Origin of the sequence: Corynebacterium capitovis DSM 44611, assembly GCF_030440535.1 — a bacterium.
Classification (GTDB): Bacteria; Actinomycetota; Actinomycetes; order Mycobacteriales; family Mycobacteriaceae; genus Corynebacterium; species Corynebacterium capitovis.
The window spans coordinates 396,179-857,551 of the sequence record NZ_CP047117.1 but is presented as its reverse complement, the minus strand read 5'-3'; the positions used below and the strand labels follow the sequence as shown (position 1 = coordinate 857,551).

The 461,373-nt window shown below is 65.0% G+C and carries 417 protein-coding genes, 12 tRNA genes, 3 rRNA genes, 2 other RNA genes, 5 pseudogenes and 1 riboswitch (2 of these 440 only partly in view); of the genes and pseudogenes, 165 read left to right on the top strand and 274 right to left on the bottom strand.

The genetic code is table 11. The annotated features are described in order from the left end of the window. Positions 1-312 carry the 3' end of a YbjN domain-containing protein gene (locus CAPI_RS04205; protein WP_018016794.1) on the top strand. 747 nt of this gene lie to the left of the window's left edge, so the window shows 312 of its 1,059 coding nt (coding positions 748-1,059); its start codon lies beyond the left edge, outside the window; its stop codon occupies positions 310-312. On the opposite strand, the gene CAPI_RS04200 is transcribed toward CAPI_RS04205, so the two are convergent. Together CAPI_RS04200 and CAPI_RS04195 are read right to left on the bottom strand one after the other, a co-directional pair. Next, positions 302-802: a hypothetical protein gene (locus CAPI_RS04200; RefSeq protein WP_018016793.1), complete on the bottom strand. Its 501-nt coding sequence runs from the start codon at positions 800-802 to the stop codon at positions 302-304. The genes CAPI_RS04205 and CAPI_RS04200 overlap by 11 nt on opposite strands. Position 803: 1 nt before the next feature. Then, positions 804-1,343, bottom strand: coding sequence for a hypothetical protein (locus CAPI_RS04195; protein ID WP_018016792.1), 540 nt, complete (start codon positions 1,341-1,343; stop codon positions 804-806). 170 nt (positions 1,344-1,513) lie between these two features. Between CAPI_RS04195 and CAPI_RS04190 the strand changes: the two genes are divergently transcribed. From CAPI_RS04190 to CAPI_RS04165, 6 genes are all read left to right on the top strand, one after another. Next, on the top strand, positions 1,514-2,074 hold the full coding sequence (locus CAPI_RS04190; RefSeq protein ID WP_018016791.1) for a TetR family transcriptional regulator: 561 nt from the start codon (positions 1,514-1,516) through the stop codon (positions 2,072-2,074). Positions 2,075-2,129: 55 nt separating this feature from the next. Then, entirely contained in the window at positions 2,130-4,343 is a 2,214-nt protein-coding gene (glgX, locus tag CAPI_RS04185) for a glycogen debranching protein GlgX (RefSeq protein ID WP_018016790.1), read from the top strand. Positions 4,344-4,360: 17 nt separating this feature from the next. Beyond that, positions 4,361-5,695, top strand: coding sequence for a BRCT domain-containing protein (locus CAPI_RS04180; protein ID WP_018016789.1), 1,335 nt, complete (start codon positions 4,361-4,363; stop codon positions 5,693-5,695). A 59-nt stretch (positions 5,696-5,754) separates the two neighbouring features. Beyond that, entirely contained in the window at positions 5,755-6,336 is a 582-nt protein-coding gene (locus tag CAPI_RS04175) for a hypothetical protein (RefSeq protein WP_018016788.1), read from the top strand. Between the two features lie 80 nt (positions 6,337-6,416). Further along, entirely contained in the window at positions 6,417-8,912 is a 2,496-nt protein-coding gene (treY, locus tag CAPI_RS04170; RefSeq protein WP_018016787.1) for a malto-oligosyltrehalose synthase, read from the top strand. Between the two features lie 11 nt (positions 8,913-8,923). Beyond that, the gene (locus tag CAPI_RS04165) at positions 8,924-9,979 is read left to right on the top strand and encodes a GTP pyrophosphokinase (protein WP_018016786.1); all 1,056 of its coding nucleotides are present in this window, start codon (positions 8,924-8,926) and stop codon (positions 9,977-9,979) included. Positions 9,980-10,002: 23 nt separating this feature from the next. Here the strand turns inward: CAPI_RS04165 and CAPI_RS04160 are convergent, their stop codons facing one another. The 3 genes from CAPI_RS04160 to CAPI_RS04150 are packed head-to-tail and all read right to left on the bottom strand — an operon-like array spanning position 10,003 to position 11,307. Further along, the gene (locus tag CAPI_RS04160; RefSeq protein WP_018016785.1) at positions 10,003-10,389 is read right to left on the bottom strand and encodes an RNA-binding S4 domain-containing protein; all 387 of its coding nucleotides are present in this window, start codon (positions 10,387-10,389) and stop codon (positions 10,003-10,005) included. An 11-nt stretch (positions 10,390-10,400) separates the two neighbouring features. Next, on the bottom strand, positions 10,401-10,634 hold the full coding sequence (locus CAPI_RS04155; protein WP_018016784.1) for a hypothetical protein: 234 nt from the start codon (positions 10,632-10,634) through the stop codon (positions 10,401-10,403). A 10-nt stretch (positions 10,635-10,644) separates the two neighbouring features. Next, positions 10,645-11,307 carry an IMPACT family protein gene (locus tag CAPI_RS04150; RefSeq protein WP_018016783.1) on the bottom strand — a complete coding sequence of 221 codons (663 nt, stop codon included), beginning with the start codon at positions 11,305-11,307 and terminating at the stop codon, positions 10,645-10,647. 70 nt (positions 11,308-11,377) lie between these two features. On the opposite strand from CAPI_RS04150, the gene treZ reads away from it, so the two are divergent. Continuing rightward, positions 11,378-13,126, top strand: coding sequence for a malto-oligosyltrehalose trehalohydrolase (gene treZ / locus CAPI_RS04145; protein WP_018016782.1), 1,749 nt, complete (start codon positions 11,378-11,380; stop codon positions 13,124-13,126). On the opposite strand, the gene ilvA is transcribed toward treZ, so the two are convergent. From ilvA to lspA, 9 genes are all read right to left on the bottom strand, one after another. Beyond that, positions 13,127-14,410, bottom strand: a complete 1,284-nt coding sequence (gene ilvA, locus CAPI_RS04140; RefSeq protein WP_018016781.1) for a threonine ammonia-lyase IlvA — start codon at positions 14,408-14,410, stop codon at positions 13,127-13,129. Between the two features lie 22 nt (positions 14,411-14,432). Further along, the gene (locus CAPI_RS04135; protein ID WP_018016780.1) at positions 14,433-15,638 is read right to left on the bottom strand and encodes a cobalamin-independent methionine synthase II family protein; all 1,206 of its coding nucleotides are present in this window, start codon (positions 15,636-15,638) and stop codon (positions 14,433-14,435) included. 98 nt (positions 15,639-15,736) lie between these two features. Beyond that, entirely contained in the window at positions 15,737-19,297 is a 3,561-nt protein-coding gene (gene dnaE / locus CAPI_RS04130) for a DNA polymerase III subunit alpha (RefSeq protein WP_018016779.1), read from the bottom strand. 35 nt (positions 19,298-19,332) lie between these two features. Further along, entirely contained in the window at positions 19,333-20,610 is a 1,278-nt protein-coding gene (locus CAPI_RS04125) for an ABC transporter permease (protein WP_018016778.1), read from the bottom strand. Further along, positions 20,607-21,323, bottom strand: a complete 717-nt coding sequence (locus tag CAPI_RS04120) for an ABC transporter ATP-binding protein (protein ID WP_040356539.1) — start codon at positions 21,321-21,323, stop codon at positions 20,607-20,609. Before CAPI_RS04120 ends, CAPI_RS04125 begins: the two co-directional genes overlap by 4 nt. 49 nt (positions 21,324-21,372) lie before the next feature. Further along, a complete protein-coding gene (locus CAPI_RS04115) occupies positions 21,373-22,782 on the bottom strand; it encodes an efflux RND transporter periplasmic adaptor subunit (RefSeq protein ID WP_018016776.1) in 1,410 nt (469 codons plus the stop codon). A gap of 54 nt (positions 22,783-22,836) precedes the next feature. Next, entirely contained in the window at positions 22,837-23,253 is a 417-nt protein-coding gene (locus CAPI_RS04110; RefSeq protein WP_156806761.1) for a hypothetical protein, read from the bottom strand. 161 nt (positions 23,254-23,414) lie between these two features. Continuing rightward, positions 23,415-24,341 carry an RluA family pseudouridine synthase gene (locus tag CAPI_RS04105; RefSeq protein WP_026157014.1) on the bottom strand — a complete coding sequence of 309 codons (927 nt, stop codon included), beginning with the start codon at positions 24,339-24,341 and terminating at the stop codon, positions 23,415-23,417. 1 nt (position 24,342) lies between these two features. After that, positions 24,343-24,891: a signal peptidase II gene (lspA, locus tag CAPI_RS04100; protein ID WP_425393247.1), complete on the bottom strand. Its 549-nt coding sequence runs from the start codon at positions 24,889-24,891 to the stop codon at positions 24,343-24,345. A 45-nt stretch (positions 24,892-24,936) separates the two neighbouring features. Here lspA and CAPI_RS04095 point away from each other — a divergent pair, with 45 nt between their 5' ends. Beyond that, positions 24,937-25,902, top strand: a complete 966-nt coding sequence (locus tag CAPI_RS04095; protein WP_169331504.1) for a hypothetical protein — start codon at positions 24,937-24,939, stop codon at positions 25,900-25,902. Positions 25,903-25,912: 10 nt separating this feature from the next. Next, a complete protein-coding gene (locus CAPI_RS04090; protein ID WP_018016771.1) occupies positions 25,913-27,598 on the top strand; it encodes an ABC-F family ATP-binding cassette domain-containing protein in 1,686 nt (561 codons plus the stop codon). Positions 27,599-27,603: 5 nt separating this feature from the next. Here the strand turns inward: CAPI_RS04090 and CAPI_RS04085 are convergent, their stop codons facing one another. Next, on the bottom strand, positions 27,604-28,215 hold the full coding sequence (locus CAPI_RS04085) for a WKL family lipoprotein (RefSeq protein WP_040356537.1): 612 nt from the start codon (positions 28,213-28,215) through the stop codon (positions 27,604-27,606). An 83-nt stretch (positions 28,216-28,298) separates the two neighbouring features. On the opposite strand from CAPI_RS04085, the gene CAPI_RS04080 reads away from it, so the two are divergent. Continuing rightward, complete coding sequence (locus tag CAPI_RS04080; protein WP_018016769.1) at positions 28,299-29,237, top strand: asparaginase; 939 nt, start codon at positions 28,299-28,301, stop codon at positions 29,235-29,237. Here CAPI_RS04080 and CAPI_RS04075 read toward each other — a convergent pair. The 22 genes from CAPI_RS04075 to CAPI_RS03970 form a co-directional block, all read right to left on the bottom strand. Continuing rightward, positions 29,234-30,607: a DNA polymerase IV gene (locus CAPI_RS04075; RefSeq protein ID WP_018016768.1), complete on the bottom strand. Its 1,374-nt coding sequence runs from the start codon at positions 30,605-30,607 to the stop codon at positions 29,234-29,236. The two genes, CAPI_RS04080 and CAPI_RS04075, sit on opposite strands and share 4 nt — an antisense overlap. Before the next feature lie 29 nt (positions 30,608-30,636). Beyond that, on the bottom strand, positions 30,637-33,831 hold the full coding sequence (ileS, locus tag CAPI_RS04070; RefSeq protein ID WP_018016767.1) for an isoleucine--tRNA ligase: 3,195 nt from the start codon (positions 33,829-33,831) through the stop codon (positions 30,637-30,639). A 293-nt stretch (positions 33,832-34,124) separates the two neighbouring features. Next, positions 34,125-35,114 carry a DivIVA domain-containing protein gene (locus CAPI_RS04065; protein ID WP_018016766.1) on the bottom strand — a complete coding sequence of 330 codons (990 nt, stop codon included), beginning with the start codon at positions 35,112-35,114 and terminating at the stop codon, positions 34,125-34,127. Positions 35,115-35,340: 226 nt separating this feature from the next. Next, entirely contained in the window at positions 35,341-35,649 is a 309-nt protein-coding gene (locus CAPI_RS04060) for a YggT family protein (RefSeq protein WP_018016765.1), read from the bottom strand. A gap of 53 nt (positions 35,650-35,702) precedes the next feature. Then, complete coding sequence (locus tag CAPI_RS04055) at positions 35,703-36,179, bottom strand: cell division protein SepF (RefSeq protein ID WP_018016764.1); 477 nt, start codon at positions 36,177-36,179, stop codon at positions 35,703-35,705. A gap of 40 nt (positions 36,180-36,219) precedes the next feature. Next, positions 36,220-36,927: a YggS family pyridoxal phosphate-dependent enzyme gene (locus CAPI_RS04050; RefSeq protein WP_018016763.1), complete on the bottom strand. Its 708-nt coding sequence runs from the start codon at positions 36,925-36,927 to the stop codon at positions 36,220-36,222. Positions 36,928-36,953: 26 nt separating this feature from the next. After that, positions 36,954-37,691 (bottom strand): peptidoglycan editing factor PgeF, encoded by a 738-nt coding sequence (pgeF, locus tag CAPI_RS04045; RefSeq protein ID WP_018016762.1) that lies wholly within the window; start codon positions 37,689-37,691, stop codon positions 36,954-36,956. 32 nt (positions 37,692-37,723) lie between these two features. Next, positions 37,724-38,959: a cell division protein FtsZ gene (gene ftsZ / locus CAPI_RS04040; protein WP_018016761.1), complete on the bottom strand. Its 1,236-nt coding sequence runs from the start codon at positions 38,957-38,959 to the stop codon at positions 37,724-37,726. Positions 38,960-39,137: 178 nt separating this feature from the next. Then, entirely contained in the window at positions 39,138-39,902 is a 765-nt protein-coding gene (locus tag CAPI_RS04035) for a cell division protein FtsQ/DivIB (protein WP_018016760.1), read from the bottom strand. Between the two features lie 4 nt (positions 39,903-39,906). Then, the gene (murC, locus tag CAPI_RS04030; protein ID WP_018016759.1) at positions 39,907-41,469 is read right to left on the bottom strand and encodes a UDP-N-acetylmuramate--L-alanine ligase; all 1,563 of its coding nucleotides are present in this window, start codon (positions 41,467-41,469) and stop codon (positions 39,907-39,909) included. A gap of 64 nt (positions 41,470-41,533) precedes the next feature. Then, the gene (locus CAPI_RS04025; RefSeq protein ID WP_018016758.1) at positions 41,534-42,643 is read right to left on the bottom strand and encodes a UDP-N-acetylglucosamine--N-acetylmuramyl-(pentapeptide) pyrophosphoryl-undecaprenol N-acetylglucosamine transferase; all 1,110 of its coding nucleotides are present in this window, start codon (positions 42,641-42,643) and stop codon (positions 41,534-41,536) included. Between the two features lie 13 nt (positions 42,644-42,656). After that, the gene (locus CAPI_RS04020; RefSeq protein WP_156806759.1) at positions 42,657-44,246 is read right to left on the bottom strand and encodes an FtsW/RodA/SpoVE family cell cycle protein; all 1,590 of its coding nucleotides are present in this window, start codon (positions 44,244-44,246) and stop codon (positions 42,657-42,659) included. Positions 44,247-44,332: 86 nt separating this feature from the next. Beyond that, a complete protein-coding gene (murD, locus tag CAPI_RS04015) occupies positions 44,333-45,751 on the bottom strand; it encodes a UDP-N-acetylmuramoyl-L-alanine--D-glutamate ligase (RefSeq protein WP_018016756.1) in 1,419 nt (472 codons plus the stop codon). Beyond that, positions 45,748-46,866: a phospho-N-acetylmuramoyl-pentapeptide-transferase gene (gene mraY / locus CAPI_RS04010; RefSeq protein WP_018016755.1), complete on the bottom strand. Its 1,119-nt coding sequence runs from the start codon at positions 46,864-46,866 to the stop codon at positions 45,748-45,750. The genes murD and mraY overlap by 4 nt, the downstream gene beginning before the upstream one ends. 8 nt (positions 46,867-46,874) lie before the next feature. Then, the gene (locus CAPI_RS04005; RefSeq protein WP_018016754.1) at positions 46,875-48,443 is read right to left on the bottom strand and encodes a UDP-N-acetylmuramoyl-tripeptide--D-alanyl-D-alanine ligase; all 1,569 of its coding nucleotides are present in this window, start codon (positions 48,441-48,443) and stop codon (positions 46,875-46,877) included. A gap of 69 nt (positions 48,444-48,512) precedes the next feature. Next, positions 48,513-50,024 (bottom strand): UDP-N-acetylmuramoyl-L-alanyl-D-glutamate--2,6-diaminopimelate ligase, encoded by a 1,512-nt coding sequence (locus tag CAPI_RS04000; RefSeq protein WP_018016753.1) that lies wholly within the window; start codon positions 50,022-50,024, stop codon positions 48,513-48,515. 18 nt (positions 50,025-50,042) lie between these two features. After that, positions 50,043-51,956 (bottom strand): peptidoglycan D,D-transpeptidase FtsI family protein, encoded by a 1,914-nt coding sequence (locus tag CAPI_RS03995; RefSeq protein WP_018016752.1) that lies wholly within the window; start codon positions 51,954-51,956, stop codon positions 50,043-50,045. Positions 51,957-51,964: 8 nt separating this feature from the next. Beyond that, positions 51,965-52,654, bottom strand: coding sequence for a cell division protein FtsL (gene ftsL / locus CAPI_RS03990; RefSeq protein ID WP_018016751.1), 690 nt, complete (start codon positions 52,652-52,654; stop codon positions 51,965-51,967). Between the two features lie 31 nt (positions 52,655-52,685). Beyond that, a complete protein-coding gene (gene rsmH, locus CAPI_RS03985) occupies positions 52,686-53,696 on the bottom strand; it encodes a 16S rRNA (cytosine(1402)-N(4))-methyltransferase RsmH (RefSeq protein WP_018016750.1) in 1,011 nt (336 codons plus the stop codon). 171 nt (positions 53,697-53,867) lie between these two features. Beyond that, a complete protein-coding gene (mraZ, locus tag CAPI_RS03980) occupies positions 53,868-54,302 on the bottom strand; it encodes a division/cell wall cluster transcriptional repressor MraZ (protein WP_018016749.1) in 435 nt (144 codons plus the stop codon). 439 nt (positions 54,303-54,741) lie between these two features. Further along, positions 54,742-55,137 carry a DUF3040 domain-containing protein gene (locus CAPI_RS03975; RefSeq protein WP_018016748.1) on the bottom strand — a complete coding sequence of 132 codons (396 nt, stop codon included), beginning with the start codon at positions 55,135-55,137 and terminating at the stop codon, positions 54,742-54,744. Positions 55,138-55,226: 89 nt separating this feature from the next. After that, positions 55,227-55,652: an SAV_6107 family HEPN domain-containing protein gene (locus CAPI_RS03970; RefSeq protein WP_018016747.1), complete on the bottom strand. Its 426-nt coding sequence runs from the start codon at positions 55,650-55,652 to the stop codon at positions 55,227-55,229. 153 nt (positions 55,653-55,805) lie between these two features. Here CAPI_RS03970 and CAPI_RS03965 point away from each other — a divergent pair, with 153 nt between their 5' ends. From CAPI_RS03965 to CAPI_RS03955, 3 genes are read left to right on the top strand one after another with little or no spacing between them, the layout of a single operon-like run. Continuing rightward, entirely contained in the window at positions 55,806-56,411 is a 606-nt protein-coding gene (locus CAPI_RS03965; protein WP_018016746.1) for a GNAT family N-acetyltransferase, read from the top strand. A 35-nt stretch (positions 56,412-56,446) separates the two neighbouring features. Further along, entirely contained in the window at positions 56,447-57,556 is a 1,110-nt protein-coding gene (locus CAPI_RS03960; RefSeq protein WP_018016745.1) for a polyprenyl synthetase family protein, read from the top strand. Then, positions 57,549-59,021 carry an alpha-(1->6)-mannopyranosyltransferase A gene (locus CAPI_RS03955; protein ID WP_018016744.1) on the top strand — a complete coding sequence of 491 codons (1,473 nt, stop codon included), beginning with the start codon at positions 57,549-57,551 and terminating at the stop codon, positions 59,019-59,021. The genes CAPI_RS03960 and CAPI_RS03955 overlap by 8 nt, the downstream gene beginning before the upstream one ends. On the opposite strand, the gene CAPI_RS03950 is transcribed toward CAPI_RS03955, so the two are convergent. Next, positions 59,018-59,416: an Rv2175c family DNA-binding protein gene (locus tag CAPI_RS03950; protein WP_018016743.1), complete on the bottom strand. Its 399-nt coding sequence runs from the start codon at positions 59,414-59,416 to the stop codon at positions 59,018-59,020. The genes CAPI_RS03955 and CAPI_RS03950 overlap by 4 nt on opposite strands. Positions 59,417-59,472: 56 nt before the next feature. Here CAPI_RS03950 and CAPI_RS03945 point away from each other — a divergent pair, with 56 nt between their 5' ends. After that, on the top strand, positions 59,473-60,717 hold the full coding sequence (locus CAPI_RS03945) for a protein kinase domain-containing protein (protein WP_018016742.1): 1,245 nt from the start codon (positions 59,473-59,475) through the stop codon (positions 60,715-60,717). Positions 60,718-60,742: 25 nt separating this feature from the next. Here the strand turns inward: CAPI_RS03945 and CAPI_RS03940 are convergent, their stop codons facing one another. The 14 genes from CAPI_RS03940 to ctaC form a co-directional block, all read right to left on the bottom strand. Next, entirely contained in the window at positions 60,743-62,131 is a 1,389-nt protein-coding gene (locus tag CAPI_RS03940; RefSeq protein ID WP_018016741.1) for a class II 3-deoxy-7-phosphoheptulonate synthase, read from the bottom strand. Positions 62,132-62,202: 71 nt separating this feature from the next. Beyond that, positions 62,203-62,724, bottom strand: a complete 522-nt coding sequence (locus CAPI_RS03935; protein ID WP_018016740.1) for a polyadenylate-specific 3'-exoribonuclease AS — start codon at positions 62,722-62,724, stop codon at positions 62,203-62,205. A gap of 1 nt (position 62,725) precedes the next feature. Beyond that, complete coding sequence (locus CAPI_RS03930; RefSeq protein ID WP_018016739.1) at positions 62,726-62,932, bottom strand: hypothetical protein; 207 nt, start codon at positions 62,930-62,932, stop codon at positions 62,726-62,728. A gap of 14 nt (positions 62,933-62,946) precedes the next feature. Next, complete coding sequence (locus tag CAPI_RS03925; protein ID WP_018016738.1) at positions 62,947-63,684, bottom strand: lysophospholipid acyltransferase family protein; 738 nt, start codon at positions 63,682-63,684, stop codon at positions 62,947-62,949. Beyond that, positions 63,674-64,672: an ROK family protein gene (locus CAPI_RS03920; protein WP_018016737.1), complete on the bottom strand. Its 999-nt coding sequence runs from the start codon at positions 64,670-64,672 to the stop codon at positions 63,674-63,676. The genes CAPI_RS03925 and CAPI_RS03920 overlap by 11 nt, the downstream gene beginning before the upstream one ends. Positions 64,673-64,683: 11 nt before the next feature. Further along, the gene (locus CAPI_RS03915) at positions 64,684-65,835 is read right to left on the bottom strand and encodes a glycosyltransferase family 4 protein (RefSeq protein ID WP_018016736.1); all 1,152 of its coding nucleotides are present in this window, start codon (positions 65,833-65,835) and stop codon (positions 64,684-64,686) included. Between the two features lie 6 nt (positions 65,836-65,841). Further along, the gene (locus CAPI_RS03910; RefSeq protein WP_018016735.1) at positions 65,842-66,912 is read right to left on the bottom strand and encodes a C40 family peptidase; all 1,071 of its coding nucleotides are present in this window, start codon (positions 66,910-66,912) and stop codon (positions 65,842-65,844) included. A 122-nt stretch (positions 66,913-67,034) separates the two neighbouring features. Next, positions 67,035-67,673: a C40 family peptidase gene (locus CAPI_RS03905; protein WP_018016734.1), complete on the bottom strand. Its 639-nt coding sequence runs from the start codon at positions 67,671-67,673 to the stop codon at positions 67,035-67,037. Beyond that, positions 67,670-67,861, bottom strand: a riboswitch (cyclic di-AMP (ydaO/yuaA leader). Its footprint overlaps the gene before it by 4 nt. 343 nt (positions 67,862-68,204) lie before the next feature. Then, positions 68,205-69,845 carry a cytochrome bc1 complex cytochrome b subunit gene (gene qcrB, locus CAPI_RS03900; protein WP_018016733.1) on the bottom strand — a complete coding sequence of 547 codons (1,641 nt, stop codon included), beginning with the start codon at positions 69,843-69,845 and terminating at the stop codon, positions 68,205-68,207. Then, positions 69,845-71,068, bottom strand: a complete 1,224-nt coding sequence (gene qcrA, locus CAPI_RS03895; RefSeq protein ID WP_018016732.1) for a cytochrome bc1 complex Rieske iron-sulfur subunit — start codon at positions 71,066-71,068, stop codon at positions 69,845-69,847. Before qcrA ends, qcrB begins: the two co-directional genes overlap by 1 nt. Then, positions 71,065-71,925 (bottom strand): cytochrome bc1 complex diheme cytochrome c subunit, encoded by an 861-nt coding sequence (gene qcrC, locus CAPI_RS03890; RefSeq protein WP_018016731.1) that lies wholly within the window; start codon positions 71,923-71,925, stop codon positions 71,065-71,067. Before qcrC ends, qcrA begins: the two co-directional genes overlap by 4 nt. Before the next feature lie 111 nt (positions 71,926-72,036). Continuing rightward, positions 72,037-72,657 (bottom strand): aa3-type cytochrome oxidase subunit III, encoded by a 621-nt coding sequence (gene ctaE, locus CAPI_RS03885; protein ID WP_018016730.1) that lies wholly within the window; start codon positions 72,655-72,657, stop codon positions 72,037-72,039. A 393-nt stretch (positions 72,658-73,050) separates the two neighbouring features. Next, the gene (gene ctaF / locus CAPI_RS03880; RefSeq protein WP_018016729.1) at positions 73,051-73,482 is read right to left on the bottom strand and encodes an aa3-type cytochrome oxidase subunit IV; all 432 of its coding nucleotides are present in this window, start codon (positions 73,480-73,482) and stop codon (positions 73,051-73,053) included. A 17-nt stretch (positions 73,483-73,499) separates the two neighbouring features. Beyond that, positions 73,500-74,594, bottom strand: coding sequence for an aa3-type cytochrome oxidase subunit II (gene ctaC / locus CAPI_RS03875; protein ID WP_018016728.1), 1,095 nt, complete (start codon positions 74,592-74,594; stop codon positions 73,500-73,502). A gap of 450 nt (positions 74,595-75,044) precedes the next feature. Between ctaC and asnB the strand changes: the two genes are divergently transcribed. Further along, positions 75,045-76,967 (top strand): asparagine synthase (glutamine-hydrolyzing), encoded by a 1,923-nt coding sequence (gene asnB / locus CAPI_RS03870; RefSeq protein ID WP_026157008.1) that lies wholly within the window; start codon positions 75,045-75,047, stop codon positions 76,965-76,967. A 23-nt stretch (positions 76,968-76,990) separates the two neighbouring features. On the opposite strand, the gene CAPI_RS03865 is transcribed toward asnB, so the two are convergent. Continuing rightward, positions 76,991-77,335 carry a HesB/IscA family protein gene (locus tag CAPI_RS03865; RefSeq protein ID WP_018016726.1) on the bottom strand — a complete coding sequence of 115 codons (345 nt, stop codon included), beginning with the start codon at positions 77,333-77,335 and terminating at the stop codon, positions 76,991-76,993. Positions 77,336-77,488: 153 nt separating this feature from the next. On the opposite strand from CAPI_RS03865, the gene CAPI_RS03860 reads away from it, so the two are divergent. Together CAPI_RS03860 and CAPI_RS03855 are read left to right on the top strand one after the other, a co-directional pair. After that, positions 77,489-78,181, top strand: coding sequence for a DUF3043 domain-containing protein (locus CAPI_RS03860; RefSeq protein WP_018016725.1), 693 nt, complete (start codon positions 77,489-77,491; stop codon positions 78,179-78,181). 25 nt (positions 78,182-78,206) lie between these two features. Then, positions 78,207-79,196 carry a nicotinate-nucleotide--dimethylbenzimidazole phosphoribosyltransferase gene (locus CAPI_RS03855; protein ID WP_018016724.1) on the top strand — a complete coding sequence of 330 codons (990 nt, stop codon included), beginning with the start codon at positions 78,207-78,209 and terminating at the stop codon, positions 79,194-79,196. Here the strand turns inward: CAPI_RS03855 and CAPI_RS03850 are convergent. After that, positions 79,193-80,299, bottom strand: coding sequence for a branched-chain amino acid aminotransferase (locus CAPI_RS03850; protein ID WP_018016723.1), 1,107 nt, complete (start codon positions 80,297-80,299; stop codon positions 79,193-79,195). The genes CAPI_RS03855 and CAPI_RS03850 overlap by 4 nt on opposite strands. 82 nt (positions 80,300-80,381) lie before the next feature. Here CAPI_RS03850 and panC point away from each other — a divergent pair, with 82 nt between their 5' ends. Then, positions 80,382-81,209 (top strand): pantoate--beta-alanine ligase, encoded by an 828-nt coding sequence (panC, locus tag CAPI_RS03845; RefSeq protein WP_018016722.1) that lies wholly within the window; start codon positions 80,382-80,384, stop codon positions 81,207-81,209. On the opposite strand, the gene panB is transcribed toward panC, so the two are convergent. Continuing rightward, complete coding sequence (panB, locus tag CAPI_RS03840; protein WP_018016721.1) at positions 81,206-82,051, bottom strand: 3-methyl-2-oxobutanoate hydroxymethyltransferase; 846 nt, start codon at positions 82,049-82,051, stop codon at positions 81,206-81,208. The genes panC and panB overlap by 4 nt on opposite strands. A gap of 100 nt (positions 82,052-82,151) precedes the next feature. Between panB and CAPI_RS03835 the strand changes: the two genes are divergently transcribed. The 7 genes from CAPI_RS03835 to lipA all read left to right on the top strand — a co-directional run bounded on the left by CAPI_RS03835 (position 82,152) and on the right by lipA (position 92,463). Continuing rightward, positions 82,152-83,639, top strand: a complete 1,488-nt coding sequence (locus CAPI_RS03835) for a leucyl aminopeptidase (protein ID WP_018016720.1) — start codon at positions 82,152-82,154, stop codon at positions 83,637-83,639. A gap of 141 nt (positions 83,640-83,780) precedes the next feature. After that, entirely contained in the window at positions 83,781-85,982 is a 2,202-nt protein-coding gene (gene sucB / locus CAPI_RS03830; protein ID WP_026157007.1) for a 2-oxoglutarate dehydrogenase, E2 component, dihydrolipoamide succinyltransferase, read from the top strand. Positions 85,983-86,177: 195 nt separating this feature from the next. After that, the gene (gene gcvP, locus CAPI_RS03825) at positions 86,178-89,063 is read left to right on the top strand and encodes an aminomethyl-transferring glycine dehydrogenase (RefSeq protein ID WP_018016718.1); all 2,886 of its coding nucleotides are present in this window, start codon (positions 86,178-86,180) and stop codon (positions 89,061-89,063) included. Positions 89,064-89,073: 10 nt separating this feature from the next. Next, positions 89,074-90,153, top strand: coding sequence for a glycine cleavage system aminomethyltransferase GcvT (gcvT, locus tag CAPI_RS03820; RefSeq protein WP_018016717.1), 1,080 nt, complete (start codon positions 89,074-89,076; stop codon positions 90,151-90,153). Between the two features lie 2 nt (positions 90,154-90,155). Further along, positions 90,156-90,542, top strand: coding sequence for a glycine cleavage system protein GcvH (gene gcvH / locus CAPI_RS03815; RefSeq protein WP_018016716.1), 387 nt, complete (start codon positions 90,156-90,158; stop codon positions 90,540-90,542). Between the two features lie 20 nt (positions 90,543-90,562). Continuing rightward, positions 90,563-91,345: a lipoyl(octanoyl) transferase LipB gene (gene lipB / locus CAPI_RS03810; protein WP_018016715.1), complete on the top strand. Its 783-nt coding sequence runs from the start codon at positions 90,563-90,565 to the stop codon at positions 91,343-91,345. Between the two features lie 74 nt (positions 91,346-91,419). Further along, the gene (gene lipA / locus CAPI_RS03805) at positions 91,420-92,463 is read left to right on the top strand and encodes a lipoyl synthase (RefSeq protein WP_018016714.1); all 1,044 of its coding nucleotides are present in this window, start codon (positions 91,420-91,422) and stop codon (positions 92,461-92,463) included. A gap of 75 nt (positions 92,464-92,538) precedes the next feature. Here lipA and CAPI_RS03800 read toward each other — a convergent pair whose 3' ends face one another. Together CAPI_RS03800 and CAPI_RS03795 are read right to left on the bottom strand one after the other, a co-directional pair. Next, a complete protein-coding gene (locus tag CAPI_RS03800; RefSeq protein ID WP_018016713.1) occupies positions 92,539-94,614 on the bottom strand; it encodes an acyl-CoA dehydrogenase family protein in 2,076 nt (691 codons plus the stop codon). 30 nt (positions 94,615-94,644) lie between these two features. After that, positions 94,645-95,940, bottom strand: coding sequence for an acetyl-CoA C-acetyltransferase (locus CAPI_RS03795; RefSeq protein WP_018016712.1), 1,296 nt, complete (start codon positions 95,938-95,940; stop codon positions 94,645-94,647). Positions 95,941-96,190: 250 nt separating this feature from the next. Here CAPI_RS03795 and CAPI_RS03790 point away from each other — a divergent pair, with 250 nt between their 5' ends. From CAPI_RS03790 to CAPI_RS03765, 6 genes are all read left to right on the top strand, one after another. Beyond that, a complete protein-coding gene (locus CAPI_RS03790) occupies positions 96,191-97,525 on the top strand; it encodes a 3-oxoacyl-ACP reductase (protein ID WP_018016711.1) in 1,335 nt (444 codons plus the stop codon). A gap of 4 nt (positions 97,526-97,529) precedes the next feature. After that, entirely contained in the window at positions 97,530-98,486 is a 957-nt protein-coding gene (locus CAPI_RS03785; RefSeq protein WP_018016710.1) for a MaoC/PaaZ C-terminal domain-containing protein, read from the top strand. A 46-nt stretch (positions 98,487-98,532) separates the two neighbouring features. Then, positions 98,533-100,203, top strand: a complete 1,671-nt coding sequence (locus tag CAPI_RS03780; protein WP_018016709.1) for a (2,3-dihydroxybenzoyl)adenylate synthase — start codon at positions 98,533-98,535, stop codon at positions 100,201-100,203. Between the two features lie 24 nt (positions 100,204-100,227). Continuing rightward, positions 100,228-100,452: a phosphopantetheine-binding protein gene (locus tag CAPI_RS03775; RefSeq protein WP_018016708.1), complete on the top strand. Its 225-nt coding sequence runs from the start codon at positions 100,228-100,230 to the stop codon at positions 100,450-100,452. Next, a complete protein-coding gene (locus CAPI_RS03770; protein WP_211205594.1) occupies positions 100,445-100,834 on the top strand; it encodes an enterochelin esterase domain-containing protein in 390 nt (129 codons plus the stop codon). The genes CAPI_RS03775 and CAPI_RS03770 overlap by 8 nt, the downstream gene beginning before the upstream one ends. 170 nt (positions 100,835-101,004) lie before the next feature. Continuing rightward, positions 101,005-101,802 carry a DUF4191 domain-containing protein gene (locus CAPI_RS03765; protein WP_018016706.1) on the top strand — a complete coding sequence of 266 codons (798 nt, stop codon included), beginning with the start codon at positions 101,005-101,007 and terminating at the stop codon, positions 101,800-101,802. A 16-nt stretch (positions 101,803-101,818) separates the two neighbouring features. Here the strand turns inward: CAPI_RS03765 and CAPI_RS03760 are convergent, their stop codons facing one another. Beyond that, positions 101,819-102,250 (bottom strand): RDD family protein, encoded by a 432-nt coding sequence (locus tag CAPI_RS03760; protein ID WP_018016705.1) that lies wholly within the window; start codon positions 102,248-102,250, stop codon positions 101,819-101,821. Between the two features lie 102 nt (positions 102,251-102,352). Here CAPI_RS03760 and glnA point away from each other — a divergent pair, with 102 nt between their 5' ends. Continuing rightward, positions 102,353-103,798: a type I glutamate--ammonia ligase gene (gene glnA, locus CAPI_RS03755; RefSeq protein ID WP_018016704.1), complete on the top strand. Its 1,446-nt coding sequence runs from the start codon at positions 102,353-102,355 to the stop codon at positions 103,796-103,798. Positions 103,799-103,802: 4 nt separating this feature from the next. On the opposite strand, the gene CAPI_RS03750 is transcribed toward glnA, so the two are convergent. Genes CAPI_RS03750 through CAPI_RS03740 form a run of 3 tightly spaced genes read right to left on the bottom strand, consistent with a single transcriptional unit; the run spans position 103,803 to position 105,844 of the window. Then, positions 103,803-104,723, bottom strand: coding sequence for a 2-dehydropantoate 2-reductase (locus tag CAPI_RS03750; protein WP_018016703.1), 921 nt, complete (start codon positions 104,721-104,723; stop codon positions 103,803-103,805). Between the two features lie 9 nt (positions 104,724-104,732). Next, positions 104,733-105,308, bottom strand: coding sequence for a glycoside hydrolase family 25 protein (locus CAPI_RS03745; RefSeq protein WP_018016702.1), 576 nt, complete (start codon positions 105,306-105,308; stop codon positions 104,733-104,735). Between the two features lie 11 nt (positions 105,309-105,319). Next, on the bottom strand, positions 105,320-105,844 hold the full coding sequence (locus CAPI_RS03740) for an NUDIX hydrolase (protein WP_018016701.1): 525 nt from the start codon (positions 105,842-105,844) through the stop codon (positions 105,320-105,322). Between the two features lie 76 nt (positions 105,845-105,920). On the opposite strand from CAPI_RS03740, the gene CAPI_RS03735 reads away from it, so the two are divergent. Continuing rightward, positions 105,921-106,748: a hypothetical protein gene (locus CAPI_RS03735; RefSeq protein WP_156806755.1), complete on the top strand. Its 828-nt coding sequence runs from the start codon at positions 105,921-105,923 to the stop codon at positions 106,746-106,748. A gap of 6 nt (positions 106,749-106,754) precedes the next feature. Here the strand turns inward: CAPI_RS03735 and CAPI_RS03730 are convergent, their stop codons facing one another. Next, positions 106,755-107,675, bottom strand: a complete 921-nt coding sequence (locus CAPI_RS03730) for a trypsin-like serine protease (protein ID WP_018016699.1) — start codon at positions 107,673-107,675, stop codon at positions 106,755-106,757. A gap of 33 nt (positions 107,676-107,708) precedes the next feature. Beyond that, positions 107,709-109,160: a threonine synthase gene (gene thrC, locus CAPI_RS03725; protein ID WP_018016698.1), complete on the bottom strand. Its 1,452-nt coding sequence runs from the start codon at positions 109,158-109,160 to the stop codon at positions 107,709-107,711. A 109-nt stretch (positions 109,161-109,269) separates the two neighbouring features. Between thrC and CAPI_RS03720 the strand changes: the two genes are divergently transcribed. Next, positions 109,270-110,472 (top strand): glycosyltransferase 87 family protein, encoded by a 1,203-nt coding sequence (locus tag CAPI_RS03720; protein ID WP_301398904.1) that lies wholly within the window; start codon positions 109,270-109,272, stop codon positions 110,470-110,472. A 32-nt stretch (positions 110,473-110,504) separates the two neighbouring features. Further along, positions 110,505-111,827 carry an MFS transporter gene (locus tag CAPI_RS03715; RefSeq protein ID WP_018016696.1) on the top strand — a complete coding sequence of 441 codons (1,323 nt, stop codon included), beginning with the start codon at positions 110,505-110,507 and terminating at the stop codon, positions 111,825-111,827. On the opposite strand, the gene CAPI_RS03710 is transcribed toward CAPI_RS03715, so the two are convergent. The 3 genes from CAPI_RS03710 to CAPI_RS03700 are packed head-to-tail and all read right to left on the bottom strand — an operon-like array spanning position 111,824 to position 116,580. After that, a complete protein-coding gene (locus CAPI_RS03710) occupies positions 111,824-112,105 on the bottom strand; it encodes a Cgl2226 family protein (RefSeq protein ID WP_018016695.1) in 282 nt (93 codons plus the stop codon). The genes CAPI_RS03715 and CAPI_RS03710 overlap by 4 nt on opposite strands. A gap of 49 nt (positions 112,106-112,154) precedes the next feature. Beyond that, the gene (locus CAPI_RS03705) at positions 112,155-115,241 is read right to left on the bottom strand and encodes a bifunctional [glutamine synthetase] adenylyltransferase/[glutamine synthetase]-adenylyl-L-tyrosine phosphorylase (protein ID WP_018016694.1); all 3,087 of its coding nucleotides are present in this window, start codon (positions 115,239-115,241) and stop codon (positions 112,155-112,157) included. A gap of 4 nt (positions 115,242-115,245) precedes the next feature. Then, positions 115,246-116,580 (bottom strand): glutamine synthetase family protein, encoded by a 1,335-nt coding sequence (locus CAPI_RS03700; protein ID WP_018016693.1) that lies wholly within the window; start codon positions 116,578-116,580, stop codon positions 115,246-115,248. A gap of 115 nt (positions 116,581-116,695) precedes the next feature. Here CAPI_RS03700 and CAPI_RS03695 point away from each other — a divergent pair, with 115 nt between their 5' ends. Further along, complete coding sequence (locus tag CAPI_RS03695; RefSeq protein WP_018016692.1) at positions 116,696-118,306, top strand: CYTH and CHAD domain-containing protein; 1,611 nt, start codon at positions 116,696-116,698, stop codon at positions 118,304-118,306. 3 nt (positions 118,307-118,309) lie between these two features. Here the strand turns inward: CAPI_RS03695 and CAPI_RS03690 are convergent, their stop codons facing one another. Continuing rightward, positions 118,310-118,516 carry a hypothetical protein gene (locus CAPI_RS03690; RefSeq protein ID WP_018016691.1) on the bottom strand — a complete coding sequence of 69 codons (207 nt, stop codon included), beginning with the start codon at positions 118,514-118,516 and terminating at the stop codon, positions 118,310-118,312. Between the two features lie 110 nt (positions 118,517-118,626). Between CAPI_RS03690 and CAPI_RS03685 the strand changes: the two genes are divergently transcribed. Next, positions 118,627-119,829, top strand: a complete 1,203-nt coding sequence (locus CAPI_RS03685; RefSeq protein WP_018016690.1) for a galactokinase family protein — start codon at positions 118,627-118,629, stop codon at positions 119,827-119,829. Here the strand turns inward: CAPI_RS03685 and CAPI_RS03680 are convergent. From CAPI_RS03680 to CAPI_RS03660, 5 genes are all read right to left on the bottom strand, one after another. Then, entirely contained in the window at positions 119,826-121,214 is a 1,389-nt protein-coding gene (locus CAPI_RS03680; protein WP_018016689.1) for a ribonuclease catalytic domain-containing protein, read from the bottom strand. The genes CAPI_RS03685 and CAPI_RS03680 overlap by 4 nt on opposite strands. A gap of 106 nt (positions 121,215-121,320) precedes the next feature. Next, an RNA gene (gene rnpB / locus CAPI_RS03675) (RNase P RNA component class A) lies at positions 121,321-121,719 on the bottom strand. 16 nt (positions 121,720-121,735) lie between these two features. Beyond that, the gene (locus CAPI_RS03670) at positions 121,736-122,833 is read right to left on the bottom strand and encodes a bifunctional RNase H/acid phosphatase (protein WP_018016688.1); all 1,098 of its coding nucleotides are present in this window, start codon (positions 122,831-122,833) and stop codon (positions 121,736-121,738) included. Next, complete coding sequence (locus CAPI_RS03665) at positions 122,833-123,510, bottom strand: zinc ribbon domain-containing protein (protein WP_018016687.1); 678 nt, start codon at positions 123,508-123,510, stop codon at positions 122,833-122,835. The genes CAPI_RS03670 and CAPI_RS03665 overlap by 1 nt, the downstream gene beginning before the upstream one ends. Then, positions 123,507-124,652: a Nif3-like dinuclear metal center hexameric protein gene (locus tag CAPI_RS03660; protein ID WP_018016686.1), complete on the bottom strand. Its 1,146-nt coding sequence runs from the start codon at positions 124,650-124,652 to the stop codon at positions 123,507-123,509. The genes CAPI_RS03665 and CAPI_RS03660 overlap by 4 nt, the downstream gene beginning before the upstream one ends. 63 nt (positions 124,653-124,715) lie before the next feature. Between CAPI_RS03660 and CAPI_RS03655 the strand changes: the two genes are divergently transcribed. From CAPI_RS03655 to CAPI_RS03645, 3 genes are read left to right on the top strand one after another with little or no spacing between them, the layout of a single operon-like run. Beyond that, positions 124,716-125,192, top strand: coding sequence for a low molecular weight protein-tyrosine-phosphatase (locus tag CAPI_RS03655; RefSeq protein WP_018016685.1), 477 nt, complete (start codon positions 124,716-124,718; stop codon positions 125,190-125,192). Positions 125,193-125,198: 6 nt separating this feature from the next. Next, on the top strand, positions 125,199-126,113 hold the full coding sequence (locus CAPI_RS03650; protein WP_018016684.1) for an SURF1 family cytochrome oxidase biogenesis protein: 915 nt from the start codon (positions 125,199-125,201) through the stop codon (positions 126,111-126,113). A gap of 15 nt (positions 126,114-126,128) precedes the next feature. After that, the gene (locus CAPI_RS03645) at positions 126,129-126,554 is read left to right on the top strand and encodes a hypothetical protein (protein WP_018016683.1); all 426 of its coding nucleotides are present in this window, start codon (positions 126,129-126,131) and stop codon (positions 126,552-126,554) included. 90 nt (positions 126,555-126,644) lie between these two features. Here the strand turns inward: CAPI_RS03645 and CAPI_RS03640 are convergent, their stop codons facing one another. The 3 genes from CAPI_RS03640 to CAPI_RS03630 all read right to left on the bottom strand — a co-directional run bounded on the left by CAPI_RS03640 (position 126,645) and on the right by CAPI_RS03630 (position 127,577). Further along, complete coding sequence (locus CAPI_RS03640; RefSeq protein ID WP_018016682.1) at positions 126,645-126,845, bottom strand: hypothetical protein; 201 nt, start codon at positions 126,843-126,845, stop codon at positions 126,645-126,647. A 205-nt stretch (positions 126,846-127,050) separates the two neighbouring features. Next, positions 127,051-127,123 (bottom strand) — tRNA-Val (locus CAPI_RS03635). A gap of 43 nt (positions 127,124-127,166) precedes the next feature. Next, a complete protein-coding gene (locus CAPI_RS03630) occupies positions 127,167-127,577 on the bottom strand; it encodes a DUF3052 domain-containing protein (RefSeq protein ID WP_018016681.1) in 411 nt (136 codons plus the stop codon). Positions 127,578-127,766: 189 nt separating this feature from the next. Between CAPI_RS03630 and aceE the strand changes: the two genes are divergently transcribed. Beyond that, a complete protein-coding gene (gene aceE / locus CAPI_RS03625; RefSeq protein ID WP_051059696.1) occupies positions 127,767-130,538 on the top strand; it encodes a pyruvate dehydrogenase (acetyl-transferring), homodimeric type in 2,772 nt (923 codons plus the stop codon). Between the two features lie 139 nt (positions 130,539-130,677). Here aceE and CAPI_RS03620 read toward each other — a convergent pair whose 3' ends face one another. Together CAPI_RS03620 and CAPI_RS03615 are read right to left on the bottom strand one after the other, a co-directional pair. Further along, positions 130,678-131,145: a putative endonuclease domain-containing protein gene (locus CAPI_RS03620; protein WP_018016679.1), complete on the bottom strand. Its 468-nt coding sequence runs from the start codon at positions 131,143-131,145 to the stop codon at positions 130,678-130,680. A gap of 117 nt (positions 131,146-131,262) precedes the next feature. Further along, the gene (locus CAPI_RS03615; RefSeq protein ID WP_156806753.1) at positions 131,263-132,189 is read right to left on the bottom strand and encodes an alpha/beta fold hydrolase; all 927 of its coding nucleotides are present in this window, start codon (positions 132,187-132,189) and stop codon (positions 131,263-131,265) included. A 23-nt stretch (positions 132,190-132,212) separates the two neighbouring features. On the opposite strand from CAPI_RS03615, the gene CAPI_RS03610 reads away from it, so the two are divergent. Continuing rightward, positions 132,213-132,500 (top strand): acyl carrier protein, encoded by a 288-nt coding sequence (locus tag CAPI_RS03610; RefSeq protein WP_018016677.1) that lies wholly within the window; start codon positions 132,213-132,215, stop codon positions 132,498-132,500. A 167-nt stretch (positions 132,501-132,667) separates the two neighbouring features. Here CAPI_RS03610 and CAPI_RS03605 read toward each other — a convergent pair whose 3' ends face one another. From CAPI_RS03605 to CAPI_RS03580, 6 genes are all read right to left on the bottom strand, one after another. Continuing rightward, positions 132,668-132,970, bottom strand: coding sequence for a hypothetical protein (locus tag CAPI_RS03605; protein WP_018016676.1), 303 nt, complete (start codon positions 132,968-132,970; stop codon positions 132,668-132,670). Positions 132,971-133,226: 256 nt separating this feature from the next. After that, on the bottom strand, positions 133,227-134,177 hold the full coding sequence (gene uriH, locus CAPI_RS03600) for a uridine-preferring nucleoside hydrolase UriH (protein WP_018016675.1): 951 nt from the start codon (positions 134,175-134,177) through the stop codon (positions 133,227-133,229). A gap of 3 nt (positions 134,178-134,180) precedes the next feature. After that, positions 134,181-135,626, bottom strand: a complete 1,446-nt coding sequence (gene uriT / locus CAPI_RS03595) for a uridine transporter UriT (RefSeq protein ID WP_018016674.1) — start codon at positions 135,624-135,626, stop codon at positions 134,181-134,183. A 27-nt stretch (positions 135,627-135,653) separates the two neighbouring features. Next, positions 135,654-136,484 carry a serine hydrolase domain-containing protein gene (locus CAPI_RS03590; RefSeq protein ID WP_018016673.1) on the bottom strand — a complete coding sequence of 277 codons (831 nt, stop codon included), beginning with the start codon at positions 136,482-136,484 and terminating at the stop codon, positions 135,654-135,656. A gap of 10 nt (positions 136,485-136,494) precedes the next feature. Then, positions 136,495-137,445, bottom strand: a complete 951-nt coding sequence (locus tag CAPI_RS03585; protein ID WP_040356533.1) for a TRIC cation channel family protein — start codon at positions 137,443-137,445, stop codon at positions 136,495-136,497. A 52-nt stretch (positions 137,446-137,497) separates the two neighbouring features. Further along, positions 137,498-138,130, bottom strand: a complete 633-nt coding sequence (locus CAPI_RS03580; protein ID WP_018016671.1) for a DUF4230 domain-containing protein — start codon at positions 138,128-138,130, stop codon at positions 137,498-137,500. Between the two features lie 209 nt (positions 138,131-138,339). Between CAPI_RS03580 and CAPI_RS03575 the strand changes: the two genes are divergently transcribed. Next, positions 138,340-139,947, top strand: a complete 1,608-nt coding sequence (locus CAPI_RS03575) for an AbgT family transporter (protein WP_018016670.1) — start codon at positions 138,340-138,342, stop codon at positions 139,945-139,947. A gap of 31 nt (positions 139,948-139,978) precedes the next feature. On the opposite strand, the gene CAPI_RS03570 is transcribed toward CAPI_RS03575, so the two are convergent. Further along, entirely contained in the window at positions 139,979-140,770 is a 792-nt protein-coding gene (locus CAPI_RS03570; RefSeq protein ID WP_083893883.1) for a hypothetical protein, read from the bottom strand. A 132-nt stretch (positions 140,771-140,902) separates the two neighbouring features. On the opposite strand from CAPI_RS03570, the pseudogene CAPI_RS03565 reads away from it, so the two are divergent. Continuing rightward, positions 140,903-141,325 (top strand): annotated as a pseudogene (locus CAPI_RS03565) (transposase family protein); the annotation flags it as partial. 124 nt (positions 141,326-141,449) lie between these two features. Here the strand turns inward: CAPI_RS03565 and CAPI_RS03560 are convergent. Further along, positions 141,450-141,522: transfer RNA gene (locus tag CAPI_RS03560), tRNA-Asn, on the bottom strand. A gap of 177 nt (positions 141,523-141,699) precedes the next feature. Here CAPI_RS03560 and CAPI_RS03555 point away from each other — a divergent pair. Continuing rightward, positions 141,700-141,773 (top strand) — tRNA-Ile (locus CAPI_RS03555). A 49-nt stretch (positions 141,774-141,822) separates the two neighbouring features. Continuing rightward, positions 141,823-142,068: a hypothetical protein gene (locus CAPI_RS03550; RefSeq protein WP_018016667.1), complete on the top strand. Its 246-nt coding sequence runs from the start codon at positions 141,823-141,825 to the stop codon at positions 142,066-142,068. Here CAPI_RS03550 and CAPI_RS03545 read toward each other — a convergent pair. The 5 genes from CAPI_RS03545 to CAPI_RS03525 form a co-directional block, all read right to left on the bottom strand. Continuing rightward, a complete protein-coding gene (locus CAPI_RS03545) occupies positions 142,065-142,997 on the bottom strand; it encodes a Ppx/GppA phosphatase family protein (protein WP_018016666.1) in 933 nt (310 codons plus the stop codon). The genes CAPI_RS03550 and CAPI_RS03545 overlap by 4 nt on opposite strands. After that, the gene (locus CAPI_RS03540) at positions 142,994-143,539 is read right to left on the bottom strand and encodes a DUF501 domain-containing protein (protein WP_018016665.1); all 546 of its coding nucleotides are present in this window, start codon (positions 143,537-143,539) and stop codon (positions 142,994-142,996) included. The genes CAPI_RS03545 and CAPI_RS03540 overlap by 4 nt, the downstream gene beginning before the upstream one ends. A 168-nt stretch (positions 143,540-143,707) precedes the next feature. Continuing rightward, positions 143,708-144,220 carry an FtsB family cell division protein gene (locus CAPI_RS03535; RefSeq protein ID WP_156806751.1) on the bottom strand — a complete coding sequence of 171 codons (513 nt, stop codon included), beginning with the start codon at positions 144,218-144,220 and terminating at the stop codon, positions 143,708-143,710. 85 nt (positions 144,221-144,305) lie between these two features. Beyond that, positions 144,306-145,583 (bottom strand): phosphopyruvate hydratase, encoded by a 1,278-nt coding sequence (gene eno / locus CAPI_RS03530; protein ID WP_018016663.1) that lies wholly within the window; start codon positions 145,581-145,583, stop codon positions 144,306-144,308. 108 nt (positions 145,584-145,691) lie between these two features. After that, complete coding sequence (locus tag CAPI_RS03525; protein ID WP_018016662.1) at positions 145,692-146,516, bottom strand: lytic transglycosylase domain-containing protein; 825 nt, start codon at positions 146,514-146,516, stop codon at positions 145,692-145,694. 463 nt (positions 146,517-146,979) lie between these two features. Here CAPI_RS03525 and CAPI_RS03520 point away from each other — a divergent pair. Continuing rightward, positions 146,980-147,183 (top strand): annotated as a pseudogene (locus CAPI_RS03520) (3-oxoadipyl-CoA thiolase); the annotation flags it as partial. A gap of 130 nt (positions 147,184-147,313) precedes the next feature. Beyond that, the gene (locus CAPI_RS03515; RefSeq protein ID WP_018016660.1) at positions 147,314-147,733 is read left to right on the top strand and encodes a hypothetical protein; all 420 of its coding nucleotides are present in this window, start codon (positions 147,314-147,316) and stop codon (positions 147,731-147,733) included. Here CAPI_RS03515 and CAPI_RS03510 read toward each other — a convergent pair whose 3' ends face one another. Together CAPI_RS03510 and CAPI_RS03505 are read right to left on the bottom strand one after the other, a co-directional pair. Continuing rightward, on the bottom strand, positions 147,734-148,336 hold the full coding sequence (locus tag CAPI_RS03510; protein ID WP_018016659.1) for a MazG nucleotide pyrophosphohydrolase domain-containing protein: 603 nt from the start codon (positions 148,334-148,336) through the stop codon (positions 147,734-147,736). 77 nt (positions 148,337-148,413) lie between these two features. Next, positions 148,414-149,178 carry an SDR family NAD(P)-dependent oxidoreductase gene (locus tag CAPI_RS03505; RefSeq protein WP_018016658.1) on the bottom strand — a complete coding sequence of 255 codons (765 nt, stop codon included), beginning with the start codon at positions 149,176-149,178 and terminating at the stop codon, positions 148,414-148,416. A 103-nt stretch (positions 149,179-149,281) separates the two neighbouring features. Between CAPI_RS03505 and CAPI_RS03500 the strand changes: the two genes are divergently transcribed. Further along, positions 149,282-149,908 (top strand): 8-oxoguanine DNA glycosylase OGG fold protein, encoded by a 627-nt coding sequence (locus CAPI_RS03500; RefSeq protein ID WP_018016657.1) that lies wholly within the window; start codon positions 149,282-149,284, stop codon positions 149,906-149,908. A gap of 5 nt (positions 149,909-149,913) precedes the next feature. On the opposite strand, the gene dnaG is transcribed toward CAPI_RS03500, so the two are convergent. Continuing rightward, positions 149,914-151,812: a DNA primase gene (gene dnaG, locus CAPI_RS03495; protein ID WP_018016656.1), complete on the bottom strand. Its 1,899-nt coding sequence runs from the start codon at positions 151,810-151,812 to the stop codon at positions 149,914-149,916. A 56-nt stretch (positions 151,813-151,868) separates the two neighbouring features. Between dnaG and CAPI_RS03490 the strand changes: the two genes are divergently transcribed. Beyond that, the gene (locus CAPI_RS03490) at positions 151,869-152,309 is read left to right on the top strand and encodes a guanyl-specific ribonuclease (RefSeq protein ID WP_018016655.1); all 441 of its coding nucleotides are present in this window, start codon (positions 151,869-151,871) and stop codon (positions 152,307-152,309) included. 6 nt (positions 152,310-152,315) lie between these two features. Here CAPI_RS03490 and CAPI_RS03485 read toward each other — a convergent pair whose 3' ends face one another. Continuing rightward, positions 152,316-153,620 carry a deoxyguanosinetriphosphate triphosphohydrolase gene (locus CAPI_RS03485; RefSeq protein WP_018016654.1) on the bottom strand — a complete coding sequence of 435 codons (1,305 nt, stop codon included), beginning with the start codon at positions 153,618-153,620 and terminating at the stop codon, positions 152,316-152,318. A 50-nt stretch (positions 153,621-153,670) separates the two neighbouring features. Between CAPI_RS03485 and CAPI_RS03480 the strand changes: the two genes are divergently transcribed. Then, the gene (locus CAPI_RS03480) at positions 153,671-155,707 is read left to right on the top strand and encodes a TPM domain-containing protein (protein ID WP_018016653.1); all 2,037 of its coding nucleotides are present in this window, start codon (positions 153,671-153,673) and stop codon (positions 155,705-155,707) included. Here the strand turns inward: CAPI_RS03480 and CAPI_RS03475 are convergent. The 3 genes from CAPI_RS03475 to CAPI_RS03465 are packed head-to-tail and all read right to left on the bottom strand — an operon-like array spanning position 155,704 to position 158,027. Further along, positions 155,704-156,126 carry a hypothetical protein gene (locus CAPI_RS03475; RefSeq protein ID WP_018016652.1) on the bottom strand — a complete coding sequence of 141 codons (423 nt, stop codon included), beginning with the start codon at positions 156,124-156,126 and terminating at the stop codon, positions 155,704-155,706. The two genes, CAPI_RS03480 and CAPI_RS03475, sit on opposite strands and share 4 nt — an antisense overlap. Then, on the bottom strand, positions 156,123-156,644 hold the full coding sequence (locus tag CAPI_RS03470; RefSeq protein WP_018016651.1) for a hypothetical protein: 522 nt from the start codon (positions 156,642-156,644) through the stop codon (positions 156,123-156,125). Before CAPI_RS03470 ends, CAPI_RS03475 begins: the two co-directional genes overlap by 4 nt. Before the next feature lie 3 nt (positions 156,645-156,647). Continuing rightward, a complete protein-coding gene (locus CAPI_RS03465) occupies positions 156,648-158,027 on the bottom strand; it encodes a glycine--tRNA ligase (protein WP_018016650.1) in 1,380 nt (459 codons plus the stop codon). A gap of 228 nt (positions 158,028-158,255) precedes the next feature. Between CAPI_RS03465 and CAPI_RS03460 the strand changes: the two genes are divergently transcribed. Continuing rightward, on the top strand, positions 158,256-158,729 hold the full coding sequence (locus tag CAPI_RS03460; RefSeq protein WP_018016649.1) for an ArsR/SmtB family transcription factor: 474 nt from the start codon (positions 158,256-158,258) through the stop codon (positions 158,727-158,729). Between the two features lie 9 nt (positions 158,730-158,738). Continuing rightward, on the top strand, positions 158,739-159,185 hold the full coding sequence (locus CAPI_RS03455; protein WP_026157000.1) for a Fur family transcriptional regulator: 447 nt from the start codon (positions 158,739-158,741) through the stop codon (positions 159,183-159,185). On the opposite strand, the gene CAPI_RS03450 is transcribed toward CAPI_RS03455, so the two are convergent. From CAPI_RS03450 to era, 3 genes are read right to left on the bottom strand one after another with little or no spacing between them, the layout of a single operon-like run. Then, positions 159,182-159,913: an isoprenyl transferase gene (locus tag CAPI_RS03450; RefSeq protein ID WP_018016647.1), complete on the bottom strand. Its 732-nt coding sequence runs from the start codon at positions 159,911-159,913 to the stop codon at positions 159,182-159,184. The genes CAPI_RS03455 and CAPI_RS03450 overlap by 4 nt on opposite strands. Positions 159,914-159,920: 7 nt before the next feature. Continuing rightward, complete coding sequence (recO, locus tag CAPI_RS03445) at positions 159,921-160,640, bottom strand: DNA repair protein RecO (RefSeq protein WP_018016646.1); 720 nt, start codon at positions 160,638-160,640, stop codon at positions 159,921-159,923. A gap of 2 nt (positions 160,641-160,642) precedes the next feature. Then, complete coding sequence (era, locus tag CAPI_RS03440; RefSeq protein ID WP_018016645.1) at positions 160,643-161,581, bottom strand: GTPase Era; 939 nt, start codon at positions 161,579-161,581, stop codon at positions 160,643-160,645. 124 nt (positions 161,582-161,705) lie between these two features. Between era and CAPI_RS03435 the strand changes: the two genes are divergently transcribed. Further along, complete coding sequence (locus CAPI_RS03435; protein ID WP_018016644.1) at positions 161,706-163,151, top strand: HNH endonuclease signature motif containing protein; 1,446 nt, start codon at positions 161,706-161,708, stop codon at positions 163,149-163,151. On the opposite strand, the gene pdxY is transcribed toward CAPI_RS03435, so the two are convergent. Continuing rightward, positions 163,148-164,011: a pyridoxal kinase PdxY gene (gene pdxY, locus CAPI_RS03430; protein ID WP_018016643.1), complete on the bottom strand. Its 864-nt coding sequence runs from the start codon at positions 164,009-164,011 to the stop codon at positions 163,148-163,150. The genes CAPI_RS03435 and pdxY overlap by 4 nt on opposite strands. Before the next feature lie 289 nt (positions 164,012-164,300). On the opposite strand from pdxY, the gene CAPI_RS03425 reads away from it, so the two are divergent. Further along, positions 164,301-164,669, top strand: a complete 369-nt coding sequence (locus CAPI_RS03425; RefSeq protein WP_026156999.1) for a zinc-binding dehydrogenase — start codon at positions 164,301-164,303, stop codon at positions 164,667-164,669. Positions 164,670-164,719: 50 nt separating this feature from the next. Here CAPI_RS03425 and CAPI_RS03420 read toward each other — a convergent pair whose 3' ends face one another. The 9 genes from CAPI_RS03420 to CAPI_RS03380 all read right to left on the bottom strand — a co-directional run bounded on the left by CAPI_RS03420 (position 164,720) and on the right by CAPI_RS03380 (position 174,289). After that, entirely contained in the window at positions 164,720-166,039 is a 1,320-nt protein-coding gene (locus CAPI_RS03420) for a hemolysin family protein (RefSeq protein ID WP_018016642.1), read from the bottom strand. Then, positions 166,040-166,606, bottom strand: a complete 567-nt coding sequence (ybeY, locus tag CAPI_RS03415) for an rRNA maturation RNase YbeY (protein WP_018016641.1) — start codon at positions 166,604-166,606, stop codon at positions 166,040-166,042. Then, complete coding sequence (locus CAPI_RS03410; RefSeq protein WP_018016640.1) at positions 166,603-167,613, bottom strand: PhoH family protein; 1,011 nt, start codon at positions 167,611-167,613, stop codon at positions 166,603-166,605. Before CAPI_RS03410 ends, ybeY begins: the two co-directional genes overlap by 4 nt. A gap of 11 nt (positions 167,614-167,624) precedes the next feature. Then, on the bottom strand, positions 167,625-168,329 hold the full coding sequence (locus CAPI_RS03405; protein WP_018016639.1) for a 16S rRNA (uracil(1498)-N(3))-methyltransferase: 705 nt from the start codon (positions 168,327-168,329) through the stop codon (positions 167,625-167,627). After that, positions 168,326-169,462, bottom strand: a complete 1,137-nt coding sequence (dnaJ, locus tag CAPI_RS03400; protein WP_018016638.1) for a molecular chaperone DnaJ — start codon at positions 169,460-169,462, stop codon at positions 168,326-168,328. Before dnaJ ends, CAPI_RS03405 begins: the two co-directional genes overlap by 4 nt. A gap of 34 nt (positions 169,463-169,496) precedes the next feature. After that, positions 169,497-170,507 carry a heat-inducible transcriptional repressor HrcA gene (hrcA, locus tag CAPI_RS03395; RefSeq protein WP_018016637.1) on the bottom strand — a complete coding sequence of 337 codons (1,011 nt, stop codon included), beginning with the start codon at positions 170,505-170,507 and terminating at the stop codon, positions 169,497-169,499. A 32-nt stretch (positions 170,508-170,539) separates the two neighbouring features. Continuing rightward, positions 170,540-171,643, bottom strand: a complete 1,104-nt coding sequence (gene hemW / locus CAPI_RS03390; protein ID WP_018016636.1) for a radical SAM family heme chaperone HemW — start codon at positions 171,641-171,643, stop codon at positions 170,540-170,542. 20 nt (positions 171,644-171,663) lie between these two features. Continuing rightward, positions 171,664-172,332 carry a hypothetical protein gene (locus CAPI_RS03385; protein WP_018016635.1) on the bottom strand — a complete coding sequence of 223 codons (669 nt, stop codon included), beginning with the start codon at positions 172,330-172,332 and terminating at the stop codon, positions 171,664-171,666. A 118-nt stretch (positions 172,333-172,450) separates the two neighbouring features. Then, entirely contained in the window at positions 172,451-174,289 is a 1,839-nt protein-coding gene (locus tag CAPI_RS03380) for an AMP-dependent synthetase/ligase (protein ID WP_018016634.1), read from the bottom strand. An 81-nt stretch (positions 174,290-174,370) separates the two neighbouring features. Between CAPI_RS03380 and malQ the strand changes: the two genes are divergently transcribed. Continuing rightward, positions 174,371-176,539: a 4-alpha-glucanotransferase gene (gene malQ, locus CAPI_RS03375; RefSeq protein WP_018016633.1), complete on the top strand. Its 2,169-nt coding sequence runs from the start codon at positions 174,371-174,373 to the stop codon at positions 176,537-176,539. Here malQ and CAPI_RS03370 read toward each other — a convergent pair. The 3 genes from CAPI_RS03370 to CAPI_RS03360 are packed head-to-tail and all read right to left on the bottom strand — an operon-like array spanning position 176,526 to position 178,774. After that, complete coding sequence (locus CAPI_RS03370; protein WP_018016632.1) at positions 176,526-176,666, bottom strand: hypothetical protein; 141 nt, start codon at positions 176,664-176,666, stop codon at positions 176,526-176,528. The genes malQ and CAPI_RS03370 overlap by 14 nt on opposite strands. An 11-nt stretch (positions 176,667-176,677) precedes the next feature. Next, the gene (locus CAPI_RS03365; RefSeq protein ID WP_018016631.1) at positions 176,678-176,818 is read right to left on the bottom strand and encodes a hypothetical protein; all 141 of its coding nucleotides are present in this window, start codon (positions 176,816-176,818) and stop codon (positions 176,678-176,680) included. Between the two features lie 3 nt (positions 176,819-176,821). Further along, a complete protein-coding gene (locus CAPI_RS03360) occupies positions 176,822-178,774 on the bottom strand; it encodes a M3 family metallopeptidase (RefSeq protein WP_018016630.1) in 1,953 nt (650 codons plus the stop codon). A gap of 24 nt (positions 178,775-178,798) precedes the next feature. Between CAPI_RS03360 and CAPI_RS03355 the strand changes: the two genes are divergently transcribed. Continuing rightward, on the top strand, positions 178,799-180,073 hold the full coding sequence (locus tag CAPI_RS03355) for a carboxylesterase family protein (RefSeq protein ID WP_018016629.1): 1,275 nt from the start codon (positions 178,799-178,801) through the stop codon (positions 180,071-180,073). Here CAPI_RS03355 and CAPI_RS03350 read toward each other — a convergent pair. Beyond that, positions 180,070-180,612 carry a hypothetical protein gene (locus CAPI_RS03350; protein WP_018016628.1) on the bottom strand — a complete coding sequence of 181 codons (543 nt, stop codon included), beginning with the start codon at positions 180,610-180,612 and terminating at the stop codon, positions 180,070-180,072. The genes CAPI_RS03355 and CAPI_RS03350 overlap by 4 nt on opposite strands. A gap of 99 nt (positions 180,613-180,711) precedes the next feature. Between CAPI_RS03350 and CAPI_RS03345 the strand changes: the two genes are divergently transcribed. The 10 genes from CAPI_RS03345 (at position 180,712) to CAPI_RS03300 (ending at position 193,722) form a co-directional block, all read left to right on the top strand. Beyond that, positions 180,712-182,571 (top strand): ABC transporter ATP-binding protein, encoded by a 1,860-nt coding sequence (locus CAPI_RS03345; RefSeq protein WP_018016627.1) that lies wholly within the window; start codon positions 180,712-180,714, stop codon positions 182,569-182,571. A 120-nt stretch (positions 182,572-182,691) separates the two neighbouring features. Beyond that, entirely contained in the window at positions 182,692-183,813 is a 1,122-nt protein-coding gene (locus tag CAPI_RS03340) for a MalY/PatB family protein (RefSeq protein WP_018016626.1), read from the top strand. A 20-nt stretch (positions 183,814-183,833) separates the two neighbouring features. Then, positions 183,834-185,537, top strand: a complete 1,704-nt coding sequence (treS, locus tag CAPI_RS03335; RefSeq protein WP_018016625.1) for a maltose alpha-D-glucosyltransferase — start codon at positions 183,834-183,836, stop codon at positions 185,535-185,537. Continuing rightward, on the top strand, positions 185,534-186,628 hold the full coding sequence (locus CAPI_RS03330; protein WP_018016624.1) for a hypothetical protein: 1,095 nt from the start codon (positions 185,534-185,536) through the stop codon (positions 186,626-186,628). The genes treS and CAPI_RS03330 overlap by 4 nt, the downstream gene beginning before the upstream one ends. Positions 186,629-186,774: 146 nt before the next feature. Beyond that, a complete protein-coding gene (gene brnQ / locus CAPI_RS03325; RefSeq protein ID WP_018016623.1) occupies positions 186,775-188,124 on the top strand; it encodes a branched-chain amino acid transport system II carrier protein in 1,350 nt (449 codons plus the stop codon). Between the two features lie 22 nt (positions 188,125-188,146). After that, a complete protein-coding gene (locus tag CAPI_RS03320; protein WP_018016622.1) occupies positions 188,147-189,136 on the top strand; it encodes an LLM class flavin-dependent oxidoreductase in 990 nt (329 codons plus the stop codon). Positions 189,137-189,175: 39 nt separating this feature from the next. Further along, positions 189,176-190,669, top strand: a complete 1,494-nt coding sequence (locus tag CAPI_RS03315; RefSeq protein WP_083893882.1) for an ABC transporter substrate-binding protein — start codon at positions 189,176-189,178, stop codon at positions 190,667-190,669. After that, the gene (locus CAPI_RS03310; protein ID WP_018016620.1) at positions 190,666-191,586 is read left to right on the top strand and encodes an ABC transporter permease; all 921 of its coding nucleotides are present in this window, start codon (positions 190,666-190,668) and stop codon (positions 191,584-191,586) included. The genes CAPI_RS03315 and CAPI_RS03310 overlap by 4 nt, the downstream gene beginning before the upstream one ends. Further along, positions 191,586-192,380, top strand: coding sequence for an ABC transporter permease (locus CAPI_RS03305; protein WP_018016619.1), 795 nt, complete (start codon positions 191,586-191,588; stop codon positions 192,378-192,380). Before CAPI_RS03310 ends, CAPI_RS03305 begins: the two co-directional genes overlap by 1 nt. Beyond that, complete coding sequence (locus CAPI_RS03300) at positions 192,367-193,722, top strand: ATP-binding cassette domain-containing protein (protein WP_018016618.1); 1,356 nt, start codon at positions 192,367-192,369, stop codon at positions 193,720-193,722. The genes CAPI_RS03305 and CAPI_RS03300 overlap by 14 nt, the downstream gene beginning before the upstream one ends. Here the strand turns inward: CAPI_RS03300 and CAPI_RS03295 are convergent. From CAPI_RS03295 to lepA, 4 genes are all read right to left on the bottom strand, one after another. Then, positions 193,719-194,993: an acid phosphatase gene (locus CAPI_RS03295; RefSeq protein WP_018016617.1), complete on the bottom strand. Its 1,275-nt coding sequence runs from the start codon at positions 194,991-194,993 to the stop codon at positions 193,719-193,721. The genes CAPI_RS03300 and CAPI_RS03295 overlap by 4 nt on opposite strands. A gap of 52 nt (positions 194,994-195,045) precedes the next feature. Beyond that, on the bottom strand, positions 195,046-195,183 hold the full coding sequence (locus CAPI_RS03290; RefSeq protein ID WP_169331503.1) for a hypothetical protein: 138 nt from the start codon (positions 195,181-195,183) through the stop codon (positions 195,046-195,048). Positions 195,184-195,188: 5 nt separating this feature from the next. After that, on the bottom strand, positions 195,189-196,361 hold the full coding sequence (locus CAPI_RS03285) for an alpha/beta fold hydrolase (protein WP_018016615.1): 1,173 nt from the start codon (positions 196,359-196,361) through the stop codon (positions 195,189-195,191). 237 nt (positions 196,362-196,598) lie between these two features. Then, a complete protein-coding gene (gene lepA / locus CAPI_RS03280; protein ID WP_018016614.1) occupies positions 196,599-198,455 on the bottom strand; it encodes a translation elongation factor 4 in 1,857 nt (618 codons plus the stop codon). A 133-nt stretch (positions 198,456-198,588) separates the two neighbouring features. Between lepA and CAPI_RS03275 the strand changes: the two genes are divergently transcribed. Together CAPI_RS03275 and rpsT are read left to right on the top strand one after the other, a co-directional pair. After that, positions 198,589-199,086 (top strand): type II toxin-antitoxin system PemK/MazF family toxin, encoded by a 498-nt coding sequence (locus CAPI_RS03275; protein WP_018016613.1) that lies wholly within the window; start codon positions 198,589-198,591, stop codon positions 199,084-199,086. Between the two features lie 149 nt (positions 199,087-199,235). Further along, on the top strand, positions 199,236-199,499 hold the full coding sequence (gene rpsT / locus CAPI_RS03270; protein ID WP_018016612.1) for a 30S ribosomal protein S20: 264 nt from the start codon (positions 199,236-199,238) through the stop codon (positions 199,497-199,499). Between the two features lie 64 nt (positions 199,500-199,563). Here rpsT and CAPI_RS03265 read toward each other — a convergent pair whose 3' ends face one another. Genes CAPI_RS03265 through acpS (CAPI_RS03250) form a run of 4 tightly spaced genes read right to left on the bottom strand, consistent with a single transcriptional unit; the run spans position 199,564 to position 202,709 of the window. After that, positions 199,564-200,616 (bottom strand): glycosyltransferase family 4 protein, encoded by a 1,053-nt coding sequence (locus tag CAPI_RS03265; RefSeq protein WP_018016611.1) that lies wholly within the window; start codon positions 200,614-200,616, stop codon positions 199,564-199,566. Beyond that, the gene (locus CAPI_RS03260; protein ID WP_018016610.1) at positions 200,617-201,987 is read right to left on the bottom strand and encodes a sugar transferase; all 1,371 of its coding nucleotides are present in this window, start codon (positions 201,985-201,987) and stop codon (positions 200,617-200,619) included. 30 nt (positions 201,988-202,017) lie between these two features. Beyond that, positions 202,018-202,263 (bottom strand): acyl carrier protein, encoded by a 246-nt coding sequence (locus tag CAPI_RS03255; protein WP_018016609.1) that lies wholly within the window; start codon positions 202,261-202,263, stop codon positions 202,018-202,020. Then, on the bottom strand, positions 202,260-202,709 hold the full coding sequence (gene acpS / locus CAPI_RS03250) for a holo-ACP synthase (protein ID WP_018016608.1): 450 nt from the start codon (positions 202,707-202,709) through the stop codon (positions 202,260-202,262). Before acpS (CAPI_RS03250) ends, CAPI_RS03255 begins: the two co-directional genes overlap by 4 nt. A gap of 179 nt (positions 202,710-202,888) precedes the next feature. Here acpS (CAPI_RS03250) and CAPI_RS03245 point away from each other — a divergent pair, with 179 nt between their 5' ends. The 4 genes from CAPI_RS03245 to CAPI_RS03230 all read left to right on the top strand — a co-directional run bounded on the left by CAPI_RS03245 (position 202,889) and on the right by CAPI_RS03230 (position 208,565). Next, a complete protein-coding gene (locus tag CAPI_RS03245) occupies positions 202,889-203,875 on the top strand; it encodes an aminoacyl--tRNA ligase-related protein (protein WP_018016607.1) in 987 nt (328 codons plus the stop codon). A 23-nt stretch (positions 203,876-203,898) separates the two neighbouring features. After that, positions 203,899-205,659: an alpha/beta hydrolase family protein gene (locus CAPI_RS03240; RefSeq protein ID WP_040356530.1), complete on the top strand. Its 1,761-nt coding sequence runs from the start codon at positions 203,899-203,901 to the stop codon at positions 205,657-205,659. Further along, positions 205,656-207,161, top strand: coding sequence for a flippase (locus tag CAPI_RS03235; RefSeq protein ID WP_018016605.1), 1,506 nt, complete (start codon positions 205,656-205,658; stop codon positions 207,159-207,161). The genes CAPI_RS03240 and CAPI_RS03235 overlap by 4 nt, the downstream gene beginning before the upstream one ends. 66 nt (positions 207,162-207,227) lie before the next feature. Continuing rightward, positions 207,228-208,565, top strand: a complete 1,338-nt coding sequence (locus CAPI_RS03230) for an O-antigen ligase family protein (RefSeq protein WP_018016604.1) — start codon at positions 207,228-207,230, stop codon at positions 208,563-208,565. On the opposite strand, the gene CAPI_RS03225 is transcribed toward CAPI_RS03230, so the two are convergent. After that, positions 208,549-209,685 (bottom strand): glycosyltransferase, encoded by a 1,137-nt coding sequence (locus CAPI_RS03225; RefSeq protein ID WP_026156995.1) that lies wholly within the window; start codon positions 209,683-209,685, stop codon positions 208,549-208,551. The two genes, CAPI_RS03230 and CAPI_RS03225, sit on opposite strands and share 17 nt — an antisense overlap. A 6-nt stretch (positions 209,686-209,691) precedes the next feature. Beyond that, positions 209,692-210,876: a Wzz/FepE/Etk N-terminal domain-containing protein gene (locus CAPI_RS03220; protein ID WP_018016602.1), complete on the bottom strand. Its 1,185-nt coding sequence runs from the start codon at positions 210,874-210,876 to the stop codon at positions 209,692-209,694. Positions 210,877-211,076: 200 nt separating this feature from the next. Here CAPI_RS03220 and CAPI_RS03215 point away from each other — a divergent pair, with 200 nt between their 5' ends. Next, positions 211,077-212,894 (top strand): condensation domain-containing protein, encoded by a 1,818-nt coding sequence (locus tag CAPI_RS03215; protein WP_018016601.1) that lies wholly within the window; start codon positions 211,077-211,079, stop codon positions 212,892-212,894. A 9-nt stretch (positions 212,895-212,903) separates the two neighbouring features. Here CAPI_RS03215 and CAPI_RS03210 read toward each other — a convergent pair whose 3' ends face one another. The 20 genes from CAPI_RS03210 to ndk all read right to left on the bottom strand — a co-directional run bounded on the left by CAPI_RS03210 (position 212,904) and on the right by ndk (position 233,448). After that, positions 212,904-213,986, bottom strand: a complete 1,083-nt coding sequence (locus CAPI_RS03210; RefSeq protein ID WP_018016600.1) for a beta-galactosidase — start codon at positions 213,984-213,986, stop codon at positions 212,904-212,906. A gap of 22 nt (positions 213,987-214,008) precedes the next feature. Further along, on the bottom strand, positions 214,009-215,154 hold the full coding sequence (locus tag CAPI_RS03205; RefSeq protein ID WP_018016599.1) for a glycosyltransferase family 4 protein: 1,146 nt from the start codon (positions 215,152-215,154) through the stop codon (positions 214,009-214,011). A 129-nt stretch (positions 215,155-215,283) separates the two neighbouring features. Next, positions 215,284-215,973, bottom strand: a complete 690-nt coding sequence (locus CAPI_RS03200) for a LysE family translocator (RefSeq protein ID WP_051059694.1) — start codon at positions 215,971-215,973, stop codon at positions 215,284-215,286. Next, on the bottom strand, positions 215,969-216,364 hold the full coding sequence (locus CAPI_RS03195) for an ankyrin repeat domain-containing protein (RefSeq protein WP_018016597.1): 396 nt from the start codon (positions 216,362-216,364) through the stop codon (positions 215,969-215,971). The genes CAPI_RS03200 and CAPI_RS03195 overlap by 5 nt, the downstream gene beginning before the upstream one ends. Before the next feature lie 31 nt (positions 216,365-216,395). Next, positions 216,396-217,334 carry a DNA polymerase III subunit delta gene (gene holA / locus CAPI_RS03190; protein ID WP_018016596.1) on the bottom strand — a complete coding sequence of 313 codons (939 nt, stop codon included), beginning with the start codon at positions 217,332-217,334 and terminating at the stop codon, positions 216,396-216,398. A 13-nt stretch (positions 217,335-217,347) separates the two neighbouring features. Continuing rightward, positions 217,348-219,015 (bottom strand): ComEC/Rec2 family competence protein, encoded by a 1,668-nt coding sequence (locus CAPI_RS03185; protein ID WP_018016595.1) that lies wholly within the window; start codon positions 219,013-219,015, stop codon positions 217,348-217,350. Further along, positions 219,005-219,661 carry a ComEA family DNA-binding protein gene (locus CAPI_RS03180; protein WP_018016594.1) on the bottom strand — a complete coding sequence of 219 codons (657 nt, stop codon included), beginning with the start codon at positions 219,659-219,661 and terminating at the stop codon, positions 219,005-219,007. Before CAPI_RS03180 ends, CAPI_RS03185 begins: the two co-directional genes overlap by 11 nt. Before the next feature lie 102 nt (positions 219,662-219,763). Continuing rightward, positions 219,764-220,579, bottom strand: a complete 816-nt coding sequence (locus tag CAPI_RS03175) for a DegV family protein (protein WP_018016593.1) — start codon at positions 220,577-220,579, stop codon at positions 219,764-219,766. Beyond that, positions 220,579-221,226, bottom strand: coding sequence for a histidine phosphatase family protein (locus CAPI_RS03170; protein ID WP_040356529.1), 648 nt, complete (start codon positions 221,224-221,226; stop codon positions 220,579-220,581). The genes CAPI_RS03175 and CAPI_RS03170 overlap by 1 nt, the downstream gene beginning before the upstream one ends. A 14-nt stretch (positions 221,227-221,240) precedes the next feature. Beyond that, positions 221,241-221,720: a ribosome silencing factor gene (rsfS, locus tag CAPI_RS03165; RefSeq protein WP_018016591.1), complete on the bottom strand. Its 480-nt coding sequence runs from the start codon at positions 221,718-221,720 to the stop codon at positions 221,241-221,243. Positions 221,721-221,798: 78 nt separating this feature from the next. Further along, positions 221,799-222,413 carry a nicotinate-nucleotide adenylyltransferase gene (nadD, locus tag CAPI_RS03160; RefSeq protein ID WP_040356586.1) on the bottom strand — a complete coding sequence of 205 codons (615 nt, stop codon included), beginning with the start codon at positions 222,411-222,413 and terminating at the stop codon, positions 221,799-221,801. A gap of 38 nt (positions 222,414-222,451) precedes the next feature. Beyond that, entirely contained in the window at positions 222,452-223,714 is a 1,263-nt protein-coding gene (locus CAPI_RS03155; protein WP_018016589.1) for a glutamate-5-semialdehyde dehydrogenase, read from the bottom strand. Between the two features lie 20 nt (positions 223,715-223,734). Then, a complete protein-coding gene (gene proB, locus CAPI_RS03150) occupies positions 223,735-224,868 on the bottom strand; it encodes a glutamate 5-kinase (RefSeq protein ID WP_018016588.1) in 1,134 nt (377 codons plus the stop codon). Between the two features lies 1 nt (position 224,869). Continuing rightward, the gene (gene obgE / locus CAPI_RS03145; protein ID WP_018016587.1) at positions 224,870-226,372 is read right to left on the bottom strand and encodes a GTPase ObgE; all 1,503 of its coding nucleotides are present in this window, start codon (positions 226,370-226,372) and stop codon (positions 224,870-224,872) included. Positions 226,373-226,499: 127 nt separating this feature from the next. Further along, a complete protein-coding gene (gene rpmA / locus CAPI_RS03140; protein WP_018016586.1) occupies positions 226,500-226,826 on the bottom strand; it encodes a 50S ribosomal protein L27 in 327 nt (108 codons plus the stop codon). Positions 226,827-226,852: 26 nt separating this feature from the next. Then, positions 226,853-227,158 (bottom strand): 50S ribosomal protein L21, encoded by a 306-nt coding sequence (gene rplU, locus CAPI_RS03135; protein WP_018016585.1) that lies wholly within the window; start codon positions 227,156-227,158, stop codon positions 226,853-226,855. Between the two features lie 200 nt (positions 227,159-227,358). Then, the gene (locus CAPI_RS03130) at positions 227,359-230,313 is read right to left on the bottom strand and encodes a translation initiation factor IF-2 N-terminal domain-containing protein (protein WP_018016584.1); all 2,955 of its coding nucleotides are present in this window, start codon (positions 230,311-230,313) and stop codon (positions 227,359-227,361) included. Positions 230,314-230,536: 223 nt separating this feature from the next. Continuing rightward, positions 230,537-231,103 (bottom strand): TetR/AcrR family transcriptional regulator, encoded by a 567-nt coding sequence (locus CAPI_RS03125; protein ID WP_018016583.1) that lies wholly within the window; start codon positions 231,101-231,103, stop codon positions 230,537-230,539. Positions 231,104-231,191: 88 nt separating this feature from the next. Beyond that, on the bottom strand, positions 231,192-232,895 hold the full coding sequence (locus tag CAPI_RS03120; protein ID WP_018016582.1) for an alkaline phosphatase D family protein: 1,704 nt from the start codon (positions 232,893-232,895) through the stop codon (positions 231,192-231,194). A gap of 142 nt (positions 232,896-233,037) precedes the next feature. After that, a complete protein-coding gene (gene ndk / locus CAPI_RS03115; protein WP_018016581.1) occupies positions 233,038-233,448 on the bottom strand; it encodes a nucleoside-diphosphate kinase in 411 nt (136 codons plus the stop codon). 137 nt (positions 233,449-233,585) lie between these two features. On the opposite strand from ndk, the gene CAPI_RS03110 reads away from it, so the two are divergent. After that, entirely contained in the window at positions 233,586-235,103 is a 1,518-nt protein-coding gene (locus CAPI_RS03110; protein WP_026156994.1) for an AMP-binding protein, read from the top strand. A gap of 101 nt (positions 235,104-235,204) precedes the next feature. Further along, on the top strand, positions 235,205-236,410 hold the full coding sequence (locus CAPI_RS03105; RefSeq protein WP_018016579.1) for an acyl-CoA dehydrogenase family protein: 1,206 nt from the start codon (positions 235,205-235,207) through the stop codon (positions 236,408-236,410). Positions 236,411-236,438: 28 nt separating this feature from the next. On the opposite strand, the gene CAPI_RS03100 is transcribed toward CAPI_RS03105, so the two are convergent. Further along, the gene (locus CAPI_RS03100) at positions 236,439-236,600 is read right to left on the bottom strand and encodes a hypothetical protein (RefSeq protein WP_245531602.1); all 162 of its coding nucleotides are present in this window, start codon (positions 236,598-236,600) and stop codon (positions 236,439-236,441) included. A 60-nt stretch (positions 236,601-236,660) separates the two neighbouring features. Beyond that, on the bottom strand, positions 236,661-237,371 hold the full coding sequence (locus tag CAPI_RS03095; protein ID WP_018016578.1) for an IS6 family transposase: 711 nt from the start codon (positions 237,369-237,371) through the stop codon (positions 236,661-236,663). Positions 237,372-237,632: 261 nt separating this feature from the next. Here CAPI_RS03095 and CAPI_RS03090 point away from each other — a divergent pair, with 261 nt between their 5' ends. Then, complete coding sequence (locus CAPI_RS03090) at positions 237,633-238,514, top strand: manganese catalase (RefSeq protein WP_018016577.1); 882 nt, start codon at positions 237,633-237,635, stop codon at positions 238,512-238,514. Between the two features lie 32 nt (positions 238,515-238,546). Further along, positions 238,547-239,032: a DUF4383 domain-containing protein gene (locus CAPI_RS03085; protein ID WP_018016576.1), complete on the top strand. Its 486-nt coding sequence runs from the start codon at positions 238,547-238,549 to the stop codon at positions 239,030-239,032. 496 nt (positions 239,033-239,528) lie between these two features. Here the strand turns inward: CAPI_RS03085 and CAPI_RS03075 are convergent, their stop codons facing one another. From CAPI_RS03075 to CAPI_RS03040, 8 genes are all read right to left on the bottom strand, one after another. Then, entirely contained in the window at positions 239,529-239,774 is a 246-nt protein-coding gene (locus tag CAPI_RS03075) for a ribbon-helix-helix domain-containing protein (RefSeq protein ID WP_018016574.1), read from the bottom strand. A gap of 173 nt (positions 239,775-239,947) precedes the next feature. Continuing rightward, positions 239,948-240,997 (bottom strand): replication initiation protein, encoded by a 1,050-nt coding sequence (locus CAPI_RS03070; protein ID WP_051059683.1) that lies wholly within the window; start codon positions 240,995-240,997, stop codon positions 239,948-239,950. Between the two features lie 111 nt (positions 240,998-241,108). Continuing rightward, entirely contained in the window at positions 241,109-243,289 is a 2,181-nt protein-coding gene (locus CAPI_RS03065) for a 3-hydroxyacyl-CoA dehydrogenase/enoyl-CoA hydratase family protein (protein ID WP_018016572.1), read from the bottom strand. 7 nt (positions 243,290-243,296) lie between these two features. Further along, positions 243,297-244,448 (bottom strand): acetyl-CoA C-acyltransferase, encoded by a 1,152-nt coding sequence (locus CAPI_RS03060; protein ID WP_018016571.1) that lies wholly within the window; start codon positions 244,446-244,448, stop codon positions 243,297-243,299. Between the two features lie 117 nt (positions 244,449-244,565). Beyond that, entirely contained in the window at positions 244,566-245,021 is a 456-nt protein-coding gene (locus CAPI_RS03055; RefSeq protein ID WP_018016570.1) for a DUF4233 domain-containing protein, read from the bottom strand. Beyond that, positions 245,018-246,514, bottom strand: a complete 1,497-nt coding sequence (gene folC, locus CAPI_RS03050; RefSeq protein WP_018016569.1) for a bifunctional tetrahydrofolate synthase/dihydrofolate synthase — start codon at positions 246,512-246,514, stop codon at positions 245,018-245,020. Before folC ends, CAPI_RS03055 begins: the two co-directional genes overlap by 4 nt. Continuing rightward, positions 246,511-249,231, bottom strand: coding sequence for a valine--tRNA ligase (locus CAPI_RS03045; protein WP_018016568.1), 2,721 nt, complete (start codon positions 249,229-249,231; stop codon positions 246,511-246,513). The genes folC and CAPI_RS03045 overlap by 4 nt, the downstream gene beginning before the upstream one ends. A 50-nt stretch (positions 249,232-249,281) precedes the next feature. Then, the gene (locus CAPI_RS03040; RefSeq protein ID WP_018016567.1) at positions 249,282-250,304 is read right to left on the bottom strand and encodes a malate dehydrogenase; all 1,023 of its coding nucleotides are present in this window, start codon (positions 250,302-250,304) and stop codon (positions 249,282-249,284) included. Positions 250,305-250,651: 347 nt separating this feature from the next. Between CAPI_RS03040 and CAPI_RS03035 the strand changes: the two genes are divergently transcribed. Further along, positions 250,652-251,497 (top strand): TetR/AcrR family transcriptional regulator, encoded by an 846-nt coding sequence (locus CAPI_RS03035; RefSeq protein WP_018016566.1) that lies wholly within the window; start codon positions 250,652-250,654, stop codon positions 251,495-251,497. A 37-nt stretch (positions 251,498-251,534) separates the two neighbouring features. Here CAPI_RS03035 and clpX read toward each other — a convergent pair whose 3' ends face one another. Further along, positions 251,535-252,812, bottom strand: coding sequence for an ATP-dependent Clp protease ATP-binding subunit ClpX (gene clpX, locus CAPI_RS03030; protein WP_018016565.1), 1,278 nt, complete (start codon positions 252,810-252,812; stop codon positions 251,535-251,537). Positions 252,813-253,029: 217 nt separating this feature from the next. On the opposite strand from clpX, the gene CAPI_RS03025 reads away from it, so the two are divergent. Beyond that, on the top strand, positions 253,030-253,809 hold the full coding sequence (locus CAPI_RS03025) for an alpha/beta fold hydrolase (RefSeq protein WP_018016564.1): 780 nt from the start codon (positions 253,030-253,032) through the stop codon (positions 253,807-253,809). Here CAPI_RS03025 and CAPI_RS03020 read toward each other — a convergent pair. The 5 genes from CAPI_RS03020 to CAPI_RS03000 form a co-directional block, all read right to left on the bottom strand. Further along, a complete protein-coding gene (locus CAPI_RS03020; protein ID WP_018016563.1) occupies positions 253,806-254,426 on the bottom strand; it encodes an ATP-dependent Clp protease proteolytic subunit in 621 nt (206 codons plus the stop codon). The genes CAPI_RS03025 and CAPI_RS03020 overlap by 4 nt on opposite strands. Positions 254,427-254,448: 22 nt before the next feature. Next, positions 254,449-255,030 carry an ATP-dependent Clp protease proteolytic subunit gene (locus tag CAPI_RS03015; protein ID WP_018016562.1) on the bottom strand — a complete coding sequence of 194 codons (582 nt, stop codon included), beginning with the start codon at positions 255,028-255,030 and terminating at the stop codon, positions 254,449-254,451. Between the two features lie 194 nt (positions 255,031-255,224). Further along, positions 255,225-256,595: a trigger factor gene (gene tig, locus CAPI_RS03010; protein WP_018016561.1), complete on the bottom strand. Its 1,371-nt coding sequence runs from the start codon at positions 256,593-256,595 to the stop codon at positions 255,225-255,227. A gap of 84 nt (positions 256,596-256,679) precedes the next feature. Beyond that, positions 256,680-256,753: transfer RNA gene (locus tag CAPI_RS03005), tRNA-Pro, on the bottom strand. 254 nt (positions 256,754-257,007) lie between these two features. Continuing rightward, a tRNA-Gly gene (locus CAPI_RS03000) sits at positions 257,008-257,082 on the bottom strand. Positions 257,083-257,260: 178 nt separating this feature from the next. On the opposite strand from CAPI_RS03000, the gene CAPI_RS02995 reads away from it, so the two are divergent. From CAPI_RS02995 to CAPI_RS02960, 8 genes and pseudogenes are all read left to right on the top strand, one after another. Then, positions 257,261-258,082, top strand: coding sequence for a hypothetical protein (locus CAPI_RS02995; RefSeq protein ID WP_018016560.1), 822 nt, complete (start codon positions 257,261-257,263; stop codon positions 258,080-258,082). 89 nt (positions 258,083-258,171) lie between these two features. Next, positions 258,172-258,554 (top strand): annotated as a pseudogene (locus CAPI_RS02990) (NAD(P)H-dependent flavin oxidoreductase); the annotation flags it as partial. An 86-nt stretch (positions 258,555-258,640) separates the two neighbouring features. Further along, a complete protein-coding gene (locus CAPI_RS02985; protein ID WP_018016558.1) occupies positions 258,641-259,420 on the top strand; it encodes an electron transfer flavoprotein subunit beta/FixA family protein in 780 nt (259 codons plus the stop codon). Positions 259,421-259,430: 10 nt separating this feature from the next. Next, positions 259,431-260,405, top strand: a complete 975-nt coding sequence (locus tag CAPI_RS02980) for an electron transfer flavoprotein subunit alpha/FixB family protein (protein WP_018016557.1) — start codon at positions 259,431-259,433, stop codon at positions 260,403-260,405. A 22-nt stretch (positions 260,406-260,427) separates the two neighbouring features. Next, positions 260,428-261,681: a cytochrome b/b6 domain-containing protein gene (locus CAPI_RS02975; protein WP_018016556.1), complete on the top strand. Its 1,254-nt coding sequence runs from the start codon at positions 260,428-260,430 to the stop codon at positions 261,679-261,681. Between the two features lie 131 nt (positions 261,682-261,812). Continuing rightward, positions 261,813-262,763: an FTR1 family iron permease gene (locus tag CAPI_RS02970; RefSeq protein WP_018016555.1), complete on the top strand. Its 951-nt coding sequence runs from the start codon at positions 261,813-261,815 to the stop codon at positions 262,761-262,763. A 24-nt stretch (positions 262,764-262,787) separates the two neighbouring features. Then, entirely contained in the window at positions 262,788-264,029 is a 1,242-nt protein-coding gene (efeO, locus tag CAPI_RS02965; protein ID WP_018016554.1) for an iron uptake system protein EfeO, read from the top strand. A 14-nt stretch (positions 264,030-264,043) separates the two neighbouring features. Beyond that, on the top strand, positions 264,044-265,294 hold the full coding sequence (locus tag CAPI_RS02960; protein WP_018016553.1) for a DUF7405 family protein: 1,251 nt from the start codon (positions 264,044-264,046) through the stop codon (positions 265,292-265,294). Here CAPI_RS02960 and CAPI_RS09625 read toward each other — a convergent pair. From CAPI_RS09625 to CAPI_RS02945, 3 genes are read right to left on the bottom strand one after another with little or no spacing between them, the layout of a single operon-like run. Next, positions 265,291-267,048, bottom strand: a complete 1,758-nt coding sequence (locus CAPI_RS09625; protein ID WP_018016552.1) for a glycosyltransferase — start codon at positions 267,046-267,048, stop codon at positions 265,291-265,293. The two genes, CAPI_RS02960 and CAPI_RS09625, sit on opposite strands and share 4 nt — an antisense overlap. Beyond that, positions 267,045-268,094 (bottom strand): glycosyltransferase, encoded by a 1,050-nt coding sequence (locus CAPI_RS02950; RefSeq protein ID WP_018016551.1) that lies wholly within the window; start codon positions 268,092-268,094, stop codon positions 267,045-267,047. Before CAPI_RS02950 ends, CAPI_RS09625 begins: the two co-directional genes overlap by 4 nt. A gap of 50 nt (positions 268,095-268,144) precedes the next feature. Then, positions 268,145-269,173: a glycosyltransferase gene (locus CAPI_RS02945; protein ID WP_018016550.1), complete on the bottom strand. Its 1,029-nt coding sequence runs from the start codon at positions 269,171-269,173 to the stop codon at positions 268,145-268,147. Positions 269,174-269,236: 63 nt separating this feature from the next. On the opposite strand from CAPI_RS02945, the gene CAPI_RS02940 reads away from it, so the two are divergent. From CAPI_RS02940 to CAPI_RS02930, 3 genes are read left to right on the top strand one after another with little or no spacing between them, the layout of a single operon-like run. Beyond that, entirely contained in the window at positions 269,237-270,085 is an 849-nt protein-coding gene (locus CAPI_RS02940; RefSeq protein ID WP_018016549.1) for a WcbI family polysaccharide biosynthesis putative acetyltransferase, read from the top strand. Continuing rightward, a complete protein-coding gene (locus tag CAPI_RS02935; protein ID WP_018016548.1) occupies positions 270,082-270,972 on the top strand; it encodes a glycosyltransferase family protein in 891 nt (296 codons plus the stop codon). Before CAPI_RS02940 ends, CAPI_RS02935 begins: the two co-directional genes overlap by 4 nt. Beyond that, positions 270,957-272,066: a glycosyltransferase family 2 protein gene (locus CAPI_RS02930; RefSeq protein WP_156806743.1), complete on the top strand. Its 1,110-nt coding sequence runs from the start codon at positions 270,957-270,959 to the stop codon at positions 272,064-272,066. Before CAPI_RS02935 ends, CAPI_RS02930 begins: the two co-directional genes overlap by 16 nt. A 6-nt stretch (positions 272,067-272,072) precedes the next feature. On the opposite strand, the gene CAPI_RS02925 is transcribed toward CAPI_RS02930, so the two are convergent. Continuing rightward, positions 272,073-272,546, bottom strand: coding sequence for a ribose-5-phosphate isomerase (locus CAPI_RS02925; protein ID WP_018016546.1), 474 nt, complete (start codon positions 272,544-272,546; stop codon positions 272,073-272,075). A gap of 18 nt (positions 272,547-272,564) precedes the next feature. Next, complete coding sequence (locus tag CAPI_RS02920) at positions 272,565-273,179, bottom strand: DsbA family protein (RefSeq protein WP_018016545.1); 615 nt, start codon at positions 273,177-273,179, stop codon at positions 272,565-272,567. 53 nt (positions 273,180-273,232) lie between these two features. Between CAPI_RS02920 and pepN the strand changes: the two genes are divergently transcribed. Beyond that, entirely contained in the window at positions 273,233-275,623 is a 2,391-nt protein-coding gene (pepN, locus tag CAPI_RS02915; RefSeq protein ID WP_018016544.1) for an aminopeptidase N, read from the top strand. 10 nt (positions 275,624-275,633) lie between these two features. On the opposite strand, the gene CAPI_RS02910 is transcribed toward pepN, so the two are convergent. Further along, a complete protein-coding gene (locus CAPI_RS02910) occupies positions 275,634-276,347 on the bottom strand; it encodes a GntR family transcriptional regulator (protein WP_018016543.1) in 714 nt (237 codons plus the stop codon). A 163-nt stretch (positions 276,348-276,510) separates the two neighbouring features. Then, positions 276,511-277,683, bottom strand: a complete 1,173-nt coding sequence (locus CAPI_RS02905; RefSeq protein WP_018016542.1) for a cystathionine gamma-synthase — start codon at positions 277,681-277,683, stop codon at positions 276,511-276,513. A gap of 132 nt (positions 277,684-277,815) precedes the next feature. Between CAPI_RS02905 and CAPI_RS02900 the strand changes: the two genes are divergently transcribed. From CAPI_RS02900 to CAPI_RS02890, 3 genes are read left to right on the top strand one after another with little or no spacing between them, the layout of a single operon-like run. Continuing rightward, positions 277,816-278,265 carry a globin domain-containing protein gene (locus CAPI_RS02900; RefSeq protein WP_018016541.1) on the top strand — a complete coding sequence of 150 codons (450 nt, stop codon included), beginning with the start codon at positions 277,816-277,818 and terminating at the stop codon, positions 278,263-278,265. A 45-nt stretch (positions 278,266-278,310) separates the two neighbouring features. After that, positions 278,311-279,516: an alanine racemase gene (locus tag CAPI_RS02895; RefSeq protein ID WP_018016540.1), complete on the top strand. Its 1,206-nt coding sequence runs from the start codon at positions 278,311-278,313 to the stop codon at positions 279,514-279,516. Further along, positions 279,516-280,835, top strand: a complete 1,320-nt coding sequence (locus tag CAPI_RS02890) for a D-arabinono-1,4-lactone oxidase (protein ID WP_245531599.1) — start codon at positions 279,516-279,518, stop codon at positions 280,833-280,835. The genes CAPI_RS02895 and CAPI_RS02890 overlap by 1 nt, the downstream gene beginning before the upstream one ends. On the opposite strand, the gene CAPI_RS02885 is transcribed toward CAPI_RS02890, so the two are convergent. From CAPI_RS02885 to CAPI_RS02865, 5 genes are all read right to left on the bottom strand, one after another. After that, positions 280,832-281,464, bottom strand: coding sequence for a DUF8185 domain-containing protein (locus CAPI_RS02885; RefSeq protein WP_018016538.1), 633 nt, complete (start codon positions 281,462-281,464; stop codon positions 280,832-280,834). The genes CAPI_RS02890 and CAPI_RS02885 overlap by 4 nt on opposite strands. Further along, complete coding sequence (locus CAPI_RS02880; protein ID WP_018016537.1) at positions 281,461-281,886, bottom strand: acyl-CoA thioesterase; 426 nt, start codon at positions 281,884-281,886, stop codon at positions 281,461-281,463. Before CAPI_RS02880 ends, CAPI_RS02885 begins: the two co-directional genes overlap by 4 nt. Before the next feature lie 11 nt (positions 281,887-281,897). After that, entirely contained in the window at positions 281,898-283,568 is a 1,671-nt protein-coding gene (gene ettA, locus CAPI_RS02875) for an energy-dependent translational throttle protein EttA (RefSeq protein WP_018016536.1), read from the bottom strand. Positions 283,569-283,663: 95 nt separating this feature from the next. Further along, a complete protein-coding gene (locus CAPI_RS02870; RefSeq protein WP_018016535.1) occupies positions 283,664-284,239 on the bottom strand; it encodes a single-stranded DNA-binding protein in 576 nt (191 codons plus the stop codon). Between the two features lie 213 nt (positions 284,240-284,452). Beyond that, complete coding sequence (locus tag CAPI_RS02865; RefSeq protein ID WP_018016534.1) at positions 284,453-286,441, bottom strand: bifunctional copper resistance protein CopD/cytochrome c oxidase assembly protein; 1,989 nt, start codon at positions 286,439-286,441, stop codon at positions 284,453-284,455. Positions 286,442-286,529: 88 nt separating this feature from the next. Between CAPI_RS02865 and CAPI_RS02860 the strand changes: the two genes are divergently transcribed. From CAPI_RS02860 to CAPI_RS02825, 8 genes are all read left to right on the top strand, one after another. Next, positions 286,530-286,603 (top strand) — tRNA-Arg (locus CAPI_RS02860). Between the two features lie 367 nt (positions 286,604-286,970). Then, on the top strand, positions 286,971-287,111 hold the full coding sequence (locus CAPI_RS02855; RefSeq protein WP_018016532.1) for a hypothetical protein: 141 nt from the start codon (positions 286,971-286,973) through the stop codon (positions 287,109-287,111). Between the two features lie 103 nt (positions 287,112-287,214). Continuing rightward, a complete protein-coding gene (locus tag CAPI_RS02850) occupies positions 287,215-288,561 on the top strand; it encodes an MFS transporter (RefSeq protein WP_018016531.1) in 1,347 nt (448 codons plus the stop codon). Positions 288,562-288,781: 220 nt separating this feature from the next. Next, positions 288,782-289,294 (top strand): hypothetical protein, encoded by a 513-nt coding sequence (locus CAPI_RS02845; protein WP_018016530.1) that lies wholly within the window; start codon positions 288,782-288,784, stop codon positions 289,292-289,294. Next, complete coding sequence (locus CAPI_RS02840) at positions 289,287-289,499, top strand: helix-turn-helix domain-containing protein (protein ID WP_018016529.1); 213 nt, start codon at positions 289,287-289,289, stop codon at positions 289,497-289,499. The genes CAPI_RS02845 and CAPI_RS02840 overlap by 8 nt, the downstream gene beginning before the upstream one ends. Before the next feature lie 13 nt (positions 289,500-289,512). Then, positions 289,513-290,319 carry a mycolate reductase gene (gene cmrA / locus CAPI_RS02835; RefSeq protein WP_018016528.1) on the top strand — a complete coding sequence of 269 codons (807 nt, stop codon included), beginning with the start codon at positions 289,513-289,515 and terminating at the stop codon, positions 290,317-290,319. After that, positions 290,319-290,945: an oligoribonuclease gene (orn, locus tag CAPI_RS02830; RefSeq protein WP_018016527.1), complete on the top strand. Its 627-nt coding sequence runs from the start codon at positions 290,319-290,321 to the stop codon at positions 290,943-290,945. Before cmrA ends, orn begins: the two co-directional genes overlap by 1 nt. 50 nt (positions 290,946-290,995) lie before the next feature. Beyond that, positions 290,996-291,068 (top strand) — tRNA-His (locus CAPI_RS02825). A gap of 164 nt (positions 291,069-291,232) precedes the next feature. Here CAPI_RS02825 and CAPI_RS02820 read toward each other — a convergent pair. From CAPI_RS02820 to CAPI_RS02795, 6 genes are all read right to left on the bottom strand, one after another. Next, entirely contained in the window at positions 291,233-291,901 is a 669-nt protein-coding gene (locus CAPI_RS02820) for a metal-dependent transcriptional regulator (RefSeq protein WP_018016526.1), read from the bottom strand. 10 nt (positions 291,902-291,911) lie between these two features. Beyond that, positions 291,912-292,739 carry a metal ABC transporter permease gene (locus CAPI_RS02815; protein ID WP_018016525.1) on the bottom strand — a complete coding sequence of 276 codons (828 nt, stop codon included), beginning with the start codon at positions 292,737-292,739 and terminating at the stop codon, positions 291,912-291,914. Further along, complete coding sequence (locus CAPI_RS02810) at positions 292,723-293,613, bottom strand: metal ABC transporter permease (RefSeq protein WP_018016524.1); 891 nt, start codon at positions 293,611-293,613, stop codon at positions 292,723-292,725. Before CAPI_RS02810 ends, CAPI_RS02815 begins: the two co-directional genes overlap by 17 nt. Then, a complete protein-coding gene (locus tag CAPI_RS02805) occupies positions 293,610-294,254 on the bottom strand; it encodes a metal ABC transporter ATP-binding protein (protein ID WP_301398864.1) in 645 nt (214 codons plus the stop codon). Before CAPI_RS02805 ends, CAPI_RS02810 begins: the two co-directional genes overlap by 4 nt. A gap of 8 nt (positions 294,255-294,262) precedes the next feature. Continuing rightward, positions 294,263-295,366 (bottom strand): metal ABC transporter substrate-binding protein, encoded by a 1,104-nt coding sequence (locus tag CAPI_RS02800; protein WP_018016522.1) that lies wholly within the window; start codon positions 295,364-295,366, stop codon positions 294,263-294,265. 127 nt (positions 295,367-295,493) lie between these two features. Then, positions 295,494-296,669, bottom strand: a complete 1,176-nt coding sequence (locus tag CAPI_RS02795) for a L,D-transpeptidase (RefSeq protein WP_040356569.1) — start codon at positions 296,667-296,669, stop codon at positions 295,494-295,496. Between the two features lie 250 nt (positions 296,670-296,919). Between CAPI_RS02795 and CAPI_RS02790 the strand changes: the two genes are divergently transcribed. Further along, positions 296,920-296,992: transfer RNA gene (locus CAPI_RS02790), tRNA-Lys, on the top strand. Positions 296,993-297,057: 65 nt separating this feature from the next. Further along, positions 297,058-297,606 carry an isochorismatase family protein gene (locus CAPI_RS02785; protein WP_018016520.1) on the top strand — a complete coding sequence of 183 codons (549 nt, stop codon included), beginning with the start codon at positions 297,058-297,060 and terminating at the stop codon, positions 297,604-297,606. Between the two features lie 49 nt (positions 297,607-297,655). On the opposite strand, the gene CAPI_RS02780 is transcribed toward CAPI_RS02785, so the two are convergent. Further along, positions 297,656-297,931 (bottom strand): DUF3618 domain-containing protein, encoded by a 276-nt coding sequence (locus CAPI_RS02780; protein ID WP_018016519.1) that lies wholly within the window; start codon positions 297,929-297,931, stop codon positions 297,656-297,658. Between the two features lie 72 nt (positions 297,932-298,003). Between CAPI_RS02780 and bcp the strand changes: the two genes are divergently transcribed. Beyond that, positions 298,004-298,477, top strand: coding sequence for a thioredoxin-dependent thiol peroxidase (bcp, locus tag CAPI_RS02775; RefSeq protein WP_018016518.1), 474 nt, complete (start codon positions 298,004-298,006; stop codon positions 298,475-298,477). Between the two features lie 11 nt (positions 298,478-298,488). On the opposite strand, the gene CAPI_RS02770 is transcribed toward bcp, so the two are convergent. Then, positions 298,489-299,622, bottom strand: coding sequence for an amidase (locus CAPI_RS02770; protein ID WP_018016517.1), 1,134 nt, complete (start codon positions 299,620-299,622; stop codon positions 298,489-298,491). Positions 299,623-299,627: 5 nt separating this feature from the next. Then, positions 299,628-299,709 (bottom strand) — tRNA-Leu (locus CAPI_RS02765). Between the two features lie 135 nt (positions 299,710-299,844). Here CAPI_RS02765 and CAPI_RS02760 point away from each other — a divergent pair. Beyond that, entirely contained in the window at positions 299,845-300,315 is a 471-nt protein-coding gene (locus tag CAPI_RS02760; protein ID WP_425393246.1) for a hypothetical protein, read from the top strand. An 8-nt stretch (positions 300,316-300,323) separates the two neighbouring features. Then, positions 300,324-300,707, top strand: coding sequence for a DUF3817 domain-containing protein (locus CAPI_RS02755; protein ID WP_018016515.1), 384 nt, complete (start codon positions 300,324-300,326; stop codon positions 300,705-300,707). Between the two features lie 13 nt (positions 300,708-300,720). Here CAPI_RS02755 and CAPI_RS02750 read toward each other — a convergent pair whose 3' ends face one another. The 9 genes from CAPI_RS02750 to clpS form a co-directional block, all read right to left on the bottom strand. Next, entirely contained in the window at positions 300,721-301,098 is a 378-nt protein-coding gene (locus CAPI_RS02750) for a hypothetical protein (protein WP_018016514.1), read from the bottom strand. A gap of 10 nt (positions 301,099-301,108) precedes the next feature. Then, on the bottom strand, positions 301,109-301,732 hold the full coding sequence (gene rdgB / locus CAPI_RS02745; protein ID WP_018016513.1) for an RdgB/HAM1 family non-canonical purine NTP pyrophosphatase: 624 nt from the start codon (positions 301,730-301,732) through the stop codon (positions 301,109-301,111). Continuing rightward, complete coding sequence (gene rph / locus CAPI_RS02740) at positions 301,723-302,466, bottom strand: ribonuclease PH (RefSeq protein ID WP_018016512.1); 744 nt, start codon at positions 302,464-302,466, stop codon at positions 301,723-301,725. The genes rdgB and rph overlap by 10 nt, the downstream gene beginning before the upstream one ends. Before the next feature lie 25 nt (positions 302,467-302,491). Then, positions 302,492-303,262, bottom strand: a complete 771-nt coding sequence (locus CAPI_RS02735) for an MBL fold metallo-hydrolase (RefSeq protein WP_018016511.1) — start codon at positions 303,260-303,262, stop codon at positions 302,492-302,494. Between the two features lie 91 nt (positions 303,263-303,353). Beyond that, positions 303,354-304,157, bottom strand: coding sequence for a glutamate racemase (gene murI / locus CAPI_RS02730; protein WP_051059682.1), 804 nt, complete (start codon positions 304,155-304,157; stop codon positions 303,354-303,356). Positions 304,158-304,189: 32 nt separating this feature from the next. Further along, positions 304,190-304,819, bottom strand: a complete 630-nt coding sequence (locus tag CAPI_RS02725; RefSeq protein WP_018016509.1) for a rhomboid family intramembrane serine protease — start codon at positions 304,817-304,819, stop codon at positions 304,190-304,192. 128 nt (positions 304,820-304,947) lie between these two features. Then, entirely contained in the window at positions 304,948-305,904 is a 957-nt protein-coding gene (locus CAPI_RS02720) for a P1 family peptidase (protein WP_018016508.1), read from the bottom strand. A gap of 3 nt (positions 305,905-305,907) precedes the next feature. Continuing rightward, the gene (locus CAPI_RS02715; protein ID WP_026156981.1) at positions 305,908-306,447 is read right to left on the bottom strand and encodes a DUF2017 domain-containing protein; all 540 of its coding nucleotides are present in this window, start codon (positions 306,445-306,447) and stop codon (positions 305,908-305,910) included. Between the two features lie 6 nt (positions 306,448-306,453). After that, on the bottom strand, positions 306,454-306,741 hold the full coding sequence (gene clpS, locus CAPI_RS02710) for an ATP-dependent Clp protease adapter ClpS (RefSeq protein WP_040356567.1): 288 nt from the start codon (positions 306,739-306,741) through the stop codon (positions 306,454-306,456). Positions 306,742-306,980: 239 nt separating this feature from the next. On the opposite strand from clpS, the gene CAPI_RS02705 reads away from it, so the two are divergent. Both CAPI_RS02705 and CAPI_RS02700 read left to right on the top strand, forming a co-directional pair. Next, positions 306,981-308,318 carry a nicotinate phosphoribosyltransferase gene (locus CAPI_RS02705; RefSeq protein WP_018016505.1) on the top strand — a complete coding sequence of 446 codons (1,338 nt, stop codon included), beginning with the start codon at positions 306,981-306,983 and terminating at the stop codon, positions 308,316-308,318. A gap of 25 nt (positions 308,319-308,343) precedes the next feature. Continuing rightward, on the top strand, positions 308,344-310,320 hold the full coding sequence (locus CAPI_RS02700) for an ATP-dependent DNA helicase (protein ID WP_018016504.1): 1,977 nt from the start codon (positions 308,344-308,346) through the stop codon (positions 310,318-310,320). Here CAPI_RS02700 and serB read toward each other — a convergent pair. The 7 genes from serB to ykgO all read right to left on the bottom strand — a co-directional run bounded on the left by serB (position 310,295) and on the right by ykgO (position 318,134). Next, positions 310,295-311,548: a phosphoserine phosphatase SerB gene (serB, locus tag CAPI_RS02695; protein ID WP_018016503.1), complete on the bottom strand. Its 1,254-nt coding sequence runs from the start codon at positions 311,546-311,548 to the stop codon at positions 310,295-310,297. The two genes, CAPI_RS02700 and serB, sit on opposite strands and share 26 nt — an antisense overlap. Before the next feature lie 99 nt (positions 311,549-311,647). Then, positions 311,648-313,441 carry an aa3-type cytochrome oxidase subunit I gene (gene ctaD / locus CAPI_RS02690; RefSeq protein WP_018016502.1) on the bottom strand — a complete coding sequence of 598 codons (1,794 nt, stop codon included), beginning with the start codon at positions 313,439-313,441 and terminating at the stop codon, positions 311,648-311,650. A 225-nt stretch (positions 313,442-313,666) separates the two neighbouring features. Further along, positions 313,667-314,659 carry a class 1b ribonucleoside-diphosphate reductase subunit beta gene (nrdF, locus tag CAPI_RS02685; protein WP_018016501.1) on the bottom strand — a complete coding sequence of 331 codons (993 nt, stop codon included), beginning with the start codon at positions 314,657-314,659 and terminating at the stop codon, positions 313,667-313,669. Between the two features lie 64 nt (positions 314,660-314,723). Then, the gene (gene nrdE, locus CAPI_RS02680) at positions 314,724-316,898 is read right to left on the bottom strand and encodes a class 1b ribonucleoside-diphosphate reductase subunit alpha (RefSeq protein WP_018016500.1); all 2,175 of its coding nucleotides are present in this window, start codon (positions 316,896-316,898) and stop codon (positions 314,724-314,726) included. A 14-nt stretch (positions 316,899-316,912) separates the two neighbouring features. Next, a complete protein-coding gene (nrdI, locus tag CAPI_RS02675) occupies positions 316,913-317,461 on the bottom strand; it encodes a class Ib ribonucleoside-diphosphate reductase assembly flavoprotein NrdI (RefSeq protein WP_018016499.1) in 549 nt (182 codons plus the stop codon). A gap of 55 nt (positions 317,462-317,516) precedes the next feature. Further along, positions 317,517-317,747, bottom strand: a complete 231-nt coding sequence (gene nrdH, locus CAPI_RS02670; RefSeq protein WP_026156978.1) for a glutaredoxin-like protein NrdH — start codon at positions 317,745-317,747, stop codon at positions 317,517-317,519. Positions 317,748-318,011: 264 nt separating this feature from the next. Further along, positions 318,012-318,134: a type B 50S ribosomal protein L36 gene (gene ykgO, locus CAPI_RS02665; protein WP_012732041.1), complete on the bottom strand. Its 123-nt coding sequence runs from the start codon at positions 318,132-318,134 to the stop codon at positions 318,012-318,014. Positions 318,135-318,256: 122 nt separating this feature from the next. On the opposite strand from ykgO, the gene nadE reads away from it, so the two are divergent. Further along, positions 318,257-319,102, top strand: a complete 846-nt coding sequence (nadE, locus tag CAPI_RS02660; protein WP_018016497.1) for an NAD(+) synthase — start codon at positions 318,257-318,259, stop codon at positions 319,100-319,102. 50 nt (positions 319,103-319,152) lie between these two features. Here nadE and CAPI_RS02655 read toward each other — a convergent pair whose 3' ends face one another. Together CAPI_RS02655 and CAPI_RS02650 are read right to left on the bottom strand one after the other, a co-directional pair. Continuing rightward, a complete protein-coding gene (locus CAPI_RS02655) occupies positions 319,153-319,893 on the bottom strand; it encodes a fructosamine kinase family protein (protein ID WP_018016496.1) in 741 nt (246 codons plus the stop codon). Continuing rightward, entirely contained in the window at positions 319,880-320,353 is a 474-nt protein-coding gene (locus tag CAPI_RS02650; protein WP_040356526.1) for a methylated-DNA--[protein]-cysteine S-methyltransferase, read from the bottom strand. The genes CAPI_RS02655 and CAPI_RS02650 overlap by 14 nt, the downstream gene beginning before the upstream one ends. Positions 320,354-320,375: 22 nt before the next feature. On the opposite strand from CAPI_RS02650, the gene CAPI_RS02645 reads away from it, so the two are divergent. Further along, positions 320,376-320,543 (top strand): hypothetical protein, encoded by a 168-nt coding sequence (locus CAPI_RS02645; RefSeq protein WP_301398852.1) that lies wholly within the window; start codon positions 320,376-320,378, stop codon positions 320,541-320,543. Positions 320,544-320,613: 70 nt separating this feature from the next. On the opposite strand, the gene CAPI_RS02640 is transcribed toward CAPI_RS02645, so the two are convergent. The 5 genes from CAPI_RS02640 to pgm all read right to left on the bottom strand — a co-directional run bounded on the left by CAPI_RS02640 (position 320,614) and on the right by pgm (position 323,913). Continuing rightward, positions 320,614-320,686, bottom strand: a tRNA-Ala gene (locus CAPI_RS02640). Between the two features lie 26 nt (positions 320,687-320,712). Continuing rightward, positions 320,713-320,785, bottom strand: a tRNA-Ala gene (locus CAPI_RS02635). 95 nt (positions 320,786-320,880) lie between these two features. Further along, a complete protein-coding gene (locus CAPI_RS02630; protein ID WP_018016494.1) occupies positions 320,881-321,633 on the bottom strand; it encodes a DsbA family protein in 753 nt (250 codons plus the stop codon). A gap of 39 nt (positions 321,634-321,672) precedes the next feature. Continuing rightward, entirely contained in the window at positions 321,673-322,101 is a 429-nt protein-coding gene (locus CAPI_RS02625) for a MauE/DoxX family redox-associated membrane protein (RefSeq protein WP_018016493.1), read from the bottom strand. A 150-nt stretch (positions 322,102-322,251) separates the two neighbouring features. Continuing rightward, a complete protein-coding gene (gene pgm, locus CAPI_RS02620) occupies positions 322,252-323,913 on the bottom strand; it encodes a phosphoglucomutase (alpha-D-glucose-1,6-bisphosphate-dependent) (RefSeq protein ID WP_018016492.1) in 1,662 nt (553 codons plus the stop codon). 103 nt (positions 323,914-324,016) lie between these two features. Here pgm and CAPI_RS02615 point away from each other — a divergent pair, with 103 nt between their 5' ends. Then, entirely contained in the window at positions 324,017-324,328 is a 312-nt protein-coding gene (locus tag CAPI_RS02615) for a CrcB family protein (RefSeq protein WP_026156976.1), read from the top strand. Next, on the top strand, positions 324,325-324,666 hold the full coding sequence (locus CAPI_RS02610) for a FluC/FEX family fluoride channel (RefSeq protein WP_018016490.1): 342 nt from the start codon (positions 324,325-324,327) through the stop codon (positions 324,664-324,666). The genes CAPI_RS02615 and CAPI_RS02610 overlap by 4 nt, the downstream gene beginning before the upstream one ends. Before the next feature lie 2 nt (positions 324,667-324,668). Here CAPI_RS02610 and CAPI_RS02605 read toward each other — a convergent pair whose 3' ends face one another. The 15 genes from CAPI_RS02605 to prfB all read right to left on the bottom strand — a co-directional run bounded on the left by CAPI_RS02605 (position 324,669) and on the right by prfB (position 342,105). Further along, on the bottom strand, positions 324,669-327,215 hold the full coding sequence (locus tag CAPI_RS02605; protein ID WP_018016489.1) for an ABC transporter permease: 2,547 nt from the start codon (positions 327,213-327,215) through the stop codon (positions 324,669-324,671). Positions 327,216-327,227: 12 nt separating this feature from the next. Further along, the gene (locus CAPI_RS02600; RefSeq protein WP_018016488.1) at positions 327,228-327,992 is read right to left on the bottom strand and encodes an ABC transporter ATP-binding protein; all 765 of its coding nucleotides are present in this window, start codon (positions 327,990-327,992) and stop codon (positions 327,228-327,230) included. A gap of 133 nt (positions 327,993-328,125) precedes the next feature. After that, positions 328,126-328,243 (bottom strand): 5S ribosomal RNA (rrf, locus tag CAPI_RS02595). A 101-nt stretch (positions 328,244-328,344) separates the two neighbouring features. Beyond that, positions 328,345-331,453, bottom strand: a 23S ribosomal RNA gene (locus CAPI_RS02590). 405 nt (positions 331,454-331,858) lie between these two features. Then, positions 331,859-333,383, bottom strand: a 16S ribosomal RNA gene (locus CAPI_RS02585). Together the 16S, 23S and 5S rRNA genes form the textbook arrangement of a ribosomal RNA operon. A gap of 591 nt (positions 333,384-333,974) precedes the next feature. After that, a complete protein-coding gene (locus CAPI_RS02580) occupies positions 333,975-334,730 on the bottom strand; it encodes an iron ABC transporter ATP-binding protein (RefSeq protein ID WP_018017719.1) in 756 nt (251 codons plus the stop codon). Continuing rightward, the gene (locus CAPI_RS02575) at positions 334,727-335,752 is read right to left on the bottom strand and encodes an iron chelate uptake ABC transporter family permease subunit (protein ID WP_026157149.1); all 1,026 of its coding nucleotides are present in this window, start codon (positions 335,750-335,752) and stop codon (positions 334,727-334,729) included. Before CAPI_RS02575 ends, CAPI_RS02580 begins: the two co-directional genes overlap by 4 nt. Next, positions 335,745-336,695 (bottom strand): ABC transporter permease, encoded by a 951-nt coding sequence (locus tag CAPI_RS02570; protein ID WP_018017717.1) that lies wholly within the window; start codon positions 336,693-336,695, stop codon positions 335,745-335,747. Before CAPI_RS02570 ends, CAPI_RS02575 begins: the two co-directional genes overlap by 8 nt. Then, a complete protein-coding gene (locus CAPI_RS02565) occupies positions 336,696-337,709 on the bottom strand; it encodes a siderophore ABC transporter substrate-binding protein (RefSeq protein ID WP_018017716.1) in 1,014 nt (337 codons plus the stop codon). It lies immediately after the preceding gene. Positions 337,710-337,833: 124 nt separating this feature from the next. Next, positions 337,834-338,214: a transfer-messenger RNA gene (gene ssrA, locus CAPI_RS02560) on the bottom strand. Between the two features lie 52 nt (positions 338,215-338,266). Beyond that, complete coding sequence (locus CAPI_RS02555; RefSeq protein WP_018017715.1) at positions 338,267-338,896, bottom strand: SDR family oxidoreductase; 630 nt, start codon at positions 338,894-338,896, stop codon at positions 338,267-338,269. Further along, positions 338,893-339,384: an SsrA-binding protein SmpB gene (gene smpB / locus CAPI_RS02550; RefSeq protein WP_018017714.1), complete on the bottom strand. Its 492-nt coding sequence runs from the start codon at positions 339,382-339,384 to the stop codon at positions 338,893-338,895. Before smpB ends, CAPI_RS02555 begins: the two co-directional genes overlap by 4 nt. 13 nt (positions 339,385-339,397) lie before the next feature. After that, the gene (ftsX, locus tag CAPI_RS02545; protein ID WP_018017713.1) at positions 339,398-340,300 is read right to left on the bottom strand and encodes a permease-like cell division protein FtsX; all 903 of its coding nucleotides are present in this window, start codon (positions 340,298-340,300) and stop codon (positions 339,398-339,400) included. Between the two features lie 2 nt (positions 340,301-340,302). Then, positions 340,303-340,995, bottom strand: a complete 693-nt coding sequence (gene ftsE / locus CAPI_RS02540; protein ID WP_018017712.1) for a cell division ATP-binding protein FtsE — start codon at positions 340,993-340,995, stop codon at positions 340,303-340,305. An 18-nt stretch (positions 340,996-341,013) separates the two neighbouring features. Continuing rightward, on the bottom strand, positions 341,014-342,105 hold the full coding sequence (gene prfB / locus CAPI_RS02535; RefSeq protein WP_018017711.1) for a peptide chain release factor 2: 1,092 nt from the start codon (positions 342,103-342,105) through the stop codon (positions 341,014-341,016). An 85-nt stretch (positions 342,106-342,190) separates the two neighbouring features. Here prfB and CAPI_RS02530 point away from each other — a divergent pair, with 85 nt between their 5' ends. Both CAPI_RS02530 and hisN read left to right on the top strand, forming a co-directional pair. Further along, on the top strand, positions 342,191-342,997 hold the full coding sequence (locus CAPI_RS02530) for an inositol monophosphatase family protein (RefSeq protein ID WP_342662605.1): 807 nt from the start codon (positions 342,191-342,193) through the stop codon (positions 342,995-342,997). Beyond that, positions 342,981-343,769, top strand: coding sequence for a histidinol-phosphatase (gene hisN, locus CAPI_RS02525; RefSeq protein ID WP_018017709.1), 789 nt, complete (start codon positions 342,981-342,983; stop codon positions 343,767-343,769). The genes CAPI_RS02530 and hisN overlap by 17 nt, the downstream gene beginning before the upstream one ends. Here the strand turns inward: hisN and CAPI_RS02520 are convergent. Further along, positions 343,756-344,592, bottom strand: coding sequence for a S1 family peptidase (locus tag CAPI_RS02520; RefSeq protein WP_018017708.1), 837 nt, complete (start codon positions 344,590-344,592; stop codon positions 343,756-343,758). The genes hisN and CAPI_RS02520 overlap by 14 nt on opposite strands. Here CAPI_RS02520 and CAPI_RS09620 point away from each other — a divergent pair. The 14 genes and pseudogenes from CAPI_RS09620 to CAPI_RS02450 all read left to right on the top strand — a co-directional run. Next, positions 344,591-345,862: pseudogene (locus CAPI_RS09620) on the top strand (DUF418 domain-containing protein); the annotation flags it as partial. The gene CAPI_RS02520 and the pseudogene CAPI_RS09620 sit on opposite strands and share 2 nt — an antisense overlap. A gap of 102 nt (positions 345,863-345,964) precedes the next feature. Continuing rightward, a complete protein-coding gene (locus CAPI_RS02510) occupies positions 345,965-346,225 on the top strand; it encodes a DUF7218 family protein (RefSeq protein WP_040356797.1) in 261 nt (86 codons plus the stop codon). Further along, positions 346,218-346,868, top strand: coding sequence for a thiamine phosphate synthase (locus tag CAPI_RS02505; RefSeq protein WP_018017706.1), 651 nt, complete (start codon positions 346,218-346,220; stop codon positions 346,866-346,868). Before CAPI_RS02510 ends, CAPI_RS02505 begins: the two co-directional genes overlap by 8 nt. Further along, complete coding sequence (locus CAPI_RS02500) at positions 346,865-347,308, top strand: GNAT family N-acetyltransferase (protein WP_018017705.1); 444 nt, start codon at positions 346,865-346,867, stop codon at positions 347,306-347,308. The genes CAPI_RS02505 and CAPI_RS02500 overlap by 4 nt, the downstream gene beginning before the upstream one ends. A gap of 127 nt (positions 347,309-347,435) precedes the next feature. Beyond that, on the top strand, positions 347,436-348,527 hold the full coding sequence (gene thiO / locus CAPI_RS02495; RefSeq protein WP_018017704.1) for a glycine oxidase ThiO: 1,092 nt from the start codon (positions 347,436-347,438) through the stop codon (positions 348,525-348,527). Beyond that, positions 348,494-348,721: a sulfur carrier protein ThiS gene (gene thiS / locus CAPI_RS02490; RefSeq protein WP_245531635.1), complete on the top strand. Its 228-nt coding sequence runs from the start codon at positions 348,494-348,496 to the stop codon at positions 348,719-348,721. The genes thiO and thiS overlap by 34 nt, the downstream gene beginning before the upstream one ends. A gap of 2 nt (positions 348,722-348,723) precedes the next feature. Further along, positions 348,724-349,500: a thiazole synthase gene (locus CAPI_RS02485; protein ID WP_018017702.1), complete on the top strand. Its 777-nt coding sequence runs from the start codon at positions 348,724-348,726 to the stop codon at positions 349,498-349,500. Beyond that, positions 349,497-350,606: a ThiF family adenylyltransferase gene (locus tag CAPI_RS02480; RefSeq protein ID WP_018017701.1), complete on the top strand. Its 1,110-nt coding sequence runs from the start codon at positions 349,497-349,499 to the stop codon at positions 350,604-350,606. Before CAPI_RS02485 ends, CAPI_RS02480 begins: the two co-directional genes overlap by 4 nt. Before the next feature lie 159 nt (positions 350,607-350,765). After that, positions 350,766-351,674 carry a cation diffusion facilitator family transporter gene (locus CAPI_RS02475; protein ID WP_018017700.1) on the top strand — a complete coding sequence of 303 codons (909 nt, stop codon included), beginning with the start codon at positions 350,766-350,768 and terminating at the stop codon, positions 351,672-351,674. Positions 351,675-351,804: 130 nt separating this feature from the next. Further along, positions 351,805-352,101, top strand: coding sequence for a hypothetical protein (locus CAPI_RS02470; RefSeq protein ID WP_018017699.1), 297 nt, complete (start codon positions 351,805-351,807; stop codon positions 352,099-352,101). A 56-nt stretch (positions 352,102-352,157) separates the two neighbouring features. Next, positions 352,158-352,982: a (Fe-S)-binding protein gene (locus CAPI_RS02465; protein WP_018017698.1), complete on the top strand. Its 825-nt coding sequence runs from the start codon at positions 352,158-352,160 to the stop codon at positions 352,980-352,982. Next, entirely contained in the window at positions 352,979-354,460 is a 1,482-nt protein-coding gene (locus tag CAPI_RS02460) for a lactate utilization protein B (RefSeq protein WP_018017697.1), read from the top strand. Before CAPI_RS02465 ends, CAPI_RS02460 begins: the two co-directional genes overlap by 4 nt. Continuing rightward, on the top strand, positions 354,460-355,098 hold the full coding sequence (locus CAPI_RS02455) for a LutC/YkgG family protein (protein WP_018017696.1): 639 nt from the start codon (positions 354,460-354,462) through the stop codon (positions 355,096-355,098). The genes CAPI_RS02460 and CAPI_RS02455 overlap by 1 nt, the downstream gene beginning before the upstream one ends. A 204-nt stretch (positions 355,099-355,302) precedes the next feature. Then, positions 355,303-356,757 (top strand): lipase family protein, encoded by a 1,455-nt coding sequence (locus CAPI_RS02450; RefSeq protein WP_018017695.1) that lies wholly within the window; start codon positions 355,303-355,305, stop codon positions 356,755-356,757. Positions 356,758-356,807: 50 nt separating this feature from the next. Here the strand turns inward: CAPI_RS02450 and CAPI_RS02445 are convergent. Both CAPI_RS02445 and CAPI_RS02440 read right to left on the bottom strand, forming a co-directional pair. Further along, a tRNA-Met gene (locus CAPI_RS02445) sits at positions 356,808-356,881 on the bottom strand. A gap of 86 nt (positions 356,882-356,967) precedes the next feature. Continuing rightward, positions 356,968-359,835 carry a UPF0182 family protein gene (locus CAPI_RS02440; RefSeq protein ID WP_018017694.1) on the bottom strand — a complete coding sequence of 956 codons (2,868 nt, stop codon included), beginning with the start codon at positions 359,833-359,835 and terminating at the stop codon, positions 356,968-356,970. Between the two features lie 145 nt (positions 359,836-359,980). Between CAPI_RS02440 and CAPI_RS02435 the strand changes: the two genes are divergently transcribed. Next, the gene (locus CAPI_RS02435; RefSeq protein WP_026157147.1) at positions 359,981-360,511 is read left to right on the top strand and encodes a PPA1309 family protein; all 531 of its coding nucleotides are present in this window, start codon (positions 359,981-359,983) and stop codon (positions 360,509-360,511) included. 10 nt (positions 360,512-360,521) lie between these two features. Further along, positions 360,522-361,028 (top strand): hypothetical protein, encoded by a 507-nt coding sequence (locus tag CAPI_RS02430; RefSeq protein ID WP_018017692.1) that lies wholly within the window; start codon positions 360,522-360,524, stop codon positions 361,026-361,028. Between the two features lie 6 nt (positions 361,029-361,034). Here the strand turns inward: CAPI_RS02430 and CAPI_RS02425 are convergent, their stop codons facing one another. After that, complete coding sequence (locus CAPI_RS02425) at positions 361,035-362,111, bottom strand: YlbL family protein (RefSeq protein ID WP_040356687.1); 1,077 nt, start codon at positions 362,109-362,111, stop codon at positions 361,035-361,037. A gap of 87 nt (positions 362,112-362,198) precedes the next feature. Between CAPI_RS02425 and CAPI_RS02420 the strand changes: the two genes are divergently transcribed. Next, a complete protein-coding gene (locus CAPI_RS02420; RefSeq protein WP_018017690.1) occupies positions 362,199-363,542 on the top strand; it encodes a zinc-dependent metalloprotease in 1,344 nt (447 codons plus the stop codon). 117 nt (positions 363,543-363,659) lie between these two features. After that, the gene (locus CAPI_RS02415) at positions 363,660-364,412 is read left to right on the top strand and encodes a hypothetical protein (RefSeq protein WP_156806856.1); all 753 of its coding nucleotides are present in this window, start codon (positions 363,660-363,662) and stop codon (positions 364,410-364,412) included. On the opposite strand, the gene CAPI_RS02410 is transcribed toward CAPI_RS02415, so the two are convergent. The 7 genes from CAPI_RS02410 to CAPI_RS02380 are packed head-to-tail and all read right to left on the bottom strand — an operon-like array spanning position 364,409 to position 375,818. Beyond that, a complete protein-coding gene (locus tag CAPI_RS02410; protein WP_018017688.1) occupies positions 364,409-366,463 on the bottom strand; it encodes an ATP-dependent DNA helicase UvrD2 in 2,055 nt (684 codons plus the stop codon). The genes CAPI_RS02415 and CAPI_RS02410 overlap by 4 nt on opposite strands. A gap of 14 nt (positions 366,464-366,477) precedes the next feature. Beyond that, on the bottom strand, positions 366,478-367,590 hold the full coding sequence (locus tag CAPI_RS02405) for a potassium channel family protein (protein ID WP_018017687.1): 1,113 nt from the start codon (positions 367,588-367,590) through the stop codon (positions 366,478-366,480). A 30-nt stretch (positions 367,591-367,620) separates the two neighbouring features. Further along, a complete protein-coding gene (locus CAPI_RS02400; RefSeq protein WP_083893928.1) occupies positions 367,621-370,902 on the bottom strand; it encodes an ATP-dependent helicase in 3,282 nt (1,093 codons plus the stop codon). 13 nt (positions 370,903-370,915) lie between these two features. After that, positions 370,916-373,912, bottom strand: a complete 2,997-nt coding sequence (locus CAPI_RS02395) for an ATP-dependent DNA helicase (RefSeq protein WP_018017685.1) — start codon at positions 373,910-373,912, stop codon at positions 370,916-370,918. An 18-nt stretch (positions 373,913-373,930) separates the two neighbouring features. Continuing rightward, positions 373,931-374,638 carry a hypothetical protein gene (locus tag CAPI_RS02390; RefSeq protein ID WP_018017684.1) on the bottom strand — a complete coding sequence of 236 codons (708 nt, stop codon included), beginning with the start codon at positions 374,636-374,638 and terminating at the stop codon, positions 373,931-373,933. A gap of 36 nt (positions 374,639-374,674) precedes the next feature. Continuing rightward, positions 374,675-375,580 (bottom strand): DUF3152 domain-containing protein, encoded by a 906-nt coding sequence (locus CAPI_RS02385; protein ID WP_018017683.1) that lies wholly within the window; start codon positions 375,578-375,580, stop codon positions 374,675-374,677. A 13-nt stretch (positions 375,581-375,593) separates the two neighbouring features. Further along, on the bottom strand, positions 375,594-375,818 hold the full coding sequence (locus CAPI_RS02380; RefSeq protein ID WP_018017682.1) for a DUF3107 domain-containing protein: 225 nt from the start codon (positions 375,816-375,818) through the stop codon (positions 375,594-375,596). Positions 375,819-375,952: 134 nt separating this feature from the next. Between CAPI_RS02380 and CAPI_RS02375 the strand changes: the two genes are divergently transcribed. Further along, positions 375,953-377,230, top strand: coding sequence for a DEAD/DEAH box helicase (locus CAPI_RS02375; RefSeq protein WP_018017681.1), 1,278 nt, complete (start codon positions 375,953-375,955; stop codon positions 377,228-377,230). Continuing rightward, positions 377,230-378,489 carry an Rv3212 family protein gene (locus tag CAPI_RS02370; protein WP_018017680.1) on the top strand — a complete coding sequence of 420 codons (1,260 nt, stop codon included), beginning with the start codon at positions 377,230-377,232 and terminating at the stop codon, positions 378,487-378,489. The genes CAPI_RS02375 and CAPI_RS02370 overlap by 1 nt, the downstream gene beginning before the upstream one ends. On the opposite strand, the gene CAPI_RS02365 is transcribed toward CAPI_RS02370, so the two are convergent. After that, entirely contained in the window at positions 378,490-378,963 is a 474-nt protein-coding gene (locus tag CAPI_RS02365) for a hypothetical protein (protein WP_083893927.1), read from the bottom strand. It lies immediately after the preceding gene. A 517-nt stretch (positions 378,964-379,480) separates the two neighbouring features. Between CAPI_RS02365 and CAPI_RS02360 the strand changes: the two genes are divergently transcribed. Together CAPI_RS02360 and CAPI_RS09650 are read left to right on the top strand one after the other, a co-directional pair. Continuing rightward, a complete protein-coding gene (locus tag CAPI_RS02360) occupies positions 379,481-379,744 on the top strand; it encodes a WhiB family transcriptional regulator (protein ID WP_018017678.1) in 264 nt (87 codons plus the stop codon). A 153-nt stretch (positions 379,745-379,897) separates the two neighbouring features. After that, positions 379,898-379,972, top strand: coding sequence for a 50S ribosomal protein bL37 (locus tag CAPI_RS09650; protein ID WP_425393254.1), 75 nt, complete (start codon positions 379,898-379,900; stop codon positions 379,970-379,972). A 69-nt stretch (positions 379,973-380,041) separates the two neighbouring features. On the opposite strand, the gene rsrA is transcribed toward CAPI_RS09650, so the two are convergent. Beyond that, a complete protein-coding gene (gene rsrA / locus CAPI_RS02355; protein WP_018017677.1) occupies positions 380,042-380,341 on the bottom strand; it encodes a mycothiol system anti-sigma-R factor in 300 nt (99 codons plus the stop codon). Between the two features lie 3 nt (positions 380,342-380,344). Further along, a complete protein-coding gene (locus CAPI_RS02350; protein WP_018017676.1) occupies positions 380,345-380,932 on the bottom strand; it encodes a sigma-70 family RNA polymerase sigma factor in 588 nt (195 codons plus the stop codon). Between the two features lie 49 nt (positions 380,933-380,981). On the opposite strand from CAPI_RS02350, the gene CAPI_RS02345 reads away from it, so the two are divergent. Then, the gene (locus CAPI_RS02345) at positions 380,982-381,449 is read left to right on the top strand and encodes an aminoacyl-tRNA deacylase (RefSeq protein WP_018017675.1); all 468 of its coding nucleotides are present in this window, start codon (positions 380,982-380,984) and stop codon (positions 381,447-381,449) included. Here the strand turns inward: CAPI_RS02345 and CAPI_RS02340 are convergent. After that, positions 381,422-382,087: an SOS response-associated peptidase gene (locus tag CAPI_RS02340; protein WP_018017674.1), complete on the bottom strand. Its 666-nt coding sequence runs from the start codon at positions 382,085-382,087 to the stop codon at positions 381,422-381,424. The genes CAPI_RS02345 and CAPI_RS02340 overlap by 28 nt on opposite strands. 21 nt (positions 382,088-382,108) lie before the next feature. Between CAPI_RS02340 and aroA the strand changes: the two genes are divergently transcribed. Beyond that, on the top strand, positions 382,109-383,392 hold the full coding sequence (gene aroA, locus CAPI_RS02335; protein WP_245531634.1) for a 3-phosphoshikimate 1-carboxyvinyltransferase: 1,284 nt from the start codon (positions 382,109-382,111) through the stop codon (positions 383,390-383,392). Positions 383,393-383,397: 5 nt separating this feature from the next. After that, a complete protein-coding gene (gene rsgA / locus CAPI_RS02330; RefSeq protein ID WP_018017672.1) occupies positions 383,398-384,423 on the top strand; it encodes a ribosome small subunit-dependent GTPase A in 1,026 nt (341 codons plus the stop codon). Here the strand turns inward: rsgA and CAPI_RS02325 are convergent. Together CAPI_RS02325 and CAPI_RS02320 are read right to left on the bottom strand one after the other, a co-directional pair. Further along, on the bottom strand, positions 384,397-384,894 hold the full coding sequence (locus CAPI_RS02325) for a DUF6912 family protein (protein WP_018017671.1): 498 nt from the start codon (positions 384,892-384,894) through the stop codon (positions 384,397-384,399). The two genes, rsgA and CAPI_RS02325, sit on opposite strands and share 27 nt — an antisense overlap. Further along, positions 384,894-385,307 (bottom strand): HAD-IA family hydrolase, encoded by a 414-nt coding sequence (locus tag CAPI_RS02320; protein WP_018017670.1) that lies wholly within the window; start codon positions 385,305-385,307, stop codon positions 384,894-384,896. The genes CAPI_RS02325 and CAPI_RS02320 overlap by 1 nt, the downstream gene beginning before the upstream one ends. 148 nt (positions 385,308-385,455) lie before the next feature. On the opposite strand from CAPI_RS02320, the gene CAPI_RS02315 reads away from it, so the two are divergent. Continuing rightward, positions 385,456-385,839, top strand: coding sequence for a hypothetical protein (locus CAPI_RS02315; protein ID WP_018017669.1), 384 nt, complete (start codon positions 385,456-385,458; stop codon positions 385,837-385,839). On the opposite strand, the gene secA is transcribed toward CAPI_RS02315, so the two are convergent. The 9 genes from secA to CAPI_RS02270 all read right to left on the bottom strand — a co-directional run bounded on the left by secA (position 385,836) and on the right by CAPI_RS02270 (position 396,484). Further along, positions 385,836-388,361, bottom strand: coding sequence for a preprotein translocase subunit SecA (secA, locus tag CAPI_RS02310; RefSeq protein ID WP_018017668.1), 2,526 nt, complete (start codon positions 388,359-388,361; stop codon positions 385,836-385,838). The two genes, CAPI_RS02315 and secA, sit on opposite strands and share 4 nt — an antisense overlap. A gap of 148 nt (positions 388,362-388,509) precedes the next feature. Then, positions 388,510-389,175, bottom strand: coding sequence for a ribosome hibernation-promoting factor, HPF/YfiA family (hpf, locus tag CAPI_RS02305; protein WP_018017667.1), 666 nt, complete (start codon positions 389,173-389,175; stop codon positions 388,510-388,512). 83 nt (positions 389,176-389,258) lie between these two features. Then, complete coding sequence (locus CAPI_RS02300) at positions 389,259-389,876, bottom strand: ComF family protein (protein ID WP_018017666.1); 618 nt, start codon at positions 389,874-389,876, stop codon at positions 389,259-389,261. 5 nt (positions 389,877-389,881) lie between these two features. Next, positions 389,882-391,603 (bottom strand): LpqB family beta-propeller domain-containing protein, encoded by a 1,722-nt coding sequence (locus CAPI_RS02295; protein WP_018017665.1) that lies wholly within the window; start codon positions 391,601-391,603, stop codon positions 389,882-389,884. Beyond that, a complete protein-coding gene (gene mtrB, locus CAPI_RS02290) occupies positions 391,593-393,089 on the bottom strand; it encodes an MtrAB system histidine kinase MtrB (RefSeq protein ID WP_083893933.1) in 1,497 nt (498 codons plus the stop codon). Before mtrB ends, CAPI_RS02295 begins: the two co-directional genes overlap by 11 nt. 112 nt (positions 393,090-393,201) lie before the next feature. Next, positions 393,202-393,837 carry an MtrAB system response regulator MtrA gene (gene mtrA, locus CAPI_RS02285; RefSeq protein ID WP_051059725.1) on the bottom strand — a complete coding sequence of 212 codons (636 nt, stop codon included), beginning with the start codon at positions 393,835-393,837 and terminating at the stop codon, positions 393,202-393,204. Between the two features lie 57 nt (positions 393,838-393,894). Beyond that, positions 393,895-394,500, bottom strand: coding sequence for a dTMP kinase (locus tag CAPI_RS02280; RefSeq protein WP_018017662.1), 606 nt, complete (start codon positions 394,498-394,500; stop codon positions 393,895-393,897). Positions 394,501-394,573: 73 nt separating this feature from the next. Next, on the bottom strand, positions 394,574-396,025 hold the full coding sequence (gene ahcY / locus CAPI_RS02275; protein ID WP_018017661.1) for an adenosylhomocysteinase: 1,452 nt from the start codon (positions 396,023-396,025) through the stop codon (positions 394,574-394,576). A 111-nt stretch (positions 396,026-396,136) separates the two neighbouring features. Continuing rightward, on the bottom strand, positions 396,137-396,484 hold the full coding sequence (locus tag CAPI_RS02270) for a hypothetical protein (RefSeq protein ID WP_018017660.1): 348 nt from the start codon (positions 396,482-396,484) through the stop codon (positions 396,137-396,139). 357 nt (positions 396,485-396,841) lie between these two features. On the opposite strand from CAPI_RS02270, the gene CAPI_RS02265 reads away from it, so the two are divergent. Continuing rightward, positions 396,842-397,732, top strand: coding sequence for a hypothetical protein (locus tag CAPI_RS02265; RefSeq protein WP_018017659.1), 891 nt, complete (start codon positions 396,842-396,844; stop codon positions 397,730-397,732). Here the strand turns inward: CAPI_RS02265 and manA are convergent. From manA to CAPI_RS02245, 4 genes are read right to left on the bottom strand one after another with little or no spacing between them, the layout of a single operon-like run. Beyond that, positions 397,729-398,904, bottom strand: a complete 1,176-nt coding sequence (manA, locus tag CAPI_RS02260) for a mannose-6-phosphate isomerase, class I (RefSeq protein ID WP_018017658.1) — start codon at positions 398,902-398,904, stop codon at positions 397,729-397,731. The genes CAPI_RS02265 and manA overlap by 4 nt on opposite strands. A gap of 21 nt (positions 398,905-398,925) precedes the next feature. Next, the gene (locus tag CAPI_RS02255; RefSeq protein WP_018017657.1) at positions 398,926-399,924 is read right to left on the bottom strand and encodes a hypothetical protein; all 999 of its coding nucleotides are present in this window, start codon (positions 399,922-399,924) and stop codon (positions 398,926-398,928) included. Positions 399,925-399,965: 41 nt separating this feature from the next. Beyond that, positions 399,966-401,360: a phosphomannomutase/phosphoglucomutase gene (locus CAPI_RS02250; protein ID WP_018017656.1), complete on the bottom strand. Its 1,395-nt coding sequence runs from the start codon at positions 401,358-401,360 to the stop codon at positions 399,966-399,968. Positions 401,361-401,371: 11 nt separating this feature from the next. Beyond that, on the bottom strand, positions 401,372-401,866 hold the full coding sequence (locus tag CAPI_RS02245) for a DUF3499 domain-containing protein (protein WP_026157145.1): 495 nt from the start codon (positions 401,864-401,866) through the stop codon (positions 401,372-401,374). 102 nt (positions 401,867-401,968) lie between these two features. On the opposite strand from CAPI_RS02245, the gene CAPI_RS02240 reads away from it, so the two are divergent. Next, positions 401,969-402,424 carry a metallopeptidase family protein gene (locus tag CAPI_RS02240; RefSeq protein ID WP_018017654.1) on the top strand — a complete coding sequence of 152 codons (456 nt, stop codon included), beginning with the start codon at positions 401,969-401,971 and terminating at the stop codon, positions 402,422-402,424. A gap of 36 nt (positions 402,425-402,460) precedes the next feature. Here the strand turns inward: CAPI_RS02240 and CAPI_RS02235 are convergent, their stop codons facing one another. From CAPI_RS02235 to CAPI_RS02225, 3 genes are all read right to left on the bottom strand, one after another. Continuing rightward, a complete protein-coding gene (locus CAPI_RS02235) occupies positions 402,461-402,709 on the bottom strand; it encodes a WhiB family transcriptional regulator (RefSeq protein ID WP_211205607.1) in 249 nt (82 codons plus the stop codon). Between the two features lie 314 nt (positions 402,710-403,023). Further along, positions 403,024-404,103, bottom strand: a complete 1,080-nt coding sequence (gene manB, locus CAPI_RS02230) for a mannose-1-phosphate guanylyltransferase (protein WP_026157144.1) — start codon at positions 404,101-404,103, stop codon at positions 403,024-403,026. Positions 404,104-404,124: 21 nt separating this feature from the next. After that, the gene (locus CAPI_RS02225; protein WP_018017651.1) at positions 404,125-405,093 is read right to left on the bottom strand and encodes a glycosyltransferase family 2 protein; all 969 of its coding nucleotides are present in this window, start codon (positions 405,091-405,093) and stop codon (positions 404,125-404,127) included. A 21-nt stretch (positions 405,094-405,114) separates the two neighbouring features. Between CAPI_RS02225 and CAPI_RS02220 the strand changes: the two genes are divergently transcribed. The 6 genes from CAPI_RS02220 (at position 405,115) to CAPI_RS02195 (ending at position 410,852) form a co-directional block, all read left to right on the top strand. After that, a complete protein-coding gene (locus CAPI_RS02220; protein ID WP_018017650.1) occupies positions 405,115-406,686 on the top strand; it encodes an LCP family protein in 1,572 nt (523 codons plus the stop codon). A gap of 24 nt (positions 406,687-406,710) precedes the next feature. Continuing rightward, a complete protein-coding gene (locus CAPI_RS02215; RefSeq protein ID WP_018017649.1) occupies positions 406,711-407,361 on the top strand; it encodes a TIGR03089 family protein in 651 nt (216 codons plus the stop codon). Between the two features lie 111 nt (positions 407,362-407,472). Then, a complete protein-coding gene (locus CAPI_RS02210; protein WP_026157143.1) occupies positions 407,473-408,747 on the top strand; it encodes an ABC transporter substrate-binding protein in 1,275 nt (424 codons plus the stop codon). Positions 408,748-408,840: 93 nt separating this feature from the next. Then, positions 408,841-409,848 (top strand): carbohydrate ABC transporter permease, encoded by a 1,008-nt coding sequence (locus CAPI_RS02205; protein WP_018017646.1) that lies wholly within the window; start codon positions 408,841-408,843, stop codon positions 409,846-409,848. A 3-nt stretch (positions 409,849-409,851) separates the two neighbouring features. Beyond that, positions 409,852-410,673, top strand: a complete 822-nt coding sequence (locus CAPI_RS02200; protein ID WP_018017645.1) for a carbohydrate ABC transporter permease — start codon at positions 409,852-409,854, stop codon at positions 410,671-410,673. Positions 410,674-410,675: 2 nt separating this feature from the next. Beyond that, positions 410,676-410,852, top strand: coding sequence for a hypothetical protein (locus CAPI_RS02195; protein ID WP_018017644.1), 177 nt, complete (start codon positions 410,676-410,678; stop codon positions 410,850-410,852). Between the two features lie 74 nt (positions 410,853-410,926). Here the strand turns inward: CAPI_RS02195 and CAPI_RS02190 are convergent, their stop codons facing one another. The 6 genes from CAPI_RS02190 to acpS (CAPI_RS02165) are packed head-to-tail and all read right to left on the bottom strand — an operon-like array spanning position 410,927 to position 414,669. Beyond that, complete coding sequence (locus CAPI_RS02190) at positions 410,927-411,421, bottom strand: YdcF family protein (protein ID WP_018017643.1); 495 nt, start codon at positions 411,419-411,421, stop codon at positions 410,927-410,929. After that, positions 411,387-411,887, bottom strand: a complete 501-nt coding sequence (purE, locus tag CAPI_RS02185; protein WP_018017642.1) for a 5-(carboxyamino)imidazole ribonucleotide mutase — start codon at positions 411,885-411,887, stop codon at positions 411,387-411,389. The genes CAPI_RS02190 and purE overlap by 35 nt, the downstream gene beginning before the upstream one ends. A 2-nt stretch (positions 411,888-411,889) precedes the next feature. After that, entirely contained in the window at positions 411,890-413,038 is a 1,149-nt protein-coding gene (locus CAPI_RS02180; RefSeq protein ID WP_018017641.1) for a 5-(carboxyamino)imidazole ribonucleotide synthase, read from the bottom strand. A 29-nt stretch (positions 413,039-413,067) separates the two neighbouring features. Continuing rightward, on the bottom strand, positions 413,068-413,517 hold the full coding sequence (locus CAPI_RS02175) for a hypothetical protein (protein ID WP_026157141.1): 450 nt from the start codon (positions 413,515-413,517) through the stop codon (positions 413,068-413,070). 10 nt (positions 413,518-413,527) lie between these two features. After that, complete coding sequence (locus tag CAPI_RS02170) at positions 413,528-414,256, bottom strand: biotin--[acetyl-CoA-carboxylase] ligase (RefSeq protein WP_026157140.1); 729 nt, start codon at positions 414,254-414,256, stop codon at positions 413,528-413,530. Next, complete coding sequence (gene acpS / locus CAPI_RS02165; protein ID WP_018017638.1) at positions 414,253-414,669, bottom strand: holo-ACP synthase AcpS; 417 nt, start codon at positions 414,667-414,669, stop codon at positions 414,253-414,255. The genes CAPI_RS02170 and acpS (CAPI_RS02165) overlap by 4 nt, the downstream gene beginning before the upstream one ends. Positions 414,670-414,820: 151 nt before the next feature. Here acpS (CAPI_RS02165) and CAPI_RS02160 point away from each other — a divergent pair, with 151 nt between their 5' ends. Both CAPI_RS02160 and CAPI_RS02155 read left to right on the top strand, forming a co-directional pair. Then, complete coding sequence (locus CAPI_RS02160; protein ID WP_018017637.1) at positions 414,821-416,446, top strand: acyl-CoA carboxylase subunit beta; 1,626 nt, start codon at positions 414,821-414,823, stop codon at positions 416,444-416,446. 17 nt (positions 416,447-416,463) lie between these two features. Further along, a complete protein-coding gene (locus tag CAPI_RS02155; RefSeq protein ID WP_018017636.1) occupies positions 416,464-425,442 on the top strand; it encodes a type I polyketide synthase in 8,979 nt (2,992 codons plus the stop codon). 3 nt (positions 425,443-425,445) lie between these two features. On the opposite strand, the gene CAPI_RS02150 is transcribed toward CAPI_RS02155, so the two are convergent. Beyond that, positions 425,446-426,483: a zinc-binding dehydrogenase gene (locus tag CAPI_RS02150; RefSeq protein ID WP_018017635.1), complete on the bottom strand. Its 1,038-nt coding sequence runs from the start codon at positions 426,481-426,483 to the stop codon at positions 425,446-425,448. Positions 426,484-426,601: 118 nt separating this feature from the next. Further along, positions 426,602-429,661: an exonuclease domain-containing protein gene (locus CAPI_RS02145; protein WP_018017634.1), complete on the bottom strand. Its 3,060-nt coding sequence runs from the start codon at positions 429,659-429,661 to the stop codon at positions 426,602-426,604. 236 nt (positions 429,662-429,897) lie between these two features. Here CAPI_RS02145 and CAPI_RS02140 point away from each other — a divergent pair, with 236 nt between their 5' ends. Together CAPI_RS02140 and CAPI_RS02135 are read left to right on the top strand one after the other, a co-directional pair. Next, positions 429,898-430,299, top strand: coding sequence for a hypothetical protein (locus CAPI_RS02140; RefSeq protein ID WP_018017633.1), 402 nt, complete (start codon positions 429,898-429,900; stop codon positions 430,297-430,299). A 14-nt stretch (positions 430,300-430,313) separates the two neighbouring features. Further along, positions 430,314-430,514: a hypothetical protein gene (locus CAPI_RS02135; RefSeq protein WP_018017632.1), complete on the top strand. Its 201-nt coding sequence runs from the start codon at positions 430,314-430,316 to the stop codon at positions 430,512-430,514. A 32-nt stretch (positions 430,515-430,546) separates the two neighbouring features. Here CAPI_RS02135 and CAPI_RS02130 read toward each other — a convergent pair whose 3' ends face one another. The 7 genes from CAPI_RS02130 to CAPI_RS02100 form a co-directional block, all read right to left on the bottom strand. Beyond that, on the bottom strand, positions 430,547-431,695 hold the full coding sequence (locus CAPI_RS02130) for a GIY-YIG nuclease family protein (RefSeq protein ID WP_018017631.1): 1,149 nt from the start codon (positions 431,693-431,695) through the stop codon (positions 430,547-430,549). Next, the gene (locus CAPI_RS02125; RefSeq protein WP_018017630.1) at positions 431,692-433,656 is read right to left on the bottom strand and encodes a DEAD/DEAH box helicase; all 1,965 of its coding nucleotides are present in this window, start codon (positions 433,654-433,656) and stop codon (positions 431,692-431,694) included. Before CAPI_RS02125 ends, CAPI_RS02130 begins: the two co-directional genes overlap by 4 nt. Before the next feature lies 1 nt (position 433,657). Next, the gene (locus tag CAPI_RS02120; RefSeq protein WP_018017629.1) at positions 433,658-436,375 is read right to left on the bottom strand and encodes a DNA methyltransferase; all 2,718 of its coding nucleotides are present in this window, start codon (positions 436,373-436,375) and stop codon (positions 433,658-433,660) included. 108 nt (positions 436,376-436,483) lie between these two features. Next, positions 436,484-436,744: a hypothetical protein gene (locus CAPI_RS02115; RefSeq protein WP_156806852.1), complete on the bottom strand. Its 261-nt coding sequence runs from the start codon at positions 436,742-436,744 to the stop codon at positions 436,484-436,486. Positions 436,745-437,458: 714 nt separating this feature from the next. Further along, positions 437,459-438,478 carry a restriction endonuclease gene (locus CAPI_RS02110; RefSeq protein WP_245531633.1) on the bottom strand — a complete coding sequence of 340 codons (1,020 nt, stop codon included), beginning with the start codon at positions 438,476-438,478 and terminating at the stop codon, positions 437,459-437,461. An 11-nt stretch (positions 438,479-438,489) separates the two neighbouring features. Further along, complete coding sequence (locus CAPI_RS02105; RefSeq protein ID WP_018017626.1) at positions 438,490-438,861, bottom strand: PH domain-containing protein; 372 nt, start codon at positions 438,859-438,861, stop codon at positions 438,490-438,492. A gap of 35 nt (positions 438,862-438,896) precedes the next feature. Next, the gene (locus CAPI_RS02100) at positions 438,897-439,373 is read right to left on the bottom strand and encodes a hypothetical protein (protein WP_018017625.1); all 477 of its coding nucleotides are present in this window, start codon (positions 439,371-439,373) and stop codon (positions 438,897-438,899) included. A 363-nt stretch (positions 439,374-439,736) separates the two neighbouring features. On the opposite strand from CAPI_RS02100, the gene CAPI_RS02095 reads away from it, so the two are divergent. From CAPI_RS02095 to CAPI_RS02085, 3 genes are all read left to right on the top strand, one after another. Further along, positions 439,737-440,105 (top strand): DoxX family protein, encoded by a 369-nt coding sequence (locus CAPI_RS02095; protein ID WP_040356781.1) that lies wholly within the window; start codon positions 439,737-439,739, stop codon positions 440,103-440,105. Continuing rightward, a complete protein-coding gene (locus CAPI_RS02090; protein WP_018017622.1) occupies positions 440,102-440,359 on the top strand; it encodes a DUF3253 domain-containing protein in 258 nt (85 codons plus the stop codon). Before CAPI_RS02095 ends, CAPI_RS02090 begins: the two co-directional genes overlap by 4 nt. A gap of 115 nt (positions 440,360-440,474) precedes the next feature. Further along, the gene (locus tag CAPI_RS02085) at positions 440,475-442,613 is read left to right on the top strand and encodes a catalase (RefSeq protein WP_018017621.1); all 2,139 of its coding nucleotides are present in this window, start codon (positions 440,475-440,477) and stop codon (positions 442,611-442,613) included. Positions 442,614-442,631: 18 nt separating this feature from the next. On the opposite strand, the gene CAPI_RS02080 is transcribed toward CAPI_RS02085, so the two are convergent. After that, a complete protein-coding gene (locus CAPI_RS02080; RefSeq protein WP_018017620.1) occupies positions 442,632-444,281 on the bottom strand; it encodes an NAD-dependent epimerase/dehydratase family protein in 1,650 nt (549 codons plus the stop codon). Positions 444,282-444,467: 186 nt separating this feature from the next. Between CAPI_RS02080 and CAPI_RS02075 the strand changes: the two genes are divergently transcribed. The 4 genes and pseudogenes from CAPI_RS02075 (at position 444,468) to CAPI_RS02060 (ending at position 447,206) form a co-directional block, all read left to right on the top strand. Further along, positions 444,468-445,961, top strand: coding sequence for an acyl-CoA carboxylase subunit beta (locus tag CAPI_RS02075; protein ID WP_018017619.1), 1,494 nt, complete (start codon positions 444,468-444,470; stop codon positions 445,959-445,961). Positions 445,962-445,974: 13 nt separating this feature from the next. Next, on the top strand, positions 445,975-446,184 hold the full coding sequence (locus CAPI_RS02070) for an acyl-CoA carboxylase subunit epsilon (RefSeq protein WP_018017618.1): 210 nt from the start codon (positions 445,975-445,977) through the stop codon (positions 446,182-446,184). After that, on the top strand, positions 446,184-446,792 hold the full coding sequence (locus tag CAPI_RS02065) for a Maf family protein (protein WP_018017617.1): 609 nt from the start codon (positions 446,184-446,186) through the stop codon (positions 446,790-446,792). Before CAPI_RS02070 ends, CAPI_RS02065 begins: the two co-directional genes overlap by 1 nt. A gap of 19 nt (positions 446,793-446,811) precedes the next feature. Next, a pseudogene (locus CAPI_RS02060) lies at positions 446,812-447,206 on the top strand (DUF3151 domain-containing protein). On the opposite strand, the gene CAPI_RS02055 reads toward CAPI_RS02060, so the two are convergent. After that, entirely contained in the window at positions 447,203-448,921 is a 1,719-nt protein-coding gene (locus tag CAPI_RS02055) for a cation:proton antiporter (protein ID WP_018017616.1), read from the bottom strand. The pseudogene CAPI_RS02060 and the gene CAPI_RS02055 overlap by 4 nt on opposite strands. A gap of 18 nt (positions 448,922-448,939) precedes the next feature. Next, on the bottom strand, positions 448,940-450,013 hold the full coding sequence (locus CAPI_RS02050; RefSeq protein ID WP_018017615.1) for a Cj0069 family protein: 1,074 nt from the start codon (positions 450,011-450,013) through the stop codon (positions 448,940-448,942). A gap of 185 nt (positions 450,014-450,198) precedes the next feature. Here CAPI_RS02050 and CAPI_RS02045 point away from each other — a divergent pair, with 185 nt between their 5' ends. Beyond that, a complete protein-coding gene (locus tag CAPI_RS02045; RefSeq protein ID WP_018017614.1) occupies positions 450,199-451,065 on the top strand; it encodes a sulfurtransferase in 867 nt (288 codons plus the stop codon). A 134-nt stretch (positions 451,066-451,199) separates the two neighbouring features. Next, entirely contained in the window at positions 451,200-452,954 is a 1,755-nt protein-coding gene (locus tag CAPI_RS02040; RefSeq protein ID WP_026157138.1) for an acetyl/propionyl/methylcrotonyl-CoA carboxylase subunit alpha, read from the top strand. Between the two features lie 20 nt (positions 452,955-452,974). On the opposite strand, the gene CAPI_RS02035 is transcribed toward CAPI_RS02040, so the two are convergent. Then, complete coding sequence (locus CAPI_RS02035; RefSeq protein WP_018017612.1) at positions 452,975-456,394, bottom strand: pyruvate carboxylase; 3,420 nt, start codon at positions 456,392-456,394, stop codon at positions 452,975-452,977. A 199-nt stretch (positions 456,395-456,593) separates the two neighbouring features. Between CAPI_RS02035 and CAPI_RS02030 the strand changes: the two genes are divergently transcribed. Then, positions 456,594-457,925: a M20 metallopeptidase family protein gene (locus tag CAPI_RS02030; RefSeq protein ID WP_018017611.1), complete on the top strand. Its 1,332-nt coding sequence runs from the start codon at positions 456,594-456,596 to the stop codon at positions 457,923-457,925. On the opposite strand, the gene CAPI_RS02025 is transcribed toward CAPI_RS02030, so the two are convergent. The 3 genes in view from CAPI_RS02025 to prpD are tightly spaced (at most 16 nt apart) and all read right to left on the bottom strand, a layout consistent with a single transcriptional unit that may run on beyond the window. After that, on the bottom strand, positions 457,922-459,076 hold the full coding sequence (locus CAPI_RS02025; RefSeq protein ID WP_018017610.1) for a bifunctional 2-methylcitrate synthase/citrate synthase: 1,155 nt from the start codon (positions 459,074-459,076) through the stop codon (positions 457,922-457,924). The two genes, CAPI_RS02030 and CAPI_RS02025, sit on opposite strands and share 4 nt — an antisense overlap. A 16-nt stretch (positions 459,077-459,092) precedes the next feature. Then, positions 459,093-460,016 (bottom strand): methylisocitrate lyase, encoded by a 924-nt coding sequence (gene prpB / locus CAPI_RS02020; RefSeq protein WP_018017609.1) that lies wholly within the window; start codon positions 460,014-460,016, stop codon positions 459,093-459,095. Then, positions 460,016-461,373 carry the 3' portion of a 2-methylcitrate dehydratase PrpD gene (gene prpD / locus CAPI_RS02015; RefSeq protein ID WP_018017608.1) on the bottom strand. 154 nt of this gene lie beyond the right edge of the window, so only the last 1,358 of its 1,512 coding nucleotides appear in the window; its start codon lies off the right edge, out of view — the gene reads right to left on this strand; it ends in the stop codon at positions 460,016-460,018. The genes prpB and prpD overlap by 1 nt, the downstream gene beginning before the upstream one ends.

The window sequence follows — 461,373 nt, the reverse complement described above, 5'->3', positions numbered from 1 at the left end:
GGACACCGCTACGCGCGAGTCACGGCTATGTGGGACGCCGATGTCCCCGCTGATCGCGGGTTCATGCCCCTGTGGTTGATGTGCAATGATTTTAACGAGCAGGCGGTGGGCGTGCGCACCTACCTGCATGAGTTCGCCGGCGACCTGCACCTGCACGCGGAATCAACTGTCCTTGCTAGCGCGGGACTGAGCGACGATCAACTCAACGCCTTTGTCGTGACGTCCCTTGTCTCCATCCTCGGCGCGGTGGACGCGATCAGCACGGAGTGCGACGGGACGTCCGTCGTTAATTGGCCCTCGTCTAGTTCTTAGCGGAGGCAGTGTCGAGCTCACCCACAACCGAAAGAAGCCAGTAGGTCAGAGCCGCCAGACAGGGCGCGGCGAGCCACCCGGTACCGGGGTAGAGGGCGGGAACGACAGACAATCTGGCGCCTTCGGAAAAAGCGGAGGGGTCCGCGGATGCCAGGTGGGCCACACCCTCACCGAAGGTGTAGGTTGCGAACGCCCCGCCGAGGGAGGTGACCATGACCCAGCCCAGCATTGCCGGGCCACGGTGAGCACGAGCGTAGGCGAGAGCCGCCACCGCAGCTCCCAAAACGGCGGTGAGGATGACAAACCAACCCAGGGACGCGAACTCGGCACTGTCCGGCGTGGCAATCTGGTCCACCTCCACGCCGTCTCCAACGACGACGCCGACGTAAGCGGGGCGGGAAAAGCCCCACACGACTCCCACGATGCTCCCCGCCAACAGAGAGGCGGCGAGGAGCCCGGCCGCCGCACCTGAACGTGTTCGTTTCCTCATCTCAGCTGCACAACTTCCAGCGGCCGTCCTCGCGCGCGAAGATCTGTGTTTGAGTCTGGGTGCCTCGGGAATTGACCGCAGTCACGGTGGCGGTCGCCCGTTCTCCGTCCACGTGCACGTTGTGAAGCGAGACTTCGGTGTGGGGTAGCTCAACGCCCTGACCAGCCCGGGCCTGCAAGCGCGCGGCTTTTTCGAGTTGTTCGAGCGTTGTCCCCGAGCGTTCCATCTCGGCCCAAATCGGATCGGCGACCTTGTGGCAGGAGTTCTCTAGCAAGACACGGGTCCAGCCGTCATAGCTTCCCGGGTTCATGGTGAGGTACACGGCACGCTGCATTTCGTCGAGGTCTGCGTCGTCCACCGGCGTGCCTGTCGTTTCTTCTCCGCTCGACTCGGCGGCGGTTTGCGGGACCGCTGTTGCGCGGATCGAGGTGAGAAGGCTTCCGTTGTCTGCCTCCCCGTCCGAGCCGCAGGCGACGGCCCCAAAGGCGAGCGCAGTGGCCGATGACGCAGCGACGGCTCGCACGGTGCGCGTTGAAACCATGAATGTAGCTCCCCTCACATGTCTCCTACGCTATCCTTCGCTGCCACCATTGGCGGCACGTCGTATGTGTGCAGGCGAGCATAACAACCGAATACTCACTCACCCGTGGGGCCTGGCTGCTAAGGCGCTGCCCAACACCTGTGAACATCGCGGGCGGTAAGGTGACCCCCATGCACCTGTCCCGCGACGTCATCGGCCGCGCAGCTCTCGGCATCCTCGATGAGTACGGTCTCGCCGACGTCACGATGCGCCGCGTCGCCACCTCCCTCTCCGTGGCCCCGGGGGCCTTGTACTGGCACATTAAGAACAAGCAGGAGCTCATCTCTCACCTCGCCGAACTCATCACCGCACCGCTTTTCGACGCCTCCCGCGCCGCCTCCACTCCCGCGGTGCTGTGCGCCGAGCTCAGGCGCGTGCTTCTCGCCCACCGTGACGGGGCCGAGGTCGTCCTCGCGGCCCTGTCGCAGACTGAATCCCCGCTCACGGGGCGGTTGACTGAATTAGTGCGGGGCTCGCTCGGGACTGCTTCGGATAACACTACAGACAGCGCTACCGCCAGAGCGGAGGCCGCGGCGGAGGGGCTTGTTTACCTCACGGTCGGGGCGGCGTACGTGCATCAGTCCTCCGCTCAGCTCGCGCAGGCCACGGGCAGTCCTGCCCCGGCAGGCGACGTCGCCTCAGTCGAGCTCGCCGTCGAGTTCCTCCTCGCGGGCTACGCGCAACACTCATAGCGTCGCACGGAATAATCGACGGAATAATCGTCGGTGTCCGATAGGATGGCGCAGCATGACAGAAGTTCACACTGAATCGGTTACGACGCCGATCACTTGGCCGGGCTCCGCCTACCCCCTCGGGTCCACCTACGACGGTGCCGGCACCAACTTCGCCCTCTTCTCCTCGGTCGCGGAGAAAGTTGAATTATGCCTCATCGACAAGGCGGGGCTCGAAACGCGCGTCCCCTTGGAAGAGGTGGACAACTTCGTTTGGCATGCGTACCTGCCTGGGGTCACTCCGGGGCAGCGCTACGGTTACCGCGTCTACGGGCCGTGGGACCCGCAATCAGGAAAGCGCTGCGACCCGAACAAGCTCCTCGTCGACCCCTACGCTCGCGCGTTCGACGGCGACTTCGACCAGCACTCCTCCCTCTTCTCCTACGACATCGACGCCTCCACGCCCGGTACCGGCCGCAACGAGGAAGACTCCCTCGGCCACACCATGCTCTCCGTGGTGATCAACCCCTTCTTCGACTGGGGAGATGACCGCAACCCGCGCATTCCGGATGAAGAAACCATCATCTACGAGTGCCACGTCAAAGGCATGACCCAGACGCACCCGGACATTCCCGAGAACCTGCGCGGCACCTACGCCGGGCTGGCCCACCCCGTCATGGTGGACTACCTCAAGGATTTGGGCGTCACGTCCGTCGAGCTACTCCCCGTGCATCAGTTCCTGCAGGACGATCGTCTGCGCGACCTGGGACTGCGCAACTACTGGGGGTATAACACCTTCGGGTTTTTCGCCCCCGAAAACAACTACGCGGCAGCGACGAAGCCGGGAGACGCCGTCGCCGAGTTCAAGGGTATGGTGCGCGCCTACCACGAAGCGGGAATCGAGATCATCCTCGACGTCGTGTACAACCACACCGCTGAAGGCAACCACATGGGTCCCACGATCGCTTTCCGCGGGATCGACAACGAGGCCTACTACCGCCTAGTCGATTCGGACAAGTTCCACTACATGGATTACACGGGCACCGGCAACTCCCTTAACGTCCGCGATCCCCACTCCCTTCAGCTCATCATGGACTCGCTGCGCTACTGGGTGACCGAGATGCACGTTGACGGTTTCCGCTTCGACCTCGCCTCTACCCTGGCGCGCGAGTTTTCCGACGTCGATAGGCTGGCGACCTTCTTCGATCTCTGCCAGCAGGACCCCGTCGTCTCCCAGGTGAAGCTCATTGCAGAGCCCTGGGATGTCGGGGAGGGGGGCTACCAAGTGGGCAACTTCCCGGCCCTGTGGAGCGAGTGGAACGGCAAGTACCGCGACACTGTGCGCGATTTCTGGCGCGGGGAGCCCTCTACTCTCGGCGAGTTCGCCTCCCGGTTGACGGGGTCGTCCGACCTGTACCAGCACAACGGTCGCCGCCCGACCGCCTCGATCAACTTCATCACGGCGCACGATGGTTTCACCCTCAACGACCTCGTCTCCTACAACGAAAAGCACAACGAAGGCAATGGCGAGGACAACCGTGACGGCGAAAGCCACAACCGTTCCTGGAATTGCGGCGTCGAGGGTCCCACGGACGACCCCGAGATCCAGCAACTGAGGGCGCAGCAGCGTCGCAACTTCCTCACTACCCTGCTCCTGTCTCAGGGCACGCCGATGATCTCCCACGGCGACGAGTTCGCGCGGACCCAAAAGGGCAACAACAACGCCTACTGCCAGGACAATGAGCTTGCCTGGATGAACTGGGATCACCTCGACATCGCCGAGGAGTTGCACGACTTCACGCGCCGGCTGATCAACATCCGCAAGAAGCACCCCGTCTTCCGCCGCCGCCGCTTCCTCCAGGGCGGCGCCCTCGGTGCCGACGTCGTCGACCGTGAGATTGCGTGGCTGGTCCCCTCCGGCAAGTTGATGAACCAGGAAGACTGGGACTTCGCTTTCGGTAAGGCGTTGATGGCCTACCTCAACGGCAGTGCGATTACGGATTCAGACCGGCGTGGGCAGCGGGTGCAGGACGACTCGTTCATCCTCATGTTCAACGCCCACTTCGAAGACATCGAGTTCACTCTTCCCGGCAAGGAGCTGGGCGCCAAATGGGAGGTGACCATCGACACAACGAAGCCGTTGGGTCACCCCGACGAGTACGAGCACATTCCTGCCGGCGGGACGAAGCTCGTGCCCGCACGTTCTACGGTGGTGCTCAAGCAAATCGAGCCACCGGAGTTTGACTCTGAATTGGAACCGGAAGCCGATCCGGAGCTCGGCGCGGAGTAAGGAAGGGAGCTACCAAGGTGATTGCAGCGCACGGCGCCACGGTATCGGTCACGGATGAATCGGTCATTGTCAGCCCGTCACCGCTGCAAGAGGCCTTGACCGGCTCCCCCGCGGGTCCCACGATCGCCCTCGCAGAGGTTTCCAACGTCGCCGTGAGCGAGGGGGACGCCTGGGAGGGCGGCTTCGTCTCCGTGGACGCGGGAGGGGTGACAACAGCAATCCGCTTTGAGCCGGGGGACCTGGAGGGCCCGGGGCACCTCGCCCACCTTATCGACGCTGCCCGGCGCGGCGAAGCCCCAAGTGTGGAAACCCCCGCCGGCCGCGCGGGAATCCCCGATTTTAGCTTCGTCGCGGTGGAGGTGGATACCGCCAACCTAGCGTGGGAGTCTGTGTGCCGCATCAGTGCCGCCAAGGTCATCGACGGTGAGATTGTGGAGCACCGCGAGTGGACATGCACACCCCCGCCGGGCAAAGCGGAATTCGACCCCGTCAACGTCGCCCGGCACGGCGTGTCCCAGGCCGACGTGGATGGATGCCCTCCCGCGGGTGAGTGCGTCGCTCACCTCGCAGAGTTCGCCGGGGACCTTCCCCTGGTCGCCCACAACGCCCAGTTCGCGGCGAGCGCCTTGTGTGGCGCGTGCATCGCGTCGACAAGCGAGGTGCCCACGCTGCGCTTCGCGTGCACTCTCGCGCTGGCGCGCGCGGCCACGTTGGACGTGAAGGATCATGCACTGCCTACTCTGGCTGCGCACTTCGGCGTCGAAGGCGCGAACCCGAATGACCGGGTGACCCTCTGCGCAGGTGTGATGGTAGAGCTAGCGCGCGCGGCCCGCTACGAAGGTGACGTCATGGGCTTCGTCCACGATGCCGGTTTCTCGCTCGGGGTCGTGGAAGCCGGTCACGTCACGCCCGTGCTACGCGACCGATCCGGGGCATCACGCGCCCTCCAAGCACGCGGTGAGTCTTCTCCCACGCCGCGTGGCAGCAACCAAACTGGGACGGGCGCTGGTGACAGCAGCCCTCGGCGCGGGCCGGCGCCGTGGCAATCAGTCGCCACGCCGGAGGACATACCCGAACCAAACCCCCAGGCGGATCCGAATTCCCCACTCTACGGTCACAACGTCACACTCACCGGCGAGTTCGGTGAGCACGACAAGGGTGAACTGTGGTCCGCTATCGCGCAACAGGGTGGCCAGGTGGGCAAAAACGTGACAAAGAAGACGACCATCTTGGTCGTTGGGGAGTGGGCGACGATAACATCAAAGGAAAAGCGTGCCCGCGAGCTCATAGACAAGGGCCAAGCCATCGACATATGGCCCGCCGAGCAGCTTTTTGCCGCTCTCGGCTCCTAACTGCCCGTGAGAGCGCCGCGTGAGGGAACCGAGCGGGCGCTCGTACAGTCCAAAGGGGTATGACGACTCTAGTCACGGCCCCGGCACCTCCCCTCGTCCCCCTCCTCGCGCGGCGCTCAGACATGACCACGGCAGCTGCAAGCCGGTGGACTGACCAACGCTTCGGATCTTCCACTGCGTTTGTCTCCCTCTCCCCCGGCTTGGTGTGTGTGCTGTCTGCGGGCGGGCGGGTGCTCACCCACCAAGACGTGGGAGGCCTTGGGCTTACTGCGCACCAGGCGTGGAACGCCGCCGCGCATTCCGTGGCATCTCGCACGCTTGGCCCCGCCGGGATGGAGATCTGGGTACGCAGTGCGGCCGCGGGCCTAGGCTCGCAGGCGCCTCGCGGGTACGAAGTCCGCGCTACAGCCCAGCCCCCCGCCCACTGGCTCTCTCACCCCCGGTTGTTTACGCTGCTGCACCGCCACTTCACGGAGGTTCTCACACCATCCGGCGACCTGACCTATCTCTCCCGTGACTGCCGGGAGCTCTACGTCTTCGATGCCTCCCCGTCGTGCGTCCACGAGAGGGTTTCTCCTTCGGGGGTGATCCGCTACTCCCTGGGGTTCCCACTCCTCACACCCAGCGGGCAGGAAAGGTAACTACTGTTACTGGGGGTGCCCGGAGCCGGGGCCGAGAGGTTTACACCCGTGTGATTGATGAGTAAACGGAGGACACTGCGATGCGACGCCCAATTACGTCGACATACCGACTGCAGCTGAGGGGTTCCCACGCGGACCCGTCGGGGCGTCAGTTCGGTTTTGCGGAAGCCGCCGAGCAGGTACCGTACCTGCGCTCTCTTGGAGTGTCTCACATCTACCTTTCACCGATTTTCACGTCGGTGAAGGAGTCGAACCACAACTACGACGTGACCAACCCGACCCTGGTCAACCCCGAGCTCGGCGGGATCGAGGGGTTGCGAACCTTGGCTGAAACCGCCCACAATGAGGGCCTCGGCCTCATCCTCGACATCGTGCCCAACCACCTTGGCGTAGAAAACCCCCTGCTCAATAGGTGGTGGTGGGACGTTCTCAAGCACGGCCAGGATTCCGAGTTCGAGATGTACTTCGATATCGACTGGCACGAAGACAACGGAGCCGGTGGGAAGCTGGGGCTCCCGGTGCTGGGCCAGGAGGGGGACGAAGACAAGTTTGAGCTCGTCCACCTAGACTACATCCCCGGGGAGGACGACAGCGGGGAGCCCTTCGACGAAGACGTGCTGAAGTATTACGACAATTACTTCCCGCTCAAACCCGGGACGTACACGAGCCTTGAGGACGACCCGCGCGCTGTCTACGAGCGTCAGACCTACCGGCTTATGTACTGGCGCGACGGCGTGATTTCCTACCGCCGCTTCTTCTCCGTCAATGGTCTTGCCGGTATTCGTCAAGAGGACCCGCTGGTGTTTGAGCAGACGCACCGGGTTCTGCGCCAGCTCATTGCGGAGGATTTGTTGGACGGCATCCGGGTCGATCACCCGGACGGGCTGGCGGATCCCTTCGATTACCTCACTCGGTTGAGGGGTCTCATCGGCGACGACCGGTGGCTTGTGGTGGAAAAGATCCTCGGGGTCAACGAGCCTTTAGATCCCCGCCTCGCCGTCGACGGCACCACCGGTTACGACGCGCTGCGCGAGCTCGACGGGGTGTTCATTGACCGCTCCGCCGAAGACACGCTGGGCATGCTTTCCCTCCAGCAGACCGGCTCGGTGTGGGATGAGGCCGCTATTTCCGCAGCCGAACTCCAGCTCAAGCGGGAGGTTGCGGACGGGGAGCTACGCGCGGAGCTGCGCCGACTGACACGTGCGATCCGCCGCGACAACTTCTCGACGGCCGGCTCCGGCGTATCGGAGGAAGAGCTCACGTCGACCGTGATGGAGCTTGTCGCCGCTATCCCTGTCTACCGCGCAGATTACATTTCCCTGTCGCGGATTACGGCGACGGTCGTGGCGGAGATGGCGCGCAAGTTTCCGTCGAGAAGCGATGCCCTCGACCTCATTTCCGCGGCCTTGCTGGCCAACGGCGAGGCGAAGACCCGTTTCGCCCAGGTGTGCGGCGCCGTGATGGCGAAGGGCGTGGAAGACACTCTGTTCTACCGTGCGAGCCGTCTCGTCGCGCTGCAGGAGGTAGGCGGCGCACCTGGGCGCTTCGGTGTCTCCCCTGCGGAGTTCCACTTGCTGCAACAGGAACGGGCGACCCTCTGGCCGCTGGCGATGACCACGCTGACGACGCACGATACGAAGCGTACCGAGGACACGCGGGCGCGACTGATCGAGATTACGGAATCCCCTGACGAGTTCTCCGAGCTCGTGCGGCACGTCAGCGCCATCGTGCCCGCCCCCGACCCGGCAACCGGTTACTTCCTCATTCAGAACATCCTCGGCGTCTGGCCCTACGACGGGGCCATCACCGACTCGTTGCGGGAGCGTTTGCACGAGTACGCAGTTAAGGCGGTGCGGGAAGCGGGGGTGAACACGACCTGGTTTGATCACGACCCCGCATACGAGGGTGCGATCAGGGATTGGATCGACGCGCTGCTCAACGGCCCAGCAACAACCGCAATGACCGACTACGCAGCCACATTGCACCGAGGTGCCGTCACCGTCTCGCTCGGCCGCAAGCTGCTGCAGTTAGCGGGCCCGGGCATTCCAGACATCTACCAAGGCGAGGAGTTTTTCAACCTCAACCTCGTCGACCCCGACAACAGGCGGTTCGTAGACTTCACCAATCGCTCGCAGACGCTGGGCCAATACCTCGACGCACCCGCTGGTGCGGAGGCGCCCTCCCTCCCGAACGAGGTGGACGCCGTGAAGCAAGCCGTTGTCCGCGAAGCTCTGGCCCTGCGGCGGGAGTTCCCCTCCGTCTTTCTCTCTGGCGAGCACCAGGCGGTGTTCGCGCAGGGTGAGGCGGAAAAGCACCTCATCGGCCTGGCCCGAGGTGACGGGGACGCGCGTGGCAATGCGGGTCTTTCGGTCATCGCTTTAGCCACACGCCTGCCTCTCAAGTTGGAACAGCGCGGCGGATGGGGCGAAACCTCCGTCACGCTGCCGGAGGGGACGTGGACAGATCGCCTGACCGGTCGCACGTGGGAAGGGACTGTCGCGGCGACGGACGTCTTCGCCGCCTTGCCGGTCGCGTTGCTTGTCAATGACCGTTTGGCAAAGGCTGCCGCGGTCTAAGGGGTTTTCACGTGCCGGAGAAGAAACGCGAAAAGAGTCACGCCAAGGTGCCCGACACCGTCATAGCGCGGCTTGGCTCGACATATTTCGCATGGCTCGATGCCCACCCCGATGCCGCGGTGACGTTCCAGCAATCGCTCGTGGAACTTCTTGGCGACGCCGGCGTGACCTACGACCGTGTCGACGTCAGGGTGAAGTCGTGGCCCTCGTTGAAAGCCAAGGCCCGCAAGCTGCAGGACGGCGTGCCTGTCTACCCGGACCCCTGGCAGGACATCCGCGACGTGATCGGTGCGCGCATCACCGTGCTCCACTCCACCGAGATTCCGGCGGTGCTCACACTGCTGGCGGATGAGTTTGAGGTGCTGCGCAGCGTCGATAAGGCCCAGGAGACGCGGGTGTCCGGCGGGTTTGGGTACGGGTCGCACCACCTCGTTTTGAAGGTGACCGGGGAATCAGAGGGACTGGATGATTACGTAGGCACCGTCTTCGAAGTGCAGGTTCGCACGGTGCTTCAGCACGCGTGGGCGGAGTTCGAACACGACATTCGCTATAAGCGCTCTCCGGGAGTTGCGCGCGCCGGAGAGAACGACGTCGACCCCCAGGTGGACCGCGCGTTCACCCTCGCCGCGGGCCTGATTGAGCTGGCGGACCAGCAGTTTGACCAGATCGCAGGTCGAACGCAATCGCAGCATGGCGTCGAGACGGATGTCACCGCCGAGCTCACGCCCGAGACGCTGCCGGGCGTGCTCACGGTCATTCTGGGCAGCCGCTTCCCCCTTTCGCGAGCGGGCGACTACCAATTCCTTCATGAGCTCCTGCGCACCCACGACATAGAGCACGTGTCACAGCTCGCTGAGCTGGCCAATCCCGCCAACATCGAAGCGGTGACAAACTCGATAAACTACGCCTTCGTGCCCGGGCAGGTACGCATTGTCGACGACCTGTTACTCAACCAATTCGGCGCCGAGCACGTTGAGCGTACGGCCGAGACCGGCAACCGGCCGCGTCTGCGCCGCGAGCGGCTGAAGAAGCGTCTCGCAACCCTGCGCGAGGGCCGCAGCAGCTAGCCAGCGCCCGGCCCGCGGCGCCGTCACCTCGCGCCCCGCAGCCGGTCGATGGCCCGCCGGTCTTTTTTCGTCGGCCGCCCCGCCCCCCTGTCTCGAACCGGCAGCGCCGCACACACATCACGCGGGGGCGACGGCGGGGACACATCGATATACATCGAACGGGCCAGGGGCGCGCCGACCCTCTTCGACGTCGTTCCCGTGACCTCAAACTCTAGGTAGCGGTGGTCCTTCCACACGCGCACCCGCTCCCCCGGCACAACCTGGGTTGCGGGCTTGACCGCCTGATCGTTGATCTTGACGTGTCCGGCGCGAACGGCCTCCGCGGCCTGGGAGCGCGTCTTGAAAATGCGTACGGCCCACAGCCAGACGTCGATACGCACGGCCGAGGCCCCGCCCTGGTTTACGGTCACGACGTGGCTGCTCAGACTTGGTCGCGGTGGCTGACGATTTTCTGCACGCGGTTGTAGTTGGTCAGACCGCCGACAACCGCCACAATGAATCCGAGTACCACAATCGTCCACGAGCCGAGCAGGAGGCCCAGGGCCACGCCTCCCACGACCCCACCGCCCGCCCAGACGACGGCGTTGCGGGAGTACTTTCGCACGGCTTGTTTACGCTGTTCAATGGGATTGAAAGGGCGTGGCTGCATTGTCATGCCACCGATTTTAACCGTGGAGGCGCCCAGGTTGGACGTCGATCCACGTGTACCCGGTATGGCGCAGACGCGACCGGCCGCGCGTGGACGCCGAAACGAGGGCGTCCACATGCTCGAGTTCATCCGGGGCAAAGGCGAGGGTGTAGCGAGCGAGCCGCCCGTAGTCCACGCCCACGACGGTGACGTTTCCCCTGCGTAGCTCGGATTCCACGCGCCCCGCCTCCTCGTGCTGGAGATCGACCTGCCCCACCGCCATCTTCGTGCGGGTCACGAGCTCAAGCTCGCCCATCGCGGCGCGGGCCGCATCCGAGTACGCGCTGACAAGTCCCCCCGTTCCCAGTTTCACGCCCCCGAAATAACGGGTGACCACGACCGCGACGTTCACCACGCCCGAACCCCTGATGATGTCGAGGATGGGGGCGCCTGCGGTGCCGGACGGCTCCCCGTCGTCGGAGGAGCGCTCGACGACCTGCCCGGGGTCGCCTGCGCGGTAGACGAAGGCGCTGCAATGGTGACGAGCGTCGGGGAACGCACCGCGGGCAGCAGCCACGAGGTCGCGCGCCTCGGGCTCGGTCTCCGCCCGCGCTGCCCAGGCGATGAAGCGGGAACGCTTCACCTCCCGCTCGGAGGTGGCGCGCTGCCCGGCGCGGGGCACCACTAAAGAATCGGCCATGTCGAGCCACAGTCTAACGCGCGCCTGCCGTGGTTGAACCCTCCGCCGGTAGTTTCATAGTGTGGGCCTTATGTCTGAATCTGCAGCCGTCCCCGCTCGCTTTGACGTCTGGGCCCCGTTGGCGGATGAAGCCCGCATTGTCGTCGACGGAGTGAGCTCCGACTTACTTCGCGACGCTACCCGCGCCGGCTGGTGGTACGCCGACCCCGCGCAGGTCACGCCCCGCGCCGGACAGCGCTACGCATATGAGATTTTCAACGGCACGCAGTGGTCCCAGCCTCTCCCCGACCCGCGCACGCGCGCCCAGCCCGACGGCGTGCACGAACCGTCTCTCGTGGTTTCCACCGACTTCGCCTGGACGGATCACCAGTGGCAGGGCCGCGAGCTTGCGGGGCAAGTCATCTACGAGCTTCACGTAGGTACCTTCAGTGCTGAAGGCACCTTCGCGGGGGTCGTCGACAAGCTGGCGTACCTTGTTGACCTCGGGGTGACCGCGATCGAGCTGATGCCCGTGCAACCGTTCGGCGGGACCCGCAACTGGGGGTACGACGGCGTGGATTGGTTCGCCGTGCACGAAGCCTACGGCGGGCCGGAGGGGCTGAAACACCTGGTGGACGCGGCGCACAACGCGGGCCTGGGCGTGATCCTCGACGTGGTGTACAACCACTTCGGCCCAGACGGGAACTACAACTCGCTGTTCGGGCCGTACCTCGCGCCGGGCCAGACGAGCTGGGGAGACGTTGTGAACTTCTCCGGTGCCGCCTCCGACGAAGTGCGCGCGTTCGTGCTGGACGCGGTGCGCCAGTGGCTCGAGGAATTCCACATCGACGGGCTGCGCCTCGATGCCGTCCACGCCTACGATGACCGGCGGGCTTACTCCATCATGGAGGACATCCGCAGCGTCGCCGACGACGTCGCCTCGCGCACGGGCATACCGCGCTCCCTCATCGCGGAGTCAGACCTGAACGACCCGCGCCTCATCGACGACGTCGACCATGGCGGATACGGGCTCAGCGCACAGTGGCTTGACGACGTCCACCACGCCCTCCACACCGTCGTCAGCGGGGAAAGGCAGGCGTACTACGTCGATTACGGCACGCTGGATATCCTCGCCGACACGCTCTCCCACGGCTACCGGTTCCGCAACACCTATTCGCAGTATCGCCGCCACAATCACGGCCGAGCCATCGAGCTCGACCGCGTGCCTCCGGCACGTTTGATTACGTACACGACGACGCACGATCAGACGGGGAACCGCGCCACCGGCGACCGGCCGTCGCAGTACCTCACCGCCGCACAGCTTGCCCTCAAGGCTGCAGTTGTGTTGTTCAGCCCGTTTACCCCAATGCTGTTCATGGGCGAGGAGTTCGCGGCGCGCACACCCTTTCCGTTCTTTTGCTCCCACACCGACGCCGAGCTCAACAGGCTCACCCGGGAGGGCCGCTTCACCGAGTTCTCGCGCCTCGGGTGGGGGCGTGACGAGGTGCCGGACCCCGCCGACCCGGCCACTTTCGACGCGGCACGGCTGGACTGGGAGTTCGACAGCGAACAAAAACGTTTGCTGGCGGCCTACCGCCGGCTCATCTCCCTGCGTGGCGAGCTCGGGCTCGCCCGGGGCGACCTGCGCGAGCTCCAGGTCGATCACGGAGCAACCTGGTTAACGATGGGCTCCGACGACGTGGTGCTTGCAGCGAATTTCTCCAACCAGCCAGCGACTGCACCTGTCGGAGGAACCCTGGTGTATTCCTTCGGCACGCCGCAGGTGGGTGATGCAGAGGTATCCCTAGGACCGTGGGACTTCGCTATCCTGCGGCGCTGATTAGCCGCCGATGATGAAGGAGTACTCCTCCGTGCCCGGCATCAGGCGCCGGCACTCCAGGGGAGAGGACTCCATCCGGTCGAGCAGCGGATCAAGGTCTCGCGCTCGGGAGAGCTCCAGCCCGACGAGGGCGACCCCCGTTTCGCGGTTGTTCTTCTTCAGGTACTCGAAGAGCACGATGTCGTCGTCGGGCCCCAGCACGTCCGTGAGGAACATGCGCAGCTGGCCCGGCTCCTGGGGGAAGCTGACGAGGAAGTAGTGCTTGAGCCCACGGTGGACGAGGGAGCGCTCCATCACCTCCGCGTAGCGCAACACGTCGTTGTTTCCCCCCGAGATGATGCACACGACCGTGCTGCCCGGCTCCAGATTGACGTTGTTCAGCGCGGCCACGGACAGGGCTCCAGCCGGCTCGGCGATAATGCCCTCGTTCTGATACAGGCCCAGCATCTCGGTGCAGACCTCCCCCTCGTCACTGGCCAGAAGGTGAATGCGGCCGAGGTTACGCTCGATGATCTCGTAGGTGAACTGGCCCGCGCGTTTGACCGCCGCGCCGTCCACAAACGGGTCGATGTGGGGCAGGGTCACGGGACCACCGTTCTCAATCGCTGCGGCCATCGAGGCGGCTCCGGCCGGCTCCACGGCGACGAGAGAGGTCCGTGGCGACATGTCCGCCACGTAAGAAGCCACACCCGCCGCAAGACCGCCACCGCCCACCGGCACGACCACGCTATCAAGGGAGCGGCCCAAGCCGGAGAGCTGGGTAAGGATCTCGGCGGCCACGGTGCCCTGGCCCGTAACGGTCGCCCTCGCATCGAAAGGCTCGATGATGCTCGCGCCGCGTTCCGTGGCATCGGCCCGGGCCGCCTCCGCCGCCTCATCGAAGGTGTTGCCGGTCACGACGAGTTCGATGTTCGCCCCGCCGTGAACGAGGATGCGATCGCGCTTCTGCTTCGGCGTCGGCTTGGGCACGAAGATCTTGCCCTGGATGCCCATCGTGCGACAGGCGTAGGCGACACCCTGCGCGTGGTTGCCGGCCGAGGCGGCGACGACGCCGGCGGCGCGTTCAGCGTCGCTAAGCGATGCGATGGCGAAGTACGCCCCTCGGATCTTGTACGAGCGGACGTCGTGGAGGTCTTCCCGCTTAAGGTATACGTCGAGTCCGTGCTGCTGCGACAAGCGGGGGCAGTACTGCAGCGGGGTGGGCGCAATCACCGAAGAAATCTGGGCCTGTGCCGCCTGGATATCGGCTGCGTGGACAGGCCGGAAACCTGAGGATGCGCTCATGGGGGAATATTCTATCCCTCCCCTAGCCGAACAACTCCTTCGAGGCGATCTCCGCGCCCTCGACGAGGCTGCCCAGCTTTGCCCACGCGATGTCGCGGTTCAAACGGCCGCCCAGCCCGCAGTCGGTGGAGGCAACGACGTTTTCGGGGCCGACGACCTCGGCAAACTGAATGATCCGGTCCGCGACAAGGCGCGGGTGCTCCACGGCGTTGGTGTTGTGTGAGATGACCCCCGGGTAGATCACCGCACCTTCGGGCAACGTGTGGTCGCGCCACACTCGCCATTCGTGGGCGTGACGCGGCGAGGCGCCTTCGAAGGAGAAACCGCCGACCTCGGTGCGCAGGATTTCTTCGAGGATGTCGCTGAAAGGCACGTCCGTGACGTGGGGGCCGTGCCACGAACCCCAGCAGATGTGCAGGCGGGTCTGCTCCTTCGGCAGGCCGACGAGGGCGGAGTTGATCGCGTTGATGCGGATTCGCAGCCAGGAGCGGTAGTCCTCCAGAGAGGGTTCCGGGTTAATCTGGTCCCACGATTCAGCGAGGTCGGGCGCGTCGATCTGGACCGTGAATCCCGCGTCCGTAATGGCCTTGTACTCGTGGGCAAGCGCGTCCGCGCACGCTTGGACCAATTCCTCATCGGAGCCGTAGTACTCGTTGGTCAAGCGCGCTGCAGAGCCCGGGGAAAGTGCGGCGACGAAGCCGCTGGTTGCGCCGGCGCGGTCCATGGCCCCCCGAAGCAGGGTCGTGTCGGCATCGACGTCGGCCTGGCCGATGTAGGTAACCGGGCCCGTGTACTTGGGGTTGCCGACTTTCGCGCGGCCCGTCAGGATTCCCGAATTCGGGTCCTCGTAGGCATCCTTGAACAGCTGGCGGTCGCGGCGGTCGGGGAAACCGGTGAGCACGATGTTGCCCGGGGACGAACGGCGGACCTCCGAGCTTGCCCAGCGGTCCTCATCCGTGATCGTCAACCCACCGAGGCGGGAGAACGAGTAGTTCCACCACGCTCCGTAATCGATGGCGCCCGAGGTGATGTGCCCGTATTCGCCCTCGTTGACGATGTCAATGCCCAGATCGACCTGGCGCTTGACGACCTCGTCGACTGCCGCGTCCAGGATCGAGAAAAACTCCTCGTCGGCAATAGTGCCGTTGGCCCGACGCTCGTTGGCGTCGAGAAGTTCTGGGGTGCGCGGCAGGGAGCCGACGTGGGTGGTGCGAATTCTCGCGTTCATGACCCGCCTTTTCTCGGTTTTCGCTCTTCATGGCTTTTTTGTCGCCACGCAAAGCCTAACCGAGGACCAGGACAACCCCCGATTTCAATTCACGGGTTCTACCCAAGGATTCCCGTGCCCAGATTCGCCTTTAGGTCACCCATCAGGCTGGCCGAGCGCTCCACTCGAAGATGGTCACCCAAAATGAGTAATTGCGCCTGGTCACCGTGCACCAGGTTGAGATAGACATCGCTGGCCCCCGGGTTGGCGGCGAGGACGTTTTTCAGTTTGCGCACGTTGTCGATCGTGCATTGTTCGGTACGCAAGGTCAGCCGCAACGGCAACCCCGCCCCGTTTCCGGGGCCCAACTCGGGCACCTTGACATCGTCGCCAAACAAGCTCAAGCGTTCGTCACGGATGGACACGTGCGCTTTGACCAGGATGATGTTATCCTCCACGATCTGCGGCGCCACCAGGGAGTAGACCTTGTTGAACAAAAGAACGTCCACCTGCGCGCCGTGATGATCCTCGATGGTGACGATGGCCCAGGGCGAACCGTCCTTCCTGGAATACCTCCGGTCCACGTTTGAAATGATGCCGCCGATGGTGACTTCGGCACCGTTGCGCATGTCGCCGGAGAGGATGTCCGTGATGTGGGTATCCACCTGCGCCTCGATCGCACCCTCGTAGCCGTCGAGAGGGTGCCCCGACACGTACAGCCCGAGCATTTCGCGCTCGAGGGCGAGGAGGTGTTTGCGCTCCCATTCATCGTCGATTATCTCGACCGCGAAAGCAGTGGAGCTTTCCGACGCTTCCGGGTCCAACCCCGCGAACAAGTCGAATTGACCCTTGTCCGCGGCTTTCTTCGTCGTCAGGACGGAGTCCACCGCGTCCTCGTGAACGAGCATGAGACCCTTGCGGGGGTGGCCGAGCGAGTCGAACGCCCCCGCCTTGATCAGCGATTCTGTGATGCGCTTGTTGCAGGCGATCAGGTCAATCTTGTTGAGGTAGTCCGTGAAGTTGGCGAACTCTCCCTTGCTCCGGCGCGTCTCCTTAATGGACTCCACCACTTCCACGCCGACGTTGCGCACCGCGGCGAGGCCGAAGCGAATGTCCTCCCCCACCGCGAGGAAGTTCTCCTCCGACTCGTTGATGTCCGGCTGCAGCACGCTGACACCCAGGTGGCGGCAGTCCGCAAGGTAGATGGCGGACTTGTCCTTCTTATCTGCCACCGAGGTCAGGAGGGCCGCCATGTACTCGGCGGCGTAGTTCGCCTTCATGTACGCCGTCCAGTACGACACCAGCGCATAACCCGCCGCGTGGGACTTGTTGAACGCGTAGGAGGCGAAAGGCTCGATCGTGCCCCAGAGCGCGTCGACCGCGGCCTGCGAGTACCCGTTGTCGGCCATACCGGCGGAGAACTTCGCATATTCCTTGGCCAGCACCTCAGGCTTCTTCTTGCCCATCGCTTTGCGGAAACCGTCTGCTTCGCCGGCGGTGTAGTTGGCCACCTTCTGCGAAATCCTCATGATTTGCTCTTGGTAGACGATGAGTCCGTAGGTCTCGTCGAGGATGTCCCTGAGAGGTTCCTCCAACTCGGGGTGGATCGGGGTGATGGGCTTGCGACCGTTTTTGCGGTCGGCGTAATTCAGGTGCGCATCGACGCCCATCGGACCCGGTCGGTACAGCGCCAGGGAGGCAACGATGTCGTTGAACCCCGTCGGCTTCATTCGCTTCAGGAGCTCCTGCATGCCGCCGGAGTCGAGCTGGAACACGCCAAGTGTGTCCCCGCGGGAGAGAAGTTCGTAGACGGCCTGGTTGTCGATGTCGAGTGCCTCGAGGTCGATGGTCTCGCCGCGGTTCTTCTTCACGTTTTCGAGGGCGTCGCCCAGCACCGTTAAGTTACGCAGACCGAGGAAGTCCATTTTCAACAGGCCTATGGCCTCGCACGCGGGGTAATCCCACCCTGTGATCAAAGCGCCGTCGGTGGGGCGTTTCCACATGGGGATGTGCTCCATGAGGGGCACCGACGCCATGATCACCGCGCACGCGTGCACGCCGGCTTGACGGACGACGCCCTCCAGCCCACGGGCGGTTTCGTAGATCTTGGCCACGTCGGGATCCGTCTCGATGAGGGAGCGAACCTCCGTCGCCTCTGCGTAGCGCTCGTGCTCGGGGTCCGTAATCCCTGACAGCGGGATGTCCTTCGCCATAATCGCCGGGGGCAGTGCCCCGTTGATGCGGTCCGCCATCTGGAAACCGGGCTGGCCGAAGTTCACCCTCGCAGAGTCCTTGATCGCCTGCTTCGTTTTCACCGTGCCAAACGTGATGACCTGGGCGATTTTATCTTCACCCCAGCGCTGCGCAGCGTAGGTGATCATTTCACCGCGGCGACGGTCATCGAAGTCGATGTCGATATCGGGGGCGGACGGGCGCTCTGGGTTTAGGAACCTCTCGAAGAGGAGGCCGTGCTCCATCGGGTCAATATTGGTGATGGTCAGGGCGTAGGCAACAAGGGAGCCCGCGGCGGACCCTCGACCCGGCCCGACGCGGATCCCGATCTCGCGGGCGTGTTTAATCAGCTCGGCGACGATGAGGAAGTACGACGGGTATCCCTTCATGTCGATGACGTCGATTTCGTAGTTCGCGCGCTCCACGTAGTTCGCAGGGACCTCACCACCATCAAAGCGCGCCACAAGGCCGCGGTGCACCTCTTTGCGCAACCACGACGTTGGGGTTTCTCCTTCCGGCACGTCGGCGATGGGCATGCGGTCGTGGGGATGCTCCTCCCACAGCTCCCCGTAGTCCCCGACGCGTTCCGCGATCCACAGCGTGTTGTCGCACCCTTCTGGGACGACGGAATCCCAGGACTGACGCATCTGCTCGGCTGGTTTGATGTAGTAACCGGAGCCGTCGAATTTGAAGCGATCTGGGTCCATCAGGGTCTTGCCCGTCTGCACGCACAGCATCGCCTCGTGCGCTGGCGCCTGAGATTCCAAGACGTAGTGGCAGTCATTGGTCACCAGCGGGGGCAGGTCCAACGCCTCGCCGATGCGCAGGAGGTCATCTCGCACACGGCGCTCGATGTGGAGGCCGTGATCCATCAGTTCGAGGAAATAGTTATCCTTGCCGTAAATGTCCTGCCACATCGCGGCGGCCTCGAGCGCTTGGTCGTATTGCCCCAGCCGAAGGCGCGTCTGGACGTCCCCAGAGGGACATCCCGTGGTAGCGATGATGCCGTTCGCGTGCTCGGCGATGAGCTCTGCGTCCATCCGGGGCCACTTCCCCAGCTGGCCCTCATAGGAGGCCAGGGAGGATAACTTGAACAGATTGCGCAGTCCGGTGGCGTTTTCCGCAAGCATCGTCTGGTGCAGGTAAGCGCCGGACGCCGACACGTCGTCGGGTTTTTGGTCCGGTGTTCCCCACAGGACGCGCTTCTTATTGAAGCGCGAGTCCGGCGCCATGTATGCCTCGATACCGATGATCGGTTTGATGCCAGCGTCCACCATGCGCCGGTAGAACGCATTGGAACCGAACATGTTGCCGTGGTCGGTCATGCCAACCGCCGGCATTCCAAGCCGCGACACCTCTTCAGCCAGCAGGTCGACTTTGGCCATCCCGTCCAGCATCGAAAACTCTGTGTGGTTGTGCAGGTGGACGAAGGAGGAGTTTTTGGCCATGTGGGTCATCTTAGGAGGGCTGTCAACGAGGTTGTCTACTCGTACCGAAGGGCGTCAATCGGCTGCATCTTCGCCGCCTTGGACGCCGGGTACGCCCCGAAAAACACCCCCGTCGCCAGTGAGAAGGCGAGAGAGAACAGCACCGCGCCGAGCGGCGGCGTGGCCAGCGCGTCGAACGATGCCGTGGCGGCCATGCCGATGGCGGTGCCGAGGATGATGCCGATCACGCCACCGACGAGGCAGACCAAGACGGCCTCGACAATAAACTGGGTCCGGATGTCGTTGTGCGTCGCCCCGAGCGCCTTGCGCACACCGATCTCGCGGGTGCGCTCGGTAACTGTGATGAGCATGATGTTCATCACGCCGATGCCGCCCACCAGGAGGGAAATCCCGCCGATCGCGGACAGCACCGAGGAGACGATCGCAAAGACCTTATTCAGCTCCTCAAAGCTCTTCGAAAGGTCAAGAACCTCCGCCTCGAACTTGTCGTTGTGGCTGTACCAGCGGTTGATGTACGCCTGCAGCTCGTCCTTGAACGCCGCATGGTCCACCTCGGCAGAGGTCTGCACGCTAAAAGAACTAACACCGGCGATCGTATTGCCCAGCATGCCCGCAGAGGTCAGGGGAATATACGCGTCGGCGTATGTGCGAACTCCGCTCATCAGGGATGATTTCTTCTCCTCCTCGAGCACACCCACGATGGTGAAGACCGCCGTCCGCCCGTTGGAGGTGAGATCTACGCGCGACCCCAGTGCGCGTTGCGCGTCGGAGTTGAAAAGCGCTTCGACAAGCTTTGAACTGACGACGGCAACGGGACGCTGCTGGTCAAGATCGTTGCTCCTCAACCCGCGTCCGTACTCGACTGCGAGGTTGCGCATCCCGAGCGAATCAGCCAAGACGGGATAGACCGAAGTACTCGCGGTGGTGTCGTCGTAAAGAGCTTCCGCCTCGATGGACGCAGAATCGCCGACGTCGACGCCCTGTACTCGGCTTCCGAAGTGGCTGCGCAGTGTGTCGAGGTCAGCCAGGCTGACCAAATCGCGCTCGTCTGTCGGGGGCGCCAGGTCTAGGGAAGCGAAGGGGTCGTCGCTTGTCCCCGTATCTTCGGTTCGCTCGTGAATGGTGACGATGTGATTGGAGGCACCCACGCCCTCAAGGCTGGCGACGGTCTGCTTTTGCAACCCGGCACCCAGCGTCATGATGATGATGACAGCCATGATGCCAATGATGATTCCCAGCAGCGTAAGCAAGGACCTCAGCTTGTTTGTGCGGAAGCTGGAAGCAGCAAGGCGCAGGGATTCCGCGAGGTTCATCGCGCATCACCTCCGGCGGGGCGCCGAACGCGGTCGATGTGTCCGTCCTTCATCTCCACGATTCTGGATGTCTCCTCGGCTAACTCGGGGTTGTGCGTGATGAAAACGATCGCTTTGCCCATATCCCTGTTCAGCTCATGGAACAGGTCCATCACCATCCGGCCGGTGGTTGAATCGAGGGCGCCGGTGGGCTCGTCGGCAAGGAGCAAATCAGGGTTGTTAGCCAAGCTGCGGGCGATAGCGACGCGCTGCTTTTGGCCGCCCGATAGCTCGTTCGGTTTGTGGCGGAGCCGGTCGCCCATGCCCATGAGTCCGAGCAGCTCGGCCGCTCGTTCCTCCCGCTCTTTCCTCTCGACGCCCGCATACATCATCGGCATTGCGACGTTCTGCAACGCGTCGATGCGCCCAATGAGGTTGAAATTCTGAAAGACGAAGCCGATGTTTTGACTGCGGTAGTGCGCCAATTCGCGGTCTTCCTTGGCGTAAACAGGCTCGCCATTGAACGCGTAGGCGCCCTCGGTGGGCCGGTCTAGCATTCCGATCAGGTTCATTAACGTGGACTTGCCGCATCCCGACGGACCCACAATCGAAACGAACTCGCCTGGCTGAACCGCGAAATCGATGCCGTGCAAGACCTTCACCTCACCGGGTTCACCCGGGTTGTACGTCTTGACGATACGACGCATGTCGAGCAGTAGACCCGTATTCGCCATCTCATCCGTCACCGTCACGGCGGTGTCAGGGGTAGTCACGTCCGGCCCCCTAGCGCGTCGCGCTTGCCCGCGCGTCGTTGACGCGCGAGTAGTCGAAATTCGGGTCCGTGATTGACACGGTCTGCCCGACCTTGTCTCGGTACTCTTCGGGCCAGTTGAGCACGATGTCACCGGCCTGAAGGTCTCCGCCGGTCACGGCGACGTCTACGTCGTTAGACGCGCCGGTTTCCACAGACTTTTCTTCGATGGTCCCCGAGTTCTTCCCGTCGTCGACGGCCACAACGAGGACTTTGCTATCGACGACGGCGTCAAGCGGAACGGAGAGGGTATCAGGCGCGTCCTGTGTGATGATCTCGGCGCGAACCGAACCACCCAGCAGGAGCCCGTCCTTTTCTCCCTCCACGTCGATCTCCACGGGGTAAGTGGCGTCGTTGCTGGATCCAGTTGCTGCGGAAGCCTGCTGTTCGCTCTGCTTCGACGCAGGCGTTGGCGCGATGCGCGCCAGGCGTCCCACGTATTCGCGCTTTCCGGTCGCGGTCGAGGTAAAACGCACCCGGTTACCTGTCGCGATCTTCGAAACGTCGGATTCCCTCACTTCCGCCGAGACTTTTAGCCTCGAATCATCGGCAATGGTCAGGATGGCCCCAGAGGGCACGTCGCCCTGTTGAACGTTGACACTGGTTACCACGCCTGCGATCGGTGCGTAAATCGTCGCCTCTTGAACCTTCAGCTGCAAGGTGCCAGTAGAGTCCAATGTCGATACCGTCTGGGCCTGAGCCCACGCGGTGTCGACTTGGTCCCGCAGTTCTTTCTCGGTCTGCGCCGACTGCGACTGGGCTGTCGCGAGCTGAGTCTGGGCCTGCTGCAGCGCGGCGTACGCGGCCTCCTGGGTGGCGTAGCTTTCGGTCTCGTCATGGGAATCCGACGCGGCCCCCGGCGCCACGGCGGCGCCAGTAGAGACCGCGTTGTACGCGGCCTGCGCCTGGGCTACTTGGGCCTCAGCCGCGGCGATCGTCGGGTCTGACCCGTTGGCGACTTGCTGGTCGTAGGCAGCGAGTTGGGCTTGTGCTGCGCCGACGGTGTTCATGGCCTCCGCCTGGTCCGCTGCCTGCTGCTTCTCCTGGTCGGCGAGCTCCCGTTCGAGGGCCGTCGTGTCCATCTTGGCCAGGAGCTGATCCACCTCGACCCGGTCCCCCACCGCGACGGCGAGGTTTTCCACCTTGGACTGGATCGGGGCGCTGATCGTCACTGACCGTACGGGCTGCACCTTGCCATTGACCACCGTGCTGTCCGTGACATCGTCCACCGCAGCGATGGTGTAGTCCCCCGCCCCGATCCCCTCGGTATCCGAACCACCACCTAACCCACATCCGGACAGTAACAGGGCCGCAGTTGCGATGGCGCCGGCAGCTAGCTTCAGCTTCGGCGTACGAGTCCCAATAATCGGGGCGAAAAGCACATTCTCTCCTCGGGGCGGGGCGCCGATCCAAACTCGGCGAAAACCTTACGGGCGTCAGGCTACCGGAGCGATGCCGAATGCGCCCCACACGGCCCCGGGCGGGAGGACCTCGACAGTCGCGACGAAGGGGGACTGGGCCACCCTGCGCAGCTCATCACCGGCGCCGAACACCACGGCCCCAGCCAACTGGTCTGCCACTGCGGCCTGAGGGAATGCCTGCCGCGCGCGTGCAGCTTCCCTGCCAAAAACGTCCGCGCGAGTCTCCCCCGCGACCGGTTCCGGCACAGCGCGGGGTGGCAGTGAGGGGAAGATCACGGCATCGACACGGGCGGCGAAGCCCAGCGCCGACTGTGCCTCGCCGAACGCCACGGCACCCTGAAATGTGACGAGGGCAAAGGCATCCGCACGGGCGTCATTCAGAGACTGCCCGGCGCGCTGCGCATACTCCTCACGCGATTCGCCCTCACTCATGCCTAACACGTCGCCGTTAGGCGGCGCCCGAAAAGCGGTGGCGTGGCCGATCTGGGTGAGCCCGGCTACTGTCCCGGCCACAGTCCCGGCCACAGTCCCAGCCACTGTCGCGACGCACGCAACACACGCGACGGTAAGGCGCGCGAGCGCCACCCGCCTTCTCACCCCCGCAGAACCTCGAGAGCGTGACGGAGGTCCGCGGGGTACGGCGATTCAACTTCTAGCCACGCGCCGGTCCTTGGGTGGTTAAATCCCAGCCGCGTCGCGTGCAACCACTGGCGTTGCAATCCGACCCGTTTGGCCAGGTTCGGGTCGCAACCGTACATGGGGTCGCCCACACACGGGTGCCCCACCGCTGACATGTGCACGCGGATTTGGTGCGTTCTCCCGGTTTCCAGGTGGACCTCCAGCAGCGAGGCCTCGCGGAACGCCTCGATGACCTCGTAATGGGTGACGGAGCGTCGCCCATCCTCAGTGACAGCGAACTTCCAACCGGAGGAAGGGTGGCGCCCGATGGGCGCGTCGACGGTACCGACGATCGGGTCCGGCAAGCCTTGTACGACCGCGTGGTAGGTCTTGCTCACCGTGCGTTCCTTAAAAGCGCGCTTGAGCACCGAGTATCCCTGGATGCTGTTCGCAACCACCATGACGCCGGACGTGCCGACGTCTAGGCGCTGCACAATTCCTTTACGCTCGGGCGGGCCGGCGTCCGGGGCGGTGAAGCCCATCGCCTTCAGCCCGCCGACGACCGTCGGTCCGTCCCAACCCAGGGTCGGGTGGGCAGCAACGCCCACCGGTTTATCGACGGCGATGACATCATCGTCCACGTAAAGGAGCTGCAAGCCGTCGACGGGCTCCGCTGCGGGCTCAGCCACCTGCTTCGCCTCGGGCAGGGTCGCCTCCAGCAGCGACCCCGCGGCGAGGCGGGATGATTTCTGCACAGGGGTGGCGTCGACAAGCACCCTGCCCTCGGAGATGATCTCGGCGGCGACGGCGCGAGAGAGGCCGAAGATTTTCGACACAGCCGCGTCGGCGCGCATGCCGTCCAACCCTTCGGGGATGGGTAGCGCTCTAAATCCGCTGGTCATGTTACTCGCGCCCATCACCGAAGAAGAGCGCCACGATGAATAGCCCCACCCCGACCGTGATCGCCGCATCTGCGAGGTTGAACACCGCGAAGCTGCCCACCGAGATGTAATCGACGACATGGCCGAACCAGAAACTCGGCTCGCGGATCAACCGGTCCGTGAGGTTTCCCAGCGCACCCCCGGCCACTAAGGCAAGGCCAGCCGCCTCCCAGGGGCTAGTGATACGCGGTGCCGCGATAAGCGAACCAACGACGAAGACGAGCTGAATTGTGGTGAACACCCACGTGGCGTCGCTACCCATCGAAAAAGCCGCGCCCGGGTTGAACACCAAGAGGAGGCGGAACCAGTCGCCGATAATGTGGATGGGCTCACCGGGATTGACCCACGCGAGAACAAGCTGCTTAACCGCCTGATCTAAGGCAGCAACCGCCAGCATGACGCCGACAATCGTGCCGACATACCGGCGCTGCTCCCCCGCCGTTGCGCTCGCCCCCGCACCCGGTCCCACACTCGGTCCCACACTCGCTGCGCTCATTGTTTCCTTGGCCATCGGGGAATAACTGTATAGCAACCGTTGCGTTACGTTTGATACATGATGACCTCCCCGACCCGGAGGGCGGTTGCGACGCTCGCCGCAGCCGCCGGATTAGCGCTTAGCGCGTGCGGCTCGACCGATGACGACCCACTGGGCAGCGTGCCCGCGTTCGCGTTGGAGGCACCGACCGTGGCGCTTGTATTGCAAGGCGAAAACCCGAGGTCCATCGGCTTTAATTTGAGCGAGGAGCCCTGGGAGACCACCATCCAAGTCGCGGGTGGGGTGTCCCAGACGGTCGCGGCGGCTGGACAGCACATCGGTGCCGCCCCCGCGGGCGGTGACGTCACCACCGCGACGCTCCCAGTGAGTATTGCCGCCGGCGCGGCCCCCGCGCCCAAAGACGGGGAGCCCGGGGCCGACGACGAGGTGACGGTCACCGTCGGCACGTCCGCGCACTCACCCACCCACTCGGTGGCCTCGCTTAACGACGACATCGCCAGCGCGTCAGGTTTTCTCCTGCGATGGCGTGCGGTGCGCAGCGGGGCTGTGAGCACCGTGCAGCTCCTGGCGCCTGACTCCTCCACGACCCAAGGGCGTGAAACGGTTGAGTCCGCGCTTTTCAGCGTGTTATCCACGGCTGTGGTCTTTCCCGCCGAGCCTGTGGGTGTCGGCGGAGTGTGGACCGTAAGCGCGCGCACCACTGGGGACACGGCCATGATGCGCACGGCGACGTACACGCTCGAGGAAGATCACGGGCGAAGTCTCATCCTTAGTGTGGACGTAGACGAAGAACCCCTTAACAGGGCGATCGCCATCGACAACGACGCTGCCGGCACGCTCAATGGGCAGAGCCTCGCGGTGGAGGATTCCTCGACCACGTCGCAGGGGTCCGTCACCGTAGACGTTGCGCACCCTCTTCCCGTGGCGGGGACTATCGCGGCGACCACACGCGTTGTATATAGCGGGCCAACTGGCGGCAGCAAGGTGGTTCAGGATTCCACGAGCGCTGTCACATTCGGAAGTTAGGTTGTACGCAATGGTTACCCCTCTCCACATCGGCCTAGACGCGGTGTCGTTTTCCTACCCGGGGGGTGATCGGGTACTCACGGATGTCTCTTTCGCGGTTCCCTCCGGCTCGGTCACGGGTTTGATCGGAGAGAACGGGGCGGGCAAGTCGACGCTGCTCGAGCTCGTCGCGGGTACCTTGGCACCCGACACAGGGACGGTTATCACTCCCCCGGTCACCGGGTTTATCCCCCAGGAGACGGACCTTCCTTTCACCGCCCCCGCAGCCGCGCTGATCGACCGTGCCGTCCAGGAGCTGCGACAGGTGGAGGCCGATATCACTGCCCTCTCCGCGCGCATGGGGGAGGACCTTTCCGCCGGCGACGCATTTGACAGGGCCCTCGCCCGCGCGGAGAGCTCGGGTGTGTGGGAGCTCGACACCCGCATCCCTCATGTATTGGCGGGGCTGGGGTTGGCCAACGTGGCGCTTGACACCCCGCTCGGTGAGATGTCTGGCGGCCAGCGCCGTCGTTTCGCACTGGCGACCTTGCTCCTGCGGCCCGTCGACGCGATGATCCTGGACGAGCCCACCAACCATCTCGACGACGAGGCCGTCGACTTTCTTGTCGACGAACTGCGTTCCTTCCCCGGGCCCGCGCTTACGGCAAGCCACGACCGCTACTTCCTTGACGCCGCGTGCGACGGCCTCGTCGACCTCGACCCCGCCCTCGGGGCCGAGGGCGGCTTCGGCGAGGATACCCGTCAGGGGTCGCGCTTTAGCGGGTCTTTTAGCGACTATGTGGCAGCGCGGGAAGAGCGCCGCCTTCGGTGGGAGCGCGACTACGCCGCCCAGGAGCAGCGCCGGAGCCGGTTGGCGGACGCCGTTCAGGCGGAGGACAGCGACGTGTTCCACTCGTCCGAGTCGAAATCCGAGACGCGAGCGTCCGCGAAGTTCTTCGCCGACCGCGCGGCAAAGACCGTCGGCAATCGGCGCAGGGCCGCTGAGAACCGACTCGCCGCGCTTGAGCGACGGGAAATCCCCGCCCCGCCGCAGCGGCTCGCGTTTCGCGGGCTGGCTCCGCACCACGCGACGAGCCTGGGCGTGCCCGCGATCGTGTCAAAGGCACTCGCGGTACCGGGCCGGCTCGCACCCGTGAGCGTCAAGGTTCAGCCAGGCCAGCAGCTGCTAGTGGAGGGCCCCAACGGATCGGGTAAGTCCACGCTGCTCAAGATCCTCGACGGCTCTCTAACCGAGTTCATTGGGCAGTTGGTCATACCCGATGAGCTGACCGTAGCTCGGCTGGAGCAGGATGACTCGTGGCCAGATCTGTCAGAGACGGCCGCCGAGGCCTTTGCCACGCGCACCCCCGCCGGCGCTCCGACCCTCGTCGAGATGGGGCTGATGACTCCCGAGCAGGAGTCTCGCCCGCTCGCCGACCTCTCTCTAGGCCAGCGGCGCCGCGTCTCGCTGGGCGTCATCCTCGCCTCGCCGCCTGATCTTCTTCTTCTCGACGAGCCCACGAACCACCTCTCCCTCGCACTGGCAGGAGAGCTAGAGGCTGCCCTGCTCGACTTCGAAGGGACGGTGGTCATCACCTCCCACGACCGCTGGCTGCGGCAGCGGTGGCGCGAACGGATGGCCAAAAAAGACAACCGCGCCAGGGTCCTCTCGCTCCCCGCGCTGTGGGAGGGAGAAATCTGGCGCGAAAAACTCTAAGCGTCCTAGAGCGCCGGAGCCGAGGACGATGCCTCGGATGGTGCTGCGGGCGCCGCCGGTGCGGCCGTCTCGCCGGCCGGGGCCTTCGTCTGGCACATCGCGGGCACCTGATCCGCGGGCAGCGTGTTGGTCACCAGAGTGCACGCCCAGGATTGGGACAACTTCCACGCGCCGTTGTCGTACATAAACTCCACGTTCTCCGCCAGCTGCGACTGGGCGTCCGGCGCGGTGAAGTTCACTGTGGCGAGCGCGGTGTTGGGAGAGTATCCGGGCAAGACGGGATCCACGACCTGGAAGTTAGCACCCGAGTCCCGCTGGGACTGGGCCATAACGTCGAACAGCTCCGGCGCGGTCTCGCCGCCTTCCACCGTGTTGACGCGCTGCTCGATGGGCAGCGTCGGATCGGTCGCGCGCATGAGCACTGCGTTGAGCTCCGCGGCCGTGGGCAGAGCGGCCGCGGGCGCCTGGGCGACGCTGCTGGACGCGTTCGACGCTGCCGCGGTGGACGATGAGGAGGTGCTGTCATTTGAGTCGCCCGAGCAGGCGGCGAGACCAAGCACAGCTCCGCAGGCAGCCAGGGTAGCGGCGATCTTTTTCACATTTTCTCCTTGGGGCATTGCAAGCTGGCGGACCATAACCCGGATAAGGTTACCGGTGTCTGCACACCAAACCCAACAACTACACCGGATCTCGCCTGCTTATGACCTCTCCCGCGCGCCCTGGCACCTTTGTCCTCGTCATTGCTACCGGGGGCACGATAGCGTGTACGACGGACCCTGCCACGGGGGCTAGAACCCCGACGCTGTCGGCGGCGGAACTCGTCACGGCGTGCGGCACCACCGACGAGGTCCGCGTCTATGACGCCACCAGTCTCGATTCCTCCTCGATGACCTTGGCCGACGTCGACCACCTCATCTCCCTCGTGCATTCGGCGCTCGCGGACGTATCCGTGTCCGGCATCGTCGTCACCCACGGCACCGATTCGATGGCGGACACCGCCCTGGCCCTAGACCTCGTCCATTCCGACCCGCGACCGGTCGTTCTGACGGGAGCGCAAGTGCCTTCTGACCACCCCCGCGCGGACGGCCCTGCGAATCTCTTGCACGCCATCACCCTCGCTGCCGACCCTCTCTCGCGCGGGCAGGGGGTCATGGTGAGCTTCGGGGGCGATACCTTGGCCGCACGCGGCGCATTCAAGGACGACACCTCCGCGTCCCGGGCGTTTTCGTTATCGGCCCCGATGACTCTGCCGCGGCCGCGACCGGTTTCGCCAGCCCCCCTCGCCGACGTATGTGTCCCCATCGTCCGTGCGTGGCCCGGGGCGGGCAGCGAGCTGATAGACGCAGTCGCCTCGCTCGGCCCCGCGGGCATCGTCGTCGAAGCACTTGGTGCCGGCAATGTATCCGAAGGCATGGGCGCGGCGCTGCGACGCGTCCTGGGTGGGGGCACCCCCGTTGTCATCAGCACCTCCGTTCCCCACGGCGAAGTCGCTTTCGACTACGGCGGAGCAGGCGGGGGCAACACCCTGGGCAAGCTCGGAGCGATCCCGGCCGGGTGGTTGCGGGCAGGTCAGGCGCGCATCGCGCTGGCGACTGCGCTGGCCACCGGCAGCGACCCCCGCGCGCTACTCGGCGTTTAGCGGGCGACCCAGTCGTTCCATGCCAGCGAGTCGACGGGGTCCGCTCGCTTGAGCTCGGGGTCATCCGCTCGTAAATTCACGCTCCGGCCGGGCCCCGTCGCGCGCGTTTCAAACCTCACGGTGACGCGTCCGTGCCCTGTGCCCTGCACCCACCCGTGACCGTGGGAGGGGTGGAATACGTCCTCGGTGGCCCGCCAACCTTGGGCGAGGGGAGGTCGAATGACTGAGACATCGGAGGTTTCGGTGTGGTCGCTGACGCCGGCCTCGTAGTCGCCCAGGGCCGCGCCTGGTTTGGATACCTGCTGGTCAAGCTCGGGAAACAACACGTCTTGGAGGGTCTCCTCGAGCCCGGAAAAGGACACCCCAACAAGCCGGATCGGGCCAACCTGGGAGGGGTAGCGGATGAGCTTGAACGCCGTGGCCAGCAGCGTCTCCGCGTCATCCGTGGCGTAGGGCAGCGTCGTCGCGCGCGACTCGACGCGGAAGTCCGCCATGCGCAGCTTCACGCTTACGGTGCGCGCGCCACGCCCATTCTTCACGAGTCGACGGTGCGATTCCTCGGCCGCTCTCCGCAGCGCCGCGTCGACATCGCCAGGAGTGACAAGGTCCTGGGGGTATGTATGCTCCGAGGAGATCTGCTTTGCCTCGGCACGGGGCGCCACAACTCGATCATCCACCCCGCGCGCGAGGCGCCACAGCTGTCTTCCCACTGCGCCGCCCAACGCGATATCAACTTCTCGTTCGCTAAGGCCCGCGAGATCACCGATCGTTTCGATTCCCGCTGCCGAGAGCTTGGCCTTTGTCACCGGGCCCACGCCCCAGAGCTCACCCACCGGCAGGGGGTGCAAAATGCCTACCTGCTCATCGCGCGGGATGACGAAAACCCCGTCGGGCTTGGCAAGCCCCGAGCCGATCTTCGCATACTGCTTGCCGCTTCCCGCGCCGATCGACGAGGGCAGCCCGGTCTCCTCGGCGATCGCGGCGCGCAGGTTGTTGGACCACGCGGTGACCTCGGTCGCGGTGGCGTCGACAAGCTCGTGAGGCTCGAGGAAGGCCTCGTCGATAGACAGTTGCTCGACGACATCGACGTGCCTGGCAACGACCTCAAACACTCTTTTCGACGCCACCGCGTACACGGCCTTTCGTGGCGCCACGATCACCCCCCGCGGGCCGATCAGACGCGCCGCCCGCTGGGTGGGCATGGCGGAACGGGCGCCGAACGCGCGGGCCTCGTAACTCGCGCCCGCCACCACTCCCCGTCCCGACACCCCGGCAACGAGCACAGGCCGGCCCTTGAGCGTGGGGCGGGTGAGCTGCTCACAGGAGGCGAAAAACGCATCCATATCGATGTGCAGCACCCAGCGAGCCATTGCCAGGTCCTCCTTAGCGACGCGGGGGTCTAAGCGTTCAACGCCACGGTGGCGGTCACGCCCTCGACGACCTCGTGGTCTCCCCCGTCGCCCTCTCCCGCGGTGGTCACTTCGAAGGAGGTGGCAAGGGTCTCACGGGCAATGCGATCGGCGTGGCGCTGCACCCACTCCTGCTTGTCCTCCGGCACGACCAGCACGACGGAAATCCGGTCGGAGACCTCAAAGCCCTCGCTCTTGCGCGCGTCCTGCAGGCCGCGGATTACATCCGCCGCCCATCCCTCGGCCTCCAGTTCGGGAGTAACCGTCGTATCGAGCACCACGAGCCCAACCACCCCGCCGGTGCCTTCGACCCGCGCGGTGGAATCTGGGTTCTCCGCCACGAGACGCTCGGTGTAGAGCTCCGGGGTGAGCACGATGTCGCCGTCCACGACCACGTTATCGCCCTCACGGACGTAGTTCCCAGCCTTGACGTTCTTGATGGCGCGCTGCACATCGCGGCCAAGCGTCGGGCCCGCGACCTTCGCGTTGACGACCACCTCGAAGGTGCCGGCAGAATCGACGTCGTCAGTCAGGTTGACCTCTTTAACGTTGACCTCGTCACGGATGGTGGCGGCGAAGTCACCGAGAGCCGCCGAGTTCGGCAGCGCCACCGTGAGCTTCGGCAGCGGCAGGCGGTTGCGCAACTTGTTGGCCTTGCGCACGGAATTAGCAGCCGAGCACACAGAGCGGGTGGCGTCCATCGCGTCGACGAGAGCTGGGTTGGTGGGGATGTCGGCGGCCGTGGGGTAGTCGGCCAAGTGGACGGAGCGCCCCCCGGTCAGCCCTCGCCACATCACCTCAGTCACAAACGGCAAGAGCGGGGCGACGACCCGGGAGACTACCTCGAGCACTGTGTAGAGGGTGTCAAAGGCCTCCGGGTGCGCCTCTTGCCCCTCCCAGAAGCGCTCACGCGAGCGACGCACGTACCAATTGGTCAGCGTGTCGGCGAACTGTCGCACGTCATCGCAGGCGTCCGCGATGCGTGTATCCCGCAGCGCGGCGTCAACGTCCGACACGAGGTTATGGGTTTTGGCCAAGATGTAGCGATCGAGCACATTGCTGGAGTCCACCGACCACTTCGCATCCCGGGACGAGTAGAGCTGCAGGAAGCTATATGCGTTCCACAGCGGCAGCAGCGCCTGGCGGACTCCCTCGCGGATCCCCTGCTCCGTGACGACGAGGTTGCCCCCGCGCAGAATCGGCGAGGACATCAGGAACCAGCGCATGGCGTCGGAGCCGTCGCGGTCGAAGACCTCGTTGACGTCAGGGTAGTTGCCTTTGGACTTGGACATCTTCATCCCGTCGCTGCCCAAGACGATCCCGTGCGCGACCACCTTCTTGAACGCCACCCTGTCGAAGAGCGCCGTCGAGAGGACGTGCTGGACGTAGAACCAGCCACGGGTCTGTCCGGAGTACTCCACGATGAAGTCCGCGGGCTGGCGGGCGTCGAACTCCTCCGCGTTCTCAAACGGGTAGTGGTATTGCGCGAATGGCATCGAGCCGGATTCAAACCAGCAGTCCAGCACGTCCGGCACTCGGCGCATCATCGAGGCACCGGTCGGGTCGTCCGGATTCGGGCGCACCAGCTCGTCGATGTGCGGGCGGTGTAGGGACTTGGGCCGGACGCCGAAGTCGCGCTCCAACTCGTCGAGCGAGCCATAGACGTCGACGCGCGGGTAGTCCGGGTTATCCGACACCCACGCCGGCACCGGCGAGCCCCAGTAGCGGGTGCGTGAGATGTTCCAGTCGCGCGCACCCTCGAGCCACTTGCCAAACTGCCCGTCGCGGATGTGGCCCGGGATCCATTCAATTTCTTGGTTCAACTCAACCATGCGGTCGCGGACCTCGCTGACCTTGACAAACCATGCGGGAAGCGCCATGTAGATCAGGGGCTCGCCGGAACGCCAGGAGTGCGGGTAGGAGTGCACGATGGTTTGATCCCGCAGCACCCGGTTTTTTGCGCGCAGGTCGCGAATGATGTCGCGGTTGGCGTCGAAAACCAGCTTGCCCTCATACTCGGGCACGAGCGAGGTGAATGTGCCGTCCGCGTCGACGGGGATGACGAGGTCGATACCGTACTTCTGGCAGGTGAGCATGTCGTCTTCACCAAACGCGGGGGCCTGGTGGACGATACCCGTGCCATCCTCTGTCGAGACGTAGTCGGCCACCAGCACCATAAACGCCTCGGTATGGTCGGCGAAGTAGTCGAAGACCGGCGCGTACTCGAGACCCTCGAGCTCTTTGCCCTTGAAGGTGGCCAGCACCTCTGGCTCCCCCAGCTCCTTGGCATACGCACCCACAAGGGCGGAGGCAAGCAGCAGCTTCTTAGCGACGAACCCCGGCGCCCCGGACTCCCCCACCTTGACCAGGGAGTACTCGATATCCGGCCCGACGGCCAGCGCGAGGTTGGACGGCAGGGTCCAGGGAGTCGTGGTCCAGGCGATAGCGGCGGCGTCGTGAAGCTCGGGGTACTCCTGCCACGTTTGAGCGGCGGGGAAACCCGCGCGGGCGCCGGTGAAGGGCAGCGAGACGGTGACCGTCGGGTCTTGGCGGTCTCGGTACGAGTCGTCGAGGCGGGTCTCCTGGTTCGACAGCGGTGTGTGCTCCGCCCAGGAGTACGGCAGAACGCGGAAGCCCTGGTAGATGAGTTCCTTGTCGTAGAGCGTCTTAAACGCCCACATCACCGACTCCATGAACCCGGTGTCCATGGTCTTGTAGCCATTGTCGAAGTCAACCCAACGAGCCTGCCGGGTAACGTAGTTTTCCCACTCCCCCGCGTAGCGCAAGACACTCTCGGCGCAGTACTCGTTGAAGCGCTCTAGGCCCATGTCCTCGATCTCGGACTTGTCTGTGATGCCCAGTTGTTTTTCCGCCTCGAGCTCGGCGGGTAGGCCGTGGCAATCCCACCCGAAGACACGCGGTACGTGGTAACCCGCCATGGTGCGGTAGCGGGGAACGATGTCTTTCACGTACCCGGTGAGCAAGTGCCCATAGTGCGGCAAGCCGTTAGCAAAAGGCGGTCCGTCGTTGAAGACGTACTCTTCGCATCCCTCGCGGTTTTTCAGCGACTCCTGGAAGGTGCCATCTTCGCGCCAGAAGGCCAACACCTCGCGCTCCATATCGGGGAACGCAGAGCTCCCCCCGGTGAGGTCGACCTTCGGGTAAACGCCGCCGACGTCAGCCATTTCACTTTCCTCCACTCACACGTGTCCAACTGAGCTGCAGGGACGCGGTCAAACCGCGCGGTACCACCCTGCTTGGGGCCTCGTCATGGCCCCCACTTCGTTATGTGGTGAAGGAGGTGACGTCTCCCAGTCGTCCGGTTCTACTGGGCCGCCAAGGCTGTTCTTCCGGAAACGCTCCCCGGTGATGGCCGGATCGCCGCGTGCGTACACATGCGCGCCTTAGTGTAGCCTACAGTGTACCCCACGACTCAGCGGGGTGTACACCTCAGGCGCGCCAGCTAAAAGGAAGCGGTCTACTTCTCGCCAGCCGTGCCGTTCGGCGCGGACGAGCCTCGGGTTTCCAGCTCCTCCAGCTGAGACTGCAGCAGGGTCTTCAACCGCGTGCGGTACTCGCGTTCGAAGGTCCGCAGCTCCGCGATCCGGTTTTCCAGGGCGGTCTGCTGCTGCTTGACCGTGTTCATGATCTCGCTGTGCTTGCGCTCGGCGTCGGCCTGCAGCTGTGTGGCCTGCTCCTCGGCCTGACGGATCTGCGCCTCAGCACGGGAGTTTGCCTCGCCTGTGGTCTCCTCCGCCTTACGCTGTGCGTCAGAGACAAGCTTTTCGGCCTTTTCCTGCGCCTCCTTGAGCTGGCGGCTCGAACGAGTATCGGCGTCCTCGAGCTGACGCTGCGCAGCGCCCCGCGCCTCATCGAGCATCGACCGCGCCTCGGCCTGAGCCTCAGAGGTCAAGCGATCCGCCATCTCCTGGGCCATTCCAAGAACCTTGGCCGCTTGCACGTGCGTGTCGGCGGAGGCCTCGCCCTTCGAGGACAGACCGGAGGCCTGTGCGGGGCGCTCTGTGGAAGCGGCGTCGACAGGCTTAGCGGCCTGGGCGCGCGCGGCATGTGCAGCCTCTTCTGCCTGCTTACGGGCACGGGCGGCATCTTCTTTCGCCGCGCGTGCCTCCGTCTCGGCCTGGGTCTTGGCATCCTGGGCGGCGCGAAGGCGTGCCTCGAAATCGCCACGCAGCTCCGCTTCGACCTTCTTGCGCAACTCAGCCTCGCTCACCTGGCCGGCGCTAGACTGCGTGGATTTCACCGAGGCTACGGGGCGGGCCTCGTTCCCGCCGCCGGCGCCGAGTTCCTCTACGCGGGCACGAAGTTCGTCGTTCTCGTCCTGCAGCTGTGCGAGGGTGTCCTCAACGAGGTCAAGGAACTGGTCCACCTCGTCTTCGTTGTAACCCCGCTTGCCAATCGGCGGCTTGCTGAAAGCAACATTGTGCACGTCTGCTGGTGTGAGCGGCATGAGCGATCCCTTCGTGTAGTCACACCCACGTTCGTGGATGCGGGGCGATACCGCCAAAGGGATACCGCCCGATATTTCCGTATGTGCGTAGGAGTTTCTGAAAGTTCCTGAGTTTAAACAGTGAGTGTAGTCGACCCGATGTGGCGTCGAACTTATTTATACCCTCACCGTCCACCCGACGTTGACCCTAAACGCGCGTGGCGGGCAAGTGCGTAGCCCGCGCACGTTAGTTTAACGCGGGGACGACAAGCAGACTGTAGACAGCGAGCTGGGCCACTGCGAGGCCAAGGAAAAGCACGATGATGCTCACGTCGAGGCCCATTCCTCCACCCAAGCGGACGGGGGGAACTAACCGGCGCAGGGCGTTCACTGGCGGATCCGTCACCACAAACAGCGGTTCCGCTACGAGGGTAAACCACCGCGGGGGGTCGAACTGCTTCGAGAATGAATGGATCATCTCGATGATGAGGCGAACGACAACCACGAGGGAATACACACCGAGAAGCGCATAGAGAACCGATCCAAAAAGAGCCACGTCGAATCAGCCTACAGTTATCCCTCGCACCTTTTGCCGCTAGTCCGTTCTCCCTAGCGGAGGTGAGCCGCGCGCTGCAGCTCGGTCGGTGCAATGCGTGCACTTTCCGGCACGATGGCAAACACTAGGCGGTCGGTGTCCACGCCCTTGGACAACTTGTGCATCGTGCCGCGCAATGCGAAGCAGAGACCCGCCGCGAAATCGACCAATCGCTTTGCGTCCGTCGCGTCGACTCCCGTGAGCTCCATGATCACGGCATCGCCATCGCGGAAAGGTTCGCCAATCTCCTTGGCATCGCTGTATCCCCGGGGCTCGGTGGTAACGATCGCCGGCTCATACGAGCGGGGCGCTGTCTCGCGGTACGAGTAGCGCTCGGGCGCAGCCTCGCGCGGGGTTTCCCTCGTGTAGGCCGCGGACCCGTGGTCGGCGTACTGCGGCTCGTCGTAGTAGCTGTCGTTGTACGCATCTTTCACGTCGACGCCCTGCGCGTCGAGGCCGAAGAATTCCTTCGCGCTGCCGAAAAGTGACATGTTGTGGTGCTCCTCAGGGGTGTCGGGGTCTAACCGTCGCTTAGCCTACGGCGCGCGGGCCGAGCACCGCGGTTCCGACACGCACGACATCTGAACCGCAGGCGATGGCGGTTTCGAAATCTCCCGACATCCCGGCGGAGAGGCGCAAGGCGCGCCCGAGGCGGTCGCTGTAGACGTCGACAAGCGTGTGCGCCCACGTGAACACCTCCGCCGGGTCGGCGCCCAAGGGCGGGACGACCATGAACCCGTCGAGCACAAGGTGCTCTGCGCCCTCGACCTCTGTGGCGACTTCATCGACGAGCACCTCCGGCACGCCACCCCGGGCTGTGTCGCCATCGGCTGAGAGCTGCACCAGACAAGGCAGCGGGTCCGATCCGCGCTCACCACGCTCGTGGGCCAGGGCAACCCCGCGCTCCAGAGCGCGAGCGAGCTTCGCCGAATCGACCGAGTGCACCTCCCGGGCCCAGCGCGCGACGGAATTGGCCTTTTTGGTCTGGATCTGACCGATCATCGCTATCCCAACCGCCCCACCCACGGTCTCTGCTTTGGCCCGCGCTTCCTGTTCCCGGTTCTCACCGACGAGGGTGACCCCCAGCTGACCCAGCAAAGCCACGTCCTCGGCGGGGTGGAACTTGGTAACCGGGAGTATGCTCACGCTGCCCGGCGACCGCCCGGCGCGCTCCTCGGCGGCTCGAACCTGCTGGGTAACGCGCTCAAGGTTGGCGCGCAACTGTTCTCTTCTCTTCATGCTGCCTTCCTTCTCGTCTAAAAACGTCAGTGGCCCGTGAGCCAAATGACACCCGCTTGCCGGCCCGTAACGCCCTCGCGCCGGTACGAGAAGAACTCAGGGTCCGTGACCGTGTCGCGGGGATCCGCGTCGATGTGCGTTACCCCCAGCCCCATGAGCTGGCGCACAATGCCGGCGCGTATGTCTAACCCGCTCGTCCCGGCTCGCGTTGTCGTCTTCGACCCGGGCAGTTCCTTCTCGACGTCATCCGCCATCTGTTCCGGAACCTCGTACGACTCCCCCGCCGCCGCGGGTCCGAGCAACGCCTGGATGAACGCGGGGCGAGCCCCGCAGCGCACCATCTCCGCGACGGTTCTTTCTACAATCCCGTTGCGCGCCCCCATCCTTCCGGCGTGAACCGCGGCGACGACCCCTGCGCTGTGGTCCGCAAGCAGTACCGGGGTGCAATCGGCAACCAAGACGCACAAAGCGAGGCCCACCTCTCGCGTGACAAGGGCGTCGGTGGCGGGGACGGGGCCCGTGTGGGGCCCAACGACCACGGTGACGGTGTTGGTGTGCAACTGCTCCATCCAGACGAAACGTTCTTCCGGCACCTCGATCGACTGCGCGAGACGGGCTCGATTCGCCGCAACGGCGGCGGGATCATCACCCACGTGATCACCGAGGTTGAACGAGTCGTACGGGGACAGCGACGCCCCGCCCGCACGTGTGGTAAACACCATGCGGACGGGGCGGTTGTCGGGTGAGCGCGAAGCGGGAGTCATGGGCTTCACCCTAGCCCAGGCCGCTCAGACAACTAACGCAGGAAGTCGGGCACGTCCACGTCATCGTCACCGCCGCGGTAAGCGCGGTCGTCTCGCTCGTACTCCCGCGCGCGGGAGCCGGTGAACAACCCCGACCGGGAATCGTCGTAGCGGTGCCGCGGCTGGTAGTGCTCCTCCGCCGGCTTCGCCGCAGTGCTGCCCGTGGGTTCGGGGGCGCCCGCGCGGTCGTCGAAAAGCGATCCGCGTGCGGGCGCGGGAGTCGCTGCTTCGGGCGCGGGTGCGGCCTGGGAGGAAGATGCGTCGGCGACGGGACGCGCGTTGGCCTTCTCGTCGAACCCGGTGGCAATGATGGTCACCCGCACCTCGTCGCCGAGGTTGTCGTCGATGATCGTGCCGAAGATGATGTTCGCATCATCATCAGCCTTCTCCTCGACGATGGACGCGGCGTTGTTGACCTCCATTAGGCCCAAGTCGGAACCGCCCGCGACAGAGATGAGCACGCTCTTGGCACCCTCCATCGTCGTCTCCAGCAGCGGCGAGTTAATGGCTTGCTCTGTCGCGGTAAGGACGCGGTTTTCTCCACGGGCCGAGCCCACACCCATGAGCGCGGAGCCAGCGTCGGCCATCACGGAGCGAACATCGGCGAAGTCCACATTGATCATGCCCGGGATGGTGATGAGGTTCGTGATGCCCTGCACTCCGTTGTAGAGCACCTCATCCGCGGCGCGGAAGGCGTCCATCATGCTCAGCTCGGCCTCGCCCAGCTGCAGCAGGCGATCATTGGGAATCACGATGACCGTGTCGCACACCTCCTTGAGGTTGGCGATGCCTTCGAGCGCCTGGCGCGTGCGACGCTTCCCTTCGAAGGAGAACGGGCGGGTCACCACACCGATCGTCAGCGCGCCCATCTTCTTCGCGATACCAGCCACGACCGGCGCAGCACCGGTTCCCGTGCCGCCGCCTTCGCCAGCAGTAACGAAGACCATGTCGGATCCCTTGAGGGACTCCTCGATCTCCTGCTTGTGATCCTCGGCCGAGGTCCTCCCGACCTCCGGGTTCGCACCGGCCCCGAGGCCGCGGGTGGCCTCGCGCCCGATGTCGAGCTTCGTATCGGCGTCGGTAAACAGCAGCGCCTGGGAGTCGGTGTTCACCGCAACGAACTCGACACCCTTGAGCCCTTCTTCAATCATGCGGTTGACCGCGTTGACACCGCCGCCGCCGACACCGACGACGCGGATCATGGCGAGGTAGTTAGCTGGAGAGGTCATGGGTGATGGCTCGCCTTTCGGTTACGTGGGAGGTTTTTCGGGATAAGAAGCAGTGCAGCAGTACGGCCTCGTTCACATTGCTTCCATCATGGGCCACGAATTACCCAGATGTTGTTTTTAGGTCGGCGTGTCACAACCCTAAACCACTACTTTAGGGTTGTGAGCTGGCCTTTTGCTGCTACTTCACGGTGACGAGCTCGGGGTTGGAGATATTAAAAACCTGTCCCTTACGCCGCAAAACGGTCTCGAGGGCGACGGCCTTGTTGGCGTTGTCTTCGGCCGCTCCCCAGATCACCGTTCGATTATCGCGAAGCTTCAGCACGAAATTGTGAGGACCCGTTGCTTCGACCGCGGCGATCGCCTCGCGGGAGGCCTCGCTTATCGACGCCACGATGCTCACGCCGGCCGCGCGTGCCGCCTCGTCGTCAACCGCGGATCCTTTCAGCTCCACCGCCCCCGGCGGGGGCGTGTCAGTGGCAAACGCGACGCCCTCCGCGTCAAGCAAGTTGGCGCCCGCGTCACCAGCGGACCCGATGTAGGCAACCGCTTCGTTCTCCACCACCACGATGTTGATTGAGGAAGGCCAGTGGCGCGTGGCGGTCGCCGACCTCACCCAGGGCAATCCCGCCACCCCGGTCGCGGCGCCGTGTAGGTCCACCCGGCCGATCGGGGTGCCCTCTACGACTCCGGCTGCGTCCGTGACCTCGCTTGCGCTCACGTGGGACTCGCCTTCGACGGTGATGTTGTGAACCGGCAGCAGCGGAGTAAAGGGGACGACAGCAGCCACCACCCCGCACAGGACAACGAGAACCAACGCGACGACGGCGACACGTGTGGTGCGTCGGCGAGCCCGTGTGCGATTGCCCCCGGTGTCGGCTGGGAGCTGCCCATCGGCATCCTGCGCGGGCTCGTGAGCCCCACTGGGTACGTATACGGTGGACACGGTGCTAACCTCGCCCCGTACCGAGCTCAGTGCCGTGCTCGGTGCCGTGCTCGGTGCCCTGCTCAGTGCCGTGCCCAGTGCCGTGCTCGGTGCTGAGCGCGGCGAGGATCTCGTCCGCCAACATCGTCACCGTTCCGGCGCCCATCGTGAGCACGAGGTCGCCGGGCTTCGTCACGGCCACTACCGTCCCCGGGGCAGCTGAGAAATCCGGCTCAAACCGCACGGTCGTGCTCGACGCGGGGTCGAAGCGGTCGGTGATGATGCGCGCGTCCACTCCCTCGACGGGGGTTTCGCGCGCTCCGTAAATGTCGAGGACGACGGCGGCGTCGGCAAGCGAAAGTGCCCGAGCAAACTCGGAGGCGAATGTCTGGGTCCGGGAGTAGAGGTGCGGCTGGAAGCACACCACGACCCGCGCCCCCGATCCCTCAGCGTTGACCTTCTCGCGCGCTGCCGAGAGCACCGCCGCAACCTCCGTGGGGTGGTGGGCGTAATCGTCGTAGACTCGCGTGCCGGTGAAGCGCCCGGTTGAGACGGTCCCCTTGTGCTCGAAGCGCCGGCGCACGCCGGTGAACCCGGCCAAACCCGCGGCCAGCCGCGCGGGATCTGCACCCGCCAAGGCGCCCGCCCCGAGCGCAGCCGCGGAATTGAGAACCATGTGCTGACCCGGAATGGCGAGTGAATATGACAACGTCAGCGGCGTCGCCTCGGCGCCGGGCACCCTGAGGTCGACCGTGACGTGCGTGTGCGCATTACTCCCGCCGTGGGAGACATCCGTGACTACCGCGGCAGCGGGAATGTCGGGGAAACGCGCCGCCGCGGCTGCCGTGCCGTAGCCCACAACGTTGATCCCCCGCGCGGTGGCTCGTGCACCGCACTCGGCAGCGTGGGTGTCATCGAGGCACACCATGAGGTAGCCCCCGGGCTGAACGCGGTCCGCGAAGTCATCAAAGACGCGGAAGTAGGACTCGGCATCGCCGAAGAAGTCCAAGTGGTCCAGCTCGATGTTGGTGATGACGGCCACGTCAGGCTTGTAGCGCAACAGCGATGCGTCGGACTCGTCGGCCTCGGCCACGAACGCGGGACCCGTACCGTGGTGGGCATTCGTCCCGGCGCGGTTGAGTTGCCCGCCGATCGCGAAGGAAGGATCTTCACCGGCGGCCTGCAGGGCAACAACCGTCATGGACGTAGTCGACGTCTTGCCGTGAGTGCCCGCCAGCAGGATCTGCGTGGTGCCCTCCATCAGCTCCGCCAGAAGGTCCGAGCGGCGGATGACCGGAATCCCTTCCCGCGCCGCCCGCTGCAACTCTGGGTTGTCCGCGGGGATGGCCGCGAAACTGGTCACCACCACCGTGGGAAGGTCACCCGCCAACTCGAGGTTTGCCGCCTCGTGCCCGACGGCGACTCGGGCCCCCTGCGTCCGCAGCGTGCGCACCGGGCGAGAATCTTTCACATCAGAACCGGTCACCACGCTGCCCCGGTCCAGCAAGATCCGGGCGACTCCGGACATGCCGGCCCCGCCGATTCCAATGAGGTGGACGCGGGAAAGATCGATCGCGGGGGAAGTCATCGGCCTGCGGTGCGCTCCTTTAGGTGAGGACGGTGAAACGCGGGTTGAGCGTCGGAGGGCAAGTCTAGTGAGTGCGGGCGGCGCGCACGACGCGGGTAGCGATATCCCGCGCGACGTCGCCCGCACCCGACACGCGCAATGCGTCGCGCATGCGCTCGCGTGCGCCACCAGGTCCGAGGATCTCGCTGACCTTTTCGACGAGGGCGTCGGCGGTCAGATCGTGATCGTCGATACGCACCGCCGCCCCGAGGCTAACGAGATGCGCCGAGTTGAGGCCCTGCTCGCCGTTTCCGTGCGGGAGCGGAATGTAGATGGCCGGCAGGCCAGCAGCCGAGTTCTCCGCGACGGTCATCGCACCGGACCGGCATACGACGAGGTCCGCGACCGCGTACGCGGCCTCCATGTCCTCGATGTAGGGCACAGCCGTGTAATGCTCAGCCGGTTCCGGGGCGGCGTTTTTCCGCCCGTAGGCGTGAAGTACTTGGAATCCCTGTGCGGTCAGCCGCCCGACCGCCCCTGCCAGCGCCGCGTTGATACTCGCCGCCCCCTGTGAGCCGCCGGTGACAAGGATGGTCGGCAAGTCCTGGTCGAGCCCCCACTTCTTGTACCCCCGCGCGGCCTTTACACCATCCGTGTCAACGCCTACGCCCGGGCGGACGGGGATACCCACCACGTCCCCCGCCATGCCGGAGTTTGCCACGGCGTTAAGCCCGGTCCCGCCGAGGCGCACCCCGAGCTTGTTGGCCATGCCCGCCAGAGCGTTGGTTTCCAGCACAAAAAACGGCAAGTGCAGCGACGCTGCGGCTAGGTACGCCGACGCCGCGACGTACCCACCCGTTCCCACGACGGCCTGCGCGCCCGCCTCTCGTAAGATACGGCGCGCCTGGTTCACGGACCGGGCGAGCTTGAGCGGAACGCCCGCCATCTTCCAGGGTGCGGAGCGCGGGATCGGGACCGGGTCGATGAGCTCGAGCCGGAACCCGCGGGCTGGGACGATAGATGTCTCCAACCCCTTTTCGGTTCCCAGCGCCGTCACGGACGCGCCGAATTCGTCGCGCAGCACCTCGCCGATAGCGAGAGCAGGCTCGATGTGCCCTGCTGTGCCGCCCCCGGCGAGCACGATGGACAGTGGCGCGTCCTGCGTGGAGGGGGTGGCTGACGATTCTCTTGCCACGGGGTGATCCTTCCTAGCCTGCACGGCGGGCGTCGTGACGAACAGGAGCTGGCCGGCGCGGTGAACGGCCCGCCTCAGGTGTCCCGCGGCGCGACTCCAGCGGAGCGTAACGCGACGGCCGGTCGAGCTGGGCAGGCCGGCGCGTCTGGGCCACCGCGGCGGAGGTGGGTGGGACAGGTGAGCGTCGAGAAGCGGGCGCCCCGTCACGCTGGGATGCGCGCGCGGTAATGGGAGTACCGAAGCGTTCACGCAGCTGGTCGTCGCGGCTGCGTGAACGCTTCGCCCCGGCGCGCTGCGCAGCCTGGGCGGGAGCCTTGGGCTCACGGATCCCGAGGATGCGGTCGAAGGCAGGGCGGCCGTAGTTCTGCATCGCAGAGATAGCCCCTGGTTCGTGGCGCGCGACGGAGGCCAGCAACCCCATCGACCCCAACGTGATGATCGCTGAGGTACCACCCGCTGACACCATCGGCAGCTGAATGCCCGTGACGGGGAAGATCCCGACAACGTAGCCGATATTGACGAAGGCCTGGGAGACGATCCCCGCCGCGAGGCTCGCGGCCATGAGGGTTTGGAACTGGTCCTGGGCACGCACCGCAGCCCGGAGGCCGAAGTAGCCCAGCAGCGCGAAGAGGATGACGACGAGGACGCCGCCCCACAACCCAAGCTCCTCCCCGATCACCGCGAAGATGAAGTCGTTGCGCGCCTCCGGCAGGTAAAACCACTTCGCGCGCGACTGTCCAAGGCCCACGCCGAAGAGTGACCCGTCGCCCAGGGAGAGGAACCCCTGGTGGGACTGGAAGGCGATGTCGCGCGTGTCCTCGAACGTGCCAAAAAGCGCGTCGAAGTACACATGGAACCGGTTCGAACGGTACCCGCCGGAGAGGAAGACCGTGACAAGGGCGACTAAAACAAGGGCAACGAGGGCACCGATGGCGGGCCACGGCAGGCCGATAAAGAAAAGCGTCAGCCCGGCGATGACGCCGAAGGTGACCGCCATGCCGAGGTCGCCCTGCATGGCGATAAGACCCAAACACAACGCCGCCACGGCGCAGTACAGAATAAGGCCCTGCCGGCGCAGGAACGGCACACCTGTTTCGTGGCTCGAGAGCACCTTCGCTCCCCACACTGCAATGGTCACACGCGCGAGTTCCGAAGGCTGGAAGCTCAGCGGTCCTACCGCGATCCACGACTGCGAACCGACTTCCTCCTTGCCTGTGCCTATGCCGGGAATGAGCACGGCAAGGAGCAGGACCACGGCGATGACCATGAGAATGGTCGAGGCGCGTTTGACTTTCTCCGGCGGGAGCTGCAGCGCTGCCCAGAATGCAATCAAACCGGCCCCGACCATCGCCATCTGTTTCACCGCTTGGGCCCACACGCTTGACGACGCCGCAAAGGACGTCGCCATCGACGAGCTGAGAACCATGACGACGCCCAAGCCAGCGAGTACGAGGACAACGGTACGAACGACGGTGTAGTCGAGCGTCGGGCGCTCATCCATCATTGTGTGGACGCGCCGATTCACCGCTGCGAAGGTGCGGGGTTCACGCACGGGCTCGCGTCTCTTTGGCGCCCGTTGTGTCGTTGCGCGCTTCACGGTCATGGCCACCACCCTTTCCCCTTCGTTAACTACAACAACAGTAGTCACAATAGACCCACCCGGGGAAGGGGGTGCGCCAGCAACACGGCTTAGGGGGAATGTCGTGCTGCCGCGGCCGCGAATTCGTCGCCCCGCTGCGACATTCCCGTGTACATGTCTAAGCTCGCCGCCGCGGGTGCCAACAAGACGGTGTCTCCTGGGCGGGCCTGGGCCGCCGCGAAGGCCACAACGTCGTCCATCGCGCGCACAGGATCCGTAGATTCCGTCACGAAGACCGGTACGTCGGGGGCGAGGCGACGAAGGGCGTCGAAAAGAAGCGCCCTGTCTGCCCCCAGAAGAGCCGCGGCGCGGAACTGGTGCGCGTGGGCGGCAACGAGCTCATCGACCTCCGCCCCCTTGAGCTGGCCGCCCGCGATCCATACCACGGGCCCCATCCCCTCGAGCGCAGAATGCGCAGCGTGAGGATTTGTCGCTTTCGAGTTGTCTACCCACGTCACGCCCCCAGCCGCGTGGACAACAGTGCCGCGGTGGCCCGCCACCCGGAACGAACGCAGCGCCTGCTGAATATCACGCGGCTCCACCGCTTGAGAACGAGCCACCGCCGCGGCCGCGCACGCATCGAGAACGCCCGCCGACCCAGTGGGTTCGATTCCCTCAGCGCTCGCTAGATCCGCGGCGCCCCCAGCCTTCTTCTCGACGATTCGTCCGCGGCTGACCCCCACCTGCCCCTCAGCGGGCTCGCGCAACGTAAACCCTATGATGTCTGACCTCCCTGTGGCGCATGCGAGGCGCGCCACCTCGGTGTCGTCGACACCCGCAACGGCCACCGTGGCGCGCAGCACCTTCGCTTTCGCCTCCGCGTAGGCGCGGAACGAGCCGTGCCAGTCAATGTGGTCCTCGGCAAGGTTAAGCAGCACCCCCGCGTCGGGCTTGAGCTGGGTGGACCAGTGCAGCTGGAAACTCGACAGCTCGGCAACGAGCACGTCGACTCGATGCGGTGCCACGAGCGCATCGCTGACAGCTACGCCGATATTCCCGCACGCTACGGCGCTCAACCCGGACTGCGCGCTCGCCTCCTGCATCATGGCGGCGAGCATTCCCGTCGTCGTCGTCTTTCCGTTGGTTCCGGTGACAACAAGCCAGCGCCGCGGTGGACCGAACACAGCCGCCCGATCAAGGCGGAAGCAGAGCTCGACATCCCCGATGACCTCGCAACCGGCCTGCGCTCCCGCGACGAGCAGCGGTGTCGTGGGGCGCCACCCGGGCGATGTCACGATCACAGGGAAGCGGTCAAGGCATCGGCCGGCCTCGGCGGTGGTGAGTGTCTCTGCGCCTGTGGCCTCGGCAACGCGAGCCCGCCCCTCCGCATTATCGTCCGCGACCGCGAAAGGCACACCGATGGCCGAGAGCAGCTCGGCGGCGCCCCGACCCGACACGCCCGCGCCTGCTACGAGGATGCCCCCGCGGAGCTCGGCGGGGATCCGAGTGGCGTCGATAAACGCGCTCATGAGAGGGAGCCCCCGGCTAAGGAGAGCCACTCACCAAAGAACAGGGCGAGGCCCAGGCAAGCGGCGATCGCAGTGACCACCCAGAACCGAACAACGACAGTCGTCTCAGCCCAGCCGCCGTTTTCGAAGTGGTGGTGGAAGGGGGCCATGCGGAACACCCTCTTGCCCGTCGTGCGGAACGACACGACTTGGATGACCACCGACGCCGCTTCAGCCACAAACAGGCCACCTATGAGAACCATGAGGAGCTCCGTGCGAGATGTCACGGACAACCCCGCCACGAGCCCTCCCAGCGCAAGCGATCCCGTGTCACCCATGAAGATCTTCGCCGGCGACGCGTTCCACCAGAGGAAGCCAAGGACCGCCCCCATTCCGGCGGCGGCCAGCACGGCGAGAGCGAGCGGGTCCCGTACTTCGTAGCATCCAGGTCCGGGGGCCGCGGCGCAGGAATGGTGGTATTGCCAAAAGGTAATGGCGGTATAGGCGCCCATGACCAGTGCTGTCGTGCCGGCCGCCAACCCGTCAAGACCGTCGGTGAGGTTAACGGCGTTCGACCACGCGGCGAGGAAGATATAGACAAAGATGAGGAAGACGACCGTGCCGATCACCCCGCCCGGCGCCGCGAAATCTACCGCATCCAGGTCTCGGACGAAGCTCAACGCCGTCGAGCCAGGAGTCACACCCCGGTCGTCCGGGAAGCGGACGAGAAGCAGACCGAATACCAGGGCGATAGCCAGCTGCGCGACCAGCTTGGCTGTCTTGTTCAACCCGAGGTTTCGTTTGAAAAAGAGCTTGATGCCGTCGTCGGCAAAACCCACGAGGCCCAAGGAGAGGGTAAGCCCCAAGACTATGAGACCCGAGGCATTAAAGACCTGGGTTGCCGAGCTTCCAGCGACCGCTGACCAGAGGCCGGCGGCTAAATAACCGCCGGTGACGGCCAGCAGGATGGCGATGCCACCCATCGTGGGGGTGCCCCGCTTGTGGGCGTGGGACTTCGGACCATCCTCCCGGATTTCCTGGCCCATGTCCCTGCGGTGGAAATAGGAAATCAACCCGGGGGTGGACAGAACCGAAATGACAAAGCCGACGATTCCGGCAATGACGATCTGAATCATGGTCGCGTTTACCGTGTTTCCTCGTGCTTCTGCAGATCGCTGCCCGCGGCCTTCCGCAGCGTGTGCCCGCTCAACAGGCGCTCCGCGACCGCCCAAAGACCAACGGCGTTCGACGCTTTGACCAGCACCACGTCGCGGTCGGTGCGCATTTGCCAGTCTTCTTCACCCGCCGGCGGCGTGGCGAGGATTTCGGAGACCTGTGCAGCCGCGTCCTCGACACCCGTAGCGCCGATCGTCGCGATTCCCCGGGCGCGTGCCTGCTCGACGAGCGCACTCATCGCCTCACTCTCACCTACGGCCACGAGGTGAGTGACGTGGTAGCGGCCGAGCTCATCTCCGAGGTCCCGGTGGGCTTGCACGGAGTCACCGCCCAGCTCTCCCATCTCCCCCAGCACGGCAATCGACCGCGCCCCGGGGCGGGCCGCCGCGGTGAACCCAAGCGCGGCCACCCCGGCGCGCATCGAGTCGGGGTTGGCGTTGTAGGCGTCGTTGATAACGGTCACTCCATCCTCGCGCGTGTTCACATCCATGCGGTTCACCGACACTCCTTGTGCCTGGCTCAATGCGCGGGCAACAGTTACAGCATCCATCCCCGACTCAATTCCTACGGCGGCGGCCGCCAGAGCATTCGACACTTGGTGGGCACCGAAAACCCCGAGGCGCACGCGCTGGCGTTCGTTTCCGGGCGAGTGCATGGTGAAGGTGGCGCGGGCGACGTCGTCAAGCTCGATGTCCGTGGCGTAGTAATCCGCGGCGTCCGTCGTCGTCGAGAAGGTCACTACGCGCGCAGCCGTCCGCGAGGCCATCGCCGCTACCAGCGGATCGTCGGCGTTGAGCACCGCGACGCCCCCGTCGGCGGCGGATGGAAGCGCCTCCACTAGCTCACCCTTAGCCAGCGCGATGTTGTCCTTCGAACCGAACTCGCCGATGTGTGCGGAGCCGACGTTGAGGACAACTCCCACCCGGGGAGGGGCGATCGTAGCCAGATGGGCGATATGCCCGATGCCGCGGGCGGACATTTCCGCGACGAGGAAGTCGGTGGACTCTGTGCAGCGCAGCACGGTGTACGGGTGCCCGATCTCGTTGTTGAAGGAGCCGGGGGGAGCAACCGTCTCACCGGCCGCTGAAAGAACAACCGCGATGAGGTCTTTCGTGGACGTTTTCCCTACGGACCCGGTCACACCCGCAATCGACAAACCGTGGTTGGCCGCCAAGTCCCGCGCGACATACGCTGCGAGCTTAGACATACCGGCCACGACGGCGCGGGTCGACCCGTCAGGATCGCGCGCAGCCAAATCAGAATTATCCCCGGCACGCTGCTCCACCTTGGGAACGATCACCGCGGGCGCATCAACGTCTCGCGCGACGAGCGCCGCGACAGCTCCCTGCTCGACCGCGGCGCGGGCGAACTCATGTCCGTCGGATCGGGCACCCACGAGGGCGACGAAAAGGCCACCGGGGGAGATTTTCCGCGAGTCAAACTCGACAAACCCAGTCGCCCACGCGTCTGGGTCCGCCTGCTCGTTGAGCACACCGCCGGTGATCTCAGCGATCGCATGCAATTGAAGTGGAATCATGTCCTGCTCTTTCTCAACGGTGCGAAAATACTAGCGGCTGTCCTCTGCGTACGGATGGCGATGTCACGCTTAAAGGTACTCACCGTAGCCACGGGCGGCGAGGGCACGCCGCACCTCCTCCCTGTCGTCGAAGTGCAAGGTTCGGTCGCCGAGGATTTGGCCCACCTCATGGCCCTTGCCGACAACGATGACCGCATCCCCGGGGGCGGCCCACTCGACGAGCTCCGTGATGGCGTCTGCGCGGCTCGCGCATTCGCGGATGTCGCTGCCCGAACCCACCCCGCGTGCCCCCTGCAGCACCGCCGCGCGAATCTGGGCAGGGTCCTCTGTGCGGGGGTTGTCGTCTGTGACGATCACGAGGTCAGCACGCTGAGCCGCGGCCTGGCCCATCAATGGCCGTTTGGAAGAATCCCGGTCACCGCCGGCACCAACCACCACGCCGACGCGCCCGCTAACCTGCTCACGAAGCGTGTCCAACGCGGCCGCCACGGCGGCGGGCTTGTGGGCGTAATCGACCACGGCCACGAAATCCTGCCCGGCGTCGATGCGCTCCATCCGCCCGGGGACCGCGGCGTCGGCCAACCCAGGAAGGAAAGCTGCCGGGCTCACGCCCACTGCGTCGGCCATCGCCGTAGCGAGAGCCGCGTTCGCCACGTTGAAGGCACCCGGTAGAGGCAGCGTCGCGTTGTAGTCGTGGGCGCCGAGGGCGATCGAAATGCTCTGGGAACCGGAGGCGGTGGCGTCGACAAGCGTGGCCTTGCAATCGAGGCCCTCTTGGCCCACCGTGCCGACAGTAATGGCGTGACGCGCTCGATGCGCCATGCGGATTCCCCATTCGTCGTCGACGCAGATAACGCTAGTGCGCGCGCTCAGCGGCGAAGAGGGGTCGAAAAACAGGGCCTTGGCCTCGAAGTAATCCTCCATCGTCGGATGGAAATCGAGGTGGTCTTGGCTCAGGTTTGTAAAGCCAGCGACGTCGAAATCGGTTCCGGCGACTCGGCCGAGCACGAGAGCGTGCGAGGAGACCTCCATGACCACGTGAGTGATGCCCTCGCTCACCATGCGTGCAAAAAGCGCTTGCAGCGCGGGCGCTTCCGGGGTGGTCAGGGAGGTTGGGATTGGGCGCCCGAGTATGCGCGTCCCCGTCGTGCCGATGAGGCCCACGCGGTGACCCGCTGCCGTGAGACCCCGTTCAAGCAGGTACGTCGTCGTGGTTTTGCCAGACGTGCCGGTGACGCCGAGCACGGTGAGGCTTTTCGACGGAAAACCGTATACCGCAGCGGAGACCGCACCGAGAACGTCCCGTACGTCTTCGACGACGATGAGTGGCCGGGTTTCGGCAGCAGTACGGAGCAGCGCTAGGCCCTCGGCGTCCGTGAGGATAGCGCTGGCGGCGCTCGACGCCGCGTAGCTCGCGCCATGCGCGCGGGTCCCTGGAACAGCGGCAAAAAGCTCTCCAGCCTGCGTCTGCGTAGAATCGAGGCTGATTCCGGAAACGCGGCAGCCGGTGGCCCCTGCGGGTTCCACCCGACCGCCGGCGAGGGCGGCAAGGTCACCGAGAGTCGGGGATGTGTAATCCAAGGTGCTCACTCCTCGCGTCTATCTCTGCTGTAGGACGTAGTTTTCCGCCGGGGGGCTCAGCGGGATATTCTCACGCGTGAGCAACCAGTTGGCGATCTCGCGGAAGACTGGGGCGGCTGACTGCCCGCCGTTGCCGCCCTCGAGCGGGCCCCGCTGCGGCTCGTCGAGCATCAGAGCCACAACGAATTGCGGGTTATCGGCCGGGGCGATGCCGGCAAAGGTTATCCAGTACTGGTTCTGAGAATACGCGCCCGTCTCTTCGTTAATCTTTTGGGCGGTGCCTGTCTTGCCCGACAGCTGGTACCCCTCAATGGCGTTGCCCGCCGCGGTTCCAGAGTCATACCCGGTCGGGTCCTGCTGAAATGCGGAGCGGAACATGTCCACGACGGTGCGCGCCGTCTGCTCGCTGACCACCCGAGTGCGTGCCGCGGGCTTCGTCTCCTCCACCGTGCCGTCGGGACGGGTGATCGACGAGATGATGCGGGGTTCGATGCGCTCTCCCCCGTTTGCCAGCGTTTGGTATGCGCTCGCCAGCTGGAGAGTGGTCCAGCTCATGCCCTGGCCAATGGGAAGGTTGGCAAACGTCCCACCGGACCATTGCTCCCGCGCCGCCAACAAACCGGCTGACTCGTTTGGAAGCTCAATGCCGGTGGTCTGCCCAATCCCAAAACGCTGCAGGTAATCGGCATAGCGGTCCTCCCCCAGTTGCTGCGCCAACTGCAGGGTTCCCACGTTCGAGGACTTGCCGAAGATACCCGCCGTTGTATAGGGGGCGACCCCGTGCTGCCACGCGTCGCTCACTGTCACACCGGCCATCTCGATGGAGCCGGGTACTTGGTGCACGTCTTCCGGAGTCGTCACACCCTCTTCGATAGACGCCGCCGCCGTGATGATCTTTGCCACCGAGCCAGGTTCGAATGGGTGGGACACGGAGTTGTTATCGAAGTCTCGCCCCTGTTCAAGCTGCTTTTGCAGGTCGCCGTTTGGGTCGATGGTGTCGGTATTCGCCATCGCGAGGACCTCCCCGGTCCGCGCGTCGAGGACCACGGCCTGACCGTCCTTTGCCAGCGAATTGGCTTTTGCCTGCTGGAGGGTCTGCTGAACGTACGCTTGAAGGTCCACATCAATGGTGAGCTGGACCCGCGACCCATTGACGGCAGGCACCTCATCGCGCAAGGTGCCCGGGATCGACTGGCCGTTGGCCGAGACGTCCTCAGTCGAGCGTCCGTTGATACCCGTGAGCGAGGCATCGCTGGAGGCTTCGAGCCCAAATTGGCCCTGCCCGTCCATCGACACCTTGCCCACGATGTTCTCCCCGATCGCCCCGTTCGGGTATTCGCGAATGTCTTGGTGCTCCGCCGCGACCCCGTGGAACTTTTCCGCAACCTGTGCGGCGACGTCAGGATCGACGTTGCGCACGAGAACTTCGTAATTCGTTTCGGCGTGCAGCTTGTCCAGGATGTCTTTCGCGCTGACGTTGCCACGTGCCGACGCCCCCGCGGAGTCCTCTTTAATCATCCCGGGGATCTCATTTGCCATGGTGCGAAGTTGGTCCTCAACGCGTGCGTCAAGTTGAGCGTCGATCGCAGATTGGCTCACACCGGCGTAGCTCAGCTCCTCTTCCTGCTGCTGCCGCAGTTCCTCTCGCAGGACCACCGGCGACACGGTCAGCGAACGCGCCTGCATAGTGTAGGCCAGCTGATTTCCATCTCGATCCACGATGTCGCCACGACGCGCCGGGTCCACGTAGATCCGGGCACGCTGGGATTCAGCCTGCTCACGCAGCCCCGGCCCCCAGACAACCTGGACCCACGTGAGTCTGCCCACAAGAAGAAGGGCTAGGGCGACGATGATGGCGGTTGCCCAGCCAATTCGCTTACGGGTGACGGCGCGTTGACTCACCGGCTTCGCACCGTTGTTCGGGGTGTTCACGGCGGCGCCTAGTTCGTCGCCGGAACGTTGGGGGCGTAGGGCGCCAACACCGCACCTTGCCCCAGTACGTTCCCGCCTGGCACTGTGGACAGGTTGCCAGCGACACGAGCCGTGGCCTGGTTATCGCTCGAAGCGCCCGATGTAGGGGCTGCGGTTCCGTTAACGTCGATAAGCTTCTGCGTTGCCGCGGGGTCAGCTTCGCGCAGTTCCTCAACTTCCCCATTCGCCCCGGCCGAAATGATGCCCGGGTTCCTCGGCACGACCATTCCGGCTTCAGCCGCGCGCTTGGCCACCGAGCTCGACGACCTGACGTCCTCGAGGTTACGGTTGAGCGTTTCTACCTCGTTGGTGAGGTCGCGTTCTTGCGTTTGCAAGTGCTGGATCGTGAACGATTGGTACGTAGCCAAACCGGAGAAGAACATGGCTAGCGCCACCCCGGCGATAAGCAGCGGGACAACTACGGCCGAGACGGTGGAGAACTTCTTCTTCGCCTCACTGCCGATCGCGACGCGTCGGCCCCTCACCGATACAACTTGCTTGGAACCGAGGCGGCCCGTCCCGGCGGGTTTCGGAAGAGTCGGCGTGAACCGCCCGACGCTCCGCGGCGGGGCAACGGCCCCGGTCGGCCGAGTCAGGGTGGCGGCACCCATGCGCGCCGAGGGGTTCAACCCGGCCGCGAGGTTTCGGCTGGCATCCATCCTGGTATCCCTTTCGTAGAGTGTCGTCTGGCTAGATTGCGGGGGCACCGAGCTTCTCGACGCCGCGAACCCGAACCGGAGCAGCCCGCGGGTTTCGCTCTATCTCCTCGGCGGGGGCTTTCTCCGCGCCGTTCGTTATGGAACGGAACTTCGCGGCTGTTCCCGGCAGGTCCATGGGCAAACCGGGTGGGGTCCTAGACGAGGTCAAGTCCGCGAACGCTGCTTTGACTAGCTTGTCCTCGAGCGACTGGTAGCTCATGAACACGGCCCGGCCGCCTGGCCCAAGCAGGTCGGTGACAACGGGGAGCACGTTGCGCACCGCGTCGAGCTCCCCATTGACTTCCACGCGCAGGGCTTGGAATGTGCGCTTAGCGGGATGTCCCCCGCTGCGCCGGGTCGCCGCGGGAATCGTCGCGTAGAGCAACTCCACGAGCCGACCGCTCCGGTCGAAGGGCTCCACTTCCCTCTCTCGCACAACCGCCGAGGCGATTTTGCCGGCAAAACGCTCGTCGCCATAGGTTTTTAGGATCCGTGCGAGCTCGCCGTGGCTGTAGGTGTTGAGGATGTCCGCAGCGGTGAGCCCCTGAGTCGGGTCCATCCGCATGTCGAGGGGCGCATCGACGCGATACGCGAAACCGCGTTCCTCCCGGTCCAGCTGCATGGAGGAAACCCCAAGGTCGAACAACGCCCCCGCGACGCCGTACTCGCGCGCGTCGTGGAAGGCGTCTCCGTCACCATCGCGGATCGCGCTAGCGATGTCGTCAAAACGCGCCTGCACCGCCATGAACCTGTCACCGAACGGAGCAAGGCGATGCCCGGATTCTGCCAGAGCTGAAGGGTCGCGGTCGACCCCGATAACCCGAGCGCGGTGAAAAACCGTCAGGAAATGCTCGGTGTGACCGCCGGCTCCGAGGGTGCCATCGATGATGACGGCGTGGTCCCCATAGGACTCAACCGCGGGAGCGAGGAGCTCCGCCATCCTGTCGCGCATGACGGGGACGTGGCCGGGTTGTTGGCCACTCTGGTGTGTTGCGTTCCCCATGTCACGCCCCCCTCATTTGCTGTCTAGGTCTTTCCCGATGGGGAGTATGTAGAGCCCTGCCCGGGGCGGTTCTTCTGATGTCGGGGAAGTACACCAGAACGCTTCTCGCCCCGGACAGAGTCCGTACACACTCTCCGTCCTCTACCGGTGCCCGCTCTGGGGTAGTCAGCCCTAAAGCAGGCCAGAGAGAATGTCGTCGTCGTCTGCTGCTGCAAACGCCGCTTCTGTTTGTTCTTGATAGTGAGACCAGGACTCGGCGTCCCAGATCTCGAGAAAATCAACCGAGCCGATGACGACGCATTCCTTGCTGAGGTGCGCGTACTCCCGGTGCGCTGGTGACAGCGTGATGCGACCCGATCCGTCTAACGTTTGCTCATCCGCACTGGCAGCCAGGTTGCGGATGAAGGCTCGCGCTTTCGGGTTCGTGCGGGACACCGCAGCGGCCTTTCTAGCCCGCGCAGCGAACTCACCGCGCGGGTACACCGCGAGCGAGTGATCTTGCCCCTTGGTCACCATCAACCCGTCCGCCAACTCCTCACGGAACTTGGCGGGCAGTGTCAAGCGCCCCTTGTCGTCGAGCTTTGGCGTGTAGCTACCCAGAAACATCCGGAGCCCACCTTCCTTTACTCGCCGACTTCGGCTGTTCAATTCTCCCGGTGATGGATCTCGCGGCCCGTAGTCAAGAGGCCACTCAATCCTTCGCCGTGCCCCACTTTAACCCACTTTGCCCCACAATGACCACCCTGGCAGAAAATTCCCCAATTTTCCTGCTATTTTCGCAGGTCAGAATTCGCATCAGGATGCCTGAAGCTGTCTACATACCTCTCCAGGGCCATGCCAGCGCTCTCGCGGCCGACAGTCTCACATGGTCATTGCCCTGCATATCGGCCCTTAATGCCCCAGGTGGGGCGTAGTGGGGGACGCGGTGGAAGCGTGGTGGGGCACGATGGGGGTGGGTGGATCGCCGTGGTGGGGCGTGGCGGGCGAAAGAAAAGAACCGCGCCCCGTGTCGCGGGGCGCGGTTCTTCGGGCCGGGTGAGCCTTCTTACTGTCCCTCAAACCGGCGCCGGAAGTTTTCCTCGATCTTCGAGGCCCGTGGCGCGGGCTTCGAACCGGAACGTCGAGCGGAACCGTGGGTACCAAAGGCGGCCGGACCGTTTTGCGTCCGCAGCGCCACGACGCCGGCGCCGAACATGACCACAAAACCGACAATACTCAGAACCACAAACCACAGGCTCACGGTGACGAGCGCTACCCCGGCGATCAGGAGGACGAGACCCAGAACCATCAACGCGACCGTGCGAAGCGTAAAACCGCCGGTGCCGTTCCCGGCGGAAATGGACCGCGAACCAGGCATGGTGCGGGCGAACTTAGGGTCCTCCGCAAGGAGGGACCGCTCAATTTCCTGGAGCGCTCGCTGTTCTTGCTCTGATAGGGACACTGTTCACTCTCCAGCTATCTGGGTGGGGGTTTCAAAGAGGCTACACGTCTAACGCCTATCCTAACGCGGTTGTTCCCCGAGCCCATTTTCTACGCCACAAGTGGCGCTCCCGGCTGTGCCGCTGCGAAGAACTCCTCCACGTCGCGAATCAACCTCTCTACTATGAGGCGGTCCGGGTCCACCTCAAGACCGGAGGCCACACGGCCCCGCAAGTTAGAGTAGGAAGACAACCGCGATGCCCAATGGGCCCCGGTCTCACCCGTTAGCTTTAATCGTTCCCAGGCACTCCGCGGCAGGCGTTTCCTGCTGCGGATCACGGGGGACGCGGCGTTCCACCCCCCGGCTACCCTTAACGCAGCCTGATAAGCGTGTTCCAACGCAAGGTCTACCGCCCCGCGCTTGAGGTCGCTGTGAGCTTCGGCGAGCAGGGCGTCTGCCGCTGCGAAGAACCTATCCCGCGCCGAGGGGCGGAGGGGGGAAGCAAAAGTGGAGGAGACGGTCGACGTTGCGTTCATGATACTTTTCCTTTCTGGTGTGCCCACACCGTAGAACACGCGAGCGACAGACCCGCGCGACATTCGAACTTTTGTTCGTCTGTGCAATCCTCTCCCGCTACACCGTTGGTTCGCGCCGGCGGCTCCCTTGGATCGCGTGGTTGTATGGAGAGCATGACCATCTCGCTTCGTCGCCTATCGGCGTCAGACTTTGTGCAGCTGGCGCCCGCGTTGGTGGACATCTATATAGATGCCATGGGGTATTCCCGCGGAATTCACCGTCAGCGCGTGGCGGTGTGGCGGCGAGAGGTGACCTGGCCTGGTTTTACAGCGGTTGCGGCCGTTCGAACCACGGAAAGCTCGAACGCCGTCGTCGGCCTCGCCTACGGGTTCATTGGCAACCGGGACCGGTGGTGGGACCAGCAGCTCATCCGGGGGCTGCGGGAGGCTGGCGGGCCGTCGGCGTCGCACAGCGACATGCTCTCTAGCTACTTCGAGGTGGCTGAGGTGCACGTCAACCCGGTCTGCCAGGGACAAGGGATCGGGCGCCGCCTCATGGAGAAGCTCTTGCGCAATGCACCCGCTCGCTGGGTTCTTCTTTCCACGCCAGAGGTAGCTGGGGAGGACAACGCGGCATTTGGACTCTACCGCAAGATGGGATTTGTCGACATCCTGCGCGGTTTCTACTACGCAGGGGATCCCCGCCCGTTTGCGGTACTCGGACGCCCCCTTCCGCTCGACACTCCCGCAGCCGCGCAGCCGCACCCAGGTAGTGTGTAACCGGTAAGCCCCGCCCCAACGTTGAAGGAGCAAGCGTGGCCCTTTCTCCCGCCCCCGCCGGTTATCCTGCTTCTCTCGAGGACGTTCCTCGGGCGGTTCATGACGCGCTCCGCGCTTTCCTAGACACGCAGGCCCCGCTGATGGCAGAGATCGGTGACCCTGTCGATGAAGTGGTCACGCACCTGCGCACCTTCGTCCTCGGCGGCGGCAAGCGGATCCGTCCGGTTTACGGCTGGGCGGGATTCGTCGGCGCAGGTGGCCTCGACCGCGCCGAGGAGGACCCAGCATCAGTCCTGCGCGCGCTCAGCTCGCTCGAGTTCGTGCAGGCCTGCGCACTTATTCACGACGACATCATCGACGCCTCCGACACCCGCCGGGGCAACCCCACCGTTCACCGTGCGTTCGAGGCGGCGCATAGGGACAGCCAGTTCGGTGGAGACGCCGCCAGTTACGGTCGAAATGTCGCTATCCTCGCCGGAGATCTCGCGCTCGTGTGGGCGGATGACATGTGGCGCAGCTCCGGGGTGCGCCACGAGGCCCTTTCTAGGGCCGACGGCGCATGGCGGGGGTTGCGCTCTGAGGTGATCGGGGGCCAAATCCTCGATATCGCGTTGGAAGCCGCTGGGGAGGAAGAAATCGAACGTGCGGACAAGGTCAATCGGTACAAGACAGCCGCGTACACCATTGAGCGCCCGCTGCATCTGGGCGCAGCGCTGGCAGGCGCCGGCGAAGAGACGATCCGCGCATTCCGCGCCTACGGTCGAGACATCGGCATCGCCTTCCAGCTTCGCGACGACATCCTTGGCGTCTTTGGGGACTCAGCAGTGACGGGCAAGCCCGCAGGTGATGACCTGCGCGAAGGGAAGCGCACTGTCCTGTTGAACCTCGCACTCAGCGAGCTTGATGCGTCTAACCCCCCCGCGGCCGCAGAACTACGCGACGGCGTGGGAGCGGCCGACGACGTCGCACACATCGCTCGCCTGGCTGACATCATTGCTGCTAGTGGCGCGGTGGAGGGCGTCGAGAAGCGGATTGCTGCTCTGAGTAAGTCAGGCCTCGCTCACTTGGAGGCGGCGGGTATAGATGACGAGGTCAAAGAAACGCTGCGCCATCTGGCGGTGAGCTCGACGGAACGCCGTGCGTAGCCCGGCTGCGCTCGGCGTCGCGTCAGCGCTCCTCATCGCGGTTGGTTCATACGGCGCCGGGGCGACCCGGTACCGGGGTGGCGTCATGCGCACCCTCGGACTCGGGCAACTGCTATACGGGCATGGTCGCTCGATTATGGACGCGCTGCTCACGCTGGGCATCCTGGGCCTCGTCGTCGCGTGGGTGTGGGGGTTGCGGGAGGTCCGGCGAGGGGCAGGCAGCTTCTCGACGCTTACCCGCACCACGTGGGCGTGGGCCACGCCCCTCGCGCTTTCCGGGGCAATTCTGTCTCGCGACGTGTACTCGTACCTGATGCAGGGCGCCATGGTCCGGGACGGATTTAACCCCTACAGCGAGGGCGCCGCCGTCAACCCTGGGCCCTACCTGCTGGAAGTCTCGCACGACTGGCGCAACACGACCACGCCTTACGGGCCCCTCCACCTCTGGATTGGGCACATCATCACCCGCATCGTTGGAGACAACGTCACGGCAGGCGTCGTTGCGTACCGGCTCCTGAGCATCGCTGGTTTCGCCTTAATCGTCGCCGCCGTCCCGCGCATCGCACGCGCTGTAGGTGGCAACCCCACCCTCGCGCTGTGGATCGGCTGTGCCAACCCGGTCATGTTGCTCCATCTGATTGGCGGTATGCACAACGAAGCGCTCATGGTGGGGTTAGTAAGCGTCGGGCTGCTCGGGTGTTTGAGGGGTCGCTACGCACTCCCCGGGATCGCACTGATCGGCCTCGCCGTCGCGCTTAAAGCCACCGCCGCCGTGGCGCTGCCATTCGTCGTGTGGATTTTGTTCCGCCGCTTCTGCGGCCTTGATAGTTCGTGGCCACGGCGGGCGTGGGTCTTCCTTGCCTCAGGCGCTGGGACGGTGGCGATCGCGGTCGGGGTTGTCGCAGCGGTGACGGTCGCTTCCGGGTCGTCCTGGGGCTGGGTGGAGGAGATCTCAGGAAACTCCAAGGTGGTCAACCCCCTGGCTGGTCCTACGCTCATCGCGACAATCGTCACTCCTTTCGCGCAGCTCTTCGATCCGCATTTCACCTTCAACGAAGCACTCGGGCCGGCGCGGACCGCGGGGACCGTGTTCATGCTGTGCGGGCTAACGGCCAGCTGGATCTTCTTCCGCCCCCGACTCCGGTTGTCCACTGCGGACGGCAACCGGAGGGCCATGGCCGGGATCGCCACCGCGTACGCCACGGCATTCGTCTTCAACGCGGTGACCTTGCCTTGGTACTACGCGTCAATCTTGTCACTGCTCGGTACGTTCCGTCCCTCCGCACTGCTGCAGAAGGCAGCCGTTGCCGCATCCGTCATCGTTGCGCTGGCTTTCACGGGGGGCGGCAATCACCGGCTGGGAGATAATTGGTTTCTCCTAGTGGCAGGGGTGTGCGCCTGGGTCGCGGCGGCGTGGAGTGGTCCGCAGGCGGATCGAGATCGCGCTGGCGCGGAGACCGCCTAAAACGCCATGGCCTGGGCGCGCCTGATCACTTCCCTCGCGCCGTGGCCGTGCAGCGCGTCGACGGGCCGGCCGGGCAGTGTCTCGTCAGGGGTGAACAAGTAGGCCAAAATCTCGTCGTCATCGAAGCCACCGTCAGAGAGAACGGTGATGACACCCGCCACGAACTTCGATAACTCGCCGTCCTCTCCCAACAGGAGCTGTGGCACGAACTTCTTTCCGCCGCGGCGGAAAAACACAAGCTTGTGCGCCCCGACCAAGTCGTGGACACGGGTCACCGGGATGCCCAGATAGTCGGCGACTTCGGGGAGGGTGAGCAGGGTCTCGTCGGCGAGAAGGGCATCGAGCGCGCCCGCGGTCGTGCCATTCGGGGTCTCGGGGGTTCCAGCAAAACTCACGGGAACAGTCTACCCAGGTTGGCCAAGCCTGTGACGGGTGGGCCATACTGGGGAGCATGTCTCAACTCGCAGTCGGCGACTACTTGGAGGGCCGCTACGCGATCGATCGCCCGATCGCGCGTGGTGGAATGTCCACGGTCTACCGCTGCATTGATACTCGCCTCGACCGAGAGGTGGCAGCGAAAGTCATGGACGCCCGCTATGTCCACGACGCGGTGTTTCGTGACCGCTTCCGGCGCGAGGCGTTGGCTATGGCGAAGCTGTCTCACCCCAACCTCGTCAATGTTTATGACTTCTCCGCCCGAGACGAGGACGTCTTTCTCATCATGGAGCTCATCACCGGCGGAACACTGCGTGAACTCCTCGCCGAGCGCGGCCCCATGCCCCCTCACGCCGCGACCGCCGTCATGCGCCCCGTCCTTACAGGGCTCAGCTCGGCCCACGACCGCGGAATGGTGCACCGGGACATCAAGCCCGACAACATCCTCATCAATGGGGACCACACGGTGAAACTGGCCGACTTCGGGCTCGTGCGGGCAGCGGCCGACTCGACTCAGTCCACCGACCAGATCGTCGGGACTGTCTCCTATCTTTCCCCTGAGCAGGTCGACGGCTCCCCGATGACCCAGGCCGCCGATGTGTACTCGGCGGGCATCGTGCTGTTCGAGCTGCTCACCGGCACAACCCCGTTTTCGGGAGAGACCCCCCTCGCGCACGCCTACGCCCGGCTGCGCTCCGATGTGCCCCCGCCGTCGTCCCGAATTGCGGGGGTGCCAAAGCTTTTCGACGAGCTCGTGGCCACCGCAACCGCCCGCGTCCCGGGATCGCGATTCCTCAACGCCGGCGAGTTCCTCAGCGCCCTCGACGATGTGGCCGCCGAACTGACTCTGCCGGACTACGTCGTTCCAGTGCCGACGAACTCCGCAGCCCACCGCGCTGCCGCTCACCCGACATCACACACGCTCGCTCCTCTGCCGGAGCACCACGCAGCGGAGCCCGAGGCACGCGAAACTCGTGGCGTTCCCCCGTCGCGCGCCGCGTCGGCCGCCCCTGTCCCAGTTCCCGCAGCAGCTCCACGCACCCCCTCCCCGGCTCAACAGCCCGTTCGAGCTGCGGTGCCAGCGCACGTGAGCGAGGCGCAGCCCCCCGCTCCCCCGGCCCCGAGACCGATCAGCAACCGTTCAGGGGTCGTGTTGGCCGTCTTTCTCGTCATCGCCTTCCTCTCGACGCTCGCGGTGTTACTGGGGGCGTGGTGGTTTGGCTCAGGCGAGTACGGGTCCGTGCCAGCACTACTGAGATGATGGCCGGATCCAACCGATCTGTTGCTTAGTAGCGCAGCATCTCCGCGACGAGAAACGCCAGCTCTAGAGCCTGCTCCGTGTTGAGGCGTGGGTCGCAGGCGGATTCGTAGCGGCCGGGCAGGTCAACGTCGGTAATGTCTTGGGCACCACCCAGACACTCGGTGACGTTCTCCCCGGTCAGCTCGATGTGGATGCCCCCCGGGTGGGTACCCAATTCGCGGTGGACCTCGAAGAAGCCCTGCACCTCGTCGATGATCTTGTCGAAGTGCCTCGTTTTGTAGCCGTTCGACGCCGTAAACGTATTGCCGTGCATGGGGTCGGACTGCCAGACGACCTTGTGCCCCGACGCCTCCACCGCTTTAACGATTCCCGGCAAGATGGAACGCACGTTTTCGTGCCCCATGCGAATTACCATCGTGAGGCGCCCGGGCTCGTGATCCGGATCAAGCTTGTCGGCATAGGCAACTGCTTCTTCCGGCGTCGTGCTGGGACCGAGCTTGATGCCCACCGGGTTGTTGATAAGAGCTGCGAAGTTGACGTGGAAATCGTCAATCCCGCGGGTTCTCTCACCGATCCACAGCTGGTGCGCGGAGAGGTCATAGAGCTTCGTCACCCCGCTCTCGTCCTCGGCAAGGCGCAGCATGGCCCGCTCGTAGTCGACGAGGAGGGCCTCGTGTGAGGCGTAGATCTCGGATGAGCGCAGGTGCTCGTCGTTGACACCGCAGGCGTTCATGAAGGCGAGGGAGCGCGAAATCTCGCGCGCCAACGCTTCGTAGCGTGCACCGGCGGGGGAATTTGCCACGAACTGGCGGTTCCAGTCGTGAATGTTGTGCAGGTCCGCGGTCCCCGAGGCGGTGAGCGCACGCACCAAGTTCATGGCTGCAGAAGCATTCGCGTAGGCGCGGACCATGCGGGCGGGGTCGTGCGCCCGGGACTCCGGGGTCGGCTCAACACCGTTGACAATGTCACCGCGGTAGTTGGGCAGGCCATTGGCATCAAGATCCGAGGACCGCGGTTTTGCATACTGCCCCGCGATGCGGCCCAGCTTCACGACGGGCAGCGAGGCCCCATAGGTCAGCACCGCGGCCATTTGGAGGAGAGTTCGCACGTTCGCCCGGATGTGGGGTTCGGTGTTCGATTCAAAGGTCTCTGCGCAGTCGCCACCCTGAAGCAGGAATGCCTTGCCCAGCGCGACCTCCGCGAGCTTGGCCTTAACGTCCTCGACCTCAGGGGCCAAAACGACAGGCGGCACGGACTCTAGTAGTTTGCGGACGTATCCCGCCTTCTGCTCATCCCAGCTCGGCTGCTGCTTGGCCTCGCGGGAAATGACGTCCAGGAACTTCTCGTTCAGATCTCCGGGCAGCGGCGGAAGATCCGGCAGAACGTCTTTGGGGATATCAATAGTCCAACTCACCCTCTTAGTTCTAGCACGGGCTTATGCGATGCGATAGACGGGCCGGGCCTGCGATTTTCCACGAAGTGGAACTAGCCACCCACATGGTGGATAGCGCGCCCGTCGGCGTCGAGAGGAAAAACTGCCTGGCACGCGGCGAACTTCGCTCGGTTGTGTCGGGCGTCAACCAGCGCGTCGTGGTTGCCGTCGGGAACCGCGGGCAGCCGTGGCCTACCCGCCATCTCCCAGTACTGCTTGAGCTCGCGCGTAAACCGCGGAATGCGACTGGGAAGGGCCGCCATGTCGCCCCACAGCTGAGCCAGAACGACGTGGTCGTAGGCCCCCACCCACGCCCAAAGCTCGGGGCGCGAACCGTCGGCCCCCAGGAAGGCGTAGACCTCATCCCGGATAGTCGCCGCCGATTTCCACGTAGGGCTCTGCGGGTTAGGCAGCTTTGCCAGCACGTTGAGTCGCACCCACTGATTGGCTTTCGCGCCATCAAAATCCGTCGACACCGCGTAGTATTCGCGGCCGTCTTCCGCAACGATACCGATAGAAACCAGGACGATCGTGGTACCGTCCTCGATGAATTCGGTGTCGTAGAAGTAGCGCATGCTAGACAGCTTTCTTTTCGACGTCCCGTACGCCACCCGCAGTGTCGTTGTCGGGTGTGGCCCGGCGCGGCCAGAACATCACGACGACGATCCCGAATACCACGGCTGGTCCAACGACCCCGACGCGGAAATGTGCAATCGAGCTGAGCAGGAACGCCGCCACCAGAACGCTCGTGGCGGTGATGCGCACAATGAGGTCTCGATCCATGATGCTGATCCTATTTAACCCGCCGCGGGTGCCGCGCCGTCAGGGTATCCGCGTCCCTCTTCGAGCGACTTCTTCACGTCGGCCGCGTAGACATCGACGTAGTTATAGCCCGACAACTCGCTGAGGCGCGCCATCACGAAGTCGGTGAACGGGCGCATGACCTCGCGCGAGCCAGGATCGAACCCGTTTCGCCGCGCCCACTCGTGCGGGTCGACGGCCTCGCCGACGTTGATGTGCACCTTGCGGGGGCGCGGAATGAGCGACCCAATGGGGTTAGCCTCACGCGTGCCAATCATCGCCACGGGTACCACGGGGGCGCCGGTTTCCATAGCGATGCGCGCCATTCCTGTTTTGCCTTTATAAATCCGGCCATCGGGCGAGCGCGTTCCCTCCGGGTAGATCCCAAACAGATCTCCCCGACCGAGAACATTCTTGGCAGCGACCTGGAGAGTCTGCCCCGCCCCCTCGTCGCTTCGGTCGATGGGAATCTGCCCCACCGAGCTGAAGAAGAAGCGCTGAATAGCCCCGCCCAGCCCCGTGCCCGTGAAGTACTCCTTCTTCGCGGGGAACGTTATTTGACGCCACACCATAAGCGGGAGGTAGAAGGAATCCAACACAGCCTGGTGGTTGGAGGCCAAAATCGCGGCCCCCTGGGCGGGGATGTTCTTCGCACCCCTGATGGCGGGGCGGTTCCACAGGTACAGGGGCGGGCCGATCACAACCTTGAAAAAGACGTACCACTTATTCAGCATCAGACAAGCCCCTTCCAGCAACCATCTCCCGCGCCAAGTCAGACACGCCGATCATACCCGCGTCCGGCCCAAGCTCCGCCCGAACGACCTCGGGCAGAGGCCGATACCCAGCCCCCACAATGCCACGTGCCATCGATTCGCGGGCGGCGTCAATAAACAAGTCGGCGTCAGCGCTAACCCCGCCACCCAACACAATACAAGCTGGGTCGAGGACATCTGCGACGATCGACAACCCGGTACCGAGCCAGCGCGCAAACGCGTCGACCGTCGCCCGACCCAGCGCGTCGCCCGCCCGGGCGGCCTGCATCACGTCGTGCCCGTCGGCACGTTTGTCCACGACCTTGCGGTACAGGCCGCAGCCCTTGAATCCACCCTCCCCAGCGATTTCAATGGCTGTGTCGATGAGGGCCGTGCCGGACGCGTAACGCTCCAAACAACCGTGCTTCCCGCACGAGCACACCCGGCCGTTGGGCACCACGGTGAGGTGACCAAACTCGGGAGCGGTTCCGAACGCCCCGCGGTAGATCTCCCCGTCGTGCATAAGGGTGGCGCCGATTCCGGTGCCCACGGCGAAGAAAACCCACGTCCCCGCGTCTCGTGCTGCCCCGTAGCGGTACTCTCCCCACGCCGCCGAGTTCGCGTCGTGCTCCAGCTTCACTGGCAAACCCAGCGCGTCTTCCAGCTCCTCTCTCACCGGCTGGTTGTCCCGCCACGCGAGGTGGGGGGCGAAGCGCACCACCTCGCAGTCGGGGTCAAGAAACCCGGCTACGGCGGCACCCACTGCGTAGACGTCGTGGTCGGCCCGGAGGTCGTCGACAAGCCGAGCGAGCTCGGCCGTCAACTCGGCCCCGCCGTGGGGCGTGGGGACGGACCGCCTGTCGATGATGCGCCCACGCTCGTCAACCACGCCCGCCCGTGTGTTTGTTCCTCCGATGTCGAAGCCGATCGTCAACCGCTCGTTTGCTGCAGTGTGGGACGTGATGGACATAGCGAGCAAGTCTATCTCCCGCCACCGAGGATGCCGTACAGGTGATCCCCGAGGCGTGACCACGCGAACGTGTCGACGGCCCGGTGTCTCCCCTCGGCCCCCATCTCGGCGCACCGCTCCGGGTCCGTTAACAACCCCGCCAGCTCGGCGCTCAGCGAGTCCACGTCTCGCCCGTCGACCACGATGCCCGTCTCGCGGGACACGGTTTCGGGCGCCCCGCCCGATGCTCCTGCTACCACCGGAACCCCGCAGGCCTGAGCCTCGAGGTAGACGATGCCGAGGCCCTCGACGTCGAGACCACCCCAGCGAGTCCTCGCGGGCATGGCAAAAACATTCGCCGACGCCACGATATCGCGCAGGGTTTCCCGGGAAACCGCACCTGCAAAGACCACCGCCTCCCTATCCGACGAGGGGAGCCGCGTCACCCGGGCTCGCAACCGGGATTCGGCAGCGCCGGTGCCGACGAGAACAAGCCGCGCCCCGGGAACGGCCTCACGCACTGCGGGCAATGCCCTAATGAGCTGGTCCTGCCCTTTCCTGGGTACAAGACGTGATGCGCACACAATGAGGGGTTCATTCCCCCACCCAAAGCGCTCGCGCGTTGCCATTCGTTGCGCTGTCGTCGCGGGGCGAAAGAAACCCGAATCAACTCCAGATGGCAGCCACTCAAACTCGACGTCGTCACCAAAAGCCCGCCTAAACCGCGAGAGAGTGTAGCTCGAGATATACGTCACGACGTCCGCGGAGGAGCCGATGCGCTTCAACACGGATCGCCCACCCGGCAGCATGGCCCACCCGACCTCGTGCCCGTGGGTCGTGGCCACGACCCGCGTCGCCCCCGCCCGCTTAGCGGCGGCTCCCATGACGGCCAAGGGCGCCGCCGCGCCAAACCAGACGGTTGTGATTCTTTCCTCACGGATCCGACGCTGCATCTCCCGAACCGTGGCCGGCGTAGGAAGCATGACCGACCGCGGCCAGCGCACGACTCGGTAGGGCACGGTCGCGTCCCAAGAGGCCGCGGCCTCCGCGTCCTGCGTAGAGGCGAAAACCACCAGCTGATCGGCTCCCGCGCGGCTGACGTATTCCGCCGCGAAGTCCTGCAGATACGACTGGATCCCACCAACGGTAGGTGGGAAGTCGTTGGTGACCAGAAGGGTGGTCATCCGGCGCTAGTAACGGACGGCGCCCTGGATCGGCATCGAGTTCAGTGGCACGACCTGCACAGGAATGCCGTAGTCGGAAGCGTGGACCACCTGGCCGTTGCCGATGTACATGCCTACGTGGGTAACACCCGGGTAGTAACCAACGATGTCACCGGGCTGCAGCTCGGACAGCGACACCGGCGTTCCCCCCGCGAGTTGAGCCTGAGAGGTGCGGGGAATCGACTTGCCGTTCTGGGCGTACGACCACGCCATGAGCCCGGAGCAGTCGAAAGCGTCGGGACCGGCTGCACCCCACCCATATGGCTTGCCCAGCTGGGCCATCGCCGCAGACACAACGCCCGAAGCCGCACTGTTCAGGTCCGCCAGCGGAGCCAGGATCGGGTTGTCTTTCGCCTCCCAGAGCACCCTGTCGGCGGGGCTTAGCGCGTTGACGCGTGCCTCCACTTCCTTGACCTTGGCGTCGAGGTCCGCGCGTTCGCGCTCGAGCTTTAAGCGCTTCGCATCCAATTGGTTGCGCTGATACTCCGCCTCAACGACGGCGATGTTGGCCTCGGTGGCGCGCTCAGCGGCGTCAGCGGTGAGCTGCCGGAGGTCCTGCAGCGCTCGTTCGTTGCTGCGGGAGATCGACCCCAAGTACGCGGCCCGGTCGATCAGCTCCTGCGGGTTGGAGGCACCGAGGTTATTCACCAGCGTGTCCGACGCCGAGGTGCGGTTCTGGGACGCGGCGACCCCGTTCAGGCTCAGCTGACCCGCCTTGCGCGCCCCGGCAGCCGCCTGCGCCTCAGCGCGGGTCTGGTCGACGCGCGCGTACAAGGCGGGAAGCGCCGCCTCGGCCTGCGCAATTGCATCCTCGGTGGCCTTCAGCTCTTCCGATTTAGCGGTCGCGTCATGGGACACTGAGCTGAGATCGTCGATAAGTGTCTGGATGTCATCCGCATTCGCCGTAGCCGACAATCCGGTCCCCGCCTCTACACCGACGACCGCGATGGCGCTTGCAGCGCCAGCGACGCTCAAGCTAAGGGCGCCCAGCGCTACGCGCGCGGGAAGGTGGCGGGACGGGAGAGAATGCTTGCCCAACGAAGTCCTCTTTCGGGAGTGGCGACACCCTTAAGGGCATCACCCAATCTTTACTAAACCGTTATAGGACTATAGCCGGACGAGTGATCAAGATCAACCTCGCCCGGCCGTAACTTCTGCCCTTAGAAGCGGACCGCGTTGTAGATCGGCATCATGTCCAGCGGACGCTCGCCAACGGGGATTCCGTCGTTCAGAGCATCGATGATTGTGCCGTTGCCCGCGTAGATCGCAACGTGAGAGGCGCCACTGTAGTAAGAGACGATATCACCGGGCTGCAGCTGGTCGAGGGACACCTGCTGCCCGCTCGAGGCCTGGTCCTGAGAGGTGCGCGGAATGGACTTCCCAGCCTGGGCGTAGACCCAGGAGGTGAAACCGGAGCAGTCGAAGCTGTTCGGGCCGGACGCGCCGTACACGTACGGGGAGCCGATCTTAGAACGCGCGATCTCGACGATGCGCTCGCCAGCTGTCTGCTGCGCTGCCGGGGCGGCCACGGTATCAGCGACCTGCTCGGCCACATCAGACGACGCCTGCGCAAGGGAGGGAACATATTGCTCGATGCCCGGGACGGAAGCCAGGCCCGCAACGTTTTCAAGGCCCGGGACCTCGACGGACACGGTGCTGTTGGGAATCCGGACCTCGGCCGCGCCTGCTTGGGCGGGGGCAAAGAGGGCCGCGCCTGCGGCCACTGCGCTGACGGCGGCCACGTTACGGGCCATGTTCTTCTCCTGGCGACGGTGCTTAGCCACTGAAATGATCTCCATATCTTCTCGTTTGCCTACCGAGTTAGCTGACGGGTGAGGCTTGAGAACAGCCCTGCCGCGCTCCGCACTCCTGAATCATGGAGTGCCCTTGCGGGCATTAACCCCAGGCATGCGCCGCAGAAGCGGCCTGGTTCCCCGGTTCCCTTTCCCTGCCAACGGCCCGAGAAGAGATTCGGCTCATATGTCGTTTTGTACTTTGCAGCCAACGCATGTTGTCGCAATGTCTCGGTAAGATTACGAAATGGACACGGAAGATGTCCAACCGCCACGCGCGTTATCGCGCTGTTATTTCCTCTGACCCCCGTGATTGACCCCCCAGACCCCTCAATCTGGGAATTTACTGTGCCAGCTGTTAGCTCAATTCGCGGCTTGAGCTGGCACTTCATGGGAAACCCGCCACTATTGCGAGCGAGCCGCGCCTCCGCTGACAACGGCAGTGACCTTTCTCACACAGCACCACGGGTCCACCACTCAAGAAACAGCGGCCCCTCCCGTCAAGGGAGGGGCCGCCGATATCCAAGCGATCGCGGATTAGTGTCGGGGTTTGCCGTCCCCGTACGTCGCGTCGCGGTCGGAGGACCCCTTGGTCTGCTCCAGGGCGCGCAACGTCGCGATCTCATCATGGTGCTTCCGAGCGTCCGCTTCACGCGCGCGCTCAGTCTCGTTCAGGGAAGCTGCCTTCAGCTTGCCGACGGTTTCCGAATCGGCGAACCCAAGCTGGTTCATTTGCTTCGGCACCGGGGCGCCCGCGTACTCGAGCGGGACGGGGTGGCCGTGCTCGTCAACCGGCCCCAGCGGCTGGTGGATTTCCACGAACGCGCCGTTCGGCAGCTTCTTGATCACGCCCGTCTCGATGCCGTGCTCAAGCACCTCACGGTCGGAGCGTTGGAGACCAACGCAGATGCGGTAGGTGATGAAGTACGCCAACGGGGGCAGGACAATCAGGCCGATGCGCCCGACCCACGTCATCGCGTTGAGCGAGATCTGGAAGAAGTGGGCGACGTGGTCGTTTCCGCCAGAAATCGTGAGGAGGAGGAAGAACACCAGACCCATCACACCGATGCCAGTTCGCACCGGAACGTCGCGCGGGCGCTGCAGCAGGTTGTGGTGGGCATCGTCGCCGGTAACCTTCTTCTCGATGAAGGGGTAGGCGAAGAGAAGCACGACCATCGCGCCACAGAGCAGCGCAACCCAGAATGCGCCGGGGATTGTGTAGTTGCCCAGGTACAGCTCCCAGGCGGGCATGACACGTGCCGCGCCGTCCGTCCAGAGCATGTAGATGTCGGGCTGGGATCCGGCCGAAACCTGAGACGGGTTGTACGGCCCGAGGTTCCAGATGGAGTTAATCGTCGTCATACCGGCCATACCCGCGAGGACCGCAAACACGATGAACATGAATCCGATCGCCTTCACAGCGAAGATCGGCACGATGCGCACGCCGATGACGTTGTTTTCGGTTCGGCCCGGCCCAGGGAATTGGGTGTGCTTCTGGAACCAGACGAGAAGCAAGTGCGCCGCGACGAGCGCGAGAATGATACCCGGGATGACGAGCACGTGCAGGATGTAGAAGCGGTCAAGCATCAAGTCGGAGGGGAAGTCGCCGCCGAAGATGCCCCAGTGCAACCACGTACCGATGATCGGCAGGCCGACAATGATCGCGGACATGATGCGCAGACCGACACCAGAGAGCAGGTCATCAGGCAGCGAGTAACCGAGGAAGCCCTCGGCCATGCCCAGCAGGATGAGGGTCACGCCAATGAGCCAGTTTGCTTCGCGCGGGCGGCGGTAGGCGCCGGTGAAGAAGACGCGCATCATGTGGGTAAACATGGCCATGACGAACATCAGCGCTGCCCAGTGGTGCATCTGGCGCACGAAGAGCCCGCCACGGACCCCGAAGGAAATGTCTAGCGCCGTCGCGTACGCGCGCGACATCTCGACACCGTTGAGAGGCAGGTACGAGCCGTCGTAGATCACCTTGGTGATCGAGGGGTCGAAGAACAGCGCTAGGTAGATACCCGTCAGCAGCAACACGATGAAGCTGTACAGGGCCATCTCGCCGAGCATGAAGGACCAGTGCGTCGGGAAGACCTTGTTTAGCTGCGGGCGGAGAGCACCGGAGATCGTGTAACGCGAATCGACATTGTCCGCGGCTTTAGAGAGTTTTGTACTCATTAGGACTTACGCTCCCAGAATGCAGGGCCGACGGGCTCAATGAAGTTTCCGTTGGCAACGAGGTATCCGTCTTCATCAACTGTCACAGGCAGCTGCGGCAGCGCACGGGCGGCTGGCCCGAACACGGGCTTGCCGTAGTGCAGGGCATCGAACTGCGACTGGTGGCACGGGCACAGGATGCGGTTGGTCTGCGCCTCGTAGAGGGACGTCGGGCAACCAATGTGCGTGCAGATCTTGGAGTAGGCGTAGTAGTCGCCGTAGTGGAACGATTCCTGACCCTCCCGCTCGACAACCTTCCGGGCATCCGCTGAACGCAGCCGAATGAGCATGACGGCGTTACGGGGGCCGTGGATCGAGTGCATGTGGTTTTCGTAGACGTCCCGGGTCGCGTCGAACGTCGACCCGTCGTTGACGTCTTCTTCGTAGAGCGGGAAGACCGTCTCCATCGACGCGGCGGCTAGGTCCTCGGGACGCATACGCACGAGGCGGGACACGCCAGCGGTGCTGTAGTGGGACCCCGCCTCACCGGTGTGCAGCTCGGCGATCGCGCCGGTGTCGCGGCCGAGGTAAATCTTCTTGCCCTCGTTGGCGAGGGTCCACCCGTGCGTCCACAAGGTACCGTCACCCTGGTAACCGAGCGCGTGGCGCTGCTTCCAGGGGTTCTTAACAATGCCGCCGAGCGGGGCGACGATTGCCAGACCAGCAAGCAGGCCCGCGCCGCCAAGGAGGCCTTGCAGTGCTTTACGACGACCAAGGGTTGACGTCTCCCAGGCGTCGTTAAGAAGTGCCGTGGTCGTGCGGCGGTCGAGCTCGGTGGAACGCCCGTCGTGGCGCCGCTGAACCGAGATTTCCTCGGGCACAAACTTCTTGACGTACTGGATGATCGCGATGCCGAAGGTCCCCAGCGACAGCATCGACGTCAGGCCGAGAAGCGGGGTGTAGAGAGTGTAGAGCCACAGGCCCTCGTCGCCGTGAAACTTGGGGTTCCAAGGCCAGAACAGGTAGACACCCAAGAAAGCGAGGCCGGCCAGCACGGAAACGATCAGCCAGATGCTGATGCCCGTGGCCGCGGACTTCTCACGCGGATCATCCTGCGCCGGGAAGCGCTCTTTCCGGTAGGCGACGGTAACGTCGTCGAGCTCGGTGCCAAGCGCCGCCAGCTCGGCGTTGTTCATCCGGTCGAGCTCTTGGTCCGTGTAGTTCTTCTTCATTTCGTTGCTCATGAACGCGATCCAATCCAGATAGCAGCGGCGGCAACTAGGGTGACGCCGATAATCCACATAGCCATGCCCTCAGAGACCGGTCCGAGGCCGCCCAGTGCGTAACCACCCGGGCTCGGCGTCTCCTTCGCGGACTTGATGTACGCGATGATGTCCTTCTTCTCGTCGGCCGTCAGCTGACGGTCAGAGAACTTCGGCATGTTCTGCGGGCCGGTCAGCATCGCCTGGTAGATCTCCTGCTCGTTGGCAGCGTCCAGCTCAGGCGCGTACTTACCGGAGGACAGCGCACCACCGCGGCCCGTGAAGTTGTGGCAGGACGCACAGTTCAGGCGGAAAAGCTCACTACCCCGCGCAACGTCCTCGGCCTGAATGGTGCCGTCGTAGTTCTCGCCGCGCAGAGAATCCATCGCGAGCGTGCCATCCTCGTTGTAAACGAGCTCCGGGCCACCGCCGTTGGCGGCAACATAGGCGGCGATAGCAAGAGCCTGCGACTCCGTGTAACGGGGCTTCTTACGCTCCGCCTGGGCGTCATTCGACATCATCGGCATACGCCCCGAGTTGACCTGGAAGTACACCGCGCCTTCACCCGTACCGATGAGGGAGGGACCGCGGCCTTCCACACCTTCGAGGTTGGCGCCGTGGCAGGTGATGCACGCCACGTCGTAAATGTCTTTGCCCTCTTGAACAAGGGCCTGGTCGTCGCGCTGGGCAGTAGCAACCTGCGCGTTAGGAGTCAGCGCGGTGGCCAAAAAACCCGCCCCGGTCAGACCGAAGGTCAGCGCCGCTGCCCCGGCGACGGTGCGCCGCATTTTGCGACGCCTCCGCGCCTGCGCCGGCGTCTTCTTTTGGGTGTTATCCATCTTTTTCCCTTAAGCGACTTCTTGGTGGATGAGATTGAGCGTTTACTCTGCGGCCGACCTGACTAGAACCCGGCCAGGGAGAACCCGGCCAGGGCCGCTAGCCTGCCTGCCCTACTGGACGAGGTAGATGGTGGTGAACACGCCGATCCAAATGACGTCGACAAAGTGCCAGTAGTACGACGTTGCCATCGCGGCCGTTGCCTGCGCGGGCGTGAACTTGGACTTCGAGATGCGCAGCAGGATGACTGCGAAAGCAAGAATGCCCGCGGTCACGTGTGCCATGTGGAAGCCGGTGATGATGTAGAACATCGAACCGAAAACGCTGGCCTGAGGAGTGACGCCGTGGGAGACCATCTCGGTCCATTCGTAAGCAACCAGCCCGAGGAACACGACGCCCAGAGCAATGGTCACGACGAACCACCGGCGCAAACCGAAAACGTCGCCACGCTCGGCCGCGAAAACACCCATCTGGGAAGTCACCGAGGATGCCACGAGGACGATGGTGATGATCAGGCCGAACAGCACATTGAGATGCTCGGTCTGATGCTCCCAATCCCCTGTCGTCATGCCGTTTGCGCGCGACGTGAAATACATCGCGAACAACCCGGCAAAGAACATCAATTCTTGGGCGAGGAACGCAATCGTGCCCACGCTGACCATATTTGGCCGGTTCAGCGCTGGGACACGGTTCTGCGGGGTCGCCATGCCTTGGTTAGAAATTGCGGTCGTCACGACAGTCAGTATCGCCAATTTTTACCTGAAAGTCATCTCAGATACCCCCGACGAAATTCTGGCATTACGTCCCCAACCTGCCGTTTTTGGAAACAGATCGTGCTAGTAAATACGAGGCCAAATTCCCAGGAACTTTTTGGCACCGCTTTCCGACGCATATCGTCGCAGGTCAATCCGCTTCGGCACCACGAACCCGTAGCCCCGCTCGCGGAGAGGCGAATAGTGGCGTTGGCCGCCATCGCGGGCTGCGGCGCCCGTGGTGACCATCTTCACACCGTTCTCACCCGAGAAGAGCGGGCATACATACTTTCGTATGACCCCCACCGCGCGGCGAGGGCGTCGCAAAGAAAAGCCCCCTACCGCGGTTGCGATAGGAGGCTCGGCGTGCCGCGCTTAGTGCTTCTCGCGGGGAATGCCGTACTGGATGCTGAGCTGCGTGGTCGTCCAGACGAGCAGCACCGCACCGATGGCCACGAGCCACAGCTGCCAGAACGCGATACCGAGGCCGAGGAAGAAAACGGCTCCCGCCATGGCGAAAGGCCAGATGGAGTGCGGGGAGAAGAAACCGAGGACCCCGGCACCGTCAGAGATCTCCGCCTCTTCCCAATCCTCCGGAACGATATCCATGCGGCTTTCGGTGAAACCGAGGTAGACGGCGAGCATGAACGACATCGCGGTTGCGAGAACGAGCCCCACGCCGCCAACCCATTCGACGCCGAATAGGTAAGCATCATCACCGACCCACATCGTCGCGAGGATGTAGAACACACCGATCAGCAAGAGGAAGGTGCCGATGGCGTAAAACACTTTCGAGCCAGTACCCATTTGTTGCTCCTTATTGCTTAAGCGTCAGCGTTGGGGTCGTTGTAGTTGTCCCCGTCGCGCCCGTCCGTGCGGCTCGAGTTAAACGGGTGGGTTGACGTCGCGTACGGCTCCTGCCCGATTGCTCGCAGGGCCTCGGCGTTGGTAGCGCCCGGGTTTTCTGTGCGGAAGCGGATGTAGTCCCGGAATGCTTCGGGCGAGACCGCGCGAACTTCGAAGTTCATCATCGAGTGGTAGGTACCGCACATCTCGGCGCAGCGGCCAACGAACGCGCCTTCGCGCTCAATTTGCTCGATCTGGAAGCTACGCTCCTGCTGGTTGGCTTCCGGGTGCGCGTAGGCATCTCGCTTGAACAGGAACTCCGGAACCCAGAAGGCGTGGTTCACGTCAGCCGATGCGAGGCGGAATTCAATCGGGGTGCCGGTGGGAAGGACAAGCACCGGAACCTCTTCGGTTGAACCGGTTGTTTCGATGAGGTCGTAGTTGAGGTACGACAGGTCGCCCATCGAGTTTCCGTGGATCGGGTTGGGGTTCGGGGTGTCCTCGGAGTCGTACTTCGTCTCGTCGGCGCGAGCCTGACGATCTTCATCGACGCCCTCGTAGAGCGCGCCCGTGGGTGACAAAGACGGGCCGACCTCCGCGTACCCGAATTTCCAATTCCACTGGAAAGCGGTGACGTCAACTGTCACCTCCGGATCCTTGTCGCGGGCGGTAACGACTGTCTGTGTCTGCACCGTAAAGAAGAACAACGAGAAGACAATGATGATCGGAACGATCGTCAGCGCGAGCTCAAGGGGAACGTTGTACTGCAGCTGCTTCGGGAACTCGTCGTCCGTCTTCTTCGAACGCGACGTGCCGTTCCACTTGAACACCGCCACGAGGAACAAGCTCCACATGATGATGCCGATGATCCACGCGGCGGCCCACACCCACACCCAGAAGTTGTACATCTGGGTTCCCTCGGGGGTAACCGGGTCGGGCCAACCCATGTCCAGGATCCGAGACACGGCTTCCGGCGGGGCCACACTACATCCCGCCAGTGCCAGGCCGCCCATGAGAAGGGAGCCCGCGGCGCCGACCTTCTTGGCGAGCCTGCGGTTCATTACCTTTTCCACGTGTGTCTGCCTTCCTGTCCACACCAAAAACCCAACGAACCGTCACGGTTGCCCATGAAAGTTCCTACCCAGTCAGAATAGTTCATCTCAGCGGGCGATTCGGAATTGTCGGGGGGCTCGACCCGCACCGCTCCCCCCACCGTTATGAGCGGTCACTGGCGTGGGCTGAAACCCGCGTCTGTGCTGGGCGGTGTCGGGCGTTGCGCGGGTGGGGTGCAACCGGCCTAATGGGCAGGGTAAGCCACGTCACATACGCGACGCCCGTTCTCATTCAAAAGTTGGCCCCCGTTCGGGGACGGGCTAAAGATGGACACCTCGCCCGAGCCCGGCCGTTCGACCCAGCGACCCACCCGCCCCTATTGTTGACGATATTGTCGTGCGCTCCAGCACGCACCCGCGCCGCGCGACCGGCGACCTTATATATAGAGGAACGAGAGGTTTGTTGAGGATATGTGTGGCCTTCTAGCGATGCTTACCGCCGGGGGAAATGCCGCGTCGTACACGGCGGCGGTCGAAGCCGCCCTGCCCTGCATGTACCACCGCGGCCCAGACGCCGCGGGGACGTGGAATGACGACGACGCAGTCTTCGGCTTCAACCGTCTGTCCATCATCGACATCGATCATTCGCACCAGCCTCTGCGGTGGGGCCCGGCGGACAACCCCCAGCGCTACGCCCTGACGTTCAACGGTGAGATCTACAACTACGTCGAACTGCGGGAAGAGCTCTCTACCGCCGGTTACGATTTCGCCACCGAGGGTGACGGCGAGCCCATCGTCGTCGGTTATCACCACTGGGGTGCGGAGGTCGTTGAACACCTGCGTGGCATGTTCGGCTTTGTCATTTGGGACACCGAGACGAAGACGATGTTCGCGGCGCGCGACCAGTTCGGCATCAAACCGCTCTTCTTTGCGACGACTCCCGTGGGCACCGTTTTCGCCTCGGAAAAGAAGTCCATCCTGGCCATGTCCGAGCAGCTGGGTATCGGCTCCGGCCTTGACCGGCGCGCCATTGAGCACTACGTCGATCTGCAATACGTACCGGAGCCCGAGACCCTCCACACCGAGATTCGGCGGGTTGAATCCGGCTGCACCGTCACCCTCACCCCCGGTGGCGAGGTGCATTCAGAACGCTACTTCCGCCCCCGGTTCGACACGGCATCTGTACCCGCGGGCCAAGAAGACGCCCTCTACGACCGGATTGCCCGCGCCCTGGAGGATTCCGTCGAAAAGCACATGCGAGCGGACGTGACCGTTGGTTCTTTCCTCTCGGGTGGGATCGACTCCACGGCCATCGCCGCATTGGCAAAGCGGCACAACCCCAACCTGCTGACGTTCACGACCGGCTTCGAGCGCGAGGGGTATTCCGAAGTCGACGTCGCTGCGGAGTCGGCGGCCGCGATTGGTGTCGAGCACATCGTCAAGATCGTGTCCCCGGAGGAATACGCCGAAGCCATCCCGAAAATCATGTGGTACCTCGATGACCCGGTCGCCGATCCCTCCCTCGTGCCGCTCTACTTCGTCGCGCGCGAGGCCCGCAAGCACGTCAAGGTCGTGTTGTCGGGCGAAGGCGCAGACGAGTTGTTCGGCGGTTACACGATTTACAAGGAACCGCTCTCCCTGGCGCCCTTTGAAAAGCTGCCCTCTCCCCTGTCCCGCGGCTTAAACCGGCTGAGCCACGTGCTACCCGAGGGCATGAAGGGGAAAAGCCTGCTGGAGCGCGGGACGACCCCGATGGAGGAGCGTTACTACGGCAACGCCCGGTCGTTCAACTTCGAGCAGCTCCAGCGGGTTCTTCCGTGGGCGACGCGCGAGTGGGACCACCGCGAGGTGACGGAACCGATTTACGCTGCGTCGACGCAGATGGACCCAGTCTCGCGGATGCAGAACCTCGACTTGTTTACGTGGATGCGCGGGGACATCTTGGTCAAGGCCGACAAGATGAACATGGCGAACTCGCTTGAACTGCGCGTTCCCTTCCTCGACCGCGAGGTATTCAACGTCGCGCAGACAATCCCCGTCGAGCAGAAGATCGCCCACGGCACCACCAAGTACGCTCTGCGCAAGGCGATGGAGCAGATCGTGCCCGCCCACGTGCTGCACCGCAAAAAGCTCGGCTTCCCCGTGCCCATGCGCCACTGGCTCGCCGGTGATGAGCTGCACGGCTGGGCTCAGGACACGATCACCCAGTCGGGAACCGACGAGATCTTCAACAAGACTGAGGTCCTGGCGATGCTGCGCGAACACCGCGCAGGAGACGCCGACCACTCCCGCCGCCTGTGGACGGTCCTGGCCTTCATGGTGTGGCACGGCATTTTCGTGGAAAAGCGCATCGACCCAGAGATCGAGCACCGGCAGTACCCGGTGCGCCTCTAACCGAGCGCGCCGCCCCCCCGGCGTCAGTTAAATGAGTCGCCGCAGGCGCACGAACCGCTGGCGTTGGGGTTATCGATGGTGAAGCCCTGCTGCTCGATCGTATCCGCGAAGTCGATCTTCGCGCCCATCAAGTAGGGCACGCTCATCTTGTCGACGACCAAGCGAACGCCCCCGATGACATCCGCCTTGTCGCCGTCGAGATCGCGGTCGTCGAAGTACAGCTGGTAGCGAAGCCCGGCGCAGCCACCGGGCTGCACGGCGATGCGCAGCGAGAGGTCGGTCGCGCCCTCCTGATCGAGCAGGGCCTTCGCCTTCGCCGCGGCCGCGTCAGTCAACGTAACGCCCGTGGTGGAAGTCGGTGCGGTCATGGATTCTCCTTACCTTTGTACCCAGGGACGTGAGTCCCTTCAGTACTTCTGAACGTCTTCGTGCTTGTATGACCCAATCTGAGGCACTATCTGCAACAAGGGTAGCCTCACCCATATTCCCGCCGGGTGACGCCAGCTTGTAGCCTATTGCTTGTGAAACTCCCGTGGCAGAAACCCGAGAAGACCGGCGGCTCGACGAAAGTGGAGCTGCCCGCCACCCCAGCGAAAGAGGACGAACGCCCCCGCCCGAAGGGCTACACCCCGCCGAAGGGACGGCCAACGCCCACCCGGCAAGAGCAGGAGATCCGCCGTGGGGTGCGCCGAGACCCCGCCGCTCTCAGCCCCGCTCAGCAGCGCCTGAGGGACAAAGAGCTCAAGAAGAGCTTGAGCAAAGAGGAATGGAAAACTCACAAGCGCGAGCGGCGTGAGAAAGCCCGCGCGTCGACGCGCGAGGTGCAAGCTCGTATCGACGCCGGCGATGAGCGCTACCTCATGGACCGGGACAAAGGAGAAATCCGCCGCTACGTCCGAGACTGGGTGGATGCCCGGCGCTTCTTCAACAACTACGTCCTGCCCGCTGCGCTCGTGATGATGGTGCTCACCTTCCTCGGTACCGCGGCACCCCGCATCAGCGTGTACGTCTCCGCGCTTTCTTTGGTGTTCATGGCGGCGATCGTGGTCGAGGCCATCGCCATCGGTGTGCGCGCCAATCGAGCCGTTCGACGCCGCTTCCCCGAAACGACCGAGACCGGATTCGGGCTCGGCATGTACGCGTTCTCGCGCGCCACCCAGCCACGCACGTGGCGCTCGCCTAAACCGCGCGTCGCGGTGGGCGAGGCGATGTAGGCGTCTTCACCCCGAAAGGTCACCCGTGTCAGGTTACTTCTCCCCCGTCGAGTCTCCTTCCGCTTCAGCCGCTCAGCGAGTGCGCAGCACGCTGCAAGCTTCGGCGCGCGGGCGGTCCTTCGGGCGCCTCGCCGAGATCGCCTCGTGGGTGGCGGCCTGCCAAGACACCCACATCCCCGAGCCGTTCTCCCGTCCCCGCGCCGTCATCGTGCCGGGCAACCACGGGATAGCCCACCGCGGTCTGTCTGCGCATTCCGTCGGCGCGGCACGGGTACAGGCCACCGAGATCGCGGCAGGTGGCGGGCCGGTCAATGTGGCCGCCCGCGCCGCGGGTTGTTCCGTCCGCTTGGTCGACGACTGGGTTGACGTGGCCACCCCAAGCGTCGACGAAAGTGACGCGATGACGCGTGAGCAGGTCGAAGGCGCGCTCCGGGTCGGCTGCTCCGTCGTTGACCAGGAGATCGATGCCGGTACCGACGTCATCGTCCCCGGCGACCTCGGCGCGGGGAACACCACGATCGCGTCCATTCTCTACGGCGTTCTCACAGCCACGGAGCCGGTGGCCGCGATTGGCCGGGGCAGCGGAATCAACGACGAAGCGTGGAAGGTCAAAGTCGCCGTGATCCGGGACGCCATGTTCCGGGCCCGCGCGCTGCGTAGCGACATCCCCGGGCTCCTCGCGGCGGTGACCTCCCCCGACTTCGTCACACTGGTGGGGGTCATTGCCCAGTCGGCGGTGCGCCGCACCCCCGTCGTCCTCGATGGCCCCTATTCCGTCATGGCCGCGCACTGCGCGGAGCTGCTCGCCCCGGGAACGAAGAAGTGGCTCCTCGCCGGCCAGCTCGGCACGGAACCGTGCCAGCCGGCTATTCTCTCGGCTCTCGAGGTAACCCCCATCATGGCGCTCGATATCGCCACAGGCCAGGGCACGGGTGCGCTGCTCGCCCTGCCGGTTATCAACGCCGCGGCGGAGATGGTTGGGGATGAACTGCGCGTGCTGGAAGGCGCGCGCTAGGCGTCGATAAGCGAGAGGTTCCACCCGTGCGTGTCAGGCGCCTCACCCTGTTGGATTGCGCGTAAACGCTCGCGCAGCTGCAGCGTCACCTCGCCGGCTTCGTTGCCGTTGATGACGAACTCCCCTTCCCTGCTGAGCACCCGCCCGACGGGCGTGATGACCGCGGCGGTGCCACACGCCATCGTTTCGGTGATCGAACCGGACTCAACGCCCTCGCGCCACTCGTCGACGCTGATCCGCCGCTCCTCTGTCCGGTATCCGAGGTCCTCGGCGACCTGAAGGAGCGAGCCCCGCGTCACCCCAGCGAGAAGCGAGCCGCTAAGGGCGGGTGTCACCACTTTCGCGGTTGGCCCCGACCCCTCCACGAAGATGAGGTTCATGCCACCCATTTCCTCGATGTATGTCCGCTTGATCGCATCGAGCCAGACCACCTGGTCGCAACCCTTCTCCTCAGCCTCCGCCTGCGCCAGGAGAGAGGCCGCGTAGTTCCCTGCAAACTTCGCGGCCCCAGTTCCGCCGGGGGCCGCGCGGACGTAGTCGTGGGAAATCCACACGCTCACCGGCGAGACCCCGCCCGTGAAGTAAGCGCCCGCCGGGGACGCAATGACGTAGAAGGTGTACGTGCTCGATGGCTTCACCCCGAGCGTCTTTTCCGTCCCGATCATGAAGGGGCGGAGGTAAAGCGATGCCTCCCCGCCGGCCTCGGGCACCCAGTACTTATCGACGTTCACCAGCTGCCGCAGGGACTCGATGAAGAGGTCCTCGGGCAGCTCTGGCATTGCCAAGCGGTGCGCCGACTGCTGCATCCTCCGCGCGTTTTGCTCGGGGCGGAATGTGGAAATCGAGCCGTCCGCGTGCCGGTACGCCTTCAAACCCTCGAAGATAGCCTGACCGTAATGGAGCACGTTCGTGGCCGGGTCCAGGGAAATTGCTTCGTATGGTCGCACCTGCGGGTGGTGCCAGCCGTTGTCGCGGTCCCAGTCGATGGACACCATGTGGTCTGTAAACTCGCGGCCGAATGCCGGGTCCGAGAGGATTGTGGCGCGCTCCGCCTCGCTGCGGGGGGTTGCCGTCGTCGTCACTGCAAATTCGGGGAGGCTCATGGGGAGAACTTTACTCCCTCCCGAATAGCGGAATGCCTGTCCCATATCTAGGTCGGCAGCGGGCCTGTTTTAAGGTGTCGGCATGAGCACTACCCCGCGTATTTTCACTACTCGGGCCGAGATGACTGCCGCGGCGCTCGGCCAGACTGGCCCGGTTGTCCTCGTTCCCACGATGGGAGCCCTTCACGAGGGGCACGCTGATCTCGTTCGAGAGGCCAAACGCGTCCCCGACGGGTTCGTCGTGGTCAGCATCTTTGTCAATCCGCTGCAGTTCGGGGCGGGAGAAGATCTAGATGCCTACCCGAGGACGCTGGAGGCGGACGTCGAGAAGCTTTCGGCTCTGGGCGCCGACGCGGTCTTCGCTCCTTCGGTAGCAGAAATGTACCCGGCGGGCCCGCGGACCACCGTTCACCCTGGGCCGCTTGGCGAAGAGCTCGAGGGTGCGGCACGCCCGACACACTTCGCCGGGGTACTCACGGTGGTGACGAAACTGTTGCGTATCACCCGATGCACACACGCCGTGTTCGGGGAGAAGGACTACCAGCAGCTCCAACTCGTCCGCCAGCTCGTCTCCGATCTCGACCTCGGGGTGCACGTCATCGGCGTTCCCATCGCTCGCGCCGAGAGCGGGCTCGCGCTGTCCTCCCGCAACCGGTACCTCAGCGACAGCCAGGCGCGGGAGGCGGCGATACTCAGCGCGGCACTGCGTGAGGGCGCCGCCCACCACGACGCCGACGCGGTGCTTGCCGCCGCGCGGGCCGTTGTGGATTCAGTTCCGGAAATCGAAATCGATTACTTGGAGCTGCGGTCCGCCGAACTTGGGGAGCCCCGACCTGGCAAGAACCGGTTGCTTATCGCCGCACGCGTCGGCGGAACCCGGTTGTTGGACAATATAGAAGTGACGCTTTAGGACGCGAAGCTGTGCTCGGCTGCCGGGAAGCTTCCCCGCTCGACGGCGGTTCGGTAGGCCACGGCGGCGTCGATGAGCGATTGCCCAACCTCGCCGAACGCGGGCGCGAAGCGCGGCGACACGGCTCCCGGGATCATCCGCGCCATGTCATGCCAGACGAGAACTTGGGCGTCGGTTCCGGGCCCCGCGCCGATGCCGATGGTCGGCACCGGGCAGGCGCTCGTGATGTCCGCCGCGAGCTCGGCGGGGACCATCTCGAAGACAACGAGGTCGGCTCCGGCAGCTACGACGGCATCGGTGTCCGCGCGCACCTGCGCGGCGCCGTCGCCTCTGCCCTGCACCCGGAACCCACCCAGGGAGCTCACGGACTGCGGTGTGAACCCCACATGGGCGCACACGGCAAGCCCAGCGTCTTTGAGCGCCCTGATACGCGGGGCAATGCGCTGTCCGCCCTCGATTTTGACGGCGTGCGCCCCGGAAGCTGACAACAGCTCGGTGGCGCTACGCACCGCTTGCTCGTTGGACGCCTCGTAGCTTCCGAAGGGGAGGTCCACGACGACAAAGGCCCGCCCCGCCCCGCGAACAACGGCTGCGGCAAGCGTGGACATCTCCGCGACGCCGATGCGGCTTGTCGAGTCGTAACCAAGCACGACATTGGCAGCGGAGTCCCCGACCAGCAGGCACTCGATCCCAGCGGCCGAGAACACCCGGGCCGAGGAGTAGTCGTATGCCGTGAGCATGGCCCAGGGACGTTGTCCTTTGAGGGCAACGAGGTCGCGCAGGCGGATCGGTTTGTCCCCGTCGGCGTAGTGCGGGGTGTAAGTCGGGGTTCGATTGGTCATCCGTGTGCATCCTTCCAAAAGCCGGTGGCCACGTCAGGCGCCGGGGTACGGTTGGGATCGACATAGAAGCATAACTTCCGGAAAGGTGCACCGAACCACTGTGACGTACCCAACTTTCAACGTGTCTCTGCCGGCCCGCGGTCGAACCCTCCACACGGAGTTCGTCACCTCCGTCCCTGCCGATCCGGGGGCGGCGCTCGTCCCCGTCGCCAAGGGAGAAGGCCTTGAGGTCCCGGTGACCGCTTTAGGCGCCGGCGGACTCCTCGAAGCTTTGGAGTCCATGGGCGCGACCGGCAAGGCCGGGGAGATCACTCGGGTCCTTCTCGACGGTCGCGTGGTCATCGCCTTCGGCCTCGGAGATTCCGACGAGATTGACGACGAGGCGGTGCGCCGCGCAACGGGTTCGCTCGCTCGCGCGCTCTCCGGCGTTCCGCGCGCGACCATCACCACCGAGTTCGGGGTCGGCCCCGTCGTCGAAGGGTTGTTGCTCGGTGGGTATTCCTACGCGGGGCTGAAAAACCCCGGGGAGGACGACGCGGAGACCCCGGATTCCACCACGCGAATCACGGTCGTCGGCGACGAAGGCAACCGGGCGGACTACGACCGCGCCGTCGCTGCCGCCGAGTCCACGCTTCTTGCCCGCGACCTCGTCAACACCCCCGCCAATTTCCTTTACCCCGAGTCCTACGCCGAGATCATCAGCCAGGTCGCCGGGCAATGCGGTGTCCAGGTCGAAGTCTTCGACGAGGATTACCTGGAGAAAAACGGGTTCGGCGGGATTCTCGCCGTCGGCCGGGGTTCTGCGCGACCGCCTCGGCTGGTCCACTTGACGTGGCACCCCGCTGGCGCGGCGACGTCGGTGGCGCTTGTGGGTAAGGGGATCACCTTCGACACGGGTGGCATTTCCCTCAAGCCGGCCTCGAAGATGGAAGAAATGATCTCCGACATGGGCGGGTCCGCCGCGATGGTCGGGGCACTCTCCGCAGCGGCGCGTCTCAACCTCAACGTGCGCGTCGAGGCGTGGCTGCCGCTTGCCGAAAATATGCCATCCGGTTCCGCTACCCGCCCGGGGGACGTAATCACCCACTACGGCGGCATCACGAGCGAGGTTCTTAACACGGACGCAGAAGGGCGCCTCGTGCTTGCCGACGCGATCGCGCGCGCCTCCGAAGACCACCCCGATTACCTTTTGGAAGCGGCCACTCTGACAGGTGCGCAGCTCGTCGCCTTGGGCAACCGGACCGCCGCAGTGATGGGATCCGAAGAGCTGCGTGACCTCGTCGCTGGCATCGGGCGGAGTGTTGGCGAGCCGGCGTGGGCCATGCCGTTGCTGGAGGAGCAGGAGGAAGAGATGACCTCTCCTGTAGCGGATATCCGCAACGTCCACAACGCCCGCACCGGCGGCATGCTCTACGCCGGCCTCTACCTGTCTCGGTTTGTGGCCGACGGAACCCAATGGGTGCACCTAGACGTCGCGGGGCCCGCATGGAACTCCGCCGGGACCTATGGATACACCCCGAAACGCGCAACCGGCGCCCCGGTGCGCACGCTCGTCGCCACACTAGAGCGCATCGCGGCCGGGCTCTAAAACTCACTCCGACGCGCGCCGCCGAGAGCCCGTATTTGCCTCCCCGTATCTCGCGCCCCCGGAACTACGGCAAGTGCCGGTTGGGGGTACCCTAGTGATTCAAAGCGTCCGAAAACTAACCCGCGAGGAGACTTTAAGGAAATGGCTCACTCTGTAGAGATGCCGGAGCTCGGCGAGTCCGTCACTGAAGGCACGATTACGACGTGGCTGAAGTCCGTCGGCGACACCGTCGAAGCTGACGAGCCACTGCTGGAAGTCTCCACTGACAAGGTGGATACGGAAATCCCGTCCCCCGTCGCGGGTGTCCTCCTAGAAATCAAGGCCGAGGAAGACGACACCGTCGAGGTCGGCGAGGTCATCGCCGTTATCGGCGAGGAAGGCGAGGGAGCCACGGACGCGGACGCTGGCGCGTCGTCCGACTCCGAGCCTGCGGATGCTCCCGCTGAAGATTCCGCTCAGCATTCTGCTGAAGAGAAGCCTCAAGCGGCGCCGAGGTCCTCCGGTTCCGCGACGGACGTTGAGATGCCAGAGCTCGGTGAGTCCGTAACCGAGGGCACGATTACGACGTGGCTGAAGTCTGTGGGCGACACCGTCGAGGTCGACGAGCCCCTGCTCGAGGTCTCTACGGACAAGGTTGACACTGAAATCCCCTCCCCGGTCGCCGGGACGCTTGTCGACATCCTTTTTGAAGAGGATGACACGGTAGAGGTTGGCGCGGTGATCGCCCGCGTGGGCGACGCCGATGCGGCCGCATCCAGCGATGACGGCGCCCAGGCGAGCGACGGCCCGGGCGAGGAAAGCGTCGCCGACGAGCGTGAGGAAGTCAAGGAAGACAACGCCACTCCCGGCGAGGGCGACAACCCGATGGATACCCCGGAGAAAAAGCCGAACCAGGGTTCCAGCGCAAACAAGAAGGGTTCGGGCGAGTCCGTCGAGGTCGAGATGCCGGAACTCGGCGAGTCCGTAACCGAGGGCACGATCACGACGTGGCTCAAGTCGGTTGGCGATATCGTCGAGGTCGACGAGCCCCTGCTCGAGGTCTCCACCGACAAGGTTGATACTGAAATCCCCTCCCCAGTCGAGGGAACCATCCTCGAGATCCTCGCGGAGGAGGACGAAACTGTCGACGTGGGACAGGTCATCGCCCGCATCGGCGACGCCTCGGCTGGCTCCGGCGACTCTGCCGATTCTTCTGAGCCCAGTGACACCGTCGCCAGCGGCAACGACGACTCCGAGGAGCTGGAAAAGGACGACGCCAAGGAAGAGGAGCGTCGCGAAGCGAAGCAGGAGGAGAAGAAGCTAGACACCGCTCCGAAGGACGCCGAGGAATCCAAGTCCTCTCAGCCCTCTCAACCCACTGCACCGCGTAAGCCCGCCGCTCCGCGCGAGGATGGCAAGACCCCGTACGTGACGCCTCTCGTTCGCAAGCTCGCTGAGAAGCACGGTGTGGACCTGAACACCATCGAGGGAACCGGGATCGGTGGCCGCATCCGCAAGCAGGATGTCCTCGCGGCTGTCGAAGGCGCTAAGCCCTCCCAGGAACCGGCTGCGGAGGCAAAGACGGAAGCCGCGAACCCCCGCGCCAATTGGTCGACGAAGTCCGTCGACCCCGCCAAGCAGGACCTGATCGGAACGACTCAGAAGGTCAACCGTATCCGCGAGATCACGGCCGCGAAGATGGTCGAGTCCCTGCAGACGACCGCCCAGCTCACGCACGTCCAGGAAGTGGATGTCACACGTGTGGCCGAGCTGCGCAAGAAGGTCAAGGCCCAGTTCCAGGAAAAGCACGGGGTGAACATCACCTACCTCGCGTTCTTCGTCAAGGCGGCGGCCGAGGCCCTTGTCTCCCACCCGAACGTCAACGCGTCCTTCAACGCGGAGACCAAGGAGATCACCTACCACCCGGATGTCAATATCGGCATCGCGGTAGACACCCCGCAGGGTTTGCTTGTGCCGGTGATCAAGAAGGCGCAGGAGAAGAACCTCGCTGAGATCGCGCACGCAATCACCGATCTGGCCGACCGCGCTCGCAACAAGAAGCTGAGGCCGGATGACCTCTCCGGAGCGACGTTCACGGTGACCAACATCGGTTCCGAGGGCGCCTTGCTGGACACCCCGATCCTCACCCCGCCGCAGGCTGGCATCCTGGGCACCGCCGTGATCGAGAAGCGCCCGGTCATCGTGACTGAAGATGGCATCGACTCCATCGCCATCCGCCAGATGTGCTACCTGCCGTTCACGTACGATCACCAGCTTGTCGACGGCGCCGACGCAGGCCGGTTTGTCACGACGGTCAAAGACCGCATCGAGGCGGGCAACTTCGAGGCCGATCTGGATCTCTAAGCCCGGCTAATACGGCCCCACGCAGCCCCCACAGCCCCCAGGCGATGACCCGCCTCGGGGGCTTTCGAGGGTTGTGGCCCGCTGAACAGGGGTTATGCGGCTCTGCTACTCGCGTGTCCGGTGGTGTCTGCGACGTCGTTACACTTGTGGCTAGCTAAACGTGTTAGTTAGTTCACCGCAGAGCAAGGAGACGCTTTGGATTACATCTCCCGTCACATCGGCCCGGACCAGTCAGAGCAGCGCGAGATGCTCGCGGTCCTGGGTTACAACAGTGCGACCGACCTAGTATCTGCGGCCATGCCCCCCGGCATCAAAGCCTCTACTGAGATCTCGTTGCCCGCTCCTCTCACGGAGGCCCAGGCGCAGGGCCGTTTGCGAGAACTCGCCAGCAAAAATACGGTGCTCAAAGCCTTCCACGGCCAGGGTTTTTCTTCCACGATCACACCGCCCGTGATCCGCCGGGGCATCGTTGAAGACGCAGGCTGGTACACCGCGTACACCCCGTACCAGCCCGAGATCTCCCAGGGGCGGCTCGAAGCCCTCCTCAACTTCCAAACGATGGTGGAAGACCTCACCGGCTTACCTGTCTCCAACGCATCGCTTCTCGACGAAGCTTCGGCCGCCGCGGAGGCCGTCGGCCTCATGTCGCGGGCCGTGAAGAAGGGCCGCAGGGTTCTTCTCGACGCCCGCCTCCACCCGCAGGTCCTCGCGGTGAGCGCCGAACGTGCTCGCGCGATCGACCTCGAAGTTGAGGTGATCGACATCGCGCAGCCGGTCGTCGGCGATGACATCGTCGGTGCCGTCGTGGCGTACCCCGGCACGGAGGGCGATGCCGTCGATCCGCGCCCCGTCATCGAGGCCGTCCACGAGCGCGGCGGCCTTGTCACCGTTGACGCCGACATTCTGGCGTTGACACTTCTCGAATCGCCGGGTGAGCTCGGAGCCGATATCGCCGTGGGCACGACGCAGCGCTTCGGCGTCCCACTGTTTTACGGCGGTCCTCACGCCGCGTACATGACCGTCTCGGACAAGCTCAAGCGCCAAATCCCAGGCCGCATCGTCGGCGTGTCCGTTGACGCGGAAGGCTACCCCGCCTACCGCCTCGCGCTGCAGACGAGGGAGCAACACATCCGCCGCGAGCGGGCCACGTCCAATATCTGCACGGCCCAGGCATTGCTCGCGGTGACCGCTTCGATGTACGCGGTCTACCACGGCCCGGATGGGCTCAGGGAGATCGCGCGAACGGCGCATGGTTATGCAGCGCGGTTCGCGGCGTCGATAAGCGAGGCCCGCGTGGGCACTGTCAAGTACGACCGCTTCTTCGATACCGTCGCCGTGGATGTGCCGGGTCGCGCCGCGGAGATCAAGGACGCCTTGGCCCGGGAAGGCTACCTCGTTCGTGGTGTCGGCGCCGACACCGTGGTGGTCAGCTTCGGTGAAAACACCGAGGAGGCCGACCTCGCCGCCCTCGTCGGCGGTTTCGGGGCGAGCGTGGCGGAGTCGGCGGAAGACCGTCTGCCCGAGCTGGCCCGCAGCACCGATTTCCTCACCCATGAGGTGTTCAACGAGGTCCATTCGGAAACCCAGATGATGCGCTACATCCGCAAGCTGGGCGATAAGGACCTCGCGCTTGATCGCACGATGATCCCGCTCGGTTCGTGCACGATGAAGCTCAACCCCACCGCAGGACTGGAAGCAATCACGTGGCCCGGATTCGCCGATGTCCACCCCTTCACGCCGGATGAGTACACGGCCGGTTGGCGCGAGCTGATCAATGAGCTGACCGAATGGCTCGTGGAACTCACCGGGTACGCCGCCGTCTCGCTGCAACCGAACTCGGGTGCCATGGGCGAGCTCGCGGGGCTACTGGCTATCCGTCGCTACCACCTGTCCAGGGGCGAGATCGGGCGTGACATCTGCCTCATTCCGGCGTCGGCGCACGGGACGAATGCCGCCTCCGCGACCCTTGCGAACCTCCGCGTGGCAGTTGTAAAGACGGCCGACGATGGCTCCATTGACCTGGCCGATCTTGACGCGAAGCTGGAGGAATACGGCGAGCGCGTAGCCGCCATCATGCTCACGTACCCGTCGACACACGGCGTGTACGAGGACACAGTGCAGACCGTCTCGGAGAAGGTGCACGCCGCCGGCGGCCAGGTCTACATCGACGGCGCGAACATGAACGCGCTGACGGGGATTGCCCGCCCGGGCGACTTCGGCGGAGACGTCAGCCACCTGAACCTGCACAAGACGTTCACCATCCCCCACGGGGGAGGCGGGCCCGGGGTCGGTCCCATCGGGGTGGCCGAGCACCTTGTTCCCTTCCTCCCCTCCGATCCTCAGCAAACCCGCGAGGACGCAACCACGGAAACCCCCGTAGACCGGGGTGTGCCCGTCGCGTCGACAACCTACGGCTCGGCGGGCGTGCTGCCGATTTCCTGGGCCTACATCGCGATGAGCGGAGCTGATGGGTTGCGCCAGGCCACCGAGCGCGCGGTGCTGGGCGCGAACTACCTGGCTCACGAGCTCGGTGAGGACTACCCGGTCCTGTACACAGGTGAACATGGCCTGGTTGGTCACGAGTGCATCCTGGACCTCAACGGCATTGCCAAAGAAACCGGGGTGACCGCCACCGATGTGGCGAAGCGCCTCGTAGACTACGGTTTCCACGCCCCGACGCTGGCTTTCCCCGTCGCCGGTACGCTCATGGTCGAGCCGACCGAGTCCGAAGACCTGGGAGAGCTCAAGCGCTTCGTGGAGGCAATGCGCAGCATCCGCGCCGAGGCACAAGAGATTGCCGACGGCTCCGTGGACTACGACACATCCGTCATCCACAACGCGCCGTACACCGCGCTCAGTGTCTCGCGGACGGAGTGGCCGTACGAGTTCAGCCGCGAACAGGCCGCCTACCCCGTCCCCAGTTTGCGCCACGACAAGTACTTTCCCCCGGTACGGCGCATCGACGAGGCATTCGGTGACCGCAACCTCGTGTGCGCGTGTCCGCCACCGGAGGCGTTCGACATCACGCCGCAGCCGGTTGAAGAGAACGATGTGACCGCGACGGAAGAAAACAAGAAGTAGGACAACACCCATGCCAGAATCTCCCCTTTTGTCCGCCCACGAGGCGCTCGGTGCGTCGTTCACCGACTTCGGTGGTTGGACCATGCCCCTCAAGTACGGCTCCGAACTCGAAGAACACCGCGCCGTGCGCAATGACGTCGGTATCTTCGATCTATCCCATATGGGTGACATCTCCGTGAGCGGACCAGATGCAGCCGCGTTTCTGGATTACTGCCTCATCTCCCCCATGGCCAACCTGAAGGTGGGCAAGGCAAAGTACTCAATGATTGTCGCCGAGGATGGCGGCATTCTCGACGACCTCATCACCTACCGGCTCGCAGACGAGCGCTTCCTCGTCGTGCCCAACGCAGCCAACACCGACACCGTGTGGCAGGCGTTCCGGGCGCGGGCGACGGGCTTCGATGTCGAATTGCGCAATCAAAGTGAAGAAACCGGTCTCGTTGCGGTCCAAGGGCCCCGGGCGTGTGAGGTCATCGAGCCTCTTCTCGACGCCTCCCCCGCCGACCTGAGCTACTACTCCGCCGCGGAAATGACGATGCGCACCGGTACAGGCGACGTGAGCGTGCTCGTAGCCCGCACCGGTTACACCGGTGAGGACGGATTCGAACTCTTCGCGTCATTCGCCGACACTCCCGCGGTGTGGGAGGCGGTGATCGGTTCTGGCATCCCCTGCGGTCTCGCTGCGCGTGACTCCCTCCGGTTGGAAGCCTCCATGCCCTTATACGGCCACGAGCTGACGAAGGACATCACGCCGGTCGAGGCGGGCATGTCTCGGGCGTTCCAGAAGAAAGAGGGTGACTTCGTGGGCAAAAGCGCCCTTTCCGGTCGGGAGCCGCGCACGGTCATCGCGGGCCTCACCTCCGAGCAGCGGCGCGCTGCACGCGAGGGGTCGGAAATCTTCCTCGGGGACCAGCGCATCGGTGTCGTGACCTCCGGCCAGCCCTCCCCCACGCTCGGCCACCCCGTCGCGCTCGCCCACGTTGATCCTGCCCACGCTGACGTCGGAACTGACGTCGACGTTGACATCCGCGGACGCCGCTACCCGTTTAGGATTAGTCAGACCCCGTTTTACAAACGAAAGGACGCGTAACCATGACACTGCCGGACTCTTTCTCTTACTCCGAGGACCACGAGTGGATCAACACCGCTGCCGAGGCTGCCGTCGGTGCGACAGTGCGCGTGGGCATCACCTCCGTCGCAGCGGACCGGCTTGGGGAGGTCGTCTTCGCCGACCTACCCCAGGTGGGTGACACCGTCACCGCGGGAGAGACCTGCGGCGAAATCGAATCCACCAAGTCCGTCTCCGACCTGTACTCTCCCGTGACCGGAACCGTGACGGCAGTCAACGAGGAGATCGACGGCAACTTCGAGCTCATCAATTCCGACCCGTTCGACGCCGGCTGGCTCTACGAGGTCCAGGTTGACGAGGTCGGGCCCCTGCTTAGCGCGGCGGAGTACGCCGAAGCCAACGGGATTTGACGGCAGGGTAAAGTTGGGGCATGTCCTCCGCCCCTCGCGACCCTTTCTTTCCAGCCGACGCCTCGATCCGATCCTCAGCCGCTCCCATATCGGTGCGCGAGCTGGGGCTCATAGACTACGAGGAGGCGTGGCGCCTGCAGGCCGAGCTGGCCAAGCAACGCGGGCGCGACGAGATTGGTGACACCGTGCTCGTCCTCGAGCACCCATCAACCTACACCGCGGGCAAGCGCACGCAGCCGTCCGATTTGCCTCAGGATGGCTCCACGGTCGTGACGGTGGACCGCGGGGGGCGCATCACCTGGCACGGGGAGGGCCAGCTCGTGGTCTATCCCATCATCAAGCTCGCCGACCCGGTTGACGTCGTGGACTACGTGCGCCGGCTCGAGGAGGCGATTATTGAGGCCGTACGAGCCGTCGGAGTTCCCACGGCGGGGCGGATCGACGGCCGCTCCGGGGTGTGGGTACCCCACACCACACTGGCCGCGGACCCGGCAGCCCCGCGCCGGGACCGCAAGCTTGCCGCCATCGGGATCCGCGTCACCCGCGGCGTCACGATGCACGGTCTAGCGATCAACTGCAATAACAGCCTTGAGGCGTACGAGCACATCGTCGCTTGCGGGATCGACGACGCTGACGTGTCCACCCTGAGCCTCGAGCTGGGCCGCGAGGTCACTCCGGACGATATAGCGCGACCCCTTCTCCCCGCGCTGGACTCTGCCCTTGCCGGCACGCTCGCGGTGGCCGACCACACCTTCGCTTCGGCGCCGGACCCGTCGAAGGGCTTGCGCAAGGCGGCTCAATAGGACGCCGCCCGGGCGGTGGTGACAAGCGGGGGGTGACCCTCGACACTGTGTGACACGTTCACTACGGTGGACGTGTGACTGTTGCACCTGAAGGCCGCAAGCTGCTTCGCATTGAGAAGCGCAACGCCGAAACCCCGATCGAACAAAAGCCGCGGTGGATCCGCAACGCCGTTAAGACGGGGCCTCAGTACGAGGACTTGAAACGCAAGGTCAAGGGCGCTTCCCTTCACACGGTGTGCCAAGAAGCCGGGTGTCCCAACATCCACGAGTGCTGGGAATCGCGCGAAGCCACCTTCCTTATCGGCGGCGCGAACTGCTCGCGCCGGTGCGACTTCTGCCAGATCAACTCAGCGAAGCCCGAGCCGCTGGACCGCGGCGAGCCCCAGCGCGTTGCCGAGTCCGTCCAGGAAATGCAGTTGAACTACTCCACGATCACGGGCGTGACCCGTGATGACCTCGAGGACGAGGGCGCGTGGCTGTACGCCGAGGTGGTCCGCAAGATCCACGAGCTTAACCCCAACACCGGCGTGGAAAACCTCACCCCGGACTTCTCGGGCAAGGCCGATTTGCTGCAGGAGGTCTTTGAGGCTCGTCCAGAAGTTTTCGCCCACAACGTCGAGACCGTGCCGCGCATTTTCCGCCGCATCCGGCCGGCCTTCCGCTACGACCGTTCCCTTGACGTTATCCGCCAAGCGCGAGATTTCGGGTTGATCACCAAATCCAACCTCATCCTCGGCATGGGTGAGACGCGAGAGGAGGTGCTCGAGTCTCTCCGCGACCTCGCCGATGCAGGCACCGACATCATCACCATCACGCAGTACCTGCGTCCCGGGCCGATGTACCACCCGATCGAAAGATGGGTCAAGCCGGAGGAATTCATCGAGTACCGCGACGCGGCCTACGAGATGGGCTTTGGCGCCGTCATGTCCGGCCCGCTCGTGCGCTCGTCTTACCGCGCAGGCAAGCTCTACGTGGAGGCTATGGCGAGCCGCGGGCGGGAGCTGCCAGACAACCTCAGGCACCTCGCCGAAACCTCGCAGGGTGACACCGCCCAGGAGGCCTCGACCCTTCTTAACAAGTACGGGCCATCGAAAGAGACGCCGGTGGTGACCCGCTAGAAGCAGCTGCTTGCCGACGCGCCAGTGCCCCGCCTCCCTTAAGGGACGCGGGGCACCGTCGTCAAGCGTGGCCTCTTAGCTCCTATCGGTCCCGCCGTTGACCATCATGGGTCGCTCGAGCACGACCTCTGGGATCTTGAAGGCGTCAACGAGGACTTCCGACCAGGGCCCGAGCGAGTCAACGAGGTCGTTGATCGCGGCCTTGGCGGCCTTGACGCGCCCGCCGGAGAGCACGTTGTGGTCGAGGTACCAGTCCGCATTGCGGACGATGGTGTCGAGCACAAACAGGTGGCGCACCTGCTCGTAGACCTGCCGGGCTGAGGAGCCCTCGGGAAGCGAGTTCTCCGCATTGAGCATAGCTTGGACCATCATCCGGTCACCATAGGAAATCGCGGCCTCGAGGAGGTGGTCCTGGGAACGGTCGATGACCTTGGCCGCCTCAGAACGCTCCATCTTGCGCGCCACCTGCACCCTGCGGACCAGGGAGTTGAGCACCTGCTCTTCGCGGGTCTGGACGATGCGCAACTGCGTTTCGGCGTCGAAAAGCGAACCGGTGCCCGTCACACGATCCTGCAGGGACTGGACGCTGGCCGCGATACCGGAGCGACGGGTGAGAATGTCGCCGATATTGCCGGCCACGAACTTCGCCATCCCGAACGGGGAAAGCTCGGCCACGTCCCAGCTGTAGGCCGTCAGCAGGTTCTTGCCCACGAGCTGGCGCAAGATCGTGTCGTCACCTTCGAAGGTGGTGAAGACGTCGACGTCCGAACGGAATGTCGTCAGCAGGTTCTCCGTCATATACCCTGCACCGCCGCAGGCCTCGCGGCATTCCTGCAGGGTCCGATTGGCGTGGGTCGAAGCCGTCGATTTGAAAATAGCGGCAAGGGATTCCGTCTCGCGGCTTGCCCGGTCCTGCTCCTTGGTCGGGTTCGTTTGATCCCAGTCGCCGGCGGAAATCGCGTTGGTCTGCGCCTGAAAGCGGTCCAACAGCTGGTTTTGGAAAGCAGCCAGGGCGTACGAGCGCGCGAGGGGGATGAGGAGGCGGCGGCGGTGAACGCGGTAGTCAATGAGGCGGGACTCTTGCCCGATCGTCTCCGCTTCGAACTGACGGCGGATATTGGCGTACTTAACCGCAATAGCCAAGCCGGCGCGGGTCGCCCCCGCTGCGGAGGCGCCAACACCCAGGCGCCCGCGCACCAGCGTGGCTAGCATGGTGAAGAAGCGGCGGTTCGGCGACTCAATCGGCGAGTAGTAGGTGCCGTCCTCGGCGACATCCGCGAAGCGGTTGAGCAGGCGCTCGCGTGGGACGCGGACGTGGTCGAACTCCAGCATGCCATTGTCCACGCCGAGCAGACCGCCTTTGTGGCCGTGGTCGGAGGTTGTCACGCCCTCGACGGGGGATCCGTCATCTTCCCGGATGCGAACGACGAAGCAGTGCACGCCTTTCGACTCATCCGAGTCCGGGGTGTGAAGCTGTGCGAAAACAGCAGCCCAGCGTCCGTCACGAGCCGCGTTACCGATGTACGCCTTTTTCGAGCCGGGGTTCGGGGAGTTAATAATGAACTCTTGGGTCTCCGGGTCGTAGGTCGCGGTCGTTTCGATGTGTTGAACGTTTGAGCCATGGCCGATTTCTGTCATGGCGAAGCAACCCAGCATGGACAGGTCCATCGCGCCTCGGGCAAACTCAACGTGCCGCTCCGTGCCCAGCGCGTCAACGGCGCCGCCCCACAGACCGAACTGAACACCCGACTTAATGCACAGAGAGTTGTTCACTTGGGCGAGCAGCTCAAGGGAAGACACGCCCGCGGCAACCTGGCCTTTGCCACCGTTTAGTGGCGAGAAGGAGTCCTGGATGCGTCCTGCTTGGGCCACTTTCTCGACCAGTCCGAGGTTGTAGGCGCGCAATTCGTCCAGGGTGCCCTCCACCGGGGGGAGGAGATCGGGGTCGTTCAAGAAGAGGCGCAAGCCGTTCTTAATGTCGGCGTAGTTGCCGTCTAGGACGGCAGCCAGGTCCTCGACGGCGGAAGGATCCGGGGTCCCCGGCAGGGTGGCCGGGCGGTTGGCCTCGGGCTTCGCTTCAGCCCGGGCACCGGCTGCGTCGGTGACGTCGACGGCAGACCCGCGGTTTTCGGTATTCGTGGGAGTTGACATAGTGGGTATTCCTTTCGACTTATCCCGGGATTAACGTTCGATGATGGCGACGACACCTTGCCCGCCGGCGGCGCACACGGAGATGAGTGTGCGGCCACCGCCATTGAGGGCGAGAACCTTGGCTGCGGTAGCGAGAATGCGCGCCCCTGTCGCTGCAAACGGGTGGCCGGCGGCTAGAGACGAGCCTTTTACGTTGAGCTTTGAGCGATCGATGGAGCCAAGCGCCCCGTCAAGCCCGAGGCGGTCGTGGCAGTAGGTGTCGTCTTCCCACGCGGCTAGAGTGGCAAGTACCTGGGAGGCGAAGGCCTCGTGGATCTCGTAGTAGTCGAAGTCTTGCAAAGTAAGCCCGTTGCGCTCCAGGAGGCGGGGCACCGCGTACGTTGGGGCCATGAGCAGGCCGTCGCGACCGCCCACGAAGTCCACCGCCGCGATCTCGGAATCGACAACGTAGGCCAGCGGCTCAAGACCGTGGGATGCGGCCCACTCTTCGGAACCGAGAAGGACCGCCGCGGCACCGTCGGTAAGCGGGGTTGAATTGCCCGCTGTCATCGTGGCCGTGCCGCCGTGCTGGATGGCGTCCTTCTTGCCGAAGACGGGCTTGAGAGTGGAGAGCTTCTCTACGCTGGAATCGGGACGCAAGTTGGTGTCGCGCTGCACGCCGAGGTACGGGGTGAGCAGGTCGTCGAAGAAGCCCTCGTCGTAGGCCGCCGCGAGGTTCCGGTGGGAAGCGACAGCCAACTCATCCTGCGCCACGCGGGAGACATCGAATTCCCGGGCTGTGATGGCGGCGTGCTCGCCCATGGACAGGCCCGTGCGGGGCTCACCGTTGCGAGGCTGATCCGGTACAAGGTGGCTGGGACGCACGGAGCCAAACAGCTTGAGCTGGTCGATGGGCTTTTTGGCCTGCGAGGCCTTGATAAGTGTCTTGCGCAGCTCGTCGTTGACCGCGAGTGGCGCATCCGACGTCGTGTCGGAACCGCAGCCGATGCCCGATTCGATCCGTCCCAGGGCGATCGCGTCAGCGACCTGAATCGCGGAGGTCAGGGAGGTACCGCAGGCGTGCTGCAGATCGAACGCAGGGGTCGTGGAGGACAGCGCCGAACCGATAACGGACTCGCGGACGAGGTTGAAGTCACGCGCGTGCTTCAGCACGGCGCCACCCACCACCTGGCCTAAACGCTCATCCTGCAGCCCATACCGGGCAACCAGACCGTCAAGGGCGGAAGTAAGCATGTCCTGATTGGAGGCGTTCGCGTACTCCTTGTTGGAGCGAGCGAAAGGGATGCGGTTGCCGCCGAGAATGGCGACCTTACGGGGCTGATTCACGGGCTCATTCCTTACTGGTTGGGGCCGTTCGGGAGTCGATGGTGGGCGTCGGTAGATAACCGAAATCGATGGATACTGTGTGTACCGTACATTACAGTTATCGTTGTATCGTAAGCTACATCACGAACGAAACAAATTCGTAGTGTTAGACACTATTGTACGGATTTTGTCTCGTCCGGTGAGTTGCACGGCAGTCTGATCCTCACGCTTCACAACCGCTTCTAACCCGCTTTCAAACAAGGAGAAACTCGTGGCCAAGCAGGGCTTCCTCGAAAAGTTCATCAATTCCCCTCTCGCCGCTAAGGCGGGCGTGCCGCAGGGTTACCCCCTACGCCGATTCAAGCAAGGCGAACCCCTCCTCCACGGGCCCGTCGTGGTCGGCGGGCAGGGTCGACTGCGCGATGCGCTGACCTCGGTCCTCGAGGGGCCGTACAAGCTTCTGAAGGCGGAAGCAGACACCCCACGCGCCGGCGTCGTCTTTGACGCCACGGACATCACGACCCCCGAGCAGCTCAACCAATTGCACGAGTTCTTCCACCCCCAACTGCGCAAGATCGCCGACAACGCTCGTCTCGTTGTCATCGGCACGACGCCTGAGCTTATCGACGACTCCGATTCCCGCATCGCCGCCCGCGCGCTCGAAGGCTTCACTCGTTCCTTGGCCAAGGAGATGCGCAAGGCGGCCACCGTGCAGCTCGTCTACGTCGACCCGGCCATTGATTCGACGAACTTCGGTGGCGTCGAGTCCACCCTGCGCTTCCTCCTGTCGGGTAAATCCGCGTATGTGGACGGCCAAGTCATCCGCATCACCTCGGCCGGGGCTGAGTCCCCCGCTGACTGGGAGCGCCCGCTAGCGGGGCGCATTGCCGTCGTGACGGGTGCCGCCCGCGGAATCGGGGCAGTGATCGCCGAAGTTCTCGCGCGCGATGGCGCCAAGGTGATCTGTGTGGACGTCCCCCAGGCCGGTGAGGGTCTCTCCGCGACGGCGAACAAGGTCAAGGGCACCGCCCTGCCTCTCGACGTAACCAATCCGAGCGCCGCCGAGGAAATCGCCCGCCACGCCCAGGAGCGGTACGGCACGAAGGTCGACGTCGTTGTTCACAACGCGGGTGTCACCCGCGACAAGCTGCTGGCCAATATGGACGATGCGCGGTGGAACATGGTCCAAAACATCAACCTGGTCGCGCCCGTGCGCATTACCGAAAAGCTCATCGAGCTCGACGCCCTCGGTGAGAAGCCGGCCATCATCGGCGTGTCCTCGACGTCCGGGATCGCAGGCAACCGCGGGCAGACCAACTACGCCACCACCAAGGCCGGGATCGTCGGTTTCGTCGACTCACTGGCCGAAACCGTCGCCGCACTGGGTGGGAACATCAATGCCGTCGCTCCGGGCTTCATCGAAACGGACATGACCGCCGCGATGCCCACCGGCCCCCGCGAGGTCGGACGCCGGATTAACTCGCTGCAGCAGGGTGGCAAGCCGGTCGACGTTGCAGAGACCGTGGCCTACTTCGCGTCGACAGCCTCAACCGCGGTGAACGGCAACACGGTTCGCGTCTGCGGCCAGAGCATGCTGGGGGCGTAGGGCGATGACAACCGTGTACAACAGCACCGATGGCGGCAGCCGTTACGAGGATCTGGGAGCGGTCCCGGACATGAACACGGTGATGCGTCGCATCGTCACCGGCATGGTCCCCGTCGTGGGGACGCGTCACGTTGCGGATAAGGACCCGAGCTCGCGCCTCGAGGTTCGCGGAGTGCGCGTCGACCCGTCAGACCTCGCCGCCTACGCCACTGCGACCGGACTGCGCCTGAGCAACGAGCTTCCCCCGACGTACCCCTTCGTCATCGGGTTTCCCCTCACAATGGAATTGATGAGCCGCGCGGACTTCCCCTTCGCGCCGACCGGCGCCGTGCACGTGGCAAACGTCATCGAGCAAAAGCGGGCGCTGCGTGTCGATGAGTCCTTTACATTCCGCACCCGCGGGGAACGTCTCCGTCCGCACCGCAAGGGCTTGCTGATTGACATCGTGACCGATGTTTTCGTGGAAGGTGAGACCGACAACGAGCCGGTGTGGACACAACGCGCAACCATGCTCGCGCAGGGCGCAAAGTTTGCGAAATCCGCACCGGTCTCGCTGACCACGCGAGGTCAAGACGACGCTCGCATGCTCGACCGGCCCGAGGTTCCGGACATCGCGGCGAACGCCCAGTGGACGTGGACCCGCGACAACGTCCGCGCCTATGTAAAAGCCTCGGGCGACTCGAACCCAATTCACACCTCGGCGCTGGGCGCGAAGGCGTTTGGCTTCCCCGGGGTCATCGCGCACGGCATGTTCTCGGCGGCCGCGGTGCTCCAGCTCTTGGAGGGAACACTCGGAGGTGCGCTGCGGTACTCGGTGGAGTTCCATAAACCCGTCGTTGTTCCGGCGCGCGTCTCAGCGTGGGCGCTCGACCAGGGTGAGAGGACGACGGGAATCGAGCTACGCAACGCCTCCAAGCCCGAGAAGCTCCACCTTAACGCGCAGGTCGAACACCTCGCCTAGCGCCCCCTTAGGTAAGCATATCCTTCGTTAGGGTATGCTTACTCGCGTGTTTGAGCCATCCTTTACCGTCCCCGGGGTCTTCTCCCCCGAGCACCACTCCTACCCCGCAGAAGCGGAGGAACGTTACCGCTCCGCCGGGTATTGGACGGCCGAGACCTTTGCGGGCTTTCTCGGCGCTGCCGCCGCTCGTTTCGCCTCCCGGCCCGCCGTCACGGGCTACGACTACTCGGGGCGCTTCGTCTCGTGGACCTACGCTGACACCGCCGCCCGCGCCACCGCCGCAGCGGGGATGTTCTACAGGGCCGGGGTACGCGAGGGTGATCGCGTTGTGGTTCAACTGCCCAATATCGTGGACTACGTCGTCGCGGTGTTCGGCCTGTTCGAGCTTGGCGCGCTGCCGGTCTTTGCTCTGCCCGCCCACCGCGGGGCCGAACTGCAGCACTTTGTCAGAGCCACCCGCGCGTCGGGGCTTGTCACCGTCGGCACGTGGATGGGGTTCAACCACCGCGAACTGGCCCGCGGCCTGCGCCGCGAGCACCCGCACCTGCGCGTGTTCATCGTCGACGGCGAGCCCGGCGAGTTCGAGCCCTTCTACCCGCCCGAGCACGCCCCGAACACGACCCCCACGCGGCTGCCCCGCCCGACGCGGCCCGAGACGTCCATCGCCTTTCTCCAGGTATCGGGCGGAACCACCGGAGTGCCGAAACTCATCCCTCGCACCCACGCCGACTATCTGTATTCGGTGCGCGCGAGCGCCCACATCTGCGGGCTGGGTCCGGACACGAAAATGCTGGTCGTCCTCCCCGTCTCCCACAACTTCACAATGAGCTCCCCCGGCATCCTGGGCGTCCTGCTCACCGGGGGCGAGGTCATTTTGTCACGGGCCCCTGACCCGCGGACGGCACTGGGTCTCGTCGAAAAGCGATGTGCCACGATGACCGCCGTCGTTCCCCCGCTTCTCATGACATGGCTGGCGCACGCGGACTCCATCGGGGCCGACATGTCTAGCCTCGAGCTCATCCAAGCGGGCGGGTCGAAGCTGCCCGAAGCTGCGGCGAGACGCGTCCCCGAGGTATTTGGCTGCCGCCTCCAGCAGGTTTTCGGGATGGCGGAAGGGCTCGTCAACTACACCCGCGCGGACGACCCCGCCGACATCGTCGCTACGACCCAGGGCACGCCGATCAGCCCGGCCGACGAGATCCGCATTCTTGACGACGCCAACCAACCCGTCCCCGACGGCACCCCCGGGCATCTGACCACGCGCGGGCCGTACACCATCCGCGGGTACCTGGGCGACGTGGACAGGGAGAGTTTCAGCCCCGACGGATTCTACCGCACCGGTGACATCGTGCGTCGCCTGGCCTCGGGGCACCTCGTCGTCGAGGGGCGGGCGAAGGACCAGATCAACCGCGCGGGAGAAAAAGTTTCGGCGGAGGAGGTAGAAAACCACCTCGTGGCCCACCCCGACATCATCGACGCCGCCGTCGTCGCGGTCCCCGATGCTCGACTGGGTGAAAAGACGTGCGCCTACGTCATCGCGGCGCGGGACCTCACGCACGCCGACATCCGCGCGCACCTCAAAGATCGCGGCGTCGCTGCGTACAAAATCCCCGACGGCTCCGTGATGACAGATTCTTTCCCGGTCACGGGCGTGGGCAAGATCAGCCGCCGTGAATTGCGGGCGGCGCTTGCACACCTCTCGACTACTCACTCCTGACACACAACCGAAAGGATCCCGTTCATGGCATTGAGCGAAGCCACCATCATTGCGGATATCGCGGAAGCGGTTGGGGCGGCGCCGGGGGGCGTCGATAAGAATGCCCCCTTGGAAGACCAAGGGCTCGACTCCCTAGGCATCGTCGACCTCGCGGAGAAGTGGCGCTCCGAGGGCGAAGAAGTCGATTACTTCGACCTGGTTGCCCTCCCCACGGCGCAGCAGTGGATCGAGCGCTTGGCCGGTGAGTAGCCCGGTGCTGCGCGCCGGGGAGATCGTCACCCGGCTCACGGGGGCGTGCCCTAGGCGCGTGGAGGAGTTCATCTCGTCCATCCGCCCCGGCGACCTGCCCGCGTGGGATGCGGAGACAAACAACGTCACGTTTTGCTACCACCACCCGAACGCGCCCGCCGAAGCCGGGGTCCACCTTCGCATCAACCGGCTGACGGACAAAAAGAACTACCCCCGCGGAGTCATGGAGCGGGTTCCAGGGACGGATCTGTGGGTCACCGAGCTCAACATCTCCCCCACCCTGCGGGCAAGCTACGGCTTCTCGACGTTCACCGGGCCCGCCCCCACCAGCACCCCGCCGCCGACGTTCGGCGCCCCTCCCAGCCAAGCCTTACTTTGGTAAGGGTAGCCTTTACTGGTCGCAATCTCCAGGGCCGCTAGGAAATCGTTGATAAGGTTCAAAACTCCTGGAAAACTCACCCCCGCGCGGGGTAATCCGACCCGGCCCTCCACTTCGCATGTGGCTCAAACCCCGCTTGGTGCGCCCTGTGACCGTCGCTTAGAGTGGGTGCCATGGCGAATGCGAAGGGCACCCCAAAGAATGCTGCGGCGGGCACATCGAAAAAAGAGCTGCGCGCCGCAAAACGCGATCAGCGTAAGAACACCCGGGGGCAGATCTGGCAGGCGTTTAACCTGCAGCGTAAGAGGGACAACAAGCTCATCCCCTTCATGCTGCTCAGCCTCATCGGCACCGCGCTGCTGTTCTTCCTCGTCGGCCTACTCTGGGGCGGCCAGTGGTACATGCTCGTCATTGGCCTCCTCGCGGGGGCGGCGCTGGCCGCGTGGCTCTTCAGCCAACGGCTGCAAAACTCCATGTACGACGAGGTGGGCAATCAGCCGGGGGCAGCGGCGTGGACGCTGGAGAACATGCGCAGCCAGATGGGCATCGCATGGGTGACCAAGACATCCGTGGCCGCGAACCAGCAGATGGATGTCGTGCACCGCGTCGTGGGCAACCCCGGCGTCATTCTCGTCGGCGAGGGCAACCAGAACCGGCTGCGACCGATGATGGCCAAAGAACGCAAGCGCATCGACCGGCTCATCGCAGGGGCGCCGATCACCGAGATTGTCATCGGCGACGGGGAGGGCCAGACCCCGGTGCGGGACCTGCAGCGCAAGCTCCTCCGCCTGCCGAAAAACTACACCAAAGACGAGGTGTACAGCCTTTCCACCAAGCTCGACGCGATGGATACCCGCACCCAAAGCGGCGCGCGCTCAGGCCTCCCCGGCGGGCCCCTCCCCCGTCAGGCGCAGTCAATGGCGGGCATGAACCGCCGCATGCGTCGCATGCAGGAGCGCAAGGGCAAGTAGCGCCCCAGGGCAAGAGCTAGGCGCGGATCACGGTCGTCGCGGTGGCGCGGTCGTGCATGCCGCGCCCGTTGGCGTCGACAAGCGCGGCCGGCAAAATAAAGAACGTAAAGATCGAGCGCAACGCGGCACGCCAGAATCCCACCCGCTCCCCCGGCTGATCAACACGCGCGACGCCCATCCCCAGCAGGGCCATCCCCGGGGTTCGCGCGAAGAGCCACCCCGACATGATCCCGAGCGCGAGCCAGAGAAACACTGTCACCGTCGCCACGTCGCCCAGCGCCTTGGTGAACATGGCGATGAAGCCGGCCACGATCCAGCACATCACCCAATCGATCGCCACCGCCGCCATGCGCCTGCTTACCGACGCCTGCGCGCCCGGCCCCGACTCCGGCAGCCCAAGATCCTGCCCCGGGTAGGTCGCGCCCGCCTTTTCGATGGAATTCGCCATGCACGTCACCCTACTGAAGCCCGGGCCAGATTCTTACCGAGGGTGCAGGCGGTAGGGGGTAGTATTGGCGTGTTCACTGGCGCCGATCAAGGAGTACCCACCGTGGCCCGCAGCAACTTCGAGAACATCGAAGAGGTCAAGAAGTTCATCCAGGACGAGGAGGTGGAGTTTGTTGACGTTCGGTTCACCGACGTCCCCGGCACCGAACACCACTTCACCATCCCCGCGTCCATGTTCGACGAGGACGTCGTCGAGGATGGGCTGGCCTTCGACGGATCCTCGATCAGGGGCTTCACCACCATCGACGAATCCGACATGACCCTCATGCCGGACTTGGCCACCGCCAAATTGGACCTCTTCCGCACAGCCAAGACCCTCAACGTGAAGTTCTTCGTCAACGACCCCTTCACGCACGAAGCGTTCTCCCGCGACCCGCGCAACGTGGCGCGCAAGGCGGAAGACTACCTCGCCTCGACCGGCATCGCCGACACGTGCAACTTCGGCGCCGAGGCCGAGTTCTACCTGTTCGACTCGATCCGCTACCAGGTCGACGACCACAAGGCCTTCTACGACGTCAACTCCTCCGAGGGCTGGTGGAACCGCGGTGCCGAAACGGAGATCGACGGAACGCCGAACCTGGGCTATAAGAACCGCATCAAGAGCGGGTACTTCCCCGTCCCGCCCTACGACAAGACCGTCGACGTGCGCGATGCCATGGCGCTCAACCTCACCGCGTCCGGATTTGATGTTGAACGCTTCCACCGCGAGGTGGGCAACGGCGGCCAGCAGGAAATTAACTACCGCTTCAACACCCTCCTCCGCGCGGCGGATGACCTGCAGGATTTCAAGTACATCGTGAAAAACACCGCCAAGCAGTTCGGCAAGAGCGCGACGTTCATGCCCAAGCCGCTGGCCGGTGACAACGGCTCCGGGATGCACGCCCACCAGTCCCTGTGGAAAGACGGCAAGCCGCTCTTCTACGACGAGTCCGGCTACGGCGGCCTCTCAGACATCGCCCGCTACTACATCGGCGGCATCCTCGAACACGCGGCGACCGTCCTTGCCTTCACTAACCCGACGCTAAACTCCTACCACCGTTTGGTCCCGGGCTTCGAGGCACCGATCAACCTGGTGTACTCCCAGCGCAACCGCTCCGCCGCCATCCGCATCCCGATCACCGGCTCTAACCCCAAGGCGAAGCGCATCGAGTTCCGCGCCCCGGACCCCTCGGGCAACCCCTACCTCGGGTTCGCGGCGATGATGCTGGCCGGCATCGACGGCATCAAGAACAGGATTGAGCCGCACGCTCCCGTCGATAAGGATCTCTACGAGCTGCCGCCGGAGGAAGCCAAGGAGATCCCGCAGGCGCCGACCTCGCTGGAAGCCGCGATCAACGCGCTGGAAGATGACCACGACTTCCTCACTGAGGGCGACGTGTTCACCGAAGACCTCATCGAGGCCTACATTCGCCTCAAGCGCGAGCGCGAAATCGCCCCGGCCCGTCTGCGTCCGACGCCCCTAGAGTTCGAGCTTTATTACGACTGCTAGGAGCCTAGCGCTTCAGCGCCAGCGCGTGCACCATATCGAGCAAAGGGGTGTCCACTTCCCCACGGCGCGCCATCCGGCGCAGAGCGCCGACCTGGGCGTCAAGCTCGCTGGGAACGCCCGCCACAATGTCACGGTGCATGGAGCTCGTCGCCTCGGGATACTGGGCGTCGCACAAGCTCAGGTTCTTCTCTACGGCGTCTTCGGGAAGCGGTATCCCAAGCGCGCGACCTACCTGGAACACTTCTTGCATGAGCCCGCGCAGCTGCGGCCGCAGCTCGGCACGCAGGTGACCCATCGGTTGGCCCGATACCGCCCCTAAAACACCCGTGGTGGCGACGAACATTGCCTTCATCCACACATCCACGAGCACAGCTCCGTCTGGGCCGTAATACGTGGACCGGACCCCCGCATCCTTTAGCGCGGCAGCGAGCTCAGGCACGGCGAGAGGGGTACCATGAATTCCCGGAAGCAGGCCAAAACTCAGCGACAACGGCCCCGGGTTGAGTGTGATTTCGGCGGGCGCGGTACGCGTCATGTACCCACGCACGACGCCCGCAAGCACGCGATCCGCCCCGAAAATGTCCGCAGCGGTGAAATGCACTTCCACCGAGTTGTGGGTGGTCACGATCGGCACGTCACTCAAGGTGCCGATGTCCGCAAAGGTATCCCCGCTTTTGAGGGCCTTTGTCGCAACAACGACCACGTCCACACCGCCCAGCTTGTCGACGACCTCCGCCGACGTCCCACCCGCTTCACACTGGGTCACAGTAGTCAGGCCGTCGGCGTTGGTCAGGCGCAGGCCGTGCTCCTGGAGAGCGGCGAGCGTTTCACCGCGGGCGATGAACCCGACATCGTTGCCCGCCAGCGCTAGCAAACCCCCGATGTACCCACCGACGCCTCCGGCGCCCACGAAGAGAATCCTCATGTGGACACTTTAGCGGCGGGCGTCGAGATCCACATCCCCAGAATACCCAGTCACGCGCCCCCGCGAGGTGTACTGCCACATCACGGGCTCTTGCCGGCCGACCGACTTCGGCCATGCGTCATTGCCGGGGTATGTCCCGCTGTCCGCACCGTAGAATGCGAGCCACAGCGTGCCAAAGGGCCGCGTGTCCGCACCCCAGGTGTGGCGCAACCACCACGACCGGGACGTATAAATGCCCGCGACGGGCACCCCTTCCTGGGTAAAGAGGTGGTGGGCGCGGCGGACGTCGTCAAGCGACAGACCCGCGGGCGTCTCGCAGTCGAGCCACATGGGAACGCGCGCGCCGGCGAGGACCTCAAGGGACGCGGCGACCTGTTCATCAACGGTCGTCCCCTCGCGGGGACTGCGCAGAAAATGATAGGCCTCGATGGCGAGCCCGGCCTGGGTCGCGTCTGCAAAGTGGGAGGAAAAGACCCGGTCGTGGTAGGTGCCGTCGGTCGTCCGAATGATGACGAACTCAACGCCCTCGGCCTTGGCGAGCGGAAGGCCGTCCTGGTGTTCGGAGACGTCGAGGCCGAAGCGCACGTTACCGCTTGCTACCTTTTGCTCAGGCCAAGCCGAGGGACAAAGCTTTCAGGGTGGCGGCGCTGCGCGGCGGCGTCGGCGATGGCAAGGCGCCATTTCGGGTCTTCCACCGGCATCGAGGAGATAGGGAACCACCCGGCCTCGGTGTTTTCATCGTCGTTGGCGAAAGGCTCGGCGGAGGGGTCCTCGGCCTCGAGTCGAATCTGTACCGACATGTATGTCGCCCTGTCACCGTTGGAATGGGTGACAGGCCCCACCGCGCCAACGCCAAGGAGCGCAACGGCGCGCGCCAAGATGCCGGATTCCTCGAAAACCTCACGCACGGCGGCGTCGTGGGGCTCCTCCCCCGGGTCCGCGATGCCGGTCACGGGGGTCCACGTTCCGTTGTCAGCGCGGCGCACGAGCAACACCTCCGGCACGGCCCACGCGGTGGCCTGGGGGGAATCGCGAAGAACGATAGCCGCTACGGACGGCACCCACATCAGATCGGTGCCGATCTTCTTGCGGGTCTCGACGATGAACTCGGGAATGGGCATGGTGACTGATGCCTTTCGCAAAACCGTGTCTGGGTGTGACGCCGGCAAGTCTAGTTGGGTTAAGATTTGGCTCACCATGAGCACCACGCTGCCCCCTTCGTCCGACCCGGAGCTCCCCGCCGAGCCCGCGGTGAGCGCTGACGCACCCGAACCTGTCGCGGTGGAACCGGAGGCGAAGGTGCCCCTCATCCGACGCCTTCCCACCGGAGTGTTTACCGCCGGTTACGGCGCCCTTCTGGCGGGGGTAGCCGTCTTCGGCGTGGTGTTAGCTAGCTACGAGGTCGGTGCGGACTCGCCCGCCTACCACGTCGACCGCCCGGCTCGCCCCGCCCCTGCGCCGCCCCCACCCGGCTCCGAAGTCGCCGCGGCGTCCAACGTTGTCTCCAGCGTGCGTGACTACCTCATCAGCGACGTGGAAACGAACGCCACCCTTACTGGCGTCACGCTGACCGGGAACACCACGGATCAGGCGGAGGCAGACACCGCTGAACTGGCGGGCCATGTCTCTCGGCTGCTGCAGCAAAACTGCGTGGACAACCTCACCCTCCGGACGCAGGACAACCTCCGCATCAACGTGTGGGGTTACTGCCTGCACTCACCAAGTGCGGAAACCCTGCAGAGTTACATTGACGTCGCCGTCGATGAGGGCGCCGACGCCGTCTCCTTCATGTTCTATCCCGGCCGCAGCACGGAACGTCAGGTCGCCATGACGTGGCAAAGCGACACCGAGGCAGAGGCGGAGGACATAGCCGCGGGTTGGAAAGACATCCCCCAGCCCGACGACGTGGACTCCACGGACTTCGTCGTGTACGGGCCCGAAAACGTCCGCCAGGAGACTAGCGAGGAATCACTGACCGTCTCCCCGACCGGCGAGAAGTTCCGCGAGGAGATCGGCAACCGCTAGACCCGGTTACCACGTCTGGGTCACCCACGACGCGTCGGGCGCAACCGCGTCGACAACCCGCATGATCTGGTCGACGTTTGAGTACGACATGAGCTTGGGATTATCCATCCCCTCGTGGCACTCTTCACCGCTTCGACCCGCCTCCGTACCGGAGACGGCACCGATGATCACCGCGCGGCCGTTGACCTCGCGGAAGACGGGGCCACCGGAGTCTCCTTTCGACGCACACACGGCCGCCACATCCCCGCGCGCTTCAAGCTCTTGATCGGAGTCGGTGGTGATGATCTGCACGCGACTCGATTCCCTGAACTGCCCACAGGTGTACCCCGTCGTCCCTCCCGTTTTGCAGACGCGCCCAGGGGAGGAGTCGGCGCTTTGGGCCACGCCCGTCGCGATCGGGTCGCCGACGAGAGGCATGAAGCGGTCGGGGTCCGTGATCTCTATGATCCCCACGTCTATGCCGGGCGCGCCCGCGCTGTACAGGCCCGAGTACATGAAACGACCGGCCTCGCGAGCGTAGTCCTGCGCCGTTTCGGCGTTCGCCGGCCAGACAAGATCACCGTCGTGCCCGCAGTGGCCCGCCGTCACGGCGTAGTTGCGGCCTGCCGCGTCGGAGAAGCTAAACGCCACTGTGCACGATTCCGCCGTGAAAGACTCCCCGGCCCGCGGGTAGTGGTCGGTGGTTTGGATGAGCGTTCCTGGCGCCCAGGCCGCGAAACTCGGCACGTTGACCAGGTTGGTTCCCGCGCCCCCGCCTCCGGGGGTTTGCACGGCCCGGCGCGCCTGCTGCTCCTGGGCGGCGGTCCCGCTGTAGACGTTCGACGCGCTCAGGCCACCCCACACGGTAGCGGCGACGACGAAGACCGCAATGACAAAGATGGCCGTCCACGTCCCCGGCCCGATCCCCTGCCGAGGCTCCACGTGCATGTGCTCACTACTCGTGTTCATTGCACTACCCCGCTACGCGTCGCTTGCGTTGATTGTCTCCGCGATAAACGCCTTCAACTTATCCGCGTCATTCGGCAGGTCGGTGACGTGTCGCTGCGCGTCCATCACTCCGGCGAAGCGCTCCGGCACCTCCGGGTCGCGCCCTGTTGCCTCCCGGATCGTGTCGGCAAACTTGACGGGCAGAGCCGTCTCCAGCACCACGATGGGGGTCTCGACCTCGCCCGCCCACTTCCGCGCAACGTGCACGCCGTCGGCGGTATGGGGGTCGACAGTGACATCGAGGCGTTCGGCGAGGTCACGGATCGTCGCGACGCGATCAGCGTGGGTGGACGACCCCGAGACAAACCCGTAGGTGTGGCGGATCCTTTCCAGAAGGTCCGGGTCCGGCAGGTCGGCCAAACCGAACCCGCCCTCTGTGACCTTGAGCGCGAAGAGATGAGCGGTGAGTTCGGCGTCGCGCCCAAGGACGTCGAAAATGAAGCGCTCGAAGTTCGAGGCCTTGGAAATGTCCATCGAGGGCGAGGACGTGGCCCGCGTTTCCGCCGCGGTGCGCGGGCGGTAGTCGCCAGTGGTGAAGAACTCGTTGAGCACATCGTTTTCGTTCGTCGCGACGATCAACCGGTCGACGGGCAGGCCCATCTGCTTAACGACGTGCCCCGCACACACATCACCGAAGTTACCGGTCGGCACACAAAACGAGATTTTCTCCTCGTTCGAGGAGGTGACGCGCAGGTAGGTGGAGATGTAGTACACGGTCTGGGCGAGGAGGCGGGCCCAGTTGATGGAGTTCACGGCCCCGATGCGGTACTTCGTCTTGAACGCGGAATCGGCGTTGACCTCCTTGACCACGTCTTGGCAGTCGTCGAACACCCCGTCAAGGGCGATGTTGAACACGTTCGGCTCGGCGAGGCCGAACATCTGCGCCTGCTGGAAGGGGGTCATCCGCCCGGCGGGGGTGAGCATAAAAACGCGGATGTTGTCTCGGCCCCGCATGGCGTACTCGGCGGAGGAGCCCGTATCCCCAGAGGTTGCACCCAGGATGTTGATTTCCTCACCCCGGCGGGCCAATTCGAACTCGAAGAGCTCGCCGAGCAGCTGCATCGCCATGTCCTTAAACGCGGCCGTCGGGCCTTCGGACAAGTGGGCCAGGTAAAGCGAGTCCTCCAGCTTCGTCACTGGGACGATGTCCGGGGTGGAAAACACCGGGGTACGGTAAGCCCGGGCCGCGATCTCGTCAATCTGGGCCGGCGGGATGTCGCTGACGAAGAGCTTCATCACCTCGGCCGCGAGAGCCCCGTACCCCTTTTCCTCGAGCAGTTCACGCCATTCGTCGAGAAGCTCGGGCGAAATGCTCGGGTAGACGGCCGGCATATACAAACCGCCGTCTGGCGCGAGGCCACCGAGGAGGATGTCGGTGAACTTCGCCGGAGTCGAGGTCGTGTCGCGCGTCGAAATGTAATCCACGGTTCATCACTTTACGGGGTCAGTCCACCAGCGGTCAGGCAAACCCAGGGATGCTGGGTTAGGGTACGCTGCGCACTCGAAAATGAACAACGGCGAGAAACGTGGAAACGTGGAGCACTCATCTGTGACGCACTGTTATGAAAAATCGGCCGGATATACCGTCGCGCTGTACGCGGGGTATATTGTCACCGCCTTCGCGGTCGTTCGGGCACTCTATTCGGCGAGCACCGAATTTATGATCGATATCCAGGTCTTTCAGGACACGGGGCGGGCGCTGATTCACGGGCAGGATCTCTACTCCGAGGATTTCCCCTCCCGGTCGGGGCTGCGCTTCATCTACCCGCCGTTCGCGGCCGCCCTGTTTGTTCCGCTCGCTCCGCTGGGGCAAAGCGCGCTGCAGATCATGTGGACAGCGCTGTCGATCGCTTCCGCCTGGGTAATCCTCGCGGCCGTGGTAGCCCGGCTGGGAAAGGCCCAGCCACTGCGCGTCGCCACCGCCCTTCTCGGGTTGGCTCTGTTGGTCGAGCCCGTTCGCTCGAATATCGACTACGGGCAGGTCAACCTGATGCTTTTCGCCCTGGTCGCGGTTGATGTCCTCGGGTTCACCCCGCGGTGGCTGCGCGGTGGGCTCGTCGGGATCGCCGCTGGGATCAAGATTGTTCCGGGGGCGTTCGCGGTGCTTTTCCTCGTGAGAAAGGATTGGCGCGCTCTTGGGCGCACCGTGCTTGCCACCCTCGCGACGGCCGCGGTTGGCTTTCTTATCCGCCCCCGCGAGTCCATCTATTTCTGGACGCATGAGTTCTTCGCCACCAACCGAGCCGGCAGCGACGACGACATTCGCAACCAGGCGCTTAGCGGCTTGCTGGAGCGCAGCGGGGTTACCGGCGGCGCCGCGGACGTGGCCGTCCTAGTGCTATTCGTCGCGTGCGCCGCGCTGGCCACCGCCTCCTCCTGGGGGTTGCTGAAAACGCGACCCGACGCCGTCGTCGAGGCCCTGCTCCTAGTGGGGGTGAGCGTGTGGCTGTGTTCCCCCGTCACGATGACCCACCACATGGCAGGCATGGTTATCGCCCTACCCGTTGCCCTCTTCTCGACGTTCACCGCCGCGCGACTGGCTGCGGGCGCCTTCGTCCTCGTGTCTTTCCTCGGCCCTCCCCTCCACGAGCCCTTCGCGGCGCGTCTGCATGAATTCAACGCCCCGGTGTGGCTGGCCCAAAACGACCTCTCGCTCGCAATGCTGCTGGTCATGGCCACCCTCCTCGGTCTTGCCCTGAGGAAGACTGCGGGCGGCGCGGCCCAGGCGGCGTGTTGATAAGGAGGGGGCGGGAGACTATCACTTGATCTATGACAGGACAAAACCCGCGAGAGCAGCTCACGTCACAAGCGATCACCGTGTGGCTGGGGGCGGTCCTTGTCTATATAGCGGCGATTTGTGGACGCACGTCATTCGGGGTGGCGGGTGTCGACGCTATCGAGAGGTTCAACGTGGATGCCTCCCGCATCGCGGTGTTCACCGCGGTTCAAGTTGGCGTCTACGCGCTTGCCCAAATCCCCGTTGGCGTGCTCATCGACCGCCTCGGGTCCCGCTTCATGATCGTCGCCGGGTCGCTCGTGATGGCCGTGGGCCAGGTCATCCTCGGCCTGACGGATTCCTACCCCGTTGCGATCTTCGCCCGGGTGCTCATCGGCGCCGGTGACTCCACCGCGTTCCTCTCGGCGCTTCGCCTGCTGCCGTTCTGGTTCCCGCTCAAGCACACTCCCCTCTTCACCCAGCTCACCGCCTCCCTGGGCCAGCTTGGGCAGTTCCTCTCCGCGATCCCCTTCCTCGCGCTCCTGCACGCCCAGGGTTGGACCATATCTTTTGTGTCGCTCGGCGCAGCCGGCGCTCTCATCGGAATCGTCGCGGCGATTGCGGTGGCGGATTCACCCGAGTCGAACGCCCTGAGCCGCGCGGAAAAAGCGGAACGCGCAGCTTCCGCCAAGGCCTCACGCGAACCCGTTTCCGCCGTGCTCGCCGCGGTCATGCGCTCCCCGCTGTGCTGGGAGGCCTTCTGCATCCACGGCTTCTCCATGTTCTTCATGCTCAACTTCACCCTGCTGTGGGGGATGCCCCTCATGACACTCGGGATGGGGCTGACCCCCGCGCAGGGCGGTGCCGCGCTGACGGTGTACACAGTGGCCACGATGCTCTCGGCCCCGGTTCTCGGCCCGCTGTCGGCGCGGGCGGGGAAGAACCGCGACCTCGCCGCCGCGGCGATCGCCACCGTGCACTGCGCGGTCTGGGTCTGGTTTTTCCTCTCCAGCGAACCACGGGGCTACGCGTTTATCCTCGCGCTGATGGTCCTACTCGGCTTTGCCACCCCCACCTCAAACTTCGGCTTCGACACCGTGCGGGAGGAACTGCCCCGCAGCATCGTGGCCACCGGAACAGGGCTGGGCAACATGGGCGGCTTCACCGCCGCGATGCTCTCTTCCCAAGTGGTGGGGATCATCCTCGACCACTCAGCCCCCAGCGGCGACTACACCTGGGCGGACTTCCGCACCGCGTGGATCGCGGTCTTTGCTATCTGGGGCGCGCTCATGATTGGGCTCGCCATCACACGCCACCTGGCGGTTCAGAACCGGCACCGCGGGGGCGGCGGGGTGCGCGTGATCAACCGCGGCTAGCGGCGAGGTGGTTCCAGCCGCCCGCTGAGAATGTCGATGACGCTGCGGATCGCCGCCTCCCCCACCTGCGGCACCGGGCGCGGGGAATGCCCCCCAGGACCGGGGTGGACAGGTCCGTGGGGCCTCTCCCCAGCGGTGTCCACCTGGATATGAAGGCTCGTGTCTTCCAGCTCCACCTTGGAATTCTTCTCGACGCCAGCCACGCGCGCCGCGTCTACTAGCGCCTCCAGGTCTGCAAACGTCGCGCCGTTGAGATCAATTGTGATGTTGAGTGCCATAGGTGATACCTTACGCGCCGGCTCCCACACGGTCAGCGGATTTCGAATCTTAAGGCCCGTACTCCCCGGAGAGATTTTCGCCCCAAAACACCTCCTCAACGACCTTGTGGGCGCGCCTCGTGGTGCGCAAGTAATCCTCCAAGAACTTCTGCTGCTCCTCCGGGCTGTACCCCGCCGAACCCGCCACCTGAGCTAGCTGCGGGCCCGGTGCGGGCAGCTGGTCGGTCCGCTTCCCGGTTACCAACACAAGCGCGTTTCGGGCTTTGGTCGCGGCGAGCCACGCCGCACGCAGGGTGCGCGCCTTGGCCGCCGAAAGCACGGCCGCGTCGTCTTCTTCCTCGAGGTAATCGAGCACCTGCAGCGTCGACGTGTTGTGCAGGGCGGGGTGATCGTGGGCGTGCATCATCGTGATCAGCTGCACGGTCCACTCGATGTCCGCAAGCGCGCCACGGCCCAGCTTGGTGTGCGTGGACTTGTCCGCGTTCCGCGGCAGCCGCTCGTTGTCCACCCGCGCCTTGATGCGCCGGATCTCCCGGATGTCATCCTTGCTGGCCCCTCCGGCCGGGTAGCGCAACGAGTCAACCGCCTGCAAAAAGCGCTCGGCGACCTCGGCGTCCCCGGCGATACCCGTTGCCCTTAACAGGGCTTGCTTCTCCCAGACGACTCCCCACTCGCGGTAGTAGCGTTCGTAGGATGCGACGGTGCGCGCCACCGGTCCCGAACGCCCCTCCGGGCGCAGCCCCAGGTCGACCTCGAGCGGCGGGTCACCCGAGGGCGTTGACAAACGTCGCCGCATCGCGTCGATGACCTTCACGGCCCACGCGATTGCCTCCGCCTCGTCCGCGTCGGCGTCCGGTTCCGCGACGACCATAACGTCCGCGTCCGAGCCGTACCCCAGCTCTCCCCCGCCGAGTCGGCCCATTCCGATCACGCTAAGGCGCGCTAGGGGGCGCGCTGGGGTGCGCGTTAGGGGGCGCGCTGCGGGATCAGTGGCGCCCCGCTCCAGCAAGTCCGCGCGGACCTCGGCCCGCAGCGCGGCCTCGAGCACGCCCTTCCACACCCAGGTCAGCTCCTCACACACCTGCGGGACGTCCATCAACCCGAGCAGGTCGGCGGCGGCGATGCGGGCTAAGTCCGCGCGCCGCAACGAACGAGCCACGGCGACCGCCCGGTCTGGGTCCTCGTAGCGGCGGGTGGCCGCGATGATTGCGTTGTAGGCCTGGTCGGGGGCGACGTCGAGAAGCTTGGGACCCCTCACCCCGTCCCCCAGTAACTGCACCACGTCAGGCGCCGAAATGATGAGGTCCGAGGCATAAGGCGAGGTGCCCAGGATGTGCATGAGGCGCTGGCCGACGGTACCCTCATCGCGCAGCATGCGGAGGAACCAGCTCTTGTCGACGGCCGCCTCGGAGAGTTTGCGGTAATTCAGCAGGCCGGCCCCGGGGTCAGCGGTGTCCGCAAGCCACACCATGAGCGTGGGAAGCAGGATGGCCTGCAGCTTCGCCTTGCGCGTGTTCCCGGCGACGAGGAAACTCAAATGCTCGTACGCCCGGGTGGGGTGCCGGTATCCGAGCGCCTTGAGTTGCTCCTTGACGGCCTCCGGCGACAGCGCAACCGCCCCCGCGCTCATGTGCGCCACCGCCCCGAGGAGGGGCCGGTAGAAGAGCTTTTCGTGCAGGTCGGCCACGTCGCGTCGGTAGTGGCGCAGCGTCGCCGAAAGCTCCTGCGCCGCCGAGTTGCGCCCTCGCGGGGTGAAGCCCGCCGCACGGGCAAGCCACCGGGCGCCGCGCTCGTCCTCGGGATCTGGCAGCGAGTGGGTGCGCTTGAATCGCTGTAGCTGGAGCCGGTGCTCGAGAAGGCGGAGGAACTGATACGCCCGGATCAGCTGGCGCGAGTCCTCCCGGCCGACGTAACCGCCCGCGGACAGTGCCTGCAGCGCGTCGACCGTATTGCGCACGCGCAGCGCGGTATCGACCCTGCCGTGCACGAGCTGGAGCAGCTGCACCGCAAATTCGACGTCGCGCAGGCCCCCGCTGCCCAGCTTGAGCTCGCGCCACCGCACGTTTTCTGGCACGTTCTCCACGACGCGCCGGCGCATGGCCTGAACGTCTTCGACGAAGCTCTCCCGCCGCGAGGCCTCCCATACAAGCGGGGCCAGCGTGTCGACGTACTCCGCGCCGAGGCCCATATCCCCCGTCATGGGGCGGGCCTTGAGCAGCGCCTGAAACTCCCAAGTCTCGGCCCACCTGCGGTAGTAGGCCACGTGACTATCCAAGGTCCGCACCAGCGCCCCGGACTTGCCCTCGGGCCGCAAGTTCGCGTCGACGTCGAAGAAAGACGAGCTCCCCAGGCGCATGAACTCGCTGGCCACCCGGGTGATGCGGGGGGTGACCGGCTCGGCCACGAAAATGACGTCGACGTCCGAGATGTAGTTGAGCTCCCGCGCCCCGCACTTGCCCATCGCGATGACGGCCAGACGCGCGTCCGGCTCCTCGTCGCCGAACACCGCGCGCACGGCGACGGCCAGCGCGGCGGTGAGGGCCGCGTCCGCGCAGTCACTCAGGGCCTCGGTCACCGCCCGGTACCCCAGGCGGGGCGCCGGGCTCTCAGACGCAAACGTCCCGGCCAGGTCCGCCGCCGCGATACGCATCACCAGGGAGCGGTACGCGGCGCGCAGGCGCACGTTCGCGTCGTGCGTATCGGCGAACTCAGGCGCCGCGCGGTACACCGCGGCCCCCGCCAGATCGGCCTCGGCCGCGCGAAGCGGCTGCGCGCCCGCGGCCCGCAACATCACCTGCATCATGTCCCGACCCGAGGGCACGGGGCTGGCCAACGACGACCACTCCCGCGGGTGCGCGGCGAGGTGTTCCCCCAGCGCCGCCGAACCGCCAAGAAGGGCGAAGAATCGGGTGCGCAGCACCTTGTCGTCGAGAAGCGAGGTGCGCAGCGAGGCGTACTCCTCGCCCAACGCGTCGGCGAGGAGCACCCCCGTGTTTACGGCCAGGTTGGGGTCACCGGCGGAGGCGAGCGCCTCGAGGACGCACGGGTCCTCCCAACCCAGGCGGGCGAGATCCTCAGCGGCGCGCGGGCCGGTCAAGCCTAGTTTCGCGGGGCTGGGAGTGAGCGGGCGGGCCATGGCGTTAGAGATCCAGCCCGTGCTCGACCTCCCAGGGTGTGACCTGAGAGGTGTAGTCCTGCCACTCTTCCCACTTGGAGCGCAGGTAGAAATCGAAGACCTGCTCGCCGAGGACCTCGGCCATGAACTCGGACTTTTCGAGGTGACGCAACGCCTGATCCAGCGATGTCGGCAGGTCCCGGTACCCCATCGCGCGGCGCTCCCGCCGGGTCAGGGACCACACGTCGTCGCGTGCGGGTTCGTCCAGCTCATAGCCCTCGGAAATCCCCTTCAGGCCCGCGGCGAGCACCACCGCGAAGGCGAGGTAGGGGTTGCACGCGGAGTCGAGGGAGCGGACCTCCACCCGGCGCGATTCTGCCTTGTGCAGGCGGTAGGTGGGCACCCGCACCAGCGCGGAGCGGTTGGAAATGCCCCACGTGGCCGCCGTCGGCGCCTCAGATCCGAACTGGAGGCGCTTGTAGGAGTTGACCCACTGGTTCGTCACCGCGGAAATCTCGTTTGCGTGCTCGATAATCCCCGCGATGAACTTCCGCCCCGTCGCGGACAGCGAGATCTCGTCGTCGGGGTCGTGGAACGCGTTCGTCTCCCCCTCGAACAGCGAGAAGTGGGTGTGCAGCGCGGAGCCGTCCAGGTGAGCGAAAGGCTTGGGCATAAACGTCGCGTGCACACCCGAGGCCTCGGCGATCGTTTTCACGATGTACTTGAAGGTCACGATGTTGTCCGCCATCGTCAGCGCGCCCGTGTGCCGCAGATCAATCTCCTGCTGCCCGGGGCTCGCCTCGTGGTGCGAGAACTCGGTGACAATCCCCATGTACTCCAACGCAGAGATCGCTTGCCGACGAAACCGCGGCGCCTCATTCCGCTTCGCCTGATCGAAATACCCACCCTTGTCCGCCGGGCGCGGTTCCTCACCCGGCACCCCGGAGGAGGTGAGGTAAAACTCGATCTCCGGGCTGGCCATGGGCTCGAAGCCCATGTTGCGCGCGGCGGCGAGCTGGCGCCGCAGGATGTGGCGCGGATCAGCGTAGAGGGGTTCGCCGTCGGGCATCGTGATGTCGCAGAACATCCGGGCCGTCTGCAGCCGGTCGCGCTCGTCGAAAGGCAGGGCTTGGTACGTCGAGGGGTCGGGTCGCAGGAGGGTGTCCGACTCGGACACGCGCGAAAACCCCTCGATTGAGGAGCCGTCGAAACCCACCCCCTCGTCGAAGGCGGCCTCCAGCTCCGCGGGGGACATCATGATCGTCTTCAGCGAACCGAAAATGTCCGTGAACCAGAGCCGGATGAAGCCGATGTCCTGCTCGTCGACCTTGCGGAGGACGTTTTCCTGCTGGCTAGTCATGAGCACCCACTCTAGTCACCGTGGGAGACACGGACGGCCAGGTAAAGTGGCGGGCACGACATTCCCCCCAGAAACTGCCCGATGTCCCGCGTGACACGAGAAAGGGTGACCCGAGATGGCGAACAGCGCACTCGAAAACTTCCTGGAGGTGGAGGTCAAGCTCGCCGTCGACGATGCGACGGCCGTGCCCGACCTCACCCGCCTGCCCGGAGTGGAAAGCATTGCCTCCAGCACCGAGCACAACCTCTCCGCGATCTATTACGACACAGAAGACCTGCGCCTGACCCGCGCGAAGATCACACTGCGGCGCCGTACCGGGGGCTCCGACGACGGGTGGCACCTGAAACTGCCGGCCGGCGGCCAGGGCCGTCGTGAGCTGCGCGCCCCGCTAGAAGACCCGTCTGTCATCCCCGACGAGCTGCTGTCTTCGGTTCGCGCCATCGTCCGCACCGCCCCGCTCACCCCGATTGCGCAGGTGGACAACCGGCGCGTCGAGACGACACTGGCTTCCGCAGCCGACGAGGCTGTCGCGGAGTTCTGTGACGACCACGTCACCGCCTGGTCCCTTCTGCCCGGGGGGCAGCGCACCACGTGGCGCGAGTGGGAGCTGGAGCTTACCGCCTTTACGGCTGGCACCGAGGAGGGTTCAGCCCTGTTGACCCAGGCCACGCAGTTCTTCATCGCCTCCGGAGCGCGGAAGTCCGACTCCCCGTCCAAGCTCGCCACCGCCCTGGGCAGCTCCGTCAACTCCGCGCCTCTGCCGCCGCACCTGCGCGGCGAGAAGCTGGACCCGGAAACGCCGGCGGGGGCCGTCGTCAAGGCATTGCGTTCGCACCGCGACGCGATCGTGAGCTGGGAGCCGCGGGTGCGCGCCGACGAGTGGGACTCCGTGCACCAGCTGCGCGTGTCCACGCGCGAAATGCGCTCACTGCTGGAGACCTTCGAGGGGATCCTCGAGGGCGACCAGCTCGGCCACCTCGAAGCTGAGTTGAAGGAGACCGCCGCGGTGCTCGGCACCGCCCGCGACGCGGAGGTCGTCGAAGAGCGGTTCCACGCCCTGTTTGACAGCGACGAGAGCGGTCTTATCGATGACACCGCGGCCGCCCACATCAAAAACGACATGCGCGCCGAGTACAAGCAGGCGCACGACCTCATCGTCGAGATGCTGGATTCCGACCGCTTCCTCACGCTGCTCGACGACATCGACACCCTGTTGGCTAACCCGCCCATCGCCGAAGCGGGCGCTGAGGGCGCTGAGGGTGCTGAGGGCGACAAATCCAGCGAGGAGGACTCCGACTCCCGCGAGATCCTCGTCGAGCACCTCGCCGGGGGGTACAAGAAGCTGAAGAAGCGCCACGCCAAGGTCTTGGAGCACTACCGCGACACCCAGCTCGATCTCCACGAGCGCGAAAACTATGTCCACGACGTGCGCAAGGCCGCGAAGAAGCTGCGCTACGCCGCCGTGGCCGCCGAGGGCGCCGGGCTAAAGTCGGGCAAACTGGCGAAGGCGTGCAAGGCGCTACAGTCGCTCCTCGGCGACTTCCAGGACGCCGTGACCTCGCGCGATCGCATCGAGGGCATCGCCAGCCGCGCCCGCGACAACGGCGAGGACACCTTCGCCTACGGGATGCTCTACCAGCGCGAACTCGACCGGGGAGCCGAGGCGCTCAAGGGTTACGAGGCGGCAGTTGCAGAGGTCGCCGCGGCGTTCAAGAAGGTCAAATAGGCCTTACTTTTCCCATGATGCGGGCTTGCCCCACTCCTCGTCTGCCTCCTCGGCCGCGTCGGCGCGCTGGTTGCGCTGCGCGGCCGTCGCGAGCGCGTGTTCGGCTTCCTCGCGCGTGGCGTACGGGCCCATCCGGTCGGTCCATGCCGATTCTCTGCCCTCGGTGACCTCGCCGGTCGCCGGGTTGAAGTAGAACTGCTCCTCAGACATGGGTTCCTCCCTGGCTCGCTGCTATGAGATGCCGGCCCCACCCTAGTCGCAGGGTTGCTAGTCTGGGGACTTCACAGTTCCTCATCTCAGGTGAAAGGACGTGGCGGGCGATGGCCCTCTGGACACCCGATCCCATACCTCCCGCCCAGCGCGCGGCGAAGCAGCACAGCGAGATCACCGGCGGTGAGCCAGCTGCCCTGGCTTCCGCGCCGGGCACATGGGTCTTAATCGGAGAAAATGTCGACCATTTCGGGGGCGTCACTCTCGTCGGCCTCCACTCGCTCCGCGTTGCGGTTGCGGTCTCCCCCCGCTCCGACGACGTCATCCGCATCAATGCCTCCGGCCCCGCCGGGTTCAACCTCTCCGACGAGTCCTCTTTGGCTGCACGTGCCGACGACTCCGTGACCGGTCGCCTCACCCGCCGCACACTCGGTCTTATCCACACTCTCACCACCCGCCAGCTCGTTGCCCGCTCCGCCACCGGTGTGGATATCACGGCGGCGTCCGATATCACCGTGGGCACAGGCTTGGGCGCCCTTTACGCGTGGGACGCAGCCCTCGCGCTGGCTCTAGTCCTGGGCCTCGGGCGCGAGGATGATGAGGCTCCCCTCCGCGCCCGCCTGGCGGAGGCGTGCTCCGTAAACGTCGACCTCCACTCCACCCTGCCCGTCGTGCGGGCCCGCCACACGGCCGCGCTCCGCGGCGTGGGCGAGACCATTTCCGTCGTCGACTACGCAGACGGCTCTCTCACCCAGGCTCCGCACCCCTCGCGCATGGGCGTCCGGATCTTCGCCGTCACCGCCCGGCTCGGCGAGCCCTACGACGAGCAATTCGAACTCATCGCCGCGCACCGCGCGTTTATCGACGCCGCGTGCACCAACTTCGGTGTCGACTCACTCCGCCAGCTGCCCCACGCTGCCGACCGCGTCGCGGAATGGGTCGCCGCCCGCCGCCAGTCTGGCGACACCAGCGCCCCCGCCCCCGAGGTCGCGCGCCGCTGGGTCCGCTACTGCGAAACCGAGACGCTGCGCTCCCTCGCCACCGCCAAGGCCCTGCGCACCCGCCGGGACCACGAGCTGTTCACCCTGCTCAACTCCCCCTCGGAGCACCACGACCTCGACACCCCCGACTCCCTCGTTGCGGACCTGCTCGGGCGCGGCGCCATCTCCGCGCGCCCCGCGGCCGCCGGCATTTCCTCGGCCGTCATCGCGTTCGTTCCGCACCTGCGCGCCGCCGAATTCGCCGCCTCTGCCGCAGCGGATTACGACGTTTTCGAGGTCCGCACCGGAGAGCCGTCCCACCTGGAGAACTAATCCGCCGGCCAGGCGAACGCCACCTCGCGCTTCTGTGCGTCCGCGCGGATCAAGGAGACGGCCGTTTCCCTCCCCTCCTCAGGCCCGCCGAGGCACTCGGCCAACACGGGCGGGTCCGTCACGAAGATTCGAGCCTCGTTGCGCTGCTCGTTCGACTGCAACACGATCGACTCAAAGTTATGTCCCAGCCAGGGGTGAAGCACCGTCGCCTCGGTCAGGTTAAGGCACGCCCTGTCGACGGTGCTGGCCAGCTGGGAGGTCCTCCCCATCGCCTTCACCACCCGGTTTGCGTCGCGGCTTACCCACTCGGGCACGGGCGTCCCAGCGCAGATAGCGATGCACACTTCTGTGGCGTAGCGGTCGATGAGACGTCGTAAAGGAGCTGTGACGTGGCTATAGTACCCCCCGATCCCGGCGTGGACGTCCGGTCCTTTCTCCCCCAGGTTCACGTACCCCGCCCCCCGCAGCAGTTTCTGGGCCTCCCGCATGACGGCCATACCCCGCGGAGTGTCGGCGTTGACGGCTGCGAGGAACTCACCGATCTCGCCCACGTCGAACCCCAGGTGGTGCATCTCCCGGCGAAACGCCGCCTCGGCATCTGCCGGTGCGGGCCCCAGCGTGCGCAGGAACCCCACTCCGGCGTCCACCATCATCTGACCCGCGACCATTCCCGTAAGCAGCGAGATCTCCGAGTTGTAGTCCATCACGGGGTGGCGCGGCTCAATGACTAGCTCAAAGTGGCCCTCCTCGTTTTCCACCACCCGCACGGAGGGAACGCGCAGGTTAATTGCCTTCCTCCGCAGCGAGCTCGCCTGTCGCAGCTTGCCCACCTCAGGCAGGTGCTCAATGGACGGGTGTAGGGTGCCGCGGTCGGCGTCGGCCTGAACCCCGTCGTAGTCTAACCGTGCCACGCTGTGAACCAGCGCTCTCTCGACGTTGGCCCGGCGCACCTCGCCCCGCCCGTCGAGCTCGAAGGTCCACAGCGCTGCGGGCCGGTCCACGCCCTCAAGCAGGGAGGCGTTTCCCTCGCTCAGCTCCGGGGGGTGGAGGCGCGCGGGCTCGTCGGGAAGGTAAATGGTCTGGCCACGCTCCAGGGATTCCCTGCCCGTCAGCGACTCCGGCTCCACGAAGGCCGCGACGTCCGCGATGGCGTACTGGACCCGGAAACCCTCCCCTGCCTTCTCTATGTACACGGCCTGGTCCAGATCCTTGGAACCCACCGGGTCGATCGTCACAAACGGGATATCCCGCGCGTCGCGGCGCTGCCCCGCGTGCCGATCACTAAGCGACGCCGCCTCCGCGTGCACCTCCGGAGCAAAGTCCGTGGGGACTTTGAACTCCCGGGCGATGTTGCGGAAATCCAGCGGGGCTGCGTAGAGCTTCATAACCAGCCATTGTGACAGACTTCGCCGCCGCCGGCGCGGCGCTTGGGTTTAGTCTTCGCCCCCCACCCACACGTTGACCCGTCCGAGCTGAGGGGGAAGCGGAGGGCGAATGAGCCGGCCTGTAAGCCGGATTCTGTACCCGGGGTTACCGGGCGGCGATCATCCATCTGGGCGGCCCATCGCTGGGCGCCTCAAGCAGCGACCTTCGGACTGGGCGGGCAGCCTCACGCGTCCGACATCCCTCGCCAGTGGCGCGGGCTCTTGCCTTGCTCCCGGTGGGGTTTACCTGGCCACTCGTGTCACCACGCGCGCCGGTGCGCTCTTACCGCACCCTTTCACCCTTACCCGCATGCGCGGGCGGTCTACTCTCTGTTGCACTTTCCCGCGGATCGCTCCGGGTTGCTGTTAGCAACCACCGTGCCCTGTGGAGTCCGGACTTTCCTCGGCGCCCCGCCTGCCCACACGTGGCGGCGGTACGGCGCGCCGCGATCACCCGGCCGACTCATTCGCAACCGGAGAGTTTACACCCTCTGGTGGTGGGAGGTGTCGTTGACGCAGCGCACGACGCCGAAGTCACCGTAGAACTCGACGACGCTTATTGACGCGAGGTCCAGGAAGATGTGGTTGAACGCTTCAGCGCCGGCGCCCAGCCCCTGGCGGATCATCGACTTAATCGGCGCCATATGCGTGACAACCAGCACCGTCTTGCCCTCGAAGCGCTTCTGCGCCTTAAGCCGGGCCCTCGCCACGCGGCGGTGCAGCTGGGCGAGGGATTCGCCGCTTGGCGGGGCCACGCTTGTCGACGCCTGCCAGGCAGCGAACTCCTCCGGAAAAGCACCGCGCGCCTCGTCACGGGTCAGCCCCTCAAAGGCGCCAAAGTCGACCTCGCGGAAGCCCTCGTCTTCTACGACGTCGGCCCCCAGCGTGTCCGCGCAGATCCGCGCCGTGGCGCGGGCTCTGGACAGCGGCGAGGTGAGGATGACGTCGACCTCGCCGAGCGCGGTAATGGCCGCGGCGGCGCGAGCGGCCTGGGCGGAGCCGTCGTCGGTGAGCTGCGGGTCGGAGGAGGCCCCGCTGTACTTCCGCCCCGCTGAATGCTCGGTCTGGCCGTGCCGGAGCAGGATGAAGCGCGTCAGCGGGCCATCGTGTTCGGCCCAGTGGCGCGGGCTGGCTACCACGTGGGCTTGGGCTCCCACTACGCCGGGCGCGTGACCGCGTGCGGCGGCGTCCATCGCCACGTTGGACAGCTCGTCGGCCTTTTTGTTTTTGGCTCGGGGGACCCAGGTGTAGGTGACCGTCGAGAAGCGGGCTGCGAGGTCGCGGGCTTGGCGGGCGAGGGCTTGCATGTCGGGGTGCTTGATTTTCCACCGCCCCGACATCTGCTCAACGACGAGCTTGGAGTCCATGTAGACCTCGACGGAGGTCGCTCCCGCCTCTGCAGCCGCCTCGAGGCCTTTGAGCAAGCCGGTGTACTCGGCGACGTTGTTCGAGGACTTTCGCCCCACGACGTAGGCGATCTCGGCGAGGGTTTCGCCCTGGGGTCCGTAGATAACGGAGCCCGAACCCGCGACCCCGGGGTTACCACGCGAGCCGCCGTCGGTGTAGACGGTGACCTTCACTACGCCTCCGCCCGCACCAGGAGGACGCCGCAGTTCGGGCAGGCCGGGACCTCGTCGGCGGGCGCTGCGAGAACCGCGGAGCGCTCGGACGGGGGAAGCTGGATGAAGCACCCGCCGCAGGCCCGGCCATTGAAGAAGGCGACGCCGGCGGACTCGTACGCTGCCAGTGCGTCGTCGGGAAGGGCCTCGCGTAGGGCGCCCACATCCGCGACGTCGCCTTCAGGGAGCGCCTCCACCGCACGGCGTGCAGCCTCGATCTTCCGGTCGGCCTCGTCGAGGCGCGCGCCGTGGTTGTCGCGATTGTTGCGCAGGGCGGCGATCTCGTTGTGGGCCTCTTTCAACTCGGAAAGCAGGTCCGCGATCCGCGACTTCGCCGCGTAGCGGTCGTGCTGCAGGTCGCGGCGCCGGTCCGGGTCGGTCTCGGCGGAGAGCTGGCGCTTGTCGTCCAGCTCACGCTTTTTCAGCTTCCGCTCGTCCTCTTGGATGCGCAGGATCTCCAGTTCCATGTCGTCGACGGCGAGCTGCGCGGCGGCGGCGGCGCTGGCCAGGCGCGCCCGCTCGTCGATAAGCTTGTTCAGCTCCTTCTGCTCTGGGGCCACGGCCGCGGGGCGGGACTGCGCTTGTTCGGCGGTGGCGAGCTCGAGCAGGAGCTGCTGCTTCGCGGGGGAGAGGTTCACTGGTGCTCCTTCCGGTTGTGTGGGTGCGCGGAGAGGGTCCACGGGTCGGTGCGAATGCTGATAATCCGGGTGTCCACGCCCAAAGGGGCAACGATACTCTCCGCCTGGGACGTCCACGGGAACTCGCTGGCCCAGTGCGCGGTGTCGATGACCGCGGGGCCTCCCGCGCGGAGGTGCTCGTCGACGGGGTGGTGCCGCAGGTCCGAGGTCACGTACGCATCCACGCCCAGCTTCGCGACGTCACCGAGCAGGCTATCTCCCGCCCCCGACGACACAGCCACCGTCCGCACAACCGCATCCGGGTCGCCCGCCGCGCGCACGCCCCACGCCGTTTCCGGCAGGGCGTCGGCCACCTGCTGCGTGAACTCCCGCAGGGTCATCGGCTCCGGCAGTTCACCCACGCGGCCGAGGCCCGTGGCCTGGGAGAGGTCGGCGGTGTCCTCTTGGGCGACCACGTCGAAGGCGGGTTCTTCGTAAGGGTGGGCCGAGCGGAGGACGTCGATAAGCGAGCGGCGCAGGCGCGCGGGCGCGACGAACTCGATGCGCAACTCCGCGCCCGTGAAATGCTCCCCCACCTCACCGTCCGTGGGATCTGCACCGTCTTCCGGGGTGAAGCCGCCCGTACCCTCCCAGCGGAACGAGCACTCGCGGTAGTTGCCCAGAGCCCCCGCGCCCGCGGCGAACAGCGCGGACATGAGCTCGTCGGCGTCGGCGGGGGGAACGAACACGCCCCACTTATCGATGGTCGCGGCGGACACCGGCCGGATCGGACGCCCCGGCGTGATGCCGACGAGCTCGGCGAGCTTGTCCGAGACTCCCGGGCGGGCGGAATCGGCATTAGTGTGAGCGGCGAACAGCGCGCACCCTCCCGTGAGGAGGGTGTGGATGACGTTGCCCTTCGGCGTGTGTGCCGCCACGGAGGTCACCCCGCGCAGCAGGAGCGGGTGGTGCACCACGAGGAGCTGGGCCCCGAGCTCGACGGCGCGTTCCGCCACCGCCTGGGTGCAGTCGAGGGCAAAAGCGACTCGGCTCACCTCGGCATCGGGGTCCCCGCAGATCAGGCCGACGCTGTCCCAGCTCTCCGCAAGTTCAGGGGGGTAGGCACGCTCGAGCGCGTCGACGATGTCCGCGATAGAAGTCATGGCGTCCAGCCTACAAATTTGCCATGCTGAATTGTTCACCCCGTTGCTCGAAAGGACCAGCCCATGCCAGACCCGCTGCACATCGATTTTGTCTGCACCGGCAACATCTGCCGCTCGCCGATGGCCGAGGTGATTGTCCGGTCGAAACTCAAGGAAGCCGGGCTCTCCCACGCCGTCCGCGTCACCTCCTCCGGCATCGGCGGCTGGCACGTCGGTGGGCCTGCAGACGACCGGGCACTGCAGGAGCTCGAAGACCACGGCTACGACGGCTCCCGCCACCGGGCGCAGCAGTTCGGCCCGGACCAGCAGGACGCGGACCTCATTGTCGCGCTGGAAAGCAGGCACGTCTCCGAGCTCGTCGCTCGCGGCGTGCCCGAGGACAAGATCCGTCTGCTGCGCTCCTTCGACCCCGACGCCCCCGCCGGGGCCAGCGTGGAAGACCCTTACTACGGGGGCCAGGAGGGCTTCACCACAACCCGGGAGCAGATCGAGGCGGCAGCCGACGGTGTTATCCGCTGGGTGCGGGCGCGGGTAAACTAGCACCTCGTGACAGCCACAAGGCAAGCGAAGACGGCAGCTGGGTGGGGGGCGTTCCTCACCCCGGGGTGGTTCATCGCCGCGCTCCTCATCGTGGCGTTTTCCTACGTCGCGTTCACCGTCCTCGCGCCCTGGCAGCTGGGTAAGAACGCCGACGTCGTTGAGCGGAATGAGCGGATTACCGCCGCTTTCGAGCATGACCCCGTCTCGTACTCCCAGGTCATCTCGACAGACGGGACGCTGAGCCCGGACGATGAGTGGAACCGCGTCGTCATGACCGGGCACTATTTACCGGACAAGGAAGTCCTGCTCCGGCTTCGCCCCGTCGACCGCACCCCCGCCTTCCAGGTGCTCACCGCCTTCGACATCGACGACGGCCCGACCATCCTGGTCAACCGCGGCTGGGTCGAGGCGCAAAACGGTGGCAGTGAGGTGGGAACCATCGACCCCGCGCCCGCCAACACCGTCACCCTGACTGGGTTCGTGCGCGTCAACGAGGCGATCCATTCCACCGCGCCCCTCCAGGACCAGGGCCACCTCATGGTCTACTCCATCAACACTGGCCAGGTCGGCGAGCTCACCGGCACGCAGCTCGTCGAGCCTTACCTGCAGCTCGCCGATAGCCAGCCCGGCGTGCTCACGGCCATCCCCCTCCCCGCGCTCGACACGGGCAACTACCTCTCCTACGGCCTGCAGTGGATCGCCTTTGGCGTCATGGCCCCCGCCGGCCTGATCTACTTCATCGTTTCCGAGGTCCGCGAGCGGCGCCGCTACCGGGAAGAGCAAGAAGCGATGAGCGAACTTATCGACGCCCCCGAGCCGCGCCCTTCCGACACCCCTGCCCCCGCACCGGCCCGGGAGCGCTACGGCTCCGCCCGGCGCAACCCGTGGGCGGCAGCCTACGATAGGGACGAGGAACGCTAGGAAGGGGAGGCAGCGATGCAGGAGCGGTTCACCGAGTCCGACTACGAGGCACTTTCGACCTACCTGGGGGCTTTGGTCTCGTCCGGGGCATCGCTGAACGACGGTGTCGAGGTCGACGACGTGGAGGACGAGCTTTCCGACAACTTGGCTCAGTTTCGCTGCTCACCGCTCGCCGCGCTCGCGACCGTGCGCGACCCCGACGGCAGGGCCATGGTGCGGGGCGTGAGCGCGGGGGTGCTCGCGTCCGCGGCGTTTGCCGCGCGGGGCGTGGGCGTCGAGGAGTGCATCGACTTCCCAGACCCCGACTCCCCTGGTTTTGGCTCCATACGACTGCGCCTTGGCGCCTGGGATGTCATCGACATCGGGTACGAACCAGGTGGCGAATGGACAACGCGACTGGTGCACCATGAGGGGCTCGAACCGCCAACCTACTGGGTGTGAACCCCGCCGGGTTGTCATCCTCCGAGCCCCATGAGGAAGGGCGGGGCCGGCACGGCCCCGCCCTTCCTAACAAAAACTTAAAACTTCAGGCTAGGAGTTGTTGCCGCTGTTGCGACCACCCTTGGCCTTGTCCTCCGTGGACTGTGCCTCTGCACCCTTGCGGCCCGCCTCTTTCGGGTCGGCGGAGTTCTTCTCGCCGAAGCTGCCGGTGCTAGCCTCGCCGCCCTTGCGTGCTTGCTCTTCCGTGTCTTCCCGGTTTCCAAACTGTCCGGGGTTGTTCTGGTCTGCCATAATCAATCTCCCTTTCTGCTAGAGGGCCGGAGCTCGGCCCTGAGCGATCTGCTCGTTTCCGACCATATTCACGCCTCATGAGAGTTTCAAGGGCTTCTCGGACCCCAGCCCGCTTCCCTTGCTCCACGGGTACCTCCACGGGTACGTTGCCGGCACAACACAAAGAGCTCCCCGCCCGGGGAGCGGGCAAGAGAGCTCAACGTAGTGCGCCATGACGGGCTCGAACCGCCGACCTACTGGGTGTAAACCAGTTGCTCTTCCAACTGAGCTAACAGCGCGCGCCCCAAGACTTTAGCATGCCGGGGCCGGCAGCAAAAAACGCTACTTTTTGGACCCGGCTCCGGTCAGACACGAGCCCTGCCACGTGCCCACCTTGTCGGCCCTGGTCTGCACGAGGCCCGCGAGCTGGGCGGATTCGGAGATTTCACCGGGCGCTACAGCACCGGGGGCGCTTGTGGGGGGTGTCAGGAGCCAGATGCGTCCGCCGTCGCAAAGATTGCGCCCAGCGTCGACGAGGGAGTCGACGAGGTCACCGTCGGAGGACCGGTACCAGAGGAGGACGATGTCGCAAAGCTCGTCGGTGTCTTCGTCGAGAAGCGGTTGCCCGATCGCGTCCTCGATGGACTCGGAGATCGTGGAGTCCGCATCCTCATCCCAGCCGATCTCCTGGACCACGGCATCGCTGTCGATTCCTAACCGGCCTACGTAGTTGTCAGCACCCGCGGCGCCCACGTGTGTGTCCTCCTCTGTGGATCTGTTTCAGCAACAACGCCACGATAATAGCCGGTCACCGGCCGTGCGAGGGAATATTTCTCCGCGCAAAGCAGGCTGTCTGGGCGGGCGGGTACGCTTAACGAAGTAACTGCCGGCGCGTCGAGACGCGAGACGAAGCGATTTACGGAGGCACCACACGTGGCTGACATTTCCCGCAACAGCTCGGACAACACCGTTAATGATGGCGAGTCCAACATCCCCCTGATTCGGGAGGGAGTGGCATCCTACCTGCACGATCAGGACCCAGAGGAGACCGCGGAATGGATCGATTCCCTCGACGGTTTGCTGGACTCCTCCTCACCTGAGCGCGCGCGCTACCTCATGCTTCGCCTTATCGAGCGCGCGTCTCGCAAGCGAGTACCGCTTCCCGCCCTGTCCTCCACGGACTTCGTCAACACCATTCCGACGACGATGGAGCCGGAGTTCCCGGGTGACGAGAAGATCGAGAAGCGCTACCGCCGCTGGATGCGCTGGAACGCCGCCATCATGGTGCACCGCGCCCAGCGCCCCGGGGTGAAGGTCGGCGGCCACCTGTCCACTTATGCCTCCGCTGCCGCTCTTTACGAGGTCGGGTTTAACCACTTCTTCCGCGGCAAGGATTCCGAGCAGGGCGGCGACCAGATCTTTTTCCAGGGCCACGCCTCGCCCGGAATGTACGCGCGCGCCTTCTTAGAAGGCCGCCTGGACGAGGACGACCTCGACGGCTTCCGCCAGGAGCATTCCCGCCCCCAGGGTGGCCTACCCTCCTACCCGCACCCCCACGGCATGCCGAAGTTTTGGGAGTTCCCCACCGTGTCCATGGGCCTCGGCCCGATGAACGCTATTTACCAAGCGCGCTTTAACAAGTACCTGCAGGACCGCGGCATCAAGCAGACCGACGAGCAGCACGTGTGGGCATTTCTTGGCGACGGTGAGATGGACGAGCCGGAGTCCCGCGGCCTCATCCACATGGCCTCCCTGTACGGGCTGGACAACCTCACCTTCGTGATCAACTGCAACCTGCAGCGCCTCGACGGTCCCGTGCGCGGCAACGGTCAAATTATCCAAGAGCTCGAGGCATTCTTCATCGGCGCCGGCTGGAACGTCATCAAGGTTGTCTGGGGCCGGGAATGGGATGCCCTGCTGGAGAAGGATGAGGACGGCGCGCTGGTCCACATCATGAACACGACCAAGGACGGCGACTACCAGACGTTCAAGGCCAACGACGGTGCTTACGTGCGCGAACACTTCTTCGGACGGGACCCCCGCACGTTGAAGCTCGTCGAAGACCTCAGCGACGAAGAGATTTGGGCGCTGCGCCGAGGCGGCCACGATTACCGCAAGGTCTACGCGGCGTACAAGCGCGCCCTGGAGACGAAGGGCAAGCCGACCGTCATCCTGGCTCACACGATCAAGGGCTACGGTCTTGGCCACAACTTCGAGGGGCGCAACGCGACCCACCAGATGAAGCACCTCACACTGGAAGACCTCAAGCTGTTCCGCGACAAGCAGGAAATCCCGATTTCTGACGAAGAGCTGGAGCGCAACCCGGAACTTCCGCCCTACTACCACCCCGGCGAGGACGCCGAGGAAATCCGCTACCTCAAGGAGCGCCGCGCCGAGCTGGGCGGTTACCTGCCGGAGCGCCGCACCTCCTACACCCCGCTGCGCCTGCCCGACTTCGAGAAGACCTTCAAGGCCAACTTCAAGGACTCGGGCCCCCAGCAGGTGGCGACGACGATGGCGCTGGTCCGTACCTTCAAGGCGCTCATGCGCGACAAGGAGATCGGCAAGCGCGTCGTCCCGATCATCCCGGACGAGGCCCGCACTTTCGGCCTGGACTCCTGGTTCCCGACCCTGAAGATCTACAACCCGGTGGGCCAGAACTACACCCCGGTCGACCACGACCTGCAGCTGTCCTACCGCGAGGCAACGGACGGCCAGATTCTTCACGAGGGCATCAACGAGGACGGCTCGTCGGCATCCTTCATCGCCGCCGCGACGTCCTACGCCACCCACGGCGAGCCGATGATCCCGATGTACATCTTCTACTCGATGTTCGGCTTCCAGCGCACCGGCGACAACTTCTGGGCCGCGGGCGACCAGATGGCGCGCGGCTTTATCATCGGTGCGACCGCCGGCCGCACGACCCTCTTCGGCGAGGGCTTGCAGCACATGGACGGCCACTCCCCGGTCCTCGCGTCGACCAACCCCGCCGTCATCCCCTACGACCCGGCCTTCGCCTACGAGCTTCCTTACCTCATCTCGAAGGGCATTGACCGGATGTACGGGCCGGACGGGGGTGAGAATGTCATGTACTACCTCACCGTGTACAACCAGCCCACCCACCAGCCGGCTCGCCCGGACAACCTCGACGTGGAGGGCCTGCACCGTGGCATCTACCTGTACGACACCGGCGCCGACACCGAACTTCGCGTGTCCCTTCTCGCCTCCGGCATCGGCATGCAGCAGGCTTTGCGCGCGCAGGAAATCCTGAGCGAGAGCTACGGCATCGGCGCTGCGGTCTACTCCGTCACCTCCTGGGTCGAGCTTGCCCGCGACGGCGCTGCCCTGAACAAGAAGCGCCTGCAGCACCCGGGCGAGGAGGTGGGCGAGCCCTTCGTGACCAAGCAGCTGCGCCAGACCTCCGGACCGTACGTGGCCACCTCGGACTTCGCCACCGATCTTCACGAGCAGATCCGTCCCTACGTCCCCGGGCAGTACATCGCCCTCGGCGCCGACGGCTTCGGTTTCTCCGACACCCGGGAGGCCGCGCGGCGCTACTTCAACATCGACGCCGAGTCCATGGTCGTCGCTGCCCTCATGGGCCTAGCGAACGAGGGCAAGATCGACATGTCGATCGCCGCTCAAGCCGCGAAAGACCTGCACATCGACGACCCGACCGAGCCAAACCCGAACGGCGGCACGAACGAGGAGTAGCACTTCGCTTCTCGACGCCCCCGGGGCGCGCCCAGTCTGCGCCACCGGGGGTTTTTGTCGAGGTTTTGTCGAGGTCTATTCGACCCCAAGCCACCGCAACTGCGAAACACCCAGGACGCGGAGCGCTGGCGCCGAATAGCTAGTGGCCGCGGTAGCGTCGCTGCTCGAGCTCGCCGCTGCGCAATGGGCGCGGAACGTTGCCGGCGAAGGGGTCGTCGGCAAGCGAACGAACCCGCTGAAGGGCGTTGGCCACGTTGGTGACTAGTGTGCCTCGCCAGACGTCTTTCCACGTCGCGCGGATCAGCAGGTAGCCGGCGTTGAGGATAAACTTCTCGCGCATGCGCTCCTCGGCGCTGATGAAATCGCTGGTGTACTTGGACCTGCCGTCAAGCTCGACGCAAACGAAACCGTTGATCAGCAGGTCCATCCGTCCGCTGAGCGGCACGGCGGCGAGGTCCTGGTATTCGAAGGGCACCTGGCCGCGGATGGAGCGGAACCCGGGGATTCCCGCCTCGATAAGGGCGTGCCTGCCGACGGTTTCCAGTGCGGACTGCGAGGTTGAAGCGGAATAGTCGCAGCCAGAGGCTTTTCGACGGTACCCTGCCACGCCCCGGCAATAGCAGGTCCACCCGGCCGACGCGGTCCAGGGTGTGCAGGCCCCGCAGCTGGGCAGCCGCGGGCCCGGTGATGACCGCGCGGCGCAGCTGAGCGGCAACGTTTGTGATTAGTTCTGGGTCCCCCGACACGGCGTCGAAAGTACCAGGCGTTTGATGGCGGTGGAGACGGCCCCGGGGGCGTCGAGAGGCGGCATGTGCCCGCTTTCGGGCAGGACCTGGAGGTAGGCGCGAGGCCAGATATCGTGGAGGCGCCGTGACTGGCTCACCGGGGAGACGGCGTCGCGGTCGCCCACGAGGATGTAGCCCGGGATCGTCGCCAAAACGGGCCCCGCCGCGAGCTCCGAGTGGTAAAGCAGGTCGTCGAAGTACCCAGCGTAGGTGTCAAGCGCCGTGCGCCGGATCATTGCGGCATGGAAACGGATCACAGCGTAGCGGACCGGCCGGAAGTAGAACCCCAGCGCCAGAGCGGGGGCGAGCCCCCGCGTCCCCAGCGTCAGCAGCCGTTGCGTGAGGCGCGGTGCGGAGCGGTATAGGTCCTCGAGAAGCGCGCCGACCCACCCGGCGAGTACGTGGGGCATGCCCTGGTCGGCAAAGGGCTCGACGGCCGAAGAGATGTGCACGCTGCCGACAAGGTGCAGGTCAGAGGCGTGCCGGCGCATGAGTGAGAGCGAGACCGGCCCACCCAGTGAGTGCCCCACGACGATTAGCGGGCCGGTCACCCCGCGGTCGCGAAGCACGGCGAAAACATCGTCGGCTGCGGCGTCGACCTGGCACATGCGGGGCGGGACCGCACCGGTCTTGCCGTGGCCGCGCAGGTCGACGAGCAGCTGCCGCACGCCTAATTCGGCTAGCGCGTCGACCTGCAGGTAAAACTCCTGGGACGAAATGTTGAAGCCATGCAGGTAGAGCACCGTCAGCTCGGCGCCCTCGGGGCCACGCTCGAACCAGTGGATATCCAAACCGTCGTGTCGGGTGTCACCCTCGCGGTCGAAGGTCAGGCCCGCGGTGGGGTGCGGTCTGCGCGGCATTGTCATGGTCCAAGTGTATAAACGAGCGCATGGAGCTCTCGCAACGACTTGACCTTGGCGCGTTCACCTCAAAACCGGAAGGACCCGCAGCCACTCAGTCGGACACGGAGCGCCTCATCGAGCTCATCTCGCGCTTCACCGACGTTCCCGTCACACCCGATAAGACCCTCGATGAGCTCGGCATTACATCCCTCGATCGCATCGAGCTCGCCGTGCGCGCCGAGGAGGAGTTCGGCATCCCCGCCGAGGAATCCTCCTACGCCGGCAGCCCCACCGCCGCAGACTTGGTTGCGAAACTCCCCGGCGAGAGAAAATAGTGGGTACGACAGTACCGACTTTGCCGGGTCCAGGAGACGGGGCCATCTGCTTTTCCTAGGGTGCGGCTCAGCGGGCTAACACGACTCCGCGCAGAGCCGGCCACGAAAGACCACCTGTGGTGTTGACCATTACCCGCCGAGCCCGCTTCGTGGCGCCGATAGCTACGTCACGCGGCGCGGGTTGTGCACTCGGCCACAAACCCGGCGCGGTCAGCGAGCTCGGCGAGGTTTTTCCGGAACGCGGCGAGGTCTGCCGCGGGGGCGTAAATGCGCTCCCGGCAGCCGATCGTCCCGTCGGGGTTGCGGTGCCAGCGGGTGAACCAGGCGGTTTCCCAGACGTCGAAAAGCGAGTAGTCCAGCTCCTCTTGCGGCAGATCGAGCATGAGCTTTTCGACGTCCCCCCGCAGGCGCACGGGCATACCGTCAATCTCGACGAGAGCGGGGGTAGCGGCGGCAAGTGTTGTGGTCATGGGGATCCTTCGTAGCTGACGGCACCGCGCGGTCCGCCCGTGACTAGCGGGCGTACGCGGTGAGACGAGGTTCGTCTTCCCCAACGGCCTCTGGGAGACATGGTGGCGCGAGTCACCACGCGGCGGCAACCCTCAACAACCGCTTGAATCCCCCATTCAATAAAGCGGAGGTTGAGGTTGACCATCCCGCTCTCCCGATTACCTCGGACAATCCCCTCCGGAACGAGCGGCACGGCCACCCTCCGGGGTTAAAGGCTCACCCGCGGGCAACCCCCAGCGTGGCCGCGGCGTCGGCGACGAGATCCCAGAACCGCGGGGCGTCGAGCTTTGTCGCGACCTGCGTATGGCAACCAGCGGGCGCGGGCGCCCGGAAGTCCGCCACCGTCCGGCCGGTGGTCAGCCCGCCGTGAATCTCGACGTCTACAGGTACCCTCACGGTCTGGACCACCGCGGGGTCGATGAGGTAGGCGACGGCGCACGGGTCGTGCACGGGCGGGTCGGTGAACCCCTGCGCGTCGCGGTAGTTCTGGCGGAAGGCCCCGAACAGGGCGACAACAAAATCCCCCACCTCGGTGCCCAGCGCCACGAAGCGCGCCTCCACCTCGGGGGTCGCCAGGGCTTGGTGAGTCAGGTCGAGGCCGACCATGGTCACCGGCCAGTCCTCCCGGAAGACGATCTGCGCGGCCTCCGGGTCCACGGTGATGTTGAACTCCGCCGAGGCCGACCAGTTGCCGGTGCCGTAGGCGCCGCCCATGAGGACGACCTCGCGGACGCGTTCGACGATGCGCGGTTCGAGGCGGGCAGCCAGGGCGATGTTGGTCAGCGGCCCGGTTGGTACCAGCGTGACCTCGCCGGGTTCGCGGGACATGACGGTCTCGATGATGAAGTCCACCGCGTGGCCCTCTCCCACCTCGACCCGCGGGTCCGGGAGGTCGAAGCCGTGCACCTCCATGCCGGAGTCCCCGTGGATGGACTCGGCGGTGACCACCGGCCGCAGCAGCGGGCGGGTTGCCCCGGCGCGCAGCGGGACGTCGTCAAGCCCTGCGATGGTGAGCACCTGGCGGGCGTTGTGCGTGACCTTGTCCAGGGTGTGGTTCCCACCCACGGTGGTCACGCCCAACAGTTCAATGGAGGGGTTGCCGGCGGCGAGGAGGATGGCCACGGCGTCGTCGTGGCCTGGGTCGCAGTCAAGGATAATCTTGTGCACGGTTTAGCGCGCCGCCCTAGCCGCGGCGTCCTCGGCGGCGATCGTGTCCGGGATGGTCTCGGGGCGTGGGATGAGGAACGAAGTGGCCAGGGCGCCGGCGAGCAGGACCGCTCCGGCGACCATCCCCGCGTGGTACCCGCCGCCGGAACCGGCAAAGGTGGTTGCCGCGGCGAAAATGACAGTGAAGGAAATCCCCGCACCCAGGTTGAAGGCGCCGGCGTTCATGCCCGGCAGGTAGCCCTGATTGCTCTTCGGAGCCAGCACCACGCCGAGCGAGCCGAGCATGATGTTGGCGATGCCGGCGTAGGTCACACCCGCAGCAATCGACAACGCCAGCAGGAGCGGGGGCGTCGGGTGAGCTGCAACGTACAGCCCGAAGAGGACTGATGCGATCGCGCCGGCGATGCCGATCTGCAGCATGGCCTTATACCCAATGCGCCCCGCGATGACGCCGGAGACCGGCCCGAAGATGAGGCCGGCGATGGCGTAGGGAGTCAGCGTCCACCAGGCCACGACGCCGGCGGACAGGCCGGGGCCGTTGACTGGGTCCTGCGCGAGGTTGGGAACCAGCCCGTTCATGACCGCGAAGATACCGGTCATGGTAAGCGTCGTGGTGGCCAGCAGCGCCCACGTGCGGCGCTGGCTCATCAGCTCGGTGGATACCAGTGGGTGAGCGTTGGCCTTTTCCACGCGCCAGAAAACCACCAGTGCCGCCGCGCCGACAACAAGCAGCACGGCGACGAGGAACCAGTTCGCCGCTGCGAGAGCACCGGCCTCGTTGAGCGCGGTGAGGATCGCCCCCACCGCCACGACGAGCGGGACCACGCCCTTCCAGTCCATCGGCTGGGTCTCGTCGGACTTCGTCTCGCGCAGGCCGAAGCGCACGGCGACCGCGGCAGCGAGAGCCATCGCGCCGATGACCCAAAACAGGGAGCGGAAGCCGAAGGTCGCGGTGAGCCAGCCGCCGAGGAGCGCGTCAACGCCCGCGATGCCGCCGTTTACCGACGTCAGCACCCCAATGAGCAGCGCGAACTGCTTCTCCTCCCGCACCGCCTGGCGCAGCATGACCGACGTCAGCGCCACCGTCGGCCCCGACACGCCCTGAATCACGCGGCCGATGAAGAGCACCGCCACGTTGGGCGCCAGTGCTGCGACCACCGACCCAACGACGGTGATGATCATCATTCCGGTCAGAACCTTGCGTCGCCCGATGAGGTCACCCCAGCGGGGCATGAACAGGGAAAACAGCGCGGCCGCCGTGAAAAACGCCGTCTGGGTTAGCCCGATTTGCGCGGTGGTCGCGCCCAGGGCTCCTTCCATCGTGGCCAGCGCCGGTGCCAGCATGGAGGCGTTGAGCTGGAAGGCGAAAACGGCGGTGAGCAGGGCCAACATCAGTGGCCACACCTGGCGGGACGGCAATTTCTGCCCCGCGGCGGGAAACGTTGTCATGGGCCCTGATGCTACTTCACGGCCCCTCTACAAAACCGCGAACAACTCCGAATTTGTCTCACACCACAGTGGCTTGGCCCAGTCCCCGAATTGCCGGTCCGTCAGCACGGCGCAGGCGGTTCCCGCGTGCGGCGACTTAGACCAGGCGGGCACCACCCATAGGTAGGTCCCCGCCATGCCGAAGTGCCCGACTACGTCGGCGGGCATGTTACGCCCGGTCCAATGCGGCTCCTTCGCCCCCTTGATTTCAAAGCCGAGACCCCACGGGCAGGGTTTTTGCATGCCGTAGCCAGGGACGATGCCGCGCAGGTCGCCGAACTGGTTTGTGAACGCCTCGCGCAGCGTCGCCTCATCAATTAGCGTCGGGTGGAGCAGCTCGGCCGCGAAAGCGCGCATATCGCTTAGCGACGCTCTCCCGCCGTGACCGGCCGAGCCGTAGATCTCCGCGGTGCCCATCCCGAGGGGGGCGAAGACGCCTTCCTGGGCGTAGTCGGCAAACGCGATGCCGGTCTCCCGCTCCAGGTGCTGCGCGAGTATCTCGTAGCCAGCGGAGGAGTAGATGCGCCGCTCCCCCACCGCCTTCTGGGGCTCGGGGGTGTCAAAGCCGACGCCGCTGGCGTGGGAGAGCAGGTGGCGGATGGTAGAACCGGCGGGGCCGAGGGCGTCGTCAAGCGAAAATGCCCCCTCCTCAGCCGCGAGGAAGATCGCGTAGGCTGACAGGAGCTTGGTCACGCTGGCGAGTTCGTAGACGCGGGCCTCGTCACCGTAGGTCGCCTCAACAGGGCCGACGATCGCGGCGGAGACGTTGTCGGCGGGCCAGGGGTTAAGCAGCGAATCGAGGTGCTCGGAAAGGTCCATGCGCCCGATGCTATCGCCTGCGGCGGCGCAGACCCCGCCAGCCGCTTGAACCGTTGCTCTCGCCGGCGTCGAGGTAGGCGTTGTAGAGTACGTCGATGAACTCCTCGCGCGAGGGGTTGTCGCCCACCTGCTTCTTCACCTCTTCCTTGGTGGGCTCACCGGCGTTGTCGGTGCCCAGTTCGCGCTGCTCCTCCGCCTCGATCTCCTCCATCTTCCCGTGACGCCACTGACGCATCGTGGCGGGCTCGATCGAACGGGCGGCGGAGCGTGCGGACTCCTCGACGCCGCTGAAGGACTGGCGCAGCTTCCACGCGAGGTCGTTGATCGGCGCGAAGTCCTGCCGGGCGGGGATGTAGCAGCCCGTCCAGTAGACGAGGGCGGAAATGACGAAAGCCAGGATCGGGGTGAGCACCATGCCCAGCTCGTGGTGGCCGAGGCGGTAGAGCACGACGTTGAGAGAGCCCGCAATGACGGCAGGGATGGCCATCATCTGCTGGTTTTTCAACAAGGCGGGGATGCGCCCGATCATTATGTCGCGGATGACGCTGCCGCCGGTGGCGGTGACCAGCGCCATGAGCACGCAGCCCAGCGAGGACACGCCCTCGAGCAGCGCCTTCGTCGAGCCGGTCACGGCCCACACCCCGATGGTGACCATGTCGGCGTGGTATTGGAACATCGTCCAGGTGAAGCCGTGCAATCGGGTGAGGAAGGCGGTGGCCGCCCCCGCTATGGCCACCCAGATGTACTCCGGGTAGACGAGGGCGGCGACTTTTCCGGTGTCGATGAGCACGTCGCGCACCGCCCCGCCCGCCAGCGAGGAGATGATGGCCAGGAGCAGGAAGCCGACGATGTCGAAGTTCATCTTCCGGGCGATGGTGCCCGCGACGAGGCTGGTCAGGAACACGCCAATGAGTTCCAGGACCCGGTAGGTCGTCTCGATGGCCGGCGTCATCTCGATCATGTCCACCGCCGCGAGTGTACCCAGCGCCGCGCTTATCGACGCCCCGCCGGACCTACCTCCAATTCACCTCCACTGCGTAGTCCTCCATCGCGGTGCCCTCGGTGAGCGCCTCGCCGTGGTTGCGCAGTAGCTCCTCGACGCGCCGGTCGGCGCGCTCGAGCAGGCCCTGCTCCACGGCGGTGTTCTCCGCGTTGCGCTCCTGCTCGGCGAGGAAAGCGGAGACATCCTGGACGCGGACCTGATTAAGGGGGTTCATCGACTGGTCGTAGACGTTGATGCTCTCCGGGGAGATGGTCGAGCTGAGCACCTCCGCGTGCGGGGTCGTGATGCTGAGGGTCCGGACGGTGTCGTCCAGCCGGACCTCGATGAGCTCTGCGTTGCGGATGCCGGCCTTGACGGTCCCGTCATAGGTGACCAGGAAGTTGCGCCCCGTGAAGGGGACGGTGCGCCCGGCGATCTGGAAACCCCGCTGGTCGAAGCTGCCCACACGGGAGTAGGCGTACTCCTCCGTGCTCAGCTCGGCGATCTCGTTGAAGGCGGCCCCGAGGCTCTCCGAGGTCATGGAGGTCTTGCCCATCCCGAACAGCGTCGGCCGGACAACGAAGAGCGCAGCGATGAGCACTGCCGCGAGGGCGAGGAGCGCAAGGACGTAACGGAGGATTCGTCCGGGGCGGGCGGGGGTCATGCGGTCTCCTAGGTTTTTTGTTTCGGGGAGAGTACGGGATCTCACAGATTATCAGCAGGCGGCACTACGCTTTCACTTACGCTGTCTGGGCCGCGACCCCCAGAAGGAGCCCTGTGTCACACTTACGGGCTGCGGGCATTTAGTGTGGAGGGCAACAAACGCTCGCCATTGGCGCGCCCGCCCGTTGCCCCCGACCAAGAAGCACACCCATGGCAGGATCTACGTCCCCGAAAGAAAACGACGCGAAGCAGCCGAAGGAGCCCGCGGGTTTCCTCGGCACCGTGGAGAAGATCGGCAACAAGCTGCCGGACCCCTTCTGGCTCTTTGTCATCCTCTCCGGTGTGGTCGCGGTGACGTCGTGGGTCGGCGCGCGCATCGGTATGTCCGCGCAGGACCCCGGTTCGGGCGAGACGGTACACGTGGAGTCGCTGCTGACCGCGGAGAACATCTCGAAGATGGTCACGGAGGCCGTGAACAACTTCATCACCTTCCCGCCGCTGGGCGTGATCCTCTCGGTGATGCTGGGCGTAGCCGTCGCCGAGCAGACGGGCCTGCTCTCCGCGATGATCCGGGCGATGGTGAACAAGGTTGGCCCGAAGATGCTCACCTTTATGGTGGCGCTCGCGGGCGTGACCGGCTCGGTGGCCTCCGACGCCATCTACGTCATCATCATCCCGCTGGGTGCGATGGCGTTCTTTGCGGTGGGCCGCTCCCCGATCGTCGGCGCGATGGTGGCCTTCGCAGCCAGCTCCGCCGGCTTCAACGCCTCGCTCATTTTGAACATCACGGACCTGCTGCTGGCGGGCATCTCCACCTCGGCGGCGCACATCGTGGACCCCGAGTACACGGTGTCCCCGCTGGCGAACATCTTCTTTGTCATCCCCTCGGCGGTCGTGCTCTCGCTGATCATCACCGCGGTGACGGAGATATTCGTGGACAAGAAGGCGTGCCAGCTCATCGACCACGATGACATCGAGGAGCACGAGCTCTCCTTCGCCAACGCCACCGCGGGCGACTCCCCGGATGACGCCAACGAGGAGGACCTCGAGCTCTCCCCCACCGAGTCCAAGGCCCTCAAGGCCGCGGGCCTGGCCCTGCTGGCCTTTGTGGCAGTGTTCTTCCTCCTGTTGCTCGTGCCGGGCTCTCCGCTGGCCAGCCAGGAGGAGAGCTTCCTGGAGTCGCCGCTGATCACCGCGATCGCGGTGCCGATCGCCCTCGGTTTCTTCCTCTGCGGCCTGACCTACGGCCTGGTCGCGGGAACGATCAGCTCCAGCGCGGACATCCCCGACATGATGGCCACCGGCCTGAAATCGCTGTTACCGATGCTCGTGCTCTTCTTCGCGGTCTCCCAGTTCCTCGCCTGGTTCCAGTGGTCCAACCTGGGCTCGTGGACCGCGATCCGCGGCGCGGAGCTGTTGCAGCGCTGGGACCTGCCCGTCGTGGTGCTCTTCGCGGGTTTCGTGCTCATGGTCGCGGTGATCAACCTGCTGCTCACCTCGGGCTCCGCGCAGTGGGCACTTATGGCGCCGGTGGTAATCCCGATGATGATGTTCGTCGGCGTCTCCCCCGAGGTTACGCAGATGCTCTTCCGCATCGGCGACTCCCCCACCAACATCATCACCCCGATGTCGCCCTACTTCGCGCTGGCGCTCACCTTCCTGCAGCGCTACTACAAGAAGGCAGGCGTGGGCACCCTTATGTCGCTGGCACTGCCCTACTCTCTGGCGATGGTCACCGGCTGGTTTATCTTCTTCCTCATCTGGTACTACGCGGGCATCCCCCTCGGCCCCGGCGCGCCGATGCACTTCGAGCTTTAGCTTGTCGACGCCTCCGGGCGCGCAGGCTCCGTCAGGCGCGATACACCGCGTCCGCCACCATCAGGTCCTCCCACGGCATGCCGACGGTCTCGAACACGATCGGCCGGTCCCCCCCGGGCTCAACGGCGCCCGTGACCACGTCTTTCATGCGGATCAGATCGGAGGCGGCCAGCGCGCCCTCGGTGATGGCGAGGGTGACGTCGCCGGCTTCCCGCAGCGCGGCGTCCACGCCCTCGACTATCACGTGCGCCGCGCCCATGAGGTCGGAGGCGAGCTCGCGGGCGTCGGTGGTGTGGGAGCCGACGGCGACGACGAGGGCGTCGGGGCGGACGTCGTCAAGCGCAAGGATCGGGGAGGTCGCGGTGGTCGCGCAGACGACGAGGTCCGCAGCCTTGAGCGCCGCGGCCGCCTCCGCCGAGCCCGCCTGCAACCAGGGGTGCCCGAGGTCCACTTCCGTGCGGCCGACAAAACTAATCGACGCCCCCTCAGCCCCCACCACGGATTCCACCGTCGCGGCGTGCCCGCGCCCCTGTGCACCGGCGCCGATGATGACCACCTCGAGCGGCGAGGCGGCGCGCGGGAGGAAGCCCTTGACCCCGGCGAGGAAGACGGCGGGGGTGCGCAAGGTGGTCAGGGCGGTGCCGTCGAGAAGCGAAAGCGGCGCGAGCATGGTGCCGTCGATGAGCAAGTACTGGCCCTGGATGAGCGGGAGGGCGGGGTCGTGATCCTCCGGTTGGATCGCGAGGATTTTCACGCCGCTGACGCGCGGGAGCGACACCGGCCGGATGTGCGTCTCCCCGCGTGAATACACCCGAGTAAGCACTTATTTCAGTCTCCACCAGAGCCTGGGCCGCCAAACGCCGGCAGAGATTGAATCAGAGTTTCGGAACCACGACCCATCCCGAGAGATAATAGGAATCAAGGCAAATGCCTAGGAACATAACCTGGGGCACTACACCCGAACGTCCGCAAGGCCTACAACAGCCTCAACCACCTCTGGCGCAAAAACCTGCTGTTCGTTCACCTCGACCAACCCGACGCAATACTCGACCCCGCCCGCGTGAGATCCACCACGAACAGTCTCGAAGGCGGAATCAACGCCCGCATAAAAGAACTCGCCTACGCCCACCGAGGGCGAACCAACGAACACCAGCGCCGGATGCTGGATTGGTGGCTCTACCTAAAAACGGAACTGCCTGACGATCCAGTTCGAATCGCCAGACAGTCCAACTGGGGCCAGGATTAACTCGCCAAAGTTTCAACCCCGACCCACAACGAGAACCACACCGACCACGAAACCGGACGGCCACCCCTCTACGACAACGATATCGACACCACCTACACCCACTCAATCGACATCCAAAAAGGCCACATCTAACCCCCACGACACGCCGATACCAGATACACATTTTGACCCATAGCCCCGAATGAGCACCGTGGGCCGCGGCGCCGAATCCACTATTTTAGGCCCGCTTCAAACGAAGCGGGCCTTCAATAAAATGCTCCTCCAACTGGGCTCGAACCAGTGACCCTTCGATTAACAGTCGAATGCTCTGCCAACTGAGCTATGGAGGAATACTGAGCGTCGCGGTTGTTCGCAACGCTCAGTAACTATAGCGAGGGTTATTGATTATGACCAAATCCCCCCTCCTACCAGCACGAACACCGCCCTCCGATCCGGCGTGATGGCTACGGGGAACCCCAACTTCCTCTCACTAGACCGGCCAGGTACGCTACCAGTACGAAAGCTCAGGGGCTATAGCTCAGTCGGTTAGAGCCGCGGACTCATAATCCGCTGGTCGCGGGTTCGAGCCCCGCTAGCCCCACTGCGTTCCCCGTGCGACTCGAGCACGGGGCTTCGGTACGATAGTGCGCATGATTCAGTTCGTTGTCGGCGCCGCCGCCGGGTACGTGTTCGGCACGAAAGCCGGCCGGAAGCGCTACCACCAGATCGTCGACGCCACCCGCGCGGTGGCTAACTCCCCCGTTACCCAGCAGGTGGTGCGCTCGAGCCGCAAGGCGATCGCGAACAGGCTCGACCCTGATCCGCGGATGCGCGAAGTGAAGAACCTCCGGCGGGGCCGGAGCAAGGACCAGATCCTCGAGCTCGACGAGGACTAAGTCAGGCTGGCCACGATCCCGTCGAGGATGTCCTTCTCGCTGATCACGATGCTGTGCGCGCCTGCCCTTTCGCGAGCGAGCGCCACGATTTCCTCGACGACAACCGATCCCGCCGCGATCACGTCCGCCCGGCCGGGGTGAACGACGGGGTTAGCGCGGCGCTGCTCGGTGGTCTGCGCACGAAGGGTTGTGGTGGTGGCGAGGAGGTCGTCGACAAGAAGCTCCGACATGTGGATCCGCGCGGGGTCGTAGCTTTCCAGGCGCTGGGTTAGCGCGGAGAGCGTGGTGAAGGTGCCGGCGCAGCCGATAAACGTGCGTACGCCGTCGAAGAGTGGCGCGGCCTCGTTTAGGGCCTCGCGCACGTACGCCCTTGCCTCGTCTGTTTCCGCGGTCGTGGGCGGGTCTGAGCGCATGAACCGCTCCGTTAACCGCACGCACCCCATCCTCGTCGACACGGCCCGCTGGCTAACGACGAACTCCGTCGAGCCCCCGCCTAAATCAATGACGCAGAAGGGCCCGCGCGCTGGGTCCATATCCGCCGTCGCACCGGCGTAGGACAGGGCGGCCTCCTCTTCCCCGCTGATCACGTCGGCGTGCTTGCCCAACTCGACGCGGCCGAGTAACGCGCGCGTCATGCCGTAGAAGTCCTCCTTGTTCGCTGCGTCCCGCATCGCGGAGGTGGCCACCATCCGCACTCGCGTGACGCCCAGTGCCTGCATGGTGTCCACGTAGGCCACGAGGGCAACGCGGGTGCGTTCGATGGCTTCTGGGGCGATCCTGCCTGTCTCGTCGACTCCCTGTCCGAGGCGGACGATAGTGTTCTGCCTGGTCAGCTCCTTGAGGGTGCCGTCCTCGGATAACTCGCAGATAAGCAGGCGGATGGAATTGGTGCCGCAGTCGACCCCGGCGAGGCGAAGGGGAGCATTCATCGCAACCCCTCCCCTGCCTCGTCGAGAGTGATGCCGAGCTCATCGAGGGTGGGCCAATCCGACGGGATCGCCGTGCCGCGAAGCTTGCCGTGCTCCGCCGCCAGCGCCACGGCCTCGGTGCCGAGGCGGAAGTGGCCGGGGCCTTCCGCGAGCGCGTATGCGATGAGCACGTGCAAGCACTTTACGCGCTCGGGCATTCCACCGCCCGAGAAGTCCGTACCCAGGTCCTCGATGGCGTTGCGCTTGGCCAAGTAGTGTTCGTGGGCGTGGCGATAGTCCGCGGCCAGCGCCTCGTCGGTTGCAAGGCGCGACTCCATCCACTTCATCACCTGCGCCACCTCGAGGCGGCTCGCCTCCGCGGTGAGGCGGGGGTCGGTGAGGTAGTAGAGCGTAGGGAACGGGGTGCCGTCGTCGAGCTTGGGTGCCGTTGTTACCACCGCCGGCTGGCCGTCGGGGGTGCGATAGGCGATGGCGAGCACGCCGCGCGGCGGGCGGCCGAGCTGGTGTAGGACGGCGTCGAGGTCTGCTGGGCTGACGGTCATGGTGGCGATGTTACCCGGGGGTGGAGCGTGTCAGAGTGTTGCGATTTTTTCGGCTTCTCGACGGTCTGCTTTGGGTCATTGCCGAGGCCGGCCTTTACCGGCCACTGTCGAGCAGGACAATACCTCTACGAAACGGTCAGGGCACAGCTGTGGCGCGTCCGCTAACCCCTACTCCACTTCCCGCAGGCTGTCCCACATCACCTGGACCCAGGAGCGTGTATCGGGCGCGTCGTCGGCGGTGAAGCTTGAGTCGGTAGTCATGCGGGGGTCGATGACCCGCCATGCGGTTTCGCCTGGCTCGATCATCCCCAGCCGACGCCGCGCCTCCTGCTTGACGTACTCGGGGTCCTGGTACTTCGCAATGTCGCTCTCTAAAGCAGCCTTGCGGTCCTCCAGAGCCGCAATCGAATCGTTCAGGCGGGCGATTTCGCTCCTGCCCTCGTAGTAATTGCGCAGGGGCACCGCGACAGCCAGCAAAACGGCGAGAACCACTGCCATCACGATCGTCAGGCTCACGATGTCACCCTCGAAGGGGACGCGTCGCTTCCGGTTCTTCTTCGCTTCCGCGCGCTCGCGATCGCGCGACGCCACAGGCACCCGCGTTACGGGGCGGCGGGGGCGTCGGTCGGTGCGGCGGCCAGGCTTGCGTTCGGGGCCGGGTTCGGAAGCGAGGGTGCTCATTGTGATTTAGGAGTGTAGCGGCACAGCGTGGCCTGGGAATAACAAACGCCCCCGGGGCGCGGGGGCGTCGCCAAGCAGGAAGGCCCTACTTGCTAAAGCGAGGGAACGCGGAGCGGCCGGCGTACACCGCGGCCTCGCCGAGCTCCTGCTCGATGCGGAGAAGGCGGTTGTACTTGGCCACACGCTCGGAGCGGGCAGGCGCGCCGGTCTTAATCTGGCCGCAGCCGAGGGCGACGGCGAGGTCGGCGATGGTGGTGTCCTCGGTTTCGCCGGAGCGGTGCGACATCATCGTGCGGTAGCCATTGCGGTGGGCGAGGTCAACGGCGTCGAACGTCTCGGTCAGGGTGCCGATCTGGTTGACCTTCACCAGCAGGGCGTTCGCAGCCTTGCGCTCGATGCCCTCCTTGAGGCGGGCCGGGTTGGTGACGAAGAAGTCGTCCCCAACAATCTGCACCTTGTCGCCGATCTCCGCGGTCAGGCGGGTGTAGCCCTCCCAATCGTCCTCGTTGAGCGGATCCTCGATGGACACGATCGGGTACTGCTCGATGAGCTCGGCGTAGACCCTGATCATCTCCTCGGCAGTGTGGCTGCCGCCTTCGAAGTTGTACACGCCATCCTCGTAGAACTCCGAGGAGGCGACATCGAGGGCGAGGGCGACGTCCTCGCCGAGGGAGTAGCCGGACTTCTCGACGGCCTCCACAATCAGGTCCAGAGCTTCCTTCGTCGAACCGACGGAGGGGGCGAAGCCACCCTCGTCACCGAGGCCGGTGGACAGGCCCTTGGCCTTCACCACAGACTTCAGGGCATGGTACACCTCGGCCCCCATGCGCAGGGCCTCCGCGAAGGACTCCGCGCCGATCGGGGCGATCATGAACTCCTGCACGTCGACCCCGGAGTCGGCGTGCGCGCCGCCGTTAACGATGTTCATCATCGGCACCGGGAGCAGGTGCGCGTTCGGGCCGCCGACATAGCGGTAGAGCGGCAGCTCAGCCGACTCAGCAGCAGCCTTAGCGACGGCCATAGATACGCCCAGGATCGCATTCGCGCCGAGGCGATTCTTGTTTTCGGTGCCGTCCAGCTCGATCATGGCTTGGTCGATGAGGCGCTGGTCGTCGGCCTCGAGGCCAGCGATGGCGTCAACGATCTCCTCGTTGACGTTGTCTACTGCCTTGAGGACACCCTTGCCGCCGTAACGCTCGTCGCCGTCGCGCAGCTCGTGGGCCTCGTGCTGGCCGGTGGAGGCGCCGGAGGGGACACCGGCGATGCCGCGCGAGCCGTCGTCGAGGAACACCTCGGCTTCAACTGTGGGGTTGCCACGGGAATCCAGGATCTCGCGGGCAAAAGCATGAATGATGTCAGCCACTGGTTGCTCCTTAAAAAGCACGTCAAGTCCGTTGTGGTTTGCAGCCTCAATTGTTGCAGAACTCGGGCCGCTTCGCCGTGGCCCCAGCTCCGGGCCCTTCTTCCGCGCTTAACGGTGGGCGGGCTGGTTCAGGGCATAATTCGCCGCCGCGTCGCGCACCTTCACCACGTAATCGTTGGAGAGGTTGTAGGAGAAGATGGCGTCTTGCCATCCCTGTGCGGTGGCCAAGTCTCGGCCGTCCGCGCACAACAAGTTTGCGGCCCCGAGAGCTGCGTCGTCGATCTGCTGCGGGTCGGCCTGCCCGTCGCCGTTCGCGTCCCGGCCGTAGCGCTGCCAGGATTCGGGGATGAACTGCATCGGCCCCGCCGCATGGTCGTACTCGGTGTCGCCGTCGATTTGGCCACCATCGGTATCGCGCACCAGCGCAAAACCGTTCGTTCCGTTCAGTGCTGGGCCGATGATGGCCGGTTGGACAAACCCGTTGTCATCCAACGCCGCCGAGTCAAAGGTGCGGCCCGTGTAGGTTCCGTGGCGTGTTTCCACCCAGCCCAGGCCGGCAAGCGTGTTCCAGCTTAACTGACACGCGGGCCACGACTCCGCGGCAATGAGCGCGGCGTTGCCGTAGGCGCGGACGGCTTGCGCGTCGATGCTGGTGGCCTCTGCGATCGGGGCGGCCCACGCGGCCAGGTTGTTCGAGGTGCGGCCGGACGCGTGGACGTCGATACGAGGGGGCTCCTGCCCTGCGGCGGGGGGTACGTCGGTGGGAACCAGCTGCCTGCTCGTGTTCACGATCGGGCTTTTGAAGATCGAAAAGAGCCAACCGGTAAGCGCGACGATGAGCACGATTGCGGTCACAACCCCCACAATCCCGGCACACCCGCAGCCAGCGCGGACGCGGCTGGGTTGGCGATTGTCGTGCCCGTGGTAGGTCATGGTCGCACATGCTAGCAAGGTGCGGTGCGCGCACCTTCCGGCCGTCGGTTGAGTTTGGCGAGGACCCTCGCGACGTGATGGGTACTGTTTGGCGAACCACATGGCGCGCGTCCCGCCCGCCCGAGTGCCCCCCGAGTAGACAGAAAAGAAGGCTTCAAGCCGTGATTAACGACGCATTCCTCGTCTCCGGCCCGCGCACCCCTCGAGCATCCGTCCCGACGATCTCGCCGCCACCGACATCAAGGCCGTCGTGGAAGATTCTGACAACGATCCGTCAGGCATTGACGCGGTCATTTTCGGCAACACACGAACGGAGCGGGGGGAGGACGATCTCCCTAGCGGCGTCGATGGTGCGCGCGGGTGACGCCGACGTCGTCGTTGCCGGCAGAGTCGAGTCGCTGGCGCGCGCTCACCGCGCTAGCGAAGATAAGCTATTCGCCAGCGAGATCATCCCGATCACGGCATCGAGGACTTCCAGGCGATCGAGCTCACCGAGGCCTTCGCCTCACAATCGCTTGGCTGCATCCGCGACCTCAGGGGCGATTGCACTGGGGCACCCGCTCGGTCCCTTCGGCTGTCGAATCACGGTCACGCTTTCAACCGTATGGAGAGGGAGGGCGTCTCGCGCGGCCTTGCCACCTTGTGTGTCGGCGTCGGCGTCGGCTAGGACCAGGCGCTGGCGTTGGCGCTGGAAGCTGTGCATTAACAACATTCTCCCCACGCGCCACAGCAGTAACGGTTATGCTGACCCGTGTCTCCGTGGTAAACCGCATCAAGCAAAGGAACGCTCACACATCATGCGCCGTAGTACCGCCCTCGCCGCCGCCGCGCTCTTCTGCGCCAGCGCAGCCGGCATCGCCCCCGCCCACGCGCAAACCACCACCTTCGAGCTTTTAACGCTCATCAACGGAAACGTCAAGACCGCCGACTGCGGCTTGGTCGGCACCATACTTCGCGGAACCGGCCACGCGACGGACACCACCACCCGCAGCGAACTCGTCACCAACCTGAACAAGGCGGTTGGCAGCGACGTGCAGATCCGCCTCGCCACGGGTGCGACGATCGGCGCCATCGCAGACCGCGCCGTCGAATGCGGTGTGGTCAAAGAAGACCCGACGACCCCCGTCGACCAGGCTATCCGCTTCGCCTCTCAGCTGTCCTCCCAGGCCAACCTGCCCCAGGTGCGCGATCTTTTGCCGGCCCTGACTGTACGTTAACTATTCCCCGCGCTCGCGTCGTTTACCCTCCGCCCAAAAGCGCTCTTGATCCGCGACGGGCACGGGCCCGGTGCTCCCGTCGAAAAGATACGGGGAACGCGAACGCATTTTTTCGACGAAAGACGCGGCGACCCCGTCGAAGTCGAAAGCGCCCCGCTCGCTGGCGATTTCGGCGTGGAAAAGCACCTGCAGCAGGACGTCGCCGAGCTCGCTCCGAAGCTCCGAGTCCGGTGCCGAGCTGCGGACCGCGTCGGCGAATTCGCGGGCTTCCTCCTCCAAGTAAGGAAGCAGCGACTCGTGCGTCATCGCGCGCTCCCACTCGCCCCGCACGCGGGCGGCGTGCATTGTCACCACGGCCTCGCGGACCGCGTCTTCCGCGAGGGAGGGCACGCGGATCACGCTCTCGTTCTCTGCACGTGCGCGATCCTCCGCGTGGCCCGGGTCCATGGTGACGAGCCACGACTCCCCGGACCCGCCTCCAGGAAAATTCCACCTCACGAAAACGGGGACCTCCGGGGTGAACTCCACCGGCCCAGCGACGCGAGCAAGCACGCTCAGTGGAACCATCTCGGGCCAACGGGGATCAAGGAGAAGGATGGCCATGGGCGGTTATTTTAGGCCACGGCCATCCCGGGCTCTGTTTAACCGGGCGTAACCGGGTTAAACAGAGCTTCACCGGCCTAACCGGCTGCCCACCCCGCGTCGACGGGGATCGCCACACCGTTGACGTCCGAGGCCGCGTCCGACAAAAGGAACGCGATGACCTCTGCGAGCTCTTCGGGCTTCGCGTTGCGGATTGCCGTGTTGTGAACCGGGGTGATCGCAGCTAGGCCGGCCTCGGGGCGCAGGGCCGTTTGGTCAACGGAGCTCATGATGTTCGTCTCTACCCCGCCGGGGGCAACCATGTTGCAGCGGATGCCCTCCCGGCCGTAAGTGTAGGCGGTGTTTTTGCTCAACCCCGCCAGCGCGTGCTTGGACGCAGTGTAGGCGGCGCCGGCGGCCGCACCGCGCAGGCTGGCCGCGGAGCCGACGTTGACAATCGCACCGCCCTTCTGTTCGCGCAAAAGCGGCACAACGGCGCGGATGAGCTTAAACGGGGCGGTAACGTTAATGAGTAGGCAGCGCTGCCACGTAGCGTCGTCGGTGTCTGCGGCGCCAGCGAAATCGTCCATGACGCCCGCGTTGTTGACCAAGCCGACGGTGTCACCCAGCTGGCGGGCCACGGAGACGAGCTGCTCAACCACGGTGTCATCGCTGACGTCCCCGACCACGGCGGTCGCGGTTCCCCCCTGCTGCTCGATGAGGTTCACGGTCTCGGCGGCGTTATCCGACAAATCCGCTACGACGACCGCGTCACCGCGCTTAGCCAGGGCGAGCGCCGTGGCCCGACCGATCCCGGACCCGGCGCCAGTCACGATAACTGCACGAACTATCCCATTGGTCATAACTTTCTTAGCCTCCTCAGTAATTGATCATCTCCTTAATATAGTAGTGAAAATTACCTTGCCCGGCAGCCACCGAGCTACCCGCTCGCGCCCGTCTGCCAGAATGGGCGGCGTGAATCAGATCGTTCAGGCCCTGACTATGGCCTCCCCCACCCCGGAGGCCATTCTCGCCGACGCCGTGACCTTTTCTCCCCGCCGCTGGAAGACGGGGTGGCCGCACCACCTGCGCCACGTGCCCCCCTTTCGCGATGACGCCACCGCCACCATCTCCCGCGGCGAGGTATTCCTCTTCGCGGCGGACGCTGTCCAGACTGAGTTTTCCCGCGACGCCGTGATCGATTTCATCGGTGCGGCGTTTGCCTTCGGGGCGGGGAGCAAGCCGCAGGTCCAGCTCAAGCTTCAGCAATTCCTGCGCAACAAGAGCAACGCCGCGGAGCTGCTGCGCACGCTGCGTACCCTGCCGTCGAAGGATCCCGCCCAGCAGGTGGCGGACCTCGAGGCGCTTGGGCTCGACGCGCAGTTCGCCTCGACCCTGGCCTACTTCCTCGCTGGGACGCAAGAGGGGGCGGAACCGAAGCCGGTCATCGTCTCCCCGTCTCACCTGGCCGCGGCGGGCTTGACTGGGGACACTTCCTACGCCGAATACCTCGCAGCGTTGAGCGTCGCGCGCGACGAGTGGGACGCGACCGCCCCGCTCGACGCCGTTGAGTTCGCCCTCAGCCGTTCCTAAGCGCCTCAGGCGCGGAAGGCGCGGTTGTTCAGCTCGCGGCGCGCCTGCTCCAGGGCGACGAGGTCCGAAAACAGCGCATTGTAGGCGCGCTCGTCTTCCGACGGTCGCATCCGCTGCAGCTGCGCCTTGAGCTGGGCAATCTGATCCCCCACTCGGACCTCTTGGAGGCGAGAGAGGACCGAATCGGCGTACTGGCTGACGTCTTCGGCATGAATCGGCTCGACGGCCAGCTCTGAGACGAGGTTGCGCCCCGTCAGGTCCGTCATCGCGCCGGCGACGTCGGCAAGCCACGTGCGAACCGCCCCGGCGTGGGCCGGCCCGGCGGTGCCCGTTCCACCCGCGGTGCTAATCGCGTCGCGGACCTGCCTGTACGCGGGGTGCGTGAACGCGTCGGGGTTAATCCCGTCGAAGTAGTCGCCGGCGTTTTCTGGGTATTGCAGCGCGATCTTGAGCGCCTCGCGCTGCGGCCACAGCACTGGGTCGTCTCGCCGGGGAGCGGGGGCGGAGGCAGCAGGCGCCGCTGCCAAGGGGGCGTCCTGGCGGCCGCCCCGACGCGTCTGGCGTTTGGGCTGGGAGGCCGCGGTGCGGACCTGCTGCAGCACCTCGTCCGGGTTGGGCCAGCCCACCCACCCCGCCAGGCGGCGCGCATACTCGGCTTGCAGCACCTTGTCGGAGATACCGGCCACGACGGGCACGGTGCGTCGTAAAGCTTGCAGCCTGCCCTCCGCCGAGTCCAGGGAGTACTGCGAAAGGAGCGACTCGATGACGAACTCGAACATCGGCTTGCGGCTGGCCACGAGGTCGCGCACGGCGGCGTCCCCCTTGGCTAGGCGCAGGTCGCAGGGGTCCATCCCATCGGGGGCGACCGCGACGAAGGACTGGCCCGTAAACGCCTGGTCTCCCTCGAAGGCGCGCATCGCCGCCTTCTGCCCCGCCTCGTCTCCGTCGAAGGTGTAGATCAGCTCGCCGCGGAAGTAGCTGTCATCGAGCATGAGGCGGCGGATCACGGAGAGGTGGTCGGCGCCGAACGCGGTTCCGCAGGCGGCGACCGCCGTCTTCACCCCCGCGGCGTGCATGGCCATGACGTCGGTGTACCCTTCCACGACCACCGTCTGGTGGTCGGTGGCAATGTGCTTTTTTGCCATATCCAGCCCGAAAAGGACCTTGCTCTTGTGGTAGAGCATCGTGTCCTGGGTGTTCATGTACTTGCCCATCGGGTCGTCGTCGAAAAGTTTACGAGCCCCGAAGCCGATGACGTTGCCCGCGACGTCCTTGATCGGCCACAGCAGGCGGCGCCGAAACTTATCGATGGGCCCCCGCTTGCCCATCGACGTCAGCCCGGCCTCCTGTAGCTCTTCGGCGCTAAAGCCTTTCCTCAGCAGGTGCTTTGTCAGGCTGTCCCAGCCGTCGGGCGCGTACCCGCATTCAAACTCGTAGACAAGTGCCTGATCGAACCCGCGGTTGAGCAGGAACTCGCGGCCCGCGGCGGCGCCGGGTGTCTCCAGCTGCTCCCGGTAGTACTCGTGGGCGGCCTTGTTTGCGGCCAGCAGCCGCGCGCGGGTGCCCGGCTTGACGTCCCGGGCGCCCGTCGTCCCGCCCTGATAGTTGATGTGATAGCCGATCTGTTCCGCAACGGCCTCGACCGCCTCAGGGAAGGAGAGCTGCTCCATCTCCATGAGGAAGGAAAAAACATCGCCGCCCTTGCCCGTGGAGAAGCAGTGGTAATACCCGCGGGCGGGGCGCACGTGGAAGGAGGGCGTCTTTTCGTCCTTGAAGGGGCTCAAGCCCTTTAGCGAATCGTGGCCGGCCGGCTTGAGCTGTACGTATTCGCCGATGATGTCTTCGATGGGGGCGCGTTCTCGGATCGCTTGGATGTCGCTATCCGGAATCCTGCCCCTGGCCATGCGTACATCGTAGCCGGTGGGTCAACTCGCGTCTGCTGTGTGGGACAATGCGGCCCATGGGTCAGTCCAACGGTTTGAACAACCGGTACCTCGGGGTCATTCTCATCGCGCTGGTCGCGCTGCCGCTCGGAGAATTCGGCGCGCGGGTGATCACAACCGACGACTTGTCCGACGCCCAGGTCGGCCCGTCCACGGCCCCTCCAGCGGTGAGCGCGTGCGCCTCGCTTCCCGACGAAGCGTTGTCCACAATCGACCTCGTGGAAAAGGGAGGCCCGTTCCCCTACCCGGTTGAGGACGACACTCGCTTTGGCAACTACGAGGGCATCCTCCCCGCCGAGCCGTCCGGGTACTACCGCGAATACACCGTCTCAACCCCGGGGCTGAGGAGCCGCGGAGAGCGCCGCATTGTCGCGGGTGGCGGTGATGACGGTCAGGTTGACGAGTGGTACTACACCGCCGACCACTACGAGTCCTTCTGCGAGGTGGCGGGGCGCTGATCCGGCCTAGGACATAAACCCCGCAACCCCCGCCGCCTTCTTCGCCGCCCGCTCCAGGCGCGACTCCGTCATTGAGGCGATCTGGTCCACGACCACGCGCTCGCGCTCCGCGTCCGTCTCCGCGGCTTTCCACCACTGCCGGAACATCGTGTCGAGGGTGCCCGGGGCACCGGCGAGCATGTAATCGTACACGCTATAGATACGGTCGCGCTGGCGGTCTTGGCGGCTCAGGTGGGCGGGCATGTCCATGACGTACAGGACGGCGACTGTCTTGAGAAGGCGCACCTCCGCTTCGGCCTCGGCGGGTATGATCAGCCGGCCGAACTGGCGGCCGAGGGCGCCGGAGGGGTTTTCCTCTGAGCGCAGCTGGTCGGGCTGGTTGCAATCCGCGCTGGTGGTGGCTGCGACCACCGCGCCGACATAGCGCCCGACAAGCTCCGAGGTCATCTTCTTCAGGCCCGCCCAGGAAGACAGGGTGTAGTCGAAGTCTGCGGCGTGTGAGATGACGGGGAGGGAACGCAGGCGCGCGGCGGCGTCGATAAGCTCGTCGGCCGTCCCGCCAAAGGCCACCGCGCCCTTTCCTGCGAGCGCCGCGAGCTCCACGATGTCCCACAGGACCTTCAGGGTGATGCGCCCCGAGACGATCCCGTCCTCGACGTCGTGGACGGAGTAGGCGATGTCGTCAGAACAGTCCATCACCTGAGCCTCCATCGGCGGGGCGTCGTCCTCGTGGCCACGGCGCAGCCAGGCCAGGACGTGGGCGTCTTCGTCGTAGGCGCTGTATTTGCGGTTCACCGACCTGTCCGCGTTGGTCCGGGTTCGCGGGTACTTACACGCAGCATCAAGCGCCGCCCGGGTGAGGTTGAGGCCATAGGAATCCTCACCGCTGAAGACCTTCGGCTCGAGGCGGGTGAGGATGCGCAGCGTTTGCGCGTTCCCCTCAAAACCTCCCGCGGCGACCTCGTTAAGGGCGACCTCTCCGTTGTGGCCGTACGGGGGGTGCCCAATGTCGTGGGTTAGTCCCGCCATGTCGCAGAGGTCGGGGTTGAGCCCGAGCGCGTCACCGATGCCGCGGGAAATCTGGGCGACTTCCAGGGAATGCGTGAGGCGAGTGCGGGGCGTATCCCCCTCGCGCGGCCCGACAACCTGGGTCTTGTCCGCCAGCCGGCGCAGCGCCGCGGAGTGCAGGACGCGCGCTCGGTCGCGGGAGAACGCGTCCCGGTTCTCCGCGTTTCCGGCGAGTTGGGAGCCCTTCGGGCCCTCCTGGGTGCGGCGTTCGGCATCGAAGGCGGAGTAAGAGTACACGACCATAGGGTAGAGGCCCCAAGCCGTCGGCGGGGGAACCGACTAGCCTTATCAGCATGACAAAGCGAACTCTTCGCATCCTCGCTGCGACCCCTCTGATCACCGGCGGGCTGTGCGCGGCCAGTTTCGCGCCTGCGGCCCTAGCATTGACCACGGATATCTCCGCCCAGTCGACGACCACGGCCCCGGGCCGCCTCACGGCGCTGGTTACCGACGAAGCAGGAGTGCTAAGCGACGCGGAGAAATCCGAGATTGAGTCCGCGATCCAGGAGGTCACGGCCGCCAAAAACAAGACGGTCCGGGTTGTGTTCCTGGATTCCTTCGGGCCCACCTCCGCTCAGGACTGGGCACAGCGTGCTGTCGATGCCTCCGGACCCAACACCGCGGTGTTGGTCGTCTCCCCCTCTGAGCGTTCCTACGCCGTGGACGGCGGGAGCATGTGGCAGCAGAGCGAAATCGACAAGATGAACGACGCGGCCTACTCGCGCCTCACACAAAATGACTGGTCGGGCGCGGCCCTCGCCGCCGTCGACGCCGCAAAGGGTGGCGGGGACGCGGCGGGCCTGGGATGGGTCGCGGGCGGCGTAGGGATTGCCGCCGTTGCGGGCGGAGGCCTGTGGGCCGCATCGCGCCGCCGTACGAAGAAGTCCGAGCAGGAGCAGTTGGAATCGGCCCGCGCCCTGTCCCCCAGCGACGCCGACAGCTTGAGCAACCTGCCCACCCCCACGCTGGAGCAGTTGGCGAAGGACACGTTGGTCAACACCGACGAATCGATCCGCCAGGGCAAGGAAGAGCTGCAGGTAGCCACCTCGGAGTTCGGGGCAGACCGCGTCCGCCCCTTCACGTCGGCAATGAATGCGGCGACGTCCTCCCTGCAACGGGCCTTCTCCACGCACCAGCAGCTTTACGACGCCATCCCCGAAACCGAGCCGGAAAAGCGCGCGATGCTCATCGACATCGTCGCCTCCTGCGGCAAGGCCAACGAGGCTCTGAAACAGCGCAGTGAGGAGTTCAACTCCCTGCGCAACGTCCTAATCAACGCTGACGATGAAATCGGCAAAATCACCCAGCGAACGGTGGACATCAGGGCTCGCCTCGAACCCGCGCAGTCGCTTCTCGACGCGCTCCGCCAGCGCTACTCCTCCTCGATGCTGCGCTCCATCGCCGACAACGTCGACGTGGCGCATGCCTCCCTCGATGAGGCCGAGAAGCTGCTGACCCAGGCCCGCGAAACCGCCGCCCAGCCTGCAGGCCGCCAGGGTGCCCTGGTGGACCTCATCGCGTCCGCGTCCCACGCCGTCGAGGTCTCCGACACGAACCTTTCCGCCATCGAGAACGCCGAGACGAACATCCGCTCCGCCCACGCGTCGCTACCGGCTCTGATCGAGGAAATCCAGGGCGAGCTGCGCGAGATGGAACAGCTCCGCAGCGCGAGCCGTCAGGGGGCCCAGATCAGCGTCGAAGACCTGGATGCAGTCACCGCGGAGGCGCGGCAGGCCCTGGCCAACATAGGTAACCGGAGCGGGGAGGACCCGCTATCGCTGCACACGGAGCTGACGGACCTCGACTCCCGCATCGACGCCGAGATCGACCGAGCCCGCGGCGCGGCGACCGACCAGCAGCGCCAGCTGACCGTCTTGGACCAGCAGCTGCGGGCGGCGGCGGCGCAGATCCAAAGCGCGGAAGACCTGATCAACTCCCGAGGGCGCCTCATCGGCTCCGAAGCCCGAACCCTCTTGGCCGAGTCCAAGCGGCAGTTCAACGAAGCCCGCAACCGGCGAACGACGGACACCCGGGGCGCCGTGAGCTACGCCCGCGAGGCTGCGGACACTGCTCGCCTCGCAGCGGACGCGGCTAACAACGACATCGACCTGTACCGCTCGCAGCAAACGCAGGCGACCGCGGGGAGCCTCGCCAACGCGGTGATCTGGGGCTCACTCCTCTCGGGCGGTGGCTTTGGCGGCGGTTTCGGGGGCGGCTTCGGTGGCGGCTTCGGTGGCGGCTTCGGTGGCGGTTTTGGGGGAGGCGGCTTCGGTGGCGGTGGCGGGGGATTTTCCGGCGGCGGCCCGGCCGGCCGCGGTGGAATGTTCTAGATCATGGTTCGCCGCGTGGGCGTATCGACAAAGGTCAGCGCCCACGAGATGAACGCGACATCGACCATCACCTCGGCTGAGGGGTCATCCGCGACGAGGACGTCGAGGGTGCCGTCGACGTGTTCCCGGGTGCGCGCGACGACGATCCCCGCGGAATCCACGATGTCACGCCGCTTCCCCACCCCCGTGCGATTGACCGAGTAATCCCGCCCCGCACAGTGCGCGTCGTAGCGCGCGACCGTTAGCCCGCGCTTGTGCACGCGGTAGGTCGACCCGTCAGTCCCGCTCGCCCGGAAATCTACCGGGTTGTCTGAAATCACGCGGAGGGTCTCGGCGCCGACGGTGATCCCTGCCGGTGTAGCTGAGGTGGCCACAGGGGCGTCGATAAGCGAGGTGCCCCTCCACGTGTAGGTACTCATTGGATGAGGGCCACCACGACTACGAAAAGGGAGAGGAAGACGAGGAAGGCGATCAACGCGTTCGAGTTGAGCATCTTCTTCGTCTCCAGCACCTCGCGGGAGATCCAGGCGAGGGCGGCGACGTCCGTGGGCTGCAGATCGGTGTCGCCTTCGAACTCGAGGATCGCCTTGCGCACTCCGTTATGGTCCTGGCTGAACTGGGCAACCTTCTGGCCCGCCGCATCGTCGATGATCCAGTTCTTCGCGGTTTCGGCCACCAGACGGTAGGAGCGGCCCTCGACGTCGACATCGAGGGTCTTGGCCCGCCTGAGGGAATCACGGGTGCGGACGATCTCGACACCGGCGCGCTCGGCAACCGCCCCGGATTCAGGGGAAGCAACCAGATTCCAGGTCTCGCGGTCGCCCTCGGGGCCGACCTCTGCCGTGTCCGCAGTGAAGACCCCGAGGACTTCGGGGCCGGCCTCCGCGAGCAACTTCAAATTGTCCTTGTCGCTTCGATCCCAGCTGACGTAATGCATGTTCTAAGCTCCAATGAGGTGGGCGGCGAGGTAGGCCTCGAGGTCGGCGATCCTCACGCGCTCCTGCTCCATCGTGTCGCGCTCGCGCACGGTCACGGCGCCGTCCTCGAGCGAGTCGAAGTCGTAGGTGATGCAGAACGGGGTCCCGATCTCGTCTTGGCGGCGGTAGCGGCGCCCGATCGCGCCCGAGGTGTCGTAGTCGACGTTCCAGTGCTGGCGCAGCGTGGCTGCAAGCTCCTCCGCCGGGCCCGACAACTCCGGTTTCTTCGACAGCGGGAGCACTGCGGCCTTCACCGGGGCGAGCCGACGGTCGAGCTTGAGCACCACGCGCGTATCGGTGCCGCCCTTCGCGTTCGGGGCCTCCTCCTCCTGGTAGGCGTCAATGAGGAAGGCCATCATGGCTCGGCCGAGGCCGGCAGCGGGCTCGATGCAGTAAGGAATCCAGCGCTCGTTGCTTTCCTGGTCGAAGAAAGAGAGGTCCTCGCCTGAGGCCTCCGAGTGGGTCCGCAGGTCGTAATCAGTGCGGTTCGCCACACCCTCGAGCTCGCCCCAGGTGGAACCCTGGAAGTTGAAGGCGTACTCGATATCGACGGTGCGCTTGGAATAGTGTGACAGCTTCTCCTTCGGGTGCTCGTAGAGGCGCAGGTGCTCCGGGTCGATGCCGAGGTCGACGTACCACTGGTAGCGGGTGTCGATCCACGTCTGGTGCCACTGCTCGTCCTCGCCGGGCTTGACGAAGAACTCCATCTCCATCTGCTCGAACTCACGGGTGCGGAAGATGAAGTTGCCCGGGGTGATCTCGTTGCGGAAGGACTTGCCCATGTTCGCGATGCCGAACGGCGGCTTCATGCGCGCGGACGTCATCACGTTCTTGAAGTTGACGAAGATGCCCTGCGCCGTCTCAGGCCGCAAGTAGTGGAGGCCTTCTTGGTCATCGACCGGACCAAGAAAGGTCTTCAGCAGCCCAGAGAAGGCGCGCGGTTCGGTCCAGGCGCCCGGCTGGCCCGTCTCCGGGTCGTTGATGTCGGCCAAGCCGTTGACCGGCGGGTGGCCGTGCTTTTCCTCATAGGCCTCGATCAGGTGATCGGCGCGGTAGCGCTTGTGCGTGTGGAGGGATTCCACCAGGGGATCCGTAAACACGTCGACGTGGCCGCTGGCCTCCCATACCTGGCGCGGCAGGATTACCGACGTGTCCACGCCGACCGTGTCCCTCCGTGACTGGACCATATGGCGCCACCACTGTCTCTTGATGTTCTCCTTCAGCTCCACACCCAGCGGACCGTAATCCCACGCCGACCTCGTACCACCGTAAATCTCACCCGCCGGGTACACGAGACCCCGGCGTTTGCACAGGTTGACGACGGTATCAATGGTCGAGGCCATAACATCTCCTGACAGAAGTGACGTGAAGGACGTAGGTTCTAGGTACCTAGGCCGTCAGTCTACCGGGTGAGGTAGACCCGCCAGCAGTACCGCCCGTGGCCGCGGCCCCGCCCGTACAGGGAGCGGTGCCGTTTCGAAACTCGGACATACGTATATTGTTCTGTTAATTTAAGACCTCTAGAGAATCTAGAAGAAGGTCTCTGCTAAATAATGAGGAAGGGGAACTCGGTGAGAGAGGAGTACACACCCGACGACGTGCGGCGCATCGCCGACGTGGTGAGTGCCCTCGACTCTCCCCTCCGGTTGCACATCGTCCTCATCCTCAGCACCGGCGACTACGTCGTTCACCAGCTGGTTGACCAGCTGAACAAATCGCAGCCCCTGATTAGCCAGCATCTCCGCGTGCTCAAAAGGGCCGGCCTCGTCTCCTCCACTCGCACCGGCCGCGAGGTCAAATACAACTTGGTCAAGCCGGCTGTTGTCGAGGCCATCCGGTACCTTGCCAGCGTGAGCGACGTGCCACCGAGCGTCGTTGAGCTCGCTTCTCGACGTCCCCCGGTACCGTTGCCTCCCTTTTCCCCGGCAGCGGACCACGGACAGGCGCCCGGCAGCGCCGCCGCGATCATCGACCCGCCGTCCACGACCCGCCCAGAAATAGACCCAGGGGTCAGGCCGAACACGGTGCGCCCCGCTCGGGACTAGAATGCGCCTATGGCCCCACACCGATCGAGCTCTGACGTACCCAAGCTGGGGGTACGGAACACCCGGCAGCGTACCGCAGTGGTCAGTGTCATGAAGGAGATCGACCGGTTCGCCTCTGCCCGTGAAATCTACGGGGAGCTGACAGAGCGCGGAGAAAAAGTCGGTTTGACCACCGTGTACCGCACGCTCCAGTCGCTGTCCGCCATCGAGGCGGTCGACGTCTTGCAGAACGCGGAAGGGGAGGCCCTTTACCGTCACTGCCTCACCGAGACGCACCACCACCACCTCGTCTGCACCATATGCGGCCGCGGCGAGGAGATCGAGGGAGGTCCCATCGAACAGTGGGCGCAGATGGTAGCTCACCGCTACGGCTACGAGCTGATCGGCCACGACGCCGAAATCTACGGCGTGTGCCGGTCGTGCCAGGCGGAGCGGGCCCGAGGGGAAAACGGCTAGTTCGACTCCACGGCGCCACCAAAACGCCGATCCCGCTGGGCGTACTCCAGCACGGCGTCAAACATGTCCTGCTTGGTGAAGTCCGGGAACAGTTTGTGCTGGTAGACCATCTCCGCGTACGCGGACTGCCAGAGGAGGAAATTCGAAGTCCTCTGCTCGCCGCTGGGCCGGAGGAAGAGGTCCACGTCCGGCATGTCGGGGAGATAGAGCCACTGGCTCAGCGTGTCCTCGGTGATGTCGCCCGGACGGACCGATCCCTCCTGGGCGGCGGCGACGAGGCGGCGGGTGGCGTCGACAAGCTCGGCCCTGCCCCCGTAATTGATGCACATGGCGAGGGTGAGGCCGGTGTTATCGCGGGTGAGCTCGGTGGCCTTGTCAATCTCGCGGATGACGCTGCGCCACAAGCGGGGGCGGCGGCCCGCCCAGACGATCCGGACGTTTTTCGCGTGGAGCTCGTCGCGCTGGCGGGCGAGGACGTCGCGCGAAAAACCCATCAGGAAGCGCACCTCATCGGCGTTGCGGCGCCAGTTCTCGGTGGAAAAGGCGTACGCCGAGAGCCACTCCACCGTGCCCATCTCGAGGCACGCATCGACGCACTCCATGAGCACCGCCTCCCCGCGGCGATGCCCCTCCGTCCTCCTCAGACCGCGCTCGGCGGCCCACCGGCCGTTGCCGTCCATTACGAGCGCGATGTGGCGGGGAATGAACTCGGGGGCGAGAAAGGTCATTGGCTTATTATGCCTGCTCCATGATCTTGAGACTGCGCACGGCCGACTCTAGGTGCCACGTCACGTGCGCTACCGCAGCGCGATGGACCTGCTCAACGTGATCGGCGCTCGCGGACTGACCGTTGCTGAGCAGCCACATCGTGTGCAGGGCCTCCGGGTCGATGTCCATGGAACCCGGGGGGCGGCAGTGCGTGCACACCGCGCCGCCGAGGGCGGGGCTGAAGGCGGCATGGGGGCCGGGGCGCTGGCAGTTTGCGCAGTTGAAGAGGCTTAAACCCCAGCCCGAATGCTCGGTCGCGGTGAGAATGAAGGCGTCCAGGACCAAGGTGGGATGGTCGTCCGATTGGAGGCGGGCGAGGGCGGCGGCGGTGGCGTCGAAAAGAAATGTGTCCGGCAGGTCGGCGTAGCTCAGCTTCTCCGCCGTCTCCAGGATTGCGCAGCCGGCGGCGTAGCGGTCGAAGTCGCCGATGATGCGCGAACCGTAATAGGTCACCGTGTCGGCCTCGGTGATCGTGGCGAGGTTGCGGCCCGGGTAGAGCTGCACGTTGATCTCCACGAACGGCTGGATGCGCGAGCCGAACCGGGACCGCGCGCGTCTTACGCCTTTTGCTACCGCTCGGACGACCCCGTGCGTGCGCGTGAGCAGCACGACGACGCGGTCAGCCTCCCCGAAGTCGTAGGTGCGCACGACGAACGCGTGGTCGCGGTAACTGGGTCTGGTGGGCACGTCTAAAAACCGAGCCTGCCCAGGTGCTTGGGGTCCTGCTGCCAGTTCTTCAGCACCTTGATACGCAGGTCGAGGTACACGTTGCGGCCGGTCAGCTGCATGATCTGCTGGCGGGCGCGGTGCACGATCCCGCTCATGCGCCGCCCGGACGGGCCCTCGATGATGCGCTTCTGGCCGGGACGCTCGAGGTAGAGGACCGCGTAGATCATGGTGCGCTCCGGACGCTCCGGATCCGGGTGCATCTCATCGACCTCCACCGCGACCGAGTGGGGCAGCTCCTCGCGCAACCCGCGGAGCGCCTCCTCGCGGATGAGCTCGGAGATGCGCGTCTCCATGTCCTCGTCCGTGGTGTGGCCGAGAGGGTAGAACCGCGGCCCCTCGGGCAGCTGGCCAACCAAAATGTCGATCAGGGTGTCTAACTGGATCTGCTCTGTAGCGGAGACGGGAACGACCTCGCTCTCGCCACCGAGCAGCTGGTGAAGCTCGAGGAGGCGCTCCCCCACCTGGTCTTTTGTCGCCTTGTCCAGCTTGGTCACGATCCCGACAACCGGGGCGTCAGGCTTCGTCACTCTCACGTGGTCGTAGATGAATCGGTCGCCGGGGCCGATCTTCTCGTCGGCGGGGACGGTGAGGCCGATGACGTCGACGTCCGCGAACGTGTCTTTGACCACCTCATTGAGGCGCTCCCCGAGCAGGGTGCGGGGACGGTGGATGCCCGGCGTATCGACGATGACCACCTGAGCGTCCTCCCGGTTGACCACGCCGCGAATCGGATGCCGGGTCGTCTCAGGCTGGTCGGCCATAATGGCGATCTTCTCCCCGACCAGCGCGTTTGTCAGCGTCGACTTCCCTGCGTTAGGCCGCCCGACGAAGCTGACAAACCCCGAGCGGAAGCCCTCAGGGGTGTCCGTGAAATCGCTTAGGCCAGGAAGTTCACTCATGCGTGCCCATTCTACTTGGTGTGGGTTCCCGAGCTTTGCACACCAAAGTGACACTTTCGTACTTGCATTCGATATTTCACCCTGTACAATGGTCTACATAACAGACACCGAGAGGGGGTGGATCATGTCGGACTTGGCTCAGATTGTTCAGACATATTCGGACGCATTAGAGCAGCTCTGTGACGTATTCGCCGACCCCTCCACCCTTTCGCTTGGGGCCGTCCGCGGGGACGTCGAGAAGCTGGAAGCCGCTTCACGCAAGAAGGCTTTTGTCGACGCCGCGTTCGCCCACTTGTGCGTTCGCGAGAACGCGGGGCGTCTCGTCGGGGGCACGTGGGCTAATGATTATCTGGAGAAGGAGCTTGGGCTGTCTGCTGCCGAGGCGCATCGACGCATCAGCAGGGCGAAAGATCTCTTCGGGCCGAAGCCTCCGCCACCTGAGGAGGGTGCGTCGCCACCCCTCTTTCCGGAGGAAGCGGGCGAGTCGAAGGACAACGGGGAGCCCGCTCGCAAGAAGGCGCGCAAGGACTCCCAAGAGGTCTCGGCCGAGAAGCAAGCGATCATCGACCGCGAGCTAAAGCAACTGACCACGCACGCCGCCCATGAGCGCCCCGGCATCTTCTCGCGCGCCATGAAGGAGGCCAAAACTCGTTCCCCCGAGGACCTCCGCCTCACGGTTCGACGGATGGTCGACCGCGCCAACCGGAAACACAAACCCCTCGACAACCCCAACGCGGGTTTTGATAAGCGCGGGATTCACGTCTCGCCAGCCGGCCCGGACGGAACCCGCAAAATGACCGTTACGCTAACCGAGGGCCACTACGCACAGATCAAGGCTCTTATCGACGCCAACAGCGGGCCGGGCTCCAACGTCGACGCCGACTCTTCCGAGGACACCCGTCTCCCCGCCCAGCGCAAGTTCGACCAGCTCTGGCGTATCCTGACGCAGTACGAACACGGGCGGCAGGCGAAGAACCGCGGCGCGGCATCGATCGTTGTTTCGATCACTCTCGACGACCTTGCCAACGCCGACTGGACCACGAAGTTCCCCACGAACACCGGCGTCGAACTCACCTGCTTTGATCTCGTCCGCCTCGGCCTCGGCGGGACCGCCGACTTCGTGCTCCAGATCGACCGCGCGACCGGCGTGCCCCTCTCGCTCGGACGCACCAGGCTGGCCAGCGTCGAGCAGCGAATCGTCGCTCTCGCGGTTCAAGGCGTCTGCGCGTGGGCCGGGTGCACCGTCCCGACCTCGGAAACAGAGATGCACCACATCGTGTCCTGGCTGCGGGGAGGGACCACGGACACCCCCAACCTCACCGCGCTCTGCCGCCGCCACCACCGCTGGAACAACGACGCCCGAGACGGAAGCTGCGGGCGGTCCCACGTGGACCGGGACCCCGAGACAGGCAGAGTAGGGGTGGTGGCCCCGGACGGGGGCATCGAATTCAACGAGACCAGCGGGTTCCACACATCCGCCTGGTCGCGGCTGCGCGACCAAGGCCGGATCATGCGACCGGGCCATCCGCCCGACCCGCTCGTCTTCCCCGCCGAAGCGGCGCCCCCCTAAATCCGCTCGACCTTAAACTGCAGGGCCGGGTGAGCGTAGTGCTCCTGCGACTCCACGAGGAGCAACTCCTCCGAGCCCGCCTCAAATGTCTGCTCGAGCAGCCCGAACACCGACGACGCCGTCGTGGCCAGCGAGGCCGCGGCGTCGCCGGTGCTGACGTAATGGCCGGTGAAGAGGGCCGCCGCAACGTCACCGGAGCCATTGCGTTTAAACGGCAAGCGCGGAGTCTGAACAATGTACGTACCCGAATCGTCCGCCACCACCATCTCGATGCTGTGCTCCGGATCGGCCTCGGGGCGCTTCACCGACGTCACCAGCACCGTGCGGGGCCCCATTTCGCGCGCGGCCTCAACCGCCGCCAGAGTCGAATCCAGGTCGGTCGCCTCCATCTCCGTGAGGTAACCTAGCTCGAACTGATTCGGGGTGATGATGTCCGCGACCGGCACCACCTTGTCCCGCAGCAGCGGGGGAATGTTCTCCGAGACGAAACACCCCGAGTTCGCGTTGCCCATCACCGGGTCGCACGCGTAGACGGCGTTGGGGTTTTCCTGCTTCACACGAGCCACCGCATCCACGATCACACCCGCAATGTCATCTCCACCCTGGTACCCCGAGAGCACGGCGTCTACCCGCGACAAGGCGCCCCGGTCGCCGATACCCTCGATGACCGCGGCGACGTCGGAAGCCGGGATCATGGGCCCGCGCCATTGCCCGTAGCCGGTGTGGTTGGAGTAGTTGACGGTGTAAACCGGCCAGACCTCGTGGCCGAGGCGCTGCAAGGGGAAGACCGCCGCGGAATTACCGACGTGCCCGAACGCGACCGCCGATTGGATGGAAAGGATTGTGCTCATGCCCACCATTGTGCCCCCACCCCAGTCGAGCACCCAGCACCGGATGGCCCTGAATGGCGACAAATATAACCTAACGCCGCCATAGGAAGCCAGACTAAAAAGCGCGTCCGGATCAGCCACCACCAAGCCCGGCCCCTACAAACCTGCACCCGGCGGTCAACGTCATCGGCCTCGCCTCGCCGAGCAGGTGGCGGTGCAGCGTCGCTGGATCCACCCGATAGCAGCGGACGTACCCTCGACGAGGCCACCATCGGTCGCCCACCACGTCTTCGTCGCGTCCGGGGGTAAAGAGGGACAGGTGGCCCCCACCGGAGACGCCGCCGACCACGCCAACGACCCGTCCACCGAGGACCTGAAGCAGAGGGTGCTCGAGCTAAACGACGGGCGCAGCGCCGACATCGGCTTCGAATGCACCTCGGTCACCGCCGTGCTCGACCAGCTCATTGACTGCCTCAGGGCGCAGGGCACCCTGGTGGTGGAGTCGATGTGGTCGAAGCGCGCCGAATTCGATGTCCACGCCCTCGTGATGAAAGAACTGTCCATCCGGGGCGGCATCGGTTACGCCCACACCATCAAGCTGGTGGAGGAGGGAAAAGTCGACCTGAAGCCCTTCATCACAGGCGAATTGGCTTCGATGGCGTCGCGGGCGAGGGGTTCGATACCCTGATCAACCGCAACGAGACCGCCGTGAAGATCCTCGTCTCCCCCGAGCTGTAGTTAGCTGTCGGCCTGGTAGGTGTCGAGGTCGCGGGGGACGTCGATAAGAACCGTGCGAACCTTGATCCTGCCGCGGCGGTCGCGGCCGCCCTCGGCGGTGAAGTGCAGCCCCGATACCTCGACCGAGGAACCGGGCAGCGGGACTCGACCCAGCTCGTACGACAGGAGGCCCGCGACCGTGTCGACGGAGTCGGTGACCTCCTCGTCGAACTCGATCTCGTAGCCGCAGTCGTCGTAGAGGTCGTCGACGAGGTCGTCCAGCGGGAGCCGGGCCTGGGCCCGGTAGCGCCCCTCCCCGACCGCCTCGATGGGGGCCGCCTCCCCCTCGTCGTACTCGTCCGTGATCTCGCCTACGATCTCTTCGAGCAGGTCCTCCATGGTCAACAACCCCGCCACGTTGCCGTACTCATCGATGACGATCGCGATGTGCGTGTTGATGCGCTGCATCTCCTGCAGCAGCACGTCGAGGGGTTTCGACTCCGGGACAAAAAGCGGCTCCCGCATGACCGAACATACCGGGGCCGACCCGCTGACCGGCTGGCCGTCGGCAGCGAACATGTCCTTTAGGTATGCCACGCCGACGATCTCGTCAACGCTTTCGCCGATGACGGGCATGCGGGAGTGTCCCGAGCGCACCATCAGGCGCACCGCCTGGGCCACCGTCTTCTCACCCTCGATCCAGATCATCTCCGGTCGGGGCACCATGACCTGCTTCGCGTACGTCTCGGCCAGATCGAGGATGTTCTGGATCATGCGGTGCTCCGTCGACTCCACCACCCCGCGCTCCTGCGCGATGTCGACCATCTCGCGCAACTCCACCTCCGTGGAATAGGGCCCGTTCCGGAAATCCCGCCCCGGGTGGAACAGGTTGCCCACCCAGATCAGCACCCGGGCCACCGGGCCGAGGATGTAATTGAAGGCAATGAGCCAGCGCGCGGCGCGCAGCGAAATGGCGTAGGGATTGCGCCTGCCTGCCGTGCGGGCGAAAACACCGACGATGCTGAACTGCGCGAGGGTCACGGCGCAAATCGCGGCCACGATAGCCCAGCGGGGGGATTCCACGAGCTCCATCGCGAACCTCGAGGCGAAGACCGCGGCGGTCACGTCGAGCACCGTAACCAGCATGACCAACATGTTGACGTGGCTCGCCCGGTGGCCGACCACGCGCATCAAACCCGGGGCGCCCGGGACCCCGTCCTTGACCATGGATTCGACACGGGCCCGCGAGATCGGCGTCAACGCCGACTCCACCGAACCCAACAACCCGGAAAGAAGCAGCGCGGCCAGCGCGACCAGCGCGGAGGCGACGGTGGAGAACAACTAACCCAATTCCTTCATTTTTCGGTCCAGCTCCTCGCGGTCTGCCGCCGAGGGGAAAGCGTGCGCCCCGGCCGGTTTCGGCTGGTACTCGACACCGCGGGCCGCAAGGTCGTCGTACCACTCGGCGAGGATCTCATTCTGCAGGGCGAACATCTCGCGCTCGTCGGCGGGCGCCACGTGATCGTAACCGAGCAAGTGGAGAACGCCGTGAACCGTGAGCAAAGCCAGCTCGTGGCCGAGGCCGTGGCCCGCCATCTCCGCCTGCTTGCGGTCGAACGCCGGGCACAGGATGATGTCGCCCAGCATCGCGAGGCCGAAAGGAGCGGCATCGGGGCGGCCGCTGCCCGGGGTCAGCTCGTCCATGGGAAAGCTCATCACGTCCGTGGGGCCCTCCAAGTCCATCCATCTGACGTGAAGGTCGGCCATCGCGGCCTCGTCGACAAGCGTGATCGTGACCTCTGTATCCGGATGCACATCCATTGCAGCCAGGGCGAACCCGCAGACATCGACGAGCATCTCCTCGTTGATGTCGACCTCGCCCGACTCGTTGAGTACCTCGGCGCTCACTCGCCTTCCCCCTCTTCCCGTTGCCTCTGCTTCTTTTCGTACCGCGCCGCGTTCTGCGCATCGTGCCGGTCGTAAGCGGCAACGATCTTGGAGATGAGGTGGTGGCGCACCACGTCGTCGGCACCCAGCTCCGCAAAGTGGATGTCCGGGATCGCCCCAAGAATGCGCCGCGCCACCCGCAGGCCCGAGACCGTGCCGCTGGGCAGGTCCACCTGGGAGATGTCGCCCGTGACCACCATCTTCGAGCCGAAGCCAAGGCGGGTGAGGAACATCTTCATCTGCGAACCAGTGGTATTCTGGGCCTCGTCGAGGATGACAAAGGCGTCGCTCAACGTCCGGCCGCGCATGTAGGCTAGGGGTGCGACCTCGATGATGCCGGCGTCCATGAGCTTTGGAATCACCTCGGGGTCGAGCATGTCCCGCAGCGCGTCGTACAGCGGGCGCAGGTAGGGGTCGATCTTGTCGTTCAGGGTGCCCGGCAGGAATCCGAGCTTCTCCCCCGCCTCGACGGCTGGGCGCGTCAGGATGATCCTCTTGACACCCTTGGCCTCCAGCGCCTGCACCGCCTTCGCCACCGCTAGGTAGGTCTTGCCCGAGCCCGCGGGGCCGATCCCGAAGGTGATGGTGTTGTCGTCAATAGCGTCGACGTAGCGGCGCTGGCCCGCCGTCTTCGCGCGGATCACCTTGCCTCGCCGCGCCACAATCTCGGCGCCCAAGATGTCGGCGACCGACTCCGGCGCCTCGGACTCCATGATGCGACAGGCGTGGCCAACGGTGTCTGGGCCGATCGGGACACCTCGGCGCGCCATCGATTCGAGCTCCTCGAGCACATGGGCCGCGTGATTCACTTCGCGGGCGGAGCCCCGCAGGGTCACCGCCGCACCCCGAGCGTGGATGTCGGCCCCGAGCTGCTGGTTCAGCGCGCGCAGATTACCGTCGTTAACCCCGATCACGGTCTGCGCGTAGGCGGAATCGAGCACCACCCGGCGCGTCACCAGTTCATCCATGGCCACCCACCCTACCAGCGCGCGGTCAGCGCGCCGATCGCGTTCAGCGCCGCGAATGCCGCCGCCGCGGTGCGCACAACCTCGGGCCCGAGCCGCACCGCCTGCCCGCCAAGCTCGGCGAGCTCCTCGGCGCCGATCCCGCCCTCGGGGCCCACGAGAAGGAACACCTCTGGGGCGAAGTCGATGTCCCGCAGCGGCACCTGGGCGTCCTCGTGGAGCACGAGCGCCTGCCGCCCCTCAAGCATTCCGCGCAGCTGACGCGTGGTCACGGGCTCGGTCACCTCGGGCACCCACGCGCGCCGCGCCTGCTTCGCCGCCGCCGCGGCCACGGCCCGCCACTTCTCCACCTGCTTGGCCCGCTTCTCGACGGGCCACCGCGCCACCGTGCGCTGCGACACCCAGGGCACGATCCGGTCGGCCCCACCCTGGACCGCCAGGTCCACCGCCAGCTCGGCGCGCTCGCCCTTTGGGATCGCCTGCACTACCGTCACGTGAGGCACCGGGGGGTCGACGAAGCGGGTGGTTAGCACCTCTCCGACCAAGGTGTCCTTGCCCTGGGTCGATGTCACGCGGACCTCGGTGGCGGTCCCGTGGCCGTCGCTAAGCACGATGTGCTCCCCCGGCTTGATGCGCTTGACACTCACGGCGTGCCGGCCCTCGGGCCCATCGAGCCGGCCCGACGCCGGGTCGGGCGAGAGGAAGTAGGGCAGGCTCATCGGCGGAAGCGGTCGCGGACGCGGGAGAAGAAGTTGTCATCGCGTCCGCGGCCCTCGGTGGCGACCTCGGGGACGCCGGCGTGCCCGTCGCGCAACCCTTCCAGCGCCTCCCGCTCTTGGTCGCTCAGCTCCGTTGGCACCGCGACGTGGACGTGGGCGACCATGTCACCGGAGCCCTGTGCACGCAGGCGCGGCATGCCAGCACCCTCGAGCACGATCTGCTCGTTCGGCTGGGTGCCCGCCGGGATGTCGATGGTGGTCTCCCCTCCCCCGAGGTCACCGACGCTCAGGCTGGCACCGAGGGCGGCGTCGTACATCGGCACGGTGACGCGCAGGTGCAGGTCATCGCCCTCCCGCAGGAACACCGGGTGGGCCAGAGTGTGCACCTCGACGTAAAGGTCACCGGCTGGTCCGCCACCGTGGCCTACCTCGCCCTGGCCCGCCATGCGGATCCGCATGCCATCGGCGATGCCCGCGGGGATGGTCACCGTGAGGTCCCGGGTGGCGCGCACCCGCCCGTCGCCGGCGCACTGTCGGCAGGGGTCCGGGATGATCTCTCCGTAGCCGCCGCACTTGGGGCACGTCCGCGTGGTCATCACGTTGCCCAGGAAGGACTGCTGCACATCCTGGACCGAGCCGGTGCCGTGGCAGTGATCGCAGGACACGGGCGCGGACTCGGACTGGGACCCGGTGCCGTGGCAGCGGTCGCACAGAACCGCGGTGTCCACCGTGACGTCCTTCTTCACGCCCGCGAACGCCTCCTCGAGGCTGATCGTGGTGCGCAGCAGCGCGTCGGCGCCCGGTTGGACGCGGGAACGCGGCTCGCGTCCCTGAGATCCCGCCCCGCCGAAGAAGGCCTCGAAGATGTCGCCGAAACCCCCGAAACCGCCGGCCCCCGCGCCGCCTGCCCCGCCCTGCTCCATCGGGTCGCCGCCGCGGTCAACGATGCGCCGCTTCGACGGGTCGAGAAGCACCTCCTGCGCCAGCGAGATCTCGCGAAACTTCTCCGCGGCCTCCTCGGAGGGATTCACGTCCGGGTGGTACTTGCGGGCAAGCTTGCGGTACGCCCTCTTGATCTCCTGCTCGGTTGCTTCCCGGTCGACCCCGAGAATCCCGTAGTAGTCACGAGCCACTAGTGATGGAACCTTTCAGTAATAGCCATTGCGTTTAGCCCCGCAACACGCGGCTGATGTAGCGCGCCACGGTGGCAACCTTTTGAATCGTACTGGGATAGTCCATATACGTCGGACCGACCACTCCCACGCCGCCCAGCGCCGCGCCCCCGACCCCGTATGCGGTCGAGACGACCGCAGCATGGGAGAAGTCCGCCTCACCGTTTTCCCGGCCGATGCTCACGGAGACCTCGTCGATGTTCTGGGCCGCCGCGAGCAGCTTCAGCACCACTACCTGCTCCTCCAGCGCGTTGATCACCCCGCGCAAATCCACCGCGCCCTGGGTGAGGTTTGCCGCGCCCGCGATGAGGATGCGGTTGGCGGGTTCCTGCGCAAGCGTCTCCACCAACACCACCGTAGAGCGGGCCACAGCGTCGGCGATCTCAGCCGGGGCGCGCTCCGCAAGCCGCACGAGGGAGGAGGAGGCGTCGGTCACGGTGGTGCCCACGAGCACCTCGTTGAGGCTGTCGCGAAGGAGCCGCACGGCGTCGTCGCTAAGCGGGGCCCCGAGCTCGACGTTGCGCTGGTCAACGCGGCCGGTGTCCGTGATCAACACGAGCAGCAGGCGCGTGGGAGAGAGGGAGACGACCTCGCAGTGCTTCACGCGCGTCACGTCGAGCGCCGGGAGCTGGACCACGGCGGCCTGACTGGTCAACCCCGCGAGCAGCTGGGCCGAGCGGCGCAGGACATCTTCCAGGTCGACGCCGGACTCGAGGAAGTTCAAGATCGCGCGCCGCTCGGGGGCCGAGAGCGGCTTGACCTCGTGCAACGCGTCGACGAAGGCGCGGTACCCCTTCTCCGTGGGGATACGCCCCGAGCTGGAGTGGGTTTGCTCGATGAAGCCCTCACGCTCAAGGTGAGACATGTCGTTGCGGATCGTCGCCGAGCTCACCGCGAGCCCGTGGCGCTCCACGAGGGCCTTCGAGCCCACAGGCTCCTGCGACGCGATGTAGTCGGCCACGATCGCGCGCAGCACCGCCTGCCGCCGGTCGCCCGCCCCGCTCATTAGCACTCTCCTTCGTTGACTGCTAGGCCATCCTACTCCGCCGCGAGGATATCCGTAACAATCCCGTCCGCCAGCAGCCGGCCCGCGCCCGTGACCGCGATCCGCTCGCCCACCGTGAGCAGCCCCGCGCGCGCATGCTTTTCGACGACTCCCTGCGCCCCCTCCCCAACCCACCCAGTAGGGATCCCCTCTCGCAGCCTCAGCCCCAGCATCACCTGCTCGAAGTGGTGCTCCTCGTCCGAAATCTGCTCCCCGCCGCCCACCGGCAGCTCGCCCGCCGCGAGCAGCTGCGTGTAGCGCTCGGGGCGCTTGACGTTGAAGAACCGCCGACGCCCGATGTAGCTGTGCGCACCGGGCCCCGCCCCCCACCAGTGGCCCCCGCGCCAGTAGATCAGATTGTGGCGGCACTCCCCGCCCGGCTTCGCCCAGTTGGACACCTCGTACCAGCCGAACCCGGCGCCCTCTAGAGCCGCGGCGATCATCTCGTAGCGCTCCGCGTAGACGTCCTCGCGCGGCGGGGGAAGCTCCCCGCGCCGGATGCGGCGCGCGAGCGCCGTGCCGTCCTCCACGATGAGGGAATAGGCAGACACGTGGTCGACGTCGGCGGAGAGTATCGCGTCGAGGGTGGAGCGCACATCGTCGTCCGTCTCCGTCGGGGTGCCGTACATCATGTCGAGGTTGACGTGCTCGAACCCGGCGGCGCGGGCCTCGCGGGCGGCGGCGACGGCCCGGCCCGGGGTATGGCGACGGTCCAGCACCCGCAGCACGGGTGCGGACGCCGACTGCATGCCCAGCGACACGCGGGTAAAACCGGCCTGCAGGAGCTCCGCAAAAAAGCGGGGGTCCGTGCTCTCCGGGTTGGACTCGGTCGTCACCTCCGCGCCCGGCCGCACCCCCACGTGATCCCGCACCATGTCCATGATCCGAGCCAGGCCGCCGGCGCCCAGCAAGGAAGGCGTGCCCCCGCCGATAAAGACCGTGTCGGCCGGTTCGGTGTCCGCGAGCCGCAGCTCGGTGTCCAGGGCGGTGAGGTACGCGTCGAACGTCGATGCCGTCTCGCTCGGCGTATACGTGTTGAAGTCACAGTACCCGCAGCGGGACGCGCAAAAGGGCACGTGGATGTAGAGGCCGAACATGAGCGATGAGTGTAGGCGCGCTAGGCACCGCGACGCGAACGCTTCGCCGCCACCTTCGCCACGATGGCGTCGATGCGGGCGCGTTCCGCCAGAAACGGCGGCGGGTTCATCCCCCGCATCGTTCGGGTAAACGCCGGGTGATCGCGGCACACCGTTTCGACCCAACCCGCCACGGCGGCCTCGACCAGCTCGCCCACGCGGGCGTAGAGGTGCGGCAGCGAGACAGCGCTGAGCTCGCGGGCCACCATATCGGTCTGCTCAAGGGCGTAGTCCACCAGCTCGGAGAGGTGCTCCGCGGTCAGCTCGGTGCGGCCAGCCAGGGCGTCGTGCATCGTGCGCACCGAAAAAGGAGCCGCGAGGGGGAAGAGCTCGCGCAGCCCGGTGGCGTCGAGAAGCTCGGGCTCCGGGATCTTCTCCTCGGGCCGCGCCCCCGCGGAGAGGAAACCGGCGCGCATCCCACTGGTCAGCGCCTGACGCAGGCCAATCAGCTCCCCCACGACACGGCGCGAGTCCTGGCGGGCGTCGCCCACGATCTCGGAGAACTCGGCCAGGCATTCCTCGGTGAGCTCGCCGTCGTAATCGGCGATCGCCTCCGCGATGTGCTCGATGTACTCGGCGACCTCGTCGCCGATGTTGTAAATCTCCTGGGTGAGCTCGCGGTGGCGCAGCAGCGCTGCCGTCTTGTGCACTGCGAGGCCCCCTCCTGTAAATCGCCAAACTATTCTCGCGCCGCGGCCCGCGCCGGGCGGCTGCGTGTGATGGTAGGACACGAGTGGGCCTCCCGCAGCGCGGCGCGCCGACAGTTCCCTAGCGGCTGTACAGGGCCTCGATATCATCCGCGAAACGGCGGAACACCACGTTGCGCTTCACCTTGAGCGTCGGGGTCATCTCATCGTCCTGCTCGCTCAGGTCGCGGTTCAGGATGCGGAACTTCTTGATGGCCTCGGCATGGCTCACCGTCGCGTTGGCGAGGTTCACCGTGTCCTGCACCTCGGCGCGCAGGTCCGCGTTGTGCGCCAGCTCCTCCAGAGACGTCGACGCCGGAATGCCCCGAGCCTCCTTCCACCTGGAGAGCTCATCGGCATCGAGCGTGACAAGCAACCCGACGAACGGCTTACCGTCACCCACGACCAGGGCGTTAGAGATCAGCGGGTCCTGGCGAATGATCTCCTCCAGCGGCCCGGGCGAGACATTCTTGCCGCCCGCGGTCACAATGAGATCCTTCTTCCGCCCCGTGATCCGCACGTAGCCGTCACTGTCGACCTCACCCAGGTCACCGGTATTGAACCACCCATCGTGCTTCGCCTCGGCGGTCGCCTCCGGGTTGTTCCAATAGAACCCGAACACGCCCGGCCCGCGAAACTCAATCTCCCCATTGTCGTTGGTCCGCACCTCGTAGGAATTGACGGGTCGGCCCACGGTTCCGATCCGCTGACCCCCCTTGTGATTGACGCACGCGGCCGCTGCCGTCTCGGTCAGCCCGTACCCTTCGTAGACCGGCAGGCCCAGGCCACGGAAGAAGTGGCTCAGCTCCGGGCTCATCGCCGAACCGCCCGTGATGCCGTACTGCGCCACCCCGCCCACGGCGTCCCGCAGCTTCCGGTACACCAGGCGGTCGTACACGCGGTGCGCCATCCGCAGCGCAAACGATGGCCCCTCCTCTTTATCGAGGGCCTTCGAGTACGCGATCGCTGCGCGCTCCGCCTCCAAGAACACTCGCTTGCCGACGCCAGAGCCATCCGCAGCCTTGTTATACGCGGCGTTGCGCACCTTCTCGAACACCCGGGGCACGCCAAGCACCACGTGTGGTTTGGCGCGCTGCAGCTCGAGGGCGATCGTCGAGGTGTCCGCCCAGTGGGCCTGGGTCGCGCCGTGGATGGTCAAGGCCACCGCCACCGCGCGCTGCAACACGTGCGCCAGCGGCAGGAAGGTGACCACCCGCTTGCCCGGCCGCGCGACCGCGCCGATGGGATTGGTCACCAGCGCGCGGGTTTGATACATCCAGTTGCCGTGAGACAGGGCCACGCCCTTCGGCCGCCCAGTGGTTCCCGAGGTGTAGACGATCGAGGCGATGTCGGCGTGGGTGATGGCGGCAACTCGGGCGTCGATAAGCGACTGCTCGACCCCTTCCCCCTCGCGGGTGACCTCGTCGATTCCTCCCTCATTGAATACTGCGACGCGACGCAGCCGCGAGGCCGAGCCGCTGAGCGGCGGGGTTCCGTCTTCGCGCAGGAGGAAGGCGCGCAGGTCCGCGAAGTTGTGCGCGTCTTCAACGAAGGCGAAGGTGGCTCCCGAGTCCTCCAGGATCCACTCAATCTGGTGCGGAGAACTCGACGGATAGATCGGCACCGTCACCGCACCCGCCGCCCAGATGGCGAAGTCCACAAGCTGCCATTCGTAGCGCGTGTTGGACAGCAGCGCGACACGGTCGCCCGGCTCGACTCCGTTGGCAACCAGCCCTTTGGCCAACGCGTACACCTCCGCGAGGAACTCGCCCGCGGAGACATCCTCCCAGTAGTAGTCCCGGGGCCGGCTGAAGAGGACAAGCTCGGGCCGATCGGTGCACAGCTTCACTAGCTCGCTCATGCAGTTCTGGTCTTCCGTCAGCTCGAAGCCGGCCTCGGTGGTGTGAATCTGAGAAGGCATAGTGACACAGGTTACTCCCCAGGCCCGCGCCGTTTTTGCTAATCCGGCCCGATTCCGCCGCCTTTGGCACAATGTCCTTTTGTGACTAACGCGGACCTGCTCAACGAGCTCGCTTCTTCCTACGGCTTCGGTTTACAGTACTGGGCCTCCAACGGCCAGCTCACCGAGCCACCCCGCTCCTCCTACGTCGCGCTGCTCCGTGCATTGGGTCTGCCCCTCACAGAGCAGGCAGACGGACCGGGCGGGGAGGAGCTGGAGTTCTACCTCACCCGGCGCCGCCAGGAGCTAGCTACCGCCCCCCTCCCCCCGTGCGTCGTGGCCACCGAGGGCCAGGAGGCGTTTTTCCCGGTCCACGTCCACGATGGCCAGCCCGCGCACGTGTGGATCCAGCTTGAAGACGGAAGCGCGCGCGAGGCCTACCAGGACGAAAACTGGAACCCGCCGGTCAGCGTCGACGGCGTGACCTGGGGCGAAGCGACCTTCCACGTGCCCGGCGACCTGCCCCTCGGGTGGCACGAGCTGCACCTCGAGTCCGAGGGCATCGACACCAGCTGCACGCTCGTCGTCGTCCCCAACACGCTGCAGCCGAACCAGGAGTACCTGCGTGACCCGGCTTACGGCGTCATGGCACAGCTGTACTCGGTGCGCTCCACCCGGTCGTGGGGAATCGGTGACTTCGGTGACCTCGGCGAGCTGGCGGAAACCGTCGCCGCGCGCGGGGCAGACTACCTCCTGATCAACCCCGTCCACGCCGCCGAGCCCCTGCCCCCGGTCGAGAACTCGCCCTACCTGCCCACCTCGCGGCGCTTCGTCAACCCCATCTACATCGCCGTCGAGGACGTGCCCGAGTGGGCCGCGCTGGACAGCGCCACCCGCGGCGAGGTCGCCGAACTGGCGGGGCCGCTTAAAGCCGCCAACCGCAGCGCCGAGCCGATCAACCGCGACCTCATCTTCGGCGTCAAGCTCGACGTCCTGCGAGAACTCTTCTACCTCGCGGAGTCCGACGACGCGCGCCGCGCCGCGTTCGACGCCTTCATCTCCGAGGAAGGAGAGGGGTTGCGCGAGTTCGGTAAGTGGTGCGCGCGCCAGGCCCAGGCAGCAGATTCGGGCCGGCACGTGGCCTCTCAGGCTCCCGAGGAGGCCGACTTCGTCGCCCGCTTCTACATGTGGCTGCAGTTCGTCGCCGACGAGCAGCGCCGCGCCGCCCAGGAGCGCGCACGGGCGGCGGGGATGAGGATCGGCATCGTCACAGACCTCGCCGTCGGGGTCCACCCGGGTGGCGCCGACGCGCACACGCTTGCCGACGTCCTCGTGGCCGACGCCTCCGTCGGCGCCCCGCCGGACCAGTACACCCAGCAGGGCCAGGATTGGTCCCAGCCACCCTGGAACCCCGCCGCCCTGGCTGCCGCCGGGTACCGCCCGTGGCGCGACCTGCTGCGCACCGTCCTGCGCCACTCCGGGGGTGTGCGGGTCGACCACATCCTTGGCCTCTTCCGGCTCTTCTGGATCCCGCGCTACGGCTCCCCCACCGAGGGCGCCTACATGAACTACGACCACACCGCAATGGTGGGCATCCTCGCCCTCGAGGCGCAGCGCGCGGGCGCCATCGTCGTGGGCGAGGACCTTGGAACCTACGAGCCTTGGGTCCAGGAGGTGCTCCGCGACACGGGGATCCTGGGCACGAGCGTGCTGTGGTTTGAAAGCGCCCCGCCCGGTAACTCGCCGCAGGAGCAGGCGCACTACCGGCACCTCGCGCTGTCGTCGGTGGGTACCCACGACTTGCCGCCGACCGCGGGCTACCTGCGCGGCGCGCACAACGAGCTGCGCGTCAACCTCGGGCTGGTCAAGGAAACCCTGGAGGAGCTCAACGCCTCCGACGCGGCGTGGCACGCCGCCGTGCTGGACTCAGCCCGCGAGACGGGAGCCTTTCGCGATACCGAGTTCGCCGACACCGTGTTCAAAGACCTACCCGCCGGCTCCCTCGCCGGATTTAGCGACGCCCAGATAGCAGACCTCGTCGTGGGCCTCAATCGCTTCATCGCGGGCACCCCGTCCGCGCTGACCTGCGTCAACCTCGTAGACATGGTGGGCGACACCCGCATCCAGAACCAGCCGGGCACCAACGCGGCGCAGTATGCCAACTGGTGCATCCCACTCTGCGACGCCACCGGGGCACCCGTCCTGCTCGATGAGCTCAGCGACGTGGAGCTATTTCAGCGCGTCGCCGACGCCGCGCTCAGAGGACATTAATCAAGCCAGCAATAACGACGAGGGCGACCATGACCCACAGTGCCTGCGTCACGCGCGAGCGCGGGTACTTCCTCCGCCCCCGCGGCAGCTGTTGGTCCCGCTTGCGCAGCTCTTCCGGGTTCGCCATGGCTTGCTAGCTTACTTGCGACGCCACGGTCGCGCGAACCGCTCGCCCAGCCAGTCCACGGCGCGCAGTAGAACCGTCGCCACCAGACCCGCCGCGGGCAGGGCGACGAGGAGCACGATGGGCACCTGCAGCCACGGGCTTAGATCGAACATGCACTAGACCTCGCTGCCTTCGAGACCGCGGCGCACGAGCAGGGGCCGGACGTCCTTGTCCCTGCCTCGGAACTCGCGGTAGGCCTGCGCGTAGTCGCGGGCGGCCCCCTTGGAGAGGATGGCGCGGCGGAATTTCTCCCCGGTCGCGCGGTTGATGCCCTCCCGCTCGATGAGCTCGTAGCCGTCCGCGTCGAGCGCCTCCGCCCAGAGGTAGGAGTAGTACCCGGCCGAGTATCCGCCGGCGAAAATGTGATTGAACCAGCGGGTGCGGTAGCGCGGCTCGAGGCCCTCGACGTCCAAGCCGTAGCTTTCCAGTACTTCGGCTTCAAACTTATCGACGTCACGCGGCGCCTCACCATCCACACTGTGCCAAGCCAGGTCGATCGCCGCCGCGGCCAGGTACTCGGCCGTGTCGAAACCCTGGCCGAACGCCCGGCCGCGCCGCACCGCATCTAGCAGCTCCTCCGGGATGACCTCACCGGTATCGACGTGCCGTGCGAAATTGCGCACGATTTCGGGCGCAAACGCGTAGTTTTCGTTGATCTGGGAGGGAAACTCCACCCAGTCCCGGGGCACGTTCGTGCCGGACAAGGACGGGTAGCGCACGTTGGACAGCAACCCGTGGAGGGCGTGACCGAACTCGTGGAAGACGGTGGTGACCTCGTCGATAGTTAAAAGCTCGGAGCTGAGCGACATCACGTTGACCACCACCGGTTTCGTGCCAGCGAGGAGCGACTGCTCGACGAAGGAGCTCATCCACGCCCCACCGCGCTTCGACGGCCGAGCGAAGTAATCGGTGAGCAACAGCCCGATGCCCGTGCCATCGGCCTCTGCCACCTCCCAGACGGCCACGTCGTCGCGGTATCCGCGCAGGTCCTCGCGGCGAGTGACCGTGATGCCGTAGAGGAGGCGGGCGGCGTAGAACACGCCGTCGCGCAGAACTTGCTCCAGCGGGAAGTAGCGGCGCAGCTCCGCCTCGTTGATCCCCAGCGCCTCTTCTCGACGGCGCGCCTGCCAGTAGGGCCAGTCCGCCCCGTCGACCTCGTGGCCTGCCAGCTCCCCCGCGAGCTTGCGCTCGGCGGCGGCGTTGGCCGCGGCGGCCGGCGCAAGGTCCGCGATGAGCTGGCGCGCCGCACTCGCCGTCCCGGCCGTCTCCTCCGCCGTGACGAAGTCGGCGTGGGTGGCAAAGCCGAGCAGACGCGCACGCTCGGCGCGCAGCTGCGCCGCCTGAACAGCGATCTCGTCCCCATGTGCGCGGCCGCGGGAACGGGAGGCGTCGAAAAGTTTGCGCCGCGACGACGCGTTGACCAGCTGCGATTGGAGCGACTGGGTGGTGGGAAGCTCAATGGGGACCAGGTAGCTGTCGCCGTCGGCGTAGGCGGCGAGCTGGCTCTCACTCAGCCCCTCGAGCTCCTCGCGCTCGAAACGCACGGCGAGCGCGGCGGTGTCAGCGAGGAGGGTGCGCCCGAAGCGCTCACTGAGCTCGCTGAGCCGCTGGTTGATGTCCAGCAGGCGTGCCTTGCCCTCCGCCCCCAGCAGCGCGCCCCGCCGCGTGAAGGTACGCACCAACAGGTCGTGCAAGCGACCGGATTCCTCGTCCGCCGGCGGGGTGAGACCGCGGATCCGGTCGAAAAGCTCGGTATTCTGGTAGATCGAATCCATGTGCGCCGAGAGCTTCGGCACGATCGTGTCGGCCACCTCGTCGAACTCCTCGGTGGAGTCCGTGCCCTGCAGGTTGAAAAACCACGCCATCACGCGACGCAGCTCCGCGCCCGACAACTCCAGCGCCTCCACCGTGTTTTCCCAGGTCGGCTCCGGCTGGGTCAGGATCCCGGCGATCTCGCGGGAGTGGCGCGCCAGCGCCTCCTCGAACGCAGGCTCGACGTCACCGATCCCGATCGCGGCGAAGTCGGGGAGGTCGTAGGGCAGGGTCGACGGTCGCAGCAGCGGGTTCATAGTGAACCATCTTAGGATTGCCCCATGAGCGCCACCGTTGACGTAACCTGCCCCGCCGGCACCATCACCGGGGAAACCTTCGACCACCTGCGCCGTTTCCATTCCATCCCCTACTCCCACATCTCGGCGCCCTTCAACGATGCGCAGCCCGCTCCCGCGGGACTACGTATCGACGCCACCGCGCCCCGGCCCGACACCATCGCCCTTTCGCTCACCACCCCGGACGGCGCGAGCCGCGGCTCGGACCTGCCCGTCATGGTGTTCATCCACGGCGGCCGCTTCGAGGAGGGCAGCCACGCCGACCTCCGCACCGGGGCCGACGCCTTCGCCCGCCAGGGGATCATTCAGGTGCGCGTAGGCTACAGGCTCACACTGCCCGGGCTGATGCGCTTTCCCGATGACGCCCCCTCCCACTTCCGCGCAGCCCACGACTGCCAGCTCGCCCTGGAATGGGTGCAGCGCAACATCGAGTCCTTCGGCGGTGACCCCACCAACGTCACCCTGGTGGGGCAATCCGCCGGCGCCGCTTTAGTGCTGTGGCTGTGCCGGCGCGACCACTACCGCGGCGGGTTCCGCCGGGCGCTGGCGATGTCCCCCGCCTTCCCCCGCATGGCTTTTGAGCGGCGCAAGCCGGTGCTTCGCGCCGCCCTGGGCAAACCGCTCACCCGCGCCGCGCTGGGCAACGCCGCGCCGTCGCGAGTGGAACGCGCCTACCGCAGGCTGCGCAGATTCTACTTCACCGACATGGCGCTGGGCCCCGCCCCGCTCGCACCCGAAGAGCTTGCGGACGTCGAGCTCGTAGTCACCACAACCCGGGAGGAGTTTCACGACTCGGGCGCCCGGGCCGACGCGGCGGGTTGGGGCAAGCTAGCCGTCCGCGCGTCGGGGCGGCGGATGGGCTTGCGCTACTCGCGCATGCGGCGCTACCTCACCGAGGCGGGGGTTGCGGACCCCGATCACGTTTACGGCCGCTTCATCGGCGACAGCTTGATCCGTCGCTGGGCCGCCGATGTCGCCGAAAACGCCCCGGGCCGAGTCTGGCAAGCCGAGTTCGTCTCCCCGGAGCCGGGCGGGGCGGCGCGCCACTGCGACGACCTCAACCCGCTATTCGGAGCCCCGCCATACGCGCCCGGCGAGGGCCTCAACGCCTGGCTCGTGCGATGGTGCCGCGGTGCTGCGCCGTGCTGGCCGACCTACCGCGAGGGCCGCCAGGTGCTGCGCGTTGACCTCGCGGGCGGCTCGCGCCACGTCGTGACGGACCCGCTGGGCTACGTGCGCCGGGCTTTCGACCGGTCTTAGTTGTTCAGGTTCCCGCTAAACACCACGTTGCCGATGGTGAACTGGGCGTTATAGAGGCTGTACATCGACACGTCGAAGGCGTACATCAGGTTGACGCTAGCGCCCGCGCCGAGGGGCATGTCCAACCCGAGCGTATCTACCCCCGCATCCTCGCCGCTCAGCGGTTCGGCTATTTCTTTGTTTGTTCCGGAGGAACCAGTGGAGTAGGTCAGCGAGGGCTGAGCGAGCGCGCTGACCGGCATCGGGACGTCGGACTGGTTGGTCACAGCAACGACGACAATTGTTCCGCCGTTCGACGCGGACCGCGTGCCCTGCCACTTGTAGGACACGTTCATGCCGGGGTCGTCGACACGCTCGCCGGAAATCTCCGTCGTGGTCAGGTTGGCGACGTCGTTGGCCTCGAACTGCTGCTCGGGGACCGCCGTCGGTGTGGTGATAACCACAGCGGAAGATTCGGTGGTGTCCCCTGACGAGCTACACCCCGCAACCGCAAGCGGGAGGGCGAGCGCGAGGGCCGGGACAGTGCGGCGGATAAGCATTGTGGTTCGGCTTTCGTAGCGGTGACGTGGGCTGACCCAGCCTGACACAGGCTGACGGGATTCTCCCCCACCTTACAACCCGGGTACCATCAACCTGTTATGCAATCCCTGATGCGCGTTGTGCGCAGCGCGTCTGCCCTCTGGCCGTTCTACCTGGCTGTTGTTCTCTTCTCCAGCGTCGTGGCGGGGCTGGGAATGGCCGCGCCGTTTATCATACGTGAGGCGACCGACACGATCGTCGACACGGTGAGCTACGGCACCCCCGCCCCGACACGCACCATCGTCTTCCTCGCCCTGGCGCTCTTCGCCGCCGAGGCCGCCTCCGCCGTCTTCAGCAACGTCTCGGGCTACCTCGGCGACGTGATGGTGGCGCGCATCCGGCAGATCCTGTCCACCCGCTACTACGCGAAGCTGCTGGCCCTGCCCCAGCGCTACTTTGACAACCAGATCACCGGCACGATCATTGCTCGGTTGGACCGTTCGATCGCGAACGTCACCCAGTTCATCCAGTCTTTTGCCAACAGCTTCCTACCGATGCTGCTGCAGGTCGCGGCCGTGCTGGCCGTCACGACCTACTACTACTGGCCACTGACCATCCTCCTGTTGCTCCTCTTCCCCCTCTACACGTGGCTCACCGCGCTCACCTCGCGCCGATGGCAGAAGTTGGAGCGCCGCAAGAACGCCGAGATCGACGCGGCCAACGGGCGCTTCGCCGAGGTCATCGGGCAGGTCAAGGTCACGAAGTCCTACGTCGCCGAGGTGCGGGAGCTCGACTCGTTTGGTACCCACTACGGCGAGACCGTGGCGCTGACCCGCCCCCAGTCGCGCTGGTGGCACTCCATGGATTCGGTGCGCGGCACCGCCATGACCGCAATCTTCTTAGGGATCTACCTCATCCTCTTCCTGCGGACCCTCCACGGCCACCTCACCATCGGCGAGATGGTCATGCTCCTGCAGATGGTCACGATGACCCGCCAGCCGGTCCACATGATGAGCTGGATCGTCGACTCCGCCCAGCGCGCCGTCGCCGGGTCCCGCGACTACTTCCGCGTCATGGACGAAACCGTCGAGCCCACCGCCAACAGGGAACTCGTCGCCGCGATCGAGACCACGGGGGCGCCCGAGCTCACGGTCATCCAGCACTCGCCCCTCGACGCCCGCGAGCCCGTCATCGGTTTCGAGCACGTCACCTTCGAGTACTCGCCCGGCGAGCCGGTCCTACGCGACGTCACCTTCCGCGCCCGCGAAGGGGAAAAGATCGCGCTGGTGGGCGAGTCTGGGGGTGGCAAGTCGACCGTCGTCAACCTCTTGCTCGGCCTCTACCCCGTCGAGCAGGGCCGCCTCACGGTGTGTGGCCGGGATGTGGCCGACCTCGGCGTCGAGGACCTACGCGCCTCAACGGGTGTCGTGTTCCAGGATTCGACGCTGTTTTCCGGCACCATCCGGGACAACATCGCCTACGGCAAGCCCGACGCCACGGACGAGGAGATCATCGAGGTGGCACAGCGCGCCAACGCGCACGACTTCATTCTGAAGTTCAAGGACGGCTACGACACGGTCATCGGCGAACGCGGCGTGCGCCTATCCGGGGGTCAGCGCCAGCGCATCGCCGTGGCCCGCGCCATGCTCAAGGACGCGCCCATCCTTGTCCTCGACGAAGCCACCTCCGCCCTAGACACTAAGGCGGAGCGCGCCGTGCAGGCCGGCCTCGACGAGCTGATGAAAAACCGCACCACCATCATGATCGCCCACCGCCTCTCCACCATCGCCGATGTGGACACCATCATCACTCTTCGCGACGGACGCATCGACGAGGTCGGATCCCCCGCCGAGCTCGCCTCCTCCGGTGGTATTTATTCAGAGCTGCTGCGACTCACCGCGTCGTCGAGCGCCGCCGACCGCGCGCGACTCAAGGCATTCGGCTTCCGCGTCAGGGACGACGAGGCTAAGGATTCCTAGCTCACGTTGCGACGCGCCCTGCCGAGCAAAGTAGAGCAACACGCCAAAACCAGGCCACAACACACGCGAAAACTCGCGTTGCTCTACCGTTGCCCCGCCCCGTGACTACCGTGTAATGATATGGAATTCCCGGATCTGACCACCCTCAAAGCACGCGGCACCCGCAAGTGGACGCAGTACCCAGATGACGTGCTGCCCCTGTTCGTGGCCGAAAGCGACTTCCCCACCGCCCCCGCCGTCAAGGCCGCAATCCAGCGCGCGGTGGATAACGAGTCCTTCGGCTACACCCCGGCCCCGCAGGCCAGCGGCCTGCCGGAGGCGGTGGCGGACTTCCACGCGTCGCGGTACGGGTGGCGCCCCGACCCGGCCCACATCTTCCCCGTCGCCGACGTGGTGCGGGGGATCCTGCTGGCCATCCAGTACTACACAATCGGGCCGGTCATTGTGCCCGTGCCCGCGTACTTTCCCTTCCTCGACATCGCCGAGACGGCGGGGCGCGAACGCATCGATGTCGGTAGTGAAAACGGGCTCGACCTGATGGAGGTCGACGCGGCCTTCCGTCACGGCGCCGGCTCGCTGATCCTGACCAACCCCATGAACCCCTGGGGCTACACCTTCGACGCGGAGGAACTCGACCAGATCTGCGCGATCGCCCGGAAATACGGGGGCAGGGTGCTTGTCGACGAAATCCATGCCCCGATCGTCTACGACGGCCACCACACCTGCGCCGCCGCCAACAACCCGGACGTGTGCATTACGGTGACCGCGACGTCGAAGGCTTGGAACATCGCGGGCCTGAAGTGCGCCCAGATCATCTTCTCCAACGACGCCGACGCCGCGCGCTGGGACACCCTGACGGGCGTGGCGAAGGACGGGGTAGGCACCCTGGGCATCCTCGCCGCCGAGGCCTGCTACCGGGAGGGCGTGGACTTCCTCGACGAGGAAATCGAGGTGCTGCGCCAGAACCGGGACTGGCTCGCGCGCACCCTACCCGAGGCGATCCCCGGCATCGGTTTCCCCCCTACCTCGGCGACTTACCTCATGTTCCTGGACTTTCGGAACACGAAGCTGGCGGATCCGAAGCCGGCGCAGTGGTTGCGTCGAGAAGCGAAGGTCGCTTTGAACGAAGGGGTGAGCTTCGGGCCCGGCGGGGACCACCGCGCGCGTCTCAACTTCGCTACCAGCCCCGAGATCCTCGCCGAGGCAGCCGACAGGATCGCGCGCGCAATCCGGCGACTTTAATCCCGCTAATCTAGGGCCACATGGAACAAACCCCCCAGGCATCCGACTTTAAGCTACCCGCCCCTGTCGAGGAACCCTGGCAGCGGCCCGACCCCGAGTGGTACAAGGACGCCGTCTTCTACGAGGTTCTCACCCGCGCCTTCTACGACCCCGACGACACGGGGTCCGGCACGCTCAAGGGTGTGATGGACAAGCTGGATTACCTCCAGTGGCTCGGCGTCGACTGCCTGTGGCTGCCGCCCTTTTACGATTCCCCCCTCCGCGACGGCGGCTACGACATCCGCGACTTCCGCCGCGTGCTGCCGGAGTTCGGCACCGTCGATGACTTCGTCAACCTCATCGACGCCGCCCACAAGCGCGGGATCCGCATCATCACAGATTTCCCCATCAACCACACCTCCGATCAGCACGATTGGTTCCGTGAATCTCGGCTCAACCCGGACGGGCCCTATGCCGACTACTACGTGTGGAGCGACGACCCGACGAAGTACAACGAGGCTCGCGTCATCTTCATCGACACCGAGGAGTCCAACTGGACCTACGACCCGGTGCGCAAGCAGTTCTTCTGGCACCGCTTCTTCTCCCACCAGCCGGACCTGAACTACGACAACCCGGCCGTCCAGGACGAAATCCTCGACATCATCCGCTTCTGGCTCGACCTGGGAATGGACGGCATCCGCCTCGACGCCATCCCCTACCTCTTCGAGCGGGAGGGCACGAACTGCGAGAACCTGCCGGAGACGCACCAGTTCATCAAACGGGTGCGCACCCTTTTCGACGACGAGTACCCGGGGCGCTTCCTCCTCGCAGAGGCGAACCAAATGCCCGACGAGGTCGTGCAGTACTTCGGCGAGGGCGACGGCGACGAGTGCCAGATGGCGTTCCACTTCCCCGTCATGCCGCGCATCTTCATGGGCATCCACCAGGAAAACGCCCAGCCGATCATCGACATCCTCCGCGACACCCCCTCGATCCCTGACTCCGCCCAGTGGGGCATCTTCCTGCGCAACCACGACGAGCTGACCCTCGAGATGGTCTCGGAGGAGGAGCGGGACTACATGTACAAGAACTACGCATTCGACCCGCGGATGCGCGCCAACGTGGGCATCCGGCGCCGGCTCGCTCCCCTCCTGGGCGGCCACCGCGACCGCCTCGAGCTGGCCCACGCCCTCCTGCTCAGCCTGCCCGGTTCGCCGTTTTTGTACTACGGCGACGAAATCGGGATGGGTGACAACATCTGGCTACCGGACCGCGACGGCGTGCGCACTCCCATGCAGTGGTCCAACGACCGCAACGGCGGGTTCTCCAAGGCCGACCCCGAGCGGCTCTACCTGCCCACGATCCGCAACGACAGCTACGGTTACCACATCGTTAACGTTGAATCCCAGATGAACCGCGACAACTCCTTACTCCACTGGGTGCGTGAGCGCGTGCACATCCGCAAGCAGTACCGAGCCTTCGGCCGCGGCTCCTACATCGAGGTGGAGCACTCAAATCCGCAGGTGCTCGCCTTCATCCGCGAGTACAACGACGAGCGCATCCTGTGCATCAACAACCTGAGCTCGCGGCCCCAACCGGCGGAGATGAACCTCACCGCCTATGAGGGTGTGATCCCGCGCGAGCTCTCCGGCGGCGTCGAGTTCCCGGCGATCGGTAACCTGCCGTGGCTCGTGACCTTGGCACCGCACGGGTTCTTCTGGTTCGACCTTTCGGAGCAGGCATGATCGACCTGACCCGCGAGCGCTTCTACGGCGCGAAAAGCGAAGCCATTGACGACGTCCGCGTCCTCGCCTCCTCCCCTGCCGGCGGGTTCGTGTGGCAGATCGTCGCCGTCTCGCACGGCGGCACGGTCGACGAGTACCAGCTTCTTAGCGACGACACCCGCGACGCCCTGGCCACCGACCACGGGGCCCAGGCCTACCTGGACCACGTCCGCGAGCTGGGCGAGGTCCACGGCGAGATCGGCGGCCACCGCGCCCGCCCGATGGGCGCCGAACAATCCAATACTTCCCTGGTCGTCGACGATGCCTGGGTGCTCAAGGCGTTCCGTAAGCTCGAGCGCGGACTCAACCCCGACGTGGAGCTACTCAGCGCGATCCGGGACTGCCCGCACGTCGCCGGCGTGCGCGGTTACGTCACCCGCGGCCGGGTCACCCTGGCCATGCAGCAGGAACTGATCCGCGGGGGCACCGACGGCTTCGACTTGGCCGTCGCCGACGAGCTCGGTGACCCTGCCGAGCTGGGCCGGGCGATCCGTGTTGTGCACGAGGCCCTGGCTGAGGCCTGCGGCACGCAGAGGGTGGGCGGCGCCGCGCTGCGGGACGACCTCAATTCCCACCTTGACGAGCTCGTCGGCCGCGCCTGCCAGCTCGCCGATCACGAGGACGCGTTGCGGGCCCTGTACGCGGAGATCCCCGACGACGAGGTTGACATCCAGCGTATCCACGGCGACCTGCACCTCGGCCAGACCCTGAAAACGGGTGGCGCGGAGGGGCGGTGGTTCCTCATCGACTTCGAAGGCGAGCCCGCCCGCCCCCTGGAGCAGCGGCGCCGCCCCGATCACAGGCTGCGCGACGTGGCCGGGATGGTGCGATCCTTCGGGTACGCCGCCGCCGTCGGCGGGCGCGGAGAGCAGTGGGAAACGGAGGGCGTCGACAAGCTTCTTGCTGGTTATGGCGTAGGGTCCGACCCGCTGCTCGCCGCGTACGTGGCGGACAAGGCGGCCTACGAGGTTGTGTACGAGGCCAACAACCGCCCCGATTGGGTGAACATCCCGCTGCGGGCGATCGAGCGCCTCGCCGATTCCACAGATTGAGATTTCACCGCCCGAAGTTTGGGAACTCAGCGTACCTCCGGGGTACCCTAAGGCAACTCCACGTCAACGAGGGATATCAAGGAGGAATTCTTTTGGGCTCCACAGCTGTCACGAGTGAGGGCGAGGGAAGAACGCGCCAGGATGGGATGACCGCCGCAATCGTCGTCACCTCGCTTGCGCTCTTCTCGATGTTCTTCGGAGCGGGTAACCTCATCTTTCCGCCCATGCTCGCCGTCGAAGCGGGCGACAACTTCTGGCCCGCCATCCTGGGCTTTCTAGGCACGGGCGCGCTGTTGCCCGTCCTCGCAGTCGTCGCGATCGCCCTGTCCGGCGCAAACGTTCGCGACCTAGCGAAGCGCGCGGGCGCGGTCTTCGGCATCGTTTTCCCCGTGCTGGCCTACCTGTCCATCGGCGCCTTCTACGCGCTGCCCCGCACGGGCGCGGTGTCCTTTGAAACCGCCATCAGCCCGCTGTTCGGCGTCGAGGGCCTCCTGCCGTCCGCGCTGTTTAACATCGTCTTCTTCGGCGTGTCCCTGGCGCTGTCCTGGAACCCCAACACGATCATGGAGAAGCTGGGCAAGTTCCTCACGCCCACCCTGCTCATCCTGCTTTTCGTGATGATCGCCGTGGCTGCCATGAAGTGGGACGCGCAACCGCGCACCCCGGATGAGACCTACGCCGACAGCCCGCTGACCTCCGGCCTGCTGCAGGGCTACCTCACCATGGATTCGATTGCCGCGCTGGCCTTTTCCATTGTGGTCATCTCGACCCTTCGCTACCGCGGTTTCCCCGAGGGCGCACCCGTCGTACGCGGCACCATCCTGGCCGGCGCCGGCGCCGGCGCGATGCTCGCCCTGATCTACCTAGGTTTGGGTTCCATTGGGCGCGTCTTCCCCGACCCCGAGCAGTTCTCCAACGGCGCCGGTCTGCTGGCCAACGCTTCTCAGCTGACCATGGGCACCGCCGGGCACGTCGTGTTCTCCCTCATCGTGCTCCTCGCCTGCCTGACCACCTCAGTCGGGTTGATCACCGCGACCGCCGAGTACTTCTCCGACGAATTCGCCGGTTCCTACAAGACGTGGGCCGTTGTCTTCACGATTGCTTCGACCGTCATCGCCACCCAGGGCCTCGAGTTCGTCATGGCCATCGCGGCGCCGGTCATCGGGTTCCTCTACCCGCCGGCCATCGCACTGATCTTTGTCACCCTCGTCGAGCCGGCCTTCCGCTCCCGCACGCGTTTCACCTGGGCCTTCTTCCTGCCCATCTGGGTGGCCGTCGTGTGGTCGGCGATCGAGACCTTCGTCTCCCTCGGCTGGGCCGCCGACGCCCTGCGCCCGCTGGTGTCCTGGGCACCGCTCGCCGCCGACGGCCTCGGCTGGGTCCTGCCCGTCGCCGCCGCGTTCCTCATCGGGTTGGCCGTCGATCTCGCCAAGCCCCGGACGCCAAGGGCCATCGGCACCAACGAAACTGTCAACGGGGACGTCCTCACCGCCTGAACCTGGAGTAGCGTGGGGGACCATGAACGCACCGCTCTCCCTGCTTGACTTCTGTACCGTCTACCCCGGCGAATCCGCGGCCGAGTCGATGAAACGCTCCGTTGAGCTGGCTCAACGCGCCGAAGCGCTGGGGTTTTCGCGTGTCTGGTACTCCGAGCACCACAACATGCCCACCATCGCATCGTCTTCACCCGCTGTGCTGATCTCCCACATCGGCGCAAAGACCACCACCATCCGCCTTGGTGCTGGCGGGGTCATGCTGCCCAACCACGCCCCTTACGTCGTCGCGGAGCAATTTGGCACCCTGGCGGAGCTCTACCCGGGCCGCATCGACCTGGGCCTTGGGCGCGCTCCCGGCACCGACGCCCAAACCCTCGGCCGCGCCCTGCGTCGCGACGCCCGCGCCGCCGAAAACTTCCCCAATGACGTCGCCGAGCTCGCCGCCTGGCTCTCCAACGATTCGCCCCTCCCCGGCGTGTCCGCATTCCCCGGCCGCGGCACGGGTGTCCCGCTCTACATCCTCGGCTCGTCCATGTTCGGGGCATCCTTGGCCGCCCAGCTCGGCTTGCCCTACTCCTTCGCCTCCCACTTCGCACCGCAGCAGCTCGAGCAAGCCACCGCCTATTACCGGGACAACTACCAGCCGTCGGAGCGCCACCCCGAGCCCTACGTCATCGCGGCGGTCAACGTCACCGCCGCCGACACGCGCGAGGATGCCGACCTCCAGACGACGATCGTGCACCGCAACCGCCTCCGCGCACTGATCGGCCGCAGGGGCCAGGTGCTTAACGACGACCAGCTTGACCTCCTCGCCGCGTCCCCCCAGGGCGAGCAGATCATCGGGATGCTGCGTTACACCGCCCGCGGGACGGGGCCCGAAGTCGCCGAGTACCTGCGGTGGTTTAGCGACCACGCCCGCGCCGACGAGCTGATGATCTCGCTCCAGGCAGGCAGCCACCCAGAGGCGCTGCGCGGCATGGAGATCCTCGCGGAGCATTGGATCCGGGCATAACCCCACCCCGCGCCCCGGCCCTGTGTACGCTGTTCACCCATGAGTTCACAGCGGGCCCCGCGCGTTCGCCGTCTCCATAGCGCCGCGGCGGCCCTCTCGCTGCTTGCCCCCCTGCCCGCCTGCGGGTCTGCTGATACACGGGGCGAATCGGACCCCGTCGTAGTGGCCGCCTCAGCCTCCCCTGCCGGTCTGGACTTCACCACCACGGCGGGCGCGGCGGCACCGCAGGCGCTGATGGGCAACGTCTACGAAACCCTGGTGCGCATCGACGATTCCGGCCAGCCGCAGCCCTTCCTCGCCGAGAGCTGGGACGAGACCGCCTCCGGCACCGAGTACACCTTCCACCTCCGCGGGGACGTGACCTTTTCCAACGGCAAACCCTTCACCGCCCAGGATGCCGCGTTTTCCATCCTCTACACCCGCGACTCCTGGACCAACGGGCTCAAGTCCCACATGGCGCCCGTGGCAAACGCAGAAGCGGTCGATGATCACACGCTGAGGGTGACGCTGAGCCGGCCGTCGAGTAGCTGGCTGTGGTCGATGGGGACGCTGACGGGCGCCATGATGACGGCCGAGAGCATCCCCCGCCTTGCGTCCGACCCGCTGGGCACCGGCCCCTACACCGTGCGCGCGTTCACCCCGGGTGAAGCCGTCACCTTCGCCGCCCGGGGTGAGTACTGGGGTGACTCAGCCAGCCACGACGCCGTGATCCGCTACTTCTCGGACGCCGTGACCGCCGTCAACGCCCTGCGCGCCGGCGACGTCGACGTCGTGTGGTCCATGCAGGCCCCCGAGCTGCTCCCCACGCTCGGTAGCGACATCGGCGTCGAGGTGGGCACCACCAATAGCGAGGTGCTCTTCAGTATGAACAACCGCACCGCGCCTTTCGACGACCCCGCCGTGCGCCACGCCGCGGCCTACGCTATCGACCGCCACGCCCTCAACGACGTGGTCTACAACGGCATGGCCACCGATACCGGCGGCGCGCCGGTGCCCCCCTCCGACCCCTGGTACACCGGAGAGGACTACTACCCCTACGACCCGGACCGGGCGCGGGCCCTGCTCGCGGGCAGGCAGCCCGAGGTGACCATCACCGTGCCGAACCTGACATACGCCACAACAGCCAGTGAGCTCATCTTCTCCCAGCTGCGCGACGTCGGGTTCCGCGTCACCCTGGAGACCGTCGAGTTCCCCGCGGTCTGGCTCTCGAAGGTCCTCAAGGGACACGACTACCAGGCCTCCCTGGTGGCTCACGTCGAACCGCGGGATATCCCCACCCTCTTCGGTAACCCCGACTACTACCTCGGGTACGACTCCGCGCGCACCCGGGAGCTTCTCGCCGCGGCGGAGGCCGGCGACCAGGCCGGCAACATGCGCGCGGCAGTCGACCAGCTCATGGGCGACGGGGCGGCACTGACCTTGGCCAACGCCCCCAATATCGTCCTGCTCGCGCCCGGCGTGGGAGGAGTCGACGCGGACGTGGTGACAGATTCTCTCCCCCTCGCGCCTATCACCCGGCAGGAACAACCATGACCGCCGCCCTGCGCATCCTCGCCCGCTTCGCCGGCCTCCTTCTCGCTGCAAGCGTGCTCATCTTCCTGCTCCTGCGGGCGGTTCCGGGTGACCCGGCGCGCATCGCGCTCGGTGTCACGGCCACGGACGAGGCGGTGGCTGCGCTGTCGGCCAAGCTGGGCACGGACCGCCCCCTGTTCACTCAGTACATCGACTGGGTCGCGGGCCTGTGCACCGGCCGCTTCGGGGTGTCGATGTCCAGCGGCACCGACATCACCGCCCTCGTGCTGGAGCGCGCCGGCGTATCCCTTGCCCTCACCCTCTCCGCGATGGCGCTCGCCCTTGTCATCGCCGTGCCGGTGGGGATCTTCCTCGCCCGGCGCGACCGTACCCCCGCGGGTACTGCCGTCGCGGCGCTGACCCAGCTGGGCATCGTCGTGCCCAGCTTCCTCGTAGCCATCCTCGCCGTGGGCGTCTTCTCGGTCCGGCTGGGGTGGCTGCCCGCCAACGGATGGGGTGGTGTTTCGAACGCGGTGCTGCCGGTCGCGGCGCTCGCTGTGGTTCAGGCGGCGATCCTCACCCGGTACGTGCGCAGCACTATCGAGGAGGAAATGGAGAAGGATTACGTGCGCACGGCCAGGGCGCGGGGGGCGTCGATACGCGAGGTGCTCTTTACGCGCGCGCTGAAGAACGCGGCGCTGCCCCTGCTCACGGTGGCCGGGGTTCAGCTGTCCAGCCTCGTTGTGGGCGCGGTGGTGATCGAGCGAGTGTTCGCCATCCCTGGGCTGGGCAGCATGCTTATCGACGCAGTCGGCAACCGCGACCTCACCACCGTGCAAACCCTGCTCATGCTGTTGGTCGCCTTCACCCTCCTGGTCAACCTCGTCGTGGACCTGCTCTACGCTGTCGTCGATCCCCGCGTGAGGAGGGGCCACTGATGCTCGCCCGACTTTCCCCCGCGCAGCGCGCCGGCGCCGGTTTCGCCACCGCCGTGGTAGCCGTGGCACTGCTGGCTGCCGTGTGGACGCCGTACGACCCGCTTCAGGCCAACCCCACCGCGCGCCTGGAGGGGTCGAGCGCGGCGCACTGGATGGGCACCGACCAGTTCGGGCGCGACGTCCTCTCGCGCGTTATGGCTGGCGCGCGCATCACGCTGGCTGTCAGCCTCGGGGCCGTCGCATTCTCCGCAGCCGCGGGCGTGTCGCTCGGGATCGCTGCAGGCATGCGCCGCGGGGCGCTTGAATCTGTGGTGATGCGCGCCAACGACCTGCTCATGGCCTTCCCCGCGCTGTTGCTCGCCATCGTGTTCACAGCCGTGTTCGGGTCGAGCTCGTGGATCGTGGTGCTGGCTATCGGCATCGCCGGCATCCCCGGATTCGCCCGCGTCGCGCGCGCGGGAACGCTTCGAGTGATGAGCCAGGATTACATCCTCGCGGCCCGCGTGGCGCAGGTCCCGCCGCTCAAGGTTGCGCGTCGACACGTGCTGCCCAACATCGCTGGCCTGGTGAGCGTCCAGGTCTCCGTCGCGCTGGCGCTGGCCATCCTCGCGGAGGCGGGGTTGTCCTTCCTCGGTCTGGGCACCCCGGCGCCCTACGCCTCCTGGGGCCGCATGCTGCAGGCCTCCCAGCCCTTCCTGGCCACCGCCCCCCACCTCGCGGTGTGGCCCGGCCTGGCCATCGCGGCCACCGTCTTGAGCTTCAACCTGATCGGAGGCGACCGTGATCCGCGTTGATCACCTCACCATTCCCGGCATTCTAAGCGATGTCTCCCTCACCGTCTCCCCGGGAGAACGCGTTGGCATCATCGGTGAATCGGGGTCAGGGAAGACGATGACGGCGCTGGCCATCATGGGGCTTACGGACCACGTTGAGCTGCGCGGATCTATCACCGTCTTCGGCACCGAGATGGTGGGTTCCACCGACCGCGCCCGCCGACGCGTGCGTGGGGCGCGCGTCGCGATGATCTTCCAGGAACCGATGACCGCGCTCGACCCCTTGGTCACGGTGGGCCGCCAGGTCTGCCGGGATCGCGGGAGGGCGCGCGCCCTGCTCGCAGAGGTTGGGGTTGATCGGCCCGACGCCTACCCCCACGAGCTTTCCGGTGGCCAGCGTCAGCGGGTGCTCATCGCTGCCGCACTCGCCGACGACCCCGACGTCCTCATCTGCGACGAGCCGACCACCGCACTGGACGCCACCGTCCAGCGCCACATCCTCGACCTCATCGCCCGCGTCGTCGCCGACCGCGGCATGGGCCTGCTTTTTATCTCCCACGACCTGGCCGTGGTGCGTCGCATGACCGACCGCGTCCTCGTATTCCAGGGCGGGCGCGTCGTCGCACCCGATTCGGACTACGCGCTCTCCCTCGCCCGCGCCGCGCGACCCGGCCCGCCCGGCGTCCCCCGCACCCTTGGCCCCCCGGTGATCAGCCTCGACCGCGTCAGCCTCACCCGCGGCTCGACGAAGGTGCTGCGCGAGGTCACCCTTAGCGTGCGGGAGGGTGAGCGGCTCGGCATCGTGGGCGGCTCTGGGTCCGGCAAGACATCGCTACTCCGCGTCCTCGCGGGGTTGAGCACCCCTGATGCTGGAACCGTCCGGGTAAACGGGTCGGTTCAGATGGTCTTCCAGGATCCCTACTCCTCCCTGGACCCGCGTATGCCCGTCGCCTCATCGATCGAGGAGGCCGGCGTGAGCCCCGCCCGCGCCGCCGAGGTGCTCACCCGGGTCGGCCTCGAGGGCACGGGGAGGCGCCGGCCGCGGGAGTTCTCCGGTGGCCAGCGACAGCGCATCTCCATCGCCCGCGCCGCCGCCCCCCGCCCGGGCATCATGCTTGCCGACGAGCCCGTCTCGGCCCTCGACGTCACCCTCCGCGCGCAGGTGCTCTCGCTGCTCGACGAGGCCGTCGGTGACCACAGCCTAGTCTTCGTCTCCCATGACCTCGCCGTCGTGCGCGAGGTGTGCCCCACCGTCGCGGTCCTGCACCGTGGCAGCATCGTCGAGCACGGTCCCACGGAGCGGATCTGGGCGGCGCCGCAGCACGCCTACACGCGGGAGCTGCTTGACGCCGCGCGCGATTAGCTCACGCTCACCTGGCCGTCGGCACCGACCGTCACCGAGGCGGCCAGCGCCGCGACCAGGTTGATGCGCTGCCAGGAGCCGCCCTCGCCCTGCCAGTCCAGCGGGTTGCCTGCCTCGGACGCGGTGAGGCGAAGCACCTCGGCGCGCTGATCCCAGCTCAAATTGGGGAACTTCCCCGCGAGGAGAACCGGCGCGGCCTGTGGCACAATCATCGGCGCATCCGGGTTGTACACGCGCGGCAGGCCGTAGTCGGCCCACTCCCCCATTGTTGTGACCGCCTGCTGTGTCGACACGTAGGGGGCGTCGGAGGCGACAAGCTGCGCAATCGTCTTGCCGGTGCGCCACTCGATCTCAGCGCGCAGCTCGGCCGCCGCCTGGTCCAGAGCGTGGCGCATGCGGGGGTCGTTGAGGCGGTCGGCAGCGGCCGCGTAGCCGGACATGCGCCCCCCGATCACGTCGAGGGGGTAGTGGACCCCCAGCACCACACGCGAGTTTCCGGCCTCGACGCCGCGGTAGGCAAGCTGGGGCGCGACCTCGGGAACCATGTACGCGAGCAAGGAGGTCACCCAGGTCGCCTGGTTGGTGTGCCCAGAAGGGAAGGACGGGCCGGTGAGGTAAAGGTCCTCGGCGCCCGGGGTGATGTAACGGACGATCCGGTCCGGCGCGACGATGTGGGGCCGCGGGTTGTTGAAGATCCCCTTCTCAATCAGCGTGGAGCTAGCCAGACCCCCCGCCCGCGCAAGGTAACCATTGTCCAGCAGGTAGGTGGTCTTGGGCAGGCGGTTTTCGTCCAGCGCCGCGCGGAAGGCCGCCCCGAACTCGCCGCCTAGGGCCGGCGACAGCGCGGTGAGCAGGCCCCCCTCGGAGGCGATGGCGTCCTCTTGGGCACGCGCGACCTGCTCCGGGGTCGCAGTGTTGTTGATGCGCACCACGGTGTCCAGGTTGGCCTGCATCGTCTCCGGCTGGTTCTGGCGCACCTCGGGGAAGAGGCTGTTGACCTGGGAATAGATCCCGTAGTCGTACGCGGAGATGTCCGAGATGTACCCCGTGAGGTAGTCGGGGGTGAAGGGCTGCGGCACGGGGGCGCCCGCGTCGTGCTGCACGGGGACCCCGCCGGTGGAGGAACCCGTGCCCGCGTCCCGGAGCTGCGGGAGGGTGACCGGGGCGTTGGCGGGGAGTTGCAGGTTGACGTCGGCAAGCGGCTGCGCTGCCACCGTCGGCGCGGCACTCACGCTCGCGGCGACGAGGAGGAGGGAGGCAATCTTTTTCACGCCCGAATCCTAACCCGGGCTGGCAATTTCTTCAGGGCAACCCGGAAACCGGCTAGCGCGTGACGTACAACGCCAGCGAGGGGTCTACGAGGTGCTCCTCTGAACGCTCGAATTCGCCGGTTAAACAGTCGAACGTATCTAGCTCCTGGCTGGTTAGCTGGACCTGCTCGCGCGGAATCGGTGCCTGCATGGCTGTCATCGTACTCCCCCAGCCAGATCTAGCAGCGTTACAATGACGGCGCGCCCGTGTTTCCGCAAACCGTCGTGCTGCCACCGATCCGTCTCGTGCACCCGGGCGCCGAGAACGTCCGCCGACTCGAGGGAAAACGACCGCGGCACGTAGAGGTCATCGGTGTAGACCACGGCGTGCGCGCTCCCAACGCGGGTGAGGCCTTCGTAAAGATTCGGCCAATCGTCCTTCTCCGCGAGCTGGCGAGCCGCCCCCCGGAAGGGGCGCAGCGCCGGATCCTCATCGAACTGGAAGGGGAAGATGTGTTCGCCGGTGAGGTAGAACTCGTCGTCATCCGGGGACGCGCTGGGCGCGAAGCCGTCTAGTGTTTCGGAGACGCGCTGCGCCGCCCACGCCGTCGCACCAGGCACCGTCCCGCCGTAAATCGACTCGTGCACCGCGGCGTACAGCGGAGCGCGCTCGAACGAGACGCGGTCCCCGACCTGCGCGAGGAAATCGGTGCGCAGCCGGCCGTTCGGGTGGAACGGAGCCTCGAGCAGCGCGCCGAGCGCGTCGAAGCCACCCTCCTGCCCGAGCGCGGCGCCGATCGTCCGGAACCTGCGCGAGCTGAGCCGCTCCCCCGTGGGCAGCGTCTCCTCCGAGTTATCCAGGTGCCGGCACACCTCGCGGATCGTGTGCTCAGCGTGCGGCACCCTCTCATAAAACACCCGGTGACGCTCCCTGAGCTTGGCAAAGGTCGCCTCGTACACCTCGTCTACCCCGCGGGTCACCGAGGGCAACCCGCCCGTAAAGAAGGCATGTCTTATCGACGCCGGGTAGCGCGCCAGGTAGTGCACCAAGCAGAACCCTCCAAACGATTGCCCCAGCACGTCCCACTGCTCCAACCCCAACGCGGTACGGATCGCCTCGGCATCGGCGACGATCTCGTCCGCGCGGAGCTGGGAGAGGACCGAGGCGCGCAGAAGCAAGGGGGTGGCCCTGTCGATGCGGGTGGAACGGCCCGTGCCCCGCTGGTCCAGCAGGACAACCTGGTAATGCTCGAGCGCCGCGGTGATCCACTCGTAGCGCTCGCGGGGCGCCGCCTGCCCCGGACCACCTTGGAGGAACAGCAGCGCGGGCTTAGTGGTGTCACCGATGGTGCGGGCGAAGACGGAGAACCCGTCGCGTTCGATCAGCATGGCGTTCACCCTAACCCGGCTCCAGGCCCGGGGTCTCACATCTCCGCGCCTGCGAGGAACCGCGTCGATCACGTCTTGCACGGTGGCACGCGAATATCCCCTCGTGGCGAAGATCCGCGCCGCCACTTCAGGGGTATCGGGCCCTTTGCCCGCAACGTTCCCTTTCCCAGTTCCGATACCCGACCGACAGTTGGTCGGGGCAAAGAATGCGGGCGATACGCCTCGCCCTCGGCCCGGCTAACCCTCGTCCGTGGACAGTGCTGCGACAAACGCCTCCTGCGGCACGGTCACCGAGCCGATGGACTTCATGCGCTTCTTGCCGGCCTTCTGCTTCTCCAGCAGCTTGCGCTTGCGCGAAATGTCGCCGCCGTAGCACTTGGACAGCACGTCCTTGCGCAGGGCGCGGATGTTTTCGCGGGCGATGATCTTGGATCCGATGGCGGCCTGGACCGGCACCTCGAACTGCTGGCGCGGAATAAGCTCCTTGAGCTTCTTTGTCATTTTGTTGCCGTACCACAGGGCGGAGTCCCGGTGAACGATCGCCGAGAAGGCGTCCACGGGCTCCCCCTGCAACAGGATGTCCACCTTGACTAGGTCCGCTTCCTGCTCGCCTGCCTCCTCGTAGTTTAACGAGGCGTAGCCCTTGGTGCGCGACTTCAGCATGTCGAAGAAGTCGAAGATGATTTCACCCAGCGGCATGATGTAGCGCAGTTCCACCCGGTCCTCGGAGAGATACTCCAAGTTCTTCATCGTTCCGCGTTTGGACTGGCACAGCTCCATCGTGGTGCCCACGAACTCTTGCGGCACGAGCAGCGTCATGTTCACCACCGGCTCGTAAACGGCCTGCAACTTGCCGCCGGGCCAGTCGGAGGGGTTGTGCACGACCTGCTCGGAGCCGTCCTCTGCGATGACCCGGTAGGTGACGGACGGGGCGGTAGAGATCAGGTCGAGGTCAAACTCGCGCTCGAGGCGGTCGCGGGTGATTTCCATGTGCAGCAGGCCGAGGAAGCCGCAGCGGAATCCGAAGCCCAGCGCCACGGAGGTTTCGGGCTCCCAGGTGAGGGAGGCGTCGTTAAGCTGCAGCTTCTCCAGCGACTCCCGCAGCGCCGGGAAGTCCTCCTGGCTGACGGGGAACAAGCCCGAGTACACCATCGGCTTGACCTCCTCGAAGCCAGCGAGGGGCACGGTCGCGCCTTTCGACGCCCACGTGACCGTGTCCCCCACGCGCGTCTCTCGCACGTCTTTCACGCCCGTGATGAGGTAGCCCACCTCGCCCGGGCCGAGCCCCGCGGTCTTCTTCATGGTCGGTGAGACCACCCCGATCTCGAGGATCTCGTGGCGCACACCCGTATTCATCATGGTGACCTGCTGGTTCGGCCGCAGCGTCCCGTCAATCATGCGAACGTAAGTGACCACGCCACGGTACGTGTCGTAGACGGAATCGAAAATCAGCGCCCGCGCCGGGGCGTCCGCCCCGTGCTCCGAGGTGGGCGGCGGAACGAGCTCGACCAACTTATCTAGCAGCTCCGGCACGCCCTGCCCCGTCTTGCCGGACACGCGCAGCACGTCCTCCGGCTCGACACCGATGATGTTCGCGATCTCGAGGGCGTACTTGTCCGGGTCCGCCGCTGGCAGGTCAATCTTGTTGAGGACCGGGATGATCTCCAGGTCGTTGTCCATCGCCATGTACAGGTTGGCCAGCGTTTGCGCCTCGATCCCCTGGGCTGCGTCGACAAGCAAAATGGCCCCCTCGCACGCCTCGAGGGCGCGCGACACCTCGTAGGAGAAGTCGACGTGCCCGGGCGTGTCGATCATTTGGAGCACGGTTTGCTGGCCCACGAAGGGGCCACTGGTGGGCGTCCACGGTAGGCGCACGTTCTGCGCTTTGATGGTGATGCCGCGCTCGCGCTCGATGTCCATGTTGTCGAGGAATTGCTCGCGCATGTCGCGTTCGCTGACCACTTTGGAGTACTGCAAAATGCGGTCCGCGAGGGTCGATTTCCCGTGGTCGATGTGGGCAATGATGCAGAAATTGCGGATGTGGGCGGGATCCGTGAAGGTCACTTCCGCGAAGTTGTCGATGTGCGCAGCCATGGTCCCGTCCACTTTACCGGCTCAAAATCGCAGGCAAAACACTGCCAAAACCGCTTGTCCACACGTCAACACGGACGTAGTCTGAATGCCATACCGCACGCCCGCTAAACCCACCTCTCCCCAAAGGTCGCCCATGTTATTTCGCAGGTCGAAGCGCCACCGCAGCAGCGCACTCGACCAAGGCCTCGCGCTCCTCAACGAACGTTTGGGCAGCACGCCGCGAGACCGCAGCCACAAGATCGCCTCCCAACTGCTGGTCAAACCGACCGCGAAGGTTGCGCGCAGCATCTATTACGCCCCCGACATGGATGGGCAGGCCGAACCCGGCGAGGTCGTGTGGGTCACCGTGCCGACCAACCCCCCGCAGGAGCGCTCCCTCGTCGTTGTCGGTCGGGAGCACCGCGACGTGCTGGGGCTTCTCATCTCCCCCGAGGAGGATCACCCGACGCGCGAGCACTGGTTGGGGATCGGTTCCGGGGAGTGGGAGTATAACGGCAATCCCTGCTGGGTGCGCCTGGACAAGACGGTGATGGTCCCCGAGTCGGAGCTCCACCGCCGCGGAACGTACATCCCTCCGCGCCGTTTCGAGCGCATCGCCAACCGCCTGCGCGACCATTTCGACTGGGTGTAGCCGTTTTGGCCCTCCCCCTTAACTCTGATAGCTTATAGGGGTTGTCCGCGCCCGGAGCGCCTCCAGGCATCCGGGACGCAGCGCGACGCGAGCAGGACCTTGGGCCCGCGTCTTTCCAGTTTCAACCGACGTCAAGAGGTATTTTAAACATGGCAAACATCAAGCAGCAGAAGAAGCGCATCCTCACCAATGAAAAGCGGCGCCTGCGCAACAAGGCGGTTCGCTCCGCCACCCGCACGGAGATCCGCAAATTCCAGGAAGCTGTCGAGTCCGGCGACAAGGCTGCCGCCGAGGAGCAGCTGCGCATCGCGTCCCGCAAGCTGGACAAGGCCGTGACCAAGGGCGTCTACCACCGCAACAACGCGGCGAACAAGAAGTCCAACATGGCCCGCGCCCTGAACAAGATGGCCTAAGCTAGCGCCACCTTGAACCCGCCTTTCCCCACGGGAAGGCGGGCTTTTGTTTCACCGCCGCGCCTCAGACGACGTCGCGGTAGACGGTCAGTGTCTCGCGGGCAACGGTATCCCAGCTCATCTCGGCCACGCGCTGCCCGGCGCGGCGGATGAGGTGGTCGCGCTGATCGGCGTCAAAAAGTGGGCCTTGCAGCGCACCGACCCACGCGTCAAAGCTCAACGTATCGACGAGAACCGCGCCCTCTCCCACCGCGTCCCTGATCCCCCCGACGTCGCTGGCAACGACAACCGCGCCACAGGCCATGGCCTCGAGAGGCGGTAAGCCGAAGCCCTCATAGGTCGATGCGTAGCACACGACGGTGGCCGCGCGGTAGAGCGCGGGGATGTCCTCCCGATCGACGTAGCCCAAGCCTCTGGCTGGGAAGCCGAGGTTGGGAGCATCCGTGCCCGCGCCCGCAAGCACCATGGGAACCCCCAGGCGCTGCGCGGCCGCGGCGACCACGTCTGGCTTCTTCCTGGGTTCGAGCGTCCCCAACTGGAACACAAAACTTTCCGGGAGGGCGTACTTGGCGCGGACGGCCTCAACTTCCTTCTCACCGGGCACCCTCACCCAGGATGCGGGCGCAAGCGGGATGACGCGAGCTACGCGGCCTGTCAATTCCTTGACGCGTTTCGCCGTGAACTCCGAGACCGCGATGAGCACGTCCGCCGCCCGAAGACTGCGGCGCAACAGCGCTTGCTCACCCCGGGCGCGGGCCTTGCTCATCGCCCAGGGAGTATCGAAAACGGACATGTCGTGGACCGTCGCCACTAACGTTCCGCGCTGCCCCACAGGCAAGTCCACGTCGAGCGAATGAAACACGTCCGCCTGTCCGGCTGGGAGGAGCCCGAACAGGGCGCGCTTCGCTCCGCTGCCGACGGGGCGGGTAATGGCTTTTACGCGAGAGGGCAGCTCCGCGACAGCGTCGGACTGCACGGTGGCCGCAAAGTCGACGTCGGGAGCATCGCAGCGACCGAGGGCGCGAATGAGCTCGCGCTCGTAGGTCTGGACTCCGCTGCCGCCCGGCCGCAGCGCCATGGCGCCAAGCACAACGCGTATGGGCTTTTCTGTACGCATTTAGGACCCGCTCCCCTTGAACACCGCGCCGATGGTGAGGACGAGGATCTTGAAGTCCAGCCAGAGGGACCAATTTTCGATGTAGAAGTTGTCAAATTGGACGCGTTCGCGAATACTCGTATCCCCGCGCAGCCCGTTCGCGGCGGCCCAGCCAGTCAGCCCGACGGGCACGCGGTGCCGCGCGCGGTAGCCGGCAAGTTCCTCGTTGAATTGCTGCACGAAAACAGGCCGCTCTGGGCGCGGCCCGACCAGCGCCATGTCCCCGCGAAAGACGTTGTAAATCTGCGGCAGCTCGTCGAGCGAGTACTTTCGCATGAAGGCACCCACACGGGTAATACGCGGATCGCCCGCAATGTTCCACGTCGTGTCGCTTTCCTGCACGTTCTTAGGTGTCATCGAGCGAAACTTGTACAACTCAAACGGCCTTTCGTCCACCCCGACTCGAATCTGGCGGAACAGCACCGGAGCGGACGGATCCCCCGCTTTGATCAGCAGCGCAAGGATAGCGAAAAGGGGCGAAAGCACGACCAGCGCCGCCCCGCTGAGCAGCATTCCGAGAGGTCGCTTAAGTCGCCAGGTCAGCGAGCGGTACGCGGCACGGCGAACCCGCGTAAGGGGGTAGGAACGGACGCGATCCATCGTGCCTTCGAGGCTGACGTAGTCGGCCAGCTCCGGAACAATAAAGATCTCGGTATCAAGCCGCGTGCACTCGCGCAGTAGATCCAGGATCTCCATTTTGTCATAGTTACTGTCCGCGACGAGGAGGGTCCGCACGCGCACGCGGGTTAGAAAGCGCTTGAGGCCGCCGCGTTCAATTCTCTTCACGGGCAACTCCGCAGGCCGCTCTCCCTCCCCAACGACGTTTTTATCCACGACGGCGACCGGGTACAGCCCCAGCTCCGGCTTGTCGCACAAGATCCTGCCGATGTCCCATCCCGTCGGACCGCTCCCCAGAATCACCGTGCGTTTTCGCTTGTCGACGTCACGCTTGCGGATCGTCCTGATGACCCCATTCGTCATGATGCGCCCAACAACCATAGACGCGACGACGAGCACGCAGTACGCGAGCGTGCCCCGCGACGTCCAGCCCTGATCGGTCAGTACCGCGGAGATGAACGCTACAGCTCCACCGGTGATGGCGATCCGGGGGAACTCGTCGATAGTCGACAGCGTGATGCGATTGCGATAGAAATTGGCAGCGAACTGTAGGCCGATGATCATCACCACGGCCAAGGCGATCGGGGAACGGCCATGGGAAACGAAGCTGGCGATGACGCAGATTAAGGCGTCGCAGAGGCGGTGGGCGGGGTCGAGATCGAACGCCACACGGGTCGGGCGGGACTGCTCAATCTCGCGGTTTTGCACGGACATGGCGGCAAGACACCTTCAGTTAATAAGCTACTAACCTAGCAGGGTGTCCACTGCTTTGTAGACTGAGTCGATCGTCCGGAACGTGTCACGGTTGAGCTGCTCATCCTCAAACTCGATGTCGAGCGCCTCCTCGATACCGAGCATCCACTGCACGATCTGATGGGAAGACATCCCGCGGGCGATCAAGTCGGTCTCAGCGTCGACGGTGGAGGCGTCGATGGATCCCCTGGTCGCTTCGTCGAGCGCGGACCGGATTTCGGTGAGGATGTCAGTCATGGAATCGCCTTTCGTAGTTGGAGTAGGTGACCGTGTCGGTACTGCGAGTCGCAACTTGCCACCGCCACGGCAATGGCGAAGCCCCCGTCGTGGGAAATCGACACGTCCCACGAGCGAATGCCGAGTTCCCCGGCGCGTTGCGCTGCCACCCCCGAAAGCGTCACGACTGGGCGGCCCGTGGCAGAGGTTGAGACAGCGATGTCGGCCGGAACTAGTCCATGGTGGCGGGCGTCGAGGACCTTGGACACGGCCTCCAGGGCCGCGAACCTCCCCGCAAGCGTCTCGGCCCGAAACTCGACAGCGTCGGACTCGTTGAGATCGAGTTGGAGGACGCGTTGCGCGTAGCGCGAGCCAAAGCGCGCGTAGGTTTCGCGGACCTCGCGTATCGACGCAATGTCGCATCCGACCCGGACGGAAGGATCCGCGCTACGGGCACACCTGCGCACGGGAGACGCAATGTGGTCTACCCATCTTGATAGCACACGAAGCACAACAGGACCTCCCGCCACTGCGCTGGTGTGGAAAATATTAAGCCTCCAGTAAGCGCTTTCCACGAACGTTCACAGTATATGATGACCTTTCGGGAACTTCCAATTGTCTACAGCCCGACCAGCAAGGAAACGGAATGGACCACTCCTCCCAGACCACGTCTATCCTCACTGCCTCCCCCACGCAGGACGCTTTGGAACGCGCCCGCGCTGAATTCACCGATAGTCTCATCGGAGCGGGGGTTCTCAGCCGGGCGGGTGCGCCCGGGCTCTACGACCGACATTCGGTCTACACGGGCGTACTCGAGGGTGTAAGCAAACTCATTTCGAAGACGCGGGACGAGACAACCGCGCTGTGCGGGCCGGACGGATGGGCAATTCACCGGTTCGGACCGATTTTTCCGGCCAGCATCTACGAAAAGACCGACTACATTGAGTCTTTCCCCCAGCTCACTGGGGTGATCAGTGTCTTTACCGGGGGCGATAAGGAGCACCGCGAGCTGCTCAAGACCCGCCGAGGTGGAAAAGCCTGGGAGCACTTCCTCGAGCCAGACGACATGTGCATGGTCTCCGCCGCCTGCCACCCGCTCTACCCGCAGCTGCCCCACGAGCTCCCCGCGGGCGGCATTACTTCCGACGTAGAGGGCTGGTGCTTCCGCAACGAACCGTCTACGGATCCGATGCGGCAGCGGGCCTTCCGCATGCGCGAGCTCGTCTACGCCGGGGACGCCACCACCGCAGCGCAGTTCCGGCTGGGCTGGGTCACGCGCGTTTCCGAGCTCCTTAGATCCCTCGGCCTGCCGGTGGAGGAGGTCATTGCCAACGACCCGTTCTTTGGCCGAGCCGGCAAACTCCTCGCCACGGGGCAGTTGAGCGGCGACTTGAAGACGGAATTTGTCGTGCCCGTTTACGGCCCCGACTTCGAACCGGTTGCCGTTGCCTCCTGTAACTACGCGGTAGATCACTTCGGGTCCCGTTTCGACCTTCTCGACGACACCGGCGCCGTTGCCCACACATCCTGCACTGCCTTCGGTCTCGAGCGCATCACGCTTGCCCTGTTCGCCGTGCACGGCGTCGAGGCATCGGCGTGGCCTGGCGCGGTTCGTTCGGCACTCGGCCTGTGATGCCCCGCACCACGCCCGGTTGCATGAACAACGTCGGGTTTTCGACGTACCCGCACTGGTTTGGCAGCAATGACGATCTTTTTGCCTGCCTGGATGTCCCCGACGTTGGGGCGACAACCAGCGTAGTCATCATCGTGGCACCATTTGGAGAGGAGAAGATCACGACCCACCGCGGGTTGCGCTACCTTTCCGGCCAGCTGGCCACGTACGGGTTGGCCTCGCTACGCTTCGATCTGCCCGGCACCGGTTCGTCCTTCGGTTCTAGAACCTGGGACGCATGGCTGATCTCCCTATCCTCGGCCCTCGCGCACGCCCGCTCGCTCAGTCTCACGGGCGTTTCGCTCGTCACCGTCGGCATGGGGGCGTTCCTTGTCGAATCCTGGCTCGCTCAAGCACGCGACGACGAAGTGAACGCGGTCGAGCGCGTCGTGCACTGGGAACCACCCGCAACGGGGAAACGATGGCTCCGCGAGCAGCAGGCCAAGTTTGTCGTCGCCGCCGGCCCCGCCCCTGATCCGAACCGTGTGACGGCGCTTGAGTTCTCCCCATCAGCGGAGCTAGCCGCCCAGTTGTCTTCACTCAGCTGGCAGAAGATGCCACTTCGCACAGGACCCGAGCGCATCATCGCCACACAGTCCGACACCGCGACCAAGCCTACGCTTGCCCCCCTGTGTGAACTCGCCAGCACCACCATCCGGGTCCGAGAGTCAGACCCCTTCTTCTCCCCACCCTCACTTGTTCACCATGTGCCCTACCGGGACATTGCCCAGCTTGTCGACGTCCTTTCGGCGTGTGCAGGACACAAAAAAGGCGCACACGGTCTCCAGGCGTCCTCGCCGAGGCTGAGGAATTTAGCGCGGGTCACACGGTTCACATCACCGGAGGGTGAGCTCCTTGAAGAACTAATCGAGCTTGCTACGGACCGTGCGCTGCTGACGTTTGTGACGCGGAGCGCGACAGAACCGCCGCGCGCAGCGGTGGTTTTCGAGTCCACGGCAAATGAGGCGTCATGGGGGCCGGGGCGCCTGTGGGTCGACTACGCGCGCAAAGAAGCGGGGCGCGGTCTCGAATTCGTACGCCACGATAAAGACAACTGTGGCGAATCCGGAATCATCGCCCCGGGGTCCATTCCGGTGCTGTACTCCCTGCAGTCTCGAAAGGATGCGGTAGCGGTTGCCTCATGGGTGGCCGACGGACTCGACACCTTACCAAGCGGTCAGCGGCCAATCTTGGTGGCCGGCTTGTGCTCGGGGGCATGGATGGCCTCCGAGGTGGCCATCGCTTTGCGAGCCCACTCAGCGGTGTTGGTGAATCTGACCCAGTGGTCGCGGAGTCGCAGGCCCGTCGATAAGAAATTTGTACGTCGACATGGGCTCGACCCCGACACGGGTAAGTTAACTCGCGCCGGTGACGAAGCGACATCGTGGCGCGCACGAATTAAGCCCGCTGCCGTTGTGATCGGGCGGTTTATCCCACTTGCCGTGTGGAAGGCCGGCGCGATAGTTGGGCTTGTCCAGAACCCTGGGCCGATGCTGCGGTGCCTCGCTGGGCGAGGTGTGTCCGTGGATCTCGTCTTCTCCCCCGTTGACTTCGAGCATTTCCTGCGGCACCGCGGTCCAGAAACGCTGGGTAGAGTGCGGAGACTCAAGGTCAGGGCCACGGCACTCAATGCTCCCGCGGGGGACCACAGCTTGCACCGCCCCGACTCGCTTGAGCAGACCGCGACACTCCTTGATGACGCCGTGCAGCAATTGCGGCGCTTTTCGGTGAGGGGGGCGAGGTGACAACGCAGGCGGATTCCCTTCACTCCCATGACGACCGGGAGGTTCTGACAAGCGGCAGTGCGATGATCGTCTCTCGGATCATCTCGGCTGTCTTCGGTTGGCTCGGGAGCGTTACCATCGCCCGCACCCTTTCCCCTATGGACTGGGGCATATACTCCTTCATTTTTGCACTTCTTGGCCTGATGGCCGTGGTGACCGACCTGGGGGTTGGGCGCGCGGTGCTGGGCAGGATCACTAGCGATGATGCTCGCAGCAACCAGCTTGCGGCGGGCTCGTTCATCGTGCTTCGTCTCGTGTTGGGAATGGCGGGCTATCTCTTCGCAGTGGGTTACGCGGTCATCAGCGGCCAGGGCCCGCGCGTCTCCGGACTCATCCTCTTTGCGGGGATCATCATCATTTTATCGACGCCCGCGAACGCACTGATGGTGCTCTACCAAAGCCGGCTCCAGCTGGGATTCATTGCGCGCTGGGACATCATCGCGCAGATGGCGCAGCTACTCGTCATTGCGTTCATTGCATGGGCCGCGCCTTCTGTTTTCGCGTTCATCATTGCCCCTTTAATCAGGGAGATTATTACGCTGGCCAGCCGTTGGTGGGGAATTCATTCGGGTAAGTTGCCCGATCTCATTCCCGCCTTCGACCACCCGATGCTCGGCTGGCGGGACACGCTTATAGAATCCATCCCAATCTCCATCGGGTACGCGCTCTTCCTCCTCCTCACCAAGGTTGACCAGCTCATGCTCGAGCGGTTGGTGGGGTTTGAGCCAGTGGGTGTCTACGCCATTTCCTACAAGTTCTCGGACGTCCTTGGGTTGTCCATTACCTCCCTCGCTCTGCCTTATACTACCGTGCTGGTCACCTCATACACCCGCGACCAGCAACGATTCGCGCAGCACACACGCCGCGCCATCATTACAGCTGCGACCCTAGGGGCACTGGCAGTCGTCGGGTTCACCCCGACGGCAGACAACCTCATTTCGCTCCTCTATGGTTCCGAGTTCATTTCCGCTGGGCTCTCGGCGCGCCTTCTGGTGGTTTCCGCTGGGTTCAGCGGGATCTCCACGGTCGCCCTGGCGGTTCTCCTCGCAGCGAAGCGCCTAGTGGGCTTTCCCATCGCCGCCTTGGCGGCCCTGGTTGTCAAAGTGTGCCTCAACCTTGTCCTCATCCCGCACTGGGGGATGAACGGCGCCGCGGTTGCCACAGTCATCACCGAGGGCGGGCTCATGGTCGTCACGTTAATGCTGGTGCGCGCCCAGGTCGGGGTGCCCAAGCTCCTTCCTCTCGGCGAACTCGCCCGACAGGTAGTCGCCGTCGCGGCCATCGGCTACCCGCTGATGGCCGTGACCCTTAGCAATCGCTTGCACTGGTTTCTGGCGGGGACGCTCGCTGTCTGCCTCTACGTGCTGTACCTGAAACTGTCCGCCAGTTGGCCCTTCAACCCGCCTTCCCGCTCTCGCGCCGTCTCGGTGGACGCACCAGCGAGAACCGGCGAGGTGAGTTAATTTAAGTAAAGCTGTCCCGAACTGAGCCGCCCGCGCCCGGCGCGGCCAGAATGAAGGAGGACTCCGATGCACGTTCTAACTGCTGTCACGCTGGCCGGCGTCTTTTTTGTCATCTCCGTCCGGCGCCCTCAAACAGCCGTGTTGTGTTTCCTATCGCTCGTACCTTTCCATGGGTTGTTGACCATTTTTCCCGTTACGTCCTCTTTTTGGAAGGAACTCGCGGTCCTCGCCATCCTGGCAGGTAGCTTCATCGCCCAGCCGGCCTCGGACGCTGGTCACTACCGCGCGTTTCTGCCGTGGGCGCGCCCGCTGGCGATACTGATCCCCTTCGGAGTGATGTCAGGCGTCATCGTTCACGGATTGTGGAGCTTTTTCCCCATCAAGATCGCGTTCTTCTACTTGCTCCTCGTCTTTATCATCTGGCGCTACCCCTTTACTCAGCGCGACAAAGACCGCCTCATTTCAGTTCTTCTTATCACTGGCACAATTACTGCCATCTACGGCCTCCTGCAGCAGATGGTGGGGGGCGAACGGCTCGTCGAAATGGGGTACACGTGGGGCGAGCAAGTACGCACGACAGGCCCGCTACTGCGTAGCTTCGGCACCTTCAACCAGCCATTTCCCTTTGGCCTCTACCTTATGGTCGCGCTTTTGGCGGGTACGTCGTCCGCGCTCCTCGAGCCCCGCCGGCTTCGTTCGCGCTTGTTTTGGCCCGCGTCACTCGTCATGGGTGCCGGACTGGTATTTTCCGTAGTCCGCGCAAGCTACATCGGCCTTTTTATCGGATTGATAGTCCTCGGTGTGACGCAGCACCGCCGCGTGTTCAAAGCCGTACAAATCGTGGCCGGCATCGGTATCGCGGCCCTCGTGGTTGTGCTCTCGGTGTTCAGTTCGAGCTCCTCAATCCAAGCGTTGTCCTCGTCGAGCAGTCTGCAGCAACGGATCACCCATTGGGCCGAGTCGTTCCAACTTGTCCTTTCCCACCCTCTGGGAACAGGTTTAGGTAACACGGGATCCGCAGCCCAAAAGACGGGGCCAGGTATCGACGTTCTGAATCCGCCATACCAACCAGATAGCCAGTACTTGAAAATACTGATCGAGCTGGGCCTTCCTGGCATGGCACTATACGTCGCGGTCGTCGCGTTCATGATCTGGTCAATGCGCCAGCTGCTCCGCCAACTGCCTACCAGCAGCATTGATTACGCGTTCGTGTGTATCGCTCTCGCCGCGACAACCGCGGCGTGCATCTCGGCGGTATTTGCCACGTACCTTGAAATTTTCCCGCTCGATATCTTGTTCTGGGTACTGCCCGCCATCGCGTGCTGTGCGCCCCAGACACGCTCGAGGAGCGCAGGAAAACCAGCGGCTGTCGCGCCAGAGGGGAGCGCTACAGCATCGCGTTGACGGCCTCACTCATCTTGCGCCTAAATTCCGCAGGAGAAAACGCCGCCGCGTGGGCAATAAGACGACCTCGTGGAAAGGCGTCGTCGCGAAATGCCCGCATAACGGCGGCGAAATTAGCGACAGTCTCGTCGTCGTTAATCCCCTGCGCGACGTGGACGCCCGTTTCACCGTCGACGACCGAGTCGAGTGCTCCTCCCTTGCCTAGCGCAATCACCGGGGTACCCGCGGCCATCGCCTCGACTGGAACGATCCCGAAGTCTTCCTCCCCCGGCATTAGCAGGGCCCGGGCACCCTGGACCAGGCTTCGGACCTCTTCCGTAGGCACGAAGCCCTTCAGTTCGACAATGTCCGGGGCCGTTGCCGCCAGTGCGCTGATGCGGGGCAAGTCGCGCCCCTCCCCAATGACGACAAGACGAGTCTTCGCCGCGATGGCGGCGCGCACGGCAATGTCGACTCGCTTATACGGGACCATTCGCCCCACGACGATGAAGTAGTCTCCGCGCGGGGTGGCGTCATTCGCCGGTGCAAAATAATCCACATTGACTGGGGGGTGGATCACGCGCGCATCTTTGCCCCACCACAAGCGGATGCGGTCACGAACGGCCGAGGAGTTAGCGACAATCTCCCGCAGCGCCGGAACGTGACGTAGTTCGTTGGAGCGCGCCCGATGCCCCAGCACCTGTAACGCCTTTTGCCCCAGCGGGGAGTCTGTCTCTCCTCTAAGAAACGTCGCATCCCAGGCCCATCGGGCCGGGGAGTGCACATACGCCAGCGATGGGATGTCCGGGCGAGCTGCCCCCACAGCAAATGCGTGGTGGCTGATGACCAAGGCGTCGAGGGGCGCGTCGGCAACCTCGCTCGCGATCGTGTGCTGCAGCGCACGCGGCACCGCAGGCAGTAGTGGAGCGTAGGAGAGCTTCTGCCCTGCAGAGTAAACGGGTTGCAGGAAGCTCGACCGTAGGCGCGATCGATCAATGTCTGGAATCCCTGATTCTCGGCAGAAGGGGACGAACACGGGCCCGGTGGGCCAGATGCGGGCTAGTTGCTCGACGACCTGTTCGCTTCCGGCAATGTCAGTAAACCGCTCGTGGACGAGACCCACCCGGGGCTGGGAGCTCATTTTTGGCTACCCCTCGGTCTTCGCCGCGAAAACAACCACTCGAACCGGGATGCCGAGGGAATCAAACACATCCAGGTTCTTCTCCACCAGCGCTGTGACGGGGGCTCCTTCATGGATCACGATTACCCCCAGCTCAACGTCATCGAGATCGAGGTCGCTCCACCAGGGTTGCGTCAGCTTCCGGACGAATTCGCTAGGAAGGCAGGGCATGGGGGCGTCGACAAGCGAGGTGCCTTCCTCCGTGATGAGGACGACGTTGCTGCCCGAGCGGCGGATGGCGGCGACAATCGCGTCCGTCTTGGGAGGAAACGACCTGCCGGGGTTTTCCGCCTCGGGGTCCCGGGTGGCGTCCACGGTGACACCCGCGCGAGCGTCGACGCGGCGTAACCACACCTGATTGACCGTGCGAGTCCGTGAAAGCTTGACCAACACAAGAGTGACAAGGGTAATCAGGCCGATCAAAACGCCGAGCACAGTACCGGTCAAGATGGGCCGAAGCGCTGCACTCTTAGAGGAATCGGTCTCTTGCGACAGCTGCGAAATGGCCACATGATTGAGCCGCGGCTCGTCGGCGGCAGCGCGCAACTGGTAAAGGCGCGTTTGAAACTCGGTGATATCCGCCATCGGGTCGACAGCCAAGACTGCCTTCTGCCGGGCTTCGATCTGGTCGATCTGCGCCTGGTAATTGGCCTCGAAGTCGGCAAGAGAGTCGTCGCGAACCGAGGCGGCGCGGCTTCGCATCTGCTCAATCACGGCATCTCCAAGCTTCTTGGCCGCCTCTGGAGAATGCGCCCGGGTCGAAATGGTCAACGTCCCTGGGGCGGACTCAGACGAAATGACCTTCACGTTTGGCGTCAAACCCGCCGTCGAGACCTCCAGGCCGGTAGATTCCTCGATTCCTCGTTTCGCCGAGTCGTCGTTAACTACTCCCCCGAATGCGCGCGACTGAACCGCGAGCTGGTCGGCGGTTTGCTCGTTGCGAGACGGTGTGGCCACAAGGACCACGGCTTCGGATTTGTACACCGGATCCCGCAGCCACAGCAACCCCGTGGCCGCGAGGGCAGCCAAAACAGTGACCAGAATGGTAAGCGGAAGGCTTTCCTTTATCGCGCGAAATCCGGCGCTGAGGTCGACACCAATACCGTCGCCGGAGGCGAGTGTCGTGCGCGGGGCGGGTCCTGCGTGTGTCAAAGCAACCGGGTCCTTCTGTCAGAAAATGGACGGCACATTGCGAGCCGGGCAACGCTCGTAGTCAGCTTTAGCCGGACAAAATTTTAACGTAGTTCCCAGCGTTTTTCATGCTACAATCCTGAATGGTTTACACGTTTTTAGACCCAATATTTACCGGTTCCACGTGTGATTAGTCACGCCCCAGCACGAGAAAGACGTCCATGACCACCGGGCTTTCCCCCATCCCCATGCTCCGACCCCAGGAGCCCTACTTGCTAGGCCAGTTGCGCAACCCCACATCCTCGGCATACGCGGTCGCTCATCTTATCTTCTACTCCGCGGACGGATTGACCGGCGACATGGTGTACGAGGGCACCGCGCAGGCAATCGAGGAGACGGACTCGATCCATTACTTCCTTGAACAGGGAGAAGACGGCGAGTGGCGCAATGTTCCGGGCACCAAGGACGAGAGATCCCACACGTACCTCGACCTCAGCGAGGAGGCCGACCCGGAGGTAGCGTTTCGCGCCCGCGTGCGAGAGTCATGGGAGGAACCGATTCCGATCACCGGGCCGACCGTGTCGTACCGCAGCTTCGTCGCGAAGCTAGGTCCCGAGCGGTACGCGTGGTTTGGCGGGTGCCATCACGCGGCACTGGACGGATACGGTGGCATGCTGCTGCGGCGCCGCGCTAGCGAGCTCATCGCGGCCGCCGTCGCAGGCGTGCCAGCGCCGGAGTGCCGGACCGGCACGCTTAAGCAGCTCGCAGCTGAGCCGCGCGTGCTGCGCGAAGAGTCGGTGCAGTACTGGCTGAGCCAGCTCGAAGGCGCACCCCGACACCTTTCGTTTACCGACCGCGTCGCTGCCCCGGCCAATCTCCCGCGCATCTCAGCAACGAGCCTCCCTAACACCGCGTTGGGGTCGCTGATCGCCGGAACGAAGCTATCCTGGCGCGACGTGGCAGCCGCCCTTGTTTTGTCCTACATCGCCGCGTTCACCCAGGTAGACACCGCCGTTGTCGGCTTCCCCGTCTCCGGGCGCCACACCGACGTAGCGAAGGTCGTGCACTCCGCCACCGCGACGACTCTTCCCCTCCAGCTTCGTTTCGAACACGGTGACACCCTCCTCGACGTCGCCGCCCGCTTCCGCGCCGCTCTAAAACAGAGCTACGCGCACCAGGACATATTGATCAGCGATATTTTCGACGCCAGCCCCGCGTTTTTCCGCAAACCCCGCATCTTCGGCCCTCTGCTCAACATCATCCCGTTCCATGACGACATCGCCTACGGGACACTCACCACCGAATACGAAGTGTGGAGCCACGGCCCGATCGACGACTTCTCATTCACGATGGAGCCCAAGACCCCAACCGCGCTCAGCGTCGAGCTGCTCGGCAACCCAGCCCTGTACTCACAAGAGGAATGCGACGCGCACGCCCAGCGTTTCACCCGGTGGTCCGAGCAGCTGTTATCCGACGCACACCTGCTTCTCGACGATGCCCAAGCGCTCACGGAGCAAGAAGCAGCGCTCCACAATCGCCTGGCCACCCTCGAGATGCAACCGAGCGAGGAGCGGGACGACGTGAAATGGGGTGACATCCTCACGCCCGAACAGCTTGCGGCCCGCGCCGCCCTGGCGCCCAGAACCAAAGGCCTGACCGGTCTGCGCCTGGTGGGCGCTAAAGGCCGACCCACCCCGCAGGGGGTAGCGGGTCGCGTCCTCGCCATCACCGCATCAGGCGAGGTGGACACGGGGTTTTTGGCCGCGATCTCTGGTGACAATTTCGTCTACCGGGGTCTCGCGTCGGAGCGCGTCCAGGTGGGCGAATACGACGTGGAAAAAGGCGCGATTGTTGAGGCAGTGCGCGCCTACGTCGAGCAGCACCACCCCGACACCCCTCTCGACACCGAATCCATTGCCGTGGAGGAAGCCAAGAGTTCGTTGACCGTGACACTGCCGTGGGCTGCCACCGAGGAGGACCTCCGCGCGCTGCGCGAGGAAATCGACACCCACACGCCGGCGCGGATCCGTCTCACCTAAGGAGAACTCCTAAGACACCGCCTGGGCTCGCAGTTCGTTTGCCGCAATTTTCGGCTTACCTTGGCTAGTGTAAAGACCAAAGTAGCTTTCTGGGTTCGTGAGCCCAAGCGGGTAGTCCTGCAGGGTATAGATGTAAAACCGCCCGATCCGCGGGTGCCGGGCAGCCTCACCAATCCCCCACTGGATGATTTCCCACTGCTCCGTCTGCGTCAGACCACCCAGCCCGCCCGACGGAGCGCCGTATTCAGTCACCCACATTTGCTTCGAGGTATCGCCGAACTCGTTCATAGTCCCCTCCAGCTCGTCGACATTCAGGAACCTGAGACGGTCCTCCGGCGGGTCATTCCACGTGTACGGGTGGATGCCCATCACATCGAAGTAGCGCTGCGCGCCCCGCTCATACAAACCACGGGTAAATTTCACAGGCGAGATAGAATTAGACGTGTCCGCCGTCGGCGCGAGGCCTGCGCTGACGACTGTCGCCGTGGAATCAGCGGCATGAATCCGCGGGTAGGTCGCTTGAAGCAGGGTTGCGTATTCATCGATACTGGGCGATGGCCAGAAGCGCGACACGTTGGGCTCGTTCCACACCTCGTAGGCGTTCACCACCTGCGCATATCGTGACGCAACCGCGGCGGCAAAGGAGCCGAAATCCGCCGCAAAGCCCTCGTTTGTAGACGACCCTCGTGACGGGTTACTCGACGACCCGGACGAACCCGACGGCGTGGCGTCGTGGGCCGCGAGCGCCCAGTCCGGGGCGGCGTAGAGTGCGAGCATGGGCTCGACTCCGGCGGCGGTGGCGCCGTTGATAAGTGCGTCCAGGTTTTCCCACGAGTAGGCTCCGCGCCGCGGCTCGATATCGGGCCAGGCCACGCTGATGCGCACGCCGCAGGCACCGACGCCGCGCGCCAGTGCGTAGGTCTGCTGCACCTCGTCGGTTGTTTTCCGGGCCCAGTCTGCGGAGGCCGCAATGCCGTACGAACCGCACGCTGTAGCCGTGGGTAAGTTATCCCCCACCGCCACTTTGGGCGTCATGGAAGTCACCATCGCGAGCGTCGCGATGGAACCGACGACCGCGTACGTCGCAGTCACCCACCATGCTTTTCCACGGCGTCTACTGAGCGCTTCCACGGATCGCCTCCCACATGCTCGGAATGGTTTGTCGTTTGTCGTAATACTTCTGCGCGGCGTCGAAGCCGGCATCGCTCAGGGCTTGTGCCTTATCGCTGTTGCTGAGTAATTCTCGTAGGGCTCGGGTGAGATCCGCGGTACGGTCGGGCGGAATCAAAATCCCTCTGTTGTCGCGAAGGTAGTCGAGGGTCCCCCCAAGCGCCGTAGCGATGACCGGCACTCTGTGGGCCAAGGCCTCAAGCACCCCGAGTGGCCCCGCCTCCGGAAGCCGAGAGGGCGAGACGAGCACGTCCCAGCGCGCGAGGACATCATCTGGGCTGACGTGGCCGAGAAAGTGAACTTTCTCCGCCATGCCGAGGTCGTTGACGAGTGCGCGGAGGGACGCGCCGTAGTTCTCGGAACCAGGAAACACAGCCCCCGCCAGCTCGACGCGGACGTCGACGCCTTCGGCCACCAGATCAGCGGCCGCCTGGACGAAGACGTCCTGTGCCTTCCACTCGGTGATCGCCGCTAGCATCCCGACGACCGGAGTGCCCTCATGGCTGGCCAGCTCCGCCTGCCTGCGCTGAAAGAACTCGGGGCCGGGGATGTCAACTCCGTTTGTTCGCACGACGACGTTGCGGAACCATGGCCGAACGGCCGCGGCTGTCGGTTCGGACACGGCCACGACGGTGTCAACGGCCGACGCGCCCATCCGGGCAGCAATCTTTTGCTTGGGTTTGACAACCGTATCGTGCGCAAGCCAGACAACGCGCGGCGGCTGGATGCGCCGCGCCCTCAGCAGTGCGGAGGCAAGAGCAACAGCGGGAAGCCCGAAGGTCGAATTGACCAAAACTAGGTCGGCGGAGCGGGCTGCCCGAGCCAGTGTCAGCGACGTCGCGATCCACGTGGCGGGAATTGTTGCCGTGCGCAGGACTTTAGCAATAGTACGAGCGCCCGGATCCGCGTTGGGAATTTGATGAGGGATGGCGAGGTGGGAGACGCCATCTGGTATCTGGCCAGTAATCGCGCCACGCGGGCAGGCCAACGTGATGGTTTTCCCCCGGGCTGTTTCGTGGCCCAGAAGGTCAAATAGGACGCGTTCTGCTCCCGAAACTGCGGAGCCCGCATTGACTGAAAGAATATTCACCTGTCTCCGATCGGTGAGTGGGCGCGTGGGACGCGGAGGCGGGTCTGGCTCTGCTGCAGAAGAACAACTGCTACATCAGAATATGCGCAAAGGCGCTTTCCGGAAAGGTTTAATTTTTTAAGGTTTTTTTCAACTATAGGGTATTAACGCTCTGCGGGCTGGCTTCACAACCGCTTCAGGTAAGGGTGGCAACCCCCGGGTTATAAGTAAAACGCCGACGACCGCGAAAAATACACCCGCACCCACGTCGATAAGCGGGCCCGCCCGCAGCAACCGGCGCCTGACTGAATGAGTGGATACGACTTGGGCGAGCAGCCCAAACAGAGCGAACGAGCTCGCCCACAGGGCCAGGATGACCACGACCGCTGTCCCGACCGACGGGTGCGCGGGCAGCAGCGGTGCGATCATCGCCGAGAGTGCGACGGCAATTTTCGGGTTGGCAAGGTTCGTGGACAAGCCCATGAAGAAGCTGCGCCGAACACTGCCGAGCCTTCCCGAACCCTCCGCGTCATCAACCGGCGGGTGACCCACGCTCGCGACGCCCTGGCGCACGTTCGCAACCCCCATCCAAACGAGGTACGCCCCGCCCACGAGCTGGATCGCCGCAAGAGTCCACGGAAAGGCAGTGAGCAGGGCCGCGGCCCCGAACACAGTGAGCGTGCACCACAGGATGACACCCGATTGAACGCCCAGCGTGGCCGCCCACGCGTGGCGACGCGACATCGTCGCCATCCGCGTGATCAAAATGATGTCTGGACCAGGGGTGGCCGCGCCCATGAGATTCAACCCAACGATGACCGCCAGACCGGTCGGACTAATCACCCGACAATTCCTCGGCGAGGTCGGCACGACCGAACATCTGCGCCGTCGCAATCGCATCGGGGTGCCCGGCCCTAGGGTCGGCCCCAGCGGCGCGCAGTTCGTCGATCACGGCATCTTCCTTCTTGAAAATCGCCCCCGCCAGCGGCGATTGTCCGCGCGCATTCAGCTTATCGACGTCCGCACCACGCCCCACAAGACCCCGAACCAGGTCCGCGTGGCCCGCGTAAGCAGCAAGCATGACAAAGGTATTGCCGTCCTGGTTTGACAGGTTCACGTCCACACCTTGGTCAACGTAGTCAAGCAGGGTGTTGTCGCCCGCGCGCGCGAAATCAAACAACTTACGGGCAAACTCCTGGACGTCCTCCGGCACCTGGGAAGTATCGTTCACGCGGTTAAACCTAGCACCGCCGCCAGAAGCGTTAGCGCGCCAACTCCGCGATGCGACGCACGGCGTTTTCAATCGCAAACCCGGGCTCGCCACCCTGCCCTTTGACCTCTGCGTCGAGGTCCGCAATCAGAATGACGGCCTCCGACACAGCGTCGCCCGACCAACCGCGCGCGACCTGCATGGCCTTCTTGGCGGCAAACGGGTGCATCCCCAGCGTGCGCGCTAGCTGGTCGGGGTTGCCCCGGGAGTTGTAGAGGCGAGCTATGTCACCAACTTTCATCGCCAACGCTGCTGCGATTGCCACCGGGCTCACGCCCAGCTGGAGTGCCCGGCGCGTCGACGCCAGCGCCTTGTCAGCTCGCCCCGCCACCGCCTGCTCCGCGATATCAAAGCCGGAGACCTCAGCAACACCCGAGTAATACGCGCGCACGCTCGCAACAGTGATGTCCCCATCCGTGTCCGACACCAGTTGTTCGGTGGCTGCGGCGAGTTCGCGCAGATCCGAGCCAACCGACTCCAACACCGCAGCGACGACATCGGGAGTCGGCCGCGCACCGTGGCGGCGGAACTCGTTGGCCAGCCACGTATGCCGGTCCCGATCGCGCAGGGAGTCAGCGGGGTGGACCTCCGCCACCTTGCGGAATTTCGTCACCGCGGCCTTTTGCCGCCCCCCGCCCGTGTGCTCGATGATGAGCGTCATCCCGGGGGCGGGAGACGCCGCGGCGCGCAGGAGGAGTTCCGTCGGCTCTTTCCCCGCTAGCTCTGCCTTCTTAACCAGCACGATGCGTTCTTCCGCGAACAATGACGGGCTGGTGGCCATGAGCAATTCACCTTCGGTCACCTCACCGGCGCGCAGCGTCGTCAGCTCGGCGTCCTCACCCACTTCGGCGACGATCGCGCGCGTGGCACGTTCGGCAAGGAACTCGTCCTCACCGAGGACGAGGTGAACAGGATTGACCATGCGGACCATCCTAGAGCTCCTCCTAGAACCCCGCCGTGACGGACCGCTGGGTGCCGTCGGGAAGGACGCGCACGCGGCCATCCCTGTTTGGGTACAAGACAGGGACGCCCCCTGCGGTGCGAACGGGCCGTGCATGCGGCGGGCCACGTTCAAGGACAACGACGAGCTGCGCGGACGTGGGAACTGGGTCGATCTCTTCTTCCGTGGCAACGACGTGCGCCGTCAACGTATCAAGGTCGACACCCCGCTGTCCTGCGGGCGCGAAAGCGATCACCGCGGCGGTTGTGATCGCGGCGAGCGTCAGACGAGGTCGCCCACCCACCACCCCAGTGAGGATCCAGCCGTAGATGACGGCCGCAGTCACGGGCCCGGTGGACACCGTGGCAGAGGGGGACGCTGACAAGACGTGTGCGACGCCGGCGATCCAGGCCGCAAGGGGTTCCGTGACCCACAGGACAAGGGTTTCCGCGCCGCCCGGTACGAGGGCGAGAAGCGCCGCCAGCAAGCCAAGAACGGTCACCGGTGCGACAACCGGAGTAACAAGGAGGTTAGCGGCGACGGCAACGAGAGAGACCCGTCCCGTCATGCACGCGACGACCGGTGCGGTGACGGCGTCGGCGGCAATGGCTACCGAGAGCGCGCCTATCAACGCGTCGGGGCACCGAGTCTCTTCGCCGAGGTGGCGCCGAATCGCAGCCCGGATTATCGGGCTGACCAGAACAATTCCTGCGGTTGCTGCAACGGACAGAGCGAAGCCGTAGCTCACGGCCACATTTGAATCCACCAGGACGAGCCCCACCACTGCCAGGCTCAGTGCGTGGATCGGCTGAGAGATCGATGAGGACAAGACAGCCACCAACGCCACCAGACCCATCACGGATGCTCGCAGCACACTTGGCTCTGGGCCCACCAGGACGGCGTAAACCATCAGCGAGACCCCGGCGACCCCCGTTTGTGCTCGTAGGCCGAGCCTCGCGAACGCTGCGCAAGACACGGCCGCGGCGGTGACCACAGCTACATTGCTGCCCGATACGGCGCTGAGGTGGCTCAACCCCGAGGCAATGTAGGTCTGCCGGTCGGCAACGGTTTGCAACGAGGTATCCCCCAGCGTCATACCAGGGATAAGGCCCCGCGCCGCGCCGTCGACATGTAAGGAAACCGCGTCCGCAAACGTGTCGCGCACATACTGAGCAACGCGTGCCATGCCGGTAGGCCCGGCTTCAACCGTCACCGCGCCATTCATCACTACCTGGGCGGTGCCGGGCTGGTCGGTAGCGGAGAAAGACCCCGTGGCGCTCACGCGGGCGCCACTAACTAAACCGTTCACTTCAGAACGGGTGACAACCGTGATAGGGCCCGGGTACCCCTCCAGCCTGACGCGAACAAGCACCGAGCCGTTGTCGAGCTCAACGGGCGCACCGGAAACCGTTCCCCGGATGCTCCCCGCGAACTGCCAGGCACGCGTCGTCGCAAGGCGAAACCATGCAATGAGCAGCGATGCGGTACCCAAGCACGCGCTAAGCACGGCCTGTCCCACATGACGCGCAATAAGGTGGCCCACGGCAATCGTGCCCACGCAGAGGGCGGCGGGAGCAGGGCCTGTAGTAAGCACGAGCGCAGCCGCCGCCCATACCGCCACCCCGGCGGGGACAAGGCGCAGCTCTCGGGTGCCGGCAGGCTCAGGGGACAACAAGGTCTTTCAGCGCTTCGAACTTGGCTGGGCCGATGCCTTTGACGTCCATCAGCTGGTCTACCGCCGTAAATGGCCCGGCTGTTTCACGGTGGGCAATGATCGCCGCGGCCGTTGCCTCCCCCACGCCGGGAAGCGCGACGAGTTGCTCGGAGGAAGCGGAATTGAGTGAGACTTTTCCCGGTGCTGCACCTACGGCGGTCGGTGCCACTCCAGCAGGCGGTGCAGCCCCAATGGCTTGGACCACGATCTGCTGCCCGTCGGCAACCGGCTGAGCCTGGTTTAAGGCCACTAGGTCCGCCGAGGGCAGCGGTTTCGCGCTCGCGAGGGCGTCGGCAACGCGGGCCCCGTTTTCTAAAGTGACGAGTGCCGGGCGTTCCACTTCGCCCACAACCGAGACAACAACGTCGCTCGGTGCCGTGCTGGTCGCCACGGCCGTTTCCCAGGTTGGCTCCAGCCGTGTCTGCGAGGCTGACCCGTAGACTCTCAAGCCCACCCACGCCAGGGCGGTAGCCAGAACTACCCCGCCTACCGCGACAGCCTGGCGCGGCTCGACACGGTAGCGCGAAACGGGGTATTCAACGGGCAGGATCTCTTCTTCACCGGTGGGACGAGTGAGCTCTTTGAGGCGATGCGTCACGCTCATGACGGCTACGCTAAATGGCCCCGCGAAGACAGTGAAGAGCGTGGAAGCGGCGCTGTGGATAACCGTGGTGACGCGTCACCGAGTCGCGGGATTTATCCCCAGCTACGACCTCGGCAGCGGATCATCGAACTCCGCGGGGAACACCACGGACAACCCCACGGCGCCCGGTCCCGTGTGCACAGCAATCACCTCGACGATGGGTTCCACTAGGACGCTTGAACGCTCGGGAAGAACGTGGCGCAGGGTATTCGCCAACACCTCCGCAGCCTCTTCCGCATCGGCCGCGTGTTGGACCGCAGCAAAGACGGGTTTGCCTTGCGCACGCTCAAGTACGAGCTCGGTGAGCTTGGAAAAGGCCTTGGTCTGCGTTCGGGTCTTTCCGGCCAGCTCCAATTTGCCTCCGCTGAGGCGGAGGATCGGTTTTGTGGCGAGGAGGGCAGCAGATAGGACCGCGGTGCCCGTCGATAAGCGGCCGCTTTTGCGCAGAGAATCGATCTGGCTGATGTAAAGCCAGGTCTCGGAGCGCTCCACGGTCGAGCGCGCGATGGCCTCGCAGGCGTCAAGGTCCGCTCCCTCGCGGGCGAGCGACGCTGCCGCCATGGCCGCGGCGCCGAGCGCCATGCCTGCGGTATCGGTGTCGATCACGCGGACGTTATCGGGAAAAACCGCAGAGGCCGAGACCGCCGCCGACCACGTCGACGAAAGGTGCTTGGACAGATGCAGCGCGACCACACCCGCGTCTTTTCCGCGCTCCAGCTGTCTCGCATAGGCGGCGGCAAGCTCGATGGCCGACAACCCGCTCGTTGAATCACCCTCTGCACCCTCTAACACGTGCAAGTCCACGACGGCGATGTCGAGCTCCTCCGCGATCTGCTGCGGCAACCCGGCCGACGAATCGACCACGACACGCACCGGCATTACTGCCCCGCCCCCTGGTTCCAAGCATCGAGGTACCACTGCACGTCGGTGGGATCTGAACGATCCGAGCCGTACCGCGGAAGCGCCGTCAGCTGCGACGTATTCGAATTTTTGAGGCCTTTGAGTAGCGGGTACTGCCTCTCCTCTAACCCCAGCAGGTTCGACGTGAGGGCAGAGATCGTCCCCCCGTGCGCGACGATCAGGACAGTGTTTCCTTCCCACCGCTCATAGGACTCAACGAGCTCATCGACGACGGGACGCGCCCGTCGAGCGACATCGAGCCTGCTCTCCCCCGCCGGCGGCGCCCACGCAGCATTGTTACGCCAGTGCGCGCGGATTCCTTGGTGCAACGAATCGACCTCTTCGTGGGTCCGTCCCTGCCATTGACCCAAGTGGGTCTCCCGAAGACGGGGGTCCAAGGAAATTTCCAGGCCGAGCTCGGAAGCGACGATCTCCGCCGTGCGGCGAGCCCGCATCAAATCGGAGGAGACGATTTTAGTCACCCGCGCCCCTACCAACGCGCGCGCGGCGGCGCGGGCTTGGTCCTCACCAAGCGCATTGAGCTCGGTATCTAGCTGACCCTGCATCCGCCTCACGGAGTTGTACCCCGTCTGCCCGTGACGCAGCAGGATTAGTCGTCGGCTCATCGGGACCAGTTCCGCTACAGCGCGTATTCGTCGGGACGCTCGTCCGGGCCCTCGCCGGCCAAAGGCAGATCCTCGATCGCGCCCACAGAGCGGATATCGACGTCACCGTCGAAGGATGACGGGCGCTCGTAGGGCTCAAGACCGTCGATCTCCACGACGGGGCAATCGGCGTACAGCCGGTCCAGGCCGTAGAAATCGCGTTCGGCGTCGCGCTGGATGTGGACGACGATAGAACCGTAGTCCAACAACACCCAGCGCAACTCGCGGTTGCCCTCCCGACGCTTCGGCTCGAGCCCAGCGTTGGTCATCTCGGCTTCGACCTCTTCGGTGATAGCGCGGACCTGACGCTCGTTGTCAGCGGAAACGACGACGAAGAGGTCAGTGATGCCGAGGACATCGGAAACATCAATGACGCCGATGTTGCGGCCGAGTTTCTCATCCGCCGCGCGCGCTGCGATGGCGGCTTGGTCGCGCGAAGTCTGCAGAGCAGTCAAATGACACAGTTCCTTTTGCTCAGTTAGATACGTCAGACACTTCTGGGTGGGGCTTTTCTGACATTTTCCCTGCCATTGTCACATGTCGGGGGCCTTGTGTGCCACTTCGACCCCGCCGGACGTGGCATGGTACAGCTTGTTTTTGGCGATGTACTGCACCACCCCATCCGGCACAAGGTACCAAACGGGCCGGCCCTCAGCCGCGCGTTGCCGGCAATCCGTGGACGAAATCGCCATGGCCGGGATCTCGATGAGGTGCACTCTCTCCTGGTGCTCCGCTGGAAGCATGTCCTCCCGCAGGTCGTAACCCGGCCGGGTCACCCCGACAAACTGCGCGAGGCGGAACATTTTATCCCAGTCGTGCCACGACATTATTGAGCTCAGGGCGTCCGCACCCGTGATGAAAAACAACTCCGCACCCGGCCGGCGCTCCGCCAGATCACGCAGCGTGTCAATAGTGTAGGTCGCCCCACCACGGTCGATGTCAACGCGCGACACGCTAAAGCGGGGGTTCGACGCGGTCGCGATGACTGTCATGAGGTAGCGGTGCTCGGCGGGGCTGACCTGCCGGCCCGATTTTTGCCACGGCTCCCCCGTGGGCACAAACAAGACCTCATCAAGGTCGAATCGGTCCGCGACCTCGCTCGCCGCGACGAGGTGACCGTGGTGGATGGGGTCAAACGTGCCGCCCATGATGCCGATCCGTGACACAGTAGTCTTCTCCTCCGCGCTCACGGCCGGGTCTGCCCTGTCCCCTCAAGGATCCACTTCGTGCTGGTGAGCTCGGGCAGTCCCAGCGGGCCGCGGGCGTGCAACTTCTGCGTCGAGATTCCAATCTCCGCTCCCATGCCAAACTGCTCCCCGTCCGTGAACGCCGTAGACGCGTTAAGCATGACCGCGGCAGAATCGACTCGCTGGGCAAACTCCCGCAGCGCGAACGCGTCCCGCGCGGCAATTGCCTCCGTATGGCCCGTGGACCACCGCGCGATATGCTCAACCGCCCCGTCCACCCCCTCAACCACTGCGACAGCAATGTCCATCGATAGGTATTCCCCGGCCCAATCGGCCTCGTCAGCAGCGATAACGTCACGTGCGCCGAAAGCAGAAAGCTTGTCGACGTCACCATGCACCGCCACGCCCGCGCCCTGTAGGGCCTCGACGATGCGGAGTTTGTCGGGGTCGGGCAGCGCGGCGTCGAGAAGCGCCGTCTCAGTGGCGTTGCATACGGACACGCGCCGAGTCTTGCCGTTGAGCAGCATGGCAATGGCGCTGTCGAGGCTGGCCGAGGCGTCGATGTAGAAGTGACAGTTACCCGTGCCTGTTTCGATAGTGGGGACGGTTGCCGAGGACACGACCGCGTCGATCAAGCGCGCGCTGCCGCGAGGAATGACGACGTCGACGAAGCCACGCGCCGTGACAAGGTCCCGCACGGTTTCGTGGGTTTCGCAACCCAGGAGCTGGACGGTCTGCCGCGGCAGACCGTGGGCTTCGACGACGTCTTGCAGGATGCCCGTGAGCACCTCGTTTGTTTGCCGTGCAGACTTCGAACCGCGCAGCAACGCGGCGTTGCCCGATTTCAGCGTTAGGCCGAAGACGTCCACCGTGACGTTGGGGCGCGCCTCGTAGACCACCCCGACGACCCCGAGGGGGACACGGACCTGGCGCATCACTAGTCCGTTGTCCAGAGTGCGGCCCCGCACGATCTGCCCCACCGGATCTTCTCGGTCGGCTACGTGGCGCAAGCCAGCAGCCATCGACTCGATGCGCGCGGGGGTGAGCGAGAGCCGGTCGAGCAGCGCGTGGTTCCATCCTGCCGCACGTGCCGCCTCGAGGTCGGCGTCGTTGGCACGCTCGATGTCATCGCTGTGGCTGATCAGGGCCTCGGCGGCGGCGACAAGCACTGCGTTCTTGACAGGCGCGGGCAAGGTTGCAAGGTGAACGGCGGCGCCTTTGGCTGCCTTGGCCATCGCGACAACGTCGGTGGGAGCGTTCATGCGACTCACCTTAGCTGGGGCTAGAGCCGAGAGGCGTAGTTAGATAGGTAGTCCGCGTGAATGACGGGGCGACGCTGGCTCAGCTCCAGCTCGCTGGTCTGCTTCCCCAGCATGAATTGCAGCTCTCCTGCGTCGTAGGCAACCTCCCCGCGGCCGATCGCCTCTCCGCCGGGGCCCAGGATTTCCACGATGTCGCCTCGGTGAAAATCGCCCTCGGCCTCGGTGATCCCGACCGCGAGCAGCGACGTCCCGCCGCGGGTGACGGCCTCGACAGCGCCCGCGTCGAGGCGTAGCACTCCTTCGGCATCCGCCGCGTAGAGCGCCCAGAACTTCCAGGCGGACAGACGCGACTCCGGCCTCGTGTGGAAAACAGTGCCCACCTGGGCGTCAGCAAGCGCGCCACCGATCACGGCAGCGGAGGTCAACAGAACCGGCACGCCACCTCGCGCGGCAAGGCGTGCCGCGGAAACCTTCGCGGCCATGCCACCAGTTCCTAGCGCACCCCCGTCTCCGGCGGCGACTCGTGCGAGGTCGTGGCCCGAGCGCACCTCGGTGATGAGGTGGGCGCCGGGACTGTCGGGGTTGCGGTCGTAGAGGCCGTCGACGTCGGAAAGCAAATAAAGCGCATCGGCCGCGATGAGAGTGGAAACGATGGCGGACAGCCGGTCGTTGTCACCGAAGCGCATCTCGGACGTGGCCACCGTGTCGTTCTCGTTGACGATCGGCACCGCACCCATTTGCCGCAGGCGATCGATCGTGCGCTGAGCGTTGCGGGCCCGGTCGCGGCGGCCCGCGTCCGCTTGCGTCAACAGGACTTGCCCGATCGTGCGCCCGTACCGGGCAAAGGACGCCCCCCACGCTTGGGCCAAGTGCATCTGCCCCACCGCCGCCGCGGCCTGCTTCGTAGCCAGGTCGTTCGGGCGGGCGGTCAGGCCCAGCGGAGCCATCCCCGCGGCAATCGCTCCTGAGGACACAACGATGACGTCGCTGCCCGCGGCCATGCGTACTTCTAACGCGTCGACGATGGCGTCGATCTTTGCGGGGCTGACGGCGAAGGAGGCGTCGACAAGCGATGACGTGCCGATCTTCACCACGATCTTGCGCGCCCCGGCAATGTGTGCCCGCAGCTCGTCCTGCGTTAAGGAAGATGCCATGTCAGCCCTGCCAGCGCTCCCGCTCCGCAGCTTCGTCGGTACCGTAGTCGAACTCGTCGATAAGACCGCGACGAGCCTGTGAGGCACGCTTGCGCTCGGCGGCGGAGGCGCGGTCTGTACCGTTCAACCGCGCGTCGCGGCCGCGGCCAGCCATGGTCGGGTCGCCAGCAAGCGTGGGCTCCCATTCGAAGGAAATCTCCCCGATCGTGACGGTGTCGCCTTCCTGCGCGCCCAGTTTGCGCAACTGGTCTTCCACTCCCACCTTGTTCAGGCGGTCAGACAGGTAGCCCACCGCCTCGTCGTTTTCAAAGTCGGTCTGCTGAATCCAACGCTCCGCCTTGTCTCCGGTGACGATCCACCCCTCCGGGTATTCCGGGTCGCGCGAGACAACGACGCCCTCGTGAGGCGCGTCAACGGGACGGGGCCTGATGATCTCACCCGGAGCTCCCACAGCCTTTTGCGTCGACCGGGCACGTCGCGCGTCCTGCACGACGCGGAAGAGTGCCCACGTCAGCTCGTCCAGACCTTCGCGAGTGACCGCGGAGATCTTGTACATAGGCCACCCGAAACGCTCCCGCAGCTCATCTTCTACGAAGTCCGCCAACTCGCGGGCTTCCGGCACATCGAGCTTGTTTAGCACTATCATGCGGGGACGCTGCCGCAAATCCCCAAGCCCAGAATCGTGATCGAGTTCCGCGGCGTAGGCGTTGAGCTCCTTTTCCATCGCCTCAATGTCAGAAACTGGGTCGCGGCCCGGTTCTGACGTCGCTACGTCCACCACATGCGCGAGAACCGCCGTCCGCTCGATGTGACGGAGGAAGTCGTGGCCCAAACCTCTGCCCTGGCTCGCGCCCGGGATCAGACCGGGCACATCCGCGACGGTGAACGTGTCGTGCCCAACATTGACCACACCGAGATTGGGTTGAAGGGTGGTGAAGGGGTAATCGGCAATCTTGGGCTTCGCAGCTGAAAGCACTGAGATGAGCGAGGACTTGCCGGCCGAGGGGAACCCAACGAGTCCAACGTCCGCCATGGATTTGAGCTCGAGGATCAGCTCGTGCGCCTCCCCCGGCTCCCCCTTGAGCGCAAACCCCGGGGCCTTGCGTTTCGCGGTGGCCAGGGCCGCGTTGCCCAGCCCGCCGAAGCCACCCTGCGCCGCGACGAAGCGTGAGCCGGGCACAGTGAGGTCGGCGATAATTTCCCCCTCCGCGTCGCGCACCACGGTCCCCACCGGGACCTCGAGGATGAGGTCTTCGCCCCTCGCACCGTTGCGGTGGTCACCCTCGCCGTTGGCTCCCCGCTTCGCCTTCAGGTGGGGGCGGAACTGGAAATCCAGCAACGTGTGAACCTGCGGAGAAACAACGAAGACGATATCTCCCCCGTGCCCGCCGTTTCCACCGTCCGGCCCGCCCAGTGGCTTGAACTTCTCGCGGTGGACGGAGACACAACCGTGCCCACCGTCCCCTGCTTGGAGGTGCAGGAGCGCCCGGTCGACGAATTGCACTGGGTTCCACCTTTCGTGGTCGGGGTAATGGGGGCGATTCTACTGAGGGCGGGCGCGAAAGCACCCCGCCCGGTAATGCAAAAGTGGCACCACGGCCGGAGGCCACGGTGCCACTGTTGGGAACGTCTTAGGCGGTTGCGCCTTCGGGCACAACACCCGCAGCCTCAGCGGCCTCGAGGACCTCGGCTGCAACGCCCTCGCCATCGGCGGGGACGATGTTGACGACACGACGGTTCTTCTTGATGCCAAACTGCACGGCACCAGCGGACAGCGCAAACAGGGTGTCGTCGCCACCGCGGCCGACGTTGTCGCCCGGGTGGAACTTGGTGCCGCGCTGGCGGACGAGGATCTCGCCGGCCTTGACCTGCTGGCCACCGAAGCGCTTCACGCCGAGGCGCTTGGACTCAGAGTCACGACCGTTCGAGGAGCTTGATGCACCCTTCTTGTGTGCCATTGTTGTCTCTCCTTAGGTGGGAAGGCTTACTTGATGCCAGTGATCTTGACGGCGGTCAGCTTCTGGCGGTGGCCTTGGCGGACCTTGTAACCGGTCTTGTTTTTGTACTTCAGGATGTCGATCTTCTTGGCCTTGCCGTGCTCGACGATCTCGGCTTCGACACTGACCTTGGCCAGCTCATCCGCGCCGGAGGTCACGTTTGCTCCGTCGACGAGAAGAACCGGGGTGAGTGCAACCTTGTCGCCTGCTTCACCCTCGATCTTCTCGACCCGGACAACGTCGCCCTCGGCAACCTTGTACTGCTTGCCGCCGGTCTTGACGATCGCGTACATAGAGGGTTACCCCTTATCTAACTCGTACGCTTCCGGCATGCGGCGAAAGCGTGTGGACGGAAAAATTCTGAGCGCCTTGGGGGCGACACCTAGAGCCCGCCGTGCCCGCATGCGTGGGCATCAAGGCGGACGCGCCCCAAAGCAGCGACTGCCCAAGGCTACACCGGGGAGGTCTAGAAATCCAAACCGCTACCGGGCCGCTACCGGGCCGAGCTGCGCCGAGTCGCCCGACGCCTCCCCCGGCCCTGCGGCTTGCCCTCACCGCTGCGGGCCGAGCCGTCCGAACGGGCATCCGCACGGGCATCCGAACGGGCATCCGAACGGGCATCGTGCGCCGACGTACCCTGTGTCTCCTTAACCTGCACTGCCTGGCCCTGGATCGGCGCGGCGCTTCGTGCGGCACTGCGCCGAGTGGCGCGACGGCGCACCCGCCTCTCTCGGGGCACGGTGGCGCGCTCCTCGCTGCTTTCCGCGGCGCCCGTGTCCTCGCGAGAGTCACCGCCAGATTCAAACTCTTCCCTCCGCGGCGCGTGGTCGGAGCGGGAGTTTCCGCGGGTGCGGCGCTTGCGCCGCGGCGAGGCTTCGAATTCGGCAACCGCCTGCTCGTAGGCCTTCTCGGACTCCTCAACCGGGGCATCTTCGCTCGGGGCATTTTCGCTTGACGACGTCTCCGAGCCTGACTCCGGAGCCATACCCCCGCGTCCGCGCCCGCTGCCCCGGCGCCCGCGGCGGCGTCCGCGCTGGCCCTGGCGGCGTTCCTCTGTCTCTACCTCTTTTTCTGCCTCGCCTTCCTCGGGGCTGGGCCCCAGCACGGAATCTGCGAGGCGTCGGAGATCCTCCTCGTCCCGCTCGGCGGGGATGGCCGGGACCTCAGGCTCCTTCGTAGCCGGCGCGGAGCGCTGGGCCACGCGCTCAGCGGCCTTTTCAGCGGCCTTCTCAGCGGCATGATCCGCATCGACGGGGTCCTCGGCAAGGATGATGCCCCGCCCCCCGCAGCACTCGCATTCGGTGGAGAACGTCTCGAGCAAGCCCGTGCCCAACCGCTTGCGAGTCATCTGGACCAAGCCAAGCGAGGTGACTTCGGACACCTGGTGCCGCGTGCGGTCCCGGCCCAGGGCTTCTTTCAACCGGCGCAAGACCAAGTCGCGGTTCTCGGGCAGGATCATGTCGATGAAGTCGACGATGATCATGCCCCCCATGTCGCGCAACCGCATCTGGCGCACGATTTCCTCGGCCGCCTCAAGGTTGTTTCGCGTCACGGTCTCTTCCAGCGATCCACCCGACCCCGTGAATTTGCCCGTGTTGACGTCGATGACGGTCATAGCTTCCGTTTTGTCAATGACAAGCGTGCCACCGGAGGGCAGCCACACGGAACGCGCGAGCGCCTTCTGGATCTGCTCGTCCACGCGGTAAGTCTCAAACGCGTCCTTACCGCCGTGCTCGTCGCGGTCGTAGCGCTCGAGCCGGTCGACAAGGTCGGGGGCGACGGATTCCAGGTAGGCAGACACGACGTTGTAGGGGCGGGAGCCGTCGACAATCAGCGACGTGAAGTCCTCGTTGAACAGGTCGCGAACAACCTTGACCAGGAGGTTGGGTTCTTCGTAAAGGGTGACGGGTTTCGCCCCCTTGGAGTTCTTTTCCTTCTCCGCGCGCTCCTGGATCGCCTCCCACTGGCGATGCAGGCGCGTCACGTCGGCTGCGATCGCGTCCGCTGGGACACCCTCCGCGGCGGTGCGGATAATCGCCCCGCCCTTGGCGGGGACCACCTCGGCCAGGATGTCTTTCAAGCGCTTGCGCTCGGGCGCCGGCAGCTTCCGCGAAATCCCGGCGCTGCGGCCGCCCGGGACGTACACCAAGAACCGACCCGCGAGGGAGATTTGCGTGGTCAGGCGCGCTCCCTTGTGGCCGACGGGGTCCTTCGTAACCTGCACGACGATTTGGTCCCCGGACTTCAGCGCTTGTTCGATGCGCCGCGAGCGCCCGCCAAGGCCCGCCGACTTCCAGTCCACCTCGCTGGCGTAGAGCACACCGTTGCGCCCCTGCCCGATGTCGATGAATGCGGCCTCCATACTGGGCAGCACGTTTTGCACCCGGCCGAGGTAAATGTTGCCGATCATCGACGCGTTCTCCTCAGAGGTAACGAAGTGCTCGACGAGCAATCCGTCCTCGAGAACCCCCACTTGCGTGATCCGCCCCGGCCCGTCATGGCGGTTGCGCTCGCGAACGACCATGGTGCGCTCGACGGATTCGCGACGCGCCAAGAATTCCGCCTCCGAGACGATCTTGCTGCGCTTGCGCCCCTCCTCGCGCTGTTCGGAGCGCCGGCGTCGTTGTGCTTCAAGCCGAGCCGAACCTTTAATGGGCTTTGGTTCCGTAATCATGTCCGCGGCGTCGGCCGCGTCGAAATCTTCGCTGTCACCCTGACCGCGATCGAGCACTTCTTCTCGACGCCTCGAGCCAACCCTGGGCGGCCGCGCCTCAGCGGGCTCTGGTACGGACTCTGCTGAGGGCTCTTCCGAGGACTCCGCTGCGGTTGAGGCGCGGCGGGCGCGGCGCCGGTCGGCGCGGGAGGGTGCCTTAAAAATAGGTGCCTGGGTGAACCCCCCCGCGGGCGCCGGAGTCACGTCTGGCTCGACATCCTCTAGGAGCTCGTCGGAATCGTCGTCCGGCTCTTCGCCGCGAACCTCCTTCACTGTCGGCTCCGCCACCTCCACCGGCTCCGCTTCCGCGCTGAGCTGCGCTTCGACCTTCTCCTCGATCTGGTGGATCTCGTTTTCCACATCTTTGCGCACGCGGTGCCGGATCTTCTCGTCGGCGTCCACGTTGACCCCAGACGGCTCAGACGGCTCAAACGGCTCAGACGGCTCGAACGGCTCGAACGGCTCGGCCAGAGCGGGTGCGGACGTGACTGAGGCGTTTTCAAGGGCGTCGAGAAGCTGTTCGGCCTCCGCTCGAGTCAGCGTTGACTGGGCGACCTTGACGATTCCGAGCTCATTGAGGGCCACCACAAGATCTTTGGAGGGGCGGCCGAGCTGTTTGGCCAGCGCGAAGACGCGGATCTTCGCTCCCGCTTGGGCGAGAATCGAGCGGTCAATGGGCGCGGTCGCTCCGTTCCCACTCGTGTTCTTAGTTGTGGACTCGTCGCTTTGTGCCACGGACACTCTCCTAGTATGCAGCCCGCGACCTGGCCTACCGGGCGCTGGCGAGAAAGTCGTCGCCGCCGCCGCACAGTACACCCGCGGTCGCAGGGAAATGTATGGAAGTCTGCCAGCGCATCCCCCTTCGCAGTCCCCGATCAAGGAACGTGGTAGCTACAGGAATGATGCACCTGCTGACCATTGTGGCACAAGCAGGGCGAAAGGGTCGTTTCCCCGTTGGCTAGCGCAGGACGGCGATCACGGCGCGCTCCGAGGCGGCGACGGGATCGCGCTCAGCGTGGCTGAACAAAATAGTCGCCCCCACGAGCGCGGCCATCGCCTCGTGCGGGTCAGTGGAGGAAAACTCGGTTCCCCGAAGCAGCGCGAGAAGCAGCTCTGCGGTTCCGGCAATCTGCCTTTTCAATTGCGAGCTGGAGTCCGCACCCGTTTCACGGTAGGCGTCGACGCAGGCGGCGAAAAAGCCCATCAGCAACGACGGGTGACCGGCAGACACGATGTCAATGACCGCCCGAGCCACAGCCTGCGCGTCTGCAGGCGCGGGGGGATCGGCCATCACGTTCTCCGCACGCTCAACCCGTCGCGCGTGGATGGATTCGAAACAGGTTGTAATCAACGTGTCGCGATTGGAGTAGTAATACCCGACGGAGCCCACGGGAACCCCAGCCTTGGCCGCGACGTTGCGGTGAGTAACCCCCCGCAACCCCTCGCGGAGCATGAGCTGAGTAGCAGCCCGGAGGATTGCCTCGCGTTTACTCGCCGCCCGCGCCTGCTCGGTGCGTTGAACCACGTCCCACCTTTCTCCCGTCGCGACATCTCGTATGCACCTTAACTTATAACTAAGGGACGGGATAGCGGGTGGGTTCAAGGATGTTCGGCTAGACGTACCCGGCGCCGACCTTCCACAGGCGCGTCAGGGCGAGGTTGACGGGCGAGTCCGGCACCTCATAGTCGGCAACTCGGTAAAACTCCATCGCCACCTCGGTTGGGCGAATCCGGGCGACCGCGTAGCCGTGCGCGTCGAGGTCGACGTGATTGACGGCCGGATTGAGGCTATGAAGGAAATTCTCCGCGAGCAGCGAGACGGGGTTGTCCTCCGGGTAGTAGACCTTCGTGTACGTCGTTACCGTGTCTCCCACGTTCGCCGCGCTAATTGACGACGTCACGAGCTCGCACCCGATTTCGCGACCATTGTGGACGATCGAGTTTGCCCACTCGGTGTGAATATCGCCGGTGAGGAACAGGACGTTCGCATCATCGGCGGCCAGCTCCTCGAAGAGACGGTTGCGTGCCCATACAAAGCCATCCCACTGATCGGGGTTAATCGGAATACCCGACACGAGAGTGGAGAAATCATCGATGAGCCGGTTAACCAAGGCAGCCTCGGAACTTGTTTCGGTCAACATGCCGAGCGTTAACGGGGCGATCATCACTGAGTTCCCCATCACATTCCACGTAGTAGTGGAGTTGCGCACCACCGACGACAACCAATCAAACTGCTCGGGCCCGAGCATCTCCCGGCCCTCAGCAGTGGCGCGAAAGCGCGACGGGTCCGCGTCGCGATACGTGCGCAGATCCATCATCGTGAGGTTGACGAGCGTCCCGAACTGCAGGCTGCGGTAGAGATGACCCCCCTTCGAGGGCTGGGTGGCTCGCACCGGAAGCCATTCGAAGTAGGCCTGTTGCCCCGCGTTACGGCGCTCTTGCCACGGTCCCTCCGTTGCCTCCGTGTGGTTTTGTGCGCCCTCTCGCCAGGAGTCGTTCGCCGTTTCATGATCATCCCAAATCACAATCCAGGGCACGGCAGCGTGGGCACGCTGCAACTCGAGGTCCTGCCTGTAGCGACCATGTCGCACCCGGTAGTCGGTCAGCGTCACCGTCTCGTTTTGCGGCGAATGCACCCGGGAGACGCCGCTTTTACCGACAAACCCACCCGTGGCGTATTCGTAGATGTAGTCACCGAGGAAAACGACGGCGTCGAACTCGTCGTGCTCCGCCCGCTCGGCCATGTCCCGGTAGGCGGCGAAGTACCCAGCTTCCCAGTTCGCACAGGACGCGACTGCAAACGTGACCTCGTCGACGGCGGCGTGGTAGGCCGGAGCGGTCCTCGTCCGCCCAACCGTGGAGTACACATCGTTGTAGCGGAACCGGTAGTAATAAACTGTCCCGGGTTCTAACCCCTCCGGGTCCACATGGACGGTGTGATCCTCATTAGCCGTCGTGGTGGCGGTTCCAGAGCGGACGACATTGCCAAAGTCCGGAGTGGTGGAGACTTCCCAGTCCACTGTCGCGTCTGCGCCAAGACCGGAACCGGGGGTCGCCTCGGGGCTCACGGTCACTCGGGTCCACAGAATTACAGAGGCAGGAGTGGGATCACCTGATGCCACCCCGTGCATGAAATGAGAGTAAGTGGACTCGGGCGCGCCAGGCAGGTGGCGAGCGTTTGCGATTGAGGAACCTGTCACAGTGGACGAGAGTTCGGACGACTGTTGTGCGGATGCGTATGGGGCTACCGCCGCGGTTGCGGCGGCCAGACCGGAACCAACGATGAAAGAACGGCGGGGCAGAGAGTTGTCAGGCATGCGCTCAACCTAAGTCGCGTCCCCACCTGTCGCAACACGTGCGCGTACTGTTTACGCGACCGTCCCTGCTCGTTTACCCAGCGTTCATGCACGGCGCCGTGCGCTGTGGCCGCGTCGCTATGAAGCGTCGCTGAGTTTGACGCTACTTGCCAGGGAACCAGATGGCGATTTCGCGCTCGGCGGACTCGGCCGAATCCGAACCGTGCACAACGTTTTCTGCTACGGAGAGCGCGAAGTCCCCGCGAATGGTGCCTGGCTTCGCCTTCTCAACCGGGTGGGTCCCGCCGGCGAGTTGGCGCCACGCGGCGATAGCGGATTTCCCCTCCACAATCCCGGCCACGAGCGGGGCGGAGGTGATGAAGTCCACCAGCTCGCCAAAGAACGGCTTGTCCTTGTGCTCTGCGTAATGCTTCTCGGCGGTCTCGCGATCGGCGGTGCGCAGGTCCAGCTCGACGAGCTTGAGGCCCTTGCGCTCGATGCGGGCGATGATCTCGCCGACGTGGCCGTTGGCGACGCCGTCCGGCTTGATCAGGATGAGAGTGCGTTCAGTCATGGTTCCACACATTACTGAATGCGGGACCCGGGCGCGGCTGCCACGGGCGTCGGCAAGCGAAAGAATGCCTCGCCCGATATTGCGTGTGCTACACCTGTAAGAACAGTGCGACCCACATCACATACCGGGAGGTTCCGTTGATCTACCCCAGCCCCTACCCTAGCCTCGAGATCCCCGACACGGACGTCTTCGACCTCATCTTCGGCGGCCTGACCGAGGAGGACGCGGCACTGCCCGCCGTCACCGAGCTGTCCACGGGGACAACGGCGACCTACGCCGAGCTGAAGGCCTACGCCGAGTCGATCGCCGGTGAGCTCGCCTCCCGCGGCATCGGACCCGGCGACGTGGTCACCCTCCAAGTGCCCAACTCGATCAACTACGCGGCCGGCCTGCTCGGCATCATGCATGCCGGCGCCACCGTCAACCCCATCGGCATGCTGATGAATCAGGCGGACGTCGAGCACATCGTCTCCGCCTCGCGCTCCAAGCTGTTTATCGGCCCGACCGACCTCGAGCAGATCCCGCAGATCTTCTCCATGGAGCTGCAGTCCATCGCGCAGCACCGCCACCCGGCCCCGGAGCTGCGCATCGACCCCGCCTCCATGGCCGCCGTCCCCTTCTCCTCGGGCACGACCGGGCTACCGAAGGGGGTGCAGCTCTCGCACGGCAACCTGGTGTCCAACATCCTGCAGGTCGACGCCATGGTCGACCTCAGCGGCATCCGCCCCCAGGCGAACACCCTGAGCGTGCTGCCCTTCTCCCACATCTACGGGCTGACCGTGCTCCTCCTCGGCCCGCTGTACCGCCGCCACCACATCTTCACCATGCCCAAGTTCGACATCGGGCTCTTCCTAGGCGCCCACGCCAAGCACGGCATCGAGCTCACCTTCATCGCGCCCCCGATGGCCATCGCCATGGCGAAGGGCCCGGAGATCGACCCGACCTGGTTTGCCGACTCGAAGCTGATGGTCAGCGGTGCCGCGCCTATCGACGCCCCCATCATGCGCGCAGTCGAGGACCGGTTGGGCACGAAGGTGGTGCAGGGCTGGGGCATGACCGAGGCCTCTCCCCTCGTGGCGCTCAACCTGCACGGCGACGCCGACTACTCCAGCGTGGGCAAGCCCACTCCCAACACGGAGATCCGCCTCGTGGACATCGAGACGCTCGAGGACGTCGAGGAGGGCCAGGAGGGCGAGGTTCTCGTGCGCGGCCCGCAGGTCATGCAGGGCTACCTCGACAACCCGGAGGCAACCGGGAAGACCCTCGTGCAGGACGGCTGGCTGCGCACCGGCGACATCGCCCGCGTCGGCGAGGACGGCGGCCTGCGCATCATCGACCGGGCTAAGGAAGTGATCAAGTACAAGGGTTACCAGGTGGCCCCCGCCGAGTTGGAGGCCCTGCTGCTGACCCACCCGGACGTCAACGACGTCGGCGTGGTCGGCGCCGAGCGCGACGGCCTGGAGATCCCGCGCGCGTTCGTCGTCAAGCGTGAAGGCTCCGATCCCTCTGCCGAGGAGCTCATGGACTGGGTCGCGGAGCGCGTCACCCCCTACAAGAAGGTGCGCGCGGTGGAGTTCATCGACGCGATCCCAAAGAACCCGACCGGGAAGATCCTGCGCCGCGAGCTGCGCGAGGTGCCCTGGCCCGGGGAGTGAGGCGCCGGAAAAATTGTCGCTACGAATCCGTTGCATTTAGGTGCGAGGTGCGTCACAATACAATGAGAGAACGATCTACCTAACACGCTTGGAGGGCACTCATGGGTGACGCACCCGCATTCAAGGAGTTTCAGGACATCCCCCTGGATCCCCGCACCGATTACTACGCCTTGTTCGCCGATGTTGACGGCGCAGACCTCGAGTGGTGGAAGAAGGCCCGCGAATTCGCCGACTGGGCGCGCCCCGGCATCAACGAGGCTTGGGAAAAAGCTGAGTACAACATCCCCGGTGTCGAAGAAGCCGCCCGTCGAGGATTGATCCGTGACGGCATCAGCATTGAGGGTGAACCCGAGATGTCCATCCGCGCGAAGCGCCTCATCGGCTTCGAGCTCTCGCGCCTCGACGCGTCCACATCCACTGCCCTGGGTGTGCAAGCAGGACTAGCCATGCAGTCCATCAACATGCTTGGTTCCGAGGAACAGAAGGCGACATACCTAAAGCCCATGTCCAAGATGGAGATCCGCGGTGCCTTTGCGTTGACCGAGCCCGATCATGGCTCCGATTCCATCGGCTTGGAAACCTCCGCTGTGAAGGAGGGCGACGAGTGGGTTATTAACGGGGAAAAGAAATGGATCGGCCACGGTTCCGTCGGCCACATCGCGGTGGTGTACGCGCGCATGGAGGACGGCAATGTCGGAGCCTTCATCGTCGACCAGGACGCCCCCGGGTACGAGGCCGAGACCATCACCGGCAAGGCCGCCCTGCGCGGTATCCCTCAGGCACACATCAAGCTCAACAACGTCCGCGTCTCCGACGACCGCCGCCTGCCCGGTTGCCGCTCCTTCCGCGACGCGGCCAAGGTCCTCATGGCCACGCGTATCGGCGTCGCCTGGAGCGCTTTCGGTTTAGCGGTTGACTGCTACGAAAAGGCCTTGAAATACGCCTCGGAGCGTATCCAGTTTGGCCGTCCCCTGATCAAAAACCAGGTCATCCAACAGCGCCTGGCAGACATGCTGATGGACGTGACCACCCTCGGTTTATTCTGCAAGCGCTTGCTCGAGCTTGAGGAGGCCGGAACGATTACCGAGCAACAGGCCGCCCTAGCCAAGGTCAACAGCACCCGAGCTGCCCGCCGCGTAGCCGCCAACGCCCGGGATATGTTTGGCGGCGTGGGCATCCTGTTAGAAAACGACGTCATGCGGCACATGGCCGATGCCGAGACTTTGCACACCTACGAGGGAACCGACACCATGCAGTCACTCATCGTGGGCAAGTCCATCACCGGCGTCAGCGCGTTTACCGGTTAAGCAACTATGTCCGAGACCGCCCAGGACCTCATCCTGTGGTGGCGTAACGGGCGGTGGGAGCGCCGTAGGAGTCGGTCTTGCCCTGGGTGACGTAACCACGCACACGCCTAGCCATGGTCTGACGATCCCGCATCGAGGGCATCTCCGCTGCCCTGCCGTCGCCGCCTTCGCGCTGGGGGTGCTGTTGCAAAGTTGGGCCAGGGTCGAAAAGCCCAACCTCAAGACATTAGTTGTCCTTGCTCCGGGGTGCTTAAGCTGTCTCGAATATCCGGCTGACGATCACCGCGTCCGGGTTCGGGTGCCCGTAAGCAAACATCGTCCCCTGGCCTTTCCGTAATGAATGCATCGCTTCCATCCCTTTCAACGTCCGGTAGGCGGAAATTCGGTTTTTGAACGCTCCCTTCGGCCCCAGGATTCTTTTAAGTCGGCCATGATCTCCCTCGAGAACGTTGTTCAGGTATTTCACCTGCCGGTGCTCCACCGTCTGAGGGCAGATTCCCTCCGCCTTCAGCTCGGATATTGCCTTGGCCAGAGCTGGTGCCTTGTCGGTGTTGATGACCCGCGGGGACCCGGCTGTCGTATTCGATCGCAGCGTCTTGGCCAGGAAACGCTTGGCCGCCGCGACATTGCGCTTCGGAGAGAGATAAAAGTCCAGGGTCTGCCCACCGGCGGTGATAGCCCGGTAGAGATAGCACCACGTGCCGCCGACCCGAATATAGGTCTCATCCACCCGCCAGGACCGGGCCTGCCAGTCGGGTACCTGCCGGTACCACCGAGTGTGCTTATCCAGCTCAGGGGCGTATTTCTGCACCCATCGGTAGATCGTGGTGTGATCGACCGGCACACTCCGCTCGGTCATCATTTCTTCGAGATCGCGGTAGCTCACCCCGTAGCGGCAGTACCACCGCACCGCCCACAGGATGATGTCACGGGGGAAATGCCGACCGGAGAAGATGCCCATGGCTCTGATTATTTCACGCCGGTCTTTCTACTGCCCCAACTTTGCAACAGCACCGCTGGAAATCGATACAATATGGGGCAACCCACAAAAGCTAGTGGGTGTGACATGAGGGACCAGTAGCACTGAAGCCCTTTCCGTTTTCTTCCCACCCAAGGGTCGAATCTTGGACAGACGGTGAGGGTGCACAGTATTGGTTGCTAAATCCTTGCCAGTTACAGGAGAGGTGGCAACTCCGAAGACTATTTTTAAGGAGATAACAACATGTTCTTTCACAAGCAGACGTTGCAGTACCCAGCAAAACCAGAAAAACCAGACGCTGTCTACGCCCGCAAGCTCCAAGAGGTGATCGGTGGTCAATACGGTGAGATTACCGTGGCCATGCAGTACAGCTTCCAGGCCTGGAACTCTCACATCCCGGGTAAGTACCGTGATCTGCTCTTTGCCACGGCCTCCGAGGAATTCGGCCACATCGAGATGCTGGCGACTATGGTCGCCCAACTGCTGGAGAAAGCTCCGCTGGGCATCACCGAGAAAGCCATCCAGGAGGACCCAGCGGTGGCAGCCATCATCGGTGGCACCGATCTACAACAAGCCATTGTTTCCGGTGCCGGCGCCCGCCCAGTCGACAGCATGGGCAACCCGTGGAGTGGATCGTATGTCACCGCCAGTGGCAACCTGCTGGCGGATTTGACCTCTAATATCAACGCCGAGATGCAGGGGCGCCTGCAGGTCGCCCGTTTGTACCACATGACCGATGACCGCGGAGTTAAGGACTTACTTGGTTTCCTTCTAGCACGCGACACCATGCACCAAAACCAGTGGCTGGCCGCTGCTCGGGAGCTACAGGCGGAGGGCAATGAGACCCTGCCGGTCCCCAGCAACTTCCCCAAGGGCAAGGAGCACGAGGAGTTCTCCTACCAGGCCCTCAACTTCTCTGACGGCGCACATATGTCCGAGGGATCCTGGGCGTCAGGTGAAGCACCGGACGGCCTGGGTAAGTTCACCTACGTGGACACCCCACCAGAAGGCGTGCCGATGGCACCGCCGACTCACCCCGATGCGCGTTTCTACGGCACCACTGAGCTTCCTAACACCGTAGAAAAGATCGCAGGCAAGGTCCAGGAGAAGTTCAACAAGGAATAAGGCAATTTCCTTCATCACAGAAAGGTGCCATTATGACAACTAAGAATCAGTCCGATACACATACACCACCTGCTAAACGCACACCCATCCAAATCGCCGCCCTCCTCTACGGCATCGTTTTCCTTCTGGTCGGTATTGCCGGGTTCATCCCCGGTGTGACTCAGAACCTGGGTGATCTGCAGTTTGCTGGCCATGAAGGCCACGCGATGCTGCTGGGCGTTTTTCATGTCTCGATCCTGCACAACATTGTCCACCTTCTCTTCGGCGTAGCTGGCATAGCACTAGCACGTACCCCAGGTTCTGCTCGCCAATATTTGTTGTGGGGTGGCATCATCTACCTGGGACTGTTCCTCTACGGACTGTTCATCGACTATGACTCCGCAGCGAATTTCGTGCCACTCAGTGATGCCAACAACTGGCTGCACCTGGGTCTTGGTGCGACCATGGTGGGTTTGTCTTTCCTTCCCCGTCCTAAGCGCACTGCCCGCGAAACCTCGGGACCTGTTGTCACGGGGTAAGTTCTGTTTTTCACCACAATCGACTGACGGCCCCGGTCTCCCCGGGGCCGTCAGTTTTATGAGAGCTGCTTGAACAGATATCAGAGCGGTCGAGACGCTGGGGGGCAGGAGTAGTCACCGTCCCACCATATCCAGCAACGCCACACCCGGAGCCGAAATCCGCCAGCGGTCGCGGTTCGACGAGAAGCGGCTTGTTCTGCCGGGTGACGACTGCCCTCTAAGGGCGCCCCTTAGGCAACCGTCGACTCACCGAGCGGTTACCTAAGGAGATCGACGTATTTCGACCGCTCTATCATTGCGTGAATCAGCAATTCGTCCCCGTCGGAGGCGACAACCACGACAGTCTCCAAAAGTCGGGCGTGGGTGTCAAACCCGAGACGTAGTTCACGCCATTGCGCGGGATCATCGTCAAGGGGTGCGACCCATGTTGGAAATAAAGCGGCATGGATGCCGTCTTCCTCACTGATGCCGTGCTTGGTGGCAGAGGCCGCCACCCTCATGCCACGGTGAGAGCGGTGATCGCCTGGCGCATCATCTCTGAACGCGACAGATGCTTTTCGGCTGCGATCCTGTCGAGCGCCTCCAACTCCTCCGGGGTGAGACGAACCGTAACCACCTGGGAAGCTTCGGGGCCACGACCCGGACGCCCCCGCCCGCGCTTCTTCAGCGCATCGACGTTATAACCATCCTCCGCCTCGGCAACCCAGGCGTTCAGCTGCTTCTCTGTGATATTAACAGGCATGCAATTATCGTATTACGGAATTGGGGGCATGTCGAGCATCTCGCCCAATCGCTTTGAAGAAGTTACCGGCAGCACCCCTGTAACCCGTTACTGTCTCACCGAAAAAGAAAACAACATCACACTGCCCAAGGGGGCAGGGGAACCGTATATTGCTTACGGCTCCGCTATTTAAATTACTTCTTAGCGGGCCGCCCTCGCTTTCGAGAGATGCCTAGTTCTTTCCGTAGCTCATTGACTCTCCTCACTGAGAGGCCCAATTCGTTTGCTACCTCTACGCTCGCAGGGTCATAGCCTTCCCTCTTGCGTGAAGACACGTAAGCGAGAACACGGCCTTTGTTTTCGCCTGTACTAAAGCTTCGCTTCATATTGGCGGTTTTAAGTTCGGTTAGTGCGCCCTTCGCATAGTCACTTTCCCGATCCGACCATCGCTGCGCGGCTTTTTGGCCGCCTCTGCGGCCCATGGTGGCCAGGGCTTTGCGCTGGCTTGTGGTGGCGTAGCGGGCGGTGGGTGTGCCGTAAGAGTCGGTCTTGCCCTGGGTGGCGTAACCGCGCACACGCCGCGCCATGGTCTGGCGATCCCGCATCGGCGGCATCTCCGCTGCCCTGCCGTCGCCGCCTTCGCGCTGGGCGATGTTGTAGGCGCGCTCGTAGGCGTCGATGATCGCCGCGTCCGTCATCCGCTCCCCCGCCGCACGCAGGCGGTGCGCGGTCTTCAGGGCATGGCGGAAGGCTGTCTCGTCGCGGGCGGCGCGTCCCGGGTTGATCCAGCGCACCAGCACACCATCGATCAGATCCGGGTTGTAGCGATCCGTCTCCTCGCCCATCTCGACTTCGATCTCGTCGGCGATCGCGCGGAAAGCCTGGGCCTGCTCGCGGCGTGCCTTGACCGTCTCGATGAGTTCGCGCCCACTGGAGAACTCCTGGCGGGGGGAGACGTACTGGGGCTCGTCGGTCACCTCGCGCACCTCCCTGATGAAGTCGGACAGCCGGTCAATGCGGTGCTGCTGCCGGTACCAGATATAGCGATCGGGGCTATCCCCCATGTAGAAGGGGCTGCGGCTGAACCGGTGGGCGAAGTTCGGATCGTGGTCCAAAAACCCGCCCAGGGTCCGGCTCGTCGCCGCCAGAAGCGCCATGTTGGGCGATTTCCCATCCTTGTCGGCGTAGACGGGGTCAATTAGCCACAAGCACTGCGCCTTACCGCTCAAGTGGTTGATGCCCACCCAGGCCGGCCCGAGACCGCGGTCAACGAGCTGGAAGGGCCACGCACGACACCGGAGACATCGCGCTGCGGGCTCAGAAATGGGCGTGTGTCCAGACGGTTGAGTACGGGCCTAGTTGTGCAGCGGCTTGCGCGTCTTTGCCGTGTGCTCGGCGCGGTCGGCGTTTTCTTGACGTGCCAAAACGTCCGAGGCGGCGTCAACTTGGCGGTCGGCCAGTTCGGACTCCGTCGCGGTGCCCTCACCGGTGTACACCTTCGCCAACGCCGCACCGATTGCTTTGTCCGTGTCGGAGCCCTCGGTGTACTCGAGTCCCTCGGAGGTGAGAGGCAGCTCGGCATCCTCAGGAGCGATGTAGCTTGGCGCCAGCTCACGGGCCAGCTCCAAGGCCTGCTCGACGACGTGGTCCGGGCTCATGACCACGCGGTCCTCTGCGCGCCAGAAATCGACGGTTACGGCCGGAACCGGTTTGACGTTGAGCAGCGCGTTGTACGCAACCCGGTGGGCGTCCGGCACGCCTAGTTCAAGGAGGCGTTCGAGCAACCGAACGGGCCCCGACCAGGCCGGGAAGAGACCGACGGAGCGTTCTGGGAAGCCCACGCGCGTCTCTCCGTGGATGACGGAAGCGTCGGTGTGCAGCAGCAGCTCCATGCCACCGCCGAGGGCCACACCGCGCACCGCACCCACGACCGGATACGCGGCGCGGCGCAGCGCATGCAGTCCATTGATCCCTTGGCGGATCGTCGCCTTACGGGCGGCCTCGTCACCGTTCGGTCCGGAGACTTCAGCCAGTCGCGGCAGGCTTGCCCCCGCAGAAAACGCGCGTTCTTCGTCGTTGACAATAACCAGGGCCTTTAAGTCCCACTCGCCCGCGTGGGTAAACAACTCCGTGACGTCGTCCGTGGAGGAGTTCATTGGCGTCTTGTAAACAAAGACCCCGACGCCGTCTTGTAGCTTGTACACAGTCGCGCCGGCATTTTCGGCGACAACCTCGGCGTCAGCCACAAGTTCGGCAACCCGCACAACACCCTCTCGGCTCGCACGCTCAGTCAGCTTCCCATCGGTGTTCAGAACCTTGCCTTCAGCGTAGAACCCGCCGGCGGCGCGGGCCGCCTCGAGTAGTGCCGGGGAGGCGTCGAAAAGCGAGGCTACGTACTCGAGACCGATGGAGTCGGCGAGGGCGAATGGGCCCTTCTTCCAGCCGTAACCGAGCTCGATCGCGATGTCGATTTGATCGACGGTGTCCGCGATCTCGGCGGCGGTGTCGCAACAGTACTGCAGGGTGACGCGGAAGACCTCAGCAGCGTAATCACCCTCTGGCGTGCCCGATTCCATCAGCTCGCGGGCACTCTTCGGAACCTCGTAGCGCTGTTTAGGACGGTAATCATGGGAAGCAAAGTCGTAAACTTCGTCGCGACCCCGATAGAACCCGGATTCTGCCGTGCTGCCGGTAAAGCCTTTCTCCAACAGCTCCTTAAACTGAGCGGTGTCGGTCACCCCATAGTTCTGCATCGCGTCATCGGCCGGCAGGGCCGCGAGGAGCGAGCCCCAGATGTGGGGTGCGACCTGCAGGCCCACGTAATCGAAGAGACCGAAGACGCCCGTGCGGGGAACGCCGAAGGGACGCCCGAAAGCAACGTCCGCCTGCTCGGGGGCGATGCCACGGTCGAAGGCCACCTGGGCTCCCACGCCCATCCAAAACGATCCAATACGGTTCGCGATGAACCCCGGAGTGTCACGGCAATCAACGACAACCTTGCCCAAGTCACGCTCGAGAACCTGACGCAGCGTTTCTGCGACCTCAGGCCGGGTGTCGGGGCCTTGAACCAGTTCGACGAGGCGCATCACGCGTGGCGGGTTGAAGAAGTGGGTGATGGCAAAGTCAGCCTTGAACTCATCGCTGGCCTCTCCCAGCAGCGTCTCCAGCGGAATCGTCGACGTATTGGAGGTCACGGGGGTTCCGGGTCGTCGATGCGCGTCGACCTTGGCGTAGGTATCCCGCTTGACGGAAATGTCCTCGAAGACGGCCTCGATGATCCAGTCGGCTTCCGCGAGCCGGTCCAGGTGGTCCTCGGTATTCCCCGGGGTCACGCGCTCGGCGTACTCGGGCCGCGCGAAACCGTGTCGCTTAACCTGCGTTTCCACGCCTTTGCGGGCGCGCGCGTCGCGGTCCTCTCCGTCAGCCGGAAGGTCCAACAGGTGGACCTTGATTCCGCCGTTGGCCAAAAGGGCCGCAATGCCGGCACCCATGGAACCGGCGCCGAGAACTGCTGCTGTTGTGATCGGTGAAGACATGAGTCGTTTAAACCTCCAGAATGAGTGCAATACCTTGGCCGCCGCCGATGCAGGCAGTGACGAGGCCGTACCCGCCGCCGGCGTCCTTGAGCGAGTGGATGAGCTTCGTAATGAGGATGACCCCCGTCGCGCCGATCGGGTGGCCCAGTGCGATGGCCCCGCCGTTGATATTCGTCTTGTCATTGTCGAATCCAAGCTGGTCGCTGACCGCAATAGCTTGGGCTGCGAATGCCTCGTTCGACTCGATGAGCTTAATGTCGCCCAGGCTCAGACCGGCCTTCTCGAGCGCCTTCGGCACCGCCACGACGGGTCCGAGCCCCATGAACTTTGGGTCGCAACCCGCAACACCCCACGACACGATCCGCGCAAGTTTCTCGTGCCCGTACTCCCGCAGACCGTCCTCGGTGGTCAGCACCAGGGCGGCTGCGGCATCGTTGATGCCCGAGGAGTTCCCGGCCGTGACGGAGCCTTCCTTGCTAAACGACGGGCGCAGGCCCGCCAGCTTTTCCGCCGAAGTCTGGCGCGGGTGCTCATCGGTGGCGAAATCCCCCACAGCCACAATTTGTTCGTCGAAACGACCCTGCGCGATCGCCTCCGCGGCGCGCTGCTGCGACTGGAGCGCGAACTCGTCTTGGCGTTCGCGGCTGATGCCGTACTTCGCCGCGACGTTTTCGGCGGTGATACCCATGATCCCGTTGCCGAACGGGTCCGTTAGCGCCCCCGTGAGCCAGTCCACGAGGCGGCCGTCACCCATTTTGCGACCCTGGCGCATGCCCTCGACGGAGTACGGCGCCTGGCTCATCACCTCAACACCACCGACGAGGCTGAGTTTGGCGTCCCCAGTAGTGAGCTGCTGAGCCGCGCTGATGGCAGCCTGGATGCCCGACCCGCACAGACGGTTCACGCCAAAGGCATGAGAGCCCTGAGGTAGTCCTGCTGCAAGTGCCACCGCGCGAGAGACGTAAAGGTCTTGTGGCCCCGTGGTGACCACGTTGGCCCACACGGAGGAGTCGAATTGGTCCGCCGGAGTGCCTGATCCTTCGATGACGGCTTTCGCGATGTGCGCGCCCAAATCGATCGTCGAGAACTTCGAAAGCGAACCACCGAAGCTCCCCACCGGGGTCCTTTTCGCCTGTGTGATGTAGACCTGCTCTGACATGTGGCTCCTTAGCGTCCGGAAATGCGCGTTACAATTTCCGTCGAGTATAACGCCGCTCACACTTCCTGGGGGCGAAAGAGCTTATTGATTTAGGGCGGACTGATTAGAGAATACTAACTAGATCCGAGGGGTGCGGTCGCCGTCCGCCGTGCCGAGGTGCTGCGTGACCAGGTATCCGCCATGCAAGCGCTCAATCATCTCGGCACGAAGTTTGACGATGAAGTACCACACGATTGCGAACATGATGCCCACCGCGGATACAGACCAGTGGATAAAGAAACCGAACACAAGCGGGACTTGGAGGGCTAGGTCGGCCCACAACGCCCACGGCCGCTTCTGCATAAACGCGAATACCACGTGAGCCAGGCCGATCACTGCGATGTACGCCCAATTGAACGTGGTCCAGTGAGCGCCGCCATCGATTTTTAGCACGACTAGGAGAATCAACAGGATCGTGATGGCCTCCATGACGAGCGTTCCGGAGAGCACGCCCGTCAACCCTTGGAGCGGGTCTTTCACAGGCGTGCCCCCCATCCCAAGGGGGCTCACCGGATTATCGCGGCGGGGTTTCATTGGGGTTCCTTTCCAAACATGGTTCGCGCCTCGCCCGCGGTGACAACGGATCCGGTAATCAGCACACCGGACCCAGACTGGACACCGACCTCCGCCAGCGCGTCTTCTGCCAGCTCCACGGCGAGCTCGTAGGCGGCTACGAGGTTGCCGGCGATGTGCACTCGTTCATCACCGAAGACGTCTCGGGCGATGTCCGCAAGCTCGTAGGCATCGAGCGCCCGCGGGGACGTGTTCTGCGTAATGACCACCTCGGTCAGCACCGGCTCCAACGCGCGGAGGATGCCAGCTGCGTCTTTGTCACCCAAGACAGCGATGACACCGACGAGGCGGGCGAAGTTGAAGTCAGTGGAAAGCGCCAGCGCTAGGGCCCGAGCCCCGTGCGGGTTGTGGGTGGCGTCGATAAAGGTGGTCGGAGTGGCGCGCACGCGTTCGAGGCGCCCGGGCGATGTAACCGCCGCAAAACCGTCCCGAACCGCTGCCGCATCCAGTGGTCGCTGCGCACTGGCGCCCGAGAAGGCCTCGACAGCGGCGAGGGCTACCGCGGCGTTGTGTGCCTGGTGGGGACCGGACAGTGGGAGGAAGACCTCGCTGACCTCGCCGGACAGTCCCGCGAGCGTGAGCGACTGCCCCCCAACCGCTACCCCGGCTTCGACGACTGAAAACTCGCGGCCGAAGCGAGCTACGGCGGAACCGACCTCTACCGCACGTTCGAGGATGACGCGCTTGGCTTCGGGTTCCTGCTCGCCGATAATCGTCACCGAATCGGGGTTGGTGATAATTCCAGCCTTCTCCTCCGCAATGTCCTCGATCGTGTCACCGAGGTATTCCATGTGGTCGAGGCCGATCGGCATGATGACGCTGACGTCGGCACTGACGACGTTCGTGGCGTCCCATCGCCCGCCGAGCCCCACCTCGACGACGGCGACGTCCACGGGAGCGTCGGCAAACGCAGCAAACGCGATGCAGCTCAACGCTTCGAAGTAACTCAACGGCTGGCCGAAGTGAGCGTCCGCCATCTCGAAGTACGGGCTGATCTCCTCGTAAATGCGAACGAAATCCGCCGGGTGGATCGGCTCACCGTCGATGGCGATGCGCTCCGTTACCGTTTGCAGGTGAGGGCTGCTCGTGCGCCCCACGCGGTGCCCGAAGGAGCGAAGCAAGGAGTCGATCATCCGGACCGTCGAAGTCTTACCGTTCGTCCCCGCGACGTGAATGACCTTGTAGCTTCTTTGCGGCGAGCCAAGCAGGTCCATGACATAGTCGACGCGCTCCAGAGTCGGATCAATCTTGTTCTCAGGCCAGCGCGCCGCCAATTCCTCTTCCACCCGCGCTAGGGCCACGCGCTCGCGATCGCTGACAGGGCGTGCCGGACGGACTTCGTCCGAACCCCCGTCACCGTGCCCGCCGAGATTGAGGCGCAGTCCCGTCTCCTCGAGGGAGATGTCGAAGTGCTCGGGCAGCTCCGGCAGGTCGTGCCCCGTGTCCTCGCTCACTTTCCGGCCTCCGAGAGGGACTCAAGACGCGCCGCGAGGCGGGTGGCTTCTTCCTGCGCCATCTGCTGGCGCCGCCGGATCTTGTCCACCACCTCATCAGGTGCCTTGGCTAGGAACGACTCGTTGCCTAGCTTCTTGCCCGTCGTTTCCAGCTCCTTTCGCGCCGTAGCCAGCTCCTTTTCCAGCCGCTTGCGTTCAGCCACCACGTCCACGGTTCCGGAGGTATCGAGCCCGACGGCAATCGTCTCGATGCTAAGACGGACCTCGATGCTCGCGGACTCAGTAAAACCATCACCAGGCTTGTCGACGCGGGCGATACTGCGCACCAGCTCTTCCTGGTTTTCCAACCCCGCCGCGGCGAAGTCGAGGCGGGCGGGAACCTTCTGAGAGGGTTTGACACCCTGATCGGAGCGGAAACGTCGCAATTCGGTGATGAGCTTGATCGAATCTTCGATCCGGCTCCTACTGCCCGCATCGGCCTCGGCTCCGCCGTTTGTATCCGCTGCTGTGGGCCACGGTGCGCGACAAACGGTTTCCTCTCCGGTCAGCGCGGTCCATAGCTCTTCGGTGACAAACGGCATGGTCGGGTGCAGAAGCCGCAGGACCACGTCAAGAACCCTGCCGAGGACGATCTGGGTAGTGCGCCCCGTTCGGCTTTCACCCTCGCGGGGGATTTGGGTTTTGGCGATCTCCAGGTACCAATCACACAACTCGTCCCATGCGAAGTGGTAGAGGTCTTCGTTGGCCTTCGCAAACTGGTAGTCATCCAGGTAGGCGTCGACGTTGGCCCGGACTTCTTCGACACGGTCAAGAATCCAGCGGTCCGCGTCGGTCAGTTCTTCGCGCGGCGGTAACTCGCCGACAAAGGCGCCGTTCATGAGCGCGAACCGGGTGGCGTTGAACAGTTTCGTGGTGAAGTTGCGCGCGGATTGGGCGTTGTCCTCACCGATCGGCAGATCCACGCCCGGGTTCGCGCCCCGGGCGAGGGCGAAACGCAACGCGTCGGCGCCAAAGCGCTCCACCCAATCCATGGGGTCGATCCCGTTGCCCAGGGACTTGGACATCTTCCGCCCCTTTTCGTCCCGGACCAGGCCATGCAGGTACAGGTCGGTGAAGGGCACTTGGGGGCGGCCCTGGCCGGCGGTACCCAAAAGCTCCGGGGTCTGGGTTGCGGCGAACGTGCCAAACATCATCATGCGCGCGACCCAGAAAAATAGGATGTCGTACGCCGTAACCAGGACCGACGTGGGGTAGAACTTCGCCAGATCCGCGGACTTGTCCGGCCACCCCATCGTCGAGAAGGGCCATAACGCCGAAGAGAACCACGTGTCCAACACGTCTGGGTCTTGTGTGTACCCGGTAGGCGGCTCCTCATCGGGGCCGACGCAGACGACCTCGCCGTCCGGGCCGTACCAGATGGGAATCCGGTGGCCCCACCACAACTGGCGGGAAATCGTCCAGTCGTGCATGTTGTCCACCCAGTCGAAATAGCGCTTCTCCATCGACTGCGGGTGGATGGTGGTGTCGCCGTTGCGCACGGCGTCACCGGCCATCTGCGCTAGCTTGTCCACCTTCACAAACCACTGCAGGGACAAGCGCGGCTCAATCGGCTCGCCGGAACGCTCCGAATGGCCCACCGAGTGAACGTAGGGGCGGATCTCTTTGACAATGCGACCTTGCTCCGCCAGAGCCTCGCGCACGGCAACGCGAGCTTCCTCCCGGGTCAGGCCATCGAAACGGGTGCCCGTGTTCGCGATCCGTCCGGCCCCGTCCATGATGATGGGCATGTCCAGGTTGTGGCGCAGACCCATCTCGTAGTCGTTCGGGTCATGAGCGGGGGTGATCTTCACCGCGCCGGTGCCCAACTCCATGTCCACGTAATCGTCGGCGATAACCTCCAGCTCGAGGTCCGCGCGGAACGGGTGGGCGAACTTCTGCCCGATGAGGTGCGCGTAGCGCTCATCGTCGGGGTGGACCGCGATGGCCACGTCGCCCAGCATCGTCTCCACGCGGGTGGTTGCGACGACGAGGTGCGGCTCATCATCATGCAGCGAGCCGTACCGGATGGACACGAATTCGCCCTCGACGTCTTTGTAGACAACTTCGATGTCGGACACCGCGGTCTCCAGCACTGGGGACCAGTTCACCAGGCGGTAGTCGCGGTAAATCAAACCGGCGTCATAGAGCTGCTTGAATATCGTTTGAACGGCGCGGGACAACCCCTCGTCCAGCGTAAAGCGCTCACGCGACCAATCGACAGAGTCACCGATCGCCCGCATTTGGCCCCCGATCGTCCCGCCAAAACGCTCCTTCCAGTCCCACACGCGGCGGACAAACTCCTCGCGCCCGTACTGGTATCGGTCTTTACCCTCCTGCTCCTTGAGCTGGGCCTCGACCTTGGTTTGCGTTGCGATGCCAGCGTGGTCCATACCCGGCAACCAGAGCACCTCGAAACCCTGCATCCGCTTGCGGCGCACCACAACGTCCATCAGCGTGTGGTCGAGGGCGTGGCCCATGTGCAACTGACCTGTCACGTTGGGCGGCGGAAGTACGACAGAAAACGGTGGCTTGTCACTTGATGCCTCCGCACGGAAGTATCCCTTTTCCACCCAGCCGTCGTAGAGCGCCTGCTCCTGCTCCCGCGGCTCCCACGCTTTCGGGAGAGCGTCGAAACCGCGTGTGGCCTGTGTACCAGTTTGGTCTGTCGCGTCACTCACCCGGTTTATCTTAGCTGGCAGCTGCGACACGCCAGAACAGGCGGAGAGTGCTAGCGAAGGAGGCTGTCGGCCACCCCGGCCTCTTCCTTCAGCGCGGCGATGTTGGCTTGGATGCGCTCGCGCTGGAAGTCGTTGAGATCGAGTCCTTCGACAATGGTCCACCGCCCGTTAACCCCAACGGTGGGGAAACCGAAGACGAGACCCTCGTCGACGCCGTATTCACCCTTCGACGGTTGCGCGACGGTGACCCACCGCGCGCCGCTGCCACGGACCCAGTCGCGCATATGGTCAACCGCCGCCGAGGCCGCAGACGCCGCTGAGGAGGACCCGCGGACGTCGATAATCTCCGATCCCCGCTTGGCTACCCGGGGAATGAACTCGTCTTCGTACCACTTCCTATCGACGTCCCCCGCGACTTCTTGGCCGGCGACCCGAAGGAACTCAATGTCCGGGAACTGTGTGTCGGCGTGATTGCCCCACACCACGAGCCCATCGATGTGTGGCGTGGAAACACCCAGCTTCTCTGCGAGCAGGGAAAGCGCACGGTTGTGGTCGAGGCGCATAAGCGCGTTGAAGCGTTCCGGCTCGACATCTGGCGCGGCCTTGCTGGCGATATAGGCGTTTGTGTTGGCGGGGTTGCCCACAACGAGGACGCGGATGTCCTGCGCGGCGCCGTCGTTAATCGCCCTGCCCTGCTCGACGAAGATGCGGCCGTTGGCTTCGAGCATGTCCGCGCGAGACTCGCCCTTGCCACGGGGTTTGGCACCGACGAGGAAGGCGGCGTTTGTTCCGTCGAAACCCTCTCGCTGGTCCTCCGTTACTGTCACCTTTGCCACCAGGGGCAACGCGGAATCCGCGAGCTCCATGGCGACGCCCTCCGCCGCGCGGACACGGCCCGGTGTCTCCAGCAACCGGAGGTCCACCGGGCGGTCCGCGCCGAATACATCGCCTGAGGCGATGCGCCACAGCAGCGAGTAGGCGATGTTCCCAGCGGCCCCCGTCACGGTGACCTTGACCGGCGCCTCCGACTCGTTGCGGCCCGGCGCGGCGCTGGATGTGAATGGGTCGGTCATAGCGAATACCTCCAATTCGTGACCCGAGTGGTTCCTCACGGTTCCCAAAAGTCTGAATTCGCACCGTCAGTTCGCACCGCCAGTTGGCACCGTGAATTGTCACCGTCGGGTCGTTATTTATGGAATGCCCTGCAGCACTCTCCGAGTATATGTGCGCGTGAGAGTTGCGGGTGGGGGTGCAGAACCTCCCCCCGCCCGCCACGCAACCACGAGATTCGGACATCACCACCCCCACGCGCCCACAATTCGGACCCGTTTAGTGCACGATATGTAAAGACCCGTTAACGGATGTCCGACGGAAAGCCCGGCAGACACGGACTCATCACCATACGAATGAAGGAGCCACGGTGGCCCACTCTTTCCAGGACTCCGCCTCCAACGACGACGGCACCACCCCCGCAGTGTCCCCCGCCGTGTCCCCCGCAGTGTCCCCCGCACCACAGGCGAACAAGATCGCGGACGCCGCGATCTCCCTTTTCGCTCGGGGCGGGTTTTCGGGGGTAACTCTCAACGACGTGGCAGAGGAAGCGGGCACAACGAAGCGCGTTTTGGCCACTCACTTCCCCGACAAGGAAACCCTGTACCGCGAGGCGCTCGTGCGCGCCGCGGCGCGGCTGACGCCAACCCCGGAGATCCTGAACCGCTCCTACGCCGTCCCCGTCGAGGGCATGCGGCGGTTCGTTGACGCGCTTTTCCATCGCTTCCTCAACAACCCGGACGCCGTCCGCCTCACGCTGCGGGAGAATCTCGCCCCCGCCCTGCCCGCACGGGAGACACCAGAGCTGCGGGGCTACGCCGAGGTGGTCCTCCACGTGGAGCGACTCCTCCTCCTCGGCCAGGATTCGGGGGCCTTCCGCCCGGGCATCTCGGCCCACGACATCATCATCATGGTTGCGTCACTGTGCATGTTCCGGGTGAGCAATCACGCGACGACCCAGGCGATCGCACACGTCAACCTTGGCAACCAGCGCAACACCGAGGGGTTGAGGCGCATGGCCATCGATATGGTGCTGGCCTTCCTCACTTCGAACATCCCGGCGGCTGGATACAGCGGTTACGTCGAGCAAACCCCGGAAAGTGCGGCGTCGACACGCACGCGCGGCAACGACAACAACGACGCGGGGCTCGCGGAGGAGGTCTACCCGGAGGACTTTTCCGAGGTCTACGACATCGGAGGCGCGGAGTTCCTCTAGGCCCTCAGACGCAGGGCCGCCCGGTGACCCCACTGTTTTAGGCGGACTTCGCCTGCTCCTTGGCAACGTACTCCGGCTGGGCGTCACCGCTGACGACGGCGCCGGTGATGACTACCTCGCGGACGTCCTCGCGGTCCGGCAGGTCGTACATGATGGGAACCAGCAGTTCCTCCATGATGGCACGCAGGCCACGTGCACCCGTTTTACGCTCGGCGGCTTTGTCCGCGATGAGGCCCAGCGCCCCGTCCGTGATTGTGAGCTGCGCCCCGTCCATTGCGAACAGTCGCTCGTACTGCTTCACCAGGGAATTCTTCGGCTCCTTGAGCACCCGCACGAGCGAATCACGGTCAAGATCCTCCACGTTGGCCAGAATGGGCAAGCGGCCGATGAACTCGGGGATGAGGCCGAACTTCACCAGATCCCCGGGTAACACCTGGGACAAGAGGTTCGCCTCGTCGCGTTTGCTCCTGGAATCGATCTCCGCGCCGAAGCCAATCCCCTTCTTGCCCACGCGCTCCGCGATCACCTTGTCTAAGCCGGCGAAGGCGCCTGCAACAATGAACAAAATGTTAGTGGTATCGAGCTGGATGAACTCTTGGTTGGGGTGCTTCCGCCCGCCCTGCGGTGGAACGGAGGCGACCGTTCCCTCGAGGATCTTCAGCAACGCCTGCTGCACGCCCTCGCCCGAGACGTCGCGGGTGATAGACGGGTTTTCGGACTTGCGCGAGATCTTATCCACCTCGTCAACGTAGATGATCCCGTGCTGCGCCCGAGTGACGTCAAAGTCCGCGGCTTGCAAGAGCTTGAGCAAGATATTCTCGACGTCTTCCCCCACGTACCCGGCCTCAGTCAGGCTGGTGGCGTCTGCAATAGCAAAGGGGACGTTGAGCATCCGGGCTAGCGTTTGGGCGAGGTAGGTCTTGCCCGACCCGGTTGGGCCCAGAAGCAAGATGTTGGATTTCGCGATCTCGACGTCCTCGTCCTGCCGACGCCCCGTCCCCGACTGTTCTTCGGCCCGGATCCGCTTGTAGTGGTTGTACACGGCGACGGCAAGGGTCCGCTTCGCCGCGTCTTGGCCGATGACGTACTGGTCCAAGAAAGATACAATTTCCGACGGCCGGGGCAAACGGTTCGAATCTTCGCTGTGCGCGTTCTGCGCGTCGGCGAGTTCTTCTTCAATGATCTCGTTGCACAACTCAATGCACTCGTTGCAGATGTAAACCCCGCCCCCGGCGATGAGTTTACGGACCTGCTTCTGGCTCTTCCCGCAGAAAGAGCATTTGAGCAGGTCGGACGTGTCTTGAGTGGCTGCCATCTAAGTGTCGTACTCCAACTTCTACTTTCTCGGATACATCTCTGCCGTGCGCTCGGCCTGCTGGTCTTGTTCGGCGCGCGGGGTGTAGGACAAGGATACCGCGACAACTCCCGCATGCCTTTTCCAACGCCCGCGCGGCGCTGCGCATTTCGGGAACAATGGGAGCGGACGCCGCGACGTCCCTCACGGCCCCCGAACGTATTAAGGAGTATATGACATGCCGCCGACGATCCTCCACGCCGCCGAATTCGGCCCCGCAGACAGCGCGCAAACGGTTGTCCTACTCAGCTCGATCGCCACCACGCACGAGGCGTGGGCGAAACAGATCCCGGTGCTTGAGCGCGACTACCGCGTGATCGCCCTAGACCACCTCGGCCACGGGCAGTCCCCGCGCTCGGATGCGGAACCGGGGCAGACCACCATCGACGACCTCGCCGCGAATGTTTTAGCCACCCTCGACACCCTCGACGTGGACCGCTTCACGCTCGTCGGCCTCTCGCTGGGTGGCGCGATTGCGCTGTACCTTTCGGCGACATCCCCCCGCGTTGAGCGCGCGGTCTTCTGCTCCACCGCGACGTTTCTCGGCGGCGAGCAGCGCTGGCGTGAACGCACCACAATGGCCCGTAACGGGGGCATGAGCGAGCTTGCCGACGGCATGGTGACCAGCTGGTTCACCGATGGGTACCGCTACACCCACACCGACGCGGTCGACGCCGTGCGGGAGATGATCCTGGGGATCGACCCGGAGGGGTACGCCCAAAACGGCGACGCGCTCGCGCACTGGGACTTTGCCTCCCGCCTGGGCGACATCACCTGCCCGGTCCTCACCATCGCGGGCGAGAGCGATCGGACATCTGGGCCCGATAAGCTCGCTCAGATCGCGGATGGGGTCTCCGGCCGCGCCGAAAAAGTCGTCGTCAAGCCGGGCTCCCATCAATCCGCCTTGGAGAACCCGGACGACTTCAACGCCGCGTTGACCGCCTTCTTGGCGGGCTAGGAGTTCAGCTTGCGGTAGTCGAAGACCTGGTCAATGATGCCGTATTCGACTGCCTCTTCGGCGGTGAGGATCTTGTCGCGGTCGGTGTCAATGCGCACCTGCTCCGCCGTCCGCCCGGAGTGGTGAGCCAGCGTCTGCTCCATGAGGCGGCGCATGCGCTCGATTTCGGCGGCCTGAATCTCAAGGTCCGAAACCTGGCCTTGGGTGCCCTGGGTCGCGGGCTGGTGGATAAGCACGCGCGAGTTCGGCAGAGCGGCACGCTTCCCCGGCGCCCCCGCGGCGAGGATCACAGCCGCCGCGGACGCAGCCTGGCCCAGGCACACGGTCTGGACATCGGGCCGGACATACTGCATCGTGTCGTAGATAGCCATCAGCGAGGTGAATGAGCCACCCGGGGAGTTGATGTACATCGTGATGTCGCGGTCCGGGTCCTGGGACTCGAGCACGAGCAGCTGAGCCATGATGTCGTTGGCCGAGGTGTCGTCGACCTGCGTGCCGAGGAAGACGATGCGCTCCTCAAACAGTTTGCCGTACGGGTCGATCTGCTTCGTACCGAAGGAGGTCTCCTCCAGGAACTGCGGCAGGACGTAGCGGGCGCTGGGCGAAGTGTAAGGCATAGTGAAGTCTCCTTAAGACGGCTTAGTTTGAAATAGCGCCGTGCGCCTGTTCGATGACGTGGTCCACGATGCCGTAATCCTTGGCCTGCTGGGCGGTAAACCAGCGGTCGCGGTCGGAATCCTTGGTGATCTGCTCGAACGTCTGACCGGTGTGCTCTGCGATGAGCTCGGCCATCTCGCGCTTAGTCTGGGCAAATTGCTCGGCTTGGATGGCGATGTCCGCCGCGGTGCCGCCGACACCAGCGGACGGCTGGTGCATCATAATGCGCGCGTGGGGCAGCGCGTAACGCTTGCCCTTGGTTCCGCCCGAAAGGAGGAACTGGCCCATCGATGCCGCCAACCCCATGCCGTAGGTGGCGATGTCACATGGGGAGTACTTCATCGTGTCGTAAATCGCCATGCCGGCGGTGACGGAGCCGCCGGGCGAGTTGATGTACAGCGAAATATCCCGAGTCGGGTCTTCTGCGGAGAGCAGGAGAATCTGGGCGCACAGCTTGTTGGCGATCTCGTCGTCAACCTGCTGGCCCAGGAAGATGATGCGCTCCCTCAAAAGGCGTTCGTAGACAGAGTCGCCGAGATTGAGTCCTGGCTGCGGGGAAGTCATAACGTGCTCCTTTATCGTCTTTGTCGCTGGGGTGCCCCCGGGGACAACGACCCCACACTACCCGCGGCCCCGCCCCATTTGAACCCTGTTCGCTAGCGGCGTACGGAGCCCAATTGCTTATCGACGCCAACGCGCCGGCGCATACGAAAGGGGCCCTGCGACGCAGGACCCCTTAGTATGTGCGCGAGGAGGCGCTAGTCCTCGTTTGTCTCTTCCGCGAGATCGGCCTGGTCCGCATCCTCGTCGACATCGCCGAAGAACTCGTTCGGGTCGATGGACGCACCCTGGTCATCCTGCACCGTCGTGCGTGCAATAGCGGCCGCCAGCGCCTTGCCGCGGCGAACGTCAGCAAAGAGGTTTGCAATCTGACCGGACTGCTGCAGCTGCGCCACGAACTGGTTCGGATCCATGCCGTAGGACTGGGCCGTGAACAGGATGTGGTCGGTCAACTCCTGCTGAGAAACCTCAGGCTGCTCGGACTCGGCGACCGCGTCGAGGAAGAGCTGGGTGCGGACGGACTCCTCAGCGAGGTCGCGGGACTCCTTGTCAAAGTCCTCGCGGGTCGTCCCCTGGGCCTCAAGGAACTGCGCCAGGGCGTTTTCCTCGTGCGCCATGTGGCCCAGGACCTGGTGGAGGCGGTTGTGCACCTGCTCCTCCACGATGGACTCCGGCAGCGCGAACTCCGTCTGCTCGAGTGCAGCTTTGAGAACCTCATCACGAATGCTGGCAGCCTGCTGCGCCTTGAGGGACTCCTCCAAGCGGCCCTTCGTGGACTCGCGCAATTCCTCGACGGTATCGAACTCGGAGGCCAGCTGAGCAAAGTCGTCGTCAAGCTCCGGCAAGACCCGCTCTTTGGTCTGGGTGACCTCGACCTTGATCGCGGCTTCCTCGCCCTTGTGCTCACCGCGCTGGAGGGTGGCGGTGAACTCGGCGGTGTCACCCGTCTTCAGGCCGGTGAGAGCCGCGTCCAAACCCTCGATCAGATCGTCAGCACCGACCTTGTACGTGAGGCCGTCGGTCGAGGCGTCATCAATCTTCTCGCCCTCGACCTCTGCCGTGATGTTGATGACAGCGAACTGCCCGTCCTCCAGCGCCGCGTCAGTGTCCTTGAGCTCGCCGAAGCGGCCACGCAGCTCCTCCAGCGCGGAATCCACGGCCTCATCGTCGACGGAGATAGCGGGGACGGTGACGGAGATGGCGGAGAAATCCGGAACTTCAATCTCGGGGCGGACGTCAACCTCGGCGGTGAACTCGACGACGTCGTTGTCCTCGATCTTCGTCACTTCGATCTCAGGCTGACCGATCGGGTTGAGCTCGTTTTCCGTGATGGCCTGCTCGTAGCGCACCGGGAGCATGTCGTTGACGACCTGCTCGAGGATGGGGCCGCGGCCGAAGCGGGCGTCGATGAGCTTGTGCGGCGCCTTGCCGCGGCGGAAACCCGGGATGGACACCTGCTGCGCGATGGCGGTGTAAGCTTGGTCCATCTCACGACCCAGCTCGTCAAAGGGGACGCTGACGCTGAGTTTAACGCGGGTCTCGCCCAGCTTGTCGACGGAAGTCTTCACAGAATGCTCCTGTAGTGGTGAATAGAGGTTAAGTCGTGTTCGCTATGGCCCTCCCCCGCCGCTGCGGGCGGGGGTCGGCCTACGTCGGGGCGACAGGATTTGAACCTGCGACCCCCTGCTCCCAAAGCAGGTGCGCTACCAAGCTGCGCCACGCCCCGTAGTCGAGCGACCGAGCCGGTGCGACTCGTCGGAAAGCGATTGTAGCGTGCCCCGTTTATGGCGGTTTTCACCGGGGTCGAACGAGGCGCCCAGGCCCACTCAGTGGCCCGCCCGCAACCACTTCGTAGGCGTTCGTAGGCCTTTGTAGGCCTTTGTAGGCCTTCGTAGGCATAGGTGATGCGAACGAAAGAAACCCGTGCGGGCGGCAACCTGTCTTGTCAGGTCCCCGCCCGTACGGGCTGAGTAGTTCCGGTGGAGGGAATGACGGGAATCGAACCCGCGTCTTCAGCTTGGAAGGCTGAGGTATTAGCCACTATACGACATTCCCATTCACGTCCCATGCGGTTCGCGAATACGTGGATGGATTCTACCCCACCGGTCGGGGCGCGCCCAAATCCCACCACGCTCCAATAGCTCCTCCGGATTTGTTGAGGGGAACTTCTCAGTGGCGCCAGACGTTACACAGCACGTTGCCAGTCGTACACGATCCGCAGGAAGGCTCTCGCATGCTGTCCCTACTCCTCCTCCTCGCCGTCATTGGCGGGGCGGTATACCTTGCCGGCCAACGAAAAGACACGAACACCAACCGTCAGCTCGGGCAGCAGCAAGTCGACGATGCCTACGCCGACGCGAAGCGTTGGACGGACCGCCTCGGTTCCCAGGTCCTCAACTTGTCCGGCACCGACACCGCCTCGTCGCAGGCGATGGCCGACGCCAGCGAGCGTTTCAACGCTGCCTCCGCAGCTCTGTCTGAAGCGCGCACGGTGCGGCAGGCCCAGCTTGCACGCGAGTCTGCGCTGGAGGGCCTGCATTACGTCAACGCCGCGCGCGTGCTCATGGGCCTTCCCGCCGGACCCGCGCTTCCGGAGCTTGAAGGCCAGCGCAAGGCCGGCCGAGTAACCGAAGAGCGAACAATTACGCAGCAAGACGGCACCACGGTGACCGCGTCGCCCCGGGCATCCGAACAGACGCCGCACTACTACCCCGGTGGCGCAGTGGCGGGTCGCCCGGTTCCGGCCGGTTGGTACTCCGTGGCATGGTGGGCGCCGGCGATGATGACTGGTATGTGGGCGGCGAGCTCGATGATGCTCTACTCGGCGATGTTTGCGGGGATGGCCGGTACCCCCTCTCCGGCGGAGTTCGAGTCTGGCGACTTCGGTTCGGATGTCGACGCAGGCGATGCCGGGGACGCGGGAGATATGGGAGATAGTGGCGATATGGGCGACGGAGGTGACTTCGCCGCCGACGCGGGTGGCGACGGCTTCTTCGACGGTGGCTTTGATTTCGGCGGCGGCGATGGTTTCGATTTTGGGGGATTCGACTTTTAACACGAACCCGGTTGATGGCCTGGGCTGGTGGCGCGCCTAATCGTCGCAGGTATGACGAGTACAGGGCGTGGCCAGGAGAAAACCGACGTGGTACCCGTTTTCTCTGTACCGAGGAGGCCCCCGTTCACCGGAATGTGAAAGAGGAGATTGTCCGCCGCAGCGAGCTGGACACGGAGCTCATCTTGCGCACACCCTCAACAACACCTCTCGCGTGGCCACGAACGGGGTCTCACGTGAGGTCGTCGAGAAGCTCAATGCTGGGGCGCAGTTCCCCGACATCCGCGACCTCGTCGCCGGGGCGCGCGGCCGCACGGTGTACGAGACCGGTGACATCGAGGCCGGTGTGTGGACCGTGGGCCTGTGCCAGGGCTTGATCAACGACATCCCGACGTGCGCGGAGCTCGTCCCCCGCATTGTCGACGAAGCGGTGGACATCATTCAGTCGCGCCTGGCCTCTTTCGTCGCGCAATAACCCGCTGCTCGCTGCCTGTCTACGCCAGGCGGTACAATCTGGGCGTTCTGCCTCCCCGAATGAGCCCAGATGGAAAAGGAGCCGCGATGCGCATTGCCGTGTTGCTGAAAGAAGTGCCCGACACGTACGGCGACCGAGGGCTCAACCTCGAGACGGGGTTGACCGACCGCACCGGCGATGTAGTCGCCGACGAGGTCGGGGAACGCGCGGTCGAGGCAGCGCTGCGTGTCGCGGAGGCCCACCCCGACGGAGACGCGACAGTGGAGATTCTGAGCGTCGGGCCCGAGTCGACGGTCGGCAGCATTCGCAAGGGCATTGCCATGGGCGCGGCAGAGGCCTACCTCGTTACCGACGACGCGCTCGTGGGCGCGGACTACACCCTCACGGCCGAGGTGCTCGCCGCACTGATCACGAGGAACGGCTATGACCTCGTCGTCGCCGGTGCAAGCTCTTCGGACGGCGCGGGTGGAGTAGTTGCGTCTCTCCTCGCTGAGATGCTTGGCGTTCCCGCGCTGACCAACCTCACCGAGCTCGAGGTCGCCGGCGGTGTCGTTCGGGCGACCCAGGCGGGTGACGGCGCCGTCGTCAAGCTTGAGGCCGAGTTGCCCGCAGTGGTCGCTGTGTCCGACGAGTTCCCGGATGCGCGATTTGCCAACTTCAAGGGGCTGATGGCCGCGAAGAAGAAGGAGATTCACGCGGTGGGCCTGTCGGACCTAGGCATTGACCCGGAGGATTGGACGCCCGCGCGGGCCATCGTAATCGACGCCGCCAAGCGCCCCGCCCGCGGGCGGGGCGAGATCATCGACGGAAACTCCCAAGCGGCGGCTAAGCTCGCCGACTTCTTGGCCGAGAAGAACTTCATCTAAGGAGACGCCCGTGACCACGCCTGCACACGCACCCGTTCTCGTTGTACCCGACCCCGCGTACGGCGAAAGCGGCGAGCTCGATGCCTCCGCCGCAGAGCTAATCGGGGCCGCCAGCGCGATCGGCGTGCCGGTTGCGCTCACCCTCACCCCTGCTCACGCTGCGGAGCTCGGCCGCAGCGGCGCTTCTCGCGTCCTGAGCGCCGAGGGGGCTTCGCTTGTCGACGCCACCGCGGCCGCCTTCGAGGAGCTTCACCCTGCCGCCGTTGTTTTCTCACACTCCGTGCGTGGTCGCGACGCCGCGGCACGTTTCGCCGCACGTCGCGGGTTGGCCCTGCTCGCCGACGTGGTCGGTGTGCGACGGGACGCGGAGGGGGTCATCACGGACCACTCGAACTACGGCGGCGCCTTCACCACCGTGGCCGCGGCGACGCACTCCGCGCCTGTGATTACGGTGCGCCGCGGGGCCATCGAAACCCGCGCCACGGCAGCGGAGCCTGCTGTCGAAGAACTTTTGGTCATGGCATCGGGTGCCCGGGTGGCCAAAGTCACCGAGGTCGTTGACGTCGAGCGCACCTCGCCCCGCCCCGATCTCGTCACCGCGGACAAAGTCGTCGCAGGGGGCGTCTCTCTCGGGGACGCCGATAACTTCGAAGAGCTGGTTGGGGGACTCGCGGACACCCTCGGGGCGGCCGTCGGCGCTACCCGATCCGCCGTAGACGAGGGCCAAGTACCTTACGAAGCCCAGATCGGGCAGACCGGTGTGCTGGTCAGCCCCAAGCTCTACATCGGTGTCGGCATCTCGGGAGCGGTGCAACACGTAGTGGGTATGCAGACTGCGGACACCATCGTGGCGATCAACAACGACCCTGACGCCCCGATCTTCGAACTTGCGGACTTCGGCGTGGTGGGTGACATCTTCGACGTCGTCCCCGCCCTGATTTCCGAAATCACCAAGCGCGCCCACCAGAGCGTTAGAGAGCGATAGAGAGCGATAGAGGAGGACAAACGTGCAGGTCAATCTTCGCCGCGGTTTGCCGCGCGTCCCGGGTGGGACCCCCTGGCCACCGGAGGGCTCATTCGTAACGCTTCCGGACGCGCCGCTAGAGCCGGACCTCTCGCCGGTTCGCTCCCCCGAGCCGCACGCCTCCGAGCTGACCGCCGTCGCCCTGCGTCGCGGACTACCGCGTGTACCCGGCGGGGAGCCGTTCCCACCCGCGGCCCATGTCATGCTGCGCGTCCCCGACCGCGTCGTGCACGCGGAGGTACTCGAGGCGCCCGCGCAGCCCGAGACCGTGATCCCGCACCGCGAAGGAGCAACCGCCGAGGCGCCCGCGCCGGACGATGCGGCGGGGGCCGGCCGCGGTGGCGTCGAGAAGCGATGGCCCCGCATCCTTCTGAGCGCGCTCGCGGCCGTGGCCGTGTTCGCGGTCGCGGTTGGGGTGGCCCGCTGGTTCATCGGCACGGATACGGGGGCGTCGTTTACGTCGCGGTACACCGGGGAGCAGCCGCTTCCAGCCGGTGCCCCCGTCGGCCTGCCCGCGTGGTTGAACTGGGCGCACTTCTTCAACATGTTCTTGATGGCTCTCATCGTCAAGACGGGCCTGGGGGTCAGGTCCGAAGCCCGGCCCGAGGCGTTGTGGGCGCCGCGCAGCGACCCGAAGCGGAAGGTATCTCTGACCCTGTGGCTCCACCTCTGCCTCGACATCGCGTGGTTAGCGCTCGGAGCGGTGTTTTACGTGCTGCTGTTCGCCACCGGTCAGTGGATGCGCCTCGTCCCCACCAGCTGGGAGGTCGTCCCTCATGCTGTCTCGGCGGGGCTGCAGTACCTCTCTCTGCGGTGGCCGGTAGAAAACGGCTGGGTGACTTACAACGCTCTCCAAGAGCTCACGTACTGTGCGGTTGTATTCCTCGCGGCCCCCCTGGCCGCTCTTTCAGGGCTGCGGATGAGCCCGTGGTGGCCGCGGTCCTGGAGTGTCATTCCCGTGCGAATCGCCCGAAAAGCACACGTGTCAACGATGGTGTTCTTCCTTGTCTTCATCGTGGTGCACGTCCTTTTGGTCGTGCTCACCGGCCTGCGCAGAAACATGAACGCTATGTTCGCCGCGCGGGGTGACATCGACCCCTCGGTGTACTCCGCAGACTGGACCGGCACCGTCGTCTTCGTCGTCGCGGCCGCGTTGACTGGACTTGCCGTGTGGGCAGCACGGCCCGTTGTGATCGCCCCACTGGCGCGCCTGAGCGGGACGGTGACGAACAGGTAGAACGGCCCGCGGTTGGAATGGCGTTAAGGTTGTCCTACACTAACCCGGACCCCTTGTTCCGGGTTCCGCACCACTGTTGTCTAGGCGCTGGGGCGCGGAACCTTTCCGCACGTCGGAGGACAACCCGCAGCATGTTTATCGCCGCTTTTCTCGTCGGCATGCGCGAAGGCCTCGAGGCCTCGCTCATCGTCGGTATTCTCCTTGCCGCCATCCAGCGCCGGGGCGCCTCCAGCGCGCGGCACTCGGTCTGGCTCGGTGTGGCTCTCGCCGCAGCGTTGTGCACCAGCCTCGGAGCGCTACTCACGTTTGGTCGCTACGGGCTGAGTTTCAAGGCCCAGGAAGCGATCGGTGGCATCCTCTCGCTCGTCGCGGTGGCGATGATCACGGGGATGGTGCTGTCCATGTCAAACAAGCGCGGCACCATGCGCCGCGTCCTCGACGCCAAGGCCGGCACGGCGTTGAAAACCGGGTCACGTGCTGTGTTCTGGGTGGCGTTTATCGCCGTCGCCAGGGAGGGCCTGGAGCTGACCCTCTTGATGTGGGGGTGGGTGGTCAAACCCACCGCCGTGACGGGCGCGTTCCTGGGAATCGCCGTCGCAGTCGGGCTGGGATGGCTGATCTACCGCGGTGCTCTGACCATCCGCATGTCCGCCTTCTTGGCGGTCTCCTCGGCCCTGCTCATTGTGGTCGCCGCTGGGGTCTTGGCGTACGCCATCCACGACCTGCAGGAGGCCCAGCTTCTGCCCGGCCCCTTCTCCGGAGCGCCCATCGCGCCGACGCACCCGCGGACGGGCGAGGTTCTCACGGGTTTTGCCACCTACCCCTTCTGGATGGCGTCGTTCCCCTTTGGGTGGGCGTTCAACCTCGAAGGCTCGCTTGACCCCGCCGGTTTCACAGCGACGTTCCTCCAGGCCATCACGGGATTCGAGCCGAAGATGAGCTGGCTCCAAGTGGTCGCGTGGCTGACATACCTCGCGGTCGTCGTGCCGAAGTTCATCCGCCACCTTCGTGCCGAGGAGGACGCTCCCCGGCACGAGCCTGCCGTTGCCAGCCTGCGCACCCTCACTCATTCCCCTTCCTAATCCCTGCCGAAAGGACTTCTCCCCGTGAAGCGAATTGCTTCCCTCCTCGCCGTTGGCGCTGCCGCCCTCCCCCTCGCCTCGTGTGTCGAAAACTCCTCTGGCGGTGACCTCACCGTGACCGCCACTTCCGACAAGTGCGAGGTGTCGGCCACCTCCGCGGACAGTGGCGCACGAACGTTTTCCATTAAGAACGAGGGCAGCCAAATCACAGAGTTCTACCTCCTCGCTGACGACGGACTGCGTGTCGTCGCCGAGCGAGAAAACATCGCCCCAGGTGAGACGGCAAGCCTCACCGTTTCCTTGGCACCGGGAAACTACTACACGGCGTGCAAGCCGGGCCTGCGCGGCCCGAACGTCGGCCAAGCGGCCTTCACCGTGACCGGCGAGGCGATTGCCGTTGACGCTGACGATCAAGAGCGTTTTGACGCCGCCGTGACCTCCTACACCCAGTTCACCCAGAACGAGGTGGCCGCACTCGTCCCCGCGGTGCAGGAATTCGCAGCCGCTTACGCCGCGGGGCAGGACGACCGAGCGAGGGAACTCTACCCCGCCACCCGCGTCCACTACGAGCGCATCGAGCCTCTCGCTGAGGCCCTGGGCATCCTCGACGCGAAGATCGATTACCGCGAGATTGACTACATCGCGGAGGCCGATCACCTGGCAGCCGAGGACCCGTCCTTCACCGAGTGGCGCGGGTTCCACCGGATCGAAAAAGACCTGTGGGTTCCCGCCGAAGACGCGACCAACGCCGACGGGTCGCCGGCCCGCCTGGACTGGGCGCCGTCGACACGCGAGCAGCGCCAAAAGATCGCCGACCAGCTTGTGAGTGATGTCGAGACCCTGGAAAGTCTTGTGCGCGACGCGAACTTTGCGGAGAACAACGACGTCACCATCGACACCATCTCCAACGGCGCAATCGGCCTGCTCGAAGAGATCGCGACCAACAAGGTCACCGGGGAGGAAAACTGGTGGAGCCACAAGGACCTCTATGACTTCCAGTCGAACCTCGAGGGCGCGCGCATCGCGTTCGACCTTGTCGCACCCATCGCCGCCGACCGAGGTGAGGAGGGTACGAAGCTTGTCGACGACATCACCACGCGCTTCGACGCCGTCCAAGAACTGCTGAACAAGTACGGCTCCGCAGAACAGGGGGGGTTCCCCGACTACACCGAGGTCAATGCTGGCCAGCAGGCGGAGCTCACCCGCGCGATCGACGCGTTGCGCGAGCCGCTGAGCCAGCTCACCGGAACCGTCCTGGGCATTTAGGGAGGCATCCACCGATGAAGCTGAACCGCCGGCGCTTCCTCACGCTGGGTGGGGCCTCCGCCGTCGCGGCCGGGGCGGCAGGGTCCGGTTTGACCGCCTGCTCGCGGTCGGGCTCGACGCACGCAGCACAGACCTCCCCGGAAGAGCTGATCGTTGACTTCACGGGTGAGCACCAGGCGGGCATTGTCACCCCGATGCAGAACAACCTGCACTTCGCGGCCTATGACCTCGCCGCCGACGTGGACCGCGCGGACGTCATCGACCTGCTCATGCGGTGGACCGCCGCGGCTCGCCGTCTCGCCCTCGGTGGCGACGTGTCCGCCAAGGGCTCGTTTGGCGGTGGCGCGAATTTCCCACCAGACGACTCCGGGGAGGCGTCTGACCTAGGCCCAGCCGCCCTGACCCTCACTTTCGGCTTCGGGCGGTCGTTCTTCCGGGAGTCGCTGGGTCTTCGCCAGTCTCTCCCGGGGGAGTTTACGGCCATGCCCACCATGACCAACGACTTCCTCAACCAAGCCGCGTCCGAGGGCGATGTATGCGTCCAGGCGTGCGCCAACGACCCCCAGGTGGCCAGCCACGCCATCCGCAATCTGACCCGGCTCGCGGTGCCAACGGCCGCGCTGCGCTGGTCGCAGGTGGGGTTCGGCCGGGCAGGCACCACCTCCGGGGCCCAGTCCACACCCCGTAACCTCTTCGGTCAGAAGGATGGAACGCGCAACATCAAGGCTGAGGACACCGACGCCCTGGCCGAGCACGTGTGGATCCCCGCCGAATCCTCCCAGCCTTGGGCCGCAGGAGGCACCTACATGACGGTGCGCCGCATCCAGATGAACATTGAGATCTGGGACACTTTGCGCCTGTCCGAGCAAGAACGAGTCACCGGGCGCGACAAGCCGGAAGGCGCCCCCTTATCCGGAACGAGCGAGTTCGACGAGCCCGACTTCGCCGCCACGAACGCCCGCGGTGTGCCCGTCATCGACCACAAATCCCACCTCTACAACGTGCACCCGGACCAGAATGGCGGGATCCGCATGCTGCGCAGGCCTTTCAACTTTGTCGACGGCTCCTCGGAACAAGGCCGCCTCAACGCCGGGTTGTTCTTCGTCGCCTTTACCCGCACGCCCGATCGCTTTGCGACGGTCCACCGGTCCATGTCCCGCGACGAGATGTTCACCGAGTACCTGAAGACAACGAACACTGGCACCTACCTCATCCCCCCAGGAGTGGGTGCTGAGGGGTTCGTCGGCGAGGGGATGTTCGCTTAACCGGTGCGGACCCAGGCGCCGTCGACAAGCGAAATGGCCCCTGCCTCGGCGAACGCTTCTAGCCACCCCTCCATCGGCCAGCTCCCCCACTTGGTGTGGAAGTAGGCTGCGTTGGCGAGAATGTCGTCGAGGTGCTCCCACGGCGGGCTGGAGACGGGGTGCCACTGGTGGTAAGCGTGCGCCCCGCCCACCCACAGCAGCTCAAAACCGTGCTTTTCCAGGTTACGTGCGAAGTCGGTGTCCTCCCCGCCGTATCCCTGGAAGCGGGTGTCGAAACCGCCGAACGCGCCGAGGATGCGCTCCCAGGTTTGGGCCGTCACGGCGAAGGACAGAGACCAGAACAGGTTGTAATCTTCGGCGGGCAGCGTTTCCCCGCGCGGCGGGTTCGGGCGGGCGGGATGCGGGTCGGGGTTTGTCGTGCGCAGCTCCCCTGGGTTTAGGTAGGTCACCGGTCCGGCGAGGACGGCGTCGGGATGGCGGACGAGCTCGTCGGAGTAGCGCGAGACTAGGTCGTTGGAGGCTGCGCAGTCAGCGTCGAGGAAGATCAGGTGGTCGTTACCGCGCTCGATCGCGGCGCGCGCCCCCGCGTTGCGCGCCGCCGCGAGGTTTCGGCTGGGGGCGTCGATGACGTGGCTCTTCGGTACGGCCTTGACCAGTGCTTCACGGTCGGCGAGCGCCGAAGTGATATGGTCGGCCCCCTCCGGCAGGAGGTTGACCTGGTGAGTCAGGTGGGCGCTGCGGGAGCGATCCGCCAGGGTCACCACCGCCGTCGAGGCGTGCCGCGGGTCGTGGGCGACGTCCGCGATGACCTGCGCCGCCCGGCGCGCCGACCCTTCAGTCTCCCAGCGCGACCAATCCGCGGCGAGGTCCTCCGCCTGGCGGATGAGGCCTGGCCATTCCTCGGCTGGGGGGAAAGACTCTGCGACAACTGCCAAACCCTCCTCACCCAAGACACGCGCCGCCGCCTTTTGCTCGATGAAGGGCCGCGGCTGGGGCAAGACGATGGCGGGTGTGCGCGTGGCGGCGAGGTCCGCGACGGAGTTCTGGCCGCCTGCGGTGACAACGACACCGGCTCCGCAGAGAATGTCCGTCGGGTCGTCGACGCGGTTGTCCCCCATCAAGAAGATGAAGCTGTAGTCGGGGCAGGCTCGTTGCACCGCGCGCCAATCCTCCGGCTCCCACGTAGAGCCGCCCATCCCAGCCATCACGACGATGCGGCGTGGATCGCGTGACACGTCCGGGTTGGGGCGAAGCCGCGAGATCCCGCCGACGGGATGCAGACGCGACGCGTGTTGAGCAAGGTGGCGCGGGGTAGATACCCACGACGGCCAAGCGGCGACAATGGCGTCGGACTGAGCGTAGGCAAGCTCGTGGGGGGCGTCGTCGCGCAGACCCGGCATGGCCAGGGAAATGACGGGCACACCCGTCAGTCTTACGAATACGCCTACTTCGACGGAGACGTCGACGTAGAACGCATCCGGGTCGTTCTCCGCGATCCACTGGGCGATGATGGCATAGCGCTCCCGCAGGCCCCGGTTGTCATACGGCGCGTAGTGGAGGGAGCCGCCCGCTGTCATGGCCCGGCCGGACTGGCCGTGGCCCGCGTCATCGGGTAGGACGATGTCCGCGCTCGGTTGCGTCGAGAGGATGACGGCGGTGTGTCCGAGCTCGCGCAGCTCCCGTTGGATTTCGCGGCAGCGCTGGATGTGCCCGGACCCGTGGTGGTGGGCGTACATGCCGATGGTCAGGCTCATTGGACGGCAACCTCCTCGTAGAGTTGGGCGTATCGCAGCGCCGTGCGGCGCAGGCTGTGGTTGCGCACCACCCACTGGCGGACCGCCACGCGGTCGTGGGACAGCGCCCGCAAAGCGGCGGCGGCGAGGGAGGAGACGTCGTCGGGGGTAGCCAACTCCGCAGGCGAGTGCCGCAGCAGTTCACCCAGGCCACCCCGGTCGAAGGCGGCGACGGGGGTGCCACAGGCCATCGACTCAAACGCGACGAGTCCGAACGGCTCCTGCCAGCGGGGCGTCACCAGCGAGACAGCGCAGTTCCCCACCAGACGACGCAGCTCGGCATGGGACAACTCCCCGAGCCACCGCGCGTGGCCACCGGTTAGGCGGGGCGCGAGCTCGCGTTCGAAGTAACCGTGGTCGCCCTTGCGTCCCGCCAGCAAGATCGGCAGCCCGAGCATCGCGCAGGCGTCGATAGCGAGGTGAGGACCCTTTTCCGGGACAAGGCGCCCGAACCACACCGCGCAGGGCCCGCCCGGCCCCGGGATCCACCGCTCGACGTTCACGCCGTTGGGGATCACCGCGATCGGCTGCGGAATGCGCCAGTCAGATGCGGTGAGGCGGCTCACCGCGGTAAACCGCCCGGCTCGCGCACCCGCGGCGAGGATAGCGCCGCGCACCTCGGGCAGCTCCGGGGTGTGAAAGGTGGTGATCATGGGCAGGGGCTCGGGCGAGTGCTCACCGGGGAACATGAAGGGGTTCAGGCTGTTGTTATGCACGACGTCATACCCGCGCTGCACGAGCAACCGGCGCAGCTCGGCGAAAGCCGCGTCTTCGCGTTCCTTGCCCCCCTCGGGGTAGGTGGTGTCGGAGGCGTCGGCGGCACGGTCCCCCCAGTTCACCCCGGGCAGCTCGAATTCCTTCACGTTCCCGTCGGAGCCGCCGGCGGCGAAGAAATCCACCGTGTGCCCGAGGTCGCGCAACTCATTGACCGTAATGTGGCAAAACGCCTCGAGCCCTCCGGCAAAGGGTTCGCGCACCGGGTAGCGGGCCGGGCCGATAAACGCCACGCGGCGTCTCCTTATGCCGCGGGTTTTTACCCCGGCAGACAAGACTACGGTCATCGCATCACCGCGGAGTAAATCTGCGCGTGAGCCTCCACGATGTCACGGAGCTGGGCAGCGCGGTCTCCGGAGTACTCCGCGGTTCCAAGGGCAGAGAGCTTCTCGACGGCCCTCGCCGCCGCCTCCCCGTCACCCACGGGGTACACCGCCACGGCGGCCGGGGTGTCCGTTTGGTCGGCGTAGCACCCGCAGTCAGGCACCGCGACGGTGGTGGCCAAATCCCGGCACATCTCCAACCAGCCCGAGTGAGTGCCCCGGGTGTAGGGCAGCAGACACGTCGTCAGCGAGGCAACCTCGGCGTACAATTCGGCGTCGCTGAAGGGCTCGTGGACGCGCACGGTGATGTTGTGCTGCCCGGATAGTTCGGCGCGCAATTCGCGGGTGGCGGCGGTGTCGTGGACGTAGACGGTGAGGGGAACGCGCCGGGCGACCGCCAGGTAAAAGGCCGGGTCCGCGACCACGTTGGAGCGCAGCGATTTGAGAAATACGCCAACCCCCGAGCGCTGAGCAGGGTGCGGAGCCAAGGCTGGGTCAACCACTCGCGGATGAGGTATGACGTGGACGTCGCGGGCGCCGAAGTCCCGGGCGAGGCGATCCGCCGCGCACTGGGTCAGCGTGATGGTTGCCGCCGCGGCGTCGATCAGCGTGCACAGCCTGCGGTGATGATCCGCTTGCTGCTCGAGGTGCGGGTTATCCAGATCGTGGGCCGTGACGACGAGCGGAATGCCCCGCGTCGCGAGGGCGTCAACGAGCTCGGCGATTTGCTCGGGTGTGCGGTGTTCGTAGCCGAAGTGGATGTGTACTGCGTCGATACCGTCTATACCGTCAATACCGTCGATACCGTCGATACCGTCGAATTCCGTGGAGCGCCAGTACTCCGCCTCGAGCGCGGGGTGCGGCCACCAGTGGCCACCCATATCCGGGTCAGGCAGATAGCTCACCCACGCGGGTCGGACTGCCTGCGCGTATGGGTGCGCCGCTGGAATAGACAGCACCCTCGCGGCTCGTTCACGGATAAGCACCATTTCAATATAAGCGACCCCTCATTCGTTTGTACGGGGGGTTGATTCCGTTGTTAGATAAGGGCCATGCCAACCCTCACCGTCGTAGGAAATTGCCAGGCCGAGTCTCTCCGCCGCCTCCTTTCCAGCACCGGTGAATTCGACTCCCAGCGCATTGCGCCGGTTCACGAGCTCGAGAAATCCGACATGGCGTGGTTCACGGACCGTTTGAGGCACACCGACGTTCTTGTGACGCAGCCGATCCGCGACCGATACCGCGGCCTGCCCGTCGGTACCTCCGAGATGATCCGGCACCTTCCCCGCGGCGCGCGCCACGTCGTTGTGCCGGTGTTGCGTTACGACGGGTTGATGCCCTACCAAGCGATCATCCGTGACCCCGACGACCCGTCCCTCAACCCGCCGGTCGTCCCCTACCACGACCTGAGGATTCTGGTGGCCGCCGCGCGCGGGAGTGAAACCCCGGCCGGCGGCCCGGTCTCCGCGGAGCAGCTGCGGCGCGTCGCGGCCATGTCGGTTGAACAGATCCGCTCGCGGGAACGGCGTCACGGTTCGGTGGAGGTGTCGTCGTACCTGGACACCTCACCCGTGTGGCACACCGTCAACCACCCCGACAACGAGACCCTTGCCGTCCTCGCGAGTGGGGTCCTCGACGCGCTGGGGTGCATGGCGCCCGTCACACTCCCGGGCTACGAGATGCTCGACGAGCTCGACGCCCCGATCGATGCCGCCGCGGCGGCCGCGTTAGGGGTAGCGGACCCGGGCCGTCGATCGTGGACGCGGCGCGGCACCGGCGAGGTCGACAGCGCCGAGATCGAGGCAGAGCAGCTCGACTTCTACCACCAGCGGCCGCGGCTAGTTGCCCACGGCATGGTGCGCCACGCCGATCGCATCGCAGCGCTGGGGCTCGCCGCGTGAACCATCTCATCGTCGGCCCCTCCACCCACGGGGTCACCGCCTACGCGCTCGCGCTCGCCGAGGCCGTGAACGCCCCCGTCCTGCGCGAAGAGACGTTTAGCGACAACCCGCTTCCCAGCGGCCCCGTGCACGTCACGTTCACCGACCACCTCCTCGGCCCCTCCCCCGCAGATGCCGTTGACGCTCTCCTCGCACGCCTCGGCGATCGCCCCTTTTCCATCAGCCTGCATGACATTCCGCAACCGGAGGAAGGCGAGGACCGATTCTCCCGGCGCGCCGCCGCCTACCGGCGCGTGGCCGACGCGGCGACATTGGCCGTCGTCAATTCGCGCCACGAGGCCTCCTTCTTCGACGGCGACCCCACGGTCATCCGCCTGCCCATCCCGCGGATCGAGTCCACTTTTGACCCCGTACCCGGAACCGTCGGCGTCTTGGGTTACCTCTACCCCGGCAAGGGGCACGAGGATCTCATCTCCTCGCTCGGGGGCAGCCACACCCTGCGCTTTCTCGGGTCGGTCTCCCCTGGCCACGAGGATTGGGCCAAGCGCCTCGCCCCCTACGCGGAAATCACCGGCTGGATTGACGACGCCCAACTCGCCGTGGAAATGGGACGCACCGAAGTGCCCGTCTGCGCGCACCGGCACTTTTCCGCCTCCGGGTCCCTGATGACGTGGCTGGGCGCGGGCCGCACCGTGCTGGCCACCGATTCCGCCTACACCCGCGAGATCGACGAATGGTTGCCCGGGCGCGTCACGCTGGTCGCGGACGGGGATTGGGCCGCAGCAACGGAGGCCTTCGAGCCGCAGGTGGTGGAACCCCCCGTCTACGGTTGGGTAGAGGTCGCCGAGGAGTGGCGGAAGGCGTGGGCGGCGTGTGGCCTGACGTAAGCGTTGTCATCCCGCACTACAACAACCCGGCCGGCCTTGCTGAAGTCGTCGCCGGCGTTCGCGCCCAGGACTACCCGGGGCGGGTCGAGATCGTGGTGGCCGACGACGGGTCCGCGCAGCTACCACGTGTGCGGGACGCGGTCGTCGTGGCCCAGGAAGACCTCGGGTTCCGCGCCGCCGCAGCCCGCAATCTCGGGGCGCGACGCGCAACCGGTTCAGTGCTCGCCTTCCTCGACGGCGACACCGTCCCCTCCCCGGGCTACCTCTCCGCGGTCGTTGCCCACGTGCAGCGGGACGAGCGGGCCATCGTCGTGGGGACGCGCTTTACGGGCCCAGAGCGCGCCGAGCCCGGCTGGCTTGCCGACGCCTGGGCGCGCACGCACCACCTGAGCGACGCCGACGACACCTCATGGCGCTACATCATCTCCGCCGTGTTGACCTGCTCGCGACCCTTTTTCTCCGAGCTCGGCGGGTTCGACGACTCCTTCGTCGGCTACGGCGGGGAGGACTGGGAGTTCGGCTGGCGGGCATGGAACAGCGGCGCGACCTTCGCCCACGAGCCTGGCGCCACGGCGACGCACGCCGAGGTGGACTTCGGCAAGCGCCACCCCACCGCCAGCGAGGAGGCCCGCGTGAAGAACGTGGAGACGGCGGCCCTCGCCCGGCGCGTGACTCACCCGCTTGCCCGGCCCGCGGGCGTCGTCTTCGACACCGCGGACGTCGCTGTCGTCGTTCCAGATTTCCCCGTACCCGGGGTGTGCGAGGCCGTCATAGCGTCGTGGCTGCGCATCGACGCCCACGTCTACACCCCCGCCGTCCCCCCGCTCTTCGCCGCGGACCCGCGCGTATCTGCAGGCGTCCCCGCCGGTGAGCGGATCCGCGTGACCCTCCGCCGGCCCTGGTCTCTCACGGACCCGGTCGCGTTCTACCGCAGCGCCACTGACCGCTCCCGTTCCCTCCCGGATGGGACTTCGTCCGTCGCGGCGCGGGCCAGGGCGTTGGCGTCGACAAGCGAGGGCTCCCGCGGCGAGGAGATGGGCCTGACGCTTCTCGACGCCCCCCAGCGCCTCGAGCGCCTTTTCGCGGGCTGGTGAGGCCGGCTAGGCTTTCGGCACCTCGGGCGCGATCCCCGTCGCCTCGTAGTCGGCCACGATATCGAGGCGGCGCTGGTGGCGCTCCTCGTCGCTCCAGGGCTGGGCGACGAACGCGTCCACGATGCGCAGCGCCTCCTCCTCGGTGTGCATGCGCCCGCCGATACCGATGAGCTGGGCGTTGTTGTGCTCCCTGGCAAGCCGGGCCGTCTCCTCTGACCAAGCGAGAGCGCAGCGCGCGCCCGTGACCTTGTTGGCGGCGATCTGTTCGCCATTTCCCGAGCCGCCGAGGACGATGCCGAGGGACCCGGGGTCGCCCACGACCGCCTCCGCTGCGGCGATGCAAAAGGCCGGGTAGTCATCGGCGGCGTCGTATGCGAAGGCCCCGCAGTCGATCACGTCGTGGCCCTGCCCACGCAGGTGCTCGGCGATCTGGTTTTTCCGCTCGAAGCCGGCGTGGTCCGCTCCCAAGTAAATACGCATACGTCTAAACCTACTTCCTTAGAACTGGGGCGATTCGGTGCGGGATCGCTTCAGCTCGAAGAAGTAGGGGAAGCTGGACAGCTGCACGGTGGCGTCGAAAAGCGACCCTGCCTCCTCGCCGGTAGGGACGCGGGTGATGACGGGCCCAAAGAACGCGGTGTCACCCAGCTTGAGAACGGGGGTGCCAACCTCGTCTCCGACTGCCTCCATCGCGGTGGCGTGGTAACCGCGCAGCAGGTCGTCGGCGTCCGAGGTGTTGGCTACCTCCGCCAAGGTCGCGGGCAGCCCCTGGTTCCTCAGCGCCTCGGCGATGATGTCGTCGTAGGCGCCGGAGCCCTGCCGCCCGCCGTTGCCACCGGGGTGGATGGCGGTACCCATCTCGGTGTAGAGCGCGTCGACGGACTCGGGGTGGTCCTGCTTGACCCTGGCGAAGACGCGCGCGGGACCCCAGGCGGCTTCCATCGCCGCGGCGTAATCGGCGGGCAGGTCGCGACCATCATTAAGGACGCTGAGCGACATGGGCACCCAGTCGATCTCGACGTCGCGGACCTTTTCTACTTCCTTCATCCAGCGGGAGGTCTGCCAGCAGAAGGGGCAGGTTGCGTCGAACCAAAACGTTAGTTTCTCAGCCATGCTTCTACCCTAGCCATCTCTAGTGCTGTGAGTGCCCGAGTAGATTGGTCCGCATGAAGACGAACCTGACGCGTGCCCACGCGAACGAACGAGCGGCCTTGATCCGCGACATCCACTACGACATCGAGCTGGATATCACCGGCAGCGAGGTTTTCACGTCGCGTACGACAGTCCGCTTCACGTCGGGTGCCGGCGAGACCTTCTTTGACCTCCTCGCTGACAGCTTCACGGCCACCCTTGACGGCCACGAGGTCGAGGGGCGGGCACTTTCGCTTGTCGACGGCACGCACGAACTGGTCGTCGACGCCACCATCTCGTACAACCACACCGGGGAGGGCCTCCACCGCTTCGTCGACCCCGCAGACGGCAAGGAGTACCTCTACACCCAGTTCGAGCCCGCCTACGCGATGAAAGTGTTCGCCTGCTTCGATCAGCCAGACCTCAAGGGGACCTACTCTGTGAAGGTCACCGCGCCGGAGAAGTACGTCGTGGTGCTCAACGAGGAAGCTACCAGGGAGGGCAACACCTGGTCCTGCGAGATCACGTACCCGCTGTCGCCTTACCTCGTTGCAGTATGCGCTGGCGAGTACGAGCACGTCACGGACCTCTACACCGACGAGCAATCGCGGATCCCACTCGGCCTCTACGCCCGCGCTTCGCTCATGGAGCACCTGGACTATGAGCGCGTCTTCCAGCAGACGAAGGACGGTTTTGCCTACTACCACGCCAACTTTGGGCGCCCCTACCCCTTTGGCAAGTACGACCAGATCTTCTGCCCCGAGTACAACATGGGCGCGATGGAAAACGCCGGCGCGGTGACTTTCCGCGACGAGTACGTGTTCACCTCCGAGCCCACGCCCTACCGCATCGAGCGCCGCAATGACACCATCCTCCACGAAATGGCGCACATGTGGTTCGGCGACCTTGTCACCATGCAGTGGTGGGATGACCTGTGGCTCAACGAGTCCTTCGCCACCTGGTCTGCCGCAGTCGCGCAGACCGGAATCGGCGAGTACCCCAACGCGTGGGTGACCTTCGCCGCGGTGGAAAAGGCGTGGGCCTACGAGCAGGACCAGCTCCCCTCGACCCACCCCATCGCCGCTGACGCCCCAGACATCGAAACCGCCGAGCAGAACTTTGACGGCATCACCTACGCCAAGGGCGCTTCGGTCCTCAAGCAGCTCCAGGCCTACGTGGGCCGCGACGCGTTTTTCGCCGGCGTGCGTGCCCACTTTGACGACCACGCCTTTGGCAACGCCACCTTCGCCGACCTACTCGGTGCCCTCGAGCGCGCCAGCGGACGCGACCTGTCTACCTGGTCGCAGCAATGGCTGCGAACGACGGGCGTCTCCCGCCTCACGCCCGAGATCACCGGCGATTCCTTCACCATCGTTCAGGACTCCGACGTGATGCGCACCCATAGGGTCGGCGTGGGCTTGTATTCGCTTGTCGACGGCCACGTTGTCCGCACCCACCACACCGAGGTGGACGTGACCGGGGATCGCACGGAGGTACCCGAGTTCGCCGGCGTGGCCCACGACCTCGCCTTGGTCAACGACGAGGACCTCACCTACTGCCTGATGGGCCTCACCCCTGAGCACATGACCTTCGTCCTTGCCCACCTGGGGGAGGTTGCCGACCCCCTCGCCCGCACGCTGTGCTGGTCAGCCGCGTGGGAGTCCGCGCGGGGCGGGACGCTCCCCGCGCGCGAGTTCGTCCGTCTGGTCGCGCGCTTCGCGGCCGGCGAAGACCAGCCGTCCGTGCAGGAACGCCTTTTGGCACAGGCGTCCGCCGCCGTTCGCCGCTACGTCGATCCCGCCTGGCGCGCGGAAGGCAGGGCGCTGCTGGGCGAGGCTTTCCGTGGCAAGGAGCCCGCCGTCATCTTCGACCGCGCGCTTGCCCGCCTGATCCCAGATGCCGAGTCACAGGCGCACCTCGCCCGCCTGGTGGAAAGCACCGACAACCGGGAGCTGCGGTGGCTGGCGCTGACCAGCCTGATCGCCGCCGGCGCTGCACCTGTGTCCGCAGCCGACGAGGTTGAGGACGCATCCTCGGAAGGAGCGGTGTCCCGCCTACGTGCGCGCGCGGTAACCGACAAGCGGTGGGCGTGGCAGGAGATCGTGGGCGGGAAGCGGTCCAACCTGGAGACGCGTTACCTCATGGATGGCCTCACCTTCGACGACGACGGCTTGCACGAGTTCACGGACGAGTACTTCGAGATCGCGCCTCGGTTGTGGGACGAGCTGACGAACGAGATGGCGCAGCGCACGCTCGAGGGAATCTACCCGGTGTGGGAGGTCAGCCAGGAGGGCGTCGATAAGGCTGCCGCGCTCCTCGCGCGCGAGGACCTTCCGGCCGGGCTGCGACGCATCCTCTTGGAAGGTCAAGACCGTGTCAAGCGGGCGCTGCGCAATCGCGCGGTGGACGCCCAGGCGGGTAGCTAAGCGGGCGGCGCTACACCGCGCAGACGACGCGCAGCTGGGCCGCGTCTGCGCGGACAACGAGAACAGAAAAACTGATAAGCTCGTCGCCCTCGAAGACACGGCGCGTAATGCGCTGAACTGGGGCGTTTACGGCCAGGCGCAAATCCTCCCGCTCCGCATCGGTGGCAACGCCGGGGTTGAGCGTGTCTTCGCGGCGTCGCTTCCCAGGCTGCGCTGCAGCGGCGAGCGTGCCGTCGCAGAGGGCCCCGCCTTGCTCCCCCTCGTCCACGGAGCAGCATCCCGGCCGGGCGTAGGTCGTTTCGGCAAACGCGGGAACATCATCCGCGTAGTGGAGCACGTGGCGCATGGATAACAGCTCGTGGGGGCCGAGCTGGAATTCGGCGGCGACGCGGCGGGGCGGGACTGCGAGCTCGCTGGCAATCGGTGCGGTATGGATACGCTTGCCCAGCCCGGTAAGTTGTCGAACGAGGCCCGAGTGCGCCCCGAGGTCGACGACGGGGGGAAGCGCCCGAACGAACGTGCCGCCGGTGCGCCCGCGGCGTCGCTCGATGATTCCCTCGAGCTGTAAGAGGTCCAAGGCGTGGCGGACCGTCATGCGCGCCACCCCGAACTCGTCGACAAGCTCGCGCTCTGCGGGTAACCGGCTGCCCGGGCGGAGGGCCTCGGAGGTAATACGCGTCCTCAGATTCTCGGCTATCGCCACATAAGCGGGCTTGCGCCCCATGGAAACTCCTTAGCGCTGTCGTGTCTTATCGCGGGCCGACGAGCATTTATAAACAATACCGCATACAAGCGCGGGGCGAAGAGACCGAAGGGACCTAGGCCCGCTTCCATAACAGATGGTTTAGTGTATAAGAGCGTAGATAAAACGTTCACACCTGGCCCGCTTAGGATGATAAGGAAGCCTGGGCCCCCTTAGCCCCGGCGGCGACGACCGCGAGAGCCTGCTCGAGGTCCGCGATAAGATCGGCTTCATCCTCGATACCGACGGAAATGCGCACCAGTTCGCGCGGCACGGCCAGCGCGGACCCTTCCACGGCGAGGTGCGTCATGGTGGCGGGGTGCTCCACCAAACTCTCCACCCCCCCGAGCGACTCGGCGAGACAGAAGAGCTTGGTCGAGCGACAGAAGGTAACAGCCTGCTCCTCGGTGTGGAAGACCACCGAGACCATTGCGCCGAACCGTTTCATCTGGCGCGCTGCCACCTCATGGCCGGGGTGGGACTCAAGCCCCGGGTAACAGACCCGCGCGACGGCGTCCTGGGCGTCCAGGAATGTGGCTACCGCTTCGGCGTTGTCGCAGTGGCGCTCCATGCGTACGGCAAGCGTTTTTAACCCGCGGCCGCTGAGGTAGGTATCAAAGGGAGAGGGGATCGCCCCGACCCAGCCAAAGAAGAAGCGCAGCTGCTCCTCCAGCTCAGGCGTGTTGCCACAGACCACGCCGCCCACAACGTCGGAGTGGCCGCCGATGTATTTCGTCGTGGAGTGCACGACGATATCTGCACCGAATTCACAGGGGCGCTGGAGGTAGGGGGAGGCGAACGTGTTGTCGACGACCAACGTCGCCTGGCCCTTGATGTCCGCAATGGCGGCGATGTCGACGATGTCGAGCGCGGGGTTGGTGGGGGTCTCCACCCAAATGGCTTTCGTGTTCGGGCGCAGAGCAGCCTGGACGGCTCCGACGTCCGTCATGTTCACCACCGAGTTTTCCACTCCCCACTGGGTGAAGATCTGCTGGATCAGGCGGTAGGTTCCGCCGTAGGCGTCGCTGCCGATGACGATGTGATCGCCGGGCTTCAACACGACGCGCAGCACCGTGTCGATGGCCGCCATTCCGGAGGCGAATGCCACTGCGTACGCGCTGCCCTCGAGCGCCGCGACAGCCTTTTCCAGCGCCGTAATGGTGGGGTTGCCCACCCGCGTGTATTCGTACCCGTTGCGCGTCACCGCCAGATCGTCCTGCGCAAACGTAGTCGAGGCGTAAATCGGGGGATTGATCGCGCCGTAGAGGCTGTCTGGTTCATATCCGGCGTGAATCGCGTTGGTGGAAAACCCGGGCATCAGCATCCTTTCGTCGAATGGCTTTGCGGAAATTGTAGACTAAGCGGTTCAGTATGGCCGCAATTAGATGCCGCGCGCGGAGGAAACCTAAGATGGGAGCAACCGGATTACCTCGAAAGAATGGCCCTGCCGATGGACATCCCCCTCACCCCCCGCAACGCTGTTCCCTCCGCCACCCACGCCGCCTCCCAGGCAACTCCGCAGACCACTCTGTATGACGTCGTGGGCGAGGACTTCTTCCGCACCCTGGTCCACCGGTTTTACAGCCGCGTCAAGGACGACGACCTCATCGGCCCCATGTACCCCGCCGATGACTGGGAAGGCGCGGAGGATCGGCTGCGTTGGTTCCTCGTCCAGTACTGGGGCGGGCCCCACACGTTCCAGCAGCGGCGGGGACGGCCGATGCTGCGGCGACGCCACATGCCGTTTTCCATCGGCGAGGCGGAGGCGCAGCGCTGGCTGGAGCTCATGGGCTCCGCCCTCGACCAATTCAGCGACGAGGAGCTAGCCCCCGCGTACCGCGCGCAACTGGTCGAGCACATGACGCGCGTGGCGTACATGATGATTAATTCCAATTCCTAAGAAAAAGGCGACCCGCCACTAGTTTCGCGACGCTAAGGTGTTGGCATGCCGACCGTGGACCCGACACCCTCCCCTCAGCTTCGCGCTACCATCTCCGCGCTCATCGACTCCGAACGTGTCGACGCCCCGTGCGCCGCCATCGACACCGCCGCCTTTGACCACAACGCGCGCAGGATGCGCACCCGCTCCCTCGGCCTTCCCATCCGCGTGGCTTCGAAGTCCCTACGCAGCGTGGCGGCTCTGCGCCGCGCACTGAGCCACGACGGTTTCCGCGGCATCCTCGCCTACACCCTGCCGGAGGCGCTCAACCTGGTACGCGAGGGATTTCGCGACATCGTCGTGGCCTACCCCAGCGTCAACCGGCGCGCGCTGCGGGAGCTCGCCTCGGACCCCACATCCCGCGGGGCCATCGCCGTGATGGTGGACTGCACCGAACACCTCGACCTCATCGACTCCGCCGCGGGGGGCGCCGGGCCGGTTCGGGTGGCCATCGACATTGACTGCGCCCTGCGCTTGCCCGGTGCCGTCATCGGTCCCCGCCGCTCCCCCGTCCGCTCGCCGGAGGACACTCGCGCGCTCGCGGTGGCCATTTCGCGGCGCCCGAGCCTGCGGCTTGTCGGCCTGATGGGTTACGAGGGCCAGGTCGCTTCCATCGCCGATGCCGAGTCCGGCGCGTCTGGTGCCATCAAGCGACAGATGCGAAGAGTTTCCATGGCCCAGCTCACGCCGCGTCGCGCCGCGTGCGTCGACACCGCGCGGGAGGTCGCCGACCTAGAGTTCGTCAACGGCGGGGGCACGGGTTCGCTCGAGCTCAGCGCTGGGGATTCCTCGCTTACGGAACTTGCGGCCGGCTCAGGCTTCTACACCCCCGCCCTCTTCGACCGTTTTGCCCACGTCGATCACGTCCCTGCCGCCTTCTTCGCCTGCCCCGTTTCCCGGCGCCCGAGCCCGGGCTGGGTCACCGTCAACTCCGGCGGCTGGATCGCTTCGGGCCCACCCGCTGCGGACCGTCCACCCGTGCCGGTGTACCCGGAGGGACTGCACTACACCTCCACCGAGGGGGCGGGCGAGGTACAGACACCGCTGCGCGGCTCCGCCTCGGACCACCTCTCGGTGGGCGACCTCGTCTGGTTCCGGCACGCGAAAGCGGGCGAGATGACCGAGCACGTTGACCGCCTGATCGCCGTCGGACCCGACGGCACCCACGAGACGTGGGACACCTACCGAGGGAAAGGATGGACCCTGCGATGATGCGGCGAGGCACAACCTTCCGCAACTGGGCCGGTTCCGTGGCGACGGCGCCGCGCTCCTTCCGCTACCCAGCAACGGTTGATGAGGTCAGCGACCTCGTTCGCACGCTTCCCACCGGCGGCAGCGTGCGCCCCGTCGGCGGCGGCCACTCGTTCACTCCCTGCGCCGCCGGCGACGACACGATGGTGAGCTTGGATAAGCTCTCGGGCATCGTGGGCGTCGATAAGGTGCGCAAACGCGTTCGCTTCCTTGCGGGCACGCGCCTCCACCTCGTGCCGCAGCTGCTCGCGCCCTTCGGCCTCGCCCTCGCGAACCAAGGCGACATCGATGTCCAGTCCGTCGCCGGTGCCATTTCCACCTCAACCCACGGTACCGGGATAGCGTGGACAGGCTTCGCGGGAACGGTCACGGGGCTCACGCTTATCGACACCACCGGCACCGCCCGGGACTACTCCATCGACGACGACCCCGACATGCTGCGGTTAATCACCGTCTCCCTCGGCGCCCTCGGCATCGTCGTAGAGGTGGAGATGCAGTGCGTTGATGCCTTCGACCTGCTCGCCGTGGAAGGAACCGACAGTATTGACGACGTGCTCGACACGTGGGAGGAACGCTCGCGCGCCGTTGACCACTTCGAAGCGTTTTGGTTCCCGCACACCGACCGAGCGATGGTGAAGAACAACACGCGGCTGGCACCGAGCGCACCGGCCCCGGGTGGGGAGCCGAAGGTGCGCACGTGGCTCACGCGCGCCATCGAGGACGAGGTGGTGGGCAACGGCGTCTTCGCCGCGTCCTTGCTGGTGGCGCGCGCGGCGCCGCGCACCGTTCCCTTTCTCAACGGCGTCGCGGTCGGGGCGATGGGCGCGAGCTCCTACCGCTCGCGCGCCCACGAAGTGTTTGCCACTCCGCGTCGGGTGCGCTTCCACGAGATGGAGTACGCCGTCCCGCTGGCCAGCGGCCCCGAGGCGGTGCGGGAGATCCGCGCCGAAATCGAGCGTCAGCGCTGGCTCATCCCCTTCCCGCTGGAACTGCGTTCTACCGCGGCCGACGACGTCGCTTTGTCCACCGCCTCGGGGCGGGAATCGATGTACATCGCTATCCACGTACCGAAGTTCATGGACCCCACCCGCTACTTTCCCGCTTTGGAGCCCATCGTGCGTGCCGCGGGAGGCCGCCCGCACTGGGGCAAGATGCACAACCTCGAGCGAGAAGACCTCGCCGAACTGTACCCGCGCTTTGAGGAGTTTTGCTCCCTGCGCGAGGCCATGGACCCGCTGGGCCGCTTCAGCTCCCCCTACCTGCGCCGGTTATTCGGCTAGAGGAACGGCCCGAGCTTCGTGGAACGGTAGACGCTGCCGAACGGCGCGTCGAGGCGCACCCACCTGCCCGCGGTGGAGACGCGCAGATGCCTGGGGACGTCGACGGGGGCGTCGAAACCCGGGATGAGGCCCAGGGAGGTGCAGGTGAAGATCATCCGCATGGGAATCTCGACTGGGTCGGCGGATTCCGTATCGGCGGTGAGCACTGTCTGGTTGAGCAGTGACGCGGGCGGGCCGAGCGGGCCGGAGAATTGTCGAGCAAGGGAGCGCCCCTCGTCTGCCAGCGAGCGCGCAACGCTGACCGGTACAAGGTCGCGCTGAATAAACCCGCCCTCGGGAGGCAGCGCCCCGGGCCAGTTCGGGTCTCGGGCGCGACCGACCTCGCTCGCGTTGGCGCGCAGCGCCGCGAGGAGGTCCGCCGCAGCGACGACGGCTCCGTCCCGGGACGCGCGCGCCTCCACCCGGCGCGCGGCGATGCACTCGAATGGCGTGGTGACGAAGACGTCAACGAACATGTCGTCGCGCTCGGAAAAGCGCGCCAGCGCTGAGGCGTCGAGCCCCGTGGCCCTGCTCAACAAGGCGCTGAGGCCCGCCGCCCCGCGGAAAACTCGAAGTGACTCCGTTGTCACTCCGTGGCCTCTGCCGGGCCCTGCGTGAGGATGCCCAACTCGCGGCTGGTGATTTCGCGCGGGGTGGACGTCTCTATGTCGACGGCGACGAGCACGCTGGTCACGGTGCAGCACACGCTGCCGTGCCGGTCGAGGATGTCTTGCTGGGTGGTAAACGACGTCGTGCCCACTCGCACAACGGACGTGCGCACGAGCACCTCGGTCGTGTCCGGCATGATCGGGCGCGCGTAATCAGCCTCGACGTGCCGCACAAACACGGGCAACCCCGCGCCGAAGTGTTTGGCACCAAACGCGAGACGGGCGTCCTGCGCGTACTCGATATACGTGGCGTTGTTCACGTGCCCGTATCGGTCGAAGTCGCTCCACCTCACGGGCAGGGTGACCTCGTCGGTGACGTAGGCGGTGTTCTCGGACTCTGTCATGGGTGGCCTTCCTATCGTGTCAGGCGGCGGTGGGTCACCCGCGACGGACGCGCAGCTTCCTCACCGAGGCGCTCGACCTTGTTCTTTTCGTAGTCCCCGAAGTTGCCCTCGAACCAGAACCACTTGCCCTCTTCGATATTGCCTTCCCACGCCAGAATGTGCGTGCAGGTCCGGTCGAGGAACCAGCGGTCGTGGGAGATGACCACCGCGCAGCCTGGGAACTTCTGCAGGGCGTTTTCCAGGGATCCGAGGGTTTCGACGTCGAGGTCGTTGGTCGGCTCGTCGAGAAGGATAAGGTTGCCACCCTGCTTTAGAGTCAGCGCCAGGTTCAGGCGGTTGCGCTCACCTCCCGAGAGCACCTTCGAGGGTTTCTGCTGGTCAGGGCCCTTAAAACCGAAGGCCGACAGGTACGCGCGCGAGGGCATTTCGTTCTGGCCCACGTGGATATAGTCGAGGCCGTCAGACACAACCTGCCACACCGTCTTCTCCGGGTCGATGTTGGCGCGGTTCTGGTCCACGTAGCTCAGCTGCACGGTGTCGCCCACGGACACGGTCCCGTCATCGGGCTGCTCCAGGCCGACAATGGTCTTGAAGAGCGTGGTCTTGCCCACACCGTTCGGACCGATCACGCCGACGATGCCGTTGCGCGGGAGGGTGAACGACAGATCCTTGATCAAGACTCGCTCGTCGAAACCCTTGTCAAGGTGGTCAACCTCGACAACCTTGTTGCCCAGACGCGGTGGGGTGGGAATCTGGATTTCCTCGAAGTCCAGCTTACGGTACTGCTCGGCCTCGGCCGCCATCTCCTCGTACCGCTCGAGGCGGGCTTTGTTCTTGGCCTGGCGCGCCTTTGGGGAGGACCGCACCCAGTCGAGTTCGTTCTTCAGGCGTTTCTGCAGCTTCTGGTCCTTCTTGCCCGCCACCTCGAGGCGCTCGGCCTTCTTCTCCAGGTAGGTGGAGTAGTTGCCCTCGTAGGGGTAGAGCTTGCCGCGATCGACCTCGCAAATCCACTCCGCAACGTTGTCTAGGAAGTAGCGGTCGTGGGTGATGGCGAGGACCGCGCCCTTGTAGGACTGCAGGTGCCGTTCAAGCCACAGCACGGATTCCGCATCGAGGTGGTTGGTCGGCTCGTCCAGCAGGAGCAAATCCGGCTCCTGGAGGAGCAGCCTGGCCAGCGCGACGCGGCGCCGCTCACCACCGGAGAGGTGGGTGACGGGCTCGTCCGCAGGCGGGCAACGCAGGGCGTCGAGGGCCTGCTCGATCTTCGAGTCGACCTCCCACGCGTCGGCGGCGTCCAGCTCCTCCTGCAGACGGCCCATTTCCTCCATGAGCTCGTCGGTGTAGTTGGTGGCCATCTCTTCGGCGATCTGCTCGAAGCGCTGCTTCTTCTCGAAGATGTCCCCCAGGCCCTCCTCGACGTTTTCCCGGACCGTCTTTTCCTCGTTGAGCGGCGGCTCCTGCAGCAGGATGCCCACGCTCGCGCCGGGATCGAGGAACGCGTCACCGTTGTTCGGCTGGTCGATGCCGGCCATGATCTTCAGCAGCGAGGATTTGCCGGCACCGTTCGGGCCGACGACACCGATCTTTGCGCCGGGGTAGAAAGCCATGGTGACGTTGTCCAAAATGACCTTGTCGCCGATGGCACGGCGCACGTTTTTCATCGTGTAGATGAACTCAGCCACGTAGTGTCCCCTTTGATTTTTCGATGGAATTCTCCCCACAGGGTACAGCAGAGTTTCGCGGCCGAGGCGTCTCGCCCAGTCCTACCCGCACGCGCTTAAAACGGGGGCGTGTCGCCTTCGCTTGTCGACGGCACCCCCGCACCGACAAGCGCCGGCTTGCGTGGCGGAGTGATGCTGTCTTCCGCACTCACGCGCGGCTCGCTGGCGCCGAGCTCGGTGGCTGTGCGCACCTCCACCGGCTCCATGCCGGTCGGCGTATTCCCGTTGCTCGACGTGCGCTGGGAAGACACCTGAAAATTGCTCAGCTCGAAAGCCACGCGGCCGGCCTTGAGCTTGGTGCTGTAACGGGTCAGCTTCTTCTCGCTTCCATCCTCCTCGGTCTTTACCTGCTCCCAGACATCGGTAACCAAGTACCCGGTAGCGATTACCGGGAACCCCTTACGTAGCGAAGCGGTCGCGTTGACGGCGAGCTGGCCCCAGCATTCGACGTCGATGTACAGGTGATCTGTGTCGTTCCAAATCGTGCGGCCGCTGTCATCTTTGTCCTCGGTTCGTACCCGGCGCGACGTTGCGACGCGCATCTTGCACAGTTGCGCTCCGCTCGACTCGAACTGACGGAACTCTGGGTCGGCGATGAGGTTGCCACTGATGGTTATGGGTAGTTGAGTCATGGCTGAAAGCCCCCCTCTTTCGGTGCGTACGTGTCCTGCCCCGGGCGGGCAGTGGGGCCAAGCATGCCTGAGGCCGCGCGCCAAAGAAAGGGGCTCCCCTCGCCCCTGTGGATAACCCACGCGCTATCCACATTCCGAGAATTGTTTCACTCGAAACCCTTGACGTACGAGGGTTGAAGAGGTAAGAGCGGGTGGGCGTCGAAAAGCGAAAGCCTAGTGCTGCGCGTAGCGCGCGAGCATGTCGTTGTACTGGCGCCACTCCTCGTCGTCGCTCTCCGCCGCGCGACGATCGGACTCGCGAGTCTCAGCGCGGTCCTCGGCGAGCCACAGACGGAACAACGTGCCGAATACGATGACCAGTGGGAAGGACCCGGATGCCCACGCGATGCCGCCGCCCACCTTCTGATCGGCGAGGAGGTCGGGGTGCCACGGCAGAGCGAGCGAATCGTAGAACTCCTCCCCCATGACCACGCCCAGCTGCATGAGGTAGACGCCCATGAAGAGGTGGATGGGCATCGACACCCACAACCACGCCAGGCGAACCTTGACACCCGCCCGGTGCTCGATGTGGTCGGGCCCGATGAGCTCCCAGAAGTAGAAGTACCCCGACAGGAGGAAAATGCCGTTCATGATGACGTGCCCGGCATGCTCGGAAATCATCAGGTTATACAGTGGGATGTCGACGTAGAGCAGGTAGAAAAAGAACACGAACTGGGCCAGGGATACCGGCGGCCACGTCACCACACGCAGGAATCGGGAGCGCTCGAAGGATTCGACCCACAGCCGGGGGTTGAACTCGCCGGCTGGGTACGCCCTCGTGATAAGCGTCAGGGGGGCCCCGAGGACGAGAGCGACGGGCGCCCCCATCGACAGTGTCATGTGCACCACCATGTGCGCGGAGTACTGCGCCGGCATATGCATGCCGATCCCGGACGACAGCGTCACCACAACCACGGCGCACCCGACGAGCCACCAGGCGGTTCGCGAGGCGCGCCACCCGTCAACGCGCCGGACCAGCCACAGATAATAGGCGGCCAGCAGGAGCGCGATGACGGAATACAGCAGCTCGGGGCGCCACTGGGTGATCCAGTTCCACGCCGTCAGTGGCTCGTGGAGGGTGTAGCCCATCTGCAGCTCCATCCGCGAGAGATCCGAGTACCGGGGAGGAGGCGGCGGGGTGCGCCCAAGCGTGACGGCCAGGCCCGTCACGACCGCCATGACGAAGACCTCGGCGCTGGCCAGCCGCATGAACGCGCGCGTATCGGTGGCCAGCACGGGGATCGTCCGTTGGCGGTGCGCGTAGCCCATCAGGCCCAGCACGAGCAACCCGACGGTTTTTGCCACCAGGACCCAGCCGTAGCTGTACTGCGTAAGGTCACCGATGCGCACGCGGATCGCGGCGTTCACCACGCCGGAAAGGAGCATGGCCACAAAGGCGAACAGCGCAACGGCGGAGTACCTACGCACGGCGGCCTCCAGGCCGGGCCCGAGCCGACGGCCGTGCGCGATCAGTGCCAGCAGTGCCCCCACCCACACCAGCAGGAAGGTGAGGTGCCAGAGGTAGGAGTTCGTCCCGAAGTCATGGTCACCGCCCGCCGCAGAATGTCCCGTCAGGCCCAACGGCACCATCGCGACGATCGCGCCCGCGAAGAGGCACACCTGCGACCACCACGAGTGGCTGACAAAGCCCACCGCGCCGACAACTCCCGCAATTGCGGCGACAACCAGCCACGTACGGGCGTCGGCAACCTGCTCGAGCGCGGTCGCCCACGAGCTGGGCTGCAGTGCGACAGAGGAAAATGGGGTGCCGGAGACGTCGGAAAGAACCAGCGGGATCATCACCACGGAGAGCAGGGCGACACCTATCGACGCCCACGCGCCCGCCCTCGCCGCCACCTCCCCGTCGACGGTCAACCGCACCCCGTTCAGGTCACCGGTGCCGCCGCGCCGCGGGTCAATCAGGAAGGCCGTGAATAGGAACGACCCCGCTGCGAGGGCGAGCAAGACCCAGATAGTCCCCCGCACCGCCGGCAGGCCGAAGGTGGTCACCGCCCCGGGGTCCGGAATGCCCAGCGCCGCAAGCGACTCGGTGAGGAAAGCCTCCGAGATCGTGCCCGCCACCAGCGCCGCGATCACCGCCGCCGCGAGGTAAACGGGCCACGCCGCCCGTGCCGAACGCTTCCGCACTGCCGACTCAGTCATGCCCCATACCCTACTTTCGGTCGATGACCTCCCTTAAATTCCGGGGGCCGGCGGTGCGCTACACTACAAGCGCCGTGTCACACGGCGTGCCTCCGTAGCTCAGTGGATTAGAGCATCCGGTTTCTACCCGGCTGGTCGCGGGTTCGAATCCTGCCGGGGGCGCTTTTACTGTCGCTCCTCGTGGCGAAGCGGCCTATTCGACCCCAAGCACGTGCGGGACGTGAAAGCCCAGGAGCGGAAGCCTTGGCGTCGAATAGCGGAGCTTATGCGGTGGCGGAAACCCACCGATGGTGTGCACTGCGCCTGGTTCCAGTGACACATGTACATCTCGTCCCCCGCAGTGCACAGCCGACTGCGACGGAGGGACGTCGCTAAGCTGGGGCCCACGAATTGTCCACTCTGAAGGAGGCCACGATGACCACTCCGAACAACGATTCCCCGACGAACGAGGACAGCATTGACCACCTCGGCGACCCAGACGCCGACGGCGACTTCCAGCGCGAGGTTTCCGAAGAGGAGGAAAAGTAGCGTGACCAGCCCCGATAACGAGCTCAATCGGCTTCTCGACGCGAGCGTGCACCGCATCGGCAACGAGTCGGGTAACCCCGAGTCCTTCGACGACATCGAGGACACCGTGGATAGCGACGCTCCGGAGGAGCCGAACGCTTAAGACTCCTAGGGCGCGCACGTCGGAAGGCGGGCGCGCCCCCCTTTATGCCCGGAGATTCCCACTGTGCAAGAATACCTTTCCACATATTGGAAAGGATTGACCAGTGACTACGACTCAGCAGCTGCGAACAACGACGCCAGAGGAGCGCCGGCGCGTGCGTTTCGCCTCCACAATCGGCACAACGATCGAGTTTTACGACTTCTACGCCTACGCCACCGCCGCCGTCGCGGTGTTCCCGTACTTGTTTTTCCCCAAGTCAGAAAGCTCGACCGTCGCGCTACTTCAGTCCTTTGCCACCTTTGGCCTGGCGTTCATCGCGCGTCCCCTCGGCTCCGTCGTCTTCGGACACTTCGGCGACCGGGTCGGGCGGAAGGCGACGCTTGTGGGCGCGCTGCTGACAATGGGCATTGCCACCTTCATCATCGGCCTGCTGCCCACCTACGCCACGGCGGGCCTCTGGGCGCCCGCGCTGCTCGCGCTGATGCGCTTCTGCCAGGGCCTCGGCCTGGGCGGCGAGTGGTCCGGGGCGGCGCTGCTGTCCACCGAGACCGCCGCGAAGGGCCGGCGCGCCTGGGCGGCGATGTGGCCCCAGCTCGGCGCCCCCTTCGGGTTCCTGCTGGCCAACGGGTTGTTCCTCATCCTGGTCACCTGGCTCGGCCACACGCGCGGTGACGTCGAGGGCGCGTTCATGACCTGGGGATGGCGCGTCCCGTTCCTCCTGTCGTCCGTCATGGTCGCGGTTGGGCTCTGGGTGCGCCTTCAAGTCGAGGAGACACCGGTCTTCCAAAAAGTGCTCAACGACAACGAGAAGGTCTCGTCCCCGGTCTCGGAGGTCCTCGCCAAGGCATGGAAGCCCCTGGTGCAGGGCACTCTCATCATGGTCGGGTGCTACACGTTGTTCTACATCGTGACCACCTGGTTCCTCTCCTACGGGATCGGTTCCGCCACCGAAGGAGTGGGGCTGGGCATCGAGTACGTCGACTTCCTCAAACTGCAGCTCGTCTGCATCTTTGGGTTCATCATCGGCATCCCTGTGGCCTGCCGACTCGCGGACACCTACGGGCGGCGCCCCGTGCTGGGGTGGACCTCGGCGGCGATCATCGCCTACGGCGCGGCCTTCCGCTGGCTCCTCAACCCGGACAGCTTCACGATGCTCTCACTCGGCATCTTCCTCTTCACCGGCATGGTCCTGATGGGTCTCATCTTCGGCCCCATGTCAGCCATTCTTCCTGAGCTGTTCCCCTCCAACGTTCGCTACACCGGCTCCGGCATCTCCTACAACGTTGCCTCCATCCTGGGTGCGGCGATTGCCCCCTTCATCGCGACGGCCCTCAACGCCGCGCACGGCCCGGCCGCAGTCGGTGTCTACCTCATTGTTGTCACCGCCGTGTCGCTGGCAGCAATCCTCTGGTCCCCCGAGACCCGCGATATGGAGATGCACGAGATTTAGATCTGTTCGGGTTTTCTCGGGGAGCGGGACTACGCCGGTAAAACGCTAGATCGCGGGCGGTCGGACGCCAGGTCCTGGGGCGCACACGGCCCACGAGCCGGTGTAAAACCGTCTAGCCATACAGCTTGAAATCGTATCGATCTACGATATTATCGATAATCGACAGCATCGGAATTCGATATGGATCGGAGTCGCAATGGAAACCCGAACGGGAAAACATATGAGAAGTGCCTTGCTCGGCGTGATCATCGCAACCGTGGTGTACTGCGCACCGGAAATCACCCTGATGGTGCAGAACAAAATCTTCATCACCCGCCTCTCCCCGGCACTTGAACATGGCATCCTTGCCAGCGAACTGAATCCAGTACTCGTGACCTACTACATCGTCGCCTTGTCCTTAAAGTACATTGCGCTCCTGGTCACGGGTGCGTTCCTTGTCACAGCGCTGATCCCGATGATGCGCGGGCGCATGTTCACCGCCGCTACCGCCCGCTCACTTCGGTTCGCCGGCTGGGGCGCAATCGCCTGGATCATATTCCGCCTCGGCGCGGAAGGGTTGGCCAATAACATGGCCGCATACCAGCTCGGCATCGAGTGGTGGTGGAATGCAGGTGCCGGGACCCCGTTGTCCGACATTGCCCCAGCCGTACTTTTGGCCACGACTCTGGGCGTTGTCGCCACCATCGTAAAGCGGGGTGCGAAACTGGAAGAGGAGGTCGAAGGGCTTGTCTAACAGGGTCGTCTGCCACCTTGATGAGCTCATTGAAGCGCGTGGTATAACCGGTACGGCACTCGCAGAGGAGGTGGGTATCACCCCCGTCAACCTGTCGGTATTACGCAACAACCGCGCGAAAGCGGTTCGCTTTTCGACGCTCACAGCACTGTGCCAGGCCCTCAACTGCCAGCCCGGCGACCTCTTCACTGTGGAGCCCGACTAGTACCCTAGAGCGCATGAGTTTCCCCTCCCCCTCCACCGACTCCTACGCGCTGATCACTGGCGCGTCGCAAGGTATCGGTGAGGCCATTGCCCGCGACCTCGCCTCGGCTGGGTACAACCTCATCGTCGTAGCCCGGCGTGAGGACGTCCTCATGCGCCTCGCCACTGAGTTGAGCACTCGGCACGGCGTTGACGTCGAGGTCTTCGCCGCGGACCTGTCCAAGGAGCGCGACGTCACCGCGCTGCTGGATTACATCGGCACCCGCACGATCTCCATCTGCATCAACTCGGCCGGCATCGCGTCCTTCGGCCCGTTCATGAAGCAGGACTGGGTCTACGAAACGAACCAGTACAACCTCAACGCCACCGCGGTGTTCCGCATTACCAAGGCGGCGTTGGACCAGATGGTGCCACGCGGGGAGGGCGCGTTGTGCAACGTCGGTTCGGCCGCGGGCAACATCCCGATCCCGAACAATGCCACCTATGTCTTCACCAAGGCAGGGGTCAACGCCTTCACCGAGGCCCTGCACTTCGAGCTCCAGGGCTCCGGCGTCCACGTCACCCTCCTCGCCCCCGGCCCGGTGCGCGAGGCGCACGTGCCCGAACAGGAGCAAACGATCGTCGACAAGGTTGTGCCCGATTTCCTCTGGACCACCTACGAATCCTGCTCCCGCGATACGCTCGCCGCTTTACGACGTAACAAGCGCCGCGTCGTCCCCGGCCCCCTCTCCAAGGCCATGGACGTCGTCTCAACCTACGGGCCGCGCGGTGTCATTGCGCCGCTGGTCGGCAAACTCTACGCAAAGATGGGAGACGCCTAATGTCAGCGGCGAAGAACGACCGGATCGTGTGGGTCGACCTGGAAATGACCGGCCTTGACCCGGCGCGCCACGTCATCGTCGAGGTCGCGGCCCTCGTCACCGACGCGAACCTCACCATCCTCGATGGCGGTGTCGACCTGGTTGTCCACGCCACGGACGCCGAGCTCGCCGAGATGGACGAGGTCGTAGAAAACATGCACCGTTCGAACGGCCTACTCGACGACATCGTCGCCTCCCCCCTCACTATCGCCGATGCCGAGCGCGCCGTGTTGGATCTCATCAGCACGCACTGCGACCCGAACCACCCGGCCCCCCTGGCCGGCAACTCGATTGCCACCGACCGCTCCTTCATCCGCGCGCACATGCCCGCCTTGGACGCCGCGCTGCACTACCGCATGATTGACGTCTCCACGATCAAGGAGCTGTCCCGCCGCTGGTACCCCAAGGCGTACTACCACCAGCCCGCGAAGGGGATGGCGCACCGCGCGCTCGCCGATATCGTGGAGTCCATCCGTGAGCTCGACTACTACCGACGCGCCGTGTTCGTTCCCACCCCCGGCCCCTACTCGGAAACCGCCGCCGCCTTCGCAGCCGAGTCAACGTCTGCCTACCAGCAGTTTTTGTAAACTCCGGGCTGCATACTAAGGTGTTATCCGCTGCTACATCAGCGGCGATGGTGGCTGTAGTTCAGCTGGTAGAGCACCAGGTTGTGATCCTGGGTGTCGCGGGTTCGAGCCCCGTCAGCCACCCCTGACGAACCCCGGTTCCGCTTTGTACGGGCCGGGGTTTTCTGCTGCCGTCTTCCGCCCCAACCCGGGCGGGTCAACCAGGCCGGACATGGTCCAATTGGCGGTGCGGACTTTCTAGCAGGTTTCTGTGCGGGTTGATCCGTCCGGGTTGAGGGGGAGCGACGTTAAAAGGCGGTGCTCACGTCGATGGCGTCCAGCGCGGCGTCGGCGAGCGCCACCTCCCTCGTGCCTGCGGCCACCAACCGCATCCCGGCAAAGCGGGTGCCTGTCATGGTGACGTCCACTCCCGGACGTATTCCCATCTCAGCTAGGTAACGCAACAGTTCAGCATCCGAGTCGTTGATACGCTCCACCACGGCGCTTGCCCCCTCGGCCAGGGAGGAAAGGCTCTGCACGCGCAGGGACTCGATCTCTCCGGCGGCGGTGGGAATAGGATCGCCGTGCGGGTCGCGGGTGGGGCGGCCCAGCAGGGAGTCGATGCGCGCGATGAATGTGTCGGATACGGCGTGTTCCAGGCGGTCGGCTTCCTCGTGTATCTCATCCCAGCGGTACCCGAGCTGCTCTACGAGGTAGGTCTCCAGCAAGCGGTGGCGCCGCACCATGACCATGGCCACGGCGCGGCCAGCGTCTGTGAGGGAAATCCCCGCGTAGCGCTCGTGCTCCACCAGGCCCTTTTCCGCCAGCCGCTTAACCCCCTCCGTCGTGGTGGACGCACGCTGCCCCATGCGCAGCGCTATCTCTCCCATTCCGGCCGGCCGGCCGGTGCGTTCGGTGAGGTCAAAGACAATTTTCAGGTAGTCCTGAGTCTTGGCTGGCCAGGCGGAAACATCCATAGCGGAGATCCTAGCGCCGGGTCCCGAGCCTGCTCGCGCAGTACGCCACGCCTGCCCAGATCGCGATCATCCCGCCAGACGACAGTCCCCACAGCTGCGCACTAGCCAGGCCCACGCCGCCCAGTACGACCCCCACCACGGGCGAGGCCAGGAGCAGGAGCGCGGGCGAGCGGACCCAGGGCCGGACAATCGCCGGTGGGGCGGCGAGGAGGGAAATTGAGACGATGGTTCCCACGGCGGGGATCGCCACCACGATAGCCAGGGTGACGAGGAGCAGGACGGTGGCGTCGTAAAGCGAGGGCTTAGCGCCAGAGGCGCGGAAGAGGTCGCGGGAGAAGGCCAGCGAGGTCAATGCGGGCGCGGCCCACCAGCAGGCAGCGGCCGCGAGACAAAGGACGATCGCGGCGGCGGTGACGTCCGTCGAGTTGACGGTCAGCACGGAACCCGTCAGGAATGAGTCCACCCGCAGAGGGAGGGGTTGAAACCAGGTGGCCGCGAAGTATCCGAGACCGAAGCCCGATGACAGGACAATCCCGGCCGCGGCCTGGCTGGATACCCCCGGCAGGCGAGAGACCAGGCCCATCACCCAGGACAATCCGACGCAGCCCACGAGCGCACCGGCGAAGAGCATGAGCGTGAGGTAACCCGGGGCAAATGCGGCCCCCGCGACGACGCCTAGGACGGCTCCCGGGAAGGCGGCGTGAGACACGGCCTCGGCGAAGAAGATGCGGCGGTGCATAAGGGCCAGCGCCCCGATGAGACCCGCCCCCGCGCCGACGAGGACCACCTCAAGTACCGCGAGATGGTTTAGCAGCCACCACTCAGTGACGACGCGCACGGTTCACCAGCCCCTTTCCCGCCACGGTGAGCACAAGCGCGACCAGTAGTGCCACCACGACGCACGCCTGCGGGGACACTGGGCGCGACGGCGGTGCCGCAGCAACGGCCATTCCGGCGTAGCTACTCACGGCCGCCACGCCGGTCGCCCAGCACGCCATGGACCGCGGGGAGCGCGCCACCAACCGTGCGCTCGCGGCCGGAACCACCAAGAACCCAACCACCAGCAGAACCCCCACCGCGGATGCACCGGCCACGACCGTTGCCGCGACGGCCACGTTGAACACGGCGTCGTAGCGTTGCACCCGTATACCCGACGCGCGGGCAAGCACGCGGTCATAGGCCACCGCCAGCTGGGCCGGCCACGTTGCGCACAGGAGGGCCACCGCGCAGGCGCAGGCCAACAGCGCCTGGCCGAGGCGTTCCGGGGAGACCTCCAGCAACCGTCCGAACATGAGCGCCTCGAGCTGACCCGACTTATCGGAATGCGCGAGAGAGAGGACCAGGCCCACCGCATAGAAAGTGGACAGAACAATGGCGGTTCCGGCTTCGTCCGCGGCTGCCGCGCGCTGGGCGGCCAGGGTCAATACCGTCGCCGCGACGACACCGACGACGGCACCACCTGGCACGATTCCGTCCAGACCCGCCACGATGAACCCGGCCACGATGCCGGGGAATACGGAGTGGGACACCGCCTCTGCGGTGAACTCGGCGCGGCGCAGATTGACAAGCGTCCCCGCGATGCCCGCGCTGACGGCCAGTGCAAGGAGCATGACGAAGGGACGGAACAGATACGGCGCGGACGCGACCGTGGCCAAGCCCGGCACGTACTGGGCTCCCGCTCGCGTGGCTTCTAGTAGCTCGGCGAAGGTCATGGGCGCGTGGTCCCTGAGGTGACGGTGAGGGTGTGGTCGCAGGTGTCGTCGGCAAGCCGTGCGTCGTGCGTGGACAGCATGATGCCCATCCCCTCCTTCTTGAGGCCAAGCAGAGTGGAGACGAGTCGGTCGCGGCTGTCGGCGTCGAGGCCGTTGAAAGGTTCGTCGAGAATGAGCACGGTCGGGTTTGCGACGAGCGCCCGAGCCAACAGCACCCTTTGGCGCTGGCCGCCGCTCAGGTCGTGGAAGCGGACCTCCGCGCGATCGAGCATTCCGACTCCCGCGAGTGCTTCTCGGCAGCGCTGCTTCCCCGCACGGCCGATTCGCTGGAACGGCCGGAGTTGCGCGACGAGTCCGAGGCCGACCACGTCGACGGCGGTGATGGGGAACTCGGGTTCTGCCTCGACCTGCTGCGGCACGTACCCGACGCTTCCCGGCGCGCGACGGCTGGGGGCAGCGCCGCAGACGGTCACCTTCCCGCCGACCACCTCGCTCAACCCCACCACGGCTTTGAGGATGGTCGACTTCCCCGCCCCGTTGCTCCCCACCAGCGCGATCGCCTCGCTTGGTCCGAGGTCGAACGTGACGTCGCTTAACACGGGTTGGCGGCCGTAACCCAGTTCGGCGCTGTCGAAGGACACGAGGGGCATTAGATCGTGTCTTTCGGTGCGAACTCGGCCAACGCATCCGGCACAGGCGCGGGCGTCCCACCCCAGGCGCGTACGAGGTTGGTCACGTTGTGCAGAATCGAACCCGCATAGGTCTCCCCGTCCGTGCCGGCCGGGCCGAGCGAATCGCCGTAGAGGGCGTCGTCGCCCGTGATGACCCGCACCCCAGCTGCGCGCCCCACCGCTTCGATCGACTTCGCGCTGTTGGAGTTCTCGGCGAAGATGACCTGCGCGTTCGCGTCTCGCACCTGCTGTACCCCGGTCCGAATGTGGTCGGCTGTCGCGTCCTGCTGGGCGTTGAAGTCGGAGAGCGCTGAACCGAAGAAGTTCACGCCGTAGTCGCGCGCGAAGTACCCGAACGCGTCGTGGGAGGTAAAAAGCACACGTCGAGTCTCGGGGACGGTTTCCAGGCTCTCGCGCACCCACTCGTCGAGCTCCCCCAGCTGGGCGGCGTAGGCATCCGCCCGTCGCGTCCATTCGCCATCGCTTTTCGACGCCTCATCCAAACTCGCCCCGATATTGCGTACCTGAATCTGCGCCCCCCGCGGGCTGGTCCAGACGTGCGGGTCAAACTCGAACTCCGCTTCTTCACCCGGCTCGGGGTCAAATGGCCAGTGAGCGGCGGTGACCTTGTCGCGGCCTTGGTCCACACTGTAGGGCGTGTCGGAGGCGGCAGGTCCGGAGCCCACAATCCCGGACGTGACGGCCATCGATCCGTGGAAGCCCGACGACTCAATCGCCTGGTCGAGGAAATGTTCGAGGTCTAACCCGTTGACGAAGAGGATGTCTGCCTTGCCCAATGCGGACATTTGCTGCGCGGTCATTTCGTGGTCGTGTGCAGAGGCGTTCGGGGCAAGGAGACAGGTCAGGTTGAGCTCCGTCTCACCGGATCCTGTTGTGGTCGTCTGACCCTGCGAATCGGTTTTGCTGAAATTCGTGCCCTGCGCAACGTGGGTGAGGTAATCACATATTTGGGTGGTCGTAGCAACAACGTTGAGTCCCTCCGGCGCTTTCTCCGGCGGTGAAGCCGAACACCCGCCGAGCAAAGCGAGGACTGCGGAAGCTGCAAGGATGCGACGGCACACGGGGAATGGGCTCCTCTCTGGGTCGGGCGATAGTGGGCCACACCCTAACACGAACTGCATATAAGCGAATAATAAAGTTCAGTTTATTGAACTTCGCCGCGCAGACGGCCCCCGGGGCCCGGAAGCACTAATCGAGGTAAGGGTTACCCGCCACCCACTGATCCCAGGGGACGTTCCAGTACCCCAACCCGTCGGAACCGTCGAGGGTTCCGCCGGAAGTGTTCACCACTTCGACTGGGTCGCCACGCTTGGAGTAGTTCAGGAACCACGCCGCATCGTCCGGGCTCGCATTGATGCACCCGTGCGACTGGTTTACAGAACCCAGCGCCCACGTCGCCCAGGGCGCCGAGTGCACGTAGATCCCTGAATAAGACAGCTGCGTCGCGGACTTGACGCTGGTGACGTACCCGCCAGCGTCAAGGGCGAGACCGTAGGTTCGGGAGTCCATCACCAGGTCCTCGTAGCGGTCCCCTACGACGTACGTGCCGTTAGGCGTGGCGTAGGTCCCGTCGCGGCCCATCGAGACGGGAAAGGAGTTGACCACCTCGCCGTTGCGATACACCGTCAAGGTCTTGGTCGAGTCGTCCACGCGCGTGACCACCGCGTCGCCGATGGTGAAGCTGACTTCGGAATCCCCCTCGCCGTAGACCCCGTCACCCAACTCCTTGCCGTAGATAGCGGCTTTGACGGTGACCGTCGTCCCCGGCTCCCAGTACGTCTCCGGCCGCCACAGCAGGTACGAGGAGTCCACCCAGTAGAACGCGCCGGCGGTGTTGTTCGAGGTCGTCACCGAGATCGCCTTCTCCGCCGCGTCACGGTCAGTCGGCGGGTAGCTAAAGCGCACCGTCACCGCCTGCGCGACGCCCACGGTGGAACCATCCAGCGGGCCAAGGTAGGCGCTGGTCTGAGCGTCGGGGGTAAGCGTTGTGAAGCTGGCGTCGATCGAGTTGCCGTCCCGGTCAGCTCCCGCGAGGGTGTAAGTGCGCGAGTAGCCCAGCGGCTCCGTCGTCGCCCACGAATGGCCGTCCTCGCTGAGGGTGGCTTCGACCTCGGAGCCGTTCTCGTTTGTCATCGTCAACTCGCTGATGCCAGCATCCGACTCCACCGTCACGGGCTCGAGCGGGTTGACACCAGTCGCGCCGTCCTCAACGGAGACGACGGGTTTGGCGGCCACAGTTGTCGTTTCAGCAGCCGTGCCGGCGTCTCCCGCGCCGACCTCGCCGATCGTGCATGCGACGAGAGCAACACCCGTCGCTAGAAGCGTCGCCGCTGCAGCTAGCCGGCGTCGAATACTCATCCCCATAAAGTGCTCACCCACCTGTTTCCTAGTCCTTGCCGGCACCAGAAGCTGTGCCGATTCCGCTCGCGGACCAATTCCTGAAACTCTATCCCCTCACAACGCGTACCAGGTAGCCGGGGTGCGGCTGCGCTCAACCCCACGAAACACGGCGCTGAACAGGCGATTTATTGTTCTTCGGGGCGGGTGCTATATTTTTCCTCGTTGCCGCAACGGAGGCCGACAGGCCCACCGAGACGACATTGCAGACAACACGGCGCTACTAGCTCAAGTGGTAGAGCAACTGACTCTTAATCAGTGGGTTCGGGGTTCGAGTCCCTGGTGGCGCACACCATCACCCCCGTCGGGTTCACCGGCTGGGGTGTTCTGCTCGCCTGATTTATCATAGGCGAGTATGACAACCGCCCTGCTCATCGTTGACGTCCAGCGCGATTTCTGCCCCGGCGGCTCGCTCGCCACGGAACGCGGCGCCGCCGTCGCGGAAGAAATAACCAGGCTCGCATCGACCGGCACCTACCCCTTTGTTCTCGGCACCCAGGATTGGCACGTCGACCCCGGTGCCCACTTCTCCACCTCCCCCGATTTCGTCGACTCGTGGCCCGTCCACTGCGTCGCGAACTCCGCGGGGGCCGAGTATCAGCCACCGCTAACGGCATCGCTCATCGACGCCTCATTCCGCAAAGGTGAGTATTCCGCCGCTTACTCCGGTTTCGAGGGCGCCGCCGACGGAGTACCGCTCGCCCAGTGGCTGCGCACGAACGACATCGACTCCCTCGACGTGTGCGGCATCGCCACCGACCATTGCGTGCGCGCGACGGTTCTCGACGCGCTGGAGGAAGGCTTCACGGTCACAGTGCTAGCCGAGCTGTGTTCCCCCGTTTCGGAGGAACGAGGCGCAGCGGCGCTCGCCGACATGGCGGACGCTGGGGCGAAGATCGCATAAGCAAACGCCCGCCCTTGCCGGAGGCAGGAGCGGGCGCGAAGACGCAACACTAGCGGCTAGCGAGAAGCTTTTGCAGCTCCTTGAGCTCCTTCTTCCGCTTGCGCCCGTTGAAGAAACGGACGGCGACAAGGGTGGCGATGCCAACGCCGATGCCCGCGAGAACCTTCTGCACTGCTTCGTCCTTCAGCCACCCGGCTGCCTGATCCTTGGCGGTGTCCGCCAAGTTGGACGGGTTGGCGCGCTGAGCGATCTCATCCAGCGTGCTGGCGAGCTGGCCGCGGGTGCGCTCGATGTCGCGCTCGATGTCGTTGGTGTCTCGTGCCACGGTGATGAACTCCTATTTCGTCATCTGTATCTCAGAAGTGTCCGTACCTACAGTAGTGTAAAACGGGTTGGCATGACCGAGAATCTGCGCCTCAACGCCGGCGACCAAGCCCCCGCTTTCTCCCTGCCCAACGACCGTGGCGAGACTGTGTCCTTAAGCGACTACGCCGGACGCCGCGTCATCGTCTACTTCTACCCGCGCGCTAACACCCCGGGGTGCACGACGGAGGCCTGCGACTTCAGCGAAAAGCTCGAGGAGCTTAACGACGCCGCCGTGGACGTCATCGGTATCAGCCCCGACTCTCCGGCGGATCTGGCGACCTTCCGCGCCGACCATGATCTGCGTATCGAGCTCCTAAGCGACGAATCGACGGAAGTTCTCAAGTCTTACGGGGCTTTCGGCGAGAAGAAGAATTACGGACGCGTCGTCGAGGGCGTCATCCGTTCGACGTTTTTGATCGGCCCGGACGGAGCCATCGAGCAGGCACAGTACAACGTGCGTGCCGCGGGGCACGTCGGCCGGGTTCTCCGTGACTGGCTGAGCTAAGCCCCCCCCCTTTAGGGGTGGAGAGTGCGGGCGAGGGTGAGCAAGGCGGCGTCGGAAAGCGTGATGCCCCCGAGGTGGATTCCGACCGGCGGCCCTCCCGCCACCTGCCAAGGCAGGCTGAGAGCCGGCAAGCGCGCCACGTTGAACAGCGAGCACCACGGCGACCACCGCGTCTGCGCGTTGAAGTTGTCCGGGTGGCTGAGCTTGCGGAACGCGCCTCGCGGCGGCGGGTCGGTGGTGAGGACGGGGCTGAGCAGAGCGTCGACCTGCCACTGGTGGGCGAGCAGCTCAGGCAGCGCCGCAGCATGGGCACGAGCACGCCCCAGGTCGCCTGCCTTAACCGCCCGCCCTTGGCGACGGACCCATTCGGGGTAGCCGCTCGTGGGGGCGAGCTCCGCGAACCCCGAGGTGAAAAGTGTACGAAAGGCCGCGAACGTGTCGGCCGCGCCCGGGTAGGGGCTCAGCGCGACCGTCTCGAAGCCCGCGCCCTCCAGCACCCTCGCGGCGTCGAGTACCGCGCGTCGCATGACTGGGGCAATTGGGGCGTCCGCGAAAAGCGGATCCACCAACACCCCCACGCGGGCCGGCTCCGGCCGCTGCGGAAGCCCGTGGAGAAATGCAGCGTCCGACACGGTCCGCGTGATGAAGCCCTGCACGCCTAGGTCGGTACCCGCGGGTTTGAACCCCACCACGCCGCAGGCCGCAGCGGGGACGCGGATGGACCCTCCCCCATCCGATGCGTGGGCGGCCCGCACCAGCCCCCGCGCGACCTGCACCGCCGCTCCTCCCGACGAACCGCCTGGGGTCGCGCCGGGATGGATGGGGTTGACGGGGTGAGGCAGGCCGACCGGCTCGGTGTCAACGGTTAGCCCGAGCTCCGGCGTCGCGGACTTGCCGACGATCAGCGCGCCCTCCCGCTCTAGCGAGGCGAGGAACGGGTCCGTCGTCGTCGCGGTGTATACCCGCTGGACGGAGCCGAGCGTGGTGGGCATACCCGTGACGTCGTGAAGATCTTTTGCCGAGATGACCCACCCGGTCAAGCGACCCGACGACGTCGGCCGGCGGGAAAGGTCGAGGTGGGTAAACGCGTGCTCCTCCGGGCCAAGCCCCTCCAGAGCGACCCGCAGCTCGTCTACCTCGTCCATGACTGTGCGCCCGGTGAGACTTGAACTCACACGCCCTAAGGCACTGGAACCTAAATCCAGCGCGTCTGCCAATTCCGCCACGGGCGCCTAACACTCGCAACTCAGCTGCGAAGCACCCAATACTCTACATGGGGCGCGCGAAGCCATGAAAACGGCGCCTCGTTGCTTCAGCACTGCCTCAGCGCAATCGCGGTTATCCACCTTTTGGAGGAGTTGGTAGAATTGGCCGACGTGAGCGAAGCCGTAGAATACGCGCGGGAACCCGGCGACGCGCCCAAACGAAACCGGATCCGGGTCCGGGCCTGGCACGTCGCTCTCCTTTTCCTCGCCGTCTGCACGTGTTTGCTCCTCGCCTGGTGGCAATGGACGCGTTTTAAGTCAGGCACCGGGACGTTCCAGAACCTCGGGTACGCGCTGCAATGGCCGTTCTTCGCGGGTTTCTTCGTCTACGCCTACCGCACCGGGATCAAAATGGAAAACGCGAAGATCGACGCCGTAAATCAGGGCGAGGCCTTGGACGATCTCTACGAAGCCGACGTAGCGCGCTTTGGAGCCGCCGGCGGAGCAACCGACGCCCAGCAGCCCACCTCCATCGACCCGGACTTCCTCCCCGAGCGCCCCCAGCTCGACGTCGAGGAGTACAACGAACTTCTCGCCCCGCGCCGCCAGCGCCGCATGGACACCAACCAGTAAGGAAACCTATGACTGATCAATCAGCTCACGCGCAGTCGACTGCTCCCCGGGCGCCAAAAGTTCACCCCGAGCGCCAGCGTCGTGTGACTCAGGCGCTGTCTTTCTTCTCTATCGCAGCGTGGACGACGGGTGCTCTCCTTCTCCTCCTCTGCGTGAGGATGGTGATGCAGTACGTCTTCCACATGGACGTGAGTTCGCTGGCGTGGGTGGCCCGCGTCCACGGGCTCGCCTTTATCGTGTTCCTCATGGCCTCGCTCAACTTGAGCACAAAGGCGCGGTGGTCCGCCGGCGAGTGGGTCGCCACCGCCATCTCCGGCGTGGTGCCGTTTATGTCGTTTGTGGTGGAGGCCCGCCGCCGCCGCCAGGTGCAGGACCTTTTCCAGCTCCGCTAGCTCAGACTACCGGCTACTTGCCCGACTTCGTCAACACCATCACGCCGACCTCTTCGGCGCGGTCGTTGTCCGGGGTGAGGGTAAGTGTCTCCTTGGTGACCTTGCCCGTGTATTCCAAGTCCCGGCCCGTCAGCGGGTCCGCGAGCTTAAACTTCTCGTCATCGCGCTCGCACCGGGCGTCGTTGGTCTTGCCATCGGGCTCGGTGAGCTGCCAGGAGCAATCCCCTCCGTCGATAGTGACGGAGGCGGCGGTGGCCCCCACCCCGCCCGCAGTCGGCGTGACGGAGCCGTCCCAGGTGCCGTTGAAGCCGTCGGATGAACCGCACGCGGCGAGCAGAGAGCCGGCGAGGAGAACGGTTCCAGTTGCAGCAGAAATGCGTGAGAGAGTCATGCGCCCCATCTTAACGGAGGGTGGCAATGTGCGGGGCGAGCTCGCGAAGCGCAGCGCCCCGGTGAGAGCGGGCGTTTTTCTCCTCCGAGCTTAACTCAGCCGCGGAACGTCCCGGCGTATCGGCGGGCTGGAACACCGGGTCGTAGCCGAACCCGCCCTCGCCCCGGGGTGCGGGCAGCAGTGTGCCTTCCCACCGCCCCGTCGCGGTGAACTCCTCCCCCTCCGGCGTGACCAGGGCGCAACAGGACACGAAGGCGGCGTCGCGCAGCGCGATATCCTTCATTTGAGCGAGGAGGATCTGGTAGTTCGCCCGGTCGTCGCCGTGTTTGCCCGACCACCGAGCAGAGAGGATCCCCGGCATCCCGTTTAGCGCTGTAACCGCCAGACCCGAGTCGTCCGCGACGCACGGCAAGCCCGTGTGTGCCACACCAGCGCGAGCTTTGATCAGGGCGTTGTCTTCAAAGGTCAACCCGTCTTCTACGGGTTCGGGATAGGCCTCCACCTCGCGCGAGCTAACCAGCTCTACCCCATTGATCCCCAGCTCACCCAGGATTACGTCCAGTTCGTGAAGCTTCTTGGCGTTATTCGACGCCACCAGGACGCACAGGTCGGCTCCCCGGTGCGTTAGCTCCACCCCAGCGCCTCCTTCTGCGCAGCGATGAGTTCCCGGCAGCCTTTCTCGGCGACGTCGAGCATGTCTCCCAGCTGGGCGCGCCCGAACAAACCGTGCTCTCCCGTGCCCTGAATTTCCACAAAGTTTCCGGTGTCGTTCATCACCACATTGAGGTCAACCTCGGCGCGAGAGTCCTCTTCGTAGGGAAGGTCGAGGACCACGTGGCCGTCGAGAAGACCCGCCGAGACGGCCGCGACCGGCGGCAGGAGAGGCTCACCCGGCACGACTCCGCGCTGCTTGAGCACGGTGACCGCATCGGCAAGAGCGACGTAGGCCCCAGTGATGGACGCGGTGCGCGTTCCACCGTCGGCCTGGAGCACATCACAGTCGAGCTGGATCGTGTTTTCGCCCAGCTGGCTCAGGTCCACCGCCGCGCGCAGTGAGCGGCCGACGAGGCGGGAGATCTCGTGCGTGCGGCCCTTGACCTTCCCGCGCATCGACTCGCGAGGCATGCGCTCGTGGGTGGCGCTCGGCAGCATGGAGTACTCGGCGGTCAGCCACCCCTCGCCGGAGTCTCTCTTGAACCTGGGCACACCGACCTCGACGGAAGCGGTACACATCACGCGGGTGTTTCCGAACTCCACGAGCACGCTGCCGGCGGGGTTCGAGGTAAAACCGCGGGTGATGCGCACTGGGCGCAACTCATCGAAACTGCGGCCATCGGCACGCGTGAACTGGCTGGTGGAAGAAGTCATGGGGCCAAGCCTAACCAGGCCTCACCTAGAGGTCGAACGTGTCCCCCGCCTGGCCTATGACGATGTCACCGGAAAACTCCTCGCGGGCGGCCTCGCGCGTCGCCTCCTTGTCGCACCAGGGCTGGATGTGCACGAGCACGAGCTTCTTCACACCCGCCTCCCGCGCGATGCGCCCTGCCTCGACACCCGAAAGGTGCATGCCCGGCGCGGGGTTCTCAGCCGCCGGGCCCCACGCCGCCTCACACAGGAAGATATCGGCGTCGCGGGCGGCGTCGACAAGCGTGGGCGTCATTCCGGAATCCCCCGAGAACGCGACCACCGCGCCGTTTGTCTGGGACGTCACGCGCAGGGCATGGGACTCTACCGCGGGGTGTTCGACGGGCACCGGTACGACAGTGACATCGTCGATGTCGACCGGCTCACCCGACACCCATGGCCGGAAGTCGAACGTGTCCGAGATGTCGTCAATCTCGCTCGGCCCGTCCGACGCCATCCGCCCGAAATGCTCCGGCGCGTAGCCGGGGCCGTACATAAGATGGCGTCGAGACGCGGGCGCCGTCGGGTGGAACCTGCGCCACACCAGCAGCGAGGGGACATCGGAGCAGTGGTCCGCGTGGAGGTGGCTGAAGATGACGTGGGCATCAGCCGGGTCGTGGACCCTTTGCATCGCGGCGAGGGCACCGGGCCCGAAATCCATCAGCAGCCCCGGGTTGCCGGGAGTTGTAATCAGGTACGACGATCCGGGGTTCCCTGGCGCGCCCAGGCTCCCGGAACACCCGAGGATGGTCAACCGCATGGGGTCACTCTGCCACGGATTGGCAGCAAAATCGAACCGAACCCGGCGGTCGTGACCCAGCTTTTTCACACGACGCCCGACGCGGGAGCACTCAGGGGTGGCTCGTAGCAGTCACGTGCGGGCCGAGGAAACGACCCGCTAGACGGTTGAACACCTCTGGGTCACCCGTCGACTCGAAAGAACGTACTGGCTGGTGGCCCTCCGGCGCCAGCATGTCTCGCTCCGTGAGCACGCGGAGCACGTCCTTCGCCGTCTCCTCCGCCGAGGAAACCAGCGTCACGCCGTCGCCAATTGCCAGCTGGATGACGCCACTGAGCAGCGGGTAATGCGTACAGCCAAGCACGAGCGTATCGACGCCCGCCGCCTGCAACGGGGCAAGATAGCCCTGCGCCACCCCGAGGATCTGCCGGCCCGCCGTGATGCCGCGCTCCACAAACTCGACGAAGGCCGGGCACGCCGCCGCGTGCACCTCCAGATCGGGACTCAGAGAAAATAGGTCCTGGTAGACACCGGATTTGATCGTGCCCCGCGTGCCGATGACACCAACTCGTCCGTTGCGGGTCGTCGCGATGGCCCGGCGCACCGCGGGCTGAATGACCTCGACAACGGGGACGGAGTAGCGCTCCCTGGCGTCGTGCAAGAACGCGGCGGACGCGGTGTTGCACGCGATGACGAGCATTTTGCACCCGCGCTCGACGAGCTCGTCGGCAATCCGCGTGGCGTGGGAGCGGACGTCGGCGATGGGCTGCGGCCCGTATGGCCCGTTGGCGGTGTCCCCGATGTAGATGATGGACTCGCCACCCAGCTGGTCTATCACAGCCCGCGCGACGGTGAGTCCCCCCACCCCTGAGTCAAAAAGCCCGATCGGCGCCGAATTACAGGGAGTTTCTTGCACGCTGCCGATGCTACCCCGCCCCCGCGGGCGCGCTACCCCCCGAGTGAGGCCCGTCGATACGCGTCGCGCCGCACCCGGCGGGCCGCCAGCTTCGGCGGGTCATCGGACGTGATCAGCATGCCCGCGAGGATGCCCCCAATTGCGCCGAACAGGTGCGCCTGCCAGCTCACGCCGGGCGTGCCCGGCAACACGCCCCAGATCAGGCCCGAGTAGAAGAAACCGAGAACGATGCCCAGCAGGATCTGACGCCCCGACCGGTTGAACACTCCCCGCACAACCAGGTACGCCAGCCACCCGTAAATCAGCCCCGACGCGCCGATGTGGTTTGTGCCAACTCCGCCGAAGAGCCACACCCCCAGCCCACCGATGAGGAGGGCGATGACCGTGACCTCCCAAAACACCCGACGTCCGGAGTAGCCGATGAGGAAACAGAAGATTGCGCCGGGCACGCTGTTCGAGGAGATGTGGTCGATGTTGGCGTGAAGGAGTGGCGACGTGAGAATGTGCCAGCCCGAGGTCACGTCGAGCGGGTGAATGCCGAGGTAGTTCAAGGTTCCACCAAAGAACACGGCGTTGACGATGAAGACGATCCAGATCACCGCCAGGAATCCGAACGCTGCGCGGAACCCCGAAGCGCGTTTCTGGCGCGCGGTTCTCCCCACCTGGCGCGGGCTCACCGGCCGCAGGCCCCCGTACCCGCTGGGGGTCGCACGGGGCTGGCCGGTAAACGCAGAGGGGTCACCAGCGGGGTTGCGAGGGGGATATGGGTAGTGGGACACCTTTCCGGAGTCTAATACGCAATCTCGGTCCAAGCCGTGATACCGAATCCGGGTTCTGCGGCAGCGACGGCGTCCACGATGGCCGAGGCGACGACCTCCGCCGCGGCCTCACAGAGGGCAGCATGCTTCTCGACGTCCCCCGCGCCCCACATCTCCACCCCGTCGGGTGCGGTGGACACGGCGAACAGGGTGTCACCGTCTAAGGGGGAATGCGCGGGGCGTACGGCGCGCCCGATGCCGTCGTGGCCCGCGATGGCGATGCGCTGCAGGTGCGCCACGCTCAGCGGCGCGTCTGTCGCAATCACACCGATCGTGGTGTTTAGAGCCGGCGTCGGCCGCTCGAGAGAGGAAAACGCGGCGGTATCCACCGCCGGACGGGACGGGTCCCCGTAGAAGCGGCCGGATGCTGGGTCAATCACGCTGCCCACGGGGTTAGCAACCACCCCGGCGGCGACGACGTGGTCTCCTACCCGGCACGACGCGGAACCGAACCCGCCTCGTAGAACCCCGGCGGTCGCACCACACCCGGCCCCGACGCTTCCGGAACCGGCCCCTAAGGGCCCGTCTAATGCCGCGCCGACAGCCGCGGCCCCGTCCGTGGGGTCGGGCCGGTGGTCGGGCGAGCCGACCACGAGATCGAAGATCACCGCCGCCGGAACGATGGGAACGCGCGGCCCCGGGCGGCCTTCCCCGAAAACGGGAAAGCCCAACCCGCGCGATTCCAACTCGCGCATCGCTCCGTCGGCGGCAGCCAGCCCGAAGGCGGAGCCACCCGTAAGCAGGATCGCGTGGACCCGCTCGACGGTGTTGTGGGGCGCAAGCAGGTCGGTTTCCCGGGTGCCCGGCCCGCCACCGCGGACGTCGACCGCGGCGCGCATGCCGGCGGGGTCCGCGGAGACGATGGCCGTAACACCCGTATCCCCGAGCGAGCGGTGTCCGAGGCGGATCCCGGGGACGTCGAGAAGCATGCTCTAGCTCACCAACGCCTCGAGCAGGGAATCCTGGCAGTAAGCCAACCACTCCATGAGGCGATCGCGGTCCTGCTGCTCCACCTCGCCGCCGCGAGTGTCTTCCGAAACGTACAGGCGCATGTCGTTGAGGGCCGCGACGAAGCGGTGCGCCTCGGGCTCCTCGATGGTCACCTCAACCCCTCCTGTGGGGCCGAGTGCCTCGTTGACAATCTGCAAGTTCTGCAGCTTTACCTTGATGATGTCGTTTTCGTGCAGGCTACGCAGCAACCCGTTGTCGCCGTCGAACTCCTCATCGCCGTCACGTTCGAAGTTGGGCAACAGACGCGCCAACCGCGGGTCCTCCGGCGCCTCAGTATGCCCCGTGGCGACACCCAGCATCTGGGCGAGGTCGTCTTTCGGCGCCGACTGCGCCCGCTGGATGAGCGCCTCGGACACCGTCGCCGTGAGGTCCCCAATCACCTCGCGTTCGAGCGGGTCAAAGCGCGTGCTGAACTTCACTGTGGAGCGCATCAGCCCCTTCTTGCGCTGCCAAGGTTGCATGGACAGTTACCCCGCCTGCTGCATTGTCGCCCAGAGGCCGGCGGTGTGCAGCTTCTTCACGTCGCCCTCAACTTTGTCCTTTTCTCCCGAGGACACCACGGCCTTGCCCTCAGTGTGCACCTGCATCATGAGCTCGTTGGCCCGCTTTCGGTCGTAGCCCAGCACGGTTTGGAACACGTAGCTGACGTAGCTCATGAGGTTGACGGGGTCATCCCACACAATGCACATCCACGGCAGGTTCTCGCTGACCGCCACGTCGACGTCGATCTGCTCATCCAGCTCTGGCGTAGCCATGGGCGATCCCAACCGCGGCGGCTGCACCGAAGCGACAGTTATGGACCGGTTCATGGCAACGACCTTACACAGGGTTTTCACCACCCTGCCCGACCCAGGCCCGACCCAGGCCCGACCCAGGCCCGCCACGGGCCTGCCACAGGCCCGCGCAGTGCACACCAAAGGCCCGCCAAAGGCCCACCGAAGGCGCGCCACACACCGACCCCGCGTGACGCCCACCCCGGGTAATCTTGTCCTCCATGACCGAACACGAGGCCCACCCGAACCACTCCACGGCCTTTCTCACCGACATGTACGAGCTGACCATGCTCGACGCGGCCATCAAAAGCGGCACGGCGGATCGGCAGTGCACTTTCGAGGTGTTTTCGCGCAAGCTCAGCAACGAGCGCCGCTATGGTGTGGTCGCAGGAACGGCTCGCGTTCTCGATGCTGTTTCGCGCTTCCGCTTCACGCAGCAGCAGCTGGAATCCGCGGGCTTTCTGTCTGACGCCGCCAAGGCCTACCTGTGCGATTACTCTTTCACCGGGCAGATCGACGGCTATCGCGAAGGCGAGCTCTACTTCCCCCACTCCCCCATCATGACGGTTCGCGGCACCTTCGCCGAGTGCGTCATCTTAGAAACAGTCATCCTGTCCATCCTGAACGCCGACTCCGCGATAGCGTCGGCGGCCTCTCGCATGGTCACCGCCGCTGGGGGCCGCACCTTGATGGAGATGGGGTCGCGTCGGACGCACGAGCGGGCGGCGGTCACCGCGGCGCGCGCCGCCTACCTCGCCGGCTTCGACACCACCTCCAACCTGGAGGCCGCCAAGGAGTACGGCATCCCCGCCACGGGCACTTCCGCCCATGCCTGGACCCTTTTGTACGTCGATGACAACGGGGAGCCCGACGAGGCCGCGGCGTTCCGCGCTCAGGTCGACTCCCTCGGCCCCGGCACGACCCTGCTGGTCGACACCTTCGACATCACCCGGGGCGTGGAAAACGCTCTCGCTGTCGCCGGCACCGAGCTCGGCGCAGTGCGTATCGACTCGGGTGACCTGGGGATCGTGTCGCACAGCGTGCGCGAGCAGCTGGATCGCGCCGGGGCCTTCAACACCCGCATCATCGTCTCCTCCGACCTCGACGAGTTTGTCATCGCCGGGTTGCGCGGCGATCCCATTGACGGGTTCGGCGTCGGCACGTCCCTCGTCACCGGCTCTGGCGTCCCCACGGCGGGAATGGTGTACAAGCTCGTTGAGGTGGAGGGGCACCCCGTCGCCAAGCGGTCAAGCGGCAAAACAACCTACGGGGGCTCGAAGAGCGCCATGCGCAGCTACCGCTCGTCCGGAGTGGCCGTCAGCGAGCTGGTCTACCCCTTCGAGCAAGAGATCAAGCTCAAGCCACGCCTCGACTATCGACGCATGGACGTCCCCCTCATGCGCGACGGCGCGATCGTCGACGACCTGGCCACACTTGAGGAAAGCCGCGCCCACCTCGCCGCGGCCCGCACCACCCTTCCCTGGGAGGGCCTCGCGCTGTCGCGCAACGAGCCCGCTATCCCCACCCACTTCATCGGCTTCCCCGAGCCTGCGGAGTAGCACCGGCGGTCTACACTAGCCCGTTGTGAGTGACCAGCCGCTGAGCCAGACGACGACCGACCTCCTCGCGGCCGCCGTCGCCTCGCTCGGTGGTGCCGAGCGGACCGGCCAGGTGGCGATGGCCAAGGCCGTGACCCGCGCCCTCGACAGCAAGCGCCACCTCGCCGTTCAAGCCGGGACTGGGACTGGCAAGTCCCTCGCCTACCTCGTGCCCGCTATCCGCCACGCGCAGGCCACCGGTAAGTCCGTCGTCGTATCTACCGCCACGATTGCCCTCCAGCGCCAGCTGGTCGAGCGGGATTTGCCCACGCTTGCCGACGCCTTAGCGCCCCACCTTGAGCGCCGCCCCACCTTCGCCATCCAAAAAGGGCGCAACAACTACGTCTGCCTGCAAAAAGTGTCCGTGCCGGAACCCGCGCCGGATGCGCTTCTGGCTGAAGACGAGCTGTCCTGGATGGGCCGCCACGTCAAGCGCGTGAGCGACTGGGCGCAGGACACCGACACGGGCGACCGCGATGACCTTAACCCGGGCGTTCCCGACCTCGCGTGGCGGCAAGTGTCTGTGACCTCCCGCGAGTGCCTCGGCGCGTCCCGTTGCCCCCACGGCGATCAGTGCTTCGCTGAGCTCGCGCGCCAGGCGACGCGCGATGTGGACATCATCGTGACCAACCACGCGCTGCTCGCCATCGACGCCCTGTCGGAGACGGACATTCTACCCGAGCACGACGCCGTCATCATCGACGAGGCCCACGAGCTCGACGGTCGCATTACCGCCGTGGCCACCAGCGAGATATCCGCCCGCGCGCTGACGCAGGCCTCGCGTCGCGCCGACAAGCTCGGCGGGAAGAAGGGTGAACTGGAAGGTGTGGTAGATGACGTCACGGCCGCGCTCGACGTGGAGCAGCCAGGGCGATGGGAAAACATTTCCGATCCCGCGCGCGGCGCGTTTGCGGCTATCCGCGATGCGTTGTGGCGTACCCGTGAGGCGATCGCCCGCGCTCCGGAGGGCGAGGAGGCGAATGACCCAGAGAAGTTCGCCGAACGCGGCAACCTGAAAAATCACCTTGGCGACCTCCACGACGCGGTTGTGCGAATCCTTGACGTCTTCGACGAGGATGACCCCGCCAAGCACAGCGACGTCGTGTGGTTGACGCGCTCGGAACGCCACGGAGACTCCGTGTCCGTCGCGCCCCTGTCCGTGGCGGGTCTGCTGCGGGAGCGCTTGTTCGCCGACCAAACCGTGATTCTCACCTCGGCGACGCTGACCGTCGGCGGCAACTTCAACGCAATGGCCGCGTCCTGGGGCCTTCCCTCTGGGTCCTGGGACAGCCTCGACGCTGGCACGCCGTTTTCGCCCCGTACTTCGGGCATCCTGTACACTGCCCGGCACCTTCCCACACCCGGGCGCGACGGGCTCTCCCCCGAAACGCTCGATGAACTAGCCCAGCTCATCACCGCCGCCGGCGGGCGGACCCTGGGCCTCTTCTCGTCGAAACGCGCGGCGGAGCAAGCCGCCGAGGCGATGCGCACCCGCCTCCCCTTCGACATTCTTGCGCAAGGTGAGGACTCCACGGGCGCGCTCGTGGAGAGATTCGCTGCCAGCGAAAACGTCTGCCTGTTCGGCACGCTGACCCTGTGGCAGGGAGTAGACGTTCCGGGGCGATCCTTGTCGCTGGTCACCATCGACAGGATCCCCTTTCCGCGCCCCGATGACCCTCTTTTGCAAGCGCGGGCAAAAGCGGCCGACGCGGCCGGGCGCTCCGGGTTCATGGAGGTCTCCGCCACGCATGCCGCCTTGCTCATGGCGCAGGGAGCGGGCCGGCTGCTTCGCTCGGTCACAGACAGGGGCGTCGTCGCGGTTCTGGATAACCGCTTAGTCACCAAGCGCTACGGCGCGTACGTGCGCCGCTCACTGCCGGACTTCTGGGAGACCACGGACCCGGCCGTCGTGCACGGCGCCCTGCAGCGTCTCGTTGCTACGCCAGCGCCACCCTCCCGCTGATACCCGCGGTCTCGTTGGCGAAGTCGATCTCCTCCCGGGGGATGCCCAGGATGTAGAGCACCTCGTCGAGGAAGGGGAAGTTCACACTCGCGTCCGCCACCTCTTTCAATGCGGGCTTGGCATTGAACGCGATTCCCAGCCCAGCCGAAGAAAGCATGCTGATGTCGTTCGCGCCGTCACCGACCGCGACCGTTTGCGCCATCGTCAGCCCCGAATCCGCCGCGAACTCCCCCAAAAGCTCGGCCTTTGCGTCGCGGTCCACAATCGTGCCGACGACACGCCCCGTCAGCTTCCCGTCCACAATCTCGAGCGTGTTGGCTCGCGCATAGTCCAACCCCAGCTCGTCCGCCAGACCACTCAGTACCTGGATGAACCCGCCCGAAACGACGGCCGTCCGGTATCCCATCGATTTAAGCGTGCGGATCGTCGTGCGAGCTCCCGGCGTCAATTGAATGGCCTGGGCCACCTCGGAGATGACGGATTCATCCAACCCCGCGAGCGTTGCAACGCGCTCGCGCAGCGACTGTTCAAAGTCAAGCTCGCCCCGCATCGCGCGCTCGGTGACACGAGCGACCACGTCCTCCTTGCCCGCGTGAGCGGCGAGCATCTCGATGACTTCGCCTGTGATGAGCGTCGAGTCACAGTCGAAGCACACCAGGCGCTTCGCGCGGCGATGCAGGCCGGCGTTCTCCATGGCGAGGTCGACCCGCAACTCAGCTGACAGCGCCGCAAGCTCCCGGCGGATTTCCCGGCCGTCACCGGGGGTGTAATTGGGCAGCGTCACGCGGAACTCCAACCCCGTGACCGGGTAGTCCGAAATTCCGTTGATCCGGTCGATGTTCGCGCCGAACCGCGCAAGCGTGGCGCCAAGGCGTGACACCTGCTCGGCGGTCACGGGATTGCCCAGCGCGACGACGACGTGAGTCGACCGCGGGCGAGAGACCGCGCGCACCTCCTGCCCCGTCTCGATGGTGACCCGTTGCGCGAAATCCCACAGGCTCGCGCGCAGCTCCCGCTCAATGTCGCTGAGTCGCAGCGGGTCCATTCCCACAAACGCGGCGAGGTTAAGCTGGCCGCGGAAGTCCGTCTGTGAGACGTCGAGAAGCTGTACCCCGTGCCGCGCAAGGACCTCGAAGAACACGCCGGAAACACCCGGCCGGTCAGGCCCTGCGGTGCTCACCACGGCATGCTTGAGACCATCTTGCAACTCCACTTCAAACGCGGGCACGACCCCTCCGATCTGGTCATGGATCTTTAGCGGTTGATGCTACCGCAGACGCAGAAAACCCCCACCGTTGCGGTAGGGGTTCCTGCTTGTCAGTCGTGGCTACGGCCGCCCAGCTTCGCGGGCGTCCTGCTTTGCCTCGCCCTCATTGGCGGACTGGTCGAACTCGTGCTGGGAGCCCTTCCAGGTCGCCGGAGAGTCGGAAGAGTGACCAGTGTGGGCCTCGCGGCGCAGGCGCTCCACCATGTGCGGGTGGTGAAGTTCGAACGCGGGGCGCTCGGAGCGGATGCGCGGCAGCGAGGTGAAGTTGTGGCGCGGCGGCGGGCACGACGTTGCCCACTCGAGGGAGTTGCCGTAACCCCACGGGTCGTCGACCGTGACGATCTCACCGTAGCGCCACGACTTGAACACGTTCCAGATGAAGAATAGCATGCCGACACCCAGGATGAGGGAGCCGATTGTCGACACCTGGTTGAGCATGGTGAACCCGTCCGTGTCCAGGTAATCGGCGTAGCGGCGGGGCATGCCCATGTTGCCCAGCCAGTGCTGGACCAAGAAGGTCATGTTGAAGCCGATGAACGTGAACCAGAAGTGGATCTTGCCCAGGCGCTCGTCCAGCATGCGGCCGGTCATCTTCGGGAACCAGAAGTACACGCCAGCGATGGCGGAAAACACCACGGTGCCGAACAGCGTGTAGTGGAAGTGCGCGACAACGAAGTACGAGTCGTGCAGGTGGAAGTCCAGCGGCGGGGAGGCCAGCATGATGCCGGTCAGGCCACCAAAGAGGAAGGTGAACAAGAAGCCCATCACCCAGAGCATCGGGGTGTCAAAGGTGATGTGGCCGTTCCACATCGTGCCTACCCAGTTGAAGAACTTCACGCCCGTCGGCACCGCGATGAGGAAGGTCATGAAGGAGAAGAACGGCAGCAAAATCGCACCGGTGGCGAACATGTGGTGCGCCCACACCGCCATGGAGAGGCCGGCAATGGCCAGGGTGGCGAAGACGAGGCCGATGTAACCGAAGATGGGCTTGCGCGAGAACACCGGGGTGATCTCTGAGATGATGCCGAAGAACGGCAGCGCGAGGACGTACACCTCCGGGTGGCCGAAGAACCAGAACAGGTGCTGCCACAAGATGGCGCCGCCATTAGCCGTGTCGTAAATGTGCCCGCCCAAAAGACGGTCGTAGAGGACGCCCATTGCCGCAGCGAGAAGCAACGGGAAGATCATCAGCGCGATGATCGACGTGACAAAGACGGTCCAGGTGAAGATCGGGAGGCGGAACATCGTCATGCCCGGCGCGCGCAGGGTGAGCACGGTGGTGAGCATGTTCACGGCGGAGGCGACGGTGCCCACGCCGGTCGCACCCACGCCGACGATCCAGAGGTTCGCGGACACCGAGGGGGTGTGGGTGGCGTCAGCCAGCGGCATGTACATGGTCCAGCCGAAGTCTGCCGCACCACCCGGGGTGAGGAAGCCCGCCAGCATCGCGAGGACACCGACCTGGGTGATCCAGAAACCGAAGGCGTTCAGGCGCGGGAACGACACGTCCGGCGCACCAATCTGAAGCGGCAGAACGTAGTTAGCAAAACCCCACACGATCGGCGTGCCGAAGGCGAGGAGCATCACCGTGCCGTGAAGGGTAAACAGCTGGTTGAACTGCTCGTTCGACAGGAACTGCAGGCCTGGGTGGAAAAGCTCGGCACGGATCAACAGTGCCATCAAACCGGCCACGAAGAACCAGATGAAGGACATGATGATGTAGTAGATGCCGAGGACCTTGTGGTCGGTCGTTGTCAGCAACGAGTAGAGCCTAGAGCCCTTCCGTGCGTTCCCCGTTGGCTTTGGACGGGTTGGCGGGACGTATTCGTCCAGCCTGGGCGCCACTGCGGTCATGCGATCCTCCTGAAATACGCAACGTGCTCCCCCGCCGGCGAACGCCGGTCAAGTCCCACGTGCCACAACTGATACTGAATCATCATAAGCGATTGCTTAAGCCATTTGCCAGCCATTACAGCCCCGCCCGAGCCTCCCCCGCAGCTCGGACGATTATCGACGCCCCCCGCCCCCTACCCACTCGCCCCCTAATGGAATCGAACTTTTGGATGATGCGACGGCCCTCTAAAAGTCCCAATCGTCATCGTGGGTGTCCTCGGCCTTGCCGATGACGTACGACGAACCCGAACCGGAGAAGAAATCGTGGTTCTCATCCGCGTTCGGTGACAGCGACGCGAGGATGGCGGGCGAAACACGGGTCTCATCCGCGGGGAACAACCCCTCATAGCCTAGATTGTTCAGGGCTTTGTTCGCGTTGTAGCGCAGGAAGCGCTTGACGTCCTCGGTCCACCCGAGGACGTCGTAAATGTCCTCGGTGTACTGGTTTTCGTTCTCATACAGGTCGTAGAGTAGGTCGAAGGTGTATTCCTTGAGCTCGTCCCGCTCGGCCTGGCTCAGCTGCACCTGGCCGCGCTGGTACTTGTACCCGATGTAATAACCGTGGACGGCCTCGTCGCGAATGATGAGGCGGATGATGTCCGCGGTGTTGGTCAGCTTCGAGTGGCTAGACCAGTACATCGGCAGGTAGAACCCCGAATAGAAGAGGAAGGATTCCAACAGAGTGGACGCGACCTTCTTCTTATGGGGGTTGTCACCCTCGTAGTAGCTCAGAACGATCTTCGCCTTGCGCTGGAGGTTGTCGTTTTCCTCCGACCAGCGGAAGGCGTCGTTAATCGACGGCGTGTCCGCTAGCGTCATGAAGATGTTTGAGTAGCTCTTCGCGTGAACCGACTCCATGAACGCAATGTTGGTGTAGACGGCCTCTTCGTGGGGAGTCACGGCGTCCGGCAGCAGCGAGACTGCCCCCACCGTTCCTTGGATGGTATCCAGCAGCGTCAGGCCGGTGAACACGCGCATGGTCGCGGTCTTCTCGTCGTCGTTAAGTGTGCGCCAGCTCTGGATGTCGTTGGATACCGGCACCTTCTCCGGCAACCAAAAATTGCCGGTCAGGCGGTCCCAGACCTCTTGGTCCTTGTCGTCCGGGATGCTGTTCCAGTTAATCGCCTTCACGGGCCTGTCATGGCCCGCAAGGTAGCTGTTGTACTCGTGCTCAGTCACGATAGCGAGCCTACGTCGATCCGACTCCGGCCAACAATTGAGCTCTGGTCGGGCGCCCACCCTACTAAAGCATGCATGAGACGCACCCCTCGATCTCAGTGCCCTCGAGGGCCATCTGCCGCAGACGGATGTAGTACAGCGACTTAATTCCCTTTCGCCACGCGTAGATCTGCGCGCGGTTGAGGTCGCGGGTGGTCACCGTGTCCTTGAAGAAGAGGGTCAGCGAGAGGCCCTGGTCGACGTACTTCGTGGCGACGGCGTAGGTGTCAATGATCTTCTCGTATCCGACCTCGTAGGCATCCTTGAAGTAGTCGAGGTTGTCGTTATCCATGTGCGGCGCGGGGTAGTACACCCGGCCGATCTTGCCCTCTTTGCGGATCTCGATCTTCGAGGCGATGGGGTGGATCGACGATGTCGAGTTGTTGATGTAGGAGATCGACCCAGTCGGCGGCACCGCCTGCAAGTACCGGTTGTAGATGCCGTCGCGCGCAACCGCTTCTTTCAGCTCCGCCCACTGCTCGGCGGTGGGGACCGCCGCCGAGGACGCCTCAAAAAGGGCTTTGACCTTAGCGGTTGTGGGCCGGAAGCCGGCAGGGTCGTAGCGGTCGAAGAACGCTCCCGTTGCGTACTCGGACTGCTCGAAGTCCGCGAAGGCGCGCCCGCGCTCCACAGCGATGCGGTGGGAGGCCTTGATCGCCTCGTACATCACGGCGGCGAAGTAGGCGTTTGTGAAGTCGAGGCCCTCCTCGGAGCCGTATTCGATGCGCTCGCGGCCGAGGAACCCGTGCAGGTTCATCTGGCCCAGCCCGATGGCGTGGGAGGCGTTATTGCCCTCGCGCACGGGGGGAACGGAGTCAATGGACGTCTTGTCGGCGACGGCGGTCAACCCGCGAATGGCGGTCTCTACGGTGCGGGAGAAGTTATCGGAGTCCATCGCCATGGCGATGTTCAGGGAGCCGAGGTTGCAGGAGATATCGTGGCCGACCTTTGAGTAGGTCAGGTCCTCGTTGAGTTCGGAGGCCGAGTTGACCTGCAGGATCTCGGAGCAGAGGTTGGACATGTTGATCCGGCCCGTCTTCACGGGGTTCGCCCGGTTCACCGTGTCCTCAAACATGATGTAGGGGTACCCGGACTCAAACTGGATCTCGGCGATCGTCTGGAAGAACTGGCGCGCGTTGATCTTGGTCTTGCGGATACGCGGGTCCTCCACCATTTCCTCGTACTTCTCGCTCACGGAGATATCCGCGAAGGCGACGCCGTACACGCGCTCGACGTCGTAGGGCGAGAAGAGGTACATGTCGTCGTTGCGCTTCGCCAGCTCGAAGGTGATATCGGGGATGACCACGCCCAGCGACAGCGTCTTGATGCGGATCTTCTCGTCCGCGTTTTCCCGCTTGGTGTCTAAGAACCGCAGGATGTCGGGGTGGTGGGCGTGAAGGTACACGGCGCCGGCCCCCTGGCGGGCGCCGAGCTGGTTGGCGTAGGAGAAGGAGTCCTCGAGGAGCTTCATCACGGGGATGACACCGGACGACTGGTTCTCGATGTGCTTGATCGGCGCACCGGACTCGCGGATGTTCGACAGCAGCAGCGCCACGCCACCGCCGCGCTTGGACAGCTGCAGGGAGGAGTTGATCGCACGGCCGATCGACTCCATGTTGTCTTCGATGCGCAGCAGGAAGCAGGACACCAGCTCACCGCGCTGCGCCTTGCCCGCGTTGAGGAACGTTGGGGTTGCGGGCTGGAAGCGCCCGGTCATGATCTCGTCGACCAAGGCGGATGCGACCTGCTCGTTGCCGTCGCCAAGAAACAGGGCGGTCATGGCGACCCGGTCCTCGAAACGCTCAAGGTAGCGGCGGCCGTCGAAAGTCTTGAGCGTGTAGGAGGTGTAGTACTTGTACGCGCCGAGGAAGGACTGGAAGCGGAAGCGGAAGGCGTAAGCGCGCTTGAAGGTGTCTTTGACAAACTGCCAGTCGTAGGCCTCGATCACCGCGGGCTCGTAGTAGTGGTTGTCAACCAGGTACTTCATCTTCTCTTCGAGGTCGTGGAAGTAGACGGTGTTCTGGTTGACATGCTGCAGGAAGAACTGGTTCGCCGCTTCCCGGTCTTTATCGAATTGGATGCGCCCGTCCGCGTCGTACAGATTGAGCAGCGCGTTAAGGGCGTGGTAGTCGAGCTGATCGGAGGGGCGAACGGGCTCCGGAACGTTCTTGCCAAGCTGGGTCGGGGTCGTGGTGGTCACTGGTCGAAACGCTCCTATGCAGTGGTTGTAGATTGTGCGCCATAGCGGGCTCGCAGGGCAGCAAGACGGTCGGCGCTTTCACGGCGCTTCGCCGCGCTGTGGGCACGCAGCTTGTCGACGATCCCCTGCCCCGCCGGCTCCAGCCCCAAGCGGGAAGCCTGCGCGAGCAGCTGTTCGCGCACCCTCTCCACGTCTGCTTCGGAGCCCATCAGCTCGAAGCAGTCTAGGTAGGGCACGCCACACTTGGCCGATATGACGTCGCCGGCGGTGCCGTAATCGGGGCCGAAGTTGGAGTTCCCGGCTGCGATGACGCCACGCAGCAGCGAGCGGTTGTGCTCGTTGTTGAGAAATTTGATGACTTGTTTGGGTACGGGCCGCGTCTGCTCCTGCGAGCGGGCGATGGACACTCCCCCGCCGTATGTAGGGCAGATCAGGACGTAGGGCTCCGTCACTGTCAGCTCGGGGTCGGCACGCCGGAGCGGGATGCGCGCTGCGGGCAATCCCACCTTCTCCACGAAGCGCCGGGTGTTTTCCGTTGCGGACGAGAAGTAAACGATGAGCATGTGTGTCCTTATTAACACGGTTAACGCGCGCCCGTGCGGGCTCCGCCCGAAAAAGCTACGCCGCAGCCTGGAGGCCGCGAATGCGATCCGGGCGGAAACCGGACCAGTGCTCGCCGTCAACCTCGACAACGGGGGCCTGCAGGTAGCCCAACGCCATGACGTAATCGCGAGCCTCGTCGTCCAGGGAGATGTCGACGAGCGTGTATTCCAAACCGGCCTTGTCAAGGGCCTTCTTGGTAGCGGTGCACTGCACGCAGGCGGGCTTGGTGTAGACGGTGATCGACATAACCAGATGCTCTCTTTCTTCCCTTTTCGGCGCGGTTTCCGGAGCCTTACCGCCCCGGCTTCTTATACCGCTCAACACTATACGTTGTGGGGTGATTCGGCAACTAATACCACATATAGTAGTTACAGCCGTGGTATTCCCAGGAAAGGTCGCGCAAATCACCCACATGTAGTTCGGTATAACCACCTGAGCGTTGAGACAAAGAAAAACCCGCCGCCCTCCAACGTGTGGAGGCGGCGGGCGCACGCGGAACAACCGCGAGACTTAACCCTGGCGGGCCTTGAAGCGCGGATCCTTCTTGTTGATCACAAAGACCTTGCCGTGGCGGCGCACAACCTGGGCGCCCGGCTTGTTCTTCAGCGACCGAAGCGACTTGCGGACCTTCATCGGGCGCTCCTTTCCTGGGTCGTGGTTACCTTTAACTTGTGACCTAGCCAGCTCTCACACCAGCTGGTCACGACACGGCGGATTACGTTACCCGATGCCATGGCGAAGTTCCAAACACTATCATGGCGCCCATGTCCCATAGCAGCGAAAACCTTCAACACGACATCATCGCCCAGTTGGGTTCCAAGCCCGCGATTGATCCCCAGGAGGAGATCGACGCGCGCGTCGAGTTCCTCGCCGATTACCTTGCCCGCAGCGGCGCCAAGGGGTTTGTGCTGGGCATTTCGGGGGGCCAGGATTCCACGCTGGCCGGGAAGTTCGCGCAGCTGGCCGTCGAAAAGCGAAGAGCCCAAGGAGCTGAGGCCGCGTTCGTTGCTGTTCGCCTGCCCCACGGCACCCAGGCCGACGAGGACGATGCCCAGGCCGCCCTGGAGTTCATCGGCCCCGACGAGCGCACGACCGTCAACATCGAACCGGCGACGACGGCCATCTCTGCTGCCGTTGCCGGTGCGCTGGGCTTGGGCGAGATTGGAGACTTCAACAAAGGCAACGTCAAGGCCCGCATGCGGATGATCGCGCAATACGCCATCGCCGGCGAACGCGGCCTGCTGGTTGTTGGCACCGACCACGCTGCTGAGAACATCACGGCCTTCTTTACCAAGTTCGGAGATGGCGCGGCGGATGTCCTGCCCCTCGCCGGGCTGAATAAGCGCCAGGGCGCGGCGCTGCTACGCCACCTCGGCGCCGAGCGCCGCCTGTGGGAGAAGGTCCCCACCGCTGACCTCGAGGAGGATCGCCCAGCTCTTGCCGACGAAGACGCCCTCGGTGTCACCTACCACGCCATCGACGACTACCTGGAGGGCAAAGACATCCCGGAGGCCTCCCGCGAGCGCCTCGCGCACCTGTGGGCGGCGGGCGCCCACAAGCGCCACCTGCCCGCCGGGCCCGCCGATACGTGGTGGCGCTAGCCTCCCTCCCGCTTCCCCCTCAACTCGACGCCGGTTCGGGGTGTCCGGGTTTAGGCTAAGCGCGAGGCCACGCGAACCAGCGCGTCGCCGTAGCTCGGCCCGTGCGTGAGGGCGTGCACGGCCAGCGGGTGAAGCTGGTGGATCGGGATCCGCTCGCGCCAGCCGGTCGAGAGCTCCCCAGTCTCCGCGTAGCCCGCGACAATGTCCTCGAACAGCGGCACCCCGAACAACTCCAGCATCGCGATGTCCGTCAGCGGGTGGCCGCCGTGCGCGGCCGGGTCGATAAACCGCGGACCCTGCGGCGAGAACAGGAGGTTGCCAGCCCAAAGATCGCCGTGGATACGCGCCAGCGGGGCGTCCTCGTCCTCCGCGAGGAGCGCATCGCACGCTCGCTTCACGGCGCCCCACCCCGCCCTCGACAGATTCCCCGCCGAGCGGGCCATGTCCGCGAACGGGAGCACCCGCTGGTGGACGTAAAAGTCCGCCCATCGACGCGTAGGCGTGCATTCCTGTTCGATGCGGCCGATGAAGTTCGGCCCGTCCCACCCGCTTGGCGGGGCGCCGAACGCCGGGGCGCCCGCCGCGTGGATGCGGGCGAGCTCGCGTCCCGCCGCTCGCGCTAAGCCACTGGTCGGGCGGGTGCTCCCGACCCTTTCGATCGACAGGGTATTGGCAGCGTCATTCACCCCGTACACCTCGACGACAGCGACGCTCCCCTCACGTAACCAGCGCAGGCCCGCCGCCTCGGCCGCCGCGGAGTGCGGGGCGCTGCCGCGCTTAACGTAGTGCATGACGGGCCTCCAGCTCCAGCAGGTATTTCTTCGCATCGACCCCGCCGGCATACCCTCCGAGGGTGCCGTCGCTTCGGGTGACTCGGTGGCACGGGACGACAACGGGCAGCGGGTTGCGCGCGCAACCAGTACCTACGGCCCGCGTCGCCCCGGGCCGGCCGATTCGCGTAGCCAGCTGCAGGTACGTTTCGGTGCCGCCGTAGGGGATGTCGAGGAGCGCCGCCTGAACCGTGCGGCGAAACCCGGTGCTTAGGCGCCAATCCAGGGGGAGCTCGAAGTCGCGGCGCTCCCCCGCGAAGTACTCCCCGAGCTGACGGGCCGCCTCGGGGTTGTCCGCGCGCGGTAGGTCCTCGCCTATCGAGACCCTCCCGAACGCCACACGCGCAAGACCTTCAGCGGAGCTGACCAGAACTAGTTCACCAATCGGGGTGTTTACAAACGTCCAAGTTAGGGTGCCCATTGCATACCAATCGTATCGAGCTTTGCTTACCGACGGCGTCGATACCGCCCTCGAGCTCGTAGGCACCCCTGCTCTTCCCGACACCCTGGCCGCAACGCGAGTGCATGGAACGGTGTGCTTTACTGGTGTGCTCTCCAGCGAGTGGAAAGAGGTGACGCACGGGGCAAACTTGGTGGTCGTACTCTCGTAGACCCCCCAAAAGCAACAAGACCCGAACCGCTTCCACCGACAGTGGAACAGTTCGAGCCTTGCGCGCGACGTGGAGCTAAGGGGATTCGAACCCCTGACCCCCACACTGCCAGTGTGGTGCGCTACCAGCTGCGCCATAGCCCCGTGCAAACAGTATGTAGTTGTTGGAGTGGAGCTAAGGGGATTCGAACCCCTGACCCCCACACTGCCAGTGTGGTGCGCTACCAGCTGCGCCATAGCCCCGTCGCCGTCCGGGTGCCCTGGGCGCCCGCGCAACTTCGCTCACTATACTCACCGCCCGCGGCGGGGAACAAATCCCCTGCCCGGCGGGCGATCAGCTAGCTCGCGGCAGCGACCTCGACCCAGTTGTTGATCTCGGAGGACTGCACCAGATCCGCTCCGTCGCGCATGACGCGAGGCGTGTAGGCCTGCCCGGTGGTCTCGTTCTGGTAAGTCAGGTTCTCGTCACCAATCTTCTCGGCCAGGTCGAGGTACGCGCCGTCGCGAATGTCTTGGACGGCCTGGCTGCTGGCTTGGAAGTCGCGAGCCTTGTCCGCGAGGCCGTTATTGTCCAGCTTGTTGTACACGCTCTGCTGGTTCCCTAAGAGGTACGCGCGCAGGTTCCACAGCGCCGCGACGTCCTGGTGAGCGACGAGCGCGAGCTCAGCCGCGAGCGCCCGGGTAGAGTGCCCCTGCTGGTACTTCTCGCCCTGCCCGTCGAGGAAGTTCATCGGGTGGATGTCTACGTTGAGGTCGCCCGCCTGAATTTTGTCCAACAGCTGCTGATCGGTTGCCTCGGCGAGGTCAGCGCAGTGGGGGCAAGAGAAATCCTCGAAAAGCGAAACGGTCGGCGCGCCGCTCCCAGCGTTGCCCGTGGAGGTCAGGGTGAAGTAGTTGTCCCCCTCCGAGTAAGCGATCTGCAGGTTGTCGGTGGGCACCATCTTCGCGGCGAGGGCCTCGTCGCGTTGGGCGCGGCCGTTGTAGACGATGAGTCCGATAACGATCGCGGCGATGGCGACGATCGCGAGCAGCGCCCAGATAAACCCGCTATTGCTCTTCGCGTTCGGGTTCTGCACCTTGCGCGTGGTCATAGAGTAATCCCTTTCTTCCCTTGTGCAACCGCACAGTCTTTACGGGTACACGGCCCACCTCGTGTACGGGCGGTAGATCATGAATAGCGTGATCGCTATGAAACCGATGTCGCGGGCGATCGTAACAAGAAGGTTTGTCCCCTCTTCCGACTGATCGGGGGTGAAGCACCCACAGTCCAACACGATTCCCCGCGACCAAGCGGATGCCAGCCCGATGATGAAAAGGCTGAGGATGACGATGGAGAGCCAGCCGGCCGGGCGCAACTTAACGCCGAGCAACAGCAATAACCCGCCCGCGATCTCCAGCGGACCGATGATCGTGGCTAGCATGTCCGACCAGTCCGCGGTGAAAATATCGTATGCCCGGATCGTCTGCGTCACGTCCATGTGCACACCGATTTTGGACACACCCGCGGAAATCCAGATATAGGCCATGAAGAATCGGGCGGCGGCGGACAGAATATCCATAACCACCGCCCGGCTCCCGGGCTCAACCGGTACACCTTTTGTTACCACCCCACCGACAATAGCCGAGGGGGTAGTGCGCTCCTAGCCCGTGCGGGCCAACAGACATCTTGACAGCCGAGGCACACTGCTTCCACAGGCTGGCACCAGGAACTACGCCCCCGCGAGAGCCTCCTTGACCAGGTCCTTCGCTTCCTCCTGCACCCGGCGGAGGTGTTCTTCGCCACGGAAGCTCTCGGCGTAAATCTTGTATTTGTCCTCGGTCCCAGACGGGCGGGCGGCAAACCAGGCGTTTTCGGTGGCCACCTTCAGGCCGCCAATGGCGGCGCCGTTGCCGGGGGCGTGCGTGAGTTTCGCCGTAATCGCCTCCCCCGCAAGAGTTTCGGCCGTGACCTGCTCGGGCGAGAGCTTCTTCAGTACCGCTTTCTGCTCGCGGTTGGCGGGTGCGTCGGTGCGAGCATAGGCGGGAGCGCCGAACTTCTCGGAGAGCTCGGCGTAACGTTGCGATGGCGTTGAACCGGTCACCGCGGTGATCTCGGCGGCTAGCAGGTCCATGATCAGCCCGTCTTTGTCTGTGGACCAGACCGTTCCGTCCGTGCGCAGGAAGGACGCACCGGCGGATTCTTCTCCACCGAAGCCGATGGTGCCGTCGATGAGACCCGGCACGAACCACTTGAATCCGACGGGCACCTCGACGAGCTCGCGACCAAGGGAGGCGACGACGTGGTCGATCATCGACGACGACACCAGTGTCTTTCCCACAGCGGTCCCCTCCGCCCAGCCGGCTCGGTGGGAAAAGAGGTATTCGATCGCGACAGCGAGGTAGTGGTTCGGGTTCATCAGGCCGGCGTCAGGGGTCACAATTCCGTGGCGGTCGGCGTCGGCATCATTGCCGGTCGCGATGTCGTACGTGTCCCGGTTGGCCACCAGCGAGGCCATGGAGTTCGGCGACGAGCAGTCCATGCGAATCTTGCCGTCGGTATCAAGCGTCATGAACCGCCACGTCGCGTCGACCTGCGGGTTGACCACCGTCAGGTTCAACTCGTGCGTCTCAGCGATCGCCCCCCAGTAATCAACACTCGCCCCGCCCATCGGGTCCGCACCGATGCTCAGCCCGCTGCCGCGGATCGCGTCAATATCGACGACGCTGGGCAGATCCGCCACGTACGAACCCAAAAAGTCGAACTTCTCGGCGCGCTCGTCGAGCACTCCGCTTACCGACGCCCTCTTCACGCCCCGAAGACCTTCAGCGATGTAGGAATTCGCCGCCGCGGCGATCCAATCCGTCGCGTCCGTGTCCGCGGGCCCGCCGCTGGGCGGGTTGTACTTGAAACCGCCGTCGCGCGGCGGGTTGTGGGAGGGGGTAATCACGATGCCGTCGGCACGCTGCGGGTCGCTGCCCCTCACGCCACCGGATAAGCGGGCGTTGTGCGCGAGGATGGCGTGCGAGACTGCCGGGGTGGGCGTGTAGCGCCCCGCGGCGTCGACAAGCACTGCCACCTCGTTGGCGATGAGAACCTCGAGCGCGGAGACCATCGCGGGCTCGGAGAGGGCGTGGGTGTCGCGCCCGATGTAGACCGGCCCGCCGATGCCCTGCTGACGCCGATAATCGACGATCGCCTGCGTCACGGCCCAGATATGCTGCTGGTTGAACGCGTTGTCCAGTGAAGATCCCCGGTGCCCCGAGGTACCGAACACGACCTGCTGGTTCGGGTCGGCCGGGTCGATGTCGCGGGTGTAGTAAGCGGTAACCAGCTCCGCTATGTCGATGAGATCGTCGGGGCGGGCGGGCTGGCCGGCTCGATCGTGGGCCATAGTGGGCACTCCTTGTTGCATAGACGGTGTTGGCGCGTAGCTACCATCTTCCCCGCCTTCGGCTCGGCGCGCTAGGAGCCGGCGCAGGGATAGGCTCGGTGGGGTGCGGAAGGAAGCTCTCACGGTGGGTACTGGCGCGGCCCTCGGCGCCCTGGTCAGGTTAGCGGTCGGGGCCTCGGGCGCGGTCGCCGTCACCCTCGCATTGAATTTCACTGGGTGCTTCCTGATGGGACTGCTCAACCCGGGCAAGTTCTGGGGAACGGGATTCCTCGGCGGCTTCACGACGTTTTCCGCGGTCTCCCTCGCTGCGACCCGCAACAGCGGAGCAATCGCGGCCTGGCTCATGGCCGCGGCCCTAACCGGCTGCGTACTGTCGTGGTTTGCCGGCGACGCCCTTCGGAGGCGCTACCCATGAACGCGGTAGTCGTCTCAGCCGCGGTCTTCGCCGGAGGTTTTGCGGGCGGGGTGACCCGGTGGGCTCTGTCCCTCTTCAACCGCGGCGCGCTCCACACTGGAACCCTCGCCGCAAACGTCGTAGGCTCGATGGTCCTGGGTGCCGCCGCAAGCCTGCCCGGCATCCTGCCGGTTCTGGTGGGTACCGGGTTCGCTGGCGCGCTCTCCACGCTATCCACGCTCGCCCGCGAGCTTGGCCACCTTATCCGCGACGGGCACTGGGCTCGCGCGGCAGCCTACGCCACCCTCACCGCCGTGCTCGGAGCCGCGGGCGCTTACCTGGGAACGAGGCTGGTCTAGCCTTATTCCGCGATGGCAGCAAGCGGAGGCGTCACGGCGGCGCGCTGCGCCGGCCACAGCGCAGCCAGGATCCCGGCGGCTACCGACCCGGCAAGGGTAATCCCCACCAAGGTCCAGGGCACGACGAGGGTATCCAGCCCTTGGCTGGACAGCACCGTGAGGAACGCCCACCCGAGGCCCAAGCCCAACGCGATACCGGACACGGCGCCGAACACGGCCATCTGCACAGACTCCAAAACGATCATGGTGCGCACCTGACCGCGTTGGGTGCCAACCGCGCGCAGCATTCCGATTTCCTGCCGGCGCTCGATAATGGAAAGCGTGAGGGTATTGACAATGCCCAGCACCGCAATGATCACGGCTAGGGACAGCAACGCGTAGAGGATGAACAGCATCTGATCGATCGTGCCGCTGAGCTCCCCGCTCATGTCCTCCGTGGAGCGAACCTGGATGACGATGTCTTGGCGCACCGCTTCCTCTAAGTTGGTGCGCAGCTGACCGGCACTGACGCTGCCGTCGCCGTCCACCCCCACCATGATGATGCTCACGGCACTGTGGGGCAGAACCTTCCCCGCAGCGCTGCTGCTCACCACGAGCCCTCCAAGGACCGTCGACGAGTCGTAGATGCCGCCAAGTGTCGCCTGCGCGGTCGACGCTGTGGCCGCGGGGGCGGAAATGGTCACGGGATCCCCGACGTTCCACCCCCGCGCCTGGGCGTAATCGGCGGATGCAATGACGGTGTCGCCCTCGAGCGAGGACGAACCCTGGGTAACAGTGAGCGACACCAACTGGGAGGGGTCGCCAGAGATAACGGGGGTGATCCCTCCTGCTGCCCCGAACTGCCGGCCGTACTCACCGTTTACCGCGACCGGTGCCTGGCCGTAGGCGACGACGCTGCCCACGCCGTCGACATTCTCTACCCGGCTGGGCAGATCGTTTTGCACGGGGAAGGACCCCGTATCAGGGCCAGAGAGGACGTAGTCGGCCTTAATTTCGCTTTGGGCGACGTCCGAAATGGACTGTTTCATCGTCGCCCCGAGCATGCCGATCGCCGTCATCAGCGCGATGCCCAGCACCAGCGCGAACGCTGTCGAGCTGGTGCGCCGCGGATTGCGGCGTGAGTTCGTTGATGCGAGGATGCCCACCATGCCGAAAGGCGCACCGATGAGGCGCCCCAGCGGCGGGACGATGGGGAGGGTGAGGGCGGGGCCGGCGAGGAAGAAGCCGACGATGATGGCCACAGCCGCGCCGCCGACCAGTGACGCCCGGTCGCCGGTGCCGCCGTCCTTCCACGCCACCGCGGCCACCGCGGCGGCGACGCCGGCCGCCAGCAGGATGAATCCGACAATCGAACGCCCGCGCAGCGGCTGCGGAGAGGCGGACTCGGAGGCACGCATCGCCTCAACCGGGCGCACCTGGCCCGCCCGCCGGGCGGGAGCCCACGCCGACAGCATCGTCACGATGACCCCGACGACAATCGGGATCACAACAGCCTGAGGGGACAGTCCCAGGCCGCCACCCGGCAGCTCCATCCCGTACCTGCTCATGACGACTCTGATGAGCGCGACGAGCCCCATCCCGCCGACAACGCCGGCCACTGACCCGAGCAGACCCACGACGAATGCCTCTATGGTGACGGAGCGGGTGATGTGGCGTCGAGAAGCACCAAGCGCCCTCAAAAGCGCGAACTCCTTCGTGCGTTGCGCGACGATCATGGAGAAGGTGTTGGCGATAAGGAACGTGCCCACAAGCAACCCGACCAAACCGAAAGCGACAAGGAAGTAGCTGACGAAGCTCAGGCCCTCCCGAACCGTTTTCGTAATCTCCTCGGCCATGGACGCGCCGGTCTCGACGCTGTACTGGGGGTAGGTGGCGCGGAGGCCGTCGACAAGGTGTTCGGAGCTCACACCATCTTTCGCGCTCACGGTCAACCCGGGCAGTGTCGTCCCGTCGGTGTAGTACTGGTTGTACGTCTCAGGGGTGAGCTTGAACGCCAGCGAGGAACTGTGCGCGCTCTCCTCCTCGTAGAACCCCACGATCGTGTACGTCTGCCGCGCGCTCGGATCGACGACGATCAGCTGGTCATCCAGACCGATGCCGTACTTTTCGGCGCCGTTGCGGTTAACGACGGCTTCGCCGGCCGCACTGGGGGCTCGCCCCTCGGTCACGGTCGTGCCCGCGCCCACCGCGTCCTCGGGGGCATAGAACAACCCGCTTGTCGACGTCCCCTGCCCCGTCTGAATCGCCGTCTCGTCTTCCTGAGCGGCGATCACGGTGGTCGAACCGGACTCGTTGACCCGCGAGACGTCCGGATTGTTCTGCAGCTCGGCGACGACGGCCGGTGTCACTGCCGTCCCATCTGAACCCGACTCGACAACAGCGTCGACACCGGCGAATTCGGTAGCAATCGCGTCGTCGAAGGAGCGCTCGAGCATGTTCGTAAACAACAAGGACCCTGTGATGAAAGCGGTGCCTAGCACGACCGCGAGAACGGTTAGGGCGAGCCGAAGCTTGTGGGCCGCGATGTTTCGCAACGACACCCGCGCCATTGGAGATGCCACTTAGTCCTCGATCCCTGCCATGACGTGGAGGATGGCTTCCATGGTGGGCTCCCGCAGCTCGTCGACGATTTCTCCGTCACGCAGGAAGATGACGCGGTCCGCGTAGGACGCCGCCCGGGCGTCGTGGGTAACGATGACCACCGTCTGGTTATCGTGGTCAACCGCGTGACGCAGAATCTCCAGCACCTCGCGGCTGGCGTTGGAGTCCAGGTTGCCGGTCGGCTCGTCGCCGAAGATGATGTCGGGCCGGCTCACCAGGGCTCGGGCGCAGGCGACGCGCTGCTGCTGGCCTCCCGAGAGCTCGCTGGGACGGTGGCTTAGCCGCTGGGCGAGGCCGAGCCGCCGAGTCACTTCCTCGAACCACTCCTTGTCGACCTTCTTGCCCGCGATATCCGTCGGCAGCGTGATGTTCTCCGCAGCCGTGAGCGTTGGGACCAGGTTAAAGGACTGGAAGATGAACCCGAGGCGGTCGCGGCGCAGCGCGGTAAGTTGCTTGTCACCCAGGTTGGCCAGGTCCGTTCCTCCGATGTAGGCAGCGCCCGAGGTGAAAGAGTCCAGACCCGCCATAGCGTGCATCAGCGTCGACTTGCCGGATCCCGACGGCCCCATGATCGCTGTGAACTCATTCGCACCGAAATCGACGCTCACCCCCGCAAGCGCGGTGACCTGCGTGTCGCCACGCCCATACGTCTTAACGAGGTCGACGGCACGAGCCGCAGCCACGGCTTCTTTGGTGTCTGCGGAGTGCAAGGAGTGATTACCCATCGTTGTTTGCAGCGGCCTTTCTCTTCCGGTGTGGACCGTAGACAAGGGTACCGTGTGAGAACAAACGGGAGCGAAAAGCACGAAACCCCCCTGTGGGCGTGTGCTTTGGGGGGGTTTGTGTTGTTGAGTTGTTGGTCGGCGGTAACTTACTCTCCCACCCCCTCCCGGGGGCAGTACCATCAGCGCGGGCGGGCTTAGCTTCCGGGTTCGGAATGGGTCCGGGCGTGTCCCCGCCGCTATTGACCACCGACACATTTTTTTGTTGTTGGGCGCCCCGTGGCCGGGGGGTGTGGTGTGTCAGATACTGCATAGTGGACGCGGGTACGACACCTTTGTGGTGTGTGTTTCGTGTGCGGGTGGTTTTGGTGTATTAGTACCAGTCGTCTTGGTGCACATTACTGTGTGTCCAACTCTGGCCTATCAACCCCATCGTCTGTGGGGAACCTCGAATGAAACCTCATCTTAAAACAGGCTTCCCGCTTAGATGCTTTCAGCGGTTATCCCTTCCGTACGTAGCCAACCAGCGGTGCTCCTGGCGGAACAACTGGCACACTAGAGGTACGTCCGTCCCGGTCCTCTCGTACTAGGGACAGCTTTTTTCAAGTTTCAACGCGCGCGGCGGATAGAGACCGAACTGTCTCACGACGTTCTGAACCCAGCTCGCGTGCCGCTTTAATGGGCGAACAGCCCAACCCTTGGGACCTACTCCAGCCCCAGGATGCGACGAGCCGACATCGAGGTGCCAAACCATCCCGTCGATATGGACTCTTGGGGAAGATCAGCCTGTTATCCCCGGGGTACCTTTTATCCGTTGAGCGACACCACTTCCACTCGTAGGTGCCGGATCACTAGTCCCGACTTTCGTCCCTGCTCGACATGTCCGTCTCACAGTCAAGCTCCCTTGTGCACTTACACTCTTAACACCTGATTGCCAACCAGGCTGAGGGAACCTTTGGGCGCCTCCGTTACTCTTTGGGAGGCAACCGCCCCAGTTAAACTACCCACCAGGCACTGTCCCCAACCCAGATCATGGGCCAAGGTTAAGGTATCCACTACGGTCAGAGTGGTATTTCACCAACGACTCGGCCACCACTAGCGTGATGGTGTCATAGTCTCCCACCTATCCTACACAAACCGCACCGAACACCAATACCAAGCTGTAGTGAAGGTCCCGGGGTCTTTTCGTCCTGCCGCGCGAAACGAGCATCTTTACTCGTACTGCAATTTCACCGGGCCTGTGGTTGAGACAGCAGGGGAGTCGTTACGCCATTCGTGCAGGTCGGAACTTACCCGACAAGGAATTTCGCTACCTTAGGATGGTTATAGTTACCACCGCCGTTTACTGGGGCTTAAATTCTCCGCTTCGACCCCCACAGGGGGGGTCTAACAGGTCCTCGTAACCTTCCAGCACCGGGCAGGCGTCAGTCCGTATACATCAACATCACGTCTTCGCACGGACCTGTGTTTTTGGTAAACAGTCGCTCCCCTCTCTTCTCTGCGACCCCACCACGCTCACACACGAACAGTGTGATCACCTCGTAGGGTCCCCCTTCTCCCGAAGTTACGGGGGTAATTTGCCGAGTTCCTTAACCACAGTTCACCCGACCGCCTTAGTATTCTCTACCTGACTACCTGTGTCGGTTTCGGGTACGGGCCGTACGCACACATCGCTAGAGGCTTTTCTCGACAGCATAGGATCACCACCATCACCCCTCTAGGGGGCTACGCATCACGCCTCACACAAAAGCGGGCTGCATTTCACACCCCACCGTGCCACACGCTTACACCGCGCAATCCATTCCGCGGCGTGGCTACCTTCCTGCGTCACCCCATCACTGACCTACTAAGGTTCAGGCCCTCCACCACACACCCACCACACCACCACCCCCCGAAGGGGAAGGCAGCACAATAATGAGCATGCGGGAAGTTAGTATCACCCGTTACGTCTTGGGCGCGTGCATACGGGTACGGGAATATCAACCCGTTGACCATCGACTACGCCTGTCGGCCTCGCCTTAGGACCCGACTCACCCTGGGAAGACGAACTTGACCCAGGAACCCTTAGTCATCCGGCGGGTAAGATTCTCACTTACCACTCGTTACTCATGCCTGCATTCTCACTCGCGTGCAGTCCACAACCCCTCACGGTCCTGCTTCACCCCACACGCGACGCTCCCCTACCCAACAACACCCCACAGGGATATCATTGCCGCGGTTTCGGCGGTGTACTTGAGCCCCACTACATTGTCGGCGCGGAACCACTCGACCAGTGAGCTATTACGCACTCTTTCAAGGGTGGCTGCTTCTAAGCCAACCTCCTGGCTGTCATCGCGATCCCACATCCTTTTCCACTTAGTACACCCTTAGGGGCCTTAACCGGCGATCTGGGCTGTTTCCCTCTCGACTATGAAGCTTATCCCCCACAGTCTCACTGCCATGCACCACTTAACCGGCATTCGGAGTTTGGCTGACATTGCTAAGATGATAGTCCCGCTCAACCAACCAGTAGCTCTACCTCCGGCAAGCTCACATAACGCTGCACCTAAATGCATTTCGGGGAGAACCAGCTATCACGGAGTTTGATTGGCCTTTCACCCCTACCCACAGCTCATCCCCTCAGTTTTCAACCTAAGTGGGTTCGCGCCTCCACAACCTCTTACAATTGCTTCACACTGGCCATGGGTAGATCACCCCGCTTCGGGTCCAGGACATGCCACTACACACCCTCTTCGGATTCGCTTTCGCTACGACTCCCCCACAACCGGGTTAACCTCGCGACATGCCGCTGACTCGCAGGCTCATTCTTCAAAAGGCACGCCATCACACACCAGCGGTGCTCTGACGGATTGTAAGCGCACGGTTTCAGGAACTCTTTCACTCCCCTCCCGGGGTACTTTTCACCATTCCCTCACGGTACTATCCACTATCGGTCACACTGAGTATTTAGGCTTACCGGGTGGTCCCGGCAGATTCACAGCAGATTCCACGAGCCCACTGCTACTCGGGACAACACGCACACCACAGCACACACGCAACCACGTACGGGACTCATCACCCACTACGGCGCACCATCCCAGATGCTTCCGCTCACGCGCACACCACAATGGCCCAGGTGGCAGCCCGAACACACGCATCATCCCACAACCCCACACACGCAACCCCTGCCAGGTCTCACACGCACATGGTTTAGCCTCATCCGCGTTCGCTCGCCACTACTAACGGAATCACACTTGTTTTCTCTTCCTACGGGTACTGAGATGTTTCACTTCCCCGCGTACACCCCCACACAGGCTATGAATTCACCTGCAGGTCACACCACACAACTGGTGCCAGGTTTCCCCATTCGGACATCCTCGGATCAACGCTCGGTTGGCAACTCCCCAAGGCATAACGCAGCCTCCCACGTCCTTCATCGGCTCAGCATGCCAAGGCATCCACCGTACGCCCTTCACAACACACCCAACACACACAATCAGGCACACAACACACAAAAAAGAAAGATACTCGCGTCCACTATACAGTTCTCACACACCACACACACCCCCCACAACCACACACACCGTGCACAATCATGACAGGCACGCCCACGAACACCACGCACACACACAACCACAACAGTCATGCGCACACACGCGAAGTGCCCCAGACACCCAACAGCATGCCAACCACCCGTTTGCAGGACACACGGTCATGACCACATACGCCCACCATCACACGAACAACACACCAGCATCATCCACACAACAGGGGGTGCGCGACCACCCGGCCAGATTTAAAAAAAAGATGGCAGTGCCACACACGGACACATCAACCACCACCCCCACCACACGACCACGCGCGCAGGGGGCACACAAAAAACTCCTTAGAAAGGAGGTGATCCAGCCGCACCTTCCGGTACGGCTACCTTGTTACGACTTCGTCCCAATCGCCGATCCCACCTTCGACAGCTCCCCACCCACACAGGGTTTAGGCCACCGGCTTCGGGTGTTACCAACTTTCATGACGTGACGGGCGGTGTGTACAAGGCCCGGGAACGTATTCACCGCAGCATTGCTGATCTGCGATTACTAGCGACTCCGACTTCATGGGGTCGAGTTGCAGACCCCAATCCGAACTACGACCGGCTTTCAGCGATTAGCTCACTCTCACAAGCTCGCACACGCGCTGTACCGACCATTGTAGCATGTGTGAAGCCCTGGACATAAGGGGCATGATGATTTGACGTCATCCCCACCTTCCTCCGAGTTAACCCCGGCAGTCTCTCATGAGTCCCCAACCGAATTGCTGGCAACATAAGACAAGGGTTGCGCTCGTTGCGGGACTTAACCCAACATCTCACGACACGAGCTGACGACAACCATGCACCACCTGCAAACAGACCACAAGGGAAACCACATCTCTGCGGCGATCCTGTTCATGTCAAGCCCAGGTAAGGTTCTTCGCGTTGCATCGAATTAATCCACATGCTCCGCCGCTTGTGCGGGCCCCCGTCAATTCCTTTGAGTTTTAGCCTTGCGGCCGTACTCCCCAGGCGGGGCGCTTAATGCGTTAGCTACGGCACAAACCCCGTGGAAGGGACTCACACCTAGCGCCCACCGTTTACGGCATGGACTACCAGGGTATCTAATCCTGTTCGCTACCCATGCTTTCGCTCCTCAGCGTCAGTAACTGCCCAGTAACCTGCCTTCGCCATCGGTGTTCCTCCTGATATCTGCGCATTTCACCGCTACACCAGGAATTCCAGTTACCCCTACAGCACTCAAGTTATGCCCGTATCGCCTGCAACCCCACAGTTAAGCCATGGACTTACACAAACGACGCGACAAACCACCTACGAGCTCTTTACGCCCAGTAATTCCGGACAACGCTCGCACCCTACGTATTACCGCGGCTGCTGGCACGTAGTTAGCCGGTGCTTCTTATCCAGGTACCGTCACAAAAGCTTCGTCCCTGGCGAAAGGAGTTTACAACCCGAAGGCCGTCATCCCCCACGCGGCGTCGCTGCATCAGGCTTGCGCCCATTGTGCAATATTCCCCACTGCTGCCTCCCGTAGGAGTCTGGGCCGTATCTCAGTCCCAATGTGGCCGTACACCCTCTCAGGCCGGCTACCCGTCGACGCCTTGGTAGGCCATTACCCCACCAACAAGCTGATAGGCCGCAAGCTCATCCCATACCGCAAAAGCTTTCCAACCACACACCAACATGCGATTCCTATCCGGTATTAGACCCAGTTTCCCAAGCTTATCCCGAAGTACAGGGCAGATCACCCACGTGTTACTCACCCGTTCGCCACTCGAGCACCCCAGCAAGCCAGGGCCTTTCCGTTCGACTTGCATGTGTTAAGCACGCCGCCAGCGTTCATCCTGAGCCAGGATCAAACTCTCCACAAAAACGTTTCAGCAGAAACAGGCCGTGAAAAGCCCAAACCCAACCAAAACACGCAACCACACACACCCCACACCAAAGCAGAGCGCACACAGCCACGCACAAAAAACAACCAACCCCCACACCACACCACAAAACACAGCAGTGCAGCACAAAAGGCCAGCCACAAAAAACACACCACGCGAATCAATCACGCACCATGCCACCAACCACACACACCACCACCACAACCAAGCAGCAGCAGCACATGCACGCCGGCACACACCCCACCACACCACCACAACCAAGCAGCAGCACAGCAAGACACACACAGCACACAACCAACCCACAAACAAAAGTACATTGGCACACTATCGAGTTCTCAAACACCACACGCACACCCCACCACACAACCTCTCGGCTGCAGTAAGAGCGGCAAAGGAGAAACTTACCTCGTTGCGTTCGCACCGTCAAATCAGGGCGTTTGCTATTCGGTTTGTCTTCCGTCTCCGTTTCACTCTCTCAAGCGCCCCGGCGACGGGTTGTTACTTTAGACAGATCCCTAAACGACTTACAAATTCGCAAGTCACGACGTTTTTTGGGCGCATGCGCTCACGTCAGTGGTAGCAGGCGACACGACCGTGCGGACCCTCGATGACCGTCACTTCGGTATCGAATATTTCTGTCAACGTGTCATCCCTGATGATGTCTTCGGGCCGGCCGAAGGCCACAATGTTCCCGTCTTTGGCTGCGCAGATGTAGTCCGCGTACCGCGCTGCGAAGTTGATGTCGTGCAAGACGACGATGATGGTTCTGCCGAGTACATGGGCGGCGTCGTAAAGATGCTTCATCATCTCGACGGAGTGGGAAATGTCGAGGTTGTTCAGTGGTTCGTCGAGAAGGACGTAGTCCGTTTCCTGGCACAGCACCATCGCTACGTAAGCGCGTTGGCGCTGCCCGCCAGAAAGTTCGTCGAGGAAACGGTTTTCCAGGGTGCTCAACCCAAGGAAGTTGATGTACTTCGACACGACTTCTTCATCTTGGGCGGTCAGCCTGCCTTGACTGTGCGGGAAGCGCCCGAAGCCGACGAGCTGGCGCACCGTCAGGCGCGTGACGAAGTGATTCTCTTGGCGCAGAATGGACACGATCTTTGCAAGGTCACGCGACTTCGAATGGGCGACGTCCATCTGGCCGATCTCGATCGTTCCCGCATCTACGTCGAGAAGGCGGCCCATCATGGTCAATAGCGTTGATTTGCCCGCCCCGTTCGGGCCGATAAGAGCGGTCATCCCTCCCTTGGGGATTTCAAGTGTTACGGGCCCAATAGCCACGTCCTCACCATAGGACTTGCATACCGCGTCGAGCTTGATCACAGGCGCCCCTTTCGAAGAACGACAACCAGGAATGTAATCCCGCCTACCAGCTCAATGATGATGGAGACGACTCCGTGGGCATAGAAAACGTGGCTCATCACAAAGTAGGCGCCCGCTAGTACCGCAAAACACAGAACAAATGCAAGGGGGAAAAGGTAGCGGTGATCGTAGGTTCCCGCGATCTGATACGTCAGAGTGGCCACGAGGAAACCGAGGAAGGTCATGGGCCCCACCAGCGCGGTTGAGACCGCCATGAGAACAGCGACGAGCACTAAGACATAGACGGAATGCGCCTTATGAGACACCCCAAGGTTGACCGCGACCGGTCTGCCAAGCGCAAGGACGTTAAGACGTCGCGAATTTAGGAACATGAGCGCCGTCGCCACGACGACGAGCGGGATTGCCACTGGGTAGTACTCAGCGTCCGCATTACTGACCGAACCGAAGAGGCGGGCAGTCAGCACATCAAACTCGCTGGGAGTGAGCATGCGCTGCATGAAGGTCGACACCGAGCCCAGCCCGCCGCCAATCACAATGCCGACTAGGAGCATGGCGTGCAAGTTTTGGGAGCTGCTGGAAAGCAGCCATGAGTAGAGCACGAGCGATGTCCCCACCATGACGGCCAGCTGAAACGCGTACATCCCCAGCGTGTGGCTGCTGTTTAGCCCCCCCGCCCCGAAGAAAAAGACCGTGGACGTGTGAATAGCGACGTAGAGCGCCTCAAACCCCATTATCGACGGGGTGAGAATGCGGTTATTCGTCACCGTTTGAAAGGCAACCGTAGCCACCGATTGGCATGCGGCCACGATCGCGATGGCAATGACGGCGTTGAGTCGCCGGCGGGTGATCAACCAGTATCCCCTAGTGCCAAACTCAACGGGGTTGTTGTAGGCGATTAACCCCGCCACGCATGCCAGACCCACGACGAGGAGCACGGCCAGCGCAACCCAGTAGCGACGCCGCGAAACGGCGGACTGGAAGGCCCCGACACGCGGCCGGGTGGGTGGTGATCCTCTAAGCACGACGCGTTTGCCTCACTATGAGTGCCACGAAAACTACCGCGCCGACGACACCAAGAATGACTGACACCGGCATCTCGAAAGGCGCAATGATGACCCGTCCAAGCAGGTCGCATGCAACAGTGACGCCGACTCCAAGGACGCAAACCCACGGGAGGTTAGTCCGCAAGTTATCCCCCCTCACCATGCTCACCAGGTTGGGCACGATGAGCCCGAGAAAGGGCAGGTTTCCGACGACAACCGTCACGATGCCCGAGGAGACAGCCACAAGGCCCGTCCCCACGAGAACGACGCGGTTGTAGTTCAAGCCCACACTCGTCGCGACGTCCTCACCCAGACCGGCCACGGTGAGCCGATCCGCGTAAAAGAACACCGCAGCGACAACCAGCAAGACAAACCACAGAACTTCATACTGGCCGACGATAACGCTAGTGAAAGAACCAGCAAACCAAATCCCCAGTGACTGCAGCATGTCCGTCTTGAGCGCGAAAAAGGTAGACACGGCGCTGACGACGGCCCCGAGCATGATGCCCACGATGGGGACGACGAGTGACGAGCGTAACGCGACACGGCGGAGGAACAGAAAGAAGATCATCGTGCCCGCGAATGCGAACCCGATGGCTGTGACCATCCGCGCGAGAATAGACGCCTGGGGGAACACTACTAAGGAAAAGAGCAGTCCAAGCCCCGCCCACTCCGTTGTGCCCGTCGTTGTCGGCTCCACAAATCGGTTCTGGGTGAGCATCTGCATGATGAGCCCGCTCATCGCGGTTGCCGCCCCGGCCAGCACGAGCGCGATCGTGCGGGGAATGCGGGTTGTGTGGAACATGCGCCAGCCGTCGGGGTCGCTCCAGATGTCAAACTGTCCTACCAACAGCGAGGCAGCCAGCAGGAGCGCAACTGAGACGCCACCGCCTACTAACCCCCACGCCGACGCTCGGGTCATTTACTTGGCGGCCTCAAAGGCGTCGGCAAGCTGGTTGAGGATCTCGGTATAGGTGATGATTGACTCGTTGGTGTAGGTGTCGGACGGGGCGACGTAGAGGTGCTTCTGCTGCACCGCGGTGACGTTTTGCAGTGGCGCCGAATCATTGATCACCGTCATCGCCGCCGGCGAGCCTTCGTCGGTCTTCGTGCCTGCATCCCGGTCCAAAATCAACATCCAATCGGGATTCGCCGCGGCGATGGCCTCGACGGAGATGTCGTCACCCTGGTGGTCGCTCGTCGCCCCCTCCACCTGGAGTGCCGGGGTGAGGTTGAGCATGTCGAAGATCGGTCCCCAGACTCGGCCAATGTGGGGGGCAACGTACCCGATCTTCCCGCCGGATACGTTGACGGCCATGACCTTCTGGTCACTGTTGTAGGCAGCCTTAGCGCGCTCCTGGGCGGCCATGAAATCGTCGACAAGCTTCTTGGCCTCGTCTTCTTTATCGAAGATGGTGCCGAGGGCTTCGACCTGGCGCACGAGCTCGGAGGCGAAGTCCTGCCCATCGCGGGGCTCGAAATCAACCACCGTGGCGTCGGGCACGAGAGCCGCGATGTCACTGTCGTAGCGCTGGAAGCGCTGGCCAGAGACGACGACGTCGGGATCTGCGGCCACAATCGCCTCGAGGTTGGGCTCGGAGTGGGTTCCGATGTCGACGATGTCATCGTTGTCACCGATGCCGGGGATCGTGACAGGGACGAGCTGCCGCGCGGCTGCGACGGGGGTAATTCCCCACCTTTCGAGGATCTCGAACGAGCGATTGTCCAGAGCAACTACGCGCTGCGGCGGGCTCGGAACTTCCTTCGTCCCGGTGTTGTCCTCCACCGTTACGGCACTGGGAGCAGCTGCGGAAGACGAGGCGCTGGTGGACCTGGCGGACGAAGTGGCGGTGTCGCCAGCGGAGCAGGCTCCGACGCTAAGGGTCGCGACCGCAGCGAGAGCTACGAGGGATGTCCGGGCGGCACGGTTGACCAAGGGGATCTCTCCTTCAAGTATTTTTAGGCTTGCCTAAACTAAAATAGCAAAGACATGAGGCGCGTGCCAAAACACCCAAATGACCTCGAATAGAGAAACCCCCGCCGATGTGGCGGGGGTTTCGCGGTGGAGATGCCGGGGATCGAACCCGGGTCCTCCATTACCGCGCCAGGGCTTCTCCGTGCGCAGTTCGCGCGTCGCCTTTGCTCGACCCTCCGGAACAGGCGAACGTGTCCGGATGGCGGGCCCAGTCAGCGTTGAAGTCCTACCCGGGTCCGCCGACGAGCCCGGATAGCAAGTCCCCTAAGTCGATGCCAGGTACCGGGGCGGGAACAAACCCGGCCTGACAGACACGCGGTCGCTAGCTCTTAGGCAGCGAGGGCGTAGTCACGCTGAGAGGTCTTCTCTGCGCTTATTGGTTGCTGCGACGCTCACGGTGGTCTCCAGCCTGCACCGGCACGCTTCCCCTGGCTTGATCAATGGAGTCGAAACCAAAATCATCCCCATTGCACTACGGCGGGACATGCACTAACCGTAGGAGAGACTAGCTTAGCTCCCTACGGGGCGATACGCAAGAACTCGACGGTGGCTTCTGCGTCCACTGCCAAACGCGCAGCCTTCGCGACGGCCGAGGCAGGCATCTTCGCCCGCTCGTCGCCAGCAGTCATGTCGGTGTCGGTGCGGCCGGGATGCAAGGAGGTCACTCGGATCCTCCCCTTCTCCTCGAGGCGGAGGGCCTCGCTAAACCCGCGCAGCGCGAACTTGGACGCGCAGTAGGCCGTACCGCCCTCGAAGCCGTGGAAACCGGCGCCAGAGTTGATGGTGATGAGGATGCCGCGGGAGCGTCGTAAAGCGGGCAAAAGAGCTCGGGTGAGCTCGATGCCGGCGAAGACATTAACCTCGAAAGCCTCGCGCCACTGTGCGTCGCTGATCTCCGCGAACTCCCCCTTCGGGAAAAGACCCGCGGCGTGGATAAGGACGTCTAGCCCGGAGATTTCGGCAGCCTTGGACCCGATGGCGGAGGGGTCGCGCAGGTCGACTTCGAAGGGTTCCGCCGAGGGGAGCGCGTCAACGATCTCACTAGCGTCCGAGCTCGCACCGGCCAAAATGTGGTGATCCCGGCCAAGCTCCTCGGCGATAGCACGGCCGATCCCGCGGGAGGCCCCGGTGATAAGAGCTGTTTTCACGCTTTAATCCCCTTGAATTTCCGGCCCAGGTCACGTGCGATCTCGCGGTCTTCAGTGCGTCGCTTGATTGCCTGGCGCTTGTCGTAATCTTGCCTGCCCTGCACGAGGCCGAGCTCAACCTTGACCTTTCCCTCTTTCAGATAGAGCGAGAGAGGAACCAACGTACGGTTGCCGTCCTTAACCTTGCCCTCCAGCGAGTCGATTTCACGCCGGTGGAGCAGGAGTTTCCGGGTGCGGCGCGGACTGTGGTTCGTCCACGAGCCGCGGGAATACTCGGGAATGTGCAGGTTGCGCAGCCACACCTCGCCGTTGTCGATCGTGGCGAAGGCTTCAACGAGGCTGGCATGGCCCTCTCTCAACGACTTGATCTCGGTGCCGACGAGCGCCACGCCGGCCTCGTAGGTGTCCAGCACGGTGTAGTCGTGCCGCGCCTTTCGGTTGCTGGCGATGACGGAACCGCTGACACCCTTTTTCTTCTTTTTGGCCATAACTCTGACCAGTCTAGCGCCGCACGTAACTGCGTAGCGCCACTTGAGCGGCGACGCCGCCGAGGACCACGGCAGCAAGCGCGACGAGGGGCATCACCGACCACACGGTCGAATCGGGTAGGCGCACGATGAGCTGGGAGGCGTAAAGATCGTGCAGCATCGGGTCGACGACGAAGCGTTTAGCCGCCCACGCGCCGAACGTCGCAACGATCCCGCCGATAAGAACCGAGATCACCGCCTCAAGGACAAACGGCGCTTGGGTAAACCAGCGGGAGGCGCCGACCATGCGCATAATGCCGATGTGCTCGCGCCGGTTGAACGCCGCGAGCTGGACCATGTTGGCTATAAGGAACACGGCGGCGAGCGCCTGAGCCCCGGCGACAAGGAACGCGACGTTGCGGAAGGTATCCATCGTGTTCGCCGCGCCACGCACCGTGTCCGCTTGGTCGGTCACCGTTCCGACGTGCTCCATGGAGCGGATATCGTCGATCGGCGAGGCATCGGTGGGGTCCACCAGACGAACGTGAAGGGCCGCGGGCAAGGCGTCCGGGCTGGTCTCGCGGACGAGCTCGGGCTCTGTGTCCTGGAAGAGCTCAACGAAGCGCTGGTAGGACTGCTCCCGGGAGCGGAACGTTACCTGCTCCACCCGGTCGTCGTTTTGGAGCGTATCGCGCACGCTCTTGCAGGCCGCGCTCGAGCAGTCGCTATCCGTCGCCGAGATTTCCTCGTCGAACTCGACCATCACCTCGACGCGGTCGAGGTAGAGGTCCTTCGTTTCCGCCGTCGCCTGAGAGATCATAATCCCGGCACCGACCAAGACGAGCGAGAGCGCGGTGGTGATGATCAGTGCGATCGTCATCGTGATGTTTCGACCTAGGCCGCGCAACCCCTCGCGGAAGATAAATCCCCAGTTCATCGCTAGCGGCCCTCCGTTCCGTACACGCCGTGCGCATCGTCGCGCACGAGCTTGCCCAAGTGCAACTCCATCACGCGTTGCCGCATGTCGTTGACGGCACGCGCGTTGTGGGTCGACATGACCACCGTCGATCCCAGGCGGTTGATGCGGGCCAGAAGGCCCATGATCTCGTCGGCTGTGGCGGGGTCGAGGTTGCCGGTGGGCTCGTCGGCAAGGACGAGCGGCGGCCTATCGACGAACGCGCGCGCGATGGCCACGCGCTGCTGCTCGCCGCCGGACAGCTCGTTGGGCATGCGCCGCGCCTTCGAATCGAGGCCGACAAGCTCAAGCGCTTCCGGCACGAGTTTGGCGATCTTCGACTTCGACTTGCCCGTCACCTCCAGCGCGAAGGCGACGTTGTCGTAGACGTTGAGCTTGGGAAGCAACCGGAAGTCCTGGAAGACGTACCCGATGGACTGGCGCAGCTTGTTGATGTCCTTGCCTTTTAGGGCGTTGACGCGGAAATCGTTGAACTGGATGTCACCCGACGTGACGTTTTCCTCACGAATCATCAACTGCAGGAAGGTCGACTTGCCGGAACCCGACGGCCCGATGAGGAAGACGAACTCGCCGTCGCCGATCTCGAAGGAGACGTCATCGAGTGCGGGACGCGTTGACGTCGGGTAGATCTTGGTGACGTTGGAAAAGGTGATCACCCGTCACACCCTACCTGGCTAGCTGTGGGCCATTCGCCACCGAATGCCAGACTCGAGAAAGCCGTCAATGTCACCGTCGAGAACCTTCTGGGGGTCGCCCACCTCGTAATTCGTGCGCAGATCCTTGACCATCTGATATGGGTGCAGCACGTAGGAGCGCATCTGGTTTCCCCACGAGGCGTTCCCACCCGCGCCGAGCGCGTCGAGCTCGGCTTTTTCTTCCCGACGCTTCACCTCCAGCAACTTGGATTGAAGCACGGCCAACGCTGACGCCTTGTTCTGGATTTGGGATTTCTCGTTCTGGCAGGTCACAACGATCCCCGTGGGCAGGTGCGTGATGCGCACCGCGGAATCCGTCGTGTTGACAGACTGTCCACCCGGACCAGAGGAACGGTAGACGTCGACGCGGATATCGGAATCGGGAATGTCGATGTGGTCGGTTTGCTCCACGACGGGCAGCACCTCAACCTCGGCGAACGACGTCTGTCGCCGGCCCTGGTTGTCAAAGGGCGAGATGCGCACTAACCGGTGCGCACCCTGCTCCACGGAAAGCTGGCCGTACATGTACTCGCCGTGCACGACGAAGGTCGCGGACTTAATGCCGGCCTCCTCGGCGTAGGAAACGTCGTAGACGTCCACCTTGTGGCCGTTCTTTTCCGCCCAGCGCACGTACATGCGCATGAGCATCTCGGCCCAGTCGGCGGCGTCTACTCCCCCGGCGCCGGAGCGGATGTTCACCACGGCCTCGCGGTCGTCATACTCCCCCGAGAGCATGGTCTGCACCTCGAGGGAACCGACCGCCGCCTCGAGCGCGTCGAGCTCCTCGGCCGCCAGCGAAGGGTCGCCCTCTTCCTCCGCCAGCTCGAACATCACGGGCAGGTCGTCCACCCGCCCCCTCAGGGACGTCACGCGGCGGATTTTCGCCTGGACCCCAGAGAGTTCCGTGGTCACGCGCTGCGCGTGCGCGGGGTCGTCCCACAGGGAGGGGTCGCCAGCCATCTGCTCGAGCTCGCGGGCCCGGGACTCGAGCGCGTCGACGTCCATCACCTTTTCAATGGTGGTGAGCGTGGAATCGAGGTCGTTGATACGCACTTGGGTGTCCGGCTGCATGGGCGATGATTCTACCGAGACATCGCCGACGATTATACCTCGCCCGGCGCGCGCAAGGTCCTCATCCCACCGTATGCTGGGCACCATGACCGAGCTGCAGCACTTCGTCGAAGCCCACCAGAGAAGCGATGACGCGGAGCTAGCCGCCGCCCTCGTCCGCCATGCTGGAGCATTAGCCCTACAGATGCGGACTACTGGACTAGACACCGACATCAAGACCTCCATCTCCGATGTCGTGACCGACGCGGACCGGACAGCGGAGGCGTTCGTCGCGAGCGCCCTCGCTATCCTTCGTCCCGACGACGGGCTCCTCGGTGAGGAAGGGGCCTCGCGCGAGTCACGCAGCGGACGCACGTGGGTTGTCGACCCCGTCGACGGCACCTACAACTTCTCCCGCGGGTTGGATTACTTTTGTTCTGCCCTCGCGTACGTCGAAGGTGAGGCCGTCTTAATTGGTGCGGTCAACCGCCCATCCACAGACACGACGTGGCTTGCTCACCGTGGCGTGCTCACCCGCGACGGCCAGCCAGTCCCTCCGCTCGCCGATGCTCCCCTGTCCGAAGTAGCGCTGGCTACTTACCTCCACCCCACGTCGATAAGGCGCGAGCACGTCCGCGCCGCCTGGCAGGAGGTGGCGCAGGACGCGGCGACCGTACGCATGCTCGGCGCGGGTTCGCTCGATCTTGCGGCGGTGGCCACCGGTGAGCTGGGCGGGTGGCTGCAGCACTCCGTCGCGGACTGGGATTGGTTCCCCGGCAAAGCCCTCGTCGAGGCGGCGGGCGGCGAGGCCATCAAGGTCGACGCGGGCGGCCGGACGTGGTGCGTAGCGGGCAACCGCCTGTTCGTTGCTGACGTCACAGCTAGGCTTGGAAAGCATGTCTCACTACGCTGACGACCTAGCTCTAGCACTCGAACTGGCAGAAACAGCAGACGCGATGACGCTCGATCGCTTCGAGGCAGCGGATCTTTCCGTTCAGTCCAAACCTGATATGACCCCGGTGTCTGACGCTGATCTCGCCGTCGAAAAGGCCCTTCGAGCGCGCCTTGACGAGGCCCGCCCCTCCGACGCCGTGCTGGGGGAAGAATTTGGGGGCGACGTGCAGTTAGAAGGCCGCCAGTGGGTCATCGACCCCATTGATGGAACGAAAAACTTCGTTCGCGGCGTGCCCGTCTGGGCCACGCTCATCGCGCTACTTGTCGACGGCACCCCTGTCGCCGGGGTCGTATCCGCACCTGCGCTGGCCCGTCGCTGGTACGCCTCCGCGGAGGCGGGCGCGTGGCGCACCTTCAACGGCGGGGCACTGAAACGGTTGAAGGTATCCGAAGTCGCGGATCTCTCCGATGCGTCCGTGTCCATGTCGTCCCTCGAGGGATGGACGAAGCGAGGTCTGCGCGACACCTTCCTCGAGTTGACGGACAAGGCGTGGCGCCTGAGGGGTTACGGCGACTTTCTCTCGTACTGCCTTGTCGCTGAAGGAGCCGTGGATATCGCCGCGGAGCCCGAAGTTTCGCTGTGGGACCTCGCCCCGCTGTCGCTGTTGGTGACGGAGGCGGGCGGGACGTTTACGTCGTTAAGCGGGGAAGCCGGGCCTCACGGCGGGGACGCCGTGGCGTCGAATGGCCTGCTGCACGACGTCGCGCTGCGAGAAATTACGGGAGCCTAAACCCGCTGCCCACTCCCCCGGCGGCGTTGAGCGAGGCGGTCACGGCATCGAAGCGGATAGCGCGGGTGGGGCCATGGGCCGCGCCCTGCAACGGGGTGTAGCAGGCGACGTTGACGTCAGCGGGCAGCGCGCTGCCAGCGATGATGCCCACTAACCGGTCGCCTGAGGTGAGGGGCGCACCCGAGTCGCCGGGCATGGCGCACACGTGGCTGACGTTGTCCAAGCCCCAGTCGTAGAGGGTAATACCGCAGGTTGTGCCGGAGGCCACGCCCGTTTTGCACACGACCGTGCCCGCGGACTGGGGCTGTGCTCCGAGTTCGTTGATGGTCAGGCCGTTATAGCTGCGGGTCACCTCGGCGTTGGGGCCGAGCTCGATGACGGCATAGTCGAGGCCCGCGCCGGATGCCACGACCGTGCCCGACTGGCCGATCTGGGGCGAGTCCGCCGAAACGACAGCCGTGCCCGGGGCGCCGCAGTGGCCAGCCGTGATGGCGAGCATGCGGCCGGCAGCGTCGTACCCGGCTACCGCGACGGTGCAGATGTTATTGCCCCCGTAGATGGGGGTGCCGGGGCCGAAGAGGGAGTGCCCCCGCGCCTGCGCTGCGGCGGATTCTGCTGGCGCGGCGGGCGCGTCGTGGAAGGACCCTGGAACGCGGTGCAGCACGTGGTCGACGAACGGTTTGCCAGCTAGGACCTTCGACGAGAGGTCCGACTGCCACACGTAGTTCGGGTCGGACGCGTCGTGGGCGTGGGCCGGGGCTCCGGCCAGCAGAGCGGCTGCGGTGGTAAGCGCCAGGAGCGTGGCGCGCGTGCGACGGAGCATGGCAATCCTTCAGCGTCGGGGTAGGTGGGACTACCTCGGAAACAAACGTCAGGCGTTAACTTTGCCAAACTTCCGTCACTTTGGTAACCCCGGGCATGCCGCCGCTACCCCCGGATACACTGGTCGCGTGACTCGCAAACAACCCCGACTCATCGTGCCCGACCTCGCCCGCGGCCTTGCGCTACTCGGGATCGCCGCGGCCAACTCCGCCCAAGCGTGGATGTGCAACTCGTGGGACGCCGAACGTGAGCCCGGGTGGACCCTCGGCGGGGTCCGCCCCGATAGCACCGTCGACCAGGTGCTCGCTGTCTTCGCAGCGATGTTCGTCCACGTGCGTGGCCTTCCCATGTTCTCTACACTGCTGGGCTTTGGAATCGGCCTCATCGCCGCGAGCCTCGTCCGCAAGGGCTACCCCCGTGGCGCGGCCCGGCGCGTGATCGCCCGCCGCTACTTCTTCCTCGCGGTCTTCGGCTTGGTCCATATGTTCCTTCTCTTCCACGGGGACATCATGGCTATCTACGGTGTGGTCGGCTTGATAATCTCGCTGCTCTTTGCCCTGTCCACCAAGGTCCTGCGCATCATTGCCTACGTCGTGATGGTTGGTTACGCCGCCTTCACGACCCTCGGCGCCGTGATGTCCTACGCGGTGAGCGCTGATTTCTTCGAAGCACCCGTCCTCACCCCCGACATGACGAGCCTGGGAACCTATTACCGGGTGAATACGGAAGAGGCGCTCTCCATGCTGGGCGCGCTCCCCTACGCGGCCGTTCAGCTGGGATCACTCGCTCTGCTCGGTTTCATCTGGGCGCGCGAGGGCTACCTCGCCGACGTGTCAGCTCACCGTCGCACCCTCATTACGTGGACCGTCATCGCGGCAGTCGTCGCCCTCGCAGTGGGTTTGCCTTGGGGCCTCGCCGCGACGGGGGTACTCAACCCCGACCTGGAATCGCCCTTGTACCTTCTCAACCAGGCGTTCGGCCCGTTCACCGGACCCGGCATCTTGGCCGCCACTGCGCTTGCCACGAGCGGGATCCAGCGGCGGATGTACGAACAGTACGCTGCCGGTGAGGATCCGACACCGCCGTCGTGGGTCTACCCCTTCGTCGCACTGGGCAAGCGCTCGATGTCTGGCTACCTCGCCCAATCGATTCTCTTCGTTGCACTCGTGATGCCGTTTACTCTGGGGATCGGCCAGGGGGCGTCGATAGGCGGAAAGATGGCCGTTGCGATCCTCGTGTGGGCCATCTCTCTCGCGTTGGCCACCGTGCTCGAGGCGCGCGGGATCCAAGGGCCGTTCGAGTGGCTGCACCGGCACCTGTCCTATGGCAAGACGGGCCAGCTCGAGCCCTTTCACACTCGTACAATCGGCGCCATGGCTGACAGCGACCCGATCAAGGACAGAGAACTCTACGAAAAGCTCCGCGAGGAGGGCAATTCCACATCGAAGTCGGCGGCGATCGCCAATGCAGCGGCGAAGACGTCGCGCTCGGACGTCGGTAAGAAGGGAGGCAAGGCGGGCTCCTACGAGGACTGGACGAAGGAGGAGCTCTACGACCGCGCCCAGGAACTCGACATCGAGGGCCGCTCCACGATGAGCAAGGAGGAACTGATCAAGGCCCTCCGGCATGGCTAGACCCCCACTTGACCTGCGCTGTTACTTCGTCACCGGGTCCGGCCCAGACGTCGTCGAGCGCGCACGAGCCGCGGCTCTCGGCGGAGCCGGCATCATCCAGGTGCGCAGCAAGCCCATCACCGCGCGCGACCTCTACACCCTCTCCCGTAACGTCGCCCGCGCGGTCCACGAGGTCAGGCCTTCGACGCAGGTGCTTGTCGACGACCGCGTCGATGTCGCGCTCGCCCTGCGCGAGGAGGGCGTCGCTGGTGTCCATGTAGGCCAAGACGACCTCGATGTCCGCGTCGCCCGAGACCTCCTCGGCCCGCACGCCATTATCGGTTTAACGACGGGCACCCGCGAACTAGTCGCCGCCGCGAACGGTGTAGCTGAAAGCATCGATTACATCGGCGCGGGACCATTTCGCGCGACCCCTACCAAGGAATCCGGACGCCCGCTGCTGGGTCTGAGCGGGTACCCGCCACTCGCGGAGCTCTCCCACGTTCCCGTCGTGGCCATTGGTGGCATCACCGCCGACGACGCATGTGATCTGGCACAGACCGGGGTAGCTGGTGTCGCCATCGTGCGCGGGGTCATGAACGCTTCTGATCCCCGCGCCTACGTGGAAAAGGTGATAACCGAGTTTGAACGGGGTTGCGCATGATCGAGTTCAAAACCCTCGCCGACCTGAGTGGCCTAGAGGCCTACCACCTCTTTCGCCTGCGCGTCGACGTGTTTGTGGCGGAGCAACAGTGCCCCTACAACGAACTTGACGACATCGATGTCGGCCCCGACACCCACCACGTCCTCGCGTGGGGTCCGTCTGGCGAGCTCCGGGGGTGCGCCCGCGTTTTTCCCGGCGCCGACGGCCCGCACCTCGGACGCTTCGTTGTGGCTCACAGCGCCCGCGGCACCGGTCTCGGCCGCGAGATCCTCACCCGGGCGATTGCGTACGCGCAGCGGTGGGACGGAGACCTTCTCATCGACGCTCAAGCCGGGCTGGTCAGCTACTACAACGCCTTCGGGTTCGTCGAAGAAGGCGAGGAATTTCTCGATACCGGCATACCCCACCGCAGAATGCGGTTACGGCGGGGTGGGGTCTGAGGGCCTTGGCGGGTGCGCAAGGCGCCGCTCTGCCGACACCGGGACCCACGCGTTGCGGTTGATGGAAGGCCCGGCACCCCCATATGCGGCCAACCCGTTCCTCGTTCGGGCCTAGACTGTGAGCATCATGGAAACGTTGCACGTAGCCGTCGTCGGTGCCGGTATCGTGGGCTTCGCCACTGCCTTAACGCTGGCCGACCGAGGCCATGCAGTCACCGTTTATGACCCAGCCCCATTATCGGGCGCGTCTCACCACGCTGGTGGCATGCTCGCACCTACGGCCGAGGTGGTGTACAAACAGGAGCCACTTTTCCCGCTGATGACGCACGCCGCACGGTGGTACCCCGAACTCATTGAGTTGACCGCGCGGTACTCGCAGTGCCCCACTGGTTACCGCACGGAGGGGACGCTCATCGTTGCGCGCGACCGCGCCGACCGTACGCACCTAGAGGAGCTACGCACCTACCAGCACGAACACGGACTCGAGACGGAAACGCTCACAACTCGCCAGGCTCGGGCCCTCGAACCCGCGTTATCTCCCGCGCTGGTGGGGGTGGTCAGCATCCCCGGCGACCATCAGGTGCAGCCGCGCCTTTTTACGCGCGCGCTTGCCGACGCCTGCCGCGCCGCCCAGGTCGAGTTCCACTCCGCGGCGGTAACGGACGTGTCGAGCATTGACGCCGATCAGGTAATTGTTTGCGCGGGTCTCGGTGCCGCGGAGATTGGCGGGTGGTGTGACGGCGACAACCCGCTGCAGCTGCGCCCCGTCTATGGCGACGTCGTGCAACTGCGGGTCCCCGCCAACCTCGCGCCGCTGTTGACGCGGGTGGTGCGCGGTTTCGTGGAAGACCGCCCGGTATATCTCATTCCCCGCCAGGATGGCACTGTCACGGTCGGTGCGACGAGCCGAGAGGATGGCCGCCCGGTTCCCGTGGCGGGAGGGGTACACCAGCTACTGCGTGACGCCATCGAGATCGTCCCCGGTATCGAGGACTGCGATTTCATCGAAGCTACTGCCGGCGCTCGCCCCGGTACACCCGATGACCTGCCTTATCTGGGTCGGGTGAGCGACCGTGTGGTCATTTCCACCGGGTATTTCCGCCACGGCATTCTGCTCGCCTCGCTGGCAGCGCGGTGCGGGGTGGAGCTGGTTGAGGGGCGGGCTCCCTCCGTAGACTTGGGCGCATGCGACCCGCTGCGACACAGGAGGAGCCGATGAAGATCACGCTGAACGACGAGGTGCGGGAGGTGCGGGCGGGAAGCGTCGAGAAGCTTCTTGCCGAGCTCGACATCGCTGACACGGGGACCGCCGTGGCGGTCGACGGTGAGGTCGTGCCCCGGTCCGAGTGGGCAACAACGAACGTCGCCGCCGGTGCCCGGGTGGATATCCTCAGCGCTGTCCAGGGGGGTTAGGCGTGCTTCGAATCGCCGGGACAGATTTCGACTCCCACCTCATCATGGGTACGGGCGGGTCCACGTCCATGGAGATGCTCGAGCGCGCGCTCGTGGCCAGCGGGACGCAGTTGACCACGGTCTCGATGCGTCGACACGCTGCGACCGCCGGCCCGTCCGTGTTCGAGGTGCTCACGAGGTTGAATATCGCGCCGCTGCCGAATACCGCGGGGTGCCGCACAACCCGGGACGCCGTGATCACCGCGAAGCTCGCGCGGGAGGCACTGGGAACCGAGTGGGTAAAGCTGGAGGTCATCGCCGACGACCGCACCCTACTCCCCGACACCGCCGAAACCCTCGACGCCTGCGAGACCCTGGTTGCCGAGGGGTTCACCGTCTTGGCGTACACCAGCGATGACCCCGTCGCTGCGAAGCGCTTGGAGGAGGCCGGCGCGGCGGCCGTGATGCCGCTGGGTTCCCCCATCGGCACGGGTCTGGGCATCCTCAACCCCCACAACATCGAGCTCATCTGCTCGCGCGCTGAGGTGCCCATCATCCTCGACGCCGGCATCGGCACCGCCTCCGACGCAGCCCGTGCCATGGAGCTCGGCTGCTCGGGCGTCCTGCTTGCTAGCGCCGTGAACCGCTGCCAGGACCCCGAGGCCATGGCCACGGCGATGAGGTACGCCGTTCAGGCGGGTCTTGCCGCCCGGCGCGCGGGGCGCATCCCCCGCCGCGAACACGCCGTGGCTTCCTCGACTTTCGAGGGGTTGGCCAGCTGGGCCGACCAGGTCCTATGACCCCACTCCCCCGGGCCGAAGAGCTGCGCACAGCGCGCCAAACGCGCCTGCCGGGGTTCGGACCCGCCCAGCAGCAATCACTTTTCGACGCCCACGTGCTGGTCATCGGCGCCGGCGGGCTCGGGTGCCCGCTCATGCAGTCGCTCGCGGCGACCGGGGTTGGCCACATCACGGTCATCGACGATGACGTGGTGAGCTTAAACAATATTCACCGGCAGATACTCTTCACCGCCGATGACGTGGGCCGGCGCAAGGTCGATGTAGTGGCGCAGCGCCTGGTGGGGCTTCAGCCCTCGCTGACGGTGACCACGATCGCGCAGCGCTTCGACGCGGACAACGCCGTCGACCTGTTGCGCGACGTCGATATCCTCGTCGACGGTTCCGATAACTTCGCGACGAAATTCCTCGCGGCGGACGCGGCTGAGGTAACCGGCACCCCGCTGGTGTGGGGCACCGTCTTGCAATACCGCGGTGATGTCGCCCTGTGGTGGACGGGCCCGGGGGCGCCAGCGGGGGGCGCCGGGTTGCGCGACCTCTTTCCCGCTGAACCCGACCCTTCCTCAGTACCCGATTGCGCCACCGCCGGCGTGTTGGGTGTCACTACCTCGGTCGTCGGAAGTCTGATGGCAACAGAGGTCGTCACCCATCTCACCGGCCTGAGCTCAACCGTGGGCGTGGTGCGCAGCTATGATGCCCTAGCCGGGACCGCGCGCGCATTCCGTGTCCGCCGCGACCCGCAGCGCGCGGTAGTCACCCGGGGCGACGAGCTGGTCAAAAACCGCGGCGGCGCGGAGCTTCTCGACACGATGCTGCGGGGTGAAGCGCTCGCGATCGACGTGCGCGAAGCCGACGAGAAGGCGGCCCGGGATCTTCCCCGCCCTGGCCGCAGCCTTCCGACATCTCAGTGGGAAGCAAACCCGCAGCTCGCCGAGGATGCGCTGCGCGAGGTGCCCGAGGGATCAGATGTCGTGGTCTATTGCGCTTCTGGGGCGCGATCTCGCAGGTTCGTGGAACGTTTTGCCGATTCTGCCCGCGCCCGGGGAGTCACCCTACACAGCTTGCCCGGCGGGGCCAACGCCCACGGTGTGATAAACTGCCGGCCCTGAAGGGGAGTAGGTCCTGCGCGCGGCGTCGCCCGCGCGGCTGTGACTGGTCGACATACTGGTGGCTGACCCACCCGGCCTGTCAGCTCCAGGCATGGAGTGAGCGAGACCTTCGCCCGCCCGCATCTGCGGCGCGGTTCGCCCGAGCCGGAGGTCTCCCCTATGCCTGGCCAGTCAGAGCAGCGTGTCCTTGAGCGTTTCATGTGGCTGTCTATCGCCGTGTCGCTTGCCACCATCGCCCTCAAACTCGTGGCCGCGTGGCTCACCGGCTCTGTGGGCTTTCTTTCCGACGCGATCGAGTCCGTTATCAACGTCGTCGCCGCTGTCGTTGGCCTCTGGGTTCTCAAAGTTGCCGCGAAACCGGCTGATGAGAATCACAACTACGGGCACGCCAAGGCCGAATACTTTTCCGCCCAGGTGGAAGGCGCGATGATCCTGGTGGCGTCTGTGGCCATCATATTCACCGCCGTGGAACGCTTACTGCGCCCCCAGCCAATTGAACAAGCTGGGATCGGCCTGCTCCTGTCCTCCCTGGCCACCCTGTTGAACCTTGGGGCGGGACTACTTCTCCTCCGCGCCGGGAAGCGCTACCGCTCGGCCACCTTGAGTGCGGACGGTCGACACTTGCTCACCGACGTGTGGACCACCGCAGGCGTACTCGCTGGAATCGCGCTCGTCGCTGTTACGGGGTGGGAGCCTCTCGATCCCCTCATAGCGTTGGCCGTCGGTGTCAACATCCTGTTCACCGGGTACGTGCTGCTGAAAAACTCGATTCTCAGCTTGCTCTCTCAGGCCCTCCCCGACGACGAGGTGGCGGCCATTCGCGCCTACCTCGAGGGTTTTGGCGCTAAGGAGGGTGTGACCTTTACCTCCCTGCGCACCGTCGCTTTCGGCCGTGACCGCTTTGTCAACGTGGTCATGCAGGTGCCAGGTGAATGGACGGTCGACGCATCCCACCACCTCGCAGACTTGATTGAGGAGGGCGTCGCCGCTGAGCTGGGGGGCGCGGAGACGGTTGTGCACATCGAGCCCTTAGGTACGCCGACCCGCGTGGGGGGACGGTGGGTGTAGGTTCGCGCGCAGGTTCCTTGCACTCACTTTCGTCCGGGGGTTTAATAGAAATGAAATGAAAACGCGCAGGCAGAGCGCTTATTTGCAGCCGTTTTCATCTACCGGTTCGACCCCAACGAGAGGAATTACCATGAGCGACCACATCACCCACGAGTCCCACGACCACACCCACGGCGAGGGGTGCGGCCACGAGTCCTTCCAGCACAACGACCACACCGACTACGCGCACGACGGCCACATCCACCGCGAGCACGACGGGCACTGGGACGAGTGCGAAACCCCTGAGCACACCCAGGCGGAGGACCACGCCGGCCACACCCACGGGGAGAACTGTGGCCACGCCGCCGTCCAGCACGGCGACCACGTTGACTACATGCACGACGGTCACCGCCACGCCGCTCACGGCGACCACTATGACGAGCACTAACAACGCTAGGGTTTCGGTCCGTGCGCGGGGGCGGGCCGAAGCCTAATGTGGAGAGCATGCGAATCGCTCTCTTCGCCACATGCATCGTGGACGCGATGTACCCCGAAACAGCCCAGGCCACAGTGCGGATCCTGGAGCGGCTGGGACATACGGTTACGTTCCCAGAACGCCAGGCGTGCTGTGGCCAAATGCACATCAATTCGGGCAAATTCCGCGACGCCTACCCCGTCGTGCGCAACCACGTTCGCGCGTTCGAGGAGGAGACCTGGGATTACGCGGTTGCACCAAGCGGCTCGTGCGTCGCTTCCCTCGGCCACCAACACCCGATGGTGGCCGAATACAACAACGACCCAGACCTCGGGGCTCGGGCGACCGAGGTCGCGGAGCGCACCTTCGAACTCTCCCAGTTCCTCACCGATATTTGTGGCGTGACCAACTCGGCCGAGCAGCTGGGTAGCTACTTTCCTCACGCCGTCGCCTACCACCCATCCTGCCACGGAATGCGTCTTCTACGCCTCGGTGACAGACAAGCCGAACTCCTGCGCTCCGTCGAGGGCCTCGACCTTCGCATGCCTTACGACGAGGACACGTGCTGTGGGTTCGGTGGCACCTTCTCAGTGAAGAACGCGCAGGTGTCGGGGGCGATGCTGGCCGACAAGGTGGAAGCGGTCATGTCGACCGGTGCCGACGTGTGTACCGGAGGCGATGCCTCCTGCCTCATGCACATCGGCGGCGGGATAGCGAGAACGCACAGGCTCGTCCCCGGCGACGGGATCGCCCCGCCGGTCGTACACTTCGCCCGCATCCTCGCCTCGACCAAAGAGGAGCCGCTGTTCCTGCCCGCGGAGGGCGCACCTGTTACTGGAGGGACGCTTCGATGACTACTCAGCTCGGTATTCCGACCGTTCGCGGTACGGGTAATTTGTTTGAAAACCATCCTTTCCCCGAGGTCGCGGCGCACGAGCTCGGCAACGTGCAGATGCGCTCGAACCTGCAGAAGGCGACACACACCATCCGTGGAAAGCGGGCCAAACGCGTCGCGGAGATGCCTGATTGGGAGCGTCTCCGAGACGCGGGCTCAGCGATCAAGGCGGACGTCATGGCGCGGCTGCCCGAGCTCCTCGAGCAGTTTGAAGAAAACGTCACTGCCCGCGGTGGGCACGTCCACTGGGCCCGGGACGCGGAAGAGGCGAACGCGATCGTCGAGAAGCTTATTGAGCACAACGCGCCTGTCAACGAGGACAGCCGGCGGGAGGTCATCAAGGTCAAGTCAATGGCCACGCAGGAAATCGGGCTCAACGAGTACCTTAGCAAGCGCGATATCGACGCCTTCGAGACCGACCTGGCGGAGCTCATCGTCCAGTTAGGGGGCGACCGCCCCTCCCACATCCTCGTCCCAGCGATCCACCGCAACCGCGAGGAGATTAGACGCATCTTCCTCGACGGCATCCCCGGCGTCGACCCCGACCTCAGCACCGACCCGCACAAGCTGGCAGAGGCGAGCAGAAAGTACCTGCGCCACAAATTCCTCACCACGAAAGTGGCCATCTCGGGAGCCAACTTCGGCATCGCGGAGACCGGCGGGCTGTCCATCGTCGAGTCCGAAGGCAACGGGCGCATGTGCGTCACGCTTCCTGAGACCCTGATCACGGTGATGGGCATTGAAAAGCTCATCCCCACCTTCCGCGACCTCGAAGTGTTTATGCAGCTCCTTCCCCGCTCCTCCACCGGTGAGCGGATGAACCCCTACAGTTCGTTCTGGGCAGGTCACCAGCAGGGTGACGGCCCCCACAACATGCACGTCGTGCTCCTGGATAACGGCCGCACGCGCGCTCTTGCCGACGATCACGGGCGCGAGGCACTCCATTGCATCCGCTGCTCGGCCTGCATGAACGTCTGCCCCGTCTACGAACGCACCGGCGGCCACGCCTACGGCTCCGTGTATCCCGGCCCCATCGGGGCGATCTTGACTCCCCTACTCACCGGGATAGACGCCGCGGAGAACGGCTCCCTCCCTTACGCGTCTTCCCTGTGTGGTGCGTGCTTCGACGCGTGCCCGGTGAAGATTAACATCCCAGAGATGCTCGTACGCCTGCGCAACGAGGACCAAGAGGTCAACCACGGCTCCCCCGTCCCGGCTACGCAACTCGACGTGGCACTCAAGGCGGCGAAGTGGGCGATGTCCGACGGACGGCGCATGGGTCTCGTCGAAAAGGGGCTGCCGGCCGCGCGCGGCGTATCCCCCGCCGGCGGCCTGCGGGATCTGCCGGGGTTCGCCGGGAAATGGACAAGCTCCCGCGACGTTCCGCAACCCCCGAAGCAGTCGTTCCGCAGCTGGTGGAAGAACAGAGAGAAGTGATGGACGCACGTGAAGAAATCCTGGGTCGCATTCGTCAGGCGCACACCGAACGCGAGGTCGACGTGCCGCGGGAGTACCGCCGCTTCTCCGACCTTGCCCGGGACGACCTCGTCGAGCTGCTGATCGACCGCCTCGAGGACTACGACGCCACCGTCCACCGCGCACGGCCCGAGCACGTAGCCGGAACGGTCGCGACGTGCCTCGCGGGCGCCGCCCGCATCGTCGTGCCCGAAACGGTGTCGCGGTCCGAGTGGCTGGGCTCAGTTGAATGCGAGATCCTCGTCGATTCCGCAACCCAGCCCTTGACTGTCGCCGACCTAGACGCCGTCGATGCCGTCGTCACCGGCTCCGAGCTGGCTGTAGCCGTGTCTGGGACAATCGTGCTGGTCGGCGAGGCGAGTGGGCGACGAGCCACGACACTCCTTCCCGACCACCATGTCTGCGTCGTGCGAGAAGAGGACATCGTCGAGATCCTCCCTGAGGCCGTAGACAGACTCATCGACCGCGGCCTGCATACCCGGCCGATCACGATGGTGTCGGGCCCCAGCGCCACCGTGGACATCGAGCTGATCCGCGTTCAGGGCGTGCACGGCCCGCGCAACTTGGACGTCATCATTGTCGGGCAGGGTCACGGCTAACCCGTCAAGTGCCCCTACAGTGCGTCCCCCACCCTCCAAAAAAATTGCATGTCACGGATGGGGGTGGACGAAAGTCTCCTCTTTCCAGCTTCCCTCCTCCTCGGTGCTTTCCCCATGTCTAACCTGAGTTCACGCTCGGGCTTTGGCGAACCGCACAAACGCCTCAGCCCGAAAGCCTGAGACCATCAAAGGAGGAATCTGCCCATGTGGCGCAACAGAAGTTACAAAAGCACCGCGATAAGCCTCGTTCTGGCCGCATTTTCCACCGCGGCCGCACCCGCGTACTCCGCTGCCCAGATGTCCTCCGTGCAGGGTCCCCACGAAGGCGCTCCCCTCGGCGGGTCCTCGATCGTTCACTCCGGCAGTGACTTCTTCTCACCCGCGGACAACCTCGCGGATTACAGCCCCGGTGAGGTCATCGACCAGCGCACCATCGCGTACCACATCGCCGGGCTGCCCCTTCTCACGGACGTGGTGCAGATCAAGTACCGCTCGACCGACCATGATGGCAACCCCACCTACAACCTCACGTCGGTGATTAAACCCCCGGCTCACTCGAGCGGGCGCTTAGTCTCCCTACATTCCGTCTACGACTCACTCGATCCCGCGCACAGCCCCTCACGCGCCATCGCCGGTGACGTCGCGCTCGGGCTTGTGAACTCCTACGGCGAAACCGTCTCCATTGCTCAGATGCTTTTCGACGGTTACACCGTCGCCGTCACCGACATAGAAGGCCAAGACGCTAATCTTTTCGACGGCCCCACGTACGCGCGGTTGACCCTCGACGGTATCCGTGCAGCCCTGCGCACCCCCGAAACGGGTCTCACGCCCTCCTCTCCCGTCGGTCTGACCGGTTACTCGGGCGGGGCAATTGCCTCGACGTGGGCCGCCCAGCTCGCCCCCACTTACGCCCCTGATGTCAACAGCCAGCTCGTGGGTACTGCCGCAGGAGGCATACCAACAAACCTCATGAACACCGTCCGCTACATCGACGGCGCCCCCTTCTGGGGACCGATGACGGTCATGGTGCTCATCGGAATGGCCCGCGCCTACGATTTTTCCTTGGATCAATACATGTCGGACTACGGCCAGCGGATGATGCGCGACCTGTCCCGCGCCACCCTGACGGAGGTGAACCTCTCGTTTGCGGGCATCAACTGGGCCGCTTTGTTCAAACCGGAGTACCAAGACCCCCGCTCAGTGCCCGAGTTCGTTGACGCTGCCAACCGCGCCAACCCGCTGCTCGCGCCCGATCCCACCATTGCGTCCTTCATCGGCCAGGCCAACAACGGCACGCTCACCGGCACACCAAACGGACCGGAGGGCGTGGGCCCGGGCGACGGCATCACGGTCACCGGAGACACCCGCGCTTTGGCCAACAAGTACTGCGGTGCAGGGACGCCCGTCACCTACAAGGAGTACCCAATCCTGGAGCACTCCACCGGCTTCCTCGCGTGGAATAATGATGCCTGGAGCTGGCTGAAGGGTCGCTTCGACGGCGTGCCGGCAGGTTCCAGCTGCGGTTCCATCCCCGCGGGCAACGCCATCGCCCCGGCCACCCCAGTTCCCCCAGCAGGCCCCGGCGCGCAGGAGCACCCCGGTGGTCTCGCAGGCCTGCGAGACGCGCTGACGGGCCACTCCTCGTCGGGATTGTCGTGACCCCGTAGACACGAAAAACCCCTCTCCCGAAGGAGAGGGGTTTCATTTAGTAGCGGGGGCAGGATTCGAACCTACGACCTCTGGGTTATGAGCCCAGCGAGCTACCGAGCTGCTCCACCCCGCGACGGGTGATATGTACTTCACCTGCTGCCGTTCCCGGCAACGAGAAGTAACTATATCCACCGTCCCCTCCAAGAACAAATCCCCTGGCTACTGGGCGTTTTGGTACTGAGCAACAGCGTCGTCAAGCGAATCGAGTGCGCGGCCATACTCCTCGAAGGAGCCACCCTTGGCGCTGTCTAAGTCGCGCAAGGCCTCGTCAATCTTCTTGAGTGCCCCATCCTTACTGGTGCTCGTCCCGCTCGCATCAGTGCCCGCAGGGGTGGCCACTGGGGCATCTGCTGCGATGCCGATTTCCTGGGCGGCATCCGAATTGATCCCCACCTGGCTCAGCGCCTGGGAAATGGTCGGCGCGTAACCCACCTGCCCACGGTAGAAGACGAGGACACGAAGCAGCTTGGGGAAGGCCGAGGCCTGGTCCTTTCGCTGGGAATAGATGGGCTCGATGTAGAGGATCTGGCCGCCGCCCACGGGGAGGGTGAGCAGGTTACCGTTCTTAAGATCGTTGGACCCCTGCCACAAGGTGCGGTCGCGTGCGACTTGGTCAGAGGACATGAGAGCGTCCTGCGCCTGCTTCGGACCCTGGGTCTGCGTACTTGTTGGTAGGACGCGAACCGTCATCTTCCCGTAGTTTTCCGGGTCCGAGGAGACGGAAACGTGGGCGGCGAGGAATTCGCGGTTCAGGCCACGGAAGGGCGTGATCAGCTGGAATGACGGTTTACCCGTCTCCGGGTCCGCCGCCACAACGTAGTACGGGGGCTGGTTCAGGGTTTGCCGCCCCTCGGGCGCCGTCGGGTCGTTCGGGACGGACCAGAAGGCGTCGTTGCTAAAGAACACGCCAGGGTCATCCACGTGGTAGCGGGCGAGCAAGAAGCGCTGCACCTTGAACAGGTCCTCTGGGTAGCGCAGGTGCTCACGCAGGCTGTCCGAGATCTCACTCGAAGGGCGAACCGTATCCGGGAACGCTCCCATCCACGCCCTGAGCACGGGATCGGACTCGTCGAAAGCGTAGAGGTCAACGGTGCCATCGAAGGCATCGACGGTTGCTTTAACCGAGTTGCGAATGTAGCCGACATTGTTGTTCACCAGACGTTGGGTGGTTCCGTCGGGGTTGAGCGCGTCCTGCGTGGTGTTCGTCAGCGAGGTCCGCGTGGAGTACGGCAAGTCTGCAAGCGTCGTGTAACCGTCAACGATCCATTTCACTCGGCCGTCGACAACCGCGGGGTACGTCTTCGAGTCCGTTGTCAACCACGGTGCAACCTTCTCGACGCGCTCGCGCGGGTCGCGGTCGTAGAGGATCTTCGAATCCGCTCCAACACGGTCGGAGAGGATCATGTTCAGCTCTTGGTACTTCACGGCGTAGGCGGCCCGGTTAAACCAGTTGCCGATGTTGACGCCGCCCTGGCCGGCGTACGTGTACGAGGAGGAGTCCGTGTCGTACTCGACGGCACCCTGCCCATTGTCTCCAACGATGGCGTAGTCCAGACCGTCCGAGGCGCCGGCGATGACGGGCCCGTAGTAGATGCGCGGCTCGTCGACGCGGATACCCAGCTCTTCCGCATCTTCCTTTTCGGCGGCATCGGCGTTGGCTTGGAGGTCGGAGACCGTGAAGATAGGCAGACCCCCGCGGGTCGAACCCGCATCCTGCGCGGCCTCGTCGACGGTATTCGCCTGCGCCGCGATGAAGCCGTTGCCGTGAGTGTACACCGTGTGCCTGTTAATCCAGTCGCGCTGGTTCTCGCTCAGGGCGTTGGGGTTGAGCTCTCGTGCGGCGACCACGAAATCACGCAGCTGACCGTCTACCTCGTAGCGGTCCATCGCGAGGGTCTCAGGGAAACCGTAGAAGTTGCGCAGCTGCTGGTTCTGGGTGAAGGTCGGCGAGATGATATCGGGATCGAGCAGGCGAATGTTGCCGATCGTGGCGGAGTCGCTGGCCACCTCGGTATTGGATGTCGCCCCGCTGCCCCAGTTGTTCTCGTACGTCACTGTGTCGTCGGTAAGGCCATAAGCTTGGCGCGTGGCCTCGATGTTGCGGCCAATGTACTCGTATTCTTTGGCCTGACGGTTGGGTTTGACCGAGAACTGTTCAAGCAGAGCGGGCCACACGTTGCCCACTACCACGGCCGACACGAGCATAAGGACCGTCGCGAGGACCGGAACCCGGAAGTCGCGGTAGACGATGGAGGTGAAGAACGCGGCGGCGACGATCACGGCGATGACGGTGAGGATGATCTTGGCCGGAAGCATCGCGTTGATCGACGTGTAGGACGCACCCGTGAAGATCTCGTTTTGCTGGTACAGCAGGCTGTAGCGCTCCAGCCAGTAGCCGGCGGCGCGGAGCAGCATCCAGACGCCCGCGGTGGCGGCGAGTTGCACGCGCGCGGCCATGGAGATGTGGCCTTTCACGCCTGCGACGTTGTTACCGATCTGCAGACCACCCAGCAAGTAGTGGGCGACAAGGCCGACGAAGAAGGCGACGACAGCCAGCATCGACAGCACGTCGACGACGAGGTTGAGTGCGGGCAGCGTGAAGGCGTAAAAACCCAGGTCCTTATGGAACTGGGGATCTTGCACCCCGAATGCAGTGCCGTTGAGCCACAGGAGGACCGTGCGCCACACCCGCTGCCCAACCAGCCCGGTGAACAACCCCACGATGACGGGAACCCACCTCAGCAGCGTGCCCACGCCCGACACGAAACTGGCACGGTACGTGCTCAGGGGCGAAAACGGGTCGTTTCCCGATACATCGTGGGGACGAGCCCGCCAAGCTGTCCACGCCGCTGCCCGCGCGGCGACTCCCCCAAGCAGCGAGAAAATGACGAAGAGGACGGCGCGGGTGAGAAGGACCTTGCTGAAGATGTCCCGGAACTGGAGCTCGCCGAACCACAGCCAATCTGTGTATAACCCGATGAGGATGGGCACGATCACAAGCAGCACGGCGATGGCGGCCACGCCCACTAAAAGGCCCTTGCTTGGGGTGGATGGACGGGGTCGAGGCTGGGTCAGGCGGGTAGCCAATCCTGCTCCTTCAGAAAAAGGTGTGTGGGTGCGTACTAAGGTCCTACTTTAGATGTCCAACGGAGCAGCGACCGGAAGGGTTCCCATGTCCAGCCCAGTCCTATCCCAGCAAGCCCTTAACAAGGCAATGCTGGAAGCCGTCGATTTCATCCACGCCGAGGGCTGGGACGCGGGTCCGACCCTCTTCGCGCTCGTTCCCACCGAACTTCTAGCCGACCAGCTCGACCCGGACCAGGCTAACTCTCCCCTCACCCTCGTGGTGCAAGACACGTTACCCGCCGGCATCCTGCCTGGGTCGGCGGAGTTAGACGAATACATCACCCGCCTCGCCTGGCCTAGTGACGTCGCGGGGGTCATCCTCGCCCAGGAGATCTCTTTCCGCGACGCATCGGCCCCCGAAGGCGACGTCGCCCGGCATGCGCGCCTATTCTCGGGCGTGCTGCGCTCCGACGGTATCGACCTCACCCTGCTCCAGCTGCGCCCAACGGAAGCCGAACTGGAAAGCAACGGCCCTTTTGCCGAGGACAATATCGAGCTGCGCGGCGGCCCGAACGTCGCCCCCCACGTCACTGAAGCCCTCCGTTTCGGGCTGGAGCAAGACCCGGACGAGCTCTAAGGAACCCGCAATGGACCGCTTTCCCCTCCCCCGCCTCGCCACCGTCCTGCTCGCCGCCGCACTGCCCCTCGCGGCCTGCTCGAAGGACAGTGAGCAGCCGGCGCAGACGGATACGCCAACAAGCGAAAGCCCTTCGAGAACACAGCTTGTCGACGAAGTCTCCCAACGCTTTTCCACATTGGCTCCGGCCTCGTTGTTTTCTCAGCTGGAACAGTGCAGCGTGACGGACAGGTCAGGGTCGTACGACTGTTCTGGCAGTGACGTGGGGCAGTTTCAATTCTTCGACTCGGATGCGAAGGCGGCGTCGACAACCCAGCTACTGACGGAGCTGCGCAGCTCGCGGGTCGTTGAGGACACCGGGGCGCGCGTTGTGGGCTGGTCGACGCTGGGAACCTCAGCGATTGTCACGGTCGTGGATAACGACCGCGGGCAGGTGCTGCAGCAGCTCGTTTCGATGGATCAGGACGACCCCCGAGAGGTGATCTACGAGCTAGGCCTAGCCGCCCGGCCGAGCTAGCGCGCGCTAGCGACAGGTCGTGACCTCGCGTCCGGCGTTGAAGTCGGCCATGGCGCCGACGGCATCGTCGAGAGTCGCGACCGAGGCGACGACCATGTCGCCGGCCTTCGAGCGCGCGACCTCTGCACAGTTTCCTTGGGGCGCTAGGAAGAGCTGGGCGCCCGCCTCACGGGCCGCCTCGATCTTGTGGCTGATGCCGCCGATTTCCCCGACGCTGCCATCTTCTTCGATCGTACCCGTCCCCGCAACGAACGCGCCACCGTTGAGCTCCCCCGGTGAGAGCTTGTCGATCACGGCGAGGGAGAACATCATGCCCGCGCTCGGACCGCCCACGTCGTTGAGGTTGTACGACACCGTCACGCCATCGGCTGGCTCCGACGTCATGTACACCCCGAGCTGCGGCACCGACGGATCGGACTCCGCGGTTCCGAGGGTGAGGCGAATGTCCTGCTCCGCGCCACCGCGCGCGACTCGAATCGTCACCTCATCGCCGGGGGCCAAGGCCCGCACCGCGTCTTGTACCTGGCTCGGGCGGGACACCTGGGTGCCGTTCACCGCGGAGATCAGGTCGTTGTCCCGAATCGATCCGTCGGCGGGAGAGCCGTGGACTGTTCCGGCCACCACAACCTGCGTCGGACGGCCGAGGTAGTTCATCGCCGCCACAGTGGCCGAGGCTTCCGACGCCGCGAATTCGGCGCGGTTTTGCTCCTCGACGTCGTCCTCGGACACGTCGGTGGGGAAAATCTGCTCGATCGGCACGAGGGTGTCGTCCGTGAAAACCCACCGCCCCAACGCCTGCACCAACGTCATGTTGGTACGCACCGACACCGTGGTCATAGTGAGCTCGCCTGTTGTGTCATCAGTGTCGGCGCCCTCAATCGCGACGACCGGGGAGCCGTCGACCTCGCCGAGGGTGTCGAAGGTGGGTCCGGGCCCTTCTGCGGCGTAGGGCACCGCCAGCGAAATGTCCGTGAACGGGACGTGATCGAGGGAGAGCGCTAACGCGAGAAGGACGAAGGGAGCAACTCCCCACGTCGCCGTGGACAAGCGACGCCGGGGTTGGTCCTGAGGCGCGGGATTCACGGCTTGCCATCTTAGACCCCAGCACGTTCGCTCTAAGCGTGCGCTACCACCTGCCCCGGCTCGCGCGCGCTCTGTAGGGTGGTTACCATGAATAACGGATTCGGTTTCTCTTTCCCCCGGGACGGTGGCGACGACGGGGATGACCGCGAGGGACAGGGGGGTCAGGGTGGTGCCTTTGGTTTCGGCGCCCAGGGTGGAAACCTCGGGGATCTACTGAACCAATTCGGGCAGATGCTCTCCGGCATGGGATCATCCATGAACCAGCGTTCGGAGGGGGACGCGGTTAACTTCGACATGTCTCTTCGCATGGCTCGGCAGCGCATCGGTTCGCCGGCCGCGGTGAGCGACAGCGACCAAACCGCTGTGTCGGATTCCCTCCGGCTCGCCGAGCTGTGGATCGACGGCGCGACAACTCTCCCCGCCTCCGGTTCTGCGCCGCAGGCCTGGAACGCCGAGACGTGGCTGAACAGCACGATGCCGGCGTGGAAGCGCCTTGTGAACCCCGTCGCGGAACACATGAACAGAGCCCAACTCGAGTCCATGCCCGAAGAGGCGCGGGAGATGCTCGGGCCGATGGCAGGCATGTTCGGCCAGATGAACGCGATGAATTTCGGTATGAAGCTAGGCCACGCCTTGGCTGACCTAGCCCAGCAGGCGCTGACCGGCACGGACTTCGGCTTGCCCGTCGCCCCGCAGGGGACGGCCGCGCTTCTTCCCGCCAACGCCACCAAGATGGCCAAGGAATTAAACGTCCCGGGTCAGGAAGTGCTCGTCTACCTCAGCGCGCGCGAGGCCGCGCGCCAGCGCCTTCTCACACACGTGCCGTGGTTGGTCGAGCGGCTCATTTCTTCCGTCGAGGAGTATGCGGCCGGTCTCGAGCTTGATACCTCCCGTCTGGAGGAGATCGCCCGCTCCCTCGACCTCGAATCCGGTGATCCGCAAGAGATTCAGCGCAAACTTGGCGAGCTGCAGGGCGAAGACCTCTCTCCCCGCGTCACCTCCCGCAACGCGTCAGCTACCGCGCGCCTGGAAACCCTTCTGGCGCTCCTTGAAGGGTGGGTCGATGTCGTCGTGGAGGACGCTCTGGCCGACAGAATCCCTTCCTCCGCCCGGCTCGCGGAGGCCTGGACGCGCCGACGCGCCACCGGCGGGTCCGCCGAGCAGGCCTTTTCCAGCATCGTCGGAATCGAGCTGTCCGCACCTAAGGTCCGGGAGGCGGCCGAGCTGTGGCGCCGCGTCGGTGTGGCCGTTGGCCAAGAACGGCGCGACAAAGTGTGGGACCACCCCGACTTTTTGCCCGAGGCCGCTGACCTCGACCATCCGGCGGCCTTCATCGACACTCTTCTCGACGACACCGTAGAGGCCGACCTCGACGAAGAGTTTGTGAAGCTGGAAGAGGAGCTGCGCAACGAAGACGAGGACGACAGCTAACCTCGCGGGGGCCGGGGGTTTGGGGGGATAGGGGTGCGTCTGACAAGCCAAACGGTAATCCGGTTCGCGCCGGGCGCGCAGGTCTTCGTGCGCGGGCCGGGGGTACTCCAGTTCGGTATGGACGCCACACGCAGCGGGATTATCGAAACGCCCCTGGCCAGCAGCCTCCTCCCAGCGTTGGAGACGCTGCACAACCCCACAACCTTGGAGGTCTTCGCTCAGCGCGCGGATCGCGACGCCGGGATCAGCCTCGAGGCGGCGCGCAGCCTCGTCGCCGACCTCTTGTCCTACCGCATCGTCGTGTCCGCTCCCCCGCGCACCCTCATCCTGCTCGGCAGCGGCCCTCTTGCCGACGCCCTTACACCCGCCCTCACCCACGCCCGCCTCCGCGTCCGCCGGCCCCTGCTCGGGGAGCCCCTCCCACACTTCCTTGCCTCGGCTGACCCCACCGCCGTGCTTGCGATAGTCGACGAGCTCGCCGCAGCCCCGCTTATCGCCGCCCGAAGCAGGCACCGCACCGGTCCCGTCGTCCCCATCTCCACCGTGGACTCGCGAGTGTTCATCGGCCCTGTCGGCATCGGTCGCAGCGGCCCGTGCCCACGCTGCTGCCACCTCTACCACCGAGACCGGGACAGCAGCTGGGATCGAGTTATCGGCCACGCCCCGACTGAGCCCGACCCGGTCGTTGTGCTCGCAGGAGCCGCCGCTGCGGGAAGGATCCTCCGCCGCCTCTGCGCCGTGCCGGATCCTCCCGGGGTCTCGGCCCCCGACGTGGCCCGCGGAACGCGGGTCATCGTCGACCCATACAGCCCGGTCCCCGAAACCCACGAGGTGCTCAGCCCCCACCCCAGCTGCCCCGTGTGCTACTAGCCCGAGCGGAACGGCGCGAGGGTCTCCAGCACACCGGGCCCGAAGGCCTCAACTTTCATCGGGCCCACTCCGGGGACGTCGAGAAGCTCGGCGGGCGTAGCGGGCATGGCCTCTGTGATGGCCATCAACGAGGCGTCCGAAAACACCATAAACGCGGGTCGTTGCGCCTCCCTCGCTGTCTCGAGGCGCCACGCTTTAAGGGCGAGGTAGGCATCTTCGTTGTAATCCGGTTCGCACGACTGGTGCCGGGCCAGCGCCTTGTCTGCCGGGGTTTCAAGTGGGGTTCCGCACACCCTGCATGTCCGCGCCCTCTTGAGTCGCTGCGGCGACGACTCGACCTCGAGGTCGGGGGCAATACCGTCGAGGAAGCGCGACCTGGAGCGGCTCTTGCGGCCGCCTTCCTGCCGCGCCAACGCCCACGAAAGGTGCAGGTGTTCACGCGCACGCGTGACCCCGACGTAAAACAGGCGGCGCTCTTCCTCTATCTCCTCCGTCCCCGCCTTCACCGCGTACGAGATGGGCAGCGTGTTCTCCACGAGTCCGACGAGGAACACCGCGTCCCACTCCAAACCCTTCGCCGCGTGCAAGCTGGCCAGCGTCACCCCGTCGACCGCGGGCGCTTGCTTCGCCTCGGCGCGTTGGCGGAGGGATCGCAAGACGTCGACAAGCGAGGCTGCCTCTTTTCCGGCGACGATGTCGCTAATGAGGTCTACCAGGGCGCTCAATGTTTGCCAGCGTTCGCGCGCCTGGGCGCCCTCCGGCACGTTCCGGGTCAAGCCGAGCGGGGCGAACGCCGCGCGAGCCACCGCGACGGGGTCCTCCGGCAGGTCATCGCGCCGCGCCGCCCGAACAAGCGCCGCGATCGCCTCTTTGATTTCGGGGCGGTGGAAAAACCCTTCCCCGCCGCGCACCTGGTAGACGATGCCCGCGTCCGCGAGAGCACTTTCCAAAGCTGCGGACTGGGCGTTAATGCGGTACAGCACTGCGATCTCGCGGGCTGGGACCCCGTCGGCGATCAGGCCCCGAATCGCGGCGGCGACCTCACGCGCCTCGGTTGGCTCATCGTCGTAGGAGTGATACGTCGGCGCCGGGCCCGCCGGTCTCATGCCTTCGAGGTGCAGGCGCGTGCCGGCGGCGCGGCCTACGGCTTTGCCGATCACGGTGTTGGCGAGTTCCGTAATTTGCGGGGTCGAGCGGTAATCGCGCTGCAGCTTGACGACGGTCGCGTGCTCGTACGTCCGCGAGAAGTTCAGCAAGTAATCCGGAGTCGCACCGGTGAAGGAGTAAATCGTCTGGTTCGCATCCCCCACCACGGTGAGGTCGTCGCGCTGACCCAGCCACCCCTCAAGGACCCGCTGCTGCAGCGGGGTCACGTCCTGGTATTCGTCGACGACGAAGCTGTGATACTGGGCGCGGAATTCCTCGGCAACCGCAGGGGCGTTTTCGAGGGCGCCGGCGATGTGAAGCAGGAGGTCGTCAAAGTCAAGGAGCATTCCGTCGGGGCTAGACTTCGACTCCTCGTACAGGCGATACGCCGCCGCGACTTTATCCGCATCCGCGGGAGGGGTTCGCCGCTGCTCAGCCACGCGCTGCGGGTACTCGTCCGCACCAATGACCGAGGACTTCGCCCATTCGATCTCCCCCAGCAGGTCCCGCACCATGTCCTTGCCCGTGCTCAACCCGGCCGCCCGCGCGGCGCGTGCGACGAGGGGAAACTTGTTATCCAGCAGACGCCAGGGAAGGTCACCGGCAACTTGGGGCCAGAAGTAACGCAGCTGGCGCATGGCGGCGGCGTGGAACGTGCACGCTTGCACCCCCACCGCGCCCATGGCTCGCAACCTGTCGCGCATCTCGCCGGCGGCACGCTGCGTAAACGTCACCGCCAGGACCTTGTTCGGGGATACCGCCCCCTGATCGATGAGGTGGGCGATTCGGTATGTGATGGTTCGGGTCTTTCCGGTCCCGGCTCCCGCTAGGATGCACACTGGCCCCCGCGGGGCGGTGGCGGCGATGCGTTGGTCATCGTCGAGAAGTGACAAATCAATTGGCACTTTGTTGCCTCCTGCTACTCGCCCAGCCGCGCTGAGTCGGACGAGCTCGAAGAATCCCGGGAGTGCTTGACGTAGAGAAGCCTGTCGCCGGGCTCGACGGTCTCCGCCTCAGGCGAGTCGATGCGGTAGAGCTCGCCAGAGCGCACAACCCCCAGCACGACATCGGCCAGATGGCGCGGGTTCGCCCCCACCTCGTCGTCCCCGATCGGACGCTCAGCCACAGTGAAACCCTCGTCTGGGCTGAGCAGGTCCTCCATCATCGCCACCACGGGAGGAGTGACCGTGGCCAGCCCCAGCAAACGCCCCGCGGTCTCGGAAGACACGACCACGGAGTCCGCCCCCGACTGCATGAGAAGGTGCTGGTTTTCGCTTTCGCGCACGCTAGCCACGATCATCGCACCGGGTGCAAGCTCACGCACCGACAACGTGACCAGCACTGCGGTGTCATCGGACGAGGGAGCCACCACGACCGAGCGGGCGCGGTTGATACCAGCGATGGTGAGCACATCCGACTTGGTCGCGTTGCCCTGCACGGTGACCAACCCGCGCTTCTCCGCGCGCGCCAGGACCGCCGGGTCCGTGTCGATGACGACGATGGTGGAGGGCGATGCGCCGTCGGCAAGCAACGCGTCAACCGCTGACCGCCCCTTGGTGCCGTAACCGATGATGACGGTGTGGTTGCGCACGGTTCTCCTCCACTGTTGGATCTGAAGCGTCTTACGGGAATCTTCGGTGAGCACGGACAAGGTGGTGCCGACGAGCAGCATCAGGAAGGCGATGCGCAGCGGCGTGATGAAAAGGATGTTGGTCAGACGCGCTCCCTGGGTCACCGGGGTGATGTCACCGTAGCCCGTGGTAGACAGCGACACGGCGGCGTAATAGACCGCGTCGATGAACGTGAGATCCTCGGTGTAGCCGTCCCGGTCGAAGTAGACGGCCACGGAGACGGCAACAACGAGCAGCGTGGCGTAGAGGAACCGGCGCGTGATCAGCGCCCACGGGGTTGCCCTCTCGGCCGTGGGGATGCGGACGATGTTGATCAGCGTGTGCATGGGGGTCTCGGTGAGGTCGGCATTCGCCTGAAACCTATTGCCCCACAGGGGGCCAGCGGACGAGCCCCGCCCCATACGTTTCACGGTGCCATTCCTCCCATGCCGTCACTTTCCTGACCCTTCAGGGAACTGTAACCCGTCTTGCGAGGATTCCCGAAGCAAGCGTTCGAGGCGCGCCCGGTCCGGCAAGTCAGTGGGGGCGTATTCCTGCGCGGTCCTGACGTAGAAGAAGACCGCCCGCACGTCCCGGCCATCCCCGGCGATACGCCGCCACGCCTCCCGATAGACCGCGAGCTGAAGCTTCGCTGCCTCCATCGCCGCAGCATCCGGGCGGGTCCCCGTCTTCCAGTCCACGACCGTCCAACCATCGCCGTCATCAAATACCGCATCCATTCTGCCCCGCACGACGGATTCACCCAGGGCGATCTCAAAGGGCTGCTCCACGAACGCCGGGACGCGCCCCGCCCAGCGGCTCGCCTCGAAGTTGCTCTTCAGCTGCTCCAATGTCTCCCGGTCCACGTCCGCTTCATCGGCCCCGGGCAGCTCGTCCTCGGTCAGCAGCGGGCGAGCTCCGTAAAACTGCTCCACCCATTCGTGGAAAGCCGTTCCCCTCTTCGCGTAGGAATTCGGCTTAAAGGGCACGGGCCGGCGGGCGCGGCGTGCAAACTGCTCCGGGTCAGCCTTGAGCGCGACCACGTCCGACGCCGTGAGTTCGCCGGGGAAGACGACCGGAACTTCGGCGCTCATCTCCGCCATGAACTCATCAATCAGCGCGGTCGCATCCATTTCCCACTGCTGGAAGCGCGTGCCCTCCTCTAGCGTCGGCGTGTTCCCGCGTGCGGCGGCAACAAGCTCCGCCGCACTGCGCTGTTCTTCCGACACATGAAGGTGCGGCCATACGCCTTCGCGCACGCGCGACGTCGCACTGTTCGGTGAGTCCCCCTCCCTTGCCTGCTTCTCATCGACATCATCCCACCGGACAACCCACTGAGGGGCGCGTTCTCGCATCGCCTCGAAGTGCACGTAGGGGCCAGTCGCCTTTTTCACCCCTGGGCGTCGGGCAGACCCCGTGACCAACAGCTTCCGCTTCGCGCGGGTGACAGCGACGTAGAAGAGGCGAGCTGCCTCTTCCTCGTAAATCTCCCGGCGCCGCTTCTTGTAGGCGTTACCGGCGTTGAAAAAGTCCTTGATATCGCCGGCCTCGTCGAATTCTGGGACTTCCTCGGGGAGGTACTTGGTGTAGCTGAGGAACGTGTCGGCTTTCGCGCTATACGTTTTTTTATCGGCATGGACGACCGCGACCGTATCCCACTCGAGGCCTTTCGCCTTATGCGCGGTGAGGACCTGCACGCGGTCTGCCCGCACCGCCACGTTCCCCGGCGCGAGACCATCCTCCTGCTCGCGCGCCAGGTCGAAATAATCAAGCAAGGATCCCATGCTGGTCCCCGGGTACGCGGCGACTTCCTCGAGCAGACGATCAAGGTGCACAGTGCCTGTCGACGACCCCCTGGCCAAGACCTCCGTACGAATACCGAAAACCTCGACGATGTCGGCGAAGATGTACGGCAGCCGTTTACCCAGACTGTGGGTGCGAAGCCACCGCAGGCGCGAGGCCAGCAGGTGAAGCCGACGCAGCCCCTCCTCCGAGTAGCGCTCCGCCTCCCCGAGGTCCGCGACGGCATCAGCCAACCCTTCCGACGGGTCACCCGCCGCCACAATGTCTGCAGCCTCCTCAACGAGTGCGGCAAGCTGCTCCTCAAACCTCGCGCTCGGGTCTGATTTCGCGTCCTCGGCGGGCGGCTCAGGCGCGCGCCCGCTGCCCTGGAGGTTTGTCGCCCTGTCAGCGAGTGCTTGGAGGTCAGCTAGGCCCAGGCCCACAGCCGGTCCGGCGAGCACGCGCAGTGCGGCAGCCGAGTCCCACGGCCGCACCAGCATGGTGGCGATTGCCACGGTGTCAGCGACCTCGGGGACATCAAGGAGTCCGGACAACCCCACGATCTCGTACGGTACCCCCCGCTCGTCCAGCGCCTCTGCCACCTCGGCCGATGACGCGTTCTTTCGCACCAAAACCGCCGCGGTGAACTTCTCCCCACTCTCGCAGGTATGCCGGTACTGCTCCGCGAGGTTTTCGGCAACGAAGGCGACCTCGTCCTCTTCGCGCTCGAAGAACGCGAGCGCCACATCGCCCGGCCCCGCCCCAGGCCGCGCCTCCAGCGGCGCGACCGCCCGCTCTTCACCCGTGCCAAGGACCGCGTCGGCGACCCCGTTGGCTAGTCCCAGCACCTCAGCCGGGTTACGCCACGACGTAGTGAGCTGTAGTTTTGGGGCGGGTTGGCCCCCTGTGGCCGGGAAGTCCTCTTGGAAGTTGGCCAGGTTGGCCACCGTCGCTCCGCGCCAGCCGTAGATGGCCTGCATCGGGTCTCCCACGGCGGTGACCGTCAGGGGGACGGCGTGAGCGTCCTCGCTGTCCCGCCCCTCCCCGAACAGGCTGCGCAAGAGGACCCGCTGAGCGTGGGAGGTGTCCTGGTACTCGTCGAGCATGACAACTCGGAACCTCCGTCGTTGGGCCACCCCGACGGCGGCGTGATCGCGGGCGAGCTTCGCGGCGGCCGACATTTGTTCGTTGAACGTCACCACCCCCAGCTCCCGCAGTTTCCGAGCGAGCTCCTCCGCCAGCGGAAGTAGATTGACCCGCAGCAGCTGTCTGTGGCTCCACTTCGCGGTCTCGGTCTCAGCGGTTTTCACCTTTCCTTCCCGCGGCAGCTCGCTGACCGTGGCGGTGAAAATCCCCGCGTGCTCGCGGATTGCGTCTGGCTCAAAAAGCTCGTTGCCAATCGAAGTAACAAGAGCCAACAGGTCTTCGACGACCGTGGATACCGCGGTATTCGAACCATCGTCCGGGATGATCGTCCCTCGATAGTTCACTACAACGTCGTGGGCGATTGCGTGCAGCTCCGCAGCGGTGATGAGACGCGCATCGGGCTCGACGGGAATGAGCAAGCCATACTCCCTGATGAGGTCGCCCGCGAACGCATCGTAAGTAGACACCGTGGGCGCGATGACGCTCAGGGCATCCGCGAGCCCCCCGCTTGGGTCAAGCCGGGCAATCAACTCCCGGTTTTCAGCCAGCTGCGCGAGCCGGTCATTGATCCGCCGGCCAAGCTCCTGGGCCGCTTTTCGAGTAAATGTCAGCCCTAGTATTTCTTCCGGCCTCACGTAGCCGTTTGCAACGAGCCACACGACTCGCGCGGCCATCGTCTCGGTCTTTCCGGCTCCGGCACCCGCGACGACGAGGAGCGGCCCCGGTTCAGCCCCGATCACAGCGGCCTGCTGAGGGGTTGGCGGGAACTCTTGCCCTAAGTAGCGGGACAGAACCACGGGCGGCATGGGTTGGTTCGACTTAGGCATGGAAGATGACCTGGCCTTCGGGCTGGACGGGACAGAGGGCACGGACGGCGCAGCGCTCGCAGTGCGTTCCGGTGCGGGCGGTGAGGAGAGGCCCGGAGGATAGCTGGGGCAGCGGGAGGATCGCTGCGGTGAACTCCTCGAGCTGTTCTTCGGTCTGGGGGGCCTGCTGGCGGTAGCACATGGTGGAGGTGTCGCGTTTAGGGTAAACGAGCTGCGCTCCGCCGACAGGCTCAATCTCGTCAAACGTGTCGGCCGTGACCACGCGCTCACCTCGAATCACCCCCCGCGCCAGCGCCAACTGATACGCCTTCAACTGCGGGTTATTCGCAGCTTCCGCGTCGGTCAGCACGGTGGAGCCAGTTTTGAAGTCGATTATGTGAAGCGCGCCGCTTTCTTCCCGCTCGATCCTGTCGACGCGCCCCCGAATGGACACCCCAGACGCGACCTCGACGTCGACCTCGGCCTCGACAGCCACCTGTTCGAAGGTTTCCCGGCGCGACGCGAGCCACGCGCTAGCTCGTTCGAGCATGGCCTCGAATTCCGCGATGTCGTGCTCGGCTTTCCATCGCGGGGCGGTGTCAGCCTCCGTTCTGGCGGCTACCGTCTTCCTGCGCGCCACCGCCTCGTCCACACCGCGGCCCACCGCCTCAAAGTACGCGTGAGCCATTGAACCCCAGATTGTCGGCAGAACCGCATCGAACCCCACCATGCGCTCGAGGACCGAGCGCAACGGGCACTGGAGCAGGCTTTCAATCCGGGAGGGCGAAATCTGAGTTCTAACGGGAAGCGCGGCAGCCGTGGACGGTTCCGTCATCGTCCACCACTGCGTTGGGTCTGCCCCGGGCACGCCGGCGTCCGCGAGGCGAGCCAACTGCCGCGCGGCTTGACGCCGTGACGAGGGGTCCACGTCGGTGGAGTTCACCACTCTGCGCAGCTGCGCGATGAAATGGTCGCGCGTCAAAACCGAGCTGCCGTCAGAACCCGCCCAATCGAAGGGAGCAGCTGAGAAACCCTCGACGAACTGAGAGGGAAGGACGGCTTCCTCCGCATCGGGGTCATTGACGGCGGTGACGAGGAGGTCTTCTGTCGCGCGGCCCGTCGCCAAGCGAAAAAGCCTCTCTTCCTCCTCTAACCGTTCGCGTTTGCGGGAAATGGGAACGGCAGGGTCCACCCCGCGGTCGATGAGATCCATCAGGTCTTCTTGGCCGAACATCGTGCCGGTTTCGCCCAGCGAGGGCCAAACGAGTTCCTGTACCCCGGCCACGATAACGCGCCGGAACTCCCGGCCGGCGGCACCGTGCGCGGTGAGGAGGACGACGGCGTCGGGAACCGCCGCCCGCCGGTCGCGAACCCCCGTGGGCAGCACTTGCTCTTCGATGTAGGCGACGAAAGAGTCAACGCCGGCGCGGGCCCTCCGCTCGGTGAAGTCGCCCGCAGCGTCGAACAACGCCATCACCGAGTCCAAATCGCGGTCCGCTTGGGAGCCCGTCGCCCCGCCGCGCAGCGCTGCAGCAAGCAACCGGTTGGACAACCCGGTCGCGTTCCACACCGCCCACAAGATCTCCTCGACGCTACCGCCGGATTCCGCTGACGCGCGGCCAGCTTCGAGAATGCCCCGGACATGCATGAGGAGGTCCAGCTCCCGTTCCGTGAGAAGGGGACCGAAATCGGGAAGCTCCGCGTGAGGCGCGAGTAGCCCCTGCAACGATTCTTCTGAACTGACACCGGGGTTCCAGCGGCGCAAGCCACGCAACAGCCGACGCAGCGTCACGGGATCCGTTCCCCCCACCGGCCCGAGGAGAAGGTCACGCCACTGGGTGGGGGCGAGCTCATCACCGAGCGCGCGCAGCGCCAGCATGAGAGAGACGACGATGCGTTCCTCGCTGAGGATGACATCCGTGGGGGCGAGTGCCACCGGGACCCCAGCCTGCAGAAGGGCTCGGCGCGTCGGTTCGATCAAACCCGCCGAGCGCACGATAACGGCCATCTCCCGATAGCTCACGCCCTCTTCAAAGTGGGCACGTCGCAACACGTCCGCCAGAAGGGCATCTTGCGCGGCTTGACTTGGCACCTTGGCCACGCGGCGCCTCGGCTCCCTCCGAGTCGGCCCGAGGTCGATCGTCTCGTGGTCGAGGCCACCGAGGGTGCGGAAGAAATCAGGCGAGGCACCGCGGAAGTGGAACACAGATTGGTCGATATTGCCCCCTACCAGCGCGAGGTGGGCCTGGGCGACCAACCGGCGCACCAGCTCACCCGACGCGGGGTCAAGGTGCTGCGCGTCGTCGACAACGACGGTGTGCCAGCGGTGCGGGAATTCCAGCTCTGCGGCTTGGGCCACGAGCTCAGAGGCGGACACCATCCGCGCGCCTGACAGTGCCATCACCTGCTGGTACTCGCGCAAGAAATCCCCCGCCGCCGCCCACATGGAACGGTTGCACTCCTCGCCAAGCCTCAGCAGATCGGCTGGGCCCAGCCGCCGTTCCACCGCGCGGAGGAGAAAGTCCCTCAGCTGGCGCGAGAAACCAACCATTGAGAGGGCGGGGCGCAGCTCCTCGGGCCACATTCCGCGCCCGTCGGCGGCGTGCCCCTGCAGCAGTTGGCGAATGGCAGCGTCTTGTTCCGCTCCCGAAATGAGCCTGATACCGGCGTCCTCCTGCGCGCGGAGCAGGGCAAACGCTAACGAGTGGATAGAGCGGACCAGGGGTTCACTGGACGCGAACCCGGACTGCGCCAGCCTATCCGAAAGCTCGGCGCGAACCCGTGCGCCAGATTCCTTCGACGTGGAAATGACTAGGACGCCGTCCGCCGGCGCGCCGGATTCGATGGCGTCAACCGTAGCGTCGATAAGAAAGCTGGTGACTCCGGAGCCAGCGTCACCGGTGACCTTCCACACTCCTTGCGTGGGGAAGTCGCGGTCCCACGAGCGGGGGCTGAGATCGCGCTGCCGGGCGACGAGGAAGGCGCGGGGGGTCGGGCTGGTCTGAACCATGCGCCTTATTCTGTCAGGTTAGTCAGACACCAGCAGCCGGCGGACCCGCGACAACTCCGAACCTATGTTCGAAGCGACTCTCTCCACCAAGGCTTGGCGGTAGTCCAATGCCCGCAGCGAGAGCTCTTGGATGTTGGGGACGTGCGCCCAGCGCGCGATGACGCGGTCGTCGACGCTGCGGGTGAGCAGGCCGTCGACGAGCGCGAGCGCCGCGGTGTACCCCACTGGACGTTCCTCGGCGGTGGGAACGATTTCCGTCAGGGTGGGTGGCAGAGATCCTGAGAAGATGCAGGTAAAGAGGAAATCCGCATGAGCGACCTGGGTCGGACCCGGCACCTGCGCACCCCTCCAGGCGGTGCGCTCCGCCTCTGCCCAGGCGTCAGTGCGCTCGACCCCGAGCGCGGGGGCGCCGGCCATCGCAGCGTCGAAAACTAGGGCTGCGGCGATGGCCTCATCTACGCGTGAGGCGGGCTTGCCCTCGGCGAACTCGCTCGCCCTGAACCCGCCGACGACGAACCGCCCGTCCGTTGCCCGAACAGGACGGGCGACGCGGAGACCCGTCATGGACAGGCCCTCACGAACCTTTGCCGCCCACGCCGACGTGGGGCCGGCTGGCGAGACAACGATGCGCCCGAAACGCGCCCCGTTATCCCATTGAGGGCCAGCCGGCGTGGGCACGAGGCCGCCCAGCTGAAAGGCGGACAACACGTGCTCGGGAACGGTCATTGCGGCTCTCCTCTCGCAGATTTCCTCGGGCGTTGCTCACAGCACTGCGGGACGCGGGTATGGCCACGGGTTCGCCGTACAGGTCTCGGGGGTGTCCGGGTACACCTCGGCGGGGTCCAAGGCGTGCAGCTGGGCGTTGTTCAGGCTCAGGGTTTGCTGCATCATGATTGGCGCGAGCGCGCCGTCCGTGGGGCAGGCCACGTGATCAGCGAACCCGATCGCGTGACCGACCTCGTGGTTGATCACGTACTGGCGGTATCTTCCTAGATCCCCCTCGTAGGGCGCGGCACCCCGCACCCACCGAGACTCGTTGACCACCACCGTGCTCTCCCCCGTGATCGTCGTGCGACAGCTGACTTCGAGGCCCAACTCGCCCCCGCAGAGTTCGCGTGTCGTCCCCACCGACGTCAGTTGGATGTGCAGATTCGGGTTGTCGTTGCCCGTCACACGTTCAAAGCGGAAACGCGGGTCATGGATCCACCCGCGCGGATCCGCAAAGGTCGCGTCTACCAGCGCGGCAAGGGCATCATCCCCGCCGTACGCCGACGCGTTGATACCGTTTTCCACCTCAACGACGTACCGGATCACGGTCTCCGACCCCGTGCCAGCCACCGCGCCCGGCCGGCCTACCTCGCGGTAGCTCCCCTCGCCTTGCTCTGTGTAGGCCCCTCCCGGGGGCAGCTCGAGCAGGCTCGGGTTGCCCTCGGGGAGAACAGCGGGTTCGCTTTCTCCGCTTCCCGACGTCTTTGCTTGCGTAACTTCCGCAGCACCGACCTGGACGGCTTGCTCTCCTGGGTTCCTCACCATGTCCACGATGACGAACAGCGTGACCACCGCGAGAACGGGAATGGCGTAGGCGCGCCAACCGTAGTCGCGGGCAAAACGGACGAGGAACGGTTCCGAACCGTGGCCGTGGTGATCCTGCGGGGGCGACGACGTCATGGGGGAATCTGGCCTAGCCGACGAAGCCGACGGCCCGAGCGGTGGAGTTACCCACCTCGACGTAGGAGATCCGCTCAGTACGGATGACGAACTTCCGGCCCTTGTCATCCACCAGAGTGACAGTCGGTCGCCCGGCCTCGATGGCCGCCGACACCTCAGCGACGATGTCTTCCTGCTTCTCGCCACTAGAGATAACGAGCTCGCGCGGGCTTTCGGCAAGGCCGATCTTGACGTCCATAAACACTGTCCTTAGCTGAACTTTTTCATTGAACCTGCAGTTTAAGCTGTAGTTGAACAGGGCACCGACGACGGTTACCACTGCCACCGAGCAGCGCTAGGCCCATTGTAACGACCGGTGGTTAAGATGGGCGCGTGCCCCATTCTGTCGACTCCGCCCCCACGTTCGCCGAGCTTGGTGTCGCCGCGGAAATCGTGGACGCGCTTGCCCAGGCCGGAATTACCCGGACTTTCGCGATCCAAGAGCTGGCTATCCCACTGGCGCTCAGCGGGAGGGACCTGATCGGCCAGGCTCGCACCGGGATGGGCAAAACGTTTGGCTTCGGAGTGCCCCTGCTGGACCGGGTCTTCGATGACGCCGACATCGCCGAACTCGACGGAACGCCCCGGGCGCTAGTTATTGTCCCCACCCGCGAGCTGGCGGTTCAGGTGGGTGACGACCTGACGATGGCAGCACGGCACACGCCGATCCGGGTGACAACGATTTACGGCGGGCGCCCCTATGAGGACCAGGTGGCGGCGCTGGGCGAGGGCGTCGACGTTGTCGTCGGCACCCCAGGCCGCCTCATTGACCTTTACGAGCGCGGGGATCTCACATTAAGTGCCGTTGCCATCCTCGTTCTCGACGAGGCCGACGAGATGCTGGACATGGGGTTCCTGCCGGACATTCAAAAGCTCTGGTCTGCTCTCCCCTCTTCGCCCGCTCCCCTCCAGTCCATGCTGTTTTCAGCGACGATGCCCGGGCCGATTCTCACCTTGGCGCGCACCCTCATGCGGCGCCCGGTCAACATCCGCGCCGAGTCGGGGGACGCAGCGGCAACCCACGCCACGACGAACCAAGTCGTGTTCCGCTCCCACAGAATGGACAAGCTTGAGGTCACCGCCCGCGTCCTCCAAGCGACGGGCCGCGGGCGCACTATCATCTTCGCCCGCACCAAACGGACCGCCGCCGACGTCGCACAAGACCTGGGTCAGCGCGGATTTTCAATCGGCTCGGTGCACGGCGACATGAGCCAAGAAGCGCGAGAGCGTTCGCTAGACGCTTTTCGACGCGGCGCGGTCGACATCCTCGTAGCGACCGACGTAGCCGCCCGCGGGATCGACGTCGACGACGTCACGCACGTTATCAATTTCCAGACGCCGGACGACCCCATGACCTACGTCCACCGCATCGGGCGCACCGGGCGCGCGGGACGGACGGGTACCGCCGTCACCCTGGTCGGGTTCGACGAAACCAGGAAGTGGGCGGCCATCAACGACGAGCTGGGCCTGGGGATGGCTGAACCCCCGGAGTGGTTTTCCACCTCGCCGGAGCTCTACGATGCCCTTTCGATCCCCACCGGCGCGTCGGGTTCTGTCGGCCCGGCCCGCGCGGTGCTCGGTTCGCCCGCCCGGAAGGCCCGGAAGCGGTAATGCCCCGAACGAGCTCCCTCGCGCCTTCCCGAGCACCCCGCACTGCGACTTCTCCCCTGCGCCGCACGCGTGGGGACATCATCGCGGCCTTTGTTCTCGCTGCCATCTCCGCCGTTGCTGTCGCATCCGCCATCGCCAGCGCGCCCATTCGCAGCGCGCACCTGGCTGCGGGGCCGGGTGTCGACGAGCCCGCCGCGAGCGCGACCGCCGCGGCGCCCGCCGCGTTGGCCGAGTCCTTCCGCCTGCCCGATACCTCCCCCTCCCTCGCCCCGGTCATCGCCGGCGGCAGGATTATCACTTACGCAGGTAAGACCCTCACCGCCACAACGCCGGAGGGAGACACCGCGTGGACCTACACCCGAGACGTCGAGTTATGTTCCCTGGGACAGGCCTGGGGCAAAGTGATCGCGGTGTACCGGAACAACGCCGGCTGCGGGGACGTGGTGGCCATTAATGCCTCCACCGGGGCGTATGCCGGAACCCGTTCCGCCGTCGCGCCCGATGACGTCGCAGCGTTAGCCTCTAACGACCGAGTGGGATATTCGAGCCCCTCTCGAGTGGAGGTGTGGCGCTCCGATCTCGTCCGGACGGTGGAATACGGTGCCGTTGAAGCCCCGCAGGAGGCGGGGATGCAGCCCAATCAGTGTGCGATCACCTCCGCCCTGACCCGCACGGACCTCCTCGCCGTGACCGAGACCTGCGACGACGGCGCCCATCTGCGCCTCCAGTCCACTACACCGGATGATTCCCGCAAGCCCGAGATCGAGGCCAGCGTCGACCTGTCCCCTTCCGCGTACCTCGTCGCTGTGGGCCAAGAGGCGGCGGCCGTCTACGACCCCGACTCCGGCATGGTGCTCTCCTTCGGTGAGGACGGAGCTTCCTTGGCGACGTCCCCAGTGCCCGACCTCGGCCCCCGCCCTGCGGCGACCGTCGCCCTGAACGTCGCCGATCTGCCCCACCACATGACGTACGAAGCCAATGGCCACCTCATACTTTTCAACCCCACCACCCTGGGCGTGGAGTCGGTCATGGACGGGGTGCGCGGCACCGGGTTCTCCGCAGAGGGCCAGCTTGTCGTGCCGGTCGACGGGGGCCTGTCGGTGGCAGACGAGGTCAACGTCGGAGCTGCGGCGACGCGTCTTATTCCGGTCGACCGTGGCGGATACAAGGGCCCAGTTAGCGCGCGCGGGCTGGGCGCGGTGGTCGTCGAAAAGCGAGGCGAAGACGTCGTTGTCCTTGCCCCGCTCTCTGCCCAGTAGTCACTCGCCCCTGCGGCCGTAGGTCGCTGCCGCGTAGCGGACGGACGCGGGGTGGAAGATGGTAAACAGGACGGCTGCGGCAGAGATCAAGGTGACCACGCCTAGGGCGATTGCTCCCCCGCTAAACATGTAAAACGCAACGCCGAGGAGGATCGCCTCGATCAGCACTACGGCCCCGCGCCCGGTGGGCCGGCCAGCCGCAGTGCGGGCGGAGACAAAGGCGATAAACCCGAACACGATGATGAGGAACGCTGCGGTCCCCGCACCGACGAACCCCGTCGCGGAAGATTCCGACTCGAGGCTGGCGTCCGAAACCCCCCGAACATCCGCCACGATGAGCGCTATCGCGTAGATGAACACGGCCGCGCATTGGGCGAGGGTCACCCAGGCGCCGACTTTGAGGAGGCCAGGCGGCGACGCGGGCGCAGGCGACGTGTGGTCTGGGGACGCGGAGGGGTCGTGTCGGGTAGTCACGCCGATTAGTTTATGTCCCGCCTGTCACGAGGGATTGTTTATCCTGTTGACGCGCGGGTTAACGTCGTTCAGTGACTGGAGCTCAGGTCAGGGCGAGCTGACATCTTCCTAGGGACGCGCAGGCGATTTGACCGATCGCCGTTCGGACCTCCTCACAGCGACCACACATTTACACAGGTCACAGAGCCGTGCAGGCTGAAAAACCACGAAAGACGGCACCATGGCCAGGATTAAATGCGCTCGTGGAGTATGAGATACATCACTTTTGATGGTCAACCCCTAGCGCCGTCGCGGCATACGTGCCATCATTCTCGGGTAGCAAAAAAGACGGTCTGGTAACACGGACCTTAACCCGCGGCCACCACAGGGTTAACAGCAGGAAACGGAAGCCGGATCCTCCACGGATCACCGCCCATCGCCTGTGCAACACACTTTGCGTTGTTCTTCACCTCGTTCCGGGGTGTTCTCTTGGTGCGCCAGCGCAACGAACGACTGAACCGATGAAGGAGAAGTGACCATGGATTGGCGCCACGAAGCTGTTTGCCGCGACGAAGACCCCGAACTGTTCTTTCCGGTCGGTAACTCCGGCCCCGCTCTTTCCCAGATTGCCCAGGCCAAGCTCGTGTGCAATCGCTGCCCTGTTACCTCCCAGTGCCTGAAGTGGGCGCTTGAAACCGGTCAGGATGCCGGCGTCTGGGGTGGCTTGTCTGAAGAGGAACGCCGCGCGCTGAAGCGCCGCACGAAGCAGCGCGCACGTCACCGCGCCCGCCTCTCCGCGTAGAGCCCGATTTCTTCGGCCCCGGCGCGGGCCATTACAGTGTCTGTGAGTGTCCGAGCTGCTGTCACGGCGCCCGGCGAGATCATCTCCACTCCACCGGCCTCCTGCCGGGGTGGGTGGCAGAAAACTATAAAGCCTTAAAACAAGGAGAACACCATGAGCAAGCGTGGACGCAAGCGCAAGGACCGTCGCAAGAAGGGCTCCAACCACGGAAAGCGGCCCAACGCTTAAGAGCCTGACTTAGGCCCCCCTCGCAGCCCGCGGGACATCGTCGCCGGGCGGAGGGGGGCTTTGCGCTTCCTACTGGCCGTAGCGCAACTCGGTGAGTGTCACGCGCGTGACCGTCGTGATCGACGCAATAATGCGTTGCCGCAGAGGCTCGGGGGCCTGCGCTTCGCCGCAGCACCTGCGCACGATCCCGCGCACCTCTTGCTCGGATCGAAACCGCTCGAAACACGCAGGACACGCCGCGATGACTGCGCGGATCTCAGCCGCGCGCTCGGGGCTCGTGTGAGAATCCAACAGCTCACACATCAGCTCTTGCGCGTCGTGACAGTCAGGGCAGCCCGGCATGCCGCCGGGGGTCTCTCCAGTGCCCATCGCTTAGCTCTCCTTGCTATCCGCCCGGTCGACGCCGATGCCTTGCTCGTTTGCCACGTCCTTCAACATCTCGCGGAGCTGTTTTCTTCCCCGGTGCAGCCTGGACATGACCGTGCCAAGCGGAATGTCCATCACTTCCGCGATTTCCTTGTACGCCAACCCTTCGACATCGGCGTAGTAGACAACCATCCGGTAGTCCTCGTTGAGCGCGTTGAGCGCATCGGAAATACGCGAGTTGGGAAGGTTTTTCAACGCCTCAACCTCGGCGGATTCCAGGCCCGTCGAATCGTGGGAGCTCGACGTATACAGCTGATAATCCGTAACACCTTCCGCGGAGGTCTCTACCGGGCGCCGCTGCTTCTTGCGGTACGTGTTGATGTAGGTGTTTGTCATGATCCGGTACAGCCACGCCTTGAGGTTCGTGCCCTGCTTGTAACTGCCGAAAGCGTTGAAGGCCTTGAGGTACGTCTCCTGCACAAGGTCTTCCGCGTCCTGAGGGTTGCGTGTCATCCGCAAAGCGCCGCCGTAGAGCTGGTCGAGCAGCGGCATCGCCTCCTCAGTGAAGCGCTCGCGCAGGTCTGTGTCGGCCATGTCACCATTCTAGGCCACGGCCGGGGACGGGTTTGGAAAGATAGGCACCATGGCACGCAGAACCCGGGCACTGGAGGCCCTCGCGGACACACCGCACGAGGTCCTCACCTACACCCCCAGTCAGGACCACTTCGGGGAGCATTCCACCCACGAGCTGCAGATCAGCCCCCATGAAGTACTAAAGACGCTCGTCGTCGCCGGGCCCGGCACCGAACTCGCCCTGTGTTGCGTGCCCGTGGCAACACGACTGAGTCTGAAGCACGCGGCGCAGGCCCTCGGATGGAAGCGGGCGGAAATGTCGGACCCGGCGCGCGCGCAACGCGCCACCGGGTACGTCGTGGGAGGGATCTCGCCGCTGGGCACCGCGACCCAGCTGCGCACGCTTCTCGACGCCTCAATCGCCGACCTCGACACCGTCACGGTCTCTGCGGGCCAACGCGGCCTCTCCGTACAACTCGCACCGGGCGACCTCGCTGCCCTCACCGGGGCTCAGTTCGCCGACATCAGCTCCGGGTAGTCGTTGCGTACGTTGCCCACCTCGGGTGCGGCGGGCCGGGCCACGAGGTCGGGGGCCACGCGCGAAGGGGCCACGAGCGCGAGCGCGTCCTCAGGGCTGCCGTGAACCCACTGCTCGACCTCGTCGGGGGCGAGGAACAGCGGCAGCCGGTGGTGTAGCCATTCCGTTGTCTCGGGCGCGGCTGTGGTGAGCATGGTCGTCGACAAGCAATCGAGCCCGGTATCCCACAAGGCCGCCGCGTACAACAACCCCTCGCTCAGCGCGACGTAGTACGGCTGCTTGGCCGCGCCCTCCCGCTTCCATTCGTAGTAGCCATCGAGGACCATGAGGCCCCGCCGGGACGCGAACGCCGACCGAAACGACGGCTTGTCCGCTACCGTCTCACTCCGAGCGTTAAACAGGGGCGGGCCGGAATCGTCCTTCTTCCATGTCGGCAGGAGCCCCCACCGGGCGGCATCGAGCTGCGCACCGGGGGCGGCGTCGGCGAAGCGGATCAGCGGCACCTGCTGGGTGGGTGCGATGTTGTAGCGGGCCGGCGGGGTGCCGTCGGGGGTCGCGAGCGGGGACGCGCCGGGCAGTCGACCGATCTCGTCGATAAGGTCCTGGCCCGAGGTAAACAACACGAATCGCCCGCACATAGGTCCATTATGATTGATTCCATGACTGACTGGTCGGCGCCATTTGCCTCCGCACCCATCACGCACACCCAGGTCGTGCCTGGGTCGAAGTCGATGACGAACCGCGCGTACATCCTCGCGGCTCTTGGCAACGGCCCCTCCACAGTCAGCGGCGCCTTGCGTTCGCGCGACACGGACCTGATGCGCGCCGCCCTGGAATCGATGGGCACTCAGTTCAGCGACGGTGCCGACGGCACCATCCACATCCGCCCCGCAGCTCTCCACTCCGCCGAGATCAACTGCGGGCTGGCGGGGACCGTCATGCGTTTCGTGCCGCCTGTCGCGGCCTTCGCGGAGGGCCCCGTGCTTTTCGACGGCGACGCGCAGGCCCGCACCCGACCCATGAGCACCATCCTCGATGCTCTGCGCGCGGTGGGCGTCGACGTGTCCGGAGATCGCCTTCCCTTTACCGTGCGCGGTGCGGGCCACGCCGAGGGTGGGCTCGTGGCGCTGGACGCCTCGGGGTCCTCCCAGTTTGTTTCCGGGCTCTTACTCGCCGCTCCCCGCTTCGCGCGCGGCCTGACGGTGCGACACACCGGGGCGACTTTGCCGTCCATGCCCCACATCGAGATGACGGTGGCCATGCTCGCCCACGCCGGGGTGAGCGTCACCGCTGGTGACAACACGTGGTCCGTCGACCCGCAACCGATCGGCGGGAGAGCGTGGGCGATCGAGCCGGACCTGTCGAATGCAACGCCGTTCCTCGCCGCCGCCGCTGTCACCGGCGGGTTCGTCCGCGTGCCCAACTGGCCAGTCGCGACGACCCAGCCCGGAGACGTCATCCGCGACATCCTGGGCCGGATGGGCTGCGAGGTCGTTCTGCGTGCCAGCGGTTCCACGCACGACCTCGAGGTACGCGGCGCACAGCGCGGGACGCTGCGCGGTATCCGCATCGACATGGGTGACATCGGCGAGCTCGCTCCGACAGTGGCGGCCCTTGCGACCCACGCGACAACGCCCTCCGAGCTGACGGGCATCGCCCACCTCCGCGGCCACGAGACCGACAGGCTGGGGGCGCTGACGGCGGAGATCAACCGGTTGGGCGGCAACTGCGAGGAGCTCCGCGACGGCCTGCGCATCCATCCCGCCCCGTTGCACGGGGGCACGTGGCGGACCTACGCCGACCACCGGATGGCCACAGCCGGCGCGATCATCGGCCTGACCACGCGCGACGTAAAGGTGGAAAACGTGGCCACGACAGCCAAGACCCTTCCCGGTTTCGCTGAGATGTGGGCCGACATGGTCGCTGACGGAACGGGGGCGTAGGACGCGTGGCGCGGCGGTTTAGTGACTACGACGAATCCGATGTTCGCGTCCGCCCCGGTAAGGGTTCGCGCCCGCGGAGCAAGGACCGCCCCAGCCACGAAGACGCGCTGCCGGGAATGGTGATCACTAAAGACCGCGGCAGGTGGGGGGTTGTTCTCGACGGCCCGGGAACCGTCGTCCCCTGCATGCGGGCCCGCGAGCTCAAACGCGTATCCGTCGAGGTCGGCGACCGCGTCGGGGTTGTCGGGGACACCTCGGGGCGGGAGGGCACGCTGGCGCGCATCGTCAAGCGCGAGGAACGCACGTCCGTCTTGCGGCGCACCGCCGACGACACGGACCCCTACGAGCGCATCCTCGTGGCTAATGCCGAGCTGCTTCTCATCGTTGTCGCCGTGGCTGACCCCCCGCCCCGCACCGGCTTTGTAGAACGCGCCCTCATCGCCGCCTTCGCAGGTGGGGTGACGCCCGTCGTGTGCCTGACCAAGTCCGACCTAGCCGACACGGCGGTCTTCCGCGCGGAGCTCGCCGACCTCGACGCCGAGGTCCTCGACGTCGGTATCGACGACCGCATCGAGGGCCTGGAAGACACGATCCGCGGCCGGCTGAGCGCGCTCATCGGGCACTCTGGGGTGGGCAAGTCGACGCTGGTCAACAGGCTAGTTCCAGACGCGAACCGGGAGACAGGCGAGGTATCTGGCGTCGGCAAGGGGCGCCACACCTCGACGCAGTCGGTCGCTTTCGCCATTCCAGGCGGCGGCTGGGTCATTGACACCCCCGGGATCCGCTCCTTCGGTCTTGCCCACGTGTCGACCGCCGAGGTTGTGCAGGCCTTCCCCGACCTCGAAGATGCTGCCGAGGACTGCCCACGGGGCTGCACCCACCTCGGGCCACCGGCCGACCCAGAGTGCGCGTGGGACCGGCTCGACCCAGACTCAGCGACCGGGCGCCGCGCCCGCGCCGTCCGCATCCTCCTCGAGTCGCTGAGCAGCAACAACGAGTGGGAGCTAAAGCATCTCGAGGACGAGCGCTAGCTCGCTCGGGTCGTAGAAGGCCATGTAGTTGTCCTGCGCATCACCGACCGCCAGCTCCGCGTCCTCATCTCCAAGCTCGGCCGCGTCGATGTTGTCAATCGCCCGCCTCGTCGCATCCTCGGCCTCGGCGACATCGACGTGGATCGCGGCGACGTCGTCAAGAGCGATGGGCCCAGCGAGCTTGACGACGGCCTCCCCCATGTCCGGGTGACCTACCGCTTCCTCGACATCCGCAGAGACGACCGCGCGGCGGTACGGAAAATCCTCCTCCCCACCGGCCGTGAGCAGGCGGATAGAGGTGCGCGACGCCTCGTCGAACGCAATGGCCTCGAGCTCCTCGGTGTCTCCGTCGGTGAAGAAAGCCTCCAGCTCGGGCGTGACGGCGAAGGCCCAGCCGTTTCGTGCGTGGAGCACCCCGCTGTCCCCCAGGGAGACGAGCATGCTGAAGGTGGCAGGGACGTACACCCGCACTAGAACTCGCCCTCGATATCAAACAGGGACTGGATTTCCACTGCGGTGCGTTCGAACGCGGTGTGCAGGATGCCGACCATTCCGAACTCGACGGCGGCGCGAACGTTAAAAATGTCATCGTCGATAACGACGCACTCCGCCAGCGGGGCGGCCACGGCATCCGCCGCGGCTTGGAAAGCTGCGCGGTCCGGCTTTTCCACCCCCGCTTCTCCGGACAGAACCACGGCATCGACATCGCCCCGGAACTCCCACTCGCGAATCTGCTCGGCTTCCTCCCCCTCGCCCGACGCATTGGACAAAATGGCCGTCGAAATACCCTGCTGCTTCACCGCCTGAATGAGGTTGCTCCAGCGCTGGCGCTCTTCCGGGTCGAGGTCGAGGACCCCCGCGTAGTCAATGATCAGTGCCTGCATGCGCTGTCGACTCCCTTTCTCGTGCCTACTAAAGTGTGCGCCGACGGAAGGGGGCGCAGCCTGCAATCGTGCCACAATACTACCTACCCCGCCCTCCGGCTTGTTGGCTCGCTGCCCGCATCTCGCCGCATTCAGAGAAAGAGGAGTCGTGTACTACCCCGTTCCCGGTTGCACCCACCTGAAGGTCGTGGTGCCTAGGCTCGCCCCGGAGGTCGCAGCCCCGCCTCGCCGGCCCCGCCCCGTGCACCGCGCGCCTCGGGTGTCCCCCCTCGTTCGGGCCGCGCTGGAGGCGTCATTCGGACTGCGGGAGGCCGCAACCCTCGACGGCGAGCTCTACGGAATGGGGGTACGCAGCCACGTGAGCGCGCGCCGCCGCGCCTCCCGCCCGTCAGCCAAAGAACCCGTACGTGTCCTGACGTGCCACGCGCGCGAGAGCGGGGAGATCTTCGGCTCCGTTCAAGCCGGTACTCGCCGCTTCGGCTACGCCGCCCGCATCAAGGACGGGAAACTCGTGTCCTTCAAAGTGCTTTAAGCGGGCTGCTGCTCAAACTGCTTGCGCACCAAGAAGAGCTGCCGCACCGTCTCCTCCTGGATCGCCTCGTTCATCGCGCGGAACATGTCTCCGCCCTCTTTCTGGTATTCGACCAGGGGATCGCGCTGCGCCATCGCACGCAAGCCGATGCCCTCCTTGAGGTAGTCCATCTCATAGAGGTGCTCGCGCCACTTCGTGTCGATGATCGGCAAAATCACCATCCGCTCGACGGTGCGCATCTGCTGCTCACCGCCAACCTCGACGACCTTTGCTTCGAGCGTGTCATACTGCTCCAACGCGTCGTCGATGAACGCTTGGCGCAGCTGGCCCGCGGAGATTTCGCCGGGCCGGCCGTACGTATCGCCGTCGACAAGTTCCTGCGGTGTCACCGACGGGCCGTAGAGCGAATCGAGCGCGGAGGACAGCTCGTCTAAGTCCCAGTCCTCGACGTAGCCCTCGCTGGTGGCACCGTCGACGTAGGCCCCGACGGTATCGGCGATCATGCGGCGGATCTGGTCCTTGATGTCTTTCGCGTCAAGGATCTCCTGGCGCTCGCGGTAGACCACCTTGCGCTGCTCGTTGAGCACCTCGTCGTACTTGAGCACGTTCTTGCGCATTTCGAAGTTCTGGTTCTCCACCTGCGTCTGCGCACCCTTGATCGCGTTGGACACCATCTTCGCCTCGATGGGTACATCGTCGGGGACGTTGAGCCGGTTCATCATGTTTTCCATGGTCTGGCCCACAAAACGAACCATGAGGTCATCGCGCATGGACAGATAGAAGCGGGTTTCCCCGGGGTCCCCCTGACGCCCGGATCGTCCGCGCAGCTGGTTGTCGATGCGACGCGACTCGTGGCGCTCCGTACCCAGGACGTAGAGGCCACCGCTGTCCCGGACTTGATCGCCCAGTTCCTTCGAGCGCTCCTTCGCCTTCGGCAGCTGCTCGTCCCACGCCTGTTGGTACCGCTCCTCGTCTTCGAAGGGGTCGAGCCCCTGCTCTTTCAGGCGAGCGTCAAGCAACACTTCGGGGTTGCCGCCGAGGACGATGTCGGTGCCGCGGCCCGCCATGTTGGTGGACACGGTGACCTTGCCCGGCAAGCCCGCCTCGGCGATGATACGACCCTCTTCTTCGTGGTGCTTCGCGTTGAGGACGTTGTGCTTGACACCCTTGCGCGTGAGCAGCTGGGAGAGGTATTCCGAACGCTCCACGGAGGTCGTGCCCACCAACACCGGCTGGCCGTTGGCCACGTGCTCTGCAATATCGTCCGCAACGGCGGCGAACTTCGCCTCTTGGGTCTTGTACACCAGGTCCTCACGGTCGGTGCGCTGGTTCGGCTTGTTCGGCGGGATAGCCACGACATCGAGGCCATAGATCTGGTGCAGCTCCGCGGCCTCGGTCTCGGCCGTGCCGGTCATGCCCGCTAACTTCTCGTAAAGGCGGAAGTAGTTTTGCAGCGTGACGGTGGCCAGCGTCTGGTTCTCGTTTTTGATTTCGACGTTTTCTTTCGCCTCGATCGCCTGGTGCATTCCCTCGTTGTACCGGCGGCCAGGCAGAACACGGCCCGTGAAAGAGTCGACGATGAGGACCTCACCCTGGCGGATGATGTAGTCCTTGTCGCGCTCGAACAGCTCCTTCGCCTTCAGGGCGTTGTTGAGGTAGCTCACCAACGGAGAGTGTTCCGAGGCGTACAGGTTGTCGATGCCGAGCTGGTCTTCGACGAACTCAACGCCCTCTTCGCTCACGCCGACCGTGCGCTTGCGCTTGTCCACCTCGTAGTGAATGCCCTCCCGCATCCGCGGCGCGAGCTGGGCGAAAACGGTGAAGAACTGGCTCGAACCGTCAACGGGGCCCGAGATAATAAGCGGGGTGCGCGCCTCGTCGATAAGAATGGAGTCAACCTCGTCCACGATGGCGTAATTGTGCCCGCGCTGCACCATCTCCTCGGTCGAGCGAGCCATGTTGTCGCGCAGGTAGTCAAAGCCGAACTCGTTGTTCGTACCGTACGTGATCGCGGCTGCGTAGGCCTTCTTTCGCTCCGGCGGGCGCATCTCCGAGAGGATGACTCCGACGTCGAGGCCGAGGAAGTGGTGCACGCGGCCCATCATTTCGGCGTCGCGCTTTGCCAAGTAGTCGTTGACCGTGACGATGTGCACGCCCTTGCCCGTCAACCCGTTGAGGTACGCGGGAAGGACCGACGTCAGCGTCTTGCCCTCGCCCGTCTTCATCTCCGCGACGGACCCGAAGTGTAAAGCAGCGGCACCCATAATCTGAACGCGGTAGTGCTTCTGGCCGAGCACTCGCCACGCTGCCTCGCGGGCGGTGGCGAAGGCGTCGATAAGCAGATCGTCCGGATGTGCCCCCTCATCGAGCTGCTGTATAAACTCCGCCGTTTTCGCCTTGAGCTCCGCGTCGCTCAAGGCCGCGTATTCGTCCTCGAGCTCCAGCACCTGGTCTGCGATCTTCCCCAGACGCTTGACGGTGCGACCTTCTCCGGCGCGAAGCAGCTTCGACAGTCCAAACACGTGAGTTTCGTCCTTCGTTCGGTCCAATTCAACGAGTACTAGCCGGCAGTGGACCAGCGCTAGTCACTATCAACCGGTCATTGTACGCAGGCAACGGCCGCCCGACGCACGCCGGGCGACCGTTGGAGTTCCTGTGAAAGCGACGGGCTTACTCGCCGTCGGCCAAAGAGATCAGACCGTAGTCAAACGCGTGCCGACGGTACACCACCGATGGGCGCGAGGTCTCCTCGTCGATAAAGAGGTAGAAATCGTGGCCCACCAGCTCCATCTCGGACAGGGCGTCGTCGACACTCATCGGGGTGGCAGGGTGCTCCTTGCGGCGCACGATCTGCCCGGGCTGTAGGTCGTCGAACTGGCCCGCGAACGGATCGACCTCAAAATCTCCGGCCGATGTCGAACGCGCCTCCCGCGCCTCCGCTTCCAGCTCGGCCGCCACCTGGCCGGTCGACTTCGGCGCGCGGTGCCCGGAGCGCGAGATCTCGCGGCGCACCTTCACCTTGCGCAGGGAGCGTTCCAACTTGCCTACGGCTGATTCCAACGCGGCGTAGAAGCTATCCTCCTTCGCCTCAGCGCGGGCGAGGTGTCCCTTACCGGTTGCGGTGATTTGCAGGCGCTGCGCCTGCGCTTCCCGGCGGGGGTTCGGCTCATGCTGCAGCTCAACGTGAAAGAAAGTTAGGGTGGGGTCGAGCTTTTCAATCTTCGCCAGCTTCGCGTTCACGCGCTCTTGGAAGTGCTCGGGGACCTCGACGTTTCGGCCAGTGATGGTCACCTGAGCGGCGGGGCTCAGGACGTCGTTATTCTCTGCAGAGGTCATCTGCTTCCTCCCTCGACTAGTGGAAATCGGTCCACCTCCACTATACAAGTGGTCATAACCAATAGGGGCGGATTGACCCTTCCTCAGGCCGCGCACAGGGCCACGCAAGCCGCCACTTCTCCCCCAGAGGCAAGAAGCTTCTCGACGCTCGCCTGCAACGTCGCCCCCGTAGTAACGACATCGTCGACGACCACGACGCAGCGTGTCGGCACCCCGCGTATCCGCACCGCGCCCGAGAGGTTTGCCCGCCGCTGCTCCGCACCAAGCTGGGCCTGGTCGGCCACGCGGTCGTCGAGGCTGAGCACGGAGTACGTCGGCCGCAACGTCGCCCGGCACACCGCCTCAACCGGGTCGCCGCCCCGGGCCCGTGCCGAGGCCGCGCGCGTCGGTGCGGGCACAAGCCCCGCGCCGGGGGGAAGCTCGCCCCGCGCCTCCAGGTAATCCAGACCCGCCGCAAGCACCGCCCCGACGTGGCGGCGCACCGCGAGGTTGCGCTTTTCCTTCATGGCCAGAACCACCCCCCGATGCGCCCCCGCATACGGACCGAAGGCAAAGACGGGAACGTGCGGGTTGGTGCCAGGAAACACGCGCGCGGGAGGAGTGGCTAACTCCTCCCGGCAGCGCGCACACAGCACGGCCCCCGCGGCTTTGCACCCCGCGCAGTGGCGGGGAAACAGTAGCTCGCCAACCCCCGCCTCCATGCTTCTTACCTTGCCACGATGAGCAGCGAGCGCACTCCCTGCAAGCCGGCAACCTCGCGCCAGTTGGGGTCGTCGGGGGCCCCCGACACCGGCCGCTGCAGGGCCGCGTTAGCGTCCGTAACGTAATATGTTTCGGAGGTAGACGCCACCGCAACCACCGGCGCCGCCAGGTTTCCGCTGGACAGCGTCGTGGTAAACGACCCGTCCTGCTCTACCCTCAGTACGGGTGCGACCGCACTGTTCGTGCCCACGAGCAGGGACCCGTCGGGATTCCAATCTGCCGCGATAACGGTGCCACCAAGGTCCGGAGCGTATTCCAGCACGTTGACGATGGAACGCTGTCCGGAGCTGCCCTGTTGCACCACACCCGTAAACAAACGCCCGTCGATGACCATGACAACCCTCGCCCCGGTCCGAGACAAACGCAGTACGGACACTGTCCCGTCGATGCCATCAGGCATGTCGAACGTGATGTCGCTCGTGCTCACTTCTCCTGTCGCCGGAGAGCGCACGGCGCGGATGACGCGTCGCCCGTCCGCGACAACCCATGCGGCGGCACCGTCGCTTTCAAATGTGGGTCGGGTGAAGTTGTCCGCCCGGGTGACCTCGCTGGGCTCGGCCTCAAGGGAACCGAGCTCGAAACGCTGGTCACCCTCGGATCCAACGACGAGGGCGACGCTGCCGCCTCGCGCGATGTCCGCCGACGCGATGTTGTCCGCCTTGCCCACCGCGCCCGACACAGCCTGAGCCTGGCCCCCGCTCACTTCGAAGAGACCGCCATTAGCGAGCGAATAGGTCGGGGCGCCCGCCGTTTGTCCCTGCAGCGGGTCGAGGTTGGCGAAGTCCGCGGTGGTGAACTCGTCGACCCACGACACGAGCGGGTCGCCGTCGGCGGTGATTGTCACTGGGCCAGTCATGCCCGCGTTGTTGAGCGTCCACACCACTTGGGCGGCGAACTGCAGGCGGTCGTCCTCCCCCATGGAGCTAAAACCGGTAAAGCGGTACTCCCCACCTTCGAAGCCCACGTAGGCCGCCCCCGCGGGGAGGTTGTAGCGCACGGCCGGCCGGAGGCGGGTTGCGGGGCCACTGACCAGCATGCTGAGCAACTCCCCGGCGAGCGATTCGCGGTCGCCGTACACCCACCGGCGGTCGGCGACGAGCTGGGAGTTGGCGGCGTCGAGGAAGTAGACGTTGTACGGCTGATAGTTGTTGCGCAGCTCGGCACGCTCGATGATCACGCCGTTGGGCAAAGAGGAGATGCGCCATTCCCCATTAACCTGCTCGAGTTCCATGGTTGCGTCGTAAAGAGCGCGGTTGGGCAAGAAGATCCCGCTCGGCTGGAGCTCGCCGATGACGTCGCCCTGGACGCTAAAGCTGCGGCGCTCACCCGACCCACCGGAAAGGGTGTTGAGGTTCAGGCGGTCAACCACGATGGTCGTCTCTGACGGTTGCCACACCTCGGCCGCGGCGGAGGTGAGGAAGCCGCGCGCTGCCTCGAAGTTCGTCGTGCGCAACGCCGAGGCGGAGAAGAAATCCCGCAGCAACAAATCAGGCTCCGAACCCGGGCGGGGGGACGCGACGGGCTCGGTGGCATCCCGCGGTTCGTAGCTGCGCACCACGTGCGGGTCGGTGTTGGAAGGTAGTGCCGCGCAGGACGACACGGCCCACGCAGTCGCCGCCGACAGCAGAATCGCGCAGGCGCGCTTCAACCCGTCTCTAGGTTGCATCGGTGTAGTCCTCCTCCGGCTGGTTCAGCGCCTCGGGGCTCCCCGGGCGCGGGGGCTGCAACGCGACCGGCGCGGTGGTGTACCCAGCAAGCGGGTCCCGGGGCAGAACGAGGCGAAACTGGGACCCAACGTTGGGGGTTCCGGCCGCGTCGAGCGTGCCTCGGTGGAGCTGCGCATCTTCGCGCGCAATGGCAAGGCCCAGCCCGGTGCCGCCGGAATGCCGCTTGCGAGCCTTGTCCGCGCGCCAGAACCGATTGAACACCAGGTCCTCTTGGCCCGGCTTCAACCCGACACCGTGGTCCGTCACCGTGATCGCCACCGCCTCGGCGTTCTGCGCAATCGCGACCGCGACAGGCTTGCCCTCGGAGTGGTCGATGGCGTTGGCCAGGAGGTTGCGCACGATGCGCTCGATCCGTCGCGCGTCGCCTTCGATCGGGACGGGCTCTTCCGGCAGGTCGAAGGAGACCTCGACCCCGACCTCTGACGCCAGGTATCGCGTCTGCTCCCAGGCCGACATGATGGGGGCGCGGACATCAATTGCCGACGCCGCTAGGTCCGCCACCCCCGCGTCGTGCCGCGAAATCTCCAGCAGGTCGCCGAGCAGCTCCTCGAAGCGATCGAGCTCGCGGGTCATGAGCTGGGATGCGCGCTTGGTGTACGGCTCGAAGGAGTCCTCATCCGCCGCGATCATGTCCGCGGCCATGCGGACCGTGGTCAGGGGGGTGCGCAGCTCATGGGACACGTCGGACGTGAACTGGCGCTGCAGGTCACCGTATTCCTCAAGCTGGTTGATCTGACGAGAGATCTTATCCGCCATGTTGTTAAACGACATCGCCAGCACGGCCATCTCGTCCTCACCGTCCACGGGCATCCGCTCGCGAAGGTGGCCCGCCGCGAAACGCTCCGCGGTTCTCGACGCCGACCGCACCGGGGCCACGATCTGCTGCGACGCGAGCCACGCGATGCCCACCAGCAACACCACCACCACAAGGGACGCCGTGGCAAGCAGGCCCTGCATCAGCGCGAGCGTGGCGGACTCGCTCTCCATGTCCATGACAAGGTAGAGCTGCAGGCCAGGAATGTCGGCGTTCGTGGGCGTGCCCACAATGAGCGCGTTGAAGGAGGAGCCACCGCTTCGAGCGACGGAGGTGAACTGGTAAGCCACGTTTTGCTCGGCAACGACAGACTGGAGGCGCTCCGGAATGGAGTAGCCCTCGGGCGACACCATCTGCTGGCCGTCGGCCCCGTACACCACAAGGACGGGCTCGTACCCCGCGATCGCGTCCGCATTCTGCTGCGATCTCTGTGTCAAGGCCGTGCGGGCCGAGTTGAGGCGGGTTTGGGTGGAGCCGGACGTACCCGAGGAGTTGATTTGTTCTTCGAGCACCGAGCGCGCGCGGTCGATCTCGCTCGTGGCCAGGTCGATCTTGGTCGCGGTGATCCGCTGCGTCACCACGGAGGCAAGCGCGAACCCCAACACGAGCATCACGATCGCGGACACGATCAGCACGGTTCCCACGAACCGCACTTGAAGGGAGGTGCGCCACGACTCGGACACTGCGTCGCGCGCGCGACGCAGGGAGATGCTCTTCAGAGGCTTACACCCCCGTCTTACCGGTCTTGTACCCCACCCCGCGCACGGTGAGGATGATTTCGGGGTTCTCCGGGTCGTGCTCGATCTTCGAGCGCAAGCGCTGGATATGCACGTTGACCAGACGGGTGTCCGAGGCGTTGCGGTAACCCCACACCGTCTCGAGCAACTCTTCGCGGGTGTGTGCCTGATGGGGTTTGCGCGCCATTTCGAGCAGCAGGTCAAACTCCAGGGGGGTCAGGGCGATTTCCGTGTTGCCGCGCGTGACCATGTGCTGCGGGACGTCAATGGTCAGGTCCCCGATTGTGAGAACCTCCGCCGGCGCCGTTTCCGTGCGACGGAGCCGCGCGCGGATGCGCGCTACGAGCTCTTTGGGCTTGAACGGCTTGGTGATGTAGTCGTCCGCCCCCGACTCAAGACCGAGGACGACGTCTACCGTGTCCGTCTTCGCCGTTAGCATGACAATCGGCACGGAGGACTCCTTGCGGATTTCCTTGCAGATGTCCACACCATTCATGCCCGGCAGCATCAGGTCAAGCAGAATCAGGTCCGGGCCGTAGCTGCGAAACGCCCGCACGGCCTCGGCGCCGTCCGTCACCGGCAAGGCGTCGAACCCCTCAGCCTCGAGGACGATGGTGAGCATCTCGTTGATTGCAGGATCGTCGTCTACGACCAGGATCTTCGGCACCGTCGATTCTCCTTACTTCACGGCTTGAACTGCTTGGATAATAGTCTGCGCGTCCGCCGCCCGCACCCACGGGCTAACCCACTGCGCCTCCGCCAGCTCCGCGTAGGCGCGGTAGGTCGCCTCCTGCAGATCGAGGTCTCGCTCGTAGCGGTCGCGGGCGCGCGAGGCATCACTTGCTTCTCGACGCTGCGCACGCTCCCGGGCCTGCTCCGGGGGTGTGTCCACGAGGATCTGGAGATCGGGCGTGGGAAGACCGAGGGTGGAAAACTCCAGCTCGGCAACCCACCTCACTGCCGCATCGTCCCCAGTGCGGGCTGAGGTGTACGCCGCGTTGGAGGCCACGTACCTGTCGAGGATGAGGAGGGTGTCGGGGGCATCGACGTACGCGTCGAGAAGCGACTTGGCCCCCGCCCTGTCGAGCGCGAAAAGCGAGGCCATGCCGTACGCCGAATCCGCGAGGTCGCCCATCATCCCGTTGAGCGCGGCGCGCGCCAGCTGGGCGGGGGCAGAGACTTCGTAACGGGGGAAGGCCAGCGTCTCCGCCGCGAGCCGCTCCGCCACGGCCCTGACTAGGGTGTTCTTGCCGGCTCCGTCGATGCCCTCGACCGCGATGATCATGGGATGCCTCCTCGCGCGCGTCCTGACGCGCTAAAAACTCGCTCCTGTGTCGGCCCTGATAGCCCTGATAGCGCTAGTAGCGGTAGTGCTCCGGCTTGAAGGGGCCGGCAACGTCGACGCCGATGTACTCCGCCTGCTCTTTCGTCAGCGTCGTAAGCTCGCCGCCGAGCGCTTCGACGTGGATGCGGGCCACCTTCTCGTCGAGAATCTTGGGCAACCGGTAGACGTCGTTGTCGTAGTTGGCGCCGTTGGTGAACAACTCGATTTGCGCGATCGTCTGGTCCGCGAAGGAATTGGACATGACGAAGGACGGGTGCCCCGTCGCGTTGCCGAGGTTGAGCAACCGCCCCTCGGACAGGACGATGATCGAGTTACCCGAGGGAAGAGTGAACAGATCCACCTGGGACTTGACCGTCGTTCGCTGGACGTCGTCGCGGTGCGTGAGCGAATGCATGTCAATCTCGTTGTCAAAGTGGCCAATGTTGCCCAGGATCGCGTGGTTCTTCATCCGCATCATGTGCTCGAAGGTGATGATGCCTAGGTTCCCCGTCGCCGTGATGACGATGTCGGCGTCGGCGATCGCCTCCTCAACCGTGACCACCCGGTATCCATCCATGAGCGCCTGGAGCGCGTTGATGGGGTCGGCCTCGGTGACGGAGACGATGGCCCCCTGCCCGTCGAGCGCCTCGGCCACTCCCTTGCCGACATCGCCGTAACCACACACCAGCGCCCTCTTACCGCCGATGAGGACGTCGGTGGCACGGTTAATGCCGTCGATGACGGAGTGCCTCGTGCCGTATCGATTGTCGAACTTGGACTTGGTCACCGCGTCGTTGACATTCATCGCGGGGAACGGCAGCACGCCCTCCCGGGCGAAGTGGTAGAGGCGGTGCACGCCCGTCGTCGTCTCCTCCGTCACGCCCTTCACCGACTCCGCGGTTGCGCCCCATTTGCCGGGTGTCGCGGCGAGGACCTCACGCAGCATGGCGTGGAACGCGACCTGCTCGTCGGAATCACCCGGTTGCGCATCGGGGACCGCACCTGCCCGCTCGAACTCCGCGCCCTTAATGACAGCCAAGGTTGCGTCCCCGCCGTCGTCGAGGATCATGTTCGGGTAGACCCCCTCCCCCCAGGAAAAGACCTGGTTCAGGCACCACCAGTACTCATCCAGGGTTTCGCCCTTCCACGCGAAGACGGGGACACCCTGCGGGTTTTCTACCGAGCCATGCTTGCCGACGACAACAGCAGCCGCCGCCGGGTCCTCCGTGGAGAAGATGTTGCACGACGCCCAGCGCACCTCCGCCCCGAGAGCGGTGAGGGTTTCAATCAGCACCGCCGTTTGGATCGTCATGTGGATGGAGCCCGCGATACGCGCCCCGGCGAGTGGCTGCTCCTGCGCGTATTCACGTCGCAGGTGCATCAACCCCGGCATCTCGTGTTCGGCCAGCTCAATTTGACGGCGGCCAGCCTCGTGCAAGGTGATGTCGGCGATCTTGTAATCAAACGCGCCGGTCGCGTCACTCATAGGCCCTTTATCTCCCAACTCGCTCATCCGGTACCTCGTGTACCGCAACTACTGTAGTGCAGCCACACGACAACACCGCTGACACTGGGCAGCAGGTCCTTGGTCGCCTCTTTAGGAAAGAGCCTCGATAAACGGGTCGATGTCCTCCTCCGTGTCGGCGCTTTCCAGGATCGCCGAGGCAGCCTGAGCGAGCTCCTCATCGACGTCGACGACGCCGCCCCGGATGAATTCGTAGGAGTCGGCCACCTCGCCGGCGCTGAACGGGGCGCCGGCCCAAATCGCCGCGATCGTCGCGGCGGCCAAACCGTTCTGCAACTCCTCCGCCGACGCGCTGCCTCTGGCGAGGAGGACCGCATCGCGCACCGCTTCTACTACCTCGTCGAGTTCGAGCTCCGAAAGCTCGTCGAGAAAATCTGTGTTTGCCTCGGCGGCAAAAACTTCCGCATCCCACGTAGACATGGGCTCCTCCTGAAATGGACTGGGGGTGAACTGGGGTGAACTGGGGCGAACTGGGGGTTAAATAAGGGGGTAAAATCGGGGCCGTACTGTCGTCGCTGGCTAGGTGCCGACGCTGCCAGCGCTTCCTTTTCTACAACTAGTGTCCAGCCGGTGCGATGTCCACTGTCTCGTGGCGGCGGGTCTTCCCCTTGTCGTTCCCTCGTGATATAAAAGCAGAGGCAATGTTATCAATTTGTAATTGTTGACCAATCCGCGCTGGTGCCGGGGTGCGTGCCCACGCGACGTGATGGTTCATCCGAACCAGAGGTGTGGCGGGGGACGGGGGCGCTTGCGCATGCGTCTGAGAAGGAGTGAGGTATGGACGATACGCGTCGTCGCGCTACCGTCTTCATGGCGGTCGGCGTGGTCGCTGCCGTCCTCGCCGGCATCGGCGTGTGGAAACTCACAGCCCCGGCAGGACCTGGCCAGGCCGGATTTAGCTCCCAAGGTACGGAACAGGCCGTTTCTGTGACGCGCAGCAGCCAACCCACCGAAAGCTCAAGCGCCCAGACCAGTTCCGCCACCGCCGGGACGTCCGCCTCCCCCGCCCACGATGAGGATGTCGTTACTGCCCTCAACTCCGGGGCGGTAACCGCGCGATCTTCGTCCCCTGCCTCGGCTGACGCCCCCCGCGATCCCCTCTTGCCTCCCAACGCGATTGTGAACGCCGCGCCCCGCTCCACATCCCACACCCACGTGCTGCGGCCGTCGAATATCGTGCCCAGCACCGCAGAGCGGGAAGCCGAAGAAGACAAGGGTGCGAAAGCGGCCGCGCGCGAACCGAGCGCGGCGTCTTCGACGACCTCTTCCGCGACGCCGACCGATGGTGGGCAGCCCTCGGCGTCCGCCTCTGTCGAACCCTCACCCGCGTCGGAGACGACGGCCCCCACCAGGGAGCCCAGCGACGGAACTGCGACAACGCAGACGAGCCCGCTGGGCCCCGCAAACGCAGTAAGCCGAATTCTCCAGGCACCCTCGATTACTCAGACGACTCCCCAGACGGCGCCGGAGGTGGCTCCCGAGGAAGCGCCTCAGACGTTGAGCGAGCCGGCGGTGCAAACTCAAGAGCAACCCCAGCCGACGCAGGAGGCAACCGCTCCCTCCCCGCAGACACCCTCCTCGGCTTCCGCGTGGGACACCTGGAACTCTTGGTGGTCGCGGGCGCGGGGACAGTCCTCGGTCTCAGGCATGCCCGCTAGCGCGAGCTAGACCCGCGCGTAAAACAGCTGGCAGCCCCTCGCCCCCGCCGAGACAGTGGCCGGCCCGTCCGCGGCAGGCACCCACACCGCTGAGCCTGGCGTGAGATCGCCGGCCTCGCAGCGCGCGGAGCCGGCGGTGCAGAGGATTTCCGCGGGCCCGTCGCTGTCCACAACGGTCGACTCCCCGGGGGCGAGGTCGTACCGGCTGAGGATGAAGTCGCGACAGGGGCTTGCGTACCGCACCCCGCTGCCCTCCGGCGTGGTCTCCACGGTCGGGTCATCGAGTGGGCTGAAGTCGACCACCTTGACCAGCTCCGGGACGTCCACGTGCTTCGACGTCAGTCCGCCACGCAGGACGTTATCCGAGTTGGCCATGATCTCCACTCCCATGCCGTGCATGTAGGCGTGAAGGTTGCCAGCAGACAGGAACAACCCCTCCCCCGGTTCGAGGGTGACCAGGTTGAGCAACAGGGCTGCGAGCGCGCCGACATCACCCGGGTACTTCGCCTCCAGAGAGAGAAAGTTGCGCACTGCCTGGCCCATCCAGCCCGGATCATCGGCCAGGTTCCCAGCAGAGTCCTTCACCGAAGCGATGAGCGCGTCGCGGGCGGTACTTGGAATGGAGATCCAGGTGGTAAAGAGAGCGCGGAGGCTGACCTTTTCCTCGGCCGGGTCGATCATCACGGTGTATCGGTCGAGGTCGGGGCAGCGGAGGGCGTCGAAAAGCTGCTGCGTAAGCGCGTAGGGGCGGAAGCCTGCAAGGGCCGTGAACTCGGTGAGCGCGACGATGAGCTCGGGCTTATGGTTTGGGTCTTTGTAGTTGCGGCGGGGGTTGTCGAGCGCAGGGCCGGTCTCATTCTCCCGGGCAAAGCCCTCCTCCGCCTGCGCCTTCGAAGGGTGGGCCTGCAGGCTGAGCGGCTCGTCGGCGGCGAGGAGTTTGAGCAAGAACGGGAGGCCGTCCCCAAAGTCGTGGCGTACCCGTTCGCCCAGCGCGGTTTCGGGGTCGGCTGCGATGATTTCGTCGAGACCCGCCCCCTCAATCGTCGACGGGGCCGCGGAGTGCGCTCCAAACCACAACTCCGCCTCCGGCCGGGGCGAAGGAACCGGCTCTCCCAGCAGCTGTGCTAGGTAGGACCGTGACCCCCACGGGTAGGTGCGCAGGGCACCCGCCAGCTGCTGCATTACAACTCTCTTTCGTCGTCACTATTGATCATCGTTTGTGTCTAAAGCTGTGGCCGCGAAGGCCCGCACGACAAGTCGAGCCGCTGCTCCGAACTCACCGAACCCGTCATCGACATCCACCGATTCGGCGCGAGCTGTGGGAAGGCTAGTTTCCTTCGCTGCCCACACGACGGCCTTTAAAGGTACCAGCCCGCGCACGCCTGGCGCGCCGGAGTCGAGATACGGGTCGTAAAACGGGTCCGACATCGCCCCTTCCGCCTCGAACGCGCGTGGCAGCTCCGCCGCCGCGGCGAACCCGGATGGGAGCGAACGCGCGGTCCACAGCTCAGCCACGGCGGAGGCAACGGCCTCACCCAGCGGAGAGGTACCGGTGTGAACAAGACGGGCTCGCTCCGCGAACGCCCGAAGCTGGCGCGCCGGGTTCACGGGGAGGTCACGCTGGGGCGAAAGGGATGCCAGCTCACCATCGACACTGTCCGCTACCCCGCGAAGATAATCCCCGGTGCTCCCCGCTCGCTGATCGATCGCGTCAAGGACCGCCCACACCGCCCCCGCGGTGCGCAGCGGCGAGGCGCCCGCCGCCGTAGGCAGCGCCGGGATAAGCGCGGCCCGTTCCGGAGCTTCCTCCACGATCGGCCCGCGCGCCGGGCCCGCAAGAACGGTCTCGGCTCCGCGACTCGTCGCGGTAATCAGGGCCCGCAGGCCCTCCAGCTCCCCCTGTTCTGCCTCCGGGGCGCCCGCAACCACCACGACGTCCAGAGGGCCGACGTATTCCGGCAGGTTCCGCGTGATAACGACGGGTAGCGAAAGGGGGGCGCGCAACGCGACGACGAGACGGGCGAGCGCGCCGGAAATCTGGTCCGTGGCGACGACCACGACGCTGCGCGGCGCGGTGCCCCGCAGTTGCGAGAAGAGCTCGGTGGCCTCACTGACGGCACGCAGCTGGGCACCCTCGTGGGCGATGTCGAAGAAGCGAACGGTCTCGCGGTCATACGAGCCGGCGCCCTCGTAGTACTCCATGGCGCCCCAGGGTACGCAGCGCGCCGCGTCCCGCCACGCCCCTAAGCGCGGATTACCCCCAAAATTTCGCCCACGAGCTTGTCGACGTCCTCGCGCGTCGGAGCCTCCACGTTCAGACGGAGCAAGGGCTCAGTGTTGGACGCGCGTACGTTGAACCAGGTCGCGCCCGGCGTTCCCCCTTCGGGCTTGAGTTCCACGGTCACGCCGTCGAGCCGGTCCACGTTGGCGACCCTCTCGCCCAGCGCCTCCAGGACGCGCTGAATCGCGGCTTCTTGGTCCTCAACCTGGGAGTTGATCTCACCGGACGCGGCGTAGCGGTCGAACTGCGCCATCATCTGCGACAACGGTACGTCCTCTTCCGCCAGCGCGGCGAGCACGTGCAACGCCGCGAGGAGGCCGGAGTCGGCGTTGAAGAAGTCGGCAAAGTAGTAGTGCGCGGAGTGCTCACCGCCGAAGGCGGCCTGCGTGCGCGCCATTTCCGCTTTGATGTAGGAGTGCCCCACGCGGGTGCGCACGGCGTTGCCCCCCAGTTCTTCAACGATTTCCGGGACCGCGCGCGAGGTGATCAAGTTGTGGATGATTGTTGCGCCCGGGTGTTCCGCCAGCGTGCGCGTTGCCACCAAAGCGGTAATCGCCGAGGGGGAGACAGGCATGCCCTTTTCGTCGACGACGAAGCACCGGTCGGCATCCCCGTCGAAGGCCAGGCCAATATCGGCGCCCTGCTCGACAACGAATTTCTGCAGGTCCTCTAGGTTCTTCGGGTCAAGCGGGTTAGCCTCGTGGTTCGGGAACGTGCCGTCCAGCTCGAAGTAGAGGGGACGGATGTCGAGGTCTCCGAGCACCGCCGGCACCGTGTGGCCAGCCATCCCGTTTGCCGCATCCACCGCGACGACGAGGCGCCGGCCGGGAGGAAGAGTGACCAGACCGCGCAGGAACTGTGCGTAATCCGCGAGCACGTCTCGCTTTTCGACGCCCCCGCGCACCACCTCCCCCTCGCCGCTGGGCTCCGGAACGCCCTCGACGAGCATCCGGGCGATCTCACCCAACCCGGTGTCCGTGCCGACCGGGGTTGCGCCCGCGCGGCACAGCTTAATGCCGTTGTACTTCGCAGGGTTGTGCGAGGCGGTGAACATAGCGCCGGCGCAGTTGAGGGTGCCGGCAGCGAAGTAGAGCTCGTCGGTGGAGGTCAATCCGAGGTCGATAACGTCGAGGCCCTGACTCGTCGCACCCTGTGCGAACGCCGCGGAGAGCGCGGGCGAGGAGGGGCGCATGTCGTACCCGATGGCGATTTTGCTTTCACCCTCCCCACGCAGAATGTGCGCGTAGGCCGCGCCTACATCGCGGACGAAATCCTCGTCGATATCCTCACCGACGACGCCTCGGACGTCGTAGGCCTTGATAACGCGGTTGACGCTTGCCCAGTCACGCTGTGTCATGACGGGGAAGTCTAGTCGCGACTATCCTCCGGCGCCTGTGGTGGGTCGGGCACGACGCGCAGGTGTGATCGCCGGGCAGCTTTGGCCGCGGCGATCTGCTCCTCGACCCGTTTCGTTCTGTGCACGGGGTGGTTCGAGGTTTCGGGGTCGTTGAAGTCGTGGTTCGCCGCGTACTCAATGGGGTCTCCGCCAGCGTCCACAAGCCCCGTCGTCACGCGACCGGCCTCGCGCACCGCAACGGCCAACGCGGTGAGGTCTTCCTCGTCGAGTTCCTCCAGCGCCTCGTCGTCAATGTCGTCGATGTCAACGTGCTCCACGCGCACCATGTCCCACCCAACGGGAGCCGTAATGTGCGCGGAGTGTCGCTCGCACAGATCCCATGCGTGCGGCTCCTGGACGGGCGCCAGGGGCCCAACGACCGCAGTTGATTCCGCGTACGCGTAGATCAACGTGGCGACGGCTGGCCTACCGCAGCCCGGACGGCAGCAACGACGGAAGGTGTTCACAGCGGCCAAGTCTAAACCCCTCCTTGAGATTGTGACACGCGGACACGCGGCGTGGTCCCCCGCTCGCGGGCCCACACCACCCTATTATCGAGGATCGTGTACGTGACAGGGAATGAGCAGGAGCGCGACCGCCACGGTCGCGGCCCACGGGGACCTCTCCTCCCCCAGGCGGTGCCGCGGTATCGCACTCGCTCCCTGGCCTTCGACCAGCGGGTCTTGGAGGCATACGCCCCGCTCCACGCGTCGTACTTCGAGCAGCTGGCCAGCGTTGACTTGGCCGTTGACACCATCCCCCGCATGAGGCTGCGCAGCGACCTCATGCTTCCCGACGAGGTCGTGGCCGACGGGCCCGTCCCCCTGGGAAGGCTCCTCCAGGCGGGGGTGGATCAGGAGGGCAACCCCACCAGGGCGCGCATCGTGGTGTTCCGCAAACCGATTGAGCGACGCGCAAGTACAGCCACCGAGCGGGCAGAGCTCCTGACGTGGGTTTTAACGGCACTCGTTGCGAACTACCTCAACCTCGACCCGCGCGCCATCGACCCCGACTTCCCCTGGTAGAGCCCTGGTAGGGCCCAAGTAAAGCTCTAGTAAAGCCTAAGCGAGGCGCTTCTTCAGGCGGCGTCGCTCACGGTCCGACAGCCCGCCCCAGATTCCAAAGCGTTCGTCGTGCTCAAGCGCGTATTCCAAGCACTCATCGCGCACCGCGCAGGCCTGGCAGATGCGCTTCGCCTCTCGGGTCGACCCGCCCTTTTCCGGGAAAAATGCCTCCGGGTCGGTTTGGGCGCACAGCGCCTGGTCTTGCCATTCTTGCTCGACGGTGCCGAACAACTCGTCAAGCGTCATCCCACCCGCGGCTGCGCCACGGAGAATGGCGTTGCCAGCCGAATCTTCCACGCCGTCCCCTTCCTCCGCTGTGTCTGCGTGTCATGTGCGTGCGCCGATAGCACGACGATTGCCTCAGTTTCCTCAGTGGCGATTAGACACCGACGCACTAAATAGGCGCAACCCGATGTGGCGGTTGCGCCCTCTTGGTCCCGCATTGGGCGAGTTAATCGCCACATAAGTCACAGGAGTAACAGTGAGGACGGCCTGGGGGGATCCGATGGGGGTACTACATATAGTGGCCAATCCAAAGCTGGCAACTAATGCGTCGTAGCTTAAGCGTCGGGCGAGAAACGCACCCCGTTGTCGGGTATGACGACCCCTGGCCAGACCCGCATTCCGCCCTGCAACTCGCAGCGGGCACCGATCTGGGCTCCCTCACCCACGACGCAGTCGTAGATGCGCGCGTTCGCCCCGATGCGTGCACCTGCAGCGATGATGGAGTCGCGCACGATCGCACCCGGCTCGATGGTCACCCCATCGAAGATCACAGTGTCGTCGACGCGTGCCCCGGCACCGATTTCGCACCCGCGCCCCACAGCGGTCCCGCCCATGAGGATGACCCCTCCAGCAACGCCGGCGGAGTCGTCGACAAGCGACTCGCCCGTTCGCCCCTCGAGCAGCGGCGAATACGCGATGCCGCGGACCAAGTCAGAGGAGCCGCGCACAAAATCGCGGGGCCGGCCCATGTCCCTCCAGTAACTCGCGTCAACGTGGCCGACGAGCTTCGCCCCCGCAGCGAGCAACCCGGGGAAGGTCTCGCGCTCGACGGAGACGACCCTGCCAGCGGGGATGGACTCGATCACCGAGCGCTTGAACACATAGCAACCGGCGTTGATTTGGTCCGTCGGCGGGTCCTCCGTCTTCTCCAAAAAGGCCAGGACGCGCCCCTCATCATTCGTGGGGACCGAACCAAAGGCGCGCGGGTCTGCCACCCGCACGAGGTGAAGCGTGACGTCTGCATCTGACTCGGCGTGGGTGGCCAGGATCGCGCCGAGGTCGGCCCCGGAGAGCACGTCGCCGTTGAATACCATCGCAGTGTCGTACCGCAGCCGATCGGACACGTTCCGGATCGCGCCGCCCGTTCCCAGCGCCTCTTCCTCCACGACGTAGTCAATCTCGAGGCCGAGCTCGGAGCCGTCCCCGAAGTACTCCTCGAAAACTTCCGCCCGGTAGGACGTGCCCATCACGACGTGCGTCATTCCCGCCTTGCGGATCCGCGCGAGGAGGTGGCTCAAGAAGGGGAAGCCCGCGGTGGGCAACATCGGCTTGGGGGTGGACACGGTCAGGGGGCGCAGGCGTGTGCCACGCCCCCCGACCAGAACCACGGCGTCGGTAGCGCTCGGGGAGCTCATGCTCCGGGGATCTGCCATCAATCAACCTTTCAAAGTATGCCGGGCCGCAAGTACCGCTGCTCTGACCTTCAGTCCGAGCCACAACACGGCTCGGACTGGAGCTTGCCACACCGCCGGGTGCCGGTCTGCCTGGAAGCGGTAAGCAGAGGCGTGGTGGGCCGGCACCGTTACGCTGGAGTAGCGGGACGCCACGTGGCCCTGATCGTGCCTGATTACGGCCTCCGGGCAGAATATGTTAGCCCACCCGGCGCGTGTGAACCGGTCGCCGAGGTCGATGTCCTCCATGTACATGAAGTACCGCTCATCGAAACCGCCGATGCTGTCAAAGGCGTCCCACCGCACCACTAAGCAGGACCCCGACAGCCAGCCGGCGGCACGCTCGTGGTCCATGTCCCCGTTCGCCTGGTAGGCCGCACTGAACGGGTTAGTCGGCCACAACCCGCCCAACACCGCGTGCCCAATCCCCGTGACGAGCCCAGGCACCTCGCGCGCCGAAGGGTACGTCGATCCATCAGCTTCTGCGATGCGTGGCCCGACAGCCCCCGCACGCGGGCGCGCCTCAGCGCAGCGCACAAGCGTATCGACACTCCCAGCACCGAACTGCACATCCGGATTGACGACGGCAAAGTAATCCCGGTCGATCTCTCCCGCGCGGCGACGGGCGGCAAGCGCGCGCACGCCAGCGTTCACCGCCGCCCCATACCCGATGTTTCCCCCCGTGGGCAGGAACTCAACGTCCTCCCTCTCAGCAGCCAAGGCCTCGGCCACACCGTCAGTGGATCCATTATCCACGCAAAGGAGAAGCGTTGGGCGCTCAGTTGCGCCGCCCAACGAGTCGGCAAGAGCGCGGAGGTGATGTCCTGGCGAGTACGTCACCGTGATTACGGCGAGCGAGGCCGCCGCGGCAGTGGAAGCGTCTGTAGTCACAATGCCCCACACCCTACCCAGCCGCACCCGTTTCTCCCGGCGGGCGCGCGGGGGCGGGGCCATGCTTATCGTATACTTCCCCCCGTGAACGACACCTCCAGGCGCGCCCGCCACATCCAGGCGGCCCCTTCCCGCGAGAGGGACGTCAGCCAGCAGGGACATCCCGTCGTCAAGGGTGTGCTCGCCCTGACATCGGCTGCGATCGTGGCGGTATCCGGCATTGGGTACTTCTCCGTCGGACGCCTCGGCGGCTCGCTGAGCGCCTCCGAGCTGCAGCTAAATAGGGGCAAGAACGTCGGTCTCGACGGCGCAACGGACATTTTGCTGATCGGGTCCGATTCGCGCACGGACGCCCAGGGCAACCCGCTCAGCGAGGAGGAGCTCGCCAGGCTCAACGCGGGAGTGTCGGAGGGCGAGATCAACACCGACACCATTATGGTCGTTCGCATCCCGGAGGACGGGTCGCGGGCGACGGCGATCTCCATTCCCCGCGATACCTATATCCATGACGCGGATTACGGGAACACGAAGATCAACGGCGTCTATGCCGCCCACGCGATGGAGAAGCGGACCGAGCTGCTCGAAAGCGGAGTGGCCGAAGGGTCCGCCCTGGAGCAGCAGGTCGCGCGCGCGGGTCAGGAAGGTTTGATCTCGGCCGTGGCCTCCCTCACGGGGGTCGAGGTAGACCACTTTGCGCAGGTGGGGTTGCTCGGTTTCGCGCTTCTTACCGACGCCGTCGGCGGCGTCGACGTGTGCCTCAATGAGCCGGTCGACGAGCCGCTGTCCGGCGCCAACTTCCCCGCCGGACGACAGACCCTCGACGGGGTTCAAGCGCTGTCGTTCGTTCGCCAGCGCCACGACCTGCCCCGTGGTGACCTCGACCGGATTGTCCGCCAGCAGGCGTACCTCGCTTCGCTCGTGCAAAAGGTCCTCTCCGCGGGAACTCTGACCAACCCGAGCAAGCTGCGGGATTTGTCCACCGCCGCGGAGCGCTCCGTGACCCTGGACCAAGGGTGGGACGTCGTGAACTTCGCCCAGCAAATGTCGGGCCTCGGCGGGGGCAACGTCACCTTCACCACGATCCCCGTCACATCCGTCGACGGGGTCGGAGACTACGGGGAGTCGATTATCACCGTGGACGTGAAACAGGTCCACGACTTCATGGATAGCGTCGTGGACCCGGCCGCTGCGGCATCGGAATCCGCGACGACATCCGCATCCCCCTCCGCGACCGCGGGAAGCGGTGAGCTGGCTGAGTACAGCATCCATGCGCTCAACGCGGGAGATGAGGAGGGCCTCGCGGGGGCGGTCGCGGCCTACCTGCAGGAGCAGGGCGCCTCCATTGCCGACGTCACCAACGCCCAGCCCGGTGTTTACTCCTCCTCGCAGGTTGTCGCGCGCGACCCGCAGGACCCCGCCGCGCGCCGCCTCGCCCAGCTCTTGGGCGGGGTGCCCGTCACCGCCAACAGCGGGTTGGACAGCACCAGCCTCATTGTCGTGATCGGGCCGGAATACTCCGGCCCTTCCAGCACGGCGACCTCGTCCACAGAGCCGTCCATCTCAGAGACGGTGGGCACCCCCGGCGAGGATTTCGGCACAGCGGTGGTGGGCCCAGAGATCAACGCCGGCGGGTCAGGCCCCCGCTGTGTGAACTAACCAGCAATCGTTGAAGGACTCCTCGTGGCGCTTCTCTCCCCCCTCCTGCACAACAACCCGTCGATACCCCGCCTCACGGTGTACGACGAAGTCGACGGCTCTCGGATAGAGTTTTCGGCTCAGACGCTGGACAATTGGGCGAACAAGGTAGCCAACATGCTCGACGAGGAGTTCGAGCTCGACGCCGGCGCCACCGTTGTCGTGGACCTCCCCGCGTCGTGGCACGCCGCGGTCATCGCTTTAGGCGCGTATGCATCAGGACACGCCCCGGTGTTCACCCCGGAGGGCACTACCGGCGATGTCGTTTTCACCTCCCCTGAGCGGGCAGCGCTCTGGACGGAGGCGGAGGTCGCCGTGGTCACGCGCGACCCCTTCGGCCGCGGCGTCGAAGAAACCGGTGGTACTCTTCCACCGGGCACCGTCGATTTCGGCCCGACCGTGCGCTTCTACGGCGATACTTACGACGGGCCCGGCCCCGACATCAGCTCGTGGAGGGATCCGACCCTGGGCGCGCAACGCTACTTCATTCATCCCTGGGCAACGGCCGCCGACTTCGAACGCTCTGTCATGGCCCCCCTCGCGGCCGGCGGCTCGGTCGTCATCGCGACCGGACCGCTTGACGATGCCCGCGCCCGCCACATCCGCGCGGTGGAAAACGCCGAGGACCTCCCGTAGGCGCACCCCGCAGGGTCACCCCCGGTTCACCCCCATTCGGGCATTCCCTCCCACCGTTTGCGCTCAGGAAACTACATTGAGAGAACCGAACGTTACCGAAAGGTGAATATTATGAATTTCCCGGCCTCCTTCAAGTCCGGCGCGGTTCTCTGTGCGGCCGCATTGGCCACCACCGCCCTGGCGGCGTGCTCCTCCGATAGCTCCTCGGGCTCCAGCAACTCCGCTAGCTCCTCCGCTTCGTCGAGTTCTAGCGCGTCCAGCGAGGCCCGCGGCCCCATCACCTTCGCGATGGGCCGCAACGACACGGACAAGATCGCCCCGATCATCGAAAAGTGGAACGCCGCCCACCCGGACGAGAAGGTCACCCTCGCTGAGCTCGCCGGCGAGGCCGATGACCAGCGCGACACCTTGGTGCAGTCGCTGCAGGCCGGTAACTCCGACTACGACGTCATGGCGCTCGACGTCGTCTGGACCGCGGACTTCGCCGCGAACCAGTGGCTCGTTCCTCTCGAGGGCGACTACGCCGTCGACACCGCGGGGCTGCTCGAGGCACCCGTACAGTCCGCGACCTACGGCGGCAAGCTCTACGCGCTGCCGCAGAACACCAACGGCCAGCTGCTCTTCCGCAACTCCGGCATCGTCGCCCAGGCGCCGGATAAGTTCGCCGACATCAAGTCCGCCTGCGCCGCCATCCAGACGGACTGCCTCACCACCCAGCTCAAGCAGTACGAGGGCCTGACCGTCAACGCCGTGGGCTTCATGAACGGCTGGGGTGGCGAGGTCCTGGATTCCTCCGGCGCCCCGGCCGTCGAGTCCTCCGAGGCGAAGGCGGGCCTGCAGGCACTTGTCGACGCCTACGCCGACCACACAATCGCCGCCTCCTCAACCTCCGCCACCGAAGAGGAGACCAACCTCGCCTTTACCGAGGGCAAGACCGCTTTCGCGATCAACTGGCCGTACATGTACGCCAACGCGAAGAAGGCGGGCATTAACGTCGAGGTGCAGCCGCTCGTCGGCAAGGACGGGGTGGGCGTGTCCACCCTTGGTGGCTACAACAACGGGATCAACGTCAACTCGAAGCACAAGCACACGGCGAAAGACTTCATCCAGTTCGTCGTTAACGCCGACAACCAGCGCTCCCTGGCGGAGGCATCGTTCCCGCCGGTCCTGGCCTCGATTTACGACGACGAGGCGCTCATCGCCGAGCAGCCCTACCTCCCGGCCCTGAAGGCGTCGCTAGAGAACGCGAAGCCGCGCCCCGTTTCGCCGTTCTACCCCGCCATTTCCAAGGCCATCCAGGACAATGCCTATGCTGCGCTGACCTCCGGCAAGAGCGTCGACGACGCGACCCGCGATATGGCCGCGGCGATCAAGCAGGCCTCCTAAGAAAATCCATACTTTGCGGCGCCCGCCACCTATCCTGTTAGGTGCGGGCGCTTTGCCCATTCACTCCCCTTTTCAGACGTTTCCGAGGCACGCATGACCACAGCACCAACCCCTTCGCGGGCGCCCGCGAGCACAGCGGCGAGAACCCGCGATACGAAGAAAGCAACGGGTCTCATCGCCCCCGCGCTCGTTGTTCTCGCGATCGTGATCGGTTATCCCATCGTCCGCGCGGTGTGGCTGTCTTTCCAATCAAACCGTCGCCTTGACCCCGCGACCGGTTTGTTTACGGAGGGCGGCTTCGCCGGGTTAGACAACTACGCCTACTGGGTGACCAACCGATGCATGTCCGCCTCGGGTAACGCGGTGGCCTGCCCTCCCGGTGTGCTCGCCACGGATTTCTGGCCCGCCGTGAAGATCACCCTGTTCTTCGCTGTCGTCACTGTGACAATTGAGACCGTTTTGGGCCTGCTCATGGCCCTGATCATGAATACGGAGTCCCGCGGCCGCGCGCTGATCCGCGCCGCGGTTCTCATTCCCTGGGCCATCCCCACCGCCGTGACGGCGAAGCTGTGGCAGTTCATGTTCGCCCCTGCGGGCATCGTCAATTCGTTGCTGGGCACGAGCATCGCCTGGACGACGGATCCGTGGGCGGCGCGGTTCGCGGTCATCATCGCCGACGTGTGGAAGACCGCTCCATTCATGGCGCTGCTCATCCTCGCGGGGTTGCAGATGATCCCCCGTGATGTCTACGAAGCGGCCCGCGTCGACGGCGCGAGCCGGTGGCAGCAATTCACCCGCATTACCCTCCCCTTGGTCCGCCCTGCGCTCATGGTCGCGGTGCTGTTCCGCACCCTCGACGCGCTGCGGATTTACGATCTGCCCGTCATCATGATCTCGGGTTCCTCAAACTCGCCCACCGCGACAATGTCCCAGCTTGTCGTCGAGGACATGCGGCAGGGCAACTTCAATTCCGCCTCCGCGATGTCCACCCTCATCTTCCTGCTCATTTTCGCGGTCGCGTTTGTCATGATCCGCTTCCTCGGGGCCAATGTCGGCGGGACCCAGGAACGCCAGGGGCGTCGACACGCGAAGGAGGCTTAAGCGATGAAAAAGCTCTGGCACTACGTAGGCGTGGTCTTCATCATGGTGTGGGGCCTGGCCCCCTTCTACTGGATGGTGGTCACCGCCCTGCGCGACAAGGACCACACCTTTGACACGACACCGTGGCCCACGCACCTCATGCTCGACAATTACCGCGACGCACTAGCCACGGACAAGGGAAACGACTTCCTCGGGGCGATCGGCAACTCCCTGCTCATTTCCTTATCGACGACCGCACTCGCCGTCCTCCTCGGGGTCTTCACGGCGTACGCGCTGGCCCGCCTCGACTTCCCCGGCAAGGGTATCGTCACCGGCATCATCCTCGCCGCGTCGATGTTCCCCGGCATCGCGCTTGTCACCCCCCTGTTCCAGCTCTTCGGCGACCTCGGGTGGATAGGCACCTACCGCGCCATGATCATCCCGAACATCTCCTTCGCCTTGCCGCTGACGATTTACACTCTCGTATCCTTCTTCCAGCAGCTGCCGTGGGACCTCGAGGAGGCCGCTCGTGTCGACGGCGCCAGCCGCGGCCAAGCCTTCCGCCTCGTCCTCCTGCCCCTGGCGGCCCCTGCCATCTTCACCACCGCGATCCTGGCGTTCATCACCACCTGGAACGAGTTCATGCTCGCCCGCCAGCTCTCCAACACCGCAACCGAACCCGTGACCGTCGCCATCGCCCGCTTCGCCGGGCCCAGCGCCTTCGAGTACCCCTACGCCGCGATTATGGCCGCCGGCTCCCTCGTCACGGTGCCGCTGATCATCATGGTGCTGGTCTTCCAGCGCCGCATCGTCTCCGGGCTGACCGCGGGCGGGGTGAAGGGCTAGCCGTGCGCCGGGATTTGTTGTGGCAGACCCTCATCGGCTTCGTCGGGTTCTTCGCATTCATCTCGGTGATCCAGGCTGTTGTGAACCTGTTTCGGCCGGACCCCGCTCTCTGGCCGGGCCTCCTGGCCGGGGCCCTGTGCGTGTCGACGTTCCTCCTCTACCGTCGCTGGAAACGGTGACGCCCTTCCCCCCTTTAACTCACCGCATTGTCGGGCTTCTGGGTCGGTGGGGGGGAGCCGTGGGCGCCGTAACGCTAGCGCTCCGACCACCTCACCAACCTCCGCCACACCACCCGCGCCGCCGAATGCGGCAGCGCCACCACCTCCCGGCTGTAGTTTCGGAGTCGCGAGCGCGGCGGGGTGGCTGCGGCGATCATGTCAACGGGAATCCCTAGGTGCCACGCCCACACTTTGGTGCGTGCGACATGAAAGCCGTTTGTCACGACAGTCAGGCACCCCGCGCTCGGGAACAGGGCGCGGGCGTTCTCCAGGTTCTCGTTGGTGGAGCGGGCACGCGGCTCCTGCACGACGCGCTCCGGGGGCACGCCGCGCTCGGTGAGCCAGTCAGCCATCACCCCGGCTTCGCCGAGACCGCTGACCACCAGCAGGCGGGAGGGGTTGTCGTGCCAGAGGGACAGTGCCGTCGATAAGCGGGCCTCAAGCATGCGGGAGGGGCGCCCGTCCGTGACGCGGGCGCCTAAGACGACGATCGGGTTACTCGCCCATGAGCCGCGCGCGCAGGGCATCATCTTTGCGCTCCACCTCCGCGGCCATGTCCGCCTGGTAGCGCGCCATGCGGTCTAACACCGCGGGGTCGGAGGCGCCGATGATGCGCGCGGCGAGCAAGCCGGCGTTCTTCGCGCCGCCGATGGACACCGTGGCCACGGGCACCCCGCCCGGCATCTGGACGATGGAGAGCAGCGAATCCAGGCCGTCGAGATCCTTCAGCGCTCGCGGGATGCCGATCACTGGCAGAGGTGTTGCGGCGGCGACCATACCCGGCAGGTGGGCTGCTCCCCCGGCGCAAGCGATGATGACTTTCAGGTCGCGCTGGTGGGCGCTCTTGGCGTAGGCGAGCATCTTCTCCGGGGTGCGGTGGGCGGAGACGACGCCGACTTCGAAGGGGATGGAGAACTCGGCAAGAACGTCGGCGGCGGGGGCGACGGTATCCCAGTCCGAATCCGAACCCATGATGAGGCCGACTACAGGCTGCATGTTTAGGACCACTCTCCCGTGACAATGAAGTGCGCGGCGTCCTCGGCGACTCGTAGCGCCTCCCCCACCGACGCAGCGGCAACGTTGACGTGGCCCATCTTCCGGCCCGGCCGCCAACCTTTGCCGTAGAGGTGGACCTTTGCCTGCGGGTAGCGGCGCATGACCTCGGCCACGCGCTGGTCCATCATCACGGCTGGCTCACGCGAACCGCCCAGGGTGTTGACCATGACCGTCGCCGGCGCGGTCATCTCCACCGACCCGAGCGGCCAGTCCAGCACCGCGCGGAGGTGCTGCTCAAACTGCGAGGTCACGCACCCGTCCTGCGTCCAGTGCCCGGTGTTGTGGGGGCGCATGGCGAGCTCGTTGACGGTGATCGTCCCGTCGTGCTCGAACAGTTCGACGGCCAACACGCCCGTGACGTCGAGCTCCTCGGCGATACGCACCGCGAGGCGCTGGCAGGTCTCGGCCACCTCGGAGCTCAAGTCCGGCGCGGGGGCGATGGCCACCCGGCAGATCCCGTCGTCCTGACGCGATTCCACGACCGGCCACGCCCGCACTTCTCCGGAGCGGTTGCGCGCGACCATCGCGGAAAGCTCGCGCTCAAAAGCGATTTTACGCTCGGCGTAGAGGGGCGTGCCCGCGGCGAGAAGCTTTTCGACGTCAGCGCGGAAGGCCTCCTCTGTTTCTGGGAACCACACTCCGTGGCCGTCGTAGCCACCGCGCGTGGCCTTGAGGCACACCTCACCGTCGACACGCTGCCAGAACTCGCTAGCGTCCTCAACCGAGGCGATGGCCGCGAACGCTGGGACCGGCGCACCGAGCTGCTTCAGGCGGCGGCGCTGCTCGAGCTTGTCCTGGGCGTAGATGAGGGCGGCGGGGCGGGGCTCGACGGCCACACCGGCGTCGAGAAGCGCGTGCACGTGCTCATTGGGCACGTGCTCGTGGTCGAAGGTCACGGCAGAAGCGCCCGCGGCAATCTCCTCGACGTCGGCGAGGTTGGTGTAGTCGCCGATGCGGACGTCCCCGAAGACCTGGGCCGCTGACGAATCCGGGCTCCCGGCGAGAACACGTGGCGCGAGTCCGAGCTCGATCGCCGCAGTATGCATCATGCGCGCGAGCTGTCCGTCGCCGATAACAGCGAGGGTGGGCATTCCTTGGGCATCTCTCACGCCCACACACCTTAGTCGCGGGGTCCGAGCTTGCTGTTCAGGAGTCGCTCGACCCTCTTTACCTTCCCCACCTCCGGGTAATACAGAGGACGGTCGTAGCCGTAGACGGCCAAAGACAACCCTCCCCCGTTGCGCCGCGCGGAGTGGATCTGGCGCAGCGGGATGGACTCGACGCTCCCCCGCGCCCCGCGGGCGAGGACCCGCTGATCGGTGACCATGAACCGCCGCCGCCGCGAGGACACAACCGGGACGGCAAACCGCGCCACCCCAAACACCGCCCACAGCAGCACCACGGCGTTACGGAAGAGGGGGTCGACGGCGTGCGCGTCCATCCACCCGATCGCGATCCAGCACACCCCGGTGATCACGATCAGTTCGAGCAACGGGAAAACGAGCCCGCTGAGGGGGCTGCAGGTATCGGCGAGCACGACCTCACCTTCGCTCAGACGCAACCCGGACACGTGCGCAACCCTAGCTGGCCGGCCGCAGGTGGGTCACATCCCCGGCGGAGTAGGCCTCGCCCGCGATGACGATCTCACCGGCGTCATTGACACCGTCAACGCGCCCCTCCACGTTTCCGCCTGCGCGTTCGAGGCGCACCATCTCCCCGATTGTGGAACAGGCCGCGCGGTAGTCCTCGAGCAGCTGCTCGTCGCCCACCTGCGCGCACCGCGTGCCCAGCGCGAGAAGGAGGTCGACGGCCAGCTGGTCCCAGTCGACCTCAATGCCCTCCAGATTCAGGGAGGTCGCAGTCTCCACCGGCAGTTCATCCCGACGCCACGCCACGTTGACCCCAATCCCCACCACGACGCGCGGGCGCTCACCGGAAAAGTCGGCCTCTGCGAGGATCCCGGCCAGCTTCCGCCCCTCGATCTGGACATCATTGGGCCACTTCAGGCGCGCCTGCGGGATGACATCCGTGACCGCCAGGCCGGCGGCGAGGGGGATCAGGCCGAAAGAGGAGGCGGCCTCGGGGGCGTCGACAAGCACGCTCACGCTGAGCTGCGAACCCTTCGGCGAGCTCCACGCGCGGCCCAGGCGACCGCGGCCGGCGGTTTGCTCGTCCGCGATGAGGACGTCACCCGGCTCGCCGCTGGCCAGCAGCTCCGCGTTCGTCGAGCCGACGGATTCGACCCAGCGGACGTCGCGCCACATGTCCGCCGCGCCATCCTGGATGAATTGGATATCTCGCACAGTCATGTGCTCGAGCATATTGCTTCTCGACGCCCACCGGCATCCACCACGCACACCGCGATGGCCACCTCTCCGTCGTGGGACAGTGACAGCGACTCGGCCGGCGGCCCGAGGCGGGCGATCTCACCGCGCAGGACAACCGCGACCCGACCAAAGGCGTCGGCCACGACCTCGATCTGGGCGAAATCCACCGCATCCGGGGCAATGAGCGGCGGGGAGCCGTAGAGCGACTGGGACCACGCTTTGATGTAGGCCTCTTTGGCGGCCCAGCGCGCGGCAAGCGAGGCGGCGCGATCCGGCTTGAACGCGCAGGTGCGCAGCTCACGGTCGGTAAAGACGGCGCGGAAGCGGGAACCGGGGACGTCGAGCTGCGCGGCAAAGGAGGGGACGTGGACGATGTCCGTGCCGATCGCGAGCACCAAAGCTACCTTTCCGTAAGTTCGTGACCAAACTCACATCTCGGGAAAGTGGCAGGCCACGGCGCATGGTTACCTGAGCGTACCCTACCAATTCGTAAGTATGGGCAGTTTTCGGCTTCTAAATACAAACGCGGGCCCTACACTGCCCCGCATGACCGTATCCTCCCACGTAGAGCAGCTCGACACTCTCGGCGGGCCACAAACGACCGCCGAGAAGATTGCAGACTTGAAGCGGCGCCGGGCGGAGGCCCACGCGCCGCTGGGCACGAAAGCGCACGACAAGGTCCGGGACGCCGGGCGCCTCACCGCCCGCGAGCGCCTGGACTACCTGCTCGACGAAGGCTCCTTCGTGGAAACCGATCAGCTGGCCCGCCACCGCACGCACGAGTTCGGCATGCAGGCCAAGCGCCCCGTCACCGACGGCATCGTCACTGGCTGGGGCACGATCGACGGCCGCGAGGTGTGCATCTTTTCCCAGGACGGCACCGTCTTCGGCGGCGCCCTGGGCGAGGTGTACGGCGAGAAGATGGTCAAGATCCAGGAACTCGCCGTAACCACCAACCGGCCGTTGATCGGCCTTTACGAGGGTGCGGGCGCGCGCATCCAGGACGGCGCGGTGTCCCTGGATTGGATCGCCCGCACCTTCCGCGAAAACGTCAACGCCTCGGGCGTCGTGCCGCAGATCTCGGTGATTATGGGCGCGTGCGCGGGCGGGAACGCGTACTCGCCCGCGCTGACGGACTTCGTAGTCATGGTGGATCAGTACTCGAAGATGTTCGTCACCGGCCCCGACGTGATCACCACCGTCACCGGCGAGCAGGTCACCCAGGAAGAACTCGGCGGGGCGTGGACCCACATGACCACGGCCGGCAACTGCCACTACGTCGCCTCAAGCGACGAGGACGCGCTGGACTGGGTGAGCGACCTCGTCGCCTACCTGCCCACCAGCGCGCGGACCCGTCCGCCGGCCGAGCAGGTCGAGCCGGAAACGGAAATCACACTCGAGGACCACGAGCTGGACACCCTCGTCCCTGACTCCCCCAACCAGCCCTACGACGTGCGCGAGGTCATCTCCCGCATCGCCGACGGCGGGGAGTTCATGGAGATCATGGAGCAGCGGGCGGAAAACGTCGTCACCGCCCTGACCCGCATCGACGGTGAGGTGGTGGGCATCGTGGCCAACCAGCCGAGCGTCTTCGCCGGCTGCCTAGACATCGATTCCTCGGAGAAGGCCGCTCGCTTCGTACGCACTATCGACGCCTTCAACATCCCGCTGGTCATGCTTGTCGACGTTCCCGGCTTCCTCCCCGGCACCAGCCAGGAACACGGCGGCATCCTGCGCCGCGGCGCGAAGCTGCTCTACGCCTACGCAGAGGCCACGGTCCCGAAGATCACCGTGACCATGCGAAAGTCCTACGGTGGCGCGTACTGCGTGATGGGGTCTAAGGGCCTTGGTGCGGACGTCAACCTGGCCTGGCCGACGGCACAAATCGCGGTGATGGGCGCGGCCGGCGCGGTGGGCTTTATCAACCGCAAGGACATCAAGGCCGCCCGCGATTCCGGCATGGACGAGGCGGCTTTGGCCGAGCTCATCAAAAGCTACGAGCGGGAATACGAGGACGCCATTTTGAACCCCTACCTCGCCGCCGAGCGTGGTCTTATCGACGCCATCATTCTGCCCTCGGAAACCCGCACCGCCATCGCCTCCAATTTGAGGCTCTACCGGGACAAGACAGTCTCCCGTCCCGCCCGCAAGCACGGCAACATGCCCCTTTAAAGAGAGAAAGAACTCCAGTGCAGATTTCTACACCCCTTTTGTCTTTGACCGCGCCCGCTATCGTTTTCCAGGGGCAGGGCACCAATTGGCAGCTCGCGCTTGCCGACGCTGCCGCCACCCCCTCCACCCGCGCTTACCTCAGCGACCTCCTCTCCCGGGCCCGTACGCTGACCGGACCGGTTGCGCGCCCGCTGGCCTCTGCGGTGCCCGGCGCGGTGGAGCGTTTGCGGGAACTGATGGATCCCGATCAACCGGCCCCGGGCCGCAAGGACCGCAAGGACCGCAAAGACATAGACTCCCTGACCGCCGTGAGCGTGCCCGGCATTGTGCTGGCACAGATCGCCGCTGTGCGTCAGCTACGCGACCTCGGCGTCGACGTGGATGGGGCGCTTATGGCCGGTCACTCTCAGGGCAGCCTCGGCGTTGCCGCCGTTCACGACCCGGAGTCCACCCTTGCCTTCGCGCTGATCATGGGCGCGGCTGCCGCCACCGCGCACGGTGCGACCGACGCGGCCTCGCGCATGCTCTCCGTGCGCGGCCTGCCCCGCGCCGAGGTTGAGGAGCTGGCGGGTGACCTCGTCGCCGTCATCAACGGCCCGCGCCACGTCGTCCTGGCCGGCGAGCCGGAGCAGCTACGCTCCGCGCGCGAGCGCATCGAGGCGGCCGCCGCGGCCTACAACGCCAAGCTGGAGGACGCCGAGTTCGGTGGCTCGCAGCGCACCCCGCAGTTCGACGAGCTCGACGTCGCCTACCCCTTCCACAGCCCGGCCAATTCCGCGGGCGCACAGCTCGCCGCCGAGTGGGCCGCGGCCTGTAACATCGAGCTGACTCCCCACTCGCCTGCCGAGCTGGCGCAGTCGATCCTGGTGGATCCGCATGACTGGCCGCTGACGGTGCGCACATTGTTGGACAGCTCACCCAGCCACATCCTGTCGCTGGACAGATCCCTCTCTGCGATCACTTCCCGCCTCACCGCAGGCTCGGGTGTGCCGGTTATCACCGTGGACACCGCGACGTCGCGCGACGACCTCGCCGTGCCCGGCACCACCCTGCCGGAGGCCGCCGATTACTCCGCCTACGCACCGCGCCTCGTGCGCTTGCCGGACGGCAAGACCTACACGCAGACTCGCTTCTCGACGCTCACCGGCCTGTCCCCCATCATCCTCGGTGGCATGACGCCGACGTCGGCCGACGGCGAGATCGTCGCCGCGGCGGCCAACGCCGGGTATTGGACGGAACTCGCCGGCGGAGGCATGTACTCCGAGGACGTCTTCACCCAGCACAAAAACACGCTGGTGGAAAACCTGGAACCGGGCCGCACGGCGCAGTTCAACACCATGTTCTTCGACCGCTTCCTGTGGAACCTTCAGTTCGGCCAGACTCGCATGGTGCCCAAGGCCCGCGCGGCCGGCGCCCCCTTCAACGGCGTGTGTATCTCGGCGGGCATCCCCGAGGTCGAGGAGGCCACGGAACTCATTGCGCAGCTGCGCGCAGAAGGTTTCCCGTACATCGCGTTCAAGCCGGGGACGGCGAAGCAGATCCGGGACGCGTTGAAGATCGCCGCGGCCAACCCGGACGTGCCGGTCATCCTCATGGTCGAAGACGGCCACGCGGGCGGCCACCACTCGTGGGTGGACCTGGACGAGATCCTCATCGAGACCTACGCCGAGGTCCGCGCCCACCCAAACGCCTACCTCACCGTCGGCGGTGGCGTGTACTCCCCGGCGCGCGCCGCGGAGCTCATCAACGGCGACTGGGCCACGCGCTGGGACCTGCCGCTCATGCCGGTCGACGCCGTGTTTATTGGAACCGTCGCCATGGCCACGAAGGAGGCGAAGGCAACAGACTCCGTCAAGGATCTCCTGGTCAACACCGAGGGCATTAACCCGACCGACAACGGCGGCTGGGTGTCCCGTGGCACCGGGCGCAACGGCGTCGCGTCGTCGCAAAGCCACCTGCTCGCAGACATCCACGACCTGGATAACTCCTTCGCTCGCGCCTCGAGGCTAATCACGAGCCTGGATCACACCGAGTACGCGACGCACCGCGAGGACATCATCGAGGCACTGTCGAAGACCTCGAAGCCCTACTTTGGTGATGTCGAAGAGATGACCTACGAGCAGTGGGTCTCCCGGTTCGTCGAACTGGCCCACCCATTCGTCGACGCGTCCTGGGACGCGCGCTTCCTGTCGCTGCTCCACCGCGTCGAGGCGCGCCTGAGCGAGGCGGACCACGGAGAGATCGAGACGATCTTCCCCTCCGATGAAGAGGTGGACGTGGCGGGGGCCGTCGACAAGCTGGTGCGCGCCTACCCGCTGGCCAGCGAGGTGAAGGTCTCCCCGCGCGACGCCGCGTGGTGGATTGGACTGCATTACGAGTACCCGAAGCCGATGCCCTGGGTCCCCGCGATCGACGGCGATCTGAAGACGTGGTTTGGAAAAGACACGCTGTGGCAGGCGCAGGACGAGCGCTACACCGCTGATCAGGTCCGCATCATCCCCGGCCCGGTCGCGGTGGCGGGTATTATCAAGAAGAACGAGCCCGTTGCCGAGCTGCTCGCCCGCTTCGAGGCCGCCGCCACGCAGTCGCTTCTCGACGGCGGCGCCACCCCCGACGACCTGTACTCGCGCCTCGCGGACGCGCGGGATGTCGAGTCCTACCTGCGTGCCGCGCCGACGATGATGTGGCACGGCCACCTCATGGACAACCCCGCCTACCACATGCCGGCGGACGCCTTCGACATCGTCGAGGACACCGACGGGTGGGCGATCCGGATCACCACCGATTCCTACTGGGACGACCTGCCCGAGGGGCAGCGCCCCTTCTACGTGCGCGAAGTGACCGTCCCCGTGGATCTTCCGGCGGGCGCGGCGACCGGCGCCTCCCCCGTCGTGTCCGACGAGCGCCTGCCCAAGTCCGTTTACGCCCTGCTCGCGGGCCTGGCTGGTGTCGGCTCGACCTCCGAGGCGGGCGATGAGATCACCGAGATGCCGCGGATCATCGAGGACTCCGTCTCCGCGGATGCCCCGTTCGGCGTCGCGCGCTCCTCGTTCACCCTTCCGGCGTCTCTGCTGGCGGCGCACACGGCCGTCACGGGCGCGGCGCTTGGCTCTGACGTGCCCGCCGGCACTCCCGACGTGCTGGTCGGGCCCTGTTGGCCGGCAATCTACACGGCGCTGGGCTCAGGCCTGCTTCCGGGCGGCTACCCTGTCATTGAGGGCCTGCTCAACGCCGTCCACCTCGACCACGTCATTGACCTGCGCGCCGACCTTCACGAGCTCGCCGACGGCCGCACAATCGAGGTAACCTCGCGCTGCACCTCGATCGCTGAGTCCGTCTCCGGGCGCATCGTCACCGTCGAGCTGGAGCTGACCTCGAACGGCGAGCTCGTAGCCACGCAGATGCACCGCTTTGCCATCCGCGGCCGTGCCACCGTGACCACCCCGCCGACGCAGGCACCCGCCTACGGCGGCGGCCCGGAGTCCGGCCACGTTATGGCCACGCCGCGCTCCTTCGTGGACCGCGCCACTGTCACCGCCCCGCACGACATGACACCGTTCGCGCTGGTCTCGGGTGACTACAACCCGATCCACACCTCCTACAACGCCTCCGCGCTGGTGGGGCTCACAGCGCCACTCGTGCACGGCATGTGGCTCTCCGCCACCGCCCAACACCTCGCCGGGCGCCACGGTGCGGTGACCGGGTGGACCTATTCCATGTACGGCATGGTCCAGCTTGACGACGAGGTGGAGATCACCGTCGAGCGCGTCGGTCGCGTCCGCATCCGCCCCGCCCTGGAGGTCACCTGCCGCATCGGCGGCGATGTCGTCTCCCGCGGCCAGGCGCTCCTCGCCCAGCCCCGCACCGCGTACGTGTACCCGGGCCAGGGCGTGCAGGCCGTCGGCATGGGCAAGGCGGACCGCGACGCGAGCCCCGCAGCTCGCGATATCTGGCGCCGTGCGGACCGCCACACCCGCGCCAACCTGGGCTTTTCCATCCAGCACATCGTGGACGAGAACCCGACCACGCTGACTGTGCGGGGTACCGAGTTCAAGCACCCGAACGGCGTCCTGCACCTGACCCAGTTCACGCAGGTGGCGCTGGCCGTCGTCGCCTACGCGCAGACCGAACGCCTGCGCGTCGACGGTCTGCTGGCCGAGGGCGCCATGTACGCCGGACACTCGCTCGGCGAGTACACCGCGCTCGCATCTTTGGGGGACATCTTCGACCTCGAAGCCGTCATCGACATCGTCTACTCCCGTGGTTCCGCGATGGGTTCCCTTGTGCCCCGCGACGCCGAGGGCACCTCGAACTACGGCATGGGCGCGCTGCGCCCGAACATGATCGGTGTCGGCCCAGACGAGGTGGAGGGCTACGTCGCCTCCATCGCGGAGGACACCGGTGAGTTCCTCGAGATCGTCAACTACAACATCGCTGGCCAGCAGTACTCCATCGCCGGTACGAAACGTGGCCTTGCCGCGCTCGAGCGCAGGGCCAACGCGGTACGCGAGCGTGCCTTCGTCACCGTGCCCGGCATCGACGTTCCCTTCCATTCCCGCGTCCTGCGCGACGGCGTGCCCGCCTTTGCGGAAAAGCTCGACCAGCTGCTGCCACAGGTCATCGACGTCGATGCCCTCGAGCACCGCTACGTGCCCAACTTGGTCGCCCGCCCCTTCGAGCTGACCCAGGGGTTCATCGATGCGGTCACCTCCGAGGTCCCCTCCCAGCGCCTCGCGGGCGTCACGGTGGACAACACCGACCGCGCCACGCTCGCGCGCACCCTGCTCATCGAGCTTCTGGCCTGGCAGTTCGCCTCCCCGGTGCGCTGGATTGAGACACAGGACCTCATCATCGACCGCGTCGAGCAGATCATCGAGGTCGGCCTGGCCTCCTCCCCCACCTTGACCAACCTGGCCAAGCGGGAGATGGATGTCATCGGACGCCACATCCCGGTGCTCAACGTAGAGGCGAACCAAGAGCAGGTCATGCTTGCCGACGCCACCTCCGCCCCCGAGCCCGCACAGCCCGAGGAGGAGTCCGTCCCGGCTGCCCCTGTTACGGACACGCCGGAACCGGTCATCGCGGCCCCCGCACCGGCCCCCGCACCGGCCCCAGTCGCCGCTCCCACCGGCGGCGCGCCCGTCAGCGACCTGCCGTTTACCGCAGCGGACGCGATCATGGTGCTCTTCGCGTTCCAGAACAAGGTCCGCCTGGAGCAGATCACCGACAACGACACCATCGAGGAACTCACCGGCGGCGTGTCCTCCCGCCGCAACCAGCTGCTCATGGACATGTCCGCTGAGCTCGGCGTTCCCGCCATCGACGGCGCCGCCGAGGACGACGTGGCCACCCTGCGCGGCCGCGTCACCACCGCCGCCCCCGGTTACTCCGCCTTCGGCCCGGTTCTCTCTGAGGCCATCACGTCCCGCCTGCGCCAGCTCCTCGGCGCGGCCGGCCTCAAACCCGCCTTCGTCGGCGAGCACCTCGCCTCCGCGTGGGGCCTGCCCGCATCCTGGGCACCGCACGTCGAGGCGGAAATCCTCCTCGGCACGCGTGGCGAGGAGTCGGTGCGCGGCGGCAGCCTCACCACGCTGCCCGCCGTGTCCAGCAAGGCCGAGGCGGCTTCGCTTGTCGACGCCGCCGTCCAGTCCGTCGCCGCCCGCCTCGGGGTGAGTGTCTCTCAAGCGTCGGCAAGCGGTGCTGCTTCTGGCGGGGTCGTGGACTCCGCCGCCCTTGATGCGTACCGCGATGAGGTGACCGACACCCTGGTCACCACCGCGCGCACCCTGTTGTCCAAGCTGGGTATCGAGGACGAGCACGCCGAGGTCGAGGCGCCGGACACGACGGTGTTGGAGACGATCGAGGCAGAGCTCGGCACCGGCTGGGTCAAGCAGGTCACGCCCGTGTTCGACGCCCGCCGCGCCGTCCTTTTCGACGACCGCTGGGCCCAGGCCCGCGAGGACCTCGCCCGTGTCGCACTCGGCGAGGCCGAGATCGCCGTGGAGCGCTTCGCCGGTACCGGCGCGACCGTCGCTGAGCAGGCCGAATGGTACGCCGAGCACGGTTACGCCGGCCCGCTGGCGGAGATCGCCCGGGTGGCTCTTGAGACCCCGGAGCTGGTGTACGCGGGAGATGTCGCTCTGGTCACGGGAGCCGCGCCCGGCTCGATCGCGACGGCGCTGGTGGAAAGGCTTCTGGCCGGAGGTGCGACCGTCATCATGACGGCCTCGCGCGTTGACCAGGCCCGCAAGGAGTTCGCGCGCACCCTCTACCGCGACCACGCCGCGGCCGGTTCCGCGTTGTGGCTCGTGCCCGCCAACCTGTCCAGTTACCGCGACATCGACGCGCTGATTGACTGGATTGGCTCCGAGCAACGCGAGACCGTCGGCAATGAGGTGAAGGTGGTCAAGCCCGCGCTCATCCCAACGCTCGCCTTCCCCTTCGCCGCGCCGGGCGTGTCCGGCTCACTCGCCGAGGCCGGCGGCACCACCGAAACCCAGGCCCGCCTGCTGCTGTGGTCCGTCGAGCGCACCATCGCGGGGCTGTCTGCGCTGGCACAGACCGCCAACGACTTCCCCGCCACGCGCACCCACGTCATCCTGCCGGGTTCGCCGAACCGCGGCACCTTCGGTGGTGACGGTGCGTACGGCGAGGTCAAGGCGGCTTTCGACGCCATCGTGAACAAGTGGTCCGCCGAGACCGGCTGGCCGGAAGGTGTGACGCTGGCGCAGGCGCGCATCGGCTGGGTCGCCGGCACGCAGCTGATGGGCGGCAACGACGCCCTCGTCCCGGCCGCCGAGGCCGCCGGGATCCGGGTGTGGAACCCGGCGGAGATCTCCGCCGAGATCATGGGCCTGGCCTCGCGCAATTCCCGCGCCCAGGCTGCCGAGGCCCCGCTCGACCTTGACGCGACCGGTGGGCTCGCCGACGCGGGCGTGTCCATCGCCGAGCTCGCCCGCACCGCGTCGGTGCAGGCGGAGGGGGCCGCGCAGGCGTCGACAAGCGAAGCTATTAAGGCGCTGCCGAACGTGGCCAACCCCTCCCAGCCGGAAGGCGCTGAGGTGGGCGAGGTGACCTGCGCTCTTGAGGACATGATCGTGATCGTGGGCGTCGGCGAGGTCTCCTCCTGGGGCTCCGGACGTACCCGCCGCGAGGCGGAGTACGGCATGCGCCGAGACGGCTCCGTCGACCTCACAGCCGCCGGCGTGCTGGAGCTGGCGTGGATGATGGACCTAATCCACTGGTCCGAGGACCCGAACCCGGGCTGGTACGACGCGGACGGCGCGCCGGTTGCGGAGGAGGACATTTACGACCGCTTCCGCGACGAGGTGGTCGCCCGCGCCGGCGTGCGCGAGCTGACGGACAAGTACTTCCTTCGCGACCGCGGATCCATCGACCTGGCCCAGGTCTACCTCGACCGCGACATCACCTTCACCGTCGCCAACGAGGCAGAAGCCCGCGAGATCGAAGAGGCCGATCCCGCGTCGACGCAGGTCGCACTTGTCGACGGCGAATGGACCGTCACCCGCCGCGCCGGCGCGACCGCCCGCGTCCCCCGCAAGGCGACCTTGACGCGCACCGTCGCGGGCCAGATGCCCGACGACTTCGACCCCGCCAACTGGGGCATCCCGGCGCAGATGGTGGACAACATGGACCGCATCGCCGTGTGGAACCTGGTCACCGCCGTCGACGCCTTCGTCACTGCGGGTTTCACCCCCGCAGAGCTACTGCAGGCCGTTCACCCGACCGAGGTAGCAACCACGCAGGGCACCGGCATCGGCGGCATGGAGTCCCTGCATAAGGTGTTCGTGTCGCGCCTTCTTGGCGACGAGCGCCAGTCCGACATCCTGCAAGAGGCCCTGCCCAACGTCGTGGCGGCGCACGTCATGCAGTCGCTGGTCGGCGGTTACGGCTCGATGATCCACCCGGTCGGCGCCTGCGCCACCGCGGCGGTGTCTGTGGAAGAGGCCGTGGACAAGATTGCGGTGGGCAAGGCGGACTTCGTGGTCGCCGGTGGTATCGACGACGTCCAGGTCGAGTCCCTGCAGGGCTTCGGCGACATGAACGCCACCGCGGAAACCGCCGCGATGCGCGACAAAGGGATTGCGGACCGCTTCATCTCGCGCGCCAACGACCGGCGCCGCGGCGGCTTCCTCGAGGCCGAGGGCGGCGGAACGGTCCTGGTCGCCCGCGCGTCCGTGGCCGCCAAGCTGGGACTCCCGGTGCGTGCGGTGATCGCCTACGCCTCTTCCTTCGGCGACGGTGCCCACACCTCCATCCCGGCCCCCGGCCTGGGTGTGCTCGGTGCGGCGCGCGGTGGTGCGACATCCCGCCTGGCGCGTTCGCTGGCCTCGCTGGGCCTCTCGCCCGACGACGTCACCGTGCTGTCCAAGCACGACACCTCCACCAACGCCAACGACCCGAACGAGTCCGATCTGCACTCCATCCTGTGGCCAGCCATCGGCCGCGACGAGCGCGCCCCGATGTACGTCATCTCCCAGAAGACGCTCACCGGCCACGCCAAGGCGGGCGCGGCACTGTTCCAGATCGGCGGGCTTATCGACGTCCTCGCCACAGGCGAGATTCCCCCAAACGCCTCCCTCGACTGCGTGGATCCTTTGGTCGGCCTCAAGTCTCGCAACTTGGTGTGGCTGCGGGCCCCGCTGTCGCTGGGTGCGGGGCGTGTGAAGGCGGCGGCGCTGACCTCGCTTGGTTTCGGACACGTCGGCGCGCTTGTGGTGCTCGCGCACCCAGGGGTCTTCGAGGCGGCACTAGCGGCTTCCGGTACATCGGTGTCCGAGTGGCGCGCCCGCGCCACGGCCCGGCTACGCGCCGGCGCCGGGCACCTCGAGGCGGGAATGGTGGGCCGGCGCGCCCTGTTCCAGCAGGTGGAGAATCGTCGCTTCGCGGGAGGCAACACGCACGACGGCGAGATCGCCTTGCTTTTGGACCCAGACGCTCGCCTTGGACAGGACGGTGTGTATCCGCTCGGGTAGCAATTACTCCCCGGGGCGAAGCACAATGCGGATCGGGTCGCCCACCTTATTCTTCAGGTGGTCGACCGCGGTTGCAGCCTCCGAGAGGGGGAGGACCTCCGTGACGGAGGCGTCGAAATTGACGCGACCCTCCGCCAACAATTGCACCACGTCTGGGATACTGTTCGGAAGGGAACCGTAGTGGCCAAGGATGGCATTGCGGTTCATCTGAAAATCCATGTCACTGGGAATGACGACTTCCCCGCCCGAGATGCCGACCAGAACTAGTTTTCCTCCGACGCCTAGGACGCTCAGGGCCTGCTTGCGGACGGGAGGTACCCCTGCGAAGTCGAAGGCAACGTCTAGCATCTTGCCGCCGGTTATTTCGCGCAGCTTGTCCTCGAAGTCGTCGGCCGTGCTGTCAAGCGCGTAATCCGCCCCATACTCCAGCGCCCTTTCGCGCGCCTTGTCGGAAGGATCCATCGCAATAATTGGGGACGCTTTTTCCGCCACAAGCAGTTTCACTGCGTGGGCACCGAGACCGCCAACACCCCACACCCCGATGGTTTGGCCCTCCTTCACTTGGGCGGTGTAGTCGATTGCGGACCACGGAGTAGACACCGCGTCCGGAATGATCGCACCCACCTCAAAAGAGATGGACTCAGGGAGGCTGATCAGGGTGGATTCCTTGGTCAGCACATACTCTGCCCATCCGCCGTCGAAGTCAATGCCGTGTCCGTACACGTCGCCTTTGTCATCGCGGTAGCCGCTTCGCATCACCACCCGATCACCCGGCGCGAAGGACGAGACACCCTCGCCCAGCTTCTCCACGACTCCTGCGGTCTCATGCCCCAGAGTCACCACATCGTCGTCGAGATGCGGAGCGGTCAATGAGCCATCGAGGAGGTGGACGTCCGATAGACATACCCCGGCTGCCATGACCTTGACCAGCACTTCACCGTTGCCCGGCTCGGGGATGGGGACCTGGTCGATTTTCAGTTCGCGGCCCTCGTCGCCGATGTGCATACGGGCGGCCATCATGGTTTTCTCAGCATCGTGCATACAAATCCTGTCCTTAACTTGAACCGTTTCGATCGCGCTATTAAGCGATCGTGTTTAATCGTAGGCTGATTTGGTGCACCCCTCCCACAAAAGGCAGAACAATTAGGGAGCTTGATGTTCACACCTGCATTTCCCGAATAACGTCGGCGAGGTCGTCCTGCTGACGGTGTCCACATAGCGCGACTGCGCGCCGCCTGGGAGCCGATGCGTCCAAACCAAGGGCATCGTTGATCGCTGCCAACGCGGACTCACCGGTCAGGGACGGGTCGAGGCCCATCTCGGAAAGCAAACCCGCAAGACCGGTCAACGACGGGTCGAGGGGCGGGGCAGGAACGACGTCGAACGCGTCAGGCCTAAACCGCAGCCACACCCTGTCCCCGACTTGGCTGCCGAGTTCCTCCAGGAAGCGCCGGATCGTGGAGACCGAGAACTGCTTCAGGCGATTAACGCGCACGTATTGGTCGCCAAGCCGGCTCGGCACCGCCACCTCCCCACCGACTGGAACACGATACAATCCCGCAACGCCACGTGGGACAACGAACCCAGAACCGCGCAGGTGGTCGGGGGTGAGTACGAGAAGCAGGTGCCACGCACCGTCACGGAAGTACATGTTTTTCGAGTCAAACGGCTCGTCATCGATGATTTCGGTGGTTGTGGTGGAGCGGGTGACGGTGCCGTCGATTAGCGAGAAGCCACTGCCTGCGGCGTAGGCGCGCACGGAGGATTCGCTGATGCGCAGGCGCGGGGCTTCGGCGAGGAGGTCGGCGAGCGCAACGGAGCCGGTGGCGTCGATGCGTCGGCCGATCCAGTCGGTGATGGTGGTAAAGGGTTCGAGGCCCCAGCTGGTAAGCGCGTATGTGCCATTGGCGACGCGCGAGATGCGCGGGTCCTCGTTCATCTGGTTGGCCAGGGAGCGAGGATTGGCCTCCACCTGCGCGGCGATTTCTTCAACCGTGAGTGGCTCGCCAGCGACGGACAGCACAGCCACAGCGCGGTCCTGATGGCTGCGCACCCGCGCCATTGTGCCACCGGAAAGCGCGAGGTAACCGCGCTGCGCGAGCCAATCGGCCAACGCCGACTCGTCCGCGTTCACGCTCCTTGCCAGCTCACCCACCGAAAACACACCGTGCGCATCCAGAGTGATCCCGCTTTCCGGGTCAAAGTCCGCGGCGAGCATCCATCCCCCGTCGACTTTCCACAGCCCAAAGAGGCCACGGAAGTACTCCTCATACGTGCAGCCCAGTGACTCATCCACAGTCCAAAGCCAAGGCATTTGTCGCTTCACGACGTCCACCGCCGCCAGCTTCCCCACGCGCCGAGCCACCTGCTGCGCCACCGCAGCGCTGAGCTCGGAGTGTTCGGCGAAGGACGCGCGCAACTGCGTCTCCAATTGACGGATCCGTTCCCGGCTTACGCCGAACTGGGTTCCCAGCTCGTCAAGGGTGGCACCGCCTAGCCAGCGCCGAGTGGCGATGGCCACACGGCGGGGGTCGTGGGTGGTGGCGTCGAGAAGCTCCTGCGTGCACGTTGAAAAGAGAACCGCAATGGTCTCCTCCGTCGTGCCGGGGAAGGGCGCGCCCGCGAGCGCGGCCCAGCCGGCGACGATGTCGCTGGGATCGGCGTCGTCGATGTAAATGTCCGTGTCCACGTATTCCCCGGTGATATCCGCGTCGAGGGCAGCGAGCACCACCGCCTCCACCAGCTGCCGCAGGCGCTTCTCCCCCACACCCGGGATGTCACGCAGGTCGTACACCGTCGCGTCGAGCATGCGAGGAAACCGCTCCTGCCAGCGCAAACCAGGCTTTTCGACGGCCGAGTTACGCACGTCAATGACCAAATCCCTGTCCAGGTAGGACGACATCAGGTGTAAGGACAGGTCCGGGCTGTGCGCGATCCAATGCGATGCCAGAGCGTCCGCGGCGGTGAGGGGAACGGGCGCGTCTGCGACCCACGGGAAGCGCTCCGCAAGTTCCTCATCTGGAGCGACTGCAGACGCCGGCGCGGGGTCGAGCGCAGAGATGAGTCGGGCGAACGTGCGCTCGTCGATCACAGGAACAAGTAGTTCGCGGGCTTTCACAGCCTTGCCGCTCATCGAGTCCGGATTGGCTGCCACCAGAACGACCGTCTTCTTCGTCACGCCACCGAAGACCAGGCCGAGGTCAGTGACGCGACGCTCCCACTCCTCGCGCGGCAGGTCCAACGCGCCAGTAAACGCCACCCGGTCACCGTGGCGCAGCACAAGCTCCTCGATCGGGTTGCCCGCTACGGGCGCGGTGAGGAACGACTCCACGACGTTACCGGCGACGCCGAGCTGCTCCGCCAGATCCGCAAGCTGCGCACGTTCTTCGTCCGTGACCACGCCGTCGAGCCACGCCTGGACCGCCATCTGACGAATGAACTCCTCATGCGTGGCGGCGATATCGTCCAGGGCAAGGCCGTCGCTGATAGCGATGTCGCCGAGATGCTTGATCTCCGAAGCCGAGAGTTGCAAGTCCGCCAGGCTCGCCGTGAGCGCGCGCCGATACCTATCGACGTTCGAATCGCCCTGGTTGGGCAGCGCACTCGTTAGGCGGGCTAACCAGTGTTCGTCCTCCTTCTTACCTCGCACAACCGTCGGCACCTCACGCGGGTCGTTCGGTTCGGCACTAGCTCGCGCACCCAGCAAGACACTGGCGCCACGCTTCTGCACCAAGGTACGCAGGAGGTCGGCGGTTGCTTCGGCGTCGGCGAGGGCGGCGTGGGGCTGGAAGTTTTCGATCCCGACGGCGGTTAAGGCCTCGGAGAGCTTTGCTTGGCCGAGGTGCCGCTGGCTCAGCACCATCGTGTCGAGCCAGTCGATCGAACCCACGTTCGTGTCGATGCCCGCGCGCCTGAACTCGAGGGAGAGGAAACGCTTCTCGAACCCCGCATTGTGTGCGACGGGAATGCGACCGTGGAGAAGATAGGCAAGGTAGGGCGCGACGACCTCGAAGCGCGGCGCACGGACGAGGTCGGTGGCCGTGATCTTGTGCACGTAGCTGTTCGGAATATCCCGCCCGGGTTGCACAAGCGTTTCCCAGGTGCCCTGGTGTTCTAGATCCGGGCCGAGGAGGACGACGCCGATGTCGATGATGCGGTCGGTGCCCCCGAAACCTGTCGTCTCGAGGTCAACCACCGCGAAACCGGGCCGGGTGGTCATGGCTTGTCCTCCTTTTGTGGGGCTCTCTTGGATCTTCGGACTGAACCGGGGAAATTGTACCGAGCGCACAGACGACGAGGGTGGTTTGTGGACTGCTGCCTTTAACGGCCGATTCTGTACGATGTTCATGAACGCGGGCGGGGATGGACCCGAAAGGGGCAGCGAAATTGGATGGATCATGGCTATCTCAAGCTGACGCCTTTCTGTCACGGCCATCGGGACAAGCGCTACTTGAAATGCTCCGCACTCTCCTTCCCGCATCGATCGCGATTTGGGTGGCCTGGACGGGCGTACGGACATACCAACAAAAGACCCGATCAGATGAGGCCACCGAGCTCTGGCGAAGGCGCGACGAGTGGCTATCCAACATGCGCTGGGCCGTTGAGCAGACGCAATCAACTGTCGTTGCGCAGGAAGAATTTGGATGGCGGTATTTGCGAGCATTACTCGAAGAAACGGATGCCCTGGCTAGCTCAGATTCGGACTGGATCCTCCAAATTTCCCAACTACTCCGCGATCACATCAATGTGAACGAAGATGTCATTTCCATTGAATTGGAACGAAAGCGGGTAGAGTTGCAGGTAGCCAAACGGAACGACTTGTCCACGTTCTCCGACGAGGGCACCGAAAATACGTGAGGGAAGGGGTAGCAATGTCGTCGACCGTCAAACGCAACGGCTTGCGCAAGCGTCGCGCTATTGCGGCACGAAGCGAGCGTCGCTCTCCTCGCACTTCTCAGTCAAACGTCCCCGAGACCCGGGAAGAAAAGGTATCGCGCCTCCAGCACGAAATTGCTGTCCTCGAAGCGAAGCGGGACATCCTGCGAATCCTCAATCGCGTCAGCCCGCAGTAGCAAAGTCGGGAGGGGCCATAAGCGGGGCCCCGTCACCCACCCCGCACCACCAACTCCCCCACCGCCGGATCGTAAAGATAATTCACAATCTCTCCGGACATGATGAGGTCTACCGCGTGGTCGATAACCGAGAGCGGGGCGAGGAACCATTCGGTAGCCGCAACGGAGCCACCAGCAGCAACGGCCACGGACGCGTCAAGTCGCACCGCGGCAAAGACCCGGTGCAGCAGGTGCTCCAAAGCAGACGGCCGCAGGTTGTACACGCGGTAGTCCGCAACAACCTTCACCGGCGCCATCAAGTACGTCGGGCTTTTCTCCGCCCCAGCGATTCGCTTCGCCACCGGGCCGCTGGAAAAGCCGATCTTGTGTAGGTCGGCAAGACCACGAATGTCAGGGTGATCGCTCAGCGAGCGCAGCACGTAGATGTGGCCGGTCTCAACGTCGGCGTCCCCGATCTCGGACACATCCATCGTCGCGCGCGTCACTGCCTGCCCGTTTGTCTCGTACAAGCGCGTCGCCAGGGACTCGCGGTACATAGACGATTCGGTCCCATTCTCGAACACGACGCGCAGCCTCGGCTTCGACTCTCCCTCCGCCGGTTCGTGCACATCCGCCACAAACGCCATAACACCAGCGACGATGAAGAAACGCCCCTCCTTGATCGTGCGCTCCCCGGCGAACGTCGTCAAGCGCCACTCGCCGCTGTTCAAACCAGCGTGCTTGTCCGAAAACAGCTGCTTAAACGCCGCAAAATCCTCCGCCTTGACGCGCGTCGCCCGGTCGTGGTCGCCCTCAGGGCTCTTGCGGGCAGGCAACCGGGAGACATCGAAAATGTCCGGCATCGCACCTAGGAGGTCGGAATCGATGAGGTCATCAACAGAAGCCGGAGCCTTTTGCGCTTCCAAAAGCCCATGCTTGTCGACGCCCCTCAGTGCCGCCATCTTTTCCTCACTCGCCCGGATGCCCACGAGACGGGCACCAAGTTTGCGCTCAGAAATGTTCAGCGTGTCAGGGTCGGGTTCGCGCCCGTTAACCTCCACAAACTCCTCGATCTCGGCAAAGGCGCGGGTGAGGCGGTCGGTGGCGGTGACCGGCGCGGGCTTCTCGGGTATCTTCAGCAACCCATCGGCGTCCTCCGCGATGAGCGCGTCGAGCTGGGCCAAGATGTGGTCATCGGTCATTGAGCAGCCTCCAGTTCAGCTTTCCTCTTCGCGACGGCATCGCGGACGAGCAGGAGGGCGTCGGCAAGCTTGTGCTCCTCGGAGTCCTCCGCGCGGCGATCAGGTTCGCGGCCGTGGGTAGCTATCCACGCCTTGATCTGGGGGAAGAGCGCCATGGCCTCGTCGATAGTCATCTCGATGCGCGTGGCATAGATGGTGTCGGAAATGAGCTTGAGCACCGAGGGCGTGACGGACTTGGAGAGAATTTCGAAGGCCCGCTGGAAAGGGTTAATCGAGTCGATGAGGTTGATGGTGAGGTCGTCGATGTTGACAAACTGGTTTGCCATCTCAATGAAGCGCTTGTCACCAACCTGCTTCTCCCGGCCTGTTTTGATGACAGAATCGACGATGACGCGCTGGCGCACCTCTTCTACCTCGGTCTCGGACAGATCCGGGTACTGCTCGCGGATGATTTTGGGGATGAGCACCTTGTTCGTAGTCTCCGCTTCGAGGCTGCCTACGGCCGCGCGGGCAAAGGTGTCGTCCTGCAGGATCTTCGCTTTCAAGTCATTAAGATCCGTCGCCACGATCTGGCGCACCCGGTCCGTGGAGGGCTCTTTCAGGCCCCCAATCTTGATGGTGTTGCCCTCGCTGGCGTCGTCCGGATTTTTCTTCGCTTTGAAGTCGAAATTCTGGGCCAGGACCTGCTCCATGAGCAGCGACGCGGTGATGGCTTTGAGCATGTTGTTCACGGAGACGGTCACTTCGCTTTGTGCTGCGTCCGGTTCGGCCAGCAAGTTGGTGAACTGCGCGTGCGTCTTGCCCTCCACGTCGCGGGTGACACGCCCGATGATCTGGATAATCTCCGTCAACGACGCCCGGTACCCTACCGTCAGCGCGTGCTCTGCAAAGGGCCAGTCAAACCCTTCCTTCGCCATGCCCAGCGCGATGATGATGTCCACCGCGTCGCGCTCCTTCGACGCAGTATCCACCAGGTACGCAAGCGTGCGGGCACGGGCCTTCTGATCGGTGTCATCCACTAAGTCCGCAACGCGGAGGATGTCACCCGTGTCGCGGCGGCGCACGAGAATGATCCCTGTGCCCTCCTCGGTGCCGACGACCTCGCCGATCGTGTCGACGATCGCGCCCACTTCCTCAATCTTGTCCTTGGTGGACTCGCCCGAGTTCACGTTGGGGATGTGCAGAATCGTCTTCTTATCCAGGTCGAGCACCTCCCCGATCGCGTCGGTGTAGCGCCCCTGATAGAAGTGGTGGCCGATGCCGAGCGACTTGAGATACTTGTACCCGTTGAGCTGGTCGTAGTAGTTGAAGGTGACCGGAGTGAAGCGGGCCTCGTCCCCCGGCATGAGCACCGGCACCGCGTCACCACGGAAGTAGGAGCCGGTCATGGCCACGATGTGCGCGTCGGAGCCGTTCATCACCTCGCGCAGCAGACTGCCCAGGCGGGAGTTCTCGAGGTCCGCGGAGACGTGGTGGAACTCGTCGATAGCCAACACCGTGCCGTTGAAGTCAGCCGGGGCGAGATTCTCAAACGCAAAGCGAAGGGTGGCATGCGTGCACACGAGGATCGCGTCCGGCCCCTGCAAGAAGCGGATGAACGCCTCGACCTTGCTCGCGCTGCTGCCCGGCGTGCACAGGTTGTTCTCCGGCTTGACCTCCCAGTTCGCGAAGAACCCGTTGCGGACCAGCGGCGTCGAGGCGAACGACCCGCCGATGGAACGCTCCGGCACCGCCACAACCACTTTGCGGCGACCCTGGTTGAACAGCTTGTCCAACCCGACGAACATGAGCGCACGGGACTTGCCCGACGCCGGCGGAGCTTTGATCAGCAGGTACTGCGCCGCGCGCTGCTCGTAGACGCGACGCTGCATCTCACGCATGCCCATGCCGTCCGTGCTAACAGACGTCCCCGCCTGCGCGTAGTGCACATCAACGAGGTTCTCCCGCGAATGTTTGCCCACCTCATGCCTTCTTTCGTGTTCGCCTCTTCGGTTTCGCCGCCTCTTTCTTGGCGATCATGTCTTCATACATAGCAAAGAGGTCAGACAACCGGTCCTCGTCCGATTCGTACGGGCGTTTGGAATAGAGCGAATCGACCAGATCGTCGACGTCTTTGTGAGCCGCCCGCAGGTTCTCGGGCATCGTATCCGGGTCGTACAGCTCCGCCAGCGTCTTTTCACAGTGGTATTCCCGCACGTCCAGAACACGGAGCGCCTTCTCAGTGAGCTTTTGCTTCTCGACGTCCCCGAGCTCCGGCACCGGAAAATTGTTGTAGACGATGGTGTTGGAGTACCTGTAGTCCGTCTTCATCTTCCCGCCCACCGCGCGCGTCCACGCCATGTGCATGCGCGAGGTGAGAAGCGCGAAGAGCCACGGTTCGGCGTCGTAGATGGCGAAGGCGGCATCTGAAATTACTGTGTCAGGCCCTAGGTAACCCATTGGGATGTACTCGCGGCGTTCGGACGAAACCCTTGGGACGATGATTGAGTCGCCTACCGCACCCTTTTGTTCCCGGAAGCGCCACGGATGTTCGGCAAGTTTTCGAGCGCCTTCGTCACGACTCTGAAGTCTCAGGGCTCGGACTCGTTCAAAACGCTCCTCTAACGACGGCACGATCGAGAGCGCCGACGTCCATTCCGAGTCCGAGATCCAGAAGCAATAGCGGTCTATGCCGTTAATGAATTCTTTACTCCCCAGAATCCGTTTTATAAATTGGCGGGAATCGGGGAAATCACCCGTAATTGAGGCCATTTCGCCTGCAGCCAGAAATAGATTTCCACCATCAACTGGCTTATTTCCGTAGGTCATTTCCGGCAGTTGCATATCGAGGGGCCCGCTTCTTCGGTCTACGTGCACGTCCGCGGCATCGGCAAGGTATCCGTTGATATGTTCCACGGACGTACGAATTCCGTCCTTGAATAAATAATGCGGTGCATCAGTTGGAGCACGAAGACTGACTACAACCACTGTCACACCAGCGTTGTACTTGGCATTGTTCTCCCATTTGAAGGACGTGTACGCGTAACCAATCTCGACTCCCAACGCTTGAATGACGGGGAATAGCATCCCCACGTGCTCCCCCTGTGCGATTGAGTTCGTAGACACGAAGGCAAGCTCTGCCCGTGTACCCGAGATGTACCGCGCTCCCTTGATGAACCAAAGAGAGATGTAGTCCAGCTTCTTGGGGTATTTCGTGGATTCGAAGACCTCTACGAAGTCACTCTTTTGCTCCGCTGTCTGCATACTCGACCCAACGTACGGCGGATTCCCAATCAAATAAATCTCATCCATCCCGTTGTTCGGGCACACCTCGTTCCAGTCGATGCGCGTCGCGTTCCCCGCGCGGATCTTGCCCGTCTCTTTCAGGGGAATAAGCGGAATGGAGGTACCGAACTGCTCGCGGAACTCTTCGTTCATTTGGTGCTTGGCAATCCAGAGGGAGAGGATGGCTACTTCGACCGCGAAGTCGTCAATTTCGATGCCGTAGAAGTTCTCGATGTTGATGCGGGACTCGGTAAACAGCATGTCCCCGGCGCGCAGCTCCGCCTGCCGCTGCAGTATGGCGTGCTCCAGACGCCTCAGCTCCTTGTACGCAATGACTAGGAAGTTGCCCGAACCACAGGCAGGATCGAACACCTTGATGGCAGCGATTCGATCCAGCAGCTTGCCTAGCTTCGTCGTGCTGTCGTAGGCGGCCTCGAACTCCTCTTTCAGTTCATCGAGGAAGAGCGGCTCGATCGTCTTCAAAATGTTGGGCACCGAGGTGTAGTGCTGCCCCAGGTTGGACCGCTTCCCCGGCGTGACCACCGCCTGAAACATCGAGCCAAAAATGTCCGGGTTAATGTCCAGCCAGATCTGCGTGCCCAGGTCGATGAGCATTTGGCGCGCTTTCGGGCTAAACCGGGGCACGGTCAGGTGGGCGTCGGCGCGAAAGAGCCGACCGTTGACGTACGGGAAGTCGCGCAGGTGGCCGGGCTTCATCGCCGGGTCGGCCTCGTCGAGAGCAGCAAAGAGGTCTTTGATGAAGTCATCGGTGTCGGAGCCGTCGGCAAGCGTGTGCGAAGCGACCGCGTTGGTGAACTGATTGGCACCGAAGATACCGGTGTCCTCGGCAAAGTAGCAAAACAGCAAGCGGGTGAAAAAGACGTTGAGACCGTGGCGTAGCTGGGGATCGTCGAGGAGGCCGGGGTTGGCGGACGCGAGCTCGTCGAAAAGCTTGCCCATCTTCTCCGCTGCTCGCACGTCCGCGTGGGATTCCGCGGTGTACTGCGCCTTCTCCATGCCCGCCCACGGGAGGAAGAAGGTAAAATGCAGATCGATTTCACGCAAAGGGAACGTGCGGTTCTCCGTCGTCTTCGTGTCGTAGGCGATGAGCTGGTCGTAGTCCGTGACGATGACGAAACGCGGGCTGTACTTCACCACTGTGGGCGACACACGCAGGCCTTCCAGCTCTTCCAGCAGGTCGCCCGTCGTCTCTCGGAAGTAAACGACGTTCTTTTGCGCCACCTCCCGCTCGGGGTCGTCCGCCACGTTGAGGGAGCCGTTGCGCAGGCGCGTGATGTTGCCTTTGGACCGGCCGTAAGCGGCGAGAAGATCGAAGATGAACTCGCGGCTATAGGACTCGCGACCAGCCAGGGGCTCTACGCGTTTTTCTACAGCCTTCAGGTTCAGTCGTGGCACGGCGCGGTTCCTTTTGTACGGGTGAGTCTAACTCGTTCAGTTTACTCTCAGCATCACACCGCGCCGTCCGATTGAGCAATGCAGAACGGCAACCCCCGGTCCGGATAGCTAACCAGTAATTAAGGGGCCCGCTTCGCCGAGGTGCGCGGTGGTTGGCGGTTCATCAAATGCAGGCACCCCCGTGACGATTATCGTTTCGGCGACGTTCCGCGCGCCGGTTTCGTCGAAGGCCAGCGCGATCTTCTGCGTGAATCGGAAACCGTCGAACTTGGTGGCGGCCTGGTAGAGGACGTCCGGCACGGGTATCGTCACCTCCTCGTACCTGCGCCGCCGCGCACTCCCCACTCCCGCATCCATTTCTCCGCCCACGCCTGCAACTCCCTCGGCGCGATCTCCGCGCACTACGCCGTGTGGTGTCCCCTTAGTGTCATGTCGAAGCACGTCACCAGGTGCCGTCGATAAGCGCGCACTCGTGCTGATGGGGAGCAACCGCGCGGATAATACCCGCTCAAGGCATTGAAAACTTCTTGGCCCAGACACACAAAAACGGGGTTGTTGCACCCCAGCGCCTTCAACTCGGCAACAAACCCGTCCACCTGATTGCGAAGAAACTGTTTATCCCGGAGTAGGGCTCGTGCCCTAACGGCATTGGAGTTCCTCAAAGGCTCCAATTTGTTACCTTCGAATTTCACCAGGTCGGTGACATAGCTCCCCCAAGGCTGGTGCCAACGCAAACACCACGCAAACGTGAATCGCTCGATGCAGATGTCTCCTCGTGAAAGGCGTGAAACGGCAGGCCTCGCATAGCGGTCTTAATGTGGTCATCACGCTGCGCAAAGGTCAACGCCAACAACACAACATCCGTGTGGAAATCCCTCGCGTGGATGTCAAATTCCTCCACGCTCTACATCGCGTTAAGCACTTCAACGGCGCGGTTGAGGGGGAAGTTGGGAGCCACCTTTGAGTCAGGAACAAACCTCGTGTTGTCACACGAACCGAGCTTCCACACAGCCCAACTGGCACACTCGCCGTAGTGATCTTGACTTCTCGCAAACTGACCAAATGAAAGACCCACTACTTCGCTCACTCAGCTTTGGTATCCACTGCCATGACCGGGCGAAGTGGCATAACCTTGCGCCACCTCTCAGGTAGCTTCGCGTAATTCGCAATAACCAGGGCAGCTAATTCGCTTCCGGAAATCAAACGCAGGCTGCTGTTCTGCCTCTCAATCATCTGGGCATCCCGGGTGAAGCTTCCCGTGGTGATGTAAAGGAGAGAACTGCCCCAGCCGGCTCCCACCAGCTGTTGGACGTCAGGCGCGGTAACCGATCCGATCCTCTGCTTGCATTGCACCATGATCTGTGGCGGCTCGACTCCAAGCGGGTCCCGGTGCGCAATGACATCGACCCCGCCGTCCCGGCTGTAGGGAGTGACGCGTGCGCGATATCCGAGCGCGCGGAGCACGTCGGCGGTGAGCTCCTCGAATTCCGCTGGCGTGATCTCCTTGCTGATTGCCTCTAAAATGAAATCTGTCGTTGACTGCTCAATGCGAGCAGCCGTCGGCATCTCAGAAGTCTGGTCTTCCGCCTCCAGCGTGTCGCTTACAGGTTCCTTTTGAGGCGTGATCACCGGTTTTCCATCCAAAACCGCAAGTATCTCCTCGACATGTCGCCGTACCGTGAACAGCGTGATCGCTGAACCCAATTCGTACAGCGCACTTTGGCTGAACTCGTTACGCGCTACGCCGGTCTTGAGCCACTCAACCGGGTGGCGGTGGCGGTGGAAGGGTGCTTCCGCTTCGAAGTAGTATTCACCGGAAACACGGCCAATGTTGATCGTGCTGTCCGGCTTGTAGGGTGCAACGACGAGATCTCCAGGCTTCATGACGTGGGCAAACCGGTAAACCACGCCCGCCCGGGAATTGATGCGCCCCGCAGAATCCTCCGGGTTTTGGCGAGACAGCTCCGCCTTAATAGCGTCGCGGCCACCCGTCAGGTGCCGTAAGTCGCCCAGTTCGTCCCAGCCGATACTAACGAAACCTCGCTCGACCAGTTCTTCTTTGAGCGCGTCGTTGTGCAGTCCCCACATACGCGACTCCACCACTGTATCTTCTCCTACTTCAAACCCAGCACACACTGGCCGATGAGTCTGTCGATCTGCCGCACGTCGAGCCCTCGTCCAATCTTGATCTTGATTTTGCCAGCGCGGGTCCACATTTCGATCTCGGCATTGAAGTCGAGGGACCCGGCGTTTTCGGTCGACCACATGTTGATGGACGAGTACGGCAGCGAATACACCTCGATCTTCTTCGCGCGAATACCCTGGGCGTCGCGCACGATGAGGCGGTGCGAGGTGAAAATCGCGCTGTCGCGGAAGGTCTTAAAGGCGACGACAGCCCGCTCACCGGGGACGAGAAGTTCAGTGACGTCTTCGGGTATCGGGACCTCCGAGACAAAGGTCCATTCAGCGATGTTGCTCATTTCCATAGTGTTTCTCCTTCAGGGGTTTCGACCTGGAACCGTCACCAGCCCTCGGCGCGTTTTTTGGTCCAATTGCTCGTGCCGATGGCGGACATGGCGCTGCGGTCGCTGTTAAGCAACTCGATGAGGCGATCCGCAATGAGGAAGACGGTACCCTGCTCGGCACCGTTGCCGATGAGCCCCTCGCTCATACGCTCGCGGTTGCCGAAGACGACGAACCACGTGTACAGCTTGTCCAGGGTGAACTGCTTTACCTCGTCCGGGTCCTCGATGAAGTCGAATTCGTCGTAGTACGTGAAGTAGTCGGCGCCGAAAAACTCGATCAGGTAGATGCCGTCCCAGATGCCGGACCATAGCCAGTCGGGGTACGTCGGATAGCCCACGGCAATGACGCCGTCGGCCTGCTCCTGCGCGCGACACCAGGACGGGGTGTAGGGCTCGCGGAGGTTGTCACGTAGCGTCACGACCCCCTCATAGAGCTCGGCCGGAATCTTTTCTCTGCTGTTTTTTCTTTCCATGACTTCCATTCAACCCGCGCTCGCGACACAGGCCCCGCCGCGTTCGAACGGGTTATCGACCATGGCTTTCGCGCATCTGCGCGTCCGACGCCGCGTTCAGCGCAGAATCGAACAGCACGCAGCCGACGTGCGCGATCGACGCGATCAGCAGGTACATGTCACTGCCGCCGAGACTGCTGCCCCGGGTGCTGCCGACGAGCCGGCCCCGCACCCCGTCGGCGCACTCCCTCATCTCCCGGTACGGGGAGTCTGGCGTCGGTGAGAGCGGCCAACACGAGGCAGGTAGTTTTGTACAAAAAAGTCATGGCTGCCACGCTTCTCGGGACCTCGTCGCCGCGCGGGCCAACCCGTAGGCTCAACACCATGTCGCGCCTCAACAAGCCCCTGCACAAAGCACTTGCCCCGGTCTTCACCGGCGCCGGGGTGCTCCACGTAGTCACACCCGAGCCCTTCGACTCGATCGTCCCGCCGCAGTTGCCCGGCCCGGCGCGGTTCTACACGTATGCGTCCGGGGTCGCGGAACTGGCTGTGGCGTTGCTGATCGCCAACCCAGCGACACGGCGAATCGGTGGTATGACCTGCGCCGCGCTCCTCCTCGCGGTGTGGCCCGCGAACATCTACATGGCGTGGCAGTGGCGGGATAAGCCGTTGCTCCTGCAGCTCATCTCGATCGGGCGCCTCCCCGTGCAGGTCCCCCTGATCCTGGCCGCGTGGGGAATCTCCCGGCGATGACGGAGGATGAACTGGGGCGGGGGATCGTCGAGAAGCTGGATGCTCGGGCTCCGGAGTCCTCGATATGCCCTTCGGACGTGGCGCGCGAGCTAGGTGGCGACGCCTGGCGCGACCTCATGCCAGCCGTGCGGGCAGCGGCAGCGCGCCTAGCTGAGCGGGGCACGGTGGTGGCGACGCAGGGGCACACGACCGTCGACGCGGAGAGCGCGAGGGGGCCGATCCGAATTCGCCGTGGTCCCGCGTGGCCGGAATAACCCCCGCGGACGAGGCCGCTGCGCACTAGGTGTCACACCAGGTTTTCTGCACGGTTCCTCGAACTCCCCTACGCTCGATCGTGCACCCATAAGTTCGAGTGAACAGGCAGAGGACATGAAAGACAGCCAGCACCAGATCCCAGGGGCGCCCGGGAATCAGACCCCCCAACCTGCGGAGCCCGTCGAGCCCACCGCCCCACCCACCCCAAAGCCCGACCAGCAGGCCCCGGAGGCGTACTCCCCCACCGGCTGCCCCTTCCACATCGGCGCGGGTGAACCCGGCCCACGCGCGCAGCAGGGCGAGTTCCTCACCACCGCCCAGGGCGCGCGCCTGAGAGAGACAAGCCACTCCCTGCGCGCCGGCGAGCGCGGCCCGCTTCTCATGCAGGACCACCATTTCCGGGAGAAGGTGACCCACTTCGACCACGAGCGCATCCCTGAGCGCGTCGTCCACGCACGCGGAGCGGGTGCGCACGGCGTGTTCCGCTCCAACGGTGCGGCGTCGAAGATTTCGAAGGCCGGGCTCTTTGCAAAGGACAAGGAAACCCCCATCTTCCTGCGCTTCTCCACCGTTCTGGGGTCGCGTGGCTCCGCTGACACGGTGCGCGACACCCGCGGCTGCGCCATCAAGTTCTACACCGACGAAGGCACCTGGGACCTCGTGGGCAACAACATCCCGGTGTTCTTCATCCAGGACGCCATCAAGTTCCCTGACGTCATCCACGCGGCGAAGCCCCACCCAGACCGCGAGATCCCCCAGGCGCAGAGCGCCCACGACACATTCTGGGACTTCGTCGGCCTGCACACCGAGGCCACCCACCACACCTTCTGGAACATGTCGGACCGCGGCATTCCGCGTTCCTACCGCATGATGGAGACCTTCGGTATCCACACCTTCCGCTTCATCAACAACGACGGTGAGACGACCCTGGTGAAGTTCCACTTCAAGCCGCGCCTGGGCGTCCACTCCCAGGTGTGGGAGGAAGCCCAGATCACCGGTGGCGTCGACCCCGACTTCCACCGCCGCGACCTCGCCGACGCCATTGAGGCCGGCGCCTTCCCCGAATGGGACATGGGCATCCAAGTCTTCCCGGACACCCCGGACGAGACTTTCGAGGGCATCGACCTGCTCGACCCGACCAAGATCGTCCCCGAAGAGCTCGCTCCCGTGCAGGTCATCGGCACCTTGACCCTGAACAAAAACCCGGGCAACTACTTCGAAGAGACCGAGCAGGTCGCCTTCCACCCGGGCCACCTCGTTCCGGGCATCGACGTGACCAACGACCCGCTGCTGCAAGGTCGCCTGTTTTCCTACCTGGACACGCAGATCAGCCGCCTGGGCGGGCCGAACTTCGGCCAGCTGCCGATTAACCGCCCGCACGCGCCTGTCAACGACATGCTGCGCGACGGCATGTACCAGCAGGGCGCCCACACCGGCGTCGCGCCCTACAAGCCGAACAGCCTCGATGGTGGCAACCCCACCGAGGCGACAATCGATCAGGGCGCGTTTATCGACGTCCCCCGCCCGGTCTCCGGCATGGTCACCCGGTCCAACCCGGCCTCCTTCGAGGACCACTTCTCCCAGCCCCGGATGTTCTACCTCTCCCTCTCTGATGTGGAGAAGAAGCACCTCACGGATGCCTTCTCCTTCGAGCTAGGCAAGTGCTACGAGGAGGCCATCAAGGTACGCTACCTGGACGTCCTTGCGCACGTGGACCACGACCTCGCAGACACCGTGGCGGACAACCTGGGCCTTCCCCACCCGGCCAAGTACGAGGTGGCCGACGTCAAGCCCTCGCCGGCCTTGTCCCAGGTGGGCAAGACGTGGCCGATCGACGGGCGACAGGTGGCGGTGCTCGTTAGCAGCGACGAGGCGCCGAAGGGCGTCGACAAGCTTGTAAGCTCGCTTTTCGACGCTGGCGTCACCCCGCTCATCGTCTCCGACAAGGGAGGCACCCTCGAGGTGGGCGGCGCGGCGCTGCCGATCTCGCGCACCTACCACACCGCGCGCTCCATCGAGTTCGACGCGGCAGTCGTGGTCAACCCGCTGGTCACCCCGGAGGTGGCCACGATGCTGGGCGAGTTCGAGCGCCACAAGAAGGCCATCGTGCTAGCGGGGCCCGAGGCCCCGGTTGCTCTTGAGGCCGCCCGTGTCCCGGTCGACCAAGCCGGCATCGCTTCCGTGAAGAACCCGGCCGACGCGACCGGGCTCGTTACGGAGTTGCTCGCCGCGCACCGGGTCTGGGAGCGCTAGCCCCCAGCTAGCCCCCCACTAGCTCCGGTACGTCTCCGCGTCAGTGCGCAGCGCGGTCGCGGAGGCGTGGGCGTGGACCTCGTTGAGCAGGTCCAGCTGGCTTTGCGCGGAATCGACGAGAGTGTCGAAGAACGCCGCATTCAGGCCGAGGTCGCTGGCGTTATCGCGCAGCACCTCCCACAGCCCGATCTTGCCCACCACGGCTGAGCGCAGAAGCTCGGCCTCCAGCAGCAGCGCCATCGGTGAACGCTCGGTGACCCGCCCGTTGGGCTTGAGCCGAGCGATTTTCTCGCCGGCCCACGCTGCCGCCTCTTGGTACGCCTTCGGGCCCATCCCGAATGACTCGGCCAGCAGCTCGAGGAAGTCCCGGTCGGCCCGGATGTCGCGGGCGGCCTCGGCGATCTGCGGGAACACCGGGGTGTCCTGGTAGTTCAGGGTCATCATGTCGAGGCGCTCCACGGCCGTGCGTCCTCCGGCGAGGTGGTTGGCCAGCAGGTGCCGGAGCAGCCCCGTGTCGATCCGCTCGGTGATCTCCGAGCCCGTACGGGCCTGCTCGAGCGCGTCTTGGACCGAGCCGCCGATGGCGGCAAACGCGGTCTCCGCCTTGTCTTCCGCCCATAAGCTGGGCGAATCGAAACCGGCGCCCTCGGACATCGCCTTCAACACTTCCGCCACGGCGTCCTTCGCGCTGCGCGTCGGTGCCCACCCGAGCACGTCTTTTGCCCGGGAATTGTCCATCATTGGCACGCCCATCGCCATGTCCACCCAACCGGCGTCCGCAGCGATCGCGCCCGAAGCGTGTGCTGCGGCAACGGCGCCGCGAACCAGGGCTGGTGGCAGCTCGACGAACTTCCCGTGGTCCAGGATGTCCGCCAGCTCCTGCGGACCGAGCACGTCGTCGGCACAGATGTTAAAGGCCCCGGATGCGCCCGTCACCGCAGCGAGGCGGTAGGCCTGCCCGATGTCGTCGGAGTGGACGGCCTGGGCGCGCACGCCCTTCGGTAGCGGGAGGGTTGGCAGCGCGCCGGCGTCGAGAAGCTTACCGGGCACCCACGACCCGAGGAAGAAGCGCTTGATCGCGGAGGCCGCGTCGGACTGGAAGATAAGGCCGGGTCGCAGGCGAGCGACGGTGATGTCGGGGTGGGCGGCCTCGAACTCGTCGAGCATCGCCTCGACCGCGCCTTTGTCCTCGCTGTAGTGCGACCCGTTGATGCCGCGCGCTTCGAAATCCTCCCCGCGCAGCGGAGGGTTGTCGCTGGGACTCGACACCTCGGCGCGGGCGGGGTCGGGGCTGTAGGCGCCGATCGAGGATGCCACGACAACGTGCTTCACACCGGCGGCAACGGCGGCGTCGAGCACGCGGCGCGTCCCCTCGACATTCACACGCCGCAGCAGCTCACGGTCGTGGTTGGGAAAGATAATCCAGGCCAGGTGGATCACGCAGTCCGCACCCGCGAACGCCTCCGAAAGCGCCGCGACCGATTCCTGGGGCCGGGAAGCCGCCCCGACATCGATGCTGTGCCATTCACAGCCCGCGTAGGGCTCCACGCTTGTCGACGGCACGCGCCTCGACACGCCCACGATCTCCGTTACTTGGTCGTCCTGTTTGAGCGCACGCAGTACGGCGGTGCCGACGTTGCCCGATGCGCCCGTGACGGCGATTTTCATACGCTTTCACTCCTGTGTGGTTGGCGGTGTAGTGGACCCCCATTAAACACGCGCCCACAGACCGATGCGTGGCCCGCGCAACCGTGGTAGTGAAACGGTGCGACGGCTTTTTACGATAAAGATGCTGCTGTTTCTGTTTATCCCGAAAGTTCATCCCCCCCACGTGGCGGGATAAGGTAGGTGCTTATGACTTCTTCCAAACCCGACATGGGCACAACCGCCGGTAGGCTGGAGGACCTGCGCAACCGGCTGGGGGAGGCGCAGGCGCCCGCCGGTTCTGAGGGCGCGAGGACCGTCCGCGAGCGAGTGGAGAAGCTGCTCGATCCCGGTTCCTTCGTCGAACTTGATGCGCTGGCCCGCCACCGCGTCGAGGTGTTCAAGATGGACCGCACCAAACCCGCGACCGACGGCGTCGTGGCAGGGTACGGCACCGTCGATGGCCGGCGGGTCTGCGTCTTCTCGCAGGACCCGTCGGTGTTCGACGGCGCAATGGGCGAGGTATACGCGGAAAAGATCCTGAAGGTTTACGACCTCGCCACCAAGGTCGGCGTTCCCCTGGTTGGTATCTACGACTCCGCCGGCGCCCGCGCCCAAGAAGGCGTGATTGCGGCGGCGATGCAGGGCAAGATCCTGCGCGCCGCCACCCAGGCTTCTGGTCTCATCCCGCACATCGCGGTCGTCGCCGGCCCGACGTCCTCCCTCGCGGCACTGACCATCCCGCTGGCAGACCTTGTGGTCATGGCCGACGGCGCTGCAGCCCACCTCGCGGACCCACACGTGGTTGCTTCGGTCTCCGGTGAGGCTGCCACGGCCGACTCCCTCGGTGGAGCCTCAGTCCACGCCGTGACCACCGGCCTGGCCCACTTCACCGCTGCCTCGGATGACGAGGCGTTGGAGCTCACCCGCGACATCTTGGGCTACCTGCCGGTGAACAACCGCGCGGGCGCGCCCCTCAGCGAGCCCGCCGGAGACCTCGACGCCCCGGATCTCAACGCCTTCATCCCAGACGATGAAGCCGCCGCCTACGACGCCCACGATGTCATCGCGGGCGTCACCGACGGTGACCTGCTTGAAGTCGGAGCGGATTACGCCGACAACATCATCACCGGGTTCGCCCACGTGGGCGGCCGGGCTGTGGGTGTCGTCGCGAACCAGCCGTCCTCCCTGGCTGGGTGCCTTAGCGTCGCCGCTGCACGCAAGGCTGCCCGCTTCATTCGCACCTGCGACGCCTTCAACTTGCCCGTCGTTTTCTTCGTCGACTCCCCCGGGTTCGTCCCCTCCACTCAGGAAGAGCACTCCGGCGTCCTCGCCGGCGCGGCCGCGCTCGCCTATTCCTTCGCGGAAGCCCAGGTGGGTACAGTGACCGTCGTCACGCGAAAGGCCCTGGGGAGCGCCTATGCCGTAATGGGCTCGAAGCTGCTCGGGGCAGACTTCGTCTTCGCGTGGCCGACGGCGCAGATCGCCCTCGCCGACGCCCCCACGATGGCCAGGGCGTTGGACGTGGATGCCGAGGCGTACGCGGAAGACAACCTCAACCCCTACGTGGCTACCGAGCGGGGGTTGGTGGATTCCGTCATCGAGCCCGCCGCGACCCGCACTCACGTGAGCGAGGCCTTGCGACTGCTCGAGCGCAAAGTCGTCTACCCGCCCGCGAAGAAGCACGGCAACATCCCCCTATAAAGGAGCACCGACCATGACCACGCCCACGTTCACCGTCGTCAAGGGCCACCCGACTGACGACGAGCTGGCCGCCCTCACCGCGGTCCTCGCCGACCTGCAGTCCTCCGCCGCGGCCAGCGCCGGACCACAGTCTGGCGCGGACCGCAACCTGTGGGGTTCAGACCTGCCGGGCCACCCCCACGTGTTCAACCCGGGCGCGTTTGCCAACATCACCTACTTCTAATGCGCATCGTTCTCGCCTCCGCGTCGCCGTCGCGCCGCATGCTCCTCGAACGCGCAGGTGTCAGCCCGGTGGTCCACCCCTCGTCCGTGGACGAGGAAGCGCTCATCGCCAGCCTTACCGGCGCGGATCCCTCTGAGGTCGTCGCCGCCCTCGCCCGTGCCAAGGCTGCCGAAGTTGCGCCCTCCTACCCGTCTGCTGTGGTCATCGGGTGCGATTCGATGCTTCTTCTCGACGGCACGCTGCAGGGCAAGCCCTACACCGTCGAGGCGACGATCGCCCGTTGGCGGGAGCAGCGGGGGAAGGTGGCGCAGCTTGTGACCGGCCACGCGATCGAATACGACGGCACGTGGTTCATTGAAACGGTCTCCACAGCCGTGCGCTTTGGCACGCCGACCGACCGCGACATCGAGGCCTACGCCCGCAGCGGAGAGCCGTTGACGTGCGCCGGGGCCTTCACCCTCGAGGCGCTGGGCAGCTGGTTTATCGACTCCATCGACGGCGATCCCTCCAGCGTCATCGGCCTGTCCATGCCACTGGTGCGCCGCGCGCTGTACAGCTTTGGTCTCGACGCCAGTTCCTTCTGGCACACGACGCACTGGCCGCACTAGCCCCGCTAGGCTGCTCCGTATGGAGATCAACGACATGCTCGCCCCGCCGCCCGTCACGCTTCCCGACGACCCCGCGCGTGGGGCCGACCTGCTTGACGACACGACGGCGCTCAGCCACCCCGACTCCCCCGCCGTCTGGGCGGCCCGCGCAGAACGCGAACTACGCTCCGGTGACCCGCTTATCGCCTACGCGTACGCGCGCACGGGGTACCACCGCTCGCTCGCCTGAGGGCGAACGGGTGGAAAGGCTGGGGCCCCATCCCGGCAAGCCACGAGGCAAACCAGCCGGTGCTGAAGGCCATCGCCATGCTCGCCGTGGCCTCCCGCGCGATTGGCGACAACGCGGAGTACGACCGCTGCCGCCAGATGCTCTCGGACGCGGACCCGGGAAGCGTCACGGAGTTGCTCGACTAGGAACCCTGCTCCTGCCTGTTGCGGTTCTCGGACGCTACTGCGTCAACAACAAGCTCTTGGGCGTCCAGCATCCGCAGCTGCCTGTCGAAGTCTGAGGCGTCGATGCGGGCGGCGTCGCGTTCGTCGAGAAGAGCCTCGCGCTGGGCGCCCACCCGCGCGCGGGCGTACTCGATAAGCTGGCTGGCCCCGTGCGCGCTGAGCGGCCCGGCCGCCCGAAATGCGCGCATCATGTCGAGGGTGCCCGCCCGGGAGATCTGCGCGCGTTCCAGCCCGCCTGCCACCATCCTATCCTCCAGTTCTTTCGGCACGGGCACAGACGCCGCAGCCCGGCCCAGCGCCTCGCGAATGCGCTTGCGATCCTCCACAGAACTGGGAACATCGGCGCCGGGGTTGAGCTTATCAACCACCCACTTCAGGCTACCTCCCTGAACAACGAGGGACGCTGCCGCGACGAAGAACGCCAGCAGGATCAGAAAACCGCGTGCGGGAGTGGCTGGAGGAAGGGTTTGGGCGGCGGCCAGCGTGACCGCCCCGCGCATACCCGCCCAGACGATGGCACCGCCCGCTCTGAGACCCAATGACTGATCGGCGTAGTAGCTCAGGTCCGACTGCAGCAGGTCAACCCTGAAACGGGCGTGCCGCCAGCGCCACGTCCCGCTGGGGGCGCTGTTGAGAGCGGCGCTTGCCTTCTCAAGCCTTCGCGCTCGACGACGCCGCGCGGGTATTCGGGTGCGCATGTACCACAGCATGGGCACGACGATGAGCCCGCGCACCAGCAAGACGGTTAGCCAGACGATCAGAGCGAGAGTCAGGCTCGACTCCAGGCCGAATCCGGAGGCGACGGCGTCGTCGACAAGATGAGGCATTTGCAACCCCATGAGGACAAAGACGAGCGACTCGAGGACGAGGCCAACGGTGTCCCACGTTTGACCTTCCGTGACACGCGTAGCCGGAGACAGAACCCGCGGGGCATTATGTGCCGCGACGAGTCCCGCCACAACCGTGGCCACGAGGCCCGAAGAGCCGATCCCCTCCGCCGGAAGGAACGCCGCGAACGGAACGGCCAGCGACAAGACGGTATTCGACGTCGCGTGGTGCACGTAGCGGTGGAGGAACATGAAAAGCTGCCCGATCGCGAAGCCAACGGCCACCGCACCCGCCACAGCCCAGAGGAAAGAACCCGCCACGTCGCCCGCACTGACGGGGCTTTCCGCGGCTAGGAGCGCGGTGCCGAGTACGACTAGTGCGGACGCGTCGTTGATCAGGCCCTCTCCGTCGAGGATGGACACGATGCGCCGGTTGACCCCGGCACGTTTGACGATGCCGACGGCGACTGCGTCGGACGGACTGACAACCGCCCCCAGCGCGATGGCGTACGGCAGCGGGATCTCCGGCACAAGGAGGTGTAGCAGGGCACCCACGCACACGGAGGTTACGGCGACTAAGACAACCGCCAGAATGACGATCGGGCGGAAGTTGCGGCGGAAATCGTGCTCCGGCATGCGCATCGCCGTCGAGAAGAGCAGCGGTGGCAGAATGAGCTGGAGGATGATTTCCGGGTCCACCTCAATTTCTGGAACCTGCGGGAGATAAGCGCTAGCGACACCCACGATGAGCAGAATGACCGGCGCAACGACACCGATTCGCTCGCCCAGCGGCTCGGCAAATGCGATGACCAGCAGGGCGACGATAATGAGAAAGAGAAGCAGGGTCACGGGAGCAGTGTAACTGCTTTACCCGACGCCTTCGGAGTGCTTCGCCGTGACGCGACTGATCGCTTCCTGGGCGACCAGCTCCTGAATGCCCATGTCCAGCTCGGAAGTGAAGCCGACGCAGGAGCAGTTGATCTCGCCCAGGACGTAGGTGTCCTCACCGGAGGCGTCGTCGTCGGCAAGCATGAAGTCCGCCGTCCAGATCAGCGGGATGTTGTCCCCGCCGAGCTTTTCCGCAATCACGGGACGGGCGGCGGCGAACATGTCCACCAGGTCCTGCCACTCCTCGGGCTTGTTGTAGGTGTACTTCGCGCCGGAGAACAAGGTGGCGGAAAACGCGTCGCCTCCGGCGGCGGGCTTCTTGTGCACGACAAAGACTGGGTGCGGGCCGACGAGGAGGATGCGGATCTCGCCTTCGACAATGCGGGGGAGGAAGCGCATATCCACCAGCATGCCGTTGTCCCCGATGATGTACTGGTCGCAGTAATCCATGAACTCGCCTAGCTCGCGATCTTCCGTGTGGTTGTCCACGGCCTCGGTGCACTTGAGCTTGGTGTCTAGAGGCAGCGCCGTGCCGGGCTGGACCTGCGCCGCAGCCTCGGGGTCGGCGAGGCGGACGCGCCAGATGCCGGAGCCAGTCGAACCACGGTTTTGCTTCAGCACGCGTTCGCCGTAGGACAGGGACGTGGGGAAGGTGTTGTGGAACTGCTCGACGTCGTAGTAGGCGGAGGTGTCGGAGGGCACGAGATCGGTGTCCTTAAGCTTGACCAAAGCGTCTTTCGCTCCGTAAGAGATCATCTCCTCCGGAGTGGACATGCCGACCAAACCGGCCGCCGAAAGGCGAGTGAGCAGGTCGAAGTATCCCCTCTCCCCGCCCGGGACGTTGCCGGGGTTGACGCGGGAGATGTAACCGTCGAAGGTCTCCGATACGTACGCGAAGAGCTGGTCGGCCCACTCGGGCCGGTAGAACACGACCTCCGCGTTCCACCCCTGGTCCTTGATGGCGTCCACGATGGGCATGGTGTCTTTGCGGTGGCCGTCGAAGTACTTGTCGGAGCCGCCCTCGACCTCGAAAACGACGAGTGATTTGTGCACGTCTATTCACCTTCCGTGAAGTTCCTCCCGATTCCTCGTTAGACATTAAGGCCCCGCACCCCCGTGCGCTCGGCGAATTCTCGGCCAGTGGTTAACCTCACAGCGTCTCGGGGCATTGGTAGTGTTGGGGCGTTGCTAGGAAGCGTCGAGAAGCGCGGGCTCCCGCGCTGTGGAAGGTGTGTCCGATGGGTATAGAGCGCGACCCGCACCCGCTATTTCAGCAGTACGCGCACCCCGAGAAGTTCGTTTCGGCGGCGTGGTTGTCGGCCCGGCTGGGAGTGGACGGCCTCAAGGTCGTCGAGTCCGACGAGGATGCGTTCCTCTACGACATCGGCCACATTCCGGGTGCCGTCCGCATCGATTGGCGGCGCGACCTGAACGACCCCGTTGTGCGCGACTACATCGATGGCGCCGCCTTCGCCGAGCTGATGAGTGCGCGCGGCATCTCCCGCGATGACACCGTGATTATCTACGGCGACCGCTCCAACTGGTGGGCCGCCTTCACCGCCTGGGTGTTCGAGCTTTTCGGCCACCCAGACGTGCGTCTTCTCGACGGCGGGCGAGACGCCTGGATGGGCGAGGAGCGCGACATGTCTTTCGCAGTCCCCGACTACCCGCGCGCCGACTACCCCGTCGTGGAGCGTGAAGACGGCCCCTTCCGCACCTTCGCCGACGAGTTGTTGGGCAGGCCGCCGCGCCAACTTATCGACGTCCGCACGCCCGAGCATTTCCACGGCCACGTCCCGCTCGACGGCCCCTTCCAGCGCAGCGGGCACATCCCGGGCGCGATCAATGTGCCCTGGGGCGGGTTCGTCCACCCCAATTCGCTGTTCAAGAGCTACCCGGACGTCGAAAAGGAGTTCACGGAGTTCGACCGCGACGAGCGCACCGTCGTTTATTGCCAGCTCGGCGAAAGTTCAGCGCACACATGGTACGTTTTGCGCCACATCCTGGGCTTTAGCAATGTCTCGCTCTACGACGGCTCCTGGGCAGAGTGGGGAAACATGGTTCGAGTTCCCGTGGAGCATACCCCGTTCGCACCTACGGAGTAGTAAGTTATGGGGGACGGGCGTTAGACTCCGGACGCACGAGCGGTAACGTATCGCGTCGCGGCTCGATTATCTTTAGCTGAGTCTAACTACTTCGAACCTTTACCATCTATCGACGAGCAAGACGGGACTGTTTAGTGGCTACACCATTGAAGAAGGTACTCATCGCCAACCGTGGTGAAATCGCGGTGCGAGTGATCCGCGCGGCACGCGATGCCGGCCTTGCCTCGGTCGCTGTCTACGCGGAACCCGACGCCCAGGCCCCCTTCGTAGAGATGGCAGACGAGGCCTTCGCACTCGGGGGCACCACCGCAGCAGAGTCCTACCTGGATATCGATAAAATCCTCAAAGCGGCCTCGGATTCCGGCGCGGACAGCGTCCACCCCGGGTACGGCTTCCTGGCGGAGAACGCCGAATTCGCGCAGCGGGTTATCGACGCCGGGTTGACCTGGATCGGCCCCTCCCCCGCCTCCATCGAGGCGCTGGGCGACAAAGTCACCGCCCGCCACATCGCCGAGGCGGCCAACGCGCCGATGGCCCCGGGCACGAAAGACCCGGTGTCCGGCGCCGACGACGTCGTCGCCTTCGCGGACGAGTACGGCCTCCCCGTGGCCATTAAGGCTGCCTTCGGCGGCGGCGGACGCGGCATGAAGGTCGCCTACACCCGGGAGGACATCCCCGAGCTGTTTGAATCCGCCACCCGCGAGGCCATCGCCGCCTTCGGCCGTGGCGAGTGCTTCGTCGAGCGCTACCTCGACAAGGCCCGGCACGTCGAAGCCCAGGTCCTCGCCGACCAGCACGGCAACGTCATCGTCGTCGGCACCCGCGATTGCTCCCTCCAGCGCCGCTTCCAAAAGCTTGTGGAGGAGGCCCCCGCGCCCTTCCTCACCGATGAGCAGCGCGAGCGGATCCACTCCTCCGCCAAGGCCATCTGCCGGGAGGCCGGCTACTACGGCGCGGGAACCGTCGAATACCTCGTTGGCTCAGACGGGTTGATCTCCTTCCTGGAAGTCAACACCCGCCTCCAGGTCGAACACCCCGCCACCGAGGTCACTGCCGGCATCGACCTCGTGCGCGAGCAGTTCCGCATTGCCGAAGGCCAGCCGTTGCGCTTCACGGAGGACCCCGCTCCGCGCGGTCACGCCATCGAGTTCCGCATCAACGGCGAGGACGCTGCCGCGAACTTCATGCCTCAACCCGGCACCATCACCGCGTACGCGGAGCCGACCGGCCCCGGTGTCCGTGTCGACTCCGGCGTGCGCACCGGCTCGACCGTCGGCGGCCAGTTCGATTCCATGCTGGCCAAACTCATCGTCTCCGGTGAAGACCGCACCCAGGCCATCGAGCGCGCCCGCCGCGCCCTTGCCGAATACACCGTGCAGGGCTTCCCCACCGTGATCCCCTTCCACCAAGCGGTCCTCAACGACCCGGCGTTCGTGGGCGATGGCACCTCCTTCGACGTCTACACGCGCTGGATCGAGGAGGAGTGGGTCAACGAGCTCGCCCCCTCCGACGTGCCGTCCGAGGACGCAGAGGAAGGCGAGGAGACCCGCACCTTTGCCGTCGAGGTCAACGGCCGCCGCATCGAGATTGCCCTGCCGGCCTCCCTCGTCTTCGGTGGCGGGCCGCGCCGCAAGAAGAAGAAGCGCCGCTCCTCCGGCTCCAAAGCCGCCGCTTCTGGGGACGCCGTTGCAGCCCCCATGCAGGGGACGGTTATCAAGGTCAACGTCTCCGAGGGCGAGGAGGTCGCTCAGGGCGACATCCTCCTCGTCCTCGAGGCCATGAAAATGGAAAACCCGGTCAAGGCCCACAAGGACGGCGTGGTCACCGGGCTCGCCGTCGAGGAGGGTGGCCAGGTAAACAAGGCCGCCGTCCTCATGGAAATCAAGTAGGCCCCGTCCGGGGGGCGGGCCTAGCCGATCACCACCACGAGGTCCCCGCCTTCCACCTTTGTCGCCTGCGTCAGCGCGACACGCTCGATGGTTCCGTCCTGGGGCGCCGAGATCGTCGCCTCCATCTTCATCGCCTCGATCGTCGCGACGGGATCGCCGGCCTTCACGGAATCACCCTTGTCGACGACCACGTTCACCACACCCGCGAACGGTGCCGCGACGTGGCCCGGATTGGACGGGTCGGCTTTCTCCACCTCCGCAACGGAGGACTCCGCACTGTTATCGCGCACCCGCAGCGGCCGGACCTGGCCGTTGACGGTGAGGATGACCTGGCGCATCCCCTTGTTGTCCACGTCGCCGACGGCTTCGAGGCGCACCACAAGCGGGGTCTTCTCCTCATCGACTTCGCCGTACCAAATCTCCGTCTCTTCACCTTCGGCGAGTCCGTAGAAGAAGACCTTGTCGGAGAGCTGGTCGGTGATCCCGTAGGTCCGGCGGTGTTCTAGGAACTCGCCGTACTGTTTCGGGAAGAGCAGCTGATCAAGCGCGGCGCGACGCGCCCTGCGGTCGTCGCTGGTGAAGTCCGCAGCGAGGTCATCTGGGATGCTGACGGTGTGGTCAACACCCGCACGGTTCTCGAGCGCGCGCTCCCGCAGCAGCGGCCACCCGCCCGGGGGTGTTCCCAGCTCGCCCTGCAGGAAGCCGATGACGGACTCCGGAATGTCGTACTTGCGCGGGTTTTCGGCGAAATCCTGCGCCTTTACGCCCGCGCCCACGAGGTAGAGGGCGAGGTCGCCGACGACTTTCGACGACGGCGTGACTTTTGTCGGCCGTCCCAGGATCTCGTTGACGTCGGCGTAGGTGTCCTCGATGAGCTCGAAGCGGTCGCCCAGGCCAAGGGCGTTGGCCTGGGTGCGCAGGTTCGACAACTGCCCACCGGGGATCTCGTGTTTATATACGCGTCCGGTCGGCCCGGGGATGCCTGATTCGAACGGCGCGTAGACCTGGCGGACTGCCTCCCAGTAGGGCTCGAGGTCTGAGACCGCCTTCAGGGACAAGCCGGTATCGCGCTGCGTGTGGGCAAAGGCCGCGACTAGCGCCGACATGGAGGGCTGGGAGGTGGTCCCTGCCAGAGGCGCGGAGGCGACGTCGACGATGTCGGCTCCAGCGTTCGCGGCGGCGAGGTAGGTGGCCAGTTGGCCGCCCGCCGTATCGTGGGTGTGGACGTGGACGGGCAGGTCGAAGCGCTCGCGCAGAGCGCTGACCAGCTTCGCGGCGGCAGCCGGGCGGAGCAGGCCGGCCATGTCCTTGATGGCCAAGACGTGGGCACCGGTGCTTACGATCTCCTCGGCCAGCCGCAGGTAGTAATCCAGCGTGTAGAGGTCTTCCGCTGGGTCCAGGAGGTTGCCAGAGTAGGCCATTGCCACCTCCGCCACGGTGGTTCCGGTGTCGAGGACGGCGTCGATGGCCGGCCGCATCTGAGAGACGTCGTTAAGGGCGTCGAAGATGCGGAAGATGTCTACGCCACTGCGCGCGGCCTCGTCGACAAACGCCCTCGTCACCGTGTCCGGGTAGGGGGTATACCCGACGGTGTTGCGGCCACGCAGCAACATCTGAATGTTGATGTTCGGCGCGGCCTCGCGGATCTCGTCAAGGCGCATCCACGGGGATTCGTGCAAGAAGCGCATGGCTACGTCGTAGGTGGCCCCGCCCCACGCCTCGATCGACGCGAGCTGCGGGGTGAGGTGCCCGACGTGTTTGGCGGCTGCGACTAGCGTGTTGGTGCGGATGCGGGTGGCCAACAGTGACTGATGAGCGTCGCGGAACGTCGTTTCGGTGACGCCGAGCGCGGTCTGGGCACGGATTTTCTCCGCCCACTTCACAGGCCCCAGCTCGAGCAGGTCGTCGCGGGAGCCGCGGGGGATGTCGGTGTAGTGGAGCTCGGGAAGCTTCTTCGACGGGCGGATGCTCGTGGGGCGCGGGCCGTTCGGCTTATTCACGGTCACAGACGCGAGGTAGTCCAGGATTCGACCCGCGTCATCGGCGGCCGCCGGCGCCTCCAACAGTTGGGGGTGCGTGGCAATGAAGCTGGTCGCGATGCGCTTGTAGCGGAAGTCGGGGTCCGACAACAGTTCGCGGAGGAAGGGAATGTTCGTCGACACCCCGGTTACCGTGAACTCGTTGAGCGCACGCAACGCTCGGTCTACCGCCACCTGGAAGTCCTTGCCCCGGCACGTCATCTTGACCAGCAGCGAATCGAAGTTGGGGGTGATCTCGGTGCCCACGCCCACCGACCCGTCGAGGCGCACCCCCGCCCCGCCGGGCGAGCGGTACCCGGTGATCAGCCCGGAGTCCGGTCGGAAGCCGTTCACCGGGTCCTCAGTGGTAATGCGGCACTGCAGCGCGGCGCCGGTCAGCGCTACGGCATCCTGGCTCAGCCCTAAGTCGTCGAGCGACGCACCCGCGGCGATATAAAGCTGGGAGCGGACGATGTCCACACCGGTAACTTCCTCGGTGACCGTGTGCTCCACTTGCACGCGGGGGTTCATTTCGATGAACACGTGATTGCCGGTCTCGTCGACAAGAAACTCGACCGTGCCCGCACCCTCGTACTTGATCTCCTTGCAGAACTTCACCGCGTCCGCGCAGATTCTCATTCGCTGTTCTGCGGTGATGTGCTGCGCCGGTGCAATTTCCACTACCTTCTGGTGGCGGCGTTGCAACGAGCAGTCGCGCTCAAAAAGGTGCACGACGTTTCCTTGCGAGTCCGCCAGGATTTGCACCTCAATGTGCTGCGGGTTGATCACGGCCCGCTCAATATAGACGTGCGGATCACCGAAGGCCGCCTCAGCCTCGCGAGAAGCCTCAGCGGCAAGCTTTTCGACGTCCTCTCGCTTCTCCACAAAGCGCATCCCACGTCCGCCACCGCCCGCGACAGCCTTGATGAACACGGGGAACTCAAAGTCCTCAGCGAGCTGCGCGAGCTGCGCAGGGTCCGCGGATGGTTCCGAATCCGTCAGGGTGGGCAGCCCGGCGCGCTGCGCGGCGTGCACGGCCGCCGCCTTGTCCCCCGTTAGGTCGAGGGTCTCGGGGGAAGGGCCGATAAATCGGATTCCGTTTTCCGCGCAGCGCCGCGCTAGCTCCGCCCGCTCGGACAGGAAACCATACCCGGGGTAGACCGCGTCGGCGCCGGATTTCTTAGCCGCGCGAACGATCTCGTCGATGTCTAAGTAAGCGCGAACGGGCTGGCCTTCTACCCCGATTTGAACGGCCTCGTCCGCGAAGGGGCGGTGGAAGGAGTTGCGGTCTTCGCGTGGGTACACGGCAACCGTCTTGGCACCAGTTTCGAAAGCGGCACGAAAAGCGCGCACCGCGATCTCTCCGCGGTTGGCAACCAGGATTTTGGAAAAGTGCGGGAGCTGGGAGGAGGGGGTAGACACTGTAGACCAGTCCTTTCAGTGTAGGAAGTGCGATTTGTTACCTAAAATTTTATGACTCCGCGCGGCCGTGGGTTCAGGGTCCGAGGCCTCGCGCCCGCATTTCCACGCCCGCCGCAGCGCCATAATCGCGGGTAAAGTGGCTGGTGCTTGAACGTAAGCACAAATTCGCAAGTAAAACCAGCCCATACCAGGAGCACACATGGCGGAAAACACCCTTGATGCGCTGTATGAAAGGATCGACGAGGCCGCGTCCGATATTGCGGCCGACGTCGTCGAGTGGCGCCACCACATTCACCAGAACCCTGAACTGTCTAACCGGGAAGAAGACACTGAACGCTACATTCTCGAGCGCCTCGAAGAGTTCGGCATCGAAGATGTCGTGAGCGGGATTGCGGGCCACGGTGTCGTCGCCAAGATCTCTGGCGGCGATAGCGACGGTCGCACGATCCTGCTTCGCGCCGACACCGATGCCTTGCCGGTGAAAGAGAATTCCGGTGAGGAGTTCGCCTCCGAAAAAGTTGACAAGGACTACCCCGGTGGCCCTTTCCCCGTCGCACACGCCTGTGGGCACGACACCCACGTGGCTATGCTGCTGGGCGCCACAAAGATCCTCAATGACCTGCGCGATGAGATCAATGGCGACATTCTGATCGTCTTCCAGCCCGCTGAAGAAGGACCGCCCCCAGGAGAAGACGGTGGCGCCGACCAGATGGTGGCGGAGATGGAGGAACAGGGTCTTTTCGACCCAGCGCCGACGATGGCATTCGGAATCCACATCGGGCCGGGCCCGGTTGGGTCGATTAGCTACACCCGGGGTATTCAAAACGCGGCCTCCGAAACGGTGAAAATCACGGTGGTGGGCGAACAGGTCCACGGGTCTACCCCCTGGCAAGGCATTGACCCGATGCCCGCTGTGGGTGACATCCTGAGTGACATTGGTCAGATCTACCGGCAAATCGACGTCCAAGAACGCTTCTCCATCACACTCGGCCACATCGTGGATCAGGGTCGATTCAACATCGTGGGCAATCAGGTTGAGATCTGGGGTACCGTGCGCACCCTGTCCACCGCAGTGCTCGAAGACGTCAACGCACGCATTGAGCGCTACGTCACGAACATCGCCGCTGCCCACGGTTGCGAAGGCTCCGTCGAGTTTCTCGACGAAATCCCACCAGTAGTCAACGCCCCGGAGTGGATCGACGCGATTATTCCGACCTACGACCGCGTTGCCGGGGACAACCCCGTGGCCGAAATTCCCGCTGGAATGGGCTACGACGACGTCTCTGAGTTCATCTCCCGGTTCGGCGGTGTCTACGCGCTGCTTGGGGGTCAAGACGTGGTCCTTACCGAGGACGGTGGCATCGAAAAGTCCAATGAAGACAGCCGCGGCCTCGTACCAAACCACAGCCCGAAGTTCTACGTCAACGACGAGGCCCTCGAGTACGGCGTTCGCTTGCACGCCCACGTCGCCGTGGACCACCTCCTGGGTGACCTGAACGCCGAAGCGACGGGCACCGAAGAGGAAGCCTAGGCGTCCTTCGCGGGCACGTGCCGCTCGTCCGGGCCGTTGTAGGCGGCCAGCGGGCGGATGATCGTCGGGTTGTTGTACTGCTCCATGATGTGAGCAGTCCACCCGGTGATGCGGGCCATAACGAACAGCGGGGTGAAGAACTCGATGTCGAAACCGAGGATGTAGTAGGCAGGTCCGGCCGGGAAATCCAGGTTCGGCATGATGTGGATCGAGGTGTTGTCGTACATGGTCTTGGCCATGATGTCGTACATCTCGACCCACTTCGCGGCGTCGCGATCCGCGTGCTCGGAGGCGAGCTTCTTAAAGCAGGCTTCCATAGTGGGCACGCGCGAGTCACCCTTCTTGTACACGCGGTGACCGAATCCCATGACGAGCTCTTTGTTCTTGAGCTTGTTCAGAGTCCACTCTTCCGTCTTGGCAGGGTCCCCCACCTCCACGAAGTTGTGCATCACGAACTCGTTGGCGCCACCGTGAAGCGGGCCCTTCAGAGCACCGATAGCACCGGTCACCGCCGACCAGGTGTCGGAGTTCGTCGAGGTGATCACTCGGGCCGCGAACGTCGAGGCGTTGAAGGAGTGCTCGGCGTAGAGGATCATTGACTTTTCAAAGGCCTCAATATCCGAGGGGATCGTCGCTGGCGAGCCCTCCCCGTCGCCGAAGACCATCCACAGGAAGTTCTCTGCGTACCCGCGCTTCGGATCGGGTTCGATGTACCCCTCGCCGCGGCGGCGGCGGATGTCCAGTGCCACGATGGTGGGCAGCTTGGTCAGCAGCGTCAGGGCGATGTCTTGGATGTGCTCGGCGTTCGGGGTGAACTTGTACTCGTCGCGGGCGCCGAGGAAGGACACGGCAGTGCGCAGGACGTCCATCGGGTGGCAATCCTTCGGCATCGCCTCAATGACGTCGATGAGGCCCTGATCGAGGCCGCGGCGGGCGCGCGCTTTAACGTAGAACTCTTCCAGCTCCGCCTGGGTAGGCAGCTCGCCGTTCCACAGCAGCAGCGCAACTTCTTCGAAGGAGACGTTTTCGGCCAACTCGTGGACCGGGTATCCGCGGTACAGCAGCGAGTTGGTTTCGGGGTTGACCTTCGATACGGCGGTGTAATCGGCAACAACACCGTAGAGGCCCTTGCGTACTTCCTGCTCAGACATGGGATGGTCTCCTTATCTAGTTCTCGAACTTCTGGCTATACGTATCCGCGGAATAGGTGAACACCGACTGATCGAACTGGTTGTACTCGTCGTAGCGAACCAGTTCGTAGAGCCGCGAGCGGTGTTGCATCTCGTCGAGCCAGGGCTCCTGAGTGCCGGTTTGCGCGAGGTCGCGCAGCATCTTCTCGGTCTGGCCCATTGCGATGCGGAAGGTGGTGACGGGCCAGATCACCGCGTTGTACCCGAGCTCTTCGAGACGCCCGGCGGGGATGAGGTCGGTTTTGCCGAACTCCGTCATGTTGGCCAGCAGCGGAATGTCCACCGCCGCGCGGAACTTCTCAAAGTCCTCCTCCGAGTAGAGCGCCTCGGTGAAGATCAGATCCGCACCAGCGTCCGCGTAGGCCTTGGCCCGCTCGATCGCCTCATCGATTCCCTCGATCCCCGCCGCGTCGGTGCGGGCGCAGATGACGAAGGCGTCGTCGCTGCGCTCGCGCACGGCGGCGGTGATGCGACGGACCATGAGATCGCGCGGGACGACTTCCTTACCGTCGAGGTGCCCGCAACGCTTCGGGTTGACCTGGTCCTCGAGGTGGAGCGCGGCCACGCCGGCGGCCTCGAACTCGGACACCGTGCGCGCGGCGCTCATTGGCTCGCCGAACCCGGTGTCGGCGTCGACAAGCACCGGCAGGTTGGTCACGCGTGCGATCTGCCGCGATCGGTGGGCCACCTCGGTCAGGGTGGTCAGACCGATGTCCGGCAGACCGAGGTCGTTGGCAACCACTGCGCCCGAGACGTAGACACCGTCGAAACCACCGATGTCCTCGATGAGGCGAGCCACCAGCGGGGAGAACGCCCCGGGCAACGTGGTGATGGCCGGGGAGGTCAGTGATTCACGCAGCGCCACGCGCCGCTCGTGGGGAGTCTTTTCCGGGGCGAACATCAGAAGATCCCTTCCGGAGTCTCGGGCGCCTTCGCGGCAGCTTCTTCGGTGACGCGGACGTTGAGCTCGCGCAGGTCGCTGAGGTTGTCGAGGTCCTGGGCCGCGGCGAGGAATCGGTCCTGTTCCTCTGGGGAGACGATCCCCTCGGCGAGTGTGCGGAACTTGCGGATGTAATCCTCGCGGCCGAAGGGGCGCGCGCCGAGCGGGTGGGCATCGGCAACAGCGAGCTCGTCTTCTATGACGGAACCGTCGGAGAAGGTGACGACGGCCTTCGCACCGAACGCCTTCTCGTTCGGATCGGTCGAGTGGTACCGGCGGGTCCACTCCGGGTCCTCCACCGTGGAGATCTTGTGCCACAGCTCCACGGTCTCGGGACGGCCCGCGCGCTCCGGGGTGTAGGAGTTGACGTGGTGCCAGGTGCCGTCTTCCAGTGCGACAGCGAACATGTACATGATGGAGTGGTCGAGGGTCTCGCGGGACGCCTTCGGGTCCATCTTTTGCGGGTCGTTCGCCCCGGTGCCGATGACGTAGTGCGTGTGGTGCGAGGTGTGCAGCACGATCGACTCGATGTCGGCGGTGGATTTACCCGCGTCCGCGATCGTCTGCTTCATGCGGCGAGCGAGGTCGATGGGAGCCTGCGCCTGGTACTCCGCGGAGTGCTCCTTGGTGTAGGTGTCCAGGATGGCGCGCTTTTCCTCGCCGTCCGCGGGCAGCGGGACCAGGTAGGTGCGCTCCGGGGAGTGAAGCAGCCATGCAATAACGCCGTCTTCACCTTCCCAGATCGGGGCGGGCGCACCCTCACCACGCATAGAGCGGTCGACGGCTTCGATGGCCATCTTGCCGGCGAACGCCGGGGCGTACGCCTTCCAGGAGGAGATGAGACCCTTGCGGGACTGGCGGGTGGCCGTCGTGGTGTGCAGTGCCTGCCCCACCGCCTGGTAGATCGTCTCGACGTCGAGGTCGAGCATGGTTCCGATGCCCGCGGCGACCGAGGGGCCCAGGTGAGCGACGTGGTCAATCTTGAACTCGTGGAGGGAAATGCCCTTGACCAGGTTCACCTGGATTTCGTATCCGGTGGCGATGCCGCGGATCAGCGCGCGGCCGTCGAGACCCTTGTGCTGCGCGACCGCGAGGATCGGCGGAATGTTATCGCCCGGGTGGGAGTACTCGGCAGCGAGGAAGGTGTCGTGGAAGTCCAACTCACGCACGGCGGTGCCGTTGGCCAGTGCTACCCACTCGGCGGAGTAATTGCCGTCGACACCGAAGATCGGCGCCCCGCCCTGCTGCACGGGGTGTGCCTGGGCCATTACGCGGGCGGAGGTGACAGGGCGGCGGGCGAACGAGGCGACGGCCACCG

Bases quoted from the DNA above. Each gene is read 5' to 3' on its own strand.
- pgm (WP_018016492.1), bottom strand. From the start codon at position 323,913: ATGGCCCACGATCGAGCCGGCCAGCCCGCCCGCCCCGACGATCTCATC.
- qcrC (WP_018016731.1), bottom strand. From the start codon at position 71,925: ATGGATAACACCCAAAAGAAGACGCCGGCGCAGGCGCGGAGGCGTCGC.
- dnaG (WP_018016656.1), bottom strand. From the start codon at position 151,812: ATGGCCAGGGGCAGGATTCCGGATAGCGACATCCAAGCGATCCGAGAA.
- panB (WP_018016721.1), bottom strand. From the start codon at position 82,051: ATGACCAATCGAACCCCGACTTACACCCCGCACTACGCCGACGGGGAC.
- mtrA (WP_051059725.1), bottom strand. From the start codon at position 393,837: ATGCTCACCATCGTCCTCGAGGCTGAGGGGTTCGACGCCTTGCCGGTG.
- CAPI_RS03455 (WP_026157000.1), top strand. From the start codon at position 158,739: ATGGCCCCACACCGATCGAGCTCTGACGTACCCAAGCTGGGGGTACGG.
- CAPI_RS03515 (WP_018016660.1), top strand. From the start codon at position 147,314: ATGCGCCGTAGTACCGCCCTCGCCGCCGCCGCGCTCTTCTGCGCCAGC.
- hisN (WP_018017709.1), top strand. From the start codon at position 342,981: ATGTCTCACTACGCTGACGACCTAGCTCTAGCACTCGAACTGGCAGAA.
- CAPI_RS02350 (WP_018017676.1), bottom strand. From the start codon at position 380,932: ATGGCCGACACAGACCTGCGCGAGCGCTTCACTGAGGAGGCGATGCCG.
- CAPI_RS03320 (WP_018016622.1), top strand. From the start codon at position 188,147: ATGAACGCACCGCTCTCCCTGCTTGACTTCTGTACCGTCTACCCCGGC.
- gcvH (WP_018016716.1), top strand. From the start codon at position 90,156: ATGACACTGCCGGACTCTTTCTCTTACTCCGAGGACCACGAGTGGATC.
- CAPI_RS04055 (WP_018016764.1), bottom strand. From the start codon at position 36,179: ATGTCACTTTTCGGCAGCGCGAAGGAATTCTTCGGCCTCGACGCGCAG.
- clpX (WP_018016565.1), bottom strand. From the start codon at position 252,812: ATGGCAGCCACTCAAGACACGTCCGACCTGCTCAAATGCTCTTTCTGC.
- CAPI_RS04135 (WP_018016780.1), bottom strand. From the start codon at position 15,638: ATGAACGCGAGAATTCGCACCACCCACGTCGGCTCCCTGCCGCGCACC.
- CAPI_RS02070 (WP_018017618.1), top strand. From the start codon at position 445,975: ATGACCACGCCCACGTTCACCGTCGTCAAGGGCCACCCGACTGACGAC.
- CAPI_RS02625 (WP_018016493.1), bottom strand. From the start codon at position 322,101: ATGGATATTCTGTCCGCCGCCGCCCGATTCTTCATGGCCTATATCTGG.
- CAPI_RS03435 (WP_018016644.1), top strand. From the start codon at position 161,706: ATGTCGGACTTGGCTCAGATTGTTCAGACATATTCGGACGCATTAGAG.
- CAPI_RS03340 (WP_018016626.1), top strand. From the start codon at position 182,692: ATGGAATTCCCGGATCTGACCACCCTCAAAGCACGCGGCACCCGCAAG.
- CAPI_RS02210 (WP_026157143.1), top strand. From the start codon at position 407,473: ATGAATTTCCCGGCCTCCTTCAAGTCCGGCGCGGTTCTCTGTGCGGCC.
- CAPI_RS02270 (WP_018017660.1), bottom strand. From the start codon at position 396,484: ATGTCTACGTGGGATGCGGAAGTTTTTGCCGCCGAGGCAAACACAGAT.
- CAPI_RS03090 (WP_018016577.1), top strand. From the start codon at position 237,633: ATGTTCTTTCACAAGCAGACGTTGCAGTACCCAGCAAAACCAGAAAAA.
- CAPI_RS03380 (WP_018016634.1), bottom strand. From the start codon at position 174,289: ATGCCTTCTCAGATTCACACCACCGAGGCCGGCTTCGAGCTGACGGAA.
- CAPI_RS02945 (WP_018016550.1), bottom strand. From the start codon at position 269,173: ATGGTGCTTATCCGTGAACGAGCCGCGAGGGTGCTGTCTATTCCAGCG.
- CAPI_RS04175 (WP_018016788.1), top strand. From the start codon at position 5,755: ATGACGACTCTAGTCACGGCCCCGGCACCTCCCCTCGTCCCCCTCCTC.
- CAPI_RS02890 (WP_245531599.1), top strand. From the start codon at position 279,516: ATGCGGCGAGGCACAACCTTCCGCAACTGGGCCGGTTCCGTGGCGACG.
- rph (WP_018016512.1), bottom strand. From the start codon at position 302,466: ATGACTTCTTCCACCAGCCAGTTCACGCGTGCCGATGGCCGCAGTTTC.
- CAPI_RS03240 (WP_040356530.1), top strand. From the start codon at position 203,899: ATGAACAACGTCGGGTTTTCGACGTACCCGCACTGGTTTGGCAGCAAT.
- nrdH (WP_026156978.1), bottom strand. From the start codon at position 317,747: ATGTCGATCACCGTCTACACCAAGCCCGCCTGCGTGCAGTGCACCGCT.
- ilvA (WP_018016781.1), bottom strand. From the start codon at position 14,410: ATGAGCGCATCCTCAGGTTTCCGGCCTGTCCACGCAGCCGATATCCAG.
- holA (WP_018016596.1), bottom strand. From the start codon at position 217,334: ATGGTCCGCATGGTCAATCCTGTTCACCTCGTCCTCGGTGAGGACGAG.
- CAPI_RS02505 (WP_018017706.1), top strand. From the start codon at position 346,218: ATGGCTAGACCCCCACTTGACCTGCGCTGTTACTTCGTCACCGGGTCC.
- CAPI_RS03580 (WP_018016671.1), bottom strand. From the start codon at position 138,130: ATGACCCCCGCCCGCCCCGGACGAATCCTCCGTTACGTCCTTGCGCTC.
- CAPI_RS03945 (WP_018016742.1), top strand. From the start codon at position 59,473: ATGTCTCAACTCGCAGTCGGCGACTACTTGGAGGGCCGCTACGCGATC.
- CAPI_RS02480 (WP_018017701.1), top strand. From the start codon at position 349,497: ATGACCCCACTCCCCCGGGCCGAAGAGCTGCGCACAGCGCGCCAAACG.
- ctaD (WP_018016502.1), bottom strand. From the start codon at position 313,441: ATGACCGCAGTGGCGCCCAGGCTGGACGAATACGTCCCGCCAACCCGT.
- CAPI_RS03765 (WP_018016706.1), top strand. From the start codon at position 101,005: ATGGCGAATGCGAAGGGCACCCCAAAGAATGCTGCGGCGGGCACATCG.
- CAPI_RS03170 (WP_040356529.1), bottom strand. From the start codon at position 221,226: ATGAGCCGACGACTAATCCTGCTGCGTCACGGGCAGACGGGGTACAAC.
- CAPI_RS02470 (WP_018017699.1), top strand. From the start codon at position 351,805: ATGAGCGACCACATCACCCACGAGTCCCACGACCACACCCACGGCGAG.
- CAPI_RS04005 (WP_018016754.1), bottom strand. From the start codon at position 48,443: ATGATTCCACTTCAATTGCATGCGATCGCTGAGATCACCGGCGGTGTG.
- CAPI_RS03500 (WP_018016657.1), top strand. From the start codon at position 149,282: ATGGGCGGCGTGAATCAGATCGTTCAGGCCCTGACTATGGCCTCCCCC.
- pdxY (WP_018016643.1), bottom strand. From the start codon at position 164,011: ATGGTGGGCATGAGCACAATCCTTTCCATCCAATCGGCGGTCGCGTTC.
- orn (WP_018016527.1), top strand. From the start codon at position 290,319: ATGTCAGCGGCGAAGAACGACCGGATCGTGTGGGTCGACCTGGAAATG.
- CAPI_RS03645 (WP_018016683.1), top strand. From the start codon at position 126,129: ATGCAGGAGCGGTTCACCGAGTCCGACTACGAGGCACTTTCGACCTAC.
- sucB (WP_026157007.1), top strand. From the start codon at position 83,781: ATGGCTCACTCTGTAGAGATGCCGGAGCTCGGCGAGTCCGTCACTGAA.
- CAPI_RS02655 (WP_018016496.1), bottom strand. From the start codon at position 319,893: ATGCACTACGTTAAGCGCGGCAGCGCCCCGCACTCCGCGGCGGCCGAG.
- CAPI_RS04125 (WP_018016778.1), bottom strand. From the start codon at position 20,610: ATGAACCTCGCGGAATCCCTGCGCCTTGCTGCTTCCAGCTTCCGCACA.
- CAPI_RS03605 (WP_018016676.1), bottom strand. From the start codon at position 132,970: ATGACCACAACACTTGCCGCCGCTACCCCCGCTCTCGTCGAGATTGAC.
- CAPI_RS03215 (WP_018016601.1), top strand. From the start codon at position 211,077: ATGACCACCGGGCTTTCCCCCATCCCCATGCTCCGACCCCAGGAGCCC.
- CAPI_RS03370 (WP_018016632.1), bottom strand. From the start codon at position 176,666: ATGGCGAACCCGGAAGAGCTGCGCAAGCGGGACCAACAGCTGCCGCGG.
- CAPI_RS02755 (WP_018016515.1), top strand. From the start codon at position 300,324: ATGACTGATCAATCAGCTCACGCGCAGTCGACTGCTCCCCGGGCGCCA.
- CAPI_RS03615 (WP_156806753.1), bottom strand. From the start codon at position 132,189: ATGACAATGCCGCGCAGACCGCACCCCACCGCGGGCCTGACCTTCGAC.
- treZ (WP_018016782.1), top strand. From the start codon at position 11,378: ATGTCTGAATCTGCAGCCGTCCCCGCTCGCTTTGACGTCTGGGCCCCG.
- treY (WP_018016787.1), top strand. From the start codon at position 6,417: ATGCGACGCCCAATTACGTCGACATACCGACTGCAGCTGAGGGGTTCC.
- CAPI_RS03075 (WP_018016574.1), bottom strand. From the start codon at position 239,774: ATGCCTGTTAATATCACAGAGAAGCAGCTGAACGCCTGGGTTGCCGAG.
- thiS (WP_245531635.1), top strand. From the start codon at position 348,494: ATGCGACCCGCTGCGACACAGGAGGAGCCGATGAAGATCACGCTGAAC.
- mtrB (WP_083893933.1), bottom strand. From the start codon at position 393,089: ATGCTCGTGTTGGGGTTCGCGCTTGCCTCCGTGGTGACGCAGCGGATC.
- CAPI_RS03310 (WP_018016620.1), top strand. From the start codon at position 190,666: ATGACCGCCGCCCTGCGCATCCTCGCCCGCTTCGCCGGCCTCCTTCTC.
- CAPI_RS03260 (WP_018016610.1), bottom strand. From the start codon at position 201,987: ATGTCCGTGCAAAACCGCGAGATTGAGCAGTCCCGCCCGACCCGTGTG.
- CAPI_RS03360 (WP_018016630.1), bottom strand. From the start codon at position 178,774: ATGAACCCGCTGCTGCGACCGTCGACCCTGCCCTACGACCTCCCCGAC.
- ftsX (WP_018017713.1), bottom strand. From the start codon at position 340,300: ATGAACTGGGGATTTATCTTCCGCGAGGGGTTGCGCGGCCTAGGTCGA.
- CAPI_RS03760 (WP_018016705.1), bottom strand. From the start codon at position 102,250: ATGGCGAATTCCATCGAAAAGGCGGGCGCGACCTACCCGGGGCAGGAT.
- CAPI_RS03305 (WP_018016619.1), top strand. From the start codon at position 191,586: ATGCTCGCCCGACTTTCCCCCGCGCAGCGCGCCGGCGCCGGTTTCGCC.
- hrcA (WP_018016637.1), bottom strand. From the start codon at position 170,507: ATGAGCGGGGCGGGCGACCGGCGGCAGGCGGTGCTGCGCGCGATCGTG.
- CAPI_RS03920 (WP_018016737.1), bottom strand. From the start codon at position 64,672: ATGTCCATCACGTCCCACACTGCAGCAAACGAGCGGTTGACGATCGGC.
- ileS (WP_018016767.1), bottom strand. From the start codon at position 33,831: ATGGCTGACGTCGGCGGCGTTTACCCGAAGGTCGACCTCACCGGGGGG.
- CAPI_RS03685 (WP_018016690.1), top strand. From the start codon at position 118,627: ATGGCCCTCTGGACACCCGATCCCATACCTCCCGCCCAGCGCGCGGCG.
- CAPI_RS04150 (WP_018016783.1), bottom strand. From the start codon at position 11,307: ATGGCCGATTCTTTAGTGGTGCCCCGCGCCGGGCAGCGCGCCACCTCC.
- CAPI_RS02430 (WP_018017692.1), top strand. From the start codon at position 360,522: ATGGACCGCTTTCCCCTCCCCCGCCTCGCCACCGTCCTGCTCGCCGCC.
- CAPI_RS03925 (WP_018016738.1), bottom strand. From the start codon at position 63,684: ATGCTGAATAAGTGGTACGTCTTTTTCAAGGTTGTGATCGGCCCGCCC.
- CAPI_RS02865 (WP_018016534.1), bottom strand. From the start codon at position 286,441: ATGACTGAGTCGGCAGTGCGGAAGCGTTCGGCACGGGCGGCGTGGCCC.
- CAPI_RS02715 (WP_026156981.1), bottom strand. From the start codon at position 306,447: ATGCAACCTTGGCAGCGCAAGAAGGGGCTGATGCGCTCCACAGTGAAG.
- CAPI_RS02995 (WP_018016560.1), top strand. From the start codon at position 257,261: ATGCTGTCCCTACTCCTCCTCCTCGCCGTCATTGGCGGGGCGGTATAC.
- CAPI_RS03535 (WP_156806751.1), bottom strand. From the start codon at position 144,220: ATGAGCACCCTCGCTTCCGAACCCGGCCCCGAACGCAAGCCTGGCCGC.
- CAPI_RS02895 (WP_018016540.1), top strand. From the start codon at position 278,311: ATGCCGACCGTGGACCCGACACCCTCCCCTCAGCTTCGCGCTACCATC.
- clpS (WP_040356567.1), bottom strand. From the start codon at position 306,741: ATGGCTACGCCAGAGCTGGATGAGCAGATCGACGTCGACGTGGCGGTC.
- CAPI_RS02180 (WP_018017641.1), bottom strand. From the start codon at position 413,038: ATGCCCACCCTCGCTGTTATCGGCGACGGACAGCTCGCGCGCATGATG.
- ftsZ (WP_018016761.1), bottom strand. From the start codon at position 38,959: ATGACCTCTCCAGCTAACTACCTCGCCATGATCCGCGTCGTCGGTGTC.
- CAPI_RS02905 (WP_018016542.1), bottom strand. From the start codon at position 277,683: ATGCCCGGGTTTTCCACCAACGCGATTCACGCCGGATATGAACCAGAC.
- CAPI_RS03265 (WP_018016611.1), bottom strand. From the start codon at position 200,616: ATGCGTACAGAAAAGCCCATACGCGTTGTGCTTGGCGCCATGGCGCTG.
- CAPI_RS03660 (WP_018016686.1), bottom strand. From the start codon at position 124,652: ATGACTTCTATCGCGGACATCGTCGACGCGCTCGAGCGTGCCTACCCC.
- CAPI_RS02530 (WP_342662605.1), top strand. From the start codon at position 342,191: ATGACCGAGCTGCAGCACTTCGTCGAAGCCCACCAGAGAAGCGATGAC.
- CAPI_RS03230 (WP_018016604.1), top strand. From the start codon at position 207,228: ATGCACGTTCTAACTGCTGTCACGCTGGCCGGCGTCTTTTTTGTCATC.
- CAPI_RS02065 (WP_018017617.1), top strand. From the start codon at position 446,184: ATGCGCATCGTTCTCGCCTCCGCGTCGCCGTCGCGCCGCATGCTCCTC.
- CAPI_RS03700 (WP_018016693.1), bottom strand. From the start codon at position 116,580: ATGACTAGCCAGCAGGAAAACGTCCTCCGCAAGGTCGACGAGCAGGAC.
- nadE (WP_018016497.1), top strand. From the start codon at position 318,257: ATGGCGCCCATGTCCCATAGCAGCGAAAACCTTCAACACGACATCATC.
- CAPI_RS02720 (WP_018016508.1), bottom strand. From the start codon at position 305,904: ATGCTTCTCGACGTCCCCGGGATCCGCCTCGGACACCGCTCGCTCGGG.
- CAPI_RS02510 (WP_040356797.1), top strand. From the start codon at position 345,965: ATGGCTGACAGCGACCCGATCAAGGACAGAGAACTCTACGAAAAGCTC.
- CAPI_RS03540 (WP_018016665.1), bottom strand. From the start codon at position 143,539: ATGACCGTCAGCCCAGCAGACCTCGACGCCGTCCTACACCAGCTCGGC.
- CAPI_RS03510 (WP_018016659.1), bottom strand. From the start codon at position 148,336: ATGGCCATCCTTCTCCTTGATCCCCGTTGGCCCGAGATGGTTCCACTG.
- CAPI_RS02400 (WP_083893928.1), bottom strand. From the start codon at position 370,902: ATGCCGCCCGTGGTTCTGTCCCGCTACTTAGGGCAAGAGTTCCCGCCA.
- CAPI_RS03480 (WP_018016653.1), top strand. From the start codon at position 153,671: ATGACAAAGCGAACTCTTCGCATCCTCGCTGCGACCCCTCTGATCACC.
- CAPI_RS02345 (WP_018017675.1), top strand. From the start codon at position 380,982: ATGGCACGCAGAACCCGGGCACTGGAGGCCCTCGCGGACACACCGCAC.
- cmrA (WP_018016528.1), top strand. From the start codon at position 289,513: ATGAGTTTCCCCTCCCCCTCCACCGACTCCTACGCGCTGATCACTGGC.
- CAPI_RS03020 (WP_018016563.1), bottom strand. From the start codon at position 254,426: ATGCCTTACACTTCGCCCAGCGCCCGCTACGTCCTGCCGCAGTTCCTG.
- CAPI_RS02080 (WP_018017620.1), bottom strand. From the start codon at position 444,281: ATGAAAATCGCCGTCACGGGCGCATCGGGCAACGTCGGCACCGCCGTA.
- glgX (WP_018016790.1), top strand. From the start codon at position 2,130: ATGACAGAAGTTCACACTGAATCGGTTACGACGCCGATCACTTGGCCG.
- CAPI_RS03575 (WP_018016670.1), top strand. From the start codon at position 138,340: ATGGCAGGATCTACGTCCCCGAAAGAAAACGACGCGAAGCAGCCGAAG.
- CAPI_RS02150 (WP_018017635.1), bottom strand. From the start codon at position 426,483: ATGCACGATGCTGAGAAAACCATGATGGCCGCCCGTATGCACATCGGC.
- CAPI_RS02475 (WP_018017700.1), top strand. From the start codon at position 350,766: ATGCCTGGCCAGTCAGAGCAGCGTGTCCTTGAGCGTTTCATGTGGCTG.
- CAPI_RS03850 (WP_018016723.1), bottom strand. From the start codon at position 80,299: ATGAGCCTCCCCGAATTTGCAGTGACGACGACGGCAACCCCCCGCAGC.
- CAPI_RS03485 (WP_018016654.1), bottom strand. From the start codon at position 153,620: ATGGTCGTGTACTCTTACTCCGCCTTCGATGCCGAACGCCGCACCCAG.
- CAPI_RS03465 (WP_018016650.1), bottom strand. From the start codon at position 158,027: ATGGCCTCGACCATTGATACCGTCGTCAACCTGTGCAAACGCCGGGGT.
- CAPI_RS03905 (WP_018016734.1), bottom strand. From the start codon at position 67,673: ATGGAGATCATTTCAGTGGCTAAGCACCGTCGCCAGGAGAAGAACATG.
- CAPI_RS02235 (WP_211205607.1), bottom strand. From the start codon at position 402,709: ATGACGCTTGACGAGTTGTTCGGCACCGTCGAGCAAGAATGGCAAGAC.
- CAPI_RS03290 (WP_169331503.1), bottom strand. From the start codon at position 195,183: ATGCAGGCACCGATTCCGCGCGAGCAGGTCCAGCTAACCAGCCAGGAG.
- ndk (WP_018016581.1), bottom strand. From the start codon at position 233,448: ATGACTGAACGCACTCTCATCCTGATCAAGCCGGACGGCGTCGCCAAC.
- CAPI_RS03680 (WP_018016689.1), bottom strand. From the start codon at position 121,214: ATGAAGCTCTACGCAGCCCCGCTGGATTTCCGCAACATCGCCCGGGAG.
- purE (WP_018017642.1), bottom strand. From the start codon at position 411,887: ATGCAGCCTGTAGTCGGCCTCATCATGGGTTCGGATTCGGACTGGGAT.
- CAPI_RS02920 (WP_018016545.1), bottom strand. From the start codon at position 273,179: ATGGCTGAGAAACTAACGTTTTGGTTCGACGCAACCTGCCCCTTCTGC.
- pgeF (WP_018016762.1), bottom strand. From the start codon at position 37,691: ATGACTCCCGCTTCGCGCTCACCCGACAACCGCCCCGTCCGCATGGTG.
- CAPI_RS04105 (WP_026157014.1), bottom strand. From the start codon at position 24,341: ATGACCAGCGGATTTAGAGCGCTACCCATCCCCGAAGGGTTGGACGGC.
- CAPI_RS03255 (WP_018016609.1), bottom strand. From the start codon at position 202,263: ATGACTGACATCCTCACCGAAATCCGGTCCGCGCTCGACGAAGCGACC.
- CAPI_RS02520 (WP_018017708.1), bottom strand. From the start codon at position 344,592: ATGCTCCGTCGCACGCGCGCCACGCTCCTGGCGCTTACCACCGCAGCC.
- CAPI_RS03245 (WP_018016607.1), top strand. From the start codon at position 202,889: ATGGACCACTCCTCCCAGACCACGTCTATCCTCACTGCCTCCCCCACG.
- CAPI_RS03640 (WP_018016682.1), bottom strand. From the start codon at position 126,845: ATGGCAGACCAGAACAACCCCGGACAGTTTGGAAACCGGGAAGACACG.
- CAPI_RS03715 (WP_018016696.1), top strand. From the start codon at position 110,505: ATGACAGGACAAAACCCGCGAGAGCAGCTCACGTCACAAGCGATCACC.
- CAPI_RS03315 (WP_083893882.1), top strand. From the start codon at position 189,176: ATGAGTTCACAGCGGGCCCCGCGCGTTCGCCGTCTCCATAGCGCCGCG.
- rsmH (WP_018016750.1), bottom strand. From the start codon at position 53,696: ATGGGGAACGCAACACACCAGAGTGGCCAACAACCCGGCCACGTCCCC.
- CAPI_RS03345 (WP_018016627.1), top strand. From the start codon at position 180,712: ATGCAATCCCTGATGCGCGTTGTGCGCAGCGCGTCTGCCCTCTGGCCG.
- CAPI_RS02605 (WP_018016489.1), bottom strand. From the start codon at position 327,215: ATGGCGCGGGTGTCGTTGCGAAACATCGCGGCCCACAAGCTTCGGCTC.
- qcrB (WP_018016733.1), bottom strand. From the start codon at position 69,845: ATGAGTACAAAACTCTCTAAAGCCGCGGACAATGTCGATTCGCGTTAC.
- CAPI_RS03410 (WP_018016640.1), bottom strand. From the start codon at position 167,613: ATGGATGAACTGGTGACGCGCCGGGTGGTGCTCGATTCCGCCTACGCG.
- CAPI_RS03740 (WP_018016701.1), bottom strand. From the start codon at position 105,844: ATGCCCATTCCCGAGTTCATCGTCGAGACCCGCAAGAAGATCGGCACC.
- CAPI_RS04020 (WP_156806759.1), bottom strand. From the start codon at position 44,246: ATGACCGTGAAGCGCGCAACGACACAACGGGCGCCAAAGAGACGCGAG.
- panC (WP_018016722.1), top strand. From the start codon at position 80,382: ATGAGCACTACCCCGCGTATTTTCACTACTCGGGCCGAGATGACTGCC.
- CAPI_RS02940 (WP_018016549.1), top strand. From the start codon at position 269,237: ATGCCAACCCTCACCGTCGTAGGAAATTGCCAGGCCGAGTCTCTCCGC.
- CAPI_RS03610 (WP_018016677.1), top strand. From the start codon at position 132,213: ATGGAGCTCTCGCAACGACTTGACCTTGGCGCGTTCACCTCAAAACCG.
- CAPI_RS02455 (WP_018017696.1), top strand. From the start codon at position 354,460: ATGGACGCACGTGAAGAAATCCTGGGTCGCATTCGTCAGGCGCACACC.
- CAPI_RS03785 (WP_018016710.1), top strand. From the start codon at position 97,530: ATGACAACCGTGTACAACAGCACCGATGGCGGCAGCCGTTACGAGGAT.
- CAPI_RS02225 (WP_018017651.1), bottom strand. From the start codon at position 405,093: ATGGCCCCGCCCCCGCGCGCCCGCCGGGAGAAACGGGTGCGGCTGGGT.
- nrdI (WP_018016499.1), bottom strand. From the start codon at position 317,461: ATGCTCATCGTTTACTTCTCGTCCGCAACGGAAAACACCCGGCGCTTC.
- CAPI_RS03585 (WP_040356533.1), bottom strand. From the start codon at position 137,445: ATGATCGAGATGACGCCGGCCATCGAGACGACCTACCGGGTCCTGGAA.
- CAPI_RS02870 (WP_018016535.1), bottom strand. From the start codon at position 284,239: ATGACTCAACTACCCATAACCATCAGTGGCAACCTCATCGCCGACCCA.
- prpB (WP_018017609.1), bottom strand. From the start codon at position 460,016: ATGTTCGCCCCGGAAAAGACTCCCCACGAGCGGCGCGTGGCGCTGCGT.
- bcp (WP_018016518.1), top strand. From the start codon at position 298,004: ATGACCGAGAATCTGCGCCTCAACGCCGGCGACCAAGCCCCCGCTTTC.
- lspA (WP_425393247.1), bottom strand. From the start codon at position 24,891: ATGGCCAAGGAAACAATGAGCGCAGCGAGTGTGGGACCGAGTGTGGGA.
- CAPI_RS02600 (WP_018016488.1), bottom strand. From the start codon at position 327,992: ATGGGTAATCACTCCTTGCACTCCGCAGACACCAAAGAAGCCGTGGCT.
- CAPI_RS03775 (WP_018016708.1), top strand. From the start codon at position 100,228: ATGGCATTGAGCGAAGCCACCATCATTGCGGATATCGCGGAAGCGGTT.
- treS (WP_018016625.1), top strand. From the start codon at position 183,834: ATGGAACAAACCCCCCAGGCATCCGACTTTAAGCTACCCGCCCCTGTC.
- qcrA (WP_018016732.1), bottom strand. From the start codon at position 71,068: ATGAGCAACGAAATGAAGAAGAACTACACGGACCAAGAGCTCGACCGG.
- CAPI_RS03915 (WP_018016736.1), bottom strand. From the start codon at position 65,835: ATGACCACCCTTCTGGTCACCAACGACTTCCCACCTACCGTTGGTGGG.
- CAPI_RS02255 (WP_018017657.1), bottom strand. From the start codon at position 399,924: ATGGAGTACTACGAGGGCGCCGGCTCGTATGACCGCGAGACCGTTCGC.
- hemW (WP_018016636.1), bottom strand. From the start codon at position 171,643: ATGTTCGGCCTCTACATCCACGTGCCCTTTTGCGCGTCCCGCTGCGGG.
- CAPI_RS03735 (WP_156806755.1), top strand. From the start codon at position 105,921: ATGAGCACCACGCTGCCCCCTTCGTCCGACCCGGAGCTCCCCGCCGAG.
- CAPI_RS02770 (WP_018016517.1), bottom strand. From the start codon at position 299,622: ATGGACGAGGTAGACGAGCTGCGGGTCGCTCTGGAGGGGCTTGGCCCG.
- CAPI_RS03750 (WP_018016703.1), bottom strand. From the start codon at position 104,723: ATGAGGATTCTCTTCGTGGGCGCCGGAGGCGTCGGTGGGTACATCGGG.
- CAPI_RS03690 (WP_018016691.1), bottom strand. From the start codon at position 118,516: ATGTCTGAGGAGCAGTTCTACTTCAACCCGGCGACCGGCGAGGTCACC.
- CAPI_RS04050 (WP_018016763.1), bottom strand. From the start codon at position 36,927: ATGAAGAGAAGAGAACAGTTGCGCGCCAACCTTGAGCGCGTTACCCAG.
- CAPI_RS02630 (WP_018016494.1), bottom strand. From the start codon at position 321,633: ATGACCACGCGCAAGGTGCAGAACCCGAACGCGAAGAGCAATAGCGGG.
- CAPI_RS02985 (WP_018016558.1), top strand. From the start codon at position 258,641: ATGCGCATTGCCGTGTTGCTGAAAGAAGTGCCCGACACGTACGGCGAC.
- CAPI_RS02785 (WP_018016520.1), top strand. From the start codon at position 297,058: ATGACAACCGCCCTGCTCATCGTTGACGTCCAGCGCGATTTCTGCCCC.
- CAPI_RS02030 (WP_018017611.1), top strand. From the start codon at position 456,594: ATGGCGGAAAACACCCTTGATGCGCTGTATGAAAGGATCGACGAGGCC.
- aroA (WP_245531634.1), top strand. From the start codon at position 382,109: ATGACTGACTGGTCGGCGCCATTTGCCTCCGCACCCATCACGCACACC.
- CAPI_RS03865 (WP_018016726.1), bottom strand. From the start codon at position 77,335: ATGACCGCACCGACTTCCACCACGGGCGTTACGTTGACTGACGCGGCC.
- CAPI_RS04190 (WP_018016791.1), top strand. From the start codon at position 1,514: ATGCACCTGTCCCGCGACGTCATCGGCCGCGCAGCTCTCGGCATCCTC.
- smpB (WP_018017714.1), bottom strand. From the start codon at position 339,384: ATGGCCAAAAAGAAGAAAAAGGGTGTCAGCGGTTCCGTCATCGCCAGC.
- hpf (WP_018017667.1), bottom strand. From the start codon at position 389,175: ATGACCTCTGCAGAGAATAACGACGTCCTGAGCCCCGCCGCTCAGGTG.
- CAPI_RS04200 (WP_018016793.1), bottom strand. From the start codon at position 802: ATGAGGAAACGAACACGTTCAGGTGCGGCGGCCGGGCTCCTCGCCGCC.
- CAPI_RS02340 (WP_018017674.1), bottom strand. From the start codon at position 382,087: ATGTGCGGGCGATTCGTGTTGTTTACCTCGGGCCAGGACCTTATCGAC.
- CAPI_RS02140 (WP_018017633.1), top strand. From the start codon at position 429,898: ATGCTCCGCACTCTCCTTCCCGCATCGATCGCGATTTGGGTGGCCTGG.
- CAPI_RS02395 (WP_018017685.1), bottom strand. From the start codon at position 373,912: ATGGTTCAGACCAGCCCGACCCCCCGCGCCTTCCTCGTCGCCCGGCAG.
- CAPI_RS03695 (WP_018016692.1), top strand. From the start codon at position 116,696: ATGGCGAACAGCGCACTCGAAAACTTCCTGGAGGTGGAGGTCAAGCTC.
- CAPI_RS02420 (WP_018017690.1), top strand. From the start codon at position 362,199: ATGAATAACGGATTCGGTTTCTCTTTCCCCCGGGACGGTGGCGACGAC.
- CAPI_RS02205 (WP_018017646.1), top strand. From the start codon at position 408,841: ATGACCACAGCACCAACCCCTTCGCGGGCGCCCGCGAGCACAGCGGCG.
- CAPI_RS02910 (WP_018016543.1), bottom strand. From the start codon at position 276,347: ATGGGGCGCAAGCCCGCTTATGTGGCGATAGCCGAGAATCTGAGGACG.
- CAPI_RS02090 (WP_018017622.1), top strand. From the start codon at position 440,102: ATGACGGAGGATGAACTGGGGCGGGGGATCGTCGAGAAGCTGGATGCT.
- CAPI_RS03275 (WP_018016613.1), top strand. From the start codon at position 198,589: ATGTTATTTCGCAGGTCGAAGCGCCACCGCAGCAGCGCACTCGACCAA.
- CAPI_RS02025 (WP_018017610.1), bottom strand. From the start codon at position 459,076: ATGTCTGAGCAGGAAGTACGCAAGGGCCTCTACGGTGTTGTTGCCGAT.
- CAPI_RS03015 (WP_018016562.1), bottom strand. From the start codon at position 255,030: ATGACTTCCCCGCAGCCAGGACTCAATCTCGGCGACTCTGTCTACGAA.
- CAPI_RS02650 (WP_040356526.1), bottom strand. From the start codon at position 320,353: ATGGGCACCCTAACTTGGACGTTTGTAAACACCCCGATTGGTGAACTA.
- CAPI_RS02085 (WP_018017621.1), top strand. From the start codon at position 440,475: ATGAAAGACAGCCAGCACCAGATCCCAGGGGCGCCCGGGAATCAGACC.
- CAPI_RS02320 (WP_018017670.1), bottom strand. From the start codon at position 385,307: ATGCAGGCACTGATCATTGACTACGCGGGGGTCCTCGACCTCGACCCG.
- rplU (WP_018016585.1), bottom strand. From the start codon at position 227,158: ATGTACGCGATCGTCAAGACCGGCGGCAAGCAGTACAAGGTTGCCGAG.
- CAPI_RS03800 (WP_018016713.1), bottom strand. From the start codon at position 94,614: ATGTCAACTCCCACGAATACCGAAAACCGCGGGTCTGCCGTCGACGTC.
- CAPI_RS04095 (WP_169331504.1), top strand. From the start codon at position 24,937: ATGACCTCCCCGACCCGGAGGGCGGTTGCGACGCTCGCCGCAGCCGCC.
- CAPI_RS03505 (WP_018016658.1), bottom strand. From the start codon at position 149,178: ATGACCAATGGGATAGTTCGTGCAGTTATCGTGACTGGCGCCGGGTCC.
- manA (WP_018017658.1), bottom strand. From the start codon at position 398,904: ATGCAGCAGCTGGCGGGTGCCCTGCGCACCTACCCGTGGGGGTCACGG.
- asnB (WP_026157008.1), top strand. From the start codon at position 75,045: ATGTGTGGCCTTCTAGCGATGCTTACCGCCGGGGGAAATGCCGCGTCG.
- CAPI_RS09625 (WP_018016552.1), bottom strand. From the start codon at position 267,048: ATGAGCCTGACCATCGGCATGTACGCCCACCACCACGGGTCCGGGCAC.
- CAPI_RS02300 (WP_018017666.1), bottom strand. From the start codon at position 389,876: ATGGAGGCGGGGGTTGGCGAGCTACTGTTTCCCCGCCACTGCGCGGGG.
- CAPI_RS04090 (WP_018016771.1), top strand. From the start codon at position 25,913: ATGGTTACCCCTCTCCACATCGGCCTAGACGCGGTGTCGTTTTCCTAC.
- CAPI_RS02925 (WP_018016546.1), bottom strand. From the start codon at position 272,546: ATGCGTATTTACTTGGGAGCGGACCACGCCGGCTTCGAGCGGAAAAAC.
- CAPI_RS02610 (WP_018016490.1), top strand. From the start codon at position 324,325: ATGAACGCGGTAGTCGTCTCAGCCGCGGTCTTCGCCGGAGGTTTTGCG.
- lepA (WP_018016614.1), bottom strand. From the start codon at position 198,455: ATGGCTGCGCACATCGACAACTTCGCGGAAGTGACCTTCACGGATCCC.
- CAPI_RS03025 (WP_018016564.1), top strand. From the start codon at position 253,030: ATGCCGCCGACGATCCTCCACGCCGCCGAATTCGGCCCCGCAGACAGC.
- CAPI_RS02075 (WP_018017619.1), top strand. From the start codon at position 444,468: ATGACTTCTTCCAAACCCGACATGGGCACAACCGCCGGTAGGCTGGAG.
- CAPI_RS02360 (WP_018017678.1), top strand. From the start codon at position 379,481: ATGGATTGGCGCCACGAAGCTGTTTGCCGCGACGAAGACCCCGAACTG.
- CAPI_RS03710 (WP_018016695.1), bottom strand. From the start codon at position 112,105: ATGGCACTCAACATCACAATTGATCTCAACGGCGCGACGTTTGCAGAC.
- CAPI_RS03705 (WP_018016694.1), bottom strand. From the start codon at position 115,241: ATGGCCCGCCCGCTCACTCCCAGCCCCGCGAAACTAGGCTTGACCGGC.
- CAPI_RS02460 (WP_018017697.1), top strand. From the start codon at position 352,979: ATGACTACTCAGCTCGGTATTCCGACCGTTCGCGGTACGGGTAATTTG.
- gcvT (WP_018016717.1), top strand. From the start codon at position 89,074: ATGCCAGAATCTCCCCTTTTGTCCGCCCACGAGGCGCTCGGTGCGTCG.
- pepN (WP_018016544.1), top strand. From the start codon at position 273,233: ATGAAGACGAACCTGACGCGTGCCCACGCGAACGAACGAGCGGCCTTG.
- CAPI_RS03095 (WP_018016578.1), bottom strand. From the start codon at position 237,371: ATGGGCATCTTCTCCGGTCGGCATTTCCCCCGTGACATCATCCTGTGG.
- CAPI_RS04155 (WP_018016784.1), bottom strand. From the start codon at position 10,634: ATGACAATGCAGCCACGCCCTTTCAATCCCATTGAACAGCGTAAACAA.
- ctaF (WP_018016729.1), bottom strand. From the start codon at position 73,482: ATGGGTACTGGCTCGAAAGTGTTTTACGCCATCGGCACCTTCCTCTTG.
- CAPI_RS02570 (WP_018017717.1), bottom strand. From the start codon at position 336,695: ATGACCCGAGCGTCGGCGTGGGGGTTAGTAGGCGGTGGCGTCTCAGTT.
- CAPI_RS03285 (WP_018016615.1), bottom strand. From the start codon at position 196,361: ATGCTGATCGAACGCGACGGGTTCTCCGTCTTCGCCCGCACCATCGGT.
- mraY (WP_018016755.1), bottom strand. From the start codon at position 46,866: ATGATTCAGATCGTCATTGCCGGAATCGTCGGCTTTGTCATTTCGGTT.
- dnaE (WP_018016779.1), bottom strand. From the start codon at position 19,297: ATGGCCAAAAACTCCTCCTTCGTCCACCTGCACAACCACACAGAGTTT.
- CAPI_RS02095 (WP_040356781.1), top strand. From the start codon at position 439,737: ATGTCGCGCCTCAACAAGCCCCTGCACAAAGCACTTGCCCCGGTCTTC.
- CAPI_RS02295 (WP_018017665.1), bottom strand. From the start codon at position 391,603: ATGCAACCTAGAGACGGGTTGAAGCGCGCCTGCGCGATTCTGCTGTCG.
- CAPI_RS02250 (WP_018017656.1), bottom strand. From the start codon at position 401,360: ATGACACAGCGTGACTGGGCAAGCGTCAACCGCGTTATCAAGGCCTAC.
- CAPI_RS02130 (WP_018017631.1), bottom strand. From the start codon at position 431,695: ATGACCGATGACCACATCTTGGCCCAGCTCGACGCGCTCATCGCGGAG.
- CAPI_RS03965 (WP_018016746.1), top strand. From the start codon at position 55,806: ATGACCATCTCGCTTCGTCGCCTATCGGCGTCAGACTTTGTGCAGCTG.
- CAPI_RS03155 (WP_018016589.1), bottom strand. From the start codon at position 223,714: ATGAACGCTCCCACCGACGTTGTCGCGATGGCCAAGGCAGCCAAAGGC.
- CAPI_RS04080 (WP_018016769.1), top strand. From the start codon at position 28,299: ATGACCTCTCCCGCGCGCCCTGGCACCTTTGTCCTCGTCATTGCTACC.
- CAPI_RS02100 (WP_018017625.1), bottom strand. From the start codon at position 439,373: ATGGAAAGAAAAAACAGCAGAGAAAAGATTCCGGCCGAGCTCTATGAG.
- CAPI_RS02750 (WP_018016514.1), bottom strand. From the start codon at position 301,098: ATGACTCTCTCACGCATTTCTGCTGCAACTGGAACCGTTCTCCTCGCC.
- mraZ (WP_018016749.1), bottom strand. From the start codon at position 54,302: ATGTTTCTGGGTAGCTACACGCCAAAGCTCGACGACAAGGGGCGCTTG.
- CAPI_RS02435 (WP_026157147.1), top strand. From the start codon at position 359,981: ATGTCCAGCCCAGTCCTATCCCAGCAAGCCCTTAACAAGGCAATGCTG.
- CAPI_RS02265 (WP_018017659.1), top strand. From the start codon at position 396,842: ATGGACGATACGCGTCGTCGCGCTACCGTCTTCATGGCGGTCGGCGTG.
- CAPI_RS02390 (WP_018017684.1), bottom strand. From the start codon at position 374,638: ATGACCGTTCCCGAGCACGTGTTGTCCGCCTTTCAGCTGGGCGGCCTC.
- nadD (WP_040356586.1), bottom strand. From the start codon at position 222,413: ATGGGCGGCACGTTTGACCCCATCCACCACGGTCACCTCGTCGCGGCG.
- CAPI_RS02415 (WP_156806856.1), top strand. From the start codon at position 363,660: ATGGACGCCACACGCAGCGGGATTATCGAAACGCCCCTGGCCAGCAGC.
- CAPI_RS02280 (WP_018017662.1), bottom strand. From the start codon at position 394,500: ATGATCATCGCGGTCGAGGGCATCGACGGAGCCGGCAAGAACACCCTA.
- CAPI_RS03365 (WP_018016631.1), bottom strand. From the start codon at position 176,818: ATGTTCGATCTAAGCCCGTGGCTGCAGGTGCCCATCGTGCTCCTCGTC.
- CAPI_RS02900 (WP_018016541.1), top strand. From the start codon at position 277,816: ATGGACATCCCCCTCACCCCCCGCAACGCTGTTCCCTCCGCCACCCAC.
- CAPI_RS03930 (WP_018016739.1), bottom strand. From the start codon at position 62,932: ATGGATCGAGACCTCATTGTGCGCATCACCGCCACGAGCGTTCTGGTG.
- CAPI_RS03180 (WP_018016594.1), bottom strand. From the start codon at position 219,661: ATGAGCGTGACGCATCGCCTCAAAGAGCTCACTCGTCCCACCGGTGAA.
- CAPI_RS02820 (WP_018016526.1), bottom strand. From the start codon at position 291,901: ATGGATGTTTCCGCCTGGCCAGCCAAGACTCAGGACTACCTGAAAATT.
- CAPI_RS02845 (WP_018016530.1), top strand. From the start codon at position 288,782: ATGAGAAGTGCCTTGCTCGGCGTGATCATCGCAACCGTGGTGTACTGC.
- CAPI_RS03105 (WP_018016579.1), top strand. From the start codon at position 235,205: ATGGGTGACGCACCCGCATTCAAGGAGTTTCAGGACATCCCCCTGGAT.
- rpmA (WP_018016586.1), bottom strand. From the start codon at position 226,826: ATGGCACACAAGAAGGGTGCATCAAGCTCCTCGAACGGTCGTGACTCT.
- CAPI_RS02810 (WP_018016524.1), bottom strand. From the start codon at position 293,613: ATGACCTTCGCCGAGCTACTAGAAGCCACGCGAGCGGGAGCCCAGTAC.
- CAPI_RS02135 (WP_018017632.1), top strand. From the start codon at position 430,314: ATGTCGTCGACCGTCAAACGCAACGGCTTGCGCAAGCGTCGCGCTATT.
- CAPI_RS02405 (WP_018017687.1), bottom strand. From the start codon at position 367,590: ATGGGGCGGGGCTCGTCCGCTGGCCCCCTGTGGGGCAATAGGTTTCAG.
- CAPI_RS02190 (WP_018017643.1), bottom strand. From the start codon at position 411,421: ATGATGCCCTGCGCGCGCGGCTCATGGGCGAGTAACCCGATCGTCGTC.
- CAPI_RS03935 (WP_018016740.1), bottom strand. From the start codon at position 62,724: ATGCGCTACTTCTACGACACCGAATTCATCGAGGACGGTACCACGATC.
- CAPI_RS03450 (WP_018016647.1), bottom strand. From the start codon at position 159,913: ATGACCTTTCTCGCCCCCGAGTTCATTCCCCGCCACATCGCGCTCGTA.
- ftsL (WP_018016751.1), bottom strand. From the start codon at position 52,654: ATGGATGCCAGCCGAAACCTCGCGGCCGGGTTGAACCCCTCGGCGCGC.
- CAPI_RS04120 (WP_040356539.1), bottom strand. From the start codon at position 21,323: ATGGCGAATACGGGTCTACTGCTCGACATGCGTCGTATCGTCAAGACG.
- manB (WP_026157144.1), bottom strand. From the start codon at position 404,103: ATGAGCTCCCCGAGCGCTACCGACGCCGTGGTTCTGGTCGGGGGGCGT.
- CAPI_RS03085 (WP_018016576.1), top strand. From the start codon at position 238,547: ATGACAACTAAGAATCAGTCCGATACACATACACCACCTGCTAAACGC.
- CAPI_RS03590 (WP_018016673.1), bottom strand. From the start codon at position 136,484: ATGGACCTTTCCGAGCACCTCGATTCGCTGCTTAACCCCTGGCCCGCC.
- CAPI_RS04085 (WP_040356537.1), bottom strand. From the start codon at position 28,215: ATGCCCCAAGGAGAAAATGTGAAAAAGATCGCCGCTACCCTGGCTGCC.
- CAPI_RS03655 (WP_018016685.1), top strand. From the start codon at position 124,716: ATGCCAGACCCGCTGCACATCGATTTTGTCTGCACCGGCAACATCTGC.
- CAPI_RS03550 (WP_018016667.1), top strand. From the start codon at position 141,823: ATGATTCAGTTCGTTGTCGGCGCCGCCGCCGGGTACGTGTTCGGCACG.
- CAPI_RS04195 (WP_018016792.1), bottom strand. From the start codon at position 1,343: ATGGTTTCAACGCGCACCGTGCGAGCCGTCGCTGCGTCATCGGCCACT.
- CAPI_RS02450 (WP_018017695.1), top strand. From the start codon at position 355,303: ATGTGGCGCAACAGAAGTTACAAAAGCACCGCGATAAGCCTCGTTCTG.
- CAPI_RS04110 (WP_156806761.1), bottom strand. From the start codon at position 23,253: ATGAGTGAGGGCGAATCGCGTGAGGAGTATGCGCAGCGCGCCGGGCAG.
- CAPI_RS03055 (WP_018016570.1), bottom strand. From the start codon at position 245,021: ATGAAACCCCGCCGCGATAATCCGGTGAGCCCCCTTGGGATGGGGGGC.
- CAPI_RS03490 (WP_018016655.1), top strand. From the start codon at position 151,869: ATGGGTCAGTCCAACGGTTTGAACAACCGGTACCTCGGGGTCATTCTC.
- rpsT (WP_018016612.1), top strand. From the start codon at position 199,236: ATGGCAAACATCAAGCAGCAGAAGAAGCGCATCCTCACCAATGAAAAG.
- prfB (WP_018017711.1), bottom strand. From the start codon at position 342,105: ATGCAGCCGGACACCCAAGTGCGTATCAACGACCTCGATTCCACGCTC.
- proB (WP_018016588.1), bottom strand. From the start codon at position 224,868: ATGGCATCTTCCTTAACGCAGGACGAGCTGCGGGCACACATTGCCGGG.
- CAPI_RS03040 (WP_018016567.1), bottom strand. From the start codon at position 250,304: ATGACCGACCCATTCACATCCAGCGCCGCGCCGGGCCGCAACGAGTCG.
- rsrA (WP_018017677.1), bottom strand. From the start codon at position 380,341: ATGGGCACTGGAGAGACCCCCGGCGGCATGCCGGGCTGCCCTGACTGT.
- ykgO (WP_012732041.1), bottom strand. From the start codon at position 318,134: ATGAAGGTCCGCAAGTCGCTTCGGTCGCTGAAGAACAAGCCGGGCGCC.
- CAPI_RS02705 (WP_018016505.1), top strand. From the start codon at position 306,981: ATGACCGAACACGAGGCCCACCCGAACCACTCCACGGCCTTTCTCACC.
- CAPI_RS02795 (WP_040356569.1), bottom strand. From the start codon at position 296,669: ATGGGGATGAGTATTCGACGCCGGCTAGCTGCAGCGGCGACGCTTCTA.
- CAPI_RS04065 (WP_018016766.1), bottom strand. From the start codon at position 35,114: ATGCCGCTCACACCAGCAGACGTGCACAATGTTGCTTTCAGCAAGCCG.
- thiO (WP_018017704.1), top strand. From the start codon at position 347,436: ATGGAAACGTTGCACGTAGCCGTCGTCGGTGCCGGTATCGTGGGCTTC.
- era (WP_018016645.1), bottom strand. From the start codon at position 161,581: ATGAGTGAACTTCCTGGCCTAAGCGATTTCACGGACACCCCTGAGGGC.
- CAPI_RS03405 (WP_018016639.1), bottom strand. From the start codon at position 168,329: ATGAGCCTGCCCTACTTCCTCTCGCCCGACCCGGCGTCGGGCCGGCTC.
- CAPI_RS03060 (WP_018016571.1), bottom strand. From the start codon at position 244,448: ATGTCAGAGCAGGTCTACATCACACAGGCGAAAAGGACCCCGGTGGGG.
- uriT (WP_018016674.1), bottom strand. From the start codon at position 135,626: ATGACAACGTTTCCCGCCGCGGGGCAGAAATTGCCGTCCCGCCAGGTG.
- CAPI_RS02880 (WP_018016537.1), bottom strand. From the start codon at position 281,886: ATGACAGAGTCCGAGAACACCGCCTACGTCACCGACGAGGTCACCCTG.
- murC (WP_018016759.1), bottom strand. From the start codon at position 41,469: ATGACTTCCCCCGCGATCGATCTTTCCCGCGTCCACCTCATTGGAATC.
- CAPI_RS02380 (WP_018017682.1), bottom strand. From the start codon at position 375,818: ATGGACGTCAAGATCGGCCTTGCCGAAAGCCCGCGCGAGCTCGTTATC.
- CAPI_RS03120 (WP_018016582.1), bottom strand. From the start codon at position 232,895: ATGCCTGACAACTCTCTGCCCCGCCGTTCTTTCATCGTTGGTTCCGGT.
- CAPI_RS03175 (WP_018016593.1), bottom strand. From the start codon at position 220,579: ATGCCGGTGCGTGTCGTGGTCGATTCGTCGGCCGGGTTGCCGCAGCAG.
- CAPI_RS02200 (WP_018017645.1), top strand. From the start codon at position 409,852: ATGAAAAAGCTCTGGCACTACGTAGGCGTGGTCTTCATCATGGTGTGG.
- CAPI_RS03470 (WP_018016651.1), bottom strand. From the start codon at position 156,644: ATGCATTACGTCAGCTGGGATCGAAGCGACAAGGACAATTTGAAGTTG.
- CAPI_RS03525 (WP_018016662.1), bottom strand. From the start codon at position 146,516: ATGACCTACCACGGGCACGACAATCGCCAACCCAGCCGCGTCCGCGCT.
- CAPI_RS02385 (WP_018017683.1), bottom strand. From the start codon at position 375,580: ATGACGTCGTCGCCCCCGCAGGATCACCACGGCCACGGTTCGGAACCG.
- brnQ (WP_018016623.1), top strand. From the start codon at position 186,775: ATGACCGCCGCAATCGTCGTCACCTCGCTTGCGCTCTTCTCGATGTTC.
- CAPI_RS03355 (WP_018016629.1), top strand. From the start codon at position 178,799: ATGAGCGCCACCGTTGACGTAACCTGCCCCGCCGGCACCATCACCGGG.
- CAPI_RS03350 (WP_018016628.1), bottom strand. From the start codon at position 180,612: ATGCTTATCCGCCGCACTGTCCCGGCCCTCGCGCTCGCCCTCCCGCTT.
- CAPI_RS02735 (WP_018016511.1), bottom strand. From the start codon at position 303,262: ATGCGGTTGACCATCCTCGGGTGTTCCGGGAGCCTGGGCGCGCCAGGG.
- CAPI_RS02970 (WP_018016555.1), top strand. From the start codon at position 261,813: ATGTTTATCGCCGCTTTTCTCGTCGGCATGCGCGAAGGCCTCGAGGCC.
- CAPI_RS03065 (WP_018016572.1), bottom strand. From the start codon at position 243,289: ATGTCTTCACCGATCACAACAGCAGCAGTTCTCGGCGCCGGTTCCATG.
- CAPI_RS02145 (WP_018017634.1), bottom strand. From the start codon at position 429,661: ATGACCACCCGGCCCGGTTTCGCGGTGGTTGACCTCGAGACGACAGGT.
- CAPI_RS02170 (WP_026157140.1), bottom strand. From the start codon at position 414,256: ATGACTGTGCGAGATATCCAATTCATCCAGGATGGCGCGGCGGACATG.
- CAPI_RS03475 (WP_018016652.1), bottom strand. From the start codon at position 156,126: ATGAGTACCTACACGTGGAGGGGCACCTCGCTTATCGACGCCCCTGTG.
- CAPI_RS03225 (WP_026156995.1), bottom strand. From the start codon at position 209,685: ATGAGCTCCCAGCCCCGGGTGGGTCTCGTCCACGAGCGGTTTACTGAC.
- ahcY (WP_018017661.1), bottom strand. From the start codon at position 396,025: ATGAGTGACGCGACCGGCGCGTTTGATTACAAGATCGCCGACATCACC.
- CAPI_RS03545 (WP_018016666.1), bottom strand. From the start codon at position 142,997: ATGAATGCTCCCCTTCGCCTCGCCGGGGTCGACTGCGGCACCAATTCC.
- CAPI_RS02045 (WP_018017614.1), top strand. From the start codon at position 450,199: ATGGGTATAGAGCGCGACCCGCACCCGCTATTTCAGCAGTACGCGCAC.
- CAPI_RS03730 (WP_018016699.1), bottom strand. From the start codon at position 107,675: ATGCACGTGGAGCCTCGGCAGGGGATCGGGCCGGGGACGTGGACGGCC.
- murD (WP_018016756.1), bottom strand. From the start codon at position 45,751: ATGAGCGCGTTTATCGACGCCACTCGGATCCCCGCCGAGCTCCGCGGG.
- CAPI_RS03330 (WP_018016624.1), top strand. From the start codon at position 185,534: ATGATCGACCTGACCCGCGAGCGCTTCTACGGCGCGAAAAGCGAAGCC.
- lipB (WP_018016715.1), top strand. From the start codon at position 90,563: ATGTCCTCCGCCCCTCGCGACCCTTTCTTTCCAGCCGACGCCTCGATC.
- CAPI_RS02500 (WP_018017705.1), top strand. From the start codon at position 346,865: ATGATCGAGTTCAAAACCCTCGCCGACCTGAGTGGCCTAGAGGCCTAC.
- CAPI_RS02465 (WP_018017698.1), top strand. From the start codon at position 352,158: ATGCGAATCGCTCTCTTCGCCACATGCATCGTGGACGCGATGTACCCC.
- CAPI_RS02105 (WP_018017626.1), bottom strand. From the start codon at position 438,861: ATGGAAATGAGCAACATCGCTGAATGGACCTTTGTCTCGGAGGTCCCG.
- CAPI_RS02160 (WP_018017637.1), top strand. From the start codon at position 414,821: ATGACCGTATCCTCCCACGTAGAGCAGCTCGACACTCTCGGCGGGCCA.
- CAPI_RS04075 (WP_018016768.1), bottom strand. From the start codon at position 30,607: ATGGCTCGCTGGGTGCTGCACATCGATATGGATGCGTTTTTCGCCTCC.
- CAPI_RS03970 (WP_018016747.1), bottom strand. From the start codon at position 55,652: ATGAACGCAACGTCGACCGTCTCCTCCACTTTTGCTTCCCCCCTCCGC.
- CAPI_RS02960 (WP_018016553.1), top strand. From the start codon at position 264,044: ATGAAGCTGAACCGCCGGCGCTTCCTCACGCTGGGTGGGGCCTCCGCC.
- CAPI_RS02370 (WP_018017680.1), top strand. From the start codon at position 377,230: ATGCCCCGAACGAGCTCCCTCGCGCCTTCCCGAGCACCCCGCACTGCG.